Here is a 449,453-nt window from a genome sequence, read left to right as displayed (position 1 = left end):
TGGCGCGCCAGGCTGCGGCGTGGCCGGTGTCAGGCGTGGCGTCCGCCTCATCCTGTAGCGTGCGTTCGATCCAGGCCTTCTGCTCGGCCGCCAGCCAGGGCGCCGACCCCGGTCCGTTCGGCAGACGCCAGAGCACATAGGGGGCCAGCAGCACGGCCGGGATCCCGGTGGCGATGAAGACCCATTGCCAGCCCGCCAGGCCGAACAGCCCGTCCATGTCCAGCAAAGCGCCGCCGATCAGGGCGCCGACCGCGTTGGCGACGGCGCTGGCGATCATAAAGGCGCCGATCATCCGCCCGCGGTGGGCCTGGGGGTACCACAGGGTCAGCACATAGAGGACGCCTGGGAAGAACCCGGCCTCGGCCGCGCCCAGCAGGAAACGCAGCACGTAGAACATCGCCGGACTGCTGGTGAAACCCAGGGCGACGGTGATCAGGCCCCAGGTGGCCATTATGCGGGTGAACCAGACCCGCGCGCCCACCTTGGCCAGCACCAGATTGGCCGGCGCTTCGAACAGGAAATAGCCGATGAAGAACAGGCCGGCGCCCAGACCATAAACCGCCTCGCTCATCCCCAGGGCGTCGGCCATCTGGAGCTTGGCGTAGGAGACGTTCTGCCGGTCGATATAGGCGATCAGATACATCAGACAGAACAGCGGCATCAGTCGCGCCGTGATCCGTCGCAACGTCGATTGGCCAATGGGCTGCGTCATCGATCTATCCCCCGTCGTCGCCTCCCGCTTTCTCGGCGCCTTGCGGTGCGGGCTTTGCGACGATCAAACCATGGCCTAGGGGTAATCGACACTTGTTGAGAACGCTATCAGAGATTTCACCATGGTTCTGAAACGGCTCTGCATCGCCCTGACCGCCGGTCTGGTCTGGATGTCTCTCTCGACGGGCGCCGGCGCCCAGATGATCGACGCCCCATCCCCACGCGTCCGCGAGTTGCTGGGCCGCATGACCCTGGACGAAAAGATCGGCCAGCTGAACCAGGTGCCCGGCGGGCGCCAGCGCGCCCTGAACTCGCGGCTGGACGCTGCGGCCTTGGAACGGGTGCGGCGGGGCGAGATCGGCTCCTTCCTGCACGTCGCCGGCGCGGCCCAGATCCGTGAACTGCAACGCATCGCGGTCGAGGAGTCCCGGCTGGGCGTGCCGCTTCTGTTCGGCATGGATGTGGTGCACGGCTACAAGACCCTGTTCCCCGTGCCCCTGGCCCTATCGGCGAGCTGGGATCCGGCTCTGGTTCAGCAGACGGCCCAGGTGGCGGCGGTCGAGGCGACGGCCGCCGGCCTGAACTGGACCTTCTCGCCCATGGTCGATATCGCGCGTGACGCCCGTTGGGGCCGGGTGGTCGAGGGGGCGGGCGAAGACCCGTACCTCGGCTCGGTCCTGGCGACGGCCCAGGTGCAGGGCTATCAGGGCGCGTCCCTGGCCGACCCGGCCTCGATCCTGGCCACCGCCAAACATTTCGTCGGCTATGGCGCGGCGGCGGGCGGTCGCGATTACGACAGCGCCGACATCTCCGACCGCACCCTGCATGAGGTCTATCTGCCGCCCTTCTACGCTTCGGCCCAGGCTGGCGCGGGATCGATGATGACCGCCTTCAACGACATCGCGGGCGTGCCCCTGACGGCCCATCCGGCCCTGGTGCGCGGCCTGCTGCGGGACCAGTGGAACTATGACGGCCTGATCGTCAGCGACTGGAACGCCATCCCCGAACTGCTCAACCACGCCGTCGCCGGCACGCCGCAGGAGGCCGGCGCCCTGGCCCTGCGGGGCGGGATCGACATGGACATGGCGGGCGGCCTGTATTCCGCCCAGTTGAAGGGCGCGATCGAGGCCGATCCGACCCTGCTTCCGCTGCTGGACCAGGCCGTCGTGGCGGTGCTGACGGCCAAGGAAAGACTGGGCCTGTTCGACGATCCCTATGGCCGCGCTGATCCGGCCCGCGAGGCCGAGGCCATGCTGACGCCGGCGCATCGCGATCTGGCGCGGGAGGCGGCCCGCCGGTCCATCGTCCTGCTGAAGAACGACGGCGACCTGCTGCCGCTTGCCGCCTCCGCCCGACGCATCGCCGTGATCGGCGCCCTGGCGGAGGACGCCAACTCCTCGCTCGGCAGTTGGCGCGCCCAGGGCAAGGTCGAGGATGTCCGTCCGCTGATCCCCGCCCTGCGCGAATCCCTGCCCCAGGCGACCATCACCTACGCCCAGGGCTATCGTTCAGAAGCCGCCCAGGCCATTGCCGTCACCGCCGCCGGCGAAGGAGCGCAGGCCGTGCACGAGATTTCCGACGCCCAGGCCCTGGCCGAGGCGGTCGAGGCGGCGAAGGCGTCGGACCTGGTCCTGCTGGTGGTCGGCGAGCATTTCGACCGATCCGGCGAGGCCCGCAGCTATACCGACATCGGACTCAGCGCCGCGCAGAACACGCTGGCCGCCGCCGTGCTCGACACCGGAAAACCGGTCGTCGTCCTTCTGATGAACGGTCGGCCGCTGGCCATCCCGGATCTGGCCCGCCGCGCCCCGGCCATCGTTGAGACCTGGTTCCTGGGCGTCGAATCCGGCCCGGCCATCGCCGACGTCCTGACCGGCCGCGTCTCGCCTGGAGGTCGCCTGCCCATAAGCTTCCCTCGCGCCAGCGGCGCGGCGCCCCTCACCTACGCCCACCTGCCGACCGGCCGACCGGCCGCCGAGGATCTGACGCGCGACACCGCCCGATATCGCGACCAGCCGATCACCCCCCTGTTCGCATTCGGCCACGGCCTCAGCTACGGCCGTTTCGAATACGGCGACCTGCAACTTAGCAAAACCGAGATCTCCGCCGACGGCGCGGTCGAGGTCAGCGTCGTCGTGCGCAACACCGCGTCCGTCGCCGCCGACGAAGTGATCCAGCTCTATGTCCGCGACCCGGTCGCCGTCGTTTCCCGACCGGTGCAGGAGCTGCGCGGCTTCCGCCGGGTCGCCTTCGCGCCGGGCGAAGCCAAACGCGTCCGCTTCACCCTGACCCCCGCCCAGGTCGCCTTCTGGGACGCCGACGGCTGGCGCATCCAGCCCGGCGCCATCCAGGTAATGATCGGCGCTTCCTCCGCAGATATCCGCGCGAGAGGCGAGTTCACCATCACATCCGAAGGCCGCAGCGACATCCCCGCTGCGGCCATCCAAACGCCATCGACGGAGGAGCCGGTCCGCTGAGAATCGACCCCGCTGCGGCTAGGCGCGCTGGGTCTCCGCCGACAGGATCACGGAACAGGCGGGGAAACTCGGGCGCCGCGACAAGCACCACCAGCCGACCTTCCGAACAGCCGGAAAATCCCGGGCGGCCAAGGCTGGTGTCATAGTCGAAGGCAGTACGCCCGCCCGGCCTCCGCGATCAACTCTCTGGTCGCCTCCGCTTCAGTCGAAAGCTTTGCTTTTGGGAGGAATATCAAGCCCATTGCCACGAGTCCGGTCGTTATCTACGCTTACACCTGAACGAAAGAAGAAATCTCGACATGAATAGATCCATCGGCGTGACCAGCGAGCGCCTTGGACGCATTGTCGAAGAAGCCGCAAGAGAAGTTTATATATTCAGTGAAAACGATTTCTATTTTCGACTTGTAAACAAGGGCGCGAGAGACAATCTGGGTTACACCGCAGAAGAACTCTCTCGCCTGACTCCCTGGGACCTAAAACCGAACATCAGTCAGGCCGACTTCCTTAAGCTTGTCAGACCGCTCAAATCTGGCGAGATAGACAGGCTCGACTTCGACACAACCCACAAGAGAAAAAACGGCACTGAATACGACGTATCCGTCAAGCTTCAGCTCTTTGACGATGGAGATGACGCGGTTTTCTATGCCGCCATTCAGGACACGACAGATTATCGTCGGGTCGAAGCCGAACTGAGAAGCACAGCGAACCGCTTGGATGTCATTCTAAGCAATACAACCATGGCTGTTTTCCTGATGGACGAACGGCAACATTGTGTGTTCATGAACACGGCGGCCGAAAAGCTGACGGGCTATGCGTTCCACGAAACGACCGGGCGCCCGCTCCATGATGTTATTCACCACACCTACCCCGACGGCTCGCCCTTCCCCCTCGCGGAATGCGCCATCGACCGCGCCTTTCCCGAGAAGGCCGGGACGCAAGGCGAAGAGATCTTCGTTCACAAGGACGGGTCCTTCTATCCCGTCGCCTTCACCGCCAGTCCGATTTACGACAACGGCGCCAAGGTCGTCGGAACCGTCATCGAAGCGCGCAATATAAGTGAGCAGAAGCGCAACGAGGAGGCGCGTCGGCTGCTGATGAACGAAGTCGATCACAGGGCGCGCAACGTCCTTTCGATCGTCCAGTCTCTCACCCGACTGACCCGCGCCGAAGATGTCGAAAGCTATAAGGAAATCCTCGCCGGGCGGATCGGCGCCCTCGCCCGCGCGCAGACCTCCCTGGCCAGTCGCCGTTGGGAAGGTGGACGGCTGGAGGATGTAATCAACGAAGAGCTGGAAGCGCTTTGCCCGAAGGACACCGTGGACACGCACGGCCCGGAGGTCAGGCTGTCGCCTGAGCAGGTTCAGCCCCTGAGCATGCTGCTTCACGAGCTGGCCACCAATGCGAACAAATACGGAGCCTGCAGCAATGGCGGCGGTCGTGTCTCGGTGACCTGGACGCTGCACGAACGTCAGGTCAGAATTCAGTGGCGTGAAGCGGGCGGCCCGCCGGTCGCCCCTCCGACGCGAGAAGGCTTTGGATCCTCTCTCAAGGCGAATGTGGTCCGCCAGCTGGGCGGCGCGATGACCCGCTCGTGGCGGGCTGACGGCCTGGTCGTGGACATCACCTTCCCTCTTGAATCGCTATGACCGCCGACTGAAGGCGTCGGCCAAGCTCAGAGGTAGCGCATCCAAGGCTGCGAACTGCGCCGTTTGACCCCGGCAAACCAGCGACAGGCGAACCAGCAGGGAACGGCGACAGCGGCCGCCATGACCCACAGCCACCCCACGCCGGGAAGCCCGAACCCGTCGCCCTGATTGGCGCCGAACAGGGCGAGCCCCGCCAGGTTGAGCAGGTGCAGCCCGTACAGGTGGATCAAATAGAAGAACAGGGGCGCGCCGCCGAACACGGCCAGCAGGCCGACCAGCCGTTCAGGCGCACGCTCCAGCCCCGCCAGGACCAGGGCGCCGACGCCGAGCGTCAGCAGCAGGAAGTCCGCCGACGGCGGATATTTGGTCAGGTTCAGCAGGCTCATCACCGTCTGCACCGGCGTGGCCTGCACGGCCCAGGGCGTGGGGTCGCCGTACAGGTTGATCGCCCGCAAGACGACGAACAGCGCCAGGGCGCCCAGGCCGGCCACGGCCAGCCGACGCAGCCGCGCCGCCTGCCCGCCCACGAACCAAGGCCCGATCCCGTAACCCAGGGCGGCGACCCCGATCCAGGGCAGCAGCGGATAGGAGGTCCGGGCCTGCGCGCCCCAGGGCAGATCGATGAAGCCGCGATCATGCAACACCGCCCAAAGCGCGTGACCGGCTTGGCCCGCCGTGATCGTGACCGGGTCCAGCAGATTATGTCCCAGGACGATGATCAGCCCCACGGCGATCAGCACCGGTCGCGGAAGATGCACCAGGGCCGCCAGGGCGATCATCGACAGACCGATGGCCCAGATGACCTGAAGGTAGACGATCTGCGGCGTGAACGAGAAGGTCCAGGCGAAACTGACCACCGTCAGCTCCAGCACGACCAGAAACAGCCCCCTTTTCAGCAGGAAATCAGACGCGGCCCCGGCGCCGTTTCCGCCCTGAGCGGCCTTGTTCCCGTACAGCCAGGCGCCCAGTCCCGTAAGGGCCAGGAACACCGGCGCGCACAGATGGGCCGACAGTCGGGTGAAGAACAGGGCCGGAGACGTCGTCTCCAGATCCATTGGGTCGGAGACCTGAGCGTGGATGAAGAAAAATTCGCGCGCATGATCGACCAGCATCAGCAGGATGACCAGGCCGCGCAGGGCGTCGATCGAACGGATGCGGCCGCCCGAACGCACGGGTTCGGACGAGACGGCGGTTTCGGACACAAGCGTTGCAGCGGTTGACATCATCAGGCGGAAGCGGATAGCCGATACTTTATAACGTTTCAACGGAGTATCACGTGTCCCTGCTTTCGAGCTGCGCCAGCCTGTGCCTGCTGGCCGCCGCCAACGCCGAATCCCCTGCCGTGTTGGAGCCGGCCCTGGAGCCGAGCGAGACCGCGACCGTCGGCGAGATCGTGGTTCTGGGTCGTCGCACGGCCCCGCACGACCGCACCCTGGGCGTCGGCGCGGTGACCGAGCGGATGTCTCCGTCCAGCCGCTCTATCGAAAACGACCTGCTGGACGCCGTGGGCGCCACGCGCCTGTCTGACGCCCTTGAGCTGGTCAGCGGCGTCAGCCAGCAGAACAACCGCGGCGGGGTGATGGACAATTTCGCCATCCGCGGCTTCCTGGGCACGCCCGACGGCGGGGCCGAATATTACGTCGACGGCTTCCTGGCCAACCGGGGCATGGCCCCGCCGCGCGACCCCGCCACGGCCGAGCGAATCGAGGTGCTGAAGGGCCCGGCCGGCGCCCTGTTTGGCGACATCGACCCGGCCGGCCGGATCAATATCGTCTCAAAGACCCCGCGTTTCACTCCCGATGTCGTCTTCACCGGCACGGTCGGCTCCTTCGGTCTGCGGCGTGGCGAGTTGGACGTAACCGGCCCGATCTCGGACACCCTGGCCGGGCGGCTGGTGCTGGCGGGGGAGACCAGCGAGGGCTGGCGCGATCATGTCGGAACGGACCGCACCTCGGTCGCGCCGTCCCTGACCTGGCGGCCCAATGACGCTCTGCGTCTGACCTATGTCGGCGAGTTCACCGTCTTCTCGACCCTGTTCGACCGGGGCATGCCCGCCGTGAACGGCGACGCCCTGGCCCTGCCGGAGTCGAACTACTATGGCGAGCCCAGCGACGGCCCGACGCGGTTCCGCAACGAACGGCACCAGATCACCGGCGAGTACCAGATCAGCGACAACTGGAGCCTGAACGGCGGCGTGGCCTGGCGAGGCGGCTCGCTGAAGGGCCTGTCCAGCGACCATTCGCGCCTGGTCGGCGACACCCTGTGGCGCCAACGCCGGGGCCGCGACTTCACGGTCGAGGACCTGTCGGCCCGTCTGGAACTGAACGGCGTGGTCGCCACCGGCCTGGGCGTTCACAATCTGGGCTTCGGGGTGAAGGCCTATGAGCTGACCTATGGCGAGAAGTGGCTGCGGATCAATCCGACGGCGGCCAATCCCTATCCGATCGACCTGTTCAACCCCGTCTATGGCGCCGTCGCCAGCCCGACGCCCCTGCCCTTCACCGACAATCTGGAAACGCGCGAGGTCGTCACCCTTTACGCCCAGGACATGTGGGAGGTGAACGACCGTCTCAGCCTGGTCGCGGGCCTGCGCTGGGATGACTACAGCCAGACCATCCGCAACAACCGCACCGGCGCCGTGGGCGAGAACAAGGACAGCCCGGTCGATTATCGCTTCGCCGCCCGCTATCGCCTGACCGACGCCCTGACCGCCCACGCCAGCTACGGCGAGTCCTTCGTGCTGAACTCCGGCACGGGCCGGACCGGCGCCGGCTTCGCCCCGGAAGAGGGCAAGGGCTACGAGATCGGCGTGTCGGGCGCCTGGGGGGGGATCGACCTCGCCGCCACCGTCTTCGACATCGAGAAGACCAATATCCTGACCAGCGACCCGGTGGACGCCAACTATCTGGCCCCGGTCGGCAAACTGACTTCGCGCGGGATCGAGCTGGACGGCTCGCTGCGGGTCGGCGAGGCGTGGCAGGTGGTCGCCAACTACGCCTTCACCGACGCCAAGGCCGACGACAGCGCCTTCGCCACCGACAATGTGCTGAACGTGCCCGAACACTCGGGCTCGCTGTTCGTGGTCGGTCGGTTCGCCACGGGTCACGGCACGGACTGGTCGATGACGGCCGGCGCCGCCTACATGGGTGATAGGGCCGCGACCCTGACCACCGACGGGGTGCGTCTGCCGGACTACTGGAAGGCCAAGGCGGCGGTCGAGTACGGGATCACGCCTCAGGTCACAGCGCGGGTCGAGGTCGATAACCTGTTCGACGAGCGCTACGCCGCCAGCTCGTACAGCGCCCTGTGGATCTTCCCCGGCGCCCCGCGCAGCATCCGCGCCTCGCTGCGACTGGCGCTGTAAGGCGGCGCCGGGTCGATCCGATCCCGATCTGATCCAGGGGAGACGCGACCGCCGGATCGCGTCTCCCCGCTCCGCTTCCCGACTGGCGACGCCCGCCGCGCGGGTGGCCGAGGCCGAGACATCAGGTCTCGGAGATGATTGCTTGCCCCCGACAGCAAACGCCCATCAGTATGCCAGCGCGTCCAAAGCCACTGGAAGAGCCTGACGATGATGAAGCCCACGCGCCGATCGATGATGAAACTCGGCGCTGCGGCGGCCGGCCTGGCGCCTGTCTCGGCGCTGGCGGCGCAAGCGCCGGATAGGCGACTGGGCTACGCCATCGTCGGCCTGGGCGGTTATGCGGACGTCATCCTGCCGCGCTTCGCCGAATGCCGCCATTCGCGCGTCACGGCCCTGGTCAGCGGCTCGCCCGAGAAGGCGCGTCGTTACGCCGAGAAATACGGCGTCCCCCAGCGCGGGCTCTACACCTACGAGACCTTCGATACGATCCGCGACAATCCGGACGTGGACATCGTCTATGTGATCCTGCCCAACGGGATGCACCACGAATACACCCTGCGCGCCGCCGCGGCCGGCAAGCACGTCATGTGCGAAAAGCCGATGGCCAATACGGCGGCCGAGGCCGAAGAGATGATCGCGGCCTGCCGGGCGGCCGACCGCAAGCTGATGATCGGCTATCGCTGCCATTTCGAGGCGGCCAATCGCGAGGCGATGCGGATCGCCCGCTCGGGTGAAATCGGCCGCCCCCGCGTCGTCTCCGCCGAGCATGGGTTCACCATCGGCGATCCGACCCAATGGCGGCTGAACCGCGCCCTGGCCGGCGGCGGCTCCCTGATGGACATCGGCATCTACAGCCTCCAGGCCGCGCGCTATCTGACGGGCGAGGAGCCGGTGGAGGTGACGGCGACGGAAACGACCGACCGGTCGGACCCGAAGTTCCGCGAGGTCGAGGACATGATCAATTTCCAGCTTCGTTTTCCCTCGGGCGCCCAGGCCAACTGCGTCTCGTCCTACGGATCGAACCACAACCGTTTCCGCGTGGTCGGCGACAAGGGCTGGGTCGACGCCGAGCCGGCGACGGCCTATTCCGGCAACCGCCTGCGCCGCCTCAAGGACGGACGCGCCGAGGACCACCCCGTTCCGGAAGCGCCGCAGAACCAGTTCTCGGCCCAGCTGGACCATCTGTCACAGTGTGTGATGACCGGCGTCGAGCCCATTGTTCCCGGCGAAGAAGGCCTGCGGGATATGCGGATCATCGAGGCCATCTATCGCTCCGCCCGCGAACGCCGCGCCGTCTCGCTTTGACCCAACCCGACCGCCCCTTCCGGAGATCCGCCTTGCCCCTTTCGCGTCGCCTCGTTCTCGCCGGCGGTGTCGCCGGCGCAGCCGGCCTATCGACCCTGGCGCAGGCGAAGGAGTCGCCTCTCGCCGTCGGCGTCGTGCGCCTGGATCCGGCGCTGGACGGACTGATCGCGCCGGACGCGCAGATCGAGACCCTGGCCTCCGGCTTTACCTGGTCGGAAGGCCCCGTCTGGATCGCCGACGGCGATTATTTGCTGTTCAGCGACGTGCCCGAGAACCGCATCCATCGCTGGTCGGAACAGGACGGCGCCTCGGCCTTCATGGACCCGTCCGGCTATGACGGCCCGGACGCCTCGGGCTTCCGCGAGCCAGGATCGAACGGCCTGATCCTCGGTCCAGCAGGTTCCATCCTGATGGCCGATCACGGCAACCGCGCCGTCGCTCGGGTCGATCTGACCACGCGGGCCAAGACCCTGCTGGCGACGCAATACGAGGGCAAGCGGTTCAACTCGCCGAACGACCTGGTCCAGGCTGCGGACGGCGCGATCTTCTTCACCGATCCACCCTATGGGCTGAAGGACATGGACCAGTCGCCGCTGAAGGAGCAGGCGCACAACGGCGTCTATCGACTGGCCCTCGACGGCGGGGTGACCCTGCTGGTCGCCGACCTGACCTTCCCCAACGGCGTCGCCCTGTCGCCAGATCAGCGCACCCTCTATGTCGCGGTATCGGACCCGGCGCGCGCCGTGCTGATGGCCTATGACCTGACCGCCTCGGACATCGCCGCCAACGGCCGGGTGCTGAAGGACTTCACCGATCTGGTCGGCCCGGCCAATCCCGGCCTGCCCGACGGCATGGTCGTGGACCAGGACGGGCATCTGTTCGTCACCGGGCCGGGCGGGGTCCATGTGCTGGCGGCGGACGGCCGGGCGCTGGGCCTGATCCAGACCGGGGGCGCGGCGGCCAACTGCACCTTCGGCGAGGACGGCCGCACCCTGTTCATCACGGCGGGCGACCGGCTGCTGAAACTGCGCACCCTGACGCGCGGCTGAACGGTCAGGGCGCGGGCGCCAGCGTCCCTTCCAGGCTCAGGGTCGCATCGGCGTTCTCGACGACATTGAGGGCGGTCGCCTGAACCTTGCGCTCCTGCAGGGCCGCAAGCCAGCCGAAGGCGGCCGTCGAGGACACATTGGTCAGGCTGAAGCCCAGGCCGCCGTCCGCCGACATGCCCATGACCGGCGTGAGCCCCGTCATCGACCCGACCTCGGCGACCACGGCCGCAACATCGACGTCGCCCGGCGCGGCGGCGGGAGAAAGGCGACCGCTTGCGGCCTGGACCATCGTCAGGTCCGCCTCGGCGACGACGCGCGCATCGGCGGCATCGGCGCGCCAGGCCCAGACCGGCCGCACGATCAGCAGCCAGACCAGGACGGCGGCGACCGCCAGCCCCATGACCGCCAGCATCCGCTGCTCGCGCAGGGTGCGGCCGTCCCACCAGGCGGCGGCTTGAGACATCAGGCCGTTCATGCGGCTCCTCCGATCACGACTTCACTGACCACCCGACCGCCGTCCTCGACGGTGGAAGCGTCCGACATCGACAGGCCCGCCGCCGCCATGGCGGTGCGCAGGGTCTCCAGATCCGAAAAGGCCGGATAGCTGACGGTGGCGCGCACCCCCTTGGCGGGGTCGGCGCTGAGACTGTCCAGTTCCGCCCCCTCGACCTGCTCCACCGCAGCGAACAGGGCGGCGGCCGCGCCGGCCACGCCGCCGGGCGGCGGGGCGACGGCCAGGCGACGACGCGCCTCCTCGACCGGATCGGCGGCCTGGGCCGCGTCAGGCATGATGTCGGCGATCAGGGCCAGGGTGCGGGCCTCGGTTCGGTCAGCGGCGATCTGATCCCGCGCGCCCGCAGCCACGGCCAGGATCAGGGGCGAGACGACCAGGGCCGCCGCCAGGGCCGCGGCCAGCCGCCAGCCGCCGCGCGCGGCCTCGCGCCGACGCTCGACGCCCGACAACAGATCAATGGCCGGCGCGGCGGCGGCGACGGCCAGCAACCGCTCCAGCGTCTCGCGATCCTCGATGCCGACGACGGCGCGCCCCGCCGCCACCGTCTCGACCAGGTCCGGCTGGACCGTGGCCGCAAACCGCGCGCCGCGCAGGGCGATGTCAGCGCCGAAGGCGGCGGCGTTCAGCCCCTCACTCTCCGGTTCAGGCAGCACCAGACAGTCGGGCACGATGGCCGCCGGCGTGATCCCCAACCCGGCCAGATAGTCGATCCAGGCCTCCAGCAGGCCCGCACCCACGGCGGCGACCAGCCGCGGCCCCTCGCCCGTGACGGGTCCGACCGCCACCACGGTCCGTTCCGGATCCCCGGCCAGATCGTCCTTCAGCGCCCAGCGGGCGGCGGCCCGCACCTGGGCCGCGCCCCCGACCGGCAAGTCCAACCATCGCACCAGGACGTCGGCGCCGGGCGCCACGGCCACGGTGCGGACATCCGGCGTCGTCGCCGCGTCCTCCAGCAGCAGCGACCCGCGCTGGAGCACCCGCCCGTTCACGTCGAACGTCAGGAAGTTGGCCGGCATCGAGGCCGCCGGCGGGATGATGAGAATACGGGTCTGGCTCATTCTTCAGGGGTCCAGCGGCGAATGACGGTGCGCACTGCGCCGTCCGGCGCGGCGTACAACAGGGCGGTGCGGACGGCGCGGGCGCCGCCGTAGTCGACATCGACCCGAAGGTCGAAATAGCGCGTCAGCAGAGAGACTTGCGCTTGGGTTTCCTCATCGGGGGTGAAGTCTTTCAGGGCCGATTGCGCCCAGAAGGCCTCGACGCTGGACCAGCCGGAGACGGGCCGGGCGGCGATGGCGGCGCGGGCGGTCTGCAAACCAATCTCCCCTTCGCTCAGCATGACCAGCAGGGGCGCCTGGCCCTCGGTCAGGGTGTTGGGGTTCAGCGGAGCCTGGGCGGTCGCCGGCAGGGCGCAGACATGGGGCCGCAGCCGCCGGTACAGGTCGGCGTCGACGCCTGCGACCGCCCGCATCTCGCTGACGTCGGCCAGCATGACCCCGCCGGTGCGATAGGGCGTGGCCAGACCGGCGTAACGCGCGTCCTCCGCTCCGCCGGCAGAGGCTGCGGCGTCATTGTCCATCCAGTCGGTCAGGGCGGCGGCGGCGGCGGACATTCGGGCGCGCGACAGGCCCAGCGCCGTCCCCAGGGCGATGAACTGGGTCGTCCCCTCGGGCCGGGCGAACAGATCCTCGCCCTGGCCATAGACCAGGGAATTCAGGTTGAAACAGTTCTGACCGTCGGTCACGATCGCACGGATCGCCCCCTCCTCGACCGGAAATTCCATCACCCGACCGTTCCAGCGCGGCTCCAGCGGCGTGCGAGCCCCGTCGGCCTCGAGCAGGTCCGCGATCTGGCGCCGCGCCAGGCTCTCGGCGCCGGCGGCGTACCACTGGGCCTGAGCCTGGGTCTCGGCGTTTGTCGTGCGGCGCACCGAGAAGCGGACGTCGTCCAGAATGGCGACCGCCACCACCGCCATCACCGCCACCAGCAGCAGGACGGTCAACAGGGCCATGCCCTCGCGCGACGCCCGTCCCCTGTTCATGCCGAGGCCACCAGGAACAGCTGCTCAAGCCGCCCGACGCCGTCCAGCGTCATGACGATGCGCACGGCGTCCGGCAGGGGCCGGTCGCTGGTCGAGATGAAGGCCTGGGCCTCGGACCCGTTCTGGATGAAGGTGACGACGGCTTCCTTGACCCCCCGGCACAGCACCTGTGGCGGCCCGGCGCGGGCGCCGTCCAGATAGGGCGAGACGCGCCGCTCCAACCGCCCGTCTACCACCCGGTATTCGACCCGCTGCAACGACGGCCGCGCCGCCTCGCTCGGATTGGACCAGCCGTTGCGGACCAGGGTCAGGATCGGATCGCCCGGCGTCTGCTGCCCCATCAGCGCGCGCGGCAGGGGGCGACCGGTCGGCGCGCGCGTGCGACGCGGCGCGGCCTGGGCCAGGTCGGCCTTCAGCAGGGCCCGCATCCGCTGGATGTCGCCGACCCGGTCCGTCTCGGCCCGCACGGCGAACCGGGTGTCTATGGTCTGGCTCAGCATCAGGGCCCCGGCGCCGGCCAGCACGGCGAATATGGCCAGCGAGACCAGCACCTCGACCAGGGTGAAGCCCCCCCGCCTCATGATCCCCCGCCTCATGATGCGGCCGCCCGAAACAGGACGCGGTCCGCCACCTGGCCCTCGTCGGTAGAGACTCGCACGTCGATCCGCCCCATGCCGGCGACTTCGGTCCCGGTGACGACCCGGCGCCAGCTCCAGACGCGCCCCGCCATCTCGACCTCTCCGGCGGTTTCCCCGACCGGCAGGCTGGGCGCGATCATGGCTTCCGCCGCGACGTTCTCGGCCACCACCCCGCCCAGGGTGCGAGCCTCGACGCGCGCCGCCGACCGGGTGCTCTCGCCCGACAGGTTCAGCAGAGCCATAGCCGCCAGGGCGAAGACCGCCAGGGCCACCAGCATTTCGATTAGGGTGAATCCAGCTCTCTTTTTGGAGCTACCGCTCGCCGCGCGGCGGCTCGCTGCTTGAGCTCGGATTTCATCAACCATTGATCGACACCTCGCCCGCGCCGTCGACCGCCACTGTGCGGGACTGGTTGTCGCGGGTCAGGCGCACCTTCGCCGGGTCGGCGATCCCGGTGGGATCGAAGACGATACGCACAGGATCGGCGGGCGCAGCGACGCCCTCTCCCCAGGTCCGGGCGACGAAAACGCCGGTCAACGGCGTCCAGGCCGCGCCGTCGAAGCTGGCGAATCCGTAGCCTGCGGCGTCTGCCTCTACCGCCACCGGACGGTTGGTCAGGATCGCCTCTTCACGGGCGCGCGACAGACGCGCAGCAAACTGTTCCGCCTCCACCCCCACGGCTGGACGAGGATCAGGCATAGACAAGACCACGGCCCCGGCCGCCAGGCCGATGACCGTGATCGTCACCATCAGCTCGACGAGCGTAAAACCCGCTCGTCTTTTGGCGCTATCGCTCGCCGCGCGGCGGCTCGCTGCTTGAGCGCGGCTAGCCCTGCCAGTTGCCGAGGTCCGCGTCATTGCCCTCGCCCCCTTCCTTGCCGTCCGCTCCGAAAGAGAAGACGTCGAACTGCTGGCCGTGCGCGCTCTGGCGACGATAGCGGTAGGGGTTGCCCCACGGATCTTCGGGCAGGCGACGCACATAGCCGCTCTGGCGATAGCGTTCCGGCTGGGCCATGCCGGCGGGCGCGGCGACCAGGGCTTGCAGCCCCTGCTGGTCAGTGGGGAAGTTCAGATTGTCCAGGCGATAGGTTTCGACCGCCTGTTCCAGAACCGAGATGTCCGCCTTGGCCTTGCCGACCATGGCCCGGTCCTGGCTGGGCAGGACATTCAGCGCCACCACCGTCGCCAACAGGCCGATGATGACGATGACCACCATCAGCTCGACCAGGGTGAAACCCTGACGTTTGCGTCGCTTGTTCTGATTTTCTGACGTCATGACTAAACTCTCCTCACCCCATGGCCAGGGTGTTGATCTGAAGAATGGGCAGCAGGATCGACAGAATGATCATCGCCACCACCCCGCCCATAACCACGATGATGGCCGGCTCCAGCAGGCTCAGCATCACGGCGGTAAAGGTCGCGAACTCGCGTTCCAGATAGTCGGCGGCGCGCTCCAGCATCGGCTCCAGCCGGCCGCTGCTTTCGCCCGAGGCGGTCATATAGACCAGCAGCGGGGGGAAGACGTCGGCGCGGCGCATGGCGGCCGACAGCCCCCCGCCTTCGCGCACCGCCTCGCTCATGGATTCCGTCGCCTTACGCAGCGCCATGTTGGACACGGTGCGGGCGGTGATGGTCAGACCTTCCAGCACCGGCAGACCGGCGGCGATCATGGTCGATAAGGTCCGCGCCATACGGGCACCGTGCAGGTCGCGGGTCAGGCGACCGACGACCGGCAACCGCAGCATCGCCTGGTCGATCCGCAGGCGGATTTCGGGTCGGCGTCGCGCGACTACGCCTGCGGCGATCAGGCCGGCCAGCAGGATCAGGAACAGCCAGCCCCAGTTCCGCATCATGTCCGACACCCCGATCACCAGCCGCGTCAGCAGCGGCAGGGTCTGGTTCATGCTTTCGAACTGATCGACCACCTTAGGCACGACGAAGGTCATCAGAATGGCGATCACGCCCAGGGCCACGACGGCCAAGACGCTGGGATAGACGACGGCGGTGATCACCTTGCCGCGCACCTGCTGGTCCCGTTCAAGCCCGTCGGCGAGGCGTTCCAGGATCGGCTGCAAGGCGCCCGACTGTTCCCCAGCCGAGACCATGGCGCGGTACAGCGGCGGAAAGGCCTGGCCCTGGAGCGCCATGGCGTCCGACAGACGCCGCCCCTCCATCACGCCCGCATGGACCCCTTCCAGCACCCGCCGCACCACCGGCCGGTCGGCCTGAAGCGCCAGGGTCCGCAGAGCCTCTTCCATCGGCGACACCGAAATCAGCGTCGCCAGCTGTCGCGTCGTCAGGGCCAGGGTCTTGGCGTTCAGCCGGTCGCCCCGGCCGGAGCCGGTCGCCCGCTCTGCACGCGGCGCGATCCGCGCCGGCGTCAGTTCCAGCGGCATCAGCCGCCGCTTCTTCAGTCGCCCCCGCGCCGCCGTCTCGTCCGGCGCGGTGACGGCGCCGGACACGGTGCGACCCGCCGCATCCACGGCCACATAGTCGAAGGCCGCCATCAGGCCGCCTCCGCCGGGTCGGTCGCCGTTTCCTGTCGGGCGACGCGCACCGCCTCCTCGACCGAAGTCACGCCGTCCAGCACCAGGGCGCGGGCACGGTCGGTCAAGGTTCCGCCTTTGTCGAAGGCGGCGGCGACCACCGCGTCCTCGTCCGCCTCGGCCGCAATCAGACGCCGCACGCGATCGTCGATCTTCAGCACCTCATAAAGCCCGACCCGACCGACATACCCGGTATTGCCGCAATGTGCGCAGCCGTGCGGACGCCAGACCTGCACACCCGCCTTGGCGCCGACCAGCTTGGCCGTCTTCTTGTCGGCGATCTCGGGCGTGCGGCAGTGGTCGCACAGCCGGCGCACCAGCCGCTGGGCCACGATCAGCCGCAGGGTCGAGGCCAGCAGGAAGGGCTCCACCCCCATGTCCCGCAGCCGCGTCACCGCCCCCGCCGCGTCGTTCGTGTGAACGGTGGACAGCACAAGATGGCCGGTCAGGGCGGCCTGAACCGCGACCCCCGCCGTCTCCACGTCGCGGATTTCACCCACCATGACCACATCCGGATCCTGGCGCAGGATGGCCCGAAGGCCCGCCGCAAAGGTCATGCCGACCTTGGTGTTGACCTGGGTCTGGCCCACGCCGTCGATGGCGTATTCGACCGGGTCCTCGACCGTCAGAATATTACGGGTCTGGTCGTTCAGCAGGGCCAGGCCCGCGTACAGGCTGGTGGTCTTGCCGGACCCCGTCGGCCCGGTGACCAGGATGATGCCGTTCGGCTCGGCCAGGGCGGCGCGGAAGGCGGCCAGGGCGTCGGGCGCCATGCCCAGACGATCCAGGGTCAGGCCCGCCTGATCCTTGTCCAGAATCCGCATCACCACCCGTTCGCCGCCGCGCGACGGCAAGGTCGAGACCCGAACGTCCAGGGTCTTTCCGCCTAGGGCCAGCGGGATGCGCCCGTCCTGCGGCACCCGCTTCTCGGCGATGTCCAGCCGCGCCATGACCTTGATCCGCGACACCAGAAGCGGCGCGATACGGGGGTTCAGGCTCAGGGCCTCTCGCAGCACCCCGTCGATGCGCATCCGCACCAGCAGCGCGCTCTCATAGGTCTCAAGGTGGATGTCCGAGGCGCCGGTCCGTACCGCTTCGGCGATGATCCCGTTGATCAGCCGGATCACCGGCGCGTCATCGGCCGTGTCCAGCAGGTCGGCCGCCGCCGGGATATCGTCGATCAGACTGTCCAGCCCCGCCGGCATGTCCAGATCCTCGCCGTCCGCCGCCCCGAGATGGTCGCCGGCATAGATCTCGGACAATTGCCGGTCGAAGGCGGCCTGGGCCAGCGGCTCGATCACCAGGGGCCTTCCCAGCACCCGCCGCGCCTCGATCAGCCCCTTGGGGTCCGCTCCCTCGCGCAGCCCCACACGCGCCACATCGCCGGCGTCCAGCAGCAGGACGCCGTGCCGCTTGGCGAACCCATAGGGCAGGCTGGGGCTGACCAGGGTAATCATGGGATCAGTTCCCGGTCGGCGGCAGGGGCGCGGCCTCGACCGGGGCGACCGGAGCGATCACGCCGGTCGGTGCGATCACCATGGCCTCGCCCGTCGCCGGGGCGGCCGGCGCCTGGGTCCGCATATAGTCCCGCACCAGGCCGTCCAGGCTGGGCTCGCGATCAGGCTGCACCGCCTGCTGCTGGTCGCGCATATAGCCCCAGCGGTCGGCGGCCAAGCCTTGAGCCTCCTCGCGAGTGCGGATGATGGTGGGGCGCAGGAAGACCATCAGATTGGTCCGCGTCCGCTGCCGGCTGTTCGAGCGGAACAGGGCGCCGACGCCCGGAAGGTCGCCGAGCCCGGGGACCTTGTCGGTCTGGACGATGTCGTTCTGGTCCAGCAGTCCGCTGGCGACCGCGATGTCGCCGTCATCGACCACCAGGGTCGTCTGCAGTTCCCGCTTGTCGAACACCAGGTCCGTCGTGCTGCTGGTCAGCCCGCCGTTGATGGCCGACACCTCCTGGCGCAGCGTCAGGGTGATCGAACCGCCCGCATTGATCTGGGGCCTGACCGTCAGCCGCACGCCGATGTCCTTGCGGTCGGTCGTGGTGAAGGGGTTCGAATTGCCGTCCAGCAGGGTCTGGCCCGTCGTGATCGGCACCTCTTGCCCGACCAGGAAGGTGGCCTCTTCATTATCCAGCGTCATGACCGACGGAGTCTGAAGCAGGTTGGAGCCCTTGTCGGTCTTGGCCGCATTGATGATGAAGCCGAACAGGCCGCCGCCCACCTCGACCGCGCCGCCGCCGACGAAGCCATTGGCGCCGGACAGGCTGTTCGCGGCCTGGGTTTGCAGTTGTTCCCGAAGCGAGTCGTCCTCGTCCAGCTCCTCCGCATAGGCGCCGCCCGCGATGCTCACCAGCGGGGTCGCATTATCGGTATAGTTGGTCAGGCCGACGCCGTTCTCGCCGCCGTAATACCATTGGACGCCCAGTTCGTGCACGGCGTCGTCGCTCAGCTCGACCACGATGGCCTCGATCAGCACCTGCTGGCGGCGCACGTCCAGCCGCCGAATGACATCCGCCAGGGTCCTTTGCATGTCGGCCGGCCCGGCGATGACCAGGGCGTTGGCGCCGGGGAAGCGGGCGATGGTGGCGCGCTGCCCCGTGGCCGTGACGGTGGACGAACCTATCGCGCCGCTCCCGGCGTCCGCGCCGCCCAGGCTGGCGGCGGAGCGAGACACGCCGCTGGATGCGCCGGTCGTCGATCCGGTCGGGGCGGTGTGCAGGCCCTGGCTCGTGCTGTTCGAAGCCGTCACGGGCTGGCCCACCACCTGCTGCAACACCGGCAGCAACTGCTCGGCGTTGGCGTGTTCCAGGAAGATGACATTGACGTCCTGGTTGGCGCGCGAGCGGGTGTCCAGGTCGTGGATCAGGCCGCGCACCCGCGCCAGGGCCTGGCCGTCGCCGCGCAGGACGACGGAGTTCGAGCTTTCGACCGCCGTGATCGTGACCATCCCCTGCCCGCCCCCGCCGGGCGCGGCCATCACCTGTTGCAACACCCCGGCGATCTCGCGCGCCGAGGCGTTCTCCAGCGCCACCACCTCATAGCTGGACCGATCCACGTCGATCCGCCCGATCAGCGAGCGGATCCGCGCCAGATTGTCCGAGAAGTCGGCCACCACCACGCTGTTGGCGCCGGGATTGGCCAGGACCTGGCCCTGGGCGCCGACCAGCGGCCGGATGGTTTCGGCGGCGGACGCCGCGTCGATGTTGCGCAGTTGGAAGACCTCGGTCGAGAACCGCTCGGCCCCGACCGTCGACGGCCCCTGGGCGGCGCCCTGGGCCGGACTGATGCGATAGGCGCCCGACTGGGTCGGCGTGACCACCAGGCCGTTGGCCCGCAGGGTGGACAGGAAGACTTCGAACAGCTGGGTGCGGCCCAGCGGTCGGTCGCTGGTCACCGTCACGGTCCCGGTCACGGCCGGATCGACGATGAAGGTGCGGCCCGTGGTGCGGGCCACGTCCTGGATGAAGGCGCGGATGTCGGCGCCCTGGACGTTCAGGGTCTGGCGCGCTTCCTGCGCCAGGACAGGCGCAGCGGCCAGCGGGGCCTGCACCGACAGGACGGCGGCGAGGGCGCCGACGCCGGAGCGCTTCAGGCGATTGCGCAGAGAGGCGGTCATGGACGCGTCCTTATGGTGGTGGTGCGCGTCTCGCCCGCGCGCTCATATTGGATTTCGGCAGACGGGGCGCTGGCCAGCTGGCCGCGCAAGGCGCCTATGGCCTGGGGGCTGTTCAGCGCCACGCCGTTGACGGAAAGAATGACGTCGCCCGATTGAAGCCCCGCGCTGCGCAGCTCTGACGCATTGCCGGCTGACGAGACGGTGAAGCCGTTGACGCCAAGCCCCTGAATGCGCGGCCGCAGCGACGCCTGCGCCATCAGCCTTTGCGGATCGACGACGGCGGCTTGACCCGACGCCGGAGCGGGGGCCGGCGGACCCACCACCTGGGGCGTAGCGGGCGGCGGCGGCGGCGCGGCGGCCCCGGCCGGCGCATCGGAAAACTCAAGACGGCTCACGGACTGGCCCCGCGCCAGGGTCACGAAGTCCGGCCCGACGCTCTGCAAGACCAGACCAGGCTCGACCTCCTCGCCGACGCCGACCGAGATCTGACGCCCATCCGCCAGGCCGATGATGGCCGAGCCGCCGCCGACCCCGCCCGAGCGAACGCCAAACAGCCGCATCTGGCTGGCGTCCGCGCCCGAGGCGCCGGCCAGCGCCCCCTGCCCTCCGGTCCGGAAGAAGGCGTCGAAGCGCGACAATATGCTCAGATCGACGGCGGGAGCCGGACGCGCGGCTGCGGCGGTTGAGGGGTTCGGCGACGGTGCGACGAACAGCCAGACGAGCCGCCCGGCCTGCACCAGCAGCAACAGGATCAGCACGCCTTCGACGAGGCGGCGCAGCGGCAGTCGACGCAAGCGGTCGGTCGCTGAGGTGACGTTAAAACTACGGAAAGCCGCGATCACGACGCCATGCCTGTTCCGGCCCCCACTCGGCCATGGCGCGATCTAGACTAATCGTCCGTATGCGGGCCGCACCGAAGTGTGAAGACACAAAGAACATGTCGTGACAGTCACGACCTGTACGGAGCAATCCGAAACGAAAACGACCGGAAGGCCGAAGCCTTCCGGTCGCAATGCGTCGGCTGTTTCTGAAATCAGAAGCGGGCGGTAAGGCTGACCGAGGCGCTCTGGCCCAGGTCGTAGTTGTTGACCCGGATCTTGTTTCCCAGCTCCTGATATTCGTCGAAGTCGGTCCCCAGCAGGTTCCGCAGCTCCAGGGAGAAGCCCAGGTCGCGAGCCCTGACGGTGAAGTCCTTGCGATAGACGAAGTCGAGGAAGACGCCCGGATCCTGGATGAAATCGGGCTCGCGGCTGGAACCGGTGCCGGCGCCGCGCGCGGTGATACGGTCGCTGACATAGTTGACGATAATCGTCGCCTGGGACCGGGCCGTGTCGTCTTCCCAGCCCAGTTGCAGGTTGGCGACATGGTCCGACTGGCCTTGCAGACGGCTGCCGTCCTGGATGAAGAAGGCCGCGTCTTCCGGCGAACCCGCCCCGCCCAGGGTCATGACGGTGTCGCCGTCGTCCACCTTCACCTCGGAGTCCGAGTAGGTGTAGTTGGCCTGCACCAGCCAGCGCTTGTTGGCGATGAAGGACAGGGTCTGGTCGGGGAACTCGAAGTACTTCTTCACCTCGACCTCGGCGCCCATGATGGTCGCCTTGGGCGCGTTCAGGAACGATTGCTGACGCTGGTTGCCGACATTGACGATGACGGACTCAACCGGCTTGTCCATGTCCTTGTAGAAGACGCCGGCGGTGATGAACTGCTGGCGGGCGAAATACCATTCGTACCGCGCGTCCAGGTTCAACAGTTCGGTGTCCACCAAATAGGGGTTGCCGATGAAGATGCGATCGCTTTCCGGGTCCGTGTAGGACTGAGGCGCCAGTTCGCGGAACTGGGGACGACCGATGGTCTTGGACACGCCGAAGCGCAGTTGCTGATCCTCGGCGAAGTTCCAGGTCGCCGTCAGCGAAGGCAGCCAATACTGCTCTTCGATCTCGGTGGCTTGGTAGGTCGAGGTCCCGCCGAACACGTCGCGCGGCGTGACGCTCTGCTCGCCGTCCTCGAAACGCACGCCGACGGTGGTGCGGACCAGCGGGATGATTTCCGCATCGACCATGGCGTAGGCGGCGTTGACCTGCAGTTCGGCGTCATAAGCGCTGGCGCCGTTGCCGCCCGCGATTTCGCGCAGCTGCAGCGTGGTCGAGTTGATGTTGTAATCCGAGAACAGATAGTCGATGCGCGAGTAGCGCTGATCGTCCGTCAGGCTATTGACGGCCTCGAACTGCAGATCGTGACGCGTGGCTTCACGATTGTTGTCCAGGGTGGCGACGCCGGCGCTGATGACGGCTTCCCGCGCCGAGGACAGAGGCAGGGTATAGGCCACGTCCACGCCGCCGGACACGATGTCGTCGTCCAGTTCGCTGAACGAGATCAGATTGCCCTGGACGTTGTGGATGTACTCGCCATCTGCATCGACGCCGTATTGGAAGCGCGACTCATAGGGCGCGTCCCGCGAGGTCTTGGCATAGGCGGCGCGCCAGTCGATCTCGAGCGATCCGTCCATAAACTGATGTTCGCCGGCCAGCTGGCTGCTCCACAGCTGGCGCACGAACCACTCGGTATAGTCATTGCGGATCACGCTGCCGCCGGCGTCGAAGTCCGGACCGGCGACCGAGCGGGCCTCCTTGGTCGTATTACGGACGTAGAGGTTGGTCCACTTGACCTCGTGGTCGGCGTTCGACAGCGACAGGCCGCCGAGGAAGTTCAGGCGGATGTCGTTCTGGTTCGACTCGACGTCGTAGGACGAAGCGACCTCCAGGACTTCGCCCTGGAACTGACCTTCTTCCTGAACGCCGTGACGCGCGCGCCAGCTGTTGTCGTAACCGGCCACCGCAATCAGGCCTAGGGTGCCGATTCCGGTATCCTGTGAAAATCCGCCGGCCAGTTCGACACCACCGTCGATCGGCGTTTTTTCACGTTGCAGCAGGCGCAGGGGCGCGTTCACCAGAGACTGCCCCATGGCCTGAAGCTGGTCGGCGGTGAAGTTGGCGCTGTTGATCTGCTTGCCCTGGTTGAAGGCGATGGCGATGGCGCCGGGCACTTCGCGGGTGTCGTCGTCAAAACCGGTGAAGTCGGTGCGCGATCCGTAATAGATCAGGCCTTCCTTGCCGGTGGATTCAGTATTGCCGCCCAGCGACAGCTTCATGTTGAAGAAGGGCTGGTTGGGCGCGTCGATGGTATGCAGGTCGATGACGCCGCCGCCGAACTCGCCGGGGAAGTCGGCCGAATAGGTCTTCTGAACCGTCACGCCGTCCAGGATGCTGGAGGGGAACAGGTCCAGGGGCACGACCCGTTGCAGCGGCTCAGGGCTGGGCAGCGGCGAACCGTTCAGCAGGGCCGACGAATAGCGCTCGCCCAGGCCGCGAACATAGATGAAACGGCCCTCGACGATCGACAGGCCGGTGACGCGGGTCAGGGCGGCGGCGGCGTTGCTGTCGCCGGTGCGCTCCAGGTCCTCGGACGTCAGGAAGGCCGCAACTTCGGCGCTTTCGCGATTGGGTTCGGGAATATAGCGCCCCAGAACCACGATCTCGCCGACGTCGGTCGCCTGTTCCTCGACCTGTTCGGCCGGGGTCTGCGTGGTCGGGGCCGTCGAGGTCGTCTGGGCGAACGCCAAACCGGGTGCAATCAGCGCACTGGTGGCGAGAAGGACCCCGCTCAGGGTCAGAGTAAGTCTATTCATGGTCTGCGCCTTGAAGGGGTCAGGAAACGCGAAGAACCGGCGGCGACCCTTGGGCCGCCGCCGGCGCAGTCGTCTTCAGCAGGTCGAGCCGGAGGTCAGGCCGCAGGTCCAGCCCTGCCACCAAGTGTCGGAGGCGTTCTGCACGGCGCCGATGTAGGTCACGCTGTCGAAGTAGCTGTAGACCGTCTTCGGATCGACCGCCGTCACGGCGTTCTCGTTGGCGCCGTTGATGAACGCCAGGTTCTGGTTGGTGATCGTCGTACCCGAGGCCGGAGCCGTCAGGGTCGAGGTTCCCGCCGCCGTCACATTGGTGTTGCGGGCGTTGGTGAACACCGCCGTCGAACGCGTGATGTTGGCCGGACGGTAGGAGACCGAGCAGGACATGTAGATCGAGCGCAGCGACGGCGTCGAGCCGCCGTCGAAGCTCGTCTGCGTATCCACGTCGGCGATGTCGAAGCAGCCGGCGACCGAACCCGTTGTCGAGGTGGCGACGATGTTGATCAGGTTCGGGTTGGTACCGGTGTCGAAGTGCATGACCGTGTGAGCGTCGGTCGGGGCGTTACGACCAACCAGTGTCCAGTTGGCGATCTTCGGCTGCGACAGGTAGCGCGACAGATAGGCCGTCGAGGTCGGGGCGGACGAGAACTCGAAGCCGGCAGAACGGCTGGTGGAGTTCGGCGCACGCTGGGTCACGATGCCGAACTGGGCGCCGCCGCGCCAGCCGGTGTCGGTATCCAGACCATCGTCGTCGGCGCCGTTGATGACGATATGCTTCAGGTTGGCGTTGCCGCCGAAGATCTCGATGCCGTCGTCCGAGCTGTTGTACGACTGGATATATTCCAGGGTCGTACCCGAACCGACGCCGCCCAGGGTCAGGGCCTGAAGCTCATTGCCGGTCGCGATTTCGAAGCCGGAGTACTTGATCTGAACGTAGCGCAGACGACCCGAGTTGTCGGCCGCAGTGTTACCACCGAAGTAGGCGTTGGTGCCCTCGATCTGGCCAGTGCAGGTGACCGGCGCGGTCAGCTGGCAGTTGGCTGCGGGCGCGCGGCCGGCGATCACGATGCCGCCCCACTGACCTTGCGAAGTCGAGGTGGCCGTGCCTTCGATGTCCTGGCGGCTGGTGAAGATGATCGGGTTGGTCGCGGTGCCTTCAGCGAAAATCTGCGAGCCGCGGTTGACCAGCAGATAGTCGCCGCCGTTGAAGGCGAAGATCTTCACGCCGGGATCGATCGTCAGAATGCCCTGCGTACCCGTCGTGGAGCCCGCAGCGACGCCGCCGTCGGTGCCGACTTCGGTGCGGCCGCTGATGGCGTAGATGGTGCCGTCGCGGACTGCCAGGCTCAGGTTGCCCAGAACCTGTTGCGGCAGCTGGCAGACGCGCAGGGTGCCGTTAGCGATGGTGCCGACGTTGGTCAGGCCCGTCGGGCAGTCGGCGGCGGGGGTGCCGGTCGTCGGCGTGGTCGGGGTGGTCGGCGTGGAGCCGCCGTCGCCGAAATCGCCCTCGCCGGGCGAGGCAACCTCGGCCGAGCCGCAGGCGGCGAGCGCGAGGGCGCTGGCCGCCGTCACGAGAAGGGTCTTGAGCTGAAGGCCGGTCATCGTCAGTCCACCGTGTCTGGTCAAAGAGCTATGACAGGGGACGGCCGAGCTCATGCCCGGCCGCGATGACGTGTACGTCCCTCCTGCCCAACTTCAGTCATAGTCTGCCCGTGTGACGGCGCTTGCGCCCTAAGGTGAAGGTTCGGCGGAGGTTTTGCGGACAATTCACATCCGTTTTGCGATATTTGGTCCGTCACCAAATCAGTTTCGCTGCCGCTCAGTAAACGCCCTCACGCGCCAGCACGGCCGGTATGGTGCGCAGGATCAGCGCCAGATAGGTTCGGACCGTCAGATTGCGGACCAGCCACATGTCCATGGCCACCCGACGCGGATATGAAACATCATTGCGCCCCGACACCTGCCATAGGCCCGTCAGACCCGGCCGCACCGCGCAATAGGCGACGAAGCGACGTCCATAGAGCGGCGCCTCATCCGCCACGATGGGTCTTGGTCCGACCAAGGACATGTCCCCGACCAGCACATTGATCAGTTGCGGCAGCTCGTCCAGGCTGGACAAACGCAGGAACCGACCCAAGGGCGTCACGCGCGGATCATGGCGCAGCTTGCGGCGCTCGGCCCATTCCCCATCCGCCAGCTGGGCGAGGCGCGCCTCGGCGTCCGTCGTCATGGAGCGGAACTTCAGACAGGCGAACGACCGCCCGTCACGCCCGATCCTCTGCTGGCGAAACAGCGCAGGCCCACCGTCCTGCGCCCGCACCGCAACGGCGATCAGCAGCAGGGTCGGCAGGAAGAACAGCAGCCCCGCCGACGCCGCCAGAATGTCCATCAGCCGGATAAGGCCGCGCCTCCCGCGCGTTGAACCGCGCACTGCCGGCTCGTCCGCCACTATGCTGCGCAGCACGGCCTCAACGGTCGTCATTTTCGCTCTCCCCCGCCGGAGAATATTCCTTAAGGTTGCGTTATATGCAACCCGGCGAGGCATGACCGATGCACTTGGCGGCCCTCGGTTTGTTGACCATCACGAACAACCTATCATAGGTTGCATAGTGCGCCCTGAAGACCGCAAACCCCCACGCCGTCCGTCGCTACGACTGGTCGAGCCCCCGCCGGCGGAACCCCGCTGGTCGGGCCGTCGCTCGGTCGCCGTCATGATCGGGCTGGGCGCGGTGCTCTGGCTATTGGTGGCGGCGGCAGGATGGCTGCTGGCCCGCGCCTTCGCCTGACCCGGTCTTCGCCCGATCAGTCGCCGTTCCACCAGCCCAGGCTGACAGGCAGTCTCCGGCCATCAACCGTCACCCCCCCGGTGATCACCGGCGTCTGGTCGCCCAGATTGCGACGCCCGGTAGCCAGGGCGCCGACGTCGATGCGGGCCTCCAGCCTCGCCTCCCGTCCGCCCGGCGCGACCGCGACCAGGGTCAGCCGCTCATCGGACAGCGAATAGGCGCGCGGCGTGAACACGACGGCGCCGTCCGGCCCGTTCAGGGTCAGGATCAGCGGCGACGCCTCGCGCCGTCCGCCCTCCCAGGCCTCTAACGCCGCCGCCTGTCCGATGAACAGGCTCTCGACCCCCCAGGCCTCTCCCGTCTCAGCCACGGGACGATAGTCGCCGGAGATGTCTCCCTCCAACCGGTGGCGGAAATCAGCCTCCCGCGCGGGCGCCGACGCCGGCGCCTCCGGCCTCGCCTCACGCCGCTCGCAGCCGGCCAGGGCCGCCATCCCGATCAGAATGGGAACAACAAGACGACGCATCACCGATCCAGCGACCGATCCAGGGCGCGGAAGCCGGCGATGGCCAGTTCCGTCGCCGAGGTGAAGGCCTCCGGCTTGATCCGCTCCAAGTCATCGGTCGGGCGGTGATAATCCGGGTGATAGTCCACGCCCATATAGAGGAAGGGCACCCCCTTGTCGTGGAAGGCGCCGTGGTCCGACGCCGAGACCCAGTTGTTCTCCCCCTCGTCCTGCGGCGTATCCTTGCCGAAGGCGAAACTGACCGACCCCATCGCCGGCAAGGGCTCAAGGATCGGGCGCAGGTTCGGGTGCTGATAGGTGCCCGTGACCCACAGATGGCCGTCCGTCTCGGCCCGCGCCGTCATGTCGAAGTTCAGGTTCAGGGCGATGGACGAGAGGGGTACGGGCGGCGCCTTGACGAACTCGCGCGCGCCCAGCAGCCCCCGCTCCTCCCCGTCAAACGCGACCAGCAGCACACTATGCTCCGGCGCCTGGGCCTTCAGCCGCTTGGCCAGCTCCAGCATGGTCGCCACGCCCGAGGCGTTGTCGTCGGCCCCGTTGTAGATCTGTCCGCCGTAGGTTCCGACGTGGTCATAATGGGCGCTGACCACAATATAGCGGTCGCCCACACGGGTTCCAGGGATGACGCCCAGCACATTGGCCCCGCGATAGGTGACCGGCCCCTGCGGCGATGGCCCCGTCCCCTCGAACCATTGCAACCGCCCGAAGCCCGCCGGCGCCACGCCCAGGGCCTCCAGCCGCGACACCACATAGGCCCGCGCCCGCTCCCCGCCCGGTGTTCCGGTTCCCCGTCCTTCCATATCGTCCGCCGACAGGATCCGCACATCGTCCAGCAGCTGGCCGTATTCAGCGGAGATGACGGGCGCGGGCGGCGGGGGGCTGATCGGCTCGACACATCCGCTCAGGGCCAGGGCGGCGCATCCGCCGAGCAGAAGGGATCGGACGGCGGCAGGCGGCATGAACGACTCCATCAATAACGATTCAGCCTAGCGCGCGGATCGTCTCGCGTCAGCCCGTGGTAATGAGACCCCGACATGTCCAGCGCGATTCCCCCCTTCCCGCCCGTCGAAGACCTGACCGCCGAAACCGCGGCCGAAGCCCTGGCCTGGCTGGCCGCCGAAATGGCCCGCCACGACGCCCTCTATAATGAGGCGGCGCCCGAGATTTCCGACGCGGACTACGACGCCCTGCGCGCCCGCAATCTGGAGATCGAGACCGCCTTCCCCGATCTTATCCGCCCCGACTCCCCATCGAACAAGGTCGGCGCCGTCGCCTCCAGCCAGTTCGCCGAGGTCCGCCACGGCGTGCCCATGCTGTCCCTGGACAACGCCTTCGACGAGGGCGAGGTGCGCGACTTCGTGGCCCGCATCGCCCGTTTCCTGAAACTGCCCGCCGACGAACCCATCGCCTTCGTCGCCGAACCCAAGATCGACGGCCTGTCCGCCAACCTCCTCTATGTGGACGGCCGCCTGACCATCGGCGCCACGCGCGGCGACGGCCGTTCCGGCGAGGACGTCACCGCCAATCTGAACACCATCGCCGATGTGAAACAGACTTTAGCCGGCGACGACTGGCCCGACCGGATCGAGATCCGGGGCGAGGTCTACGCCCCCAACGACGCCTTCGCCGCCTTTAACGCCGCCGCCGAGGCCGAGGGCCGCCGCACCTACGCCAACCCCCGCAATTTCGCCGCCGGCTCCCTGCGCCAGAAGGACGCCCGGATCACGGGCAAACGCCCGCTGAACTTCTTCGCCTACGCCTGGGGCGAACACTCCAGCGACTTCGCCGAAACCCAGTGGGAGGCCCTGCAAAAGCTCAAGGCCTGGGGCTTCCCCGTCAACGCCCGCTCGCGCCGGGTCGAGGGCGCCGAAGGCCTGATCGAAGTCTATCGCGAGCTGGAACGTGACCGCGCGACCCTGGGCTATGACATCGACGGCGTGGTCTACAAGGTGGACCGCCTGGATTGGCAGCGCCGCCTGGGCTTCGTCGCCCGCAGCCCCCGCTGGGCCATCGCCCACAAATTCACGGCGCAACAGGCGACCACGGTGCTGGAGGGGATCGACATCCAGGTCGGCCGCACCGGCGCCCTGACCCCCGTCGCCCGTCTGCATCCGGTCACGGTCGGCGGCGTCGTGGTCAGGAACGCCACCCTGCATAATGAAGACGAGATCGAACGTCTGGACGTCCGCATCGGCGACACGGTCACCCTGCAACGCGCCGGCGACGTCATCCCCCAGATCCTGGGCGTGGTCCCGGACCTGCGCCCCGCCGACGCCGTCCCCTATGTCTTCCCCGACAAATGCCCGGTCTGCGGCTCAGAAGCCGTGCGCGAGGGCGACGAGGTCAAGCGCCGCTGCACCGGCGGCCTGATCTGCGACGCCCAGATCGTCGAACGGCTGAAGCATTTCGTCGGCCGCCGCGCCTTCGACATCGAGGGTCTGGGCGAGAAACAATTGGTCGCCTTCAATGCGCGCGGCTGGATCAAGGAACCCGCCGACATCTTCCGCCTGGCGCGCGACGCGGCGCGGCTGAAGGAACTGGAACGCGACGACGGCTATGGCGAGACCAGTATCCGCAACCTGATCGCCGGCATCGACGCCCGTCGCGTCATCTCGCTGGACCGCTTCCTGTTCGGCCTGGGCATCCGCGACATCGGCGAACAGACCTCCATCGTCCTGGCCCGCGCCTTCGAGAGCTGGCCCGCGCTGAAGGCCGCCTGCCTCCAGGCCGCTTCGCGCGTGCCGTCCGACGCCTGGACCGCCCTGGCCGCCGCCCACGCCATATCGCCCCGCGTCCTGGCCCTGATGGCCGAGGCGACGCCCCCCGCCGCCGATCCCTGGCCCGAGGCGACCATGGATATGAAGATCAGCCAGGCCTTCCCCGGCATGGCCGCCCCCGCTCGCCGTTCGCTGGCGACGATGGTTCAGGACTGGTCCGGCCTGATCGAACTGGCCCGAGTGGCGCGCGAGGAAGGCCCGTCCGAAATCCTGAACCAGATCGCCGGCGTCACCGGCGTCGGCCCCGTCGCCGCCCTCGCCCTGGCCCACTTCTTCCACGAGCCCCACAATCTCCAGGTCGTCGCCGCGCTCGAGGCCGAACTGACCCAGATCCTCGACGCCGAACGGCCCAAGTCCGACACCCCGGTCGCCGGCAAGACCGTCGTCTTCACCGGCGCCCTGGAACGCTTCACCCGCGACGAAGCCAAGGCCCGCGCCGAAAGCCTGGGCGCCAAGGTCTCAGGCTCCGTCTCCAAAAAGACCGACTACCTGGTCGCCGGCCCCGGCGCCGGCTCCAAGCTGAAGGACGCCGAGAAACACGGAGTAACTGTCTTGACCGAGGACGAATGGTTAGCGCTCATAGCGCAACCATAAGGACACTTTCATGCGCGCCGTCGCCATCGACTTCGAGACCGCCAATGAGACGCGGGCGAGCCCATGCTCTATCGGCTTGGCCTGGGTCAACGAAGGACGCATCGACGAGATCGAACACCACTACATCCGCCCGCCCGGTATGCGATTTTCTAGCTGGAATATCGCCTTTCACGGCATTGGTCCGGATCATGTGAAAGATGCCGACGAGTTTCCTGGCGTGCTCGAAAAGCTTATGCCCCGACTGCAAGGGCGAACCGTCTTGGCGCACAACGCGGCATTCGACATGAGCGTCATCCGCAGCACGTGTGATGTATACGGTCTTCCTTATCCAGAGTTCGACTACCTCTGCACGGTCAAGATCGCGCAGCAGAGTTGGCCGATGCTCGGTTCGGCCAAACTAAATGATGTCTGCAATCACCTCGGGATCACCTTCCAGCACCACGACGCGGCGCAGGATGCTTACGCTTGCGCCTCGGTCGCGCTGGCAGCGATCCAAGCGACCGGTGCACAATGCCTCGTCAGCTTGGCCGAGCTGACGTCGATCACCGCTGGCCGCCTGAATGCCGACCACTATTGGCCGTGTTCTTCGCCCTATCGACCCCGCCCTAAAGCTGCTGCGCCCTCTCGGCCCTCGGCCTTTGCCTCAAGGGCAGAGACTACGTCGTCCCCCATCACCGGCTTAACCCTGGTCTTCACCGGCGCCCTGGAACGCTTCACCCGCGACGAAGCCAAGGCCCGCGCCGAAAGCCTGGGCGCCAAGGTCTCGGGCTCCGTCTCCAAAAAGACCGACTACCTCGTCGCCGGCCCCGGCGCCGGCTCCAAGCTGAAGGATGCCGAAAAGCACGGAGTAACTGTCTTGACCGAGGACGAGTGGCTGGCCTTGATCGGCTAGCCGCGCAGCGTCGCCAGGGCGGCGGGATAGCGGCGTGACAGGGGCGCATTGACCGCCCCCAGTTCCACGGTCCAGTCGCCCGAGCCATCGGGCTGCAGGCCGGTGACGCGCTCTGAATTGACCAGCCAAGAGCGATGGACGCGCACGAAGCCGAACCGCGACAGTTCGGCCTCGACCGCCGCCAGGGTCGCGCGCATCAGCGGACGCCGCCCGTCCGCCAGCAGGAACTCGACATAGTTCCCCGCCGAACTGACCGCCAGAATGTCGGCCAGGGGCGCGCGGATGATGCGGGCGCCGTCGCGGATGTCGAAACTGACCGGCCGCACCGGTTCGTCTCGCCGCCGTCGCAGATAGCCGACCATCCAGAAGACGCCGACGAACAGCGCATAACCCAGCAGATCCTTGCGCATCTCGTAGATGAAGCGCTCGCCGAACTCGTAAGGGCCGTCCGCCCAAAGGTCGTAGGCCATTTTCCGCAGGATCACGAAGCCGGCCACGTGCAGAGCCGAATAGGCCACAAACCCAACGGCGTGAACGCTCAGGAACGCGGCCTTGGGCCGCCATCCCGCCGCCAGCACCTGATCCGGCGGCGCTGCGGCGGTCGTCAACCAGGGAATCCACAGTAGAAGAAAGAGAGCGACCGCACTGGATCCTTCCCAGACCCAGGGCTTCCATGTTTCGAGGCCCGGGGCATCGGCCAGGACCGACAGGACGTTCACGGTGTTCACGGCGACCACCCAGGACGCGCTCGCCACCCAGCCCGCGATCAGATCGCGTGAATTCGTTCCCCGCAGACGAGCGATTACGCTCGCCGTTCCGTTCATCCCAGCCCACACGCCGCTCGGCCCCGCCCGCGCCGGATTGTCCCCCGCAGCCGGCCGCGCATCCCCCGCCGATTGCCGTGTAACGGGCCGCCCGACATCCGTGGACGCCTTCCTATTCTCCATGGAGTTCGCCCATGCCCTCACCGCCCCCAACGCCCGCACGCCGATACGACCTCGACTGGATCCGTGTCGGCGCCTTCATGCTGCTGATCCTCTATCACGTCGGCATGTTCTATGTGCCCTGGGACTGGCATGTGAAAAGTCCACGTCAGATCGAGGCATTAGAACCGATCATGACGATGACGGGCCCGTGGCGGTTGACCCTGCTGTTTCTGGTCTCGGGCTGTGCGACCCGGTTTCTGGCGGACGGGTTCGAGGCGCGCGGACAAGGCGGATGGGCGCTGGCCGGATCGCGCACCCTGCGCCTGCTGCCGCCGCTCCTGTTCGGCATTTTCGTGGTCGTGCCGCCCCAGAGCTATTACGAGATCGTCGAGGCGGCCAAGGGCCTGGGGATCGCCGACCCCGCGCACGGACCGGTGCTCAAGGACTTCTGGGTGCGGTACGCCACCTCGACCGGCCACTGGTGCGACGCCGACGGTTGCCTGACCACGCCGACGTGGAACCACCTGTGGTTCATCGCCTATCTGCTGCCCTACAGTCTGTTGCTGACGGTGATGATCGCCTTTCCGGCCGTCCGGCGCGCGCTTCAGGCGGTGGGGGATCGGGTCTTTCGGGGATGGGGGCTAGTGGTCTGGCCGGTCCTGTATCTGATCCTGATCCGCTGGTTTCTGGCACCCCGGTTCGAGATCACCCATGCCCTGACCGACGACTGGTACAACCACGCCCTCAGCTTGGGCGCCTTCCTGTTCGGCTATCTGATCGCCCGGTCCGAGGAGGCGCGTCAGACCTTGATGCGCCTGCGCTGGCCCGCCCTGGTCATCGCCCTGTGCAGTTGGGCGGCCTGGGCGACCTATGCCTGGATCTACCGCGGCGACGTCAATCCGTCCGAGCCGCTCAGGCAGGCGATGCGGATCGTCTATGCCCTGGATCAGGCGAGCTTCATCGCCGCCATCCTGGGCTTCGGCGCACGATGGTTGAACCGGGGCGGCCCGGCCCTGCGCTATCTCTCGGTGGGCGTCTTCCCCTTCTACATCGTCCACCAGACGGTGACGGTCGTGGCGGCCTATAATCTGGCCACGCTCCATCTGCCGTTGGGCGTGGAGGCCGGCCTGCTGATCCTGATCACCGCCCTGGGCTGCCTCCTCGCCTACGAGATCGCGCGCCGGATCGGATGGCTGGGCCTGTTGCTGGGGGTGAAGCCGCAGAAGGAAGGGCGAACCGCGCGGTCGCCCGCCTAATGCGAGGGCTGGGACCGCCCAGCCCTCTCAACTTCAAGCAAAAATCTTCGTCAGATGCATTTTCAAATCGTCATGACGATCCGGCCCTCAATCTGGCCGTCGCGCATCCGCTGGAAGATGCTGTTGATGTTCTCCAGCGGCTCGACCGAGACCGTGGCCTTGACCTTCTCGTCGGCGGCGAACTGAAGCGCCTCCTGAAGGTCCAGGCGGGTGCCGACGATGGAGCCGCGCACCGTGGTGCCGTTCAGAACCATGTCGAAGATCGACAGGGGGAAGTCGCCGGGCGGCAGGCCGTTCAGGGCCACGGTCGCGCCCCGCGCCGTCATATTGACCGCCTGTTCGAAGGCCTTGGGCGAGACGGCCGTGACCAGCACGCCCTGGGCGCCGCCGTCGGTCTGGGCCTTGATGTCGGCGGCAGGGTCGTTGGACGTCTTGGCGTTGACCGTGACGGTGGCGCCCAGCCGTCGCGCCAGGTCCAGCTTGGCGTCGTCCACGTCCACGGCGGCGACGTTCAGACCCATGGCCTTGGCGTACTGGACCGCCACATGGCCCAGGCCGCCGATGCCGGAGATCACCACCCAGTCGCCCGGCTTGGTGTCCGTCATCTTCAGCCCCTTGTAGACCGTCACCCCGGCGCACAGGATCGGGGCGATGTCGGTGAAGCTGACATTGGCCGGCAGGTGGCCGACGTAGTTCGGGTCGGCGATGGCGTATTCCGCGAAGCCGCCGTTGACCGAATATCCGGTGTTCTGCTGGTCGTGACACAGGGTCTCCCAGCCGCCCAGACAGTGTTTGCAGTGACCGCAGGCCGAGTACAGCCACGGCACCCCGACCCGGTCGCCCTCCTTGACCAGGGTGACCCCCGCCCCCACCGCCGAGACATAGCCGACTCCCTCGTGGCCCGGAATGAAGGGCGGGTTCGGCTTGACCGGCCAGTCGCCCTCAGCCGCGTGCAGATCGGTGTGACAGACGCCCGAGGCCTCGATCTTGACCTGGATCTGGCCCGGCCCCGGCTCGGGCACAGCGACCTCGTCGATGGTCAGCGGCTGACCGAACGCGCGCACGACAGCGGCCTTCATGGTTCTGGGCATGGAACATCCTCGTCGATTTTGGGGGAACAGGCGGACCGGAAGCAGGACACCGGCCCGCCCGCCTGGGAGATACGCTCTCCGGACAGACGGATCAGAGAGCGATCACAGGATGGCCGATCCTAGACCGGCCATCCTTGATGCAGATCAGAAGAAGCCCAGTTTGTCGGGGCTATAGCTGACCAGCAGGTTCTTGGTCTGCTGATAATGGTCCAGCATCATCCGGTGGTTCTCCCGCCCGATGCCCGACTTCTTGTACCCACCGAAGGCCGCATGCGCCGGGTACTGATGATAGCAGTTGGTCCAGACCCGCCCGGCCTGGATGGTCCGACCGGCGCGATAGGCCGTGTTCATGTCGCGCGACCACACCCCGGCGCCCAGGCCGTATTCGGTGTCGTTGGCGATCTCCATCGCCTCTTCGAAGGTCTTGAAGGTCGTCACGGCCAGGACGGGACCGAAGATCTCCTCCTGGAAGATCCGCATGTCGTTGGTGCCCTTGAACACGGTCGGCTTGACGTAATAGCCGCCGGCCAGATCGTCCTTCAGCTCCGCCTGATCGCCGCCGGTCAGCAACTGGGCGCCTTCGTCCTTGCCGATCTGCAGATAGCTCAGGATCTTCTTCAACTGCTGCGCCGAGGCCTGGGCGCCGATCATGGTCGCGGGGTCCAGCGGGTCGCCCTGGACGATGGCCTCGACCCGGGCGATGGCCTTCTCGATGAAGGCCTCATAGATGTCCTCGTGGATCAGGGCCCGGCTGGGGCAGGTGCAGACCTCGCCCTGGTTCAGGGCGAACATCGCAAAGCCTTCCAGCGCCTTGTCCAGGAAGGCGTCGTCGGCGTCCATCACGTCCTTGAAGAAGATGTTCGGCGACTTGCCGCCCAGCTCCAGCGTCACCGGAATGATGTTCTGGGTCGCGTACTCCATGATCTTCTGGCCGACTGCGGTCGAACCGGTGAAGGCGATCTTGGCGATCCGCGGATTGGTGGCCAGCGGCTCGCCCACCTCGGCGCCCGTGCCCGACACGATGTTCAGCACCCCTGCCGGCAGCAGATCCTGGATCAGCTCGATCAGCAGCAGGATCGAGGCCGGGGTCTGTTCCGCCGGCTTCATGACGATACAGTTGCCCGCCGCCAGGGCCGGCGCGATCTTCCACGTCGCCATCAGGATGGGGAAGTTCCACGGGATGATCTGACCGACCACGCCCAGCGGCTCATGGAAATGATAGGCGACCGTGTCGTTGTCCAGCTCCGAGATCCCGCCTTCCTGCGCGCGGATACAGCCGGCGAAGTAGCGGAAGTGGTCGATGGCCAGGGGGATGTCGGCGGCCAGGGTTTCACGCACCGGCTTGCCATTGTCCCAAGTCTCGGCCTCGGCGACGGCTTGCAGATTGGCTTCGATCCGGTCGGCGATCTTGTTCAGGATGACGGCGCGCTGGGCGACGCTGGTCTTGCCCCACGCATCCTTGGCGGCGTGAGCGGCGTCCAGCGCCAGTTCGACGTCGGCCGCGTCCGAGCGTGCGACTTCGCACAGGACGCGGCCGTTCACCGGGGAGGTGTTCTCGAAATAGCGGCCATTGACCGGCGGGACCCACTGTCCGCCGATGAAGTTGTCATAGCGCGCCTTGAACTTGGGGGTCACGGCGCGCGCGAATTCGGGTTTGGTCATGAAACACTCCTAGGGTCCCTCGGGCGTCGCTTACCGACGTCGTTGGGATCAGAAGCTCGTCCTCGACCGGGCAATTCGCCAGACGGGCCGCTTATGGTGCGGTGCAAACCTGTCGCAGACTTGCGACAGTCCGCTCAATGAGCTTCACCGGCCAGACCCAGCCGGTGCAGCTTGCGGTGCAGGGTCGCGCGACTGACGCCCAATGCTCGCGCGGCTGCAGAGACATTGCCCTTGCTCCGCGCCAGGGCGCGACGCACCGCACCCCGCTCAGCCTCAAGCAGTTCCGCCGCGACCGCCCCCGCCCCCAGCACCTCGGAGGCCGCCAGTTGGGCCGCGATCCGCTCGTCGGTGATGGATAGAGCCAGGCGGGCGGCGCGGGTGGCGCCGATCACCAGATCGTCCCGGTCCACCGCCAACAAGGCCGCCGTGTTCCGTTCGCCGGGATCGCCGGCCAGCACGATCCGCGCCTGGGCAAAGGCCTGACGGAAGGTCTGGGCTTCGATAGCCCGCGCCGCATCCGCCACCGCCGCCGCGATCAGCCCCAGCATACTCTCCGTCGCATCAGCGCGGCAGGACGAGACGTCCAGCAGGCCGGCTAAACGCCCGAGGTGATCATGGATCGGATGGCTGGTGCAGCTCAGGGCCGTGTTGCGCGTGTGGAAATGCTGGTCCCTGTGGATCGTCAGGGGGCGATGCTCGGCCAAGGCCGTGCCGATGCCGTTCGTGCCCTCGACCGCTTCAGACCATATGGCGCCCGGCCAAAGGCCCCATCGATGAAAAGTCTCATCATCCGCCGCCGCGCCCCGCCGTTCCAGCGGCACCCCGTCGGCATTGGTCAACAGGACGCAGCAACCGGTATCGCCGACCGCCAGAAACAGCCGATCCAGCACCCCTTGCGCGGCCCGCGTCATCGGCTCCATCGCCTGCCGCGCTTCCCGCAACTGCGCCTCTGTCAGGGTATTGGGTCCCCCTCCGTCCTCGGGATCCAGTCCGTACAGCGACATCGACCGCCGCCATGACGCCGCCAAGGCCGAACGCGCCGGCCCGACGCCGTCATCGAGCGTCTGTTTGATAAGGCTTCCGTGGTCGTTTCCCGGCCGCTCGCCCATGGTGTCTCCCAAGGCTTGTTTCGTCTGATCAGACGCTTGGCGCGCGACAAGGTCAATGCGCCGCGGCAATCGCCTTCGAAAGCTTCCCTAAGGTACGGTTTTCATTAAGGCTTAGCCGGCGAGTTCAGCCTTGTTTTAAACGGAAACCCGGATCACCTTGCGTCTTAACGGGTCGCCGACACGGCCCGAGCAAAGGGAACGACCATGAAGATCAAGCTCATTCTGGCTGCTGCGGCTGTCGCGGCGACCTTCGCCTCCCCCGCCCTTGCCGGCGATCCGACCGGCCTGTGGCAGACCCCGACCAACGGCGGTCAGGTTCGGATTTCACGCTGTGGCGAAGCCCTGTGCGGAACCCTGGTGACGTCCAACCATATCCGGGCCGACGCCAACGCCCGCGACGAGCATAATCGCGACGCCGCCTTGCGGAACCGCACGCTGCGCAACCTGCCCATGCTGACGGGCTTCACCGGCGGTCCGACCGAATGGCGCAACGGCTCGGTCTATAACCCGGCGGACGGCCGCACCTATCGCGGCACCATCACCATGACGGGCGACAACAGCCTGAACCTGCGCGGCTGCGTCGTCGCCCCCCTATGCAAGACCCAGACCTGGACCCGCGTCCAGTAATCCGCCGTCAGACGAAATGAAGGCCCGGCCGGAGCGATCCGGCCGGGCCTTTTTATGCCTGGGTTTGACCCGGTCTCAGCGGTTCAGCGCCGCGCGCGCCGCCTCGGCGTAGCGGTGCCCGACGGCGGCGCCCTTGGGAAAGACGGCGTCGATGCGCGCCAGATCTTCCGTCGTAAGGACAACGTCCGCGGCGGCGGCGTTCTGCTCCAGCGTAGCGACACGACGAGTGCCGGGAATCGGAACCAGATCCTCGCCCTGGGCCAAAACCCAGGCCAAGGCCAGTTGGGCGGCGGTAACGCCCTTGTCGGCGGCGATGGCCTTCACCGCCTCGACCAGATCCAGGTTCTTCTGGAAGTTCTCGCCCATGAAGCGCGGATTGGTGCGGCGGAAGTCGTCGGCGGCCAGATCATCGACCGACTTGATGTCTCCCGACAGGAAGCCCCGTCCCAGCGGACTATAAGGCACGAAGCCTATGCCCAGCTCACGCGTCACCGCGAACAGCTCATCTTCCGGATCGCGCGTCCACAGCGAATACTCGGTCTGAAGGGCCGTAATCGGATGGGTGGCATGAGCCTTGCGCAGTGTCTCGGGCGCAGCCTCAGACAGACCCAGGAAGCGGACCTTTCCCTCCTGGACCAGTTCCGCCATCGCCCCGACCGTCTCTTCGATCGGCGTATCGGGATCGACCCGGTGCAGATAGTAGAGATCGACATGATCGACTCCCAGGCGTTGCAGGCTGCCCTCGATGGCGCGGCGCACATTGGCGGGGCTGCCGTCGACCAATAGCTTGGAGCGGTCGGCATTGTAGTTGATGCCGAGCTTGGTGGCGATGAAGGCCTGGTCGCGCCGGTCCTTCAGGGCCTGACCGACCAAAACCTCGTTGGTATGGGGGCCGTACATCTCGGCCGTGTCGAACAGGGTGATGCCCAGGTCGAGCGCGCGATGGATGACCGATAGGGATTGGGCTTCATCTGCGCCGCCATAGAAGGCGCTCATGCCCATACAGCCCAGGCCGATGGCCGAGATCTCGGGACCGTTTGGACCCAGCTTGCGCGTCTTCATCTGCGCTCTCCTATCGATGTGGGGGATCGGCGACGCCGCCGACGGAGCTTCAGATGGTCGTTAAGGCGGCGGGCCGCAAGCCCTGCCGCGTCGAACGATGGTACCGCCTCTCAGGCTTGAACTGAGGACCTCCGGTTCCACAAACCGGCGCTCTAACCAACTGAGCTAAGGCGGCCCGCGCATCGCGAGGCGCGTTCTCTACCGGGCCTGCGTCTGGTGATCAAATGATTTCTGACGTCCGCACGAACAAAGAAGAGGCCCCGGCGGTATCCACCGGGGCCCCTCATTCCATTCAATATAACTGGCTTAGAAGCGCCAGTTAATCGGGATTGTCGCGCGCCCGACGACGGGCTGACCGTCGCGCATGGCGGGCTCGATCCGCATAGTACGTATCGCCCTGAGAGCGGCTGGGCCGAAACCAGCGCCGGCGGGCGTGTCACTGACCACGGTGCAGTTGGTCAGCGAACCATTGGTCTCAACCTGACACTCCAACACAGTCCGCCCCGTGATCTCACGCTCAAGCGCGCGATCCGGATAGAAGCGGCTCAGATCGGGCTGACGCGTAATCCGGGGGTTCGAAATCACCGGGGGACGCGGCGGCGCCGGCGGAGCCGGAGGCGGCGGCGGTCCGGGGATGTTCACCGGCGGCCCCTTGTACTCAACCCGTTCTTCCTTCGGCGTCGGCGTAATGTTCACCGGCGGCGGAGGCACGACGTTCGGGATCGGGGCCGGGACGCGCACCTGAAGCTTCGGCGGCGGCGGCTGATCCGTCGGCGGAGGCGGCGGGGGCGGAGGCGGCGGAGGCGGCGGCACCGGCTCGACCAACTCGACCTCGACGGACTCGTCGACGTAGTTGAACTCCTTAAGTTTGAACTTCGACTGCTGAAGGAAGAAGATCAGCAGGGCGAACAGGAGGGTGACGACCACAAGGCAGGCGATCAGTACGGGGTAGGAAACCCCCATGAAGCCCTTCTTCTTGGGTACGTCGTAACGACTGCGATGATATGCGACGTCTGTCATACTATCTCCGCACTCTAGCTCGTCGCCTGGTCTTCGCCGACCAGTGCAACGCTGTAGAAGCCGTTGTCCTGCAAGGCGTTCATGACCTGCATGAAGTCGCCATAGCGGGTGTTTTGGTCGCCCCGAATGAAGATCCGCTCATCCGCCGGATTCCGGGACCCGATCTGCTTCAGCAGATCATCGCCCAGAGAGCCGACGTCGGTCTGGAAGTCACCCACGAAGACGTCGCCGTCGTTCTGGATCGAAATATAGACCGGCTTGGGCGGGTTCGGGGCCGCCTTGGCGACGGCGATCGGCAACTCTACCGGCACCGACACGGAGGCGAGCGGAGCCGCAACCATGAAGATGATCAGCAAGACCAGCATGATATCAACGAAAGGCGTGACGTTGATATCGCTGTTGGCCTCAACCTTGTTGCCGCCGCCGCCCGATTTAATCTTGGCGGCCATCCGTCTTACGCCCCCTTGTCGAGCTGACGCGAGATGCCGTTCAGCAGCTCAGCGGAGAAGCCGTCGGCGCGGGTGCCGTAGGCGGCGATGCGGGTGTTGAAGTAGTTGTAGAAGACGACGGCCGGGATAGCGGCGAACAGGCCGATGCCGGTAGCCAGCAGGGCTTCAGCGATACCCGGAGCAACGACGGCCAGGTTGGTCGTGTTGGATTCCGCGATGCCGATGAAGGAGTTCATGATGCCGTAAACGGTGCCGAACAGACCGACGAACGGACCGATCGAACCGACCGAAGCCAGGAACTGCTGGCCGCCCGAGAGGCGCAGGGCCAGACCGGATTGAACGGCGGTGACGGCGGCTTGGGCGCGAGCCATGGCGGTGTCGAGGTGGTCGCCGGTGACCGACAGACCGGCCTGACGCGACATTTCGATTTCTTCGGTCGCCGCAGCGGCCATATCGGCCAGCGGGTTGCCGTCGAACTCTTCCTGTGTCGAGACGGCGCGCATGTCCGCGATGGTGCGGGCGCCGCGGAAGTTCTCGAGGAAGGTGTCGGTCTTGCGGTTCAGAGCGCCGAACTCGAACATCTTAATGAGCAGCAGCGTCCACGACAGGATCGAGGCCAGCAGAAGGCCGGTCATGACGACCTTAACGATCACCGTGGCTTCCATGAACATGGAGATCGGCGTGATGCCGCCGCCGTGACCGCCGCCGACGGCTTCGTTCATGCTTTCCGGGTTCGCCGCGTCGGCGGCCGGAGCCATGGCCGTCGGGGTCGCCGCAGGTGCGGCCGCCGGGGTCGGCTCGGCCGGGGCCTGGGCCAGAACCGGCGAGCTCGCCATCAGCACGGCGGCGCCGGCCATGGCGAGAATGATGTTCGTCTTTTTGCTGTTCAGCATAATTCGCCAGTTCCTGCTTGGTCTGACTCGTGGAACCAAAGGTGCGGCCGTGTCAAAGAGCCGCCCCCCAACCTGAAATGTTTCCTTCAGCGTCCAATGTCCCATCGGGATCAATCGGTCGCTGAATTCTTGGATAGAGACGCGTCCGGTCACCCGTACCGCCTCCGATGTCCGAACCGTGGGAGAACGCGCCTCCTGAGAATCCGTCTGACGCCTTTGTGGGAGAGCGTCCTAACCCCTTTGGCGAACCCTTACCGGAGCGTCAAGGGACAAGAGCGGGATTTCCCCCAAGGCACGAAGATCCGTCATATTTTGCCGCCGTCAGCGCAGCCGCCGCCTAACCGCGACATTTATGTGATGAATTTGAAGCAGTTGGCGCAACCTTGTTCGAAAGAGCTATCCCGCGCAGTTTTTTACTTCGGCGAGACCGATTCCCGGATCATCCGTTCCCCAAGATCCAGGGCAGATGGCGACACGAGGCGCTCGGTCGGCGAACGACGACCTGCAAGACAGTATGAGGCGGGGTTTTCTCGGCCAAATAAAAGATGGTGCCTGGAGGCGGGTTCGAACCACCGACACGCGGATTTTCAATCCGCTGCTCTACCAGCTGAGCTATCCAGGCGCCGACGCGGCGTCGCGAGAGGCGGGTCTATAGGCGAGGCTTTTCGGCCTGTCCAGCGTCGTTTCAGTCCTTTTCACCATCATCTTCGGCGCCTTCGTCCAGCGCGGCCGGAATGGCGTAGGCGCCGGTGAACCAGCGTTGAAGATCAACCTCGGAACAGCGTCGCGAGCAGAAGGGCTTATATTTGGGGTCGGGCTCGGCCTTGCGGCAGATGGGACAGGTGCTCATCACTCAACTCTCTTCCAGAAGGCCACACCCGCGGGCCAGGGCGGCGTCCGCCCGCACGGCGGCGCGCGGACCTAATCGCCCCGCCAGCGGCGTGAGCACAGCCGCTTCTTCGGCCGAGCACCGCACCGTCACGCGCGGGGACCGAGTATCCGACAAGAGCCGCCGCCGCAGCCGGCGCGCCAGGGCCAAGGCCTCGGTCTGCACCGACGGACGGCGACCGGTGTCGAACAGAATCTCGTCAATTGGGGTCAGGCGCCACGGCAGGGACAACTGCAGCAGGCCGAACCGGCTGATGGGGCCGAACACGGCTTGAGGCTCATGAGCGAAGGCGGCGCGGGCCGCCTTGTCGCCAGCGGCCGCGTCCTGGCCGTCTCCGACAAGATCGACGACGACCAGACCGCCCCATCGGCGCAGGCCGATCAGCCGCGCGGCCTGCTTCACCCCCTCGCGATTCGCCGCCGCCCTCGCCTGTTTCGGATCACGGCCGACCACGGGCGCATAGTCGATATCGACCGCGACCAGGGCGCGCGTCCGTTCGACGGCCAGATCGATTCCCTGGGCGGCGAAGACATGACGAGCGGCCAAAGCCTCCTCTTCCGCCTCCGTCACCGCATCGATGGCGGCCAGACCGGTAATCAGGCTGTCGTCGCCAGCAATGGCGCGCAGTTGTTCGGCGACGGTCGGCGCGGGCTCCAACAGGCGAGACGCCCCCTCCCCTGGCCCCAGGCGACGCAGCACGGGCCCCTTGCCCGCGCGCGGCTCGGCGAGGACGACGGCTTCCAGCCGCTCGCCCTGTGTCAGGCGGTCGTTGCGCGGAAAGGGAAGAAAGGCGGGCGGACCCGCGCCCAGATCGACGAATGCACCGCGCAGGCCCGGATTGATCTCCGTCACCCGCCCGACGGACCGGGCGCCGAGGCGGTGCTGAGGCAGGTCCGTTTCGCGCTGAATCAGCAGATGCGTATAGCGCCCGTCGCGCAGGACGGCGCCGCGGGTCTCACCCGGCATCTCGTCGAGGAAGACCTCGACCCCGCCGCTCATGCCCGCCAGCCGACGCCGTGCAGCAGTTGGACGGCCTCGTAGAGCGGCAGCCCCATCACGGATGGATGGCTGCCGACGATTCGCTGAACGAAAGCGCCGGCCGGCCCCTGGATGCCGTAACCACCGGCCTTGCCGCGCCAGTCGCCGGTGGCGACGTAAGCGGAGATCTCATGGTCCGACAGCGGCTTGAAGGTCACGCGCGTCTCGTTGACCCGCGAAGACAGTTTGCCGTCGCGCACCACCGCTACGCCTGTGAAAACGCGGTGATTGCGCCCGGACAGCAGTTTCAGAAACCGCCTCGCCTCCGCCTCATCGGCGGCCTTCTCAAGGAAACGCCGTCCTACCGCCACGACCGTGTCGGCGGCGATCACCACGGCGTCCGCACGCCGGGCCGCAACAGCCTGGGCCTTGGAGGTCGCCAGTCGTTCGGCGAGGCGCGTCGGCGTTTCGCCCTTCAGCGGCGTCTCGTCGATATCGGCAGGATCAATATGGTCGGGCGTGATCCCGACCTGCGCCAGCAGTTCGATGCGGCGCGGGCTGGCCGAAGCCAGCACCAGTTCGGGACGACCCGCGCTCACTTATTTGAAGCGATAGGTGATGCGACCCTTGGTCAGGTCGTAGGGGGTCATTTCCACCAGGACCTTGTCGCCTGCCAGCACGCGGATGCGGTTCTTGCGCATCTTGCCAGCGGTGTGGGCGATGATCTCGTGGTCGTTCTCGAGCGTCACGCGGAAGGTGGCGTTCGGCAGCAGTTCGCTGACGGTGCCGGGAAACTCGAGCAGTTCTTCCTTAGCCATGCGGCCTCTCGCGCCCGTTGAATATGCGTTCGACCCCACGCCGGGCGGGCGCGAGGGGCGGAATGGACGGGCCTAATGCCCGAAAACGCAGAGATAGTCGAGGTCAGCCGCGACGGTAGAGGGCGCAGAGCAGCGTAAACAGCCGCCGCGCGGTCTCGTGATCGACCACGATCTTGCCGTCCAACCGCGCCTTCAGCTGCTCGGCGCCTTCGTTGTGCAGGCCACGCCGGCCCATGTCGACCGATTCGATCTGGCTGGGGGACGAGCCGCGCAGGGCTTCATAATAGCTGTCGCAGATCAGCAGATAGTCCCTGATGACGTTCTTCAGCGGCGTCAGACTGATGGCGTAGGTGCGAGTGAAACCCTCGCCGTCGATGTCGAACACCAGCCGATTGTCCTGCAACGACAGCTTCAGCCGATACGGGCCGCCCTCGGCCCCCACGGGTTCGAAACTGTTCTTCTCGACCAGGTCGAAGATGGCCACGCGGCGCTCATGCTCGATCTCCGCCGTCGCCGCCGGCAGGGTGACCGTGTCCAGTTCGACCGAGGCCAGCCTGTGGGGACCGCTCATGCCGCATTCCCTTCATCCAGTTCAGGGGCGTCGAGATGGGTTGGCGCGACCCGCGCCGGCCACCGCTCGGAGATGTCCGTGACCACGGCGTCCAGACATTCGACGTCGATCCGCAGATCGCCGCCACCGGCGAACATCAGAATCACGCGTCCGCCCGGCGCCTCGGCCGGCACGAAGTCCAAGGCCAAGAGTTCCAGCGACGCGTCGGGACTGCGCGACAGGCGCCGGCTCTTGACCGCCATGACGTCGCCGAACTGCATGGCGCACATCACCCGCGTCCCGCCGCATTCCCAGCAGAACCGGCTGAAGGCGATGGTCAGGGTGCGCGCCTGCTTTTCCCACACGATGTCCACAGGCCGCAGGATGGCGTCCTGAAGCGCCGCCGAGATGATCTGCAAATCGTCGGCGTCCTCCGCCAGCAGGCGCAGCGGCTCGACCGGCGCCTTGGCTTCGGGAATGACGCCGTCGATCTCAGTGCTCATCACCCCATCCCATCGTCTTGACCCTTGATCCGCCGGATATCCGCGCCGCACGCGCCGAGCTTTTCTTCCAAACGCTCGAAACCGCGATCCAGATGATAGACGCGTCCAACGGTCGTTTCGCCCTGAGCGACCAGGCCGGCGATGACCAGACACATGGAGGCCCGCAGGTCGGTGGCCATGACCTGGGCGCCGTGCAGCACCTCGACGCCGTGGACATGGGCCTCGCCCGCATGGACGGAGATCTCGGCGCCCAGTCGCGCCAGCTCCGGCACATGCATGAACCGGTTCTCGAAAATGGTCTCGCGGACGGTGCTCACGCCCTCGGCCGTGGTCATCAGGGCCATGAACTGGGCCTGCAGATCGGTGGCGAAGCCGGGATAGATGGCTGTCTCGATATCGACTGCCTGCAACCGAACCTTCGGATCGCGCTTGATCAGCACGCCGTCCCCGGTGGGCGACACCTCGACCCCTGCCTCGATCATCTTGTCGGTCAGGGCGCAGATCAGCTCGGCCCGCGCCTTAGTCAGGCGCACCTCGCCGCCCGCCATGGCGGCGGCGACGACGTAGGAGCCCATCTCGATTCGGTCGGGAATCACCGACCAGGTCGTGCCGTTCAGCGACGAGACGCCGGTGATAGTAAGGACGTCGGTGTCGATACCCTCGATCTTCGCGCCCATGGCGGTCAAGCAGCGGGCCAGGTCGCCGATTTCAGGCTCGCGCGCGGCCCGGCGCAAAACCGTCGTCCCCTGGGCCAGCACGGCCGCCAGCAGGGCGTGTTCGGTCGCGCCGACCGAGACGAACGGAAACTCGATCTCGGCGCCCTTCAGGCCGGACGGGGCCTTGGCGGTGACATAGCCCTCTTCCAGCTCGATCTCGGCGCCGAGGGCCGTCAAAGCCTGAAGGTGCAGGTCCACCGGGCGCGCGCCGATGGTGCAACCGCCGGGCAACGACACCTTGGCCTCGCCGGTGCGGGCCAGCAGCGGCCCCAGCACATTGAACGAGGCCCGCATCTGCCGGACCAGATCATAGGGGGCGAAGGTGGAGGTCAGATCCTTGGCGTGGAACAGGCTCTCCTGCCCGTCTGCGCCGTCACGCTCGGTCACCTCAATGCCGAACTGGCGCAGCAGTTGACCCAGGAACCGCGTGTCCGCCAGGCGCGGCATATTGGTCAGCAGCAGGGGCTGATCCGTCAGGATCGAGGCGGCCATCAGCTTGATGGCGGAGTTCTTGGCGCCGCTGACGGGAATATCCCCGAAAAGCTGGGCGCCGCCCTGAATGGCGATACTGTCCATGACGTCCTTGAAGCGCGCCCGAAGGAAACGCCTCGGGGGGATGGTTCTCTAGCAAGCCGGCGCGCGCTTGCCAAAGGGCGGAGCGGGCGCGAGCCGATGACTTTCAGTTGCTGTCTTTAGGCGTCGCCGGGGTGCGGGCCGGCGCCTTGCGCCGTTTCAGATTGGCGCGCAGGGCCGAGGCCAGCCGGATCGCCCGTTCGGCCCTGGCCCGTTCCACCTCCGACGGCGCGGTCGATTCGGCAGAGGGTGCAGCGACGGGCGCGGCAGGCGGGGTATCGGCGTCGTGCGGGGGGCGAGTCATGGCCGTAGAATGCCGTGATCAGGGGCTGTGTCCAAACTTTCTTTCAGATCGTCAAAAAAGCGCTTCCCTCCCCGGAAGCCTCTGGCTATACGGCCGCTTCCTCAGTCGGGGCCGCCGTAGCTCAGTGGTAGAGCGCATCCTTGGTAAGGCTGAGGTCGTGGGTTCGATTCCCCCCGGCGGCACCATCTGAGACCTTGCGTGGCGGGCTTTTCATAGCCCGCCCGCATCTGCCCCCCCCCAGTCTGGCTTCTGCATTCGGACATTTGTCCGCATGGTGTTTCGCGCATTCTTCGGCCGACAAAGCCTCACTACAAGAAAATGCGCGGCACTTGAGACACGGCGCACTTAGAATATTAATTCGAATTAAGCGTGTAATTCCTGACGCGTTATCCAATCTTTCCTTAATCAAACGCGAACAAGAAAAATAAGGATATTCTCCCTATCTAATCTCGTCGTTGCGTACCACGCTGTTTCGCATCGAGGAAATTATGAAGGTAACTATCAAAGGCCGGCTTCTCGCCTGCTTAGGCGCGCTAGGGATTGGCATGCTGGCTGTCGGGACGACCAGTTGGGTGACGCAAAGCCAAGTCGATCAACGCATACAGTCGATCATTGCGGATCGGGTTGTGCCGATGCAGCAGCTGAAGATCGTCAGCGACATGTATGCCGTCAATATCGTTGATACGGTTCACAAGACCCGGGCCGGAGCGATGACCCCGATCCAGGCGCAGGAAAGCGTGACTGCCGCCAAGACAGCGATCAGCGAGCATTGGGCCGCCTACAAGAGCACTCGCATGACGCCTGAAGAACAGGCTCTGGTGAACAAGACGACCACCGATCTACCGGCAGCCGACGCCGCAATTGCTCGACTTGAGGTCATTTTACGAGGCGGCGACACGGCAGCTCTGGCGACGTTTGCCGACCAGCAACTCTATCCAGCCATCGACCCTGTGACCGCCAGCGTCGGTTCTCTGGTCGATCTGCAAACCCGCGTCGCTCGGGCCGAGGGGCGGGCCGCGACCAAGGCCTTCGAAACCTCGATGTGGCTGATTGGCGGAATCGCGCTCTTCGCCATCGTCCTCCTCATTTTCTCGACGCACTTCATTCTCGCCAAGGTCTCCGGGCCAATACAGGCAATGGCTGCAGCAATGCGCCGTCTTTCGCAGGGTGATCTGGCTGTAGAGATCCCTACCGTTGGGCAGCGTGACGAACTGGGCGAAATGGCAGATGCGGTTGTGGTTTTTCGCGACGCCGCGACTGAAAATCTGCGCCTGGAAGCCGAGGCCAACGCGACCCGCCAGGCCGCAGAGTCGGAACGCCGCCAAAACCAGCTTTTGTCCGAAGAAGCCGCTCAACACCTAGCCGCCGTGGTAGAAGCCCTTGCATCGGGCTTGGAAGCGGTCAGCCGAGGCGATCTGACGGTGCAACTGCGCCAGACCTTCCCGCCCCACTACGTGAAGCTGCAACAAGACTTCAACGGTGCAGTCCGTCAGTTGAGCGAAGCCATGGCCGCCGTCATCGTAAATGTCTCGGCTATTCGAGCCGGTTCGGACGAGATCGCTTCGGCCTCCGACAATCTGTCCAAACGCACGGAACAACAGGCGGCCTCCTTGGAAGAAACCGCCGCTGCTCTTGAAGAGATCACGGTGACAGTAAAACGCACCGCCTCCGGCTCCCAGTTGGCGTCTCAGGTCGTGGCCTCGGCCCAGGGCGACGCCCAGGCGTCAGGCGACGTGGTGCGCAAGGCCATCGCGGCAATGGGGCAGATCGAGAAGTCGTCAACAGAAATCACGCAGATCATCGGCGTGATCGATGAAATCGCCTTCCAGACCAACCTGTTGGCGCTAAATGCTGGCGTGGAGGCGGCACGCGCGGGCGAGTCCGGCCGCGGATTCGCCGTCGTAGCGCAAGAGGTTCGGGCGCTGGCGCAACGGTCCGCTGAGGCCGCAAAAGAGATCAAAGGTTTGATCTCGGCCTCTAGCCAGCAAGTCAGTCAGGGGGTGGCTCTTGTCGCGGAATCGGGCGACAGACTGACGCGAATTCTTGACCAGTTCGCCTCCATCGACGGCTTGGTCTCCGAGATCAGCGCTTCGGCCCAGGAACAGGCCTCTAGCCTCACGCAGGTCAATACCGCCGTAAACGATATGGACCAGATGGTGCAACAGAACGCGGCCATGACCGAGGAATCCACCGCCGCCTCGCATTCTCTCCGGCACGAGGCAAATGGGTTGGACAATCTGATGTCGCGCTTCAAGGTTGGCAATGGCCACGCCGCCGCTCAATCGGAAAACGACCAAACCGGCCCTTCCAGCGTTGCTCAGACCCAGGCCCAGACTAGGTCACGACCTCGCCCCGCCAAAGCGCCCAAGCTCCCGAGCGTCGTAGGCAACATGGCTCTGAAGACTGAAGATTGGGACGAATTCTAAGGCCTGCGCGTCGCGCCGGTCCCTGGTATTTCAACCTAGCTTGAGCTTGATCGACCTTTGGTCAGAACGACGGACTATTTTTAACCTCAGTCGTAAGCTGACAGTCCAAGCCGCCAAGGATCGCGCTCGTCCGCGTCCTTATCCTTGCTCCAGCTGAACCCCAGCGACAGGGATTTGCTGGTCGAATCGGCGCCGTAACCGCGCGCCCTGCCATAGGGCGAATAGAAGCCCGGCCCGCGCAGGCCATAACCGCCATAGCCATAACCCCAAGGTTCGTTGCGTCCCTCGCGATAAGCCAGATCCAGCCTGCCGTTCTCTCCAATCGGCATCGAAACGGCGGCGGCGTAGGATTGGTACCCGCCGGTGCCGATACCCGCCTCGACCATTCCATGCACCTGACGGTCGTCCTGGAGATCAGCGGCAGAGGCCTCATCGAAGCTGGCGCCAGGGGTTCGGCTATCCAACCAATGCTGGATCTGTTGTTCGGTCGTGAGGCCGTGCGGCTGGGCGTCCTGCGCCGTCGGCGCCGTCGCCGCGGCTTCGGGCGCAGCAGTCATGGCCTGGGCCACGGTAGAGGCGTTGGAAGGCGCGGTGGTGACCACGCCGTCCGGATCCCCGTCCGAAGCCGCCATGGTCATGGCGGCCAATAATCCTGCGATCAACATGCGCCGTCTCCCTTCAACATCATCCTAGCACGGCGAATAGGGCCAAGGTCAGGCGTTTCCGTCGCCCCGTCGCAATGGGTCCGGCAAGGGCTCCCCCGCTGCGACAAAACTCAAGGCGACCGAGTTGATGCAATAGCGGTTTCCGGTCGGCGGCGGGCCGTCGGGGAAGACATGGCCCTGGTGGCTGCCACAGCGCGCGCACTGGGTCTCGATCCGCACCATGCCGTAGCTGGTGTCGCGGATCTCGTGGACATGGGCCGGATCGACCGGCTCGGTGAAGCTGGGCCAGCCGGTCCCGCTCTCGAACTTGGTCCCGCTCTTGAAAAGGGGCAGGCCGCACTCCCGGCAGCAGAAGACGCCGGCGCGCTTTTCGCCCAGCAATGTGCCGCAGAAGGGCGCCTCGGTGCCATGCGACAGCAGAACCCGCTTTTCCTCGGGATTGAGGTCAGCCTCCAGCCGGGCGCGTTCCATTTCATCCGGCGGGGTCAGGTCATAGCCGGAAGGCGAGCGGAGGCTGTCAAAGGGCGGGGCAAGATCGGTCATGGACCTGAAATAAGAAGGGGCGGGCCGAGGTTCCACCCCTGCCCGCCCCCATAGCCCGCATCTAGCGGACGATTTTACTGGAACAGCGTCGCGACCCAGGACCGAACGGCCGCTTCATCCGTCGGATTGCCGGTGTAGGCCAGGCCCTGCGCCGGAACGAAGGGGGCGTTATTGCCGCGTTGACGGGTCATCCAGGCCTTGTGGCCATAGGTCAGGTCCGCATAGTTCGACGGCAGCCGCTGAACCGTCGGCTCGATGAAGATCGTGTCCTCGGCCGTGGTCGATCCCGCCAGACGCACGTTCGGCAGGCGGGTCAGCAGGTCCAGCGTGTCAAGGCAGCCGCTGGTGCAGCCTCCATCCACCAAAACGATCACCGGCCCAGCGACCGGATTGGCAACGCCGGTGTCCGGCACAGACGCGCGGCCAGGCAGGGTGAAGGTGGCCTGACCGGCTTGCAGGGCCGAGTCGAAGGCGGCGACGATGGCCTCGGTCTGTTGGATCACCGCACCCGATTCCTGAACAAAGCGCGGATCGGCCTGCATCCGGCCCAGGGTGTCGGCGAACCACTGACGGTTGGCCGGGGTGGCGCGGTAGGTGATCGAGCCCGCTTCAGGCTGGCGGCTGACGGTGAATTCCGGCGTCCAGATATGGTTGGCCAGAACATAGCCACGGCCCGTCGCGTTCAACGACGCGCCATTGGCGCCCCGCAGATCGATGACGAAACCCTGCGGTCCACGAATGGCGCCCAGTTGAGCATCGACGGCGGCGTAGAAGGCGTTGAAATCGGCAGCGTCGCCCAGGGTGTGAACATGCAGCCACGGGCGGCCGTCTACGGTCTCTATGGCCAGCGGCGTCGCGCCAGGGGTGTAGACGGTGGCGCGATAGGCGGCTTCCACGGCGGCGACGTCCACCGGCTGGTTTTGCAGCTGGTATTCCTTGGTGCGGCGTCCGGTCTGGAAGTTGCACAAGGTCGGCATGCCGCCGGTGAAGGGATTGTTGCGGTTCCACAGCAGATAGGGCGCAGTGCGGACCCGGTCGGCTTCGGTCGTCAGGTCGCCTTCCCAGCGATCCAGACGTTCGGCGGCCACATCGGCGGCGCTCTTGCCCAGGCAGTCGATCAGAACCGACCCGACCGGCGGCGCATTGCGGACGCCGGGCTTCACATTGGCGACGACATATTTTCCGTCACGCCACGCCATGGTGACGCCCGACCAGCCGATAGCGAAGAACGGGCCGAGCCCTTCGTAGGTCGGGCTGACCGAGATGTTCGAATCCCGGAAGCCGTTTGCATAATAGCGCAGCAGATAGGCGTGGCTGTCGCCGCTGTTGACGCGACCCACTTTCGACATGGCGTCGGTCAGACCCGTGTCGATCCAGGCGCGGAAGGCCTCGCTGGGCGCGCCCGGCACGACGGCGGCGGGATGGTTGGCGGCCAGGGTGTCATGGACCGTCTGGAGGTCCTGCTGCGCCAGGGCGCGGAAATCCTGGGCCGAGGCGGCGCCGGCGGCCAGGGTCAGGGACAGGACGGCGGCCGAGGTGGCGGCGAGCAGGCGTTTCATGGAGGCTCCTGGGCTTGGGCGATGAGCTTGGCGCAGTCGTTAAACCTTAAGCCTCCCACGCTTGCCAACCCCCGCCGCCGCCCTTTCGCCCAAATGTCACACCGTTTGCGTCAGCCGGGCCGATCTCAGAGGGGCGGCGGCGCCTCCACCACAGAGCCGAAGAGGCGTGTGAAACTGGTCTTCAGCGCCGCATCCGCCTCATCCATCGTCGCCAGCACGCCCAGATCGACCAGACTGGTCACTCCGTGCTCTTGAATGCCGCAGGGCACGATGCCGCCGAAATGGCCGAGATCGGGCTCGACGTTCAGGCTGACCCCGTGGAAGCTGACCCATTTGCGCACCTTGACGCCGATGGCGGCGATCTTGTCCTCGCGCGCCCATCCGGCGCCCTTGCGCTCGACCCAGACGCCGACGCGGCCGTCGCGCACGTCCGCCTTGACCCCGAACTGCCCCAGGCCGCCGATCAGCCACTGTTCCAGCCCGCGGACAAAGTTCCGTACATCGCGCCCACGCCGGTTCAGGTCCAGCATCACATAGGCGACCCTCTGGCCGGGCCCGTGATAGGTGAACTGCCCGCCTCGACCGGTCCGGTGGACCGGGAACCGCGCCGCGTCGAGCAGGTCCTCGTCCCGCGCCGAAACCCCGGCCGTATAAAGCGGCGGATGCTCCAGCAGCCACACCATCTCGCCCGCCTCCCCCGCCGCTATGGCGGCGACGCGCGCCTCCATGAAGACCTCGGCTGCGGCGTAATCGACATAGCCAGACGACACGGCCCATTCGACGGGTCGATCATCGTCACGGCGCAGCTTCGAAAGGTCAGGACTTAACGGGTCGGCAAGCATAAGGCTTCAATGTGCAGCGCGAGGCGTTTGCGCAAGTGACGACCTCGCAGTGAAAGAGAGCACCTGTGTCCCAGATCAACGCCGTCGATGTCGAAATCTCAGTGGTTCTGGGCCGTATGGTGCTGCCGATGTCCCAACTGCTGCGGATGGGTCGCGGCGCCGTGATTCCCCTGGACGCGGCCGAGGGCGAAGAAGTCTGGATCCTGGCGAACAACCACCCGGTCGCGCGCGGCGAGATCGAGATTCGCGATGACCGGATCGCCATCACCGTCACGCGCCCGGCCGATCTCTACGACTTCATGGCCGGCTCGGCCTGACTTCCTGCGTCGAACGGGGCCGCGATTTTCCGCGCCGCATTTCATGCGCCACACCGCGTTCAATTCCTCTTTCCTTTTCCGGCGGCTTCGTCTATTCGCCGCCGCTCCGATGCGAGCGGTCGTGGCGGAATTGGTAGACGCGCAGCGTTGAGGTCGCTGTGGGGCAACCCGTGGAAGTTCGAGTCTTCTCGACCGCACCATCTGGCTAAACAGGGCGATTCATCGGCTAACTACGGCTGGACATTCTACCAAGGGAGGCGACCACGTGAACACCACGGACTCCGCCTTCGCTCCAGCCGAAGCGCCTGATATCGAAGACCACGCCGCCCTGGACGAGGACTATGTCCTCACCCCTCAATTCGTCGAAAAAGTCGTGGACGCCGCCGACGACGGCGACGGCATGCGGCTGCGCTCGTTGCTGGAAGACCTGCACCCCGCCGATGTCGCCGACCTGATGGGCTTCCTGACAGCGGAACACCGCGCCGTCGTGGTGCTGTGGCTGCCGCCGGAACTGCTGGCCGAGACCCTGCCGGAACTCGACGACGGGATCCGCGAAGAGGTGCTGGAACGGGTGCCGCACGGAACCCTGGCCGAAGCGCTTCAGGAACTTGATTCCGACGACGCCGCCGCCGTGGTCGAGGATCTGGAGGACGACCAGCGCGAACGCGTCCTGGCCGCCATGCCCGACGTCGATCGCGCCGCGATCGAAAGCAGCCTGGGCTATGATGAAGAGTCCGCCGGCCGCCTGATGCAACGCGAGGTGATGGCCGCGCCCCAGTTCTGGAGCGTGGGCGACACCATCGACCATATCCGCAAACAGGGCGACGACCTGCCGGAGCTGTTCTTCGACATCTATGTGGTCGATCCGCTGAACCGCCCCGTCGGCGGCGTGCCGATCAGCAGCCTTCTGCGCGCGCCCCGCAGTGCGGCCCTGGCCGACCTGATGGAGCCGATCAACGAGATCGCCGTCGATCAGGACCAGGAAGAGGTCGCCTACATCTTCGAGAAATACCACCTGATCTCGGCCCCGGTCGTGGACGCGGCCGGGCGGCTGGTGGGCCAGATCACCGTCGATGACATCGTCAACATCATTCAGGAAGAGAACCGCGAGGACATCCTGCGTCTGGCCGGTGTCGCCGACGAGGACCGCGGCTCGTCCGTGTCCGAGATCGTGCGCGGCCGCGTGCCCTGGCTGGCGATCAACCTGGCGACGGCGGCCCTGGGCGCCAGCGTGATCGGCCTTTTCGAAGGCACCATCCAGCAGATCGTCGCTCTGGCGGTGCTGATGCCCATCGTCTCGGCCATCGGCGGCAACGCCGGAACCCAGGCCCTGACCGTCACCGTGCGCGCCTTGGCGACGCGCGAACTGAACTCTGCCAACGCCATGCGGACCTTCCTGCGCGAATTGGCCGTGGGCTTGGCGAACGGCCTGATCCTGGCGCCCCTGATCGGCATCGCGGCTGGCTTCTGGTTCCGCCATGAGGACTGGAAGATCGGTCTGGTGATCGGGGCGGCCATGATTCTAAATCTGCTGGTCGCGGCCTGTATCGGCGTGCTGACGCCGCTGACCCTGTCGAAGCTGAAGTTCGACCCTGCCGTCTCGTCGGCCGTGTTCGTCACCGCAACGACCGATTTCTTCGGCTTTCTGATCTTCCTGGGTCTCGCCACCATGGTTCTGTTGTAAAAATCTGGCCCCATGTTTGCTGGCCCCATGTTTGCTGGACGGGGGGTACAAGCCGCGCCGCCGTCTCGCTTTGGGGCAACATCTGTGTCTGACACATCGAAACCGACCAAGATCTCCCGCGAGGGAGTCATTCTGATCAAGAGCTTCGAAGGGTTCCGCCCGCGAGCCATTCAGCGCGCCGACGGCCGCTGGACCATCGGCTACGGACACACCCGGTCGGCTCGTGAAGGCCTGACGGTGTCCGAGAGCGACGCCGAACTCCTGCTCCAGTACGATCTCATCCCGGTGGCGCAGACCGTCAACGCGATACAGGCGCCCCTGAACCAGCATCAGTTCGACGCCCTGGCCAGCTTCGCCTTCTCCGTGGGGGTCGATCGGTTCAAGACCTCCGACGTCCTGGCCCGACTGAACGCCGGCGCGCCGCTGGAAGCCGCAGACGCCCTGATGTCCTGGGTCGAAGACGCCAATGTCGTCACGCCGCCGCGGCGCCGCGCCGCCGAACGCGCCCTGTTCGTCGCCGACCCCGAAACGCCGGCGTCCCTGGCCGACCTGCTCGCCGTTCCCCTGCCGCCCGCCACAGCCACCCTGGTGGAAAGCACGGTGGAAGCCGAGCCGATCTCGGACGAGGCGGAGACCGAATCTGTCGAGCCCGCGCCCTTCCCGGTCTTCCCGCCGTCCCTCGAGTTGGTCGAGACGCCCGCCCAGACGCAAGCCGAAGCTCCGCCCACGATGACGCGGGAAGCGGCTGTGTCGGCCCTGCTGGAAGATGTCGAGGAAACCGACCCGGTCGAGGCGAACACGGACAGCACGGCAGTCGAGACGCCGCCTTCACTCGAATCGACCCCGTCTGAACCCGAAGCCGAGAGCCCGGTCGAGGCGGTCACGCCCGACGCCACGCCCGACACCACCCCTGAGACGCCGGTTCACGCTGAAGAGTCCGAATCGATCCAGCCGTCCGAGGCGGCCGCAGAACCGTCTTCTCCGTCGCCGACCCCGCCTTCTTCGCCCCAGCCTTCTTCGCCCCAACCGACTTCACCCAGACCTGCGTCGGCGGTGATGACCAGCGCCGCAACCTTCTATTCGCCCTATGCCGTGCGGGCCCTCGGCCCTCTGGTCGGATTCGGCCTCCGCGCCGCGCCGCGTCCGTCGCCGGCGCCGACCCAAGCCATTGCGGCGAACGACGCGCCGTCCGGCGAGCCAGTGCCCGAAGCACCGCAAACCCCGACGGAGGAAACGGTCGCCGACCTCCCGACCGCCGAAATCCCTGCGGAAACCTCGCCGGCGCAAGATTTCACCACGCCCCCCACGCCGTCCTTCAATTCGACCGACGCCGAGCCGCCGATCGACCTGGCCGCAGAAGCCGCGCCGGACGAGCCTCTACTGGCGACGGAAACCTCGGCATCGACCTCCCCGCTGGAATCGACGTCCTCGACTGCCCCTGTCGAACAGCCCGTGGAGGTGCCGACTTTCGCCGCTCCGCTCCAAGCGCCCTCTACAGCACCCGAAGTCGCGCCTTTGGCCCTGACAGGGTCGCCCGACGGGCTTGCGCCTTCCGAACCGCGCCTGGCCTGGCCCGAGCAGAACGACTTCACGCACCCGGATCAGACAGCCCTGTTCGAACAGGAGGCGACGCCGGCGACGCAGGAGGCTCCGGCCGAACCTCCAGCGCGCCCAACCGCTCCCTCCTCCAAGTTTGAATGGACCGAAACCGCGACCTTCCTGGCCATGGGCGTCATTGGTCTGCTGTCGTTCGGGGCCGCCATGGCGGCCTTCCGCCAGTCGTCCCAGTCCAATGTGGACACGGGCTTGATCGGCTGGGTTCTGGTCGTGATCGCCCTGGCCTGCGTCGGCGTCTCGGGTTTCAATCTCTACCAGCGTTGGGGGCGCGTCGATCGCGCCTAAGTGGGTTTTGCGAAAGCCCATGCACGATGGTAACCCTTTGTGCATGAGCATTCCCTTCGCGCCCCAATCCATGGAATTCGGCCTCGGCGAGAACGCTGACGCGATTCGCGACACGACCGCCCGCTGGGCGGCCGACCGGCTGGCGCCCCTGGCCGCCGAGATCGACGCGACCAACACTTTCCGACGCGAGCTCTGGCCCGAGATGGGCGAGCTGGGCCTGCACGGCATTACAGTCGAGGAAGACTACGGCGGCCTGGGCCTAGGCTATCTGGAACACGTCGTGGCGATGGAGGAGGTATCGCGCGCCTCGGCCTCGATCGGGCTCAGCTACGGCGCCCACTCAAACCTCTGCGTCAACCAGATCCGCCGCTGGGGCACGCCCGAGCAGAAGCAGAAATATCTGCCCAAGCTGATCAGCGGCGAACACGTCGGCTCCCTGGCCATGTCCGAGGCGGGCTCCGGCTCGGACGTCATGTCGATGCGCGCACGCGCCGACAGGAAGGGCGACCGCTACGTTCTTAACGGGACCAAGTTCTGGATCACCAACGCTCCCCACGCCGACACCCTGGTCGTCTACGCCAAGACCGATCCTGACGCAGGATCAAAGGGCTGCACCGCCTTCCTGATCGAAAAGGGCATGAAGGGCTTCAGCGTCTCCAAGAAGCTGGACAAGATGGGCATGCGCGGTTCCGACACCGCCGAACTGGTGTTTGAGGACTGCGAGGTTCCCGAGGAGAACATCATGGGCCCGCTGGGCGGCGGCGCCGGCGTGCTGATGAGCGGCCTGGACTATGAGCGCGCGGTTCTCGCCGCCGGTCCCTTGGGCATCATGCAGGCCGCGCTGGACGTCGTTTTGCCCTACGTCCGCGACCGCAAGCAGTTCGGCAAGCCGATCGGCAGTTTCCAGCTGATGCAGGCCAAGGTGGCGGACATGTATGTCGCCCTGAACAGCGCGCGGGCCTATGTCTATTCCGTCGCCCGCGCCTGCGACGCCGGCCTGACCACCCGCTACGACGCCGCCGGCGCCATCCTGCTGGCCTCCGAGAACGCCGTTAAGGTCACCCTGGAGGCTGTCCAGGCTCTGGGCGGCGCGGGCTATACCAAGGAGTGGCCGGTCGAACGCCTGGTCCGCGACGCCAAACTCTATGACATCGGCGCCGGCACCAACGAGATCCGTCGCTTCCTGATCGGTCGGGAACTGCTGGGCGGCTGACGATTTCCTCCGGGCGGAAGGCGACATCCCATGCCCGCAAAATCCGCAGCCCAGCAGAAAGCCGCAGGCGCCGCCCTGTCGGCCAAGCGCGGCGAAACGTCCAAGTCCGAACTCAAAGGCGCGTCCAAGTCGATGAGCGAGAAACAGCTCGAGGACTTCGCTCACACCAAGCGGAAGGACAAACCGGAGCACGCGGCGAGGAAATAATCGGCTTCAGTGCGATTATTCGGCCTTGTTGCCGTTCGGTAAGTGGCGGTGAAACCTCTGTGCGCCTAAATGGCGAATCTCCTCCCCCCTCGAGCCCCTCGCCTGATGCCCGCCCACGACAAGCCGAACGACGACCTGCGGCTCTTCTCGGACGTAATCGAGGAGCTTGGCGAAGGCGATGATCCCAAGCTGAAGCTCGAAGAACTGGTCGCGGCCTTCGGAGAGCGCGGCTTCGGGGCCATGATCCTGATCCTCTCCATGCTGGCCCTGCTGCCTTGGCCGCCGGGCGGCAAGGCGGTGTTCGCCGTTCCCATCATCCTGATGTCGCTGGAACTGGCCTTTCAGCGCAGTTCGATCTGGCTGCCGCGCTGGGCGCTGCGCACCTCCATCAGTCGCACGGCCTATCGCGCGGGGGTGTCGCGGATCATGAAGACGGTGCGGTATGTCGAGAATCTGACCCAGCCGCGCATTCCGTTTTTGACGGGCGAGGTCGCAGACACGGTCACCGGCCTGGTCTGCGTGATCCTGGCGCTGATCATGGCCTTGCCGATCCCGTTCGGAGACGCCCTGCCCGGCATCGCCCTGGTCTTTTTCGCCCTGGGCATGATGCAGAGGGACGGCGTCGCCATTCTGCTGGGCGCGCTCGCCACAGCCGCCTGCGCCCTCTACCTGTTCCTGATCTGGCGCACGGTGTTCGAAGTGGCCCATCACGCGGCCGGCTGGTTCGCCCAGCTTATCCACTGAACGACAAAAGGGCCGCCGCGTCGCCGCGACGGCCCTTCATTGTCTGACCGCGAACGGCCGGACCGCAACTCAGCCCGAAAAGCGCTCAAACAGCCCGACGGGCGTTAGCGCCAACCAAAAGGATCAGGCCAGGCCTCCAACGAGGACCAGGGTCGCGGCCACCGCACGCGATTGATGACAATGAGACACTGGATCACCTCCTTTCGACTGTTCAACAGGGATTCGAAAGGTAAGACGTCTCAAGGCCTTGCGCCAAGAGGCTTCGCGATCTCGTGAAGTCAGCCCTGCTCAGGCCGCCTGCTGCGCCCCCGGCGCCAGCCCCTGCATCATCATCCGGTTAATATCGATCAGGTCCTCGAAGGTCTCTTCACCCCGCATGATGGCGGACGAGTGTCGATTGACGAACAGGCTGAGCGAGATGATCTGCGCCCGCATGGCGGCAGGCAGGACGTTGGACGGATCGCCGCAGTCGGCGGCCAGCGTCGACCACAGACGCCGGTTCCAGTCCAACGCATCTATGCGCGTGGCCAGATCACGTTCATCGACCGTCGAGGCATGCACCAGCGCGCGGGTTACCTGGCCAAACAGCCGGTACTCCATATCGCGCGGGGTTTCAGCCCGCGTCGTCGCCGCTGCGTATGCCTGAAGCGACATTCAGCACCTTCTCTTCGTATTCAACAATTTTACGGGCGGCCATCAGGGCCTTGTAGTATTCGCGCGCCAGCACATGACGCGACGCAGAGACGCATTCGGCCAGAATGGCGGGGTTCTTCGTCGCCCCCATGAACTCCGAGATGCGCAGCGCCAGTTCGTCATAGAACTTGGCCGCCGACGCCTCCTCCAGATACATCATCATGATCGGGAAATAGATCCGGCGCGCCGGCGTGGTGACTTCCTCCGCCTGCATGATGTCCTTCTCACGCAGCACGCTGGCGCGGTTTTGAAGGATCAGCACGCCGCGACGGTCGCCGTTCTGGACCACCGCGCCGTTCAACACGAACTTCTCGCCGGGCTTCAACGACAGCTTCAGGGCCATGGACGACCAAACTCCCACTGGCGGAACCCATCGATCATGGACCTTTCCAGTGAATAGGGTCTTAAGCCAAGATGGTTAACCATCTCTTGTCCTCGGCCACGCTGGAACACCTGATCCGGCGCGACGTTTCCTGTCTGCACAGGAGGCGACCATGCCGGACAATGACTATCAGGACGATCAGGAACAGTCGGAAACCTTCGACGAGACCCACATCGACGATGAAGGCGAAGGCGACATCCTGCTGGACGAGTCCGATCAGGTTCTGGACCTGACCCAGGCCGACGGCGACGCCGACCAGGATGAGTTCGACGAGGACGACATCGATCTGGACGATCAACTCGCGCTGGACGGCGTTGAACGAGAGGCTGACGCCCTGCTCGGGATAGACGGGGAAACCCTCAGTCAGTCGGACGCCGACGGCAACGGCGTGCAGAGCGATGACGAGGTCGAGCTGGTCTATTCAGGCCTGATGGAAAACGAGCACGGCGCCCAGGCCAGCGCAGCCCACTGGGAATCGCGGCGTCTGGACGACGACGACATCGAACAGCTCGGCTACGCGCCTGAGCAGGACGCCGAAAAGTCAGCAATTTAAGGAAAACCTATGACCGACAACCATGCTAAGACCGACGCGTCGACGGACGCACCCCACGCGAAAAAGATCGCGGCGGAAGACGGCAAGCCGGATCAACTGAAAGACAAGATGAAGGACGGGGTCTCTCGCGAAGAAGCCCTGGTGGACGAAGGCATCGAGGAGACCTTCCCCGCCAGCGATCCGGTCTCGGCCAAACACATCACCTGATCGCTGTTCATATCTCGACCGATCGGCTAACCCGCTTCGTGACATTCACGGAGCGGGTTTTTCATGAGCCGGTTCGAAGGCACCGACCACTATATCGCCACCCCTGACCTGAAGGTCGCGGTGAACGCCGCCGTGGCGCTGGAACGGCCCCTGCTGATCAAGGGCGAACCGGGCACGGGCAAGACGGTTCTGGCCTATGAGGTCGCCAAGGCGTTCGACGCCCCCCTGATCACCTGGCACGTCAAATCCACCACCAAGGCCCACAGCGGCCTTTACGAATACGACGCCGTCAGCCGCCTGCGCGACAGCCAGTTGGGGGACGAACGCGTCCACGACGTTCGCAACTATCTGAAGAAGGGCAAGCTGTGGGAGGCTTTCACCGCCCCGACACGCCCCGTCCTGCTGATCGATGAGATCGACAAGGCCGACATCGAATTCCCCAACGACCTCCTGCAGGAGCTCGACCGGATGGAATTCTATGTTCAGGAGATCGACGAGACCATCCGGGCCGAGGTTCGCCCGATCGTCATCATCACCTCGAACAACGAAAAGGAGTTGCCGGACGCCTTCCTGCGCCGCTGCTTCTTCCACTACATCCGCTTCCCCGACGCCGAGACCCTGTCGGCCATCGTCGATGTCCACTTCCCCGGCATCAAGCCGCGACTGGTATCGGAAGCCCTGAAGACCTTCTACGAGATCCGTGACACCCCAGGGCTGAAGAAGAAGCCCTCGACCTCGGAACTGCTGGACTGGCTGAAGCTGCTGCTGGTCGATGATATCGACCCCGAGACCCTGCGTGAGAAGACGCCCAACAAGCTGATCCCGCCCCTGCACGGCGCCCTGCTGAAGAACGAGCAGGACATCCATCTGTTCGAACGACTGGCCTTCCTGGGACGGCGCGACGGCGGCCGCCCGGGCGGCTGAGCGGCATTACCGCGATTTCACTGGATCACCGGCGCTTTGCGATCACAATACAGGCCATGAGCGTTACCTTCCCGTATCGTCTTCTGACTGCCGGCTTCACGGCCGCGATCCTCAGCGCCGGCCTTTCGGCGTGCGACGGCGAAAACGGGGTCCGCATAACCACCTCGACGACCCGCACCGCAGACAACACCTCCCAGGGGGTGCTGAAGGTGGTGGACGGCCTGCAATGCCCCAACACCGTCAGCGTTCTGACCCGCAAGGGTTCGGCCAGTCCCGGCGGCGGCTCCTGCACCTACGGCGGGCCGCGCGGCGCCGAGGTGGTGCTGTATCTGGTCAAGCTGGACGGTCGCACGGCGGAAGACGTCCTTCGGGACTACGAACGCCGCCTCTCGGCGGAGATTCCCCAGGCGGCGGTGCAGATCGACGCCCGCGAGACAGAGACGGGCGAGGAAAAAACCTCGGTCGAGGCGCCCGGCGTGAACATCAAGACCAAGGGCGAAGACGCCACCGTCAGCCTGCCCGGCCTCCATATCGAGACCCAGGGCGACAACGCCACGGTGCGGATCGCGGGCATCAACATAGAATCCAAGGACGGCCAGGGTGTCCGGACCGAGACCAGCACGGTCAGTGTTCACACCGACGGCGAAACCACCCAGGTCCGCACCCAGGCGCCGGGCGAAGCCACCCGCATGACCTTCCTGCTGGCCGACGACAGCGTCGAGGCCGGCGCCTGGCGCCAGGTCGGCTTCGTCGCGCGCGGCCCCGCCGGCGGCCCCCTGGTCATCGCCACCGTGCGCTCCAAGGCCAAGAACGACCGCATCTTCGAATCCGCCAAGGAGTTGGTCGCCCTGAACGTGGGGGACTGACATCAAGGGCTAGCGATTTTTTCCACTCGGACATGACGTCCGATCCCCCTGGATTAGCCCGCAAGTCTTGATCCCCGCGCCGCTTTGCGTCACCTGACCAGCCCACACGCGATCAGGATCGAAGATTTGGCCGAGCGCCCCAAGAAGAAGACCGAAGTCCGCGCCTGGCAGCGCATGCTGTCGGGACGACGCCTGGACCTGCTCGACCCCTCGCCCTTCGATATCGAGATCGAGGACATCGCCCACGGCCTGGCCCGCGTCGCGCGCTGGAACGGCCAGACCATCGGCGAACACGCCTTCTCCGTCGCCCAGCACAGTGTCGTGGTCGAAGAGATCGCCGCCCACATCAAGCCGGGCCTGGATCCCAAATGGCGCTTGGCCGCCCTGCTGCACGACGCCTCGGAATACGTCATCGGCGACATGATCTCGCCGTTCAAGGCGGCGCTGGGCGAGGGCTACAAGGATTTCGAGGCGCGGCTCGAGGCGGCCATCCACGTCCGCTACGGCCTGCCCCCCAAGACGCCCCAGACGATCAAGACCCTGATCAAGAAGGCCGACAAGGCCTGCGCCTATTTCGAGGCGACGCAACTGGCCGGGTTCAACGAAAAAGAGTCCCTGGGCTTCTTCGGCTCGCCCCCGCCGGGCTACAGCCTGATCATCGAGCCCCAGCCGGCCTCCATCGCCCAGGCCCGCTATCTGGAGCGCTATCAGGTCCTGGCCAAGGCGGTCGGCCTGTTGCCCGCCGACGACGCCTGGCACACGGAATAGGCCGATGACGGGACCGGCGGATCAGGGCGTGCGCATCGGCCTTTCGGTCGTCGTCATGGCGCTGAAGGACCGTCGGGCCGTCGTCCTGACGACCCAGGGAGAAGACGGCGCCCGCGCCCTGCCCTTCGGCCCCTTCGATCCCGTGCGCGACCGCACCTTTGAACGGGCCCTGCGCGACTTCGTGACCGACCAGACGGGCTTCCGCCTGGGCTTCGTCGAACAGCTCTACACCTTCGGCGATGCGGGCCGCGCCACGCCCCGCGCAACGCCCGCCGCCGACCAGAGGCGCGAGGTCTCGGTCGGCTATCTGGCCCTGACGCCGGATGCGGCCGAGGGACAGACGCATGACGCGCACTGGGACGCCGTGTTCGACATCTTCCCGTGGGAGGATCGCCGCACCGACAACTCGCCTCTGCGCGCCGCCCTTGCGGACGGCCTCGCGCTCTGGGCCGGCGACAACGACCAACGTCAGGCCCGCGCCCGCGCCCTGTTCGCCCTGACGCCCGAACACCGCTGGAACGAGGAACGGGTGCTGGAACGCTACGAGCTTCTGTACGAGGCGCGGCTGGTCGCCGAGGCCTGGCGCGACGCCGGCCAGCCGGCCCAGACCCCTTTGCTGCCCGGAATGACCATGGGCTCGGACCACCGCCGCATCCTCGCGACCGGCCTGGGCCGCCTGCGCAGCAAGCTGAAATACCGCCCGGTCCTGTTCGACCTGACCTCGGGCGTCTTCACCCTTTCGGCCCTCCAGGCCGCCGCAGAGGCCGTCTCGGGCCTGACCCTGCACAAGCAGAATTTCCGCCGCGGCGTCGAACGAACAGGCCTTGTCGAACCCACCGGACAACTGTCCTCCGCCACCGGCGGTCGCCCGGCGGAACTGTTTCGATTCAAGGGCGTCGATCCCCAAACCGGCGCCGCGCCGGGCCTTTCCCTGCCCGCGCAAAGATAGGTCGGAATTCTTTCACAGAGCGCTTGCGGTACGCCGCGCCTACCATTAGAGAAGCCGCTCGCTCGACCAAGCGACTATGCACCGCGGAGAGGTGGCAGAGTGGTCGAATGTACCGCACTCGAAATGCGGCGTGCCTGGAAGGGTACCGTGGGTTCGAATCCCACCCTCTCCGCCATTCGCCTTTATAGAAATCAATAACTTAAGCTCAAAACCCGGCGCTCGCCATTGGCACACCGTGCCATTGGGCTTTCGAACGTCTGAAATGGCTTTTCGACAGGACGAATACTCGCCCCTTGGTGGCATTGGTCAATCGCCAAGAACGGACTGGGGCCGATTGGCTTGCCTAGACTTGGCCGCGCGATTCATCAAAGATCAGCGTTCATCTGGATGGCTAACGTGACCCCACAAGAGATAGCTTTTTTCGCAGCAGGTTGCTCGGCGGTGGCAGCGATATTTAGCGCAACAGCCGCTTGGCGGGTCCCCCATGCTGTCGCCCAGCAAAATGAGAAAATTCGTAAGGCGAACGAGACAAGGAGTCGGAAGCTCAGCATTCTCGAAACTCTTGTCCAACATCGAGCGATGATTGCCGAGCCCGCCTCCGTGGCGGCACTCAATTCAATCGTGATCGTGTTTTCCACGAGCCCGCGCGTGAAGGATGCGTTCGCTCGTTTTATGACCGCGACGAACGCCAAACCAATGAATGGTGGGGCCGTCGTCGAGCGTTACATCGCCATCATCAATGCCATAGTGAGCGACTTGGGTCTGGGCGACGAGGTGTCCGGCACGGACGTCGACCAGATTTACTTTCCTGAGGCGCTCGGTAAGGCGAAAGCGATTGAGAGCGCTGAACTCAACGCACGATTCACGGCCGTGTCCACAGCCAACAACGATCCCAGAACAACGCCGGGATAGCCGCACTTGCCCCTGACGGAACGGTCGATGGTCATCGAATGGCGGTAGCCGCGCCATTGCGACTTCCATCTATTGGTGGGTATCAGAGACTAGGTTTGGCACACCTTTTCGGACAGAAAAGCCCGCCATCACTGGGGTTTGATATCACCCTCTCCGCCATATCTCGTTAATTGCCACAATGCCTGAAGGAACGCGGCGTCATGTGTGGCAGTCGCGCATCGTGACGACATCAGTGCCAGGAGTGTTGCACGGTTCTGGCACACAGGTGGCGCCCACCGTCCTTGCCTGTCAGTAGATATCCTGGAGGCGCCATCCCGTCAGGTCGAGCATCACCAATCCCAGTTCACGCAAGTCGCCCCTGAGTGGCGACCATTCGCTCCAAAACTGGTAGTCGCCGCGCCCGCTCGATTCCAGAATCCACACGGAACCGTCAACGCCGCTGGGGCATCCATAGGATGCCTTCCGAAGTTGGGGACTCTGTGCCGCTGAGAGCCTTGCCTGCTCCGCCGCCGTCAAAATCCTGTCGACCGAGCAACCAGGCTTGGTCTCGTCGCACCCGTCCCGACCCGGCATCCACTTTCCGATCAGCCGGACATGACCATCTTCAGTCTCGACCGTGCGGATCATCACATGTGCGTGGTTACTCCGCAGGAGTGTGAAGCGAACCGCCCGTTGTGACCTCGCCTTGTCCTGAAATATGGGTCGCTCGCCGAAGGCGAGCAGTTCACTAGAATACCAATTGGCGGTGAACTCATCCATGACCGGCCCACGCTCGGCGGCAGCGTAACTATTCGCTGGGCAGTTGCCGGATTCGGCCTGAAGCGATTTGGGGAAGAACGGCGTCGAGCTGATCACGATATAGATGCTGACGACTATTCCGATCAGCGCAACGGCGACCAACACGAACATATCACGTCGAAACATCGGCGCCCCCCCCAGCCGACACTTTCACTCGACAACTGATGGTGCAAGCCCATCGGCCCGGCGGCGGCTGCCTCCCACGACAAGACCTGAGACTGCCCAGCGCGCCTCGGAAAACCTGTTCGAGGCAGGTGGGTCGGAGAACCACAGGTTAAAGAAATTTTCCGCACGTCGAACGTACGGTGTATTTTACGCCTATATAGACGACCAGATACGACCACCCCTGCCCCCATATGACCGGGGTACTGAGCGAAAGGAGACGATCATGGCGACACTCGAAAAATCGAACTGGTTCGTGACCCTGCTCCGTGGGCCGAAACCAAAGGTCCGCACGACTGACGGCATCAAGGCCTTCAGTGAAGCTGCCTACAAGGCCAGCAATGGCGCGCCGCAGCGCCTAGTCTCGGTCTACCGCTCGTACAAGGCGCCGGCCAAACGTCGGGCGTGAGCCTTCCGTTTGAAATCGTCGATCTAGAGTTCAGGCCCCTCTCTGACGATTGTCCGAGGGGGGCTTTTTCGTGCGGCGACCGAGAGATCGACCACTGGTTCCTAAAGAAGGCCGATCAGAAACACCGGGGATTTCAATGCCGCGTGACGACAGTGCATGCGCCCGACGATCCCTGCCCCGTCGGCTTCTTCGCGCTGAGCTGGATTGCCGAACGGGAGTCGCTGCTGCCGCAGAGCCCCAGAAGCCGCGATTACTTCCCCGCACTGCACCTGGAGTACGTCGCCGTGCGGAACGAATACCAAGGCAACGGCGTCGGCCAGTACATTATGGGGCGCGTGTTGGAGCTCTACCTCGATGCTGCGGAGACGACGGCCGCACCGGCGCTGACTTTGATCGCGCTGAACGAACGGGCCGAGAAATTCTATGCCGAGCTCGGCTTCGCACCCTATGCACGAAAAGAGTTTGGAGCGGGCCTTCGGATGCTCCTGCCGGTCCAGACGGCGCTGGATCTAGGACTAAAAGTTCAAGCGATTTAACACCAGGCGACAGGGCCGGGACACGCCCCCTGGGGCGCCAGCGCCCATTTCAGCGACGGTTTCGTCTTAAGCCCGGCGAGCGATGAAATAGCTTGTCTTCAAGGGTCGGCTGGTCAGCTCCAAATTGAATCGGCGGAGCTGCTGGTGCAGCTCCGCCGAAACGACTTAGGCCTCAGAGGCTGAAATCAGCCGCTTAGAAGTTGACCGTCAGGCCGATCGAGATCTGACGTCCCAGGGAGTCATAGCGCTGAGGCAGGGTGTTGTTCCGCGCCAGGCTGACGTTGTAGGAGTTCGGGATGACCGGGGGATCTTCGTCCATGATGTTGTTGGCCGACACCCGCAGCTTCGCGTCGTCCGTCACCTTATAGGCCACCGACACGTCGAAGTAGTTGTAGGCTGGAATGTTGTAGAAGGTCTTGCGCTCGGCGCCTTCGACCCAGCCCAGCAGCGGGTCGCCCGAGTTCGACGTGTGGGTCAGCGACGAGACGTAGCGCCAGTTGACCGAGACGCTCAGACGATCGTTCGGGATGGTGTAGGTCGTACGCAGGCCGTGCGTCCACTCAGGCACGAACTGCCCCCCGCACGAGCCGAAGTAGCCGACGCAGTTGATCTCGGGCCGCAGGGGCGAATCCTGCCAGCTTTGACGCGTGGACAGCGAACCGTTGAAGGTCCAGTCGAGCTTGCCGATGTGCTCCAGCTCGAGGCCGTATTGGCCCTGGAAGTCCCAGCCATGGGATTTCGACTTGTAGGCGTTGGTCGTGCCTTGGCTGATGAAGCCGGTGGTCGGGTTCGACGCGGCGCTGGCGTACAGGGTGCCCGTGACCGGATCGCGCACGATCTTGTCGCAGAAGTAGGCGTCGCCGCCGCTGCTCAGGCAACCGTCCTGGTAGTAGCTGTAGTCGTTGTAGTTGATCGAGTCATCGAGATCGATGATGAACCGGTCGATCGAAAGGGTCAGGCCCGGCAGGAAGGTCGGCCGCAGGACAACGCCGAAGGTGGTCGTGTTGGCGGTTTCGGGATCGACCGTGAAGCCGCCGGTGCGAACCGTACATTGCGAGTTGGGACACGACAGACTGGTGCTGCCGTACAGGGCGTCGCTCAGGCCGGTTGCACGGCAGACTTCGCGCGAAGCGGTCGGGGCGTCGATGACGGTGATCTGCTTCGTCGGATCGTTGGGATCCTGAACCTGACGAGCGATGCCCGCGCAAAAGTCGTTTTGCGATCCGCCCTGGCGGGTGAAGCTGATGTTCGACGCCTGCGACATCTCGATCACCGTCGGGGCCCGCTGGGCCTTGTTGAAGGCGGCCCGGAAGGTCACATCCTGAACCGGCGCGTACAGACCTTCGATCTTCCAGGTATTGAAGGTCTCCGGGTTGGTGTCGTAGCGCGACAGACGATAGCCGCCGTTGACCTGAAGCAGGTGCGCATATTTGCGCTCTTCCATCAGCGGAGCCTGGAACTCGATGTTTCCTTCGACGACGCTCTGCGACAGGCTGACGTCAGCCCCGCCGTTTTCACGACGATAGATCGCGTCAGCCGTCGATTCCCAATGCTCCTCGCGGTATTCGAGACCGGCCGAAACCGCGACGCCCTGTTCGGCCCACGGGCTGATAACGCCGTATTCCGCCAGATCGCCGGAAACCGTGGCGACCAGGTCGTACAGCGTGCCCACGCCGGTGGTCGTGCCGCTTTGGCCGGTGAACAGATAGTCGGCCAGGGCCTGGTCGTTGTTGCCCGCCGTAAAGGCGTCGAATGGAACGCAGTTGGGGTCAGTGCCGTCGACTTTGGACACGCAGGTCGGCGTGCCGTTGACATTGACGACGTTAAGCGAGCGATTGACCTTTTCGAATTCGGCGAAAGCGCCGGAAGTATAGTCCATCTGGTTGCGCGCATAGACGCCGCCGATGTCATAGTTCCAGACGTTGGCGACCACGCCGCGCACGCCGCCGGTGGCCCGCACGCCTTCGTTCACATAGGTGTCGAGCGTGTACGGCAGATCGTCGAAGCGATAACGAACTTCCAGCGGCATCATGTCCGCCGTGCCGGCCTGCGTCCCGCAGATCCCGGTCGCTTGCGCTGCCGACATCAAGGGGTTGTTGCAGTTCACTTCATAGGGCGTGCTGCCGTACGCCGTGTAGCTGTAAACCCGCGTGGGGAAGCGGTTGTAGGATTCATCCTTGAACCAGATGACGTTCCCGTAAATCTCGGCGCTGTCGTTCAGCTTCAGGGTGCCGAAGAGGCCGGCGTTCAGGCGCTCCGATTCCCGCTGGTACGAGTAGCCGTCGTAGGGGTTCGCGGCTTTGCCCTCACCGATGCCGTAAGGCACGAAGGTGCGGGTGCCGTCCGGGTTGTTCAGGTAGACCGACCCGGAATTGCTGCCGCCCCGAGGCGAGAGATAGCCGCTGGGGGAATAGGTCGATGTCGAGCAGCTCAGCGGGCCGTCCGCCACGCTTTGCGTCAGTTGACAGGCCGAGGTGGCGCGGTCCGCATAGGGCACCACGTCCGCATCGCGGTAGTTCACGAAGCCCGACAGGGTCAGGGCGTCGTCAAACAGATGCTTGCCGTAGGTCAGGGTGATGTCTTTGCGACCACCGTCGTTGACCGTGCCGATCGGCGTGGGGAAGGCCGAGGCCTGCGCGACCGGCGTGACGATCGTGGTCTTATTCTCGTGGTTGTAGAAGCTGTAGTTCGCATCCAGCTGAAGGCCTTCAAAATCATCCTTGAGGATGAAGTTGACCACGCCCGAGATGGCGTCAGAGCCGTAAACCGAAGAAGCGCCGCCCGACAGGATGTCGATCCGCTGGACCATCGAGGTCGGGATGATGCCGGCGTCCTGGCCGTTCATCGTGCCGAGGCGCTTTCCGTCCACCAGCACGAGGGTGCGTTCGAAACCGAGGTTGCGCAGCTTGATGCGCTGGCGGCCGTCGGAATCCTGATAGTTCTGCTGACTGTCCGGCGCGATCTGCGGCAGCCGGTTGAGGATTTCTTCGATATTGACCGCGGCAGCAGCCTCGATTTCCGTTGCGGTGACGCTCGTGATCGGCGCCGCGGACTGATTGTTCGGCCGGATGATGCGCGTGCCGGTCACAACCACTTCGCCGACCTCGGCCTTGTCGTCGGCGGCGGTCGTGGTGTTCTGGGTGGCGCTTGCCGTCTGCGCCTGCACGTGCCCTGCCAAAGCCAGCAAGCTCGTCGTCAGCATCAGTTTCAAAATCGTATTGTTCATCGTGCCCCTCAATCGCGAAGACCGCCACACCGGCGATATCCAAAGACGACCAGAGGCGCGACAGGTGTCAATACCAATGCGCAATGGAAGAGCCCAATTTAGCGCCAATAGGGCCTGCGAGTAACAAGTTTTCGACACACCTGTGTCAATATGGCGACACACGTTATGACCGACCGATAGCCATAAGGCGCAAAAAACTCGCAGGATAATGAGCCAATTTACAGTTTTTTGGCTCTTATGTTCCAATCAGGCAGGGAGCGCCTTGCTGACCGACCCCGTTCCAGGGCGAAACTGCCCCCTAGACTCATATACGAGGCCGATCTCGGATCGCCAGACGCGGGTTCGAGACCGATCTTTTGCAGACGCCCCTCCCGATTCCCCGTCGCAGCCGTGCTGAGCGGGGTAGGTTGCGGACGCGACATGCTCTCGCCCTGTCAGGGCGTCCTGCCGTTCGGCTGTGAATCAGGCGTGCATTCAACACGCGGGCGCCCCGCAGGCTCCTATTGCGCCAGACCGGCCCGCGCCAACACCGCCTGGACCTCGGCGCGGGCGGCTTCCATGTCGCGGCGGAAGACGTCAGATCGCTGTTCCGCGCCATAGATAACCATGCCGGACTGGATGCGGGCCTCGGCGGCGCTGTAGCTGTGTGCGCCGCAGATATGGCGGCTCTCGGCGAACTCGCGGCCACAGGCATACAAGGCGTCGGAGCGCTGGAGCGCCAGTTCGGCCATGATCATGGCCACATGGCCGCCGCAGGCCGAATGCCCCGTGGGATAGTCGGGACTGCGGCCAAAGGCCCAACAAGGCCTCAAACGCGCTAAACCCAATCTATTGCCAATGAATATCCTGCGCGATACCTCTTCCCTGTACCGGCGGTTCCAGAACGGCGCTCGCCTACAGGATTGACGAGGTCGATGATGCTAAACCGGCGCGCCGTGATGTCTGTGATGGCGACCGTCGGTTGCTTCTCAACCCAAACTCGCCCCGCGTCCGCAGGCGCTTCGGACTCAGCCGACACAGGCGCGCTCATCGTCTCGACCTGGGATTTCGGCGCGGCGGCGAATGACGCGGCCTATGCCCGACGCCGCGTCGGCGGCTCACTGCTGGACGCTGTCGAGGCTGGCGCCAATGTGCCTGAAGCCGACCCGACCAATCATTCCGTCGGCTTCGGCGGCTATCCCGACCGGGACGGAAGCGTCACCCTGGACGCGGTGATCATGGACGATACGGGCCGCGTCGGCGCCGTCGCCGCTCTGGAAGACACGGTCCATGCCATTTCGGTGGCGCGCGCCGTGATGGAAAAGACCCCCCACACCCTGCTGGTCGGCGAAGGCGCCACCCGGTTCGCGCGCGATCAGGGCTTTCCGCAGACGAACCTGCTCACCCCAGAGGCCGAGACAGCCTGGCGTGAATGGCTGAAAACAGCGAACTACAGCCCCCAGGCGAACATCGAGCGGACCGGGTACCGCACCCCTGGCGGCGCTTTAGATCACGACACCATCGGCCTCCTGATGCGCGACCCTGACGGACGTTTCGCCGGCGCCTGCACGACATCCGGCATGGCGTTCAAGATGCGCGGACGGGTCGGCGATTCGCCCCAGGTCGGCTCGGGCCTCTATGTCGAGAAAGACGTCGGCGGCGCGACCGCGACCGGGGTCGGCGAGGAGGTCACGCGCGTTGCGGGAAGCGCCAGGGTGGTTGCTTCGATGCGCAGCGGCGCCTCGCCCCAAGCCGCCTGCGAGGAGGTCGTGCGCCATATCGCCGGGCTGCGCGGCGACGCGATCCGGGGGGTTCAGGTCGGCTTCCTGGCTATGGACCGGCACGGCCGTGTCGGCGCCTTCTGCCTGCTGCCCGGCTTCGTCTATGCGGTGACGGACACGTCCGGCGTGACCCAGGTCCGCACCGCCCCCTCGCTGTTCGCCGGCTGATGAGGCCCAGGCTCGAGGTCTGCGTCGGGACTGCGGCCGATGTCGAGGCCGCGACGGCCGGCGGAGCGGACCGGGTCGAACTGTGCGCCGCGACATCCATCGGGGGGCTCACTCCCTCGGCCGCAGCCATCTCCGCCGCCGTTCGCGGCCCCTGCCCCGTCCATGTCCTGATCCGCCCCCGCGAAGGCGGCTTTACCTATGATGACCAGGACGCCGCCCTGATCGCGGACGAGATCGCGCGAGCGCTTGACCTGGGCGCCGCCGGGGTCGTGATCGGCGCCGGCCTGCCCGATGGCCGCCTGGACCTGTCGCGGCTGGAACAATGGATCGGCCGGGCGCGCCAGATCAACAGCGCCGCCGATGTCACCCTGCATCGCGCCTTCGACCTCTGCCCCGATCTGAGCGAGGCCCTGGAACAGGCGGCGGCCCTGGGGTTCGACCGCATCCTGACTTCCGGCGGCCGCCCGCGTGCGCCGGACGCCGTCTCCGCCCTGATCGCCTTGCATGAACAGGCTGACGGTCGGCTGACCATCATGCCCGGGGGCGGCGTCAACGCGGCCAATGTCGCCCCGCTTCTGGCGAGCGGCCTGACGGCCTTCCATGCCTCTTGCAGCGAACCCGTCGGCGCAGACGGGCAGGATCCGCGTTTGCTCGCGTTCGGCTTCGTCGCCCCGGCGACTCGCAGGACGACCGTCGCGCAAGTTGCTGCAATGCGAAAAGCCCTGAACGGACAGGGCAAATAGCCCTTGAACAATACCAATATATTACCTATCAACCTCCAGTGATCTGTCATCAGGGGTTGAGTCTTTCGTGATCAAAATGGCGCTGACGGCGACCGTCATGGAACGTGAGGCGCTCGAAGCCGCCGACGCGGTGGAGCAGATGCTCCAGAAGAACGCAGCCGCATTTCAGGCTCTCGGCGCGCAGCTGCGCACGACGCCCCCGGCGGTGGTGGTGACGGTTGCGCGCGGATCCTCGGATCACGCCGCCACCTACGCCAAATATCTGATTGAGACCTTTGTCGGCGTGCCGGTCGCATCGGCGGCTCCCTCCATTGCCTCCGTCTACGGCGCCCCCAGCGCACCCGGCCGCGCGCTTTGCCTGACGATCTCGCAGAGCGGGCGCAGCCCCGACCTTCTGGCCTCTGTCGATGCCCAGCGCGCCGCCGGCGCCCAGGTCGTCGCCCTGGTCAATGACGAGACCTCGCCCCTGGCCGAGCGGGCGGACACGCTGGCAGGGCTGAACGTCGGACCCGAGCTCGCGGTCGCGGCGACCAAATCCTTCATCGCCTCCCTGGCGGGGGTTGCCGCGCTGGTGGCCGCCTGGTCCGAGAATGCCGAACTTCAGGCGGCCGTGGCCAAGCTGCCGGATGATCTGCGTCGCGCCGCATCCCTGGATTGGCGCGACGCCGCCGCCTCCCTGATGGACGCCGACCAGTTGTTCGTCATCGGTCGCGGGTTCGGCCTGGGCGTGGCCCAGGAAGCGGCGCTGAAGCTCAAGGAGACCTGCGGCGTGCAGGCCGAAGCCTTCAGCGCGGCCGAAGTCCGGCACGGCCCCATGGCCATCGTCGGCGAGGGCTTCCCGGTCCTGCTGATGGCAGGTTCCGACACCGCCGGCGATTCCGTCCGCGCCGTCGCCGCCGAATTCGCCGCTCGAGGCGCCAGAACCCTGCTGGCCGACGCCCAAACAGGCGCGGGCCCTCTTCCGGCCTTCGCCGCCCATCCGGCCATCGAGCCCATCCTGATGATTCAGAGTTTCTATCGTCTGGCGGCCCATCTATCCGTGTCTCGCGGCCTCAATCCGGACTCGCCGCCCCATCTGCGCAAGGTGACGGAAACCGTATGACTCGCCTGCACTTCACCGGCGGCTCCATCGTCGCTTCGGACGGTGTTCATGCCCAGGGAACGATCACGGTCGACGGCGACCGCATCACGGCCCTCGACTTCGACGCCGCTCCAAACTCGGCTGACGACACCATAGATCTGGCGGGAGGTTGGCTGACCCCCGGCTTTATCGACACCCAGTGCAACGGCGGCGGCGGGGTCCTGTTCAACGACGAGCCCACCGTGGACGGCGTCGCCGCGATCGCCGAGGCGCACAGGCGTTTCGGCGCAACGGCCCTGCTGCCGACCATCATCAGCGACACGCCCGAGGTCATCGCCGCCGCCCTGAAGGCCGTGGACGCAGCGATCGAAGCCGGCGTGCCCGGCGTCGTGGGCGTCCACATCGAAGGTCCGGTCATCAGCACGGCCCGCAAGGGCATCCACGACCCAAGCCGCTTCAGCCGCCTGGACGAGAACCTGATCGCCCTGCTGACGCGGCCTCGTCGCGGCAAGGTCGTCGTCACCCTGGCCCCGGAACGGGTCCAACCCGCCGACATCGCACGCCTGGCCCAGGCGGGGGTGCGGGTATCGGCCGGTCACAGCGACGCCGACTATGACACCACCAGGGCCGCCTTCGCCGCCGGCATGACGGGCGTCACCCATCTCTACAACGCCATGACGCCGCTGCACCATCGGGCGCCCGGCCTCGTCGGCGCCGCCCTGGACGATCAACAGGTCTGGTGCGGCATCATCGCCGACGGGCATCATGTCCATGACGCCGCCCTGCGGATCGCCCTGAGATCCCGGCCTATGGATCGCTTCATGCTGGTCAGCGACGCCATGCCCTGCGTCGGCGCCGAGACCAAGGACTTCATGCTGCAAGGCCGGCCGATCACGGTTCGCGACGGCCGCTGCGTCAGCGCCGACGGAACCCTCGCGGGCTCGGATCTCGACATGGCGGGGGCCGTTCGCGAGATCGTCGGACGGACAGGCGTCACGGTTCCACAGGCCGTCGCCATGGCCTCGACCAATCCAGCCGCCTTCCTGGGACTGTCTGAAGAGCGAGGCGCGCTGGCGCCCGGCCTCCGCGCCGACTGGGTCTGGCTGACGGCCGGCCTCCAACCGGCGGGCGTATGGGTCAGCGGTCAACGGCTTCACTGACCGGCGCTTGATTTTCGGGGGGAAGACAGCATGGCGAACATCATCATCACGGCGCCGATCCAGGGCTGGTTGACCCCGATGGCCGCCGTTCCCGACCCCGTGTTCGCCAGCGGCGTCCTGGGTGACGGCGTCGCCATCGACCCGACAGGTAATACCGTACTGGCCCCCTGTGACGGCGTCGTCTCCAGCCTGCAGTCGGCTGGACACGCCATCGCCATTCTGACGGACGAAGGCGTCGAGGTGCTGATCCATGTCGGCGTCGATACGGTCGCCCTGGGCGGCCGGGCCTTCACCGCCAGCGTCGCGGTCGGCGACCGGGTCGTTCGCAACGATCTTCTGATCACACTGGATCTCGATGACATCGTCCAGAACGCCAGCGCGGCGGTGACGCCGGTGATCATCACCAGCGCCGAGCGGTTTTCGATCTCGTCGCGCGCGGCCGAGGGTCTGGTCGCGGCGGGGGCCCCGATCCTGACTCTGTCGGAAGAGACTTCGACCGAAGCCGCCGCGATTTCGCCGGATCAGTCTACGTCGCCGGACCGGGCGCAGCTCAGCGTCCATGTCGCCATGATGCACGGCATCCACGCCCGACCCGCCGCGCGCCTGCGCGAGGCGACGGTGGATCTGGAGGCGGAAGTCGCGCTCGTCCACGGCGAGCGCCGGGCCGCCTTGACCAGCCCCATCGCCGTGATGGCGCTGGGCGTTCGCCATGGCGACACCATTATCGTCTCCGCCACCGGCCGCGACGCCGAACGGGCGGTCGCCCTTGTCGCCGGCCTGATCGAGGACGGCATGGGCGAACGCGGCGAGTCGCTCCATCCAGCCCCGTCCGTCGTCGCCCCCGTTCCGCCCCGGACCATCCCGGACGACGGGCGGCTTGTGGGAGTCTCGGCAGCGCCGGGGCGGGTCATCGGCGTCGCCCATCGACTGCAGGTGGCGGAAATCATCTTCGCAGATACGGCGACGGACCCTGCGGCGGAACACGCCGCCCTGGACGCGGCGCTCGACGCGGTCGGCGTCCGCCTGGCACAGGCCAAGATCGGGGCGAACGCCGATGAACAGGCGATCCTGACCGCCCACGCCTCCATGCTCACCGACCAGTCGCTGGTCGAAGCGGCCGTATCGGTCATCAAGACCGGCGGCAGCGCCTGCGCCGGATGGCGCGCGGCGATCCGCGAACAGGCGGCCGCCCTTCGCGCCGGCGGCGACGCCCGAATGGCGGAACGCGCGGACGATCTTCTCGATCTGGAACGGCGCGTCCTGCAACAGCTGACCGGAGCGAGTGAGACGACCGACGCCCCCCTGCCCCCCGACGCCGTTGTGATGGCCCGCGATCTCCTGCCGTCCGACGTCGTCGATCTGGCGCGTCGCGGGGCGGTGGCATTGTGCGTCGAAGGCGGCGGCCCGACCTCCCACGCCGCCATACTGGCCGCGACGGCGGGTCTGCCCATGGTCGTGGCCCTGGGGCCGGTGCTGGACAGTGTAACCGACGGCGCCTGGCTGATCGTCAACGGAGACGAGGGCGTGGTCGAGCCGGCGCCCGATAACGCCCGCCTGACCCAGGCGCGAGCGCAAATTGCGGCTGAACAACAAACGATCGCCGCCGCCCGCGCCGCCCGCGACGTCCCCTGCCGCACCCGCGACGGCGTGCGGATCGAGGCCTATGCCAACTGCGGCTCGGTGGGCGACGCCCGCGCGGCGGTCGAAGCCGGGGCGGAAGGCTGCGGCCTGCTGCGCACCGAATTCCTGTTTCTCGAACGGGACACTCAGCCGACGGCCTCGGAACAGACGGCGACCTATCAGGCCATCGCCGACGCCCTGTCGCCGCGCCCGCTCATCATCCGGCTGCTGGATATCGGCGGCGACAAGCCCGCCCCCTATCTGCCGATCGCGGCCGAGGAAAACCCGGCCCTGGGTCTGCGCGGCATCCGCGTCGGTCTGGCCCATCCCGAGGTTCTCGAGGCCCAGTTGCGCGCCATCCTGGCCGTCGTCTCCGCCGGCCCGCTCCACATCATGGCGCCGATGATCGCCAGTCTCGATGAGCTGCGTCAGGTGCGGTCCATGCTGGATCGGCTGAAGGCCGAGCTCGCCCTCACGGACCCCGTCTCGCTGGGCGTCATGATCGAGACGCCCGCTGCGGCGATGACGGCGGATCTGCTGGCGGCGGAGGCCGACTTCCTCTCCATCGGCACCAATGACCTGACCCAGTACGCCCTGGCTATGGATCGCGGCAATCCGGCTGTCGCTGCGGGCGTCGACGGCCTGCATCCCGCCGTCCTGCGCCTTATCGCCGAGACCTGTCGCGGCGCCGCCCGTCGCCAGACGCCAGTGGGGGTCTGCGGGGGACTGGCCAGCGACAGTCTGGCCGTTCCCATCCTGATCGGCCTGGGCGTGACCGAGCTGTCGGCCGCCCCCGCACGCGTCACCGCGATCAAGGCCCTGGTCTCCAGCCTCGACGCTGTGGCCTGCCGCGCCCACGCCGCCGCCGCCCTCAATTGCGCCTCCGCCGCCGAGGTTCGGGCGCTCGCACGGAAGTTCGCCGCATGAAGTCGCTGCTCGAGGCTCTCCAACCCCTGGGCCGCGCCCTGATGCTGCCCATCGCCGTCCTGCCTGTCGCGGGGCTGATGCTGCGCCTGGGCCAGGCCGACCTGCTCGACATTCCCTTCCTCGCCGCCGCCGGCGACGCCATCTTCGCCCACCTGGGCCTGCTGTTCGCCATCGGGGTGGCGACCGGGTTCGCGCGGGACGGCGACGGCGCGGCCTGTCTCGGCGGCGTGGTCTGTTTCCTGGTCGCGACCGAGGCTGGAAAGGCCTTGCTGGCCGTGCCGCCCGAGGCCGCCGCCGGCCTCACGGGCCCCGGCGCCGATCTGGCCGTCGCCGCCTGGAAGGCCAAGGCCATGGCGAAGCTGGACGTGCCCATCGGCATCCTGTCGGGTCTGATCGGCGGCGTCTTCTACAACCGCTTCTCTGGCTTGAAACTGCCCTCCTACCTAGCCTTCTTCGGCGGCCGCCGGTTCGTGCCGATCGCGGCGGGCGTCGCGGGTCTAGCGCTGGCGGCCGTCGTCGGCCTGGGCAACGCCGGGATCAGCGCCGCCATTGCGACGATGAGCGACTCCATCTCCCAGAGCGGCAGCGTCGGCCTGTTCCTGTACGGGATGTTCAACCGCCTCTTCCTCGTCACCGGCCTGCACCACGTCCTGAACAATTTCTTCTTCTTCGTTCAGGGCGATTATCAGGGCGTCAGCGGCGATTTGCGGCGCTTCTTTGCGGGCGACCCCACGGCCGGCGGCTATATGACCGGCTTCTTCCCGGTGATGATGTTCGGCCTGCCCGCCGCCTGTCTCGCCATGTACCACGCCGCCCGTCCCGAACGGCGTCGCGCGGTCGCCGGCCTGCTGTTCAGCCTGGCCCTGACCTCCGCCCTGACGGGGGTGACCGAGCCGATCGAGTTCACCTTCATGTTCCTGGCGCCGGCCCTCTACGTCATTCACGCGGTCCTGACCGGCGTGTCTATGGTGGTGATGGACCTGCTGAACGTGAAGCTGGGCTTCGGCTTCTCCGCCGGCCTGTTCGACTATGTGCTCAGCTTCGGCAAGGCGACGCGGCCCCTGCTGCTCATCCCGGTCGGCCTGGTCTATTTCGCCGTCTATTACGGCCTGTTCCGCCTGGTCATCGAGCGTTTCGACCTGCCCACGCCCGGACGCGAGAAGGACGAGCCGACCGCCCCGACCCAGGACGCAGCCCTGACCGACCGCGGCACGGCCTTCATCTCAGCCCTGGGCGGCGCGGCGAACATCACCAAGGTGGACGCCTGCGCCACCCGCCTGCGCCTGATCGTGGCGCGTCAGGACGCCGTCGATGCGGCGGCCCTGAAGACCCTGGGCGCGCTCGGGATCGTGCGCCCGTCGGACCATGCGCTCCAGGTCGTGCTAGGCCCCGTGGCGGATATCGTGGCTGTCGAGATCCGCGACGCCCTGGCCCGTCCGACCGCCGCGGCAGGCGGCGAGGTGGCGACCGTTCCCGTCCCAGCGCCCGCGCTGCTCCTCGATGCGCCGGTTTTGTCCGCCGGTCTGGTCACGGCCTTGGGCGGCATCGAGAATATCCTGTCCACGACCCGGCATCATGGACGCGTCCGCGTGGTCGTGGCCCAGCCAGGTCTGATCGACGACCAGGCTCTGGCGACGGCGGGACCGCGCGGCGTCTGCCGCCCCTCGCCCACAGTCGTGCATCTGCTGGGCTAGATCGCAGCAAGCCAGACGGCCCCCGCAAGGGCCGCCGTCTGGTCGATCTTCAGCGAAGGGCCTTCAGCTTGACCGGCCCGGTCACGCCCGACGCCTCGCCCGGCGCCGCCTCAATGATCAGCGTGACACGGCGTTCGCCGGCGCCGGGACCGAACGCGGCCACACCGTCCCTCAGGGGCGTCGCCTGGCCGTCGATCCACAGCGAGACCGCGCCGGACAGACCTTCGAACTGCAACACCCCGCCCTCCTGGGCGACGGCGCGCCACGGCTTCACCGCCGTGCGATAGACCCGCCAGTTCCGCGTCGGCTCCGCGCCGGTCGTCACGCCGCTGCGCACGAAGGCCCAGCTGTTGTTGTCGCCGTCGGTCGGGGCCAGGCTCGGGTCTGGCCGCTGGGCCAGGGCCGGCGACCGCCGCCATCCCAGGATCGGCTGCGCGGGAACTAAAACAGGCGCGTACCGGGGCGCCGCCCGATCCAGCCGTTCGACCGCCAGCCGCGCGGGCCGCAATCCGGGCGCCGACGCCGTCACGACGATCCGTCCCTTCCCCGCAGCCGCCTGAACGATCACCTGCGCCAGGCCGTTGAACAGCGATCGCATCGCGCCTTTTTCCGGCTCGTGGCTGTTGGGATTTCCATTGCCCAGGCCGATGATCTCCGCACCCGCCACGTCAAAGGTCACCGGCAGGTTGGCGGTAGGCACATGGCGTCCGGCGGCGTCCACCGCATCGACCGTGACCGGCTGAACATCCTCTCCGTCGCCCGCCATCACCGTCCGCACCGGCGTCAGCCGCAGACGAACCGGCGCGCCCGTGGTCTCGTGCGCCGCCATGGCGACGACCCGTCCGGCCCGCCGGGCGATGGCCTCTATCCGACCCGGCTCATAGGGAATCGTCCATTCCGCCCCCATGATCCGGTCGCAGGCCACGACGCCCAGCGAGCGTCCGTTCAGCTTCAGTTCGACCTCATCGGCGTTCGACATGACCAGCACCGGGACCGGCTGTCCCTCGCGGCCCGGCCAAGTCCAGTGCGGCGTGATCGACACCACGTCCTGATCGTCGACCCAGTGCGCCCGGTGAATATCGAAGGCCGTCTTGGGGAAGCCGCACAGGTCCATGATGCCGAAGAAGCTGGCGATGGTGGGCCAGGCGTGCGGCGTCGGCTCGCCGTGATAATCGAACCCCGTCCAGACGAAGCCGCCGGCGACAAAGGGCCGATCCATGATCGCCTTCCAGGTCTTGCGATGCGTATCGCCCCAGCTCGCCGCCTCGGTGTCATACGAGGTGATGACATTGGCCTGCGGATCGCTGGCGAAGGCGCCGCGCGTCTCGAACGCGCTGGTGTCCTCCGAACTGGTCATCGGCCGCGTCGGATGAAGCGCGTGGAAGCGGTCGTAGTCCCCCTGGTAGTAGTTGAAGCCGGTCACATCGACGACGCTCGACACATTGATCGGTTCGAAGAAGGCCCCGTTCATCGCCGCCGTCACGGGCCGCGCATCGTCCAGCGCCTTCACCGCATGGGCCATGCGGCGCACCATCTCGACCCCGGCTTCGGAGCCCTGCATGGGCTCCTCGTTGAAGACCGACCACAGGATCACGCTGGGATGGTTCCGGTCACGCCGCACCAGCCACTCCAGCTGCGCCATATAGTCTGGCGCCGGGTTGAACACCCGGTTCTCGTTCATGACCAGGAAGCCCATCCGGTCGCAAAGGTCCAGGAACTCCACCGCAGGCGCATTGTGGGCGCTGCGAATGGCGTTGCAGCCCATCGCCTTCAGCCGCTCCAGCCGCCAGCGCACCAGCCCGTCAGGCATGGCCACCCCGACGCCGGCATGATCCTGGTGAATACAGACGCCTTTGAGCTTCAGCGGCTGGCCGTTGAGGAAGAAGCCCTGGTCCGCATCGAATCTCAAGGTGCGGAAACCGACCGCGATACGCCGCTCATCGGCCACGCGCCCATCGACCAGCACCTGGGTCAGGACCGTATAGAGCGTCGGCTGATCGACGGACCAAAGCGCCGGATCGGCGACGGGAATCGACACCGAGGTCCCGGCCCGTTCCAGCGCGGGAACCGTCAGCGGCACGCTGCGGGTCGCCAGGGTCCGGCCCTGCGGGTCCAGCAGGCTGGCCTGCACCTCGACCTGGGCCGGGTCGCGACCGACGTTGAACAGGGTCGCCTCGACCGGCACGCGCCAGCCGCTGTCCGCGTCCTGTCGCGGATCACAGTGGACGCCGTCGGTGGTCAGGGCGACCGGCGCGCGCACCGTCAGCCAGGCGTGGCGATACAGGCCCGCGCCCTCGTACCACCACCCCTCCATGGCCTCGGCGTCGACGCGGATCGCGATCACATTCAGCTCGTCGCCGTACCGGGCGAATGGCGTCAGATCCACCTCGACGCTGTTATAGCCGGACCAGTTGTGGGCCACGATGCTGCCGTTGGCCCAGATGGTGGCGTGGGTGGCGATGGCGCCGAACTGCAGCAGTATGGTCTTGCCGCGGTCGGCCGGGTCCAGTCGAATCGTCCGCCGATACCAGCCGATCCCGCGCGGCCGGAACCCCTGGGAAATGTTGGCCGTCTCGACGAAGGGCTGCGACGCCGCCCAGTCGTGCGGCAGGCGCACGCGGCTCCAGTCGCTGTCGTCATAATCCATGGCGGCCGCGCCGCGCGCATTGCCGGCCTTGGCGTTCAGATAGGTGGCGTGATGGTCGGCCAGCGGCGGCGGCACGATTTCGCCTTCGTGAAACAGCCACCCCAGATCCAGACTGATGCGGGACGGATCCTCGACCGGCAGAGGCTCGGGCAAGGCGGTCTGAGGCGCCGGCATCGGCAGGGCGCCCGCCCCGGTCGCGTGTCCGGCGTCACCGGCGACATCCGCTGACGCGACGCCGGGGATCATCAGTCCCGCCGTACTCGCGCTGCCGATCAACAGATTGCGGCGGTCAACGATCATGGCGGCTCCGCGCGAAGACTGGGCCGCCGCAACGCGCCGGCGAAGTGGGATCAAATGTCCGAAAGCTCGGCGACGAAGTCGTAGGCGTCGCCCCGATAATAGGAGCGCGTCAGCTCGACGGTTCGCCCGTCGCGCAGGAAGGCGCGCCGCTCGATCAACAGGCCCGGACTGCCCAGGGTCACGCCCAGCATCTTCGAATGCTCGCCGCCGAACGGCACGGCCCGCAGGCGCTGAAGCGCGCGGACGGGACGCATCCCGTGGGCTTCCAGCGCGGCGTAGAGCGAATCCTCCACGGCCTCCAGCGACGGCAGGGCCGTGCCGAGAATGGTTGAGAACTCCAGCGCCATCGGCACCTCGTCCGCGAACCGGATGCGCTGGAACCTATGAACCGGAACGCCCGGCGACACCCCGAATGCGATGGCTTCTTCCGGCGTCACCGTGCCCGAGGCGCGCGCCACCCAGCGGCTGCTCGGCACGCGACCGCGCGCCACCATGTCTTCCGAGAAGGAGGACAGTTTGGAGAAATTCTTTTCGACCCGGCCGGCGACGAAAGTGCCGGCGCCGCGACGACGGCTCAGCAGCCCGTCCTCCACCAGATCGCCGATCGCGCGGCGCACCGTGATGCGCGACACGTCATATTCCGTCGCCAGATCCCGCTCCGCCGGCAAGGCGTCGCCCTCCGCCAGGGTTCCGGCAGTGATCGCATCGCGGATCAGCTGGCGCAATTGGATGTAAAGTGGCGCCACATTGCTCGGCGACAGTGCGCCGATCCGTTCCGAAAACGACATGCCTCTCTCGATCTTCCTGCCACCGGTTGAGAACCGATCAATGTTCGTCCTCGCATGGCGAATAGGGAATTCACAATACCATTAAGCGGCATAGCGGCTGGAAAACGACGATTCGTCACACCGGATAGGGCTGGACGCCCCGTCGAGAGGGCGCCATCGTGCAACAGTACCAAAATCGGACCAAAGGGGGATGGGATGATGCAGAAAGCCATGATTGCGGCGATTTGGGCGGGGGCCCTTCTTCACGCTTCGTCAGTCTCAGCTGCGGCCGAGACCGCCACGCCCCTGCCGCTGATTCCCATGCCCGCATCCGTCACGCGGACGGCGGGCGGCGTTTCCATTACGAACGGCGCCGGCGTCGTCGCTTCGGACGCGGGCGCGACCGCCGTGGCGCGACTGCTAATCGATCAGGTTCGAACGACGCGGGGACTGGAGCTTCGCACTGCGACCAGCGGCGCCGTCCGTCTTGAACGCGACGCCGGCGTCGTCGGCGAGGGGGCCTATCGGCTCGAGGTTTCAGACGCCGGGGTGCGGATCACCGCTTCGACGGATTCAGGCCTGCTGTACGGCGCCATGACCCTGGCTCAGTTGCTGTCGCCCGACACCGCCTTCGGCCAGCCCGTCGCCGTCCCGGCCATGGTCATCGAGGATCGTCCCGCCTACCGCTGGCGCGGCTATATGGCCGACGTGGCGCGCCACTACCAACCGGTCTCGGCGCTGAAGACCTCCATCGACCAGATGGCGGCGCTGAAGCTGAACGTCCTCCATCTGCACCTGTCCGACGACCAGGGCTGGCGCATCGAGATCAAGCGCTATCCCGAACTGACGCGGATCGGCGCCTGGCGCACCACGCCTTCGGCCGGAAGCGAACCGCCCAAACGCTATGGCGGCTTCTACACCCAGGACGAGATGCGCGATCTGGTCGCCTACGCCGCCGCGCGCGGCGTCACCATCGTTCCCGAAATCGATCTGCCGGGCCATGCCCAGGCGATCGTCGCCTCCTATCCCGAGCTAGGCGTCTTCGGCGACCGTCCGCCGGTCTCGGGCGACTGGGGCGTCAATCCCTATCTGCTCGACCCCGGCCCGGAAGGGATCGCCTTCGTCAAGGCGGTGCTGGACGAGATCATGGACATCTTCCCCGGCCAGTACATCCATCTGGGCGGAGACGAAGCGATCAAGGACCAGTGGAAACGCTCGCCCCGCGTCCAGGCCCTGATGCGCGAACAAGGCATCGCCACCGAGAACGCGCTTCAGTCCGCGCTGATCCGCGAGTTCGACGCCTATCTGCGCGCCCATGGCCGGGTGCTGATCGGCTGGGACGAAATCCTCGAGGGCGGCGGCCTGCCGCAATCTGCGGCCGTCATGTCCTGGCAGGGCGAGAAGGGCGCGATCGAAGCCTCGGCCGAGGGGCATGACGTCGTCCTGTCGCCGGCGCCCATCCTGTATCTCGACAATCTCCAGTCCTGGCTGCCGGGCGAGCCGCCGATGCGCCCGGCCAATCCGGCCATGACCCTGGAACGGGTCTATGGCTATGACCCCATGCCCCAGGCCATAGCGCCCGCCGACCGCCACCATGTGCTGGGCGCCCAGATGAACGCCTGGTCGGAATATCTCTCGACCCCGGCCCTGGTGTGGCACGCCACCTTCCCGCGCCTGGCCGCCTTCGCCGACAATATCTGGTCGGGCGCCCAGACCCGCGACTTCCCCGGCTTCCTCGACCGGCTGGAGCCCCAGATGGCGCGCTGGAAACGGGCCGGCGTGCCCGCCGCCGACAGCGCCTTCGCCGTCGGCTACACGCTTCAGGGCGCCCGCTCCGACGCCGTCCGCACCGGCCAGGCGACCGTCGCCCTGGCCAGCCAGACCGGACAGGGCGTGATCCGCTACACCCTGGACGGCTCCGAACCCTCGCCGACGTCTGCAGCCTATGCCCAGCCCCTGACCACGCTCCTGGGCGTGACCATCCGCGCGACGTCGTTCGGCGCCGGCGACCAGGCCCTGGCCGCGCCCCGCACCTATGAAACCCGCACCTCGGCCCTGCTCACCGCCGACGTCAACGCCCTGTCCGCCTGTATGGGCGGGATCGAACTGCGCCTGCCGCTGGATCCGGATTCCGGCGCGGTCGCCCCGGCCTATAACGCCAACATCTTCGACGACTGCATGAACTGGCGGAACGCTCCACTCTCGGTCGCCAAGGGCTTTGACATCGAGGTGGCGCGCCTGCCCTACAACTTCGGCATCGCCAATGATTTCAAGCGGATGAAACACTATTTCGCCGCGACCCAGTTCGGCGAACTGATCGTCCGCGCCGGCGGATGCGAGGGAACCCCGGTCGGAACCTTCCCCCTGCCCGATCCCGCCGCCGCGCCCGTGCAGATGCGTTTCGCCGGACGCCTGCCCGCCGGTCTGACCGACAGCGACCTGTGCATGACCTTCACCTCTCCCATCGGCGACTATTTCTACGCCGTCGGCGGCGTCATCCTGGAGGCGGCCCAGTGAGATCGCATCGCGTCAGCGTACTCGCCCTGGGCATAGCCCTGTCCTGGGCCATTACGGCCCCCACCTTCGCCGGCGAACGCCAGACCACCGCGCTCGACAGCGGCTGGTCGTTCAGGATCGATCCGGCCGACGTCGAGGCCGTCCGCGCCCACCCCCGCGCCGCCCGCTGGCTGCCGGCCCGGACGCCGGGCAGCGTGCAGCAGGACCTGATCGCCGCCGGTCTCGTCACCGATCCCTTCGTCGGGCTGAACGAGGCGGACATCCAGTGGGCGGGGCTGACCGATTGGGAATACCGACGCACGCTTGAGGTCACGCCCGCGATGATGGCGCGCGGCCATCTCGATCTGGTGTTCGACGGGCTCGACACCTTCGCCACGGTCCGGGTCAATGGCACGGTCCTACTGTCGGCGAACAACGCCCATCGGCGCTGGCGCGCCGATGCGAAACCCCTGCTGAAGCTGGGGGCCAATACGATCACCGTGACCTTCGCCTCGCCGATCGACACGCTTCAGCCCATGGTCCTGGCCGAGGCCCATCCCCTGCCCGGCGAGTACGACAGCGCCTTCGGCGACGAGCCCAAGGGGCGCCAAACCTCCCCCTATATCCGCAAGCCCAAATATCACTACGGCTGGGACTGGGGCCCTCGCATCGTCAACCTCGGCCTGTGGCGCCCGGTGTCGCTGGACGCCTGGGACGACGCCCGGATCGACACCCTGACCATTGATCAGGAGGCCGTCACGGACGCCGAGGCGCGGATCAACGCCCGGCTCGACATCACGGCGGACACGGCGACCTCGGTGCTGGTCCGCGTCGATCTGACCGGGCCAGACGGGCGCACCCAGACCCAGACCCGCCCTGCCGGCCTGGCCCCCGGCGCCAACCGGCTTTCAGTCCCGGTGACCATCCCGACCCCGCGTCGCTGGCAGCCCATCGGCTATGGCGACCAGCCGCTCTACACCGTCACGGCGACCCTGGTCGAAGACGGCCGCGACAGCGACCGCGCCTCAAAACGTACGGGCCTTCGCACCGTCGAACTGATGCGCGAGGACGGCGGCTTCGGGCTCAAGATCAATGGCGTGCCCATCTTCATGAAGGGCGCCAATCTGATCCCCTTCGACAACTTCCCCGCACGGGTCAGCCGCCAGGATCAGGCGCACGTGCTGCGCATGGCCGCCGACGCCAATATGAACATGATCCGCGTCTGGGGCGGCGGCTATTATCCCGACGACGCCTTCTACGAGGTCGCCGACGAGCTGGGCCTGATGGTCTGGCAGGACTTCATGTTCGGCGGCGCCGTCACGCCCCCCGGCGCCGACTTCCGCGACAATGTGGCGGTCGAGGCGACCGAACAGGTCGAACGCCTGCAAGCCCACCCGTCCCTGGTCATCTGGGCCGGCAACAACGAGGTCCTGTCCGGTTGGGAGAACTGGTCGGACCGCAAGGCCTTCAAACGGGCGGTCGGCCCGGATGAGCAGGAACGGATCGGAACCCATATGGCGGTTCTGTTCGACCGGGTCCTGCGTGAGGCGGTGACGCGCGGCGACGCCGACGTCCCCTATTGGCCGGGCTCGCCCTCGACCGACTACGAGACCCCCACCGACACCGACCGGGACGGCGACCGCCACTTCTGGGACGTCTGGTCGGGCTCCAAGCCCATCGAACGCTATACCGACAGCTGCCCGCGCTTCATGTCGGAATACGGCTTCCAGGCCATGCCGGGCCTGGCCACCATCGCCGCCTTCGCAGGGACAACGGACCTGACCGCCGACAGTCCGGTGATGAAGGCCCACCAGAAGTTCCTCTCGGGTGAAGGCAATGCCCGCATCCTCTTCTATCTGGCCCAACACCACCGCACGCCGCGCGACTTCGCCGACCTGGTCTATCTCAGCCAGGTGATGCAGGCCGACGCCATCCGCACGGCGGCGCTGCACCACCGCGCCTGCCGCCCCGTGACCATGGGCTCGCTGTACTGGCAGCTGAACGACACCTGGCCCGCCGTCTCCTGGTCCAGTATCGACAGGTACGGCCGGCCCAAGCTGCTGCACCACGCCGCCCGACGCTTCTTCGCGCCCCAGGCCATCGTCGCCGAACGCCGCGCCGAACAGACCCGGATCGCCCTGGTGTCCGACGCCACGATCCAGGTGGCCGGTCGCTGGACCCTGCGCACCCTGTCCATGGACGGCCAGGTTCTGGCCGAGCGCGGCGGCGCCGTGACCCTCGACCCGCTGTCGGCCGTCGACGTCGTCAATATTGACGACGCCGAGTTGTTCGGCGCCGCCCCGGCCCAGAGCAGCTACGCAGTCGCCGAACTGAGCTTGGACGGTCGCCGCGTCAGCCGCGCCGTCATCGAACGGGCCGAGCCCAAGGACATGGCCTATCCCGATCCCGGTCTTTCGACCCGATGGGACGGCGACCGCCTGACCGTCACCGCCGCCAATCTGGCGCGCGCGGTCATGATCGATTTCGGCGTCGTCGCGGCCACCCCGTCCGACAATGGCTTCGATCTTCTGCCCGGCGAGAGCGTGACCGTAACGGTGGACAGCGCCGCAGAGCCGCAGGCTCTGCGTCAGGCCCTGACCCTTCGCACCCTGGCCCAACCATGAGACACAGCACCGCAGTTCTGGCCTTGCTTATGGCCGCCGGCCTCTCCGCCCCCGCAGCGGCCCAATCGGTCAACTGCGCCGCCTGCGCCCCCTCGGACGCCCCCGCTCAGACGGCCTCGGGCGAAGGCCTGACGCTGGAGCGCAAGGCAGCCCAGCTGATGAACGCCGCCCCGGCCGAGCCCCTGCTGGGCCTGCCCGCCTACGACTGGTGGAACGAGGGCCTGCACGGTCTGGCCCGCAACGGTCAGGCCACGGTTTTCCCCCAGGCCATCGGCCTGGCCGCGACCTGGGACGTCGATCTGGTGCAGCGCGTCGGCGACGTCACCTCCACCGAAGCTCGCGCAAAATGGAACGCGCGCCCGACCAATGCCGCCCGCGACCTGTTCGAGGGACTGACCCTGTGGTCCCCCAACATCAACATCTTCCGCGATCCGCGCTGGGGCCGGGGCCAGGAGACCTATGGCGAAGACCCCTATCTGACCGGCCGCCTCGGCGTCGCCTTCGTCCAGGGGCTCCAGGGCCCGGACCCCGACCATCCCAAGGTCATCGCCGCACCCAAACATCTGGCGGTCCACTCAGGTCCGGAGGCGGGTCGCGACAGCTTCTCGGTCAATGTCTCGCCGCATGACCTCGAGGCCACCTATCTGCCCGCCTTCCGCGCCTCGGTGGTGGACGGCAAGGCCCAGTCCCTGATGTGCGCCTATAACGCCATCCACGGCACACCGGTCTGCGCCTCCTCGGCCCTGATGATCGACCGCCTGCGCGGCGACTGGGGCTTTACCGGCGTGACGGTGTCGGACTGCGACGCCGTGGCCAACATCTATCTGTTCCATCACAGCCAGCCCGACGCCGCCCACGCCGCCGCCGCCGCCCTGAAGGGCGGCACCGACATCAACTGCGGCGGCGCCTATCGCGCCCTGCCCGCCGCGGTGCGCGCAGGTCTGGTCGATGAAGCCCTGGTGGACGCCGCCCTGGATCGCGCGCTCGCCGCCCGACGCGCCCTGGGCGCGGTGGTGGACGGCCACTCGCCGTGGGACTCGATCCCCGCGACCGCCGTGGGCACGCTCGAACACCGCGCCCTGGCGCGCGAAGCCGCCGAGAAGTCCATCGTCTTGCTCGAAAACAGTACGGACCTTCTGCCTTTGCAGAACCAGAAGATCGCGGTCATCGGCGCCAATGCCGACGACCTGAGCGTGCTCGAAGGCAATTATCACGGCGCGGCCATTGACCCGGTCACGCCGCTAGAGGGTCTGCGGGCGCGCTTCGGCGCGGCGCGGACCTCTTACGCCCAAGGCGGTCCGCTGGCCGAGAACACCCCGGTGGTCGTGCCGGAAACGGCGCTGAGCAGCGACGGCCGACCGGGCCTTGAGGTCGAGGTCCGCGACGCCGACGGCCATATGATCCGCAGCGGCCGCGACCGCCGCATCGACCTAAACCTGACCAAGACGGCGCCGTTCAAGGCGCGCTGGACCGGCCTGTTCACGCCCCCCGCGCCCGGCCGTTATCGCCTGATGATCGACGGCCCGGCCTGCTGGCACGCCTGCCCGGCGCATGACGCTGTGCGGCTATGGATCGACGGGGTCAAACAGATCGACAGCATCATCGGCGGCTCCGGCCTCGATGTCGAAGTCGCCGGCGACCGACCTTCCGAAATCCGGCTGGAGCTGGATCACAACGGCGGCGACGAAGGGATCCGGCTGCGCTGGATCGCCCCCGCCGAGGTTCAACGCGCCGAAGCCGTGGCCGCAGCGGCGGCGGCCGACGTCGTGGTCGCCGTGGTCGGCCTGTCGCCCGATCTGGAAGGCGAAGCCCTGCGCGTCTCGGCCCCCGGCTTCGTCGGCGGCGACCGCACCGAGGTGATCCTGCCCGAGCCCCAGATCGACCTGCTGAAGGCGCTGGCCGCCACCGGCAAGCCTCTGGTCGTGGTCATCGCCTCGGGCAGCGCGGTGTCGCTGGGCGACCTAAAACCCGAGGCGGTCCTGCAACTCTGGTATCCCGGCGTCGAGGGCGGAACCGCCCTGGCTGCCGTCCTCAGCGGCGACGTCAATCCGTCTGGCCGTCTGCCGGTGACGATCTACGCCTCCAGCGCCGACCTGCCGGCCTTCACCGACTACGGCATGAAGGAGCGGACCTACCGCTACTTCACGGGAACCCCCGCCTGGCCCTTCGGTCACGGCCTCAGCTACACCCGTTTCGCCTACACAGCCCCCCGCCTGCCCGACACGATCCGCGCAGGCCAGCCGGTCGAGGTTGCCGTTTCGGTCCGCAACATTGGTGCGCGCCCGGGCGAGGAGGTTGTCCAGGCCTATCTCCTGCCGCCGGACGCCGGGCGTGAAGGCAATCTGACCGACCCCGTGCTGCAACGTCAGCTCGCCGGTTTCGCGCGGGTCTCCACCGCGCCGGGCCAGACCCGCGAGGTCAGACTGACCATCGACCCACGCGCCATGAGCAGCGTGGACCGTACGGGAACACGCCGCGTCCTGCCGGGCGCCTATCGCCTGTGGCTGGGCGGCGGTCAGCCGGGCGACGCCGACGGCGTCTGGACCCAGTTCGTCGTCACTGGCCAGGCTGTGGAGTTGCCGAAATGATCCCGACCCGACGCACCCTTCTCGCCACGGGCGCCGCCTTCGCCGCCGCTCCGGCGCTCGCGGCGGCCCCCGCCGCCCCCTTCATCAGCCGCCGCCCCGCCGTGTCGGATCGCCGCTTCACCAGCGCCGCCGTCGAGGCTGAGATCCAGCGCGTCTCGGCCCGGATCGCCGATCCCAAGCTGCGATGGATGTTCTCCAACTGCTATCCGAACACCCTCGACACCACCGTGCGGATGTCCCAGATCGACGGCGCGCCCGACGCCTTCGTCATCACAGGCGACATCCCCTGCCTGTGGCTGCGGGACTCGGCGGCGCAGCTGAAGCCCTATCTGCATCTGGCGAACCGCGATCCCGCTTTGGCCGACGTCTTCCGGGGACTGATCGCCCGCCAGGCGCGCTCGATCCTGATCGACCCCTACGCCAACGCCTTCATGGAAGACCCGTCGGCCGCCTCGAATCTCGAATGGGCCCTGTCCGACGAGACGGAGATGAAGCCCGGCGTGGCCGAGCGGAAATGGGAGATCGATTCCCTCTGCTATCCGATCCGTCTCGCCTACGGCTATTGGCGCCAGACCCGCGATACCCGCCCCTTCGATGCCACCTGGGCGGCGGCGGCAACGGCGTCCGTGCGGACCCTGCGCGAACAGCAGCGCAAGGACGGTCCCGGACCCTATCGGTTCCGGCGCAAGGCCAACCAGCCGACCGAGACTCTGCTGTGGGGCCAGGGCAATCCGACCCGGCCGGTCGGCCTGATCCATTCGGCCTTCCGCCCCTCGGACGACGCCTGTCTCTATCCCTTCCTGATCCCCGCCAACCTGTTCGCCGTGACCAGCCTGCGCGAGCTGGCCGTCCTGGCGGTGGAGGCCCGTCCCGACCCCACCCTGGCCGCTCAGGCCACCGCCCTGGCCGACGAGGTCGAGACCGCCCTGCGCCAATGGGGAACCATGCGCCTGCGCGACGGGCGCGAGGTCTGGGCCTATGAGGTCGACGGCTTCGGCAACGCCGTCTTCATGGACGACGCCAACGCCCCCTCCCTGTCCAGCCTCGCCTATCTTGGCTGCGTCAGCCCCGCCGACCCTCTGTGGCGCCGCACCCGCGATGCGGCCTGGAGCCCCGACAATCCCTGGTTCTTCAAGGGCCGCCCGGCCGAGGGCATAGGCGGCCCCCATGTCGGCCAGGGTCAGATCTGGCCCATGTCCCTGATCATCCGCGCCCTCTCGTCCGACGATCCCGCCGTGATCCGGGCCTGTCTGCGCCAGTTGCGCGACACCGACGCCGCCACGGGCTTCATGCACGAGGCCTTCGATCAGGACGATCCGACCCGGTTCACCCGGTCCTGGTTCGCCTGGGCCAACGGCCTGTTCGGCGAACTGATCGTCCACCTCGACCAGACGGCGCCGGCCCTGTTGCAGGAAGCCCTATGATCTCGCGTCGCGCCCTTCTCGCCTCTGCGGCCCTGATCGCCCTGCCGGCTCCCGCCCTGGCCGACCGCCCGACCTCGACCCGTCCGAACCTGTTCATCGGCACGGGCGGCGACGGCCATACCTATCCCGGCGCCACCCTGCCCTTCGGCATGGTCCAGCTGTCGCCGGACACGGATGTCGAGCGGTGGGCCACCTGCTCGGGCTATCACCGCGACGACGACTCCATCATGGGCTTCAGCCACACCCACCTGTCGGGCACAGGCATAGGCGACATGCTGGACGTGCTAGTGGTCCCCACGACCGGCCCGGTCCAGCTCCTGCCCGGTCCCCTGGCCGACCCTGACCAAGGCTACCGCCAGCGCTTCTCCGACGAACAGGCCCTGCCCGGCGACTATCGCGTGACGCTCGAGTCCGGCGTCCGGGCCGAGCTGACGGTGACCGAGCGCACCGGATGGCACCGCTATACCTTTCCCGACGGCGCCGGCCATCTGCTGATCGACCTGTCCCATCTGGTGGCCGACAGGCCGGGCGCGCGGCCCTTGATTGACGAGGCGCTTTTGGCCCTCGACGCCGACGGAACCCTGACGGGCGGGCGCCGCGTACATCGCTGGGCCAAGGGGCGGCGGATCTATTTCGCTCTCCAGGTCTCGCGCCCGCCCGACCGGGTCGTCCTGTACGGCGATGATGATGTGGAACAGCCCGTCGGCGCTACGGGCGTCACCGGCAAGCGGCTCAAGGCCGTGCTCCACTATGACGAGGCCGGCGCCTCCCCCCTTCTGGTCCGCTGCGCCCTGTCGGGCGTGGACGTCGCCGGCGCCCGCGCCAATCTGGCGGCCGAGGCCTCGCACTGGGACTTCGACCGGGTGCGTCAGGCGGCCCAGACGCAATGGGTCCAGACCCTGGACTGTATCCGGGTGGAGGGCGGGTCCGAGGATCAACGCACCATCCTGTCCTCGGCCCTCTATCACGCCCTGCTGGCCCCGACCCTGTTCTCGGACGTGGACGGACGCTACGTCGGGCTGGACCGTCAGGTTCACACCCTACCTCGGGGCGAGGCCGCCTACAGCACCTATTCCCTGTGGGACACCTATCGCGCGGTCCATCCGCTGCTGACCCTTATCGCGCCCGACCGCGCCCGAAGCCTGGTCGGGGATTTGATCCGCCAGACCCAGCAGAGCGCCTACGGCCCGCCCATCTGGACGCTTCAGGGCGTCGAGACCGGCACCATGATCGGCTGGCACGCCGTGCCCGTTCTGGCCGAGGCCATGGCCAAGGGGATCGTCGCCGACTACGCCGCCGCCTGGCCCGCCATCGCGCGACGCAGCTTCGATTTCAGCGCGGCCGATCTCGCCAACAGCCGGGGCCGCGCCCTCTACGACCAGATGGGCTACATCCCCGCCGACAAGGTGGACGAGAGCGTCAGCCGGACCCAGGAATACGCCTATGACGACTGGGCGGCCTCCCATATCGCCCGCGCCGCCGGCGCCGAGGCCGAGGCCCGCCGCCTGGTCCAGCGCTCCGGCAATTGGCGCGGCGTCATCGATCCGGCTATTGGCTTCGCCCGCCCCCGCTTCGCAGACGGCGGCTGGTGGACGCCCTATGACCCGATCCAGCTGGGCCACATGCCCCGGCCCGACTGGCGCGACTATACCGAGGCCAACGGCTGGCAGGCGACCTTCCTCAATCAGCACGACATCTACGGCCTGATCGCCCACCTGGGCGGCGACGCTATGTTCGAGGCCAAGCTCGACGCCCTGTTCTCGGCGCCCTCGACCCTGCCCGCCAACGCCCCGCCCGACATCGCCGGTCTGGTCGGCCAGTACGCCCATGGCAACGAGCCCGATCAACACGCGCCCTATCTCTATGCCTATGTCGGCGCGCCCTGGAAGACCCAGGCCATGGTGCGTCGCCTCTGCACGGAAATGTACCGCAACGCCCCCGAAGGCATCATCGGCAATGACGACTGCGGCCAGATGAGCGCCTGGTTCGTCTTCTCCGCCCTGGGCCTCTATCCGGTCGATCCGGTCGAGGCGGCCTATGTCTTCGGCTCCCCGCTGTTCGACCGCGCCCAGGTCTCTCTGGGCGCCGACCGCGCTCTGGTGATCGAGGCGAAGACCAACGCCCCCGACCATCCCTATGTCCAGTCCGTGCTCTGGCGCGGACGCCCCTGGACCAAGGCCTGGATCTCCCACGCCGAACTGATGCGTGGCGGAACCCTGTCCTTCACCATGGGCCCCCGGCCCAACCTCGACTTCGGCCGCGCCCTCGCCGACCGCCCGCCTTCTTTCGGAAAAGCCGCATGACCCTCGACCGTCGTTCCCTGATCGCCGCCGGCGTCGCCCTGGCGGCCGCGCCTTTAGCCCTGCCCGCTCGCGCTTCGGCGCGCGTCGCCCCTCCTACGCCCTGGGGCGCCGTGCCCTCGGAACGTCAGTGGCGGTGGCATCAGCGTGAACAATACGCCTTCATCCACTTCGCCATGAACACCTTCACGGACAAGGAATGGGGCTTTGGCGACGAGTCGCCTTCGATGTTCGACCCCACCGATTTCGATGCAGACCAGATCGTGGCCGCCGCCCAGGCCGGCAATCTGAAGGGCGTCATCCTGGTCGCCAAACACCACGACGGCTTCTGCCTGTGGCCGACGATGCTGACCGAGCATTGCATCCGCAACAGCCCCTACAAGGACGGCAAGGGCGACATCGTCGGCGAGGTCGCGGCGGCCTGTCGCCGGGCGGGCATGGGCTTCGGCATCTATCTGTCGCCGTGGGATCGCAACCACGCCGAATACGGCCGCCCCGCCTATATCGAGTACTTCCGCAAACATGTGGTCGAGCTGTGCACCCGCTACGGCGAGCTGTTCGAGTTCTGGTTCGACGGCGCCAACGGCGGCGACGGCTACTATGGCGGTGCGCGCGAGACGCGCCAGATCGACGCCCCCGCCTATTACAACTGGCCCTCGATCGTCGCCCTGGTCCACAGCCATCAGCCGATGGCCTGCACCTTCGACCCCCTGGGCGCCGACATTCGCTGGGTCGGCAATGAGGACGGGATCGCCGGCGATCCCTGCTGGCCCACCATGCCCAACCATCCCTATGTCCAAAGCGAGGGCAATTCCGGCGTGCGCGGCGCCCCCCTGTGGTGGCCGGCCGAGACCAATACCTCGATCCGCCCCGGCTGGTTCTTCCACGCCGACGAAGACGCCAAGGTCCGCAGCCCCGCCAATCTGGTCCGCTATTTCGACACCTCGGTCGGGCGCGGCACCAATATGAACCTGAACATCCCGCCCGACCGGCGCGGCCGTATTCCGGACCAGGACGTGCGCATCCTGAAGAGCTTTGGCGATGCGATCCGGGCCAGTTTCGCCGTCAATCTGGCGGACGGCGCCGTCGTCTCGGCCAGCCATGTTCGCGGCCCCGGCTATGAGCCCGCCCGCGTGCTGGACGGCGACCGCGAAACCTACTGGTCGACGCCCGACGACGTCGTCACCCCCGCGCTGACGCTGGACCTGGCGTCGGAACAGAGCTTCGACCTGATCCGCCTGCGTGAATATCTGCCGCTCGGCGTGCGCGTGACCCGTTTCGCCGTCGAGGCCGAGGTGGACGGCGCCTGGCGCGTCCTGGCCGAGCACGAGTGCATCTCGGCCCAGCGCATCATCCGCCTGGACCAGCCCATCAAGGCCCGTCGTCTGCGGCTGCGCGTGCTGGAGGCTCCGGCCTGCCCCGCCATCAGCGAGTTCGCCGTCTTCCGCTCCGTCGCGCCCGTCGCAGTCCCGCCGGTGGCGTCCAGTGATCCGAAGGTCCTGGCCACCACCGGCTGGCGGATCGTCGAATCGAGCGCCCCGGGCGCCGAGGCCCTGCTGGATTCTGAGGTCTCCACCGCCTGGGTCCTGGCTGCGCCGACGCCGTCGCAACCAGCGACCGTCACCCTCGACCTGGGCGCGGTCCAGGCTCTGGGCGGCTTCAGCCTGACCCCGGCCCGCCACCCCATCCGGGGCGCGGCGCCTCCGCGCGGCTACCGCGTCGAACTCAGCACCAACGGAACCCGCTGGACGCCCGAGACGACCGGCGAACTGTCCAACATCGCCTACGCCCTCTCCACCCAGAGGGTCGCCTTCTCCAGCCCCAGGACAGCCCGCTACATCCGGTTCCATTTCAACGAAACCGCCGTCCCCGCCGCCCGCCTCGCCATCGCCGGCATCGGCGGCTTCAAGCCCTGAGTCGCGCCTGACATGCCCCGTCCATCACCTGATGGGTGGGGCGTCTCTCTGTCCGAAGACCTCATCCACGCCACGCGCGCCGAACGGTCGGTTCCGCCTCTCTGGAAGCCCTGCGACGGCCGACGCGCCCATCGGGGGCCGGGGCCCAAGATCGCGCACCATGCCGCTATTGACCGGGCCGAACCGCCCCAATTACCTTCGTCCAGAAACGGCTTGAGGGTCTCCTGCTAGAGCGTGCGTTGGGGATCACGCCAACGGCCCGCCAAGAACTCCTGGAGGCGATGCTGGCTGGCCGCGCCAGCTATTATAGCCGGGTCAACCGCCAGCGCCGGATCAAGCCGTCTGCTCGCGCAGAAATGACGCGACGAGCGCCGTGAAAGCGTCCGGCGCCTCCATCGGTGCGAGGTGTCCGGTCGGCAGTTCCGAGTAGCGCGCCTCCGGAATAGTGGCGGTCAACGCCTTGGCATGAGAGGGTGGCACCATGTGGTCGTGCGTGCAGCCGATCACCAACGTCGGTGCGGTAATGCGGACCGCGTCCTCGCGCACGTCAATGGTGAGGTCGAGTTCGACCTGTCGCGCCATGCCCTCCCAATTAGCGCCATCGAGCGTCGCTTCGACCGCTTGCTTCACACCATCCGAGCCGAGGCTCGCCAACGCATCCGGACTGAAGCCGGTCATCAGGATCAGTCGTGCCATGGCACGACGATCGGTCTTGATGAGATCGCGCCACAGCTCGAACTGCATCTTGAGGCGAGGATCGTCCGCCGTAGCGAAGCCGGCGACCAAGATGAGCGAGCGGACCCGCTCTGGATGATCCGCCGCGATCTTGACCGCGACCCCAGCTCCCAGCGAGAAACCCAGTAGATGAAACGTCTCCGCTCCGGCCATCTCGGCCGCGGCCAAGACCTGGCCCGCGAGATAGTCGGCCGTCAATTCCCGGCCATCGTCTATCGTCATGCCCGAGCCGGAATAGTCGGGGCGGATAACCGTCCATTCCGTGGCGAAGGCCTCGACGAGCGCGCCCCAATTGGACTCGGCATTGCCACCCGTTCCGTGAACGAGGACGAGGGCCGGACCAGCCCCGTCCTTCTTGTAGGCGATCTGCGCACCTTGATATTCTGGTTGTGACATCCGGCAACTCCTTCTCGTCTTTCTTTGAGTCGCCGAGGAAGCTAAACTCTAACAGCGCTGTGAGAGTCAAGGAACCCAGATGCAGATCGGAGCACTGTCGAAGAGAACGGGCGTCAGCGTACGAATGCTGCGCTACTACGAGGAAGAAGGCTTGCTGAATCCGCCACGCCGGGACTCCGGCTACCGGGATTACGGCGAGGCCGAAGAGCAGATCGTGAACCGCATCCGTATGCTGAGCGAAGCGGGCCTTAAGCTCGACGTCATCCGCCGCTTCCTGCCGTGCTTCCCCAATCCGCGACCGGATTTTCACCCTTGCCCGGATCTCCTCGCAGCGCTTCGCCGGGAAGTGTCCGGCATCGACGATCGCATCGCCTGTCTGGCAGCCAGTCGCAGCATATTGTCGGGCTATCTCGACAGCGTGCAGTAGAGGCTTGCGAACCGCATGGTGAAGATAACGGCGCTGCGGCCGGGATCGGTATCGCTCAACCTGGCTTTGAACCTGCCTCATGCCCGCCACGGCATCTGGCCAGTAGTGGAAATCGGGCAACGGCCTCGGCCCGAACACCGCTTGACCAACACGGACGACGGTCGCGCCTTCTTCAATGGCGATTTCATAATCGCCTGACATGCCCATGGAGAGGTGGCGAAGTTTGTTGCCCTGTGTGGGCACAGACGTGGGAACAGCCAAAGAACTCGGTTCGGATTCTTCCCTGGATTTCATCGGATCAAATCCGACGGACAAGGCTGGCTCCGCGCACCTTTCGATCCGCGGAGCCCTTGCCCCTATTGCGAAAGACCCGCGCGCGCCAGCGCCGCCTGAACCTCCGCGCGGGCGGCCTCCATGTCGCGGCGGAAGACGGCTGAGCGTTGTTCGGCGCCGTAGATGACCATGCCCGAAAGGATGCCGGCCTCGACGGCGCTGTAGCTGTGGGCGCCGCAGATGTAGCGGCTCTCGGCGAACTCTCGACCGCGGGCGTAGAGGGCGTCGGCGCGCTGGGGCGCCAGTTCCGCCAGGATCATGGCCACATGGGCGCCGTGGGCGGAATGGCCGGACGGATAGTCGGGATTGCCGGCCAGATGGTCGGTCTTGGCTTCGCAGATCGGCTGGTCCGTGCCGAGATAGGGCCGTTTCGTACCCCAATAGGTCTTGGCGTCTCCAACCACCGAACGGTCTTTGCCCGCCCGATCCAGCAGCGCGGTCAGAACGGGAGCCTGTTCGGGCGTCAGTCGCACCCCCAACGCCTGGGCGAAGTCGTCATAGATCTCGCCCGAGACGTCCGAGGTCGCCAGCGCCCAACGCGGCGTGCCCTGCAAAGCGCGGGTCTCGCGGAACACGCCCTGGTCGGCGACGGCGCGGGGCGAGCCCGGTTCGGGCGGCGGGGCCAATACGGCGGTCAGGTCCGGTCGTTCCGCCTCGGCCAAATAGCCGCGCGGCGCCGCCTCGCCGGTCTGTTCGACGGCCAAGCCGTCGCAGCGTTTCTCTGTTCGCAGCGGATTGCAGACGGCGGCTGCGCCGCCGGTCAGTCGCACCTCGTAGGCGGGAAAGCGCGGGTCGGCCCAGACATAGTCCGTCGATACATATTGCGCCCCGCTGGCGAAGGCGGCGCTGCGCTGGGTCACGTCGCCGGTGCGGGCTTGCCTGGTGTCTGCATCGGCGCGAGTGCGCACGATGAAGCCGGCGCGAACGGCGGCCTGGATACGCGCCTGCTCGGCCACCGGGTCGTTCAGCGTCAGATAAGCGGCGGCGGGAGAGGATTCGTCCGTATTGACGAAGAAGACCCGGCCTTCCAGCGAATGACGCGCGCCGCGATAGGCGGCGACCTTTTCCGGTCCTTCGTCCAGGGCGAAGAAGACCTTGCCCCGCGCCGCCCCCAGTTTCGGCCACCCCCCGGCCAGAACCCCTTCGCGCAGGGTGGCGTGACGTCCCTGCACCTGATCCGGCGTGATCAGCCGGTCGGCGTCGAACACCGAGCGCACCTCGGCGTCCAGGGCGTCCCAGGCGGCGGCGTCGAAATCCAGCGGGATCGTTCCGCCGGGCATGGAGGCGCCGCCCGTCTTGGCGTTCAGCATGATCAAGATCGGCGCGTGATCCGGATGGGCGCGCGACCAGTCGCGGATTTCCGTCAGACAGGCCACAAAGGTCAGACAGGTGCTGCGGAAATCGACGTCCGGCATATGCAGGGTCTTGAACCCAGGCCGGGCCATCGCCTCCGCAAAGGCCGGGCTGACCGGCGCGCCCTGGCCCGGCCGCCCCAGGGCCGACAGCGGATGGGCGTATCGTCCGCCTTGCGGATCATTCAGCACGTCGATCTCGATCTGGCGCGCGCCCGCATCCAGTTGCTCGGCCAGCGGCCGGTGCGAATAGTCCAGGGCCACGGCGCCGGAGTTGACGGCGATCATGGCCTGAAGCTCGGCGTCCGGGATCGGCAGCTTATAGCTGTTGTGTGTGCCCACGGCCGTCAGATCGTTCATGCCCAGGCGCCGGTCCATCCAGGCCTCGGCGCAGGCGTCGCCCCCCGCCGCCCGAACATCAGCGGCGTCCAGATCGCAAGGCGGCGTCGCACCGGCCAGGGCCGAGCCCGCCATCAGGGCAGCCATCAGATTGAGCATAAGCACTCCTCGAGTTCAGATAGGGTTTGAAAGATGATCACAGCGACCAGCGCAGGCTGGCGGTCACACTGGGTCCGACGCGGCCCAGCTGAAGCAGGCGTCGCGTATCGTATTCATAGGCCAGGTCCGTCGTATCGGTCAGGTTCGAAGCGGCGATGACCAGGGCCCCGCCCGATCCGATTTCGAACGAGGCCTGGGCGTCCAGATAGCCCGCCGCGCCGACGGTGAAGTCCGCCACCCCTCCCCCCTGCATGTCCGCCTCGGACCGGAAGGCGGACCGCCAGGACCAGGACAGGCCGACCGCGACCGGCCCCCGCTCGAAGAAGGGATTGATCGAATAGGCCAGGCGCGACACCCCCGCCAGGCTGCGACCCTCCGGCCCCTCGCCGTCCGTAAAGGTGCCGCTGGCCCACAGGCCGAAACCGGAAGGCAATCGTCGATGCACCCCGATCTCCAGACCCCGGCTGGTGGCGCGCCCTAGGTTGGCGGGGCGGGACATCAGGACCTCTGCTCGCACCAGGGGACCGGCGCGGGTCTCGAACACCAGGGTCTCAGACGCCTCCCTCAGGCCGATGAAGTCGTCGATGCTCTTGTGGAAGACGGCGATGCTGAGCGCACCCTGCGGGAAGCTCCATTCGTAGGAGACGTCGAGATTGATCGACGTATAGGGCCTGAGATCCGGGTTCCCGCCAACCCCCGTGAAGATCGCCCCCGGAGACGGGGCGTCGATCTCCGCCTGGCCACGCTCATAGATGTTCGAGACAAGAGAGCTGGCGGGCACGGTCGCCAGACGCAGATCCGCCAATGAGGGCCGGGTCATCGTCCGCGACGCGGCGAGCCGCAGCCGGCGCCCCCTATCGAGATCGAAGGCGAGGTTGAGACTGGGCAAAAGCGCCGTGTCGGCGCCGGTGTGAGACACTGGACGGATGGCGGCGACCCCGGTTTCGCTCGCGTCCAGAAGCGCCCCATTCACCTCCGTCCGCGTCGCGACCAGGCGAAGCCCCATATTGCCGAAGAAGGCCGTTCCTGCGGCCGTTCCCTCGAAATCGGCACGTCCATAGACGGCGCCCACCCGCTCTCCGACCGCATAGGAATTCTGCAGATCGGACCCGGTCGGGACCAGGGCGTCGGGATCGACGCTCAAACCGTCGCTCTCCCCCGGGATGAAAAATGCGCTCTGGAACAGGTCGAAGTCCGCCGCCGCCCAGCGTCCAGGATGCACTCGGAACAGTTCGTCGAAGACCCCGTCATGAACCCGCGCGCCCAGAAAGGCGGGTGCCAGCTCCCCACCAGCCTTGAGCGCCGCCTCGCGATCCCGCCTTTGATAATCGCGCGACCGGTCGCTGATCTGGCCGCCGAACCGCACACCGACAAGATCCATCACGCCCAGCGGCACATCCACCGAACGCCGAACATCGACGAGCGCCGTCAGGTCGTCGTCCACGGATTCAATCGCTCGCACGCCCAGCCGTTTAAATACGAAGGCCGAAGCGTCGGTGAGGTCGAGGTCGGTCTCCAACAACACCGCCTGGCGATCCGAAGCGGCGTGACGAACGTCAAACTCATAGGCCGGCGACCGGGTGGATCGGAAGGAAATCCGCTCCAGCGGCGTATCCAACCGTGATCGCGCGCGTGACAGGCTGATCCGAGGCCGAAGCGTCCATTCGCCGACCGTCACCGTCGCCGCGCCGGACACCACGATGTTCAGATGCGCCTGTTTCGAGAACTCGGTGTTGTTGTCGATCGTTCCGGCCTGAACAGATCCGGCTGTGACCACGCCGTTCTGGATTGTCGCCGTCGCATCCGCCGCCTCCAGCAGACTGCCCAGTCCATAGACGATCCGGTCCTCGCGAATGGCGTTGTCGAAGGTCGAAACCAGGCTGTCGAACCTCAATCGAACCGAGGGCGACGCCTGCCATTCCCCACCCAGGAAGGCGCTTCGCCGCAGCCGATCCTCGTGTTCGACGGTCGTGCGGACATCGCTCGGCGCCAAGACGTCTTCGCCGTCGATCATCACCGGCGTGTAGCGCTGGATTTGGAAGCGGTCATAAAGGACGGACCGCCCCTCCTGCGACAGCCCGCCGACCAGGCCCCAGCCCCCGTCGGCGGACACGAACCGGCCCGCCATGGAGATATCCGTCTCGGGCTGGCGCGTGCGGGCCTCGACCGTCGCACCCACCCTGACGCTAAGGAACGGATCGCCGCCCAGTCCCCCGATCGTCTCGATGTCGATATTCGATCCGATCCCGCCCTCGATCAGATCGGGCGTCGCCGACTTGGTCAGTTGGGCGCCCGCCAGCAGATCAGCCGACAGGGCGCGAAAACGGAACTGACGGCCGCTCTGGGTGGAGTTGCGGATGTTTTCGTTGAAGGCGACCGGTGCTCCGTTCAGCGTCACCGACTGGAACAGCGGCCCCAGCCCCCGGACGCTGACGAACTGCCCCTCTCCCACCTCGCGTTCGATGGCGACCCCCGGCACGCGCTGCAACGCCTCGGCCAGGTTCGCCGCCGGCAGTTCGCCGATCCGGGTCGCGGACGCACTGTCGGAGATGACATCCGCCGCCTGCTTGCGGCGCAGGGATTCCTCGATCTGCTCCGACAGCCGCCCGACGACCGTGATGGATTCCAGCTCAGCAGCCGGAACAGGCGGGGTTTCGGCCGGCGCCGGCGCCTCCATCCAGACGCGCACCCCACGGGCGCCGATAAATCGGTGGCTGAGGCCTGTCCCTTCAAGCATCTGACGCACGGCCGCCCGCCAGGACATCCGCCCCCGAACCGGCCGACTGCGCCGCACTTCGTCCGAAGGCGCGACAAACGCCAGTTCGCATCCGGCCGAAACGCAGAGCTGCACCAGGGCGCGTCGGGCGTCCTGTGCGGGGATGTCGAAGGCGCGCATCCCATCCTGCGCGTGGGCGGACACGGTCCATCCGCCGACGGTCAGAAAAGACAGGGCTGCGACCGTCGCGACCACGCCACGTCGCGCACCGAACGGCGTCGATGGTGCGGGCGGTTTCACGCGGGCCGTGCCTTGCGACAAGAGGGCGAACAACAGATGCGCAACGCTTAGCGCCGTTGCGTGACAGCTCTGCGATAGATCTAGTCGGCGCGGATAAGAGCGCGGCCGTCAGCGGTATGCTCAATCGAGATCGGCAGCAGCGCGTCCATGCGATCGATCAGCCCCGCCTCACCTGTCAGAGGCAGAACGGCGGTTACCCTCATGTCGGCCAGGGCGGGATCGGCGATGACCATCGGCTTGCCGGCGTAACGTCCCGCCTCATCGATCACCACCGACAGCGGCGCATCGTGAAAGACCAGTCTGCGATCACGCCAGGCCGTGGCGGCTTCGACGTCGATCCGGCGAACCCGCAGCCCGCCCCGTCCTGGCGTGAAAACCGCCTGCTGACCGGGCGCCAGAGCCACGGCACGCTCCAGCGCGCGCGCCTTGCCGATGTCAGTACGGCCGATGGCGACCCGCCCTTCCAGCAGGGACACCTCAGCCTGATCTTTCCTCAAGGCGACGGCGAACCGCGTGCCGGTCACGATCACACGGCGATCCTGAACGGCGACCTGGAAGGGCTGTTCGGCATTGTGGGCGACGTCGAAATAGGCCGCGCCCTGTAGGAGCACCACGCGACGAGCGTCGGGGCTAAAGGCGACCTGCAACCGCGTATCGGCGTCCAGAGTGACGCGAGACCCGTCTTCAAGCGCAATGTCGGTGATCTGCCCCGGCGCGCTGACATAGAGACGACCCGCCGGAACACCAGGTTCCTGGCCCGCGCCGGGTAGAACCAGAACGAAGGCGGCCAGAGCCGCGACCGCGCCTGTCGCCAGACCGCCTGCAATCAAAAGGCGCCTCGGCGGCCGGGCAGTCCTGCGACCCCGCAGCCGCGCCAGATCGGCTGAGAAGGCTCCGCTCAGGGGCGACAGCTCCGCCAAGCCCATCTTTGCAGCCTCGTACTGGTCCAGATGGTCTTCGTCCGCTTCCAGCCATTGTAGGAAAGCCGCCTGGTCACGCGCAGAGACACCGGGCCGGCGCATCCGCGCCAGCCAGGTTTCGGCGGTCCTCGGCCGACGATCGAACAGGGATGTCAGGCGCTGAATCATGCGCGAACGAAACGCTCCGGAGCGTGGCTGGGGGACGGGGCGCCGACGCCTTCAATATTCACAACGACAGTTTCACCGAATACCTCAGCCATCTCGTGAAATCTTCAGCTGACGGAGGGCTTCGGCGATATGTTTCTCGACCATGCTCACCGACACGCCCAGGCGTTTGGCGATCTGGCCATAGGTCTGATCCTCGAACCGGTGCAGCAAAAAGGCGTCGCGGGTTCGCGGCGGCAAGGCGCGGATGACACGGGCTGCGGCGGCCAGATTCTCGCGTCCGATCAGGTGTTGGTCGGCGGCCGGCGTGTCGCTGGCCACGGCGCGAGGCCCGGCGTCCAGCGAATGAATGTCGTCGGTCCCGCGAACCCCTGACCGGCCCGCCGCCTTCCAACGGTCTGTCTGAAGGTTGCGGGCGATGACGAACAACAGGGGCCGGGCGTCGGCGCCGGTCAGGTCATGCCCGGCCCGATGGAAGCGCGTGAAGGCTTCCTGCACCACGTCCTCTGCATCCTCGACCGACAGCCCCTTGCGCTGGACATAGGCCATAAGGTCGCGACGCAGACCGGCGAAAAGCTGATCAAGCGACATGGTCGCCTCGCGCGCGTCGGAGATCAGACAAGGATATGCGAAGACGCCCCCTCCTCGCGGAAGGGGCGTCGCGCCAGGCTTTATCCCGAGGCGTGACCACGCCGCCTCGAAGGGCGCACTCGGTCTCGCGGCCGGGAAAGGCGGTGGACGACGTCAGCCGCCCCCCGCCCTCAACATGACATTCGCGCGTGGGAATGGATCAGAACTCCATCCGCAGGCCGAAGTTGATGCGACGTCCCGACTTTTCGTACATGGTCGGGAAGGACGGATCCATCGTATAGCCCTTGGTCGCCTCGTCGGTGACATTGATGCCTTCCAGATTGACCTGGAGGCTGTCGGTCACGCGATAGCTGGCCGACAGATCGACCTGACCATAGCCCTCGCGCCAGACCGGATACATCTCGTAGCCGATGGATTCGACGTACTTGTCCTTGAAGTTATAGGACGCGCGCGCCTGGAACTTGGCGTTCTCGTAGAACAGGGTGACGTTGTAGGTGTTGTCGGCCAGCCCGATGGGCGGTGTCGGAATGCCCAGGGTCGAGGAGCCGGTCAGGGAGCTGTCCAGGACGGTGTAGTTGGCGTTGATCCCGAAGCCTTCCAGCGGGGCGTAGAACTGGCCGAACGGCACCACCGCGACCAGCTCGACGCCGCTGACCTCATAGGAGCCCGGTTCATTGATCGGCTGATAGACGTCGAAGGTGTAGACGCCGTCGATCGAGCCGTTGGCGTTGTACTTGGTCACGTTCGACACCGTGCCCGTCAGGGCCTGACGCACCACGCCCTCGACCTCCTTCCAGAAGTACGAGACCGCCAGCAGACCGCCGTCGCCCAGATACTGTTCCAGGCCCACTTCCCACTGCTTGGCGTAGGTCGGCTTCAGATTGGGGTTGCCGTCGGTGAAGCGGAACGAGTTCCAGCTGGCCGTGCGCTTGTAGGCCAGGTCGGTCAGGGCCGGGCGGATCAGGGTCTCGGACGCCGCGGCGCGGAAGATCAGGCTGTCGGTCAGGTCGGCCGTGATGTTCAGGCTGGGCAGGACCTTGTCATAGCTGCCGTCGCTCGACACCGGTTCCGGCGTATAACCGGTCGAACCGTTCGAGTTCTGGATCTGGTGATAGCCCGACGACGTGATCGAGGTGTCGATATAGCGCGCGCCGCCGTTGATCGCGACCGGCACCGGGCCCAGGTCAAACTCGAGGTCGGCCATGGCGTAGGCGGCCAGAACCTCTTCCGTCACCTCATAGTAATCGCCGGCGTTGAACGGGGTGTAGAAGCCGTCATAGCGGAAGGTGCGACGGGCGTAGTCGTTCGACACCTGGCTCCAGGTCAGATCGCGGATGCTGAAGTCGCCGCCGGGAACCAGATCGCCGATCGGCGTCAGTTCGCTCTGCGCCAGGGTGCGAGTGTTCAGCCAGGCGGTGCTGCCGGCCGACGGCCCCTGGATGTTCAGCGAACCGTACTGACGCTCCTTGGTCTTGTCCGTATAGCGCGCACCGACCTGCACGCTCTTCAGCGCCGGGAAGACGCTGAGGTCCAGGTAGCGGGTGAAGTCGATCTGGGCAGCGTACTTGTCGTCGCTGATCTCTTCGTAGGTGGTCTCATAGGCCTCGAACAGATAGCTCGACGGCGAGTTGTACATGTCGATCGACGCCGGATTGGCGCTCTTGACCGTCTCGCCGCCCTCAGCCGTCCAGCGCGTCCGCGACGGCGCATAGGCGACGTGCTTAAGATTGGAGTTGTCCAGCGTCTTCTCGGCGCCGGAATAGCCGGCGATGGCGTGCAGCTTCCAGGCGTCTCCGCTCCAGTTCAGTTCGGTTCCGAACTGCTGGTAGTCGGTCTTGTTGATCCGCTCCTTGCTCAGCATCTCGTGCTGGGTCGCGGTGTAGGAGACGTCGCGCAACACGACCATGTCGTAGTCGGCCAGGGTGGTGGCGTCGTACTCGTGGATGGTTTCCAGGGTCGAACGGCTGGAGGCCGAGTAGGCCGCCGCATCATACTCGTCCTCGGTCGTGTCGTAGCTGCCCACCATGGCGTCGAAGGCCAGGCTGAAGTTCGACGACGGGCGATACTGCAACGCGACCGTGCCGCCCCACTGATCCTGGGTGTTCAGATAGGCGCGGTCACCGACCTTGTCCTGGAAGATGATGCGGTTGGTCACGCTGGTATCGGCGCGGTTCGGCACCGAGATGCCGGCGTCGCGCAGCAGAACCGCTGCGGCCTGCGTGCCCCGCGCGCCCGTGGACGTGGCCAGGAAGCGCGACATGGGACGGAAGTTGATGCCCGATTCCGAGTCGGTGCGGTTGGTGCGACGCGCCGTCGAGAAGGACACCAGCGCGCCGAAATCGCCCCAGGTGTCGCTGGCCAGGAAGGCGATCTTGGGATCGACCTCTTCGGAGATGGAGTTGTAGGCGCCTTCGACCGAGCCCACGACCCGACGGCCGTCGTAGTCGAACGGACGCGCCGTCGAGATGTTGACCGAGCCGGCGATGCCGCCCTCTTCGTCGGCCGCGCGCGGCGACTTCTGGACCGTCACCTGCTGGATGATTTCCGAAGCGAAGATGTCGAACTCGACGTCACGACCACCACTGCCCGAAGCGGTCGCCAGACCGTTGATGCTGACGAAGGTGTAATCGCTCGGCAGGCCACGGACGTTGACGCGCTGGCCCAGGCCCTTGTTGCGTTCGATGGTCACGCCGGGGATGCGCTGCAACGCCTCGGCCAGGTTCTGCTCGGGGAAGTTGGCGACGTCGGTGGCGACGATGGAGTCCGAGAAGCCGACGGTCTTGCGCTTGATGTCCACGGCCTCTTCGAGGCTGCGGCGATACGAGCCCGTGACGACGATCTCGTCCAGCGTGGCCGCATCGGCCTGGCTGGACGCAGCGACGACGGCGCTGTCGGCAGCCGGCGCGGCGGATTGCGCCAAGGCGACGAACGGCGTTGCGGCGACCACGGCGAACGCCGTCGTGCCCAGAATTCGGTTCTTCATTTGAGTAGCCCCCAGTGAGTTCTAGGCGCTTCAACGACGGGCTCTCAGCCCCCCTCAATGTGTGACAAGGCTTTTCATTCAAACTTCACGGCCCTGTCTTGTTCGGCCGATTTCGGCACGAAAAACGGCCCGCAGACGCATCCTGCGGGCCGTTGATCAAACGCTTCGATAGCCGCCGGTTCAGCCGCCGTAGCTGCGCCCGCCGCCGCCGAAACCACCGCGTGAAACGACCGTCGTGCGGCTCTGCACCCGCGTCGGCGCCTGTTTGACGACATCGCCGTGCTCACGCGCATTGGTGATGGTCCGACCGGTGCGATAGTCGCGGTAGGTGTAGCCGCCGCCATAACCGTTGGAGTAGCGATCCTCGCGGTCACGATACAACGGCCCGCCGCCACGATAACCGCCGCCGTTCAGCATCTGGCCGACGACGAAACCGGCCAGCAGCGGCGTGAAGAAGGAGCCGTTGCCGCCCTGGTTGTTCGGCTGGCACTGCGACGGCCCCCACTGGCCCTCGCACTCCTCACGCGTGGCGTAGCGAGGCGCCGTCTTGGCGGCTTCCTCCTGAGCCTTCGCCAGGGCGGCGTCGCATTGATCATCGGGGATGTCGTTAGCGGTGCGGCATTCTTCCAGCGACGCATAGGCCAGGGCCGGCTCGGGTTCCGGCGTCGGGACGTCCGGCGCGCCGCAGGCGGCCAGCGAGAAACTGGCGGTGGCCATCAGGCTGCTGACATGCAGCACGCGCGACCGCTTCAGCCGCCGCATCGTGGTGGTTTGAGGCAGACTCTTCGGATCGGTCATGGCGGTCACGACGTCATGCAGGCGGCGTTGAGCAGGCCGACGCAGATGGAGATGGAGGCCAGATAGACGGCGGCGGCGATCTCGCCCGCCTCAATGCGGGCGACCAGATTGCGGAACGCCATGCGGCTGATGGCCACAAAGACGACGATCTGGATGATGCCGGCCAGCAGGGCCCAGGCGGCGAACTCGGCCAGGCTGACCGTATGCGACAGGGCCGAGGCCAGAGGCAGGACATAGCCGATCAAGGCCCCGCCCAGGGCGATGGCGGCCGCCGTATTGCCTTCCCGGATCAGCGTATGCTCGTGGTACGGCGTGACCCACTGATAGATGAGCTTGAACGCCACGGTGAAGGCGCCGGCCGCCGCAAAGGCGATAATGAAGGCGATCGCCCCCTGCTGAAATACGAACCAGTCGAACATTCTGTCTTGCCCCTCGATGTGCGCCCTCAGGCGCGGAACTCGGCCATTTCCAGCGGAATGCCGATCATGATTTCGTGCGTCGTCTCGCCGCCCTCGGGCTGCTGCTCCAGGGCGATCATCAGTTCGCGCCCATCCGCCAGCTCTCGCGCATACAACATGCAGGTCTGGAAGATCTTGGCATAGGGTTTGGTTGCGGCTCGGTCGTCCCAGATGGTCTCCCACAGGGTGACCGGCGGCTGGATCGCATCGCTCTCGGCGAACCAGAACCGCGGATAATCGGGCAGTTCCTCGGCCGCCCCATGAAACACCGGCGCCGACAGCCGGTCGCGCCAGATGCGCCGCTCGCGTTCGCCCGGCGGATAGGCCGAAGTCCAGGGGATGAACAGGCTGAAGTCATAGGATTCCAGCCCCGCCTCGTCGTCGCTCATGGCCTGAAGCATGACGTGGTCGTCGGTATAGAAACGATGGACGAACTGTCCGCCGTCCAAACTGACCAGGCCCTGAGCCGAGATGTCCAGCACGTCGCGATCCAGGGCGAAATGCGTCTCGTCCCCCAGCCGGCGCCAGGCCAGCGGGTCCAGCGACACGGTCCGGCCCACGGTGATGTTGCGCACCGTCGCCAGCTTGGAGACGGGCTCCGCCTTGTCCGGTGATCCAAAGAGCTTCTTGAACATGGGCGACTATCTAGGCCCGATGCGCGCGGACGGCGAGCGAACAGCGACGATGCGACCGAAAGATGCGGTTCATGACCCCAGCTTCCGTCCGATCTTGCTTCAAGTCAAGCATACATGTTACGCGTTTCATGTAACCACATGCCGAACAGCGCTCCGCCCTCCTCCGCCGCCAATGATCGCATCCGTGCGTGGCGACAGGCGCGTCGGGAGGCGGGCCTGGTCAAGCTGGAGCTTTGGGTGCCTGAATCCGCCCGCGACGACGTCAAGGCCGCCGTCCGCGCCATCATCACCGATTCCACGCGCGGCCCCCGCCTTGCCGCTCAGAGCCTTGCCGCTCAGGGCCTTGCGGGCCGGCCGCGCCGCCCCACTTCCGATTCCTTCACCCCTGGAGACGACCATCAGATGGACGCCGTGATCGAAACACCCTGGACCGTGCCCGCCATCAAGGCGGCGATGGACGGCTCGCCCCTGCTGCGCGAGGGCGAAATGACCCTGCGCGTGCTGGAAGGCGCGGACCCCGTGCTGCTGGCCACCATGCACGAATACGGCGATCTGCCGGTCTATCTCAGCGTCGGCGGCGCCCAGATCGTCTGCTCGGTCCTGTTGTGGCCGGTGTCGGAACAGGCCGACCGCCACGCCTTCAACGAGTTCCTGCTGAAGGCCCAGCGCGTGGTGCCCCTGTCCAACTTCGCCATTACCAACGTCGGCGGCGAAGACGTGTATGAGCTGATGGGCGAACTGTCGTGCAAGACGACCCTCCAAACCATACTCATCGAACTGCGCACCCTGGCCGAGAATGCGATCGACGCCACCGAACTGCGTGAAACCTTCGGCGCCGAAGCCGCCTGATCCCGGAAGACCGACCATGTCCATGCTCAGAAAACTCTCCGCCCTGTTCCGCGGTTCGGCCCATGACGCCGCCCAGGGCGTCGTCGATGCCAACGCTCTGAAGATCCTCGACCAGGAAATCCGCGACGCCGACAATGCTCAAGGCAAGGCGCGCGACGACCTGGCCGGCCTGGTGGCGCGCCGTCGCATGGCCGAAAACGAAATGGCCAGCTTCCGCGACCAGATCGCCAAGTACGAAAGCTCGGCCCGCTCAGCCCTCGGCCAGGGCAAGACCGACCTGGCCCGCGAGGTCGCCGGCCGTATCGCCGAGCTGGAAGTCGAGATCACCAGCCGCGGCCCGCTGATCGAGGACATGAAGACGGCCGAGACGCGCCTGCGCACCGCCATCGCCTCGACGGACCAGAAGATCGAGACGCTCCGTCGCGAGATCGACATCGTCAAGGTCAACGACTCCGTCCAGCGCGCCCAGACTTCGGTCGCCCTGAACTCGGCCGGCGCCCAGTCGCGCATCGGCTCGGCCGCGGACAGCCTGCAACGCATCAAGCAGCGCCAGGCCATCCAGGAAGAAAAGCTCAACGCCAGCCAGGCCCTGGAAGACCGCCGCACCGGCGCCGACCTGGACGCCAAGCTGCGCGAAGCCGGCATCCTGCCCGGCCATTCTTCGGCCGACGACGTTCTGGCCCGCCTCAGCCAGCCGGACGTGACCGTGGTCACCCCGCGCATCGGCCAATCTACGCCCGACAAGGACCCGGCCTGACCCATGGAGCGTCTGCGCTTCGATCCCCGCACCGACTGGGACGCCAAGGCCGAGGAACTCGGCTTCACCTGGCGCCATACCGATGGCAAACCCTACTGGGACGAGACGGCGGCCTACGCCTTCTCGCTGCCCGAGATCGAGGACGGGATCGAAGCGCCGACCGAGGAACTGCACGGCCTGTGCCTGGAGCTGGTCAATGAGGCCGTCCAGTCCGAGCGGCTGATGGAGCAGCTCGATATTCCCGAACCCATGCGGGACTACGTCGCCGCCAGCTGGAAGCGCGGCGATCCGTCCCTCTACGGCCGGTTCGACTTCGCCTACGACGGCCAGGGCCCGGCCAAGCTTTATGAATACAACGCCGACACCCCGACCAGCATCTATGAGACGGCGGTGTTCCAGTGGTTGTGGCTGGAGGACCAGATCGCGGCCGGCGCCCTGCCCGCCGACGCCGACCAGTTCAACAGCCTGCACGAGAAGCTGGTCGATCGCTTCCGCGCCATCTTCCCCAACGGCGGCTTCGTCCACTTCGCCTCGGACGCCGAGTTCGTCGAGGACCGCCAGACCGTGCGCTTCCTCGAAGACCTGGCGCGTCAGGCCGGGCTCGAGCCCCAGTTCGTCGCCATCGACCAGATCGGCCTGAACGCCGACGGCCGGTTCGTGGACCACGAGAACTGGATCATCCAGGCGATGTTCAAACTCTATCCGTGGGAGCAGATGCTGCGCGACGAATACGCCGCCCCCCTGCCCACCGCCGACGTTACGGTGCTGGAGCCCGCTTGGAAGAGCATCCTGTCCAACAAGGCCATCCTGCCCCTGCTGTGGGAACGCCACAAAGGCCACCCCAACCTGCTGGAGTCCTATTTCGAAGGCGATCCAGCCGAGGCGGCGCTGGGCTCATCCTATGTCCGCAAGCCCCTGTTCTCGCGCGAGGGCGACAATGTCGAACTGATCGACCAGGGGCTGAGCGCGGCCGAGGTCGTGGACGGCGGCTATGGCGAGGGGCGCTATATCCGTCAGGCCCTTTGCAATCCGCCCCTGTTCGACGGCAGCCACGTCATCGTCGGTTCCTGGGTCGTGGGAACAGAGCCCGCCGGCATCAGCCTGCGTGAGGACACGGGCCGCATCACTCGCAACACCTCGCGCTTCGTGCCGCATTTCATCCGCCCGTGACGCCCGACCTACTTGCGATTTGTTCGCAACTAGGTTAGCTCCAGCCTCAGTAACTCGAGGCGTTTAATGACCGAAGTCGACACGAGCCGCGCCAGGCGTCTGAAGGCCGCCACCCATGGCGTTCACGATGGGCTGGACCAGGCGATCATGAAGGCGGAACCCTTCGCCAGCCGGGACGCCTATGCGGACTTTCTGCGGGTGCAGCAGTTGTTCCACCGCGACATCGCCGCCCTCTACGACGCGCCCGAGCTGGCCACGAAGATTCCCGGTCTGACGGAACGCCGCCGTTACCCGCAAGTCCGCGCGGACTTGGCCGACCTCGAGGCCGCGCCTGCGCTGGAAGACGAACGACCCCGGTTTGAACCCGGCGAGCCGGTGGACGCGCCCACAGCCCTGGGCTGGCTCTATGTGGCCGAGGGATCGAACCTGGGCGCCGCCTTCCTGCTGAAGGCCGCCGCCGGCCTGGGCCTGTCGGCCGAGTTCGGCGCCCGCCATCTGGCCGCCTCGCCCGAGGGTCGGGCCAACCATTGGCGCAGCTTTACCGCCGCCCTCGACGCCCCCGATCTGACGGCCGATGAAGAGGCACGGGTCATGGCCGGCGCCTCCGCCGCATTCAGCCGCGTGCGTTGCCTGGTCGACCGGACTTTCTGGCGCGGGACCGCCGCCGCCTGATCAGAACCAGGCGTCCTGCATCGCCAGCGTCGTGTCGTCCTTGCTGACCAGAAGGTCCAGCATCGGCCCGATCTTGGGCAGTTCCCAGCGGAAGAAGTAGCGCGCGGCCTGGCGCTTGCCGTCGTAGAAGTCGCCGGTCTTGCCCGCCGCCGCCAGCGCCTGTTCCAGCCAGATCCAGGCCATCACGGCATGGCCCACAGCCTCCAGATAGGTCGAGGCGTTGGCCAGGGCCCGCTCCGGATCCCCGTCGCGCCACACCGTCGCCGTAGCCTCGCCGATACGGACCATGGCCTTGGCCAGGGCCTCGCCATAGGGCTCCAACTCGGGGTCGCCCGACACCCGCGCCACCGTCGCCAGAACAGTCTCGCCCAGCAGCTTCAGCCCTGAGCCGCCGTCCATGATCGCCTTGCGGCCCAGCAGGTCCAGCCCCTGGATCCCGTGCGTCCCCTCGTGGATCGGGTTCAGCCGGTTGTCGCGATAGAACTGTTCGACCGGATAGTCGCGGGTATAGCCGTATCCGCCCAGCACCTGGATCGCCAGGCTGTTGCCCTCCAGGCACCATTGCGACGGCCAACTCTTGGCGATGGGCGTCAGCATGTCCAGCAGCCGCCCGGCCCGCTCCCGCTCAGCCGCGTCCTCCGCCGTCGTCTGATCATCGGTCAGCCGCGCGCAATACAGGTTCAGCCCCAGCGCCCCCTCGGCATAGGCTTTCTGCGCCAGCAGCATACGGCGCACATCGGCGTGCTGGATGATCGGCACGGGCGGACTGGCGGGATCCTTGGCCGACAGGGGCCGTCCCTGCGGCCGGCCGCGCGCATAGTCCAGGGCGTGCAGATAGCCGGTATAGCCCAGGGCCGCCGCCCCCGCCCCGACCCCGATCCGCGCCTCGTTCATCATGTGGAACATGGCGGCCAGCCCCTGATGCGGCGCCCCGACCAGCCAGCCGACCGCGCCCCCCTGCCCGCCCGGCGTATGCCGCCCCTCGCCGAAGTTCAGCAGGGTGTTGGTCGTGCCGCGATAGCCCATCTTGTGGTTCAGCCCGGCCAGGACGACGTCGTTGCGCTCGCCCGGCGCGCCGCTCTCGTCCAACAGGTGTTTGGGAACCACGAACAGCGAGATCCCCTTCACCCCCGCCGGCGCCCCCTCCATCCGGGCCAGAACCATATGGACGATGGTTTCGGACAGGTCGTGATCCCCGCCCGAGATCCACATCTTGGATCCGAACAGCCGATAGCTGCCGTCGGCCTGTGAAACCGCCCGGGTGCGGATATCGCCCAGGGACGATCCCGCCTGCGGCTCCGACAGGCACATGGTGCCGAAGAACCGCCCCTCCAGCATCGGCCGCACATAGGCGTCGATCTGCGCGGCCGTGCCGTGCGTCTTCAGCAGATTGGCCGCCCCGATGGTCAGGAAGGGATAAGCGGCCGTGCCGACATTGGCCGCCTGGAACCAGGCGAAACCGGCGCGCTCGATCACATTGGGCAGTTGCAGCCCGCCCAGCTCATAGTCCTGGGCCGCCGAGAACAGCCCCGCCTCGCGGAACGCCGCCAGGGCCTGGGCCACCTCGGGGATCATCGTCACCCGTTCGCCGTCAAAGGTCGGCTCCTTCTGATCGGCCTTGCGATTGTGCGGCGCGAACATATCCGCCGCAAGCTGGGCGCAGGTGTCCAGCACCCCGTCGAACGACACCCGATCATGATCAGCAAACCGCGCCCGCTGCGTCAGCCCCTCGACCTCCAGCCATTCATACAGAATGAAATCCAGATCGCGCCGGGACAGGATCAGCGAGGCGTCGGACATGCGAAGGCTCCGGAGACGCCGCCTGGCGGCGAAGGGGCCGAGCCTAGGCGGCGGCGCAGGGCGCGGCAAGTTGGGGACATCCGGCCAACGATCCGATCCTGCATGCGTCCCGTTCGGCCAGCGCGGCCTGAACGCCGCCCTGTCGCACTACGGCCCAGGCGCGGGCCTGTCCGTTGCAAGGGATTGGCGGCCTACCCCACTCAAAACTTGAATTATTCGAGTAATTCAGATAATCTGAGGAAAGAGAGGTAACTGATGACCCACACCGTTTCGTCTGCCGAGTTCCTGAAATCCTACGGTCGTATCGCCGAAGTGGCGTTGCGTGAGCCGGTGTCGATCACCAGTCATGGCCGTGAGCGGCTGGTGCTGCTTTCCGCCGAAGAATACCGCCGCCTCAAACAGAACGACCGCACGGCGCTCTACCCTTGGGAACTGGACAACGCGGCGCTGAACGCCCTTGCCGCCGCCGAGCCGCCCGCCGAGGCCGCCGATTTCGATCACGAAACCCGCTGATCGCCGGTGTCATTGCCCGAGCCCGTTCCCGGCCTCGTCATTTCCTATGCCTATCTCTGGCGTGACGAAGCCCTGCGCGGTCAGGAAGAAGGCCGCAAGGATCGCCCCTGCGTCATCATTCTTGCGGTCGAGGAAGGCAATGGGCGAACCGTCGTCACCGTCGCGCCGGTCACACATGCGCCCCCTACCCATCCGGAAAGCGCCATCGAGATTCCAGCGGCGACCAAACAGCGCCTTGGGCTCGATAGCGCGCGCTCCTGGGTGATCGCCGCCGACCTCAACCGATTTATCTGGCCGGGCGTTGACCTCCGCCCCATCCGCCGGGGCGCAAAAACCTATAGCTACGGCCTGCTTCCCGCCACCCTCTACCGCCAGGTGCGCGACCGGGTCGTGGCCCTGGCCCGCGCAGGCCGAACATCCATCACGCCGCGCAGCGACTAAGGGCGCAAAGTCGGTGGATCATACGTCTGAGGTCGCTCTGAGCTCAGTGAGCAGAGGCCATGCCTTCCACCGGCAATCTCAATCCGTGAGACACAACCAACAGCTCTGAGCCTCGCCGCTTAGTCTGAACCGAGTAGTCCCAGCGAATTACTTTCCCATCCCCGCGAAACGCTAGAACAACGACCATGAACGCCCAAAATAAGATCAGAGCCGCAAGCGTCCTGACCACCGTTACGCCGAGCGGGGTATCCTCGTCGTGTTTCTTGCTCATTGGTACTTTCGCTTCCGGAATGCCGACACGTCCATTGCCGAAAGTTTGAACCATTCGCCATTCGCTCGCCGGTCTGCGAACCGGCGATGCCAATAGGCTTCAATACCTGCCGGATCATCGGTTCGGATCGTGTGAATCAACGTCGCCTTGTCGGGGAGAGCAATCCGGATTTCCTTCACCCGGCGTTCGAGATCGTCGCTTCGACCGATCTTATAGAAGTCGCCTGACCTGATCAGATAGACGTTACCATCCTCAGGTCGGGGGACAGCGACCTTCTCCGCCTTCCGCATCGTCGGCTCGGGGAGGATCGCCACCACGTCCTCAAAGCTTGGATCACCATCAACCCGAATACGAATAGCCTCGATCATATCTAAACGCCCGCCTAAGTGCCGGGCGATGGCATTGCTGCTGGGGACGCTGGGATCGCTTTGTCGTAATAAGTCGAGCTCGTCTCGCGTCGGCACTCGGCCATAATGACGGCAGGCTCTGATGACCGTCGTGAGGACTGCCTCACTGTCTAGGGCACTCGTTTTAACGTTCGGCTCAAACCCGGCCTCCACAAGTGCATCGCTCCATCGCGCCCAGTATTTCCCGCGCCAATGATGTTCTTGAATGCCGGTGTCTCGGGTAAATGCCATCTGCCCTGGGGCCTGCCCGGTACCCGCTGAAAGCCTGCGAATCTCTTTGATGATTTCGTCGCGCATGGGGACGAAGTACGCGATAGCGCCGCTATCTAATCAAGACCGGATGCGAGGAAACTAAAACGAGGGAAAGGCCATCGCCCGCATGTCACACAAAGCGTCACACAAGCGACCCGACTCCCGCCTTAAGCGGTTATTTTTATTGGCTTTTTAGGGAAATGGCGGAGACGGAGGGATTCGAACCCTCGGTACCCCTTACGGGGTACGACGATTTAGCAAACCGTTGCCTTCAGCCACTCGGCCACGTCTCCAGCGAAGGGCTCGATAGCCGAGCATGATGCGTCGTGCAATCCGCTTCGAACCAAAGACCTGTTGTTAACGTGACATAGAGGCGGGGCGTGCAGTGTGGCGGCTGTTCCTGAACCCTGGATATCCATGCCCGACTGCGCCTCCTCCCTCGCCGCCGCGACCGTGATCGACGGGGCGGCGTCCGGCCTCGGCAGGCGCCCCGAGCGGGGTCCGTTCCGGCCCGAGGTCTGGCTGAACGCGCGTCAGCGGTCGAGCGTGCGTTTGGCCGCCTATTATTTCCGCGCCGCCGACATTGCGGTCGTCGTCGGCCTGGTGCTGGCCGCGCTGTGGTCGCTGGGCGATCTGGATCCCCGGACCCTGACCCTGGCGGCCTTGATCCCCCTGGCCGTGGGCGCAGTCGCGGTTCTGGTCCTGTTGCGCGGGCTGGGGCTCTATCGGTTCGGCCCGAACCCGGCGCCCCTGATCCATCTGGCCTGCGTGGTGCTGGCCGGGGCGCTGGCGACCGGCGCGGCGGCCGGTCTGGGGCTGGCGTTGAGCCAGGGGCTCGCCCCCGTGATTCCCTGGGGCCTAGGGACGACCGTGGTCTTGATCGCCCTGCACGGCCTGTGGCTGGCGCTGGTGGCGCGCTGGCGTCGTCAGGGAGCCCTGTCGCCCAATATCGTCATCGTCGGCGCCACCCGGAACGCCGAGTCCCTGATCGAGCGGGCGCTGGAGCGGCGCGATCTCAATGTCTTGGGCGTGTTCGACGACCGTCTGGCCCGCTCGCCCGACAGCCTGGCCGGGGTGCCCGTGCTGGGGGCCGCCGACGCCCTGCTGAGCCACCGGATGCTGCCCTATGTCGATCGCATCATCCTGGCCATCGACGCCGAGGTCGGGCCGCGCGTGCGCGATCTGACGCGCCGGCTCGAGACCCTGCCCAATCCCCTGACCATCCTGGTCGATTCCGAGACCGGGCGGGATGCGGTCCTGACCCGGCTGGCCGGCGCCCCCCTGGCCCAGATCGGCGGCGGCGTCAGCCCCGACGCCCGCGCCTTCGTCAAACGGTTGCAGGATCTGGCCATCGGCGGCCTGGCCCTGGTCGCCGCCGCCCCGGTCATGGCCGTGATCGCCCTAGCCATCCGGCTGGACAGCCCCGGCCCGATCTTCTTCCGCCAGCGTCGCCACGGCTTCAACCAGGAGGCCATAGTCGTGTGGAAGTTCCGCTCGATGCGCCACGCCGCCGCCGACGCGACCGCCAGCCGCCAGATCACCGCCAATGACGACCGCGTCACCCGCGTCGGCCGCTTCATCCGCGCCACCAGCCTGGACGAGCTGCCCCAGATCTTCAACGTCCTGACCGGCGAGATGTCCCTGGTCGGTCCCCGCCCCCATGCCATCGGCATGAAGACCGGCGAGGCCGAATCCGCTCTGCTGGTGGCCGAATACGCCCATCGTCACCGCATCAAGCCCGGCATGACCGGCTGGGCCGCCATCAAGGGCTCGCGCGGCCCGGTCAATACCGAGGCCGAGGTGCGCCGCCGGGTCGAGCTGGACGTCGACTATATCCAGCGCCAGTCCTTCTGGCTGGACCTGTGGATCATCCTGATCACCGTGCCTGTCCTGCTGGGCGACCGGGCCGCCGTCAGGTGAGCGAGGCCCGCATGTTCTGGCGTGGCGTCTGGGGCTATCTGCCGGCCCAGATCGTCCAGGGCGTGGTCGGTTTCCTGACCATCGTCGTCTTCACCCGTTTGCTCAGCCCCGAGGATTTCGGCCACTACGCCCTGGCCTTCTCCGTCACCAGCCTGGCCCATACGGTCAGCTTCAGCTGGCTGGAGGCCGCAATGGCCCGCTTCTGGGCGGCCGAGCGCACGCCGGGCGGCCTGGCCACCCATTTCGCCAGCCTGTACCGGACGTCTTTCGCCGTCATCGCCGTGTTCGTACCGCTGGCCGCCCTGGTGGTCTGGCTCCTGCCCCTGACCCCGGCCTTCAAGCTGGCGGTCGGCTTTGGCCTGGCCGGGGCGCCGATCCGCAACCTGGCCAAGCTGGCGCAGGAGCGGTATCGCGCGGCCGGCGAGGTGTCCAAGGCCGCCACGGTGGACATGGGCGTCGCCGTGCTGGGCTTTCTGGTCGGGGCCGGTTTCGCCCTGGCCGGCGCCGGCGCATCCTCGCCCATGTTGGGGCTGATGATCGCCCCCCTGTTCGCCCTGCCCTTCATCCTGCCGGGCGAACTGCGCCAGTCGGCGGGCGGAACCGTGGATCGCGCGCGGCTGAAGGCCTACGCCGCCTATGGCTACCCGATCGCCGCCTCCCTGACCCTCGCCCTGGTCCTGGCCTCGACCGATCGTTTCCTGCTGGCGGCCTTCATGGATGCGGCGGCGGTCGGCGCCTATCACGCCAGCTACAGCCTGGCGAACCGTACACTGGACGTGATGTTCATCTGGCTGGGCGCGGCCGGCGCCCCGGCCATGGTCATGGCGCTGGAGCGCGGCGGCCGCGAGGCCCTGCGCCAGACGGCCCTGGAACAGGGTTCGACCCTGATCCTGATCGGCCTGCCCGCCGCCGTCGGCCTGTCCCTGGTCGCCCGGCCACTGGCCGAGCTGATGATCGGCCCCGAGCTACGCGTCGCCGCGGCCCTGGTCACGCCCTGGATCGCGGCTTCAGCCTTCATGTCCGGCCTGATCGCCTATTATTTCGGCTTCGGCTTCACCCTGGGCAAGAAGACCGGCCTGCTGCTGGTCACCATGGCTGTTCCGGCCCTGGCCAACATCGTCCTGAACCTGGTCCTGATCCCCCGGCTGGGCGTGCTGGGCGCCGCCGTCGCCACGGCCCTCAGCTTCGCCATAGGCCTGGTCGCCTGTCTGTCGATCAGCCGCCGCGCCATCGCCCTGCCGATTCCGTGGGAGGCGCTGATCCGTTGCGGCGTCGCCTCGACCGGCATGGCCCTGGTGGTCTGGCGCCTTCCGCCGCTGGGCGGTTTTGTCGAACTGATGCTGGACGCGAGCCTCGGCGGACTGGTCTATGCGGCCCTGGCGCTGACGCTCAACGCCGCCGGAGTGCGCGACGTGCTGAACCGACTGATCCAGGCCCGACGAGGGGTGACGGCATGAGCGGCTCCCGCGCCGATATTCACGACAATCCCGGCTGGGCCGCCGCCCGGCCCGCCCTGTCGGTCCTGATCCCCTTCCTGGGCGACGATCCCGAGCTCCTGCTGCGCCGGCTGGATACGGAAGGCCCCGCCCTGGCCGGCCGGGTCGAGCTGATCCTGCTGGACGACGGCACGGGCGACGCCGCCCTGACCGCCCGGTTGAAGGCGACGCTGGACGCCCTGGCCCTGCCCGCCCGGCTCGTCACCCTGTCCGCCAACGAGGGCCGGGCGCGGGGTCGCAACCGGCTGACCATCGCCGCCCGCGCCGGTTCCTGGCTGTTCCTCGACAGCGACATGAAGCCGGACAGCCCGCGCTTCCTCCAGACCTGGGTCGATCTGATCGCGCGGGACGACCCGGCCGTGGCCTTCGGCGGTTTCTCGCTGAAACAGGCGCCGCGCGACCGCCGCTTCGCCGTCCACCGCGCCCTGTCCGGCGCCAGCGAATGCGTCCGCGCCGCCCATCGCGCCAAGACGCCCGAGAAATACGTCTACACCTCCAACCTGCTGGTCCGGCGCGACGTTTTCGCCGTCGAATCCTTCGACCCCGGCTTCACCGGCTGGGGGTGGGAGGATGTGGAATGGGCCATGCGGGTCGCCCGCCGGTTCCAGGTGGTCCACATCGACAACCCGGCCACCCACATGGGCCTGGACACGGTGCCGGACCTGGCGCGCAAGTTCGACCAGGGCGCCGCCAACTTCGCCCGCGTCGTCGCCCTGCACCCCGAGATCGTCCAGACCTACCCCAGCTACAAGGCCGCCCGCGCCCTGAAACGCCTGCCGTCCCTGCCCCTGATCCGTCGCATGGCCAGGGGCGCCGCCCTGTCGCCCCTGTTGCCGACCCGCACCCGCGCCTTCGCCCTGCGTCTGTACCGGGCGGCCGTCTATGCGGACGCGATCTGATGCGGGACGTCGCCGTCGTCATCCCGACCCTGCGCCGCCCGGCCATGCTGGAGCGGGCCCTGCGTTCGGTCTTCGCCCAGGTCGGGTCGCTGGATCGGATCGCCGCCGTGGTCGTCGCCGACAACGACCCCGAGGGTTCAGCCGCCGCCCTGATCGAGCGCCTGCGGGCCGAGGCGCCCGTTCCCCTGACCTACGCCCACGCCCCCGTCCCCGGCGTCGCCACGGCCCGTAACATCGGCCTGGCCGCTGCCGACGCCCCACTGATCGCCTTCCTCGACGACGACGAGGCCGCCTCTCCCGGCTGGCTGGCCGCCCTGTTGCAGGCCCAGTCTCAGACCGGCGCCGACGTCCTGTTCGGCCCCATCCGGGGCCGCGTGCCCGACGGCACGGGATGGACCACCGCCTATCTCGAACGCTTCTTCGGCCGCGACGGCCCGACCCAGACCGGCCTGACCGACCAGATCCACGGCTGCGGCAACAGTCTGATGGTCCGCGCCACGGCCCTGCCCGGCCCCGCCCCCTTCGACGCCGCCATGGACCAGACCGGCGGCGAGGACGACCGCCTGTTCACCGCCCTGCAAGCGCGCGGCGGCCGGTTCGGCTGGGCCGCCGACGCCTGGGTGGACGAGTTCGCACCCCCCGACCGCGCCACCCTGAACTACGCCCTGCTGCGCGCCTTCGCCTATGGCCAGAGCCCCAGCCAGATGGCCGCCGCCCGCCGCGACTGGCCCGGCGTCGCCCGCTGGATGCTGGTCGGCGCCGCCCAGGCCGCCGTCTGGGGCCTCGCCTCCCTCGCCCTCGCCCTGCTCCGCCGCCCCGCCCGCGCCGAAACCCTGGACCGCACCGCGCGCGGGCTGGGAAAGGTCTTCTGGACCAGCCGGTTCGAGCCGAAACTCTATGGCGCGGCGATGGTGAGGCGGAGCACGACCTGAGCCGAAACTATGGGCCAGCGCGCACAATTCCAAAAACGAACCGCCGTCTTATCAATCGGTTGAAAATAAAAACGGCGATCAAACCACCACTCTGCGGATCGGAAGTATGATCAGGCGTTGGTCTTTGACATTGCTATCGGATCCGAGCGTGAACGCCACTGAGATCGGACTCATTGCGCAGGGAATTTAAGTGCAATATTTTCCGCCTCAATAACAGCAACTTACCTCAAATCGCACAGATTGCACCCGTTTTTCCCCCGAGTGCAATTTGCCGGCGACGGCTCTACGTCAGCCCGCCAGCCGGCTGAGGAACTTCGGCGGCTTGTAGGTCGAGCGGTTCATGACCACCCCGGCGATGCGGCCGCCGACGGCCTCGATTTCGTCGCGCAGGATCACCGGTCCGCTCGCGGTCGCCCCGCCGGCCGCCACCACCAGCACCGTCATGTCGACGAAGGGCGCCAGGATGATCGCCATGTCGTTGCGGTCCGCCGCCGGGCTGTCGATGACGATGGTGTCGGCGTGGGGCCTCAGGGCGTCCCAGTAGCGGGGCTCACCCACCGCCTCGACCCGATGGCCCGAGCGCAGGGACTCCATATGGAACCGGGTCGTCCACAGCCGTCCGCCCAGGCAGGGTCGCGCGGTCAGCAGACGCGCGGGCGGAACCGGCTTGCCGTCCCGCCCCGTCGGGGCCGGCGTCACGGCGAAGAAGCTGGAGCCGTCGGGCGAGGCCTGAGCCGGCTTGCCCAGTTGGCCGAAGCGATCCGGTTCGGCGGCGATGGCGTCCAGTTGCCCCTGCTGGGCCAGGTCCCCGTCCACCAGCCAGACCGGCTTGCGCGCCCGCACGGCGGCCAGACGCGCGAACTCGCGCGCCACGGTCGAGACGCCCTCTCCGGTCGTGGCGGCGGCGAACTGGATCACGCGGGCGCGATGCGCCGGAGCAGGCCCCAGCGCCGCCCAAAGACCGGCCATTTCGGACGTCAGATCGACCATCGAATCGCTATGCGCGCTCCACCAGCCCGCAACCTATCACGGCCACGCTGTCAGTGCGCCTTGGCCGGCGCCACCGCCAGGACCGGCATGTCCAGGGTCCGCCGCACCGAATCGGGCGTCGAGAACCCCCGCCGCGTGAAGATCCGCAGTAGGCCCAGGCACAGGGCCGTGAACCCGGCGAACAGGAAGACCGCGGCCAGGGCCGGGATCTTCAGGCTCTTGCCCGTCGCCGGCGGCTGCGCCCGCTCGATCACGGTGACATTATCGGCGCCGGCGGCCACCAGGGCGTTGTCGGCCCGGCTCTGGCTCTCGCGCTGCTGGAACTCGCGGATGTTGGCGGTCAGGACTTCGCGATTGCCCGCCAGGGTCGCGTTCTCGGACTCCAGGGCCGTCAGCCGCGCCTGCCGCGTGCGAATGTCCGTCAACTGACGATCCAGCGCCGAGAGCCTCGCCGCCAGGGCGTCCCGGTCGGCCTGGGTGTTGATCCGGTTGGTCTCCAGCTCGGTCCAGACCGGGTTCGGCCCGGTGCGAACCTCCTTGGGCCCCACCGCCGTCCCTGTGCCCACATAGGCCTGCAACTGGGCGATCCGGGCCTCGATATCCCGCACCGGCTGGGCGTCAGGCTGATAGCGCGACAGCAGCTGTTCCCGCTCGGTGCGCAGTTGCAGCACCTGGTCCTGGGCCGAGATGTTCAGGTCCTGCTGAAGCGCCACTTCGGCCGGCGTCGCCGCCTGCTGCGCCACCAGGGTGTTCAGCCTCTGGCTGGTCTGGTTCAGTTGGCTCTGGGTCGACATCCGGTCGGTAAAGACCGTCTGATAGACGGCCGCCAGGGTCGTCTTGGCGGCGGTGAAGTCGCCGATGTCGTTGCTGGTCAGGAACTGCTCATAGGCCTGATCCGCCGCATTCAGGTCGCCCTCGAACGCCAGCCTCTGGCTGGCGATGGCCGGGGTCTTGTCCTGAAACACCTCGCGCCGATAGGCGAGGTACTGCTCGATCACCGTGTTCAGCACTCGCGCCGCCCGTTCGGGATCGTCGGCCTTATAGCTCAAGCGGATGACCGCGCTTCCGGGCGCCGTGCCGACGCCAAGGCTGCCGCCGACCAGCTTGCGCGCCGCCGCTTCGGCCCGAGCCTTCGATCCTGTCGGCGTCTTGCCCAGGATGGCCGCCGGTCCCAGCGCCTCGACCACCCGCTGGCGCACCTGCCCCGAACTCAGGATCGCCGCCTCGGAACTGGCGACCTCATCGCCCTGCGGCGCCTGGCCCCGCTCGGCCGTGCCGACACGCGGTTGGTACACGTACTCCTGGCCCACGCCCGCAAACACCGCGCCCTGGGCCGTATACGTCTTCTTCAGCGTCAACACCGCCGCCGTCCCCAGGGCGAAGATGACCAGGAAGACGACGATCATCAGCACCAGCTCGCGGAACAGCAGGCCGACGACATCCAGCACGCCGTAACGCGGTCGGGTCGTGACATAGGCCGTCGAACGCATGGGTGGGCGAATCCGGGAAACTCTTGTTCGGATTCACCATTCGCCCACCGGCGTTAACCATCGGTTACCCATAAGGCGCGAGGTTGCAATCAACCTGTTCTCGTCGGACCAAACCGATTCCATGACGCCAGATCGCCGACTGTTCCTGCTGGCCCTCGGATCGGCCGCCGCGACCCTGGCCGCTTGCGGCGGGGGCAACGCCGCCCGCATGCCGCGCCCTGGTTCTCGCACCGACAGGGTCCAGACTGCCGGCCGTGACGACTTCCCCACGATCCCTTTCGCCGACTGGACCGACGAGGAACCGGAGTATCTGCTTTATCCCGGCGATGAGATTGAGGTGGCCATGCCCACCGCCGCCGAACTGACCCGTACACTGAAGGTCGGACCCGACGGCCGCGTGGCCCTGCCGCTGATCGGCCAGATCATGGCGGCGGACCGTACTCTGCCCGAGTTGGAACGGGAGGCGTCCTCCGCCTACGCTTCACAACTGGTGCGTCCGGTCGTTGAAGTGACCTTGAGACAGGCCGGGCCGATCCGAGTCTGGATCGACGGCGAGGTGCGAACCCCCGGCGTCATCGAGATGACCGGCGACCTGGACGCCTATCAGGCTGTCGTACAGGCCGGCGGTTTCCTGCCCACGGGCAAGCCGGATCGCGTGGCGCTGATCCGGCGCGGCCCCGGCGGCTCGCGCATGATGCGGGTGGTCGATCTGCGCCCGCGTCGCGGCGAGATCATTGCCCTGCGGCGTGGCGACATCATCTTCGTGCCGCGCACCACCCTGGGAGAACTCGCCGCCTTCTTCACCCAGGTGCGCGCCGCCATGCCGATCGGCTTCAGCTATTCGATCAACGGATCGAACGGCAACGGCTACGCCACCTTCTAGGAATCAGGCGGCCAGCCGCACCACGCCCATGTCGATGTAACGGCGAGCCGCCTTCTGCGCCTCGGCGATCTCTTCGCGTTCCATCTCCAGGCTCATCTCGCGGCGATAGACGCGCGCTTCGATCGAGCCCTTCATGGCGGCCAGGTTGAATATCATGTGGGCCGAAACCCGGTCCATCGGGCAACCGCCCGATCCGGCCGAATACATCATGCCCAGCTTGAACAGGTCGTCGCCCGACATGTCGGTCGTCGGCAGAGGCAGGCCTTCGGTGTCCGAAGCGGCCTGCGGGTCGTGCGCCATTTCTTGCGCGTTCATCACCGTATCTCCTGAACGGGCGCCGTTCTGGGCCCGTCTCTGATACCGCATCAAATACCGCCGGTTTGAAGTTAAAGTTAACGGCGAAAGCCGCCACCAAACTTTTCAGTAAAGTAGAAATGAATACTCCCAGAACGATTCAGAAGTCTGAAATCTGTTGGAAATCTCTTGTTTACGCCTTCGGCGCCCTTTGACCGAACAGGACCGCCCTCGCCGCCTCCGCGTCCTTGCCCGATCCGCCCGCATTCCCCCGTCGTTCTTCCAGCAGGGCGCGCCCGATCTTGACCGCCGGCCGCGCACCGACACGCTCGATCCAGGCCGCAAGGTTCGGGAAGTCGGCCAGGCTCTGCCCTTGCAAGGTCGGCAGTATCCAGGGCCAGGCCGCCATGTCGGCGATGGAATAGTCGCCGGCCAGATAATCACGGTCCCGCAAGCGTCGGTCCATGACGCCATACAGACGATGGGTCTCGTTCGTGTAGCGTCGCACCCCGTAGGCGATCTGACGCTGGTCGCGGATCATGGCCGGCGCATACTGGCGGAAGTGGTGCGTCTGCCCCGCCATCGGCCCCAGCCCGCCCACCTGCCAGAACAGCCACTGATCGACCTCAACGCGGGCGCGCACCTCCGTCGGATAGAACTTCCCCGACTTGTTCCCCAGATACTGAAGGATCGCGCCGGACTCGAAGATCGAGATCGGCTCGCCGTCGGGTCCGTCAGGATCGACGATGGCCGGCATGCGACCATTGGGACTTATGGCCTGGAAGTCCGGCTCGAACTGCTCGCCGGCGCCGATGTTCACCGGTCTGACCTCATAGGGCAGCCCCATCTCCTCCAGGGCGATGGAGACCTTCCATCCGTTCGGCGTGGGCCAATACCAGAGCTGAATCGGTGCGGTCATGCGGCGGCCTCCTCTAGGTGAAGACCGACATTTGGGCCTGTGCGCACGCCGCCGCAACGTCGGTTTCAATCCTGACACGGTCGTTCAGGAGGCGTTCAGGCGAGAAACCTGAGCTTGAGCGTCATTAACGGGCCAGTTCGTCGTTTCCGTCGGCGGCCCAGAATGGAGCAAGCAGATGAACCGCCTTACCAAGGCCGCCGTCGTCGCCATCGCCCTGTCCACCACGGCCGCCCCCATGCTGGCCGAGGCGCAGAACCGCGACCGCCGGGAATACCGCGAGGATCGCCGCGACGACCGGCGTGACTATCGTGACGAACGTCGGGACGACCGTCGCGACTGGCGCCAAGGCGACTACAACAATCGCCAGGACTATCGTCAGGACCGCCGTGACGACCGCCGCGACTATCGCGACGAGCGCCGGGATGACCGTCGCGACTATCGAAACGACCGGTGGGACCGAAACAATCGCGACTGGTGGCGCGGGCGGTCGGATTTCCGGGGCTACAACGGTCCGCGTTCGGGCTACTGGTACGCGCCCAGCTACGGCTACTACCGGGTCGAACCGCGCTACTCCGGCTACCGCTGGAGAACTGGCGGATATCTGCCGGCGCAGTACCGCACCTACTATGTTCGCGACCCCTACTTCTACAATCTGCGACCGGCTCCGCGGGGCTATCGCTACGTCCATGCGGGAAGCGACATTGTGCTGATTGCGGTCGCCACCGGCCTGATCGCAAGCGTCCTGTCCAACGTCTATTGAGAACGCAGGATCGCTGAACCGGAAAGCCCCGCGACATCCGTTCGCGGCGGCTTTCGCAGCGGGGTTTCAATAGGAAACCTTGTTCAGATCGGGTTCATCGACACGGCGCGATCATCCTCTCAAGCCGCCGGAGAACCGGCGTGCAGGAACAAAAGACCATGAAACGCCTCCTGATGGCTTTCACCGCCGTCGCCGCCGTCGCCGGGCCGCTCGCCGCCCCGATCCAAGCTCTGGCTCAGGACGATCAGCCCCGTCGCGAGCGGCGCGACGCCGACCGCCCCCAGCGCCCGCAGATCTCGGGCGAAGAACGGCCGGCTCCGAACCGCCCGAACGCATCCAGGCCGGAAAACTCGTACCGGCCCGAACGTCCGCAGAACAGCGCCCCGCGACCTGACGGGCCAAGGACGGACGACCGCCCCTCACGGCCAGATCGACCCAGCATGGGCGGCCGTCCTGACCGCCCGTCCAATGGAGAAGGCAGACCTGATCGTCCCGCCGGCGGCGACCGCCCGTCCCGTCCCGACCGTCCTGAAGGCGGTTGGAACCGGCCGGACAGGCCCGGAGACAGCGCCGGCCGTCCGGACAGGCCTGACCGCCCATCGAACGGCGGACGACCGGACCGACCGGGCGACAATGTCGGCCGCCCAGATCGTCCAGACCGACCGGATCGTCCTGATCGGCCCGGCAATGGCGGCAGGCCCGACAGACCGGGCGGCGACGCAGGCCGCCCAGACCGTCCCGACGGCGGCTGGAACCGTCCGGATCGGCCGAACGACAACTGGAACCGCCCGGGTCGCCCGGATCGACCAGGCTCAGGCTGGAACCAGAACCGCGACCGGCACGACGACTTCCGTCGCCGCTTCAACAGCGAGCAATGGCGGCGGGACTTCCATCGCAACCGCAGCTCGGACTGGTGGCGCAACGACCGGCGCTTCCATGGCTACAACGGCGTGCGCGTCGGCTTCTATTTCGCGCCGGGCTGGGGCTACTACAGCGTCCCTCGCTCCTACTGGGGTCGCTATTGGTCCGTGGGGAACTATCTGCCGGACGTCTTCTGGCGCTACCGACTGGACGACTGGCGCACCTATGGTCTCGGCTATCCGCCCGAGGGCACGCGGTGGGTGTTGGTCGACAACACAATCTACCTGATCGACGAATACGACGGCTACATCATCGACGTCATCCGCGACGCCTGGCGCTGGTAGTCTTAAGGAAGAAGGCTCGGAGAGCGATCTCCGGGCCTTTTTACTAGAATAGGTCGCTCAAGCAGAGAGCGGCCGCGCCGCGAGCGTCAGCGACCAGCCGGGGGTTTGGGGGCCGCAGCCCCCAAAAATCAGAGCCCCAGCTTGGCCTTGAGGATGTCGTTGACGGCGGCCGGATTGGCCTTGCCGCCCGTGGCCTTCATCACCTGGCCGACGAACCAACCCAAGGCCTGGGGCTTCTCGGCGACGGCGGCCGCCTTGTCCGGGTTGGCGGCTATGATGTCGTCGATGGCCTTCTCGATGGCGCCGGTGTCGGTGACCTGTTTGAGGCCGTGCTTCTCGACCACTTCGGCCGGAGAACCCTCGCCGTTCCAGACGTGGTCGAAGACCTCCTTGGCGATCTTGGAGGAGATGACGTTGGTCTCAATCAGTTCGACCAGCTGGGCCACATGGGCGGCCGGCAGCGGGTTCTCGCTGAAGTCCTTGCCGTCGGCGGCCAGACGCGCCGAGACCTCGTTGGTGACCCAGTTGGACACCAGCTTGGCGTCGCGCCCCTTCGCGGCGGCCTCGAAATAATCGGCCTTGGCCTGTTCCGAGATCAGGACGATGGCGTCGTACTGGGACAGGCCGTACTCGCTCATCAGCCGCTTGCGCTTCTCGTCCGGCAGCTCAGGCAGGGACGCCTTGATCTCGGCGATCCAGGCCTCTTCGAGATCCAGCGGCAGCAGGTCGGGATCGGGGAAGTAGCGATAGTCCTGCGCCTCTTCTTTCGACCGCATGGAGCGCGTTTCGCCCTTGGTCGGGTCGAACAGGCGCGTCTCCTGAGTGATCGAACCCCCGTCCTCAAGGATCTCGATCTGGCGGCGCGCCTCGTACTGGATCGCCTGGGAGATAAAGCGGAACGAGTTGACGTTCTTGATCTCGCAGCGCGTGCCCAGGTAGCTGAAATCGCGGCTGGCCTTGAACTTCTCGTAGTTGCCCGCACGGCAGACCGAGACGTTCACGTCGGCGCGCAGATTGCCCTTCTCCATGTCGCCGTCGCAAGTGCCCAGATAGATCAGGATGGTCCGGATCTTCTTCACATAGGCGACCGCCTCTTCCGGCGTGCGCAGGTCGGGACGCGAGACGATCTCCATCAGGGCGGTGCCGGCCCGGTTCAGGTCGACATAGCTCTCGGTCGGCGACAGGTCATGGATCAGCTTGCCCGCATCCTGTTCCAGGTGCAGCCGCTCAATGCCGACGTTGAAGAAGCTGCCGTCCTCGGCCTCCACCTCAACCACGCCTTCACCGACGATCGGATAATAGAGCTGGCTGATCTGATAGCCGGTCGGCAGGTCGGGATAGAAGTAGTTCTTGCGGTCGAACTGGCTGCGCTTGTTGATCTGCGCGCGCAGGCCCAGGCCGGTCTTCACCGCCTGCTCGACGCAGTGTTTGTTCAGGGTCGGCAGCATGCCGGGGAAACCGGCGTCCACCAGCGACACCTGTTCGTTCGGGCCCGCGCCGAAGCCGACGGCGGCGCCGGAGAAGAGCTTGGCCTTCGAGGCCACCTGGGCGTGGATCTCCAGCCCCATGACGATTTCCCAATCGCCGGTGCGGCCCTTGATCGTTTTCGAGTTCGGAACAGTGTCGGTCATGGGGTCGTCCTAGCGCCCTAGGCGGCGGCGAGAAAGAGGCTGTCTTGAGGGTGTCGCGAAATCGCGCTCAACATCGGTCGCCTCAATGGAGAATCCCATGTCCAAGACCCTGTTCGCCGCTGCTGCGGCCTCCCTGCTTCTGGTCGGCGCCGCCTCGGCCCAGACCGCGCCGGCTCCGGCCCAAGCCCCTGCCCATGACGAGCACCACGCCCGTCCCACCATCGAGAGCCCGATCGAGGCCCTGGTGAACGATCCGGCGACCAAGGCCGTGATGGAGAAGCACCTGCCCGGCATGGACAAGCATCCCGCCTATGGCCAGTTCAAGGGCATGAGCCTGCGCCAGGTCGCGCCCTACTCCCAGGGAGCCATCACCGACGAAAAGATCGCGGCCATCGAAGCCGACCTGAAGGCGCTTCCGGCGGCCTGATTTTCCCCTCTCCCGGAGGGAGAGGGAGGGGCCCGCGCCGCAGGCGTGGGAGGGTGAGGGACAGACGTCGGCCGTCAATCGCATGGTCTTCCCTCACCCAAGCCTTTCGGCCATCTTCTCCCTCTGGGAGACAGAGCCGCAACCATGACGAGACAAGAGCGAACGGATCGGGCGCGGGCGCTGAGACAGACGTCCGGCCTGGCGGAACGACGCACCTGGTCTCTGTTGCGCGGCGGGCGGTGCGACGGGTTCAAGTTCCGTCGGCAGCATCCGATTGATCGCTACTATGCGGACTTCGCCTGCGAGGCGCTGAGGCTGGTCATCGAACTGGATGGCGGGGTCCATGAGCGCGATGAGGTGGTGCTGAACGACCATTATCGTCAGCAAGACATCGAAGCGCTGGGGTGGGTCGTCATAAGGTTCACCAATGCTCAGGCCATGGGGGAGCCGCATCAGATCACTGATGCGGTCCGCGATCATGCGAGACGGGTGAGGTCGGTCCCTCACCCTCCCACTCAACTGCGTTGAGCGGGCCCCTCCCTCTCCCTCCGGGAGAGGGGGTTTTTTACCACCATTTCCCAGGCTTGGCCGTGAAGCCCGCCGCGCGTTCCAGCGCCGCGCCGACCTGGAACACCGTCGCTTCGTCCAGGGCCTTGCCGATGACCTGGAGGCCCAGCGGGAGGCCGCCGGAATCGACGCCGGCGGGGACCGAGATACCCGGCAGGCCGGCCAGGTTGGTCGTGACCGTGAAGACGTCGTTCAGGTACATGGTCAGGGGGTCAATCTGCTTGTCCCCCAAGGCAAAGGCGGCCGACGGGGTCGAGGGGGTCAGGATGGCGTCGACCTGGCCCCAGACATTGTCGAAGTCCTCGGCGATGCGGCGACGGACCTTCAGGGCGCGGACATAATAGGCGTCGTAGAAGCCGGCCGACAGCACATAGGCGCCGATGGTCAGGCGACGCTGGACCTCCTTGCCCAAGCCCTCGGCGCGCGAGGTGGCGTAGAGGTCGTCCAGCGAGCTGAACTGATCCGCCCGGTGCCCGAACCGCATCCCGTCGTAACGGGCCAGGTTGGACGAGGCCTCGGCCGGCGCCACGATATAATAGGTCGGCAGGGCGTATTTGGTGTGCGGCAGGCTGATCTCGACGATCTCGCAGCCCGCGTCCTTCAGCCAGGCCACGCCCTGGTCCCACAGGGCCTGGATCTCGGCGGGCATGCCGTCCACGACATATTCGCGCGGCACGCCGATGCGAAGGCCCTTGACCGACTTGCCGACCGAAGCGGTCCAGTCGGGCGTCGGGATGTCGAGGCTGGTGGAATCCTTGGCGTCGAACGAGCACATGGATTGCAGCAGCAGGGCCGCGTCCTCGACCGTCTTGGTGATCGGTCCCGCCTGGTCCAGCGATGAGGCGAAGGCCACCATGCCGAAGCGGCTGGCGCGGCCATAGGTCGGCTTGATGCCGACCGTGCCGGTGAAGGCGGCGGGCTGGCGGATCGAGCCGCCGGTGTCGGACGCGGTTGCGGCCAGGCACAGGTCGGCGGCGACGGCCGAGGCCGAACCGCCCGAGCTGCCGCCCGGCGTCAGATCGGCGTTGGAACCGGTGGATTTCCACGGGTTCTTGACCGGACCGAAGGCCGAGGTCTCGTTGGACGAGCCCATGGCGAATTCGTCCATGTTCAGCTTGCCCAGCATGACCGCCCCGTCGCGCCACAGATTGGCGGTGACGGTGGATTCATACGGCGGGACAAAGCCGCGCAGCATGTTGGAGCCGGCCGTGGTCTGGACGCCCTCGGTGCAGAACAGGTCCTTGATGCCCAGCGGCGCGCCTTCCAGCACCCCGCCCTCGCCGGCGGCGATGCGGGCGTCGGAGGCGCGGGCCATGTCCATGGCCTTGTCCGCCGTCACCTCGACATAGGCGTTCAGGGTCGGATTGGCGGCCTCGATCTTGGTCAGGAAGGCCTGGGTGATTTCCTGGGACGAGAAGTCCTTCGACTTCAGGCCGTCCACAGCGGCCTTGAGGCTCAGTTTCGTAAGATCAGACATTCGCGCCAAACCCAAAATCCGTCACCCTCGGGCTTGTCCCGAGGGTCCATTGCGCCGCATCCGCCGCGTCTTGACGGCAGATGCCGCCGTTCGAACCCACCGTGGGCCCTCGGAACAAGTCCGAGGGTGACGGGGAAAGAGAGAGCGTCACTCCACCACCTTGGGCACGACGAAGAAGCCGTCGGCCGACTTGGGGGCGTTGGACAGGACGGCGTCGATCTTACCGCCGTCGGTGACCACGTCTTCGCGCAGGCGCAGGGGCTGAGCGACGTTCGAGGTCATGGGCTCGACGCCGTCGACATCGACCTCGTTCAGCTGTTCGATCCACTGCAGGATGCCGTTCAGCTCCTGGGCCAGCGGCTCCAGCCGATCCTCGGGGGTCTTGATGCGGGCGAGATGCGCAACCTTGCGCACCGTCGCAGCGTCGATGGCCATGCGGCCCTCCAACACACAGAATGAAAACGAAGGGGTCGGATTAGCGGTCCCGACTGGGATTCACAAGGATCAGAAGCCGCCCAACTGCCGCCATATTGCAAAGCTTTCCCTACGATCTGGGCCGCTGGAGAAGATCGAATGCTCGCCGTCGCCGTCCTGGCCGCCGCTATGCTGGCGCAAACCTCTTCCGCGCCGGACGCATGTGTCTACGACAAGGAGGCGATGATGGCCTTGTCTCCCGATGAATTCGACCAGGATCTAGAAGGCGGCTGGCGGGCCCTCTCGTACAAGCCGGGATGTGCCGAAGCTGCGGCCGATCTGCTGGCGGCCTACCGTACGGCCCATTGGGGGTCGCTGACACCGGCGCAGTTGCACGTAAACTATTGGCATGAAGGCCAGCTGAGAGCGTCTTTGGACCAACGCCTCCGCGCGAAGCGACTGCTCCTCGCTGGGGTCATCCCCACCATCACCAGCGACGGCTTTCAGGACTATGCGCTCGGCACAGTGGCTTTCCTGGACAACGATCGAGAGGCGCTCCAGGCCGCCCGCGATCGTTTAGCCGCCACGCCGCCGCCGGACGATTGGGCGGAGACCGTCGCATCCTTTCGCGAACAATATGGCGTTGAGATGAAATGGCCCATGAATCTCAACGTCCTGGACAATATGCTGGCCTGTTTCGGTCGCAGTTACGACGAGGCCTATGAGGGCTGTAAGGCGCCTTAGGCTTTGACACATCGGAGCGGTGCGCCTACCGCGCAGCCGTGCCCGTTCTCGACCTCCTCGACCTGCCCGCCGCCTGCCCGCCCGACACGCCGTGGATGGGGCTGGATCTGGGCGAGAAGACCATTGGGGTGGCGGTGTCGGACGCCACGCGCCTGATCGCCTCGCCGCTGGAGCTGATCCGCAAGTCCAAGTTCACCCTGGAGGCCGAGCAGCTGTTCAAGCTGATGGCCCATCGTAAGGTCTCGGCCCTGGTGATCGGCCTGCCCGCCAATATGGACGGGACCGAAGGGCCGCGCGCCCAGTCGTGCCGAGCCTTCGCCCGCAATCTGGAGCGGCTGCGCCCCATCAACGTCGCCTTCTGGGACGAGCGGCTGTCCACCAGCGCGGTCGAGCGGTTCCTGATCGAGGACCTGGACCTGAACCGTAAGCGCCGGGCGCAGGTCGTGGACCGCACCGCCGCCGCCTGGATCTTGCAGGGCGCGCTGGATCGGGTGCGGGATCAGGCGACCTGGGTTTGACGGGGCTGATCGCCGGCGTCCTGCCGGTCTTTCTGATGATCGCCCTGGGTTATGGGCTGCGAAAATCCGGCTTCCTGCCCGATGAGGCCTGGCGGCCGATCGAGAAGCTGTCGATCAACATCTTTTACCCCAGCTTCCTGATCCCCGCGATCTGGCATGCCGATCTGTCGGGCGGCGGGGCGACGGTGGCGGGGGCTGCGGCGGTGGGGGCGACCCTGATCGTGGCGGCGGCGACGTTCGCGGCACGGCCGCTGATCCCGCTGGACGGGCCGGCCTATACCAGCGTGTTCCAGGGGGTGATCCGCTGGAACAGTTTCGTCTTCGTGCCGGTGATCCAGTCCGTCTATGGCTCGGAGGGCACGGCCATGGCGGCGGTCGCCATCGCCTTCATCATTCCGGTGACCAATATCACCTGTGTGGCGGTGCTGGCCAAATGGGGGTCGCTGAAACGCGAGCCCTCGGCGCTGGGGCTGGCCAAGTCGATGATCGCCAATCCGATCCTGCTGGCCTGTCTGATCGGGCTGGCGCTGAACCTGCTGCGCGTGCCCCTGATCCCCGGCCTGTCGGACGCCATGGACCTGCTGGGCGCCGCCGCCCTGCCCCTGGGGCTGATCGTCGCCGGGGCAGGGCTTTCGTTCGCCGAGGTCAAGCGAAGCCGCACCACCATCGCCGCCGTGACCCTGGTCAAGCTGGGGGTCATGCCGCCGCTGATGTGGGTCATCGCCTGGGCTTTGGGCGGCGACAGCCTGGCCCAGGGGATCGCCCTGATCTGCGGGGCCGCGCCGGGATCGGCGGCCTCCTATATGCTGGCGCGCCAGATGGGCGGGGACGCCCCCCTGATCGCCGGGATCATCGCCCTGACCACCGTGGGCAGCGCCGTGGTCATTCCGGTGCTGCTGGCCCTGTTCCACTTCGCCTGATTTAGGGCGCTGACTGGCGCCCCACACTGGCGTTTGCGCCGACTCCCGCCTATAGGCGCGTCTCGATGACCCAGCCCCACGACGTCACCGACCAGACCATTCGCGAACGGCTGGTTCCGTTCCCCAAGGCCCATTTCCTGGCCGCCTCGGATCTGAACCCCTTCGTCACGCCGCAGCTGCTGGATCTCGGCGACGCCTTCGTCGACTTCAATCGCCAATCGTCCAAGGCCCTGGACCTGCTGCACGGCCGGACGGTGGTGAACCTGTTCTTCGAGAACTCGACCCGCACCAGTTCCTCGTTCGAGATCGCGGCCAAACGTCTGGGCGCCGATGTCGTGACCATGCCGGTGGCCTCGTCCTCGGTGAAGAAGGGCGAGACCCTGATCGATACGGCGGTGACGCTGAATGCGATGAAGCCGGACATTCTGGTCATCCGCCACTCGGCCTCGGGCGCGGCGGAGCTGCTGAGCCAGAAGGTCGGCTGCGCCGTCGTCAACGCCGGGGACGGCCGCCACGAACACCCGACCCAGGCCCTGCTGGACCTGCTGTCGATGCGCCGCGCCTTCGGGGATGTGACCAGCCTGACGGTCGCCATCTGCGGCGACATCACCCACAGCCGGGTGGCGCGGTCGAACGTCGCGATGTTGCAGATGATGGGCGCGCGGGTGCGCCTGATCGGGCCGCCGACCCTGGTGCCCGGCGACGCCGACCGTTGGGGCTGCGAGGTCTTCCACGACATGCGCGAGGGGCTGGCCGGCTGCGACGTGGTCATGATGCTGCGGCTTCAGCTGGAGCGGATGGCCGGCGCCCTGGTGCCCTCGACCCGCGAATATTTCCGCTTCTGGGGCCTGGATCGCGAGAAGCTGGCCTGGGCCAAGCCGGGCGCCAGGGTCATGCACCCCGGCCCGATGAACCGGGGGGTCGAGATCGATTCCGACGTGGCCGACGACCTGGACGTCTCCCTGATCCAGGATCAGGTCGAGATGGGCGTCGCCGCCCGCATGGCCGTGCTGGCCTCCCTGTCGGCCCGTTGGGGGGACAAGTGATGGACCTTAACACCCGTCACCCTCGGGCTTGTCCCGAGGGCCTACGTGTCCGCCGCTCGCGCGTCCGCCGCCTGTTCTCCGCCATCCAACAGCCGAGCCGCCCCCGCCGTGGGCCCTCGGGACAAGCCCGAGGGTGACGGGAATGAAGATCGCAATCGTCAACGCCCGCCTGCTGGATCCCGCCACGGACTATGACGGTCCCGGCGGCGTGCTGATCGAGAATGGCCGCATTGTGCGCGTCGTTCACGGCGCATCGCCCATCGACGCCGATCAGGTCATCGACGCGGACGGCCTGTGCCTGGCGCCCGGCCTGATCGACATCCGGGTCAAGACCGGCGAACCGGGCGCTGAACCGAAGGAGACGCTGAAGTCCGCCAGCCTGGCCGCTGCGGCCGGGGGCGTGACCACCATCGTGGTCCAGCCCGACACCGATCCCGCCGTCGACGACCCGGCGATGATCGACTTCATCCAGCGTCGCGGCGCGGCCCTGAACCTGGTCAATGTCCGCGCCGCCGGCGCCGCGACCAAGGCCCTGGACGGCCAGCGGATGGCCGAGATCGGCCTGATGGACGAGGCCGGAGCCCTGTATTTCACCGACGGCGACAAGGTCATCGTCAACAGCCGCACCCTTCAACGGGTGATGAGCTACGCCGCCGCCTTCAACGCCCTGATCGCCTGTCGCCCGTCCGACCCCTGGCTGACGGAAGGATCGGTCGCCGCCTCCGGCGAGCTGGCCACGCGGCTGGGCCTGTCCGGCAGTCCGGCCATCGCCGAGCGGATCGGGCTGGAGCGCGACCTGGCCCTGGTCGAACAGACGGGCGCCCGGTTCCTGGTCGATCAGATCTCGACCGAAGGCGCGCTGGAGACCCTGGCGCGGGCCCGCGCCAAGGGGCTTGAGGTCGCCGTCAGCGTCTCGATCAACCACCTGTGCTTCAACGAGGTGGACATCGGCGACTATCGCACCTTCTACCGGCTGGACCCGCCGCTGCGGTCCGAGGCCGATCGTCAGGCCCTGATCGAGGCGGTGCGCGAAGGCCTGATCGACGTCATCACCTCGGCCCACGCCCCGGCCCCGGCCGAGGACAAGCGCCGCCCCTTCGCCGAGGCCGCGCCCGGCGCCGTGGGTCTGGAGACCCTGCTGCCCGCCGCCCTGACCCTGCACCACGAGGACGGGCTGGATCTGCTGGACGTGCTGCGGCCCCTGACCCAGGGCCCGGCGGCCCTGCTGGGCCTCGACGCCGGGGTGCTGGCCGAAGGCGCGCCGGCGGACCTGGTTCTGTTCGACCCCGGCGCGCCGGTGATCGTGGATGCGGACAAGCTGCGGTCGAAGTCGAAGAACTCGCCATTCGACGGGCGACGGCTCCAGGGCAAGGTGATCGGGACCTGGGTGGCGGGGCGGAAGGTTTTCTGACTCCTCCGGCTTTCCGCCACATTCAGCCCTAGGCTCGACGAAAGTGAAGCTTGGGGAATCGCACATGACGATCTGGAAACGCACCGCCGGTCTGGGGCTGGTCTTGTTGGCCGGCGCCGTCATGGGGTGTTCGGAACGAGCCGACGCGCAGTCATCGCCCGCGCCTGATGCGCCGACCGAAGGCGCCCCCTATGTGCTGAAGGGCACCCAGGTCTGGACCGTGCCGGATCCCGTTTCGGGCCGAGACTACGAGGTCTTCGTCAGCCTGCCGCCCAGCTATGAGACCAGCCCGCAGCGCCGCTATCCGGTTCTCTACGTCACCGACGCCGACTACGCCTTCCCCATCATCCGGCAGATCGCGCGCCGAATGAACCTGGACGGGCCGGTGATCGAGGAATTCATCCTGGTGGGTCTGTCCTATTCGCGCGGCGACAGCGGCGCAGTGAGCCGGACCCGCGACTATACCCCCACCCCGAACGCCCCCCGAGGGGGGCGCTCGCCGAGCTACGGCCAGGGACCGGCCTATCAGACCTATCTGAAGACCGAAGTCTTGCCCTTTATCGAAACCCGGTTCCGCGCCGATCCCGCGCGCCGCATCTTGTTGGGCCACTCCTACGGCGGTCTGCTCGGCGCCCAGATCCTGTTCAGCGATCCGGCCCTGTTCTCCGGCTACGCCTTAGGCAGCCCGTCCTTCTGGTTCGATAACCACCACATCATGAAGATGGAGGCGGAATACGCGCGATCTCACCAGGACCTCCCGGCCGACGTCTTCATGTACATCGGCGGCTGGGAAGCGCCCGGGCCGGATCGCCGGAACACCCGGGAGACCGACATGGTCGCCGACGTGCGGACCATGGAGCGTACCCTGAAGTCCCATGCCTATCCGAACCTAACGGTTCGGTCGGTGGTGCTGGAAGACGAAGACCATCTGAGCGTCGCGCCGGTCGGCTTCACCCGCGCCCTGGAAGCCCTGCTGCCCGCGAAGAAGTAGAACTCACGCCGTCAGCATCCGCTTCACCACCCGTTTGAACGGCGCCGTCGCCTGGCCGGCGCGCAGGGCGACGCCGCGCGCCAGGCGGGCCGGGGGCGTTTCCTGGGTGAACAGGCGGACCAGGGCGTTGGTGCCCTGATACAGCGGCCAGCTGGCGAGGCGGTGGTCGCGTTCATAGCGGGCCAGCAGGCGTTCCGAACCGATGTCCCCGCCTCGGGCCGACTTTACCACCTTGGCCAAGGTATCCTGTCCGCGCAGACCCAGGTTGAAGCCGTGGGCGGTGACCGGGTGCATACCCACGGCGGCGTCGCCGATCAGGGCGAAACCCTCGCCCGCGAACCGGCGGCTCCAGGTGGTGGCCAGGGGATAGGCGTGGCGTTCGCTGACCAATTCCAGCCCGGTAAGCCGTCCCTTCAGCCGCCGCTCCATCTCGACCGCAAAGGCCTCGGGCGACAGGCGCATCAGGTCGGCGATGGCCGGGGCGGCCAGGGTCAGGACGACGGAGGAGACCCGCTCATCAACGTCCGCGACCGGCAGCAGGGCGACGGTCTGGCGGTGGTCGAACCATTCGGTGGCGACATGGCCGTGCGCCTGGTCGTGGCGCATTCGGCAAACCATCATCGACCGGCCCAACCGGTTCATCTCGACCCCGACGCCCAATTGGTCGCGTACGCCGGAAAAGCGCGAGTCGGCCGCCACGATCAGATTCGTCCGGATCGTCGCGCCGTCGTCCAGCACGACCCGGCCGCGCGGGGCGACGCCCTGGACAGTACAGCTCGACACCCGCCGTCCGGCCATCAGGGTCACGCCCGGCTGGCCTTCCACGACTTCGAACAGGGCGCGGCGGATCAGGTGGTTGGGGATCAGGACGCCCAGCCGGTCGGCGCCGCCGGCGTCGAAGGTCAGGGCGAAGGGCGAGCCGCCGTCCAGCACCCGCGCCTCGCGCAGGTCGGAGATATCTTCCGCCGGAACCCGGTCCCAGGCGCCCAGGCTCTTCAGCAGGCGGATGGAGTTGTGAGTCAGGGCGATCTCACGCCCGTCGAAAGCCGGATCGCGCAGGGCGGCCTGATCCTGACCCTCGATCAGGGCGACCGTCAGCCCGGTTCCGGCCAGCGACCGGGTGAAGGCCAGGCCCGCAGGTCCGGCCCCGACCACGGCCACGTCGAACATCAGATCATCGCGCATGCTGAACTCCTGATATTCCCCCTGCCCTAGCCTGTTCGTCAGCTCCTTGATCGAGCGCAAATCGTCGCGTCAGCGCGGGCGGCGGCACGCAGCGGCCTTGGCGACCTCGGCGCCCAGCACCGACTGGACCGCCAGAGGGGTGTCGGTGGCGATGACGGTCACGCCCTGACGATATAGGTCGCGATATTCGGAGACGTCGCCGTCGGCAGCGTAGCGGTCGTCGCGGCGGCGGCCCTCGGCGCCCAGGGTGCCGAACTGGACTTCCACCCCCGCCTGACGCAGGGCCGACCACAGGGCGGGCCGCTCCTCGCGCGTGCCGGTCCAGGCCAGGATCTGTGCCGGGTTCAGCCCGTCCAGATCCTCCACCCCGTCCAGACCGGCCGAGATCATCATCTCCGGCGCCAGGGCCGCCACGGCGCGGGCGTCGGCGTCATTATAGGTGATCAGAATGACCCGGTTGGCGGCACCCGAGCGGCGCACCTGGTCGATCACGGCGCGCGCCAGATCGACCGTGGTGGCGCCGTCGGCCGGTTTCAGGTCCAGGCTGGCGATGGCGCCGACGCGCCCGGCGGCGTCCAGCGCCTCGGCCAACGTCGGGGGCGCGACGTCGGTCAGGGCGCCGTTCGAGGCCTTCAGCCGGGCGGCCTTGACCTGGACCAGGGTCAGGTCGGCGACGCGGCCCCGCCCGGTCGTGGTCCGGTCCATGGTCTCGTCGTGCATCAGGACCAGATGGCCGTCCTTGGTCAGGACCGCGTCCAGTTCGAGGATGGCGCCCGGAATGGCCCGGCCTGTCGCCATGATGGCGGCGATGGAATTCTCGGGCTGGTCCGGGGCCGAGACCGCCCGGTGCGCCGAAATGGCCACGCCGCCGTCGCGGACACAGTCGAAATAGGCGGCCATGGCGGGTCCGCCCATCGGGGTCGGGCTCGCCGGCGCGCCGCCCACGCAAGCCGAGGTGGAAATCAGCAAAATCAGGGCGGCGGCGGTGGGGATTCGGGTCATGGCGCACTCCGGCAAGGCGGGCGGACCTGACCCTGCGGCAATCATTGGGTCAAGAGGTCGGATCGCCCTTGCTCCGCAAGGCGCGCCGACGCATTTTGCCACAGCATTCCGTGGGGAGAGAATCAACGTGCAGGATCTGGTGGGCCCCGCGATCGGGACCTTGGCGCTGGTTGCGCTGGGCGGCTATCTGCTCGGCTCGATTCCGTTCGGCGTCGTGATCACCCGCGCCGCCGGCGCCGGCGACGTGCGCAATATCGGCTCCGGCAATATCGGCGCGACCAATGTGCTGCGCACCGGGCGCAAGGACCTAGCCCTGGCCACCCTGCTGCTGGACGCCGGCAAGGGCGCGGTCGCCCTGCTGATCGCCCGCGCTCTGTTCGACAGCGAGGTCGCGGGCGCCATCGCCGGCGGCGCGGCCTTCCTGGGTCATCTGTTTCCCGTCTGGCTGAAGTTCAAGGGCGGCAAGGGCGTGGCGACCTTCTATGGTCTGCTGCTGGCCGCCGCCTGGCCCCTGGGCTTGATGGCGGGCGCCGTCTGGCTGATCAGCGCCTTCGCCTTCCGCTATTCGTCGCTGGCGGCCCTGATTTCGTCGGCGACCGCGCCCTTGCTGGCCCTGCTGCCGCTCGCCGCCGTCGGCCTGCCGGTGGACATGCCGATCCTCGCCCTGACCGTCTTCGCCGCCGTGCTGATCTGGGTGCGCCACCATCAGAATATCGCCCGGCTGCTGAAGGGCGAGGAACCGCGTATCGGGGCCAAGAAGGCGTGAGCCTGTCGGCGGACGAGCGGTTCGCCCGGCTGCGGCTCGCCCGCACCGACCGTATCGGTCCCGTCGCCTTTTCCCAGCTGCTGAGCCGCCATGGCACGGCCGTTCGCGTGCTGGAGGTCCTGCCCGATCTGGTCCGCAAGTCCGGCGCGGCCTCCATTCCCCCGCCCGTCGCGCGGATCGAACGCGAACTGGCCGATGGGGAGCGGATCGGCGCCCGGCTGCTGGTGCTGGGCGATCCCGACTATCCCGAGATGCTGGCGGCGCTGGATCCGCCCCCGCCGATCCTGTGGACACGGGGCCGGGTCGAACTGCTGAACGCCCCCTGCGTCGCCATCGTCGGCGCCCGCATCGCCTCGGCGGGCGGCCAGAGAATCGCGCGGGGCCTGGCGCTGCAACTGGGTCAGGCCGGCCATGTCGTCGTCTCGGGCATGGCGCGCGGCATCGACGCCGCCGCCCACGAAGGCGCCCTGGCGAGCGGGACTGTCGCTGTTCTGGGCGGCGGGGTAGACGACGTCTATCCGCCCGAGCACGCCGACCTCTACGCCCGGCTGATCGATCAGGGCTGCGTCGTATCCGAAAGCCCCGTCGGCGCCCGCGCCCAGGCGCGCGACTTCCCCCGCCGCAATCGCATCATCTCCGGCCTGTCGCGTGGCGTCGTGGTGGTCGAGGCCGAGATCAAGTCCGGCTCGCTGATCACCGCCCGCCTTGCGGCCGAACAGGGGCGCGACGTCTTCGCCGTGCCGGGCTCGCCGCTGGACCCCCGCGCCAAGGGTCCGAACGAACTGCTGCGTCAGGGCGCGATTCTGTGTGAGGGGATCGAGGATATCGAGCGCGCCTTCAACACCTTACGCACCCTGCGCGCGCCGCCGTCGGAGCCGATCGACTATGACGAGGCGGACGACGGCTTCCTGGACCGGGTCGCGGCTCTTCTGTCCCCCACCCCGACGCCGCGCGACGAGATCGCCCGCGCCCTGAACGCCCCCATGGGCCAGGTGGCCGCCGCCCTGCTGGAACTGAGCCTGGCGGGCCGCGCCGAGCTGCTGCCCGGCGGCCTCGCGTCGATATAGTGGCGTCGATATAGTGAAGTCTCTTCCGGACTCGCGTTCAATCCGTGATAGTCAGCGCCTGATCCCACTCCCAGATGACGGGCTAGTTTACGGGCGTCCGGCGGCCGGTGCATTGACACATGGCTCCGCTCCAACCACGTTCGCGCCCCTTCCCGAGACCGAACACGCATGAACCTCGTTATCGTCGAGAGCCCCGCAAAGGCCAAGACCATCAATAAATACCTCGGCTCCGGCTATGAGGTTCTGGCGTCCTACGGCCACGTCCGCGACCTGCCGTCCAAGGATGGATCGGTCCTGCCCGACGACGACTTCTCCATGCACTGGGAGGCCGACGCCAAGGGCGCCAAGCGGCTGTCCGAAATCGCCGAGGCCGCCAAGCGCGCCGACCGCGTCATCCTGGCGACCGACCCCGACCGCGAAGGAGAGGCCATCAGCTGGCACGTGCTGGAGGTGCTGAACAAGAAGAAGGCGCTGAAGGACACCCACGTCGAGCGCGTCACCTTCAACGCCATCACCAAGTCGGCCGTGCTGGAGGCCATGGCCAATCCGCGTCAGATCGACATGGAGCTGGTCGAGGCCTATCTGGCCCGCCGGGCGCTGGACTATCTGGTCGGCTTCACCCTGTCGCCCGTGCTGTGGCGCAAGCTGCCGGGCGCGCGCTCGGCCGGGCGGGTTCAATCCGTCGCCCTGCGCATCGTCGTCGATCGCGAGATGGAGATCGAGAAGTTCAAGGCGCAGGAATACTGGTCCATCGAGGCCGACCTGAACGCCGACAGCCCGCCCTTCACCGCCCGTCTGGTCAAGCACGCCGGCAAGCGGGTCCAGCGTCTTGACATCAAGGACGAGGCGACCGCCGCCGCCGCGCGCGCGGCCATCGACGCCGGCGACTTCACCATCAACTCGGTCGAGAAGAAACCCGTCCGCCGCAACCCGGCCCCGCCCTTCACCACCTCGACCCTGCAACAGGAAGCGGCGCGCAAGCTGGGCTTCAGCGCCCAGCGCACCATGCAGGCGGCGCAGAAACTGTATGAGGGCGTGGACGAGACCGGCGGTCTGATCACCTATATGCGGACCGACGGCGTCCAGACCACGCCCGAGGGCATCGCCCAGGCGCGCGAGGTCATCGGCAAGGAGTTCGGCCCGGCCTTCGTTCCGCAAGAGCCGCGCTATTACAAGACCAAGGCCAAGAATGCTCAGGAAGCGCACGAAGCGATCCGGCCGACGAACATCGCCCGTCATCCGGACAGCCTGCGCCTCGAATCCGATCTTCAGCGTCTGTACGAGCTGATCTGGAAGCGGATGGTCGCCTCGCAGATGGAGGCGGCCCGCATGGACCGCACCACGGTCGATATCGAAACCCCGGACGGTCTGACCGGCCTGCGCGCCACCGGCCAGGTGGTGACCTTCGACGGCTTCCTGGCCGTCTATGAGGAAGGCCGGGACGAGAAGCAGAAGGGCGCCGAAGAGGACGAGGGCGACGACACCAGCCGCCTGCCCGCGCTGAAGGAAGGCGCCAAGGCCAAGGTCGACGCCATCCGCACCGACCAGCATTTCACCGAACCGCCCCCGCGCTATTCGGAAGCCACCCTGGTCAAGAAGCTGGAAGAGCTGGGCATCGGCCGCCCCTCGACCTACGCCTCGACCCTGTCGACCCTGCGCGACCGCGAATATGTGCGGGTGGACAAGAACCGCTTCTATCCCGAGGACAAGGGGCGGCTGGTCACGGCCTTCCTGGAACAGTTCTTCGCCAAGTGGGTCGAATACGACTTCACCGCCGCGCTGGAGACGCGTCTGGACGAGGTGTCGGCCGGTCAGCTGGACTGGAAGGTGCTGCTGCGCGAGTTCTGGTCGGACTTCCACGCCGCGACCCAGGCCGCCGGCGAACTGCGCACCACGGCCATTCTGGACGCCCTGAACGAGTCGCTGGGCGCCCACATCTTCCCGGCCAAGGAAGACGGGTCCGACCCACGCGAATGCCCGCTATGCCACCAGGGACAGCTCAGCCTGAAGACCAGCCGGTTCGGCGCCTTCATCGGCTGCGCCCGCTATCCCGACTGCAAATATACCCGGCCCGTCGCCAGCCCGTCGGCTGAAGACGGATCGGCGGAAAGCGGCGACCGCGAACTGGGCATGGATCCCGAGACCGGCCAGCCGGTGCAGCTGAAGATCGGTCGTTTCGGCCCCTATGTCGAAATCACGCCGCCGGAGGGTGAAAAGCCCAAACGCTCGTCCCTGCCCAAGGGCTGGTCGCCGGCGTCCCTGACGCTGGACCAGGCCCTGCGCCTGCTGGCCCTGCCGCGCGAGGTCGGGGTTCACCCCGAGGACGGCAAGATGATCACGGCGGGGCTGGGCCGTTACGGGCCCTTCGTCCTGCACGCCGGCACCTATGCCAATGTGTCGGACATCGACGAGGTGTTCGAGGTCGGCCTGAACCGCGCCGTCGCCCTGCTGGCCGAGAAGCGCGCCGGTCGTCCCGGTCGCGGCGCCGCCACCGCTCCGCTGAAGGACCTGGGCGCCCACCCGGAGACGGGCGAGCCGATCCACGTCATGGCCGGCCGCTTCGGTCCCTACGTCAAATCGGGCAAGATCAACGCCACCCTGCCCAAGGGCGTGGCGCCCGAAGACCTGACTGTAGAAGACGCCCTGCCCCTGCTGGCCGCCAAGGCCGGCGCCGCGCCGAAGAAGAAGGCCCCTGCGGCCAAGAAGGCGGCTGCGCCCAAGAAGGCTGCGGCTGCGAAGAAGCCGGCGGCCAAGAAGGCGCCGGCGAAGAAGAGCGCCAAGGCCAAGGCCGAGGAGTAGCGCCCTTCTTCTCTGGCGGGGAGCCTTTGGCGACATAGCGCGGGGGGCGCAGCGGCGGCGCAGTCGCCTTCGCCCGTCCCCCCGCGCGCGCCGGAACGCCTCAGGTCAGGGGAGAACCGGGCGTGGGAATGAGGGCGATGTCGTCGACCTTGAGGATGTGGGACGGGTCGAAGCCCTCCATATCCGCGAGAAAATCCGGGCTCGCCATATATCCAGTCGAAACGGCCTCGTCGTCGGCGCCCTCATCATAGGAGACGAGGACGTAAAGCTTTGGATCGGCGCCATCGGCGAGCTTGAAGAAACCCTCCGGTCGGATTCCATGCTTCGGAAAGCTTTCGAGATGACGCGGGTAATTCTGGGTCGCGTACTGCTCGAGCGCCTCCGCCGAGTCGAGGGAGTAGATGCGGAGGTGGAACTGGCGCACGACGACGTCCTTTCATTGGGGGCTGATCGCGCCCGCCCTTCCTCTCGCAGACAAGAATGACCTCGGCGAGCGGGGGCTGGCGCGAAGGTCGATGCTAACTCCGCTTTGCGCGGAGTTGGCAATCCTTATGGTGGAGCTTAAAGGCCGGATCACTCAAGGGTGACGCGCGCCGCCGCCCCAGGGATACGCAGCTCGTCGCCGGACCATTGCGCGGACCGCCCGTCGATCCGAACCCGCTCGGGCCGCCCCTCCCCCGCCGGCCATTGCAGCACATAGCCGCCCGGCGGCGTCGCCGCCCCGCCCATGGTCAGCACATAGCCCCGCCCCTGTTTGCGATAGGCGTAGGTGAGCGAGCCATAGGCGGTGCGAAGATCCTTCACCCCCACGCCCTCCTTCGTATCCAGCCAGGCCTCCGGCACGCCCGCCGCCAGCACAAGGGCGTGGTCGCGGTCCCGCTCGTAGGCGAACAGGTCCAGGGCCGAGCGAATATAGTCGGAGCTGATCCAGGCGTGGGGCATGTCGCCGATGAAGCGGGGCTCGCGCTTGTCGCGCCCCACCACCTCGGCCCAGCCGTTCCAGGTCTCGGGCCGGCGGTCGGCCATCAGGAAGTCCAGCACCGCCAGGGCGCGGTCCTTCTGACCCAGCCGCACATAGGCGCCGACCAACCGCCATTCGTAAGGGGTATAGTCCTTCCACGCCGTGCGATTGGTCAGGCGGTTTTGGAAATTTTCCCAATAGAGATCGAACGTTCGCGCCAGCAGTTCCGGCGGAAGATTATCCTGCTCGCCCGACGGTGACAGGGCGATGGTGGTCGAGGTGGCGTCGAAATCGCCCCGGTCGGCGGCGCCCGCGATCCAGTCGATGTCGTGATGTTCGGCCGTCGCGACGATAGAGGCGCGGATGTCGGCGGCGAACTGATCCCGCGCCGCGGCATAGCGGGCGGCGGCCTCAGCGTCGCCCAGGGTCTCGGCGATGAAGACCGCGTCCTTGTAGCCCAGCAGCCCCCAGAAATCGTCCCAATAGGAATAGGCCGCCTTGTCCGAATAGCCCTCATGGCTGATCGTCGGCGGCAGCAGGCCGTACAGGTGGCGCTGGTCGGGGGTCTGGAAAGCGGCGCTGCGGGTGGAGGCGCGCAGGTCGTCCATATAGGCGACGGCCTTCTGCACCTGGGGCCAGACCTGACGCAGCAGGGCCTCGTCACCGGTGTAGCGATAGGTCTCGGCGGCCAGGAAGACGAACTCCCCGTGGCTGTCATTCTCGGGCACGGGATCGGCGCCCCGCGCATCGACGCAGCAGGGGACCTTGCCGTTGTCGAACACATAGGGGGCGTACCAGCGCAGATAGTCGGCGGAGTGCTCGGCCATGCCCAGCCGGTTCAGCCCCTCAGCCATCATGGCCCCGTCGCGGATCCAGGAACGGTTGTAGCTGCGGGTGCCGGGCTGGAGGATCGGCCCCTGACGCGACATCAGCATATGAGCCAACGACGACTTCAGCGCGTCCTCGATTCGCTGGGCTGCGGGCGGCAGGGTCAGGTCAACCCGGTCCAACTTCTCGCGCCATTCGGCGGCCAGCGCCTGTTCGGCCTGATCCAGCGCGGTGACGCCCTGCCCCGTCTGCGGCGGATCGCCCGCCAGAGGCGACACAAAGCCGAAGGTGCGCGTCTCGCCGGGCTGAAGCGTCACCTCATACAGTAGCGCGCCGGCCGGTAGGTCGGTGGCGTCGGAGACGGCGACCGGCTCGCCCGTTGGACGTCGCGCCGACGGTAGAATCAATGATTGAGGATCGACGCCTGAATCGAAGCTCGAAGCCGCCACGGCGTCCGGCGCGGTCAGGGCGTGGACCCGGACGTCGTCGTTCAGCGTCAGGCTCGCGCCGTCCCAGGCGATCCGCTCGACCGGCGCCACGCCGCCCGGAATGGCCAGGAACTGCTCCGGTCCGTTCACCTGGAACGGCCGCGCCGTCAGGGCCAGGGTCAGGCTGCGCGGCCGGTTTGAGGTGTTGGTCAGGTCATAGCGGCCCCACAGACGCGCCCGATCCGGCGCGCCATCGGCGAAGCTGGTGATCTTCAGCGTCCAGTCGTCGGCGGTCCAGGTGACCGAAGGGATCGGCAGGTCGTCGTCCCTCAGCCCCTGTTCGATATCGACGTCGGCCCAGGTGATCAGCCGCCCGTTGTCGACCACGAAGGGTTCGATGCTGGGGCCGGCGCGGCGCAGTTCGATGGCGCCGTCCTCGCCGATCAGGCTGCTCTCGCCGCCGCCGTCCACGCCGACCAGGGTCCAGTAGGGCTGTTCCCCGAAGAAGCCGCGCGGATAGAGACCGCGTCGGTTCTCCTTGGCCACCGCCTCCACGAAGGCCGTGGCGTCCTCGCCGAAGGCCAGGGGTTCGACCTCGATCTCGTTCAACGCATAGGTCGTCGCCTGCCCCGCGCCCAGCCGCTGGCCGGCGCCGGACGAGCCGACCACGTCCGACGCGGGGACCGGCTTCAGCGGCTCCAGCCGCAGCCAGCGGGCGGTAGCCTCCGGCGTACGCAGCCAGTCGACGCCACCGTTTCCGCCCTGAACTGTCGCCAGGTCCCGCCAGTCGCGCCCGTCGGTCGAGGCCGAAATCCGATAGTCCGCCGCCGCCCCCCGCTCGCCCCAGCGCAGGGTCAGGCCGCCGAACTCGCGCTCGTAGCCCAGGTCCAGGGTCAGGGCCGAGGGTTCGCCCACCGGCGGGGTCCAGGCGGTCTTCGGGTCCAGATCGACGGCGTTGGCGGCGGTCGTCTGCGGTCGGCCGTCGGCGGCGACCGGCTGCGGCGGCACGGCGGGATCGACCGGCAGGGCGCGAAGGCTCAGATGGTCGATCTCGACCGCCCCCTTGCCGCCCTCGGCCGCGACCACGACGAACTCGACCCGCTCGGCGCGGCGCAGCACCGTCTCGGGGCTGGGCCCCCAGGCCTTGGACACCTGGCGGCGTTTGATCACGAACTTTGTCCAGCCGTCGGGGAAGTCGTAGCGCGACGTCTGCTTCCACCAGACGTTCTCGGCCGAGGCGTCGGTCAGCTTGACCTCAAAGGTGTTGGCCGGCCCGGCGCCGCGCACCCAGAAGCTGATCTCGTAATTGTCGGGCAGGTCGAACGGCAGCGGACGGCTGACCACCGCGTAGCCCGCCTTGCCGTCGAAATCATAGTCGAGCCGGACTGCCTGCCCATCATGCCCGGCGACGGTGGAGACGGCGGCGTGGACGTCGGTGGAGGCGCCGGCCTGCCAACGCGAGGCGTCGTCCATGGTGTCGAGAACGTGCGTGTCCTGGGCGACGGCGGGGGCGGCCATGAGGGCGGCGCTGAGTGCGAGAGCGGAGGTCAGAAGACGCATTCGGATTACTCCAGTTTTCCCTCTCCCCGTCATCCTCGGGCTTGTCCCGAGGATCCATACGCCCGGTGTCGAAGGCGTGCGTCCCGTCCTCGACGGAGTCTATGGATCCTAGGCACAAGGCCTAGGATGACGGCGGTGGAGGGCTACAAGGTTCACCCCTTCACGCTGCCCGCGAGCATGCCGCGGATGTAGTAGCGTTGCAGGGCGAGGAAGAGAATCAGGACGGGCGCGACCGTGACGACGGCGCCGGCCATCATCAGTTCCACATCCTGCACATGCTCGCGCGATAGGGCCGCCAGGGCGACCGGCAGGGTGTAGTTCGACTGGTCCGTCAGGATGATCAGCGGCCACAGGAAGTCGTTCCAGCTGCCCAGGAAGACGAAAAGGCCCAGGGTGACGATGATCGGTTGCAGCGTCGGCAGGACGATGCGGCGGAAGATCTGGCCCTCGCTGGCGCCGTCGATCCGGGCCGCCTCCAGCATCTCGTCGGGAATGCTCAGCGCATATTGGCGCACCAGGAACAGGCCGAAGATCGAGGCCAGCCAGGGCACCAGGGCGCCGGCATAGGTGTTCACCAGCCCCATCCCCTTCAGCATCAGGAACAGCGGCAGGGTGCCGATCTGGGCCGGCACCACCAGGGCGGCGACCAGCAATTGGAACAGCCGTTCGCGCCCGACGAACTTCAGCTTGGCGAAGGCGTAGCCGGCCGGGACGGTGAAGCTGAGCGCCAGGATCGTCGCCAGGGTGGCCAGGGCGAAACTGTTCCACAGATAGCGGCCCATGCCCTGGTTCAGGAACAGGTCCTGATAATGCTCCAGCGTCCAGCGCGACGGGACCAGCGGCGGCGGGAAGGTCGCCGCTTCGCCGGTGGGCATGAAGCTGACGGACGCCATCCAGACCAGAGGAAAGAGGACGATGAGCGCGATGAGCGCGACGGCGAGGTTGAGCAGGATGGAACGGATCTTCATTGCCCGTTCTCCCCTGTCGCCGTCCCAATCGCCGCCCCCATTGCCGTCATCCTAGGGCTTGTCCCTAGGATCCATACTCCCGGTGTTCGACAGGGGAGCGCCCTGCGGAGACACCGGGCGTATGGATCCTCGCCACAAGGGCGAGGATGACGGCCGTTGGGGTGGCGAGGATAACGACCTGAGGGGTCGCGAGGACGCGTGTGCGAGAGTCGAGAGCGAGCAAACATCACTGATACGCCCCCACACGCTTGGCCACGGCCAGCTGCACCAGGGTGATGGCCAGGATGCACAGGAACAGGACGAAGGCGACCGCGCTGGCGGAGCCCAGGTTCCACCATTTGAAGCCTTCCTCGTACATGAAGTAGAGCACCGTCACCGTGCTCTGGGCCGGGCCTCCTTGCGTCATCACATAGGGTTCGGCGAACAGCTGGAAGAAGCTGGCGACCGAGATGATCGAGACCAGCAACATGGTCGGGGCGATGGCCGGCAGGGTGACATGGCGGAACTGTTTCCACGGCCCGGCGCCGTCGATGCGGGCGGCCTCGTAAAGGTCGTCCGGCACGGTCTGAAGCACGGCCAGGAAGATCAGCATATTGTAGCCGAAGATCTTCCAGACCACGAACATCAGGATGGCGGGGATGGAGGTCGAGGGCTGGCCCAGCCAGTCCACCGCCGGCAGGCCGATGCTTTCCAGCCCCCAGTTGATGACGCCGTAGCGGGTGTGCAGCAGATAGCGCCACACCACGGCGGTGGCGACCAGGGTGGTGACATAGGGGGCGAAGAACATGACCCGCCAGATCGGCCGCCACTTCACCACCCGCGCATTCAGGATCACCGCCGCCGCCAACGAGGCCGCAATGGACAGGGGCACGCCCAGGACCGCGAAGGTCAGGGTGTTCTTCATCGCCCCCCAGAACAGCGGATTGGTCATCAGCCGCTCGTAGTTCTGCAGGCCGACGAAACGCAGATTGTCCAGGTTCGCCAGGGCGTAGATGTCGAAGTCGGTCAGGCTGAGCAGCAGGGCCGCGATCACCGGCAGGGCGAAAAACAGGCCGATGGCGATCATGGCCGGGGCGACGAAGGCCCAGGCCGCGCGCTCTCTCGCCGCGCGTCCACGCGACGGCTTCACGCGGGCCAATGTCGGATCGGCGACGGTCATACGGCCCTGCCCTGTTCCATCATCCAGCGGCGTTTCTCCAGCAGCCGATCAACACGGCGGTCGATCTCGGCGGCGGCGGTCTCAGGGCTGTATTGGCCGCGCACCATCCGTTCGGCGACGATCTGCATCTCGGTCACGATCCGCTCCCATTCGGGCGCCTTGGGCACGGCCTTGGCCCGCTCCAGCTGGCCCCGGAAGGGCGCCAGCATCGGGTCGCGCTCGATCCTTGCCATGTACCAGGCGCTCTGGCGCGCCGGCAGGTCGCCGACGATGGTGTTGAACCGGGCCTGGACGGCGGGCTCGGACAGATAGCGGACCAGGGCCCAGGCCGCGTCCTGATGCGGCGAGGACTTGAACACCGCCAGGCTGGAGCCGCCCGGCGCCGAGGCGCCCAGGCCGTTCGGGCCCGGCACGCCGGCCGTGGCCCAGTTCGGCTGGAACGACGCAGGCAGGCGCGAACGGAAGTCGCCGACGCTCCACGGGCCGGAGAAGTAGAAGCTGAAATAGCCGCGCGCGAACTCGGTCCAGACGTTGGAGATCTGCGCCGCCGAAGCCAGGGGCGCCAACCCTTCGGCGAACAGGCTGCGATAGAAGGCCAGGGCCGAGATGAAGCCGGGGTTGGAGAAGTTGCCCCGCGTATTGCGGTCGCGCAGCAGCGGCTGTTCGGTCTGCAATCCGAAAGTGAGAAGCTGCTCGAACTCGTTCAGCGGCAGCAGGATGGCGTAGTTCCCCTCGCCGGCCGCGCGCTTGATCCCGTGCATGGCCCGTTTCCATTCAGCCCAGTCCTGCGGCGGCGCGTCGAAACCGGCGCGGGCCAGCAGATCCTTGCGATAGAAGAGCAGCCGGGTGTCCACATACCAGGGCGTGGTCATGGCCCGGCCGGCGATCTGGTTGGTCTCCAGCACCGCCGGAAACTGGTCAGTCAGCAGGTCGGCGGCTGCGGGCGGGGTCGGCGACAGAGCGCCGATGGCGGTCAGTTCCGACACCCAGGTGTTGCCGATCTGGCTGACGTCCGGCAGGGAGTCGCCGGCGTAGGCGGTCAGCAGCTTCTCGTGCGCGGCCGTCCACGGCAGGGGCTGGACCACGACGCGAACGCCGGGGTTACGCCGTTCGAACTCGGGCATCAGATGGCCCACCGTCCCGCCCTCATTGCCCATGGCCCAGAAGCGCAACACCGTCTCGCCGTCACGCGGGGTACAGGCCGCCGCCGCGCCGCCCGCCAGCAGCGCCAGGGCGCCCCGCCTGTGCGGGCCAGGCCTCATGCGGTCAGCCAGCCGCCGGTGAAGCCGGCCCTGTCCAGCGCCCGGCGGATGTTGGGCTCGCCGCGCATGTACCGCCAGATGAAGTCCGACCTGTGGTTCTCGGTCATGCAGACGATGGGCCCCTGGTCGATGCCGAGATAGTCGTCGGCGACCCAGCCGATCCCGTCAACGATCTTGCCGTGCTGCAACGGCCCGTCGCGCTGGGCCAGGGTCGGGTTGAAGCTGTCGAGGAAGCCCCACTCGGTATAGATGCCCGCGCCGAACCGGCTCTTCATCGCCTTGATACAGGGGATGACGATCTCGGGCGCGAAAACGATGGAGCCGGCCGCCGCCGTCGGGGCGATGGTGCCGTCGTCGCGCTCGCCGGGGCCGCGCGCCGAATAGCTGAAGAACTCGCGCTCGACCCCGTTGATCGTCTGTTTGAAATCGCCCGGCCCGTCACAGGCCGTCAAGCCCCAGGTCTCGGACGAATAGCCGGCCCATTGGCCCGGATTGTCGTGGCCGTATTTCTGCTGGGCGTAGACGGCGCGGCGGCTGTTTTCGAAATAGTCGAGATGTTCGCCCAGCTGAGCCGTCTGACCGCGCATCCAGGCGTCCTGAATGCCGCGGAAGTCGATGTACATATGGCTGTACTGATGGCCGAAGATCGGCGCGAAATTCAGGTGCCAGCTGCCCCAACGGTCGGTCCAGCTCTCGTCATAGCTGGCGGCCCATTCGTGCCAGACATTGACCGAGACCGGATGGGTCGGGCTGCCGACGGCCAGCAACAGCAGCAGCATCCCCTCGTTATAGACATGCCAGTCGGCCGGGATGAAGCCGCTCTCGGGGTGCCAGCCCATGGTGATCCGGTTGTCGCGCACGACGACCCAGTCCCATTCGATCCGCTCGTACAGGGCCTGAACCCGGCTGCGGATCTCGACCTCGTCCGGGTGATCGCCGTCGAAATAGCGGGCGGCGAACAGCATGCCGGCCATCAGCAGGGCCGTGTCTACGGTCGACAGCTCGTTGGTCCGATACCGATGCCCGGTTTCCATCTCCAGGAAGTGGTAGAAGAAGCCCTTGTGTCCCGCCGTGCCCGACGCCTCGGGGCCCTGCGGCAGGCTATGGAAATAGCGCACGGTGATCAGGGTGCGTTCGCGCGCCTCGTCCCGGCTCATCCAGCGTCGCTCGACGCCCACGGGCCAGCAGGTCAGGGCGAAGCCGACCGCCGCGATGGAGCAGAAGGACGGACTGGGCCAGCGATCGGGCGTCAGCCCGGTGCGCCGATCCGTCACCTTTTCGAACCAGCGGAAGGTGCGTTCCTGAAGCTCGTTGATCTCGCGGTCCAGCCGCAGAGGCCGCCGCTGCGTGCCGTTGACCGCGCCAGTAACCGCCTGCTGCGCCGCCGCCTGCCCCGCGACGGCGCCGCCCACCGCCAGAGCTGCAGCCCCCGCCGTGGTCCGCATCAGGAAGTTTCGACGGTTCATGGGCACGCTCACTGGGTCTGTATCAAGAAGAAGGCCGCCCCCCGCGCAAGCGGAAGGCGGCCCAGGCTCAGGGGGAGTTAGAAGGAGTAGCGAGCGCCGATCTGGAACGACCGCGTGGGGTACAGAACGCTCGACGGATTGCCGTAGGTCGACGAGGTCACGCTTCCGTCAAAGCCGCTGTAGTTCTTGAAGTTGAACACGTTGATGGCGTCGACATAGACCTGCATCTGACCCGCGCCGTCGATATCGATGTTCTTCGTCAGACGAAGATCCAGGTTCCGATAGGCAAAGGCGTTGGGGATGAAGAAGTTTTCCTTCTCCGGATAGCCCGCGTACGGCCGGTAATAGAAGGTCGAACCGGAACCGTCGTAGACATCGAACGGCGTGCCGGAACCCAGGGTCAGGATGCCCGACAGCTGGAAGTCCAGCGGCAGGTCGAGGATGCCGTTGGCGACAATCCGGTGACGCTCGTTACCCGCTGAGTTCCGCATCGGCGAGGTCTCGACCGAGAAACAATCGAAGCAGAAGTTGTCATTGCCGCCGTTCTGCTTGGAGTCCGACAGGGTGTAGGCGATGTTCAAGCCCCAGCCCGAGTCGCGCGTGTAGGCCTTGTCCAGCTTGACGTAGAGGGCTTTGAACTCGCGCTCCTTGCTGTGATCGGAGACATAATAGCCGCTGTAGGGATTGCTGGCGCCCGGCCCGCAATAGCCCCCGTTATCGCCGAAGCCGTCGCCGTCGTTGCCATATGTGGGTTCGCGGCAACGGGTCACATACTGCCAAGTGAACTCGTTCTCGGTCTTGCCGTAGGCAAGGGTGAATTCGGTCTGCCATTCGCCCATGCGCTGGCGGACGCCGAGGTTGAACTGGTCGGTGCGCGGCGGCTCGAAGTCATTCTTCAGCAGGAAGGCCTCCCCCCTGCCGCTGACCGTGGACAGCAGAGCGTCCAGACCTTCGGTGGTCGAATAGGACTCATTCCAAAGGTAGGGATTATCCGAGCTGCCGTCCTGCACCGCGCCGGGCGTGGTGGTGAAGAAGACATTCTTGGTTGTGGTGTAGGGTTTCGAGATCTCGTCGAACGAGAAGTTGAAGTTCACCCGGTCGTAATAGCGGCCAGCGCCACCGAAGATAACGGTGCCGCGATCGCCGTATACGTCGTACGAGAAGCCGAAGCGCGGCTGGAAGGCTTTCGCGAAGGGGTCACGGTTGCTGCCGGTGGACACGTAGTCGTCCACATTCAGCCAGCTGGGCTTATAACCGGCCGGCTTGCCGCCGTCGGTGGAAGCAATCCACTGGTTCAAACCATCGACCACCGAATCGGGCGTGACATAGTCCTTGTTGTTGGCGTTGTCTTCGTAGTCCCAACGAATGCCGAGGTTCAGTTCCAGCTTGTCCGTGATCTGCCAGTCGTCTTGGATGTAAAGCCCATAGACGTTGTTGGTCAGGTCGATGACCGGAGTCGCCGTGCCCAGTTGCACGCGATAGGGCACCGAGGCGTCGCCGCTGGCCTCGCCCTCGAGGTCATAGAAAAACTCCGGATTCCGGCTGAACTCCTTCTCGACGTGATAGTCCTGCTTAGAGAACTTCACGCCCAGCTTGATATTGTGGAAGCCCTTGAAGGAGACCTCATTGAAGGTCAGGTCGTTGCGGAAAGTCAGGGCTTCATCGACGATGTCCTGACGCGTGTTCGCGCCCCCCGTGTTGAAGATCGTTGTGCCGCCGTAGGGACTATATTCGTCTTCGAAGATGCGGTAGCTGGCGCCGGGCTCATCAAAGTTAGCCGCGGTGGGATTGTAGTTGTAGTTGCGGTAATCGACGGCGACTTCGTTCAGGAAGCCCTGCCCTTGCCACTGATAGCGCAGATTGGCGCTCTTAGTCGTCTGCTCAAGGCCTGTGGCCCGGCTATAGGCGTTCACGCCCCCGACGTTAGTCACTTCGCCTTCTTCTCGATAGGTGACGCTCAGATCGATCTGATGGCCTTCAGCGGGCTGGAAACTCAGCTTGCCAAAATACAGATCTTCCTCGAACGGCGTGGCGAAGGTGCCAAAATATTCAGCAAACTGATCGCTATAATCTTGGCGGGTTACGTTGACGGTAGCCGCCTCGTTTTCTTCCTTGTGCTCATAGCTACCGAAGAAATGGAGGCGATCTTCAATGATCGGTCCGCCAAAAGCTGCGCCGTACTGTTTGACCGTCAAATCAGGCTTTTCATCGCCGTTTCGCTTTCCAAACACGTCCTGCGTGACCATGTCCTGATCACGATAGGTGCCAAAGATTTCGCCGTGGAATTCATTGGTCCCGGAACGAGTAACCGCTGTGATGATCGCAGAGGAGGCCTGTTCATACTCGGCCTTGAAATTTTGGCTGACGACACGGAATTCCTGCACCGCAGCTAGCGGGAAGGGGTTCCCACGACTGTCATCCTGGCCGGCGATGCCGCCCGAAATAATGTTGGACTTCAGGCTGGCACCGTCGATGAAGGCATTGACCGCTTCCGCCCGCTGACCACCGGCGGTAATCTGGGTTTCATTCTTGGTCGTCGAGATCCGAACACCTGGGGCCAAAGCCGAAAACTGTAGGAAGTTGCGGTTCAACTGCGGCAGGGTTTGGATTTGCTGCGTGGTGACGTTGGTCGCGTTTTCCGGGGTCCGAACCTCGGCCAGACGACGGCCCACTACGACGATCTCGCCCACATTGGTGGCGGCAGACGCGCCAGCGACGACCAGATCCAGGTTCCCGACCTGGCCGACGCCGATGCTGACGGTGTCGGTGGCCGTGTCGCCGTCGGCCGTGGTGACGGTCACCTCATAGGTGCCGGGACGCAGACCGGACAGGGTGTAGCCGCCCTGGGCGTTCGCCGTCGTGCGGTTGGTGAAGCCCGAAGCGACGTTACGGGCCACGACAGTGACGCCCGGCTCGACCTGGGCGCCGTCGGTGACGTTGCCTCGAATGGTCGAGGTCGCGACCTGGGCCGACGCCGCCCCCGCGAAGCCTGCGGTGATGGCGAAGGCGGATACGGCGGCCAAAGCCGCGCTACGTGTATTGAACTTGATCATCCTGAAGTCCCCTCCTGATGGGCCCGATTCACGACGGCGAGGCCGCTGTACGATCGGGGTTTGACCCGGCGGTTGCAGCCGCCGCGGTGGATTGACGAACGACCAGGGCCGGTCGAACGATTTCACAAGCGGTGTCCGGTTCGGCGCCTGCGCCGGCCTGGACCAGGCCGATGAGGCGTTCGACGCCCCGGCGGCCCATTTCCGCGATATTCACTCTCAGCGTGGTCAGCGTCGGCCGAACCAGGGCCGCCAGAGGCACGTCGTCGAAGCCGATGACGGCCACGTCCTCGGGGCAGCGCACGCCCGCCTCCTGGAAGGCCAGCATGGCGCCCAGGGCCATCATGTCATTGGCCGCGAACACCGCGTCCGGACGCTGGTCCAGCGCCAGCAGCTGGGTCGCGGCGCGATGCCCGGCCGCTTGCGTGAAATCGCCCTGAACGATGATCGATTCCTGCCCCGTCACGGCGCTGGCGTAGCCTTCGGCGCGGATGTCGGCTTCCAGGTTGCCGGCGGCGCCCCGAATATGGGCGATGCGGCGACGACCAGTGGCGATCAGGTGCTGGACCGCCGCCACGGCGCCGCCGTGGTTGTCTACCGCGATGGAGGGGCGACCGCCCTCGTCCAGGCCGCCGTTCATCACCAGGACCGGGGTCCGGCCCGCCACGTCGGCGGCCAGATTGGCGGCGCGCAGATGGGGCGACAGCACGATCATACCGTCGACCCGGCCCCGCATCGACCGCAGCGCCGCCATCGTCTCTTCGGTGTCGCCGTGAGAGCTGGACACGATCAGGTGCTTGCCATGCGCCCGCGCGGCCAGATCCATGCCGCGTATCAGTTCGGAGAAGAACTCGCCGTACAGGTCCGGCAGGATGACGCCGATGGTGTCCGTCCGGCTGGTGGACAGGCTGCGCGCGCCGACATGGGGAACGTAGCGGAGATGTTCGACCGCATCGAGCACCCGACGACGCGTGGTCTCGGTGATGGCGTCGGAGCCGTTCAGCACCCGCGACACCGAGGCCACGGACACCTGAGCCCGCTCCGCCACGTCGCGGATGGTCGCAGCCTTGGCGGCCGCCGCATGTCCGTTCACGGCTGACGGGGTGGAGATTTCCACGTGTTCCTCTCTGAGCGTCATCGTCCCAGCCCTCTTATCGAAGGTCTGTCGATAAATAATGTAATCGGTTACATGGCACAGGAGCAATGCGGGCCGCAAGCGGCGCTTTGTCACTTTGTGTCGATTTGTGGCCCGGCCGCCGCGCCCGATCCGGCGCCCCAAAAGGCCGATCCGGCTAAAAATGCGCGCGAGGACCATTGAGCCGGGCGACAGATTCAGCGGTTGATAACTACTACATCTAGTAGCGCGTCCGCTCAGAACACCGTAATCTGGTCAGCAGCATTCGCGGAGACGCTGTCCATGCGCTTTCAATCCGGCTTCGTCGAACTGGCCCGACGCGTCACGATGGAGACCCGCGCCGTCGAACGGGCCGATGCGGTTCAGGAGATTCTGGCGCCGGCGGCCTGGTCCGATGCGCAGATCGAGGCGTGGCTGGACTGGAGCGAATCCCTCAGCCCTTCCCTGCTGCCGACCGGCGGCTGGTTGAATGGCGGGATCGACGCCTGGGCCGAGCGTCTGGCCGGTCGCGGTCTGGCCGAGGGCGTGTTTGCGGATCGGACCGAGGCCTATGTCTTCGCGGCCGAACTGGCGGCCACAGTCCAACTCGGCCTCGCCTCGCCGGCGGCGTCAACCGCTTCGGCCGAGATCGTCGATCTGGCGGACCCCGCCGCGCCCAAACGCCTGGCCGAACACCGCGCCGACCGGATGACCGCGCGGCTGGCGCTCCAGTCGGCCGAGGCCCTGGCCGACGCCCTGTGCGCCGTCGCCGACGCCGTGGACCGGTGCGAAGGGCGCGAAGGCGACTGCGCCGACCCGTCGCGCAATCCGGCCCTGGGTCGGGCGGCCGCCACCGCGCGGCGTCGCGGCGCGACCGACGCCGACATCCTGCGCGCCGTCGATGGCGAGCGGCCCGCCCTGGCCTTGCGCCCCTTCCATGAAACCCCGCCGCTGATCGCCCTAGCCGACCGCACTCGGACCGCCGCCGGCGCGCCGGAGACCCTGCTGGCGGCCGAGGCGGCCCTGGACGGCGGCCTGATCCTGACCTTCGATCTACGCGAAGCCGACGTCCTGGCCGAAGGCGGCGTCAGTCGCGCCATGCTGGATCTGTCCGCCGTCGCCGCCCTGGATGACGGATCCTTCGACCGCCTGCCCGATCTGGTGCGCCTGTGGACCATGGCGCTGGATCTCCAGTCCGAAAACGCCGCCATCGTCCTGGGCCTCGAAGGTCTTTCGACTGCGCTCGCGCCGACCGGTGGGGATCTGTCCGTCCGGGCCGAGGCGATCGCCGGCCTGACGTCCGCCGTCGCCGCCCAGATGTCCGCCGAACTGGCGCAACTGCGCGGCGCCTGCGCCGAGTGGGACGGGCTGAAGAGTCAGGCGGCCGACGCGGACAGGCTGCGCCGCACGCGCCTGAAGGCCAATCCCGATCCACTGGCCGTCATTGCAGCCAAAACCATGGTCAAGGCCGGCGCGTCGCGCCGCCATGCGGCCGTCGGCCTGTTCGTCGACGATCCGGAGGCCCGGCTGCGCCTGGGCCTGGGCGCCCCGTCCGTGGTCGATGTCTTCCAGACGGCGGACGGCGAGATCGGCCGTCGATTGGCGCCCGGTCTTGCGGCTGCTCTGGCTTACGCGGGCGGCGACGTCCAGGCCGCCGAGCGCCGGCTGTTCGGCCGACGCACCCTGGTCGAGGCGCCCGGCGTCGATCACGCCACCCTGCGCGGCTTCGGCTTCACCGACATCGAACTGGCCGCGGTCGAACAGGCCCTGGCCCATGCCGACAGCTTCGATGCGGTCTTCGCCGCCCCGGTCCTGGACCCCGGGTTCATTCGCGACGTCCTGGGTCTGGAAGACGGCGACGGTCCCCTGCTCAACCTGCTGGGTGTGCCGGAAGAGGCCGAGGCCGAGGCCGCGCGCTGGGTCTTCGGCCGCGGCGACCTGAGCGATTGGGCCGAGGCGCCCGCCTCCATCACCGCCCTATTGACCGACCCCGCCGGCGCCGAGGCGGCGCTGCGTCAGGCCTTGGAACCGTTCAGCGACGCGGCCTATGCCCCGGTCGAGATCCTAGACTGGCGCGCTACCGCCGCCCAGGCCGCGCGTCGGCTCAGCCTGGCTGCGGGCGATGGACGCCGCGCCGTCCGCCTGCGCCGCGCGACACCTCCGGCCGGTCCCTTGCTGACCCTGCCCAAGGCGGAGGCGGCGCCGCGCTTCGACACCCCCCGCCCCACCCCTGTTCCGCCGCCGGAACGGATCGTCGAACGCGTTGTCGAACGCGCGCGGGCCCGCCGCAAACTGCCCGACCGCCGCAAGGGCTATATCCAGAAGGCCGCCGTGGGCGGGCACAAGGTCTATATCCACACCGGCGAATACGACGACGGCGAGCTGGGCGAGATCTTCATCGACATGCACAAGGAAGGCGCCGCCTTCCGCAGCCTGATGAACAATTTCGCCATCGCCATCTCGATCGGGCTTCAGTACGGCGTGCCGCTGGAGGAGTTCGTGGACGCCTTCGTCTTCACCCGGTTCGAACCCGCCGGACGGGTCACCGGCAATGACTCCATCCGCTCGGCCACCTCGATCCTGGACTATATCTTCCGCGAGTTGGGCGTCTCCTATCTGGACCGCCACGAACTGGCCAACGCCGGTCCTGACGAGTTGAACGCCGATGGCCTGGGCCACGGCAAGCCGGAGGGCGGAGAGGCGGTTCCCGCCGCGCGGTTCATTTCAAAGGGTTTCGCCCGCGGCTCCGCCCCCGACAATCTGGTGGTCCTGCCCTTCGGCAAGAAGGCCGAGCCAGAGCCGAAGATGGCCGCCAATACCGAGGCTGTCGCCTGTCCCTCCTGCGGCGACTTCAGCCTGCAGAATCGCGGCGGCGTCTGGGTCTGCGACACCTGCGGCGACGCCCGGGCGGTTCACGGCGGCGATCAGGGCTAAGTTAACGGCTGGGGTATAGGCTGACGCCACGCGACGTTTTCGCTGGAGCGACCCCATGTCTCGCCTGACCGCCCTGTCCATCGCCGTCGCCGTGTTTGCGACCGCCGCGTCCCCCGTATTGGCGCAGAACGCCGGCCAGATCGCCAGCGTGAAACGCGGCGCGTCCTGCGCCGGCTGCAACCTGTTTCAGGGCGATTTTTCAGGACTTGAGGCGCGCGGCCTGAACCTGACCGGCGCGCGCCTGCGCCAGGCGGACCTCAGCCTCAGCGTGATGAACCGCACCCGTTTCGCCAACGCCGATCTGCGCGATGTCGAGGCCTATGGCGGGGTCTTCTCCAGCTCCAACTTCTCGGGCGCCGACCTGACCAACGCCAGTTTCGTCGGCGCCTATCTGCAAGGCGCGAACTTTTCGGGCGCGAAGCTGATCGGAACCAACCTGTCCGGCGCAGACCTGTCGCGAGCGACCGGATTGACCCAAGGTCAACTGAATCGCGCCTGCGGCGACTCCTCGACCATCTTGTCGGGAAACCTACGTATTCCCGCCTGCTGACGGCCTTCCACCTTGCGTGGATTTAACGAAATTACCTCGATTTAAGTAGGTATGGCCGGTGTTTCAGGGCATTCAGACTGCGTGAAACAGATCGTCCGCCCCACCCCCATTCGATTGAAAACCGCGCTGCTCGCGGCGGCGGGCCTGATGCTCACCACCCCCGCCTTCGCCGGGGTCGAGATGACGGTTCAGGATCGCGACGTGGCCCGGTCGGTGTCGCTGGGCGGGTCCTGCAACCGCTGTGAACTTTCCGGCCGCAATCTGTCGGGCGCGACCTTCACCGGCGCCAGCTTCATGAACGCCACCCTGGTCGGCGCCAATCTGCGCGGCGCCGAAATGGTCGGCTCGAACTTCACCGGCAGCGACTTCAGCCGCGCCAATATGGAAGGCGTCGAGATCGTCGGCGCCAACTTCACCTCGGCCAACTTCACCGGCGCCCAGCTGAGCGGGGCCGAGGCCCAGGGCTCATCCTTCGTTCGCGCTAACCTGTCGCGTACAGACCTTTCGGGGGCGGAACTGCACGGGGTGAACTTCAACGGCGCGACCCTGGCCGGCGCCGACTTCTCAGGCAGCGAACTGTTCGGGGCGACCCTGGCCAATGTTCACGCCGTGGGGGCCGACTTCAGCGACGCCGAGGTCGACGCCTCAAACCTGTCCGGCGGCGACTTCTCGAGCGCCTCCTTCCGCGACGCCAGCCTGGACGGCGCGCGCCTGACCGGCGGGACCTTCACCCGGGCCGACTTCAGCGACGCCTCGATGCGACGCACCGACATCCGGGGCGCCGACCTGTCAGGGGCGCGCAACCTGACCCAGGACCAGGTCAGCGAGGCCTGCGGCGACGGTTCCACCCGCCTGCCCGGCCGCCTGACGGCCCAGGCCTGTCGTGGGACGATCCGGGTAATCCGCACCCCGCCCGCGCCGCCGGCTCCACCCGCCGTGCGCCACATCGTCAACGCCGACAACTAGACCCGCCCCCGAACAAAAAAGGGGACGCCTCGCGGCGTCCCCTTTGTCGTATTCGGCGATATCGGCTCGTTACACCTTGATCGGCACGGCCGTGCGGATGTGGACGTCTTTCAGCTGACGCTCTTCCGCCTCGGTCGGGGCGTTCATCAGCAGATCCTCGCCCTGCTGGTTCAGCGGGAAGGCGATGACCTCGCGGATGGCCGTCTCGCCGGCCAGCAGCATGACGATCCGGTCGATGCCGGGGGCCAGGCCGCCGTGCGGCGGCGCGCCGAAGCGGAAGGCGTTCAGCATGCCGCCGAACTGCTCTTCGACCACCGAGGCGTCGTAGCCGGCGATCTCGAAGGCCTTCAGCATGATCTCGGCCTTATGGTTCCGGATCGCGCCCGAGCACAGCTCGTAGCCGTTGCAGACGATGTCGTACTGGAAGGCGCGGATGGTCAGCGGATCCTGGGTCTCCAGCGCCTCCAGCCCGCCCTGCGGCATCGAGAAGGGGTTGTGGCTGAAATCGACCTTCTTTTCTTCTTCCGACCATTCGAACATGGGGAAGTCCACGATCCAGCAGAATTTGAACTGGTTCTCGTCGATCAGCTTCAGCTCCGTGCCCACGCGGGTGCGGGCCAGGCCGGCGAACTTGGCGAAGACCGAGGGCAAGCCGGCGGTGAAGAAGGCGGCGTCGCCCTTACCCAGACCCAGCGAGGCCATCAGGGTCTCGGTCGGCTCCTGACCCAGGTTCTTGGCGATGGGACCGCCCCAGGCGCCCTGGTCGTCCGACCAGAAGATATAGCCCAGACCCGGCTGGCCCTCGCCCTGAGCCCACGAGTTCATGCGGTCGCAGAAGGCGCGGCTGCCGCCGGTCGGCGCCGGGATGGCCCAGACGGCGTTCTTCTCGTCCGCGCCCAGGATCTTGGCGAACAGGCCGAACCCGCCGTCGCGGAAGTGGTCGGAGACGACCTGCATCTTGATCGGGTTGCGCAGGTCCGGCTTGTCCGAACCATACCAGGCCATCGATTGGGCGTAGGTCAGGCGCTCGAAGCCCTTGTGCTCGAACGTCTCGCCGAAATCATTGGTGAAGGTGTGGACGCCGTCGATGGGCGACACCGGCTTGCCCTCGCCGAACTCCTCGAACACGCCGTGCATCACCGGTTCGATGGCGGCGAAGACGTCTTCCTGGGTCACGAAGCTCATTTCGACGTCGAGCTGGTAGAATTCTAGCGAACGGTCGGCGCGCAGGTCCTCGTCACGGAAGCAGGGGGCGATCTGGAAATAGCGGTCGAAGCCCGAGACCATCAGCAGCTGTTTGAACTGCTGGGGCGCCTGCGGAAGGGCGTAGAACTTGCCCGGGTGCAGACGCGACGGCACCAGGAAGTCGCGCGCGCCTTCCGGCGACGAGGCGGTCAGGATCGGGGTCTGGTACTCAAGGAAGCCTTGGGCGACCATGCGCTGGCGGATCGAGGAGATGACCCTGGAGCGCAGCACGATGTTCTTGTGCAGCCGCTCGCGACGCAGGTCGAGGAAGCGGTTGGCCAGGCGGATGTCCTCAGGATATTCCTGATCGCCGAAGACCGGCATCGGCAGTTCGGCGGCTTCCGACAGAACCTCGACGCCCTGGACGCGGACTTCGACCTCGCCAGTCGGCAGGTTGGGGTTCACCACCGAGGCGTCGCGGGCGACGACTTCGCCGTCGATCTTGATCACGCTCTCGGCGCGCAGACGCTCGACCGCCGCGAAGCCCGGCGTCTCCGGGTGCAGCACCAGCTGGGTCAGGCCGTAGTGATCGCGCAGATCGATGAACAACAGGCCGCCGTGGTCGCGTTTACGGTGCACCCAGCCGGACAGGCGGACGGTGGAACCGGCGTCGGAGGCGCGCAGAGCGCCGCAGGTATGGGAGCGGTAGGCGTGCATGAACAGACCGTCTGGAAATCTGGCGGTGGAATCTGACGCCTCAGGCGCCTGAAATCGAAGCGGCGTAGGGCGCATCATCGCCCCGGAAAGTCAAGGTTTCAGCCGTTGCAAACCCCGCCTGCGCGCGCGATAGCGGTCCAGTTATCCGTTCGAGGCCGCGCCATGTTCATCGTCACCATCACCTACACCCAGCCCATCGAGGCCATCGAGGCGAAGACGGTGGAGCATCGCGAATGGTTGGATATCCATGTCGCCAGCGGCCTGATCATCGCCGCCGGCCCCATGGTTCCGCGCACCGGCGGCATATTGGTGGTGCGCAGCGGGGGCACGAAGGAAGAGCTGGAAACCCTGCTGAAGGACGATCCCTTCCAGGTCCATGGCCTGGCCGACTACAAGGTGACGGAGTTCAAGGCGGGCAAGCTGAACCCTGCCCTGGTCGAATTCGCCTAATCCATCCACAGAGGGAACCGTCCCTCCCCGGTACCAACAGGCCCGGCGTGACGCGGTTCGCCTGGGCCTCTGCTATGACAGGCTTATGCCCGCGCAGAGCGCCCTGATCCGAAACTCCGCCGAACAGCTGCGCCTGCCGCTGGAACGCCCCCTCGTGGGCGAAGCCCTGGTCGCATCGAACAGCAACGCCGAGGCCGTGCGCGTCCTGTCCCGCTGGCCTGACGGCGCCGGTTCGGTTCTGGCCCTGTATGGTCCCGCCGGCTCGGGCAAGAGCCGGATCGCCGCCGACTGGGCCGAGCGGGTCGGCGCTGTGCCGCTGAACGGCGTCGAAGCCGCCCTCGTCGATCCGCTGGAGTTGGAAGGTCGCCCCATCCTGCTGGATTGCGCCCGCGACGCTGACGACGAGAGCCTGTTTCACCTGATCAATCTGGCCCAGGCGGGCGGCGGCGCCCTGCTGCTGGTGGATCGTGCGCCGCCCCGGACCTGGTCGGCCGATCTGCCCGACCTGCGCTCACGCCTCGACGCCGTCCGCACCGTCGCGATCGAAGCGCCCGACGACGTGGTTCTGTCCGCCATACTGCGCGCCCGGTTCGCCGAACGCAGCATCACGCCGTCCGACGATGTCATCGACTATCTGGTGCGTCGTCTGGATCGTTCGGCCGACACCGCCGCGACCGTGGTCGCCCGCCTGGACGCCCTGCACCGCCCCGTGACCCGCGTCCTGGCACGTCAGGTGGTTGACCAGATGGAGTCAGAACTGGAAATCGAGGCCGACTGACGTCGCCTTACCTTGTCTCAGGCGTCCGGCCGGCTCCCGCGGCTCCGACGACGTTTCCACCGCCGGTACATACGCATCGGCGTCGGTTGGCCCGCCAGGTCCCAGCCGATCACGAGGGCCGCCGTCCCGACGACCAAGATTACGACCATCAACGCCACAAAAAATCTCCAAGTCGATTAACTACGGCATCGGCTAGATCACAGCTTCGCATTTGCGAAAAGCGGCTATGAAAATGTCAGAGCCCGCTTGCGGCCGTCACAGTGGCGCGCGAGAACCTGGATCATGACCGACGCCGCGATCCACGACGCCACACGGGGGGAAGAAGTCCCCGGTTCCCGCGCCCCTCAATTGGCGCTGAACGAGGAGTTGATCGGCTCGCCGACACGGTTCTTCAACCGCGAAATTTCCTGGCTCGCTTTCAATGAACGCGTGCTCGAAGAGGCCGCCAATAACAACCACCCGTTGCTAGAGCGGCTGCGGTTCGTTTCCATCTCGGCCAATAACCTCGATGAGTTCTTCATGACCCGCGTGGCGGGGCTTAAGGGCCAATTGCGCGAGCGCGTTCGGGTCCTATCGGCCGACGGTTTGACCCCCGCTGAACAACTTGAGCGGATCAATATCTCGGCCGGCGAACTGATGGCCGAGCAACAGGTACGCTGGCGCCAGTTGAAGAAGGAATTGGTCACGGCGGGCATCGAAGTGGTCGATCGCAACCGTCTGACCAAGACCGAAAAGGAGCGGCTGGAGCCCGAGTTCCTGAACCAGCTGTTCGCCGTCCTGACCCCCCTGGCCATCGACCCGGCCCACCCCTTCCCCTTCCTACCCAATCTGGGTTTCTCCCTGGCTCTGAAGCTCAAACGCAAGGGCGAGACCAAGACTTTTTACGCCCTGGTGCCTGTGCCGACTCAGGTGCGGCGATTCTGGGAGCTGCCGACCGACGGCCGCTCGGCGCCGGGTCGCAAGCGGTTCATCACGCTGGAAAACGTACTGCTGCTGTTCATCGACCACCTGTTTCCCGGCTGCGAGGTTCTGGAGAAGGGCCTGCTGCGCCTGATCCGCGACAGCGACATCGAGATCGAAGAAGAGGCCGAGGACCTGGTGCTCGAGTTCGAGGAGGCGTTGAAACAGCGTCGCCTGGGCTCGGTCGTGCGCATCAAGATCGAGGCCTCGATGCCCGCCGACCTGCGCGATTTCATCGTCGGCGAACTGGAGGCGACGCCCCAGGACGTGGTGCTGGTCGACGGCATGCTGGGCCTGGCCCAACTGTCGGACCTGATCCCGGGCGGCCATCCCGACCTGAAGTTCAAGGGCTATGAGCCGCGCTATCCCGAGCGAGTCCGCGACAACGGCGGCGACGTCTTCGCCGCCATCCGCGAGAAGGATCTGCTGATCCACCACCCGTTCGAGAGCTTCGACGTGGTGGTGCAGTTCCTGCGTCAGGCGGCGCGGGACCCGAACGTCATCGCCATCAAACAGACCCTGTATCGCACCTCCAAGGACAGCCCCATCGTCGCGGCCCTGATCGAGGCGGCCGAGAACGGCAAGAATGTCACCGCCCTGGTCGAGTTGAAGGCCCGGTTCGACGAAGAGGCCAACCTGCGCTGGGCCCGGGCCATGGAGCGGGCCGGGGTCCACGTCGTCTTCGGCTTCGTCGAATACAAGACCCACGCCAAGCTCAGCGTCGTCGTGCGGCGCGAGGGCGACGCCCTGCGCACCTACTGTCACTTCGGCACCGGCAACTATCACCCGGTGACGGCCAAGATTTACACCGATCTGTCGCTGTTCTCGTGCGATCCGGTCCTGGGCCGGGACGCCAGCCGGGTGTTCAACTACATCACCGGCTACGCCACCCCGGACGAGCTTGAGGCCCTGGTGGTCTCGCCGCTGAACATGAAGTCCACCCTGATCGAGCTGATCGGCAAGGAGATGTCGGCCGCCGCCATGGGCAAGCCGGCCGCCATATGGGTCAAGCTGAACTCGCTGGTCGATCCCGAGATCATCGACGCCCTGTACCGGGCCAGCCAGTGGGGCGTGCGCATCGACCTGGTCGTGCGCGGCATCTGTTGCCTGCGGCCGGGCGTCACGGGCCTGTCCGAGAACATCCGCGTCAAATCCATCGTCGGCCGTTTCCTGGAACACAGCCGCATCGTCTGTTTCGCCAACGGCAAGGACCTGCCGCACGACAAGGCCAAGGTCTTCATCTCCTCGGCCGACTGGATGACGCGCAACCTGGATCGCCGGGTCGAGCTGATGACCCCAATCCGCAACGCCACCGTCCATGATCAGGTGCTGGACCAGATCATGGTCGCCAATCTGAAGGACGACGCACAAAGCTGGGTTCTGGACGCCGAAGGGCGCTATACCCGCGTCCAGGCCGCCGATCCCGAGCGGCCCTTCTCGGCCCATAAATACTTCATGACCAATCCCAGCCTGTCTGGCCGCGGTCGCAAGGTGAAGACCTTGCCCGAGGCCCTGCGTTACGAACGTCCCGGCCGCTGATGCCCGATTCGGCGCTTCCCGGTCGCGACGTCGCGGCCATCGACATCGGCTCCAACTCGGTCCGTCTGGTGCTCTACCGGCTGGAAGGCCGCGCCATCTGGACCGTGTTCAATGAAAAGGTCCTGGCCGGCCTGGGCCGCGACCTGCCGACGACCAACAAGCTGTCCGCCGAAGGCGTGGTCATGGCCATGACCGCGCTGCGCCGCTTCGCCGCCGTGCTGGAAGGGGTCCGTCCCGACGCCACCCTGATCGCCGCCACCGCCGCTGTGCGCGAGGCCGAGGACGGGCCTGAGTTCTGCCAGCGTGTCGCTTCGGAAACCGGTCTGCAGATCCGCGTCCTGTCCGGAGAGGAAGAGGCGAAATACGCCGCCATGGGCGTGCTGGCCGGCGCGCCCGACGCCCACGGCGTCTCGGCCGACATGGGCGGGGCCAGCCTGGAACTGACGCGCCTGAACGGTGATGGGGTCGAACACGGCCTGACCCTGCCGCTCGGCCCCTTCGCCCTGGCCGAGGGCAAGGGTTTCGACGCCGACCGGATCAAGGCCCGCATCGACGAGCGCCTGAAACCCGTCGCGGCCCAGTTCCAGAGCGACCGCCTCTACGCCGTCGGCGGCGCATGGCGCACCCTGGCCCAGGTCCATATGGCGCTGAAATCCTATCCGCTTAAGGTCGTCCACCAGTACGAGATGACGGCGGACGAGGCGCTGGAGACCGCACGCCTGGTCGCGCACCAGTCGGCGGCCGGTCTGGCCAAACTGCCCGGCGTGTCCAAGAAGCGCGCCGAGACCCTGCCCTACGCCGGCCTGGTGCTGGAAGGCCTGATCAAGCATCTGAACCTCAAGGGGATCGAGATGTCGGCCTGGGGCGTGCGCGAGGGGCTGCTGTTCGACACACTGGACGACGAGACCCGCGCCGCCGATCCCTTGCTGGCGGGCTGCACTGCGCTCGGCGGACGACAGGGAATCGATCCGGCCCTGCCCGGCGCCCTGAACGGCTGGATGTCGGACATCATCTCCGCCCTGCCCCAGGCTTTCAGTAAAAGGCGCGACGCAGTTCTGACCGCCGCCGCCTGCCGCCTTTCCGACCTGGGCGCCCGGCTGCACCCCGACCACCGGCTGGAACTGGCGTTCGACCAGGTGCTGCGCGCACCCGTCGCCGGCGTCAGCCATACCGAGCGCGCCTTCCTGGCCTGCGCCATGAACGCCCGCTACGGCGGCGGCCCGGCCACGCCCCAGCCCGAGGTCGTCGGCCGCCTGCTGGACGACAACGCCGTCAAACGCGCCCGGGCCCTTGGCCTGGCCATCCGCCTGGCCTGCGACCTGTCGGGCCGTTCGTCCCAGCTTCTGGCCAATGCGACGGCGACGGTGAACGGCGGCGACCTGAACCTGACGGCGACGGACGGCTACGCCGACCTGCTGCTGGGCGACCAGACGAAGAAGCGCGCCAAGGCCTTGGCCGACGCGATGGGGCTGGGTCTGTCGATCTAGACAGCTGGCCGAACAAGGTTCAGCCTCTCGCCGAACGAGGGGAACACTCATGCCCGTAACCGGAATCGGCGGCTTCTTCTTCCGCGCCCAGGATCCACACGCGCTTTCGGCCTGGTACCTGAAACACCTGGGCGTCGGCGCGCCCGAGGGCCAGTTCCTGTGGGATCAGCAGGCCGGACCCACCGTCTTCTCCCCGTTCAAGGAGACGACCGACTATTTCGCCCAGGACAAACGCTGGATGCTGAACCTGCGCGTCGAAGGTCTGGACGCCCTGCTCACCTCGCTGAAAGCCGCCGGGGTGGAGGTAATCACCAAGGAAGACTGGGACGCCAGCCCCGAGGTCGGACGCTTCGCCCGCATCCACGACCCCGAGGGCAATCCCATCGAACTGTGGGAGCCGCCGGCCGGTTAGTGGGAAACGGTCGTCATCCTCGCCCTTGTGGCGAGGATGACGGGTCTTAAAGGCCTAGCCCTCGATCTCGACGACCTCGACCCGCGCGCCGCTCAGCACCAGGGCGATCTCGCCGCGTTTCAGCTTCAGCGCGTCCTCGCCGAAGATCTGACGCCGCCAGCCCTTCAGCGCATCCACATCGGCGTCGTCGCTGACGGCGATCTTCTCCAGATCGGCGACGGTGGCGATCAGTTTGGACGCCACGCCCGCGTTATCGCTCTTGGCCTTCAGCAGCACCTTCAGCAGTTCCACCACCGACGGCGGCGCCGGCTGACGGTGCGCCGGACGTTCCATCTCGGGCGCATGCGATTCGGGATCGGCCAGGACGCGCTTCAGTTCCTCGGCCAGCTCCAGACCCAGGCGCGATCCACCGAAGCCCTTGGGCACCGAACGCAGACGATTGAACGCCTCAGGGTCGGTCGGGGTCTGTTGCGCGACCTCGTCGATGCCTTCGTCCTTCAGGATACGGCCGCGCGGCTGGTCGCGCTCTTGCGCCGCGCGCTCGCGCCAGACGGCCACGGCCTTGAAGGCGGCCAGATATTTGGCCGAGAATTTCTTGGGCTTCAGTCGCTTCCAGGCGTTCTCGGGATTGGTGTCGTACAGGGCCGGATCGATCAGGCTCTCCATCTCCGACATCACCCAGTCCAGCCGCCCCTCCTTCTTCAGCCGATCGCGCAGCTTCGGATACAGGGCCGCCAGATGGGTCACGTCGCCCAGGGCATAGACCAGCTGGCTGTCCGACAGCGGGCGTCGCGCCCAGTCGGTGAAGCGGCTGCCCTTGTCCAGTTCGACGCGCAGCATCTGCCGCACCAGCGAATCATAGGCGACCTGTTCGCCGAACCCGGCCGCCATGGCCGCGACCTGGGTGTCGAACATCGGCTTGGGCATGGCGCCCAGACGCACGAAGATTTCGACGTCCTGTCGGCAGGCGTGGAAGACCTTGATGATCTTCGGATCGCGCAACAGGTCCAGGAACGGCTCAAGGTCCAGGCCTTCCGCCATCGGATCGATGATCCCGGCGTGATCGGCGGACGCGGCCTGGATCAGGCACAGCCTGGGCCAGTAGGTCGTTTCCCGCATGAACTCGGTATCGACCGTGATGAACGGGGCGGTGGCGAGGCGGGCGCAAAAATCGGCCAGCGCCTCATTGGTGGTGATCGGCGTCATTCCGATGCTATAGCCCCCCGCAACCCACCTGTGGCAAGAGCCGCGCTGCATTTCCGCCCCGATTCCAGGCCTGATCACTATGAGCGACACCCAAAAGCCTCTCGAAAACGGCCTGACCTACGCCGATGCAGGCGTGGACATCGATGCAGGCGAGATGCTGGTCGAACACATCAAGCCCCTGGCCAAGTCCACGGCGCGCCCTGGTTCGGAGCCCTCGCTGGGTGGATTCGGCGCCCTGTTCGACCTGAAGGCCGCCGGGTTTAAGGATCCGCTGATCGTCACCACCACCGACGGCGTGGGCACCAAGCTGAAGATCGCCATCGAGACGGGCCGTCATGACGGCGTCGGCATCGACCTGGTCGCCATGTGCGTCAACGACCTGCTGGCCCAGGGCGCTGAGCCCCTGCTGTTCCTCGACTACTACGCTACCGGCCGCTTGGAGATCGACGCCGCCCGCCGCGTCGTCGCCGGCATCGCCGAGGGCTGCCGCCAGGCCGGCTGCGCTCTGGTCGGCGGCGAGACCGCCGAAATGCCGGGCATGTACACCGACGGCGACTACGATCTGGCCGGCTTCAGCCTGGGCGCGGTCGAGCGCGGCCACGCCCTCCCCTATCTGGATCGCCAATCGCCGGGCGATATCATCATCGGCCTGGGCTCCACCGGCCCGCACTCGAACGGCTATTCGCTGGTCCGCAAAGTGGTCGAGAAGTCCGGCCTGGCCTGGGGCGACGACGCCCCGTTCGCCAAGGACCGCTCGCTGGCCCAGGCCCTGATGGAGCCGACCCGCATCTATGTGAAGCCGGTCCTGCCCCTGATGAAGGCGGGCCTGATCAAGGGCGCGGCCCACATCACCGGCGGCGGCCTGATCGAAAACCCGCCGCGGTGCATCGCCGAGGGGCTGCAAGCCTCGTTCGACTGGAACAGCTGGCCCATGCCCCACGTCTTCCAATGGCTGGCCGAAACCGGCGGCATCAGCGACCACGAGATGCGCCGCACCTTCAACTGCGGCGTCGGCTTCATCCTGATCGTCTCGCCCGAAAACGCCGAGCCGGTGCTGGCCGCACTGCTGAACGCGGGCGAAGTCGCCTTCGTCTGCGGACAGCTGGAAACGGCCTGACCCCAAGCCGTCACCCTCGGGCTTGTCCCGAGGGCCGACTTTTCCGCCGCAGGATCGCGGACGTAGCGACGGCTGCCTGAACCTTCTGCATCCCCCGTAGGCCCTCGGGACAAGCCCGAGAGCCTACGAGTGGATTGTTTTACCGCGCTCCGCCGTTCGCCGTTTCGCCGTAGAAGCGCGACAGGTCGGCGTGCAGCTTCACCAGGGCGCCGTGGCTCAGATACATCATGTGCCCGCCCTCGTAGTAGGTGAACTCCAGGTTCGGCCGCAGGCTGGGCTCCAGCATCATCTGCGCCAGATCGAACTCGGTCGAGAAGAAGGGCGTCGCGGCGTCGTAATAGCCGTTCAGCGACAGCACCTTCAGATACGGATTACGCCGCATCGCCGTGGCCAGATCGACCGCCGTGTTCGGCGTCGTCTGCGGCCCGCCGACGGGAGGCCGATGGTTCCAGTTCCAGTTGAAGCCCGGCAGGCCCCGCGCCGACATCCGGTATTCGACGTCGGTGTCATACTTTAGCTCACTGGCCACATAATCGCGGAAGATCCCAAAATAGGCGCCCGTCACAGCCGAGCTGGAGGGATCGTCCTCCGGCTCGCCGCCCGACGCGTCCTCATCCAGTCCTAGATAGCGGGTGTCTAGCCGCCCGATGGTCTGGCGCCGGTCTCGTAGCAGCTCCTTGCGGAAAGCGCTGAGCTCCACCCGCATATTGGCGTTGTCGATGAAGTTGGGCGACAGGCCGGTCAGTTCGCTCATCTGGCGCACGATATCGGCGCGCTCGGCGTCCGAGATCATATGCCCCTTGGCCAGGGCCGAAGCGTAGGGCCCGAGGGCGAAGTCGCGCGCCCGCTGAACCTGTTCCTCCACCGTCGCCGCCGGATGGGCCAGCTTGCGGTGATACCAGGCCGTCGCCGCATAGGTCGGCAGCAGGGTGACGAAATTCTGCGGATAGCCGGGCTGGCGCACGCCGTAGTTCATGATCGACGATAACAGCACCACCCCGTTCAGCGACATGCCCCGGTCTTCCAACTGGAAGGCCACGGCGCCGGTCCGCAGCGTGCCGTAGGATTCGCCGATGATGTATTTCGGGCTGGACCAGCGGCTGAACTTGGTCGTGTAGCGCATGATGGCGCGGGCGAAGGCGTCGGCGTCCTGGTCCACGCCCCAGAAGGCCGAACCCGCCGTCTCGCCCAGCGGTCGCGAAAAGCCGGCCCCCACCATGTCGATGAAGACCAGATCCGTCTGGTCCAGCAGGGTCATGTCATTGGGACCAAAGGCGAAGGGCGCCGGCCGCACCACCGTCGGGTCGTCGGTCTGCACCCGCATCGGCCCGAACGAGCCCATGTGCAGCCAGACCGTCGGCGAACCCGGCCCGCCGTTATAGAGATAGGTCACCGGCCGCGTCCCCACCGGCTGACCGTCCAGCGTATAGGCGGTGTAGAACAGGCTTGCTGTCGGCATGCCTGCGTCGTCGCGGATCGTCAGGGTGCCCGCCGTCGCGTGATACCGCAGCGTCTTGCCATGGGCGTTGACCGAATGGGCCGTGACGACCTCGGCCTCCTCGACCGGCGCGCGCGCCCAATCCTTCTCGATCGCCTCGGCGTTGGCGTTGCGGAACCGGTCGGTCGCCGAGCGCATCGCCCCGCCGCCACTGGCGCCGCTGTTCGAGCCGCTCTCCTGAGCAAAGGACGCCACGGGTACGCCCAGCATCGCAGCCATGGCCGCGAAGCAGATCAGTCTCTTCATGCGATAATCCCCTGTACGCGCCGGCCCTCAAGACCCCTCGTCGGATGGGCGGCGTTATACGGTAACGCCCGAACACGGCGGACAACAAGAGCGGATCATGTTTGATCCTTGCCAAGCGCCGCCCGTCCCGTCATGGGGGCGGCCATGTCGTCCCCAGCCTCTTCTCACGTCCGCGTCGCCATCCTGATCTCAGGGACCGGCTCCAACATGGCCGCCCTGATCGACGCCGGTCAGACGTCGGACAGCGGCTATGAGGTCGCCCTGGTCCTGTCCAACATTGAGGGCGCGGGCGGACTGGCCATCGCCGCAGCCAAGGGCCTCGCCACCCTCGCCATCCCCCACAAGCCCTTCGGCAAGGACCGCGAGGCGCACGAGCGGGCGGTGGACGCGGCCTTGCGCACCGCCGGCGTCGAGGTGGTGGCCCTGGCCGGCTATATGCGGATCCTGACGCCCTGGCTGGTGCGCGCATGGGACGGTCGGATGCTGAACATCCACCCCAGCCTTCTGCCCCTCTATCCCGGCCTCGACACCCACGCCCGCGCCATCGCCGCCGGCGACGCCGAGGCGGGCTGCACCGTCCACCTGGTCACCGAGGGCGTGGACGAGGGTCCGATCCTGGGCCAGGCTCGCGTGCCGATCGTGGCCGACGACACGCCCGCCAGCCTGGCCGAACGGGTGAAAACAGCGGAACACACGCTGTATCCGCGAGTGCTGGGTGATTTCTGCAAGGGCCTGGTGCGGAACTGAAGCCCTCTACCTAAAGCCCGTCATCCTAGGCCTCGTGCCTAGGATGACGAGTTAGGGGTGTGCGGTCCCCTTCCTCAACAGTCCCTCCGCCCCCAGATTACGAAAACTTCATGCGACACCGCGCCGCACCGGCGCAAAGGTGCCGCCGACCAAAATCGGGACCTTATCCTTCATGCAACGTATTCGCCTGATGGCCGCCTGCTCGGCCTGTATCGTCGTCGCCCTGACCGGCGGCGCCTCGGCCCAGGACCATTCGCACGGGGCCCATGCCGCGCCTGGCTTCGGCGCGTGGGGCTTCGACCTCGCCGGTCGCAACACGGCGGTCAAGCCGGGCGACGACTTCAACGAATACGCCAACGGAACCTATCTCAGCACCACCGAGATCCCCGCCGACAAGGCGCGGTTCGGTCCCTTCGACGTCCTCTATGAGAACGCCCAGTCGCAGCTGAAGTCGATCATCGAGACCAGCGCCGCCAACCCTGTCAACGCCAACGCCCAGAAGGTCGGCGCCCTCTACGCCAGCTTCATGGACGAGGCCCGCGTCGAACAGCTGGGCGCCGCGCCCATGGCCGCCGACCTCGCCGCCGTGAAGGCCGTCGCCGACCACGCCGCCATCGCCCGCCTGATGGGCGCCAGCCATTCGGGCTTCGGCGGATCCCTGTTCGGCGTCGCCGTGTTCGAGGACTTGCAGAACCCGAACATCAACTCGGCCTATCTGGCCCAGGGCGGCCTGGGCCTGCCCGACCGCGACTATTATCTGAAGCCGGACTTCGCCGCCCAGCGCGAGGCCTATCTGGCCTATCTGACCCAGACCCTGACCGCCATCGGCTGGACCAATCCGGCCCAGAGCGCCGCCGACATCCTGGCCTTCGAGACCAAGGTCGCCGAGAAACACTGGACCACGGTCGAGCGTCGCCAGATCGACAAGCTCTACAACCCGACCAAGGTCGCCGACCTGGCGACCCTGGCCCCCGGCTTCGACTGGGCCGCCTTCCTCGACGGCGCCCAGGTCGGGAACCTCGACACCCTGGTCCTGATGGAGAACACGGCCTTCCCGGGCATCGCCCAGGTCTTCGCCGAAACCCCCATCGAGACCCTGAAGGCGTGGGAAGCCACCCAGATCGTCGATCAGGCCAGCCCCTATCTGTCCAAGGCCTTCGTCGACGCCCGCTTCGCGTTCCGCGGCAAGACCCTGCGCGGCCAGCCCGAGAACCGTCCCCGCTGGAACCGGGGCGTGGCCCTGGTCGACGGCCAGCTGGGCGAGGTCCTGGCCCAGGAATATGTCCGCCTGCACTTCCCCGCCTCGTCCAAGGCCCAGATGGAGACTCTGGTCGACAACATCCGCGCGGCAATGACCGAGCGGCTGAAGACCCTAGACTGGATGAGCGAGCCGACCCGCGAACAGGCCCTCTACAAGATGTCGAAGTTCGGGGTGAAGATCGGCTATCCCGACAAGTGGCGGTCCTATGACGGTCTCGAACTGACCGCCGGCGACCTGTACGGCAATGTCGAACGCTCCAGCGCCTTCGAGTGGGCCTATCAGCGCGGCAAGATCGGCAAGCCGGTCGATCCGCTGGAATGGGGCATGACGCCTCAGACGGTGAACGCCTATTACAATCCGCCGCGCAACGAGATCGTCTTCCCGGCCGCCATCCTCCAGGCGCCCTTCTTCGATCCGAACGCGGACCCGGCCGTCAACTACGGCGGCATCGGCGCGGTCATCGGCCACGAGATCACCCACGGCTTCGACGACCAGGGCCGCAAGTCCGACGGCGACGGCGTGCTGCGCGACTGGTGGACGCCGGAAGACGCCGCCCGGTTCGAGGCGCGCGCCAAGGTTCTGGGCGAGATCTACAACTCGCTGGAGCCCCTGCCCGGCGTTCACGTCAACGGCGACCTGACCATGGGCGAGAACATCGCCGACCTGGGCGGCCTGCTGCTGGCGCTCGACGCCTACCACAAGTCGCTGAACGGCCAGCCGGCCCCGGTGATCGACGGCCTGTCGGGCGACCAGCGCGTCTTCCTGGGCTGGGCTCAGGTGTGGCGCGAGAAGTCGCGCGAGGCGGCCCTGAAGGAGCAACTGACCACCGATCCACACTCGCCGGGTCCGGTGCGCGCCGCCACTTCGCCGCGCAACATCGACGCCTGGTACGCCGCCTTCGGCATCTCGCCCGACCAGAAGGAATATATCGCCCCCGAGGCCCGCGCCCGCATCTGGTAAGCGGTCACGCAGCCCGAACGAAAAAGGCCCGGAGCATCGCTCCGGGCCTTTCTTTTCGGCCGTTGGGCTTTTTCAGCTCAGGCTGAAGGTCTTACTTCGGCGTGGTGGCCGCGCCGGCGACAGCGCCGATTGCAGCGCCGGCGACGGTCGAGCCGGTGTTGCCGCCCACGACCTGGCCGGCGACGGCGCCGCCCAGGGCGCCGGTGGCGGCGCGTTGTTCCATGGTCTGTCCGCACGCGGCCAGCAGGGCCACGGCGCCGATGACGGGGGTCAGTTTCAGGATGGTCTTCATGGGTCTGCTCCGGGAGGGGACGATACGGGACTGACCCAACGAAAAGGCCCGCGTCCGGTTCCGGACGCGGGCCTCTGTGTCTTTGCGCTACGCTCGGGGCGCGGCCCCTCGCGACTTTAGCGCCTTAGCCGACGATCTGGTCGTCGGTGAAGAACTGGGCGATCTCGATCTTGGCGTTGTCCTGGCTGTCCGAGCCGTGGACCGAGTTTTCGCCGATCGACAGAGCGAACAGCTTGCGGATCGTGCCGTCAGCGGCCTGTTCCGGGTTGGTGGCGCCCATGATTTCACGATAGGCGGCGACGGCGTTCTCGCCTTCCAGCACCTGCACGACGACCGGCTCGGCGGTCATTTGCTCGACCAACTCGCCGTAGAACGGACGCTCGGCGTGGACTTCGTAGAACTTCTTGGCCTGGTCGGTCGACAGCTTGACGCGACGCTGGGCCACGATGCGCAGGCCGGCGCCTTCGATCACGGCGTTGATCGCGCCGGTCAGGTTACGGCGGGTCGCGTCGGGCTTGATGATCGAGAAGGTGCGTTCGGTCATGGGGAGTTGACTTCTTGTTAGGGAGATTAGGGGTCGCGGGCTTATAGCGACGCCCCGCCCCCGCGCCAAGCCCGTCTTGTCAGCAGGCGATGGCCCGCACGTGACCGGCGGCGGCATAGTCCAGAATAGCACGGTCCCGGGTGATCAACGTCAAGTCATGAGCCCGCGCCGTGGCGATCAACATCCGATCGGCAGGATCTCGATGGAGAGGCGACGGAAGATGCGCCACATCCAAGAGGATGTCCGGCGCCAGGTCTTTAATGCGCGCATGAGCCGTGTTGACGGCTTCCCAGAACCAGGTGCGAACATCGCGTCGTAATATTCGGATCAACTCTGGCTTGCTGGCCAGATAGCCCATTTCCCAAGCCGACGCAGCCGAGACAAACAGTTCGCCCTGCACAGCCGCCGCACTGATCGCTTCGACAGACGCCGGCCGGAGTGCGACGCCCTCGACGATCCAAATCAGGACGTGGGTGTCCAGCAGCACCCCGTCACTCACGCCTCGTGACTTTCGAGACCGAGATCAATCTCATCCAACCCCATGTCGGCTTCAACCGTTGTGCCGAAAACCTGTTCGTAAATCGGCTTGTCCAGGTCGATGCTAGGATCGATGACAATCGATCCCTTCATCGCGCCGAACATGCTCATGGGGTTCCAAGTCGCTTCCCCATCCTTGTTCGGGGAGGCGACCACCGCCACTTCCTTGCCGCGCTTGGTGATACGAACCCTACGGATCTCGCCCGAGTTCACGCGATCCAGCAGGTCCAGGCACTTGGCCTTGAACTCCGTGGCCGTTATGACGACCTCGCCGCTTACAAGATCATACGTCATGACTGGTCATATAGAGATGACCGGTCAGAAAGTCCATTGCGCCTCCCATGCTCCAGATCACCGACCTGACCTTCAACGCCTGGGGCCGCAAATTCCTCGTGGACGCCTCCGTCAGCCTGCCGCCGGGCGCCAAGGTCGGGCTGGTAGGCCGTAATGGCATCGGCAAGTCCACCCTGTTCAAGCTGATCCTGGGCGAGCTGAACGCCAACGGCGACGAGATCAGCCTGCCCAAGACCGCCCGCATCGGCTCGGTCGATCAGGAACACCCGGCCACCCCGGTCAGCGTCATCGACACCATTCTGGAAGCCGACGTCGAACGCCACACCCTGCTGGGCCGGCTCGAAACCGCCGAGCCTGAGGAAATGGGCGAGATCTGGTCGCGCCTGATCGAGATCGACGCCGACGCCGCCCCCGCACGCGCCGCCGAAATCCTGGTCGGCCTGGGCTTCGACCAGGAGAACCAGGCCCGCCCCATGTCCGAGTTCTCGGGCGGCTGGCGGATGCGCGTCGCCCTGGCCGCCGCCCTGTTCGCCGAGCCGGACATGCTGCTGCTCGACGAACCGACCAACTACCTCGACCTGGAAGGCGCCCTGTGGCTGGAGGCGCGGCTGAAGAAATACCCGCACACCGCCCTGATCATCTCCCACGACCGCGAGATGCTGAACGAGGTCTGCACCCATATCCTGCACCTCGCGAACCACACCCTGACCCTCTACACCGGCAACTACGACGCCTTCGAAAAGGCCCGCGCCGAGAAGGCCCGACTGCAACTGTCGGCCAAGGCCAAACAGGACGCCGAACGCGCCCACCTCCAGGCGTTCGTGGATCGATTCAAGGCCAAGGCCTCCAAGGCCGCCCAGGCCCAGTCACGGATGAAACGGCTGGAGAAGATGCAGCCCGTGGCCACCACCATCGAAGAGCGCGTCGCTCCCTTCACCCTGCCCTCGCCGCCCCGCCCGCTGGCCCCGCCGCTGATCCGGCTGGAGCGAGCCAATGTCGGCTATGAGACCGGCAAGCCGATCCTGCGGAACCTGAACCTGCGGATGGATCTGGACGACCGTATCGGTCTGCTGGGCGTCAACGGCGCCGGCAAGTCCACCTTCGCCAAGATGATCGCCGGCGCCCTGGACGTGTCCGAGGGCGAACTGCACCGCGACCGCAAGATGCGCGTGGGCTGGTTCCACCAGCACCAGATCGAGGCGATGGACCCCACCGACACGCCGCTGGAGATCATCCGTCGCGCCATGCCGGACGCCCCCGAAAGCGCCCGCCGCTCGAAACTGGCCCAGTTCGGCCTGGGCTATGAGAAGCAGGAGACCACGGTCGATAGCCTGTCGGGCGGCGAACGCGCCCGCCTGCTGCTGAACATGGTGGCGATGGACGCGCCCCACGTCCTGATCCTCGACGAACCGACCAACCACCTGGACATCGACAGCCGCCGGGCCCTGCTCGACGCGCTGAACGACTATTCCGGCGCCGTCATCCTGATCACCCACGACCGCTCGCTGATGGAGATGGTGGCCGACCGGCTGTGGCTGGCCGCCGATGGGACGGTGAAGCCGTTCGACGGCGACATGGACGACTACGCCAAGTTCGTTCTGGACCGCGCCAAACAGGCCATCGCCAAGCCCAGCCAGATCAAGAAGGAAGAGGCCGCCGCCGCACCGGTCGCCCAGAACAGCAAGGGCAAGAAGAACGACCGCAAATCAGGACCTTCGCCCTCGACCCTGCGTCACGCGGTCAAGAAGGCCGAGGAGACCATGGCCCGCCTGACCGCCGAGATCGCCCGCATCGACGACGACATGGCGACCGCCTCGATCAACAATCCCAAGGCCCTGGAAGGCCTGACCCGCGCCCGCGCCAAGACGCAAGCCGACCTGGACGCCGCCGAGGTCGCCTGGGTCGCAGCGGAAGAGGCGCTCGCCGAGGTGGCTTGATGAAGCCAATCAAATTCAGTCGGGAGGAAACCGCCGCGATAGCGGCGAAGCTGCGACCCTATTTCCGGGACGAACTGGACATCGAACTGCGCGACCTTCAGGCCCAAATGCTGATCGACTTTCTCAGTTCCGAGATCGGCCCCTTCTTCTACAACCGCGCCCTCTACGACGCTCAGGCGGTGCTGAAGAAAAAGGCCGACGACATCTCGGAAGCTATCGCCGGGCTGGAGCGCAGCGAGTGACCCCGTCTCCATCTCGATTTAGGTTGGGAAAGATTCGCCCCTATTCCTAAAACGAGAATCCATCGACGCTCCGTGCAACCTGAGGGAGCCGCCCTATGATCCGCACCGCCGTTACCGCCTTAGCCCTGCTGACCGCTGCGCCGGCCTTCGCCCAAGACGCTGACCCGCAGCATTATCGTCTAGACGTCTCGGTCCTTCGCAAGGGCGTCGAGGTAATCTCGACGCACACGCAGATCCTCGAGGGCGCTCCGGCCAGCGTCTCAGCAACTCTTGGCGACATCACCTACGAGTTCGAAGCCAATCTGTTCACCGCCCAGGGCGACGGCAGCGCCGCCCAGATGATGGTGGAGGCCAATCTGGCCCGTAACGAGAAGCAAATTGCCGCTCCCCGTCTGACCTTCATGCGCGGTGAAATGGCCGAGATCTCCATCGACGACGAGGGCGGCGACGCGCTGAAAATGTCCATCATGCCGGTCTCGACTGGCGACTGAAGACGTCGTCGCCGCTTCCGCACACCGCAGAGCCTGCCCGCGACCGCGCCAAAAGCTAGACCGACCGCCGACCCCAAGACCGTCATCCTTGCCCTTGTGGCGAGGATCCAGACTCCCGGTGCGTCCGCAGAGTGCGCCACGGCCAAAACCGGGCGTATGGATCCTAGGGACAATCCCTGAGACGAAGGAGATCAGCGCACGCCCCACCGATTGCTCTTGCAAATCGTTCGCACATAAATAATGTCCCCGCCCGAAAGCGGAGGACGCCCCCATGACTCGACCCACTATCCACGCCGGCCTGCTGGCCTCCATCCTGGCCGTCTGGAGCGCGGGCGCGGCCCAGGCCCACTCCCCCTATCTGCGGCCGAACCTGTTCGACGCCGGTCGGCGCGACCATGTCACGGTCGAGGCCGCCTTCACCGAGGATGTCTTCAACGCCGAGGTGGTCATGCGCTCCGACAGCTTCCACGTGGTCGGCCCCAATGGCGACACGCCGATCAGCGCCGTCACCTATCTGCGCGACCTGGCGGTGTTCGAGGTGCCGACGCCGGTAGACGGCCTCTACCGCCTGTCGTCCGGCCCCCGCGCCGGCCGCGCGGCCAAGATGTACAACACCTCCTCCGGCTGGAAGATGGTCGGCGAGGAAGACACGCCGCCCCCGCCCGGCGCCGAACTGGTCGATGTCCAGAGCATCACTGTCGCCGAGGTCTATGTGGTGCGCGGCGCCCCCGACGACGCGGCGCTGAAGCCCACCGGCCAGGGCCTTGAACTCCAGCCCCTGATCCAGCCGAACGAGATCGTCGCCGGCGAGGACGCGAGCTTCCGCCTGCTGTTCGACGGCCAGCCCCTGGCCAACGCCCCCGTCACCGTCTTCCGCGAAGCCGGCCAGTACGACGGCAAGAAGATCGAGGCCGAAACCGCCACCGACGCCTCGGGGATCCTGACCCTGCGCGTCTCGACCCCCGGCGCCTATATGACCCAGGTCCGCTATCGCACCGCCGCCCCGGCCGGCGCCCCCACCCCCTACCGCAGCTACACCCACACCCTGACCTTCATCGCCGACGCGGGGTGATCGCGCCCCTCGCCTGATCGATGTTGGTCAGAGACTCCTGAATGAAACCTGGGGTCTATGGCGCACGGCGGTCGTCGTGCTAGGCATCGGACGACCAGGGGGATTTGGGCATGAGACGGTTGTTGATGGCGGCTGCGGCCGCGTGGGTGATTTCGGCTGCGGCGCCGACCTGGGCGCAGGAAGTCGAGCGGGCGCCGGCGCCGGTCTGGGTCGTCGCCTCGTCGCCCGCGCCCCGGCCTGCGGTCACTGACGACGCTCCCATTCGGGTTCTTTCCGTCGACGATCAGGTCCACTTCGACGCCGACGGCGTGCATATCTACTACGGCCGTCGCTCCCTGGTGCAGACCGCCCAGGGCCTCTCGAACCTCAACAATGTGACCGCGACCTGGGACCCGTCGTCCGAAACGGTTCAGGTTCACGCCGTGCGCATCCTGCGCGGCGATCAAGTCATCGACGTGCTTCAGGATCAAAGCTTCCAGATCATCCAGCGCGAGAACAATCTGGAATCCTCGATGCTGGACGGCCGCCTGACCGCCACCCTCCAGCCGCGCGACCTGCGGGTCGGCGACATTCTGGAGACCGCCTTCACCATTCACGACACGGGCGGCGTGCTCGCCCCACACCAGGAAGACCTCGTCAACGCCAACTCTGGCCTGAAGATCGATCACTATCGCCTGCGCGCCAGCTGGCCCGTCGGCAGCCCGCTCAGGGTCGAGGCCGCCGAACCTTGGGCCGATATCCACCCGCGGCGGATCGGCGGAAGCCAGGTCTTCGAAATCGACGCGCGCGACCTTGCGCCGGTCAGGCTGCCGGACGACCTGCCCGGCCGCTTCAGGCTGCCGCGCATCGTTCAGTTCACGGACTTCGCCGACTGGAGCGCCCCTTCCGCCCTTATGGCGCCCCTGTATGAACGCGCCTCGACTCTGGAGGCGGGCTCGCCCCTCACGGCGCTGATCGAGGAAATCCGCGCCGCCCAGGCCACGCCTGAAGCGCGCGCCGCAGCCGCCCTTCGTCTGGTCCAGGACGAGGTGCGCTACCTGGCCCTATCCATGGGCGAAGGCGGCTATGTGCCCACCGCAGCCGACGAGGTCTGGCGCAGCCGCTACGGCGACTGCAAGGGCAAGACCGTGCTCCTGCTCGCCCTGCTGCACGGCCTGGGCATCGAGGCTGAAGCGGTCCTCGTCAGCACCGAAGACGGCGACGGCCTGCCTGAGCGGCTGCCCGCCATGGTCTGGTTCGACCACGTTCTCGTCCGGGCCGTCATCGACGGGAAACCTTACTGGATGGACGGCGCCTCCAGCGGCGACCGGACGCTTGAGGACCTGACCCCGCCCGATTATCGCTGGGCCCTGCCGATCAAGGCGCAAGGGGCCGCCTTCGAGCCCATCGTCCAGCCGCTGCTTAAGACGCCGGGTTTCGAGACCACGACAACCCTGGACGCCACCGCCGGGCTGGACGCCCAAGCGCCCTTCACCATGGACCTGGCCTATTATGGCGGCGCCGCCCTGCAGATGCGCCGCCAGATGAGCGCCGTCACGCGCGAGCAACTGCAAACCGCCATGACCGCCTCCGTCGAAGACAAGAACGACGCCGTGAAGGTCGAAACCGTCGACACCCGCTACGACGACGACTCCAACGTCTTCCACATCTTGATCGGCGGTAAGATCCGGATGACCTGGGTCAACGGCGTCGGCGGCGGACGCGTCATGGGCCTGCCCGAGGTCTCCGTCTTCATCTCCCATGAGGACGAACGCACGGGCCTGCTGGCCCAATACAAGGACCAGCCCTACGCCGTTTCCCACCCCTATATGAACCGCACCACCGTGCGCGTCCTCCTGCCCAACGGCGGCGAGGGCTTCAGGCTGGAAGGCGGCGACCAGACGGTGGAAGGCGGCGGCTACCGGGTGTCTCGTCAGGCCAGCCTGAATGACGGCGTCGTCGAGGCTGTGCGGACCATCACCAGCCTGACACCAGAGATCACGGCCGAAGACATGGCCCAGGCCCGCACCCGCGCCAAGGCTATGGTCGACACGGTGCTGCGCCTGCGCGCGCCCGCCGGCTATCAGGCCACAGCCGCTGACCGCGCCCGTCTGGCCCCGGGCGACGACGATGTCGCCGAGCTGATCGAACGGGCAGAAAACCTCAGCAAGAGCGGCGACGCGGAAGGCGCCTTGGCCCTGCTGGACACGGCCGTGACCGCCGAACCCGACAACGCAGAGGCGCGCCGCAAACGAGCGGAGGTGCGCCTGTACGAGAGAGACTACGCCGGCGCCCGGGCCGACTATGACCATGCCGTCGATCTGGACCCGGCCGATGTCGACGCCGCCGTGGGTCAGGGCCGGGTCGCCCTGGTCGAGGGGCGATACCCCGACGCCGTCGTCAGCTTCACCGTGGCCCTGCGCCTGGATCCGACTCAGACCAGCGCCCTGTCCGGTCGTGGAGAGGCCTACTACCAACTGGGCCGGTTCGACCGGTCGCTTGGCGACTACCGCTCCCTGAAAACCGCAAGCCCGGATGACGACAGCGGCCTGTGGGGCGAGGCGCGGGCCCTGGGTCGCCTGGGTCGCGCCGAAGAGGCCCGCACCCAGATCGCCGCCAAGCTGGAAGACACGCCCGAAAGCTATGCGGCCCTGGATCGGTTGATCACCCTAGGCAAGGCCGACGGACGCCTGCGTGAGGCCCTGCTCGCGCTCGACGCCGGCCTGGCGGCCTCCCCCGACAACTTCGGCCTTCTGTCCCTGCGCGGTGAAGCGCGCGCCGCCCTGGGCGACGCCGCCGGCGCCCGGTCGGACTTCGACGCCATGCGCCGGCTGGCCGGCGGCGATCCCGGGCTGATGAACGACGTCTGCTGGGGCCAGGCCATCAGCGGCTTCGACCTGGACCAGGCCCTGGCCGACTGCGACATCGCCGCCGATGCGGGCGTCGCCGCCTTCGTGGACAGCCGCGCCATGGTCCTGCTCCACCTGGGCCGGTTCGACGAGGCCAAGACCGCCTACGACCAAGTCCTCGTCACCCTCCCCAACCTCCCCGCCTCCCTCTACGGCCGCGGCCTGGCCCGCCTGGCCCTGGGCGACACGGGCGGGCAGGACGACCTGGACCGGGCCAAAGCGCTGGACATCGACGTGGGCGAAAAGTTCGAGGTCTTCGAAGCGCGGCGGCCCCGGTCGTAGGGCGGCGCGTGGCGTGGCGGGTCTTCGGTTGAGCGAAGGCGCTCTGCGCCTGAATGCCTGATCCTATTCGAGCCGGCTCCGCTCGTTCTTACACGGCCTCGACCCAAAACGGACGTTGCGGCCTGCAATGGATACAGGCAATCTAAAGCTCGTGCCGGACGAACTCGCCAGGGCGGTAACCAAAGTCTTGAGTCCAGTGCTTAAGCCGCTGGGCTTTCGGCGTGCCCGCAAGCGCGACCTTGTCCGGATCGAGAACGGCTTGGCCCAGAGCCTCTATTTTCAGGTATCGGGTTGGGGCGGCCGCGAGTTCTGCGTCACGGCCAGCGTGAACTTGATCGCCGCCAACGAATATCGGGTTTTGCAGCCGGGTTTCTGCCTCAAACGTGACGTGGACGGAGGCGATCTCTGGCTACCATCGCTGACAGTGGAGGAAGCCCAAAGATCGGCCCACGTGATCCTCGCTTCCATAGAGGCGCAGGCTCTTCCCTACTTCGACCGGGCCCGAACACTCGATGGATTCTCGGCCCTGCTTGGAGAGGAGCAGTGGGCTTCGGCGCATCACCTAAGTTTTGAACGAGGAGTGTTGGCCGCGATCCAAGGTCATATCGCTTCGGCGCGCCTCCACTTGGCCCAGGCAATCGCGCTCTACGATGAAGTCGGGCAGGAATGGTGTTCCAGCTACATCGAACGTGCAAATCAATTGCTCAATGCCCTCGGCGAAGGCGACGGTGCCCAGCTACTTGCCACTTGGCACCTGAGTCACCTCAAGGCGCACGGGGGGACCTAAACGTCTTCTCCTGCCAAGGTCCGCTTTCCATCTGTGGACGCCCCCTTCAGCGCAAGAGTGAATCCGAGAGTTTCTGACACGTAGTCGGATGCTGCCATCTGTCCGGCCTGTACTGCGGCGGCGTACCGTCGCTGGCCTATATGGGAGTTCGCGGATCCGGTCCAAATCACCCAAAGCGTGCTCGAGGCACGGTGGAAAGCCCTGGTTTTCCTGATCCCGTCTCGCCGACTGTCGCGCCATATGCTCCTTCGCTCATCCTACGCTTCGACGTCTCGCGTTCGTGCTGGCTAGGCCTGCACGCCCGGAGCTCGGTAGACATCGCCCTTGGCCATGAGCGCCCAGACGATGCGGGCGTTCTTGTTGGCCAATGCGACGATGACCAGCATCTTCGGCTTTCGCGCCAGCATCTGGTCGAGCCATGACCCTGCCGGCGCGCCTCGGATGGCGGCCTGTTTTATGACGGCGCTGGCCCCGATGGTCAGAAGCCGTCGAAGTGTTCGCTCGCCCATTTTGGTGATCGCACCGAGCTTTTGCTGGCCACCGGTGGATCGCTGTCGCGGCGTGAGGCCCAGCCAGGCGGCGAAGTGGCGCCCGCTCTTGAAGGCTTCATGGGAGGGAGCGAGGGCGACCAGAGCCGTCGCCGTGATCGGACCGATCCCCGGGATGGTCATCAATCGACGTGCGACCGGATCATGCCTGGCGCGCGAGGCGATCTCCGCGTCGAGCACAGCGATCTGCTGGTCGAGCGTTCGCAGGGTCGAGACCAGAACCAGCAAAATGGTGCGCGCGGCGGGCGGAAGCGCTTCGGCCGGATCCTCGACGCGTGCGATCAGGCGCTCGACGTGCGGCACGCCTTTGGGAACGATCCAGCCGTACTCCGCCAGATGGCCACGCAGGGCGTTGATCGTCTGGGTGCGCTGACGCACCAGCAGGTCCCGAGCACGAAACACGACGCTGCTGGCCTGCTGCTCTTCCGGCTTGAGCGGCACGAACCTCATGCTGGGCCGTTGCGCCGCCTCACAGATCGCCTCGGCGTCGGCCATGTCGTTCTTCTGCCGCTTCACGAACGGCTTTACGTAGACCGGCGGGATCAGCCGGACTGTATGACCCTGGCGGGTCAGCTCTCGACCCCAGTGATGGGCGCCCGCGCAGGCCTCCATCGCCACGACACAGGGGCGAAGGCCTGCAAAGAACGCCAGCAAACGTCCTCGCCCCAACTTCTTGCGAAACACCACCTCGCCCCCAGCATCCGCGCCATGCGCTTGAAAGATGCTCTTGGCGAGATCCAGACCAACAGTGCTAACCTGTCCCATGGACGCCTCCTTCGAGTGTTGTTCAACACCCTCACTCTGGCACATCGATGCCGTCGGGGGGCGTCCACCCCATCACCCCTCTCTGAAGTCCGAAAGGTTTGCCACCGGGCACTGTGGTCCAAAGTCTGCATTCCGGACAGGCTTCAATTTCTGTTCCCGACCCGTTGCGGACATTCGACGGACTATGCGGCGAAGACCTCGATTCCGATCAGACATCCGTCCGCGTCGAAGTCTAGGATTAGATCTACGCCCTTATACTCAGGCATGATCTGATCAAGAGGCACGGATTGCGCGACGCATCCAGCAGTGCCTCTTCCGGGATGGCCCGGCAAAGTGATGTAGGTCATGTTGGCTAGAACGTCCCGCGTAAGCTGAACTTTGGGCATCGTCGCCATCCTCGTTGGGGCGTAAGCTTACGAGCCCAAAGGTCCACTTTCCATCTGTGGACGCCCCCTTCAGCGCAAGAGTGAATCCGAGAGTTTCTGACACGTAGTCGGATGCTGCCATCTGTCCGGCCTGTACTGCGGCGGCGTACCGTCGCTGGCCTATATGGGAGTTCGCGGATCCGGTCCAAATCACCCAAAGCGTGCTCGAGGCACGGTGGAAAGCCCTGGTTTTCCTGATCCCGTCTCGCCGACTGTCGCGCCATATGCTCCTTCGCTCATCCTACGCTTCGACGTCTCGCGTTCGTGCTGGCTAGGCCTGCACGCCCGGAGCTCGGTAGACATCGCCCTTGGCCATGAGCGCCCAGACGATGCGGGCGTTCTTGTTGGCCAATGCGACGATGACCAGCATCTTCGGCTTTCGCGCCAGCATCTGGTCGAGCCATGACCCTGCCGGCGCGCCTCGGATGGCGGCCTGTTTTATGACGGCGCTGGCCCCGATGGTCAGAAGCCGTCGAAGTGTTCGCTCGCCCATTTTGGTGATCGCACCGAGCTTTTGCTGGCCACCGGTGGATCGCTGTCGCGGCGTGAGGCCCAGCCAGGCGGCGAAGTGGCGCCCGCTCTTGAAGGCTTCATGGGAGGGAGCGAGGGCGACCAGAGCCGTCGCCGTGATCGGACCGATCCCCGGGATGGTCATCAATCGACGTGCGACCGGATCATGCCTGGCGCGCGAGGCGATCTCCGCGTCGAGCACAGCGATCTGCTGGTCGAGCGTTCGCAGGGTCGAGACCAGAACCAGCAAAATGGTGCGCGCGGCGGGCGGAAGCGCTTCGGCCGGATCCTCGACGCGTGCGATCAGGCGCTCGACGTGCGGCACGCCTTTGGGAACGATCCAGCCGTACTCCGCCAGATGGCCACGCAGGGCGTTGATCGTCTGGGTGCGCTGACGCACCAGCAGGTCCCGAGCACGAAACACGACGCTGCTGGCCTGCTGCTCTTCCGGCTTGAGCGGCACGAACCTCATGCTGGGCCGTTGCGCCGCCTCACAGATCGCCTCGGCGTCGGCCATGTCGTTCTTCTGCCGCTTCACGAACGGCTTTACGTAGACCGGCGGGATCAGCCGGACTGTATGACCCTGGCGGGTCAGCTCTCGACCCCAGTGATGGGCGCCCGCGCAGGCCTCCATCGCCACGACACAGGGGCGAAGGCCTGCAAAGAACGCCAGCAAACGTCCTCGCCCCAACTTCTTGCGAAACACCACCTCGCCCCCAGCATCCGCGCCATGCGCTTGAAAGATGCTCTTGGCGAGATCCAGACCAACAGTGCTAACCTGTCCCATGGACGCCTCCTTCGAGTGTTGTTCAACACCCTCACTCTGGCACATCGATGCCGTCGGGGGGCGTCCACCCCATCACCCGAAGCTGAACCTTCCGGCGTCCGCTGATGGACCAAACCCGTCAACGTCCGGTTCCGGCCTCAATGCCTATTTCGCAAACCGACCCATTGCAGACGTTTGCCTTGACGATCAACCTGCCACGCATGGCACCGCTTACGGCTTATTCCTTCCGAGATCGGGCTTTCAGTCCAGAAGGCGACACGCACGTGTGCATCGTTGAGCGTGAAGCTTTGAAAGCGTTCATGTCGCCAAAGGAAATCTCCGCCGCGTTCAGTGGGCATGTGGTCTATCGCCGTGGCCTATTTATTCGCTACGTCGGTGTTTGGGGGCGAAGAAACAGCAAGCGGCTTCGACGCTTCCTGTCAGAGCGGGGCGCGACCGTCGCCATCGTGCGATGCAAGCCCACTGGCGCGCGCATTGCGATCTTCGAGAAGCGCGCAACCCGTGAACGGATTAGGGACATCACGATGGTGGAGGCGTAGGCGGCGACGTCCGCTCCCCACCCTCAGCTGACGTCCGCATCGTCCTCATGGAGCGCAGCGAGAAAGAACTCGAATCCCCCAATTTCTCGGTCGAGGCCCCGATTTTTCAATGGCTTGATAAGCCCAAACGGCAATCGACCTACCACGCCTCAAAACCGTGCCATCATCGCAGTGCGGTCTTTGAAAATCTAATCCCTTCGCCGCGGCGGCCTTGCGACCGCCGCCATCCCTCACGCCGGGCAGCGCGTTTCGGTCTGGCTGGAGTCCAGCTTGATCTCCGACACCGACACCGTCAGCGTCCCGCTGGTCGCCATGTGGAACGGAATCTCGACCTTCGACAGATCCCCGCCGTCGGTGCGGAAACAGGTCAGGGGGATGCGGGCCTCGCGCCATTGGCCGACCGGGGCCGAGCGCAGCAGGCCGGTCAGGTCGATGGCTCCGCCGCCCAGCTTGAAGGCCACCGGCGCGCTCGGCGCGACGTCCACGCGGTAGCGGAAGCCCAGGGCCACCGCGCCATTGGCCTGACGCGTCAGATCGACCGGGGTGCCCCAGATCTCGACGCTGGCGACGCTGGCGCCGGCGAAGGCGAACTGCTGGCCGCTTTCCTGGGCCAGGTCATCGACCGGGCGCGAGGCCACGCCGCTACGCGGGCTGGACGCCGTCTTGGCCGTGCCGGGTCGGGTCTGCCCGCCCGCGTCGTTCAGCAGCAGGCTCCAGGGTGAGACGAACCGGCCATCGACGAAGTAGCGGTCCAGATTGGTCGCCTGGGCCGAGACCCCGCTCTCCTCCGACAGCATTCCCACCGTCGCCGGCGCCGCGTAGCTGAGGCCATAGCCATAGGCGAACTGCGGATCATAGCCGGGCTGGCCGTGGTTCAACGGCGCCCCCGTCGCATCCTTGGGCCAACTGAACGACAGCTTGCCGGTGAAGTCCTGGCGCGGCTTGCCGTCGGCCCCGCCCACCAGCAGGTCGGCGACCCCGCCGCCCTCGGTCCCCGGCAGCCAGGCCGCCACAAAGGCGTCCGACGCATTGATCTCAGGGTTGGTCCACATCGGCCGTCCCGACAGGAAGACCGACACGGTCGGCACCCCCGCCGCCTTCAGCCGCTGAAGCGTCTCCAGCGGCGCGCTGGGCACATAGTCCAGATTGTCCACATCGCCCTGGAACTCGGCATAGGGGGTCTCGCCGAAGACGACGATGGCGACGTCCGGCTTGTCGGTGAAGCTCCCGTCCGCGCTCAGGGTCGCGGTTCCGCCCCCGGCCTTGACCGCCTCTTCGATCCCGCCCCAGATCGACTGGCCCTGCGGGAAGTCGGCGTTGGAATTGCCCGTCCCCTGCCAGCTCAGGGTCCAGCCGCCCGAGGCCTGGCCAATGTCGTCAGCCGCCGTCCCCGCCACCAGCACCCTTGCATTGGCCCGCACCGGCAGGACGCCGTCGTTCTTCAGCAGCACCAGAGACTTACGCACCGCCTCGCGCGCCAGGGCGCGGTGCGCCGGCGAGGCCAGTTCCTCGAACCGGCCCTCCATCGGCCGCGTCGGCTCGAACAGGCCGGTCTTGACCTTGGCGACCAGGATGCGGCGCACCGCCTCGTCCACCCGCGTCATCGGGATCTCGCCCGACTTGGCCTGGGCCAAAGTCGAGGCGTACAGCGGCTTCCAGCTGTCGGGCGCCATCAGCATGTCGATGCCCGCGTTCACCGCCAGGGCGCAGCTCTCATTGGTGCAGCCCGGCAGTTGCCCATGGGCGTTCCAGTCGGACACCACAAAGCCCTTGAACCCCAGCGGCCCGCGCAGCACGTCGGTCAGCAGGGTTGGGTTGCCGGAATGTTTGAACCCGTTCCAACCCGAGAAGCTGGCCATGATCGACAGCACGCCGGCGTCGATGGCCTGGACATAGCCGCCCAGATGGACGTCGATCAGCTCCTGCTCCGTCCCCCGGAAATCGCCCTGGTCCTCGCCCTCGAAGGTGCCGCCATCGGCCAGGAAGTGTTTGGCCGATCCGGCGATATGGCCGGGCGACAGCGGCCGCCCCGGCTGCAGCTCGCCCTGAAGCCCCAGGGTCATCGGCCCGGCATAGGACCGCTGAACCTCCGGGTCCTCGGCATAGCCCTCATAGGACCGGCCCCAGCGGTCGTCGCGCGGCACGGCCAGGGTCGGGCCGAAGGTCCACTCCGCCCCTGTCACCGCCACCTCCAGCGCCGTCGCCGCCCCGATGCGCCGGATCAGGTCCGGATCACGCGCGGCGCCCAGGCCGATGTTGTGCGGAAAGATGGTCGCGCCGGGGACGTTGTTGTGCCCGTGCACCGCGTCGATGCCGTAGATCAGCGGGATGGTCGTGCCGCCGCGCGCTTCGTTGGCGGCGCGGAAGGCGCGGGCCAGGTCCAGCCATTTCTGCGCCGACGCCTTGTCGTCGCCCCACGGACCCGAGCTGCCGCCCGCCAGGATCGAGCCCAGTGGATAGGTCTTCAGGTCATCCGGCGTAATCGAGGCGATGTCGGCCTGGATCAGCTGACCGACCTTCTCCTCCAGCGTCATCCTGGCCATCAGTTCGGTGACGAAGGCCTCGGTCCGCGCGTCGCTGATCGCCGCCGGGGTCGCGGCATGGGGCCACAGCGCCGGATTGGCCCGCGAGGCCTCGGGAACCGCCACCGTCTGAGCAAAGGCCGGGGCGCCGCCGCCTACGGCCAGGGCCAGCACCATCAGGGACACAGTCGCGCGCATCGGATTTTCCTCGCAGGATGAACCAGGAGGCGTGCGTCTGACGGATCGGAAGACAGGCGGACAGGCGCGGCGGAACGACGACGTTCCGACCCTTCACACTGTGCGTCTGCTCCCGAGCGATCGATCCGCCGCCCTTCGGCGCGGATTAGGGACGGGACGCCGCGACCCGTCAAGCCATTTTTGAGAACGTTCTCAGGATGGCCCCACGCACGATGTCGCAGGGCGATCCCGAACCGCATTTCACGGCCTGGGCGTCGCCAGCAGACGCCCATCGCCATAAACGCCGCCCAACCGCCCCGTCCGCGCCCAATCCAGCACAGCCTGGTAGTAGCCGGGCGCATAGCCGATCGCGGTGCGCTTGCCGTCCGCCGCTGTCTCGAACCGGACGATGCCGTGGTCGGTGGCCGGATATTCCAACAGGGTGACCGGCCGCCCCTGGGCCGCCAGGTCGATCAGCCTCTGGCGCGTGGCTTCGGGCGGCGCGCCGGTGTCGTCCTCCGCCTGGATCCACAGCATGGGCGCGTCAAGGCGGCTCAGCACCGGCAGCGGGTCGTAGTCCCACGAGGTTCCGACATCGAGCACCGGGGCCATGGCGACGATCTGTTCGTTCGGCGTGTTCAGCAACAGGCCGGTGAACTCGCCCCTGATGTCGCCGAACCAGGGCTGGGCGCGATACCTGGCCCGCACGGCCTCCAGACCGTCAAAGCCGACCGCCCCGCGCGAGGCGATGAAGGCCCCGGTCACATCGGTGATCTCGCGCGCCTGGTCCAGCACATCGGTGTTCCAGCCCTTGGCCTTCAGGTCCAGCATCACCTGGTCGCTGTCCTCCGCCAACGCGCCATAGGCCAGGCCGAAGCCCACGGTGACGAAGTCCACTGGCGTCAGGCTGGCGGCCAGCGGCGCGACCCAGCCGCCCTGGCTGGCGCCGTGCAGGCCGACCCGGCCCGCCCGCGTCCCCGCCAGCCGACGGGCCTCGACCACGGCGGCGGCGGCGTCCTCGGCCAGCACATGGAAGTCCTGGGTGTAACGCCCCTCCGACCCGCCCGACCCCCGCTTGGCGTAGACGAAAACGCCCACGCCCTCGGCTGGGGCGAACCGCTGGAAGGCGTTGAAGTCCAGCGCATTGGCGCCTTCCGACCCATGCACCTCGACCATGATGGGGACCGGCCCGTCGCCCGGCGGAAGGATCAGCCGCCCCACCAGGCGCGTCCCGCCTTGCCCGACGAAGGTCGTTTCGCGCACGTCCTGCACCAGCCGGCGACCGGTCTGGCCCTCGAAGACGATCCGTCCCTCATCGCAGGAACCGAGCTGCGGCTGCGGGCCTTCGACGCGGGCGGTCGATCCCAGGGTGCTGACCCAGCGCCCATCTGAACCCACGACCATCCTGGCCGTCGATCCGTCCAACCGACGCCACCGCAGCCCCTTGTCCGCCAACGGTGCGACGTCCACCCAACTGCCGTCGTCCAGCCGATAGACGCCCACATGACAGACCACGGCCGGATCGGGTCGCGCATCGACGTCGGCCCCCGGCGCCTGGGCCAGAGCTGGAATGGCGACGGCGGAAACGGTGAGGGTCAGGGCGGCGATGAGCCACGAATGCGACATGGGTGTTCCGATCAGGGTTGGTTCTCGCCCAACGCCATTGCCGCGCCGCCGCCGGCTCGCTAGGCCCGAATTCGCGAACGGCGCCGTGGGTGCGCGAACGGGACGGCATGGGCCACAGGGCGAAGACCATCATCGGGGCGAAGTCCGCACGACGCTGGGCCGTCGACGTCCTCATGCTCGCCGCCATGGGGCTGCTGCTCGGGTTTCTCGGCCCGTTCGACTCGGACAATGCCCCCATCGCGCCCCGCTACGCCTATTGGCTGACCTGTATGCTGGGCGGCGGGCTGATCGCCGTCGCGGTGGACGAGAGCCTGGGCCGGCGGCTGCCCGTCCTGTGGAGACGGGTTTTCCTTACCTCGGCGCTCGCCACCCCGCTGGTGACCCTGTTCGTTGTCGTGACCCAGCATCTGATGTTCGCTGAGCAGCGCTGGTCGATCTATCTGCCGCTGCTCTGGCAGGTCTGGCCCATCATGCTGGCGGCCATGGCGGTCCGTGCCCTGGTCTGGCGCAAGCTTCCCACGCGGGTAGAGACGCGCACCCTCGTCGTCCCTCCCCTGCCCGAGGCCGAGGCGGTCTTCCGGCGCAGACTGTCGGCCAGACGCCGCGGCGCCCGACTGATCGCCATCGAGGCGCACGACCATTATCTGCGGGTCCATACCGATGCGGGCGCCGAGTTGATCACCCTGCGGTTCGCCGATGCGCTGGACGAACTGGCGCGGGCGCACGGATGGCGCGTTCACCGTTCGTGGTGGGTGGCGGCCGAGGCTGTGGAAGAGGTGCGCTGGCGGCGTGGGACGGGCGAAATACGCCTCGTCGGCGGCCTGACGGCGCCGGTCAGCCGGACCCATGGCCCCGTGCTGAAAGCGGCAGGCTGGCTCTAGAGCGTGATTCCTTCACACGGAACCGTATCCTGAGTTGACGAGGTAGTTCGCACATTCGGCGGGGCTGAAGAGATTGATGATCTCTCCGGCCTTTCGCCACGTGGCTTCAATGGTTCTGGGCTGGGCGTTGCGCATGAGGTGTTTGAGCTTGGCGAAGACCTGTTCGATGGGGTTCAGGTCGGGGGAGTAAGGGGGCAGGAAGATCATGTGTGCGCCTTTGGCCCTGACAGCGGCGCGGGCGGCCTTGCCCTTGTGACTGCCGAGGTTGTCGAGGACGACGACGTCGCCAGGCGACAGGGTCGGAGCCAGTATTTTCTCGATGTAGACGAGGAAGATCGCACCGTTGATCGGACCATCGATAACCCAGGGCGCGTCGATCCGGTCATGGCGCAGGGCGGCGATGAAGGTCAGGGTTTTCCAGTGACCGAAGGGCGAGTGGCCCTTCAAGCGTCGCCCCCTCGGCCCCCAGCCGCGCAAGGGCGCCATGTTGGTCTTGACCCAGGTCTCGTCCAGGAACACCAGTCGCGACGGGTCGATCCGCCCCTGATGCGCCTTCCAGCGTGCGCGGCGGCGCGCGACGTCAGGCCGGGCCTGCTCCTCAGGCAGCAGTGTTTTTTTTGAAGCTCAGTCCTTCAGCGTGCACGAACACCCACACCGCTCGAGGGCCGGTCTTGATCCCGCGCGCGGCAAGTTCGGCCGTCAGTCCTCTGAGCGTGAACGGCCCTGAGGCGATGCGGGTGCGCAGCCATTCGGCGCAGTCTCCTGACAGCGTGCGAGGCTTGTGGCCGCCGACCTGGCCCGGCGCCACCGAACCTGTCTCTCCAACTCGCTTCGTCCACTTGGACACGCAAGACGGACTGATCCGAAGCGCCGCCGCGATCTCCCGGTGTGTCTCGCCCTCCGCCTTACGCGCCAACGCTCGCTCACGAAGATCCATCGAATAAGGAGCCGTCATCCGGGCTGGCCTCCCATCCAGCACGGATGTTGAATCAGATCACCGCAAACTTGGGAATCCCGATTCCGTCAAAGCGAGCCATGCTCTAGAGGCCCCGCCCGCGGTCGTGCGTGATCGCCCGGTCTGGGCCGGACGATCACGAAGGGGACGACAGCCTATTCCGGCAGGTCTTCGGCCAGGATCGCCATTTCGAACATGAACGAGCCTTCCTCGTCCTCGTCCTCAAAGACGATGCCGATGAACTCGTCGCCGACATAGACCTCGGCCGAGTCGTTCTGCTTGGGACGGGCCTTCACGATGATGCCGCCGGTGTTGAAGGTGCGCTTGAGGTGGGCCTCGATGCGCTTCAGGTCGGTGTCTTTCACGGGGGGCCTCATGGTCTTGGGTTGGCGGCGGACCCTAGAGAAGTCGGGGCTTCAGGGAAACCCGTCAGATCACGAAGTCGTACACCACGTCCGCCAGCGTATGGTCCATGGTCCGCGCCGGCTCGGCCCCGGTGGGGCAGTTAACCAGCCGCGCCGGCACCCCCGCCACGGTGCAGCCCGACGGCACAGGCTTCAGCACCACCGAGCCCGAGGCCACCTTGGCGTAGTCGCCGACGTGGATATTGCCCAGCACCTTGGCCCCGGCGCCCAGCAGGACGCCCTTGCCGATCTTGGGGTGTCGGTCGCCGCGTTCGGCCCCCGTGCCGCCCAGGGTGACGTTGTGCAGCATCGACACGTCGTCGCCGACCACCGCCGTCTCGCCGATGACGATGCCGGTGCCGTGGTCCAGGAACAGCCCCTGGCCCAGCCGCGCCGCCGGATGGATGTCCAGCTGGAACAGTTCGGAGATCCGGCTCTGGAAATGGAAGGCCAGGGTTTCGCGCCCCTGCCCCCACAGCCAATGGGCCACGCGCCAGGCCTGTAGCGCCTGGAAGCCTTTGAAATACAGGAAGGGCTGCAACAGGTTGCGGATCGCCGGGTCGCGCTCGGCCACGGCCTGAAGATCGGCCTCAGCCGCTGCGACCATGGCCGGATCGGCGATGAAGGCGGACAGGCAGACCTCGCGCACCGACATGGCGCTCATTTCCCCGTCGGCCAGTTTGCGCGCGATCTGGAAGCTGAGGGCGCCGGCTAAGTCGTCGTGCGACAGGATCACCGCATTCATCTGCGAGCCCAGCTGGGGCTCCTCGCGCGAGGCGGCCTCGGCCGAGGCGCGCAGCTGGCGCCACACGCTGTCGGTTTCCGCGACGATTTCAAGCTTGGCCATGCCGGGCTCCTTCGGCGACATCATACCCGCCCCAGCATGGCCTGCGCCAGCGCCGGAGGCAGTTCCCCGTTCAACGCCATATGATAGGCCTTGTAGGCCGTCGCCACCGTCAGGCTGTCGCGCACCGTCCCGCGCCCGATCTCGTCGAGCAGATCCAGGAACGGAACCCGCACCACGGCGATGATCTCCGTCGGGTCCGGCGCGACAGGCGCGGGGCTCAGCCCCCAGGCGATCCAGGTCTTGCCGATCTCGTCGGTAATGGAGTTGGACATCTCGACCGACAGGGCCGGCGCCCAGTGCGCGGCCTCCAGCCCCGCCTCCTCGGCCAGTTCGCGCCGGACCCCGTCGAACGGATCCTCGTCCAGGGGCGCCCCGCCTTCGGGCATTTCCCAGGAATAGTTGCCCAGGGCGAACCTCTGCTGGCCCACCAGCACCACCGTGCCGTCGTCATGCACCGGCAGGACGCCGGTCCCGACATTCTTGAACCGCACGACGGCGTAGTCGGCCGCGTGGCCCGTCGGCGCCGTGGCCGGATGCCGCGTCAGGCTCAACCACGGACTGTCGAACACAACCTCGGTTCCGTCGCTGCGCCAGGCCGGCGGTTTCGCCAGACCTGCGGCCCATTTCGGTTCGTCGGAATTGCTCATGGCTCACCTATGGCGAAGGCGAGGACGAAAGCCTAGCTAGACCGCATGACCGACTTGCCCATGATCTCCTTGCCCATGATCCCCTTAAACGCGCCCCTGCCCGCCCCGGCCCCCTCGCAGGAGCTGCGCGACCGGCTGGCCACACGCCGCTCCGCCCCGGCCCAGGCCCTGAGCGCCCCCGGCCCGACGGAGGCCGAGCTGGACCAGATCCTGATCCTGGGCGCCCGCACCCCGGATCACGGCAAGCTCTTCCCCTGGCGGTTCGTCGTGCTCGGCCCGCAAAGCCGCGCCCAGATCGCCGAAAAACTGGCTGTCCTGGCCGAAGCCCGCGACAAGCCGGCCAAGGACCAGGCGGTCCTGGCCAAGCTGACCGCCGCCCCCGTCACCATCCTGGTCGTTTCGACCCCAGTTCCCGACGCAAAGCCGGTCTGGGAGCAACAGCTGTCGGCCGGCGCCGTCTGCATGAACCTGGAACACGCGGCGGGCGCCTTCGGCTTCTCCTCCAGCTGGATCACCGACTGGTACAGCTATGATCCCCAGGCCACGGCCCTGTTCGGCCTGACCGAAGGCGAGACCGTCGCCGGCTTCATCCATATCGGAACCCTGACCGAGCCCGCCCTGGAACGCCCCCGCCCGGACATGGCCGCCAAGGTCACGCGCCTGCCCTAGGCTCTTCCTCCGGCCGGTGGACCAGCGACACCAGCACCACTGAAATAATCATCAGCAGGAACCAGGCGCCCAGCTTGCCCAGGGACACCATCTCCCACCCCGTCTCCTGCCCCGGATAGGTCCAGGCCCGCGCCAGGGTGCCCAGGTTCTCGGCGAACCAGATGAACAGGGCCACCAGCCCATAGCCCAGCAGCAGCGGCATCGACCGCCTGCGCCGGTCCGCCGTGAAATAGAACCACCCCCGCCCGAACAGCAGCACGGTCGCCGCAAACAGCGCGATCCGCACGTCCCGCAGCCAGTGATGGGCGAAGAAGTTCACATAGACGGCCGCCGCCAGCACCCAGGTCGTCCACAGCGGCGGATAGGCCCGTACCCGGATATGAAAGATCCGCTGCACCCGCGCGATATAGCTGCCCACCGCCGCATACATGAAGCCCGAGAACAACGGCACGGCGCCGATCCGCAGCAGACTGTCCTCCGGATAGACCCACGACCCATGCGCCGTCTTGAACAGCTCCATGACCGTCCCCGCCACATGGAACAGGAAGATCACCCGCGCCTCCTCCCAGCTCTCCAGCCGGAAGGCCAGCATGGCCGCCTGGATCAGCACCGCCCCGACCACCAGAAAATCATACCGCGAGATCGGCGCGCCATCCGGCCACCACAGGAAGGTGCCGACGATCAGCACCAACATCAGCCCCCCGAACAGACACGCCCACCCCTGTTTCAGCCCGAACCAGAGGAATTCGTAGGCGTAGCGACGCGGGCGAGACGCGTCGGCCCAGGTCTCGGTCCGCGTGAGAAGACGACGGCCCCAGGCTTCCAGCGGAAGGCGATGACTCATTCCTTCTCCCCTTGCGGGAGAAGGTGGCGGCCGCAGGCCGACGGATGAGGGGTCACACAAACCTCGACGCGAATAGCAAGACAGGCGGCAAGACCGAAAAACCCCTCATCCGACCTCGCTCCGCTCGGCCACCTTCTCCCGCAAGGGGAGAAGGACGCAAGCCCTCACCCCCGCCCGCGATAGGTCGGCACGCCCTGATCCGGCAGCCACAGCCCCTCCGGCGCCACGCCCGTCTGCCAGAAGACGTCGATCGGAATGCCGCCGCGCGGATACCAATACCCACCGATCCTAAGCCATTTGGGTTCCAGCAGGTCCGCCAGCCGCCGGCCGATGGCCACCGTGCAGTCCTCGTGGAAGGCGCCGTGGTTGCGGAAACTGGTCAGGTACAGTTTCAGGCTCTTGGACTCGACCAGCCAGTCGCCCGGCGCATAGTCGATGACGATGTGTGCGAAGTCCGGCTGGCCCGTCACCGGGCACAGGCTGGTGAACTCGGGCGCCGTGAACCGGGCCAGATACAGCGTATCCGCATGGGGGTTCGGCACCCGCTCCAGCACGGCCGTCTCGGGGCTGGTCGGGGCGGCGGTCTGGGCGCCGAGCTGGCTGAGGTTGTCGGTATAGTGGGTCATGGGGCGCATTTAGGCGTTTGCGGCGCGTAAGAAAATGCTCTGACGCCCACGGACTTCCCTCTCCCACCGGGAGAGGGCTTGAGCGCACGGCGGCGCAGCCGTCGTTCTGGCGCGCAAGGGTGAGGGGTACGGTGGTGCGGGCTGGCCCACCGCCTGTCCCTCATCCGGCCCTTCGGGCCACCTTCTCCCCATGGGAGAAGGGACGACGTTGGCCAGCCATCCCAATTTATGAATATTTATGGCGTGATTTCAATCACTTGACTTTCTAAAGCAACCCTCAACCCACCACCCCATTCAACTCGCTTACAATGGCCATCCCTGCCCCCTGGGCGCCTTGGAGACCGCCGCATCCGACCACGACCACCCAATTGCACTCTTTTGCATACTGCACCCACTTCCCCCGGAGTGCAGTTTCCAGAATGGACGAAAATAGACTCCATTTTCTTTGCGTCGAAACCGTACATTTCGCCCGATTGCCTTCCCCCGCGACACCCCGCTAAGCGTAGCGAAATAAAACCCAGGAGAGACGCCCGTGGCCATTCCCGCTTCGCTCGCAAAGGGCCTGACCCTGCCGATCATTTCGGCGCCCATGTTCCTGGTCTCCGGGCCGGATCTGGTGGTCGAGGCCTGCAACGCCGGGATCATCGGCACCTTCCCGTCGCTGAACCAGCGCACGACCGAGGGCTATCGCGACTGGATTCACGAGATCAGGGGCCGGCTGAAGCCTGAGGCCGCCGCCTTCGGCGTCAACCACATCGTCCACCCGACCAATCCCCGGCTGATGGCCGACATGATGGTCTCGGTCGAGGAGAAGGTGCCGCTGATCATCACCTCGCTGGGCGCCGTGCGCGACGTGGTCGATGCGGTCCACGGCTACGGCGGTCAGGTCTTCCACGACATCGCCAACATCCGCCATGCCAGGAAGGCCGCCGAGGCGGGCGTCGATGGCCTGATCCTGGTCGCCAACGGCGCGGGCGGCCACGCCGGGATCATCAACCCCTTCGCCCTGGTCAACGAGGTCCGCAGCTTCTTCAAGGGGACCATCATCCTGTCCGGCGCCCTCTCGACGGGACAAGATGTCGCGGCGGCCCTGATGCTGGGCGCCGACTTCGCCTATATGGGCACCCGCTTCATCAACACGACCGAGGCCCTGGCGGTGGACGCCTATAAGCAGATGGTCATCGACAGCGGCTCGACCGACATCGTCCACACCCCGGCCGTGTCCGGCATCCCGGCCAACTTCATGACCAAGTCGTTGATCGACAACGGAATCGACCCAAAACACCTGCCCGAACACAAGCTCGACATGGGAAGCGAGGCCAAGGCCTGGAAGACGGTCTGGTCCGCCGGCCAGGGCGCCGGGGCCATCCACGACGTCCTGCCGACCGCCGAACTGGTCGCCCGCCTGCGACAAGAGTTCGCTCAGGCCACGGAAGAATTCGCCATCAAGACCAGAGCAGGTTAAGGGCGGCTCCAACTCGCCTCTCGCGCGTTGGAGCCCTCATGATCCGCACCGCTCTCGCCGTCCTCGCCGTAGCCGTCCTCGCCACCCCTGCGGCGGCCCAGTCCGCCTCAACCGCGTCCGCATCGCGGGACGCCTGGTCGTTCGAGGTCGGCGCGGGAACGGACAACCGCTCCAAGGCGGCGTCCAAGTCGGGCAATGACGGCTATGTCTTCGGCTCCGCGACCTGGGAAAGCGCGGACGGCCTGTTCTACGTCTCCCCCGGCGTCGAGACGATCCAGGCGGGCGGCTCCAATGTCGAGGCCGAGTTCGTGGTCGGCTATCAGCCCGAGGCCTTCGGCTACCGCTTCGACTTCAACGCCGCCTACAAGCACCGCCTCGACGCCGAGGCGGGTTATGACGAGAACGGCTGGGAGGTCACCGGCAACGTCAGCCGCTCCATCGGTCCCGCCAGCGCGCGGCTCCAGGTCCAGTATTCGCCGGACGCCGCCGGCTCGACCGACTCCTTCACCTGGGTCGAAGGCCGGCTCGGCTGGGACTTCAGCGACCGCCTGAACGGCACGGCCGCCGTCGGTCGCCGCGAACAGAGCGGCGCGCCCGACTACACCGGCTGGAACGCGGGCGTGACCTATACCCTGACCGACACGCTGGATCTGGACCTGCGCTACTACGACACCAACGCCCACACCTTCGGCGAACAGTACGAGGACGCGGTGGTGGCCAAGGTCGCCTACGCCTTCTGACCCCCCGCCCTTGCGCCGGGACGGCGGGAGGCCCATATGGGAAGGGTCGATCTCTCTGCGTAACGCCGCTGCTCCCTTTGCATCACGCACCGAGGTCCAAAAGCCGATCCCATTCAGACCCGACAGGCCGACCAGGGATCCCTCCCTGCGGTCAACGCCAGACGGAGGTCTCCAAATGGCTACCGGCACTGTTAAATGGTACAACCCCACCAAAGGCTACGGCTTCATCGCTCCCGATGATGGCGGCAAGGACGTCTTCGTCCACGCCTCGGCCGTCGAAACCTCGAGCCTCGGCTCGCTGAACGAAGGCCAAAAGATCGGCTACGAAATCGAGCGCGACCAGCGCTCCGGCAAGGAATCCGCCGGTCGCCTCACGGCGGCGGAGTAGGACACGCGCCTCAACACCATCGCCTTCGACGGCGAGGTGACGAAGCTACTGCCGCTGGGCGGCCGCAAGGTTCGCCTGGACAACGGCCACGTCGTGACGGTTCTGCCCACGCTCGGTTCGCCTAACGGCGTCTCCGGGCTGGGCGACCAGGTCGTGGTCGAGATCGCCTTCAATCAGCTGAAGGGCTGGCGCCTCGCGCGCCGGCCCTTCAGCCCGTTCAATCAGGACGCGCCCCATGACGACCCTCGCCGACAAAATCCCGACGATGACCGACGCCGACCTCAACAGCCTGCGCGCCAACGCCACGCGCCTGGCCGAAACCGGCGCCTCGACCCAGGTGATGGCCGCCGCTGATATCCTGCCCGTGATCGACAGCGAGATCGCCCGCCGCGCCGCCCTGCCCAAGGCCGCCAAGTCGCCGGTGAAGCGCGCCGCGCCCAAGAAGAAGCTGCCGCCCGTCACCGGTCACCAGACCGCCCTGCCCTCCAGCTGAGATCAGCCCAGGGCCTGATCCAGATCGGCGATCAGGTCCTCGACGTCCTCAACCCCGACCGATAGCCGGATCAGGTTGTCGGTCACGCCGCCCGCCTCGCGGACCTCCTTGGGCACGCTGGCGTGGGTCATGATCGCCGGGTGGTTCACCAGGCTCTCGACCCCGCCCAGCGACTCCGCCAGGGTAAAGACCTCGACCCGTTCCAGCACCCGTTTGGTGCGCTCCAGGTCGCCCTCCAGCACCACCGTCACCATGCCGCCATAGCCGCCGTGCATCTGCCGCGCGGCCAGTGCGTGCTGCGGATGGGCGATCAGGCCGGGATAGATGACCTTGGCTACTCCGGCCCGCGTCTCCAGCCAGCGGGCCACCGCCAGGGCGTTCTCGCAGTGGGCCTTCATCCGCAGCGCCAGGGTCTTCAGCCCCCGGTTCGCCAGGAAGGCGTCGAACGGCCCCATGATGCCGCCGACCGAGTTCTGCAGGAACTTGATCCGGGTCGCCAGATCAGGGTCGGCCGTCACCAGCACCCCGCCGATGATGTCCGAATGGCCGTTCAGATACTTGGTCGCCGAGTGCATCACCACATCCGCCCCCAGGCTCAGCGGCTGCTGGCAGAAGGGGGTGGCGAAGGTGTTGTCCACGATCAGCAGCAGGCCGTGCGCCTTGGCCACCTTCGACAAGGCGGCGATGTCGGCCAGCTTCATCAACGGATTGGTCGGCGTCTCGACCCACAGCATCTTGGTCTTGGGCGTGATGGCCGCCTCGACCGCGGCGATGTCGCTCAGGTCCACATAGGCGAAGTCCAGACCCATGGTGCGCCGACGCACCCGCTCGAACAGCCGCCACGAGCCGCCGTACAGGTCGTCGCCCGTGACCACGTGGTCGCCCGCGTCCAGCAGCTCCAGCGCCGTGGATGTCGCCGCCATGCCCGAACCGAAGCCGAACCCGTGCGTGCCGCCCTCCAGGTCGGCGATACAGGCCTCGAACGCCTCCCGCGTCGGGTTCTTGCCCCGCGCATACTCATAGCCCTTGTTCACGCCCGGGCTTTCCTGGGCATAGGTCGAGGTGGCGTAGATCGGCGTCATCACCGCGCCCGTGGTCGGGTCGGGGTGCTGACCGGCATGGATGGCGCGGGTCGAGAAACCCTGGCTGTTCTTCTTGTCGGAATTCATTCGTCTTCCTCTTCGGGAGGCATCGCCTTGACGATCCATCCCCCTTCCGAAAGCTGGGCCAGATGGCCAGGCTCTATGGCGGGTAAACCGAGCGGCTCAAGCACGGGCATTAGGTGGTGCAGATGCACGACCTGGGCGTCTTCGGCCCCATGATCAAACCGAGCGCACAACACCTGCACGACCCTATCAACGTCATGAGCCACCTCGACCACCGGCTGACCATCGGTCACATGCCTGCACACGATGGCCGCCTGATCGTCCGCGAACTCATGGCCCATCAGCTTCAGCATTACCGGTTCAGGCTGAGGTGGTTGATCAGGTCGGTGCGGGTGATCAGGCCCACGAACCGCTCGCCGTCCAGCACGATGGCAACCCGGTCGCGGTCGAAGACGGGGATCAGGGCGTCCAGCGGCTCCTTGACCTGAAGCGTGTCCAGATCGCGCGTCATGGCCGAGGCCACCGGCTTGGCGAACCGTTCCTTGCGGGTGATCTCGTCGGTGTTCATCACCTGGATCAGGTCGCTCTCGTCCAAGATGCCGACCAGACGGCCGTCCTCAATGATCGGCAGTTGGGACACGTCGGCGCCCTTCATCCGCTTGAAGGCGGTGTCCAGGGTGTCGCCCGGACCGGCCACGACCACGTCGCCCTTCTCGTATTTGCGATTGATCAGGTCCGACAGATCGCCGTGCAGCTCGCGCTCGCCCAGGCCCTGATCCGCTAGCCAGGCGTCGTTGTAAACCTTGGACAGGTACTTGGCCCCGGTGTCGCAGACGAAGGTGACGCAGGTCTTGGCCTCCGTCTGCTCACGGCACCAGCGCAGGGCCGAGGCGATCAGGGTGCCCGACGACGACCCCGCCAGAATGCCCTCCTTCAGCAGAAACTCGCGCGCCGTGGCGATCGCCTCCGCGTCGGGGATCGAATAGGCCTTGTCGATCAGGCTCATGTCCGCCGTATCGGGCACGAAGTTCTGGCCGATACCTTCTACGGTATAACTGCCATCCGGCCCCGGCACGCCCTCGTTGACGATGCCGGCCAGGGTTGATCCCACCGGATCGGCCAGAACGATCTGGGCCTTGGAGCCGACACTCTTCAGATAGCGCGCCACGCCGGTGATCGTCCCACCCGAGCCGATGCCGGCGACGAAGGCGTCGATGTCGCCGCCTGTCTGCTCCCAGATCTCCGGGCCCGTCGTCTTCACATGGGCGTCGGCGTTCGAGTGGTTAGCGAACTGGTTGACGTAATAGGCGCCGGGAATGGCCTGAGACAGGCGCTCGGCCATGTCGGTGTAGTACTCAGGGTGTCCGTGCGGCACGTCCGAACGGGTCAGGCGAACATCGGCGCCCATGGCTCTGAGATGCTGGATCTTTTCCTTCGACATCTTGTCCGGAATGACCAGCAGCACCTTATAACCCCGCGCCCGGCCGACCAGGGTCAGGGCCAGGCCCGTATTGCCCGCCGTCGCCTCGACGATGGTGCCCCCTTCCTTCAGCCAGCCTTCCTTCTCAGCCGCGTCCAGCATCTCAACCGCAATCCGGTCCTTGATCGAACCGCCGGGGTTCTGGGACTCCAGTTTCAACAGCAGCCGGCACTTGCCGGTGTCGATCTTCGTCACCTCCACCATCGGCGTCTTGCCGATCAGATCCAGCGGCGACTTGACGGTCGCGCTCAGGGCGGGGGCGTTCAGGGACATCGAAGACTCCGGTTCAGGACAAACGGAAGCTGAAGCCCCGCACTCACTCGGTCAAATCACGCAAGATTTGACCGGCCACTCCGGTTCCCTGCGCGCCGCCGGGGCATGACTGGCGGTCTAGACCGAGAATGGCTATATTTATGGCCATAGTCGGAGAGCTATCATGGCCGCATACAGCGTCGCCGAAGCCAAGAACACCCTGCCTCGATTGCTCGACAAGGCCATTGAGGGGGAGAAGGTCATCATCACCCGCCACGGGAAACCGGTGGCTGAAATCCGCTCTCTTCCCGCCGAACGGACGCCGATGTCCCACGCACAAAGACTGGCGCTGATCGACGACTTCGCAAAGCGCCGCCAAGCCCTGCCTCCGCTCGATATCTCCGCCGCCGATCTGATCCGTCAGATGCGCGACGAAGGCGTATGAGCTTCTATTTCGACGCGAGCGTCCTGCTCGCCCTGCTGCTCAACGAACCTGCGGCCGAGTCCGTCGACCGCTTTATGCGTGGCCATGTCCAGACAATCAGCGTCAGCACCCTGTGCACTGCGGAATGTTCGGCCGCAATTTCAGGGCTGGTGCGGATGCGACGCCGTTCGGAGGCTGAGGTGACGATCCTGCTCCAACGTTTGGACGACTGGATCGACGCCTTTGGCGCCCGCGCGGCGATACTGGATGCCGACATAGAAGACGCCTGCCTCCTCGTGCGTCGTTTTGACCTGAAGCTCCGGACGCCTGACGCAATCCACATCGCCGTCGCAAGACGGCTGAATGCACAACTCATCACACTCGATCACCCCATGGCGCAGGCGGCGACCCTGCTGAACCTGGACTGCATCAATCCCGCCGACACATCGGCGAAATGAAAGACTGAATTGACCAAACCCACCCAGAGGCCGCCCGCCGGTCTCCCCGACAAAGACACCCTCCTCGCCTTCCTGCGCGAGGCCGGATCGGCCGAGAAGACCGATATCGCGCGCCACTTCGGCCTGAAGGGCGGCGACCGCCGGGCCTTGCGCGAAATGATCCGCGAACTCGAAGAAGAAGGAAAGCTGGGCAAGCGCGGCCGCAAGGGCTTCGCCGAAGCCGGCGCCCTGCCCCCCGTCGGCGTGGCCGATGTGATCGAGCGCGACGGCGACGGCGAACTTTATGTCCGTCTGGTCGAGGCCAGCGCCGACGCCCCCCGCGCTCTACTAATGCCGGACAAGGGCAAGCCCGGCCCCGCGCCTGGCCTGGGCGACCGCCTGCTGGTCAAGTTCCAGCGCGGCGGCGACGGCTGGGAGGCCCGGCTTATCAAGAAGCTGGACGTCGGCGCCAACCGCGTCCTGGGCGTGATCCGCAAGTCGGCGCGCGAGACCCGCGTCGAGCCGGTCGATCGCCGCTCCAAGGACGTGCTTCTGGTGCCCCAGGCCCAGTCGGGCGATCTGCGCGACGGCGATCTGGTCCTGGCCGCCATCGAAAAGGGCGAGCAGCGCTATGGGCCCAAGCGCGGCAAGATCCTGGAACATATCGGCAAGGAGGACGATCCCCGCGCCGCCTCCCTAATCGCCATCCACGCCCACGGCGTCCCGACCGGCTTCTCCGAAGCCGTCGAGCGCGAGGCCGAGGATCAGGCCCTGCCGACGCTGAAGGGGCGCGAAGACCTGCGCGAAGTGCCCTTCATCACCATCGACCCCGCCGATGCGCGCGATCACGACGACGCCGTCTATGCGGCGCGTGACGAGGATCCGAAGAACCCGAACGGCTGGATCGTCTGGGTCGCCATCGCCGACGTCGCCGCCTATGTCCGCCCCGGAACCCATCTGGACCGCGAGGCCCGCGACAAGGGCAACTCGACCTATTTCCCCGACCGCGTCGAGCCGATGCTGCCCGAGGTGCTGTCGAACGGCCTGTGCAGCCTGAAGGAGGGCGAGAACCGCGCCTGCCTGGCCGTGCGGATGGTGTTCGACAAGGACGGCCGAAAGACCGGCCACCGCTTCGTGCGCGGCCTGATGCGGTCTCACGCCAAGCTCAGCTACGAACAGGCCCAGTCCGCCATCGACGGCCAGATTGACGACGCCACCGGCCCGATCATGGAGGCCATCCTCTATCCGCTTTGGAACGCCTATCACGCCATGCTCAAGGGCCGCCTGAAGCGCAGTCCTTTGCAGATCGAATCCGCCGAGCGCCGCATCCGCATGGCGCCAGATGGCGGCATCGCCTCGATCGAAAAACGCGCCTCTCTGGAGGCGCACCGGCTGATCGAAGAGATGATGATCCAGGCCAACGTCTGCGCCGCCGAGACCCTGGAGCAGAAGAAGACGCCGCTGATCTATCGGATCCACGACGCCCCCAGCCAGGAGAAGATCTTCAACCTGGCCGACTTTCTCTCGACCATCGGCAAGCCGTGGAACAAGGGCGAACCGGGCACGACCACGCGGTTCAACAAGCTGCTGGACGAGACTCGCGACACCGAACACGCCGATGTGGTCAATGAGGTGGTGCTGCGCAGCCAGATGCAGGCGATCTACAGCCCTGAGAACATCGGCCACTTCGGCCTGAACCTGGATCGCTACGCCCACTTCACCTCGCCGATCCGGCGCTATTCCGACCTGATCGTCCACCGGGGGCTGATCCGGGCGCTGAACCTGGGCAAGGACGGACTAACCGATCGCGAGATCGCCGAACTGCCCGCCATCGCCGAGGGCGTGACCATGACCGAGCGCCGGTCGATGACCGCCGAGCGCGACGCCATGGACCGTTATATCGCCGCCTTCCTGGAGGACCGGGTCGGGGCCACCTTCACCGGACGGATCACCGGCGTGACTCGCTTCGGCCTGTTCATCCGGCTGGACGAGACCGGAGCCGACGGACTGGTGCCCGTCTCGACCCTGGGCAGCGAATATTTCGCCCATGACGACCGCGCCCACGCCCTGGTCGGCGAACGCACCGGCAAGCGGTTCACCCTGGGCCGCAAGGTCGAGGTCAGGCTGATGGAGGCCACCCCCGTCACCGGCGGCCTGGTGTTCGAAATGCTCAGCGAACCGGAGCCGCGCGATCCCAACGCCCCGGCCCCGCGCTATGGCATTCGCGGACGCGGCGGCGACGGCCCGCCGATGCGCGGCAAGACCCGGCCGGGCGGTCCCAAGCCTCCGAAGGGCGGCCGTCCCTCGGGCGGCTTGAAGGGCGTGCGCAAGGGCAAGCGGAAGTGACTCCGGGATGAGCGGAATGAAGGATCCCCCCTTCGACGCCGCCCAAGACCTCGCTGACGCTCCCCGCGTCGGCGGGGCCCAACGGCCCAAGGACGCGGCGACCCTGATCTTGACGCGGGGCGGTTCGCAGCCAGAGGTTCTGATGGGAAGACGCGCGCCCGGTCATGTCTTCATGGCGTCGAAATGGGTGTTCCCGGGCGGGCGGGTCGACCGGGCGGATTTCACCGCCGCCTCAATGGGCGATTTGACGTCCGACGTCGCACGGCGGCTGGAGGCCGAGGTTCCCGCCCGCCGCGCCCGCGCCCTGGCCCTGACGGCGGTGCGCGAGACCTTTGAGGAGACAGGGCTGATCCTGGGCCGCCCCGCGCCGTCCGCCAGCGTCGCCGGTGCGTGGCGCGAATATCGGCAAGCGGGCGCCCTGCCCGATCTGTCGGCCCTGTCCTACATCGCCCGCGCCATCACCCCGCCCGGCCGCACGCGCCGCTTCGACGCCCGCTTCTTCATGGCGCCGGCGGAGGCCCTGCTGACGCCCGAGCCAACCGCCGGCTCGGGTGAACTGGACGAGATCGCCTGGCTGCCGCTGGAAGACGCTCTCGCCCTTGATCTGCCCGCCATCACCCGCTTCGTACTGGGCGAACTGGCCGAGCGGCTTGGCCAGGACCGGACTAGCCCCGACCGCCCCCTCCCCTTCGTCCGCATGGTGCGCGGCCGCCACATGGTCGATCACAGGGACTGACCCTATTCGACGACCGGCTTCGTCAGGTCGAACTCGACGCGGAAATGCCGGTTCGGCCGCCGCAACTCATAGGCGAACATCCGCCCCGGATGGACCTCCATCGCCCAGACATTGGTGGTCGAGACCCCAGCGTCGTTGGCGGTGAACAGGGCGATCGATTCGGCGTCGACCGGGAATTCCTGCCGCTCGGCCGTGCCGGGGTTCGCCGTATCGCCGCCGTACCAGTGCAGCACGTCGGTCGTGCCGTCCTCATGCCGGTGATCATGTTTCAGCCGTAGGCCCGCGTCCGTCTTCGTCACCACCCAGGTCCGCGACCGGTCCTCGCCCACCGCGAACGGGATCCGCACCTCTTCCGGCGAACAGTCGCGGACGTGCATGATCAGTCGCTCACTGGCGAACCGGGCGTCGGCGGCGTCGGTCGTGACGACCCGGCCTTCGAATCGCTGGCCGCAAAGGGCGTTCAGCTGCGCCAGGAAGGCGTCCTGCGTCGGAGCAGGCGCCGCATTTCCAGCAGCCGCCGTCGTCAGGGAAATCAGGGCCGCCGCGGCCATAAGCGATGCGATTTTCATCCCGCCAGACTATATGTGCTTTGCGCCGCATCAACGTGGCATCGCGCCCGTTGACTTTGGGGCGATCCTGAGTATGTTCCGCGCCTCTTATTTTAAGCGGCTTTCGCCGTCGCAGAGGTAATTCCGATGGCCAAACCGGCTTCCATCAAGATCCGCCTGAACTCCACGGCCGACACCGGCTTCTTCTATGTCACCAAGAAGAACGCCCGCACCATGACCGAAAAAATGGTCGTCAAGAAGTACGACCCGGTCGTGCGCAAGCACGTCGACTTCAAAGAAGGCAAGATCAAGTAAGCACTTGATCGGCTGAGATAATGCGAAACGCCCGGCTGGTGACAGCCGGGCGTTTTCGTTTGTCCGGCGCCGAGGGCGGTGAATCAGGCGGCCTTTGCGACCACCTTGTTCCGTCCGCCCGCCTTGGCCTCGTACACGCCCTCGTCGGCGCGCTTCAGCAGGCCTTCCGGCGTATCCCCGTCGCCCGTCGTCGCCGCGACGCCGATGGAAATGGTGATGGTCAGATGCTCCTTTCCGCCCATGACCCGGAAAGGGGCGGAGGCGATATCGCGACGGATTCGCTCGGCCACCATCTGGGCGTCGTCCAGGCCGGCGCCCGGCATGACCACCACGAACTCTTCGCCGCCCATGCGGCACGGCAGATCGACAGCGCGGACATTGGTGGCCAGACGGACGGCAAACTCGGCCAGCACCTCGTCCCCGGCGTCGTGACCGAAGCCGTCGTTGACCGACTTGAAGTGGTCGATGTCGAGCACCAGTAGGGCCACAGGCGCGCCGCCGTGCGCCGCCCGCCCCACCAGAGCCTGCAATTGCCCAGTCATATAGCGCCGATTGTGCAGACCGGTCAGGGCGTCGGTAACGGCCATCTCCAGGCTGCTGTCCAGCTTCTGGCGCAGAAAATCGGTGTAGCGCTTGCGGCGGATCTGGGTGCGCACCCGCGCCGACAGCTCCTCAGGATCGATAGGACGCGGCAAGATGTCGGTGGCGCCCAGTTCCAGCGCCTTGACCATGCGCGGGCGCTCGCTCGGCTCGACGATGGCCAGGATCGGAGCCCGACGCGCGTCGCCCGACTTGGCCAGGGCCACGACCCGCAGACCGTCGAAGCTCTCGGCCGCCACATTGACGATGATCAGATCCAACGGCCCTTTGGCGGCCGCCATCGCCGCTTCGGGATCGGTCTCGATGGCGACGCGATGCTCGCGTCCCAGCTCCGCAGCGATCTTCTCCGCCTGAGCGGCGTTGTCGTCGACGATCAGCACCCGCCCGCCTTCGCTGCGAAGCCGCGCGGCGCCCTCGCCGTCCACGCCCATGCGCCGGCTGCTTTCCTCGCGCTCGCGCAGTTCGTCCATCACCTGCTTCAGCCGCGTCAGGGATTTCACCCGCGCAAACAGGACGACATCGTCTATCGGCTTGGTCAGAAAGTCGTCGGCCCCGGCCTCCAGGCCGCGGATTCGGTCATCGCGTCCGTCCAGGGCCGTCACCAGAACCACCGGTATATGCCGGGTCTCAGCCCGCGCCTTCAGCAGACGGCAGGTCTCGAACCCGTCCATACCGGGCATCATGACATCAAGCAGAATCAGGTCCGGCTGATGCTCGGCCGCCAGCTCCAGCGCAGTCGCCCCGCTGTTGCAGGTCAGGACGTCGTAATATTCGATGGTCAGCTTGGCTTCGAGCAGACGAACATTCACGTCCACATCGTCGACCACCAGGATCCGCGCACTCATCCCAGATGCTGCCGTATGGTGTCGAGGAAGTGCATGACCGAGATCGGCTTCGAGATATAGGCCTCGCAGCCGCCCTGGCGGATGCGCTCCTCATCGCCCTTCATGGCGAAGGCGGTCACGGCGATGACGGGGATATGGTTCAGCTCCTCGTCATCCTTCAGCCATTTGGTGACCTCCAGACCCGAGATTTCGGGCAGCTGGATATCCATCAGGATCAGATCCGGGTGATGGGCGCGCGCCATGGCCAACGCCTGCAGCCCCTCTCGGGTCTGCAAGGTTTCATAGCCCTGGGAATCGAGCAGATCATGAAAAAGCTTCATGTTCAGCTCGTTATCCTCGACGATGAGGACTTTTTTGGACATCGTCACCTGACCTGCGTCGCCTGCGAATTGGCGTCGCCTCGTTGTGTGCGATACTGCCCCTCCCAGTCTTAAGTTGGGGTGAAGCCAAGGTTACGGAGACCTTAAGCGTGGCCATAAAGGCCGTCTGCCGCGACTGTCTGTGGACCGGCGACGACCCCGCCGGGCCGCCTGGGCGACGCTGTCCATCATGCGGGTCTCGCCGCATCGTCGCGGACGCAGAACTGGATCAACTTTCGATCGCCCACATGGATTGCGACGCCTTCTACGCCTCGGTGGAGAAGCGAGACCGGCCTGAGCTGCGCGACCGGCCCGTCATCGTCGGCGGCGGCAAGCGGGGCGTGGTTTCCACGGCCTGCTATATCGCGCGGCAATATGGGGTCGGCAGCGCCATGCCCATGTTCAAGGCGCTGAAGGCCTGTCCCGAAGCCGTGGTGATCAAGCCCGACTTTACCAAATACGTCTTCGAATCCGAACGCATCCTCGGCGCCCTCGGCCGGCTGACGCCCCTGATCCAACCGCTGTCGCTGGACGAGGCCTGGGTCGATCTGTCGGGCACGGAACGACTGAACGGCGGCCCGCCAGCCTTCCAGCTGATCCGTTTCCAAAAGCAGATCGAGGACGAGACGGGTCTGACCGTCTCCATCGGATTGGCCCCCAACCGCTTCCTGGCCAAGATGGCGTCTGAGATGGACAAGCCGCGCGGCTTTTCGGTCGTGGGCGCCGCCAACGCCCAGGCCCTGCTGGCGCCCCGCGCGGTCACCACCCTGCCTGGCGTCGGCCCGGTATTCGGCAAGGCCCTGCGCAGCGACGGCTACGCCACCATCGGCGACCTGGCCCGGGCCGACGTGCGCGACCTGGTCAAACGCTATGGCGAATCCGGCCTGCGCCTTCACGACCTGTCCCACGCCCGAGACGCCCGCGCCGTAAACCCGGACCGCGACCGCAAGGGCATGAGCGCCGAGACCACCTTCAACGAAGACCTGATCACGGCCGAAGCGCTCGAGGCCGAACTCTGGCCCCTGTGCGAAAAGCTGGCGTCCAAGGCCCGCCGCGACGGCGTCGCCAGCCGCGTCCTGGTGTTGAAACTGCGCCGCGCCGACTTCAAGATCATCACCCGCCGCATCAGCCTGGCCGAACCCATCCAGACCGCCCGCGCCCTGTTCGCCGCCGGACGCGACCTGCTGAAACCGGAGCTAGGCCCGCCCTATCGGTTGATCGGCATCGGCATGGCGGACATCCAGGACGCCGAAGACGCGCCCGCCGGCCTGTTCCAGACCACCGAGACCCGGACCCTGAAGACCGAACGCGCCATCGACAAACTGCGCGAAAAATTCGGCAAGGACGCCGTGGTGGCGGGACGCGCGCTGAAGGGGTGACGCACATCCCCTCACCATCCGCTCAAATGACGGCAACCGGATATCCGGAAAAGGCCGTCGGCGATCCGGCCGAGATCTGAAACCCGACCTTAAGCCCGATCAGTCATGGTGACGGCATGAACGCCTTCATCGACAAGATGCGCCGCCGCGCCGGCCGCTATCTGGATGTTCGTCCCGCGACGATCCAGCCCGCGCGAGGCGTGCTGAGCCTGTCGTTCGACGACATCCCCGCCTCGGCCTGGCTCGAGGCCGGGCCGGCGCTGGCTCAGCACGGCGTCAAGGCCACCTATTATGTCTGCGGCGGCCTGGCAGGCGGGCGCAATCTGGATCTGCCGCAGTTCGAGACCGAACATCTGCAAGCCCTGCACGAGGCCGGTCACGAAATCGGCTGCCACACCTACGAACACGTCTCGAGCCTGCGCCTGTCGCCGGCCGAACTGGACGCCAGCCTGGCCCGCAACGCCGCCTGGGTGGCCGAGCGGCTGGACGGCTATCAGATGCAGACCTTCGCCTATCCGTTTGGCGACTGCGCCCTGGGGGCCAAGCCGGTGATCGACCGGCGCTTCCTGTGCGGCCGCGGAGTGCGCGACGGGATCAACGCCGGCCGCGTGGATCGCAACCTGTTGCAGGCCATCGGCCTGGAGAGCCGCCGCCTCCCCGGCTATGATCTGGAGCAGTTGGTCGACAACACGGCGGCGTCAAAGGGCTGGCTGATCGCCTACGGCCACGACGTCAGCGACGCCCCGACGCCCTACGGCTGCAAACCCGAGGATATCGACCGGTTGATCCGCCTGGCCAAGGCCGCCGATCTGGACATCCAGCCGGTCGCAGCGGCGTGGCGACTAAGAAGCCCATCCAAAATCAACCTTGACATAGGCACAGCATAAACCCCTGATTGATTACATCCTCGCTTGTCGAGGCGTTCATGGAGGGATTAATGCTAGGCACTCTTCGTCTTCTCGGCGCGTCTACCGTCGCCGCACTGAGTCTCGGCGCCATCGCCGCCCCCGCCCAAGCCTTCGTAGACATACCGCTCTACAGCTATGAATATTATAGCGATTCAACCTACACAACCATGGTGGGCTATGCTTCGGGCGTCTGTTATTCGAACTATGCTGGCATTGGTCCGCTACAGGGGTCTGGGTCGCAGTATGTGATTGCGACCCAAGTCGGAATCTGCCGAAACGGCATGACGATCTACATCTGACATGATCCCACGAGCAGTGAGGCCTGCTCGTGGGATCAACGTCTTGCGACGTGTATTGTCAGGGTAGGTGCGTAAAGTCCGCAGGCGTCCCTTCACAGCGCCTTCCGCCGGTCCGCCCAGGCGATCAGCTCTTTCCTCGGCCACACCATCAGCCATGACCGCGCGGTGTATTCACCGCTGTCGATCAAGGCCTTACGCGACGCCGAGGCGGTGCCCGCCCGCTCCGTGTGGATCTCGCCCGGTCCCTGATGAACCATGAAGGCGCCGCCTTTCAGCGGGTTCAGCCGCAGGTGCGCCAGGCGAGGGCTGATCTGGGTCAGGGGCGGATCATAGAACCAGCTGGAGCCGATCATGCCCGCCAGTTCCGGCCGCGCCCGGCAGAGTTCCGCCGCCGTCGCCCAGGCCTCGTTCCAGCCATCCTCGTTGAAGCCCCGCAGCCAGCGGCTCTCGGTATGGACCTCCAGCCACGGCTCGCGTTTGGCGCCCGCCGCCAGATATCGGAACAGGGGACCAAAGCCCCAGCCGTCACGCACATGTTTGATGATCTGCCCCGGCCCGACCGGTGAACTCAGGTCGATCACCTGGCTCTTGGCCGCAGGAACGCTGAGCGCCAGAGTGAACCGAACATCCTTGGCCCAGTGATCGAACTCATAGCCACCCTCGGCCTTGGTCAGGAAGGCGGCCAGCTGTTCGAACCAATAGGGATAGAGGGCCAGGACTTCGGCCGGCAGGCCCATGGCCGCGACCCGATCCGGCAACTGCAAGGCCCATGACGCGATCAGACCGCGCCGAACCTCGTCCAAGACCCCAGCGCCAAGGACAGCATCGACCGCCTTGGCCGGCATCTCAAAATCCCAGTGCGGCGCAGCCTCTGCGGCCTTGGCAGCGGCTGTCTGACTAGCCGCGTCCACTCGCGCCCAGTCCTCCGAGGAAAGGCGCGCCAGCACGGCCTGGAAGGCGGCGACATCGGGGGTCAGGTGCAAATCCATGGCCGCTGTTATGCCACGCCCCGATTGGCGAAGGCTTAAGACGCCAAACGGGTGACGCCGCCCTTGCGCCGCGCTAAACCGCCGACCAGATCAAGGAGCCCCTATGACCATCGAATCCCGCATCGCCGAACTCGGCATCACCCTGCCGGAACCCGCCAAGGCGGTGGCCAACTATGTGCCCTTCGTCCAGACGGGCGCCGTGGTCCATATTTCTGGCCAACTGTCGAACGACGCCTCGGGCGGGATAAAGGGTACGGTCGGCGTGGACGTGACGCCGGAACAGGCCAACGCCGCCGCCCGCCTGTGCGGGATCAATCTGCTGGCCCAGATCAAGGCCGCCTGCGACGGCGACCTGGAGCGGGTCGTTCGCATCGTGAAACTGGGCGGCTTCGTTCAGGCCGGCCCGGACTTCGAAGCCATTCCCGCCGTCATCAACGGCTGTTCGGACCTTATGGTCGAAGTGTTCGGCGACGCCGGTCGCCATGCCCGCTCGGCCGTCGGCGTCTACAAGCTGCCGCTCGGCTTCGCAGTCGAGATCGACGCCATCGTGGAGATCCGTTGACCGTCAGCTCCACCTCATTCCCCGTCATCCTAGGCCTCGTGCCTGGGATCCATACTCCCGGTGTCTACGGCGCGCGTACCGTCGATGGGCTGAGTCTATGGATCCTCGGGACAAGCCCGAGGATGACGGAATTTGGGAGCGGGGCGTGAGTTTCCAGCTCTCCGTCCATGACGCCATAGCCGACATCGGCCGCGAGGCCTGGGATGCCTGCGCGCATCCCACCGGCGATCCCTTCGTCTCCTACGACTTTCTGCACGCCTGCGAAGCCTCAGGCAGCGCCGCCTCGCGGGAAGGCTGGGCGCCGCGCCATCTGGCCCTGCGAGACGAGGACGACGCCATCCTCGGCGTCATGCCCCTCTATCTGAAGGGCCACAGCCAGGGCGAATACGTCTTCGACCACAGCTGGGCCGACGCCTATGAGCGCGCCGGCGGCCGCTATTATCCCAAGCTGCTGGGCGCCGTGCCCTTCACCCCGGCGACCGGCCCGCGTTTCCTCAACCACCCCGATACAGACGCCGCAACGGTGCGGCAGGCCCTGCTTCAGGGCGCCTTGACCCTTGTCGAGCGGCTGGGGGTCTCGTCCCTGCACATCAACTTCCCGACCGAGGTCGAGTGGACGGACATGGCCCAGGCTGGCCTGCTGCCCCGCCAGGACATCCAGTTCATCTGGCGCAACGCCGACTATCAAACCTTCGACGATTTCCTGGCCGCCCTGTCGGCCAACCGCCGCAAGACCATCCGCCGCGAACGCCGCGACGCACAGGCGGATCTGGACATCCGCGTTTTGACCGGCGCTGAGATCACCGAGGCCCATTGGGACGCCTTCTTCGCCTTCTACCTGGACACGGGCGACCGCAAATGGGGGCGGCCCTATCTGACGCGGGACTTCTTCACCCGTGTCGGCGCGACCATGGCGGACCGCATCGCCTTGGTCATGGCCTTCCGCGACGGGACGCCCATCGCAGGCGCCCTGAACTTCATCGGCCGCGACGCCCTGTACGGCCGGCAGTGGGGCACGCTGGAAGAGGTGCCCTTCCTGCATTTCGAGCTTTGCTATTATCAGGCCATCGAGTTCGCCATCGCGCGGGGCCTGTCCCGCGTCGAGGCCGGGGCCCAGGGCGAGCACAAGATCGCGCGGGGCTATCTGCCCTCCCCCGTCTATTCGGCCCACTTCATCGCCGACCCCGCGCTGCGCGGGCCTGTGGCCGACTATCTTCGGCGCGAAGGCCCGGCTGTCGAGGCTCAAAGACTGGAGATGACCGAGGAACTGTCGCCTTTCAAAAAGGACGGCTGACGTCCTGCTCTAAGCCGGTTTCTGCGCCCACAGGTGGTACATGCCGGCGAACAGCTCGGGCCGCCGCGCTTCCAGCCGGTCCCATAGGCCGAGATCCAGCGGATCGGCCGACCCGAACGCGGCTGCAAACGCCGCCCTCGCCTCAGGCGACGCCTCGAACCCGACCAGTCGAAGCCCGGCCCCGCCGATCAGTTCGCCGAGTTGGGGCGGCGTGTAACGATGCTCCTGAACATGGAAGACCAGATCACGACAGCCGCTGAGGCTGTAGAAGTCCGCGCTCTCCTTCAGCGCGGCCAAGGGCTCCCCATCCGGCAGAGCCAGAACATGGGCGCGAAACGCCCGAATGTCCGCCTCGACCGGCGTCCAGCCCCGCGCCCGGATCAGGTCGTGCGCCGCCCGCACCACCGCCCGCGCCCGCTCGCTGTAGAGGCCCAGCCGCACCACGCCGCCCGGCCGCAAAACGCCCGCCAGCCGCGCCAGCCCGTCCTCGGGCCGCGCCATATGGTGGATCACGCCGGTGCTGGTGACGACATCGAACCGCGTCTGAACCTTATCCAAGGCCAATATGTCGCCCTGGACGAACCGCACCCCGCTCAGCCCCAGGTCTTGCGCCACCCGCATGCCGTGGGCCAGGCTGGCGCGGCTCAGGTCCATGGCGGTGATCGCCAGCGAAGGGTCCATCCGCGCCATGTCGATAGGCTCGAAACCCGTGCCGCACCCCGCAACCAGGACAGCCTCCGCCCGACCGGCAAAGGCCTTGCCGTCAAGCCCCGGAAGGGCCGCGATGGCGTCAGAAAGCCTTCGCGGCGTGGGCGCGGGGGGCGCGGACCAGCGCGGATAAGGATTAGCCTCGTACTGCTCCTTGACCGCTTCGGACACGGCGTCGGCGCCGTCGGGCGTCAAAACTGGCACGGACTGGGCCAGGGCGCGCTCCCGCGCGGGTTCGTCAATGGCGCGGCGGATCAGTTGCGCCTGGATTTCACCCTCGCCCAAGGCCGTGGCCTCTGACCGGGTCGGCGACCGGAACAGCAGGGCGACCGCGCCATCAGTTGCCTGTACCGGTGCGACATATTCGGAAGCGAAGCCGATGATCCCAAGGGCGGCGACCAGGTCTCCGATGGGAGATTCAAATGCGCCGGCCGCCCCTGGTCCCGCCTCGACCACCGCCGTCCGCACCGCATTGAGCCGCATCTCCATGGCGGCGCTGACGTTCACGCACCGCGACAGGAAGGCCAGCCACAAGGGGTCACGCCCCATGGCCGCCAGCATCGCCGACGTTCCGTCGAACCGCCCCTGTTTTAACAACAGAGTCTCCGCCGTGACGCGCGCCAGCGTCTGCTGATCGACCGATGTCTCGCCCAGCAGCGCAGTAAGGTCCGCGTCCAGGATCGGATGCCAGCCGTTCGGCGTCAGGCCCGCCAACCGTTCGGCCAGAGCCGCTGCAACACGCAAGCGTGTCGGGGGATCGACCGCCCTCGCCAGCGCGCGGCTCAGCACCTGGGTCGCCTGCCCCGGATCGCCGTGGGCCGACAAGAACAACCCCATCGCAGCCAGAGCCGCGGCATGGTCGGGGTGGTCCACCAGCACCGCCTTAAGACGCTCAAACCCCTCTTGCCTTCGGCCATTCTCAAGGGCGACGTGAGCAGCTTGGAGAGCGCTTTCGGCATCGAATGCACTCATTCGGCTTGCGCGCTCAACTGATCCAGCTTGTCTCGCATTTATCTCGTCGCCATCCGTTCCAAGTGCGGGAATAGAGACAGTCCTGTCCGCCTCCACCCAGCATGACCCACTCTTGTCCTACCGACAGAGTCGCACGGGTTCTGAGCAAGGAATAGACGGGAGGTTCCGCCGAGAACCAAGGGTGAAATTCTCCATTCTGGTATCCAGCATCCGAACTTGGCTGGGGTAGACCGAAAGTTTGCCAGTCACATTTCGACTTGGAACTCAGTTGCATTCCGCCAGATACACCTTCCGGCGAAAACTCTTTCAATGCTTGGGCCATCAAGGCGCAGTCCGCCGCAGTCGGCCGGCGAACGGCGACAAACGGAACAGCGTAAGCAGCCCAAATGGTCGTCATCATTGCTAGCGCGGCCATGGCCGCGCTAGCCGGCTTGATCCAAACGCCAGAACGATCCAACCGCCCGCGAAACAACAGGTCCAAGACGACCCATGTCCCCGCCATGACCAGACCGAAGCCCAACATCCAAGCATATGAGGCGCTTCTGGACTCGACGCGAAGCCGAACTTGAAACTCGGCAACGATCATCGCGCAAATAGTCAGGGCGCTAACGGCCGCGCAGTACGCGGAGACTCGATGTCGTGAGCGCACAGCGACAAAGGCGTAGGCGCGATCTGCGGCGACGAGGCAAGGCAGGAAAAGGACGATAAAAATCCCCACCGCAGGCGCGTAAAACCCTCCGAAATGTATCATGAAAGCGGGGACGAGCGCAGCCAGCGCCCCTGCAATCACGATGCCAGCCCTTAAGATTTTCAGCATCCTTTTCGCCCCTTTTTGCAAGGATGCCGACAGAACTCCAAGGCAGAAAAAGGGCCCGAGCATCGCCGCCCGGGCCTCTTCATTTTCAGTGACTAAGCCCGATCAGGCCGTCTCTTCTTCCTCCGACTTCGCAGGAACGCCGCCGGCGCTCTTGATGTCGAAGTCGATCTTGCCGTCCTTCAGCTGGACCTTGACGTGCCCGCCGCGCGTCAGACGCCCGAACAGGATGTCGTCGGCCAGCGGCTTCTTGATCGAGTCCTGGATGACCCGCGCCAACGGACGTGCGCCATACAGTTCGTCGAAACCGTTCTTGGCCAGCCAGTCGGCCGCTTCGTCGGTCAATTCGATAGTGATGTTCCGGTCCGCCAGTTGGACTTCCAGCTGAAGGATGAACTTGGTCACCACCGAACGGATCGTATCGGCCTGCAACGGCTTGAAGGCCACGATGGCGTCCAGACGGTTGCGGAACTCCGGCGCGAACAGGCGTTGGATGGCCTTGTCGTCCTCGCCCTCGACCTTGCCCCGGCCGAAGCCGATGGAGGCGCGGGCGTTGTCGGCGGCGCCGGCATTGGTAGTCATGATCAGGATGACGTTCCTGAAGTCGACCTTCTTGCCGACGGCATCGGTCAACATGCCGTTGTCCATCACCTGAAGCAGGATGTTGTAGACATCCGGGTGCGCCTTCTCGATCTCGTCCAGCAGCACCACCGAGTGCGGGTGCTGATCGACGGCGTCCGTCAGAAGCCCGCCCTGGTCATGGCCGACATAGCCCGGAGGCGCCCCGATCAGCCGGCTGACCGTGTGGCGTTCCATATATTCCGACATGTCGAACCTCTGCATCTCGATGCCCAGGGTCGAAGCCAGCTGTTTGGCCACCTCGGTCTTGCCGACGCCGGTCGGACCGCTGAACAGGAAGCTGCCGATCGGCTTGTTCGGGTCGCGCAGACCCGCCCGCGCCAGCTTCATCGCCGCCGACACCTGTTCGATGGCCTGCTCCTGGCCGAACACCGCCCGCTTCAGATCGACTTCCAGTTCGCGCAGGCTCTCGGTGTCGGACTTGGACACCGACTTGGCCGGGATACGCGCCATCTTGGCGATGACGGTCTCGACTTCCTTCTGGCCGATCACCTTCTTGCGCTTGGATTCGACCACCAGCATCTGCGACGCCCCGGCCTCGTCGATCACGTCGATCGCCTTGTCCGGCAGCTTGCGGTCCGTCATGTACCGCGCCGACAGTTCGACCGCCGTGCGGATGGCGCTGTCGGTGTAGCGGACCTTATGGTGCTGCTCATAATAGGTCTTCAGACCCTTCAGGATCTTCACCGTATCCTCGACCGTCGGCTCGTTGACGTCGATCTTCTGGAAGCGACGCACCAGGGCGCGGTCCTTCTCGAAGTGCTGGCGATATTCCTTGTAGGTCGTCGAACCCATGCACCGCAGCGAACCCGAGGCCAGGGCTGGCTTCAGCAGGTTCGAGGCGTCCATGGCCCCGCCTGACGTCGCGCCGGCGCCGATCACCGTGTGGATTTCGTCGATGAAGAGCACGGCGTTGTCGTGGTTCTCCAACTCCTTGACCACCTGTTTCAGACGCTCCTCGAAGTCGCCGCGATAGCGCGTACCGGCCAGCAGGGCGCCCATGTCCAGCGAATAGATGGTGGCGTCCTTCAGGACGTCGGGCACTTCGCCGTTGACGATCTTGCGGGCCAGACCTTCGGCAATGGCGGTCTTGCCGACGCCGGGATCGCCGACCAGCAGCGGATTGTTCTTGGTCCGGCGGCACAGGATCTGGATCGAGCGTTCGACCTCGGCCTGACGACCGATCAGCGGATCGACCTTGCCCTGGCGCGACTTCTCGTTGAGATCGACGCAATAGGCTTCCAGCGCCTCGCCGCCCGACTTGACCGCCGTGGCGTCTTCGGACTCTTCGGGTGAAGCGCCCTTGGCCGGACGGGTCTCTCCGCCGCCCGCTTTCTTGGCGATGCCGTGAGCGATGAAGTTGACCGCGTCATACCGGGTCATGTCCTGCTCTTGCAGGAAGTAGGCGGCGTGGCTCTCGCGCTCGGAGAAGATGGCGACAAGGACGTTCGCGCCGGACACGTCCTCGCGGCCGGACGATTGCACATGGATGACGGCGCGCTGGATCACCCGCTGGAAGCCGGCGGTGGGCTTGGCGTCCTCGCCGTCAGCCGTGGCCAGGGCGGCGAGATCATTATCCACATAAAGGGTCAGGGCCGCCTTCAGGGCCGTCAGATCGACGTTGCAGGCGCGCATGACGCCGGACGCATCCGGGTCGTCGATCAGCGCGAGCAACAGGTGCTCGAGCGTCGCATACTCATGCCTGCGCGCGTTGGCGTAGCCGACGGCGCGGTGCAGGGTTTCTTCGAGAGGACGGGAAAATGAAGGCATCGGAAGGTTCCTCTCAGTCCTTTTCCATCGTGCATTGCAGCGGGTGCTGATGGCGGCGCGCGGTTTCGATGACCTGCGCGACCTTGGTCTCGGCGACCTCGTAGGTGAAGACGCCGCAAACCCCCACGCCGTGCTGATGCACATGCAGCATGACGCGGGTGGCCTCTTCACGGCTCTTTTGGAAGAACCGCTCCAGCACGTAGACGACGAATTCCATCGGCGTGTAGTCGTCGTTCAGGATCAGCACCCGGTACAACGAGGGCTTCTGAAGCTTCGGCTTGGTTTCGGTGATGGTGGCGGCGCCTGCGCCGCCCCCGGTTTCACCGGGCCTTTGAATGGGCATTCGTATTCCGTAATCGGGGAGTCGTCTTGGCTATCAGATAGGGAATGATGGCCTGAATTGAAGCGGCGTCCAGTCACAGGTTTCGTGAAAGCCAACCCCCTGTCGCCAAAACGAAAAAAGCCCCGGGGCGAACCCCGGGGCCTTTCAGATCATTAATGATGCGGCGATCAGCGAGCGGCCTGGAAGGTCTCGACCGACTCGGTCACGCGTTCGTTGATCGGCTTGAGGCTGTCCTTGACCGTCGAGGTCAGGATCTCGTTGGTCTTGGTCAGTTCGGCCATGTAGCGTTCCATGGACTTCTTGGCCCAGGTGGTCTGGAGTTCGAAGAACTCCTGCACCGAACGGGCGGTCGACAGTTCCTTGCTGGCGGCGACGCCGTCTTCCCAGGCCGTCTTGGCGAAGCCAAGGGCTTGCTGCGACAGGGCTTCGGCGCCCTTCTGCGCGACCGTGGCCGACTCGACCATGGCGTCCAGGTTCTTCTTGCCGTGAGCGTTCAGTTCGCTCAGCGAGGCCACCGACTTGTCGATGCCTTCACGCAGCGCCTTGGCGCCTGCGACCTGGAAGGTCTCGGCCTGGGCCTTCGCCTTGGCGGCGGTCTGCTCGACGGTCTTCTTCACGGTTTCGGCGCTGTCAGCCATGGTCGTGTCTCCAGAGTTATGAGCCTGAGAGGGGATAAGGCACGGCGGCATTCAATCACGAGGCGAAACCCCGTTCGGCGGCTTTATGCTGCAAGCGCGAAGGGCAATCAAGTTAATTTTGTGCGCCGCAACATATGAACAGCGATAACCTGGTTCGGCGCTTCAAATTCGCGTTGACGACCGGTTAACCACCATGAAACCCCCAGTTCCTATGCTAGGTCTTCAATCGCGTAGGCCGGGGGGCCTGTCGCACCCTGAGTTCAAGCGAGGGTCGTAACCGCCCATGATTTCCTTCGTCCGTCGTGGCCTATTCGCCCTGCTCGCGCTTTCGATCGCCTTGGGCGCCAACGTCCGTTCGATCGAGGCGCAGTCCCAGGAAAACAGCCGCTACGCCGCCATAGTGATCGACGCGGCCTCGGGCGAAGTCCTGTTTTCACGCCATGCGGACAGCCGGCGCTATCCCGCGTCCCTGACCAAGATGATGACCCTCTATCTGGCTTTCGAGGCCCTCTCACAGGGCAAGGTCAAGGCAGATGACGTCCTGACCGTGTCGTCCCGTGCGGCGTCTCAACCCCCTTCCAAACTAGGGTTGGCGGCGGGCCAGACCATCACACTCGATGACGCCATGCGGGCCACCGCCGTCCGGTCCGCCAACGACATGGCCGTCGTGATCGCCGAACATGTGGGCGGGTCAGAAGCCCGCTTCACGACCTTGATGACCCAGAAGGCGGCGCAGCTGGGCATGACCCAGACCCGCTATTACACGGCCAATGGCCTGCCCGACGCGCGTCAGGTCACCTCGGCGCGCGACCAGGCCATCCTGGCGCGGGCCATCATGCGCGACTTCCCCCAGTACTACAGCTATTTCGGCCTGCACGACTGGGCCTACAACGGCCGCAGCTATCGCAACACCAACGGCCTGCTGCCGACCGGAAACGGCTATGACGGCATGAAGACCGGCTACACCAACGCCTCCGGCTACAATTTGGCGGCCTCGGCGGTGCGCGACGGCCGTCGCCTGATCACCATCGTGCTAGGCGGTCGCTCCAGCGCGAGCCGCAACGCCCATGTCGCCGAACTGATGGACACCGGGTTCGAGGTCGAACGTCGTCGCAGCCAGGGCGAGAACATCCAGATCGCCCAGTCCTTCTTCGAGCAGCGCGGCTTTGGCGTCGGCGAGACCCTGTCGCCCAACGCGCCGGTCGCCTACGCCTCCCTCTCCAATGATGAAGAGGACGGCATGGGGGCGGAGTCCAGTGCGGTCGCCTATACCGCCGCCCCGGCGCCGGCGGTTCTGCCGAACCGGATCACCCCCTCCCCGTCCGAACGCACCGCGGCCGCCAGCCAGCGCGCGGCGGCAACGACCCAGGCGGCCGGAACGACCCAACGCGCGCCCGCCAATGTCACCGCCTCATTGAACGGCGCCCCGACCGGCGCCGCGGTCGCCGGTTCCTCCACCCCGCGACGCGCGACGCCCCCGCCCGCGCGCGAACCGGCCCGCGCCGCCCGGCCTGCCGGCCGCTGGGCGGTCCAGGTTGGCGCCTTCAGGGATGAGAAGGTGGCCACTGACTGGCTGACCGAGGTCAACCGCCGCTTCCGCACCCAGTTCGCCAGCGCCGAACGCAATGTGCAGACAGCCGGCGAATGGTACCGGTCGCGCTTCACCGGTCTGACCGAGGACGCCGCCAAGGCCGCCTGCGACGCCCTGTCCGAACGGCGCGTCACCTGTATGGTCGTCCGCCCGGATTAGGCCTTCGCGATCCGCCCGCCGCCGCCTTCGATGGCGTCCAGCAAATCCATCACGTCCTCGATGGTGTTGGCCTCGCGCGCCGGCTTGTCCCAGCGGATCCGGCTGACACGGGGGAAACGCATGGCGACGCCGGACTTGTGCCGGGTCGATCTCTGCAAGCCTTCGAAAGCGATCTCCAGCACCAGGCCGAAATCGCGCGCGGCCCGAACGGATCGCACCGGCCCAAACCGCTCGACCGTGTGGTCGCGCACGAACTTGTCGAGCTGTTTCAGCTCTTCATCGGTAAATCCGAAATAGGCCTTGCCCACCGGCGTCAGCACGCCTTCTGGCGTCCAGACGCCGAAGGTGTAGTCCGAATAAAAACTGGACCGCTTGCCGTGCCCCCGCTGGGCGTACATCAGCACGGCGTCGATGACGTGGGGATCGCGCTTCCACTTGAACCACGGCCCCTTGGGACGTCCCGCCAGATAGGGACTGTCCCAACGCTTCAGCATCAGGCCTTCGGCCGCCGCGCCGACCGGCGGATCAGCGCGCAGCCGGGCCAGTTCCTCCCAGTCGCGATAGGGGACAAGCGGCGACAGGTGCAGGCGCGTTCCTGAATGGCCCTGGACCAGCGCCTCGAGGCGCGCCCGCCGCGCCCGCAAAGGCAGGGTCCGCAGGTCATCGCCCCCCTGGGCCAGGATGTCATAGGCGACTATCGCCGCCGGGAAAGCCGCCATGGCCTTGGCGTCCACCGTCTTGCGGTTCAGCCGTTGCTGCAGATCGCCGAACGGGGCGATCACGCCGTCACGCCAGACTACCAGTTCGCCGTCCAGCGCGCCTTCGAAGGTCATCGCCTGCACCACGTCGGGAAAGGCGGCCGAGATTTCGTCGCCGGTGCGGGACCACAGCTTGCGAACATCGCCCTCGACCACGGCCTGAACCCGGACGCCGTCCCATTTCCATTCCGCCGCATAGTCCGCAGGATCCATCTTTGGAAAATCGACCGCCTCGTCCACAGCGACCGCCAGCATCACCGGGCGGAAACGACCCGGCGCATCCGGGCTGGGTCGTTCCGCCCTGCCCTCCAGCCAGGCGAACAGATCACCATAGGGCGGCGGGACCGCGTGCCAGACCTCCTCGATGGCCGCGACGTCGACCGGCTCGAGATCCATGGTCGTTTCCGCCCCATCAGGCGACGGCGGTGCGGTGATTTCGGCGGGTCGGATCATCGCCGCCGCCGTCTTGGCCAGCCGCGCCGACAGACCCACGCGCAGTCCGCCCGTCATCAGCTTCAACAGCGCCCACCGCGCCTTGGGCTCCAGCGCGTCCAGCCAGCCTTCCAGCAGTCCCTTGACCTCGGCCCGGCCAGCGCTGCGCAGCGCCTCGACCACCTCGGCCAGCTCCGGCTCTCGATTGGGCCGCCGGTCAGGCGGCGCAGGCCATATCAGGGCGACCGTCTCCGCCAGGTCGCCGACATAGTCATAGGACCAACCGACCAGCACCCCGTCCACCCGCGCCTCGACCGCCTTTCGGATCATGGCCGGCTTGGCCGCATCGAAGGTCAGGTCTCCGGTCAGGGCCGCCAGGGCCCAGCCCCGATCAGGATCGGGGGTCGCTCTCAGATAATCCCGGACCAGCACCAGTTTGGCGTTCCGCGAGGCGGTCAGCGACAGACGATCCAGAAGCTCGGCGAAGGCGCGCATGGTGATCCATCTTGGGCGTCCGCAGCGTCGCCGTCAGCCCAGAACGAAAAACGCCCCGGAGGTTTCCCTCCGGGGCGTCATCGATAAGTTGGGGATCAGTCGGGGATCAGTTGAACAGGCCCGCGATCACGGCGGTGATCAGGCCGCCGGCGACCGCCGCCAGCACCACATCATTTCCGCTGCGGACATATTGATAGCCACGCGGCGGGGCGCGCAGGCCGTAGCGGCCGTAGTCGTTCACGACATAGGCGTTGGTGCGGTAATAGGACGGCATCCGCTGGCCGTAGCTCCAGGTCCGGACCGCATAGCCCCGGGGAGGCGCGTATCGCGGTGCGTTATAGCGGCGCTGAGCCTGCTGCCAGCGGGCATACTGACGCTGATCCTGACGCGCTTCGTGGCGCTGGTCTTGGCGCTGGTCTTGGCGATAGTCGCGTCGGTCGTCGCGCCGGTCGTTTCGCCTATCATCGCGTCTGTCCTGACGCTGTTCATAGCGACGGTCGTCGCGGGACTGAGCCGATGCGGCGCCGGCCGCGCCGAGCGTGGTGGTGGCCAGAACCGCGGCCATCGTGGCGGTGAGGATCTTCTTCATCGTGATGTCTCCATCTGCGGTCGAACCATTCGACTTGCCCGCACTATGAAGATCCACGGCTGAGGCCCGCCTGAACCGGTCGGGTCGCCTCCCGTTCAGACCATGACCGAGTTTCGGCCTTAGTCAGGCAGCGACCGACTGCTCGCTATTGGCGTCCCCTCGCCCCACCGCCTCACGCCCGCCCGGGACGCGGCTCATCATTTCCGCCAAGGCGCCGAAATCTATGGGCTTGGTCAGATAGGCGTCGGCACCTGCCTCCAGACCGGCCTGATGGTCTTCCTTGCGGGCAGAGGCCGACAGAACGACAATCGGCGTCTGGACGTTCGGCCCTCCGCCGCCCCGTATCAGACGCGTCGCGGTCAGGCCGTCCATCACCGGCATGTTCACGTCCATTATGATCAGGTCGAACGGCTGCTCCTGGGCCGCTTCGACCGCCAATTGGCCATTCTCGGCCGTGACGGTGACGTGCGACGCGGAGCCCATCCAGGATTCAAGGATCATGCGGTTGACCGGGTGATCTTCGACCACCAGCACCCGCAGACATTCGACACACTGGACCGGGGCCTCAATCACCTCCGCAGCGGCGGGGCGCGCCCATTCCACCACATCCGCCTCGACGGTCAGGACGAAGCACGACCCCTCGCCCACGGTCGAGGTCACGGTGATGTCGCCGTCCATGATGTTGGCCATACGCCGCGCAATGGTCAGGCCCAGACCTGTTCCGCCGAACCGACGCGTCGAAGAGGCATCGACCTGCGTGAAGGGCTGAAACAGCCGTTCCAGGTCGGCCGGCGATATTCCTGATCCGCTGTCCTTCACCGAGAACTCGAAGCCGACCCTGCGGTCGGAGATGCGACGACCGCGGACGACGTACCGGATTTCACCAGCGTCGGTGAACTTGACCGCATTCGACAACAGATTCTGAACCACCTGGCAGACCCGCAGGGGGTCGCCGCGCACGACAGAGGGTATTTCGCCTTCTATTTCGGTGATGAAGCCAAGGCCCCTGGCCTCGGCCTGGGCTTCAAAGGGACCGGTGATCCGGCGTTGCAGATCCTCCATCACGACATCGACGACCTCGAACGTCATCTTGCCGGCCTCGATCTTCGTCATGTCGAGGATGTCGTTCAGCAGCGACAGAAGATTGTCCCCGGAATTGCGGATGATCGACAGATATTCGCGCTGGGCGCCCTCAAGCCGGGTCGCGCTCAGCAATTGGGCGGCGCCCAGAACCCCGTTCATCGGGGTGCGGAGTTCATGGGAAATCACGCCGAGGAAGTTCGACTTGGCGTCGTTGGCGGCGTTCGCCTTGTCCCGCGCAGTCTCCAATTCTTCGATCAAATGCGCCTGGTGGGCCTGAAAGGCTTCGATCCTCTGTTCACGGAGCATGGTCATGGTGACGAGCACGAACAGGCAGGCGGCGATGAACGGCAGCACCGCCAGCATCGACCAGAATTCGGGCTTGCCCCAGAGGCTCAGCAGGATGACCCCGGCTGCGGCGGCGTAGGGCGACGAGATGATCATGGCCTGACGGGGCGAACTGCGCAGTTGGGCGAAGACCAGCACGAAGCCGGAAATGATCAGGGCGATGGCGAGCGGACGGCCGAAGGCGGCGTCGGAGAACCACGCCATCAGTGGGGCGGCGGCCCAAGCCGCGGTCGTTGCGGCGCCGACGGCGGGGAAGACCATGCCCCAGCCGACATTAACCCTATGGCTCAGTCTATGTTCGACCACGCCGCGGATCGAACCGGCCGCGACCGTGACGACGAACCACACCATGGCCTGCCACCAGGCCACCGTACCCAGCAGGCCCAGCGCCCAGGTGGCGATGATGATGTAGCGCAGGTACTGCGTCTGCAGGATCGCCGTCAGGGCTTGTGCCGGGTCGCCCGCGCGCCGATCACCGGCGAAGGCCTTCCCCACCCCGTCAGATTCAACCATGTCCCAGCCGTCCCCACGTTCTGTTTGGTCGCATGACGCTAGGCTGAAGGTTCTAAGACGGAGTGAACGCTGGTTTTTGCGCAATCATACACTGTGGGCAATCTCGCTCGGCGCGAGCGCCTTGATCGACAGGGCGTGGATCGGTCCGGCCAACTCTTCCCTCAGGAGGTCGTTGACGGCTCTTTGCCGCAGCACCCGCGACTGGCCTTCGAAGGCGGCAGACACAATGGTGAGATTGAAGTGGGTTTCGCCGCCCGGCTGGGCGTCCATGCCCCCTTCGTGGTGATGGCCCGCATGGCGCCAGCTGTCGTCCTCGATCTCCAGCCGTTGCGGCGATAGCGCGGCGCTCAGTTTTTCGCGGATAATCTTCGCCACAGGGCCGTCTGACATGATCGTTTCCTTGAAGAGGTCCAAATCCGCATTACACTTCGGCTGATGTCTGCCTCCTTTCAATACAAGCCGCGATTCACCGACATTCGGGTGAAGCCGCCGAAGGCCGAGGAGGAAGCCGCCAAGGCGGACGTCCTGCACCTCAAGCCCGGCGAAAAACCGTGCCAGTGGCCTGACTGCCGCAAGGCCGCGACTGCCAAGGCGCCCAAGTCGCGCGAGCGGTTGAACGACTTCTACGAATTCTGCCAGGCCCACGCGGGTGAATACAACAAGGGCTGGAACTTCTACGCGGGCATGAGCGAAGGCGAGGTTCGCGCGGCTCAGGAAAACGAGGCCATGACCGGCGGCCGACCGACCTGGGAAATGAAGGCCGGCAAGTTCACGCGCGAGGCCGCAGCCTTCTCCGCCAAGATGGGTACGGCCAACAACACCGGCGCCGGTTCGTGGCGTGACAGTTTTGGCCTGTTCGGCCGTCGCGGCGATCAGGCTCCGCAATCGCCGACCGAGGATCGCCGCATCGGCAAGCTGGAACGCGCCGCCCTGGCCGACCTGGATCTGGAACCCGGCGCCGACAAGGCCAGGATCAAGGCCCAGTACCACGACCTGCTGAAACGCTTTCACCCCGACACCAACGGCGGCGACCGCGGCGCCGAGGCCAAGCTGCAACGCGTGATCAAGGCCTGGAAGACGTTGAAAAAGGCCGGGCTGGCCTAAGGCGGCGTCGCGCCTATTTCGACGGCCGCCCAGGCACGGGCGTCAGGTTTTTCAGGCTGGGCTGCGACGCGTTCTTCTTGGGCGGCGCCGCCTTCTTGGACTTGCCCTTGCTCTCTTTCATGCGGATCGGTCTTCCTGTTCAAAGACCCACCCTAACAGCCGCTGGACCGGCAAATGAGGCCGAGGCGCGTTCGCGCCCATGGCGTTTTCGCCAAGACTTCCCAAATAGGAGGATGGTCGCCGAGGCGCGAACCGCCGAGTGGCGGTTGATCGGATCCGGTTTGACCACCATGCGAAACCAGTCCTCCCATGACATGGCTCATCGAGCTGTCCGTCACGCACGTCGCGACGGCGCTTTCTCTCTCACTCGAGGGGAGCGAAAAAGCATGATCGGTTATCTGATCCTGGTCCACCGCTACCCCGAACAGTTCAAACGCCTGTTCGAAGCCGTCTATGATCCCGCCAACCACTATGTCGTCCACGTCGACCGAAACTCAGGCCCCGAGCTGGAGCAGCAGATCCGCGACCTGCTGGCGCCCTACGCCAACGCCGCCGTGATCGAGAGCCGCCGCGCCCTGTGGGGCGGCTACAGCCTGATCGACGCGGAGCTGCGCGGGATGAAACGCCTGCTGGAAATGAGCGACGACTGGTCGGTGTTCATCAATCTCAGCGGCCAGGATTTTCCGCTCAAGTCCCAGGCCGAGATAAAGGCCTTCCTGGCCCGTCACCCCGGCCAGGAATTCATTCGCGCCGTCGATCAGAAGAAGGTCCGGCCCGACACTCTGAACCGGGTGCGCAATCTGGTTTTCGAACGCCCCAAGGGCATCATCCGGACCATCCTGCGCCGTCCTTTCCTGCGCGGCGCGACCCCCTATATCGGCAATCAGTGGATGATGGTCAGCCGGCGCTTCTGCGAATTTGTCTGCCACGACAAGGCGGCGGACCGGTTCAAGGCCTTCTACCGCCACACCTTCATCGCCGACGAGGGCTTCTTCCAGACGGTGATGAAGAACACCGAGGTCCACGGGCCGATGGTCAACGACGACATGCGGATGATCGACTGGATCCCCGACGGCGACATCAAGTTGCGGCCCCGGACCTATACGATCGCGGATACGGCGGCGCTGAAGGCCAGCCCGTCCCTGTTCGCGCGCAAGTTCGACCAAGAGACCTGCCCGGACGTCCTGCCTATGCTGGAACGTTGGATCGCGCCGCCCCGCGCCGCGATCCGCAGCGTCTCGACACCAGCCGCCCATAGAACAGGCGCCGGCGTCATCGCAGCCTGAAGCCCGATCCGGCGAACCGGTCGAGCGGGACGCCTCAGGGCTGTCCCGCTCCATCGTTCGACGCGGTCATCAGCGGAGCCGCCGGCTCGCGGAAATAACGGTCGATGCCGTCGGCGACGGACTTCATCAGACGACGGCGCGCGCGCTCGTCGGTCAGCAGTCGCTCGTCTTCGGGATTGGTGATGAAGCCCATTTCCAGCAGCACCGCCGGCACGTCGGGCGCCAGCAGCACGGCCAGACCCGCATCGCGGTGGCTGCGACGCAGCAGCGGATGGTCGGAGCCTTCCAGATGGGTCAGGAGCACGCGCGCAAACTGGGCCGAGCGGTTCTGGGTGGCGCGCTGGGTCATGTCGAGCAGGATCCGGTCCACCGAGGGATCACGGCCCGGCAGGTGCAGCTCGCGGTGCCAGTTGTCGGTCCGCGTGAACTCACGCACCGCACGGCCGGCGCCCTGTTCGGACAGGGTATAGACGCTGGCGCCGCGCACGGCCGGATCGGTCCCGGCATCGGCGTGCAGAGAGATGAACAGGTCGGCGTCCGCCTGCCGCGCGATGGCGACGCGACGGTACAGATCGACATAGGTGTTGGTTTCACGCGTCAAACGCACGCGATAACGGCCGGTCCGCTCCAGCTCGGCCTTCAGGGCCAGGGCGGCGGCAAGGGTGACCTGGCTCTCGCTGACCTTGGCCCCGCTGGCGCCCGGATCGCGTCCGCCATGCCCGGCGTCGATGACGATCAGCGGTCGTTCGGCGCGAGCCGGCGCCGACGTCGAACGCGGCGCGGCACGGGGCGCGGGCACAGACCCGCCCACGGCCTTCAGATCCACGACGTAACGATAATGGGCCACCCCGTCGCCGGGGGGCAGCAGGAAGCGGCGTTCGATCTCGCTTCCGCGCGCCAGCTCGAGCTGAACGCGCGAGGCGCCGCCCGCCGCGCTGACTTGATAGGAGCGGACCAGGCCCGACCCGCCGCCGTTCAAGCCTCGGCCCGGCGCGACACCGGTCAAGGCCAGGGTGACGCGACCGTCCGCGCCGGTGTCGATCACCCGCCCCTGCGTCGACTTGTCCAGATCGATGACCACACGGGTCCGGTCGCCGTCGGCGCCGAAGCGAATTCCCAGGACATCGCCCTGCGCGCCCCAGGCGAAACCGCGCGTCGCAAACAGCGCCACGGCGCATATCACGACGAAGGCCAGGGCGGTCATGGCCCATTCCCTCGCGCCCCAACGCACCACATCTGTCAAAAAGCGACCGCCCATAACGCCGTCGAACCCATCCTACGCGAACTTGAACCCCATCATGCCAGAGGCTCGTATTCAGGGGGTTAAGGCCGAACACCTTTTAATTCGCGTACAGCGTGACTATGCTGTGAACCGCTCGCGAACCGATCGCGCCTTCTTCGCCTGTGCGAAGCCCGGCGCGCCCTCCTCGCGGCGCTGACTTTCACCAATCCGAGAACCGCCCGGCGACGCCGATGGTTCGAAGAGCGGACCAGGGTCGCGGCCTTCCTCAAAGATTGGCGCGCCCGGTTCAGGACCGACGACCTCCATGGGCCTTTCCGCCTGCGCTCCCCAACGGCTTGACCAAGCCTGCTTCGCCTTCCCAGGCGAAGGGATGTCGCGTGCGCCGGCCCTTCCCCCCGTTCGGCGAGCCGCCATGACCCTTTCCGGTGTTCCGGTACGGTCGGCCTGCGCGCGCCAGAGAGAGACTTTCAATGTCAAAGACTATGCTGATCGACGCGGCCCACCCGGAAGAAACCCGGGTCGCGATCGTTGACGGACGCCAGATCGAGGAATTCGATTTCGAGTCCCGTGCGAAGCGCCAGCTTCGCGGCAACATCTACCTCGCCAAGGTCACCCGCGTAGAGCCCAGCCTGCAGGCCGCCTTTATCGAGTACGGCGGCAACCGCCACGGCTTCCTGGCCTTCAACGAAATCCACCCGGACTACTACCAGATCCCGGTCGCCGACCGCGAAGCCATCATGGCCGAAGCGCACGACGACGACGATGACGACGATCTGGGTCGTGAGTCCGACGACGACGCCGATCCCGAAGCCGCCCTGGCCGACGAAGAGCGGCTGAAGCGTCGCCTGATGCGTCGCTACAAGATCCAGGACGTGATCAAGCGTCGCCAGATCCTGCTGGTCCAAGTCGTCAAGGACGAACGCGGCGCCAAGGGCGCAGCCCTGACCACCTGGCTGTCGCTGGCCGGTCGCTATTGCGTCCTGATGCCCAACACCGGCAAGGGCGGCGGCATCAGCCGCAAGATCACCAACACCTCCGACCGTCGCCGCCTGAAGAGCGCTGTCTCGGCCCTGGAAGTGCCCAAGGGCATGGGCCTGATCATCCGCACCGCCGGCGCCAAGCGCACCAAGGCCGAGATCAAGCGCGACTACCAATATCTGTTGCGCCTGTGGGAGACGATCCGCGAGACCACCCTCGCCTCTCACGCCCCCTCGGTGATCTACGAAGAAGAGAACCTGGTCCGCCGCGCCGTGCGCGACATGTTCGACAAGGACTTCGACGGCATCCAGGTCGAGGGCGTCGAGGGCTTCAAGGAAGCGCGCGACTTCATGCGCGTCCTGATGCCGTCCCAGGCCAAGAAGGTTCACCTGTATCGCGGCTCGCGCCCCCTGTTCGCGGCCAACGGCATCGAAGAACTGCTGACCCAGATCCATCAGCCGGTCGTGCCGCTGAAGTCGGGCGGCTATCTGGTCATCAACCAGACCGAAGCTCTGGTGGCCATCGACGTCAACTCGGGCCGCGCGACCAAGGAACGCAACGTCGAGCAGACGGCGTTCAAGACCAATATGGAAGCGGCGGAGGAAGCCGCCCGCCAACTGCGCCTGCGCGACCTCGCCGGCCTGGTCGTCATCGACTTCATCGACATGGATGAAGGCAAGAACAACCGCACCGTCGAGCGTGTGCTGAAGGAGGCCCTGTCGGCCGACCGCGCCCGCATCCAGATGGGCCGCATCTCGCCCTTCGGCCTGATGGAAATCAGCCGTCAGCGCCGTCGCCTGGGCGTGATCGAGGGCGCGACCGAGGCCTGCCCGCACTGCCAGGGCACCGGCCGCATCCGCTCCGCCGAATCCGCCGCCCTGATGACCCTGCGCGCGGTCGATATCGAAGCCGGCAAGAACGGCGCGGGCGTCGTGGTGCTGAAGGTCTGCACCGCCGTCGGCCTGTACATCCTGAACCACAAGCGCGCCTATCTGCAGGCGCTGCTGGAACGTCGTGGCCTGAACGTCATCGTCCAGATCGACGACAGCCTGGGCCAGGGCGAGCACAATATCGAACGCACCGAGACGAACGAGGACTTCGTCGCGCCCGAGATCGAGATGCCCAACCTCGACGACGACTTCGACCCGTCCCTGTACGAAGACGAGGATGAGGACGACGACGAGGAGATCGTCAGCGACGACGATGATGACGACGTCGAGGCGCTGGACCGCGAGGACAGCGACGACGACGAGCCGCGCGAACGGTCTGAACGCAGCGAGTCGGGCGGGCGTGATCGGGGTCGTGGCCGCAATCGCCGCCGTCGCGGCGGTCGTCGTGACGAAGAAACCGCCGAGGTCTCCGACACTGCGGAAGCCGCCGATACGCTGAACCTCGACGACGCCTCGGACGACGAGGAAGACGAGAACGGCCGCCGCCGCCGCCGTGGCCGCCGCGGTGGTCGCCGCGTCCGCGAGGACGGCGAGCGCGACGTCTACACCTGGGTCCGCGGCCGCACCCCGTCGCTGGACGATCCCTACGTCTGGTTCGACCCGCTGAACCCGGGCCGTCCCGAGCCCCGCGCCGAACGTCCGGAGCGCACTGAACGCCCGCAGGCCGATGTCGAAGGGCTGGACGCCGTGGCCTCCGAAGGCTCCAGCGAAGAAGGCGGCCGTTCGCGTCGCCGTCGTCGTCGTGGCCGGGGTCGGGGCGGCGACGCTGCCGGCCACGAGATCAAGGTCGAAAACCGCGCCACCAACGAAGGCATGCCGGCCGACGGCTCGCCCCACACGCCGATGGCGGTGATCGTCGAACCGGCCACCGACACGGTCGAGGCGGACGCCCCCTCCGTTGCGCCGGAGCCCCAACGTCGTCGCGTCCGCCGCAAGTCGGCCGGCGCCGACGCCGTGGTCCAAACTGCCCCGACCGCCGAGACCGCCGAGGTCGAGGCGCACGTCGAACCGCACCCGGACACGGCGGTCGAGCCGAACGAGGCCTCCGTCGAAGGCGGCCCGGTCGAACTGGACGTTACGCCCGAGGAAGCCCTGGCCGCCGAGCCGGTCGAGCTCGCCCCGGTCGAACAGCCCAAGCCGCCGGTCGCGCCTGAACCTCAGCCCGCTGTTCTGGCCGAGCCCGTCGTCGCCCCGACGCCGGAAGTCGATGTCCAGGCGATCATCGCCGAAGATCCCAACCAGATCGTCGCCCCGCCCGCAAAGCCCAAGCGTGGGTGGTGGCGCCGCTGATCGGTCACGATTAGACTGTCAGGATGCTGGCAGGGGGCCGGTCGTTCTTGGAGTACGCCATGACGTGGCTTCCCCGATCCGCATCCCGCGTTCTGGCGGCGGCGGCGGTGGGCTTTGCAGCCCTCGTCGCCGCCGGCCAGGCCTCGGCCCAGAGCCTGATCCGCGATACCGAGATCGAGGGGATCATCCGCGAGTGGGCCGATCCGGTCTTCGTTTCGATGGGGCTGAACCCGGAGGACGTCGAAGTCCTGCTGGTCAATGACAACGAGTTGAACGCCTTCGCCACGCGCGGACGGATCATGGGCGTCAACACCGGCCTGATCCTGCGGACCAAGTCCCCCAACGAACTGCTGGGGGTGATGGCGCACGAGGCGGGCCATATCAAGAACCGCCACACCCTGCGCGACGGCGCCCAGAACGCCGCCAAACAGCCGATGTTCATGACCATGGCCCTGGGCGCCCTGGCCATCGCCGCCGGCGCGCCGGACGCGGGCGTCGCCCTCCTGGGCTCCAGCCAGTATTTCGGCACCATCGGCGCCCTTCAGTATATGCAGAGCCAGGAAGGCGAGGCCGACCTTACGGGCGCGCGGGCGCTGGAAGGCGCCGGCGAATCCGGGGCGGGCCTGGTGTCCTTCTTCGAGAATTTCCGCGCCCAGGAAGTCTTCTCCGACGCGCGTCGCTATCCCTATTTCCGCAGCCACCCCCTGTCGTCGCAGCGGATCGAGTCGATGCGCCGCTACGTCCAGGACCAGCCCCACTATGGTCATCGCGACAGTCCCGAACGGATGGCTCAGCACGCCCTGATCCTGGCCAAGATCCACGCCTTCATGGACCCGCCGAACACCACCCTGCGCGCCTATCCCTCGACCGACGTCAGCCTGCCCGGTCGCTACGCCCGCGCCATCGCCTGGTACCGCGACGGCCAGACGGACAAGGCCCTGGCCGCCGTCGACGCCCTGATCGCCGAAGACCCGCAGAACCCTTATTTCGCCGAGCTGAAGGGCCAGATCTTCTTCGAGGAAGGCCGTCCGGTCGAGGCCGTGGCCGCCCACCGCGAGGCTGTGCGGCTCAAGCCCGACGCCCCCCTGCTGCGCGTCAACCTGGCCCACGCCCTGATCGGCACGGACGACCCCAAGAACCTGGACGAGGCCATCGACCAGCTGAAGCACGCCACCGTCGCCGAACGCGAGAACACCATGGCCTGGCGTCTGCTGGGTCAGGCCTACGCCGCCCAGGGCAAGGAGGGCGAGGCCCGTCTCGCCACCGCCGAATATTATTTCGCCGCCGGTCAGGAGCGCGAGGCCACCCAGTTCGCCCTGCGCGCCCGCAGTATGCTGGATCCCAACTCCATGGAATGGCGCCGGGCCGTGGACATCATTTTGGCGTCCGGGGCCACGCCTGACGATCTGCTGGACCTCGACCGCCGCGACGCCGCACGCAAGCCGACGTCGCTGAACTGACGCTGAACTGACGCCTCCCCGCCTCTCCTTCCTGATTGCGAGCCCTCATGACCGACGACGCCCCCGCGCCTGAGCCCCAGACCCCGCCGCTCGCCCAAGGCGGCCGCTTCACCGGCGGCGTCGCCGGCTATGTGGCCCTGGGCGTCTCGGTCGTGGCCCTGGGCCTGGCCGCAGCCCCCTATTTCGGCGGCGGCTCGGGCGACGGCGTCCGCGCCTATCTGCTGGAACACCCCGAGGTGCTGCAAGAGGCCAGCCTGGCGCTGCAGACCAAGGCGGAGCAGGCCCGCGTCGCTGAGACCAACGCCGCCGCCACGGCCAACGCCGGCCTGCTGGCCCCCGACAACCGCGATCCCGCCTTCGGCCCCGCCGACGCCAAGGTGACGGTGATCGAGTTCTTCGACTTCCGCTGCCCCGGCTGCAAGGCCGTGGCGCCCCAGTTCCGCGCCCTGATGGCGGCCCACCCCGACGTCCGCTTCGTCTTCAAGGACTGGCCCATCCTGGACCGAGGCGAGGACATCGCCTCGCAGTACGCCGCCCGCGCCGCCCTGGCCGCGCACCAGCAGGGCAAGTATCTCGAGGTCTATGACGCCCTGATGCGCGAACGCGCCCTGACGCCCCAGGCTGTCGACCGCATCCTGGCCGAACACGGCGTGGACATGGCCCGCGCCAAGGCGACCCTGGCCGCCCCCGAGACCACGCGGCACATCGCCGACATCCACACGACCGCAGCGGCGCTGAAACTTCAAGGCACCCCCACCTTCTTCGTCAACGGCAAAGTCGCCAGCAGCATCGACCCCGCCGAAATCGCCCGGATGATCGAGACGGCCAAGCGCTGATCTGACGCCGCCCAATCCACCCCAGACAGCAAAACGGCCCCCGGATTTCTCCGGGGGCCGTTCTGTTACGCTACTCTGTCTCTCAGCCTATGCTCGCCTCGCGGAGGCTCGCGACTTGAGGCTGTTTCCGATCTTCGATTACTCGATGATCTTGGCGACGACGCCGGCGCCGACGGTGCGGCCGCCTTCACGGATGGCGAAGCGCAGGCCTTGGTCCATGGCGATCGGTGTGATCAGTTCGACGTTCAGCTCGGCGTTGTCGCCGGGCATGATCATTTCGACGCCTTCCTTCAGCTGCACGATGCCGGTCACGTCGGTCGTGCGGAAGTAGAACTGCGGGCGATAGTTGGTGAAGAACGGGGTGTGACGGCCGCCCTCTTCCTTGGTCAGGATGTAGGCTTCAGCCAGGAACTTGGTGTGCGGGGTGATCGAACCCGGCTTGCACAGAACCTGACCGCGCTCGACGTCTTCACGCTTGGTGCCGCGCAGCAGAACGCCGACGTTGTCGCCCGCTTGACCTTGGTCCAGCAGCTTGCGGAACATTTCGACGCCGGTGCAGGTCGTCTTCTGGACCGGGCGGATGCCGACGATTTCGACTTCTTCACCGACCTTGACGATACCCTTTTCGACGCGGCCCGTGACCACGGTGCCGCGGCCCGAGATCGAGAAGACGTCTTCGACCGGCATCAGGAAGGGCAGGTCGACCGGACGTTCCGGCTGCGGGATGTAGGCGTCGACCGTTTCCATCAGGGCCAGAACGCGTTGTTCGCCGATTTCCGGGTTCACGCCGTCGGTCGCAGCCTTGGCCGAACCCTTGGTGATCGGAATATCGTCGCCCGGGAACTGGTACGACGAGAGCAGCTCGCGCACTTCCATCTCGACCAGCTCGAGCAGTTCTTCGTCGTCGACCAGGTCGACCTTGTTCATGAAGACCACCAGGGCCGGCACGCCGACCTGACGGGCCAGCAGGATGTGCTCGCGCGTTTGCGGCATCGGGCCGTCAGCGGCCGAAACCACCAGGATCGCGCCGTCCATCTGCGCCGCGCCGGTGATCATGTTCTTCACATAGTCGGCGTGGCCGGGGCAGTCGACGTGGGCGTAGTGACGGTTGGCCGTCTCATACTCAACGTGCGCCGTGTTGATCGTGATGCCGCGCGCCTTTTCTTCCGGCGCAGCGTCGATGTCCGCATAGGCCATCGCCTTGGCGCCGCCGGCCTTCGCCAGCGTCATCGTGATCGCCGCCGTCAGCGTCGTCTTGCCGTGGTCAACGTGACCGATCGTGCCGATGTTGCAGTGCGGCTTCGTGCGTTCGAACTTTTCCTTGGCCATGGCCAAACTCCTGATGGCCCGGGTTGAGGGGCGCGATGCTGATCAAAAAACCTGGAGCGGGTAGACGGGATCGAACCGACATCCTCAGCTTGGAAGGCTGCTGCACTACCATTGTGCTATACCCGCGCGGAGACTGCGGAAGTTCTTTGGGAACGCCGCAGCCGGTTCCTCTCCGTCGTCCTGATCCATCGTATCCGATAAGGCGCGTGGTGGGGGAAGAAGGACTCGAACCTTCGAAGCTTACGCAGGGGATTTACAGTCCCCCCCCTTTGCCACTCGGGACATTCCCCCAGCGCGCCTTGTCGAACCGATGGACCCCTCGTTCCGCCCTTAATCAAGCGGGACGAAACAAAAGCCTTCGGCTTGTCGCCTCCTCTAGGATAGAGGGGGCGCCCAGACCCGAAAGCCCTTGGGGCTCCAAATCGGAGGGCGTCTTATAGTGTCGTCGAAAACAGAACGCAACGACCGTAAAAGCGGTAAAAAACCAATCTTTGGAAGCCGGGCTTCCGGCCCTCGCGAAAAGGGCCAAAAGCCCGTGGCGCAAGGGTTTTCCGGACGCGAGGACGCGCCCCGCCCGCCCCGTTCGCCCGATCGGGGCAAGGCGGACGCCGATAATTTTCTCTGGGGGCGTCACCCGGTTTTGGCTGCGCTGGCGAATCCCGCGCGTCGAGGCATGGGCCGTCTTCTGGCCACGCCGGATCGCGCCGCAGAGATCGAAGAGGGCAAATTGGCCCACGGCCACAAGATCGAGGTCGTAGACGCCGTCGCCCTGAACCGGATGCTGCCCGCCGGCGCCGTGCACCAGGGCCTGGCCTTCAAGGTCCAGCCGCTGGAAGGCGTGTCGCTGGAGGAGCTGGCCGAGCCGGCCCAGGGTGTCATCGTCATGCTGGACCAACTGACGGACCCCCAGAATGTCGGCGCCATCTTCCGCTCGGCCCTGGCCTTCGGCGCGCGGGGAATCATCGTGCAGGACCGTCACGCCCCAGCCCTGGCCGGCGCCCTGGCCAAGGCGGCGGTCGGCGCCACCGAACGCCTGCCCCATGCGCGCGTGACGAATCTGTCGCGTGCTCTGGAGCGCCTCGCCGACCTGGGCTGGCGCGCTGTCGGCCTGGACGGCGCCGGCGAGCAGACGCTGGAAGAGGCGCTGGATCGCCAGCCGACGGTTCTGGTCATGGGATCCGAGGGCGACGGCATCCGCAGACTGGTGGCCGAACACTGCGACGTCCTGGCCAAAATCCCAATGCCCGGCGGATTCGAGAGCCTGAACGTCTCCAACGCCGCCGCCGTCGCACTTTATGAGGCGGCGCGCGCGCAACGCGGCTGACAGAAGGCCGCACCGGGGTTAAGGAGCGGCCATGGAATTCCTCTCTTCTCCCGAACTCGCCAGCCAGGCCACGGCCCTGGGCCAGGTCCTTCTGATGGACCTGGTCCTCGCCGGCGACAATGCCGTCGCCGTGGGTCTGGCCGCCGCCGCCCTGCCCCAGGATCAACGCAAGAAGGCCATTCTGATCGGCCTGGCCGCCGCCGTCGTCATGCGAATCGGCTTCGCCCTGATCACGGTGCAACTGCTGGCCCTCGTCGGCCTGCTGCTGGCGGGCGGCCTGCTGCTGCTGTGGGTCTGCTGGAAGATGTGGCGCGAACTGCAGGAGCAGCGCACCCACGACCAGGCCGAGGCCGAGAAGGAACTCGAGCTGGCCATGAGCATCGAGCACGGCTCAGGCCCCTCGCCCGAGGAACTGGGTCTGAAGCGCAAGAGCTTTGGCGCGGCCCTGGCCCAGATCATGGTCGCCGACATCACCATGTCGCTGGACAATGTGCTGGCCGTCGCCGGCGCCGCCCACGAACACCCGTGGATCATGGTTTTCGGCCTGATTCTGTCGATCGCCCTGATGGGCGTCGCCGCCACCTATATCGCCAAGCTGCTGCACCGCTTCGCCTGGATCGGCTACATCGGCCTGGTCGTCGTCCTCTATGTGGCCCTGCACATGATCTGGGACGGCGCCCGCCAGGTGGTGGTCCGCACCGGCAATATGGATGAGTTCAACGCCTCGGCCCCGGCCTTCATCGAGATCAGTCCTGAGGAAGCCGCCAAACATCTGGGCCAGAAGCGCACCGAGGACAGCCCGACGACGGCGCCCGCCGAACCGACGGCGCCCGCAGCATGACGGTCGCCACCGTCACCGTCGAGGAAGCCGCCGCCTGGCTGCAATCCGGCGAGGCGATCCTGATCGACGTGCGCGAGCCTGACGAGTTCGCCGCCGCCCGAATCGAAGGCGCCATCCTGGCCCCGCTCAGCCAGATGCCCGCCGCCTGGGAGGCGCTGGACCTGCCCGCCGACAGGAAGATCATCGTCCAGTGCCTGAAAGGCGGCCGCAGCCACCAAGTCTGCGCCTTCGTCGGCCCGACCGGCCCCGCAGGCCAGCCTCTGTTCAACCTGACCGGCGGCATCCAGGCCTGGCACGCGGCGGGACGGCCGATCATCGAAGGCTAGGGTGAAACCTAGGCCGGTTCGGAATACTGGTCGAAAGCCCTCAGCGCATCGGCCGCGTACATCAGGGCCGGCCCGCCGCCCATATAGACGCACATGGCCATCGCTTCGGCGATCTCGTCGCGCGTGGCCCCCAAATCCTTCAGCGCCTTGGCATGAAAGCCAATGCAGCCGTCGCACCGCTGCGTCACCCCGATGGATAGGGCGATCAATTCCTTGGTCTTCTTGTCCAGCGCGCCTTCGGCCGTCGCCGTCTTCGCCAATTCCGAAAAGGCCTGCATCGGCCCCGGCTGCAACCGACGCAGTTCGCCGATGTAGGTCGAGATGTCGCGTGTCAGCGCCGCATAATCCTTGGCCATGACGGCCTCCTTATCGGGGTGTGTTTTGCGATGTCAGGCAAGCATGGAATGTGACGACGCCATATCGGCGAAATTGTCCTAGGCCCTCCGCCGCGCGCGGACGAGGCCTTCGCCATGGCGCCCCGGCCCAGGACGCAATCAACGTGCACGAGACTTAAGCGGTCTAAGCGCCTCGCAACCAGCCCGTGACCGAGATCCGTGGCGCTGCCGCCGACAGGGCTATCTGCGTCACGGAATGAGGGGACGGCACCTTCAGCAGGTTCAGGGTGTTGAAGCGCGGCGTGAAGGCCTCGGACACATTGCCGTCCACGCCATGGAAAGCCAGCAAGCCGCCCCATTCGATCCGCCAGACCGGCGTCAGGTTCAGCACATAGGCGAAAAAGCGGTTCTTGCCCTCAGCATGGTCGTCATGTTCGGTCAGGAAATGCCCCGCGCGGTATCGGGTCAGTTGAGCGTCGGCCAGGGCGATGCGCGGTTCGCCCGTAAGGTCCCTCATCAGGCCGAGAAAGACTGGGCTGTTCAGAAAGGCCACCAGGTCGGCCCACATGGGCGCCGCCGCTCCAGCCTCAACCAGGTCGTAGATCGGATGATTGTCGTACAGATACTGGAAATCGGTCTGTGCCGAGACCTGTACCGCCTGCCCCAGGCCCATCTTCTGATCAGGCTGTAATGACGCTAGCCAGGCGGCAGGCAGATCAACGTGACCAGTCCCCCGCCGAGTGACGACATTGTAGTCAGCCGCCGCAGCCGCTTCATACAGGACCTGAGCGTCGGCCGGGGCGAGAACCCCGTCGATCTGAGTTCGTCCCGTCCGGGATAGCCGCTGACGGATAGCCGCAAGTCGTTCGTCGGTCAGAGGCGTCAGGTTCGGTGTCATCGCGTTTTCCCCCTTCGCCCGATCAACTAGGCGTCCGCTCCGCCGAAGCGTTCGGACCATTCCGCCACCTGGGCGTCCTCGATCTTGGCGAACAGCACGCCCTGGGCCGCGACCGCTTGGCCGAGAGCCAGGCTGTTCAACACATCTTCGTCCGCGCCCGGCCAGCTCAGGTCGGTTGAGCCGACCGAGGCGGCGATCTTCTCGGCCGAGAAGGGCAGGATCGGCGCCGCCAAACGGGCGAACAGGGCCACGAGATTCAGGCCCGTACGCACGCCGACGGCCGCGCGGTCGCGGTCCGTCTTCAGCGCGGTCCACGGGGCGGCGACCTGGAGATATTCGTTGCCCAGCACCCAGACGGCGCGCAGGGCCTGGGCCGCCTTGCGGAACTCCATGGCCTCGAACTGTTCGGTCGCCTCGGCGATGCCCGCCTTGATGTCGGCCTCCAGCTGGATCTCGACCGGGCCCGCCTCGCCGCCCTCGGGCACGACGCCGTCGAACTTCGACTCGGCGAATTTGACGATCCGGTTGACGAAATTGCCCAGCACATCGGCCAGGTCCTTGTTGGTCGAGGCCTGGAAATCTTCCCAGGTGAAAGCCGAGTCCGCATGTTCAGGGCCATAGGCGGTGAGGCGCCAGCGCCAGTAGTCGGCCGGCAGCAATTCCAGCGCCTGGTCCATGAAGACGCCGCGCTTCTGGCTGGTCGAGAACTTCCCGCCATACCAGTTCAGCCAGTTGAAGGCCTTCAGTTGGTCCACCGTCTTCCACGGCTCGCCCGAGCCGATGATGGTCGCCGGGAACGACACGGTGTGGAAGGCGACGTTGTCCTTGCCCATGAACTGGACGTAGCGGACGTCCTCAGCCCCTTCGTCCAGCCGCCACCAGTCGCGCCACGAACCGCCGGTCGCCTCGGCCCATTCCTCGGTCGCCGCGATATATTCGATGGGGGCGTCAAACCAGACGTAGAAGACCTTGTCCTCCATGCCGGGGCGCGGAAAGCCGTCCTTCAGCACCGGCACGCCCCAGGCCAGGTCGCGGGTGATGCCCCGGTCGATCAGTCCCTCGTCCAGATGCTTGTAGGCGATGGACTTGGCCAGCACCTGCCAGCCGCTCTTTTCATCGACCCAGGCGCGGATCTGAGGCTCGATCTTGGTCTGCAACAGATAGAGGTGACGCGTGTCGCGCACCTCCAGGTTCTTGGAGCCCGACACCGACGAATAGGGGTCGATCAGGTCGGTGGGGTCCAGCAGACGCCCGCAGTTGTCGCACTGGTCGCCACGCGCGCCGACATGGCCGCAATGCGGGCAGGTGCCCTCGACATAGCGGTCGGGCAGGAAGCGGGCGTCGTCGATCGAATAGATCATCCGATCCACCCGCTCCTCGATCAGGCCGTTCTTCTCCAGCGCCTCGGCGAAATGCTGGGTCAGGCGATGGTTCTGCGGGTTCGACGACCGGCCGAACCAGTCATAGCTCAGGCCGAAGGCCTGACCCGCCGCCTTCTGGATCTCGTGCTGCTCGTCGCAATAGGTGCGCACGTCCTGACCGGCGGCGGCGGCAGCCAGCTCGGCCGGGGTGCCGTGCTCGTCGGTAGCGCAGATATAAAGGACCTCATGACCCTGGGCCCGCTTGAACCGCGCCCAAACGTCGGCGGGCAACATCGAGCCCGCCAGATTCCCCAGGTGCTTGATGCCGTTGATGTAGGGCAGCGCCGAGGTGATGAGGATGCGGGCCATGATCGTCCAAGAGTTCGGGGAAGCGCAGGGATATAGAGAGCGGAAGCGGCTTCGTCACCTCTCCCTCCCCTTACATGGGGAGGGACGATCGCGCAGCGATCAGGGTGGGGCCCGAAAGGGCCTGAGCAAGGTCCCGACTGCCCCACCCCGGCTGCGCTACGCTTCGCCGCCCCTCCCCATGAAGGGGAGGGAGAATTTCAAGGCAGACGGCGCGCAATACGGATGAATCGCCCCGTCAGCAGGGTCGAGGACGCCAGGCTGGCGATGATCACCGCCCAAACCAGACCGTCGATTCCCATCCGGTGCGCCAGAATCCAGCCCAGCGGCATCATCACCGCGCCATAGGCGGCGAAATGCATGATGGTGGGCCACCAGACGTCGCCCGCCGCCCGGTTCGCCTGGGCCGCCACCACTTGGATTCCGTCCGCGACGAAGAACAGGGTCGCCAGCACCAGGGCCGGCGCGGCGATGGCCAGCAAGACCGGATCGCGGTTGTAGGCCCCGACGATCAGATGGGCGCTTGGCCAGACGATCAGGGCGACCATCAAGGTCAAGGCCGTCACCACGCCCATTCCGACCAGACCGGCCCTCAACACCCCTCGCCCGTCGCCCGCGCCATAGCTGCGTCCCACCAGCACCGCCGTCGCCGACGACAAGCCCATGGGCAGCATGAAGACGATGGCCGAGACGTTCAGCACCACCGCCCAGGCCGCCGTCTCGGCCGCGCCGATCTGGCCCGCGAAGAAGGTGAAGCCCGAAAACGCTCCGACCTCGATGAAATAGGAGGCGCCGGCGCCCAGGCCGACCTTGACCTGCTCACGCGCCGCCTTGGGATCGCGCTCGGGCTTGTCGAAGATCCCCAGCGACCGCGCCTCGGGCAGGCGCAGGATGTAGATCACCAGAAACAGGGCCAGCGCCGCCCGCGCTCCGAACGTCGCCCAGGCCGAGGCGAAGGCGCCGTCGAAGCCGATGCCCAACAGGTCGGGCACCAGCACGATGTTCAGCACCAGGTTGACCCCGTTCGCCACCCACATGGCGACCATCCCCGGCTTGGGCCGCCCCAGCGCCTCGAGGAAGAACTGGCCCGTCACCGAGATCAGATAGAAGGGCATGGACAGGGCGAAGACGATCAGGGCCGGCCCTGCGCCTTCGGCCAGACCGTCTTCCAGGCCGATACGGCTGAGCCCCCAGGGTCCGACCACGATCAGGGCGATCATCGACACGACCCCGATCTGCAGCGAATAGGTCATGCCCCGGCGCAGCACCGAGCCGACCGCGTGCCGCCGCCCCTCACCCAGCATCCGGGCGGTCATCACCTGGACCCCCAGCATCAGGCCGACCGCCGTGGTCACGACGATGGACGTCGGCGCCCAGGCCAGGGAATGGAAGGCCAGTTCCCGGCTGGAGAAATTGCCCACCACTATGGCGTCGGTCAGACCCATGGTCATGATGCCGATCCGCGCCAGGATCACAGGCCAGGCCAGGTGCAGCAGGTCGTGGAAGGCGGTGCGGGTCTGGGGGCTGAGCGCGATCATCGGACGCGGCACAGGCCATGCGCGCGAGGCCGGGTCAACTCCCAAAAGCCCAAGCGGCCTGGGGCTACCAGGCGCCCAGTTCGCGCAGTTGCCGCACCAGCTCCTCCGGCGCCTCGCCCGCATCGAGTTCAGTCAAATCCACCGGCGCGTCCTTGGGCTCGAAATAACGCCAGCCCTGGAAGGGCCGCCGCGCCATCGGGGCGGTGCGGATCACCTGAGGCGCAAGGGTGATTTCGCACCGGCTCTCCTTGCCCTCGCCCAGGGTGGCGATGTCCAGCACCGGCTGGCGGCAGACGATCGTCCCCTTCACCACCCAGTACAGCGACCCGCCGTCCTCGATCTCAGGCGCGCGCTTCGGCGTCATTCGCGTGTGGACGACCAGGGGACCACCCTTGGCGGCGCGGGCCTCCAGCCATTCGACGTCCGGCACCCCGACGCCCAGTTTGATCATGTGAAGCGGCATGGCGCCCACGTAGTCGCCCTTAAGCGCGATGGCCAGATTCTTAATCTGTGAGCGCTACCGATTATCGCGCGCGTCGTTCCATCGGACGCCACGGGACCAGCATGTACGGATTGATCACGCGCTTAATGGCCTATCCCGGCCGCCGCGACGAACTCGCGCTTCTGCTGATGGACCCCGCCGTCAGGAAGCACGGCTGTCATTCCTACATCGTCGCTCACGATCAGGCCGACCCCAACGTCCTCTGGGTCACGGAGGTCTGGGTCGATCAGCCGACCCACCAGGCCTGGAGCAATGATCTCCGCCAGAGCGGCGCCTGGCGCCCCATCTACGGCCTGATGGCCAAGATGGACGACTCGATCCAGACGCGGCCTCTCGGCGGCATCGGGCTTTAGTCCGCCGCCTTCACCACCGCCAGAACGGCCGCCTCCACCACCTGATCCCCGACGCTCGCGACGCTCTCGACCACCCCGTCGAAGGGCGCAGTCAGAGCGTGCTCCATCTTCATAGCCTCCAGCACCACGACCTGTTGGCCCTTGATCACGGCGTCGCCGACCTTGACCGGCGCGGCGACGATCTTGCCCGGCATGGGCGCGCGGAGGGATCCGTCGGAGACTGATCCTCCGGTTCCAGATCGCCGCGCCTTCTGATCATAAACAATCGCGTCGCCGTCCCGGAAAAGCACCACATGTTCGTCTGTGACCAACGCATGGACTCCGGTGGGCTGGCCATCCAGCATCAGCTCATTCAACGCGCTGCTCGTGGCCATCTCCGTATGAAGCACATGGATGTAGCCCTCGCGTTCAACCCGATAGCGCTCGTCAATACTGAAAGCCGGCGCCGGGATTGCAACGACGGTCGCGGTAAGAGCCCGTCCCCGTCTGTCGAGCTTGAACTGCGAGCCACGAGATCGATTCATGCGAAAGCCATACAGGCCGTCCGCTGTCGGCGTCCAAGCTGAGTCGCGCTTGAGTTCGTCGTACCAAGCCAAGCAATGGTAATGTTCGGCCAACGCGGCCAACGCTATGGTGTCGAGAGCGTCCTCCTCAACGTCGCAATCAATTAACGCCGCCTCCTCCGCCGCGATGAAGCCCGTGTCCACATCCCCCGCCACGAAGCGCGGATGGTCCAGGCAGCGTTTCAGGAAGCCCGCATTGGTCTTGACCGGCCAGACCTCGACCTCGCCCGCCGCCTCGGCCAGTCGCGCGGCGGCCGCCTCGCGGGTGTCCTCATGAACGATCAGCTTGGCGATCATCGGGTCGTAGAACTGGCTGACCTCGCCGCCCTGCTCCACGCCCGTATCGACCCGAACGCCTTCCGGCATGACGAAATGCTCCAGCCGGCCGATGCTCGGCAGGAAGCCGTTCGCGGGATCCTCGGCATAGAGGCGCGCCTCCATGGCCCAGCCGTTCAGGCGGATCTGATCCTGCTTCAGCGGCAGGGGCTCGCCCGCCGCGACGCGGAACTGCCATTCGACCAGATCAACGCCGGTCACGCTTTCGGTTACCGGATGCTCGACCTGGAGCCGGGTGTTCATCTCCATGAACCAGATCCCGTCCGCCTTCAGCCCGTCCGAGGCGTCGGCGATGAATTCGATGGTGCCGGCCCCGACATAGTTCACCGCCTTGGCCGCCTTGATCGCCGCGCCCGTCACAGCGGCCCGCACGGCCTCGCTCATGCCCGGCGCCGGCGCCTCTTCGATCACCTTCTGGTGGCGGCGTTGCAGGGAACAGTCCCGCTCGAACAGGTGGACGACGTCGCCGTGCCGATCCCCGAACACCTGCACCTCGATATGGCGCGGCCGGGTGATGTAGCGTTCGATCAGCACCCGATCGTCCCCGAAAGCCGCCGCCCCTTCCCGCTTGGCGCTCGCTAGGCCCGCAGCGAAATCGGCGGGATCATCGACCCGTTTCATCCCCTTGCCGCCGCCGCCCGCGACCGCCTTGATCAGCACCGGATAGCCGATCCGCGCCGCCTCGGCCGTCAGGGTCTCTTCCGACTGGTCCGCCCCCTGATAGCCGGGCGTCACCGGCACCCCGGCCTGGATCATCAGTTCCTTGGCCGCATCCTTCAGACCCATGGCCCGGATCGAGGCCGGGTCCGGCCCGATCCAGATCAGACCCGCAGCCGCGACCGCCTCAGCAAACTCAGCGTTCTCGCTCAGGAAACCGTAGCCGGGGTGGATCGCCTCAGCCCCCGTCGCCTTGGCCGCTGCCAGCACCTTGGCCCCGTCCAGATAGGATTCACGCGCCGCCGCCGGGCCGATCAGCACCGCCTCGTCCGCCTCGCGCACGTGCAGGGCGTCCGCGTCGGCCTCGGAATAGACGGCGATGGTGCGTATTCCCATCCGCTTGGCGGTACGGAAGACACGACAGGCGATTTCGCCGCGATTGGCGACAAGGACGGACTTGAACATGCGCGAGTCTTAGCCGGATCGTGCACGCCTGCACAGCCGTTCTCCCTCCCCTTCATGGGGAGGGACGGCGAAGCGCAGCGGAGCCAGGGTGGGGCGGTCATGGCCATTTCGCTCACGCCCTTTCGGGCCCCACCCCGATCTCTACGCGATCGCCCATCCCCAAAATGGGGAGGGAGAGTTTTCAGTCGGCTCCACAAGCTTTAAGCCCCTCCCATGTCCCTGCGCCCCCTCTTCGTCACCCAGGTCTATGAGGCCTCTCTCGCCGACAGCCGAGGCTGGCCGGAACTGAATGAACAGTTGATCGACGTCGTCCGCATGATGGCGGAAGAGGACGCGGCCGGCCGCCGCTGGTGTCGCGACAACGCCTATCGGGGCTACACCTCCTACGCCTCGCTGAACGACCTGCCCCAGCGCTTCCCCGAGTTCGCCGATCTGAAGCGCCATCTCGACCGCCACGCCATCGCCTATGCCCAGGCCCTGAATTTCGACCTGGCGCGCAAGCCGCGTCTCGACAATCTCTGGGTCAATATCCTCAAGCCGGGCGGCGGCCACACCAGCCATATCCACCCCCACGCCTATCTGTCGGGCACCATCTATATCGACGTCCCGGACGGCGCCTCGTCGCTGAAACTGGAAGACCCTCGCCTGCCCTTCATGATGGCCCGCCCCGGCGTCACCGACGACGCCCCCGAGGCCGAACGCCCCTTCGTCTATCTGAGGCCCCAGGCCGGCACGATCCTGATGTGGGAAAGCTGGCTGCGGCACGAGGTGCCGACCAACCAGGCCAAGGCGGACCGCATCTCGATCAGCTTCAACTACGCCTGACAAAGCCGCTATGCGTTCGGAGCGACATCGAACCATTGCGTAAACTTAATCCGCGGCAGGCCTACAACGCCTTGTGGGAACACGGTTCTCGCGCCAAGCTTGCGCCCATGGAAACCGTCATCGAAATCCGCGGCCTGACCAAGACCTATGGGACGGTAAAGGCCTTGGATGGCCTGACCCTGTCGATCCCGCGCGGCGGGGTCTATGGCATCCTCGGCCCCAACGGCGCCGGCAAGTCGACCCTCTTCCGCACCCTGCTGGGCCTGATCCGCCCGACCGAGGGCGAGGCGACGGTTATGGGCGGCCAGATCGGCGATCCGGCGGCGACGCGGCGGATGGGCTCGATGATCGAGACGCCCCGCTTCCCGCCCTTCATGACCGCGCGTCAGGTCCTGGTCTGGCTAGGTCACGCCCACGGCGGCGTCGCATCCTCGGACATTGAGGCCTGGCTGAAACGGGTCGGCCTGACCGAGGCGGCGGACCGGCGGGTGCGCGGCTTTTCGGTCGGCATGTTGCAACGGCTGGGCGTCGCCGCCGCCCTGATGACCAAGCCGGACCTGGTCATTCTGGATGAACCGACCAGCGGCATGGATCCGCCCGGCATCCAGGAGATGCGGGCCCTGATCCGCAGCCTGGCCGACGACGACGGCGTCACCGTCATCCTGGCCAGCCACCAACTTCAAGAGGTCGAGCGCGTCTGCGACCGCGTCGCCATCTTCAACAAGGGCAAGGTGATCACCGAGGGCCGGGTGTCCGACCTGACCGCCTCGGGCGAGCGGCTGCGCCTGTCGGTCACGCCCCTGGCCAAGGCCATGGGGGTGCTGGGCGACCGGGCGACGCTGGACGGCGACGCCCTGGTGGCCGCCGTGCCGCGCACAGAGGCGGCGGCGACGATCCGCGCCCTTGTCGAGGCCGGGGTCGACATCGAGGAGGCCCGCTGGATCGGCGCCGACCTGGAAGACGTCTTCATGAGCGAGACCGGCTGGACCGGCGTGCAGGGCACGCCTGCGAAGGGGACCGACCATGCTGGTTGATGCGCTGAAATCCGAGGCCTATCGCGCGTCGCGCAATCGCACCGCAGTCTTCTGCAGCGTGCTGTTGACGCCGCTGTTGTTCGTCTTCGGCGGCCTGGCCTATCTGATCATGGCCAAGGCCAAGGGCGACGCCCTTGCGGCCAAGGCCAATCTGCCGGCCGAGTTGGGGAACCTGCCGGTCAATCTGGCCGAGGCCTTCGGCTTCGCGGCCGACAAAGGCGCCAACGGCGTGCTGCTGGTCTTCATGCTGCTGGCGGCGGCCAGCGTCTACGCCGGGGATTATCGCTGGGAGACCTGGCGTCTGATCAGCGCCCGCAACGGCCGCCCCTGGTTGATCCTGGGCAAGGTCGGGGTGATGAAGGCCCTGGCCATGATCGCCATGCTGGCCATGCTGGTCGCCGCCTTCATCTACTTCATCTCCCGGGCCCTGGTGACCGGTCGACCGATGGGCTTCGACCTCTCCGACTTCGATCTGGTTCGGTTCCTGCTGACCTGGCTTCTGTCCTACATCCGCATCGTCCAGTACGGCCTCATCGCCCTGCTGGCGGCGGTGGTCAGCCGGTCCCTGCTGGCGGCCCTGTTCGTGCCCTGGGCCCTGGGGTTCGCCCAGACCATCCTCGGCGGACCGTTGTTGCCTATCATCGGCTGGGCGCCGAGCGACTGGGCCTCCCAACTGCTGCTGCCCGGCCTGGCCTATGACACGCTGAAGGCCGCCGTCTCACCCGGCCCCATGCCCCTGCCCGACGGCGTGGTCATGAAGGCGATCATCAGCCTGGTCCTGTGGTGCGTCGTGCCGGTCGCGGCGTCGATCGCCTGGTTCCAGCGCCAGGATCTGTCCAAGGAATAGCCGTCTGCGCGACGCCGGTCAGTTCTCCAGCGAGAACTCGACCGGCGTCCGCATCTCGATCCGCGCCCCAGGCACGCCCGCCGGGGGACGCGGCACCGGACTGGCTCGCGCCAGCATGTCTATCGCCTCCTCGTCCAGGGCAAGTACGCCCGACGGCGAAACGATACGGGACGAGATCACCCGCCCCTCCCGATCAATCACGAACCGCACCGTGACCACGCCGGTCTGGCGCAGCCGCCTCGCGCCGCGCGGATAGATCTTGTGCGCCTCCAGATGGGCGCGGACGCGGGCGCCATAGGCGTCGCCCTGGGCGCCGCTCAGCGACACGGGGGCGTTCACGGTTCCGCCGGCAGGCGGGGCGGGCTTGGACGGCGGTGCGACGACCGCACTGGGCGGAGCGTCGGCTGAGCGTCCCGCCGACGGCGGCGGAGGCGCGCTATCGGCGGCGATGGGACGCGCTGGCGTCGGCGGCGCCGCCGTCTTGACCTGCTGCGGTCTAAACACGATGGGGTCGGCCGCCGGAACAGGACTGAGGCGCGTGGGCACAGGCGTCGGCGGCGTCGGGGGGGCCGACGCCGCCGTCTTGCTCGGTTGATCCTTGGGCGTCTCGGACTTCAGGCTGTCAGGCACGGCGATCCCGTGCTCCGGCCCGATCAACTCGACCACCATGGCCTGGGGCTCGATGATCAGGCTTCGCTCCATCGGCTGGCTGACAGCGGCCAGCAGCAGGCCTCCGTTCAACAGAACGGAGGCCGTAAGGGCGCCTAGACGCCCTTTGCGCGACAGAACCACTGGCGTCAGAAGGTCTTGCCGAGGCTCAGCTTGAAGCTGCGCCCCTGACCAGCGAACGAGGCCAGATTGTTCTTCACATAGTCGTCCAGCACGTTGTCGACCGAGAAGCGAACATCCATGCCCGCCAGGCTGCCGCTGCGCGGACGCCAGGTCGCATACAGGTCGTGGACATTGTAGCTGTCCACCGTCGAGGACACAGCGCCGGTGGTGGCGTTGTAGTTCTTGATCCCGCTGACGAATTCTCCACGCCAGCCGACCGTCAGATCTAGGCTGTTTAGAACATAGCCCAGGTTCAGATTCAGCTCGTCCGCCGGACGGGTGTTGAGCAGGACGCCGGTCGTCTCGTTGGTGGCGTCCACCGTGGCGTAGGACGCCCGGCCGAACAGGCTGCGCGTCGCATACTCGGCCTCGACCTCGAAGCCCTCGTACTTGGCCTCGCCCACATTGATGAAATAGCCCGAGGTGGCCGACGCCGAGGTGATCAGGTTCTCGACCTTGTTGTTGAACGCCGTCAGCTTGGCGTTCAGGCGGTCAGACGAAGTGGCCAGACCGCGCAGGGTCAAGGATGCGCCCAGCTCGTAGTTGTCGGACTTCTCCGGATCCAGGTTCAGGTTGACCGGAGCGGTTCCCGAGCGGCTGTAGACCTCGTCGAGGATCGGCATCCGTTCAGTATGGGCCACCGAGCCGAAGACGTTCAGATAGTCGGTCAGATTGTACAGCACGGCCAGCTTGGGCGAATAGCCGGTGTCGCTCGCATCCTCCGGCACGGCGGTGGAGCCGCCACCGGTGACGACGCCGGCGCCGGGGCTCAGTTCGGTATGGTCGATCCGCAGGCCGGGCGTGATGACCAGCTTGTCGCGCCACAGGATCTCGGCCTGGATGAAGCCGCCGTACCGGGTCGTGTCGCCTTCGGGGTGGGTGGTCGCCCCATTGGCCTGCAGGCTGCCGTCAGCCTTGTAGCGGGGGTTGCGCCGTTCCTGGGTGTAGTATTGCAGGCCGGCGGTGACGAAGGCCGTCCAATCCGGCGACAGGCTGAACTTGGAGGTGTTCTCCAGACGGGCCTGGACGGTCGAATAGCTGTATTCAGACGCATAACCGAGGCTGCTGGACAGGGCGATGCCGTCCTGGTCGGTCAGGGTTTCCGAGTAGGAGACCTGCGCCTTGACGTCCAGCAGGTCGTTGCCCTCGAACGCGTTGTCGTAACCCAGGGCGAAGGCCTCGTCGCGAGTGCGGCGGCGCACGGTGCCGAACGCCGTGTATCCGGTGATCTGGTCATACAGCTGATAGCTGTCGGTCTCCCACACCTGGGCCGAGGCCCAGACGCTGTGCTTGCGATCGCCGCCGATATAGTAGCGGGCCTTGGCCAGGACGGAGTTGGCGCTGGCGTCCGAAGGCGTAACGACGTCGCCGTTGCCGTCCTTGTAGTCGTCGCTGGTGCGGCCGTTCAGGGCGATCAGCAGGTCCAGGTTCTCCGTAGGACGGGTCGCCATGATGATGGAGCCCAGCTTGCCATCCCCGTTCGACTCATAGCCGAACCGCGTCCGAAGCGCGAAAGTGTCGTCGCCCTTCAGGAAGTCCGACGCATCCTTGGTCGTAAAGTTGATAACCCCGGCCAGGGCGCCCGAGCCGTAGAGGGTCGAGGAGCTGGGACCGCGCAGCACTTCCACCCGCTTGTACAGTTCGGGCTCCGAGAAGAAGGCGCCCATCCGGTAGCCTTCGAAATAGTTCTCGACCCCGTCCACCAGCATCAGGACCTCGCCCCGGTTGCTGGTCATGCCGCGGATGTTGAAGGTCTGGCCCAGGTTGCTCGCGCCGCCCGCAGTGTAGACGCCCGGAACATCGTCCAGCAGGTCGCCGATGGTCGAGGCCTGGGTGTCGTCGATGTCGTCCTGGTTCAGCACGGTGACCGCCTGCGGCGTGTCGGTGGCGATCTTCTCGACGCCGGCCGAGACGACGATCTTGCCCAGCGACAGCTGGGTCGTGGCGGCGTCGTCTTCATCGGTTTGCGGCGTCGTCTGGGCGAAGGCCTGGCCGGAGACGGACAGAACCAGCGCCATGGCGGAGGCGCCCAGCAGCCGGCGGTTCAGGGGATTGGCGAGAGGAGAGGTCATCAAAGTTGGTCCTTCAGTTGCCGGTTGCACCGGCTAGTTTTGCGTCGCATTTGCAGTTGTTGAGTAAAATAGGGCCTTGAACGGCGGCCAGCTCAGGTCATCGGAGAACGGCGACCGTCAGGGCGCCGAGTTCGCTCGAGCCGGCGGCCCGTGTTTCGGTTCGAGCGGCGCGCGTCCGGCTCCGCCATTTGAACGGCGTCCGCACCACTTCGCGGCCGCCCTGCTCTCGCGCCGCCTCGACGACCAGCTGATAGTCGCCGTCAGGCAGTCCCGCGAGAACGCCCTGGTCGCCCTTGAAACGCAGGGTCTGTCGGCCCGGCGCGCGGGTCGCGCCGCTGACGCCGTCAGCCGGCAGGGTCAGGGACTGCCCCCCGCTGCGCCACCAGCTACGCAGGTTGCGCAGCCAGACTGTGCCGTTGCCATGCCGGACGCGGACATCATACCAGACGGACAGGGTCCCGACCGGGGCGCCGTCGGCGCGCTCGATCCACATGGCGACATAGGGCTTGTGATAGGCGGCCGAGGTCTGGGTCGGCACATCCAGTTCGACGCTGAGGTCCGCCGCAGACGCGCCGGTCGCGGCGAGGACGGCGACCGCCGTCCCGACGCCGAGCGAAACCCTGGTCATGACCGGGGCGCGGCGGGTGCAGCGTCCCCATCGGTTTCGGGCTTGGGCTCGGGATCCTCGGGGGACACCACGCCGTCCTTGTCAGTGTCATGCTCCTCGAAGGTGCGCAGGGCCACGGCCTGGTTCTCCTCGACGGTCAGCGCGCCGTCGCGATCACGGTCGATGACCGAGAAGCGCACGACCGCCTGCTTCAGCTGACGTTCGAACATCTCGTCCGACGGACGCGAGGCGTCGGCGTATTGCGAGCGCAGGCGACCGGCGTACTCGGCCACATACTCGTCCTCGGTCAGCACGCCGTCGCCATCGGCGTCGGCGGCCTTGAAGCGGGCCTCGCGCAGGGCGTCGTACTCGGCGCGATCCACACGGCCGTCGCGATCGGCGTCATAACCCTGGATGAAGGCCGTGCGGCTGTGGCCGCCTGCTGGACGGATCGGGCCGCTGGCCGCCTGGGCCAGGGCGGCGGACGCCGGCAGGGCCAGGCTGATCAGAAAGGCGGCGGCGAGTGGTTGGGGACTGCGCACAGGATGAACTCCACGATCCGGAAACGACCGCGCGCGAGGAGCGCTGCGGCGCGACCAAGGGAGTCGGGACATCCGAGACACCTTGACCGTTGGCGCCCAATTGCCGCGAACGACTCGCAATTGCAACCCATTTCAGCCCTGATATGGAGGCGCTCAGCCATGGTCGAAATGGACTCAATCCACTGCGATTTTTTGGAGTCTATTTTCGTCCATTCTTCCGCGCGCAGGCGAAGGCGTAAAACTCGCCCGCCCAGTATGCGCCCTGTCCGGCTCGTGCTTAGAAGATGAGGGCAAGACGAGACCAAGGCGTTGAACGCCTTGCTCTTATTCCTGAAAATTAGGCGCGCTGAGGGGCGCTTCCCCCTCAGCCGACCCGAGCGCCCCCCGGCGGCGGAGGGCTGATCTCCCCTTGGGCGACCAGCCAATCCCGGAAGGCGTCGACGGCGGGGTCGCGGCGTCCTTCCGGGCGCAGGAAGGCGAACCACGACGGCCGTTCGACAAAACCGAAAGGCGCCGCCAGCCGGCCCGCCGTCACGTCCGGCGCCACAAAGGCCCATGGCGCGATGGCGACGCCCATGCCCGACGCGGCGGCCTCGACCATCGAGTGATTATGCGCGAACTCGCGCTCCACCTTGGCCGGCGGCAGGTCCAGCCCCGCCAGCGCGGCCCAGGCCGGCCAGGCCCGGCGGAAGGTGGCGGATCGCAGGCGTGGAGCGCCGGCCACCGCCGCCAGGGTCGCAAACTGCGCCATCACCTCCGGAGCCCCGACCGCCCCCTGATACTGGGGCAGGAAACGTGTCGCCTCGGCGCGCGGATTAACCTGGTCCGGCTCAACAATCCGGATCGCCCCGTCGAATCGATCGCGCCGATAATCGACCGGCGAATAGGACTCCGACAGCCGCACCCGAACCTCGGGATGGGCCTCGAGAAAATCCGGCAAGCGAGGGATCAGCCATTTCAACGCAAAGGTGCCCAGGCAGGAGATCTCGATCTCCCGCGCGGCGGCGTGACGGGTCGCCTGGACCGCGTCGGTGATGGCGCCGAAGGCCGGTGTCAGCCGCTCGGCCAACTGCGCCCCCGCCTCGGTGAGCACCAGAGCATGACGAGGGCCGGACACCAACGCCACGCCCAGTGACGCCTGCAGGGCCGCGATCTGGCGACTGACCGCGCCATGGGTGACGCAAAGCTCGGCGGCGGCGCGGGTCATACTGCCGTGGCGGGCGAAGGCCTCGAAGGTGCGCAGGGCGTTCAGCGGCGGCGGCGCGGCGGGCTTCATGTGACTTCCCCTCACAGACCCCTGCCCGCTTAATCGATTTCGGCCTCCAGGGAAATCGGCTCCAAGCTGGTCATGCCTCAGTACAACCCGCCGCCGCGCCCGCCCAAACACACTCGCCTGGACAAGATGATCTACGGCCTGTGCGTTCTGCTCATATGGATCCTGGCCCTGGGCGAGGCGCTCACCGGCTAGAACCGCTTCTCCATGAAGACGTCGGCGCGAGCGTACGGGGTCGGCCGGGGCGGCAGGTGGATGAAGCCGAAGCTTTCGTACAGGGCGATGGCCGGCTTCAGGGCGCTATTGGTCTCGAGATACAGATGCGTCGCTTCAACCTCGCGCGCCGCCGCTTCGCAGGCGTCCAGCAGGCGCCGCGCCAGGCCCAGGCCCCGCGCGGCCGGGGTCACCGTCATCTTCGACACTTCGAACCCGTCGGGAATACGCATCAGGGCGCAGCAGCCGACCGCCTCTCCGTCCCGTTCGGCGATGAAGATCCGCCCGCCGCCATCTATGAAGACCCCGTGCGGATCGTCGATGGACCGCCGGTCCTTGGCCTCGATGGCGAAACCGCCCTCGGCCAGCCAGGCCTCGTTCAGACGGGCCCAGGCGGCGGCGTGGTCAGGGCGGAAATCGACGATCAGGACACGACTCGAGAATTCAACGCCGGACCCGATTCAACCCGCCAGCGAGAGAAGATCGATACCAGCGCGCTTAAGGATGATGACGATCGCCACAAGGACGAGCGTATAGATGGCATTCGCCGCAATAGACTGGGTCACCGAGCGCCAGAACCCGCCCTTCAGCGCCTCTTCGACAATGGCGGGCTTTGCGTCGGTGACGGCGCTTTCCGCGAAATTGGCCAGCACGCCGGCCGCCTGCGCCTCAAACACATCACGCATCTGCTGGGTGTAACCATCGACATAGGCCTGGACCTCGGCGGGTCTCGGCTTCCTCAGATGGCTGGTCTCGAACTCGCGAATCCACTCACGTTTCGCGCTCTTGTACAGGCCGTATGCGATGTAACCCTGAACGGTGTTCGAGCTGCCATCGACCAGGCGCTCGTACATCGCATTGTAGGACATCTATTTCTTCTTGGCCGGCATGGCCGGCGGGCTTCTGAGCGCCTGCGTAATCGCGGAATTGGCCTTCGCCGACGCCCGAGTATAGGCGTCGTTGGACATCACCGTGGCTGAAAACGCGCCGCTGGAAACGTTCCGAAAGGTTCGCTCAGACGTCGGGCCGACCCGACCTGAAACCACATACGCCTGTTTTGCCATTTGACACTCCGACGGGAAATCTAGTGCGGTTTCCGACAAACGCAAACTGAAGTTGATGATGGCGCCAACCGGTCAACGGCGCATGAAAAAAGCGGCCGGATCGCTCCGGCCGCCCTTTCGAACATCAGTCTCGTTAGAGACGGAAGGCTTAAGCCTCGTCGTCGCCTTCGAAGGCCAGGACCGGACCGGAGTCCTTGCCCTTGGCTTCGACGTCGCGATCGACGAACTCGATCACGGCCATCGGGGCGTTGTCGCCGTGGCGGAAGCCCGCCTTCATGATCCGGATATAGCCGCCGTTACGCTCGCTGTAGCGCGGGCCGAGCGTTTCGAACAGCTTGCCGACTTGCGGCACGTCGCGAACCTGGCTGATGGCCTGACGACGAGCGTGCAGATCGCCCTTCTTGGCCAGGGTGACCAGCTTCTCGACGAAAGGACGCAGTTCCTTCGCCTTGGGCAGGGTCGTGGTGATTTGCTCGTGCTTGATCAGCGAGGCGGCCATGTTCGCGAACATGGCGGTGCGGTGGCTGGTCGTGCGACCGAGTTTACGATGGGCGGCGCCGTGGCGCATCTGGGTCTCTCCTACTCCGAGCCCGGTATCTCCTGGGGAGACCTAGGCTCGTAATCTTCTAACCGCCCCGTCATTCTCCCCGAGAGGAGACGGGCGGAGGGTTGAACTTAGATCTGGTCGTCGAACTTCTTGGCCAGATCTTCGATGTTTTCGGGCGGCCAGTTCGGCACGTCCATGCCGAGGCTGAGGCCCATCGTCGCGAGAACTTCCTTGATCTCGTTCAGCGACTTGCGGCCGAAGTTCGGGGTGCGAAGCATTTCGCCCTCGGTCTTCTGGATCAGGTCGCCGATGTAGACGATGTTGTCGTTCTTCAGGCAGTTGGCCGAACGGACCGACAGCTCCAGCTCGTCCACCTTCTTCAGCAGGGCCGGGTTGAAGGGCAGATCGGGCTTGCCGTCCGACTGCTCGACAGCCTTCTTGGGCTCTTCGAAGGTGATGAAGATCTGCAGCTGGTCTTGCAGGATGCGCGCGGCGTAGGCCACGGCGTCAACCGGCGTGACCGCACCGTTGGTTTCGACTTCCAGCAGCAGCTTGTCGTAATCCAGCGACTGGCCCTGACGGGTCGGCTCGACGCGATAGGCGACGCGCTTGACCGGCGAATACAGGGCGTCGACGGCGATCAGGCCGATCGGCGCATCTTCCGGACGGTTCAGCTCGGCGGCCACATAGCCCTTGCCGTTCTGGACGGTCAGTTCCATGCGGACCGACGCGCCGTCGTCCAGGGTGCAGATGACGTGATCGGGGTTCAGAACCTCGATGTCCGCCGGCACGTCGATCTGACCGGCCGTGACGACGCCGGGGCCCGTGGCGCGCAGGGTCATGCGCTTGGGGCCTTCAGCGTGCATACGCAGCGCCAGTTGCTTGATGTTCAGGACGATGTCGACCACGTCTTCCCGAACGCCTTCCAGCGACGAGAATTCATGAACGACGCCGTCGATCTGGATGGCGGTGACAGCCGCGCCTTGCAGCGAGGACAGCAGAACGCGACGGAGCGCGTTGCCGAGCGTCACACCGAAGCCACGCTCGAGGGGTTCGGCCACCAGGCGCGCCTTGCGCTGGGCGTCGGAACCGATCTCGATCTGCGGCTTCTCGGGACGGATCAGCTCTTGCCAGTTTCTTTCGATCATTTTGTCCCTCGAACGGGTTTCGTCGGCTCCGGCCTTGTCGACGAGGCCATGGTGGAGCCGACGGAGATGGGGGTGCTGTAGGCGGTGTCGCTTAGACGCGACGACGCTTGGGCGGACGGCAACCGTTGTGCGGCATCGGGGTGACGTCGCGGATGGTGGTGATCGTCAGACCGACCGACTGCAGCGCGCGCAGGGCCGATTCACGGCCGGAACCCGGACCCGAGACGTTCACTTCCAGCGTCTTCACGCCGTGTTCCTGCGCCTTCTTGCCGGCGTCTTCAGCGGCCATCTGGGCCGCATACGGGGTCGACTTACGCGAGCCCTTGAAGCCCATGTGACCGGCCGACGACCAGGAAATCGCATTTCCTTGCGCGTCGGTGATGGTCACCATGGTGTTGTTGAAGCTGGCGTTCACGTGGGCGACGCCCGAGGTGATGTTCTTGCGCTCGCGCTTCTTTACGCGACCCGGTTCCTTGGCCATGTGTCTGTCTTACTTCTTCTTGCCGGCGATCGGCTTGGCGGGGCCCTTGCGGGTGCGGGCGTTGGTGTGCGTGCGCTGACCGCGAACCGGCAGGCCCTTACGGTGACGCAGGCCGCGGTAGCAGGCCAGGTCCATCAGGCGCTTGATGTTCATCGACGTCTCGCGGCGCAGGTCGCCCTCGACGGTGTGGTCCTTGTCGATGGTTTCACGGATCGACAGGACTTCGGCGTCCGTCAGCTGGTTCACCCGGCGAGCCGGCTCGATGCCGACCTTTTCGGTGATGTCCTTGGCGGCGGCGGGGCCGATGCCATGGATGTACTGAAGCGCGATTTCAACGCGCTTGTTGGTCGGGATGTTGACGCCAGCAATACGGGCCACGAAATTCTCCAGATACGCGTTAGTCAGACGCAACAAACGCTCCGGTTAACAAACCAGGAGCGTGGCGCCCTTCGCGGGAAGGCGCCCTTATACAGATGATTCACATCGCGTCAACGCCTGGTGGGGTCGAAGACGGACGAAGCCCGCAAACGGCCAAATTGCCCGGCGCGCGTGCGGTCGTCAACGCGGCCGATTGCCGAAGTCGATTCCCACCACCAGCCTCTGGCCCTCGACCGGACGGCCGTCCTCGGTCGGCGGCTGGACGCGAAACTGATCGACCAGCCGCAGGGCCGCCTCGCCGAAGCCCAGCCCCGCCGGCGTCTCGCTGATCACCCGGCAATCCTCCAGCCGCTGGTCCAGCCGAACGACGCAGGACAGGGCCGCATTGCCGTATCGGCTGCGCGCCGCCCGCGGGTGGTTGGCGCGGATTTCCGACACAGGCGGAGAGCGGAGAACCCGCGCCCGTGTCGAGCCGGCGCCCGGCCCTGCCCCCGATCCCACGCCGGACCCGCTGCCGCTCCCCTGCCCGCCCTGGCCGAAACCGGGCGCCGGCGAAGGCGCCGGGGCGATCCCGACGACCGGGGCCGGGTCGGGCGCGGGCCGAGGCGGCCCCGGCAGTTCGCGCGGACGCTCCTGTTTCGGCGGCGGGGGCGTGTGAATGCGGGACGGCGCGGCCGGGGCGCCGCCCCCGGTCTCCGGCGCAGGCGGCGCAAGCGAAACCGGTGGCGGGGGCGCATACAGCAGGACATCGACGGGATGCGGCTGCGCACCTGCGATCTCGGGCGCCCTGCCCTTCACCTGGCCCAGCAGAAGCGCCAAGCCCAGCTCCGCCCCGGCCACCCCGACGAAAACGGCAAAGGCGCGCCAGCGTTTGCGGGCGCGCCTTCTGTCATGGGGGGTCTCGGCGTCGGGCATCGGTCGTCTAACGCCCGACGTCCGGTTTGGTCACGCCAGGGCTTCGTCGATCGCCTTGGCGACGGACTCGATCGAGCCCATGCCGTCCGCCTCGGTCAGCTTGCCCTGGGCGTCGTAATAGGGAAGCAGCGGGGCGGTGTTGCGGTTGTAGGCGTCCAGACGCACCACGAAGGTGTCGGGGTTGTCGTCGGGACGGCCCTGTTCGGCATAGCGTTTGGCGATCCGTTCCAGCAGGGCCGAGTCATCGACCTTCAGCCGCACCACGGCGTCGATCTGGGCGCCGCGCTTGGCCAGCATGGCGTCCAGGGCCTCGGCCTGGGCCACGGTGCGGGGAAAGCCGTCGAAGATGGCGCCGCCCGCGGCTTCAGCCTCGGGCAGGCGGTCCTCGATCAGGGCGATGACGATCTCGTCCGTCACCAGATCGCCGCGCGCCAGCACGTCCTTGACCTTGAGCCCCAGTTCCGAGCCCGAGGCGATGGCGGCCCGCAGCATGTCGCCGGTCGAGAGCTGGACCATGCCCTTCTCTTCGACCAGCCGCTTGGCCTGTGTTCCCTTGCCCGCCGCCGGCGGTCCGAACAGGATCAAGTTCACGCTTCAGCCCTCCCCTTAGGCTTTGTTCTTGGACTTAGCGACGGACGGGCGTGGGCGCGCCACGACCGCCGCGACCGCGCAGCTTGGCCTTCTTGATCAGGCCCTCGTACTGGTGCGCCAGCAGTTGGGACTGGATCTGGGCCACAGTGTCCATCGTCACCGACACCACGATCAAGATAGACGTTCCGCCGAAGTAGAGGCTGTTGCCCATCTGGGCGACCAGGAACTCGGGCAGCAGGCAGACGGCGGTGATATAGGCCGCGCCGATCACCGTCAGACGGGTCAGGACATAGTCCAGATACTCGGCCGTACGCTTGCCCGGACGGATGCCCGGCAGGAAGCCGCCGTATTTCCGCAGGTTCTCGGCCGTGTCCTCCGGGTTGAAGGTGATCGAGGTGTAGAAGAAGCAGAAGAAGATGATCAGGGCCGCATACAGGGCCATGAACAGCGGCTGGCCGTGCGTCAGCTGCGCCGTCACCAGCGGCAGCCAGCTCAGATAGCCGGGCAGGTCCGCATTGGCGGTCAGGCTGGCCACCGTGGTCGGCAGCATCAGCAGGGACGAGGCGAAGATCGGCGGGATGACCCCGGCGGTGTTCACCTTCAGCGGCAGGAACGAACGCTCGCCCCCGGCCATGCGGTTGCCTTCCTGGCGCTTCGGATACTGGATCAGCAGACGACGCTGGGCCCGTTCCATGAAGACGATGAAGACCACGGTCACGACCGCCAGAACGGCGATGAAGAACAGGGCGAAGGCCGACATCTGGCCCTGCTGGGCCAGGCCCAGCATCCGGGCGATGGTGGACGGCAGAACCGCCACGATGCCGGCGAAGATGATCAGCGAGATGCCGTTGCCGACGCCGCGCGCCGTCACCTGCTCACCCAGCCACATCAGGAACATGGTGCCGCCCGTCAGGGTCACGACGGTAGAGACCAGGAAGAAGATCCCCGGATTGTCGACCAGACCCGGCTGGGCGTTCAGACCGGCCGCGATGCCCAGCGACTGGGCCAGGGCCAGGAACACCGTCAGATAGCGGGTGTACTGGTTCAGCTGCTTGCGGCCGCTCTCGCCGCCTTCCTTCTTCAGCTTCTCCCAGGGCGGATACACGGTGCCCATCAGCTGCACGATGATCGACGCCGAGATATAGGGCGCGACGTTCAGCGCGAAGATGGCCATCCGCTCGACCGCGCCGCCCGAGAACATGTTGAACATGTCCAGGATGCCGCGCTGACCCGAGGGGTCTTGGAAGAACTGCAGGAAGGCCTGCGAATTGATGCCCGGGATCGGCACATAGGTGCCGATGCGATAAACCAGCAAGGCGCCCAGCGTGAACAGCAGGCGCTTGTGCAGCTCGGTCGCTTTCGCGAACGAGCCCATGTTCATATTGGCGGCGAGTTGTTCTGCGGCCGAAGCCATTTGCGTCCCCACGACTGACTGAGTCGTCAGATAGGCGGAAAGCGGCCCTCATGCGAGGGCCGCTTCCGTTGTTTCGTCGTCGCAGATGTCTTCAGCGCCCTAAAACCAGAACGGGGCCTAACCGCGACGACGCGTTGTTTAGGCCTTGGCGGCGGCGCGCTTGGTGCGGGCCGAGATCTTGTTCTCGTCGCCGCGCGGGGCCTTCGGAGCCGGAGCCTTGCCCTTGGCGGCGTTGCGCTTCTCGACGCGCGCAGCGGCCTTGGCTTCAGCTTCGATACGTTGTTCCAGCACGGTGCCGCCGGCGGCTTCGATAGCCTTCTTGGCGCCGGCGGTGGCCGACCAGACGACCAGGTTCAGCGCTTGCTTGACTTCACCGGTGCCCAGCAGACGCACGCCGTCCTTGACGCGACGGATCACGCCGGCGGCGACCAGGGCGTCGCCCTTCAGTTCCGACTTGGCGTCCAGCTTGCCGGCGTCGATGGCGTCTTGCAGGCGCCACAGGTTCACTTCGGCCAGCTTCAGGGCGTTCGGGTTGTTGAAGCCGCGCTTGGGCATACGCATGTACAGCGGCATCTGGCCGCCTTCGAAGCCCAGCAGGCTGACGCCGGTACGCGACTTCTGACCCTTGACGCCGCGGCCCGAGGTCTTGCCCTTGCCCGAACCGGGGCCACGGCCGACACGCATGCGCTTCTTGTGCGCGCCTTCGTTGTCGCGGATTTCGTTCAGTTTCATATGCCTGATCCTTTCGGGTGCTAGCGCCCGGACAATCGTCCGGACTCGGCGGTTGAATTTGGTGAGGAGTGCTAGTGAGCAAAAAGTGAGCGAGAAGCAAGCCCTCGCTCACTCCTCGCTCACTAACACTTTTCACTTTTGACAGCCGCCGAGGCGGCCGCCGGTCTTACTTTTCGACGATCTCGGTCAGGTGGGCGACCTTGGCGATCATCCCGCGAACCGAAGGCGTGTCTTCCAGGGTCGACTCGCGACCCAGGCGGTTCAGACCCAGGCCCACCAGGGTGGCGCGCTGGTCGTTCTTGCGGCGGATCGGCGAACCGGTCTGCTTGACGGTGACGGTCTTTTGCTCGGCCATGATTAGGACTCCACAGCTTCGGGCGCCGAGGCGCCGTCGTTGCGACGGCCCATCAGATCCGCGACCTTCTTGCCGCGCTTGGACGCGACTTGACGGGGCGAGGACTGGACCTTCAGCGCTTCGAACGTCGCGCGGATCATGTTGTAGGGGTTCGACGAGCCGGTCGACTTGCCCACGACGTCCTGGACGCCGAGGGTTTCGAGCACGGCGCGCATCGGACCGCCCGCAATGACGCCGGTCCCGGGAGGGGCGGCGCGCATCATGATCTTGCCGGCGCCCCAACGGCCGTTGCCGTCGTGGTGCAGGGTGCGGTTCTCGCGAAGCGGAACGCGGATCATGGTCTTCTTGGCTTCTTCGGTCGCCTTGCGGATGGCTTCCGGCACTTCGCGCGCCTTGCCGTGACCGAAGCCGACGCGACCCTTGCCGTCGCCGACGACCATCAGGGCTGCGAAGCTGAAGCGACGGCCGCCTTTGACGGTGGCGGCGACGCGGTTGATGTGCACCAGCTTTTCGACGATGTCCGAATCCGGACCGTCGACTGCGGGAGCGTTGCGGTTGTCACGACGGTTGCGATCGTTGCCGCCGCCGCCGCGCTGGGGTTGATGCGCCATGCTTCGCGTCCCTTAGAAGTTCAGGCCGGCTTCGCGCGCGGCTTCCGCCAGCGCCTTGACCCGGCCGTGATAGATGTACTCGCCACGGTCGAAGACGACGTCCTTGACGCCCTTCTCGATGGCGCGTTCGGCGATCAGCTTGCCGATTGCGGCGGCCGCAGCCGTGTCCGAACCGCGCTTGCCCTTGCCGCCTTCCAGCGACGAGGCCGACGCGACGGTCACGCCTTGGGCGTCGTCGATGATCTGGGCCGAGATGTTCTTGTCCGAACGGTACACCGACAGGCGCAGACGGCCGTTGGCGACGGCCTTCAGGCGGCGACGAGTGCGCTCCGAGCGGCGCTTGGCTTGTTGTCGAAGAGAAAGAGCCATGACTTACTTCTTCTTGCCTTCCTTGCGACGCACGGTCTCGCCGGCGTAACGGACGCCCTTGCCCTTGTAGGGCTCAGGCGGACGCAGCTTGCGGATGACCGCGGCGATCTGACCGACGGCTTGCTTGTCCGAACCGAGGATCTTGATCTCGGTCTGCTTCGGAACGGCGAAGCTGACGCCGGCCGGGGGATCGATATCGACTTCGTGCGAGAAGCCGAGCTGCAGCGACAGGGCGTTGCCCTTCATCGCGGCGCGGTAACCCACGCCCACCAGCTCAAGCGACTTCTCGAAGCCGGTGGTGACGCCGGTGACCATGTTGTCGACCAGGGTGCGCGACAGGCCCCACATCGCGCGACCGCGTTGCGTGTCCGTGCGCAGGCCCAGCGACAGCTCGTCGCCTTCTTGCGTGACTTCGATTTCCTCGGCGACGGTCCAGGAGCTTTCGCCCTTGGGGCCCTTCACGGAGACGGTCTGACCGTTGAGCGTGACAGTCACGCCCTTCGGCACAGCGATGGTTTTCTTGCCAATACGGGACATATCAGTAGACCCTGCAGAGGACTTCGCCGCCGACGTTGGCGTCGCGGGCCGAAGCGTCGGACATGACGCCCTTCGAAGTCGAGAGGATCGAGATGCCGAGGCCGTTCTTGACGGGCTTCAGATCGCCGATCGCCGAATAGACGCGGCGGCCCGGCTTGGACACGCGAGCGATCTCGGCGATGACGGGCTGACCGTCGAAGTACTTCAGCTCGATCTCGAACTGCGGAAACTCACCCGGGTTCTGAACCAGGTTGTAGCCGCGGATGTAGCCTTCGTCCTGCAGCACGTCGAGGACGCGCTGGCGCAGACGGGAAGCGGGGGTCAGCACCTTGGAACGCTTGCGGGTCGCCGCGTTCTTGATGCGAGCGATCATGTCGCTCAGGGGATCGTTGATCATCATGTCTGTTCGCTCCCCTTACCAGCTGGACTTGGTCAGGCCAGGGATCTGGCCCTGGTTGCCGAGTTCACGCAGCGCAATCCGGCTCATCTTGAGCTTGCGATAGAACGCACGCGGGCGACCGGTGACTTCGCAACGGTTGCGAATACGGGTCGGCGCGGAGTTGCGCGGCAGTTCAGCCAGCTTCAGGCGCGCGTCGAAGCGCTCCTCAAGCGGCAGGTTTTCATCGTTGGCGGTCGCCTTCAGGGCGGCCCGCTTCGCGGCATACTTCGCAACCAGGGCCTTGACGGCTTCGTTGCGGTTTACGGCGCTCTTCTTAGCCATTGTTCTCTTCCCTTCCCGCTCAGTTCTTCACGAACGGGAACTTGAACTCGGTGAGGAGAGCCTTGGCTTCCTCATCGGTCTTGGCCGTGGTGCAGACGACAATGTCCATGCCCCACATCTGGTCGATCTGGTCGTAGTTGATTTCCGGGAACACGATGTGTTCCTTCAGACCGGTGGCGTAGTTGCCGCGACCGTCAAACGACGTGCCCTTCAGACCACGGAAATCCTTCACGCGCGGCAGCGCGATCGTGATGAACCGGTCCAGGAACTCGTACATCTGGTCGCCGCGCAGGGTGACCTTGCCGCCGATGACCATGCCTTCACGCAGCTTGAAGCCGGCGATGGAGTTACGGGCCTTGGTGGCGACGGCCTTCTGACCGGCGATGGCCGTCAGATCCTTGAGGGCGGCGTTCGCCTTCTTGGAGTCAGCAACGGCTTCGCCGATACCCATGTTCAGGACGATCTTGTCCAGCTTGGGCACCTGCATTTCGTTCGTGTAGCCGAACTTTTCCTTCAGCACCTGGCGGATACGCGCCTGGTACTCGCCCTTGAGGCGCGGAGTGTACTTCTCGGTAGCCATCAGATGACGTCTCCCGTCGTCTTGGCGATGCGGACCTTGGTGTCCCCATCGATCTTGAAGCCGACGCGGGTCGCCTTGCCGTTGGCGTCGGCGATCGCGACGTTCGACAGGTGAAGCGAGGCTTCCTTGTTCTTGATGCCGCCCTGCGGGTCAGCCTGGCTCGGGCGCGTGTGGCGCTGAACCATGTTGACGCCTTCGACGAGGACGCGGTTTTCGGTAGGCAGGACCTTCAGCACGTTGCCCGTGCGGCCCTTGTCCTTGCCGGTGAGGACGACGACGCGGTCGCCCTTCTTGATCTTGGCGGCCATGTTACAGGACCTCCGGAGCCAGCGAGATGATCTTCATGTGGTTCTTGGCGCGCAGTTCGCGGGGAACCGGGCCGAAGATCCGCGTGCCGACAGGCTCGTTCTGCTTGTTGACGATGACGGCGGCCGACTTGTCAAAACGGATGACCGAGCCGTCCTTGCGTTGGATGTCCTTGGCGGTGCGCACGACGATGGCGCGAACAACGTCGCCCTTCTTCACGCGGCCACGCGGGATGGCTTCCTTCACGGAGGCGACGATTGTGTCGCCGATCGAGGCGTAGCGGCGCTTGGAGCCGCCCAACACCTTGATGCACATGACCCGGCGGGCGCCCGAATTATCGGCCACTTCCAGGTTAGTTTGCATCTGGATCATAAGATCAGATCCTTCTGATTACGAGGCGGAGGCGTTGGAAAGGACTTCCCAGCGCTTCAACTTGGACTTCGGGGCGCACTCGACGATGCGAGCGATGTCGCCGACTTTGAGCGCGTTGGCTTCGTCGTGGGCGTGATACTTCTTCGAAAGACGAACGATCTTCTTCAGAACCGGGTGAAGCAGCGTGCGCTCCACCTTCACGACGACGGTCTTGTCGCCCTTGTCGGACACGACCACGCCTTCAAGAATTCGCTTGGGCATATTCGTTTCCTTACGAGGCCGCACGCTTCTCGCGCAGAAGCGTCGAGATGCGGGCGATGTCTTTGCGGACTTCACCAACGCGGTGAGTCTTTTCCATTTGGCCGGTGGCCGCTTGGAAGCGCAGGTTGAACTGTTCCTTCTTGAGCTTCAGCAGCTCGTCGGACAGTTGGTCGGTCGTTTGCGACCGCAGATCGGCGATCTTGGTCATTAGGCGGCTACCTCGACATGGGCGATGCCGGCGTCGATGCGGGTCACGACCTTGGTGCGGACCGGCAGCTTGGCGGCGCCGAGACGGAGGGCTTCACGGGCGACTTCGTCCGTGACACCGTCGATTTCAAACAGGATGCGGCCCGGGTGGCAACGCGCGGCCCAATGGTCCACGGCGCCCTTGCCCTTACCCATCCGGACTTCGGCCGGCTTGCCCGTGACGGGCAGGTCGGGGAAGACGCGGATCCAGACGCGGCCTTGGCGCTTCATCTGACGGGTGATCGCGCGGCGAGCCGCTTCGATCTGACGCGCCGTGATGCGTTCCGGCTCCAGCGTCTTCAGGCCGTACGACCCGAAGTTCAGCGAGAAGCCACCCTTGGCCGAGCCGTGGATGCGGCCCTTGAAGGCCTTGCGGTACTTGGTCTTCTTCGGTTGCAACATGACTTAGTTCTCACGTCCCCGGTCGCGACGCGGACCGCGGTCGCCACGGGGGCCGCCGCGTTCGCGGCCTTCGTTCGAGGACGGACCCGACGCTTCCTGGGCCCAACGCTTGTCCTGGGCCATCGGATCGTGCTCGAGCACTTCACCCTTAAACACCCAGACCTTCACGCCGATGATGCCGTAGGTCGTCTTGGCTTCGTAGAAGCCATAGTCGATGTCGGCCCGCAGGGTGTGAAGCGGCACGCGACCTTCGCGATACCATTCCATCCGCGCGATTTCAGCGCCGCCCAGACGACCCGAGACATTCATCCGAATGCCCTTGGCGCCCAAACGCATCGCCGACTGCATCGACCGCTTCATTGCGCGGCGGAATGCAACACGACGTTCCAACTGCTGGGCGATGTTCTCGGCGATCAGCTGCGCATCGGTTTCCGGCTTGCGGACTTCGATGATGTTCAGGTGAACTTCACCTTCGGTGCGCGCCGAGATGTCCTTGCGGAGCTTCTCGATGTCAGCGCCCTTCTTACCGATCACGACACCCGGACGGGCGGCGTAGATGGTGATGCGGCACTTCTTGTGCGGGCGCTCGATGATGATGCGCGACACGCCGGCGGCGGCCAGGCGTTCCCGCAGCCACTCGCGCAGCTTCAGGTCCTGGTGCAGCAGGCGGGAATAGTCGGCGCCGGCGGCGAACCAACGGCTGTCCCACGTACGGTTCACGCCGAGGCGCAGACCGATCGGATTGATTTTCTGACCCATCAGGCGGCCTCGCCGGCTTCACGGACCACGATGGTGATCTCGCTGAACGGTTTCAGGATGCGCGACGAACGGCCACGAGCACGGCTCGCGAAACGCTTCATCACCAGGTTCTTGCCCACGAAGGCCTCGGCGACGACGAGGTTGTCGATGTCGAGGTTGTGGTTGTTCTCAGCGTTCGAGATCGCCGAATACAGGACCTTGCGGACGTCGGTCGCGATACGCTTACGGCTGAATTCCAGCTCGTTCAGCGCCTTCTGAACCGGCATGCCGCGGATCGATGCGGCGACCAGGTTCAGCTTTTGCGGGCTGATGCGCACGTTGACCAGCTTGGCGCGGGCCTCGGTCGGGGCGACCCGACGAATGTTCTTGGTCTGGGCCATCAGTTACTTCCTTTTGGCCTTCTTGTCCGCCGCGTGACCCGGGAAGTTCCGGGTCGGGGCGAACTCGCCGAGCTTCATGCCGACCATCTCTTCCGAGACCGACACGGGCACGTGCTTCTGACCGTTATGGACGCCGAACGTCAGACCGACGAACTGCGGCAGGATGGTGGAGCGGCGCGACCAGGTCTTGATCACGTCCTTGCGGCCCGACGTTTGAACGGCGTCGGCCTTCTTGAGCAGATACCCGTCGACAAACGGGCCTTTCCAGGAGGAGCGGGCCATTCTTAGCGAGCCTTCTTAACGTGGCGGGTACGGATGATGTACTTGTCCGTAGCCTTGTTCTTGCGGGTACGGGTGCCCTTGGTGTCCTTGCCCCACGGGGTAACCGGGGTACGACCACCAGAGGTCCGGCCTTCACCACCACCGTGCGGGTGGTCGATCGGGTTCATGGCGACGCCGCGGACGTGCGGGCGGAAGCCCATGTGACGCTTGCGACCGGCCTTGCCGAGGTTCTGGTTCATGTGGTCGGGGTTCGAAACCGCGCCCACCGTGGCCATGCAGCCGTCCAGGACCATGCGAAGCTCGCCCGAGCCGAGACGGATCTGGGCGTAGCCCTGATCGCGACCCACCAGCTGGGCGTAGGCGCCGGCCGAGCGAGCCAGCTGAGCGCCCTTGCCCGGCTTCATCTCGATGTTGTGGATGATCGTACCCACCGGCATCGAACGAAGCGGCATAGCGTTGCCCGGCTTCACGTCGGTCTTTTCGCCCGCGATCACCACGTCGCCGGCCTTAAGGCGTTGCGGCGCGATGATGTAGGTCTTCTCGCCGTCTTCGTAGGTCACGAGGGCGATGAAGGCCGTGCGGTTCGGATCGTATTCCAGACGCTCGACCGTGCCGACCATGTCCCACTTGCGACGCTTGAAGTCGATCTTGCGGTACAGGGTCTTGGCGCCGCCGCCACGGAAGCGGACCGCGATGCGACCGCCCTGCCCGCGTCCGCCCGACTTGGTCAGGCCTTCGGTCAGCGACTTTTCCGGACGGCCCTTGTGGAGTTCCGAACGGTCGACCAGCACGAGGGCGCGACGGCCCGGCGAGGTCGGATTGTAATGTTTCAAGGCCATCTGATCAGAGCCCCGTGGTGACGTCGATCGACTGGCCTTCGGCCAGGGTCACGATCGCTTTTTTGATATCGACGCGACGGCCGAGGATGCCCCGGAAGCGCTTGGTCTTGCCCTTTTGAACCAGGGTGTTGACCTTGACGACGTTGACTTTGAACAGGCTTTCGACCGCCGCGGCGATCTCGTCCTTGGTCGCCGTGTCGGCGACGCGGAAGACGACCTTGTTCTGCTCCGACAGGATCGTGGCCTTCTCGGTGATCACCGGAGCCAGGATGGTGTCGTAGTGCTTGGCGGTAGGTTGAGCGGCCATTACGCGGCTTCCTTATCGCTGAAGCGGGCTTCGATCGCCTCGATGGCGGCCTTGGTCAGCACCAGCTTGTCAGCCCGCAGGATGTCATAGACGTTCAGGCCGGCGTTCGGCAGCACGTCGATGTGCGGGATGTTGCGTGCGGCCAGGCCGAAGTTCGTGTCGACTTCCGGACCCGCGATGATGAGAGCCTTGGTCCAGCCCAGCTTGCCGAGCGTCTCGCGCAGCGAGGCGGTCTTGGCTTCCTTGACCGAGACGGTGTCGACGACGATCAGGTCGCCCGACTTCACCTTGGAGGACAGGGCGTGACGCAGAGCAAGCGCGCGGATCTTCTTCGGCAGCGAGAAGCCGTGGTCGCGAACGACCGGACCGAAGGCGCGCGAACCGCCGACGAACTGCGGTGCACGGCGCGAACCGTGACGAGCGCCGCCGGTGCCCTTTTGCTTGTACATCTTCTTGCCCGTACGAGAATTCTCGTTGCGGGTTTGAACCTTGTGCGTACCGGCGCGGCGCTTGGCCAGTTGCCAGTTGACGGTGCGGGCCAGGATGTCGCCGCGGATGTCAGCGATGCCGAAGACGGCGTCCGACAGTTCCACGTCGCCAGCGGCCTTGCCGTCGAGTTGGATGACAGAGAGTTTCATTACGCTTCACCGCCTTCGGTCGCTTCGACAGGGGCTTCTTCAGCCGGGGTCGAGGCGGGTTGAGCAGCAGACTTGCTCGACTTCAACGCACCGGGGAACGGAGCGTCGGCCGGGCGAGCCTTCTTGATGGCGTCGCGAACCTTGACGTAGCTGCCGTCGTGACCGGGGACAGCGCCCTTGATCAGGATCAGGCCACGCTCGGCGTCCACGCGGACGACGGTCAGGTTCTGGGTGGTGACGGTTTCGGTCCCGTAGTGACCGGCCATCTTCTTGCCAGGGAAGGTACGACCCGGGTCCTGACGGTTACCCGTCGAACCGTGCGAACGGTGCGAGACCGAAACGCCGTGGGTGGCGCGAAGGCCGCCGAAGTTCCAGCGCTTCATGGCGCCGGCGAAACCCTTACCGATGGTCTCGCCCTGGATGTCGACCTTCTGGCCCACCAGGAAGTGTTCAGCCGACAGTTCGGCGCCCACGTCCAGCAGACCGTCCGCATCGACGCGGAACTCGGTCACATAGGCTTTGGGCTCGACTTCCGCCTTGGCGAAGGTCTCGCGTTGAGCCTTGTTGGTGTTCTTAGCCTTCTTCGTGCCAGCGCCCAGCTGGAGAGCGACGTAACCGTCACGCTCCTGGGTACGTTGGCCGACGACCTGGCAGCCGTCGAGCTGCAGCACAGTGACCGGTACGTGCGCGCCGTCATCGGCGAACACGCGGGTCATGCCCAGCTTCTTGGCGATCACGCCCGTGCGCATCGGATCCCGCCTCTTTCTACTTTAAATCTTGATCTCGACGTCCACACCGGCGGACAGGTCGAGCTTCATGAGCGCGTCCACGGTCTGCGGGGTGGGGTCGATGATGTCGAGCACGCGCTTGTGCGTGCGGATTTCAAACTGCTCACGCGACTTCTTATCGACGTGCGGAGAGCGGTTCACGGTGAATTTCTCGATCAGGGTCGGCAGCGGAATCGGACCGCGAACGGTCGCGCCGGTGCGCTTGGCGGTATTAACGATCTCGCGCGTCGAAAAATCGAGGACGCGGTGATCAAAGGCCTTGAGCCTGATGCGGATGCTTTGATCCATATCGGTGCTTACTTCCAATGCGGTCGGAGGACCGCGTCCCTGTGAACCATTTCAAAGACCGAAGGCCTTCGGGCATATAGCCCTCAGGGAACGCAAATCCGCAAAAACGATCGGCCCACGCAGTTGCCCGCGAAGGCCGTTGAAGTCCCAAGAAGCTGCAAAGAACAGTGACTTAGGTCGTTCCTGCGAACCGCGTTTGCAGCGAACTGCACAGCCGGTCCAACAAGAGTGGTGGCTTATGCCTATCGATTCTGATTTCGTCAAGCGCGCAAACCGGTGCTGTGACAGGATTTCGTCAGGCTGATTTTCGCCCTGCGGCGGAGCGCCAAAACGCTCCGCCGGACGCCCAGAATGTCGTTACGTCCAATCTCCGCTCAGCACCCCTTCCCGTGCGCTCCGGGCCGCCGAGACCATATTATTTAGCGCCGCCTCGGTCTCCGGCCAGGCGCGGGTCTTCAGGCCGCAGTCAGGGTTCACCCACAGCCGATCCGCCGGCAGCTTGCCTGCCGCCGCCGACAGCAGCGCCGCCATCTCATCCACCGACGGGACGCGCGGCGAGTGGATGTCATAGACGCCCGGCCCAATCTCGGCCGGATAGCGATAGTCGGAGAAGGCGTCGAGCAGCTCCATCTTCGAGCGTGAGGTCTCGATGGAGATGACGTCCGCATCCATGGCCCCGATGGACTGTATGATGTCGTTGAACTCCGAATAGCACATGTGGGTGTGGATCTGAGTCTCGTCCCTGACCCCCGAGGCTGTGATGCGGAAGCTTTCGACCGCCCAGTCGAGATAGTCAGCGCAGTCGGCGCGGCGCAGGGGCAGGCCCTCGCGCAAGGCCGCCTCGTCGATCTGGATCACCGCGGCGCCGGCTGTCTCCAGATCCGTCACCTCGTCGCGAATGGCGAAGGCGATCTGGCGGCAGGTGGTGCTGCGCGGCTGGTCGTCGCGCACGAAGGACCAGTTCAGGATGGTCACCGGGCCCGTCAACATCCCCTTCATCGGACGGTCGGTCAGGGACTGGGCGTAGCGCCACCATTCCACCGTCATCGGCCTGGGCCGCGACACGTCGCCGAAGATGATCGGCGGGCGGACGCAGCGCGAGCCATAGGATTGCACCCAGGCCGCCTTGGTGAAGACGAAGCCGGACAGTTGCTCCCCGAAATACTGGACCATGTCGTTACGTTCGAACTCGCCGTGAACCAGCACGTCCAGACCCAGGTCCTCCTGCCACTTCACCGTCCGCGCCGTCTCCTCGCGCAGGAAGCGAGCGTAGGCCGCATCGTCGATGACGCCCTTGCCGTGGTCGGCGCGGGCTTTGCGGACTTCGGCCGTCTGGGGGAAGGAGCCGATGGTGGTGGTCGGATAGGCTGGCAGGTTCAGACGCCGTTGCTGGACCTGGCGGCGTATCTCAAAGCAGGAGGTCCGGCGCGCCAGGGCCGGGTCGGCATCCGCCGCACGAGCCTGAACCTTCGGATCATTGATGCGGGGCGAGGTGCGACGCGAAGCGACGGAGGCGGTCGAGGCGTCCAGCGCCGCCTTCACCGCCGCTCGTCCTTCGTTCAGCGCCCGCGCCAGGGTCGCCAGCTCGGCCACCTTCTGGACGGCGAAGGCCAGCCAGTCCTTGATCTCGGGATCGAGCGCGGCCTCGCGTTCCAGGTCGATCGGCGTGTGCAGCAGGGAGCAGGACGGCGCGATCACCACCCTGCGTCCCGAAGCGACCAGAGGTTCGACCTTGTCGAGCACGGCGTTGAGGTCGGCCTTCCAGACATTGCGGCCGTCGATGACGCCCAACGAAAGCACCTGATCGACCCGCGTCGCCGATGCGACTTGCGCCAGTTGCTCCGGCGCCCGGATCAGATCGATGTGAAGGCCGTGAACCGGCAGGCGCAGCGTCGTCTCCAGATTATCGCCCAGAGCCCCGAAGTAGGAGGTCAGCATCAGTTTGATCGGCGGCGTCACGTCGGTCAGTACGCGGTAGGCGTGGTCATAGGCCGCCTTCGCCTCATCGCTCAGATCCGTGACCAGGCAGGGTTCGTCCATCTGGACCCAGGTGGCGCCGGCGCGGGCCAATGACCGCAGCACCTCGGCATAGACCGGCAGCAAGCGCGGCAGCAGGCGGAGCACGTCGAAGGCCTCGCCCCGCGTCTTGCCAAGCAGCAGATAGCTGACCGGACCCAGCAGCACGGGCCGGGTCTCGATCCCCTGGGCCTTGGCCTCCAGATATTCGTCCAACACCTTGGTCGAGCCCAGACGGAACACCTGGTCGGCGGTGAATTCCGGCGCGAGATAATGGTAGTTGGTGTCGAACCATTTGGTCATCTCCATCGCCGGCGCCCCCTCGCCGCTCGCATGGACATGGCCGTGTGTGCAGACCTCGGCATCGCCGCGCGATCCGCGCGCCATGGCGAAGTAGGTGGCCAGATCGACCCGATCCCCGCTCCAGCCATAGGCTGCAGGAACGGCGCCGACCATGGCGGTCAGATCCAGCACATGATCATAAAGAGAGAAGTCGTTGGACGGCACGATGTCGGCCCCCAGGTCGCGCTGGCGCGTCCAGGTCAGGCCGCGCAGCTCGGCGGCGGCGGACTGGAGGGCCTGGGCGTCGATCTTGCCGGCCCAATGGGATTCCAGCGCGATCTTCAGTTCTCTTTTGGGACCGATGCGGGGAAAGCCGAGGGTGGCGACCTGGACGGGGTGGCGGGTCATGACATTCGAAACCTGTATTGTGGCCAGGCTTCGGACAGGGTCGCGCGGACGCCGACGCGAACAAGGGTCCGGCGGCGCGCATGCGGCCTGACCGGACACCCCGCCGGAGGACGTTATCTGTCGGGGCAGGTCTCCTGGCTCACGGGTCGACGCCTCGGGCCCGGCCTTCCCGGCGCGAACGCCAGTGACACGAGATGGACCCTCGACTCGCCGCTTACAGTTGCGGGGGCAGCGCCGGTGTCTCACCGGCTTCCCTCTTAGCTCCACGCGCCGAACGACACGGGGAGACCACGACGGCTCAAGATGGCCTGACATCCATCGTGCCGTCAATACATATAAGGATATGCTTATATGATTATATGGTTGACCGATCTTAACCCTTTGCCCCGAGACGCGCCCACGCCTGACACATTGCAGCCACAAGGCGTGGCGGATCGGCCACACGGCAGTTTCAAGACACTTATGTAACGACGATTTAATGCTCAGCTTAGTCGCGTCCTGATAGCAGCCGCCCTCCTCGGATCCCCATCCGGGTTGAGACTGCTAAGGAAAAAAGAAAATGAAGACGATCCTCCTCGCATCGGCCGCCGCCGCCCTGTTCGCCGCCCCGGCCTTCGCTCAAGACGCCGTCGGTTCGGTCGGCGTGACCTATTCCAACCCCTCGGTCGATTTCGCCGACACCGACTATGACGCCGACGCCTGGACCGTGGACGGCACCGTCGCCCTGCCGGCCGCCGACTGGACCGTGACCCTGAACGGCGCTGTCGACTACACCAAAGCCTTCGGTGAAGAAGACGTCACCGGCGCCGCCGCCGCTCACCTGACCAAGATGTGGACCTCGGACGTCCGCGCCGGCGCCTTCGTCTCCGCCAACGACATCGGCTCGGGCAACGACCCGATCTGGACCGTCGGCGCCGAAGCCCAGAAGTATCTGTCCAAGGCGACCCTGACCGGCCAAGTCGCCTACACGAAGGCTGACGATATTGACGCCGACATCTGGACCGTGGGCGGCGACGCCGCCTTCTATGTCATGGCGAACCTGCGCCTGAACGCCGGCGTCAGCTACAACAACCTCGACGTCACCGGCGGCGATGTGGACGCCTGGACCTATGGCGTGGGCGCCGAGTACGAAATCGAGAAAACCCCCTTCTCGGTCGCCGCCTCCTACACCCGCGCCGACATCGACTCGCTGGACATCGACACCTGGTCGCTGGGCCTGCGTTACAGCTTCGGCGGTGGTCTGCAAGCACGTGACCGCGCCGGCGCCGGCCTGAGCGGCTCGTCGATCGCGAGCGTCCTGAGCGCCTTCTAAGTCTTTCAGGTTTCCTGAAAGCCGAAGCCCCGGCGGAGCGATCCGCCGGGGCTTTTTCTTTGCTTGGGACACGAAAAAGGCCCCCGGGGTTCCACGACCGGGGGCCTTTCCTCTCGCGGCGGAGAGACGGGTCTTAGCGCCCGATATGAACCGTTCCGGATCCGACGATGGAACGGGATACTGCGCCGGTCGCGGCGGCGACGCGAACATCGCCCGATCCCGCGATGGCGACGCTGAGGTCGCGCGTGGTCCCGCCGAAGCGGACGTCGCCGGAGCCTCCGATGGCCACCGACAGCTTGTCCATTCGACCCTGCCGAATATTGACGCCGCCGGAACCGCCGATGGAGACGTCGCCGCGACCATTGGCGCTGGCCACCTCGACGCTGCCCGAGCCACCGACCGCCGTCTTGAGGTTTCCGGTCGCCCCGGCGGAGATCGAGCCCGATCCGCCCACATTGGCTTCCAGCGAGCGGGATGTGCCGGCGCGAACGGAGCCTGACCCGCCGACGCCCAGCTCGAGCGAGCCGTCCACATTGGCGATGGTCCAGGTTCCGCATCCGCCGCTGTCCAGCTCGACAGATCGCGCGCCGCGTCCCACGGCGCCGAAGACGGCGCCGCCGGCGCTGACTTCCACATCACGCGGTGTTCGCACCACGATCAGAGGCGCGTCCTCCAGACGGATGCGACCCAGGTCCCGCACTTCGACGGTGGCGCCCTGGCCGGGCTGGGCCGCGTCGGCGCGGCCTGAGTTGCAGTTGCGTATGCCGTCGCTCCGGCCCCAGAGGCCATTGCGGCGCAGCCCGCCGTCGATCTCGACGTCGCGACCATTGCGGCGCACCTGGACGGCCGGCAGACGCGAACGACCTTGCGTCACTTCGACGCCGATGTCCTGACGATCCTCGACGATGACAATCACGCGCGCCACGGCGTTGCGGATCTCGACTTCGCCGGCGAAAGCGGGCGCGGCGGCCGCGAGTCCGATCAGTGCGGAGACTCCGGCGGCGGCGATCAATGCGGTCTTCATGTTCGGCCTTCCCTTTCCCGATTACGAGAGAAAGGTGCGCGCCCGACTGCGGGGAGTCATTTTAACTCGAGGTCATGAACTCGAATTAACCGGGCGTCCCAACGCGCCCACGCCGTCGGCGACGCCGAGACGGGGTTCGAAATCGCGTTCAAACTTGGCGATCCGGCTCTTCATCGCTCCCACCCGTTTCCCGCGCCGTCGTAGTCGTACAGGTTGATGTCGAACAGATCGGCCGGGTAGCGATCCAGCACAGCGGCCAAGGCCGCATCCTCGGCGAAGCCTTGATCAACAAGACTGTGCGGGTGGATCCGGGCCTCTGCGATGGGGCCGGGTTAGCGGGTGCGGGGCTCGCTCATGCTCGGCCCTAGACGTGGGCGACGCGGGCCGACGTCTGTTTCCGGGCGGCGGCTTTGTGGACGGCCGAGCGAACGGCGACGGCCGCGCCGCGCAGACGCCCGACCGGCGAGGCCTCGCAGGCCTCGATGGTGGACCAGCGACGGCGCAGCGACGCGCGCAAGGCCTCGCCCCTCGCGCCGCTGCGATCCAGCGCCCCCACGGCTGCGTCGCCGAGAAGCTGAGCAAGGCCCGGCCGCATCACCACCGCCTCGCGCACCGTCTGACGGGCGTTGACGAAATACTTCTTGTAGCTCTCGCCCTCGAAACCGAAGTCGAAGACGCGGAAACCGTCGGCCGCCGACAACCGCATCGTGTCCATGCTCAACAAGATGCCGGGCGAACAGCGCGCCAGACTGGGCTCGTAGACCGGGAACCAGAAGTGGTGGTGACGACCGGCATGGAGAGAGAACTCGACCGCCACCAGTTTCTCGCCCGCATACATGGCCGCCATCGACGCGCCGAAGTCAGACGTCGGCGTCGCCATCAGGGCATGGAGCAGATCACGGGTCCAGCCGCAGGCGAAGATGTCGTGCAGTCCCGACCGGCGGTACTGCGCCGCCTTCAGGTCGATCAAATGATCCAGCAGGGCGGAATCCCGCAGGCCGTGTTCGACACGGACAGGGCCCAGTTCGTTCTCCAGGCTGCGGCGCGCCCGTTCCTTGTCCTTGAAGTATTTGCCGAAGGTCGAGCGGCGCTCGGCGTACCAGGCGTCGAAGCCGGTTTCCGGCATGGAGACCTGGACGGTCTCGCGTGCCTGCCCCGTCTCGCCGGCGCCGATCCAGCCCGGCACGTTCAGCCTGCGCGCCTTCAGCAGATGCGCCACCTCTTCCAAGGTGATGACCTCGCCCTCGGCGGCGATCACGCCGTGATAGTCGTTCATCGGCGCGCCCAGCGGCTGCACCGATCCACCACGCTTCTGATACGGGAAGAAGCCGACGATCCTGCCGCCGCACCGAAACACCGCGACCGCAGCGCCCGGACAGACCCGGGCGGCGATCTGCGTATAGTCCCAGCGGAAGTACGGGCTTTGAAGAGACGGATTGGTCGCGGTCCAGTCGCGCCACAGAGTGATCGCGGCGGCATCCATCGCCTCCGCCTTGATGATCTCGACCTGTAGCGTTTCGGGCATTCGCGTCCTCATTGGGCCCTGTGCAGCAAGGCCCGGTCCAGACGCGGTCCTACACCGTGTCCCGTTGCGGTACGGTTCACCAGCATGGTGAACGGGCGTTGAGATCGGTGACCACCGGGAGCCGCGCGGCGGCGCGTGCGTTAGCTCATGACGGAGACTGCTCCGCCGGAGACACGCACCATGACCGACGCCCGACCAGACGACCGAAAGGTCGAGAACGAAAACCTGCGCCCCGACCGGGACGGCGAGCCGCCGCGCCCCGCCACTGAGCCCAAGGGCGCAAAAGGCTCGAGCAACTCCGGCGAGACCGCGACCGACCCGGCCACCGGCGAAGAGAACTGAACTTGAACCGCTTCGCCTGCCTGGTCCCCAGCCTTGTAATCCTGAGCCTGGCCGCCTGCTCGCCGCCCGCCGACGAAGGGGCGTCAGCCCCGGCCGCCGACGTACAGAATGACGGTCCGCTGTCCCGCGACGCCATCGAGAACAGCGCCTATTCGCCGCCGCCGTCCGACGCCGCCCCGACCAGCGCGGAAAACCCCGCCCGTCCCGACCCTGCCCTGGTCCGCGCGCAAGTCCTGCTGGAGCGGGCGCGCTTTTCGCCCGGCGCCATCGACGGTCTGGCGGGCTCCAATATGCGCCAGGCGATCGCCGCCTTTAAGGAATCCCAAGGCCTGCCGGCGACCGGAGAGCTGGACTCGAATGTGATGGGCCGTCTGCGGGCGGCGGGTGTCGGCGCCGTGACGACCACCTACCGGATCACGCAACAGGATCTGGCCGGCCCCTATATGGGCAAGGTGCCGACGGACTTGCAGGCTCAGGGCGAGGCGTCCTTCATGGGCTACGCCAATATCGTGGAGGCCTTGGCCGAGCGTTTCCATGTCACGGAAGAACTGCTGCGGGCCATGAACCCCGGCGCGGACTTCAATCGGGCTGGGCAGGCCCTAGTCGTTCCGGCTGTGAACACAAAACCCCTACCCGTCGAAGTGGACCGTATCGACGTCGACAAGGCCGAGGGGGCGGTCAAGGCTTTCGACGCCGACGGCAAGCTGATCGCCTATTTCCCCGCCACGATAGGCAGCGGCGACAATCCGACCCCGACCGGCACGGTCAAGGTCAACGGCGTCGCCCGCAATCCCGACTATACCTATGACCCCTCCAAGCTGAGCTACGGCGACCTGGACCGCAGGGTGGTGGTCAAGCCGGGGCCCAACAATCCGGTGGGCGTGGTCTGGATCGACCTGAACAAACCCAGCTACGGCATTCACGGCACGCCTGACCCGCATCTGGTAGGCAAGACCGCCTCGCACGGCTGCGTCCGCCTGACCAACTGGGACGCCTGGACCCTGGCCGACAAGGTCAAGCCGGGCGTGACGGTGCGGTTCCTCTGACTATTGGACGGCGCCGAACGGGGTGCCGTCCCAGAAGTCGCAGTGGTGGCGGTCAAAGAAGTCGGCGACCAGCCTGTCGCCGTCGGGGCTGAACACCCGTACCGGGCCGGAAACCTCGACGCGGGGCCAGTCGGGGCCGAAGTCTTTCTGGCCGAAACCGGCCCACAGGCTCTGCATCCGCTCGGACAGGGCCTTCTGCTTCGGCGTGAACCGCTTCACATCGGCGAACACCCAACTGGTCCCGAACACATAGGCCAGTTCGCCGGCGTGATAGGCGCCGAGATCCAGTCCCACGATCCAGTCCGGCAGGACGAAGGGCGCGCCACGATCCGCGAACTCGTAACCCCAGACCGGCACATAGCGTGACAGTTGGCGACGCAAGGCCTGGGACGGACAGGCGAACCTTTGGTCGGTGAAGTTGGCGGCGATGGCGTAGGCGGGGCCGTCGGGACCGACCGGGTAACGGTCCAGGACGCGGGGACCGACGTCGCCGTACATCCAGATCGTCTCCTTCTGGTAGCGATCCATGTCCTTGACCTCGTTGGCGAACAGCCGCCCTTCGTCCAGGTTCGTGCCGACGATGACCGGTACGCGGGTGAACCGGCCCTCGTGGATCGCCAAGGCCAGGTTCTCAGGCACCGTCGCGTCGGTATGGACCGGTCCCCACGACCCCGGTCCGTTGATCCCCGCCCTCACGGACGGCGCGCGCGACAGCCGCCAGGCCGGCAGGGCCTTGAGGCAGGCGACCTGATCTACGCCGGTGCAGCCCAGGCGATCAGCAAACAAGGGACCCGACGTCGCCGCATCCTGAGCGCTGACCAGGGATGACGGCTCCAGGCAGCCGCTGCTTTGCAGGATGACGCGTTGATACAGGCCTTCTGACTTGGGCGAGGCCATCAGGTAGCAGGCCGACCACGCCCCCGCGCTCTCGGCGAACAGGGTCACATTGGCCGGGTCTCCGCCGAAGGCCGCGATGTTCCGATGCACCCACTGCAAGGCGGCCTGCTGATCCATCAGGCCGAAGTTGCCGCCGAAACCCTCGCCCTGCGCCTGGAACTGCGGGTGGGCCAGCCAGCCCAGGGCGCCGAGGCGGTAGTTCAGGGTCACGACGACCCGCCCCTGCTCGGCCGCCAGTTTCGACGGGTCGTAGTTGCCCCCCGACCCGATGGTGAAAGCCCCGCCGGGGATATAGACCATCACGGGTCGCGGCTGAGCCGTCGTTCCGGCCGGAGCATAGATGTTCAGATACAGGCAGTCCTCGGACCCGACGACCAGCCCGCCGCCGCCACCCAGAATAGCCTTGCGGCCGATAGCCTGGGTGCAGTCCGAACCAAGCCGGGTCGCATCGCGCACGCCGTCCCAAGGTTCGACCGGCAGGGGCGCCCGCCAGCGAAGGTCGCCCACTGGCGCCCGAGCGAACGGCACGCCCAGAAACGCGCGCACACCGCCCCCCTCGATCCCGCGAACCGTTCCAGCCTCCGTCGTCGCCAGAACACGCGCGGCGTCCGGGGCGAACCGGACATGATCGACCTTGCCGGGATGGGTGGCGCAGGCCGCCAGCAGGAGGGAGGCGAACAGCAGCGAGAGAAGACGCATCGAAAACCTTGGCCGTGGCGAGACGGGCTTAACGCCGGCGGAGCCTGAGCGTTTCGTTCGCGCCTGACGGCCGCGACATTAAGGCCAGAGACGTTGGCAAGACCAGGCGCCTCCGTCGCGCGTGAACCGCAGCCGGTCGTGCAGACGGAAAGGCCGGTCGCGCCAGAACTCGACGCTTTGCGGCACGACGCGCCAGCCGGTCCAGTGTTCGGGGCGCGGCACCTCGGCGCCCTCGAACCGCGCGGTTTCGCGAGCCACGGCGACCTCAAGAGTGTCGCGCGTGTCGAGTGGTCGGGACTGATCCGAGGCCCAGGCGCCGATCCGGCTTTCGCGAGCCCGGCTGGCGAAATAGGCGTCGGCCTCCTCGACCGTGACCGGCTCGACCCGTCCCCGCACCCGCACCTGACGCCGCAGGGATTTCCAGTGGAAGGTCAGGGCGGCGACCGGACGCTGGGCCAGTTCCACGCCCTTGTCGCTCTGACTGTTGGAATAGAAGGTGAAGCCCCGATCATCGACGTCCTTCAGCAGGACGATGCGGGCATCCGGGATGCCGTCGCCATCGAGCGTCGACAGGGTCATGGCGTTGGCGTCGTTGACCTCATGCGCGCCCGCCTCGGCCAGCCAATCGACGAACAGCCCGATGGGTTCGGCTCGGTCGAAGATGGTTTCGTCGCCATTGGCGGCCAGGGCGGCGGCATAGTCGCGAGCGTAGTCTTCGCGCGACGGGCTGGGCGGGATCACGGGGGCGGTCATGACGGCTGTCTAGCCTGGGGCGCGGCACGAGGAAATGATCGGGATCAAAACGGCCAAGATCGAATCGCAGTTAACCGCACATTGACCCTATCGCGCGAACGGTAGGGGAATGAGCGCCATCCGCCCCACCTCCGACGCCGCCGCCATCCGCGAGGCCCTGGCCACGCTGGGTCTGCACGGTGCGGCCGACGCTGAGGCGTTGAAGACCGCCTTCCGCGCGGCGGTGAAAGAGGCGCGCCCCGACCAGCCCGGCGGGGACGCGGAACGGTTCCGACGCGTCATCGCCGCCTATCGCCTGATTCAGGCGCACGCCCCTTCGCGGCCCAGCCTGGCGCCGCCCGAGGAGGCCGCCACCCCATCGCCCGTCGTGGTGTTGAGCCCCATGCAGGCGGTCGCCGGGGCCAAACTGGATCTGAAGCTGGGCGAGCGCACCATAAGGGTCGCGGCGCCCGCCGGTCTTCGAACCGGCGAGCATCTGCGCCTGCGGGGCGGCGGGGCGGACGGCGCGGACCTCTATCTGGCCGTTCTTATCCGACCCCAGGACGGGATCTCCGTCCTGGGCGACGACCTGTTCATGAGCTGGCCAACCTCGTCGCGGCTGCTTCAGGAAGGCGGCCGGGTGGAGGTCGAGACCCATGCGGGACCACGATCCGCCTGGATCACCCCCGAGATGACCGCCCCGGCGCGTGTACGGTTCAAAGGTCTGGGCTTGCCGGCGAGAGGACCGCGCGCGCAGGGCCACCTCTTTGTGACCCTGACCCCCTCATCGGAAGCGCCCTCGCCCGCCGAAGACCTTCTGGTCCGGTTCACCCGCGCCTGGGCGCCGGAACGTCTGGCGGCCTGATATTGCGCCTAGGCGTCGTCAGGCGCATCATCTGGTGACGTTTTTGATGAGGCTGGTCATGCGAACCACCGTAACACTCGACGACGAGTTGATGGAAAGGGCGGCGGAATATTCGGGCCTTTCCGAACGGTCCGCCATCATTCGCGAAGCCCTGAAGGCGTTCGTCGCCCGCGAGGCGGCTCGTCGTCTGGCCGCCATGGGCGGAAGCGACCCCACGGCGACAGCCGCGCCCCGACGACGCTCCGCGTTGGTCGAGGAGTGATCCTGGCCGACAGCTCGGTTTGGATCGGTCATCTGCGGTCCACGGACGAGACCCTGCTCAAGCTGCTTTATGACCAGGAAATCCTGTGCCACGCCGCCGTCATGGGCGAGCTGGCCGCTGGAAACCTCGCCAACCGGCAGACTTTCCTCAGCCAACTCTCGCGCCTCCCGACCGCTGTCGAGGCCTCCCATCAGGAGGTGCTGACCTTGATCGAAAAGAACCGGCTCTTCGGAATCGGCGTCGGCTATCTAGACCTTCACCTCCTCGCTTCCACCCGCCTTACGCCCGGCGCGCGGTTGTGGACGCGAGATCGTCGGCTGCACGATGCCGCACGGGCACTGGACCTCGCCGCCGTCCTCGACCATTAGGTTCGGCCATGTCGCACAATACCTTCGGCCATCTGTTTCGCGTGACCACCTGGGGCGAGAGCCATGGGCCGGCTATCGGCTGCGTCGTGGACGGCTGCCCGCCGATGATCCCGCTGACCGAGGCCGATCTTCAGCCCTGGCTGGACCAGAGAAAGCCCGGCGGATCGCGCTTCGTGACCCAACGGCGTGAAAGCGACACGGCGCAGATCCTGTCGGGCGTATTCGACGACGGCGACGGCCCCGTCACCACCGGCACGCCCATCTCGATCCTGATCCAGAATGAGGACCAGAGGTCCAAGGACTATGGCGAGATCGCGCGCGCCTATCGTCCCGGCCATGCCGACTTCACCTATCAGACCAAGTACGGCGTGCGCGATCCGCGCGGCGGCGGACGGTCGTCGGCGCGCGAGACCGCCAGCCGGGTCGCGGCGGGAGCGGTGGCGCGCAAGGTGCTGGGCGACAGCGTGAAAATCCGCGCGGGCGTGGTCCAGATCGGCCCGCACCGGATCGCGCCGGAAGCCGTCGACTTCGACGCCGTGCATAACAACCCCCTGTTTGCCGCCTCCGCCGCCGTCGTGGGGGACTGGGAGGCCTATCTGGACGAGGTCCGCAAGGCCGGCTCGTCCATCGGCGCCGTGGTCGCTCTGGAGGTCACGGGCGTGCCCGCCGGCTGGGGCGCGCCGCTGTATGGCAAGCTCGATTCCGAACTGGCCGCCGCCCTGATGTCGATCAACGCCGCCAAGGGCGTGGAGATCGGCGCAGGCTTCAACGCCGCCGAACTGTCAGGCGAGGAGAACGCCGACCAGATGCGGCTGGACCTGAACAAACAGCCGGTCTTCCTGTCGAACCATGCGGGCGGGGTCCTGGGCGGGATATCCACGGGGCAGCCGGTCACGGCGCGGGTGGCGTTCAAGCCCACCTCCTCAATCCTGACGCCGCGCCAGACCATCACCCGCGACGGCGAAGAAACCGATCTGCGCACCAAGGGCCGCCACGATCCGTGCGTCGCCCTGCGCGCCGTGCCGGTGGTCGAGGCCATGGCCGCCTGCGTCCTGGCCGACGCCTTCCTACGGCACCGCGCCCAGGTCGGATGACGGATATCCGCCCTATCCGCGAAGGCGAAGACGAGGCCGTCATCGCCCTATGGACCGCATGCGGCCTGACCCGCCCCTGGAACGACCCGGTAGCGGACCTGAATCTGGCGAAGGACGGCGCGACCTCCACCGTGCTGGTCGCGGCGGATGAGGCGGGGATCAGCGGGACGATCATGGTCGGCTTCGACGGCCACCGCGGCTGGGTGTATTATCTGGCGGTTGATCCCGAGCGTCGAGGGAGCGGTTTGGGGCGCAGCTTGATGGCGGCTGCACAGGACTGGCTGACCAATAAGGGCACGCCCAAGCTTCAGCTGATGGTCCGCGCCGATAATGAAGCGGCTTTAGGATTTTATCAGCGGCTGGGCTTGGAACGACAGGATGTAATCGTGCTGGGCCGCAGGCTGGACGACTGACAGGCGTCGTTGCTCGCCCTGTCCTTTGGCTTCTCGTCCTGCCGCATCAGAGCCATCAGGCCGGTCAGACCCGTCGTCATCACGATCATCACCCGACTCCCTGCAACTGCGAACCGTTTGCAGGTTTGCGCAGATCAGGGCGGCGTGCAAGACAGGTTCGTCGGTGGCGCCGCACTCCAGGAGATCAACCGTGCGTGAAGACGGAAAACTGGACTACCTCGAACTGCCCGCCGCCCACCTGCCCGAAACCAAGGAATTCTATAGTCAGGCCTTCGGCTGGACCTTCGTCGATTACGGCCCGACCTACGCCGCCTTCGACCAGGGGCTGGACGGAGGATTCGACGCGGATCAGGCCGAGCGGACAAAGACGCCCCTGCCCGTTCTGTATGCGCACGATCTGGAGGCCATGCAGGCCAAGGTCGAGGCGGCGGGCGGCGCAATCCTGAAGCCGATCTACGCCTTCCCGGGCGGACGCCGCTTCCATTTCGCTGATCCGGCCGGGACCGAGATGGCGGTCTGGTCCGCCGACTGATCCCTAGCGGGCGTCGACCGACTGAGCGATCCGTTCGCCCAGTTCACGGTCGGCGCCGTCTGCGGCGGCCACCCAGATGTGGATCTCCTCGGGCGACGACGACCGCTTGAACAGATGCTCAAGCGCCAAACGACGCCCGCCCTCGGTCACGACGATAGAGGCGCGCCCCCCAGCCTGAACCACCTGCCCATCGTAGACGGGAAACTGAGACGCCGGGCCGGCGTAGATCATGACCAAAGGCGTCTGTCCGCGGCGAACGGCGTAAATCCGGGCGTCAGCGCCCGCGCGCGATTGAGTCAGGACCGTTCCGAACGGAAGCTCCAGCGCAAACGGCAAGGCGGCGATGGCTTCGGCGTCCAGGCCTTGAAGGGCGACAGCCGGCGCAACGGGAGCAGGCGCGGAAGAAGCCGGCGCTACGGGCGGGAGATTCGTCGGCGCCGGCGCTCTGGTGGGGGAAGCCGTAGGCGCTTGGGTCAGAGACGGAACCGGATTTTGGACCGGACTGGGGCGCGAGGGCGCCGGCTGCGGCGCCACGGGCCTGACGGTTGGCCCTGGCTGAGCCGTATTCGGTCGCGTCGCAGCGGGTGGTGTTGAAGCCGACGGCGTGGGCGCGGCTGTGGACGCGGAGGGTCTGACGGCTGAAGGCGGCGCGCTGTTGAGATCACGCGTCAAGCTCGAGGACGGAGGCGCGACGCTCCCAGTCGGCGGAGCGGCGTTCTGGTTCGGCGTCGCCGGAGCGGACACCGGAGCCGGAGCCGCAGTCTGCGGGGGCGCAGGTTGCTGCACCGGGGTCGCAGGCTTGAAGGGCGGCCCGCTGTTGAGATCGCGCGTCAGATCCGAGGCCGAACGCTGGCTTGACGTGTCCTGCCCGGACAAGAGGATGGCGGCTAAGGCGATGACGAACATGGCGGGACCATTACGCGGCGCCGGTGGAACCGCAAGGGCGGTCAGGCGTGCGGCAAGGTCAGCCAGAAGGTCGCGCCCTGCCCCGGCGCCGAAACCACGCCGATAGCGCCGCCCTGCAACTCCACCAGACGCTTTGCGATCGCCAAGCCCACGCCGTGCCCTTCGATGCTGGATCTCTCCAGCCCCAGACGATTGAACGGCTCGAACAACTGCGCCTGTTTCTCCAACGACAAGCCCGGCCCGAAATCGACCACCTCGATCCGAACCTGATCTTCCACACTGGACGCACGCAGAACGACACGCCCTCCTGCCGCCCCGTACTTCAGCGCATTGGTGGTGAGATTATCGATCACCTGCATGAGCCGCTGAGAATCCGCGACGGCGATCAGGCCCTCGCTCTCGCACGTCACTTGCAGATCAAGGGCCCTGGCTTCCGGGCGCAGCCTGACCAGACGTCGAACATCGTCGAGGAGGCCGCAGATGTCCGTAGGACGTAGATCAACTTTGACCGCGCCGGATTCCGCCCGCGCCAGGTCAAGCAGGTCGTGAGCGAGGGCCTCGACCTGGCGCGCCGTCTTGACCAGCATGTCCGCCATTTCTGTCTGCTGTGGCGTGACAGGGCCGAGTTGACCGGTCGACCAAAGATTGCCGATGCCGATTATGCCGGCGACCGGGCTCTTGATCTCATGGGCGACATTGGCCAGCAGACGGGACTTGGATTCAGACGCCTGTTCTGCACGGATCTGACCGATACGGGCGCGATCAGCCAGTTGATCGCGCTCTTCCAGCAGGGCGGCGACCAAGAGGATCGGCATATAGCCTCCCAAGACCTGGATCTGGGCCATCATCACCTGTTGGGTGCGGGTCAGCTCGTCGACTTGCGGCCCATAACCCAGCATGGCCCCGCCGACCGACAGCAGGGTGACCACCAGAAGACTGAAAGCCGTTCCCGCGACCCCGGTCCGAACGGCCACGCAGAGCAGGAGGGGAACCATGACGATTCCGCTCCCCGGTAGCCCCGCCAGGCCCACAAACTGAACAGCCAGCACCCCGAACAAGAGGGCGCCCGCCTCCAGACATGCGCGCGGACGGGTGAAGCGTGAAAAGGTCGCCGGAGTCAGCGACAGCCCCAATGTGCCGATCACGGCCAACCCCAGGGCATGGCCGAACCACCAGGTCTTGAAGGTTTCCGCAACATCGCCCGATCCGAACGGAGCAAGGGCGACAGCCGCGAACAGACCGGCCGGAACCGGCGCGAGAACCGCACCGAAGATCAAAAATCGCGCCGCGCCGCTCAGGCTCGACACATCAAGCTTTGGGACGAACCGACGCGCCAGCAGAACCGTGCCGATGATCTCCACCATGTTCGCCAGGGCGAGCATCAACGACAGGACAGGCTTGTAGCCCGCAATCAGCTCCCCAATCAGAATGCTGATCGCAAGCACGGCGGCGAAGGCGGCGTCGTGGCGTCGCCCCCAACCTGTCCGAAGCCAGACGGCGACGGCGACCCCGCATACGCCCCAAAGGCCAGAAATCAGGCCCAGGCTATGCGCCCAGCTGATCGAGGTCGCCGCGAGAATCGCGATTGCAACGCCGGCCATCACAGGAATTAGCGGATGTGCAAAGACCCCGTCGCCCTTCGCCTCAGGCGTCGGGAGACAAAACTCCGCTCTGCGCGACAGCTGACTGGCTGGCCTCGCGACGTCGATGTCGAGCACGCGGCTCATGGTCATGCATGATCTCAGCGAGTTTGGTTCGCACGATCAAAACATGCGGTTCCTAATATCCCCTGAAATATGGCATTAGACTAACTTTTCAACTTAAGATTGATTGCCTTAACCGCAGCAGCTGGTCCAGATTCAAAGCCCCAAATCCCGCCGCTGACCGCGACAAAATCCGCACCAGCCTGCGCGACCTCGCCCGCCGTGTCCACAGTGATGCCGCCTATAGCGACGCAGGGAACCTCTACTGTTTCCTGCCAGACGGTGAGGAGGGCCAGGTCGGGCCTATGCACGGTTTCCTTGGTTTCGGTCGGATAGAAGGCGCCGAAGGCGACGTAATCCGCGCCGCCCTCGGCTGCGTCCCACGCCAGGTCGCGATCGTCGTGACAGGTGACGCCGATCATGGCGTCAGGCCCCATGATACGCCGCGCCTCGGCCAGAGACCCGTCCTGCTGGCCTATGTGGACGCCGTCACAACCGGTCGCCCGCGCCAGGTCGGGCCGGTCGTTCAGAAGCACCGCCACATCATGACGACGGGCGATCGGCGCCAGCCGTTCGACCGCGGCGACAATGGCGGCGTCATCGGCGGGCTTAAGCCGAATTTGCAGGGCGGCGACGTCGCCCGCGCCGAGAGTCTCATCCAGCAGCGCTGCGAAGGCGTCCAGATCAGGGATCGCTGGCGGAGTGATCAGATACAGCCGGCAGGGCGGACGTGCGGAAACAGCGGGAGTTCGAGCCATGAGGCTGACTTCCCCCTCCTGCGACCATTCGTCAACGGGTCGGGCGACATCCACCCGTGAGAACGACTTGCAATGACGTTAAGGAGTGCTATAGCGAACCATTCTCAGTCGGTGGAACGCGTAGAACGCTCGTGTACGTCTGTAACTGCAATGGTCTTCGCAAGCGGGATGTGGCCCAGGCCATCGAGGCTGGCGCCTGTCGTCCGCGCGACATTTTCGCCCGCCATCAGTGCCAGGCCCAATGCGCCAAATGCGTCTGCGAAATGCGCCAACTGATCCAGGACAGCCGCGAAGCCTTCGCCATTGCGGCCGAATAGGGCTGGGCTGAGCACCTGGAAATCACTCGCACTATCAATGTAGTGATAAAAACTCGCAAATAAACAATGCGGGTTTTACTGTGGTATCGCAGAGCTCGAAGGACGGCGAAGGCGCCGCCGAGAGACCAAGGACCATGGCCATGAAGGGCGATCCCGCGATCCTCCGCACCCTGAACGCGGTGCTGACCAACGAACTGACGGCGGTAAACCAGTATTTCCTGCACGCTCGCATGTTCGAAAGCTGGGGCCTCGCCCACCTGGGCGACGTCATCTACAAGGAATCGATCGGCGAGATGAAACACGCCGACATGCTGATCAAGCGTGTCCTCTTCCTCGACGGCCTGCCGAATCTGCAGGACCTGCACAAGCTGAAGGTCGGCGAGGATCCGATCGAATGCCTGGGCGCCGACCTTCAGCTCGAAATCGACAGCCGCGCCGCCACTTCCGCCGCCGTCACCCAGTGCGAGGAAGCTCGGGACTATGTCAGCCGCGACCTGCTGATGAAGATCCTGGCCGACACCGAGGAGCACATCGACTTCCTCGAGAACCAGCACAAGCTGATCGAGCTGCTGGGTCCGCAGAACTATCTGCAGTCGGCCATGAAGGAAATCGTCACCGACAGCGCCGCCACCGGCGGCTAAGGGAACTCCGGTCCGCTCCGGTCATTAGCTTTCGGCGGGCAAGCTGGAGCGGACCATGACTGATATCGACGACGCCATCGACGACGTGCGCGATGCTGCCGTGGACTTGCTGAACAGCGAGGGGCGGAGCACGGCGCATGTGGCCATGGGGGTGGCGCTGACCGTGGGTTTCGCCCTGTTGGCGACCGGGATTGCATCGGGCGCGCTGACGCCGAAGCGCAAGCTGAAACATGTCCGCGACAGGGATCTGCCGATCACCGAGAAACCGCACGGCGCCTTCAGCCTGATCCTGCCGGCGGTGTTTTCGGCCACGACCCTGTCAGCTGTGCGGGTGTGGAACGCGCCGCCCCAGCGCGAGCGGACGCGGGCCATGGGCCTGTGGCTGGCGGCGCAGACGGTGAACGCAGTCTGGCTGGGCCTGAGACCATCCTCGATGTGGAAACAGGTGGCGGCGGCCATGTCGTCAGCAGGCTTGGCGGCGGCGTTCGCGCACGAGGCCCGCAAGCTGGACGAGGGCGCGGGCAAGATGGCCGCGCCGACAGGATCGGGCGTACGGCTGGGCAATCTGCTTCACCGCAAGGCGGACGAAGCTGCGGGCGACCGCACCCGGAATTAGGCCGCCTTGCCCTTTGCCGGGGCTTCCTCTAGGGATCGCGCCCTATTCGCCACGCCCCAACCGGACGCGTGGGCGCAACTCCATTCCCGATGTGACCCCATGAAGATCAACGGCAACACCATCAAGCCCGGCATGGTCCTGCAGCACAATGGCGGCCTGTGGGTCGTCACCAAGGCCAGCCACGTCAAACCCGGCAAGGGCGGCGCCTTCGCCAACGTCGAGGCCAAGAACCTCGAGACTGGCAACAAGCTGAACGAGCGCTTCCGGTCGGAAGACAAGGTCGAGCGCGTGACGCTGGAGCAGAAGGACTTCTCCTATCTGTTCGACAACGGCGACAGCCTGGTCTTCATGGACGACGCCACCTACGAGCAGATCGAACTGCAGAAGGACTGGGTCGGCGAAGAGCGGATCCCCTATCTGCAAGAGGGCATGAAGGTCATCATCGAGATGCACGAAGAGCGTCCGATCGGCCTGGAACTGCCGGATCAGGTCGTGCTGGAAGTCGCCGAGACCGAGCCGACCGTGAAGGGTCAGACAGCCTCCTCCTCCTACAAGCCCGCCATCGCCTCGAACGGCGTGCGGATCATGATCCCGCCGTACATGTCGGCGGGTGAGCGCATCATCGTCGACACGACCAGCGGCGAATACGTCCGTCGCGCCGACTGAGTTATCAGGGTGAGCGAGGGGTGCTAGTGAGCTAGGGGTGAGCCGAGGCCGCACCCCTAGCTCACTCCTTGCTCACTTCCTGCTCACTATTCACTAGAATCCCCGACGTTTCCGGACGTCGCCCTTGAACTTCTCCGCATCTCCGGGCCGAGCGCCTTTTCAGGACATGCGGACCAGGAGATCCGCCGATGGCCCTCGCTTCCGCCCTGCTCCAAGTCATGCTCGACGCGGTGCGCAAGACCGCCCGTCCGATGCTGCGCGACTTCGGCGAGGTCTCCCAGTTGCAGGTCTCGCGCAAGGGGCCCGGCGACTTCGTCACGGCGGCCGACCTGAAGGCCGAAGACACCCTTTACGAACTGCTGATGAAGGCCCGCCCCGGCTACGGCTTCCTGGGCGAGGAACGCGGCATGATCGAGGGGACCGACAAGTCCCACACCTGGATCGTCGATCCGATCGATGGCACGACGAACTTCATGCACGCCATGCCCCACTTCGCCATCACGGTGGGGCTGGAGCGGCGCAGCCCCGACGGGTCGAGCGAGATCGTCGCGGGCGTGACCTACAACCCGGTCATGAACGAGCTGTTCTGGGCCGAGAAGGGCAAGGGCTGCTATCTGAACGACCAGCGGATCCGCGTCTCCGGGCGTCGTGACCTGTCGGAGAGCCTGATCGCCACCGGCCTGCCCTTCATCGGCAAGTCGGGCCACGCCCAGGCCATCAAGGACATCCACGCCATCGGCCAGCGCGTCGCCGGCATCCGCCGTCTGGGCTCTGCGGCGCTGGACTTCGCCTGGGTCGCAGCCGGTCGCTTCGACGCCTATTATGAGCGCGGCCTGAAGCCTTGGGACGTGGCGGCGGGCATCCTGTTCGTCACCGAGGCCGGCGGATCGGTGACCACCATCGAGGCGGACGGCGATCCCAAGACGGGGGTGTCGATCCTAGCCAGCAACAGCGATCTGCATCCGCAGCTGCGCAAGGTGCTTCAGGCGTCCTGAGGCCGTACAGCCGCCTCTCCCTCCCCGTCCGGGGAGGGGCGTCGCGAAGCGACGGGGTGGGGGCGGCCAGGCCAGGGCGCACGGATTAAGGCGATCAGGTCTGTGGGACGTCGCCCGGCCCGGCCCACCCGGCTCCGCTTCGCTTCGCCCCCCTCCCCCGCGGGGGGAGGGAGAGGGTATCCGTCATTCGCTTGTCGCGCCCCTCCTCTATCCAAAGGGCATGATCCGCGCCATCGTCACCGCCCTTGTCCTGCTGACCGGAATGCCTGCCGTGGCCCAGCCGCTGATCATCGCCCATCGCGGGGCCTCGGGCGAACGGCCCGAGCATACGCGGGCGGCCTATGAGCTGGCGATCGAACAGGGCGCGGATGTGATCGAGCCGGACCTGGTGCTGTCGAAGGACGGGGTCTTCATCGACCGGCACGAGAACGAGATCGGCGGCACGACAGACGTGGGCGAGCGGCCGGAGTTCGCGGATCGCAAGACCACCAAGACCATCGACGGCGTCGCGACCACGGGGTGGTTCACCGAGGACTTCACCCTGGCCGAGCTGAAGACGCTGCGGGCCAAGGAGCGGCTGCCCGCCTTCCGGCCCGGCAGCGCCGCCTATGACGGCCAAGAGGCGATCCTGACCTTCGACGAGGTGGTCGCCATAGCGCGCGAGGCCTCGGCGCGGGCGGGACGGACCATCGCGGTGGCGCCTGAGTTGAAGCATCCGACCTATTTCGCCGGGATCGGCCTGCCGATGGAGGATGGGTTCGTCGCGGCGCTGGAGCGGCTGGGCCTGACCGGCGCCGATGCGCCCATCATCATCCAGTGTTTTGAGGTCGGGCCGCTGGAGCGGCTGGCGACGCGAGTCGACGCGCCCCTGGCCCAGTTGGTCAGCAGCGCGGGCGGACCGGCGGACCGGCCGGACGTGACCTATGCCCAGATGATCACGCCTGAAGGCCTAAAGGCCATGGCCGCCTATGCCGACTGGGTCGCGCCGGAGATGACCCTGGTCCTGCCGCGCGACGCCGAGGGCCGCACGACCGCGCCCAGCGCCCTGGTCACTGACGCCCATGGGGCGGGGCTGAAGGTGGTGATCTGGACCTTGAGGGCTGAGAACGCCTTCCTGCCCGTCGAGCGGCGGCGGGGCGAAGGCTTTGCCGAGCACGGCGACATGGCGGGATACGCCGCCGCCTTCGCCGAGGCGGGAGTGGACGCGGTGTTCAGCGACTTTCCGGCCCTGGCGCGACAGGGCGCTGCTGAGAAATAGACTCAATCCACTGCGAAAAAAGTGAGTCTATTTTCGTCTATTCTTCGCGGGCGCGGTGGAATTGCACAGGCCGGAAAAAGCGGTGCAATGTGCAAAAGAGTGCAATTTCCAGGCGGCGCGGGACTGAGCGGGGATTTGGTTTTCAAAGACCGTGCCGACAGTATCTCACGGTTTTGGGGCGTGCTGACTTGAGCGGCGTTTTCGGACGTCAAGACATTGAAAAGTCAGTTATTCGGTAGAAATATTGGGAGCGCCGGCAGGTTGTTGGACCTCCCCTTCCCCCGTCATCCTCGGGCTTGACCGGAGGATCGGAGGTTCCACACGCCGTGAAGAGACGTCGGGCGCCGCCTCAGCCCCACGCCGGATCCTCGGGTCAAGCCCTGAAATGAGGGGGATAGACCGCTACCGACAAAGCCGGTCGCGGCGCAGAAAGCGGACATCCCGAAGGTCGGTTTGGGGTGGAAAGGCGACATCGCCATCGTGCGAGATTAGGTTTCGAACATGCCGATAGCCACAGCCAATATCGCTCGCCTGATCGCCGGTGAGTTGTCAGTCCTAACGGACCAGAAAGTAAAGCAAGCCGTTCTTGATGGGCTTGTCGATCCGCGCCCGATCACCCTCGATTGGGACTACGGCCCTCCCGGGCAGCAGTTTGATGGGTGGATCGTGTTCGACCACGAGACGGAGTCGGATACTCTGATTGTCTACTGCGAGCATGGCTTCGGCCCCATGTCGCCGTGGGGCTTGGTATTTGCCACGCCACGTGAAGGGATACGGTCGATGGGAATGGACAGCGGGTGGTTTCGATCATTCATGGACGCGTTTTGGGACTCTCACGCCGCCACGCCCCTTACGCAAAGCGGACCTTCCGAAAGTCGCTAACGGGTCGGTAGCAGCTATCGGCGTCCTCCCCGAAAGCGGACCTTTCGAAGGTTGTCGAGGGGGGATGGGGTGGACGCCCCCCGACGGCATCGATGTGCCAGAGTGAGGGTGTTGAACAACACTCGAAGGAGGCGTCCATGGGACAGGTTAGCACTGTTGGTCTGGATCTCGCCAAGAGCATCTTTCAAGCGCATGGCGCGGATGCTGGGGGCGAGGTGGTGTTTCGCAAGAAGTTGGGGCGAGGACGTTTGCTGGCGTTCTTTGCAGGCCTTCGCCCCTGTGTCGTGGCGATGGAGGCCTGCGCGGGCGCCCATCACTGGGGTCGAGAGCTGACCCGCCAGGGTCATACAGTCCGGCTGATCCCGCCGGTCTACGTAAAGCCGTTCGTGAAGCGGCAGAAGAACGACATGGCCGACGCCGAGGCGATCTGTGAGGCGGCGCAACGGCCCAGCATGAGGTTCGTGCCGCTCAAGCCGGAAGAGCAGCAGGCCAGCAGCGTCGTGTTTCGTGCTCGGGACCTGCTGGTGCGTCAGCGCACCCAGACGATCAACGCCCTGCGTGGCCATCTGGCGGAGTACGGCTGGATCGTTCCCAAAGGCGTGCCGCACGTCGAGCGCCTGATCGCACGCGTCGAGGATCCGGCCGAAGCGCTTCCGCCCGCCGCGCGCACCATTTTGCTGGTTCTGGTCTCGACCCTGCGAACGCTCGACCAGCAGATCGCTGTGCTCGACGCGGAGATCGCCTCGCGCGCCAGGCATGATCCGGTCGCACGTCGATTGATGACCATCCCGGGGATCGGTCCGATCACGGCGACGGCTCTGGTCGCCCTCGCTCCCTCCCATGAAGCCTTCAAGAGCGGGCGCCACTTCGCCGCCTGGCTGGGCCTCACGCCGCGACAGCGATCCACCGGTGGCCAGCAAAAGCTCGGTGCGATCACCAAAATGGGCGAGCGAACACTTCGACGGCTTCTGACCATCGGGGCCAGCGCCGTCATAAAACAGGCCGCCATCCGAGGCGCGCCGGCAGGGTCATGGCTCGACCAGATGCTGGCGCGAAAGCCGAAGATGCTGGTCATCGTCGCATTGGCCAACAAGAACGCCCGCATCGTCTGGGCGCTCATGGCCAAGGGCGATGTCTACCGAGCTCCGGGCGTGCCGGCCTAGCCAGCACGAACGCGAGACGTCGAAGCGTAGGATGAGCGAAGGAGCATATGGCGCGACAGTCGGCGAGACGGGATCAGGAAAACCAGGGCTTTCCACCGTGCCTCGAGCACGCTTTGGGTGATTTGGACCGGATCCGCGAACTCCCATATAGGCCAGCGACGGTACGCCGCCGCAGTACAGGCCGGACAGATGGCAGCATCCGACTACGTGTCAGAAACTCTCGGATTCACTCTTGCGCTGAAGGGGGCGTCCACAGATGGAAAGCAGACCTATTCGCCTGCGGACCGGTCATCATAGACGTTTAGCCCGAGATCGATTTTCAGAGCGGCCATGCGTTCAAGCAGGTCGGCGTTGAACACGGCGCCTGTATCGCCATTCGGATACCAGAAAACATAAAAGTTCAGAGCCCCTCCGGTTCGACAAATCTCATCAAGATGATCTCGATGGGTGGCGAGAACATCAAGCGCGTTCGAAAGGCAGGTCGGTATCCTGCCGTCATCACGCTTGGCGATTTGAAAAGAGCAGTAGCTTTCTGGTCGAGCTCCGCCCAGCTGACGACCGATAGGTGTCACTCGTTGTTCACCAGCCGTCCAACCAGAGCTCACCTCCCACGGAAGGCCAGCCGCTAGTTTCTCAACCGAGGCGGTCGGGTGTCTAATCTGGAAGTTGACCGAATAGTCGAATGGCTTGCCCATCGGATCAGCCTAATCGAACGTTGGAACGTCGCCTATAGGTCGAAAGCGCTCCCTGGCTTCTGACCGACAAGCGGACGTTCAGATGGCCACCGCCAGCCATTGTCGGTTCCGGTGAATACCCGCCCGAGGATGACGGCAGGTGCGAGGAAGACGCAAGGCGACGGCGAGACCGAGGACGACGGAGGTTGGGAGCGAACCCGAGGACGGAAGGTGGAGGCCTCAACCCGCCCGGAACTGCAACTCGGCCAGACGCGCGTACAGCCCGCCCTTCGCCACCAACTGGTCGTGCGTCCCCTCCTCCACCACGCGGCCGTCGTCCATGACGACGATGCGGTCGGCGCGCAGGACCGTGGCCAGGCGGTGGGCGATGACCAGGGTGGTGCGTTCTTCCATGGCCTGGTCGAGGGCGATCTGGACCAGGCGTTCGCTTTCGGCGTCCAGGGCGCTGGTGGCCTCGTCCAGCAACAGGATGGGGGCGTCGCGGACCAGGGCGCGGGCGATGGCCAGGCGCTGGCGCTGGCCGCCCGACAGGCTCTTGCCGCGTTCGCCCAACGGGGTGTCGAAGCCTTCCGGCAGGGCGTCGATGAAGCCCAGGGCCTGGGCCTTTTCGGCGACGGCGCGGGCCTCGTCCAGAGTGGCGGTCTCGCGGCCGAAGCGGATGTTTTCCAATGCCGAGCCCGAGAACAACGGCGTCTCCTGCGACACCCAGGCGAAACGGTCGCGCACGGCGACGGGATCGGCCTGACGCACGTCGACGCCGTCGACCGAGACCACGCCGGTCTGGGGATCGTAGAAGCGCAGCAACAGGCGGAAGACGGTGGACTTGCCCGCGCCGGACGGACCGACCAGGGCCACGGTCTCGCCCGGACGCACGGTCAGGCTGAACCCCTTCAGGGCCGGCAGGTCGGGACGGCCGGGATAGGAAAAGCCGACGGCGGACATCGACACCTCGCCACGCGGCGGCGACGGCAGGTCCGTGGGCTGGGCCGGAGGGGCGATGTCGGGCGTGGCCCGCATCAGTTCCTCGATCCGCTCCATGGCGCCGGCGGCCTTTTGCACATCGCCCCAGCTCTCGCCCAGGGCGCCGACGGCGCCGGCGGCGAAGACCGACAGCAGAACGAACTGCAAAAGGGCGCCCGGCGTCATCACGCCCGCCACCACGTCCTGAGCCCCCAGCCACAGCACCAGGGTGACGCCGCCGAACATGACGATGATGATCAGAGCGGTCATCCAGGCCCGCGCCCGCATGCGGGTCAGGGAAGCGGAGAAGGCGTCCTCGACCGCCGCGCCGAAGCGGGCGATGGCGCTGCGTTCACGGCCGAAGGCCTGAACCGTCTCGATGGCGTCCACGCTCTCGCCGGCGAAGCCGACGGCGTTGGCGAACCGGTCCTGGGAGGCGACGGTCAGTTTGCGCACCCGGCGGCCGAAGATGAAGATCGGGCCCAGCAGGAAGGGCACGATGAGCAGAACGAAGCCCGTCAGTTTTGGGCTGACGAAGAACAGCAGGATCACTCCGCCGATCAGGGTCAGGAAGTTGCGCAGCGCGTAGGAGACCGAGGTGGTCATCAGGGTCTCGACCAGGGCGATGTCCGTGGTCAGGCGCGACAGCACCTCGCCGGTGCGCATCTGGGCGTAGAAGGACGGGTCCAGGGTCAGGATGCGGCCGAACAGGCCCTTGCGGACGTCAGCGATGACGCGCTCGCCCGTGCGGGTGACGTAGAAATAGCGGGCGGCGGTGGCCAGGCCCAGGAACAGGGCGTTGGCGCCCAGCAGCAGGAACCAGATGTTCAGATTGGCCCCGCCGGCCTCGAACCCATGGTCGATAGCTCCGCGCGCCAGGGCCGTCAGCCCCAGTGAGGCCGTAGTGGATAGCAGCAGCCAGAACACCGCCATCAGGGCATGGCCCTTGTGCCGCAGGGCATAGGGAATCAACCTGGCCAGGGGGCGGATGTCGCGGCGTTTGGCGCGCTTCTCGCCCGCCTCGTTCATCTGTTCGGCCAGGAGGGCGCCAGCGCTGGGGCGGCCTTCGGCCGTTTCCACGCCGGAAGCCCGCCCCGCAGGAAGGCTGGCGGAGCGGGCGGATGCGGCGGTCTGATCGGTCATTTCGCCTGCCTCTTGCCCCGGAACGCCCCCCGGTGTAAACGCCGCCCCTCATTCCCGCCGGATTTTCTGGCGGGTTTCTCATTTCATGCGCAGCGACGGTCGGCATCGTCATCGCGCCAGAGACCGGACGACGACCATGAAAGCGGATACGCACCCCGACTATCACTTCATCACCGTGGTGATGACCGATGGCACTTCCTACCAGACCCGTTCGACCTACGGTAAGGAAGGCGATACGCTGAACCTGGATATCGATCCGACCACGCACCCGGCCTGGACCGGCGGCAACGCCCACCTGATGGACCGCGGCGGCCGCGTTTCGCGCTTCAACAACAAGTTCGCCGGCTTCATCAAGAAGTAAGCGCGTCCTGGCTGCGACACATCGCGGCAATCGGATCACGAAGAGCGTCGGTCGGATGACCGGCGCTTTTTGTTTGCCCGGAACGTCGGTAACGTAGGCGGCGTTCGGAAACGACAGTACCGGCGCCGATCCACGGGGATCGACCCATCGAGAAGCGGACAGGTTATGAATAGACGGGAAATGGGTCTGGGCGTCGCGACGGCGGCCATGGCCCTCGCCTCCACAGCGCGCGCACAGCAGGTGACCGTGCAGCGCGCACCGCAGGCGACCGCCTTCTACAACAGTTTCAACGACCAGATTTCCCGCCTGCCCGAGACCCAGCAGGCCGACGTCCGCGCCTTCTATGAAATGAACGGCTGGCGGCCGGTGTGGAACGCCGAGCGGATGCGGATGCTGAACGCCGTCGCGGGCCGGGCCGAGCGCCACGGCCTGTCCGCCGGCGACTATTTCGACTTCGTCGGGCTGGCCGCCGATCCCGCCTCATCGGACCTGCGCACCACCGCCGCCGCCCTGGCCTATGGCCGGATCCTGGCCGAGGGCAAGGTTCGACCGGAGACGGTCGAGGACCTGTGGGAAATGCAGAAGAACCGCGCGGACCTGCCGCGCGGCATGAGCGACGCCCTGGCGCGCAACGTCCTGCTGGACTGGTTCGAGGGTCTGGCCCCGACCGACATAGGCTATCAGAACCTGTCGGCGGGCTATGTCCGCTATCGCCGCTTGGCGGCCCAGGGCGGCTGGCCCGCCTTCCCCGCCGGCCCGACCATCGAACCGAACATGAGCGATCGCCGCATCCCGGCGCTGATCGACCGGTTGACGGCAGAGGGCGATCTGACGGCGGCGGACGGCGCGCGGCTGAAGGCCCAGGGCCTGACCTATGGGGCGGAGCTGCAAAGGGCGGTTCAGGGCTTCCAGGTCCGGCACGGCCTGGGGGCCGATGGTCGGATCGGAACGGGAACCCAGCGTTCTCTGTCGGCCTCGGCCGATGATCGCGCGCGCCAGATCGCGCTGAACCTGGAACGCCGCCGCTGGCTGAAGCGCGACGTCGCGCCGGAACGGATCGAGGTCAACACCGCCGCCGCCATCATGGTCTATTGGAAGGACGGCAGGCCGGTTCACTCCAACCGCGTGGTCGTCGGATCGGCTGAGAACCAGACCCCCAGTCTGGAGAAGCCCTTCGCCTCGGTCGTCGCCAATCCGCCCTGGTATGTGCCGGCCGGGATCGCGCGCCGCGAGATCCTGCCCAAGGGGCCGGAGTATCTGGCCGCCAACGACATGTATGTGAAGGACGGCACGGTCATCCAGCGTGCGGGGCCCAAGTCAGCCCTGGGTTATGTAAAGTTCGAGCTGCGCGACAGCTACGCCATCTTCCTGCACGACACCCCGTCGAAGGCGGCCTTCAATCTGTCGATGCGCCAGCGCAGCCACGGCTGCGTGCGGGTGCAGAACGCGGTGGAGTTCGCCCGGCTGCTGTTGTCGCCCGACCCGGTCAAACTGTCCGAGTTCGATACAGCCCAGGACACGCGGGAGACGACGCGGGTGACGACAGGCCGCGAGATTTCGGTGCGCCTGCTGTACTGGACGGCCTTCGTTGATGGTCAGGGCCGGGTGGCCTTCCGCGAAGACATCTATGGCCGTGACGACAAGCTGGCCCAGGCCCTGGGGATCGCCGTCAGCCTGCCCAAGCCGGTGGACGACGGACGCCGCGACGCCAACGACGTCGGGCCGTAGGGGGACAATCTTCTCCCTCCCCCGCTGGGGGAGGGAGAAGGGAAATATCTTCAGAGCTTGAAGGCGGCTTCCAGCAGGCCGTGCTGGCTGAGCACCGGGTTCTGCGGCTGCTCCTCCTGGGCGTCCAGGTACATGCGGCGGTCCAGGTACAGGGTGCGGTCGAACAGTTTCTCGGACCGGACCAGATATTCGACCAGGGCGATGGGCAGTTCGGCGTGGCTGGGTTCGCTCTCGATCTTGCGGTCGTTGAGGCGATAGCGCGGCTCGCAGGCGGCTTCCGGCGTCATGTCGTCTTCGCGCACCGCCCGCTGGACCAGCAGCCAGGACGCGATCTGCATCAGGCGCGTGGTCAGCTTCATGCTCTCGGCCGCATAGGCCAGGGCGGCGCCGCGCGACAGCATCTTGGAATCGCGGCGGCCTTCGCCGTCCAGATAGGCGGCCGTTTCCTCGACCAGTTCCATGCCTTCGCGGAAGGTGCGGTCGAACAGCTCCGAGCGGGAAAAGTCCCGAACGACGCGGCTGCGGTCTGCCGTGGAGCCCGTGCTCTGGTTGTCGCTCAGGGTCATGGTGGACATCATCATGGGAATTGGACGCTCGTTACGACTTTGGGCCAAGACGCGGCCTTTGTCGTGCCGACTGCAACCGTCATGCCATGGATTTGTCGCGGGGGCGATTCAGGAGCGGAAGTTGAACAGGGCGTCGGCTGCGCTTTTCTTGGCCGTCTTGGCCTCGATAGCGGCGCGGGCGCGGCGGATTTCGTCGTCCAGGGCCTGGATCCGTTCTTGCAGATCCTCGATGGAATAGGCGTCCAGATCCTCGCGTCCGAGGGCGGTCAGGGCGTCTCCGCGCCGGGGGCGGGGCTCGAGATCCTCGAACATCGTCATCGCCTTTCTGCGTCAGGTCATGGCCGCGCGCGGCCGGGACGCCTATCTGAACGCCCGGACACGGACGATTGCAAGCGGAGGCGACATGCGGGTCATCGAGATCGAGGGCGGTTCAGGACCGGCCGAGGCGCTGCGGATCGCGGAACGGCCCGACCCCGTGGCCGGCGCCGGCCAGGTGACGATTCGGGTTCACGCGGCGGGAATCAACCGACCCGACCTGTTGCAGCGAAACGGCGGATATCCCCCTCCCCCCGGCGCTTCGGACATCCTGGGGCTGGAGGTCGCCGGCGAGGTCGAGACGGTGGGCGAAGGCGTGACGCGCTGGGCTGTCGGCGACCGGGTCTGCGCCCTGCTGGGCGGGGGCGGCTATGCGGAGCGGGTGGTGGTGGACGCCCGGCATGTGCTGCCGATCCCGGACGGTCTGGACTATGCCCAGGCGGCGGTCCTGCCCGAGACGGTCTTCACCGTCTTCGCCAATGTGTTCGAGGCGGGCGGGCTGAAGGCCGATCAGACGCTGCTGATCCATGGGGCGACCAGCGGGATCGGGGTGACGGCGATCCAGATGGCCAAGGCCGCGGGCGCCAAGGTGATCGCCACCTCGCGCGGGCCTGAGAAGGCCGCAGCGGCCAAGGCTTTGGGGGCCGATATCAGCCTGGACGCCAAGACCGACGACCTGGCCGCCGCCATCGCCGAGGCGGGCGGGGCCGACGTGCTGCTGGACATGGTGGGGCGCGACTACGCCGAGCTGAACCTGAAGGCGTTGAACCCCGGCGGGCGGTGGGTGGTCATCGCCTCGCTGTCGGGATCGAAGGTCGAAGTCGACCTGATGCGGATCATGCTGAAGCGGTTGGTGCTGACCGGCTCGACGCTTCGCAGCCGCTCGGCGGACGAGAAGGCCCGACTGACCGCCGCCTTGGAGGCGACGGTCTGGCCCTGGGTCGCGTCAGGCGCGGTCAGGCCGCCCGTGCAGGCGACCTTCCCGCTGGAACACGCCGCCGACGCCCATCGCGCGCTGGAGGCGGGCGACCACGTCGGCAAGTTCGTGCTGACGGCCTAGTAACGCCCCCCGCCCCGCACCGGCCGCAGCGACGAGATATTGTCGTTGAAGCCCATGCTGTTCAGGTTGCGGGCGTCGCCGTCGATGATGCGGCAGCGACCACCGAACTGGGCGTCGGTGCAGACCTCCCAGCGGCCGCGCACGCGGATTGAGCTGATCCGGTCGTTGAAGGGGGTGTTGCCCAGATTTCGGTCCTCGCTGGTGAACTCACGCGAGGCGCCGCGATAGTTGGAGTCCTCGTAGACGATGATCGAGGACCGCCCCCAGCCGCCGCCGTTGTCCCAACCACCGCCGTTGCCGGGGCCGTTGCCGTTTCCGGGACGTCCCGGTTGGCTGTCTTCGTAGTCGCCACGGAATCGGCCGCACACCAGCAGGCCGTTGTCGTTGTTGATCTCCTCATTGCCGCAGCGCGCCAGCTCGATCGAAGTGCCGCGAATCTGGCCGCGCATGTCACGGCAGTCGGCGTAGAGGCGGCCCCGGTTCGTATAGGCCTCGGTGCAGGACCGGGTGTAGCTGCCGCGCGGGGCGACGCGCTGGGCGGTTGCGTCCTGCCCCGAAGCCAAGGCTGCGGCCATGGCGGCCCCAAGCAGAATGGACATGGTATTTTTTCCTCTCCCAAAGGCGACTGCCTTTACTAGCGTGAAGATTGCAGCCCGCACATGAACCTTGGCTGTACGTGAATGTTCGACAGCGTTTTCTTTTCGGGCGAATAGGCCTATATCGAAACCATACGCGCCCGGTCGAAAGGCCGGGCGCCGTCGTATCCAACGCCAGCCGAACCCCTATTCGGCGGCCCCACCATTCCGGGACGAACGCCCCATGAGCGACATTCTGATGCCGAAGGCCACTGCGGTCTGGCTGGTCGACAACACCTCCCTCAGCTTTGAGCAGATCGCCGATTTCTGCGGTCTTCATCCGCTTGAAGTGCGCGGCATCGCCGACGGCGACGTGGCCCGCGACATCCGCGGCGTCGATCCCGTCACCGGCGGTCAGCTGACCCGCGAAGAGCTGGACAAGGCGCAGGCCGACGAGAACTATCGCCTGAAGGCCATCGTCAGCCGTCACGCCGAACTGCTGAAGTCGGCCAAGCCTGCGCCCAAATACACCCCGGTCTCGCGTCGCCAGGACCGTCCGGACGCCATCGCCTGGTTCGTGCGCAACCACCCCGAAGTGACCGACGCCCAGATCGCCAAACTGCTGGGCACCACCAAGTCCACCATCGAGAGCGTGCGCAACCGCACCCACTGGAACAGCGCCAACATCAAGCCGGTCGATCCGGTGACCCTGGGCCTGGTCGGTCAGCTGGTGCTTGACGAAATCGTCAAGAAGGCCGCCGACAAGAAGACCAAGGACGACCTGAAGAAGGGCGGCGGCACCCTGCAGCCCGTCGAGGAGGTCGAGGCCGAACCCGAGTTCGTGCCGGAAGCCCGCCAGCGCCCCGGCGCCGAGCCCACGGCGGAGTCGGTGTTCGGGACGAAGGACTGAGAATAGACGTCTCCTCCCCGCCCTGCGGGGAGGAGGACCGCCCCCGGGTCTCGCCAAAGGCGAGCCCGAGCACAGGCTGTGCGGTGGAGGGGCTCTTTGAAGTCCCACAGGCGCCTGCGATGCGGTGAAGAACCCCTCCTTCACGACGCGAAGCCGCGCCGCGCCACCTCCCCATCGCTACGCGACGGGGAAGAGACAGGACAAAAACGGCCCCGGAGAGCGATCTCCGGGGCCGTCGTCGTTTCGGGAGGTCGTGCGCCCTTAGTGAGCCCGCGCCTCCAGACTGGTGATTTCCTCTTTCAGCCGAAGCTTCTTCTGCTTCAGCTCCCTGACCTGCAACGTGTCCACGGACGGATGGGTGAGTTCTCGCTGGATCGTCTGATCCAGGGTGCGATGACGATTACCCAGTTCGCGAATACGAGCCTCGATGGTCATGGCTTGCGCCTCCTTAGGTTAGGGACCAGTAGAGTGAGCGCCCGGTTTGGCGGGCTGTGGAATCACATTCCGGTGACGGCCCGCCTAGCCGAACCCGACGGAGGCTGACCCCAAAAATGGTCGATGATGTGAACGGAGCCATACGCAAGCTTCCCTATCGAATGGTCGTCGGAATTTCAGGGGCTTCCGGAGCAATCTATGGCTTGCGCGTGCTGGACGCGCTGAACGATCTGGGGGTCGAGAGCCATCTGGTCGTAACCAAGGCAGCCCTGCTCACATTGTCGCAGGAGACCGATCTGTCGCCCGCCGACCTGACCGCCAAGGCGTCGGTGGTTCACAAGCTGGCCGACATCGGCGCCACCATCGCCTCGGGCTCGTTCAAGACCTTGGGCATGATCGTGGCCCCCTGCTCCGTGAAGACGATGAGCGAGATCGCCACCGGCATGACCTCGTCCCTGCTGACCCGCGCCGCCGACGTGACGCTGAAGGAACGTCGCCCCCTGGTGCTGATGGTGCGCGAGACGCCCTTCCATCTGGGGCACCTGCGGACGATGACGGCGTTGGCCGAAATGGGGGCGACCATCGCCCCGCCCCTGCCCGCCTTCTACGCCCGACCGGGATCGATCATGGAGATGGTGGACCAGTCGGTCGGCCGGACCCTGGATCTGTTCGGTCTGGACTGGAGCGCCGTGCGACGGTGGGAGGGTCTGAAATGACCCGGCTGTGGGATTGGGCGGTCGCGGCCTATGGCGCGCCCGGCGTCGGCGACGCCTGTATCGCCCTGCAAGACAACCACGAGCAGAACGTGCCGCTGCTGCTGTGGGCCGCCTGGACCGCCGCCGTCGGCCTGAAACCGGATGCGGAAACCATAGAGGCCGCGTGCGATACCGCCCGCGCCTGGGACAGTGTGGTGGTGGCTCCGCTGCGTGCCGTCCGTCGCACCCTGAAGGCCCCGATCCCCGATATCGACGATGGCCCGCGCGAGGCGGTGCGGAACCGTGTGAAGGCGTTGGAACTGGAGGCGGAGCGTCACCTGCTGGAGGCGCTGGAAGGTCTGGTTTCGGCCGACGCCGCGCCGCAAAAAGCCGGTACGCCGCGCCCTGCCATAGAGGCCCTGGTCGCCACGGCGCGGGTCTGGGCCCAGGTGACGCCGCGTCCGGCCTTGATCCGTCTCGCCGACGCCCTTCCGGCCTGAGGCGCAGGTGTTTATAAGCGCGCCGGGGACCGAACCATGAATGACGACGCACCGGAAATCAGCAAGGAAGAGGCGATCCTTCAGGCTCGGCTCAAGCTGCTGCGCCTAGAGCACACCGACCTCTCGGCCTCCATCGAGGCCCTGTCCGAAGCCGCCATTCCCGATCAGCTGATGATCGCCCGATTGAAGCGCAAGAAGCTGGCGATCAAGGACGAGATCGTGAAGATCGAAGACCAGATCCTGCCGGACATCATCGCCTGACGCGGTTCGCCGGCGGTCAAATGCGACCATCGGTCGCCGGATAACCGCCCCAAACCCGCCCCAGGCTTTCGGCATAAGCTCGCCTCCCATGGGACGCCGGGCAGGCCTTCGGTCGCCGCTTCCCGCCATTCCAGAGCGTGAATACGCTGGAGACGCCGCCCCATGCGACGCCTGCTGACCGATGCGCCCCTGGCGCGTTGCAAGACCCTTCTGATCCAGTCCGGCCAGACCGCGGCCTTCGCCGCAGTCGCCCTGCTGGCCGCCGCCGCCGCTCCCGCCGTGACCCGCGAGACGCCGCCGGCGTCTTCGACCGCCCCAGTCGCCCCGCCGGTCAAGGCCGAGGTCGAGGCCGCCGGTCCGGTGATGCGCCAGATCGAATTCTCGGCGCCGGTGCGCGGCTATGCGATCAACTCCCCCTTCGGTCTGCGCAAGCTGGCGATCGAGGCCCGGGCCCGGGCGCACAAGGGCGTCGATATCGCCGCGCCCAAGGGCACGTCCGTCTTCACCGCTGCGGAAGGCCGGGTGGCGCGCACCGGCTATGACGCCGGCGGATACGGCAACTTCATCGAGGTCCGCCACCCCAACGGCCTGAGCACCGTCTATGGCCACCTGAGCCGGATCGACGTCGCCAGCGGCGACGCGGTCGCCTACGGACAGCGGATCGGCCTGGTCGGCTCCACCGGCTATTCCACCGGCCCGCACCTGCATTTCGAGGTTCGCCGGGGTGACGGACAGGTCAATCCGACCAAGGTGCTGGGTCGGCATTTCGCCGTCGCGGTCAAAACGGCGAGCTGAAGCCGAACGCGTGTTGCGACCGGGGCCGGGGTCGGCCTAACCTTCCGTCTTCAGGAGGGATCCAAGCATGAACAGATTTGTCGCCGCCGTCGTCGCGGGGGTGCTCGCAGCTGCGCCCATGGCCGCCTCGGCCCAGAACTACAACCGCTACAGCGACGCGGCGGCCCAGTCCGAACTGTCCCGCATCGCCGATGTCGAGATGGCGGTGATGGTCCCGATGCGCGACGGGGTAGGTCTGGCGACCAATGTGTACCGCCCCAAGGGCGCCAAGGGCCCCCTGCCCACCGTCTTCATCAAAACCCCCTATAACGAACTGGCGTACAACGCCCGCTCGACGCGCAGCGCCCTGACCTGGGTCAGCCGGGGTTATGCCCTGGTGATGCAGAACGAACGGGGCCGCTACTTTTCGCAGGGCGAGTACGAGATCCTGGGCTATCCCCAGACCGACGGCTATGACGCCCTGACCTGGATCGCGGCCCAGCCCTGGTCGAACGGCAAGGTCGGCACCCTAGGCTGTTCCTCCTCGGCCGAGTGGCAGCTGGCCCTGGCCGCCCAGAACCACCCGGCCCACGCCGCCATGGTGCCCCAGGCGTCCGGCGCCGGCATCGGCAAGGTCGGCCGGTTCCAGGAACAGGGCAACTGGTACACCGGGGGCGTGCCCCGCAACCTGTTCTTCATCTGGCTGTATGGCGTCGACAATCCGCAGCGGGCCCAGATCCCCGGCGACGTCGATCAGGAAACCCGCGCCCGGCTGGTGCGCTACAACGACCTGGACGCCAAGAAGCCGGACGTGAACTGGCCCAGCCAGATCCGGCACCTGCCGGTCAACGAGTTGCTGAAGGATCTGGGCGAGCCGCCGGCCACCTTCGAGGAACTGATCGCGCGCACGCCGGATGATCCCGCCTGGCGCGAGGGGGGCCTGTATCACGACGACATGGGCTGGGGCGTGCCGTCGCTGTGGTTCAACAGCTGGTATGACGTCTCCATCGGCCCGAACATGGAGCTGTTCAACCACGCCCGCTCGACCACCCAGGATCGCGAGGCGGCCGAGAACCAGTATGTCGTCGTGGGACCGAACAACCACTGCGCCTTCGGCGGGCTGGGGCAGAACTTCCGCTCCGGCGACCGGGACCTGGGCGACGCCAGCTTCGACAGCGACGCCCTGGTCGCCGCCTGGTTCGACCGGTGGCTGAAGGGCGAGGCCCGCGCCTTCCCCGCCGCCACCCCGCACGTCCAGTATTTCAACATGGGCGAAAACAAGTGGCGCACCGCCGCCCAGTGGCCGCCGCAGGGTGTCGAGACGGTGCGGATGTATCTGCGCTCGGGCGGCGAGGCCAACAGTCTGAACGGCGACGGCCGCCTCAGCCTGGAGGCGCCGCCGACCGGAGAGGCGGCGGATCGCTATCGCTATGATCCGATGAACCCGGTCCAGACCATCGGCGGCGGCGACTGCTGCAACGGCGGGCTGGTGACGGCCGGCGCCTTCGATCAGCGGCCTATCGAGGCGCGCAACGACGTGCTGGTCTATACGTCCGAGCCGCTGACGGCGCCGATGCAGGTGACGGGCTTCATCGACGCGGTGCTGAAGGTATCGTCGTCGGCGCAGGACACGGACTTCGCCGTCAAGCTGGTGGATGTGGCGCCGGACGGGACAGCCTATATCCTGGGCGACACCATCATGCGGGCGCGCTACCGCGACGGCTATGCGCGGCCGACGCCCCTGGTCCCCGGCCAGGTGGCGACGGTGCAGCCCACGCCGATGACGGTCAGCAACACCTTCCAGCCCGGCCACCGGATCCGTGTGGAAGTGACCAGCTCCAACTTCCCGAAGTTCGTGCGCAACCTGAACACGGGCGGCCCCAACGAGACGGAAACCCAGGGCGTGATCGCCGATAACGCCATCCACCACGCGGGCGAGGACGCCTCCTATATCGACCTGCCCGTCCTGAAATAGGGGCGACGAGGCGGAAGCGGCTGGCCTGAACCGCTTCCGCCTTGCTAGGCTGGCCGCAACTATAGGGGGAGACGAGATGACGGCTGCGTTGACGCTTGAGGGCGTAAGCAAGCGGTACGGCGGGTTCGACGCCGTGCGCGATCTGAGCTTCCAGGTGCCCAAGGGGTCGATCTGCGGCTTTCTGGGCCCGAACGGGGCGGGCAAGACCTCGACTCTGCGGATGATCCTGGGGCTGCAAGAAGCGACGGCGGGGCGGATCGATATTCTCGGCGCGCCCAATGGTCGATCAGTGCGCGACCGGATCGGCTTCCTGCCCGAGGAGCGCGGCCTCTACAAGAAGATGACCCCGGTCGAGGCCATCGCCTTCTTCGGCGCCCTGAAGGGCGTGCCGACGCACGAGGGCAAGAAGCGCGCGAAACTGCTGCTGGAGCAGCAGGGCCTGGGCGCGGCGCAGAAGAAAAAGATGAAGGAGCTGTCCAAGGGGATGGCCCAGAAGGTCCAGCTGATCGCCGCCGTGGTCCACAAGCCCGAGTTCGTGATCCTGGACGAGCCCTTCTCGGGTCTGGACCCGATGAACCAGCAGGGGCTGGAAGAGATGATCCGGGGGCTGGCGGCGGACGGGGCCACGGTCCTGTTCTCGACCCATGTGATGCAACACGCCGAGCGGCTGTGCGACAAGGTCGTGCTGCTGGCGCGGGGCAAGAAGGCCTTCGAGGGCTCGGTGGACGAGGCCAAGGCCACCTCGCCGCGCTTCCTGGATTTGAACGGCGCCATAAGCCCCGAGGCGGCGGCGGCCCTGCCCGGCGTGGCGGGGGTCGAGACCCTGTCCGACACGGACGGGGTGCGGCGGCTGAAGATCGCCCTGGCGGCCGGCGCAGGCGGTCAGGAGACGCTGAAGGCGGCCTTCCTGAACGGGCTGGACGTGCGCGGCTTCGCCCTGAAGGAGCCGACGCTGCACGACGCCTTCATCGGCCTGACTGGGGACAATCCCGATCAAGCGGTCACCCCTTCGGAGGCGAGCCAATGAAACGCACCCTGCTGATCGCCCGGCGCGAATTTGTCGCCTATGCCAAGACCGTGGGCTTCTGGCTGTCGCTGCTGGCCTTCCCGCTGTTCGCCGTTCTCGGCGGCGGCATTCCGCTGCTGATCCAGTCGTCGGAGCCGATCAAGGCCGTGGCTGTGATCGAAGAAGGGCCTCAGGCCGCCGGCCTGGCAGCCGAGGTGCGCGCCGCGCTTCAGGACGAGAAGGATCGGATGGCCGAACGGGTCGAGGAAGCCGCCCAGAAGGGTCAGGCCGCAGTCGGCCGAGCCGCCGCCTCGATCGCCGGGCCCAAGATGCGGTTGGTTGAAGCGCCGCCCGTGATCGCCGCTGCGCCGGCCGGCGCAGCCCGGGAAGCCGCGCTGCGCGAAGTGTTGGACAAGCGTGCGCCGAAGGAGCGGCGTCTGGACGCCGTGGTCTTCCTGAACCGGATCGACGGCAAGCCCCAGGCCCAGGTCTGGACCGCACGAGCCACGGACAACGACGTGGAGGGCTTCGTCCGCGACGCCTTGAGAACGGGCTATCGCGACCAGGCCCTGACCGCCGTAGGCGTCGCCCCGGCTCTGGTCGAGGAGATCGAGGCCTTCAAACCCGAGGTGAAGGCCTTCTCGCCCAACGCCGCGAGCGGCGGCGAAGTCTCCATGCGCGACCGCATCCCGACCTACATCGGCTTGGCCACCGGCTTCCTGCTGTGGTCTCTGGTCATCACCGGGGCCTCCATCCTGCTGAACAGCGTGATGGAGGAGAAGTCGAACAAGATCCTGGAGGTGTTGCTGTCCTCGGCCTCGGCGACGGAAATCCTGACCGGCAAGGTGCTGGGGGTGGCGATGCTGACCCTTACCGTGCTGGCGGTCTGGGGCGGGATCGGGACATTCGGCCTGATCTCCGCCTCGCCCGAGACGGCGGCGACCGTGGGCGAGGTGCTGATGCACGACGGCCTGATCTTCTATTTCATCGCCTATATGGTCGGCGGCTATCTGATGTACGCCGTGCTGTTCGCCGCCATCGGCGCCTTCTGCGAGACGCCACGCGACGCCCAGACCTTGATGGGACCGATCATGATGGTTCTGGTCGTGCCGATCATCGTCATGCAGATGGCCCTGACCAGCCCCGATGCGCCGGTGGTCAAGGTTCTGTCGTGGATCCCCTTCTTCACGCCCTTCCTGATGAGCGCTCGCGCGCCCAGCGATCCACCGCTGATCGAGATCGTCCTGACCCTGGTCGGCATGTTCGCCACCGCCGGCTTCATGGTCTGGATCGCCGGGCGGGCCTTCCGCGCCGGCGCCCTGTCGGACGTGAAGCTGAGTTGGAAGAGTTTCGGGCGGGCCATAACCGGGCGCTGAAGGCGCGCGGCGCCGGTTCGGTCAGGGCTTCTTCAGCAACCGGTCGCGCGCCGCGTTGACGCGGGTCGCCAGGCCTTCCGTGCCGCCTTGATCGGGATGGGCGCGACCCATGGCCTTTTTCCAGGCAGCGCGGATCTCGGCCTCGGTCGCATTGCGGCCGACGCCGAGGACGGCGCGGGCGTCGGCCTCGCTGATCGGCTCGGATCGAATTTGCGTCCGTATGCGTGACGACCAGGCCAGATAGAGGCCCGCCGCCGCGAGGACTGCGGCCCACAGCCAGGCGCCCCTGAAGGCCGCAAGGGCGCCCCCGGCGAGCAGCACCGATCCCAGAAGGGTCGCGGTGACGCGCCAGTGGGCCCGGCCTCGCCGCTCCGTCTGACGGCCCAGCCGCACCAGGGCCCAGACGGCGATCGCCGCCAGGGCCAGCCAGATCAGGCTCATGCGGTCAGTTCGCCTTTCAGGCGGCCACGTCCAGCGGAGCCAGAACCTGCTCCAGCCCCATGGCCTTCATCAGATTGCGCATCTCCTGGCGCGCCGCGACGTGGGCCAGGGACACCGCCACCGGACGAATGTCGTTGGACAGATCCGCCACCGTCAGGCCGAACGGGAACAGCTCGCGATAGATGACCCGGTCGCGCAGGCCGGGGCCGACGCGGAAACCGACCCGTTTGGCCAGCTTGTTCATCCGCTCTTCCAGGCGTTTGCGGTTGCGCGCCTCGGCGACGGCCAGGCGGTTGGTCACCACCAGCCAGTCGATGGTGGCGTTGCGGCCCTGGCTGATCGCCCGGACCTTGCGCGCCTCCCAGACGCTTTCGGAATAGATTGACGGCTTCAGCAGATCCAGCGTCACCGGGTCCACCTCGCCCAGCAGGTCGAAATCGACGAAACTGTCGTTCATCGGCGTGACGATCTGGTCGGCCCGCGCGTGAGCGGCGTTGGACACGGCCGTGTCCCCGCCGGGCGTATCGATCAGGATGGCGTCAACGCCCGCCGCTACAGCTTCATCGAAGGCCCGCTCGAAAGCGGCGATCTGCGCCTCGGTTCCTCCCTTGGCCAGGGCCTTGCCGTCGCCCATGTCGGGCATGAAGGGCTGGGGCAGCACCTGATTGTTCGCCGCCAGCCACGCCAGACGATTGGTGAAGAAGCGTTGCATCGACCTTTGCCGCAGATCCAGGTCGATGATCGCCACCGTGCGGCCCGCATGCAGCAGGCCCGTGACGATATGAATGGCCAGGGTGGACTTGCCCGCCCCGCCCTTCTCGTTGCCGAGGACGATCACGTGAGGCTGCGTCATGGAGGAAACCCTCTTTGGCGACCGACGCGACTCAAAACGGCGCGGCCTTTGGACGAGGCAGAGTCGGCCTGCCCGCCCCAAAGGTCAACGGAACCTTAATGCATAATTGTGGACTGCGGCCCGGATCAGCCGGCGCGGCGGCACCATGGGTCGGCCACCTGGGCGGCGGCGCAAAGGGCCGAAGCAGCCTCGGTCGGAATCGGGCCGACCTTCAGGCGGGTCAAGCTGCGGCCGTCGATCTCGACCCGTTCGAACACCGGCGACAGGTTGGACAGATCCGCACGGGCCTTCAACCGTGCCCAGGCCGCCTGGGCGCCGGCAGGGCTGGAGAAGGCGCCCAGCTGGATCATTCGTCCAGCAGGGTGCGGCTCCGACCGAACCACAGCCGGCCTGAGTTTCGGGACTTCGACCGAGGCCTGTTCGACCACCGCCCGCGTGACAACAGGCGCAGCAGCCTGTGCAGCAGGCGCAACCGCCGGCCTGGCCATCCGCACCACGGCGTCGCGAAGGCCGTCGCCGTCAGCATCCGCCGAAACCAGGGCGACCCCGCTGCTCAAGGCTTCTCGCGCATCCCACATTTCGTGCGGCGTCATGACCGCCACGTGGACAGGCGAGAATTTGACGGGTCGCAGCCCCTGTTCCTCAGCCGTCGGACGGGGTGCGGAACGCCCGGCCCCAAGATCCTTAGGATCGAGAGGAATGTGGATCGCCGCGACATGCTCGGCCATAGCGCGGAAACTATGACGTTCGCCCTCGACCGCCCCACAGCCTGTGAGGGTCAAGGCGAGCGTGATCAGAACTGGACGGGTCGCTAGGCCTGGCGTCATAAGCACGACCCTAGCCGCCAGGGTTTGAGTTCTGGTGCATCAACACGCTTAAGCCGAAGGGTTAACCGCTTCACCATGACAGAGCCCGCGTCCCTCCCCGTTGTCCATACCGTGGCGGACCTGCGCACCGTCGTGCGTGACTGGAAGAGACAAGGTCTGACCGTCGGCATGGTTCCGACCATGGGCGCCCTTCACGAAGGCCATCTGACCCTGGTGCGCGAGGCCGGCCGCCGGGCGGACCGCGTGGTGGCCTCCAACTTCGTCAATCCGACCCAGTTCGCCCCCCACGAGGATCTGGGCCGCTATCCTCGCCGTCAGGAGGAGGACGCGCGACTGCTGTCCGGCGCCGGCTGCCATCTGATGTTCGCCCCGACGCCGGAGGACATGTATCCCGAAGGCTTCGCCACCAGCATCGCCATGACCGGGCCCGCACTGGGACTAGAGGGCGATTTCCGACCTCAGATGTTCGGCGGGGTCGCCCTGGTCGTGACCAAGCTGTTCAATCAGGTTCAGCCGGACCTCGCCGTGTTCGGCGAGAAGGATTACCAGCAACTGATGGTCATTCGGCGTTTCGTCCGCGACCTGGACCTGCCGGTCGAGATCATCGCGGCGCCGACCGAACGGGACGAAACGGGTCTCGCCCTGTCTTCCCGAAATGACTATCTGTCCGAGGCCGAGTTGGGCGTCGCGCGCCGCCTGAACCAGATTCTGGCCGAGGCCGCCGCCGCCGCCGCCGCTGGCCGTCCCCTGCCCGGCGTCGAACGGGACGCCTATTCCGCCATCCTGAAGGCCGGGTTCGAACGGATCGACTATGTGGTGGTCCGCCACGCCGAAGATCTGTCGCCCTTCCGCAACGGGGTTGTGGAGGGGCCTGCGCGGGTGCTGGTGGCGGCGTGGCTGGGCAAGACCCGGCTGATCGACAACAGGGCCGTCTGAACCGCGCAAAAAAAGACCCGACGCAAGCGCCGGGTTTGAATAGGTTCGGTGTTGGTGCGTCCCAAAAAGGGACAGACCCTTCATTAGGCGCCTCGATTAACAATGTATTACGAACGCCGATCTGGCAGCCAGGCCGTCTGACGCCCGCTCGTCCCGGTCGGCCAGGTCAGCCGCCAGCCGTCGCCGGCGCGGACCGGCGTAAAGTCCGACTGCGACCCGAATCCGGGAAAGGCGAACCGAACGCCGTCCACTTCGATGACGGCCGCGTCGCCGCCGCCCGGCGCATTGGCCCGCCACGCGCCGGCAGCCCCCTGGATGACAACCGCGCGAACACCGTCGATCACCACATTCGGCGGACCACCGGCAGTTCGACCCGACAGAATGACGGCCGCCCCGTCCGAATCGACGGCGTCCAGAACGCCCCGGCCGTCCAGACGCCGCGTCGGTTCACCCGACGCCACCAGCAGCAGCGGGCCCGCCCCGCCTCCAATAAGCACAAGCGTTTCCGGGGAGGCGGCAGCGTCCTCTCCCACCTGAACTTCGGGCGTCAGCCGGATGTCGCCCGTCCCCGCCGGAACACGCAGTTCGAAGCGCCCCGCCGAATCGGCGGCGACGGCCACGGCGGCCCCGTCCGCCCCACGCAGGACGACCCTGGCGTCGGGCCCCGCTCGCCCGCGCACGACGACGCTTGCCCCGTCGCGCATCGCCGTCTCGACGTGGGGTGGTTGAACCCAGACGGACGCCGTCGACTGGTCCACGGCTTTCGTTGCGCCTTCACCCTGCTTGGAGCAGCCGGACGCCGCCGCGAGCAGGGCGATGGCCAAGACGACCGTGGTTGTTATCCGGCGTTTCATCCTGCGCCTCGACGATATATGGCTGACGGCCAAGCGGCTCGGGAATCTGTTACCCCGGCCGCCGCCGGTTTGGCCATGGGCCGACCGCGCATTCGTTCAGTCCGAGGCTCCATGTCCCTGCCCCCCGTTTCGTTCCTTCCTTTCGACGGCCCGTCCGTCTGCCTGTTCTGCGGCTCGTCCGACCGCGCCGATCCTGCCTATACCGAGGCCGCTCGCGCCTTTGGCAAGGCGACGGCCGAGGCGGGGTGGCGCCTGGTCTATGGCGGCGGCGGCGTGGGACTGATGGGCGCCTCGGCGCGGGGCGCGCACGAAGCCGGCGGCCGCGTGGTCGGCATCATGCCCGCCTTCCTGCGCAGCCGCGAACGCCTGTTCGACGAGGTCGAAACCGTCGTCGTGACCTCGATGCACGAGCGCAAACAGCTGATGTACGATCAGTCCGACGCCTTCGTCGTTGCGCCCGGCGGCATCGGCACCCTGGAGGAGGTCGTCGAACTGCTGTCGTGGAAACGGCTGGACCTGCATCAGAAGCCCGTCGTCTTCCTTAATCTGAACGGCTTCTGGGACGGCTTCTTCGCCCTGATGCGCCACAGTGTGGCGGAGGGCATGACCCCCGCCGACTTCCTGGACGCCTGGACCGTCGCCGATTCGGTCGAGGAGGCCATGATCCAGATTCAGCCCAATGACGGCGCAACCGACAGGAAATATGATCGTCGATAGGTTATCGTCGATCATAAATATTTGCGCGACCGGGTTGACAGTTTTTATCGAAAACTGACATTGGCCGCGACGGCACGACGCCGTTCTTCAATCCGGAGATCTATTATGCGCGTCCTGTTAGTAGCCGCAGCCCTGTTCGCCGCCGCCCCCGCGATGGCCGAAGCCCCCGCCGCCACCCGCATGACCCTGGTCGACGCGGCCACCGCGCCCGCGCGCGCCACCATCATCGACGGCGCCCGCTGGTCGTGCGAAGGCGCGACCTGCACCGCCGCCGGTGGAACGGAACAGCCGGCGACGCGCGCCTGCCGCCGTGTGGTGCAGAAGTTCGGCCGCGTGACGGCCTTCTCCTACAAGGGTGCTGAACTCAGCGCCGAAGAACTGGCCGTCTGCAACGGTTGATTTGGTGAGAGGCGGCTTAGGCCGCCTCCCCTTTCAGCCGCTGCTGGATGGTTTCACGACCGATCAGCGGCGCCATGGCCGCCATGTCCGGCCCATGCGCCTGTCCCGTCAGCGCCAGACGCAGCGGCATAAACAAGGCCTTGCCCTTGGCGCCGGTCTCGGTCTTGACGGCGTTGGTCCAGGCGGACCAGGCGGTCTCGTCGATCACTTCAGGCAGCAGGGCGGCGGCGGCGTCGATGAAGGCTGCGTCCTCGATCACCGGCTGGATCGGGCCGCGCACGACCTTCGCCATTTCAACCACATCGGCGAACTTGTTCAGGTTGCCCCGCACGACCGACCAGAAGACCTCGCCCAGGTCGGCGTCCAGCGCCTGTAGGCGCGGCTGGGCCGTCGCATAGTCCATGACGTGCAACGCCTGGGCGTTCAGCCGGTCCAGGTCCGCCGTGTCATAGCGCGCCGGCGAACGGCCCATCTTGGTGAAGGCGAAGCTGGCGCCCAGAGCCTGGACCGACTCCCCGACTTCCAGCGGATCCGAGGTGCCGATCCGGCCCAGGTGGCTGGTGATGGCGATCGGCTCATAGCCCTGGTCGCGCATGTCGCTGATCGACAGCGAGCCCAGGCGCTTGGACAGGGCCGCGCCATCGGCGCCGACCAGCAGCGGCATGTGGGCGAAGCCGGGAACCGTGGCGCCCAGCGCCTCGAAGATCTCGATCTGCGCGCCGGTGTTGGTGACGTGATCCTCGCCCCGGATGATGTGGGTGATGGCCATGTCGATGTCGTCGACGACCGACGGCAGGGTGTAGAGGAACAGGCCGTCCTCGCGGATCAGAACCGGGTCCGACATGGAGGCGGTGTCGACCTCGGCATGGCCGCGCGCCAAGTCTTCCCAGGCGACGCGCTTGCCTTCCAGCTTGAACCGCCAATGGGGACGGCGGCCCTCAGCCTCGTAGGCGGCCTTCTGGTCTTCGGTCAGTTCCAGAGCGGCTCGGTCGTAGATCGGCGGCAGGCCGCGCGACAGCTGCACCTTGCGACGGCGGTCCAGCTCGTCGGCGGTCTCATAGGCGGGATAAAGCCGGCCCGACGCCTTCAGCTTGGCGGCAGCCTCTTCATAGCGGTCGAACCGCTTGGACTGGTTGTAGCGTTCATCCCACGGCATCCCCAGCCAGGTCAGATCGTCCTCGATCCCCTGTTCGAACTCAGGCGTGGAGCGCGCCAGATCGGTGTCGTCGATCCGCAGCACGAACGACCCGCCCTGCCCTTTCGCGAACAGCCAGTTCACCAGGGCGGTGCGGACATTGCCGACGTGCAGCTTACCCGTGGGAGACGGGGCGAAACGGACCTTGACGGACATGGGAGACGACCTTGAAAGCGAGGCGGCTAGGTCGCGCCGCAACCCGCCGAAGTCAAGGCGCGGATTGGATTGAGGCTGCCGTCATGATAGAACTGACGTCGTCATGAACGCGCCCGTGCAAATCCGAAAGCCCGAAGTCGCCGAACGACTGCGCCAACGCGCCAGAAGCGAGGGCAAGTCGATCACCGAGTTGGTGGAGACCATGCTGGCCGAGCGCATCGCGGCGGACGAGGCGCGAGCTTCCGACGACACGACGCGTCGTCGAACTGCGGCCGAGGCCATCTTGGCGCACGTCAGCACCCTGCCGCGCCTGGCGACATGGCCAACGGATGATGATTTTTATGACGAGGACGGCCTTCCGAAATGATCGTCGTCGATGCGTCGGCGTTGGTCGCTATCCTGGCTGGAGAGCCGGAAGCGGAGACTTTTCTGACTTTGCTGGTGGAAACGCCGTCATTGTTGTCGCCGCTGGGGTTCTGGGAGACGACCGTCGCTGCGCGCCGCGTTCTGGGCCCCGATGGCCAGCAGAGCCTGCTTGCGCTTATGGACGCACTCCGCATACAGGTCGCGACCGCAGGCGGTGAGACAGCCCGGATTGCAGTCGAAGCTGAGGCAAACTTCGGAAAGCGGACTCCGGCAAAGCTAAACCTAGGCGATTGTTTCGCCTATGCCTTAGCCAAGGAGCGGAACCTGCCCCTGCTCTACAAGGGCGAGGGTTTCAGCCGAACGGACATCGTAACAGCCCTGCCCGTCTGAGACCTGCTCCGCCCCTCAGTCGTCGCGGTGGACGCGTTCTCTGCGTTCGTGGCGTTCCTGGGCTTCGACCGACAGCGTCGCCGTCGGACGGGCCTCGAGACGCCCCAGACTGATGGGTTCGCCGGTGTCTTCGCAATAGCCGTACGACCCGTCCTCGATCCGGCGCAGTGCGTCGTCGATCTTGGAGATCAGCTTGCGCTGACGATCCCGGGTGCGCAACTCCAGCGCGCGATCCGATTCCGAAGACGCCCGATCAACCAGATCGGGGTGATTCTCGGTCTCGGCTTTCAGATTGACCACCGTGCCCTTGGATTCCCGAAGGATATCATCCTTCCAGTCCAGCAGCTTCTTCTTGAAATAGGCAAGCTGCCGTTCGTTCATGAACGGCTCATTGTCGGACGGCCGATAAAGACCGGTTTCGTCGGACACAACGGACGCCAAAGCGTTCATCGCACTCACGCTCTCTAAGCACGCCCCCCTGTGGCGTAAGGGCCGTATAGTCAGACCGGAGAGCCCCGGCAACGGCGTTCGCGATTCCGTGATCACGATTAAGCGACGGATGTGTCCGTCGTGACATTTCGCGCGCGGTTTTCGCGGTAAATTTTGAAAAGCCCGAGCTTTTAAGCTTAACCTTGGCCTCGGCGAAGCTCCGCCTTGGCCAGTTCGACAGAAGCCCGCAGGTCAATCTGGTCCAGCAAGGCGTTCAGTTGGGCGTCTCCATCATCCGGCCGCTCCTCGCGCAACGTGCGAGCGAGTTGATCCAGAGTCGCCTCGTCCGCCTCACCAGACAGCAAGGCCATCTTCATCTCGTCGAGGCGATCCAGCAAGCCTGCGCCACGCTTAACCGCGCGGCGTCGTTTCTCGAGCGGGCCTTCGACCCCCTGTAGCGCCATCAGGGCGGAGACGTCGGCGACAGTCGAGGCTGCGGCGCTGGCCGCAGGTGCCGCCGCCCCAGAGGTCGCCGAGGGCTGGCCCAGCGAAAAACCGGACGCGGAACGTGCGGCCTTGCCGCCTGCTGGGGCGCTGGGGCCCGTCGTCCCTGTGACCTTCATCGGCGCATGCTCCGGCTCATAATGACATCCTTGGCGAACGGAATGACCGTTTGGTTAACGGCCCGGCAAAAACTGCCGAAAACACCGCGCTTGAAAGCGGTAGAACATAATAATTTCAGTCACTTCCACTATGGCACGATCCTCGCAACGCATCGAATGAAACGCCGTAAGGACGTCCGACCGATGCAGAATCTGCTTGCCCGCCTAGTCGCCCCGCTCGCCGCCGTCGCCGCTCTCGGCGCCGTGGCGTCGCCGGCTGCGGCCCAGTCGCGCATCAAGGACATCGCCGCCGTCGAAGGCGTGCGCGGCAACCAACTGGTCGGCTACGGCATGGTCATGGGCCTGAACGGCACCGGCGACAGTCTGCGCAACTGCCCCTTCACCCGCCAGTCTCTGGAAGGCATGACCGAGCGTCTGGGCGTCAACATCCGCGGCGCCAACGCCAACACCAAGAACATGGCCGCGGTCATGGTCTCGGCCGAACTGCCGGCCTTCGCCACGCCCGGCTCGCGCATCGACGTCAATGTCTCTTCGATGTGCGACGCCAAGAGCCTGCTGGGCGGATCGCTGGTGGTGACCAGTCTGCAGGGCGCGGACGGTCAGGTCTATGCGGTGGCGCAGGGCTCGGTTCAGACCGGCTCCGTATCGGCCTCCGGCGGCTCGGGCTCGTCCGTGACGCGCGGCGTGCCGACCGCTGGCCGTATCGCCTCGGGCGCCTCCGTCGAACGCGAGACCGGCTTTGAGTTAGCCAATATGAACGAGGTGCGCCTGAACCTGCGCAACCCCGACTTCACCACAGCCCAGCGGGTGGCTGCGGCCGTCAACGCCGCCTATCCAGGTTCTGCGCTGGCGGAAAACGGGACGGTAGTGGCCCTGCGCGCACCGGGTCAGATGGGCATGGCGGGCTTTATCAGCCGCGTCGAAAACCTGCCCGTGACCGTCGATTCTCCGGCCAAGGTCATCATCGACGAGGTCAATGGCGTCATCGTCATGGGCGACGCGGTCCGCATCTCGCGCGTCGCCATCGCCCAGGGGAACCTGACGATATCGGTCGATGAACAGCCGTTCGTCAGCCAGCCCGCTCCGTTCAGCCAGGGGCAGACAGCCGTCGTCCCCAGCACTCAGGTCAGCGTGGAAGAAGACCTGGGAACCCAGATGCGGCTCGTCGGCGGCGGCACCAGCCTGTCCACCCTCGTCAACGGTCTGAACGCCCTGGGCGTCAGCCCGCGCGACATGATCAGCATCCTGCAGGCGATCAAGGCATCCGGCGCCCTGCAAGCCGACATCGAGGTGATGTGAGCATGACCGACCTCGCCGTCTCTACCGACCTGCTCCGCCCCGTCCAGGGCTTGGCCTCCACCACGGCCGGCGCGTCCAAGGACAAGATCAAGAAAACCGCCGAAGCCTTCGAAGCCTCTTTCCTGTCGCAGATGCTGAAGCCGATGTTCGAGGGCATTTCCACTGACGGCCTCTTCGGCGGCGGTCAGGCCGAGGCCACGTGGCGCAGCTTCCTTCTGGACGCGATGGCCGAGAAGACCGTGTCCGCCGGGGGGATTGGCTTGGCGGGATCCGTAATGAACGAAATGCTGAAGATGCAGGAGAGGGTCCAATGAGCGACGCTGACATCGCCACCGCTCGCGTTCGTCAACTTCTTGAACTCACTCGACGGCTGACGGATCGGCTTGCGACGGAAACCCGCGCCTTCCAGAGCGGCCGCCCTCAGGATGTCTCCGCCAGCCTGGCTGAAACCCAAGAGATGGCCAACCTCTATCGTCGCGACTCGGGCCACGTGAAGGCCAACCCCGCCCTTCTGGCCGGGGCCGTCGCCTCGGAACGAAAGGCCCTCGTCGAGGCGACGCGCGCCTTCGAAGCCGTCCTGGCACGTCACGCGAGCGCTGTCGAGGCGGCCCGCAGGATCTCCGAAGGCCTGGTGCGCGCCATTGCCCATGAGGTCGCCGCCGCCCGCACCCCCGCCTCGGCCTATGCCGCAAACGGTCGCGCCGCCATCGGCGACGGACGCGCGGTCGCCTTCAACCGCAAGGCTTGAAGGCAAATAACGTCGGTCCTGCAATCGCCTCGACGTTGCCGATTTTTTAAGCGCCGACGTGCATCATTGGTGCATGTCAATGACAACTCGCCTTCTCGGTCTGGCCTTCGCATCTTCTGATGCCTTGGTGGAAATCGACGCCGAAGGCCGCGTTGCTTTCGCGCTTGGCGCGGGGCCCCTGCCCGGTTCGGACGTGGGGGCGCTTTGGACGGGCGAGCCGCTCGTGAGCTTCCTTCACGAAGGTCAGGCCGCGCTCAAGGTTCTGTTGCAGACGAAACCTGGCGCGCGCAGCCCCGCCGCGCAGATCCTGGTTCAGGCGGGTCCGGATCGTGTGCGACGCGCCTCTCTGCGGGCCTTCATCCTGCCGCAGCTGGCGCCGGCTATTTCGTGCTCCATAGCCTATGAGGGGCCCGCCATAGCGGTCGCCTCACTTGAGACGCCGCCGCTGATCGACGCCGAAGCCTTCATGGCCGACGCGGCTCGTGTCGTCGGCAACACGCCAGGCTTGTCGCTGGCCTTTCTCGACATCCGCGGGCTTGAGGATTTGGCGGGAGAAGTCGCCGAAAAGGTGCAGCGCCGTATCGAGGCGACGCTTCAATCCGCAGCCGCTCAAGGTTCGTCTGCCGCTCAAATCACGCCCGAGCGTTACGCCTTGTTCCGCTCTCCCGGCGACACCCGAGACCTGGCCGCAGAGGTGGTCGAGGCCGGCCGCGCAGAAGGGGTGGATCTGGAAGCCCAATCGTTCGCCTCCAACATCCCGGAAAGCGGCGACTCTCTGTGCGTGCTGCGCGCCATGCGATACGCGATCGAAGCCTGCCTGAAGGACGACGGCCTCGCCGCCCCTCAGATCGCCTTCTCCGACGCGTTGAAGCGGACCTTCCGCGATGCGGAGGCCTTCCGCGCCGTCGTGAAGTCGCGCGAGTTCCAGGTCCACTATCAGCCGATAGTGCAACTGACGTCGCGCGCGGTGCATCATTTCGAGGCCTTGTCGCGTTTCAACGCCGGCGCGGGTCCCGCCAACGCCATTCGAATGGCCGAGGAACTGGACATGATCGAATCCTTCGATCTGGCCGTGGCGGAAAAGGTGCTGAAGCGGATGCGGGCGCCGGGCGCCGGGCTGCTGAAGATGGCGATCAATGTGTCTGGCGCCTCGCTGAGCGACGACACCTATGTCGAACAACTGCTACAGATGACCGCCGGATCGCCTGCCGACCGCAAGCGGCTGATCGTCGAGATCACCGAAACCTCCGCCCTGGCGGACATCGGGGCCGCCAACCGACGCCTGGCGGGCCTGCGCGAAGCCGGGATCAAGATCTGTATCGACGACTTCGGCTCGGGCGCCGCCTCCTACGACTACCTCCGCAAGCTGGCGGTGGACGCCGTCAAGATCGACGGCGCCCTGATCCGGGATATCGAGAGCGACGAGGTGGTGCGCAACATGGTGCGCAACATCGTCGAGATGAGCCGGTCGCTGAAGCTCGAGACCATCGCCGAGATGATCGAGACCGAAGAGGTGGTCACCGAACTGAAGGCTCTGGGCGTGGAATACGGCCAGGGTTGGCTGTTCGGGCGCGCAGAGGCGGAGCCGCGCACGCAACTGGCCAGCGCGGCCCCGGTCCGCCGTCGCGGCGCCGTTGAAGCCTGGGGCTAGTGGGCGACGCCTGCGGGCAGATGCTCTTTTTCGAAGCGGCCGACGCGATCAACCAGGGTTCTGGCGGCCTGGTTCATGCCGATGACCTCCACATCCGCGCCCTGGCGGCGATAGCGGAACACGACCTTGTCTACGGCGGCGACGCCGGTCAGATCCCATAGATGGGCCTCGGTCATGTCGATCTCGACGCGCTTGGGATGGCCGTGGTGTTCGAAGCTGGCGGCGAACAGATCGGCCGAGGCGAAGAATAGCTGGCCGGTGACGCGATAGCGCAGCACGCCCTCCTCCGGGGTCTCGATCTCGGTCACGGCGATGGTCTTGCCGACCTTGCGCATGAAGAAGACGGCCGAGAGCAGCACGCCCAGGATCACGCCCTTTGACAGGTCGTGGGTGGCGACCACCGTAACGGTGGTGGCGATCATGACGACCGACGACTGGAACGGGGTCGAGCGCAGCTTCAGCACCGAGCTCCAGTCGAAGGTGCCGATGGAGACCATGATCATGACGGCGACCAGGGCCGCCACAGGGATCTGAGCGACCCAGTCGCGCAGCACCAGGATCAGGAACAACAGGAACAGGCCGGCCCACAGGGTCGACAGCCGACCTCGCGCGCCGGAGGTGACGTTGATGATCGACTGGCCGATCATGGCGCAGCCCGCCATGCCGCCGAACAGGGGCGACAGAATATTGGCGATGCCCTGGCCCCGCGTCTCGCAGTCCTTGTCCGACGGGGTGTCGGTGATGTCGTCCAGCAGATTGGCGGTCAGCAGGCTTTCCAGCAGGCCGACAAAGGCCAGGGTCGCCGAGATCGGGGCGATGATGGCCAGGGTCTCCCAGGTCAGGGGCACGGCCGGCAGGTGGAAGACCGGCAAGGTCGTGGGCATCTGGCCCATGTCGCCGACGGTGCGGACGTCCAGCCCGGTCATCATGACGAAGACGCTGATCAGGATGATGGCGACCAGGGGCGATGGCACGGCCCTGGTCAGGCGGGGGAAGCCGTAGATGACGACCAGGGCCGCCCCGACCAGAGCGAAGGTCTGCCAGTTGGCGCCGATCAGCTCGGGCATCTGGGCCAGGAAGATCAGGATCGCCAGGGAGTTGACGAAGCCGGTCATCACGCTGCGGCTGACGAACTTGATGTAGCGGCCCAGTTTCAGCAGGCCGATGATGATCTGGAACACCCCGCACAGCAGCGAGGCGGCGAACAGGTATTCCAGCCCGTGGTCGCGGACCAGACCGACCATCAGCAGGGCCATGGCCCCGGTGGCGGCCGAGATCATGGCCGGACGGCCGCCGACGAAGGCGATGGTCACGGCGATGACGACGCTGGCGTAGAGGCCAACGGCCGGATCGACGCCGGCGATGATGGAGAAGGCGATGGCCTCGGGGATCAGGGCCAGGGCGACGACGGTCCCCGCCAGCAGGTCGCGGCGAGGGTTGGCGAGCCATTGCTGGCGCGCGGAGGCGATAAGGGACATGTGGGGTTCATCTGGGGTCTGCCGCCGACCTGGCGCGCGGCCATGGGTCGTATGCGGCGGGTTTCCCGGCGGATCGGCGGCCGGGATAGCCACCCGACGCTTCAATCAGGCCGGGTCCGAGGTGAGGCCCGCCTGATGCCCGGTCCCGGCGCGAAAGGCAAGCCGCCTAGCCGGCGGTCGGCTTGGCCAAGGACGGTCGCTCGGCGGCTTTGGCGGCGGCGGTGGCTTCGACGGCGCGCATGACCCGCAGCAGGTTCTCGCCGGCGATCTTGCGGATGTCGGCCTCGGTCCAGCCGGCGTCCATCAGGGCGGCCAGGATGCGCGGATAGGCGTCCACCCCGGTCATGCCCTCGGGCAGACTGCCGATGCCATCGAAGTCGGCGCCCAGGCCGACGTGATCGATCCCCGCCACCTGACGCACATGCTGGATATGGGCGACGACGTCGGCCAGGGTCGCCTCCGGCGTCGGATGGGCGGCGGACCAGGCGGTCAGGCCGGCCTCGACGGCGGTCGGATCGCCGGGGTTCAGGGTCTTCAGCCGCGCCTCCTCGCCCGCGCGGTCGGCGTTCCAGGCGCGGACCCGTTCGGAGACGAAGCCGGGAGCCAGGTTGATCATCACGATCCCGCCGTCCTCAGGCATCATCCGCAGCACCCGGTCGGGGACGTTGCGGGGATGGGCCGTGATCGCCCGGGCCGAAGAGTGGGAGAAGATGACCGGGGCGTCGGACACCCGCATGGCGTCCAGCATGGTGTCCTCGGACACGTGGCTGAGGTCCACCATCATGCCCAGACGGTTCATCTCGCGCACCACGTCCTCGCCGAAGGGGCTGAGGCCGCCCCATTTGGGCGCGTCGGTGGCGCTGTCGGCCCAGGTGGTGGTCTTGGAGTGGGTCAGGGTCATGTAGCGGGCGCCGGCGCGGTGGAACTCGCGCAGTAGGGCCAGGGAGTCGTCGATGGAATAGCCGCCCTCCATGCCGATCAGGCTGGCGATCCGGCCCGAAGCGAAGACGGCGTCGATCTGGTCCGCCGTCGTGGCCAGGCCGAAGACGTCGGGGTGGGCGGCGATGATCCGCTTGGCCGTGTCGATCTGCTCGAAGGTCTCCTCAACCGCCTCGAGCGGGGTCAGGCTGGCGGGGACATAGACCGACCAGAACTGGCCGCCGACACCGCCGGCGCGCAGGCGGGCGATGTCGGTGTGGAGCGGGGTCGTCGCGTCCAGATTGGTCGTCAGATCAACGGCGTAGACGTCGTTGCCGTACTTCTGGCGCAGGGCCCAGGGCAGGTCGTTGTGGCCGTCGATCAGGGGGGTGGCCTTCAGGATCTCCAGCACGCGGGCCTCGCCGGTCGATTGGGCGTTAGCGGCGGTGGCGAAGGCGGCGACGGCGACGCCGGCCAGCAGACGACGGATCATGATGCGACTCCCTGATGTTGCGACGCACACTGACAGACGAAAGGCGACAGGCAACCCCTCATCCGAGCCCTTCGGGCCTGCCTTCTCCCGCAAGGGGAGAAGGAAGAGGTTTCCCGGTCGGGCGACGAACGGCTAGGAGAGGCGGATGAGCGACGCCGCCTTTTCCGATCCGCTCGACCTGAAGAAGGTCGAGACCCGCGCCTGGTTCGAGCATCTGCGCGACCGTATCCATGCCGCCTTCGAGGCGCTGGAGGATGCGGCGCCCGACGATCTGTTTCCGGGAGAGCCGGGGCGGTTCGTGCGGACGCCGTGGGACCGCGAGGCGGGCGGCGGGGGCGTCATGGGGATGATGCACGGCCGGCTGTTCGAAAAGGTCGGGGTCCATGTTTCGACCGTCCACGGATCCTTTCCGGTCGACTACGCCAAGACGGTGCCGGGCGCGGCGGAGGATCCCCGGTTCTTCGCCACCGGGATCAGCCTGATCTGCCATCCGGTCAGCCCCAGGGTTCCGGCGGTGCATATGAACACCCGCTTCATCGCCACGACCCAGAGCTGGTTCGGCGGCGGGGGCGATCTGACGCCGGTGCTGGACGCGGATCGGCGCCAGGACCACCCGGACACCCTGGCCTTTCACGCCGCGATGAAGGCCGCCTGCGACGCCCACGATCCCGACTGGCACGCCAAGTACAAGGCCCGGTGCGATGAGTATTTCTTCCTGCCGCATCGGCAGGAGCCGCGCGGCACGGGCGGCATCTTCTATGACCACCACGACAGCGGCGACCATGACCGGGACTTCGCCTTCACCCGCGACGTGGGTCTGGCCTTTCTGGACATCTATCCGAAGATCGTGGCCGGGCGGATGGGCGAGGCCTGGACGCCGGAACAGCGCGAAGAGCAGTTGGTGCGGCGCGGACGGTATGTGGAGTTCAACCTGCTGTACGACCGTGGCACCATGTTCGGCCTCAAGACCGGCGGCAACGTCGATTCGATCCTCAGCTCCATGCCCCCGGTGGTGAAATGGCCGTGACGTCCCCTCTCGCTAAGATCCTGCTGCGGCCCCTGGCCACCTCGGCCCTGTTCGCCGTGCTGTACGGGGTCTATCTGACCCTGTCGAAACAGCCGCAGATCCCGCTGACCCTGTTCGTGGTGATCGGCTTCTACTTCGCGGCCTCGCTGCTGCTGGAGCGGTTCGTGTTTCCACGGTTCGGGCTGTAGGCGGCCGCACGCCCTACCCCATGGCCGCCACAAACGCGTCGCCGGCGCGGCTGCGGTAGCGTTCGGCGTGGCGCAGCAGGCGGAAGGGGCGTTCCGGCAGCGCAAAGGCGGCGGTGACTAGGCGGCCGGCGGCGACCGAGGCGTAGGCGACGCTTTCGGACAGGGCGGTGGCGCCGGCCCCGGCCTCGGCGGCGGCGAGAACCGCTTCGTTCGACGGCAGGGTCATGGCGACGGGCAGGTCTGCGGGATCGATCCCGGCCTGGCGCACCGCTTCCTCCAGGGTCGAACGGGTGCCCGAGCCGGCTTCGCGCAGGACCCAGGGGGATGAGGTCAGGGTCTGAGCCGACAGAGGGCGCAGGCTCGCCCAGGGATGGTCGGGCGCGACCAACACCGCGAGACGGTCAGAGCCGATACGGGTCTGTTCCAGCGCGGGTTCGTCGACCGTGCCCTCGACCAGGCCGATCTCGGCCTCGCCCCCCAGGACGGCGGCGGCGGCCTGGCGCGTATTGCCGATCTGGACGTCCAGTTCGATGCCCGGATGGGCGACGTGGAAGGCGACCAGGCGACGGGGCAACCAGTAGGAGGCGATGGTCTGGCTGGCGAAGACGGTCAGGCGACCGCGCCGCAGGGCGCTGAGATCCGCCAGCGCCGCCTCGGCCGCCGCAGCCCGCGCCAGGACGGCCTTGGCTTCCGGCAGGAAGGCCTGGCCCGTGGCGTTCAGCACCACGCCCCGCCCCACGCGGTCGAACAGGTGGACGTCATGTTCAGCCTCCAGCGCCGCGATGGCGTTGGAGACGGCCGACTGGGTCAGGTTCAGCGCCCGCGCCGCCGCCGTCACATGCTGACGCTCGGCCACGGCCACGAAGATGCGCAGGCGTTCCAGGGTCACGATCAATCTCCAAATCGGATTGAAACGACCATAACAATCCGTTGGACGGGGGTCGAGGGGCGGCGCATCAAGCGGGACCATGAAGTCCGCCGCTCCTGCCGCCGTTCTGAGCCCGCCCCAGCCCCCCATGATACGGTTGGGCGCGTTCGGGCGCGCGGTGTGGCCCGGCCTGATGATGAGCCTGGTGGTCGCCGTGGCGGCGGTGGGCCTGGGTGGCCTGGAACGCGGGGCGGTCGGCAAGGTCTGGCTGGAGCCGCTGGTCCTGGCCATCCTGCTGGGCGCCGGGGTGCGGGCGGCCTGGACGCCGGACGTCCGATTCAAGGTCGGGATCGATTTTTCGGCCAAGATCCTGCTGGAGGTTGCGGTGGTCCTGCTGGGCGCCTCGGTCAGTGCGGCGACCCTGTCGTCGCTGGGGCTGGGGTTCGTGGCGGGGGTCTTCGCCCTGGTCGCGGCCGCCATCCTGGCCGGGTTCGGGATCGGGCGTCTGCTGGGTCTGAACCCACGCATGGCCCTGCTGGTCGCGTGCGGCAACGCCATCTGCGGCAACTCGGCCATCGCCGCCGTGGCCCCGGTGATCGACGCCGACGGGGAAGAGGTCGCCGCCTCCATCGCCTTTACGGCCGTGCTGGGGGTGGTGGTCGTGCTGACCTTGCCGCTGCTGGGCGGGCTGATGGGGATGAGCGGTTTGCAGTTCGGCGCCCTGGCGGGGCTGACCGTCTATGCCGTGCCCCAGGTGCTGGCGGCCGCCGCCCCGTTCGGCGCGGTCGCGACCCAGACGGGGACGGTGGTCAAGCTGGCGCGGGTGCTGATGCTGGGGCCGGTGATCCTGGCGCTGTCGGTGATGTTCAGGGACCGGGCGGAGGGGGCGAAGGGGCCGGGACTGCACCGGCTGCTGCCCTGGTTCATCGTCGGTTTCCTGGCGATGATAGCGCTCAGGAACCTGGACCTGATCCCGCCGGCGGCGCTTTCGCCGATGGCGGCGGCGTCAGGCCTGTTGACCGTGGCGGCCATGGCTGCCCTGGGGCTGCAAACCGACATCCGGGCCGTGGCGCGGGCCGGCGGGCGGGTGGTCGCGGCGGTGGTGTTGTCGCTGGCGGCGCTGGTGGGGCTGAGCCTGGGGCTGATTGCGGTGTTGGGGGTTTAGCGCCCCCCTTCTTTCGTCATCCTCCGGCAAGCCGCGTCTTCGCGGCGCAGACCGGGGGACCCAGCGGCGCCGCTAGGCGAAATCCATCCGCCGCTCGCTGTTTGAAGCCAGTGTCCGCGACAGGTTCGCGCTCGCGCGCGCCGCTGGGTCCCCCGGTCTCGCTACGCTCGCCGGAGGATGACGAATGTAAGGATCAGATCCCGCTGCCCTGTTCTTCCACGGGCGGCGGGGTCAGCAGCAGGAAGGCGCGGATCCAGGCGGTGAGGACGGCGCGGTCGTTGGGGCGTTTCAGGCTGTCGAGCGCGGCGTCGGCAAGGGGCTCGGGGATGCGCGAACCGCGCCGGACCTCGACCAGGGCGGCGGCGTAGTCCGGCTGGAACTCCGGGTGGCACTGGAAGGAGATGGCGTCCTGGCCCCAGGCCAGGCCCGCGTAGGGGGTGAAGCCGCTGGAGGCGATGACGCGAGTGTCGGGCGAAATGGCCACGACCTGATCCTGGTGCGAGACGGGGATGGCGATGGTGCGGGCGCGCGGCTGCATCCATGGCTCCTCGGCGTGAACGTCATAGCGGTGCAGGCCGACGCCCCAGCCCTTGTCCGACTTTTCGACGGCGCCGCCGAAGGCGTGGGCCAGGACCTGGTGGCCGAAGCAGATGCCGACGATCCGGGTCTGGCCCCGCGCCGCACGCAGCCAGTCGATCAGCTGGGGAATCCACGGCAGGTCGTCATAGACGCCGGCAGCCGAGCCAGTGACGATCACCCCCTGAAACGCGGCGGGGTCTGACGGCAGATGGCCGGACTGGACGTCGAAACGGGTGGTCGGGACGTTTTCGCCCAGCAGGGCGCGGAACCGGGCCGGATAGTCGTCGAAACTGTCCTTCAGGGCCTCGGGCGGATGGCCGGTTTCCAGGATGGCGATACGGGTCATGGCGCCAACATAGGGGCGCCGCGCGCGGATCAGAAGGACCAGATTTCAGCCTTGCCGCCCGGATCGCCCAGACGGTCGGCGACCCAAGCGCAGACCTGTCGCGCTGCGTCTTCGGCGCCCCGCGGCGGATTGACGATCACCAGGGCGCAGCCGTTCATCTTCATCGGATTGGTCAGGGGACGCAGGCGGGCCTCGGCGACCAGGGTCGGGCCGGCCTTGGCCTGAAGCCGGCGGATGAAGCCGTCGAAAGTCTCCAGATCCTTCAGCGGGGTCCAGATGGCGATGGTCGCTGCGGGGTCGCGACGGACCACCGCCAGGGCGGTTTCGGCCGAGCGGATATAGTCGTCGGGCTTTTCGAACGGCGGGTCGATCAGGATCAAGGGCGCCTTGACCCGCGCCGCCTCGGCCGTGGCCGGGGCGTAGCCGTCGCCCTCGCGCGCCTCGGCGTTGGGGCGGTCGGCCAGGGCCTGAGCCAGCAGGGCGCGGACAGGCGGGTTCAGTTCATAGCCGACATAGCGGCCCTCGCTCCCGAGCGCGTCGGCGATCAGCAGGGGCGAGCCGGGATAGAAGCGGGCGCCGCCGTCAGGATTGAGCGCCGCCACTCGGTCCGCCAGAGCCTGCATCAGGGGCGGCAGATCCGCGTCCGTCATCAGACGCGCGACCCCGGCCTCGGCCTCCTTCGACCGCACGGCGTCGCCGGACAGGTCATAGAGGCCGGCGCCGGCGTGGGTGTCGAGCACCGTCAGCGGGCCCGCGGCCGCGCGGGTCTTCACCAACCACAGGACCAGGGCGTGTTTGACCAGGTCGGCGAAGTTCCCGGCGTGGAAGCTGTGGCGATAGTTCATGCCGCCTCGTGTCGCGCCGGGCGCGCGGGGTCAAGGGGAACTCGCGGGCGCGACGCCGCGTTGGTCGCCGGTCTGAGGCAAGCCGCTGAAAGACCAATGAAAAGGAAACGCCAGGATGGCGGACGGATCGCACGGCCTGGATATTACGGCCGAGATTCCGCAGGGGCTGAGCTGGTGTAGCGACGAAACCCCCGGCATCCGACGGCGACGCGCCGGCAAGGGCTGGTCCTATCGCGACGCCAAGGATCAGCCGATCAAGGACCCCAAGGTTCTGGACCGGATCCGCGCCCTGGCCATTCCGCCCGCCTGGACCGACGTCTGGATCTGCCCCAAGGCCAACGGCCATATCCAGGCGACCGGCCGCGACGTGAAGGGGCGCAAACAGTACCGCTATCACGACGGCTGGAGTGCGGCGCGGTCGGAGAACAAGTTCGACAAGCTGCCTGCCTTTTCGCGCGCCCTGCCCAAGCTGCGCGCCCAGGTCGAACATGACCTGAACCTGAGGGGACCGGTGAAGGACAAGGTGCTGGCGACCGCCGTGCGCCTGCTGGAAATCACCCTGATCCGGGTCGGCAACGCCGCCTATGCGCGGGAGAACCGCAGCTATGGGCTGACTACCCTGAACAAGCGGCATCTGGAGGTGGACGGCGCGGCCCTGACGTTCGAGTTCCGGGGCAAGAGCGGCAAGGACCACCGGGTCAGCGTCCGCGACCGGCGGCTGGCGCGGGTGGTGCGGGCGCTGGAGGAGCTGCCGGGCCAGCACCTGTTCAAATATCGCACCGCCGACGGGGAGCTTTGCCCCGTCACCTCGGACGATGTGAACGCCTATATCCGCGCGGCCATGGGCGACCAGTTTTCGGCCAAGGACTTCCGCACCTGGGCGGGCACGGTCTCGGCCGCGCGGGCCCTGCGCGAGATGGAGCCCCCGACCTCCCCCACCGACGCGAAACGCAAGATCACCGTCTGCGTAAAGGCGGTCGCGGGCCTTCTCGGCAACACGCCGACGGTGTGCCGGGCCTCGTACGTCCATCCCAGGGTGATGGCGCTGTACGAGAGCGGAGAGCTGAAGACCGCCCTGCCCGGCCCGGACGCCAAGGGATTCGAGAAGGCGCTCATTCGCGCCTTGAAGCTTACCCCAATGTAACTTGGACGATCATTGTTATACGAATAACATGACGCCGTCTCTTGGGGGAAACACGCCATGAACCTGTCCACCATCTTCCTGCGGCTCGCCGTGCTGTTCGCCGCTGTGGGCGTGTCGCTCGGCTATTTCATGGGGGTGACCCATGATTTCACCGTCGCGCCGGTCCACGCCCACATCAACCTGCTGGGGTGGGTGTCGATGTTTCTGTACGGCCTGTTTTATCGGGCTTTTCCAGAAGCGCAGACGGGCGCCCTGCCCCTGATCCATTTCTGGCTGGCGGCGGTGGGACTGCCGATCATGATGGCGGCCCTGGCGATTCAGTTGCTGGGGGTGTCGTCGCTGATGGGCTTCGCCGCCATCGGCATCGTCGCCGGGCCGACCCTGGTGGTGCTGGGCATGTTCCTGTTCGCCGCCATCGTCTTTCACGGCACCAGCGCGAAGGCGGTTGTCGCCTGAAGCGACGCCGGGCGGCAGGATCTCTATCCGCCGGTATTAGAAATTCCTAGTTGATGAGTAGATTTAAATAGGACCCATTTCCCCTCGGATACACAGGAGGGGAATATGTCCATCGTCACCCGGCCGCTGGCCCGAAGTCTGGTTTCACTTACGGCGTTGGCGGCCTGCCTTGGGGCACCCGCCGTCGCATTCGCGGGCGCGGAAGAGACGGCCGCGCCCCAGTCCGCAACACCGCCCACCGCCAGTCTGGGCGACATCGTCGTCACCGCCCGTCGGAGAGACGAGCGGGCGCAGGACGTACCCATCGCCCTGACGGTGGTGAACGAGGAACTGCTGGACCGAACCGGCGCCTACAACGTCGGCCAGATCACGCAACTGGCGCCCAGCGTGCAGTTGCTGACCTCGAACCCGCGCAACACCGCCATCACCATCCGGGGGTTGGGAGCCAGCTACGGCCTGGCCAATGACGGGCTGGAACAGGGGGTCGGCATCTATGTGGACCAGGTCTATTACGGCCGACCGGCGACGGCGACGCTGGACTTCGTCGATCTGGACCGGATCGAGATCCTGCGCGGGCCGCAGGGGACCCTGTTCGGCAAGAACACCACCGCCGGCGCCCTGAACATCACCACGCGCGACCCGAGCTTCACGCCCGAGGGCCAGGCGGAGCTGAGCTTTGGCGACTATGGTTTCCTGCAAGCTAAGGCCAGCATCTCCGGCCCGATCGTGGACGACAAGGTCGCCGGGCGTTTCTCGGTGGTCTCGACCCGGCGAGACGGGGTGCTGGACAATGTCACCACCGGGACCAAGCAGAATTCCCAGGACTCGATCAGCCTGCGCGGCCAGCTGCTGTTCCAGCCGACGGACCAACTGAGGGTGCGACTGTTCGCCGACTATGCCGACCTGACGCCGGAGTGCTGCACCCAAGTCTATGTCACGGCGGGCCAGACGCTGAAGCCCGCCGCCCAGCAGTTCGCCGCCCTGGCCGCCGGTCGTGGCTATGCCCCCGCCAGCACCAATCCCTATGACCGGCTATCGGACGTAGACAGCGGCATACAGGCGGACCAGATCCACCGCGGGGTCTCGGCCATCGTCGACTACGACTTCGGCTGGGCGACCCTGACCTCGGTCTCGGCCTGGCGGGCGTGGGACTGGGGACCGCAGAACGACCGCGACTATACAGCGCTGGACATCACCCGCCAGTCGGCCAATCCGTCGTGGCAGGACCAGTGGAGCCAGGAGCTGCGCCTGTCCTCGAACGGGAACCACCGCATCGACTGGACCGGCGGCCTTTACGCCTTCCACCAGGCGGTGGAGACGCACGGGGTCACGGAATACGGCGCGGACGCCACCTATTGGCTGCTGAGCCCGAGCCTGCCAGGTGCCCTGCTGGACGGTTACACCGTGTTCAACGATAGCCGGATCGAGACCGACTCCTACGCCGTCTTCGGTCAGCTGACCTGGAACATCACCGACCGGCTGCACCTGACGCCGGGGCTGCGCTATACCTATGAGGAGAAGTCGGGGACCTATGCGGCGACGACGAGCGGGGGTCTGGCGACGACTGACGCTACCCTGATCTCGCGCCGGCTCGGCATCGCCCGGCCCCAGGCGTACGACGCCGAAACCTCGGACGACGACCTGTCGGGCCAGGCAGCGCTGTCCTACGACGTCAGCGACGATATACTTGTCTATGGCAGCGCGGCGCGGGGCTACAAGTCGGCCGGGATCAACATGGCCGGCATTCCCAACCTGCCGAACGGCCAACCGTCCCTGACCAATGCGGTGGTCAAGCCCGAGGTGGTGACGACCTATGAGCTAGGGCTGAAGACGCAAGGCTTCGACCGGCGGGTGACGGCCAACCTGGCCGCCTATCGCACCGACGTGGACGACTATCAGGCCAATGTCGTTGACAGCGGACCCGGCGCCCTGCGCGGCTATCTGGCCAATGCCGAGAAGGTCGTCATTCAAGGGATCGAACTGGACGCCGTCGCGCGGCCGAATGAACACCTCGATCTCTACGCCAACGTCGCCTGGACCGACGCGAAGTACGACTCCTTCGCCAACGGCCCCTGCCCGCTGGAGCAGATCGGGACCTCGACCGTGGCCTGCGACCTGTCGGGCAAGGACCTGCCGGGGGTTTCGCCCTGGGCTGCGTCGGCGGGCGGCGAAGTCCACGGGAACGGTGGCTTCCTGGGCCTGCCGGGTCAGTTCTACGGCGGGGCGGACGCCAGCTTCCGCTCGACCTACAACTCCGACGCCTCAGTCTCGCGCTATACCGAGATCGAGGGCTATACGATCCTGAACCTGCGGGCCGGGTTCCGCGCCGACAACGGCTGGGAGGCGTCGGTGTGGGTCCGAAACGCGCTGGACGAGGACTATCTGCAGTTCGTCAGCGTCCAGTCCGGCAACTCGGGCCTGGTCATCGGCAACCCCGGCGATCCGCGCACCGTGGGGGTGACGTTGCGGGCGCAGTATTGATCCACCACTCCGTCACGCTCGGGCTTGTCCCGAGGGCCTACGGTGAGGCGTACTCGACAAGATGAGGGGCGCGCGGACCACCGTGCGCCCCTCAATCATTTCGCGGGGTATTTGGGGCGGGCCCTCCGAACAAGTCGGAGGGTGACGGGTTGGGGGGAGGTATTGACCACACTCCGTCACGCTCGGGCTTGTCCCGAGGGCCTACGGTGAGGCGTACTCGACAAGATGAGGGGCGCGCGGACCACCGTGCGCCCCTCAATCATTTCGCGGGGTATTTGGGGCGGGCCCTCCGAACAAGTCGGAGGGTGACGGGTTGGGGGGAGGTATTGACCACACTCCGTCACGCTCGGGCTTGTCCCGAGGGCCTACGGTGGGGCGTACTCGACAAGACAAGGGGCGCACGGTCCGCCGTGCGCTCCTCAATCATTTCGCGGGGTATGTAGGGTGGGCCCTCCGAACAAGTCGGAGGGTGACGGGTTGGGGGGAGGTATTGACCACACTCCGTCACGCTCGGGCTTGTCCCGAGGGCCTACGGTGAGGCGTACTCGACAAGATGAGGGGCGCGCGGACCACCGTGCGCCCCTCAATCATTTCGCGGGGTATTTGGAGTGGGCCCTCCGAACAAGTCGGAGGGTGACGGGATTGATGGAGGTATTGACCACACTCCGTCACCCTCGGGCTTGTCCCGAGGGCCTACGATGGGGCGTACTCGACAAGATGAGGGGCGCGCGGACCACCGTGCGCCCCTCGTTCATTTCGCGGGGAATCTAGGGTGGGCCCTCGGGACAAGCCCGAGGGTGACGGGACTGATGGAGGTGTCAGCCCTTCATCCGCCAGGTGGCGCCGTCGGGGCCGTCCATGACGACGACGTTCAGTTCGTTCAGGCGGTCGCGGATGCGGTCGGCATCGGGCCAGTCCTTGGCGGCGCGGGCGGCGGCGCGTTGGTCCAGCAGGGCCTCGACTTCGAAGCGGACGGCGTCGGAGACACCATGTTCAAACCAATCCCGTGGACTGCTTTGAAGCACGCCAAGCATTTCGCCTCCCCTCAAAAGAGCTTCAACAGCCGTTCGTACCAATGCCTCGTCGCGCTTTGATAGAGCGCTGCGTAGCTTGTTGGAGAGTTCCGCAAGTGCCGCTTGAGCGGCAGGCGTGTTCAAGTCGTTGGACAGTGCTCGCTCTACGTCGCCCAGCCAAGCGAAGGCAATTGTGCTTTCCCCTGCCCGCAGCTCATCCAGAGTTGGACTAGGTATCAACGGGTTCTTGAGGAAGGTTTCTGCATCGGACAGGGTCCGGTAGATGCCATCCAGCGTGGAACGGGACTGATCCAGCAGCCCCTGGTTCCAGTCCAGCGGCTGGCGGTAATGGGCCGACAGCAGCGCCCAGCGGACGACCTCGCCCGGCATGGCCTGGACCAGGTCGTGCAGCAGCAGGACGTTGCCGATGGACTTGGACATCTTCTCGGCGTCCACGGTCAGGAAACCGTTGTGCATCCAGTAGCGGGCGTATTCGTCGTGGGCCTTGTCGCCATGGGCATGGCCGTGGGCGCAGACGCCCTGGGCGATCTCGTTCTCATGGTGGGGGAAGACCAGGTCGATGCCGCCGCCGTGGATGTCGATGGGCAGGCCCAGGGCCTGTTCGATCATGGCCGAGCATTCGATATGCCAGCCTGGACGCCCCTCGCCCCAGGGCGACGGCCAGGACGGCTCGTCCGGCTTGGACGGCTTCCACAGGACGAAGTCGTGGGGGTTCTTCTTGTAGGGGGCGACCTCGACCCGGGCGCCGGCGATCATGTCGTCCAGGTTCCGGCCCGACAGGGCGCCGTAGGACGGATAGGAAGAGACGTCGAACAGGACGTGCCCCTCAGCCGCATAGGCGCAGCCGGCGTCGACGATGGCCTGGACCTGATTGACGATGGCCGGGATATAGTCGGTGACGTGGGGGGCGAGGTCGGGCGGCGAGACGTTCAGCAGGCCCATGTCGGCGAGATAGGCGGCCTCGTATCGGGCTGTAACCTCGCCGATGGGCACGCCTTCGCGGGCGGCCTTCTGATTGATCTTGTCGTCCACGTCGGTGACGTTGCGGGCGTAGATCACCTTGTCGGCACCGTATGTCCGGCGCAGCAGGCGGACCAGAACGTCGAACACCACCGGGGGCCGCGCATTGCCGATATGGGCATAGTCATAGACCGTCGGGCCGCAGACATAGAGGGTCACCCGGTTCGGATCGCGCGGTTCGAACAGGCGCTTTTCACGGCGCAGGGTGTCGTGGATGTACAGCGGCATGGATAAGTCTTCAGCGGGTTTTCTTGCGGGACGGAGGGTCCGTCCCATATAGCGGCCTGATATACAGTCCCGACGGATTGTAGAAGCTATACCGGGCGGCCCCGACCGCCCCGGCCGGAAAATCGAGTTCATGAGCGTCATCCCCGCCAAGCCCGTCCTCGTCAGCGACGAAACCGCCACGGTTCAGGAGTCTGGGCGTCCCAGCCGCGAACAGGCGCTGGACGCCGTGCGCACCCTGATCGCCTGGGCCGGGGACAATCCCGACCGCCCGGGCCTGATCGACACGCCCAAACGGGTGGTGGACGCCTATGGCGAATGGTTCGAAGGTTATGAGGCCGACGCGGCCAAGGAGCTGTCGCGGACCTTCGAGGACGTGACCGGCTATGACGACATGGTCATCCTGCGCGAGATCGAGGTGGAGAGCCATTGCGAGCACCACCTGGCCCCCTTCCTGGGCAAGGCCTATGTCGCCTATCTGCCCGGCGAGAAGGTGGTCGGCATCTCCAAGCTGGCGCGGGTGGTCGAGATCTTCGCCCGGCGTCTGCAAAATCAGGAAACCCTGACCAACGACATCATCGAGGCCATCGAATCGCAGCTGCAGCCCAAGGGCGTCGCGGTGATGATCGACGCCGCCCACCAGTGCATGACCACGCGCGGGGTGCATCATCGGCATGTTTCGACCGTCACCACCCGCTTCACCGGCGCCTTCAAGGACGATCCTGCCCTGATGGACCGTTTCCTGAAGCTGGCGAAGGCGTAAGCCCTCGCCTGTCGCGAGTAATTCACGTTCCTGAACGCCGGATCGTTTAGAACCGCTTTACAAGCGCGCATCGGGACGCCAAGAACCGATCAAGCTCTCGAGCGATCCATAGGGAAATGTCGGCGCGGATCGCGGCCGGCGGTAACGGAGATTAGGCATGGCTGCGAAGATCGGCGGTTCCGGTGGGGACAAGCACACGATCGAACAAACGGCGGACATCAACATCACGCCGTTCATCGACATTCTGCTGGTGCTGATGATCATCTTCATGGTCGCCGCGCCGATGGCGACGGTGTCGATCCGCCTCGACCTGCCGCCGGCGCAGCCGCCGGTGAACCCGACCGAAGAAAAGGAACCGGTGTACATCACCATCCAGGACACCGGTCAGCTGTTCATCGCCGAGAAGCAAACCTCGATCGACAATCTGGCCGCCGACGTCTGCACCGCCCTGGGCGGCGGTTCCTGCCAGGAAGAGCGCGTCTTCGTCCGCGCTCAGCCGGAAGTGAAATATTCGCAGTTCATGGAAGTCATGAACAAGATGCAGGAGAACGGCTTCTTCAAGGTCGGCCTGCTGAACGAAGACATCGAATAGGACCGAGGTTCTATCCAGGATCAGGGCCGCGTTCCGAAAGGGACGCGGCCTTTTTCTTTGCGGCAAGGCTTGCTCCCGCGCGCGCTGACCGCCTTGATGCCGGATCGGTCGTTCGAGGAGTTCGCCCATGCGTCGTCGCACCTTCCTGTCCGCCCTGCCCGTCGGGGTGCTGGCCACGACCGCAGCCCAGGCGCAGCAGCCGACACCGGCCTCCGCACCGCCCTCGCCTGCCCGCCCCGCCGATCCCTATGCCGGGGTCGGCATCGGCGACCGGATCACGGGACCGAAATTCATGGGCCGCTCGACCGTCTGGGGCGCGAACGGGGCGGCGGCGACGGCGCATCCCGCGGCCAGCCTGATCGGCATCGACACCCTGAGACGCGGCGGATCGGCCATCGACGCGGCCATAGCCATCAATGCGGCCCTGGGCTTTCTGGAGCCGGTGGCCAACGGCATCGGCGGCGACGCCTATTGCCTGCTGTGGGACCCGAAACAGAAGAAGGTGGTCGGGCTGAACGGTTCGGGCGCCAGTCCGCGCGGTCTGAGCCTGGAGACGGCGCGGTCCAAGGCCATTGAGGGTTATCTGCCACGTTATGGCGCCGTGACGGTGAATGTGCCGGGCACGGTGGACGCCTGGTGGAGCGCGCATCAACGCTATGGCAAGCTGCCGTGGAAGGATGTGCTGCTGCCCGTCGCCGAGCTGTGCGAACAGGGCGTCCCCATGCCCCAGGTCATCGCCTACTACCTGGAACGCAATATGGCGGCCTTCGACCGGGGCGTGATCACCATCGAGGAGAACGACAACCGCAAGCGCATCTGGGCCGCCGGCGGGGCGACGCCCAAGGTGGGCGAGGTCTTCGCCAATCCCTTCCTGGGCAAGACGCTGCGGATGATCGCCGAGGGCGGCCGCGACGCCTTCTATGACGGCCCCATCGCCGATCAGATCGAGGCCTATTTCAAACGGATCGGCGGCTGGATGACCCGCGCCGACATGGCCGCCCACCACACCGAATGGGTCCAGCCGATCCAGACCAACTATCGCGGGGTGGACGTCTTCGGCCTGGGGCCGAACACCCAGGGCCTGTCGACCAACCAGATCCTGAACATCTGCGAACAGTTCGATCTGAAATCCATGGGCTTCCAGTCCGCCGCCTCGCTGCACGTCCAGGCCGAGGCCAAGCGACTGGCGTTCGAGGACCGGGCGCGCTGGTTCGCCGACGACCGGTTCTCCAAGACCCCGGTCGAATGGCTGAACTCCAAGGCCTATGCCGCTGAACGGGCCAGGCTGATCCGGCCGGACCGGGTGATGGACCGCGTCATGCCGGGCGACGCCCCGCACCATGGCGACACCACCTATTTCAGCGTCGCCGACAGCGACGGGATGATGGTCAGCTGGATCCAGTCCAACTATCGCGGCATGGGCTCGGGCCTGGCGCCGGACAATGGTTCGGAGCCGCTGGGCTTCATGTTCCAGGACCGGGGCGAGCTGTTCGCCCTGACCGACGGCCACCCCAATGTCTATGCGCCCGGCAAGCGGCCGTTCCAGACCATCATCCCCGGTTTTGCGGTCAAGGACGGCGAGCCCTGGATGGCGTTCGGCGTGATGGGCGGCGCCATGCAGCCGCAGGGCCAGGCCCAGATCATCATCAACATGGTCGATTACGGCCTGGAGCCCCAGGCGGCGGGCGACGCCCCGCGCTGGCAGCACTATGGCTCATCCGAACCGACCGGCCAGCCGCAGGAGGGGACCGGGGTGCTGCACCTGGAGAGCGGGGTGCCCGACACGACCAAGGCGCAGCTGCGGGCCATGGGCTGGACCCTGGGCGAGCCGGACGGCGGGTTCGGCGGCTATCAGAACGTCATGAAACAGATGAACCCCGGCGGCCGCTGGACCTATGGCGCGGCGACCGAGATGCGCAAGGACGGGATCGCCATCGCCTATTGAGGCCCGCGATGTTATGGTCGGGGCATGAAGATCGGCGCTCAGGGTCAGGTCGTTATTCCGGCGGAACTGGTCGAACAGGCCGGGTTCGGGCCTGACGACGAATTGTCGGTCCGGATCGACAGCGGCGTCCTGACCATTCGTGCGGCCAACGACCGGCCAAAAGCGGCGCAGGACCGTGGACGGGCGCTGATCGAGCATATGCAGAGGTACCGCCCAGCCCTGACCATGACGACGGACGACGTCATGGAGATGACGCGCGGCGAATGAGGGTTCTGGTCGATAGCAATGTGCTGATCGACCTGATCGACAAAACCTTGCCTTGGCATGACTGGTCGGCAGGCCAGGCCACCGCGATCCTGAACGCGGGAGGGTCGCTGGTGATCAACCCGATCATCTACGCCGAGGTCTCCATTCCCTTTGTGGACGCAGAGACGGCGGAAGAACTGCTGGCCCCGTTCGAACGGGAGGACCTGCCGTTCCAGGCCGCCTTTCTGGCCGGAAAAGCCTTTCAGGCCTATCGTCGGCGAGGCGGTGTTCGGGCCTCGCCCCTGCCCGACTTCTTCATCGGCGCCCACGCCCTGGTCGCCGGCCACAGGCTGCTGACGCGCGACGACGCACGGTATCGGACCTATTTTCCCGAGCTGGAGCTTATCGCGCCGTGACCCACGACGAGGTGCGCGCCCTGCTGTTGTCCTTCCCCGGCGTCGAGGACGGCGTGTCTTATGGCGAGCCGTCGTTCAAGGTGGCGGGAAAGTTCTTCACCTGGCTGCGTCCGAAGCTGGACGACAGTATCGTGGTGCATCTGGATAATCTGGATGAGCGTGAGCTGTTGATCGAGATGGACCCCGCAACCTTTCATTTCACCGACCATTATCGCGACTATCCGATCGTGCTGGCTCGGATCGCCGCGGTCGATCCCGTGTGGCTGAAGGCCATGCTGGAACGACGATGGCGGCGGGTCGCGCCGAAAAAGCTGTCGAAACAGCACCCGGTCCTTTCGGCGGAGAGGTCGGGCGCCTAACTCTGCCCCTCCGCGAGTAAGAAGGATTTCCCCATGGCCTATGGCGATCAGCCCACTATCACCGTCGATGGCGTCGAGATCCCCCTGCTGGGCTTCGGCACCTGGCAGTTGGAGCCGACGGACGCGCGCCGGATGGTCGCCGAGGCGCTGCGGATCGGCTATCGCCACATCGATACGGCCTGGATCTACAAGAACGAGAAGGCGGTCGGCGAAGGCATCCGGGATTCGGGGGTGCCGCGCGAGGACATCTTCCTGACCACCAAGATCTGGGTCGATCATTTTGCGCATGACGCCCTGCTGAACCAGGCCAGGGAGTCGGCCGAAAGCCTGGGGACGACGCCGGACTTGTTGCTGCTGCACTGGCCCCGGCCGACGCCGAGGTTCGAGGAGACCCTGGGCGCGCTGAACGAGGCCAAGGACCAGGGCCTGACCAAGTCGATCGGCCTGTCCAACTTCCCGTCGAAGGAATTCCGCCAGGCGCAGAGCCTGTCCAAGGCGCGGTTGATCACCAACCAGGTCGAGCACCATCCCTATCTGGGAATCAATCAGTTGGTGGCGACGGCGGGCGAGCTGGGCTCGTCGATCACCGCCTGGTCGCCGCTGGCCCAGGGCAAGATCGCCGACGACGCGACCATCTCCGAAATCGCCGAGGCGCACGGCAAGACCAACGGCCAGGTCACGCTGCGGTGGCTGATCCAGAACCGGATCATCGCCATTCCGCGCACGACGAAGGAAAGCCGGGCGCGCGAAAATTTCGACATCTTCGACTTCGAACTGTCGGGCGAGGATATGCAACGGATGGACGCCCTGAATCGCGGCGAGCGGCTGGGCGACTGGCTGGATCCGACCTATCAGTGGGACAAGGCCGCCGCCTGATCGACTGACTGTTTTTAGGGGGCGCACATGTTGCGTGAACGGGATCGCCCGCGTCTGTGGCGGGCCGCCTTCGCCGTGACCGGCTGGGCGGCGCTGGCGCTGCAATATCTGCTGATGGCGGCGCCGGTCGAGGGGTGGGCCGTGCTGGAGCGCACGGTCAACTACTTCAGCTTCTTCACCATTCTAACCAATATCCTGGTCGCCCTGGCCCTGACGGGGCCGCTGATGAGACCGGGCAGCCGCGTGGCCCGGTGGACCGCCGGCGCAGGGGTGCGGGCGGCGATCGCCATGTACATCGTGGTGGTCGGCGTCGTGTACCATTTCATGATCGCCCCCTACTGGAAGCCCGAGGGCCTGACATTCGGGGTCAATCTGGTGCTGCACTATGTCATGCCTGTCGCCTTCCTGCTGGACTGGCTATGGTTCACGCCCAAGGGACGACTTAGGTGGATAGATCCAGTGAAATGGCTGGCCTTTCCGCTGGTTTATGCAGGCTGGACCCTGGCGCACGGGCTGACGACCCACTGGTGGCCCTATGGGTTCGTCAATGTTGACGAGCTGGGGCTGGGCCGGGTGCTGGCGATCTTCGCCGGGCTGCTGGTCTTCTTCCTGGGGGTCGGGCTGGCGCTGGTGGGACTGGATCGGGCGTTCGCTCGAACGAGCCTTGTGAAGGCCGAGGTTTAAAGGGCTTGTATCTCCACCTGTCCAGAGAAGCCGTCATAGACGAGGCGATGCTGGCGCAGGAAGGTTCGCCCAAGGATCAGCTTGTGCCACTGGTCGCCCGCTTGCAGCCGAACCCCCGTGAAGGGCTGAAAGAGCAAGCGGTCAAGGCCGGGAACATATACCCGCGCCGTGTAGATGTAGGCGTGGAGACGACCGCCTATGCCGCTGATCTCGCCTTCGTCCGTGATCGGCAGACCCAGCATTCGGGCAAGATCATCGTCGATACAATCGCCGCCCGCCCCGGTGTCGATCAGGGCCCTGATGTTCTTTTCGGCCAAGTCAGGTCGATCCCCCGCTTGAGCTCGAGACTTGAGGCCGACATCCACAAGCAGCGTTGGGCCAAGACTGACCAGGAGATCAGCCTTGGATCGCCCGTTCTTCCCGGATTTAAACCCGGCCTGAACTGACGACATGTGCTGGGGTGAAGATCATGCCGCCAGTCAGTTGAACCTCTGACGGAGCGCCGACCTGCCGAATGAGATAAGGCCCCAAATCGAAACGCTGCTCAGCCACGGTGGCGGCTGTCTCGTAGTCGATGAACGCATCAATGTATTGTCCGCGATGAAACACGACCCACTCATTGAAATGAGCCGATTCCAGCTCGTCTTTCATCCTCTCGAACGAGGCGATGTCGTCTTTCAGAACGGTCATCGTATGTCCCGCAATTTGGGCAACCAGGTTGACGCGAATGTTCGCGCTGAAGCGTGTCCTTAGTTCGAAGAATACGACGAGTCGCCCCAAATAGGGTTAGCGTCAATTAACCGTTCTGCGGATAAACCTCCGACTGAACTAGGTGACAGGCGTTCCGCGGCGCTTTAGGCGGAGGCATGGCCTACAAATCCCTGCGTGACTTCATCGACCAGCTGGAAGCTCAAGGCGAGCTGGTGCGGGTGTCCGAACCCGTCTCCACCGTGCTGGAGATGACCGAGATCCAGACCCGACTGCTGCGGAACGGCGGGCCGGCGGTGCTGTTCGAAAAACCGGTCATGCCGGACGGGACGATCAGTCCCATTCCCTGCCTGGCCAATCTGTTCGGCACGGTGAAACGGGTCGCCATGGGGGTGACGCTGGAGGGCAAGAACCGGACGACGACCGGGGAGTTGCGCGAGGTCGGAGAGCTGCTGGCCTTCCTGCGCAATCCGACGCCGCCGCGCGGTCTGAGCGACGCGATGGAGATGCTGCCGCTGGCGCAGACGGTCATGTCGATGCGGCCCAAGACGGTGAAGAAGGCCCCGGTGCAGGAGGTGGTGCTGAAGGGCGAGCAGATCGACCTGACCGCCTTGCCCGTTCAATCGTGCTGGCCCGGCGAGCCGGCGCCCCTGATCACCTGGGGCCTGGTCGTGACCAAGGGACCGAGCGAGGACCGCGAGGACGACTTCAACCTGGGCATCTATCGGATGCAGGTCCTGGGCAAGGACAAGGCCATCATGCGCTGGCTGGCCCATCGCGGAGGGGCGCAACACTATGCGCGGCACAAGAAGGCCCGGCCGAAGGAGCCCCTGCCCTGCGCCGTGGTTCTGGGCGCCGATCCGGGGACGATCCTGGCGGCGGTGACGCCGGTGCCGGACACCCTGTCGGAATATCAGTTCGCCGGCCTGATGCGGGGCGCCAAGGCCGAGCTGGTCCCGTGCAAGACCGTGCCGCTGATGGTTCCCGCCCAGGCCGAGATCGTGCTGGAGGGCCATGTCTTGCTGGACGAGTTCGAGGATGAAGGCCCGTACGGCGACCACACCGGCTATTATAACTCGGTCGAGAAATTCCCGGTCTTCCAGGTCAGCGCGATCACCATGCGGCGTGACCCGATCTATCTGACCACCTTCACCGGCCGGCCGCCGGACGAGCCCAGCGTGCTGGGCGAAGCGCTGAACGAGGTCTTCATTCCCCTGCTGCGCCAGCAGTTCCCGGAGATCGTCGATTTCTGGCTGCCGCCCGAGGGGTGCAGCTATCGGATCGCGGTAGTGTCGATGAAAAAGGCCTATCCGGGCCATGCCAAGCGGGTGATGATGGGCGTGTGGAGCTATCTGCGCCAGTTCATGTACACCAAATGGGTCATCGTGGTGGACCACGACATCGACGCCCGCGACTGGAAGGACGTCATGTGGGCCATCTCGACCAAGATGGACCCGGCGCGCGACATCACCGTGATCGAGTCGACGCCCATCGACTATCTAGACTTCGCCAGCCCCGAGAGCGGCCTGGGCTCCAAGATCGGCCTGGACGCAACCGACAAATGGCCGCCCGAGACCAAGCGGGAATGGGGCGAGGAAATCCGCATGGATGAGGCGGTGATCGAACGGGTCAACGACCTGTGGGGCCGGCTGGGTCTGCCGGGCGACGGGACGCCGATCTGGAAGTAGCGCGGCCGCCATGTTATAACTTTGTTGTAACGAGGCGCCGCCATGAGCACCAAGGTTCGGAAAATCGGCAATTCGGCGGGCGTCATCCTGCCCAAGCCCGTGCTGGCGGCGCTGGGCGTCAGCGAAGGGGCTGCCGTCGAGTTCGTCTATGAGCCGGGCAAGGTCACCATCGTGCCGGCGAAGCGCAAGGTGCGCGAAGGCTGGGCGGAGGACTTCGAAGCCTTGGCCAAAGAGGGGCTGAGCGAGGAAGATCGGGACTGGCTGGAGGCTGATCTGACGAGTGGGACGGACGACGAGGCCCTCGGTCCCGACTGGACCGATGAGGAAATCGCAGCGCTTGAAGCGGCCTTGGCGAAGAACGAGCCTAAAAAGCTGTGAAGCAGCGGGGGGATGTCTGGCTGGTTCGCCTGGACCCGGTCGAGGGCAGCGAACAGGGAAAGACGCGGCCCTGTCTGATCGTGTCGCCTCCAGAGAGCACGCCGTATCGAATCTCGACGATCGTGCCCCTGACATCCCGATCGCGCGCCACGCCCTTTCGCCCGCCCCTCTATTTTTTCCGTGAGGGACGGGCGCTGGTCGATCAGGTTAGAACGGTGGCGCACACGAGGTTCATTCGGCGGATGGGCTGCGTCGATGACGCAGCGCTTCGTGACATCCTCGCCGTTCTGCGTGAGATGTTTGAAGACTAGGTCGCCGGGGGGCTGTCTTGAGCGCGTTCGAATTCTTCTTCAGCTTTTATGGTCTGCTGCTGGGCTTGTCGGTCGCCGAACTGGTCGGCGGATTTGCGCGAGTCCTGCATGAGAAGCGGCGAATCCGTTTCGGCTGGCTGACGCCGATGCTGGCCCTGTTCGTGGCTATCGATATCGCGACTTTCTGGAACCAGGCCTGGGTCATCTTCCGAGGGGCGCCGTTCAACACCTTCGTCCTGCTCGTCTCGCTGAGCATTGCGGCGACCTTCTATGTGGCGGCCAGCGTGACCTTTCCGCGTGTGTCGGCCGAGGGCGGCGACGAGCGGATCGACCTGGACGACCATTTCTGGGCTCACCGGCGACTGGTGTTCGGCTGTGTTCTGGCGGCCAATCTGATCGTGGCGGTGGTGGTGATCATCCTGGCGCAGATGAATGCGGAGTTCGGCCGCCTGGCCGGGTCGGCAAGGCTGTGGGTCGGGGTGACGATCTTCGTGACCGGGACGGCGACGGCGGCGTTCGTACCGTGGCGCAGGGTCGCCGTGGGCGCCCTGATCGTGGTGCTGCTCTACAGCCTGTGGGGCATGGCGAACTCAGCCGCCCTGCTGGTCAAGGCCGGCGGCTGGGCGCCTGCGCTGGGCGGCGGCGGTTGACGCCTTGTCAGGTCGAGGCAATCGGCTCACGAAAGGCCATGCGATCCACTTCCCTGATTTCGGCCCTTCTTGCCGCCCTAGCCTGTAGCGTGAGCCCAGTCATGTCCCAGACGCTTCCCAACACCGCGCCGTGGGACCAAACCTTCCTGCCGCCGGCGCCCGCCTGGAACGGGGCTTCAAAGGCCTTGCTGCGCAGCGCGAGCGATCCGTGGGTCACGGCGTTCGAGGCCGATCCGGCGCATGACTTTTCGCCCAACTACGCCGACACCCGCGCCTGGTTCGACCGACTGGATCAGGCCAGCGACCTGATCCGCATCGAACAGTTCGGCGTCTCGCCGGAGGGGCGGCCCATCTATGCGGTGATCGCGTCGAAAGACGGAGCCGCTTTCGATCCGGCCAAGCCGGTGCTGATGGTCCAGGCCGGCATCCATCCGGGCGAGATCGACGGCAAGGACGCGGGCATGATGATGCTGCGCGACATCGCCTTCTATGGGAAAGACGCCCTGCTCGACCGGGTCAACCTGATCCTGATCCCGATCCTGAGCGTGGACGGGCACGAGCGGGCCAGCGCCTACTCCCGCCCGAACCAGCGTGGGCCGCGCATTCAGGGTTGGCGCAATACGGCGACCAACCAGAACCTGAACCGCGACTATCTGAAGCTGGACCAGCCCGAGATGCGGGCGGTGCGGGGTCTGATCCTGAAGTACCGGCCGGACCTGTATGTGGACGTCCACGTCACCGACGGCCTGGATTACCAGTATGACGTCACCTACGGCTTCAACGGCGAGGACGGGACGTTCAGCCGGTCGCCGAACAGCTCGGCCTGGCTGAACACGGTGTTCAAGCCGGCGATGAACGGAGCGCTTGAACGCGAAGGCCATATCCCCGGCGAACTGGTGTTCGGCATCGACGACGACGAGCCGAAGAAGGGGCTGTCGGACGGCGGCCTGGGCGAGCGATATTCCAATGGCTGGGGCGCGGCGGCCCATATGCCGACGATCCTGATCGAGAACCACAGCCTGAAGCCGCACGAGCAACGGGTGCTTGGCGCCTATGTCTTCATCGAGGAGGCCATGCGGCTGCTGGCGGATCAGGGCGCAGCGCTGAAGGCGGCGACGGATCAGGACCGGGCCCTGCGGCCGGCCCAGATCGCGGCGAACTTCGAGGCGGAAGAGGCCCCCTCCTCCACCCGCCCCTTCAAGGGCGTGCTGTACGAGATGTACCACAGCCCCGCCTCGGGTCGCGACGAGGTGCGCTGGCTGGGCCGGCCCGATCCCGAGCTGTGGCAGATGCCCTTCTATGGGTCCAAGCCGACGCTGAGCCTGACGCGGCCGACGGCCTATTGGGTGCCGAGCTATCGCACCGACATCATCGAGCGCCTGAAGATCCACGGGATCGAGATGGAGACGGTCGAGGCGCCGCGCACGGTGAACCTGTCGATGCTGCGCCTGGTCGAACCGAAACTGGCGACGCGGGCCAATGAGGGTCACGTCCAGGCCTCGGTGAAGACGGTCGAGGTCGAGCGGCGCGACTGGACCTTCCCGACCGGTTCGGTGCGGGTGCCGACCGATCAGCCGCTGGGCGACATCGTAGTGCTGCTGCTGGAACCGCAGTCCAGCGAGAGCTTCTTCGCCTGGGGCATGTTCCCCGAGGTCATGAGCCGGGTCGAATATATCGAGGCCTACGCCATCGCACCGCTGGCCGAGAAGATGCTGGCCGCCGACCCGGCGCTGAAGGCAGAGTTCGAAGCCAAGCTGGCGGCCGAACCGGCGTTTGCGGCGAACCCGCAGGCGCGGCTGGCCTGGTTCTATGAGCGGACGCCCTTCTATGACGACCATTATCTGCTGTATCCCGTCGGCCGCGAGGACTGATCGATGACCACACCCCTGATGCAAGCCGTCCAGGCCTCCGCCCTGTGGAGCGGCCTGCTGATCCTGCTGATGCTGGTGCTGTCAGGCATAGTCGTCAGCGGTCGACGCAAACATATGGTCTCGTTCGGCGATGGCGGGAACCCGGATCTGCTGGCCGCCAGCCGCGCCTTCGGCAACTGCGCCGAATATGCGACGCCGGGCATGGTCGCCCTGCTGCTGCTGGCCGCTGTCGGGACGCCCGTCTGGATGGTTCATGCCGTGGGGGCGACCCTGCTGGTCGGTCGCGTGGTCCATGCCCTGGGTCTGTTGTTCCAGACGGGACCGTCGCTGGGCCGGGTGATCGGCATGCTGCTGACCTGGGTGGCGCTGTTGACGGCGGCCGTGGCGCTGATCGCCTTCGCCGTGGTCTGAGGCGCACGGTTGCGGCGCAAGGTTGCGGCGCAGCAAAGGGTCCGCCATATCGGGGCATGACTGAAACCCTGTACGCGCCTGTTTCCACCGATCTTCTCAATGATATCGTCCAGGCCGCGCTGAAGGCCGGGGCCGACGCCGCCGAGGCGGTCAGCGCGGATCGCAGCTCCCTGTCGGTCGGAGTGCGCAACGGCAAGCTGGAAGACGTTGAGCGCGAGGAGTCGCGCGATCTGGGCCTGCGGGTCTTTGTCGGACAGCGCCAGGCGTCGGTGTCGGCCTCAGACCTGTCGCCCGAGACACGGGCTCGCCTGGTCGAACGGGCCGTGGCCATGGCCCGGCTGGCGCCGGAAGATCCTCATGCCGGTTTCGCCCCCGAAGATCGGCTGGCGCGGGGCCCCTTCGCCGAACTGGACCTGTTCGACCCCAGCGAACGCAGCGCCGAAGCCCTGGAACAGGTGTCGGCCGAGGCCGAGGCGGCGGCCCTGGCGGTGGAGGGCGTAGCCCGGTCGGAGGGCGGACATGCGTCCTGGTCGTCCAGCCGGTGGCGGCTGGTGACGTCACACGGGTTCGACGGCGACTATCAGGGTTCGGCTTTTTCTCTGGGCGTCGGCGTCATCGCCGAGAAGGACGGGGCCATGGAGCGTGGCGGCGAAAGCCGGTCGACCCGGCATCTGTCCGACCTGCCGGGCGCGGAGATCATTGGGCGAAAGGCCGGAGAGCGCGCCGTGGCCCGGACCGGGGCGCGCAAGATCGCCTCGACCACCGCACCCGTCATCTTCGACAACCGCATGGCCGGCCAGATCGTCTCGCCGGCGATCGGCGCCATTTCGGGGCCGTCCATCGCGCGCGGCACCTCCTTCCTGAAGGACCGGCTGGGCCAGAGGGTGTTCGCCGAGGGCGTGACCCTGATCGACGATCCGTTCCGGCCGCGCGGCATGGGCTCGACGCCGTTCGATGATGAAGGGGTCGCCGTGGAGCGACGCGCCCTGTTCGACGACGGGATGCTGACCACCTGGTTGCTAAACAGCGCCTCGGCGCGGCAACTGGGGCTGCAGTCCACCGGCCACGCCTCGCGCGGACTGGCGGGACCGGCGGGGGTCGGAACCCATAATCTGCACATGGAGCCGGGGGTGCGCGATCTGGCGGGGCTGATGGCCGATGCGGGGACGGGCCTTCTGGTCACCTCAATGTTCGGGCCGTCGCTGAACGGGAACACCGGCGACTGGTCCGCCGGGGTGTCCGGCTTCTGGTTCGAGAACGGCGAGATCGCCTATCCGGTCAACGAGGTCACGGTGGCCGGCAAGCTGCCCGAGCTTTATCTGCGCCTCCAACGCGGGTCGGACCTGGAATTCCGGGGCGGATTCAATGTGCCCAGCCTGATGTTCGACGCGGTGGCCATAGCAGGCAAATGACAGATCTGGACGCCGATCTCGAACTGATCCGCCAGGCCGCCATCGATGCCGGGGCGCTGGCGGTCGCGGAGCGCGAGTCGGGGTTGAAAATCGAGGCCAAGGTCGGGGGATCGCCCGTGACCAGCGGCGACCTGGCGGTGGACGCCATGCTGAAGGACCGGCTGCTGGCTGCTCGCCCCGACTATGGCTGGCTGTCGGAAGAGACGGCGGACTCGCCTGATCGGCTGTCGAAGCGTCGGATCTTCGTGGTCGATCCGGTGGACGGCACGGTCGCCTATATGAAGCGCCAGCCCTGGTGGTGCGTCCCCATTGCGGTCATCGAGGACGGCCAGGTGGTCGCCGCCGTCATCCACGCGCCCGAGGTGCAGGAAACCTATGTGGCGGCGCGCGGCGGCGGGACGCGGCGTAACGGGATCCTCGTGCGGGCGTCGGACGCCGAGACTCTGGATGACGCCTCGGTGCTGGGCGACGCGCGGATGATCGAGGGGTCGCACTGGGACGAGCCGTGGCCGGCGCTGCGGTTTTCGAAACGCAACGCCCTGGCCTATCGGATGGCCCTGGTGGCGGCCGGAGCATTCGACGCCGCCCTGGCCCTGACGCCGAAATGGGATTGGGACGTGGCGGCGGGCAGCCTGATCGCCGAAGAGGCCGGGGCGCGGGTCAGCGACCACCACGGACGCCCCTGGTCTTTCAATCGTCCCGACCCGCGCCAGGCCAGTCTAGTCTGCGCCGCCCCGGCCCTGCATCCGCTGATCGTGCGACGCTGTAAAAACGTGCCGCTATCGACCTGAGCAAACCCCGTCTAGGCGGCCGGCTCTTCATGTAGATCCAGACGACGCTGAATGCGGCCGACGTCATCCCGCATCCGGTCCAGCGAAACCTGAAGGCGGGCGTCGGTTTCGGCCAGGCCCGCGATATCCCGACGCACGGACGTCAGCCCTAGTTCAACGCCTGACACACGTTCCTTGAGTTCGCGCACATCAAGCGTCAGCGTATCGATCTTGGCGTCAATGCGCCGCAGAAAGACGAGCGTCAGGTTTTCTGGATCGCTGCTCATGACCGCATCATGCCTGATGGCGAGGCCCACGGCAAACAAGACAGGGACTGTAAAAACGTTCCGATTTCGACGTAAGGCTTGGGTTGAAAAACCCTGTCATACATTGATCCTTAGGCGTTCTGGGCCTATGCCCCCCGGCAAAAGCCCTCCCCAGCCCTCAAGGACATCCGATGGCCGATCAATCCTCCGTCCCGCCCCAGCTGCTCCACCTCGTCATCGGCGGCGAACTGCGCCACCTGGGCGAGCCGACGTTCCGCGATCTGTCGCAGGTCGAATTCGTCGGCGCCTTCGGCAGCTATGACGAGGCCAAACAAGCCTGGAAGGCCCGCGCCCAGGCGACCGTGGACAACGCCCACATGCGCTATTTCATCCTGCACGCCCACAAGCTGATCGACCCGCGCGGCGACGCGGCCTAAAAATCGGGCCTGATCCTGCGACACCAGGGAGCCGAACCGGCTCCCTGGTCACACGTTGAAGTCTGGATGCGAGGACGACCATGAACCTGGAACCGCAACAGATATTCCAACTGGTCAGCCTGCTGGCGGTGCTGGTCCTGTTCAGCTTTTCGCTGCGGGGGCAGATCGGCTATGCGCGCTGGTTCAAGAAGTGGGAGGCTGAGCGCAAGGCGCGACGCGACGCCGAGCTTGAAGCCGAAGCCCGCGAACGCGGCGAGGATACGCCGCGTGGCCCCTGGGGCTGAAGTCACCATGCTTAAAATCCGTCACCCTCGGGCTTGTCCCGAGGGCCTACGCCAGAAGCGGATTCCAACCTCAATCATGTCACCCAGCCGGGGCCCGATCACCGTCCAGAGCCGTCCCAACCGTGGGCCCTCGGGACAAGCCCGAGGGTGACGGGTTAAGGGGTTACGGATTGAGGAGAGAGCGAGCCCCTACTCCCGTTTCAGCAGCTTCTCGGTCAGCAGCGTACCCCACCAGCCGGCTTTGAACTCGGCGCGGATCGACTTGGGATCGTAGTCGGGGCTATCGACCCAATCGATGAAGCTGACGCCCCGCGGCTCGATCTCGTTGACGTATTTCTCGAGCGTATAGTCCAGCACGCCGGTCAGCCCCTCGCGCGAGTGCAGGTATTTCTTCGACAGCTGGTTCATGGCGACCGAGATCGGCTCGCCCAGATGGAAGTGGCGATAGAAGACGGCCATCATGCCCGCCCGGTCCGCGCCTGACTTGCAGTGGATCAGGACCGGATATTCGATGGTCTTGAACAGGGCGCGGGCGCGATGGATGCGGTCGGTCTGGGGCGGATCGCGCGAGTCCAGCGGAGCGTCGATCAGGGTCAGGCCAAGGCGGTCGCAGGCCTCCTTTTCCAGCCAGTAATAGCCCTCGTCGCGCTGTCCGCGCAGATTGATGACGGTGCGAACACCCTTCTTCTTCCAATAGGCAAGCTGGCGCGGCGACGGCTGATTGGTGCGCACCAGGTCGGGGCCTAGCCAGTGGGCGTTGGAAAACGCCAGGCGCAGAAAGGCGTGGTCCGCCCAGAAATAATGCCAATGCGCCCGGAAACGGCCCATCGCGGTCGAAAGATCAAAGCGCGCCATGGCCGCCAGATAGCGATACTGAGCCGCCGCGTCACCTGTGGCGGCTTGACTTGGGTCGCAAGCCGTCCGACCGAGAGCCGATGACGACCGCCGCCTCCGACACCATGCCCCTGCGCGCCCTGCTGGCGCGGATCTGGCGCGACTATCTGTCCCGGCACAAGGGATCGCTGATCCTGTCGGTGCTGTGCGCGGCGATGACGGGCCTGCTGACGGCGGCCCTGCTGAAGCTGCTGGAGCCGGCGGTGAACGGTCTGTTCCTGGGCGGGACCGAGCCCATCAGCCTGTTCGGGGTCGTCAGCTTCCCGGCGGACAGGGCCATTATCTGGATCCCCGCCGCCATCCTGGCGGTGGCGGTGATGCGGACCCTGGCGGCCATCGGCCAGGCGGCCCTGGTCAACCGGCTGGGCCACACCATTGTCGGCGACATCCAGATCCGTCTGTTCGGGGCCATGATCCGCGCCGACCTGGCCCGGCTGCGGAGCCAGCATTCGGGCGGTTTCGTCTCGTCGGTGCTGTTCGACGCCAATATGGTACGCGAGGCCTTCACCTCGGGCGTGGTCAACTACACCCAGAACCTGCTGACCCTGATCGCGGTGCTGGTCTATATGGGGTTCATCGACTGGCAGCTGACGATCGTCGTGCTGCTGGGCGTGCCGCTGGTCGCGCTGGTGCTGCGTCGCTTCGGGCGCAAGACGCGCAAGGCGGCGCGCGGGGCGATGGCCGAGACCGAGAACCTGTCCACCGCCCTGATGGAGAACCTGGACGGGGTTCGCCTGATCAAGATCGAGAACCGCGAGGCGGCCGAGCAGGACCGCGTCGCCGAGGTGGTGGCCCGTCGCCAGCGCCACGTCATCAAGGGCGCCAACGCCCGCGCCTTCGCCGGTCCGTCCAGCGACATGGTCGCCTATGTCGTGGTGGCGGCGGTCATGGCCTATGCCGGCTGGCGGTCGCAGGCGGGCGAAATGACGGTGGGCGGGTTCGCCGCCTTCATCGGCATGTTGCTGGCCGCCGGCCAGGCCCTGCGCCAGGTGACCAATCTGGCGACAGTGATGGCGGAGGGCTTCACCGCCGCGCGTCGCCTGTTCAGCGCCCTGGATATCGAGGCCGAGATCCGCGAGGCCCCCGACGCCGCCCCCCTGGCCGCCGGTCCGGTCGAGGTAGTGCTGGACCAGGTGTCCTTCGCCTATGCGCCCGGCGGGGCGCCGACGCTGGACGCGGTCTCGCTGCGGGTCGCGCCGGGAGAGACCGTGGCCCTGGTCGGGCCGTCGGGCGGGGGCAAGAGCACGATCCTGAGCCTGTTGCCGCGCTTCTATGATGTGACCGGCGGAGCGGTGACGATCAACGGCGCCGATGTGCGGTCGCTGCGCATCCACGATCTGCGCGACCATATCGCCCTGGTGACGCAGGAGCCCTTCCTGTTCGACGACACCATCGCCGCCAACATCGCCTATGGCCGCCCCGGCGCGACCCAGGCGCAGATTGAGGAGGCCGCACGTTCGGCCGCCGCCCACGACTTCATCACCGCCCTGCCCGAGGGGTATGAGACGCGCGCCGGCGAGGCGGGGCTTCGGCTGTCGGGCGGGCAGCGCCAGCGGATCGCCATCGCCCGCGCCTTCCTGAAGGACGCGCCGATCCTGTTGCTGGACGAGGCGACCAGCGCCCTGGACACCGAGAGCGAGGCCCTGGTCCAGGCGGCGCTGGAACGGTTGATGGAAGGCCGCGCCACCCTGATGATCGCGCACCGTCTGTCCACCGTGCGCAACGCCGACCGTATCTATGTGATCGAAGCCGGCCGGGTGGTTGAGCAGGGCTCGCACGACGTGTTGGTCGCCAAGGGGGGGCTCTATTCCCGTCTGGCGCGTCAGCAGTCGCTGGACGGCGGCGCCCCGACTGTCGAGGCCGTAGCTTGAGGCACTCACTCCCTCTCGTCATCCTAGGCCTTGTGCCTAGGATCCATAAACACGAACGTTCGAAGCCTAGTCGCCAACGCCAGACACCGGGCGTATGGATCCTAGGCACAAGGCCTAGGATGACGGACATTGAAGACGTCGTGTTCCGTACGTTGAAGGCCCTGGCGTCATGAGGCCCCTTCGTAACCCGGTCATCCAGTCCTCCCTGGCCTGGCTTCTGGCGCAGTGGATGCAGTTCTGTTTCGCCACAATAAGATGGACCTATGAGAACCAGGCGGTCGCAGAAGAGGTCTGGGCCAAGGGCGGCGGGGTTCTGTGCGTCTTTTGGCACTCGCGCATCGGCCTGGCGCCGGCGTCATGGCCTCTGGACCGTGCTCAACCCGCCAAGGGGCTGATCTCGCTGTCGGCCGACGGGGAGTTCATCGCCAAGGCGGTGGCGCGTCAGGGGTTCCCCGCCGTGCGGGGGTCCTCCGCCAACAAGGACAAGGCTGACCGGGCCAAGGGCGGGTCGCAGGCTTTGCGTGATGGACTGAAGCAGTTGAAGGTGGGCGCGCTGGCTCTGACGCCGGACGGTCCGCGAGGGCCGGCCCGAGTTATGGCCGAAGGCCTGCCCCTGATGGCCAAGTTGTCGAAGGCGCCGGCTCTGTTCATCGGTCTGTCTTGCAATCCCGCGATCCGGTTCAACAGCTGGGACCGGGCGGTGCTGCCCCTGCCGTTCGGCAAGGGCGCCGTGGTCTGGGACCGGGCCGACTTCCCCGAGAATGGCGACATGGACGCCGTGGTCGCCGACTGGACGGCCCGCCTGACCGCCGTCGAGGCGCGGGCCGACGCCATTACGGGCCTGAAGTCGTGACGCCCCTGCCGTTGCTGGCCTATCGGCTGCTGACGCGGGCACTGGAGCCGTTTGCCCCGCGCCTGCTGGACGCCCGCGCGGCCAAGGGCAAGGAAGACCCGGCGCGCGTCGATGAGCGGATGGGCTTCACCGACGTGGAGCGGCCGCAAGGGGATCTGGTCTGGCTGCACGGCGTCAGCGTGGGCGAGACCCTGTCCCTGTTGCCCTTGGTCGAGCGGTTCGTGAGGACGCGGCCCGACCTGACGGTGCTGGTCACCTCGGGCACGGTGACATCGGCGCGGATTCTGGCCGACCGTCTGCCGAAGGGCGTCATACATCAGTATGCGCCGGTCGATGGGCCGTGCGTCGTCGCGCGCTTCCTGGATTACTGGCAGCCCAGCCTGGCGATCTTCGTCGAGAGCGAGTTGTGGCCCAATATGCTGCTGGAGGCCCACCGGCGGGGCGTGAAACTGGCCCTGGTCAGCGCACGGATCACCGAGAAGACAGTCGACGGTTGGGCGCGGTTCCCGGCCTCGGCGCGGGCGGTGACGGGCGCGTTCGATCTGGTGCTGCCGCAGGATCAGCTGTCGGTTCAGCGGCTGGAGAGCCTGGGCGCGCGCATCGACGGGCTGGTCAATCTGAAGCTGGCGGGCGAGCCCCTACCCCATGACACCGCCGCCTTCAGCCGCCTGAGCGCTGCCATCGGCGACCGGTCTGTGGTGCTGGCCGCCAGCACGCACGAGGGCGAGGAAATCGCCATCGTCCGCGCCCTGGACAAGCTGGCCGACCGCGCCTGTCTGATCCTGCTTCCCCGCCATCCGGAACGGGGGCCGCACATCGCCACGGCCTTGCAGCGCGAGGGTGTCGCCTTCGCCATGCGGTCGCGCGGCGAGACCATCGGGCGCGAGACTGACGTCTATCTGGCCGACACCCTGAACGAGATGGGCCTGTTCCTCCGACTGGCGGACGTGGTGGTGATGGGCGGGTCGTTTGCGCCGGCTCTGGGCCTGCCGGCGGTGGGCGGGCACAATCCGCTTGAGCCCGCGCGCCTGGGCCGACCGACCGTGACCGGGCCGGACGCCTCGAACTGGGCCACCGTGACCTCGGCCCTGGCGCAGGCCGGCGGGCTGATCCTGATCCAGGCGCCCTGGGACCTGCCCGAGGCGATTGCCCCCCTGCTGGCCGATCCGGCGGCGGCCAAGGCCATGGGCGAGCGCGCCCGTCGCGCAGCGGCCGAGGCGGGCGGTGGTCTGGACCGGCTGTGGGCCTGGCTGTCGCCGCTCGCACCGCAGAAAAGGCCCCGGCGATGAAGCTGAATACGCCGCGCTGGTGGTATGTGCGCGACCGCGACCATGCGCGGGTGACGCGTACGGCGCTGAAACCCCTGGGCTGGATCTGGGCCGGAGTAACGGCGCGCCGGATCGCCCGGACGGTGCCGGTCAATCCGGGTTGCGCTGTGATCTCGGTCGGCAATCTGACCGTCGGCGGATCGGGCAAGACGCCCGTCGCGCGCGAAGTGCTGCGACTGCTGCGCACCGCAGGCGTGGAAGCGCAAGGCCTGTCGCGCGGATATGGCGGCAAGCTGGAAGGCCCGGTGCGGGTCGATCTAAATACACACACGGCCGAGGACGTCGGCGACGAACCCCTGATGCTGGCCCAGGACGAGCCGGTCTGGATTTCGCGCGACCGGGTCGCCGGTGCGCAGGCGGCCGTGTCGGATGGCGCGCGCGCGCTGGTGCTGGACGATGGTCACCAGAATCCGGCGCTGAGGAAGACCGTTGGCCTGATCGTCGTGGACGGCGAGACGCGGGGCGACGAATGGCCGTTCGGGGACGGCTCGGTCTTTCCGTCCGGCCCGATGCGAGAGCCGCTGAAGGCCGGGCTGGCCCGCGCCGACGCCGTGGTGGTCATGTTGCCGACCGATGTGGAGACGGCTGATCCCGAACTGCTTGCGGTGTTCGACGGCCTGCCGGTGTTCGTGGCGCGGCTGACGCCGCAAGGGCCGCCGCCCTCGGGGCCTCAGGTCGGGTTCGCCGGCATCGCCAAGCCGTGGAAGGTCGAGCGGTCGCTGAAGGCAGCAGGGTGCGACCTCGTGGACTTCGTCCCCTTCCCCGACCATGCCGCCTATAGCGCCGCCGACATGGCGTTCCTGATGGATCGGGCGGCGGTCTACGGCGCCGGTCTGGTCACGACGGAAAAGGACTGGGTGCGGTTGACGCCCGACCAGCGCGCGGGCGTGACCGCCTGGCCAGTCGTCGCCCGGTTCGAGGATGAGGCGGGCTTCGTCGCCCTCATAACGGACCGCGTTCAGTCGGCGCGGTAGACTACGCCGGACTTCATCACGAACTTCATCCGCTCCAGTTCGGTGACGTCGGTCAGCGGATCGCCCGTCACCGCGATGATGTCGGCAGGCATGCCCGGCGCGATCTTGCCGGCTTCGCTGGCGATGCGCAGATGCTCGGCGGCGCCGACGGTGGCGGCCTGAATGGCCTCCAACGGCGTCAGGCCGGCGCGGACCAGAAGGGCGAACTCTTGAGCGTTGTCGCCGTGAGCGGAGACGCCGCTGTCGGTGCCGAAGGCGATCTTGACCCCGCCCTCATGCGCGCGTCGGGCCATATCCAGCATCTTCGGCCCCGCCTCAAGCGCCTTGGCCGTCTGGGCCGGGGTGAAGAAGTTGTCGGGGCCGGAGGCGATGCGAGCGACGAAATCGCCGGCCAGCAGGGTCGGCACCAGCCAGGCGCCGTTCTGCTTGAACAGGCGGATCGACTGGTCATCCAGATAGGTGCCGTGTTCGATGGAATCCCCGCCAGCGCGCAGGAAGGCGTTGATCCCGTCGACGCCATGGGCATGGGCCGTGACCTGACGACCCATGCGGTGAGCGCTTTCGACGATGGCGGTCAGTTCGGGATCGCTGAACTGCTGGTTCAGGCCGGCGGCTGTGTTGGACAGGACGCCGCCCGTGGCGGTGATCTTGATAATGTCGGCGCCCGATCGGACCTGGGTCCTTACGGCGCGCATGCAGTCCTCAGGCCCCGAACAGACGCTTTCCGGCGAAAGCAGATGCAGAACGTCCTCGCGGAAGCCGTTGGCGTCGCCGTGGCCGCCATGGATCGAGACCGAAGACCCAGCCGCAATGATGCGCGGGCCGGGCACGTCGCCGGCCTTCACCGCGTCACGCAGGGCGAAAATGGCCTCGTTGCTGGCGCCGAGGTCGGCGACAGTCGTGAAGCCCGCCATCAGGGTGCGGCGGGCATAGCGGGCGCCGACCATGGCCTGGGTCGCATCCGACTGGGTGACTTCCTCAAGGCGGGAATTGGGATTCTGCTGGCCCGTCAGATGGACGTGACTGTCGATCAAACCAGGCAGGACGAAGGCGGCGCGAAGGTCGATGACCGAACCTTGAGACGGGTCGCCGACAAAGCCGTCGCGGATCTCCACGACCTGGTTCCCCCTGATCACGAGAGTTTTACCGCGCTGCACAACGCCGTTTGACGGATCCGCCAGCAGCCGGCCGGCTTCAACAAACGTCGTCGTCTGGTTCAGGGAAACTTTAGGCCCAGCGGGGCTTTGCTGCGCTGCAGCGACCGTGGCGGAAGTGATGAGCGCCGCCAGCGCCAGACCGAAACGCATCATCAATGTCCCCCTGCGGCGCGCCGCCGCAAAAATGCCCCACAAGGCTTAGGTTGCCTCGCCCGTAACCATTTGAAACAAACATCTCCGAAGATAAACCGCAACGAGGGCGTCGCATGCGGCTTTCAAGACGAGGACTCATTCTGGGCGGGTCGGCCATGCTGGCCGGTTGCGCCAGCGCTGGAGCGTCCGCCCCGGTGACGACGCTGGCGGCGTTGGAACCAATCACGCCCCCGGCCCCCGCCCCCGTCGTCGAAGCCCTCGTCGTCAATCCTCCGCCTCTCGACCCGCGCGGCCATGTTCGCAAGGACCTGATGGAGCGAGCGATGGCGGCCCTGGACATCCACCACAAGAAGATCCCGCTGCGCGACCGGATGTACCTGGTCGATTTCAAGAAATTCTCGGGTGAGGAACGGCTGTACGAGGTCGATCTGGTCGCCGGCGAGGTCAAGGTTCTGCGCACCTGCCACGGGCGTGGCTCGGACCCCAGCCATACCGGCTACGCCCAGCGCTTCTCCAACACGCCGGATTCCAACATGTCCTCGGTCGGGGCCTACGCCACCGCAGGCGCCGGTTGGGGCGCGCAGCAGGGGCCGAATGTCCTGTTGGACGGGTTGGAGTACACCAACGACAAGGCGCGCGAGCGGGCCATCATCATCCACGGGGCCGACTACGCCGACCCGGACTTCCTGGCCCGCGAAGGCAAGCTGGGCCGCAGCTACGGCTGTTTCTCGGTGGCCCACACCGATCTGCCGGAACTGCGCGAACGGATGGGCGAAGGGCGGCTGCTGTTCGCCTGGGCGTAAGGTCTATCGCTCGGGCCGTCGGGCGGAGTGCCGGATGGTGATGACGCGAATCTCGCCCGGTAGGATTGCGTAGCGGATCACATAAGGGCGGATCGACACCGCCTCGCGAAGCCCATACCGGATCGGTCTGCCGCGATCCGGAAAGGCGTTCAGACTTTCGGCCAGATCGATCAAACGAACCGCCAAGCGTATTGCGGCAGGCAGGCTGAAGCCTTGCACATAGGATTGGATGGCAATCAGGTCTTCCCGAGCTTGCTCGGTCCAGACTACTCGCCGCATTTCGGCGGCGGGAGCGGGTTGTCCGTTCCCCAAGACAGGAGCCACCGCTTCACCGCTTCATGGCTCACGACCCGCCCCGCCTCGGCGTCGGCGAGGCCGCGCAGGGTCGCCGCCTCGTCCGCCGCATCGTCGGCGATGTCGAAGACGCCCGGCTCGTCGTCATCTTCGTGATAAGCGGGATCAGCCATGGCGCGAGCCTAGCACATCCCGCCGATACGGTCAGCCCCGGCCCAGGGCGCGCCAGCCGATGTCGGAGCGGTTGAAGCCGCCGGGCCAGTCGATCTGGCCGATGGCGTCATAGGCGCGCTCGCGGGCCTGGGCGATGTCGTCGCCCTCGGCGCAGACGTTCAGGACGCGGCCGCCGGCGGCGCACAGCTGGCCGTCGTCGCGGCGCTTGGTCCCGGCGTGGAAGACCTGGACGTGGGGGCCGAAGTCCTGATCGACGCCGCGGATGATCGAACCTTCCAGCGGGCTGTCGGGATAGCCCTTGGCCGCCATGACCACGCAGATCACCGTCTGGGGCTTGAAAGCAGGTGACGGCAGGCCGGAGACGTCGCCCCGTGCACAGCCCAGCAGATAGGGGACGATGTCCCCGGCCATCCGCATCATCAGCACCTGGCATTCGGGATCGCCGAAGCGGGCGTTGAACTCGACCACCTTGGGACCGTCAGCCGTGGCCATCAGGCCGGCGTAGAGGACGCCACGATAGGGGGCGCCCTCCTCGGCCATCTTGCGGATGGTGGGCTGGACGATCCGTTCGTCGGCCTGCTGCACCAGGTCGGCGGTGAAGACCGGGGCGGGCGAATAGGCGCCCATGCCGCCGGTATTGGGGCCGGTGTCGCCGTCGAAGGCGCGTTTGTGGTCCTGGGCGCCGCCGAACAGGACGGCCTGTTTGCCATCGCACAGGGCGAAGAGCGAGCCCTCTTCGCCGTCCATGAACTCCTCGATCACGACGCGGGCGCCGGCTGCGCCGAAGCGGCCGCCCAGCATCCGTTCGATCTCGGCCTCGGCGTCGGGGCGGTCGGGGCTGATGGCCACGCCCTTGCCGGCGGCCAGGCCGTCGGCCTTGATGACATAGGGGGGCTTGAACACGTCCAGGGCGGCCTTGGCGTCCTGGACCGTGTCATAGACGCCGTAGCCGGCGGTAGGGATTTCGTGGCGCTCCAGGAAGGCCTTGGAGAAGGCCTTGGACACCTCCAGCTGGGCCGCCTTGGCGGTGGGGCCGAAGCAGGGGATGCCGGCCGAGGCCAGACGGTCGGCGAGACCGGCGGCCAGAGCGACTTCGGGTCCGACCACGACCAGATCGGCCTTGATCTCGCGGGCCAGGGCGGCGAGGCCGTCGGCGTCGTCGGCCTTGACCGGACGAAGCTCGCACAGCTTCTCGATGCCCGGATTGCCGGGGGCGGCGACGAGGCGGGTGACCAGCGGCGACTGGGCGATCTTCCAGGCCAGGGCGTGTTCACGCCCGCCCGATCCGACGAGAAGAATAATCATGTAGTCGGCAATGACGGGCCTGCGTCGGGCGGTCAAGCGTCCGCCGGGCCGAAGCGTCAGAACAGGGCGGAAAGGACGTAGACGGCGAGGCCGATCAGGGCGATCCCGCCGATGATCAACCAGGGGCTCATGGCCCCGCCCTCGCCGCTGCGACGCATCAGTCCGCGTTCGCGAGGGTCGCGGTCGTCCGGATCGGTTCCTTGGGGATCGGATGCCATGAAAGGCGAACGGCGCGGCGTCGATCCTGTTCCCGCAAGAGGCGACGCAGGCTAGGATGGCCCGATGAGCGACGACTCCTATGTGTTCGAGGGCCCGGCCGAGGCCGCCGCCCCGCGCGACAACAATCCCCCCCTGTCGATCTCGGAACTGTCCTTCGCCCTGAAGCGGACGCTGGAGGAGCGATTCGGCCACGTCCGGCTGAGGGGCGAGGTGTCCAAGGTCAATCGTCACGCCTCGGGCCATATCTATCTGACCCTGAAGGACGACAAGTCGGCCATCGATGGGGTGATCTGGAAGGGATCGGTGCGCGGCCTGGGGGTCCAGCCGGAGGCGGGGCTGGAGGTCATCGTCACGGGCAAGATCACCTCGTATCCGGCGCGGTCGTCTTACCAGATCGTGATCGAGAGCATGGAGGCGGCCGGCGCCGGCGCCCTGCTTGCCCAACTCGAGCGGCTAAAGGTCCGGTTGCGCGAGGAAGGTCTGTTCGAACCGGGGCGCAAGAAGCCCCTGCCCCAGTTCCCGCGCACCATCGGTGTGATCACCAGCCCGACGGGTGCAGTGATCCGCGACGTCCTGCACCGGATCGCCGAACGCTGGCCCTGCCGAGTCATCGTCTGGCCCGTCGTGGTCCAGGGCGAGGCGGCGTGCGGCCAGGTGTCGAACGCCATTCGCGGCTTTGATGCGATGACGCCGGACGGGCCGATCCCCCGTCCTGACCTGCTGATCGTGGCGCGCGGCGGCGGCTCGGTGGAGGACCTGTGGTGCTTCAATGACGAGGCCCTGGCGCGAACAGTGGCGGCGGCGCGGATCCCGATCATCTCGGCCGTGGGGCACGAGACGGACACCACCCTGATCGACTTCGTCTCCGACCGGCGCGCGCCGACGCCCACGGGGGCGGCCGAGATGGCGACGCCCGTACTGGCGGACCTGAGATATGCGGTCGCGGACCTGGACCGGCGCATGGTCTTGGCAGGCGGGCGGTTGATCGAGGATCGGCGCACCCGGCTGAGGGCCGTGGCGCGCGGCCTGCCGGCGCGGCCGGAAGACCTGCTGGCCCTGGCGCAACAGCGGCTGGACCATGTGTCGAGCCGGCTGGGATCGGGGCTGCAACGCAATGTCTCGGTCCACGAACGGCGGCTGGCCGGCGTCGGCGGGCGACTGGGGCGCGGGCTGCTGGACCGGGCGCTGGAGCGTCGCGGCGACCGACTGTCGGCCGTGGCCGCCCGGTTCAAGCCCACGGTCGAGCGGCGGCTGACCCGCGACCAGGACCGGCTGAACGCCCTGTCGCGCGCGCTGGCGACGCTGGATCCCGGCCGGCCCAAGCCCGGATTCGCCCGTGTCGAGAACGCCGAGGGCGACTGGATCACGGCGGCGGCGAGACTGGAGCCCGGCCAGGCGGTGCGGCTGGTGTTCGGCGACGGCGCACGGGGCGCGACCGTCGACGGCGGGGATGGCCGAGTCGCGTCGCCCCCTCCGCCCAAGCCCGCACCAAGGCCGAAACCGCCGACGCCAAGCCAGGGCGACCTGTTCTGATCCGTTGCGCCAAGCCTCCGGCCCAACATGAGCCACCGACGGGACGGATTCGACAGGAATGAGCGGCGGCCGGATCATGACGCCATTCTAGCCGGCTCCCATCTCAGGCGGATTGAACGGGGCTTTCGCCGGGCAAACGCCGATGGCCGCACGAATCGCCCTGGCCGCCATTTTTCTTTTTCGATCATGAATTGGCCGACGCGAAGTTCGCTCCCGGCGGTTTTCCCTTCGCCCCGGCGCCGCTTCCTGCTAACCGCCGCCGCATGAAGATCACTCGCATCGCCCTGGCCGCCTACGGCATCGCCCTTCTGATCATCGTGCTGGACCAGCTGACCAAGGCCTGGATTCTGAGCTTGCCGGACGTGGCTTCAGTCAGCCAGATCCCGGTCGGCTATGTCTTCGCGGAGGTCCTGCCGCCGAGCCTGCGCTTCACCTTCGTGCAGAACACCGGAGTCAGCTTCGGCCTGTTCGGCGGGGGCGAGGCGCGCTGGGGGCTGACGATCTTCTCGGTCATCGTCTCGGCCGGGCTGGCCTGGTGGGCGACCCAGTCGGATCGTCGCCTGCTGATCACCGCCATCGGCTTCGTCATGGGCGGCGCCCTGGGCAATGTGATCGACCGAATCCGGTTCGGCTATGTCGTCGACTTCATCGACGTGTCGGGTACGGGCGTCTTCCCCTGGGTCTTCAACATCGCCGACAGCGCCATCACCATCGGCGTCGTCCTGCTGATTCTGGACAGCTTCCTGTCCGACAAGGCCGCCAAGGTTGGCGCGGCCCCCGAAAAGTCGTAATCACCCCGTCTTCACTATGCCAACAACGCCCGCAGAGGCGTTCCGTGCATCAGCCGATCAGAGCCTGAACCCATGCGTATTCGCAGCGTCGCCGTACTGACCCTCGCCGCCTCAGCCGCGCTCGCCGTTTCGGCCTGCGGCAGCATCAAGCAAGGCATCGGCCTGACCAAGGTCGTGCCGGACGAGTTCGTGACCGTCTCCACCGCGCCGCTGAGCGTGCCGCCCGAGTACGGCCTGCGCCCGCCCGCGCCCGGTCAGCCGCGTCCGCAAGAGCTGGCGCCCGAGAGCGCCGCACGCCAGATCCTGCTGGGTCAGCGCCAGGCGATCACCCGCACGCCGGGTGAGCAGGTCCTGGTGGCTCAGGCCGGCGCCGAACAGGCCGATCCGCTGGCCCGCTACGTCATCGACGACGAATTCGGCGACATCGCCCACAAGGATGAGAGCTTCGCCAACCGCGTGATGTTCTGGCGCAAGGACGATGCTTCGACCCAGGCGCCGACGGTGCGCCAGACGGCCGACGGCCAGCAGACGATCGACGCCTCGACCGAGGCCGCCCGGCTTCAGGCCCTGACCGGCGGCCAGCAGGCCATCACGATCCAGCCGCGCCGCAGCGGCGGTTTCAAGCTTCCGGGTCTGTAAGACCCTTCGCCCCTGTTCCAAGGACGCCTGCCACGGCGTTGGTCCTCTCGCTGTCGGAAGATAACTGATGCGTCGCGTGCTTTCCGCCCTGGCCGCCGTCTCCATCGCGGCCTCCATCCTGCCCACCGCCGCCCAGGCGCAGATGTCTCCGGGACAGCGGGAACGCGGGTCCAGCGGCCAGCAAGCCGATGGATCCGAGAATGCGCCCGCCGACCGCGCGCCGCGATTCGCGCCGCTGCGCCGCCGCGCCAACGCCGGCCCCTGCCCCTTCGTGAAGGTGCTGTACGACGCCGCCCGCTACGTCGAGCTGGAAGGCGGCCGCGCAGCCATTGCGAACGTCGGCTACACCGGTGAGATCGAAGGCGTCTCGGCCGACTGCGAATATCGCGAGAACGACCCCATCAAGCTGGACATGGACATCCTGTTCGAACTGGGCCGGGGCGAGCAGGCGAGCGAAGACCAGAAGACCTATCGCTATTGGGTCGCCGTGACCGAGCGCAACAGCGCCGTCCTGGCCAAGGAATATTTCGACCTGCCGGTGAAGTTCGACGGTCAGCGCACCGCCTCGGTCCACGAGGAGCGGAGCATCGTTATTCCGCGCGCCGGGATCGACACCAGCGGCGGCAATTTTGAAGTTCTGATCGGTTTCGACGTCACGCCTGAAATGGCCGAGTTCAACCGTTCGGGCAGCCGCTTCCGCGTCACCGCCGGAACGGCCCAAGCCTCTACGCCGAGCCAGTAATGTCTGATCTGAAGACCGTCCTCAGCGAAGCGGTCGCCGCCGCCTTCGCCGCCGAAGGCGTGGATGCGGCCCTGGCGCGCGTCACCCCGTCGGACCGCCCCGACCTGGCCGACTTCCAGTCGAACGGCGCCCTGGCCGCCGCCAAGGCGCTGAAGGCCAATCCGCGCGAGCTGGCGGGCAAGATCGCCGAGCGGCTGACCGCCGATCCGCGCTTCGCCTCGGTCGAGGTGGCGGGGCCGGGCTTCATCAATCTGAAACTGGCCGATGCGCTGCTGGCCGAACGCGCCGCAGAGGTCGCGGCCGACGCCGACCATGCCGGCGCCGCCCTCGTGGCCGATCCGCGCAAGGTGGTGATCGATTACGGCGGCCCGAACGTGGCCAAGCCGATGCACGTCGGCCATCTGCGCAGCGCCATCATCGGCGAGAGCCTGAAACGGCTGTTCCGTTTCCGGGGCGACCATGTCACCGGCGACGCCCATTTCGGCGACTGGGGCTTCCAGATGGGGCTGCTGATCGTGGCCTGTGGCGACGAAGGTCTGGCTGAAGGTTTCCTGGTCGAGGGCGAAGGGCCCTTCCCTGCCGAAAGCCCGGTCACCCTGGCCGACCTCGACCGGCTGTATCCGCTGGCCGCCGGCAAGGCCAAGGAAGACCCCGCCTTCCGCGACCGCGCGCGCAAGGCGACGGCGGAGCTGCAGAACGGCCGGCCCGGCTATCGCGCCCTTTGGAAGCATTTCGTGGCGGTCAGCCGTGAGGCGCTGAAGCGCGAGTACGGCGACCTGTCGGTCGATTTCGACCTGTGGAACGGCGAGAGCGACGCCGATCCCCTGATGCCGGAAATGCTGGCGCATCTGAAGGCGACGGGCCTGTTGGTCGAGGATGACGGCGCCCAGGTGGTGCATGTCGCCAAGCCCGGCGAGACCCGCAAGAAGAAGCTGACCGACGGCTCGGTGATCGAGGCCCCCTCGCCCCCGCCCCTGCTGGTGATCAGCTCGGAAGGCTCGGCCATGTACGGCACGACCGACCTGGCCACGATCCTGGACCGCAAGAAGGCCCTAGCTCCCGACCTGGCCCTCTATGTGGTCGACGAACGTCAGGCCGAGCATTTCGAACAGGTGTTCCGCGCCGCCTATCTGGCCGGCTACGCCGTCGAGGGATCGCTGGAGCATCTGGGCTTCGGCACCATGAACGGGCAGGACGGCAAGCCGTTCAAGACCCGCGCCGGCGGGGTGCTGAAGCTGCGCGACCTGATCGACCAGGCGACGGATAAGGCGCGCGAGCGTCTGCACGAAGCCAAGCTGGGCGACGACCTGTCGCCGGAAGAGTTCGAGGCCATCGCGCACAAGGTGGCCATCGCCGCCTTGAAGTTCGCCGACCTGTCGAACGCGCGGACCACCAGCTATGTCTTCGATCTGGACCGGTTCATGAGCTTCGAGGGCAAGACCGGCCCCTATCTGCTGTACCAGTCGGTGCGGATCAAATCCCTGCTGCGCAAGGCCGCCGAACAAGGGGCGGCGCCCGGCGCCATCGTCATCGCCGAACAGGCGGAGCGCGATCTGGCCCTGACGCTGGACGCCTTCTCGACCGCCGTGTCGGACGCCTATGACAAGCGGATGCCGCATCTGGTGGCGGAACACGCCTATCGGGTGGCGCAGTCCTTCTCGAAATTCTACGCCGCCTGCCCGGTGCTGGTCGCGCCGGACGAGGCGACGCGGGCCTCGCGCCTGGCCCTGTCGGCCGCGGCCCTGCGTCAGCTCGAGACGGCCCTGACCCTGCTGGGGATCGAGACGCCCGAACGGATGTGACCGCCGTTATGTGACCTGAAAGACGCGGACTCAGCTTCACCGCTCTGATTAACCTTCACCGGGTTCAGGGAGCGGGCGACGGATGGGGAAACCCGACGGTCAGCAGTCTAAGGGGCGTCGCTGGGGTCAGCATCGGGGCCGTATCCGCATGGCGGACGCGGCCTTGCGCCCGTTTGGCCCCGCCGATCTTACCCCGCCCTTCCTGAAGCGCCGCGCCGTGCTTTATGTCGACGGGTTCAACCTGTTTCACGCCCTGCTGGACCAGAAACGACGCGAGTGGCTGTGGCTGGACTTACAGGCCCTGGGGCGGGGGCTGATCGATCCGATGGAGCGACTGACCGGCGTGGTCTGGGTCAGCGCCCACCGCCCCCAGGCGCGGGCGCGGATGGACGCCCTGTTCCGCTATGAGGCTGCGCTGACAGCCCGGCGCGTGCGCTGTCTGATGGGCCATTTCATCGTCCATGGCGAACACTGCCGCGCCTGCGGCCATGTCTGGAGCGCGGCGACGGAGAAGCAGAGCGACGTCAACCTCGCCCTGGCGGTGGCGGACGATGTGGCGGCGAACCGTGTCGATAGCGTCTATCTGCTGACCACCGACGGAGACCATGCGGCGACCGTGCGGTTCGTGCGCGAGGCCTATCCGAACAAGCGGATCATCAGCGTCGCCCCGCCCGGACGATTTCACAACCGCCAGATCGCCAACTGGACCGACGAACTGGTGGGGATCGGACCCAATCTGCTGGCCCGGTCCATGCTGCCCGACCGGCTGAAGACGGCCAAGGGATGGATCGAACGGCCCGAGGCCTGGAGCGCCCGCCCCAGCCTGCCCCCGCCCCCCGATCCACCGCTGACCGACGACTCGGCGAAGACCAAGGCTGGACATCTGCGGCTGGTGGTGTCGAACGCCTAGCCGGCATGGTATGATTGCCGTCGCCATGAACATCCATGTCCGCAATCTCGACGAAGAAACGGTCCGCGCCCTGGAACAGAGGGCCGCGCGCAACGGCCGCTCGGCCGAGGCGGAGGTGCGCGCCATTCTGACGGCGGCTGCGGCGGTCGAGACTGCGGACAGATCCGACTGGATCCAGACGTCGGATGAGCTGCGAGCGCGTTCGGCCGGACTCAGCCACACGCCGTCCGAAATTCTGGTTCGGGAAAGCCGCGACGAAAGATGAAGGCGGTCATCGACTCCAGCGTCGTGATCAAATGGTTCGTGAAGGAGGATGATGCGGACGCATCGCTCGACCTCCGTTTTCAGCCTTTGGCTGCGCCGGACCTTCTGCTCGTGGAATGCGCCAATGTGTTCTGGAAGAAGGTTCGGCGTCAGGAATACCACGCCGATGACGCGGTCTTGGCCCTGGGAGCGATCGAGCGAGCGAACATAAGCCTGTCGCCCGCCTATGGATTGGCCTTGCGCGCGTTCGATATCGGTCGCGCGCTGGACCATGCCGTCTATGATTGTTTCTATCTGGCCCTTGCCGAACGCCTGAGCCTGCCTTTGATCACCGCCGACGCCAAACTGATGTCCAAAGCGACGCTCGAGCGCACGTCTGTCCGCGTGCTCAATCTATCAAACTGGAAGACCGCCCTCGATGCCGACTGACCTCGCCGCCTATATCGCCGGCCTGCCCAAGGCGGAGCTGCACCTGCACATCGAGGGCTCGCTGGAGCCGGAGCTGATGTTCGAACTGGCGCAGCGCAACGGGGTGTCCATCCCCTATGACAGCGTCGAGGCGGTGCGGGCAGCCTATGATTTCTCGAATCTGCAGGACTTCCTGGACATCTATTACGCCGGGGCGGCCGTGCTGCTGACCCGCAAGGATTTCGAGGATCTGGCCTTCGCCTATTTCCAGCGGGCGGCCGCCGATAACGTGCGCCACGCCGAGATCTTCTTCGATCCCCAGACCCATACCGACCGGGGCGTGGCCTTCGGCGTGGTGGTCGAGGGGCTGATCGCGGGGATGGACCGGGCCAAGGCGGAACTGGGCGTGAGTTCGGGCCTGATCCTCAGCTTCCTGCGCCACTTGACCGAGGAAGAGGCGTTCGCGACCCTGGAGGCGGCCCAACCCTATCTGCATCATTTCATCGGCGTGGGGCTGGATTCGTCGGAGGTCGGTCATCCACCGTCCAAGTTCCAGCGCGTCTTCGCCGCCGCCCGCGAGTTGGGTCTGAAACTGTGCGCCCATGCCGGGGAGGAAGGCCCGCCGGCCTATGTGCACGAGGCGCTGAACCTGCTGCACATCGACCGGATGGACCACGGCAATCGCTCGATGGAGGACGAGGCCCTGGTCGAGCGGCTGGCACGCGAGCAGATGACCCTAACCGTCTGTCCGTTGTCGAACCTGAAGCTCTGCGTGGTCGACGACCTGAAGGATCACCCCGTGCCCGAGATGCTGCGCCGGGGCCTGCACGTCACCCTGAACTCGGACGACCCGTCCTATTTCGGGGGGTATGTGAACGACAACTACAGCCGGCTGGCGGCCGCGGTGGGCCTGACGAAGGATTTGGTGACGCTGCTGGCGCGGAACAGTTTCGAGGGGTCGTTCCTGGGCGAGGCGGAGAAGGCGGCGTATCTGGCGGAGGTGGAGGCCTACGCGAAGAAAGCGTAGCCTCAACTATAAGCCCGTCATCCTCGGCCTTACGCCGAGGATGACGTTACTGAAGGGCTTGTCAGTCGGCGCGCCTGTGGCGGCGATCTGAATCACACGCCCGCGTAGGCGTCGATCTCGTAGGCCGAGCCCAGAGCGACCGGAATGCGCTGGTGCAGATGCTCGGGCTGGATGTCCAGGATGGGTTGAACCCCGTCCGTCGTCGCCTTGCCCCCGGCCTGTTCGACCAGGAAGGCCATGGGGTTGCCTTCGTACATCAGGCGCAGCTTGCCGGGCTTGGTCGGCTCGCGCTTGTCCCACGGGTACAGAAAGACGCCGCCGCGCATCAGGATGCGGTGGACGTCGGCGACCATGGCGGCGACCCAGCGCATGTTGAAGTTCTTGCCCCGCGGGCCTTCGTCGCCCTTCAACAGGTCGCCGACATAGGTCTGCACCGGCTCGGACCAGTGGCGCAGGTTCGACATGTTGATGGCGAACTCCTTGGTGTCCGGCGATATGGCGATGTCGTCGTGGGTCAGGATCCAGTCGCCGTCGTTCGACAGGGTGAAGCCCTTGACCCCCGAGCCGGTCGTCAGAACCAGCATGGTCTGGGGGCCGTACAGCGCATAAAGGGCCGCGACCTGATTGCGGCCCGGCTGCATGAAGTCGGCCTCGGTCGGCGCAGGCGTAGCGGACTTCAGCACCGAGATTATGGTGCCGACCATGGCGTTGATGTCGATGTTGGACGAGCCGTCCAGCGGATCGAACAGGACCAAATATTCGCCAGTCGGGTTGGAAGCGGGCTGGACCTCGTCCATCTCTTCCGAGGCGACGCCGGCGACGGCGGGGCAAGCCAACAGGGCGTCGGTCAGCATGTCGTTGGTCATGACGTCGAGCTTCTTCTGCTCCTCGTCCTGAACATTGATCTGGCCCGAGGCGCCCAGGGCGCCGGCCAGGGCGCCGCCGGCGACGACCTTGCTGATGTCGGCGCAGGTGGCGGCGGCGACGGTCAGGACCGTTTTCAGACCGTCCGGCGCCTCCAGGGCGGCGATATGGGCGTCAAGGCGGGTACGGTCGGCGGTCATGGGGGTCGGTCCGGTGCGGCTGGGAGCGTCGCCCAGTTCTTGGCGGGCGGATGCCGTGAGGGCAAGAGCGACCCAGACATCAGGCGCCATGAACCAGGGCGCGGCGCCCCGCCCTTCCCGGAACGCTTGACTTGGGACCGGAGTCGGTGGCTTAGGTCGGTTGCTCTCGCGGGAGAGTTCGGCGTCGGTTTTCCAAGCATTTGGAGACTGGCCCGACGCCGAAGGCGCAACCGCCCCGGAAACGCTCAGGCAAACGGACCGCGACAGCATACGGACGCTGGAAAGTCGCTCTTGATGGGCGCGCCGACGGAGCAAGGTGGTCTGACCGCCGGAATCTCTCAGGCTTCAGGACAGCGGGGGCGCGAAGACGGCGGAGCTCCGCCACCAAACGCGACCGTGAAAGCCTGAACCATGACCGACCAAGTCCTGAAAACTACGCCTCTGAACGCTGCGCACCGCGCCCTGGGCGCCCGAATGGTGGGCTTCGGCGGTTATGACATGCCGGTTCAATATGAGGGCGTCCTGGCCGAACACCGCTGGACCCGCGAACACGCCGGCCTGTTCGACGTGTCGCACATGGGACAGTGCAAGATCACCGGCGCCGACGCGACCGCCCAGTTCGAGCGGTTCGTGCCGGGCGACTATGAGATCCTGAAGGCCGGCAAACAGAAATACTCCCTGCTGCTGAACGATAAGGGCGGGATCATCGACGACCTGATGGCCGGCCGTCCCGACCACGACGGCCTGTTCGTCGTCGTCAACGCCGGCAACAAGGACGAGGACTTCGCCTTCTGGGAGGCGAACCTCGAAGGCGACGCCAAGCTGACCGTGCTGGACCGCGCCCTGATCGCCATCCAGGGACCGGAAGCCGCCGAAGTCATGGCCGCGCATGAGCCGATCCTGGCCGAAATGGGCTTCATGGAATGCGCCCGGCTGATGCTGTTCGGCGTCGACTGCTATGTCTCGCGTTCGGGCTACACCGGCGAGGACGGCTATGAGATTTCAGTGCCGGCGGACCATGCCGAGCGGGTGTGGAACACGATCCTGGAAGACGCCCGCGTCAAGCCGATCGGCCTGGGCGCTCGCGACAGCCTGCGCCTGGAAGCCGGCCTGCCGCTCCACGGCCATGACATCGACCCGACGACCAGCCCGGTGGAAGGCGCGCTGACCTTCGCCCTGTCCAAGTCGCGCAAGGAGCGGGCGGACTTCAGCGGCGCCGACCGCATCCTGAAAGAACTGGCCGATACGCCCGCGCGCGTCCGCATCGGCCTGATCGTCAAGGAAGGCGCCCCGGCCCGTGAAGGCGCCGAGATCGCCGACGCCGACGGCAATGTCATCGGCAAGGTCACCTCAGGCGGCCCCTCCCCCACCCTGGGCAAGAACATCGCCATGGGCTTCGCGCCGCCGGCCTATGCCGCGCTGGGCACGGAGCTGAAGGTCATCGTGCGCGGCAAGTCCGCCGCCGCCGAAGTCGTCGCCATGCCCTTCGTGGCGCAACGCTATTACCGGAAGCCGAAGGCGTAACGCCCTCTTCTTCCGTCACCCTAGGCCTTGTGCCTAGGGTCCATAAACACCGACGCCCGCCGTCGGATCACGGCTTCCGACACCGGGAGTCTGGATCCTAGGCACAAGGCCTAGGATGACAAGTTTAAACATCGGGCCGCTTGCGGGCGGGTCTTGCGAGGATAGACAGATGAAATTCACCAAGGATCACGAGTGGGTCAGCCTGGACGGCGACATCGCCACCGTGGGCATCTCGAAGCACGCCGCCGACGCCCTGGGCGACGTGGTGTTCGTTGAAGTGCCTGAGGTCGGCAAGACGGTGGCTAAGGGAAGCAGCTTCGCCGTGGTCGAGAGCGTCAAGGCCGCCTCGGACGTCTACGCCCCCGTCTCGGGCGAAGTGGTCGAGGCCAACGACGCCCTGTCCACCGCCCCGGAAACCGTCAACGCCGCCCCGGAAGCGGACGGCTGGTTCGCCAAGATCAAGGTGTCGGACGCCTCGGAGCTGGACGCCCTGATGGACCAGGCCGCCTACGACGCCTTCCTCGCCACCCTCTAAGCCCCATCGGACCCGCTGATTAAGAGTCAGCGGGTCTTCGGCCTTTCATGGCCCAGGACAAGACCATGCGTTATCTCCCCCTGACGCCCGACGACCGCACGGCGATGCTCGCCGCCATCGGCGCGAAATCGATCGACGACCTGTTCGTGGACGTGCCCGAGGCGGCGCGGCTGGACGGACCGGTGGACCTGCCGCGCGTGGCCGGCGAGCTGGAGGTCGAGCGCGCCCTGTCCGCCATGGCGGCCAAGAACGCCACGGCCGGCGCCGTGCCCTTCTTCTGCGGCGCAGGGGCCTATAAGCACCACGTCCCCGCGACGGTGGATCACGTGATCCAGCGGTCCGAGTTCCTGACCAGCTACACCCCCTACCAGCCGGAAATCGCGCAAGGGACCCTGCAGTACCTGTACGAATTCCAGACCCAGGTCGCGAACCTGACCGGCATGCCGGTGGCCAACGCCAGCCTGTATGACGGCTCGACCGCCATGGCCGAGGGCGTGCTGATGGCGACCCGCGTGACCCGTCGCAACAAGGCGGTGATCTCGGGCGGCGTCCACCCCCACTACGTCAAGGCGACCGAGACCGTGGTCCACGCCGTCGGCGTCGAGACCCAGGTTCTGGCCGCCGCCGTGGACGCCGAGGCCGCCGTGATCGACCAGATCGGTCCCGACACCGCCTGCGTCGTGGTTCAGACCCCGAACGTCTTCGGCACGGCGACCGATGTGACCAAGATCGCCGAGGCCGCCCACGCCGCCGGCGCCCTGCTGATCGTCGTGGTCACCGAGGCGGTGTCCATGGGCCTGTTGAAGTCGCCCGGCGAGATGGGCGCGGATATCGTCGCGGCCGAGGGCCAGTCGATCGGCAACGCCCTGAACTTCGGCGGTCCCTATGTCGGCCTGTTCGCCACGCGCGAAAAGCTGATCCGTCAGATGCCCGGCCGCCTGACCGGCGAGACCGTGGACGCCGACGGCGAGCGCGGCTTCGTCCTGACCCTGTCGACGCGCGAGCAGCATATCCGCCGCGACAAGGCGACGTCGAACATCTGCACCAATTCCGGCCTCTGCACCCTGGCCTTCACCATCCACATGAGCCTGCTGGGCGAGACGGGCCTGCGCAAACTGGCCCTGCTGAACCACGAAAAGGCCGTCGCCACCCGCGACGCCCTGGCCGCCATTCCCGGCGTCGAGATCCTGACCGACCGGTTCTTCAACGAGTTCGCGGTTCGCCTGCCCAAGAATGCGGCCGAGGTCGTGGATGCTCTGGCCAGCCACCACATCCTGGCCGGCGTGCCCTACAGCCGCCTGGCCCCCGCAGCGGGCATGGACGACGTCCTGCTGGTCGCTGCGACCGAGACGACCCTGGATGCCGACATCCACATCCTCGCCAAGTCGCTGAACAAGGTGCTTGGTCATTGAAAGCCCGCAACCCCTACCCCTTCACTCTGGACGAGCAGGACGCGATCAGGTTCTTCGGAATCTGCGGCTACAGGTTTGCACACGACACCAAGAAGGCGATCGCGTTTTATAGCGACACTCGCCAAGACTGGGCATATTTCAATCGTGAGCTGCCCGGCACCAACGTCGTGATCGCTTTGAAAGGCCGACCGATGCCTTCAACAGCGACGGTGCCGGAGCTGAGATCGAGCTCGAATTTCCCGCATCTTCCCAAAGGACCGACGAGCCGGGGTGGCAATGAGCACCAAGGCCACCAGTTCAACCTTCCGCACGCTTCCCACCTTCCAGAACTGCTGACCCAGTTGAACGGAACTGTCCCATGAGCACCATGAACACCGTCGGCCGCCCGACCGCTCCGAACCAAGTCCAGACCAAGCCCGCCACCTTGAGCGGCGGCCGCGGCCTGTTGCAGAACGAAGCCCTGATCTTCGAGGGCGACGGCTGGGGCAAGACCGGCGTCGATCTGCCGGAACCCAAGACTGATGCGTCCGACCTGGGCGACCTGGTCCGCAAGGATCCGATCGGCCTGCCCGGCCTGTCCGAGCCCGAGGCCATGCGCCACTATGTGCGCCTGTCGCAGAAGAACCACGCCATCGACCTGGCCATCTATCCGCTGGGCTCGTGCACGATGAAGCACAACCCGCGCCTGAACGAGAAGATGGCGCGCCTGGCCGGCTTCTCGGACATCCACCCGCTGCAACCGATCTCGACGGTTCAGGGCGCGCTGGAGCTGATGGATGCGCTGGCGCACTGGCTGAAGACCCTGACCGGCATGCCCGCCGTCGCCCTGTCGCCCAAGGCGGGCGCGCACGGCGAACTGTGCGGCCTGATGGCCATTCGCGCGGCGCACGAGGCCTCGGGCCAGCATGAGAAGCGCCGCAAGGTGCTGGTGCCCACCAGCGCCCACGGCACCAACCCGGCCACCGCCGCCTTCGTCGGCTACACCGTCGTCGAGGTCGCCCAGACCGAGGACGGCCGCGTGGACGTGGCCGACCTGGCCGCCAAGCTGGGCGACGACGTCGCCGCCATCATGGTGACCAATCCCAACACCTGCGGCCTGTTCGAGCGCGACATCCTGGAGATCAGCCGCCTGACGCACGCGGCCGGCGCCTATTTCTACTGCGACGGCGCCAACTTCAACGCCATCGTCGGCCGGGTTCGTCCGGGCGATCTGGGCGTGGACGCCATGCACATCAACCTCCACAAGACCTTCTCGACGCCGCACGGCGGCGGCGGTCCGGGCGCGGGTCCGGTGGTGCTGTCGGAGGCGCTGGCGCCCTTCGCCCCGGCGCCCTGGGTCGTGCACGACGAGGACGGCTATCGCCTGATCGAGCGCGAGGAAGACGAGGCCGAGCAGGCCTTCGGCCGCCTGTGCGCCTTCCAGGGCCAGATGGGCATGTATGTACGCGCCCTGTCCTACATGATGTCGCACGGCGCGGACGGCCTGCGTCAGGTGGCCGAGGATGCGGTGCTGAACGCCAACTACATCAAGGCCCGGCTCGGTGATTTGATGTCGGCGGCCTTCCCCGACGGCCCCTGCATGCACGAGGCCCTGTTCGACGACGAATGGCTGAAGGGCACCGACATCACCACGCTCGACTTCGCCAAGGCGATGATCGACGAGGGCTTCCACCCGATGACCATGTATTTCCCGCTGGTCGTCCACGGCGCCATGCTGATCGAGCCGACGGAAACAGAGTCCAAGGCCGAACTGGACCGCTTCATCGAGGCCATGCGCCTGCTGGCCCAGGCGGCGAAGGCCGGCGACGTGGACCGTTTCAAGGGCGCGCCCTTCCATGCGCCGCTGAAGCGCCTGGACGAAACCCGCGCCGCCCGCTCGCCGGTGCTGCGCTGGTCCGCGCCGGCGGGTTCGAACCAGGCGGCTTAAGGGCGACGAATATAAGTCCCGTCATCCTAGGGCTTGTCCCTAGGATCCATACTCCCGGTGTCTGACGAAGGCGCACTCTGCCGATAGACCGGGAGTATGGATCCTCGCCACAAGGGCGAGGATGACGGAGGTTGAGATGGCGACCGACCCTTATCGTGTCCTGACGGCAACATCCCGGAACCCTTGGTCAATCATGACCAAAGCTTCACATCCCAGACACGGATCGGCCATGGACACACGGTCTTAACGTCGCTGTGGCAGGTTGGCCACGGTCGCTCTTTCCCCTCCCAAGCCGGGATCGGGCGACCGTGACAGTCGTTGTCACTGGGTCTCCTCCTCCCTGTTTGTCTGGCGCCGTCTTGACCGCAACTGCGATCCGCCTTCCGTCTCCCCGCTCGCGCAGCCGCACGCTGCGCGCGCTGAAGCGCTGGGCGTTGATGGGCGGAGGGGTGTTCGTGGTCCTGCTGGGCATTCTGATCGCGCCCCTGCCCGGCCCCGGCGGCGTGCCCGTCATTGCGGTCGGCCTGATGCTGATCCTCAAAAGCTCCTTCTGGGCCAAGCGGCTGTTCATCCGCGCCCAGTATGCGCGGCCCAAATGGGTCTATCCTTTCCGCCGCCTGATGCGCCGCAAGCCCGAGTTCGCGCCGGTCTTCTGGCAGCAGGCCCTTCGCGCCGAGAAGGTCGTGCTTAAGAGACCCCGCCGACGCCTGATCTGGGCGCGCAAAAGCCTGCGTCGCTATTTCCGTAAGCTTTTCCGCTAGTTCGAGAATATTTCGCGGCTGCGTTGCTGCAACCGCTAACCACATCATCGTGAACGCCGTTCTCCCTCTACAGGCGTATTCTCTGTGAGCGTTATCAGAGAACCACTCATGCGTTGGGAGGCGCTAAGGTCATGATGTCACGCGTACAAAAGGGGTTGATTGCGGGTGTAGCCGCGACCATCGCCGTTTCCCTGCTTGAAATACCCAATCTGTTCCTGAACTGGTTCGACCCCTTCCAGGGGGTCATCGCCACCATGATCGGCATGCCCGGCAATCTGGCTGTCGGCTGGGCCATCCATGCCTTCAGCGGCGTCTTCGTCCTGGGGCCGCTGTTCGGGTTGATGTGCCCCCGGCTGCCCACAGACACCCCGGAGACCAAGGGCATCGTCTTCGCCGTCGGCGCCTGGGTCGTGATGATGGGCGCCATCATGACGTTCGGAGACTACCGCACCTTCACGGCGGCGGCGGGCTTCGGCACCATCGGCTGGCTGCTGATCACCCATGCGGTGTTCGGCATAGTGTTGGGCAATGTCTACGCCCGGCTGGTTACGCGCGAAAAGCGTCACGCAGCGCACTTCATGGGCGGCGCCACCGCCCACTGAGGCCCGATCCATGGAGGTCCGGCGCAAGCCGGGCTTCCTGGGGCGGACGCGCCGGGCGGGCCTGACACCGTCCCGGTGCGTCCGTCTTTCCTACATGGGAGAACCAACGAGGCGGCGGACCCAAAGGGGCCAGGGCGCGTTCACCGACTATGACAGATCCCGAAGACCGCCCGAACAGCTCCAGTCGCCGCAGCAAGGACGGTCCGCCCTTCCGGATCATGGTGGGCGTCATCGTCTTTATCGTGGTGATGATCGCCGTGGTTCTGACGGTCAGCGGCATGGTGACGTCGTAACCGCTCCCTGAAACGACTTCGGCCGAAACTGCTCACGCAGTTTCGGCCGAATAGCGCCGGCGAGGCGCTCAGTCACAGAGCCGTTGAAACGGTCAGTTCAGTCGGTCGCCGATCTGGGCGATGGCGGCATCCAGCAGCGGGTCCTTGGCGCCGCCGGCGAGGCGGGCGGCCAGGATTTGTTCCGCAGCCTTGGCGGCCAGGTCGGCGGCGGCGGCCTTCACCTCGGCCGAAGCCTGGGCTTCGGCTTGAGCAATGCGGGTCTCGGCCATCTTCTGGCGACGGGCCAGGGTCTCTTCCAGCTTGGCCTTGGACTCGACTTCCAGACGACGGGCGTCGGCTTCCGCCTGGGCCATCATCTCGGCGGCCTGGGCCTCGGCCTCGGCCTTCTCCTTGCGGATCTGGGCCAGCAGGGCCTCGGCCTCGGCGCGCAGACGGGCAGCCTCGTCCAGGTCGGCCTGGATCTTGGCCGCCTTGGCGTCCAGGGCTGCGGCGGCCATCCTGGGCACGCCGGCCAGGACGAGGATGCCAAGGAAGATCAGCAGGCCTACGCCGACCCAGAGTTCCGGGTTGGAGATATCCCAGAAATGAAGCGTCAGGAATGCGGGCATATCAGGCGACTCCCTTCAGCACGGTATCGATTTCCAACTTGGTGGCGGCCTTACCGGTCAGTCGTTCGATCATGGCTGCAGTAGCGTCAGACGCGATGGCGGCCACATTACTCATAGCCGCGTCACGCTTCTTGACGATCACGGCCTCGGCTTCAGCGATCCGCCCGTTGACCACGGCCTCTTCTGCGGTTTGACGCGCATTCGCCTCTTCGGTCACGCGCGCCTTGGCGGCGGCGGCAGTGGCGCGAGCGTCGGCACGCGCCTTGGCGACTTCCGCCTGAGCGGCGGCCGCCTGACGCTGGGCCTCATCCTGAACAGCACGAGCAGCTTGAACGGCTTCGGCTATCGTGTCAGCGCGTTCATCCTGAACGGCCCGCAGCCTAGGCAGGAATACCTTCGACAGCAGCACATAGAGGACGACGAAGATGATCAGCAGCCAAGCGATCTGTCCCGCCCAATGCTGCATCTCAAGCTGCGGCAGACCGCCGCCGCCATGTCCTTCGGCGCCTTCGTGGGCGCCGGCGGTCGCGGCGCCATGAGTCTCAATGTCATGCACGTCCGCCGAAGCGGACGCAGTCTGGGAAGCCATGGGCGCCACCTGAATTACGAAACGTCGAAGGCGGACGACGACTTCCGTCGCGCCCGCCTTCACTAAGGGTCGCTGTTTAGAGGAACAGCATCAGCAAGCCGAGCACGAAGGCGAAGATGCCCAGAGCTTCAGCCAGGGCCGCGCCCAGGATCAGGTTGGTGAACTGGCTGGCGGCGGCCGACGGATTCCGCAGGGCGCCTTGCAGGAAGCCCGAGAAGATTGCGCCGACGCCCAGCGCCGAACCGATCATGCCGAGGGTGGCGAGACCAGCGCCGATGTACTTTGCAGCTTCAGCATCCATTGTAGTCATTCCCGATTTATAAAGTGGGGTTGGAGATTAGGGTTGGCGGGCTGGATCAGTGCTGATCCAGGTGCACGACATCGTTCAGATAAACGGTGGTCAGAACGGCGAAGACAAAGGCCTGAAGGAAGGCGACCAAGAACTCAAGAGCAGTTAGGGCGACGACGCCGCTCAGCGCGAGCGCAGCGCCGGGAATGCCGAGGAACCCAAGACCGCCCGAGGCAGCCATGGCGCCGAGCGAAACTACGAAGCCGGCGAACACCTTGAGAGCCACGTGCCCCCCCAGCATGTTCCCAAAAAGACGCAAGGCCAGAGACACTGGGCGCAGCAGGAACGAGATCACTTCGATCGGCGTCACAAGGATCAACATATAGATCGGCACGCCGGTCGGGACGAACAGCTTGAAGAACCTGAGGCCGTTCTTACCGAACCCTACCGCCAGCACCATCAGAATGGTCAAGGCAGCAAAGGTCGCGGTCACGGCGACCTGCGAAGTGGCGGTAAAGACCGTGAACATACCGAGCAGGTTCAGGGCCAGGATGAAGACGAACAAGGTGAACACGAAGGGGAAGAATGTACGCCCCTCCTTGCCCATGATGCTCGTCGTCAGATTATCGATAAAGCCGAACGCGCCTTCCCCGACCGCCTGGAGGCGCCCAGGAACCATCTGAGGGCGAGCCGTTACGGCGGCGAAGAAAAGCACGATCAGCGCAGCGCCGACCATCATAGCCAAAACGGAATTCGTGATGGAAAAATCCACCGCGCCTACGCCGGGTATCGTCACAGCCGGAAGGTCAAAAACCTTCTCGACTTTGAACTGGTGCATCGGATCGGCCATGGGGCCTTACGCTCCTCGCTCATCATCTTCATCGTCAAAGGGAACCGACATCGGTTCACCTTCCAATTTAGCTAGGGCCTCCAGACGTTTGGCAGTGCGCCAAGCCATCCAGACCGACACAGCGAAGCCCAAAAGGACGCCCCCGATCGTTCCCCAAGGAACGGTGCCGGCGAACCGGTCCACTCCAATTCCCAAAACCAGCCCGACAAACACACCCCCGAAAAGATCGGCGAGAATCTTCCAAGCCTGGCTGGACGCCGCATGGCCCGCAGCCTCGTGAGAGGCCTGATTCTCGACCCGCGCCTCCAATGCGGATGCGCTGTCTTGGAGGCGTTTGATCGCCTCTTCGCGCGATTCCGACATAGGGGACAGGACCTGTGCGTTCAGCGCTCAAACAATGTGTTCGGGCGGGTCTGAATTCGGCGCGGAAACTAATCGTGAGCGGCCGGTTGGTCAAGGCGTCGTGATCGGAAGCTAAATCTTTGTTCGGCTTGACCTTTCGTCCAGAACAGCATGACCGTGGCGATGCGTCGCTGTCTGAGGGCGGGGATTCGCTCGCCCCGCATGGCGATATGACGCGCGAACGACTAGGTTGGCGGCCATGAACATGCACGTCCCCTCCCCCTCGCCCGAACGCCGCCCCATCGCGGTGCGGCTGGCGACGCCGCGCGGCTTCTGTGCGGGCGTGGACCGGGCGATCCAGATCGTCGAACGGGCCATCGAGAAGTTCGGCGCCCCCGTCTATGTGCGCCACGAGATCGTTCATAACCGCCATGTGGTCGAGCGGCTGAAGGCCATGGGGGCTGTGTTCGTCAAGGAACTGGACGAATGCCCGGACGACCGGCCGGTCGTCTTTTCCGCCCACGGGGTGCCCAAGTCGGTGCCCGCCAACGCCCAGGCGCGCCAGCTTCTATTCCTCGACGCCACCTGCCCCCTGGTGTCCAAGGTCCATGTCGAGGCCGAGCGTCATCATGCCGCAGGACGCCACATCATCCTGATCGGCCACGCCGGCCACCCCGAGGTGATCGGCACCATGGGCCAGTTGCCGCCGGGCGCCATCAGCCTGATCGAGACCGAGGCCGACGCCGAATCGTTCGAACGCCCCGGCGACGCCCCCCTGGCCTATGCGACCCAGACCACCCTGTCGGTCGATGACACGGCGGGCATATTGAAGGTGCTGAAGCGGCGCTTCCCCGAACTGCCCGATCCGCACAAGGAAGACATCTGCTACGCCACCACCAACCGCCAGGACGCGGTCAAGGTGCTGGGCGAGGGCTGCGAACTGGTGCTGGTGGTCGGGTCCAAGAACTCGTCCAACTCGGCGCGGCTGGTCGAGGTGGCGATGCGCGCCGGCGCCCGCGACGCCCGGCTGGTCGATGACGCCTCCCAGGTGGACTGGAGCTGGTTCGACGGGGTTCAGACGGTGGGCGTCACCGCCGGCGCCTCGGCCCCCGAGCCGCTGATCGCCGCCCTGGTGGACGCCATCGCCGAACGGTTCGACGCCACGGTCACCGAGGACGGCGGCGCGCGCGAGACCGTGACCTTCAAGCTGCCTCGGCTGTTGACGACCTGAACGCGGGCGTCAGCGGCAGGGTGATACGGAACAGGCAGCCGCAGCCAGGGCTGCTCTCGACCTCGATCTTCCCGCCCATCAGCCGCGTCAGGCCACTGGCTGCGGTCAGGCCCAGGCCCAGGCCCTCTGCCTTGCGGGTTCTGCTGTCATCGCCCTGGGCGAATGGATCGAACAGGACGGCGACCTCGGCTGCGGTCATCCCGGGCCCCGTGTCCTGAACCTCGAAGGTCAGGCCATTGCGGTCCAACGCCCGCACGATCACCTCGCCCGAGGCGGTGAATCGGATGGCGTTGTGGACCAACGCCCCCAGCAGTTTCTCCAGGTGGACGGCATCGCCCAGCCACTCGCCCTCGACCGTCTCGACCCTCAGCGACAGCCCCTTTGCGGCCGCCGCAGCGCGATGACCATCGTAAAGATCGCGCAGCAGACCGCCGGGTCGGAAAGGACGTTCGTCCAGCGTCACCGCCCCATCGCCCAACCTGACGACGTCGAGCAGATCCTCGATCAGCCTCAGCTGCCGATGTCCGGACTCCTTCAGGATGTCCAGACGCTCTTGCTGGCGTGGCGTGAGGGCGTCATGGCCGAGGATCTCCGCCATGCCCAGGACGCCGTTCAGCGGCGTCCGCAACTCGTGACTGATGTTGGACAGGAAGCGACTCTTGGCCGCGTTCGCCGCCTCGGCGCGTTCCAGCGCGGCAGACAGCGCCGCCTCCGACGCTCGCAAGCGACGCATGTCCGTCAGCATCCGCCACATCAACAGACCCCCACAGGCCGCCAGCAGCCCGATCATCAACAGCAGCAGCGGCAAGGCATGGGTCAGAATTCGATAGCCGGGTCGATCCGGCGTCCAAGCGACCTGACCGAGAAGCGCGCCATTGATGTCGAGGATCGGTACGCCTGTCATGCCCTTCGGGATCTGGGTTCCAGGCAGAAAACGCGCGTCTGTCTTGCCCATTCGGGCGCGAACCCACTCCACCTCGGTGTCAAACGGCTTGAACGTGGCGACCATGGAATCGCTGCCGGGCGTCAGCCCCGTCGAAGTGTGACGCACCACGGTCGAAACCGCGACCACATAGACGACGCCGTCCACTCTGACGAAGCCCGACTTGATCACGGCTGCCGCCCGTCCATGCGCCGAACGATCACGTTTGGAGGCCTCAGCGGCCAGTTGGTCAATCAGGGGGCGGACAGCCCGCGCCATGGGATGGGCCTCATTGGCGTGCGGAGGCCCATCGACGTGATTAGCCCGCAGCAGGCGGCCCGAAGGGCTATAGCTCAGGGCGGCGACGTGCCCGTGTCGGGCGGTTAAGGCGCCGCCCACGGTCCTGTCGAACCATTGCGAGGCAGTCGGCGCACTCAGTTCGCGCACGGCCTCGTCCCAGATCGCCACCAGCGCCAGATCCTCGCCAGCGGCTTCCGGCGAACGAGCCAGCCTGAGACCGACCATCGCCTGATCGCGCGCGCGTTGGTGATCGTCGATGCCCTTGCTGACGATGCTCAGCACACCGATCATGCCGATCACGACCGCGAGCATGAGAACGCCGACGATCCGGAACCCGTTCACATCTGACTTCACGCGACGCCCCCGTTCATAGGCCTCAAAGCTTAGCCAGGAGGACACGAAAGGCCGTTAACGGTTCGATACGGGTTTTTGCCTAGTCGCCGACGAAATCCTGAGCGAACTCGGGCGCATCGTCATCAACGGCGGGACCTTCGTCGTCGGCCGCGTCGGTCCGACCCGGATCAGGCAGTTCGAACCCGACCGGCAGCGACAGATCCAGCAGGCCGGCGGCCTTCATCTCCTGCACGCCGGGAAGATCATACAGACTGGCCAGGCCGAAATGCTCCAGGAACCGGTCGGCGGTGGCGTAGGTGACGGGCCGACCCGGCGTGCGCCGACGCCCCCTCAACCGGACGAACCCCATCTCCAGCAGCAGGTCCAGCGTGCCCTTCGACAGGGTGACGCCGCGCACGCTTTCGATCTCGGCGCGGGTGACGGGCTGGTGGTAGGCGATGATGGCCAGGGTCTCGAGCGCGGCTCGGGACAGGCGGCGCGGCTCCTCGCGCTCCGCGGTCATCATGAAAGCCAGGTCCGCAGCGGTGCGGAACCGCCAGCGATCGGCGACGCAGTCCAGTTCCACCCCTCGCCCCTCGTACCGGGCGCGGAGACCCGACAGGGCGCGGGCGACATCGGCGTTCTCGGGCAGGCGGGCGGCGATCTCGGCGGCGCTCAACGGCCCGGCGGCGGCGAACAACAGGGCCTCGACCCGGCGCTCGATCTCGGCCTCGTCGGGTTGGAAGGAGAGGTCAGACATCTAATCTGCTCCCAAACCCGTCATCCTCGCCCTTGTGGCGAGGATCCATACTCCCGGTGCGGCCGCAGAGTGCGCCATCGCCAAAACCGGGCGTATGGATCCTCGCCACAAGCCCTAGGATGACGGCAATGATGGGGGAACCAGCAGTCTTCACGGCGTCAGCTCCAACGGATGCCCGCCGCCCCGCCGCTTCAGATACAGGTCCGCGAACGGCGCGGTCTGGCGGATGTCCATCGCCCCCTCCTTCACCAGCTCCAGGCTGGCCGACAGGGTCGAGGCGGTATAGCTGGCCTGGCTGGGACCGTCCGCGTCGTCGCGATGGGGCGCCACCTGATCCAGCGGGGTCCAGTCGGCGAGACGGGGCATGATCTCGCGCAGCCAGTCGCGCGCCGCCTCCAGCGGAAAGGCCTCGACCCGCTGTCCGGGCGAATAGCGCCGCGACTCCTCGCGCCGGCGCTGGGTCACATAGGCGTTCATCAGGTCGTACAGGCTGGCGTCGATCCGGTCGGACGGGACGATCACCGTCGCCTCGGGGTCGCCTCGAGTAAAGACGTCGCGCTTCAGCTGGGGCCGCGCCATCAACTGATCAACGGCTTTCCGCATGGCCTCCAGCTTCTGCAGTCGGAAGGCCAGGGCGGCGGCCATGACCTCTGCAGGCGGCTCCTCGCCCTTATCCTTTTCGGTGCGCGGCAGTAGCAGGCGGGACTTCAGATAGGCCAGCCACGACGCCATCACCAGGTAGTCGGCCGCCAGGGCGAAGTTGCGCCGCCGCGCCTCGTGCACAAAGGCCAGATACTGTTCCGCCAACCGGGTGATCGACAGTTTCAGCAGATCGACCTTCTGTGTCCGCGCCAGGGCCAAGAGGACGTGCAGCGGCCCCTCATAGCCGTCCAGATCGACGACAAAAGCCTCGCGCTCCTCGACCTCGGCGGCGGCGCTGAAATCCAGATTGGGCTGAAAGGCGTCGGTCACAGCACCACTTCGCAGCGATCAAACCGGATAGGAACAGGATGAGCGGGATCGACTTCGTTGAAGAGAGCGAGCTTTTCTTTGAGGCGGTCGAAAAGCAGCAGGTCGCAGATATCGACCTCGCCTGTTCGAGCCAACCAGCTCACGATCGAAAAATACTCGGTGAACGACTGCGGACTGACCATCCGAGCCATCGCCCCCTCGAACCCATCCACTCCAGAGCCCTCGAATATCCACGCCGCCGCCACATGTGGATGGCCCGAGCGCGTGTAAATGTCATGATAGGCATCCAGCCTCTGCTCGATAGGCAGCGACTTATAAAAGGCGTCGCGCTGAGCAGGCGGTAGCGTGTTCCCTTGTTGGTACGCTGATGAAGGGGTTGGGCAGCCGCCAAGCCTCTGGCAGGGCAGCACAACGCAGCCGGCAAGAAGCACTAGGCATATTCCCGCCGAGAAAACCCTACCGAACGGCCTCAAGCCTGCGCCTCCCCCACGTCCGGCCCCTTGGCGGCATCTGTCTTGCCCGCCATCGCCCGGAAGAAGCGTTCGTGGGCTGCGACCGGATCCAGCGGCTCCGGCGTTCGAACAATGCGGGCCAGGGCCGCCTCGGCGCGGCGAAGCGCACCGCCCTTCAGCGAGCCGACGCCCTCGGCCACCTGACGCATCTCGTTCATGTCGCCGTTCCAGTGGATGACGACGTCACATCCGGCCTTCAGCGCCTTGTGCGCCCTCTGGGTCAGACTGCCGGACAGGGCGTTCATCACCAGATCATCCGACAGCAGCAGACCGCCGAAGCCCAGACGCTCGCGGATCAGCCGGATCGCCTTCTTCGACTGGGTGGCGGGGCGTTTTGGGTCGATGGCGGTGAAGACGATATGCGCCGTCATGCCGATCGGCATGTCGGACAGGGCTTTGAACGGGGCGAAATCCCAGGCGTCCAGCGTCTCAAGATCGGCATGGACCGTCGGAAGGTCCTTGTGGGTGTCGGCGAAGGCGCGACCGTGCCCCGGCATATGCTTGATGCAGGGCAGAACCCCGCCGGCCAGCAGCCCCTCCGCCGCCGCACGGCCCAGCAGGGCGACGGTCTGAGGATCGGGGCCATAGGCGCGGTCGCCGATGATGTCGTGGGCGCCGGGCACCGGCACGTCCAACACCGGCAGCAGATCGACGTTGATCCCCACCTCGCGTAGATCGTGCGCCATCAGCCGCGCGCCCAGACGGACCAGATCGCGCGCATCCATCGGGTCGTTCGTCGCCTTCAGATAGGCGTTGCCCGGCGGGTATTTGGGCCAGTGCGGCGGGCCCATCCGCTGGACCCGCCCGCCCTCCTGATCGATCAGGATGGGCGCGTCGGCGTCGCCGATGGCGGCCCGCAGCTCGTCCGTCAGGGCCCGCACCTGTTCCGGGCTGTCGATGTTGCGCCGGAACAGGATGAAGCCCCAGGGACGCGTCTCGGCGAAGAAGGCGCGTTCGTCCTCCGTCAGCCGATGGCCTGCGCAGCCGTAGATCGCGGCGGAGGTCATGTACCCACCCCGCCCGTCACCCTCGGGCTTGTCCCGAGGGCCCACGGTTCAGCAGGCAGATTGCATGAACAGGACGCACGTCCCCTCGCCTCGCCCCGTCGACCGCAATGCGGACGGGTGGGCCCTCGGGACAAGCCCGAGGGTGACGGGAGATCAAAACCCATCACCGAACGATGCAATCCCGTCCGGCGGCCTTCAAGGCGTTGCAGAAGGCCACGGCCCGTTCCCGCGACAGGCCGGTGAAGGTGGTGCGGTACAGGGTCGAGCCGCTGGACGAGGTCACCTCGGTCACGCGCTTCTCGGCGCCCGACGCATATTGGCCGAAGCGGCCGGCGACGGCGGCGTATTCGCGGTCGGCGATCTCGGTCGAGGAGAAGGCGCCAATCTGAACCGAGGCGGAGCCGCCGGCGGCGGCGGGGGCGGTCGGGGCCGGAGCGGCGGGCGTCGGGGCCTCGGCCTTGGGCGCCGGGGTGGCGAGACGGGGCGCGGGGGCGGCCGTCGGCAGGCCCTGGCCGGTCGGAGCGGCGGTCGGCGGCGCGGCCGGACGCGGCTGGGGCGCCTCGGGCGGCGGGGTGAAGGTCACGGGAGCGTCGGTAGTCTCGGCCTCATCGCGATAGACGCGGACACCTGCGGCCGGATCAACCGGCTGGGCGTCGACCGGCGCGGCGGTCTTCATCTCGCCGACGGGCTGGCCCACAGCGGGCGGCGCATCGGTCGAGGCGCGCATGCCGGACCGGTAGAAGAAGATCACCGCGATGATCAGCACCAGCAGGATCACGGCGCTGACGATCAGGGTCACCGGCGGCGACTTGCCCCCGCCCGACCCGACATTGCGGCCGCCGCCGCCGCCGGCGCGCGGATCATAGGAATTGCGGCGGAACGGCAGGTCATCGTCGGTCGGGGGCGTATAGGCGCCCTGGCCGGGTCGGTTATCGTCATCAAAAGACATGGTCGCGCTCCGCCGTTCTGTCCGACGCGGCGAATCGGCGCGTCGAACGGTTAGTCTAACGCCCCGCCGCCGTCTTTCGAATCACAGATCGAGGGCCAGGTCGAGGCTGAACAGTTTCTGGTGGACTTCTATCGCATAGCGGTCGGTCATCCCGGCGATATAGTCGCACACCGCACGGGCCCGGGCCGTCCGGTCCTCGGTCATGGCGGGCACGCTCCACTCCGGCGGCATGACCTCCGGCTCGGCCATGAACAGCTCGAACAGTTGCGACAGCACCCGCCGCGCCTGGCTGCGCGTGCGGTTGACCCGGTAGTGGCGATACATCCGCTCGAACAGGAACTTGCGCAAAATGGCCAGGTCCGCGTGCATCGACCGCGAGAAGTCCACCATGGTCCGTGTCGCCGTGCGCACGTCCTCGGTCGAGCCGATCCGGTCCTCCTCCAGCCGCCGCGCCGTCTCGGCCAGGACGTCCTCGACCATGACCCCGATCATCCGCCGCACGGCCTCGATCCGCAGCATCCGGTCGTCGATGGCGGGCCAGTCACGCCGCACCTGCGCCAGCATCGGCCCGATCAGCGGCACCTGGTCCAGATCCTGAAGCGTGATCAGCCCGGCCTGAACCCCGTCGTCCACGTCGTGGTTGTTATAGGCAATATCGTCGGCGATGGCGGCGCACTGGGCCTCCAGCGAAGCGAAGGTGCCCAGGCGCAGATCCCAGCCCGCCTCCCCGTCCGTCCGGTACGGCCGCACCACCGACCAGGCCGGTTCGTCCAGCCGGTGCAACACCGGGCCATTGTGCTTGATGACCCCCTCGACGGTCTCCCAGCTCAGGTTCAGCCCGTCGAACTGCGGATAGCGGTTCTCCAGCTCGGTCACGACGCGGAAGCTCTGGACATTGTGGTCGAAACCGCCGTGGTCGGCCATCTGGATCACCAGCTCGTCCTCGCCCGCATGGGCGAAGGGCGGGTGGCCCAGGTCGTGGGCCAGAGCGACCGTCTCGGCCAGGTCGTCGTCCAGCCGCAACGCGTGGGCCAGTGAGCGCGCAATCTGGGCCACCTCCAGCGAATGGGTCAGGCGGGTGCGGTAGTGATCGCCTTCATGCGCGACGAAGACCTGAGTCTTCTCTTTCAGACGCCGAAACGCCGTCGCATGGATGATCCGGTCGCGGTCCCGCGCAAAGGCCGTGCGGGTCCGGCTGGGGGGCTCGAAGAAGCGGCGGCCCTTGGTCAGATCGGCGCGTTCGGCGTAGGGGGCGAGAGGTGTCTGGCTCAAGTCATCAACTTTGAGGCTGCTTTGATGCGGGCAGCCCTTTGCGAACGCCCTTGCGCGCCTCATATAGACAGCCGTGAGCACCGTCCAATCCACAGAACCGTCCACACCCGCCTTTACGGTCGCCACGCGCGCGCCGGAGGGCATTGTCCTGGCCGCCAGCGCCGCCAAACGCCTGGCCAAACTGGGCGCGGCCGAGGGCAAGAGCCTGATGCTGCGCGTCGCCGTCGATGGCGGCGGCTGTTCGGGCTTCCAGTATCGGTTCGAACTGGTCGAAACGGCCGAGGACGACGACCTGCGGATCCAGGCCGACGGCCAGACCGCCCTGATCGACCCCGTCTCGGTCCCCTTCCTGAAGAATTCCGAGATCGCCTATGTCGACGAACTGGCCGGCGCCCAGTTCGTGGTCCGCAATCCGAACGCCGCCTCCAGCTGCGGCTGCGGCGTCAGCTTCTCGATCTGACGACACCCCAGACCTGAGAGACCATCGGCTGGGTCGGGCGGATTCTGCGCCGACTTGCAATTAGCCAACACCCTAATTAGGGTAGTTCCTATGAACACCCTGTTCAAAGCCCTGTCCCATCCAGTGCGCCGTCGCATCATCGCCATGCTGCGCGCCGGCCCTCTGGCCTCCGGCGACATCGCCGCCGGCTTCGACATGAGCTGGCCCACCATCACCGGCCACCTCAACGCCTTGAAGGAAGCGGGCCTCGTCAGTCCCGAGCGCGAGGGCCAGACCATCCGCTACCGGCTGGAAATCTCGGCGGTCGAGGAGGCCATGGCCTTTCTGATGGACATCGCCGGAACGGGCGAGGCCGCCGAAGTCTTGCCCGTGGCCCAAAAAGAGCCCCGTCGATGAAAGACCGCCTGTCGCTGCTGGACTATCTGACCCTCGCCGTCTTCGCGATCCAGGCGGCCTTCGCCCTGCACGTCGGCTTCAACGGCCCGACCACGCCGATGCCGATGCACTGGAACGGGGATTGGGAGGTTGATCGGTGGGGCAGCCGGGTCCAGTTCGCGACCTTCCTCGGCTGCATGACCCTGATCGGCTTCATTGCCGTGGCCGGATTGAGCCTGGGCGCCCTGCGCGCCGTATCCCAGGGCGACACCTCGCGCGGTCGTTCCCTGCGGATCGGTCAGGGCATTACCCTGTTCGTCTTCACTACTATCGGCCTGCTGATCAGCTGGGCGGGGCTGGGCAACGCCACGGTCGAGACCGGGCCGGTCGTGACCATGGCGGGGGTGTCGCTGATTCTTCTGGTCCTGGGCGCCTTCCTCGGGCGGGTCGCGCCCAATCCGCTGGTCGGGGTCCGCACGCCCTGGAGCTACAAGAGCCGCCTGGCCTGGGACCGTTCCAACCGACTGGCGGGACGCCTGCTCTTCCTGCTGGGCCTTATCGGCCTGATCGCCGCCCCTCTCGCGCCCCAGCCGCTTGGCGCCCTGTCGCTGACGGGGGCCGCCCTGATCGTCGCCGCCCTGTCGGTCTTCGAGAGCTGGCGCGTCTGGCGCAGCGATCCAGACCGCCAGCCCTTCTGAACCTCATCCAACAAAGGAGACCGCCATGTTGATGCTGACCCTCGCCCTGCTCGCCGGCCCGGTCTCCACCGAGATCGCCCTGCCCGCCCAGCCCGCGCCGCTTCACGGATCCCTGCTGGCGCCCGAGAACGCCAGCGCCGTCGCCGTCATCCTGCCCGGCTCCGGGCCCACGGATCGCGATGGCAACAGCCGGCTCGGCATCTCCAGCGCCTCCTATCGCCTGCTGGCCGAAGGCTTGGCGAGCCAGGGGATCGCGACCATCCGCATCGACAAGCGCGGCGTGGGCGCCAGCGCCGCCGCCGGCGGCCCCGAGGCCGAGCTGCGCTTTGACGCCAATGTCGCCGACGCCCAAGCCTGGGCCGCCGAGGCGGCGGCGCGGGCGGACAAGCCCTGCGCCTGGCTGATCGGCCATAGCGAAGGCGCCCTGGTCGCCCTCAAGGCCGTCGAAGGCGGCGATCCCCCCGACTCCAGCAAGATCTGCGGCCTGGTGCTGCTATCCGGCGCCGGCCGACCTGCGGCTGCGGTGCTGCGCGAGCAACTGGCCTCCCTGCCCGAGCCGCTGAAGACCCAGGCCTACCACGCCTTGAGCGAGCTTGAGGCCGGCCGCACCGTCGCAGATGCGCCGCCCGCCCTGGGCGCCCTGCTGCGCCCGTCGATCCAGCCCTATCTGATCTCCTGGCTGCCGCTGGACCCCGCCGCCCTGGTCGCCGCCTATGACGGGCCGGTCTTCATCGGCCAGGGGACAACCGACATCCAGGTCAGCGTCGCCGACGCCCAAGCCCTGGCCGCCGCCAACCCGCAGGCGACGCTGAAACTCTGGGACGGCGTCAACCACAGCCTGAAGATCGCCCCCGCCGACCGCGACGCCAATCTGGCCGTCTATTCCACGCCGGGCCTGCCCCTGGCGCCGGGCGTGGTCCAGGATGTGGCGGCCTTCATCCAAGCCCGAACGCCGCACTGACGGCTTGCGGCGACAACAGGTCTGGAGCCCAGGCGTCCGCCTCCCTATCTTGGCGCCATGCCTATCGCCCGCCTCTCCTCCCGCGCCCTCATCTCCGTCATGGGCGAGGAGGCCAGGCCCTTCCTGCACAATCTGCTGACCCAGGACGTGGAGACGCTGGGCGAGGGCGAACTGCGGTTCGGCGCCCTGTTGTCGCCGCCTGGCCGGCTGCTGTTCGACCTGTTCATCCTGGGTGAGACCGAGGGGGTTCTGCTGGACGTGGCCGCCGACCGCCGCGACGCCCTGATCCAGCGGCTGTCGATGTACAAGCTCCGCGCCAAGGTCCAAGTCGCCGCCGACGACCGCCCGGTCTTCGCCGCCTGGCCGGATGCGTCCGCCGACTTCATTCCTGACCCCCGCACGGCCCTGATGGGCGGCCGCCTCTATGGCCCGGCTACAGCCGACGCGACCGAGGCCGACTATGACGCCCACCGTCTGTCCGTCGGCGTCCCCGATCCGACCGCCGACGCCCCCCAGGACAAGACCTATCCCATCGAGGCCGATTTCGACCTGCTGAACGGCATCGACTTCCACAAGGGCTGTTTCGTCGGCCAGGAGACCACCTCGCGGATGAAACGCCGGGGCGCGATCAAGAACCGCATGCTGGCCCTGGACTTCGACGGTCCCCCGCTCCCCTTCGGCGCCGAAGTGCTGAAGGGTGAACTGCGCGCGGGCGAGGTGCTGTCGGGCCGACAGAGGTCGGATGGCGGGGGCTCGGCCATGGCCCTGTTGCGCATCGACCGTCTCGACGGCGACCTGACCGTCGAGGGCCGCCCGGTGCGCTTGCGTCGGCCCTCCTGGATGGGCGAGGACGTCCTCCCTTCATCCAAAGCGTGAGCCTCTTCGAGTTCGCTGTTTAACGAGTTGGAGCCGCCTAGGCTTGGGCTCGCGACGTCTTCCCTCTCGCCGAAGCAATTGTAACTGCTCCGATCATGAGTGCGGCCCCTCCGACGATGATCGCGTGAAGCTGAACACGATCCGCTTGGAAAGGGTCCAGCCAGAAAAGCAGCGGGCCTTTGACAAAGGCCGCGCCGTAGACAAGGGCTGCCAGTCCAAAGACCGTCAACAATACGCCAGTCGCCGTTCTCAATTTCATTTTGCTCTCGCGAAGTCTTTAACTTCCATCCACGAGCGCAACATCACATGGAAGCCCGGCATTCGCTACCCTTAGGACATGCAGTCCTTCGCCCGAACACGGCGCTGCCGGCATCTCCGTCAATATGGTCTCCGACGGCCTGCTGCACTCAGTCACCGCGCCCCTCACCCTTCGGCTGCTTCGCGCCGCCCTTCGGGTCGCGCCAGAACGACGGCTTCGCTGCCCGCTCAAGCCCTCTCCCATCGGGAGAGGGAGTTGAACTTGTTCGAACAAACCGGCAACATCCCGCCATGATCGACTCACACGCCTCGGGCCGCTGCGGCTGGTGCGGAACCACCGACCCGCTCTACATCGCCTATCACGACACCGAATGGGGCGTACCGGAACGCGACCCCCGCGCCCTGTGGGAGAAGCTGGTCCTCGACGGCTTCCAGGCCGGCCTCGCCTGGATCACCATCCTGCGCAAACGCGAAGGCATCCGCGACGCCTTCGACGGTTTCGACCCCGAGATCGTCGCCCGCTACGACGAGGCCGACATCCAGCGCCTGCTGGGCGACGCCCGCATCATCCGCTCGCGCGCCAAGATCAGCGCCGCCATCCGCGGCGCCCAGATCTGGCTTGAGATGCGCGAAAACGACGAAGACTTCTCCGAATGGCTCTGGTCCTTCGTCGGCGGCGAACCGATCCACACCCCCTTCGCCGACTTCCGCCAGGCCCCGACCCAGACCGAACAGTCCGTCGCCATGGCCAAGGCCCTGAAGAAACGCGGCTTCAACTTCTGCGGCCCCGTTATCGTCTATGCCTTCATGCAGGCCGTGGGCATGGTCAACGATCACCAGACGACCTGCTTCCGACATGGGGAAGTGCGGGCGATGGGTATTTGACTGCAACGTCTGGATTCAGGCGTCAGGTGATTGACAGGGTTCAACCAAGTACGGACCTTTAGGAGCCGATAGTGGTTGGTCGGATATCCCGTAGGCGGCGTTGAATGATTTCGCTCCCGCTTGACTGAATGTCACCACCCGTCCTTGCGCGCGCTGTGCCCAGCCGCGAACAAGCGCATGACTGAGCATCGCCGCGCCTAACGCACCTCCAAGGTGGTGGCGGCGTTCGCTCCAATCCAAGCAAGTTCGACACAGCGGGCGCCGACCGCGTTCGAGAGCGACAATGTCTATGCCAATTGCAGTAAAGCCAGAGTGGCCATGAGCGGTGAGCACGGGTTGTTCCAAATGCTCAAGCCAGCCTCTGTCTATGAGACTTTGGAACACCAATACGCCCTGTCGCCCGGCCAAGTGGTCGTAACATACGCGCGCAGTTCGCATGGCCAAGTCTCTCGGTCCGGTGCGGACGCGAACGGCTCCGGTTCGTTGGGCCAGCCCCATTAGGGCTTCCAGCACATGCGCCACATCGTGGTCGGCAAGCCGGTAGTATCGGTGCCGACCTTGCCTCTCCATCACCAGAAGCTTGGCGAGGCTCAGTTTGGAAAGATGGCCGCTCGCTGTGGGTAGAGCGACGCCCGCAGCTACAGCAAGTTCGGTCACCGTCAGAGCGCGCCCGTCCATGAGGGCCGTCAGCATATTCGCGCGGGCCGGATCGCCGACCAGCGCAGCCACTTGAGCGATGACAGGTCCGTCCTTCATGATAACCGCCCTGCAGAGATTGCGCACTCTGAGTAGCACGCCTGAGACGAGCATGCTTCGGTCGAGACCGAAGCATGGGCTCTGCGTCCCGCGATAGGATCATGAGGCGCGTATGGAGGCGCTAGGCCATGATCACATGCTTTATTCGTTACGAAATCGACCCGTTCAAAGCGGACGCCTTCGACGCCTACGCTCGCAACTGGGGCCAGGCAATTCCGCGCTGCGGAGCCGATCTCGTCGGATATTTCGGTCCGCACGAGGGCTCGTCCACGACTGCCTACGGCGTCTACAATATCGAGAGCCTTGCCGCTTACGAAGCCTATCGTGCGCGGTTGCGCGATGACCCTCTCGGGCGAGAAAACTACGACTTCGCCAAGCGAGAGAAGTTCATCCAAAAGGAAGACCGCTTGTTCCTGCGTCTGGCCTCGGGGCCGCACGCGCCACTGGCTGTTCGATGATCGCTGTGATTTTCGAGGTTTGGCCCGCCGAAGGTCGGACACAACAGTATCTCGACCTCGCTGCGGCCTTGCGCGATGAACTCGAAACCATCGAAGGGTTCATCTCGATCGAGCGCTTTCGCAGCCTCACTGAGCCCGACAAACTGTTGTCGCTTTCCTTCTTTCGGGACGACACGGCTGTAGCGGCGTGGCGAGAGCGTCCTCGTCACCGCGCAACTCAGGTCAAGGGGCGTGCAGAGGTATTTCGTGACTACCGACTGCGTATCGCGGGCGTTATGCGCGACTACGGCATGAATGACCGAGTACAAGCGCCTGACGATAGTCGAGCCGTTCATCCAGTTTGACGCCTCAATGTCTGCTTCCCACCCCTCTCAGACACACGCGACGACCGCTTTGGGACGTTTGTGATGTCCGGCGTCGCGGCCGTAAAAACGGCTGTCATGGTGAACGATCACCACCACCCCCGCTTCCGTCACACCCCGCTTCGTGCGATGGCGGGCCATGGCTAAAGCCCCCGCGACTCCGAAAGCCTTTCCCACCCTCGCGCTCGAGACCGTGCTGATCCAGCGCGTCAACGGCCCCGTCTGCGGCGTGGACGAGGCGGGGCGCGGACCGTGGGCGGGGCCGGTGTCGGCGGCGGCGGTGATCCTGAACCCCGACGATCTGCCGCCGGGCATCGACGACTCCAAGGCCCTGACTGAAAAGCGCCGCGCCGCACTCGAGCCCGAGATCAAGGCCCGCGCCGTCGCCTGGGGCGTCGGGTTTGCGTCGGTGGAAGAGATCGAGGAACTGAACATCCTGCACGCCACCGGCCTGGCCATGTGCCGCGCCATTGAGGCTCTGTCGGTCCAGCCGGTCGCGGCCCTGGTTGACGGCAACTATCGTTTCAAACTGCCGTGCGAAATCCAGACCGTGGTCGGCGGCGACGGCCTGTCGCTATCCATCGCGGCGGCCTCGATCCTGGCCAAGACGGCGCGGGATCGACTGATGATCGAACTGGACGCCCAATACCCCGGCTACGGCTTCGCCGGACACAAGGGTTACAACGCCCCGGCCCACACGGCGGGCCTCAAGGCGCTGGGCCCCTGCCCCGCCCATCGTCGCAGCTGGACGCCGATCAAGGCCTTGCTGAAAGAGGCCTGAGGCTTCGCCTCATATATGCACCCGCCGAGCAGAGCCCCCATCAGGGCGGCGACGGCGGCGCCGGCGACCATGATCATCCAATACGGCGGCGGGCTCACATTGGGTTCGACATCCGGTTCAGCCGGTTCTACAGGCGTCGCGTCTCGGCGGCCGAAATGCTCGACATTATGGGTATAGAGCCGCGCGCCTTGCTCGGGCCAGACCTTGGCGTCCGGTCGGATGTCTTCCACCGGCTGATCCGTCACCCACGACTTCGGCTCGGCGGCCGGCCGCACGCGATAGTCGTCCTCGCGGGGGGAAATTTCTTGATCTGGGACGGGCGGGCGCATGGTTGATCAACGACGCCCGCCGAGTCGGGTTCCGGTCCATCTGGACCCTGATCAGGCCGCGACCGGCAGTTCGACCGGCCTGTCCGTCACCACGAACAGATGTTCGACGTTCCGCAGCCGCCCCACCTGCCCCACCTTCTCGCCCTTGGGGTTATGAATGCCGATGCGGGCGCCGACGTAGCGGGGATGAGCGATCTCGACGACCTGGACATGACCGCGCGCCGACAGCATCTCCTCCAGCTCGGTCCGGCTCAGATAGCCCTCGTCGTTGAAACTGACGATCAGGTTGGGCGCCTTGATCCGCTCGACCACCGACCGCAGGGCCGGGCCGATGCCGGGCCGGCTGTTGAAGGCGCTCTTGCGGGTCTTCACATCCACCCGCTTGTTGGCGATCCCATAGGTCTCGGGCCGGTCCCACAGCACCAGGCTTTCCCAGCAGTGGTAGTTGGCCAGATAGGAATGCTGATTGTAAGGCGGGTCCAGATAGACCAGGTCCGCCTCCACCTGTTCGGCCATTTCGACCGCGTCGCCCTGCGTCGCGCGGCACGGCGCCCCGACTGCGGGCAGCAGCTCCGGCAGGCGCAGCCCCAGCGGCTTCAGCGCGCGCGGGGCCCATTTTTTCATGTAGGCCATCTGCACCCCGGCCGTGGAATCGACCCGATCCGCCGCCTCCATCAGACTGACCAGGACGACCGCCTTCAGCTCGGGCTCCAGCCCCATGGCCTCGATCCGGTCGCGCATCGCGTCGATCCGCCCGCCATTGTCGGGATGGAAATAGCGGGCGTCGTGGCAGAAGGCCTGGGTGAACCAGCCGGCTTCCGGCCTCACCGTCCGCAATTCCGCCAGCACCGCCTCGGCCCGCTCGACCCAGCGCTCGCGATCCGCCTGGACATAGGCGGTCGCCAGGGTGTGGGCATAGGCGTTGTGGTCGTTGGACCAGACCTGAAACCCCTGCTTCTTCAGCGCATGACCGACCCGCGCCGTGCCCGAAAACAGATCGCAGACCCGCCCGCCCTGCGGCAGAACACCCGTCACCGCAGCCGTCACATGCCCCAGAAGGGCGCGTTTGGAGCCGATATATTTGATCATGCGGTCCGCCGATTCATCCGCGCACACTAGCCGGATCGTACAGCTAAGCCAGAGTCTTGACTTAAGGGCGGCTACCTAGGCCGGCTTCAGCCCTTCTTACGCCCAGCCGTCTTGGCCGCCGGCGCATGGGCCAGACGCAGCAGATTGGCCGCGCCGGGCGCACCGAACGGCGTGCCGGCCAGGATCAGGATCCGCTGCCCCGGCTCGGCCAGCCCGTAGCGCACCGCGCTGTTGACCGCATCATCGGTGACGGCCTCCAGCGAGTCGGGCTGATCGCCCAGACGCGGCTCCAGCCCCCAGACCAGGGCCAGGCGACGCGCCGTATTGGCGTTGGGGGTCAGAACCAGGATCGGCTTCAGCGGCCGCTCGCGCGCCATCCGTCGCGCCGTGCCGCCCAGAGTGGTGAAAACCACCAGACAGCCGGTCGACGGCGCGCTGGCCGCCATGGCCGCCGCCCCGACCAGGGCGTCCACGTCCTGCTCGTCCATGCCGGCGTGTTCGGCGCCCATCAGCTTGGGCCACATCGGGTCGCGTTCGACCCGTTCGATGATCCGGCTCATGATCTCGACGGATTCCAGCGGATAGTCGCCCGACGCCGTCTCGGCCGACAGCATCAGGGCGTCAGCGCCCTCATAGACCGCATTGGCGACGTCGGTCGCCTCGGCGCGGGTCGGGGCCGGGGCGCTGGTCATGGATTCCAGCATCTGGGTCGCCACGATCACCGGCACGCCGCGGTTACGGGCCGCGCGCACGATCTGCTTCTGCGCCACCGGCACGTCCTCGGGGTCCAGCTCGACGCCCAGGTCGCCGCGCGCCACCATGACTCCGTCGCAATAGTCGAGAATGGCCTCCAGATCGGCCAGGGCCGCCGGCTTCTCGATCTTGGCCAGGCAGGCCGCCTGACCGTTCACGATCCGCTTCAGCTCGGCCATGTCCTCGGGCTTCTGCACGAAGCTGAGCGCCACCCAGTCCACGCCCTGACGCAGGGCGAAGGCCAGATCCTCGCGGTCCTTGGGGGTCAGGGCCGAGACGGGGATGACGGCCTCGGGCACGGCGACGCCCTTGCGGTCCGACAGTTTGGTGCCGCTTTCGACCGTGACATCGGCCCATTCGTCCGTGCGTTCGCCGACGCGCAGCCGCACCCGACCGTCGTCCAGCAGCAGCAGCATGCCGGTGCGCAGGGCCTTGAAGATCTCGGGGTGGGGCATCTGCACCCGGGTTTCGTCGCCGGGCGTCGGGTCCAGGTCGAACCGCATCTTGTGACCCGGCTTGACGGCGATCTCGACGTCTTTGAACCGCCCCAGCCGCAGCTTGGGCCCTTGCAGGTCGGCCAGCACGCCCAGCGGACGCTGAAGCGCCATCTCGGCGCCGCGCACGGCCTTCAGGGCCGCCGCGTGATCTTCGTGCGTGCCGTGGCTGAAGTTCAGGCGGAAGACGTCCACCCCGGCCTGGGCCAGGGCCTTGACCGTGCCGGGGGCGCGGCTTGCAGGCCCCAGGGTCGCGACGATGCGGGCGCGGCGGGCTCTGTTCATGGGGGACGCTTCCTGTTGGTTTCTGGGTCGTCCGGCTTCGAGAATTCAAGCCTAGGACGATTTGCCCCCTTCTGCCGATGAAACTGTCCCGACGTAAGGCCACGGCCCCGCTGGGAAACACGAGTTTACGGGTCCGAAACAGGAGTTTATCTCGCCGGCGTCGTCTCCGTCGCCGGACAATCGGCCACAGCGAAGCCGTTCAGATCGATGCAGCGCCCTTCAACCTTGGGCGTCGCCACCCCCATGACATGCGCCAGGGTTGGGGCGATGTCGATGGTGCGGATCGGCAGGAACCGCTCTTCGCCGGTTGCGCCCGGCCACCAGAACAGGATCGGCACGCGACGGTCATACTCCCACGGCGTGCCATGCCCGGCCAGGGTCGAGCCGACCCGACCGCCGGCCGTGACGTTCTGAGCCCAGGCGAACTGAATGTCCGGCGAGCGCTCAGCCACGGTCGACAGACGCATCCGCTCGCGCAGGCTCATCATCTCCGGCTGGCGGCTGTCCGGCAGGGGCTCAGCCAGCAGACGGTCGCGCGTCTCGGCGAAGGCCACGTCCGGCAGGGCGCGCAGCATCTCGACCGCCGCCTCCGCCACCTGGGTCCGCAGCGGGTCAGGCAGAGACCTGTGCTGAACGTCGGCGACCATCAGGCCGCTGCCCCCGGCCTGAAGCGGATCGGCCGTCAGTTTGAACCGGGCCTTCAACGCATCGTTCACGCCCTGGATCGCGGCCATGTCGGCGCGGCGGGCATGGGGATAGCCGTGGTCGTGCAGCCGTTCGACGAAGTCCGAACCACCGTGGTCGGCCGTCAGCACCACCAGGGCGCCGCCCGGAACCTGGGCCAGTCGATCCAGGAACTCGCCCAGGGCCGCATCAAGCCGCAGCATCTGTTCGCACATCTCCGGCCCCTGGGTGCCGTACATGTGGCCGATCCGGTCCGTGGCCGACAGACTGACGCCCAGCATGTCGGTCGCCGCCCCCTGCCCCAGCTTCTGGGTGTCCAGCAGATATTCGGCGGCGTGCAGCGTCTCCTCGTCCAGCATCGGCGAGGTGTCGAACTTCAGCCCCGCCGGCGGCAGGGTCGAATGGAAGGTCTGGCCGCGAATGGTCCAGTCGCCGGCCAGCGCGCGGCACTGGTCATCCGTGTAATCCCAGGCGACCGGCGCCAGGCTCATGCCCAGGCGGAAGTCGCGATTGAAGTCCGCGACCGGCGCCAGCTTGGCCTGCGCCGTCTCGCCCGGCTCGACATAGGTGGTCAAGCCGAAGCCCTCAGTGAACCAGAAGGCCTGGCCCTGATGGCCGGCCAGGTTGATCGCGCCCCGGTCCTTGCCCGACACGGCGACGACCTTGCTCTGCGGGCTGACGGCCTTCAGCCAGTCGCCCAGGGTCGTGGCGCGCAGTTGCTCCGGCCCGACCGGGCCGTTGTCCACATCGTCACGACCGTTCGCCAGATGGTTGGCGGGCGCGGCCAGGCAATAGACCTCCTTGCCGGTCTTGCCGTCGATCCAGTCATTGGCCGGAATACCGGTCTCGGACGGATGCATACCGGTCAGGACGGTCGAGTGGCCGGGGCAGGTCTCTGTCAGGCCGTGGGTTTGATAGCCGTTGATCGACACCAGTCCCTGGTCCGCCATCCGCCGCAGGCCGCCGGTGTAGCGGCCGCGATACTGGTCGAACAGATTGGCGCTGAACTGATCCACCACGATGGTCACGATCAGCTTCGGCGGCGTCAGGGCCGCGCGCGCAGTCTGCGGAACGGCCGCCTGCTGCGCCGCAGTCTGGGCCATGGCCGGAAGGGCGGCGGCTCCCATCGAAAGGGCGGCCAGGGCCGCAACCGTGGTGCGCGACAGTGACATGGGCTTACTCCGATTACAGGTTTGGCGCTGTACGGGCCGGCGATGGCAAACGCATGACAGCGGGCCGGTCGTGAGGTCAGTGAGCGGGCGCGGGCCGCAGCCGCCCCAGTTGATGAACCAGCAGGGCGATCACCCCGCCCACGATCACGCCGATGACGGCTGACCCGAACGCCGTCACCAGCCAGCTGACCAGGCCGTGCAGAGGCCCCGTCGCGGCTCCGATCCCGTGGGCCAGATGCTCCAGCGGCTCGGCCGGCCAGTGCAGGCCCAGCGTATGGGTTCCGTGAACCAGAATGCCGCCGCCGACCCACAGCATCGCCGCCGTGCCGATGACCGACAGGGCGCTCATCACCACCGGCATGCCCTTGACCAGGCCCCGTCCCAGGGCGCGCACTCCGCCGTTGGGCCGCTCGGCCAGGTGCAGGCCGATGTCGTCCATCTTCACGATCAGGCCGACGACGCCATAGACGGCGACGGTCATGGCGACGCCGACCACCGCCAGGATGGCGGCCTGGGTCACGATAGGCTGGATCGAGACGTCGGCCAGGGCGATGGCCATGATCTCGGCGGACAGGATCAGGTCCGTCCGCACCGCGCCGGCCACCGTCGCCTTTTCCAGCGACGCAGGATCGCCCTCGGCGGCGGCCTCTTCTTCATGGCCGGCGTGCCCGAAGGCCTCCATCAGCTTCTCGGCGCCCTCGAAACACAAATAGGCCCCGCCGCACATCAGGATCGGCGTGATGGCCCAGGGGGCGAATGCGCTCAGCAACAGCGCCGCCGGCAGGATCAACAGCAGCTTGTTGCGGAACGATCCCACGGCGATCTTGCCTATGATCGGCAGTTCGCGGCTGGGCGACAGGCCGGTGACGTAGCGCGGCGTCACCGCTGCGTCGTCCACCACGACCCCGGCGGCCTTGGTCGAGGCCTTGCCCGCCGCAGCCCCGACATCATCGATCGACGCCGCCGCCATCTTGGCGATCCCCGCCACATCGTCGAGCAGGGCGATCAGACCGGAAGGCATGCGGAAATCCTAGGGTTGCACCGCAACAGACGGCACGCTCTCGCTAGGGCGCGCCGCCCGTTTTGTCGAGCGTATCCGCACAAAGGCGAAAGCCCCGCCGGCGAACCGGCGGGGCTTCCTTTTCGAACGCATTTCCGATGTCGATTTTTCTTAGAACTTACGGCCTACCCCCACGGAAACGACCCACGGGTCCAGATCCACATCGCTCTTCAGAGCGCCGTCATTGACGTCGGCGTCGACACTGACCCACACCTTCTTGACGTCGAGGTTGAGGCTCCACGGTCCCTGAATCCCGATATCGGCGCCCACCTGCATGGCGTAGCCAAAGTTGTCATCCAGATCGACCTTGAAGCCGTTCTTGTCGTCACCGCTGTAGAACAGCATGTAGTTGATGCCCGCGCCGACATAGGGGCTGAAACGGCCCTCGGTCAGCGGACGATATTGCAGGGTCACGACCGGCGGCACGACCCAGGTCTCGTGCACGGCGACGTCCGTGGTTCCGCCTTGGGCGCGGATCTCATGCTTGGTCGTGCCCAGGATGGCTTCGACCGCCAGATGGTCGGTCAGGAAATAGGTGAAGCCCAGGGTCGGCATGACGCTGTCGCCCACATCGACCTTCAGGCCGGAATCGGCGCCGGCGGCGGTGGTGATGGCGTTGTCAGCGTCGGAAAAGACGTCGGTCACGCGTCCAGTGATGATCCAGTCGCCCTTCTTGGGCATTTCCCAAGCGGCAGGGCTCTGCGCGAGGGCCGGCGCGGCGAAGGCGGCGGCGGCGACGGCTGAGAGGATCAGGGTTTTCAGTTTCATCTTGCTCATCCCCGACGCCCGCTGCCGCCTCATGCGACCTGCCCGAGCGTCTTGACGGAGGGAATGCGCCCCCTGCGCGGGTCCGGCCTTGATCCAGCGCAAACCCATGCAGGGGTTGGACAATCTGTCCAATCAGACCACGCGGGCGTGCCGCTTCTCTATATCTACTGCGCCAGGATCGAAGGCGGCGCAGATCGCGCGCACGAACGGCCGCCCCAGGTCCGTGACCGTCACCACCGACCCGCTGACCTCGGCCAAGCCGTCCAACTGGAACTGCAGCAGCCGGGGCCAGGCCGGATCGACCTCGCTCAGGGCTCGCCCGTGTCGGCTGGCCGTCGCGGCGACATCCACGGCGAAGTCGCACATCAGCCGTTCGATGATCTCGCCCACGAAGGCGTCGCGCGGATCCAGCGCCACGCCCCGCGCGACCGGCAGGTCGCTGGCCTCGACGGCGGCGCGCCATTCGCGCTCCTGCGTCAGATTCTGAACAAAGCCCTGCGGCGTGCGGCTGATCGACGACGCCCCCAGCCCGATCAGCACCGGGGCCTCGTCGGTCGTATAGCCTTGGAAGTTGCGACGGAGCCGGCCGGCCCGCGCGGCGGCGGCCATGGAGTCGTGCGGCAGGGCGAAATGGTCCAGCCCTACTGCCTGCCAGCCCTTCTGCACCAGATACCGCGCCGCCGCCTGGCTCTGGGCGAAGCGCGCCTCGGGCCCCGGCAGGTCGGCCTCGTTGATCAACTTCTGGTGCGGCTTCATCCACGGCACGTGGGCATAGCCGAACAGGGCGATCCGGTCGGGCCGCAGCGTGGCGACCTGGGCCACAGTGGTGATCACATTCTCGACCGCCTGAAGCGGCAGTCCATACATCAGGTCCAGGTTCAGCGAAGTGACGCCCTGCCCCCTCAGCGCCTCGGCCGCCCAGCGGATGGTCTCAAAGGACTCGGGCCGGTTCACCGCCGCCTGAACCTTGGGCGACAGGTCCTGTACGCCCAGGCTGGCGCGACTCAGGCCGATCCGCCCGGCGGCCTCGACCCAGTCCTGGGTCAGGACTTCAGGGTCCAGTTCGGCGGCGATTTCGAAACAGTCGCCCAGGTCGAACCGCGCAGCCAGACCGGCGAACAGCCGCTCCAGTTCTTCGGGGGGCAACATATTGGGCGTGCCGCCGCCCAGGTGGATCGAGCCGACCCGCACCGGGCGACCGATCCACGACAGCACGAGGTCGGCCTCTTTCAGCAGCAGGTCGACATAGCTGCTCATGGCCGAGACCCGGTTCATCGCCCGGGTGTTGCAGCCGCAGTACCAGCACAGCCGCTTGCAGAAAGGGATGTGCAGATACAGCGACACCGCGCGGTCGAGGGGCGCGGCCGACAGCCACGCCCCCCAGTCGGCGGCCCCGACGGCGGGCGTGAACTGCGCCGCCGTCGGATAGGAAGTGTAGCGCGGCGCGTGGGCGTCGTAGCGGGCGATCAGCTCGCGCGTCGTCTGCACGCCGGCCTGGGGCGCGCCGGTTGGGCTAGAGAGGGACATCGCCCTCTTTCGCCGCATCGACCGACAGGCCCTTGTCGCCCTCGTCGAACAGGTGGAACTCGTGCCACAGGCCGTTCAGCACGCCGAACCCGACGGCCAGACCGACACCCAGTATCCAGGAAAAATACCACATGACTTGATGCTCCTTGAGCTCAGTAGAGGTCGGGGTTGGTCTTGAGAGCGGCGGTCGTGCTCCGCCCCCACAGCACGGAATAAACCCAGCTGGTGTAGATCAGGACGATCGGCAGGAAGATCAGCGTGCAGATCAGCATGATGAACAGGGTCACGTGGCTGGAGGACGCGTTCCAGACCGTCAGGCTGGACTGCGGGTCGATCGAGCTGGGCAGGATGAAGGGGAACATCGACAGGCCGACGGTCGAGATGATGCCGACGGTCGACAGCGAGGATCCGCCGAAGGCCAGGGGCGCGGACCGCAGCCACATGCCCGACAGCCCGACCACCGCGCCGACGAAGCCCAAGGTCGGGGCGATCATCATCCACGGATAGCGGCCGTAGTTGTCCAGCCAGGCGCCGGGCGCGGCCTCGACCGTGGTGCGCAGCGGGTTGGAGAAGCCCTGGATGTCCACGACGCCCGTGATCCGGTAGCCGACGCCGCCGACTGCCATATACAGACCACCCGCCGCGAACAGCACCAGGGCCAGGACGCCGGCGATCGTGCCGTACAGACGCGCCCGCTCCAGCACCGGTCCCTTTTCAGCCTTGACCGACAGCCAGGCCGCGCCGTGCAGCACCAGCATGGCGACCGACAGCAGGCCGGCGATCAGGCTGAAGGGGGTGAACAGACCCAGCAGATTGCCGTCGTAGAAGGAGCGCAGATCGCTATCCAGGCGGAAGGGGGCGCCCAGCAGGACGTTGCCAACGGCGACACCGAACACCAGGGCCGGCACGAAGCCGCCGATGAACAGGCACCAGTCCCAGAACGACCGCCACTTGGCCGACTCCCGCTTGGAGCGGTACTTGAACGACACCGGCCGCAGGATCAGGGCCGACAGGACCAGGAACATGGCCAGGTAGAAGCCCGAGAAGCTGACGGCGTAGACGAAGGGCCAGGCGGCAAAGATGGCGCCGCCGCCCAGGATGAACCACACCTGGTTGCCTTCCCAGGTCGCGCCGACGGTGTTGATCACCATCCGGCGCTCTTCATCGGTCTTGGCCACGAAGGGCAGCAGGGCGCCGACCCCCAGGTCGAAACCATCGGTCAGGGAGAAGCCGATCAGCAGAACCCCCAGAAGGGCCCACCAGATCAGGCGAAGGGTTGCGAAGTCGATTGGAAGATCCATTGTCGGATGTCCTAAGTCTTTCTGGGTCAGGCCACGGCGGGCGCGGCGACGGACGTCGCAGGCGTCTCGGGGGCGGTTTCGCCGAAGGTTTCCTGCTCGTGGAACGGGCCCTTCTTGATGGCGTAGAGCATCAGTCGGATCTCAACCACGGCCAGGGCGCCGTACAGGGCGGTGAAGCCGATGATGGTGCCCCACAGCTGCGGCACGGTCAGGGACGAGGCGCCGAGGAAGGTCGGCAGCACGCCTTCGACCGCCCAGGGCTGACGCCCGAACTCGGCCAGGATCCAGCCGAACTCGCAAGCGACCCACGGCAGCGGCAAGACCAGAACAGCCAGACCCAGGAACCAGCGGGTGTCATGCTTACGCACGGTGCAGAGATAGAAGGCCGTGGCGAAGAACAGGATCATGAACATCCCGACGCCGGCCATAATGCGGAAGCTCCAGAACAGGGTCGGCACGTGCGGCACCGTATCCCAGGCCGTCTGCTTGATCAGCTCGGGCGAGGCCATGCGCGGATCGGCGACGTGGCGCTTCAGCAGCAGGCCGTAGCCCAGGTCGCGGCGATGGGTTTCGAACACGCCGCGGGCGACGGGATCGGCCGGGTTGGCCTTGACCTTTTCCAGAGCATCATAGGCGATGACGCCGGATTCGATGCGATCCTCGGCCGTAGCGACCAGTTCGAAGATGCCCTCGACCGGCTTGTCGATGGTGCGGGTGGCGATCAGGCCCATGACCCACGGCACCTGAACGCCGTAGTGGGTTTCGCGGTCCTTCATGCTGGGGATGCCGACCAGGGTCAGACCGGCCGGCGCGGGCTCGGTGTGCCACATGGCTTCCAGAGCGGCGAGCTTCATCTTCTGGTTATCGGTCAGGGCATAGCCGGACTGGTCGCCCAGAACGACGACGGACAGCGAGGCCGCCAGGCCGAAGGCCGAAGCCACGGTCATCGACCGCTTGGCGAAGCCGACATGCTTGCCGCGCAGCAGATAGAAGGCCGAAACCCCAAGCACGAACACCGAGGCGCAGACATAGCCGGCGCTGACGGTGTGGACGAACTTGGCCTGGGCCACCGGATTGAACAGCACGGCCATAAAGTCCGACACTTCCATCCGCATCGAGTCGGGATTGAAGGTGGAGCCGACGGGGTTCTGCATCCAGCCGTTGGCGATCAGGATCCACACCGCCGACAGGTTCGTACCCAGCGCCACCATGAAGGTGACGAACAGGTGCGCCGACGGCTTCAGCTTTTCCCAGCCGAAGAACATCAGCCCGACGAAGGTGGCCTCCAGGAAGAAGGCCATCAGGCCCTCAATGGCCAGAGGGGCCCCGAAGATGTCGCCGACGTAGTGGCTGTAATAGCTCCAGTTCATGCCGAACTGGAACTCCATGGTGATGCCGGTCGCGACGCCCAGCACGAAGTTGATGCCGAACAAAGTTCCCCAGAAGCGGGTAATGGTTCGCCAGATCGGCCGGCGGGTCATCACATAGATCGACTCCATGATGACCAGCATGAACGACAGCCCCAAGGTCAGGGGGACGAACAGGAAGTGATAAAGGGCTGTCAGCGCGAACTGCAGCCTGGATAGGTCGACGACCGCGAGGTCGATCATGGCTTGGGCTCCTCAGCCGCCGGCCACGACGACCGACGTTTCTTCCGCCCTAGAACCAAGGCGGGACGGTCGCCTTGATTTCGATCAAAGCCCTGCGGCACGGTGGGACGTAGTGGACTGATCGTCCTTGGACATTTCGCCCAACGACGGTTTGTCCAATGGCTTTCGGGGCTTCCCGAAGCTGGAGTGTTCGAATGACCTCGGCGCCGATCACGGCCTCTCCCGCAGCTTGGCTGAAACAAGCCGCCGCGCCCTGGCGCCGTCTGACGGCCCTGGCGGGTCTTCTGGCCGTGGCGGACGTGGTTCCCGCAGTCGGTTTCGCCGGCGGCCTGGCCATGACCGTGGCTGCCTTCGGGGTCTCGCCCTTCGCCGCCCTGCCCTGGCTGCTGCTGGCGGTCGTCAGCCTGATGGCGCGCGGTCTCATCGGCCAGGCGGCGGTGGTTGTCGGGGCGCGCCTGGGCCTTTCGGTCAAGACCAGCGTGCGCGACGGGCTGCTGGCGGACTTGTTCGGGCGCGGCGCCCGTTCCAACGACCGTCTGACCGCCGTGGTCGAAGGCGTCGGCGCGCTGGACGGCTATATGTCCCGCTTCACCCCGCTGAAGATGGCCGCTGGTCTTTCGCCACTGCTGATCATCGCCGTCGCCGCCGTGGCCAGCCCGTTCTCGGCCGGCATACTTCTGTTCACCCTGATGCCCTTCATCTTCGGCATGATCCTGGCCGGCACGGCTGCGGCGGGCGAAAGCCGCCGCCAGTTCCAGGCGCTGGAGCGGCTGTCCGGCCTGTTCGTCGATCGGGTGCGCGCCCTCCCCGCCATCCTAGCCTTCGACGCCCGCGCCCGCACCACCACCGAAATCGCCCGCGCATCGGACGAACTGGAGCGTCGCACCAACCGCGTCATGCGGATCGCCTTCCTGTCGTCCGGGGTGCTGGAGTTCTTCTCGGCCCTGTCCGTCGCCCTGATCGCCGTCTACTGCGGCTTCAATCTGCTGAAGCTGCTCCCCTTCCCCGCCCCCGAACAGCTGGACTTGGCGCGCGCCTTCTTCGTCCTGGCCCTTGCGCCCGAGGTCTATCAGCCGCTGCGCCGTCTCGCCGCCGCCTATCATGATCGCCAGGCCGCCGAATCCGCCGTCCCCGCCCTGATCACGCCCGAGGCCCCGGCGCGCGACCGCCACATCCTGCCCGAGGACGCCCCGGCGATCCGTTTCTCCAAGGTCTCCATTGCTTATGGCGACGCCGCCCCCGTGATCGCCGATTTCGACCTCGACGTCCGCCCCGGGCAGATCGTGGCCCTGGTCGGCGCCAGCGGCTCGGGCAAGTCCAGCCTGCTGCACCTGTTCCTGGGCCTTTCGCCCCTGACCGCCGGCGAGATCGAAGTCGGCGGCGCGCGGCTCAGCGAGGCGGGCGGATTCGCGGGTCAGATCGCCTGGGCCAGCCAGAACCCCGTCGTCGTACCCGGCAGCCTGGGCGACAATATCCGTCTGGCCGATCCCTCCGCCTGCCCCGGCCGTATCCTGGTCGCTGCGGGCGAAGCCGGCCTGTTCGGCGATCTGGACCGCCCCATCGACGAGCGTGGCGGCGGCCTGTCGGGCGGCGAGCGGCGTCGTCTGGGCCTGGCCCGCGCCATTCTGAAGCGCGCCCCCATCCTGCTGCTGGACGAGCCGACGGCCAATCTGGACCCCGCCTCCGAAGAGGCCATGCTGGATCTGATCCGCCAGGCGACGCGGGGCCGCACGACCCTGATCGCCACCCATTCCGCCGCCGTCGCGGCCATGGCTGACCGCGTGGTGCGCCTGTGATGACCCGCCCCTCTCCCTCGCGCGTAGGCGCTCTGATCGCGGCCCAACGTCAGGCTCAGCGAACCCGCCTGCGCCTCGCCGCCGCCGGGGGCGCGACCGTCGCGGTCGCCGCCGCCTGTCTGCTGGGTTTGTCAGGCTGGTTCATCACCGGCGCCGCCATCGCCGGGGTCGCCGGATCGGCCGCCGTCCAGGCGTTCAACTATATGATGCCCAGCGCCACCATCCGCCTGCTGGCCATCCTGCGCACCGGCGCCCGCTACATAGAACGCGTCGCCGGCCATGAGGCGGCGCTGAAGGCCCTGGCGCGGCTGCGACCGCAACTGTTCGACGCCCTCGCCTCGGCGCCCCCCGCCCAGGCCCTGTCCCTGTCGTCCGGCGAGGCCTCGGCCCGACTGGTCCAGGATGTGGACGCGGTCCAGACCCTGTTCGTCCGGCTCTCAGCGCCCTGGGCCATGGGTGCGGGCGTCGCCTCTTCCGCCCTGCTCGCGGGCATGGCCAGCCCCCTCGCCGGTCTGATGCTGCTGCTCGCCATGGGTCTCGGCGCGGCGGGCTCAGTCTTGCTCGCCCGTCGCCTGGCCGCCCCTGCCGGTCGCCAGGTTCAGATCGCCACGGGCGAGCTCAAGGACCGGCTGTCTTCGCTTGAAGCCGTCTCCCCGGAGCTCAAAGCCTATGGTTTGGACCGTTGGGCCGCTGGCGAGGCCGCCCAGGCCGCGGCTGCGCTCGACCGAGCCCAGATCGCCCTGACCCAGGCCGGCGGTTGGATGACCGCCTGGCAGGCCGCGGTCACAGGGCTTGCCGTCGCCGCCGTCATTCCCGCCACCCTGGGCGCCCCCCTGCCGATGACGGCCCTGGCCGCCCTGGCCGCCGTCATGGGCATCGAGGCCGCCGCCGGTCTGGTCGGCGCCCTGCTGCAGAGCGGCGCGGCCGTGGAGGCGACCCGCCGTCTCGACGCCCTGACCTCGGCTTCCCCGGCGCGGCATGGGCCCGCGCCGACCGATGCGGGCCTGATCCTCTCGGCGGACGGCGCCCGAATGGCGCCGCCCCTGCGCCTGGGCCTGATCGGTCCGTCCGGTGCAGGCAAGACCACCCTGATCGAACGCCTGGTGGGCCTGCGGGACGCCGTCGCGGACGAGGTGCAACTGGACGGACGCGACATCGCCGACATCGCATCCCGCGACCGGCTGGCCCTGTTCGCCTACGCCGCTCAGGACATCCGCCTGATCGACGGCACGATCCGCGAGAACCTTCTGCTCGCGGGTCCCGCAAATGATCTTGCCCTGTGGCGGGCGCTGGAGGATGCGGCCCTGGCCGACCGGGTCCGCGCCGATCCGGCGGGTCTGGACGCCCGCGTCGGTCCCAACGGCGAGCGCCTGTCGGGCGGCGAACGCCGCCGCCTCGGCCTGGCCCGCGCCTATCTGCGCCCGGCGCCCTGGCTGGTGCTGGACGAACCGACCGAGGGCCTGGACCCGGCGACCGAGGCCCAGGTTCTGACCGCGCTCGACCGCCGCCTGAAGGCCGCCGGCCAGGGCCTGATCATCGTCAGCCACCGCCCCGCGCCGACCCGCCTGTGCGACCGCACGCTGCGGATCGAGGGCGTCGGAACCGACGGCCGCGTGTGTCTAACCGCCCACCGTCAGCAGGCCCTGGTCTGAAGACAGCCACACCGCCATCCAGCTCGGCGCGTCGCCCTAGGTTTCGCCCTCGGCGATGTCGCGCAGCCGGTCGGGTTGTTCGATCCGCAATTCGTTCAGGGCCAGCAGCCGGATCACCCCGGTCGTCTTCAGCTTGGTCAGCACCCGGCTCACCGTCTCGATGGTCAGGCCCAGATAGTCGGCGATCTCGGACCGGGTCATCGGCAGCCGCACCTGATCCTCGGCCGACGGCCGCAGCGGATCACGGGTGGGCAGGTCCAGCAGGAAGGAGGCGATTCGCTCCTGCGCCGTCTTGCGGCCCAGCAGCAGCATCTGATTCTGCGCCGCCGCCAGTTCGTGGGTCGCTCGGTCCAGCAGGGCTTCTTCCAGCAGCGGCCGTTCGCGGATCAGGGCGCGGTAATCGGTCTTGCGGAACCGGCACAGGGTCGCATCCTCAATGGCCTCGCCCGAAAACGCATAGTCCTGGCCAGTGGCCAGACCAACGAAGTCACCGGCGAACAGAAAGCCGGTGATCTGCCGCCGACCGTCCGGCAACAGCTTGTAAATCCTCACAGATCCCGAGGTTATGTTGAACAGGTGGACCGCCGGATCGCCTTCGCGGATCAGGGCCTCCCCCGCCTTCAGCGTCACCCGCTCGGCGATCGCGTCCAGGCTGGCCAGATCGGCCGGGTCCAGGCTGCTGCACACGCTGAACGCCCGCGCCCCACAGGTCGAACACGCCGACTCCTGTCGGCGCTGGGCGCAGTCCGTGGGCAGGGATCTCAGTTCGAGCATGGTTCGATTAGGTTAGGCCTCGCTTCCGATGCAAGCAAACGGATTGATGGAGATCAAGGCGGCCATTTCGTCCAAGCCATAAAGGGCCGAAGATGAACGCCCTTCAATATCGCCGCCTCGAAAGCGACGAAGCGGACCAGACCTATGTCTTGGCCCACATGGGCAACCCGCGCCTCACCCTGGACTCCTGGCGCGCCAGGGTCGATTCGCCGCCCGCCTCAGGCGGAGTTCTCGCCGCCGTGGCGAACGAGTGCGTCCGGGCCCTACTGGCCTATTCCATCTCGACCACCCCCTCGGGAGAGCGGCAATTCATGGTCGACACCCTGGTCGCCTTCGACCTTTTACGGCCCGAAAAGCTGATCGAGCCTCTGATCGCCGCCGCCTGCGACGTAGCCCGCCGGGGCTGCAACTCCATCGGCCTTGCCTGCCCCATCGACGCCCCGGGCTATGAGGCCGTCATGCGCCAGATCGCCGAGACGGCCGTGCTTCACAGCGTCATCTAACCGCGTCCGGCGCCGCCGCCGCATACCGCCTCGCCAGCACAGCGCAGGCGAACAGCTGGATCTGATGGAACAGCATCAGCGGAATGACGATCAGGCTCACGCTCTGCCCGGCAAACAGGATGGCCGCCATCGGCAGGCCGCTGGCCATGCTCTTCTTGGACCCGCAGAAGACGATGGCGATCTCATCCTCCCGCGAGAAGCCCAGCCTCCGGCTAGCCAGGGTCGTGACCGCCAGGGCGATGGCCAGGATGATGAGGTCCAGCACCACCACCAGCCCCAGATCCAGATGCGACAGCCGGGTCCAGGCCCCGGACACCACGCCCGCGCTGAAGGCCGCATAGACCACCAGCAGGATCGATCCTCGATCCACCGCCGAGGTCAGCCGCCCGTGACGCACCAGCCAGCCCCCAATCAACGGCCTCGCCGCCTGCCCCGCCAGGAAGGGCGCCAGGATCTGCAAGGCGATGCTCTCGACCGACGACAGCGACACCCCCGCGCTGCCCACCGGCAGCAGCAGCATCACCAGCAGGGGCGTGATCACCACCCCCGCCAGGTTCGACACCGAGGCCGCGCACAGCGCCGCCGGAACATTGCCCCGCGCGATGGACGTAAAAGCGATCGACGACTGCACCGTCGAGGGCAGCAGGCACAGATAGAACAGCCCGACCCTCAAATCCTCCGTCAGCCAGGACCGCGTAGCCCAGAACACCGCCAGCCCCAGCAGCGGGAACAGCAGGAAGGTACTGGCCAGCACCATCCCCTGCAGCCGCCAGTGCGACAGACCCGCCCATATCGCCCCCGGCGACAGACGCGCCCCATACAGGAAGAACAACAGCGCGACCGCCGCCGTCGCCACGCCCTCCGCCACATCCGCCCCAACGCCCCTGGCCGGCAGCAGCGCCGCCAGCACCACCGTCCCGATCAGCAGGAGCAGGTATGGATCAATCAATCGGCGCAAAGCGTTCATGCCGCCGCTCCTAGGCCCATATAGAGCCGCCCAGCAAGGTCTCCCGCCGGCGCGGCGGAAGATCGGCAAACGATGCTGATTTGTGCGATGCGTTTCCCATAACGCCGGGCGGCCCTGCTGGAGGAAATTCGGGTCGCCGTGCGTCTAGATCAGTAGACGGGGAATGGAGATAGAAAATGCTCAACCGAATTTGCGCTGCGATTGTGATCGCGGGCGCGCTGCTCGGGGGATCGGCAGCCGCTCAGACAGATCATATTACCTCCCCGCATGAGGCGTTTGGGCATGACGTCGGCGATGACTATCAGTTGATCAACTACCGGCAGTTCGAAGCCTATCTTCACACGCTCGCCGGTCAGTCGGACCGTATGAAGCTGATGGAAATCGGCAAGACGACCGAAGGGCGCACCCAGTATGTCGCGGCGGTCTCTTCGCCGGCGAACATCGCCCGCCTGGATCACTACCGCGACATCGCGCGACGCCTGGCCAAGGCCGAGGGCGTCGATGAAGCCCAAGCACGGGCCCTGGCCGCTGAGGGCAAGGCCGTGGTCTGGATCGACGGCGGGTTGCACGCGACGGAGACTGTTCCGCCTCAGGCCCTGATCGCCGCCGTCCATGCATGGGTCACGGCCCAGGATCCGGAGGCCCTGCGGGTGCTGGACGACGTGATTATCCTGTTCGCGCCACTGAATCCGGACGGCTGGGATCTGGTGGCGGACTGGTACATGCGGGAGGCGGACCGGGAAAAGCGCGAATTCGCCAGCCTGCCGCGCCTGTATCAGGCTTACGTCGGCCACGACAACAATCGCGACTACTATCTGTCCGCGATGACGGAGACGACCAACGTCAACCGCATGTTGTTCCGGGAATGGTTCCCCCAGATCGTCTACAACCATCACCAGTCCGCGCCGGCGGGGACGGTCGTCTTCATGCCGCCGTTCCGGGACCCTTTCAACTACAACTACGATCCTCTGGCGATGACCGCCCTCTCAGAGGTCGGCGCCGCCATGCACAACCGACTGGTCGCCGAAGGCAAACCCGGTGCGACCATGCGCAGCGGCGCCCGGTACTCCACCTGGAACAACGGGATGGAGCGTTCCATCACCTATTTCCATAACTCCATCGGCCTGCTGACGGAGATCACCGGCCATCCCACGCCGAGCCGCATCGCCCTGGTTCCTGACAATCAACTGCCGCGCAACGATCTGCCCGCCCCCGTCGCGCCGCAGACCTGGCGCTTCCGGCAATCCATCGACTATTCGCTGTCGATCAATCGCGCGGTGCTGGACTATGCGTCGCGCAACCGCGACCGGCTGCTGTTCAACATTTGGCGGATGGGGTCGAACGCCATTGCACGGGGCGAGACCGACACCTGGCGGGTCACCCCCTCTCGCATTGAGGCCCTGAAGACCGCGGCGAGCCAGGGCGGACGATCAGTCGATCCCGCCCTATACGACAAGGTGTTGCACGACCCGACGCTGCGCGATCCGCGCGCCTATGTCATCCCTGCGGACCAGGCCGATATGCCGACCGCCATCGCCTTCCTCAACAGCCTGATCAAGACCGGCGTGGATGTTGATCGCGCCACCCGCGCCTTCTCCATCGCCGGAACGTCCTATCCGGCCGGCTCCTTCGTCGTGCGGACGAACCAGGCCTATCGACCGCATGTCCTGGACATGTTCGAACCGCAGGACCATCCGCACGACCTGCAGTATCCCGGCGGCCCGCCAGCCCTGCCGTATGACGCCACCGGCTATACGCTCGCGCTCCAGATGGGGGTGAAGTTCGACCGGATTCTCGATGCGTTCGAGGCGCCGCTGGAGCCTGTGCCCGATCTCATTACCGTCCCGGCTGGTCAGGTTCGAGGACAGGGCAAGGCGGGGTTCATCATCGACCATGCGGCGGTCAACAGCTTCATCCTGACCAATCGCCTGCTGAAGGCGGGGCAGCCGGTCTTCTGGCAAAAGGCCGAGGTGCGTGTCGGCGCCCGCACCCTCGCACCGGGCGCCTTGTGGATACCGGCAAGCGACGTGTCCCGCGCCCTGGTCGAACAGGCCGTCGCCGAACTCGGCCTGAACGCCGAGGCCGTTGCGCGCGCGCCGGGCGGAGACGCCATGGCGCTGAAGCCTGTGCGGATCGGTCTGGTGGATCGTTACGGCGGCTCCATGTCGGCCGGTTGGACCCGCTGGTTGCTGGAGCAGTTCGAGTTTCCCTTTGAGGTCGTCTACCCGCAGCGTCTCGACGCCGGGGATCTGAAGAAGGATTTCGACGTCCTTGTCTTCGCACCCGACCTACTGCCCGGCGACTTCCCGAACGGAACCGGGCGCGGGCAGCCCGATCCTGAGACGATCCCCGAAGCCTATCGATCTTGGCTGGGCGCCGTCACGCGAGAGAAGACCCTGCCGCAGCTGACCCGCTTCGCCGAGGCCGGCGGCACTATCGTGACCGCCGGTTCGGCCCATAAGCTAGCCCTGGCTCTGGAAGCGCCGATCGACGACGTCGTGTCGATCGAAAACAAGCCCCTGCCCTCCACCGACTTCTTCATCCCCGGCGCGCTGCTGGCGGTGGACGTCGATCCCTCCGACCCTCTGGCCTATGGCCTCCCGGCCCGACTGAATGCCTTCTTCGACGAGAACGCCGCCTTCACGGCGCGTGGGGACGCACGAGTCGCCGCCCGCTATCCCTCGCCTACCGTGGTGTCGAGCGGATGGGCCATCGGGCCGGACAAGCTGGCCGGGGCCGCCGCCGTGGTGGATGCGCCGATGGGCCAGGGGCGGCTGATCATCCTGGGGCCGGACGTCATCAATCGCGCCCAGGCCCGCGCCTCGGTTCGCCTGTTGTTCAACGCCCTGCTCTACGGCCCCGCCGCCGCGCCGGGATTCTGAAACGAAAGAGGGCGTCGGCCCTGTCGCCGACGCCCTTTCCTCGCTTTGGTTTGAAGTTAGCGGGGAGCCAGTTGGACCTCGAAGAAGTGATCGGCGCGGCTGCGAACGTCCTGAGTAGCGGTGGCGTTGGCGGCGACCGCCTGCCGACTGCGGCTGGGGTCGTCGAAGCCATGAGCCGCGTCCGGATAGACGGTCAGATTGACCGGAGCGCCCGCCGCCTGCGCGCGATCAACCAGGGTCCGGCAGCTTTCGGGCGACACCTCCTGATCGGCTGTACCGATGAAGACCTCGACTGGCGCATAGGTCTTGTAAGCTTGTCGGAACAGGCCTTGGAGGCCGCAGCCTGGATACAGGGCGAGACCGGCCCGGAAGCCGATCCGGCGCATGTCCCCCGGCTTGTCGTCCGCAAGCGCCGCCAGGACGGTGCTGGCGCCATTGGAAAAGCCCATCAGCCCGATACGATCATCCGCCACGCCATCCACGCCGCGCAGGAACCGCAGCGCGCCATAGGCGTCCAGCGGTCGTATCGTCACCTCATTGACCTCTGGCGGCCGCGAACTGTAGGTCCCAGCCGCAAAACCAGTCGGATAGCCCCGCGGCCCGAAGCTATCGACCACCAGGACGCAATAGCCACGGTCAGTCCAGTAATCGGCCCAGAACTTGAGCCGCAGGGTCAGGTTCTGGGCCTCATAGACTCCGTTGGCCAGAGACGAATAGGCGCCGCCCCGACCGTGCATCAGCACCACGGCCGGGGCTCCGCCTTCCGGCGTCGGCCCCGCAGGCCGAAACAGATAGCCGACCAGTTCGGTGCGCACCTCATCCATACTGCGAAACGCGATCCGCTCGCCGAGCTTCTGTTCGGTCGCAGACAGCGTCGCCGCGTCTTGCCGAACAGAGGCCGGGACGGGTGCGGCCAGAACCGCCGCGACAGCGGTCGCCATCATCAGTCGCTTCATCATCCTGTTCTCCAATGAAGACAGATTTGCGTTTCTCTCAGGGGATAACCGCCGCTGAATCGGGTCGGCGCGGGTCAGCAGCGCCCATCAGCATGCCGTCGTCGATCAGGATGGATTGGCTGCTGCCGATGGTCTGGCCGACCACCACCTTGTGACCCAGGCTCTCGAGAAGCCGGATGGTGTCACGGTTCAGGCCTGACTCGACCTGCAGCGCCCCCGTCGCGCCGTCTTGATGGACACGGGGCGTCGTGGTGGCCTCGGCCAGGTTCATCCGGTGATCGACGAGGTTGACGATCAACTGAAATAGGCTGTTTGGAATGGTCGATCCGCCGGGCGTGCCCGTGACCAACCAGGGACGCCCGTCTTTGAACACGATGGTCGGCGCCATGGTGGAAATCATCCGCTTGCCTGGCTCCATCCCGTTCGCTGTCACGGGACGCCCATCCGCACGCATGCGCCGGTTGAAGTTCTTCATCTGGTCGTTCAGCAGAAAGCCCGCTCCATCGACCACAGCGCCAGATCCGAAGGAAGACCCCAGGGTGTAGGTGTTGGAAACCGCATTGCCCTCGCTGTCCACGACCGAGAAATGGGTCGTGTCGATTCCTTCAACCTCCCAGGGATCGCCGGGAACCAGGCTTGGGGTCGGCAAGAGACGGTCGGTGGAAATCAGGCTCGAACGCCGATCAGCATAGACCTGGGAGGTCAGTTGGGCCGTCGGCAGGGTGCTGAAATCTGGGTCGCCGATGTAACGGGTGCGATCCAGTTGAGCCAACTTCATCGCCTCGGACATGACATGTAGGCTGGCGGCGGTGTCCGCCCCCATGGTCTTCAGATCGAAGCGTTCGACGAGGTTGAGCAACTCCAGCAACATGACACCGCCTGCGCTGGAAGGCGGCATGGTGACGACGCGGAGGCCGCGATATTCAGTCTCGATCGGCGCCCGTTCGACGGGTTGGTAACGCGCGAGGTCCTCGCGAGAGATCAGGCCGCCGTGCGCCTGCATCGAGGCCACGATCCGATCCGCCACCGCCCCCCTGTAGAAGGCTTCGGCGCCGTCGCGCTGGATCTCCCCCAGGGTCCAGGCCAGATCGCTCTGGACCAGGGTGTCGCCCGGTCGCCAGGGGGCTCCGTCGGGTTGGAGGAAGATGCGACGCCCGGCTTCCCAATGGCCAAGAACGTCCTTGGACCAGGAAAGAGCGTAAGCCGAGTCATGGCTCAGCGTCACGCCTTCCGCCGCAAGCTTCCGCGCCGGCTCGATCAGTTCGGCCCACGGCAATCGTCCCCAACGCGCATGGGCATGCGCCAATCCAGCCACGGAGCCCGGCACCCCGGGGGCTCGATAGCCATAGCGCGCATCGCGCGGTTCATGGTCGTAAAGTGCGGGTTGAGCCGCCAGCGGCGCGACTGAGCGGTAGTCCAGCGCATAGGTGCGATCCTCAGCCGCCATATAGACCAGCATGAAGCCGTCGCCGCCCAGATTCCCGGCGCGCGGCAGCGTGACGGCCAGCGCGAATCCGGTCGCGACCGCCGCATCGACCGCATTTCCGCCCTTGGCGAGTATCTCGGCGCCGACCCGGCTGGCGATGTCGTTCTGGCTGACGACCAGACCCGTTGTCGAGATCACCGGGTGGTGGACCGAGTCATAGTTCAGGAGCGCCTCAGGCTGCTCCTGCGCATGGACACAAGGCGCAAGAGCCAATAGGGCGGCGAGAAGCACCGGCAGGAGCGATTGGTGACGGCTCATTCCAGCGGTCTTTCCTTATAGGTTACGAGGTCCAGTTCACCTTCCATGCGGGCGATGGCGACGGCCACGGCCAGATCGCTGGTGCAATTCGGGACGGTCCGGATCATGTCCAGAGGCCGATCGAAAGGCAGGATGAAACCGACGATCAAGGCCGTCTGCTCTGGTCCCAGCCCGATCACCGAAAGAACCGCCGCCAGCAGGAAAAGCGAGGCCGACGGCACAGGCGCGGCGCCCAGCGCCACGAGGGCCGTCACCGCGATTACGGCCAGATAGTCGGCTGGTCCCAGAGCGACGCCGAAAACCTGTGCCGAGAATGCGGCCAGAAGGCCCACGTAGAGGGCGGTTCCGTCCATACTGAGCGTCACCCCCAACGGCAGCACCGTCGAAGCGATCGCCGGGCTGACGCCAAGATTCCGCTGCGCCACACGCAGGGCCACAGGCAGAGTCGCCGCACTGGAGGACGTCGAGAAGGCCACCGCCACGGCATCGACGATGTCGCGGTAGAACGGCACGACAGGGACACGTGCGATCAGGCGTAGTACGGCGCCGTGGACGATGAAGGTCTGAATCGCAGCGCCTAAAAGCACGCAACAAGACAGCCGCAACACGCTGATGAAGGCCGACGGTCCGCTGGTTCCCATCACCCAGGCGATCAGAGCGAAGACGCCGAACGGCGCCAATTCCATTACGAACTGGACGACGCGCAGAAGCACGGCGGAACCCGACTCCAGAACCCGCCGTAAGGGTCGCCCCTCCTCCCCCGTCACCAGCAGTGCGCCGCCGATCAACAGGGCGAAAAAGATGACTGCGAGAATATTTCCCTCGGCCATGGCCGCGATCGGATTCAAAGGCACGATGTTCGTGAGGATGGCGGTTAGACCCTGCGTCTCCCCCAGGACCGCAGGGACAACTCCGTCGAGATCGACGCCGGCTCCCGGCTGGATCAAAGCGCCTACTCCCAGCCCGATGGTCGCGCCGACCAGCATCAAGCCGAAATAGAGGAGCATGGTCTTGAGACCGGCCGATCCTAGTCGCGCCGGATCGGACATGGCCGATACGCCGGCAGCGACGGTGACGAACACCAGCGGGGTCACCAGCATGCGGATCAGACGCACGAAGAGATCACCGATCCATTTCAGGTCCTGGGCGCGCTCTCCGAGCATCACTCCAGCAAGGGCGCCGAGCGCCAACCCGAGCAGAATTCGCCGCCACAACGGCGTGGCGAACCATAGGCGCGCAGCAAGACGCACCGGTCGGAAGACTCCCACCGTAGACGCAAGGGAATACATGTCGGTTTCCTGAGACCCGGGCGAGACAAATGCCTCGCCCGGGTGCTGTCGTCAGAAGGACTTGCGGATGCTGGCGTACCACCAGCGGCCACGATTGGAGTGGACGCTGCCGGTGTAACCGAACCTCTCGTCAGCCAGCGGCGGATCTTCGTCGAACAGATTGCGCGCACCGATGCGGACGCGCGCACCGTCCAGCGGACCGCCCTTGTCGAATTCGTACTGGATATAGAGGTTGTGGGTCAGCCATTCATCGACGACCCAATAGTCGTCCGTGTCCACATAGGTGGCGCCGGTATCGACGAAGTCGGAGACGTAGCTGGTGTACCAACCGGATGTCCACTGGCCCAGATCCCAGGTCAGGGACGCCGTGAACTTCCACTCCGGCCTGCCGTTCTGTCCGATCAGGTCCTCTACGCCGCCGACCGTCACGCCAGCGATTGTGCCGTCAGCCAAGGCGTCCAGCAGGATCTGATGCTGTTCGCTGGCCTCCTGGTACAGTTTCAGCTTCTGGCTGGCGTTTAGGCTGAGGCGCCAGTCGCCCACCGGAGTGTCGCGGAGCGTGTAGAACAGGCGGAAGTCGAGACCTTCGGACTCGCGGGGTTGAAGGTTCATGTAGTCGTCTTTGATGGACAACAGGTCGCCCACGGGTGCGAGGCCAGCCGCCGCAGCATCGGCGATCTGCTGGGCGTCGGGATCGGCCCGGACGACGTTGGGGTTCGAGCTGCCGATCTGACGCAGGTAGTAGTCCATGATCAACTGGTTGGTGCCGCCGAAAATCCCCACCAGATCTTCCTGACGGATCTTCCAGTAGTCGACGGTCAGCGTGAGGTCGCCGAACCGGTCGGACCAGAGCTCGGGTTCGAAAACCAGGCCCAGGCTGAGGTTTTCGGAACTCTCCGCCTTCAGGTCCTTGTTCCCCGACCGCTTTTCAATCCGGTCCTCGCTGGTGCAGTAGTCGTTGCTGGTGGTCAGCGTCGGGATCGCGCCGATGGCCAGTTGTACCGCACAGGCGGCATAGTCCCGCCGGCTGTTGGACCGCTCGAAATCCGGTTGATAGAGCTGCAGCAGGTTCGGCGCGCGGAACCCTTCCGACCAGGCGCTGCGGAACATTAGCCAGGATGTTGGACGATAGGCCACCGCCACCTTGGGCGCGCCGACTGTGCCAAACAGGCTGTAGTTCTCCACGCGTCCCGCGAGTTGGACGTCGATTGACTGCACCAATGGGATCTTCATCTCAGGCGAGACGACCGGCACGGCCAGTTCCAGGAAGGCCGAATAGACGTTGCGGGCTCCCGAACTGTCAGGCGTGTATGACACGCCCATCACATCGCTCTGAGACACGGAGCCGGCCAGATCCGTGAAGGTGATGGTTCCATCCAGACGCGGGTCGCGATCTTCCGCAAAGGTCTCCCGGCGCGCCTCGACACCCGCAGCAATACCGATATACCCCGCCGGCACCGGGTAGAAGTCACCCTTGGAGACCTTAAAGTCCCACTGCATCAGTTCCGTCTCAGCCTCGCGGTAGACCTTGACCATGAAGCTGTCGATCGTCTCCTGACTGTTCAATCCCGTGACGCCGTCCTGAGGATTGGCTAGATCGCCGCCCACGAAAGGATTGTAGGCGTCCGGAGTGGTCATATTGATCGCGTCCTGGAGCAACGTCATGCTGACGCCGTCCATTTCGTCGGTCGTTTCAGCCTTGCTGTAGAGCAAGGCGCTTTCCCAATCGAATCCGGAGCGCTCTCCGCGCAAACCGCCCAGATACCGGGTCGTGACGTTCTCGACTTCGACTTCCCGATAGCCCAGGTCGGCGAAACGGTAGTCCTGAATCTGGATGGCCGAGCCGGTCGTCGGCACCCCAGACAGTCCGCTCAGGCGCGCCGTCACGCCGGTGGCGCCGAACGGGTTCCAGTAGGCGGTCGGCGACATGAGCACGCGCTGGGTGTCCAGCGGCGTGTCCTGCTGCCGCTGCGACCACGTCTCGCCCCAGTAATAGCTCAGCTCACCGAAGAACTCGACGCCGTTGTCGAACTTGTGGTTGATGAAGGTGAACAGGTTGGCGCGATCCACCGCCGAACTGATGGTGCGCATCGAGTCCAGATCGTACCGAAGATTATTGTCCTCGCTCGTCGTCGAGAGGGTGGAATTGTCGAAGCAGGTGTCCGTCGTATAGGCGTTGGTGATACACCCGGCATTGGTGCTGGGCTGGACGTGGAAAGTTCCGGTCGTCGATGTCAGGGTCGAGCCGTTTACGCGCGTGGTGGTTCCTGCGTTTCGATAGGTCGTCGGATTCAGCTTGATGCCTTCGGCCCAGGCGGTGATCGTACTGTAGGCGCCGTAGTCGAGACCAGAGGCCCGGCCATCGAACGCGGCCACACGTCCGGCGACTGTCGCATAGTCCCGTTCCCAGATGTAGAGCGGATCCCGCGTCAGGTAGCTGCCCATGACGGAGACATTGGTCTTACCGTTGTTGAAGTCCTTGCCAGCCTGAAAATCGATGGAATATTCTTCCATCCCCCCTTCGTCATGGCCCATGGCGGCCTCGACGGTGAACCCTTCGAAATTGTCACGTAAGACGTTGTTGACGACGCCGGCGACGGCATCGGTGCCGTAAAGCGCGGCTGCGCCATCCGCTAGAACCTCGACCCGGCGCAGGCCGAAGGTCGGTATGGCGTTCGTGTTAACCGTCTGAACGGGCACATAGCTTTCGATCTGGGTGCCGGGATGGGGCACCAGCCGCCGCCCATTCAGCAGAACCAGCGTATTGCCCGTGCCGATCGAGCGCAGATCGATTGACGCCACATCGCCCCGCGCGTTGTTGATGCCGCCGTTGTCGCTGTCCGCCTCATTGAAGCCGACGTCACCCATCTGGGCGATGGAGCGATAGAGGTCATCCCCGTCCGCGGCGCCGATCGCATCGAGATCAGACTGATCGACGACCGTGACCGGCAAGGCCTCGTTTATGCGCGTCCCTCTGATCCGGCTGCCGACGACCACGACCTCCTGGACCTCGGCGGCGCGGCTGTCGCCTGCGATGCGCTTCTGCAGGATGATGGTCGATCCCTCGTGGGAGGCGACGTAGAGATCGGTGCCCTCCAGCAGTTGGCCGAGCGCATCCTCGACGTCCATTTGGCCAGAGACCGCAGGGCCGATCCGACCGGCGAGGTGGCCGGTGGGCGCTGAAATCGTCACTCCCGCCTGACGGGCCAGTTCCGGAATGGCCTGCGCCAGCGGCTGAGCCGTCACATTGAACTGTTTCTCCTGAGCCGCCGCCCCGTGGGCCGCGGCGACAAGCACCCCCCCAGCCACGCTTGCCGCTAGCCATCGCTTCCACGACACCATGAGATCCCCCGATCCGTTGTCTATGTTCCCCCGGCGCACCGGACATAGACAAGACGGGTGACGGAACGGGAATCCTCCAGCGTCCGGAAAATATTTAACCGTGACCGAGCAAAATTTGGCTCGTGCTGATTTCTGCGCGCAGATTCAGACTACGCGCCGCCGCCCGCGCAAAGGCTGCCGGATCGTTTGCTTCAAACAGGCCGGTGATTTTCATTTCCGCCACATCTCGATCCGCAAGCTTGATCGGAACTTCGCTGAACCGGGCGAACTCCGCCGCCGCCTGCCGCAGGCTCTCGTCATGAAATTCTATTTTGCCGTCGCGCCAGGCGAGAAGCTGGTTGGTCTGGCGCGCGCTGAGAGAGCGAGGGCTGGCGACGTCGCCGCCCAGGCTGATCAATTGGTTAGCAGTCAGAATCTGGGCTTTGTCCCCCCCCATGCGCATATGGACCGACCCGGCCAATGCGACCACTTGGAGCGGCGCCTGGTTCAAGCGCTTCAGCAGAAACGCGCCGTCGTAGGTGGTAAGCACCGTGCCGGCGGAGCGCATGACGAAAGGTCGCACCGGATCGACCGCCACCTCGAACAGGGCCTCGCCATACATGAGGACGACCTCGCGGACTGATCGCGTGTATCGGACGCTGACGCGCGAGAGGGTGTTGAGCGTGACAAGGCTGCCGTCCTCAAGCGACACCGAGCGGATCTCGCCGCGCTCCGTGTCCAGGCGCTGAGACCGTCTCCAGTAGGCGGCGGCCAATCCCGTTCCACTCAGCATCGCCACCGCGACGCCGGCCGCAAGCAAAGAGCGTCTCGCCATCACCGGTTGCTCGACAACGTCAGCGCCGCTCAAGGCGGCAGCCTTTTTCGAGTAGACCGCTACGGCGCGGGCTCGAGCAAAAGCGCCCATGCGGCGTGCGTCCTCCGCCGCCCAGGCGTCAAATTCAAGCTGATCCGCAAGTGAAAACGCCCCACGATCAAGCCGCGCGGCCCAGATGGCCGCGCTACGATCGATCTCTTCAGCCGTTTCCGTTCCTGCCATCCGCCCTTCGTCCGATCCGCACGTTCCGCAACCTTGACGCATCTGGGGCATCATATCCTCCATCTGCGTATGCGGTCATCAATAGAACGAAGGCCTTGGCGATGTGTTTCTCGACGGTGCTTTCAGGGAAGCCCGTCTCCTGAGCAATCTGCTTCTGAGAGCGACCGGAGACCCGACTTAAGACAAATACGCGACGGGTCTTTTCAGGAAGACCATCGATCATCCTTGCCAGAAGGCGAAGCTCGTTGCGATTCACGACCTCATCCTCGGGCGTGACCGCATCGGACGCCACTTGAAGCCTGTCTAGGTCGGTGACGGCTTCGAGTTGCACGACGCTTTGGCGCCTTAAGCGATCCACCGCAGCGGAATGCGCGGTGCGAAATAGATAGGCACGAACATTCCGGATGGCGCCGACATTCTCGATACAGATCAATTTGGCATAGGTTTCCTGCACGATATCATCAACGTCGGCGGGCGAGGCGCCCCGACGGAGCCATGCGCGCAGCGCAGGCTCATGAGGCATCACGCTTCGCGCGAGCCAGAGCGCTGTTTCGTCTGAAACCCCCATGGACACAGAGATTGGCACGCACCTTCAGAAGGCTGCAAGCCCACGTTCTCTGAAATCAGCCATGCCGAGAAGACGCCCTCCCTTTTTTTGGCGCCGTCGCCCAGCTGTCACAACATCGGTGGACCTCTGGAGCGCTGGCCTCGGTTCGTAAGTCCTTGGACATGACGTCCCGGCTTGCCGCATAGACAAAGAAAAACCCGCTATCCTGTTGGATAGCGGGCTAAATCTTGGGTGCGGGAGTAGGATTTGAACCTACGACCTTCAGGTTATGAGCCTGACGAGCTACCGGGCTGCTCCATCCCGCGGCAAACGGTAGTTTCGTGAGGAAGAACGGTTCGAGAAGACCGCGAAGTGCGGTGATTTGTTTTTCATCATCGGCTGTCCGCCTTGTAGACCCGGCGGCGACCTACTCTCCCGCGCCTTGAGACGAAGTACCATTGGCTCTGGAGGGCTTAACGACCGAGTTCGGAATGGGATCGGGTGGGGAACCTCCGACATAGCCACCAGGTCAACAAGGCGGACAGCGGATGATGAGAAGACATTGTCTTGGATTGCTTCGGTCAAGGAGCAATCATCGAATGAGTTTTGCTGAGAAACGATCAAACCGATCGGATTATTAGTACCAGTAAGCTTCATGGGTCGCCCCACTTCCACACCTGGCCTATCAACGTGGTAGTCTTCCACGATCCTCAGCGAAGCCTTGTTTTGAGGTTAGTTTCCCGCTTAGATGCTTTCAGCGGTTATCTATTCCATACTTAGCTACCCTGCTGCACAGCTGGCGCCATGACAGGTACACCAGAGGTATGTCCATCCCGGTCCTCTCGTACTAGGGACAGATCCTCTCAAGCTTCGAACACCCACGGCAGATAGGGACCAAACTGTCTCACGACGTTCTGAACCCAGCTCACGTACCACTTTAAATGGCGAACAGCCATACCCTTGGGACCTGCTCCAGCCCCAGGATGTGATGAGCCGACATCGAGGTGCCAAACTTTGCCGTCGATATGGACTCTTGGGCAAAATCAGCCTGTTATCCCTAGAGTACCTTTTATCCGTTGAGCGATGGCCCTTCCACTCGGGACCACCGGATCACTATGGCCGACTTTCGTCTCTGCTCGACTTGTCAGTCTCGCAGTCAGGCGAGCTTATGCCATTGCACTCGACGAGCGATTTCCGACCGCTCTGAGCTCACCATCGCGCGCCTCCGTTACACTTTGGGAGGCGACCGCCCCAGTCAAACTACCCACCACGCCATGTCCCGGGACCGGATAACGGCCCTCGGTTAGACGTCAACGACAGTAAGGGTGGTATTTCAAGGACGACTCCACCAGAGCTGGCGCCCCGGTTTCATAGTCTCCCACCTATCCTACACATACGGTCGCTAACGCCAAGGCGAAGCTATAGTAAAGGTTCATAGGGTCTTTCCGTCTGACCGCGGGAACCCCGCATCTTCACGGGGAATTCAATTTCACTGAGCCTATGCTGGAGACAGTGGGGAAGTCGTTACGCCATTCGTGCAGGTCGGAACTTACCCGACAAGGAATTTCGCTACCTTAGGACCGTTATAGTTACGGCCGCCGTTTACCTGGGCTTCAGTTCGACGCTTTCACATCTCCCTTTAACCTTCAGGCACCGGGCAGGCGTCAGACCCTATACGTCGCATTGCTGCTTCGCAGAGCCCTGTGTTTTTGCTAAACAGTCGCTACCCCCTGGCTTGTGCCACTCAGTCCTGGTTGCCCAGGGTGAGTCACGCTTATTCCGAAGTTACGCGTGCAATTTGCCGAGTTCCTTCAGCATAGTTCTCTCAAACGCCTTGGTATGCTCTACCTGACCACCTGTGTCGGTTTCGGGTACGGTCTCTGCTGGAGTTATTTCCTGGGACAACGCCCCCGCACACACAATCCAATAAGTGGGTACGAGTTAAGCCATCCGTCACTTCCAGCTGGTGCAGGAATATTTACCTGCTTCCCATCGACTACGCTTTTCAGCCTCGCCTTAGGGGCCGACTAACCCTGCGCAGATTAGCTTTACGCAGGAACCCTTGGTCTTTCGGCGAGAGTGTCTCTCACACTCTTATCGTTACTCATGTCAGCATTCTCACTTCCGATACCTCCAGCCAGGCTCACGCCTGACCTTCACCGGCCTACGGAACGCTCCGCTACCGCTTGCAGTAAACTGCAAACCCATATCTTCGGCGCACGGCTTGAGCCCCGTTACATTTTCCGCGCAGGATCGCTTGATCAGTGAGCTGTTACGCTTTCTTTAAAGGATGGCTGCTTCTAAGCCAACCTCCTGATTGTCAAAGCAATCCCACATCGTTTCCCACTTAGCCGTGACTTGGGGGCCTTAGATGATGGTTAGGGTTGTTTCCCTTTTCACGACGGACGTTAGCACCCGCCGTGTGTCTGCCCGATAGTTCTCTTGGGTATTCGGAGTTTGGTTAGTATTGGTACCGCTCGCGCAGCCCGCAACCATCCAGTGCTCTACCCCCCAAGGAATTCGTCGGACGCTCTACCTAAATAGATTTCGCGGAGAACCAGCTATGTCCAGGTTTGATTGGCCTTTCACCCCTATCCACAAGTCATCCCAGAATTTTTCAACATTCACGGGTTCGGTCCTCCAGTTGGTGTTACCCAACCTTCAACCTGCTCATGGATAGATCACCTGGTTTCGGGTCGTCATACGTCGAACTTAGCGCCCTATTCAGACTCGCTTTCGCTGCGCCTACACCTAACGGCTTAAGCTTGCTCGACACATGAAGTCGCTGACCCATTATACAAAAGGTACGCCGTCACCCCGCTTGGGGGCTCCGACTGCTTGTAGGCTTCCGATTTCAGGATCTGTTTCACTCCCCTTGTCGGGGTGCTTTTCACCTTTCCCTCACGGTACTTGTTCACTATCGGTCGTAGAGGAGTACTTAGGCTTGGAGGGTGGTCCCCCCATGTTCAGACAGGATTTCACGTGTCCCGCCCTACTCGAGTCTCTTGCTGTTTGATGACTACGGGGCTTTCACCCACTATGGCCGACCTTTCCAGATCGTTCGTCTTTATTTCACAAGAGCACTGGCCTGGTCCCGGTTCGCTCGCCACTACTACGGGAGTCTCGGTTGATGTCCTTTCCTCCGGGTACTGAGATGTTTCAGTTCCCCGGGTTCGCTTAATGAAGCCTATGTATTCAGCTCATTATACCTTTCAACAATCCGCCAATCGCTGACCCGACCGAAGCCGGAACAGAGTTGGAAGACTGTAAAGGTGGGTTTCCCCATTCGGAAATAACCGGATCAAAGGGTGCTAGCGCCTCCCCGGTTCTTATCGCAGCTTGCCACGTCCTTCATCGCCTCTCTACGCCAAGGCATCCGTCAGAAGCCCTTCAACGTTTGATCGTTTCTCAGCAAAACTCATGCTTGGTTTATTCCGCCCGACTGGAAAGTTGCCGGGGGACCAAGCCTGATTTTTGTCAGACAATGTCTTCTTCTCGAACAAGACCTACAAGCTCAGGGGAGCCGGTCACGTTCTTCCTTCACGATTTCAATGCCAGTCGCCATGCGGCGACGGGCAATTCCTGATGCGATCTGCGAGCTTTGGCAGGATGCGCCACCGCTTCCAAAGCGGGGCCTCCGGTCATTCGCCGCCCCGCGCTTGCGGGATGGTGGAGCCAGACGGAGTCGAACCGACGACATCCTGCTTGCAAAGCAGGCGCTCTACCAACTGAGCTATGGCCCCATTCCAACAGGAACAGTGCGAAGCCCAGGAGAGCTGTCGGCGATGCCGTCTTGAGGCTGAGAACCCCCAGCGAACCAGAAGTCCTGGTAGGCCCGGGCAGACTCGAACTGCCGACCTTACGCTTATCAGGCGTACGCTCTAACCACCTGAGCTACGGGCCTATGGCAGCGACAGCCGGGCTAAAGGCCCAGGCTCGCGATCGCGTCACCAATACATCAACCCGTATGGCCGATGCGTCGATGACGAAAGTGGAAAGAGAAACGGAGACGGCGGCATTCCGCAGTTTATTGGAGCCTCAATAGACAGCCTCGTGAGAGACGGCCTGGAGAAGCATCCTTAGAAAGGAGGTGATCCAGCCGCAGGTTCCCCTACGGCTACCTTGTTACGACTTCACCCCAGTCGCTGACCCTACCGTGGTCGCCTGCCCCCTTGCGGTCAGCGCAGCGCCTTCGGGTAGAACCAACTCCCATGGTGTGACGGGCGGTGTGTACAAGGCCCGGGAACGTATTCACCGCGGCATGCTGATCCGCGATTACTAGCGATTCCAACTTCATGCCCTCGAGTTGCAGAGGACAATCCGAACTGAGACGACTTTTAAGGATTAACCCTCTGTAGTCGCCATTGTAGCACGTGTGTAGCCCACCCTGTAAGGGCCATGAGGACTTGACGTCATCCCCACCTTCCTCCGGCTTAGCACCGGCAGTCCCATTAGAGTTCCCAACTAAATGATGGCAACTAATGGCGAGGGTTGCGCTCGTTGCGGGACTTAACCCAACATCTCACGACACGAGCTGACGACAGCCATGCAGCACCTGTGTCCTAGTCCCCGAAGGGAAAGCCAGATCTCTCTGGCGGTCCAGGCATGTCAAAAGGTGGTAAGGTTCTGCGCGTTGCTTCGAATTAAACCACATGCTCCACCGCTTGTGCGGGCCCCCGTCAATTCCTTTGAGTTTTAATCTTGCGACCGTACTCCCCAGGCGGATTGCTTAATGCGTTAGCTGCGTCACCGAAATGCATGCATCCCGACAACTAGCAATCATCGTTTACGGCGTGGACTACCAGGGTATCTAATCCTGTTTGCTCCCCACGCTTTCGAGCCTCAGCGTCAGTAATGAGCCAGTATGTCGCCTTCGCCACTGGTGTTCTTCCGAATATCTACGAATTTCACCTCTACACTCGGAGTTCCACATACCTCTCTCACACTCAAGACACCCAGTATCAAAGGCAATTCCGAGGTTGAGCCCCGGGATTTCACCCCTGACTTAAATGTCCGCCTACGCTCCCTTTACGCCCAGTAATTCCGAGCAACGCTAGCCCCCTTCGTATTACCGCGGCTGCTGGCACGAAGTTAGCCGGGGCTTCTTCTCCGGGTACCGTCATTATCGTCCCCGGTGAAAGAATTTTACAATCCTAAGACCTTCATCATTCACGCGGCATGGCTGCGTCAGGCTTTCGCCCATTGCGCAAGATTCCCCACTGCTGCCTCCCGTAGGAGTTTGGGCCGTGTCTCAGTCCCAATGTGGCTGATCATCCTCTCAGACCAGCTACTGATCGTCGCCTTGGTGAGCCTTTACCTCACCAACTAGCTAATCAGACGCGGGCCGCTCTAAAGGCGATAAATCTTTCCCCCGAAGGGCACATTCGGTATTAGCACAAGTTTCCCTGAGTTATTCCGAACCTAAAGGCACGTTCCCACGTGTTACTCACCCGTCCGCCACTAACTCCGAAGAGTTCGTTCGACTTGCATGTGTTAGGCCTGCCGCCAGCGTTCGCTCTGAGCCAGGATCAAACTCTCAGGTTGAGTTGACTTCTGACCTAAGCTTGAAGACACACCGAAGTGCATCTTGGCATTAGTTCTACGTATTTTATTGACGAGTTCCCACGTCATCGATCCGAAGACCGACGCATGGTATCTTTTCAAAAAGACCGCAGATAGTCAGTGTCGTATGATGACCTCTAGGGTCATCGCTAGAACACCGCCGCCTGCGTTTCTCTTTCCATATCAACAATGTCAAAGACCTAAACCGCCTCAGCGGCCCGACTTGTTTAGCGCCTCGTCGTCGGCGGAGGCGGCGATTTAGAGAACCGCGAACCTCGTGTCAACCGCTCTTTTCAGAGATTTTGCAGACCCGAGAGCGAACCCTCAAAACCACAAAAAACCACCGGAGGAAAACGCAGAGGCTTTCCTCTTAACCGTTCGGCGATTCGATTGGAGCGCGGAACCTATTGAAACCAACCCAGGAAAGCAAGAAGTTTCTCAACTCTTTCTTCCCCTCAAAACCCCCGAAACCGAAGCTCCGAAGCCCTCAGGGCCGGCCCGTTTCCGAGCGAGGCGGTCCTATACGGGCCACCCTTTTCCGCCGCAACCAGATTCTGACAGATCGATGAAGAATCTCGCGGAGTCGGACTCTCCGAAGCTTCGCCGCGGCCCGCTCAGCCCGCCGCTATATAGGTTTTAAGGCTTTCGGCCTCGCGGGCGTGTTCCTGGATCTGACATTTGACGACGTCGCCTATGGAGATGACGCCGACCAATCGCCCGGCGTCCATCACCGGCAAATGGCGAATCCTCCGGTCGGTCATCCGGCTCATCAGCGCGGACATGGCCTCGCGCGGTTCGGCGAAGATCACCTTGGCCGTCATATAGTCGCCGACCGGGCGGCTCAGGGCGCTTGGCCCATCAACGGCCAAAGCCTTGACCACGTCCCGTTCGGAGAACACGCCGACGACGGTCTCGCCGTCGCGGACAACCAGGGCCCCGACTCGTTTCAGCTCCAGTTCCTCGCAGGCGCGCGCTACCGTCAGATAGGGCGCGATGGAGAAGACGGCGTTTCCCTTGGTCTTGAGGATCTCGGCGACGAACATCGCGGCTCCTTCTCTATGGTTAAGAGACGACCGAGGGGCCGGAATGGCGACAGGGCCGCTCGATAACCATGATCGCTCATGGCGCGGCCGGAATCAAATCCGCGATTCAGGCTCGTCGGACGCGGCGTTGGGCAGCGGTCCCTTGCCGAATGCACGCGCCAGCGGACCGATGGCCAGCAGACCGGCGAAGAAGCCGAAGGCGTGCGCCTCCCAGGCGATACGGGCGCCCTCTGCGCCTGGCGCATAGCCGATCAGACCCGTCGCGGCGTTGACCGCCATCCAGGCGATCGAGGCGCTGACCACCCGCCGATCAAACAGGCTCAGCACCCTGCCCTGCCCGCCCATCAGACGAGTCGCGCCACCGATCAGACCGAACACGGCGCCGGACGCCCCCACCATGGCGTCGCTCGAGCCCCAGTGGACCAGTCCATAGCCCAGGGCGGCGATCACGCCGCAGCCTATATAGAAGAGCAGGAACACGGTCGGCCCGAAACGGTCGCCGAACAACCGGGCCACGGGCGCGCCGAAGGCCAGGGCGCCGACGGCGTTCATGATGGCATGGGTCCAGCTGCCGTGCAGAAGCATGGCGGTGAGCAAACCGCCCCATCGCCCGTTCTCCAGATCGACCGGCGCAAAGGCCATTGCCCCGCCCATATCGGGGAGCTGGCGCTGGAAGAAGAACAGGACAAGCATGGACAGGGCGATCAACACCACGGGGACCGGGGCGTTGAACATCCTTTCGGACTTGGGCTCCCGGGGTTCGGGGCGCGCGGAGAATCGACCGTCGGGTTCGGACATTCGTCACCCATGCGCAGGGATTTCCCGTATCTCAAGCGCTTCTTAATAACCTTAACGCAGTTTGGGGCGTGGACCGAACGTCGGTCCGTGGTTCGTTTGCGCGCGAGGAGCAACCCCCAATGCCGGTCAAGAGGCTGATCGCCCCCCTGCCGACAGTGCTGGCGACCCTGGCGCTGGTCGCCCCCGGCGTGGCTGCGGCGCAGACCACGGGATCCAGCGGCGCCGCCCAGTTTCAGCAGGGCTATGGCTCCGCCCGCAGCGCAACCAGCAGCGCAACCACGGGCTCGACCCGCGACGCCAACGGCAATCGCGTGATCGTCAACGGCCTGATCCAGTCGGGGGCCTCGTCCTATTCCAGCCAATCCGGCGGCGTGGCCTCGGCCTATGCCGGCGCAGGCTCGTCCAGCAGCAGCGGATCGACCACGGGCGGTTCGACCGCCATCGGCAACCAGCTGAACGTCGTGGTCCAGGGCAGCCACAACACCGTCATCGTCAACTCGAAACAGACCAACAACGGCGACGTCAACGCCGGCACGGCCCTGAACGGAAGCCTCAACCTGCCATGAGCCGACCTGTCCTCATTCGCACCGGCGCCGCTGCGGCGGCTGCGGCCCTGCTGCTTGCCGGCTGCGTCAGCCCGGTCGCGGGACCGTCGGGCCAGTATGCGACGCCGATCGGCAATGCGCCGGTCACGTCCAACCCCACCCCCTATTCGACCGCCCTGTACTGCCTGGCCGACTACGCCCGCCGCTACAACCTGCCCTCGCCGCGCATGGCTGTGGGCCGGATCAGCGACTACACCGGCACGGTCTCGTCGGACGGCGGACGCCAGATCACCGGCGGCGCCTCGCTGATGGCCACCTCGGCCCTGGCCAAGGCCGGCGCCCAGATCGTCGAACGCTATGACACCTCGGTGTCGGAGCTGGAGCTGCGCTACGCCAACAACAAGCTGATCGGCGACAGAGCCCCCAATACTCAAGGGTCGGGCGCTCAAGGCCCGGAAGACACCCAGTACCGCCGCATCCTGGCCGGTCAGGTGCCGGGCTCGGACTTCTACATCGTCGGCGGCATCACCGAGGTGAACTACAACATCCGCTCGGGCGGGTTCGACGCCTCGATGGGCGAGGTGGACAGCGACCGGCCCGGATCGGGCATCGCCACCTACCGGACCTATGTGATGAACATCGCCATGGACCTGCGGCTGGTGCAGACCACCACGCTCGAGGTCGTGGACGTCGTCTCGTACCAGAAGCAGATCATCGGCCGCGAAATCTCGGCGGGCGTGTTCGACTTCCTGAACGGCAATGTCTTCGACATCTCGGCCGGGTCCGGCGGGATGGAGCCGACGCAGCTGGCCGTGCGCGCCCTGGTCGAACGGGCCACGGTCGAGTTCATGGCCAATCTGTACGGCGCCCCCGGCCCCGAAATTTGCCTCGACTCCGCAAACGATCCGCTCGGCGACAGCGCCGTCGGCCCGACCGGCGGCTATTATCCGGCCTACCCCACCACGGAGACGAACAATGGCCAGACCCGCGCCGATCCGTCTCGCTGGCATGATCGCCGCGACGGCGACGTTCGCCCTAGCCGCTACTGAGGCGACGGCCCAGGAGACGACCGTCTGCGACGCCCAGACCGGCTCGACCTGCACCAGCACGCAGACGATGACCGGCGAGGTCACCGGCACAGTGAACCTGGACGTCGCCGTAGGCCAGTTGCAGGTGACCAACGACGCCAGCGGCAATCTGCTGGTCGGCGGGATCGATCAGGCGGCCGCAGCCCTGACGGCGCGCCAGACCATGACGGGCCCGTCCGTGACCGCCCGCACCGCCGTCGATGCGCCGACAGCCCATGTCGAGAACGGCGGCGCCGTCGCGACCACGGCGGCGGCCAACCGGATCGCCCTGAGCGGCCCCTCCGCCTCGATTACCGGGCCCGTGGACCAGTCGGCCCAGACGACCGTCCTGGCCGAGACCGTCGCCGATGTTCAGTATATCCCGGCCCCCGCCGACTTCTCGGCCCAGGCCGTGGCCAATGCGGTCCAGACCTCGACCACCGGCGCCTCGCACCAGGATCTGACGATCCGCCAGACCAACGCCCCGTCGACCGTCGAGGCCCGCACCGACGTCTATGTCGACAACGCCTGGAACCTGGCCGCCCGCGCCAACGCCCGCGCCAACCAGACCGTGCTCTACAACGCCGGCGGCTCGCTGGTCGCGGCGACCGACCAGACCAACCAGGGCCGGGTCCGCGCCGTCGCCCAGGCCGCGACCTATGTGCAGGGCCAGACCACCGTCGCCGCCCGCGCCGTCGCCAATGAGGTCATCGCCGGCAACCAGGACATCTATCTGGAGCTGAACAACACCCAGCTGAACACCGGCGGGGTCGAGGCGACCGCGACCTATACGGGCGTCAGCGGCTATGACGCCTATGTCGGCGCCGAGGCCGTGGGCAACAGCGTCACCGGCTACGCCTGTTCCCAGTGCGGCGGCGAGGTCAATGTGACCAACAGCCAGACCAACGACGCCAATGTCACCGCCACGACCACCGCCACCATCGGCGCCGGCCGCACCGCCGTGGTCGGAGCGACCGCCGTGGGCAACAGCGCGACCTTCTATGTCAGCCGGCCGGGCGGCTGAGGACTAGACTCAATCCACTGCGAAAAAATGGAGTCTATTTTCGTCTATTCTTCGCGGGGACGCGGGGGCTGGGCGGAAAGGACGTTGTCGTAAGGGTGACAAAGCGCCAAAGCGCCATTTCCCGAGAGTGCGACGGGAGGGGGATTTGGTTTTCAAAGACCGTGGGGGAGAAGTGTCGCACGGTTTTGGGGCGTGGTGGGTAGAGGGGCGGGTTCTAACGTCGGTACGTTGAAAAGGCCGGGGATTTGCGCGGGTATTAGGATAGAAGGCGAGGTCCGAGCAGCGCCTGAAAGCCGACTTTCGTTGAGCGCGCGACCGGTTGGCGGTAAGCAGAGGCATGCCTGCTCCAGTTGCCGCGCTTGAACTCGGACGAGACGGCGCTGAGCTAGCGCCAAAGGCGCTCGACAGCTCCGCACTCGCTGCTTTGGAACAGGTGCTCTCCGGCCAGCCGCGAGACGTCGCCGGCGTCAGGCTATTCGGCGTTGACGGGCTGGCGGATTTCCTCGCCACCGACGGTCCGATCGGATCCATTGCTGCACGAAATCTGGGTGAGATGGCGCGACCGGTGCGGGCGATCCTCTTCGACAAGACGGCGTCTGCGAATTGGTCACTGGCTTGGCACCAAGACCGCGTGATTGCAGTGCGTGACCGAAAAGAGGTCGAAGGCTTCGGGCCTTGGACGCGCAAGCATGGCGCCCTGCACGTCGCGCCGCCATTTAAGCTGCTAGCCAGCATGCTCACGCTGCGCGCCCACCTCGACCCTGTACCTCAGTCCAACGCTCCGTTGCTCATCGCGCGGGGCTCGCACCGCTTTGGAAGGATCTCTGAGTCTGACGTTCCAGAGGTGGTGACAAGGTGCGGCGTCGCCATGTGTCTGGCTGACGCGGGAGACATCTGGACCTATGCCACGCCAATCCTGCACGCGTCCGACAGGGCGTCTGCGGCGACGCACCGCCGAGTTCTACAGGTGGACTATGCCGCCGGCGAACTTCCCGGCGGACTACAGTGGCTTGGTGTCTGACTCGCGTCAGCAGCGGAACTTGGGTCCTCGCCGCAGAGCATACATTCAGGTGGCCCAGCCACAGCCAAGCCATTCGATTCCACTAGCTTGAGAAGACCTGATTACACTGAACGCTCAGGAGTATTCCGCGCGAAGATTAATCCACTCCGACAATAGCGCCTCGTACTGATCGGCAATCGTCGGTCACCGAGAACATGTGATCGAGATGTCGAATCGGAACGCGCTTACGGCGCCCGCTTAGGCCGCCGATGGGCTGTGCAAACAGGCTTCACCGTGCCACGATCACCTGATGGAGGCGGAAAGCTTGACAGCGGAGAGCCAGCGTCTGGCGATGCTTCAGTCCCTCGGGCTCGTCCCAGGCCAGCGTGATCCAAGCCTCCAGGTTCTTGCCGCGCTAGCCGCCAACATCTCCGAATCCGCCGTGGGGTTAGTCAGCCTCGTCGAACGCTCATGCATCTATGTCGTGGGCGGGGCTGGGTTCGACAGTGATTTCATAGATCCCGCCGATAGCTTTTGCAGCCACGCGGTGTTGAACCCAGAAAGCGTGTCGTGGGTGTCCGATGCGCTGGCGGACCCGCAGTTTCGCGATAGTCGTTACGTGACGGGGGAGCCCTACATCCGCTTCTACGTCGGGGTTCCGTTGACGGTAAATGGCGAAACCGTGGGCACGCTCAGCGTACTTGATCCCCGACCGAGAGCCTGTGACCCACGTCTGGTCTCCAGATTGAAACTCCTGGCGGAAGCGTGCGAAGCCGAACTCACCGAACGTCACCGCACCGCAGCGATGCGTCAGGCGTTGGCCGCTTCTGCAGATGCCCTCATTGATTGCGACGTCGCAGGCCGGGTTGTGGGTTGGTCGGAGGGCGCAGAACGCCTGTTTGGTTTCCCCGCAGAGGAGGCGCTCGGCGCTAACGTGACGATCATCGTCCCTCCGGAGCAGCAGGAAGCGCATCGGCAGGGAATACGGCGGTGGCAAGAGAGCGGGGCGGCGCGCTTGGGGCGTCGAATTGAACTGCCGGCCAAGCGGCGCGACGGCTCTGATCTCGACATCGAACTTTGGATGTCGGTGACTCATGAATGCGGAGGGCCTCGAATACATGCCAACATCAGAGACATATCCGCCCGCAGGGCCCAGGCCCGGAATGTCGAGCGTGCGGAGGCGCGATCTAGGGAGCTTAAGGCTCAGCTCAATCAGGTTTGGCGTTTGAACTCCCTCGGAGAGATGGCGGCGACCCTCTCGCACGAGCTGAACCAGCCGTTAGGGGCCGCCACCACTTACATCCACGCCTGCCAACGTGTCCTTCAGAGAGCCGATCCCATCAGCGCAAGCGCGAGCCAAACCCTCGACCTTGCGAAGGCGCAGCTCTTGCGCGCAGGATCAATCATACGTCGCATGCGGCAATTGCTTTCCCATGACAGTCGCGACCTTCAGGTCGAGCGTGTCTCAGAAATGGTGGGGGATCTGAATGGGATCCTCTCCTTAATCCAGAGCGACGCCGGCGTCAGCCTGGAGATCGTCATCGATGAGGCCAATGATCACGTCCGCGCTGAACGCATCCAGTTCCAGCAGGCGGTGATCAACTTGGTGCGGAACGCCGCCGAAGCCTTGTCTGGACGTTCCGATGGCATAGTCCGGGTGGTGGGGAGAGCGATCTCCGACACGATTTTTGAACTCAGCGTCACGGACAACGGTCCCGGCGTGGCGCCTGACCAGATTGAGACGATCTTCAGACCGCTCATGACAACGAAGACTTCTGGGATGGGACTCGGCCTATCCGTTACGCGAACCATTGTCGAACGCCACGGGGGATCTCTTGACGTGACGTGCGGCGACTTAGGTGGAGCGGCGTTCACCTTCTGCTTGTCGAGAGAGTGCGGGACAGACGCGTGAGAAATCATTCCGCTTCGTGATCGACGATGACGCCGGGATGAGGGACGCGCTCGTATCGATGTTGCGCGGCGATCCACCTCCCCCGGACGTGGCGCAAACCGGGCACAGTCACGACACCCTCGTCATCACCACCGCGCCAATCGTCTGACGCCCGAACTGCGGCAGGTCGAGCGCTGCGCCGCCTTCGAAGCGGGTGGGGGTTAGTCGCTTCAGGACGAAGACGAGCGCGGGGCTGCCAGGGTCGGAGGTTTCAACATAGAAGAGGCCGTCTCGGACGGTGCACTGATCGTCACGGGCGCCGGGGGTCAGCTTGCAGCCGGCGATCCGTCCATCGCTGACCGCGACATCAAGCGCAAAGGTGTCGGGGGGGTCGGTCTGTGCGTTGGCTCCGCCGCGCGCTGGAAGGTCTCGAACAACGAGCGACCATGCCCCCTCGAGATCGCTGTCGTTCAATTTCTGCGACGCCGAAGGCGCAGAACAGCCTGCGAGCGCCGCGCACAGGAGAAGGCGGAGGGCCGGCCGGGTGGTTTGGAAGACGCGCATGCACACCCCTCGCTTGTGACAGTACGGTTGCTTGAGTTGCAGGGCGGGTCAATCGGTTTCAGGGACGGGCGCGGAAGAATGTCTCAGACGCCAGGCGTCGGGATGCGGGAAGAACCCCTCCGGCTCGCCGCTGCGCGGCGATCCACCTCCCCCCTTGGGGGAGGATTAGTCGCCTTGCCCTCGGCGTCGCCCTCGCCTACTCCAGACGTCGGCCGCTCCATCGGGGGTTGCGGCGGTTTGGAGTGAGTTCATGCGTTCTGCGCGTCATCTGCTGCTGGTCGCGGCCTCGGGGTTGGCTCTGTCGGTGGGGGCGTTCAGTGCGCCGACCCAAGTTCTGGCCATGGCCTTTGCGCCCGCCGCTGTTCAGGCTGAGACCCAGGTTGCGCCGTCCGATCCCTGGGCCCAGGCGGCCAGTGATATTCCGGCCGATCCGGCGGTGCGGTACGGCCTGCTTCCCAACGGCATGCGCTACGCCCTGCTGAAGAACGCCACCCCGCCCGGTCAGGCCTCGTTCCGGCTGCGGATCGACGCAGGCTCGCTGATGGAGCGGGACGACCAGCAGGGGCTGGCCCACTTCATGGAACATATGGCCTTCAACGGGACCAAGGATATCCCCGAGAACGAGATGCTGCGGATCCTGGAGCGGCTGGGCCTGGCCTTTGGGGCCGACACCAACGCCTTCACCAGCTTCGAGCAGACCGCCTATATGCTGGAACTGCCCAACACCCAGGACGAGACGGTCGATACGTCCCTGCACGTGATGCGCCAGATGATGGGCGACGCCCTGATGGCGTCCGAGGCCATCGACGCCGAGCGCGGGGTGATCGTGGGCGAGGCGAGGACGCGCGACACGCCGCAGTTCCGGGTGCTGAAGACCCAGCTGGGTCTGCTGGCGCCGGGCCAACGCCTGTCGCAACGCCTGCCGATCGGCGACCTGGAGGTGATCCGCACCGCGCCGCGCGACCGGTTCGTGGACTTCTATGACGCCTATTACCGCCCGTCGCGGGCGACCTTTATCGCCGTGGGCGACTTCGACGTGGACGCGATGGAGGCCAAGATCCGCGGCGTCTTCGGCGACTGGACGCCCAAGGCGGCCGACGGTCCCGAGCCCGACCTGGGCGTCGTGCCGCAGCGCGAGCCCCAGACCAGCATCATCGTCGAGCCCGGCGTGCAGTCGTCGATCCAGATCAACTGGATCAAGGCGCCCGACCTGGATCCCGACACGGCGGCCGAGCGGGCCGAGGCCACCCGCCGCAACCTGGGTCTGGCCGTGCTGAACCGCCGGCTGGGCGAGATGGCGCGGGCCGACAATCCGCCCTTCCTGGGCGCGGGCGGCGGTTATCAGGGGCTGTTCGACAGCCTGGACGCCGGGATTCTGTCGGTCGCCTTCACCCCCGGCGAATGGAAACGGGCGCTGGAGACCACCGAACAGGAGGCGCGCCGCCTGACCCAGTACGGGGTGACCCAGGCCGAGCTGGATCGCGAGATCACCGAATACCGCACCGGCTTGCAGAACGCCGTGGCCACCGCCGCCACCCGCTCGACACCGGCCCTGGCCGGCGCCCTGCTGAGCGCCGTCAATGGGGATGCGGTCTTCTCGACCCCGCAGGACGGTCTGGCCCGGTTCGAGGCCATGGTCGCCGACCTGACGGCCGAACAGGTGAACGCCGCCGTCCGGCCGGTGTTCGAAGGCCAGGGGCCGCTGGTCCTGTTCACCAGCCCGGTCCCGGTCGAAGGCGGCGAGGCGGCCGTGACCGCCGCCCTGGAGGCCTCGCGTCAGGTGGCGGTGACCGCCCCGGCTGCGCAGGCCGAACTGAAATGGCCCTACGCCGACTTCGGCCCCGCCGCCGTTCCCGAAGCGCGCACCGAGGTCGCGGACCTGGGGGCGACCCTGGTCCGTTTCCCCAACGGGACGCTGTTGAACATCAAGAAGACCGACTTCCGTGACGATCAGATCCTGATCAGCGCCTCGACCGGGATCGGCAGCCTGGGCATGCCGACCGACCGGTTCTCGCCCCTGTTCGCCACCAACGCCGTGCTGAACTCGGGCGGACTGGGCAAGCTGACGGTGGACGAGATGAACCGGGTGCTGGCGGGCCATGTGTTCAGCACCAGCATCAGCCAGGGGCTGGACTCCTACGGCCTGGGCGGGGCGACCCGGCCCGAGGATCTGGCGCTGACGATGCAGATTCTGACCGCCTATCTGACCGATCCGGGTCTGAGGGCGGCGCCGCTGCAACGGGCCAAGGCCAGCTATCCGCAGTCGCTGGAACAGCGGGCCTCCACGCCCGGCGGGGCCTTCGGGCTTGAGGCCGGCGAACTGCTGGCGAGCGGCGACAAGCGGGCGGGCACGCCGACGAACGACGAGTTCCAGTCGGTCCAGATCGAGCCCCTGCGCGAACAGATCAAGGCGGCCCTGGCCCAGGGCCCGATCGAGATCACCGTCGTCGGCGACGTCGATGTGGACGCGGTGATCGCCGCCGTCGGTTCGACCTTCGCCGCCCTGCCCCCGCGCGGCCCGGCCCCGACCCCGGCGCCGGCCTCGGCCCAGCGTCGCTTCCCCGCCCCGACCGCAACCCCGATCCGGCTGACCCACACCGGCCAGGCGACCCAGGCCATGGGCGTGGTGGCCTGGCCCACCACCGACCAGATCGGCGACCGCACGACGGCCCGCCAGCTGGGCGTGCTGGAGGCCGTGCTGCAACTGCGGCTGAACGAGGAGATCCGCGAGAAACAGGGCATCGCCTATGCGCCGAGCGCCAGCGGGACCACCTCCGACACCTTCGCCGGCTATGGCTATATGGTCGTGGCGGCCGAGACGCCGCCGGAGTCGCTGACGAAACTGTTCGACGCCGTCGACCTGATCGTCGCCGACCTGCGCGACAATCCGGTCGGGGACGACGAGTTGAACCGCGCCCGCCGTCCGGCGGTGGAGCGGCTGCGGCGCAGCATGGCCGACAACGGCTACTGGCTGGGACAACTGTCGGAGGCCCAGTCGAACCCGGCCTCGCTGGACCAGACCCGCAAGAATATTGCGGTGCTGGAGGCGGTCACCGCCGCCGACCTGCAACGGCTGGCGCAACAGTATCTGAAGCCCGAGACCGCCTGGCGCGCCGAGGTCGTCTCGGACAAGCCGGCTCAGTAAGAAAAATGGCCCCGGTTCGCAGGAACCGGGGCCAAGCCTTTTTGGGGCCAGTCTTCAGGATCGTCGACGGAGAAGCCGACGGTCTTATCTTGCGTCACGCGGCCTGAGCCGGGCGTGAACGGGGCGCGTCAGCTCCGGTTCAGAACACCCGGCCGCCGACGCCGCCGTCCAGGGTGATGGCCCCGGTGATGACGGTCGTGTTCTGGACCTGCTCCTCGCGGTATTCGGTGTATTCCTCTTCGCGGTACATGGTCAGGATCTTCACCCCGGCCCCGTAACGACGCAGCAGCGAGCGTTCGTTGCAGTCGCGCTCGGCCTTTTCGGGGCGGCATTCCAGCCGGCCCTCGCCGCCGAACCACAGGGCATCGTGCTTCTTGCAGGTCAGGGTCGTCCCGTGGTCGAATTTGATCTCGCCCTCATAGTCCGCAATCGTCGCCTGGAGCCAGGTTCCGGCCAGGCAGCGGTAGATTTCGCCCTCATAGCCGTCGGCGATCTCGCGGTCCGGCTTCACCTGGGACGCCGGGTGCGGCACCTGGCGGTCGTCGATGCAGACGGCCTGGATCACGACCCGCTTCATGGTGCGGCGATAGGCGGTGAAGGGCGCGCGAACGGTCTGGGTCAGGCCTTCGACCGCCAGGCCCTGGATGGTGGTGGGATAGGGCTGGTCCACGCTGACATAGGCCGCGCCGCCGCCCCCGCCGTAACTGCCCGAGAAGCCGCCCGCCCGCGCATTGATATAGGCCCGCGCGCCCGAGTTGGCCGTGGCGCTGGCGCCCGCATTGACGTTGACGTTCACATTGACGTTGGTGTTCGAGTTCCAGCCGCCGTTCCCGCCGCCGCCGCACGATCCGCCTCCGCCGCCGCAGGAGGGGGGCGTCGGGGGCTCAGGCGGTTGGCACGAGGTGCAGGGGTCTGGGGTGCAGCCGCTGGTGCACTGCGCCAGAGCCGCGCTCCCTGCGCCCAGCACGGCCACGCCGGCCGCCAGACCCAGCATCCAATTCCTGATCCGCTGCCGCATCGGCGGGACTCCCGAACGAATTCTCACGTCGTCTGGACAGACTTCCGGACGATCCAAACTTAACCAAAACCCCAAAAGCCTTTCGTTTCTATTGAGACGCCGCTTGCGTCGGGGATGGCGCAATGCCGCATCCGTCTGCTAGACCGCCCGCACAATGACCGTCCGCGTCTTCCCTCGCCTGATTTCGATTAGCCGCCCGGCGTAGCGCTTCTGGGTCTTGCCCAGCGCACGTCGGGACGACCGCCCCCACGAAGGGCGAAAGAAGCCGCCCTCAAGCAGCGCGAAGCGCGATAGGGCGACCGAAGACTGCGAACGCTCACCCCACGACGCCGAGACGACCCATGGCCGACGCCACAGACACCACCGACACCCCTTCGGACCGCGACTATCGCGACACCGTCTTCCTGCCCGAGACGCCCTTCCCCATGCGCGGCGGCCTGCCGCAGAAGGAGCCGCTGATCCTGGAGCAGTGGGGCGACCTGTACGGAACCCTGCGGGCGCAGCGGCAATCCGAAAACGCCCCCCTCTATGTGCTGCACGACGGCCCGCCCTACGCCAACGGCGACATCCATATCGGCCACGCGCTGAACAAGACGCTGAAGGATTTCGTGGTCCGCAGCCGTTTCCTGCTGGGCTATGACGTCGACTACGTCCCCGGCTGGGACTGCCACGGCCTGCCGATCGAGTGGAAGATCGAGGAACAGTTCCGCGCCAAGGGCCGCCGCAAGGACGAGGTCTCCAAGGACGAGTTCCGCGCCGCCTGCCGCGACTACGCCGGCAAATACATCGACCTGCAACGCGACCAGTTCAAACGCCTGGGCATCACCGGCGACTTCGCAAACCGCTACGCCACCATGGACTTCACGTCCGAAGCGGCCATCGTCGCCGAGTTCCACAAGTTCAAGAACTCGGGCCAGCTGTATCGCGGCTCCAAGCCCGTCATGTGGTCGCCGGTCGAGCGCACGGCGCTTGCCGACGCCGAGATCGAATACCACGACCATGTGTCGCCGACGATCTGGGTCAAGTTCCCGGTCACCGGCGCATCCGACGACCATCCCGACGACCTGCTGTCCTTCCGCAGCGGCACGCCCTTCATCGTCATCTGGACCACCACGCCCTGGACCATCCCGGCCAACCGGGCCATCAGCTACGGCCCCGAGATCGCCTATGGCCTGTATGAGGTCACGGCCATGGAAGAGGGGCTGGAGTTCGCGCCCTGGGCCAAGCCGGGCGACCGCCTGATCGTCGCCGACAAGCTGGCGGAAGACGTGTTCAAGGCCGCCAAGATCGCCGCCTGGACCCGCATCTACGACATCAATCCGTCGGGCCTGGAATGCGCCCACCCGCTGGCCGCGCTGGACAGCGGTTACGGCTTCTCGGTGCCCCTGCTGGCCGGCGATCACGTCACCGACGACGCCGGCACCGGCTTCGTCCACACCGCCCCGGGCCACGGCGCCGACGACTTCGAGGTGTGGAAGGCCCATGGTCATCACGAGGTGCCGGACACGGTCGATCCGGACGGCGCCTATTACCCCGGCGTCCCCCTGTTCGCCGGCCTGAAGGTGCTGGAGACCGAGGGCAAGAAGACCGGCAAGTTCGGCCCCGCCAACGGCGCGGTGATGGACAAGCTGATCGAGGCCGGCAATCTGCTGGCGCGCGGTCGGCTGGAACACTCCTATCCCCACTCGTGGCGCTCCAAGGCCCCGATCATCTTTAGGAACACCCCTCAGTGGTTCATCCGCATGGATCAGCCCCTGAAGTCGGGCGACACCCTGCGCGAGACCGCGCTGAACGCCATCGATGAAACGGCGTTTTTCCCAGCACCAACTCGGCAAGAACCTTTCGAGCCTTCGTCCAATATGGTCGACGATATGCGCCGCCTACTGGAGCGAATTGCTGCTATCGAGACCGGCGGCACCACACGAATCCGTTCGATGGTCGAGGGCCGTCCCGACTGGCTGGTCAGCCGTCAGCGCGCCTGGGGCACGCCCCTGGCCATGTTCATCGACAAACAGACCGGCCAGCCCCTGCATGATCCCGAGGTGGACGCCCGGATCGTCAAGGCCGTGGCCGAACACGGCGCCGACATCTGGTTCACCGCGCCCGACAGCGACTTCCTGGGCGCGCACGACCCGGCCCGATACGAGAAGGTCGAGGACATTCTGGACGTCTGGTTCGACTCCGGTTCGACCCACGCCTTCACCCTGGACCCGCGCACGGCCGAGCATGGCTATACCGGCGACCGCCCGGCGCACTGGCCCGCCGACCTCTATCTGGAAGGGTCGGACCAGCACCGCGGCTGGTTCCAGTCGTCGCTGCTGGAAGGTTGCGGCACCCGTGGCCGCGCCCCGTTCAAGGCGGTCCTGACCCACGGCTTCACCCTCGATGAAAAGGGGGAGAAGATGTCCAAGTCCAAGGGCAATACGACCGATCCCCTGACCATCATCAAGGAGAGCGGCGCCGACATCCTGCGTCTGTGGGTGTCGCTGGTCGACTATTCCGAGGACCAGCGGATCGGCAAACAGATCCTGCAAACCACGGTCGACGCCTATCGCAAGCTGAGGAACACGGTCCGCTATCTGCTGGGCGCCCTGGCCGACTTCGACGAGGCCGAGCGCCTGACCGACTACGACCAGTTCCCGCCGCTGGAGAAGTTCATCCTGCACCGGCTGTGGGAGTTGGACGCCCATGTGCGCCAGGCCTATGCCGAATACCGGTTCCAGGACGTGGTGCGGCCGGTGCTGGAGTTCTGCTCCAACGACCTGTCGGCCCTGTATTTCGACATCCGCAAGGACAGCCTGTACTGCGACCGCCCCGACGCCCTGCGCCGCCGCGCGGCCCGCACGGTGATGGATGCGGTGTTCATGCGCCTGACCGCGTGGCTGTCGCCGCTGACGCCGTTTACGATGGAAGAGGCGTGGACGACGCGGTTCCCGGAAGGTGGGACCAACTGCGCGCGGGTGATCCCGGAGACGCCGGCAGAGTGGGAGAATGCGGCTGAGGCGGCGCGGTGGTCGAAGATCAACACCGTGCTGGAAGTGGTCAATGAATCGCTGGAAGCCGCCCGTCGCGACAAGATGATCGGCGGGGCGCTGGACGCCTGGCCGACCGTCACGGCGCCGGCCGGAACCTTCGCCCCGTTCGACGGTCTGGACGCCGCCGAGATCTTCCGCACCTCGGGCGCCGAACTGGTCGAGGGCGACACCCTCGCCGTCACCGTGGCGCTTGCCGACTATCCGAAATGCGCCCGTTCCTGGCGCCGGGTGCCCGACGTCGGTTCTGACGCCGCCTACCCTGACCTATCGGCCCGCGACGCCGATGCGGTCCGGCATTGGGACCAGACGCACGCCTGACCCAACATTCACCTCCCCGTTCGCGAAGGCGAACGGGGAGGACAGGCGGGAGCGTCAGCGAGCGCCAGGTGGGGGCGAGGCGGTGTTTGACGCTGGCGTGGTCATCATCCCTGTCGGAGTCGCCCCCTCCTGGTCGCAAGCGCGACCTGTCCTCCCCGCGCGCCTTCGCACGCAGGGAGATGACGGTGGCGCTGGCCGACTATCCAAAATGCGCCCTCTCGTGGCGGCAGGCGCCCAATGTGGGTACCGACGCGGACGCGGTGCGATATTGGGACCAGACGCGGGACTGACGCCGCACTCACCTCTCCGTTCGCGAAGGCGAACGGGGAGGACAGGCGGGAGCGTCAGCGAGCGCCAGGTGGGGGCGAGGCGGTGTTTGACGCTGGCGTGGTCATCATCC

Annotated in this window: 433 protein-coding genes, 11 tRNA genes, 3 rRNA genes, 3 pseudogenes, 3 riboswitches and 1 other annotated feature (1 of these 454 only partly in view); of the genes and pseudogenes, 218 read left to right on the top strand and 232 right to left on the bottom strand. The window is 66.3% G+C overall.

Going from position 1 to position 449,453, the window contains the following annotated elements; all coding sequences use genetic code 11:
* Window positions 1-712 carry the 5' portion of an MFS transporter gene (locus ACW177_RS08140; RefSeq protein ID WP_492025230.1) on the bottom strand. The gene continues 581 nt to the left of window position 1, outside the view, so the window shows 712 of its 1,293 coding nt (coding positions 1-712); its start codon is at window positions 710-712; its stop codon lies beyond the left edge, outside the window.
* A 121-nt stretch (window positions 713-833) separates the two neighbouring features.
* Between ACW177_RS08140 and bglX the strand changes: the two genes are divergently transcribed.
* Both bglX and ACW177_RS08130 read left to right on the top strand, forming a co-directional pair.
* Window positions 834-3,188 (top strand): beta-glucosidase BglX, encoded by a 2,355-nt coding sequence (bglX, locus tag ACW177_RS08135; protein ID WP_492025229.1) that lies wholly within the window; start codon window positions 834-836, stop codon window positions 3,186-3,188.
* Window positions 3,189-3,487: 299 nt separating this feature from the next.
* A complete protein-coding gene (locus ACW177_RS08130; protein WP_492025228.1) occupies window positions 3,488-4,834 on the top strand; it encodes a PAS domain S-box protein in 1,347 nt (448 codons plus the stop codon).
* A gap of 26 nt (window positions 4,835-4,860) precedes the next feature.
* Here the strand turns inward: ACW177_RS08130 and ACW177_RS08125 are convergent, their stop codons facing one another.
* Window positions 4,861-6,036, bottom strand: coding sequence for an acetyltransferase domain-containing protein (locus tag ACW177_RS08125; protein WP_492025227.1), 1,176 nt, complete (start codon window positions 6,034-6,036; stop codon window positions 4,861-4,863).
* A gap of 74 nt (window positions 6,037-6,110) precedes the next feature.
* Here ACW177_RS08125 and ACW177_RS08120 point away from each other — a divergent pair, with 74 nt between their 5' ends.
* From ACW177_RS08120 to ACW177_RS08110, 3 genes are all read left to right on the top strand, one after another.
* The gene (locus ACW177_RS08120; RefSeq protein WP_492025226.1) at window positions 6,111-8,198 is read left to right on the top strand and encodes a TonB-dependent siderophore receptor; all 2,088 of its coding nucleotides are present in this window, start codon (window positions 6,111-6,113) and stop codon (window positions 8,196-8,198) included.
* Between the two features lie 207 nt (window positions 8,199-8,405).
* Window positions 8,406-9,503, top strand: a complete 1,098-nt coding sequence (locus ACW177_RS08115; protein ID WP_492025225.1) for a Gfo/Idh/MocA family protein — start codon at window positions 8,406-8,408, stop codon at window positions 9,501-9,503.
* A 32-nt stretch (window positions 9,504-9,535) separates the two neighbouring features.
* Complete coding sequence (locus tag ACW177_RS08110; protein WP_492025224.1) at window positions 9,536-10,552, top strand: SMP-30/gluconolactonase/LRE family protein; 1,017 nt, start codon at window positions 9,536-9,538, stop codon at window positions 10,550-10,552.
* Between the two features lie 4 nt (window positions 10,553-10,556).
* Here the strand turns inward: ACW177_RS08110 and ACW177_RS08105 are convergent, their stop codons facing one another.
* The 14 genes from ACW177_RS08105 to ACW177_RS08040 all read right to left on the bottom strand — a co-directional run bounded on the left by ACW177_RS08105 (window position 10,557) and on the right by ACW177_RS08040 (window position 26,073).
* Window positions 10,557-11,027, bottom strand: a complete 471-nt coding sequence (locus ACW177_RS08105; protein WP_492025223.1) for a type II secretion system protein M — start codon at window positions 11,025-11,027, stop codon at window positions 10,557-10,559.
* Window positions 11,024-12,124 (bottom strand): type II secretion system protein GspL, encoded by a 1,101-nt coding sequence (gspL, locus tag ACW177_RS08100; RefSeq protein ID WP_492025222.1) that lies wholly within the window; start codon window positions 12,122-12,124, stop codon window positions 11,024-11,026. Before gspL ends, ACW177_RS08105 begins: the two co-directional genes overlap by 4 nt.
* On the bottom strand, window positions 12,121-13,107 hold the full coding sequence (gene gspK, locus ACW177_RS08095; protein WP_492025221.1) for a type II secretion system minor pseudopilin GspK: 987 nt from the start codon (window positions 13,105-13,107) through the stop codon (window positions 12,121-12,123). The genes gspL and gspK overlap by 4 nt, the downstream gene beginning before the upstream one ends.
* Window positions 13,104-13,688 carry a type II secretion system minor pseudopilin GspJ gene (gene gspJ, locus ACW177_RS08090; RefSeq protein ID WP_492025220.1) on the bottom strand — a complete coding sequence of 195 codons (585 nt, stop codon included), beginning with the start codon at window positions 13,686-13,688 and terminating at the stop codon, window positions 13,104-13,106. The genes gspK and gspJ overlap by 4 nt, the downstream gene beginning before the upstream one ends.
* Window positions 13,689-13,699: 11 nt before the next feature.
* A complete protein-coding gene (gene gspI / locus ACW177_RS08085) occupies window positions 13,700-14,023 on the bottom strand; it encodes a type II secretion system minor pseudopilin GspI (protein ID WP_492025219.1) in 324 nt (107 codons plus the stop codon).
* Window positions 14,024-14,102: 79 nt separating this feature from the next.
* Window positions 14,103-14,495, bottom strand: coding sequence for a GspH/FimT family pseudopilin (locus ACW177_RS08080; RefSeq protein WP_492025218.1), 393 nt, complete (start codon window positions 14,493-14,495; stop codon window positions 14,103-14,105).
* 76 nt (window positions 14,496-14,571) lie between these two features.
* Window positions 14,572-15,021, bottom strand: a complete 450-nt coding sequence (gene gspG, locus ACW177_RS08075) for a type II secretion system major pseudopilin GspG (RefSeq protein WP_492025217.1) — start codon at window positions 15,019-15,021, stop codon at window positions 14,572-14,574.
* Window positions 15,022-15,034: 13 nt separating this feature from the next.
* Window positions 15,035-16,252 (bottom strand): type II secretion system inner membrane protein GspF, encoded by a 1,218-nt coding sequence (gene gspF, locus ACW177_RS08070; protein ID WP_492028046.1) that lies wholly within the window; start codon window positions 16,250-16,252, stop codon window positions 15,035-15,037.
* Entirely contained in the window at window positions 16,252-17,748 is a 1,497-nt protein-coding gene (gene gspE, locus ACW177_RS08065) for a type II secretion system ATPase GspE (protein ID WP_492028045.1), read from the bottom strand. The genes gspF and gspE overlap by 1 nt, the downstream gene beginning before the upstream one ends.
* Window positions 17,749-17,752: 4 nt before the next feature.
* Window positions 17,753-19,909, bottom strand: a complete 2,157-nt coding sequence (gene gspD / locus ACW177_RS08060) for a type II secretion system secretin GspD (RefSeq protein ID WP_492028044.1) — start codon at window positions 19,907-19,909, stop codon at window positions 17,753-17,755.
* On the bottom strand, window positions 19,906-20,703 hold the full coding sequence (locus tag ACW177_RS08055; RefSeq protein WP_492028043.1) for a type II secretion system protein N: 798 nt from the start codon (window positions 20,701-20,703) through the stop codon (window positions 19,906-19,908). Before ACW177_RS08055 ends, gspD begins: the two co-directional genes overlap by 4 nt.
* Window positions 20,704-20,942: 239 nt before the next feature.
* Entirely contained in the window at window positions 20,943-23,594 is a 2,652-nt protein-coding gene (locus tag ACW177_RS08050; protein WP_492028042.1) for a TonB-dependent receptor domain-containing protein, read from the bottom strand.
* Between the two features lie 75 nt (window positions 23,595-23,669).
* A complete protein-coding gene (locus ACW177_RS08045; RefSeq protein ID WP_492028041.1) occupies window positions 23,670-25,193 on the bottom strand; it encodes a beta-helix domain-containing protein in 1,524 nt (507 codons plus the stop codon).
* A gap of 217 nt (window positions 25,194-25,410) precedes the next feature.
* Window positions 25,411-26,073 carry a sugar transferase gene (locus tag ACW177_RS08040; RefSeq protein ID WP_492028040.1) on the bottom strand — a complete coding sequence of 221 codons (663 nt, stop codon included), beginning with the start codon at window positions 26,071-26,073 and terminating at the stop codon, window positions 25,411-25,413.
* A gap of 127 nt (window positions 26,074-26,200) precedes the next feature.
* On the opposite strand from ACW177_RS08040, the gene ACW177_RS08035 reads away from it, so the two are divergent.
* Window positions 26,201-26,377: a hypothetical protein gene (locus tag ACW177_RS08035; RefSeq protein WP_492028039.1), complete on the top strand. Its 177-nt coding sequence runs from the start codon at window positions 26,201-26,203 to the stop codon at window positions 26,375-26,377.
* Window positions 26,378-26,393: 16 nt separating this feature from the next.
* On the opposite strand, the gene ACW177_RS08030 is transcribed toward ACW177_RS08035, so the two are convergent.
* Both ACW177_RS08030 and ACW177_RS08025 read right to left on the bottom strand, forming a co-directional pair.
* The gene (locus ACW177_RS08030; protein WP_492028038.1) at window positions 26,394-26,903 is read right to left on the bottom strand and encodes a hypothetical protein; all 510 of its coding nucleotides are present in this window, start codon (window positions 26,901-26,903) and stop codon (window positions 26,394-26,396) included.
* Window positions 26,903-27,862, bottom strand: a complete 960-nt coding sequence (locus ACW177_RS08025; protein WP_492028037.1) for a M28 family peptidase — start codon at window positions 27,860-27,862, stop codon at window positions 26,903-26,905. The genes ACW177_RS08030 and ACW177_RS08025 overlap by 1 nt, the downstream gene beginning before the upstream one ends.
* A 75-nt stretch (window positions 27,863-27,937) precedes the next feature.
* Between ACW177_RS08025 and ligA the strand changes: the two genes are divergently transcribed.
* The 3 genes and pseudogenes from ligA to ACW177_RS08010 form a co-directional block, all read left to right on the top strand.
* Window positions 27,938-30,274 carry an NAD-dependent DNA ligase LigA gene (gene ligA / locus ACW177_RS08020; protein WP_492028036.1) on the top strand — a complete coding sequence of 779 codons (2,337 nt, stop codon included), beginning with the start codon at window positions 27,938-27,940 and terminating at the stop codon, window positions 30,272-30,274.
* Window positions 30,275-30,284: 10 nt separating this feature from the next.
* A pseudogene (locus ACW177_RS08015) lies at window positions 30,285-30,692 on the top strand (3'-5' exonuclease); the annotation flags it as partial.
* A 255-nt stretch (window positions 30,693-30,947) separates the two neighbouring features.
* Window positions 30,948-31,166: pseudogene (locus ACW177_RS08010) on the top strand (BRCT domain-containing protein); the annotation flags it as partial.
* Here the strand turns inward: ACW177_RS08010 and ACW177_RS08005 are convergent.
* Complete coding sequence (locus ACW177_RS08005) at window positions 31,163-31,774, bottom strand: LytTR family DNA-binding domain-containing protein (RefSeq protein WP_492028035.1); 612 nt, start codon at window positions 31,772-31,774, stop codon at window positions 31,163-31,165. The pseudogene ACW177_RS08010 and the gene ACW177_RS08005 sit on opposite strands and share 4 nt — an antisense overlap.
* 350 nt (window positions 31,775-32,124) lie before the next feature.
* Here ACW177_RS08005 and ACW177_RS08000 point away from each other — a divergent pair, with 350 nt between their 5' ends.
* Window positions 32,125-33,348: an acyltransferase family protein gene (locus ACW177_RS08000; protein ID WP_492028034.1), complete on the top strand. Its 1,224-nt coding sequence runs from the start codon at window positions 32,125-32,127 to the stop codon at window positions 33,346-33,348.
* A gap of 62 nt (window positions 33,349-33,410) precedes the next feature.
* Here the strand turns inward: ACW177_RS08000 and adhP are convergent, their stop codons facing one another.
* The 3 genes from adhP to ACW177_RS07985 form a co-directional block, all read right to left on the bottom strand.
* Complete coding sequence (gene adhP, locus ACW177_RS07995) at window positions 33,411-34,439, bottom strand: alcohol dehydrogenase AdhP (protein ID WP_492028033.1); 1,029 nt, start codon at window positions 34,437-34,439, stop codon at window positions 33,411-33,413.
* A 144-nt stretch (window positions 34,440-34,583) separates the two neighbouring features.
* On the bottom strand, window positions 34,584-36,101 hold the full coding sequence (exaC, locus tag ACW177_RS07990; protein WP_492028032.1) for an acetaldehyde dehydrogenase ExaC: 1,518 nt from the start codon (window positions 36,099-36,101) through the stop codon (window positions 34,584-34,586).
* A 134-nt stretch (window positions 36,102-36,235) separates the two neighbouring features.
* Window positions 36,236-37,210 (bottom strand): GAF domain-containing protein, encoded by a 975-nt coding sequence (locus tag ACW177_RS07985; RefSeq protein WP_492028098.1) that lies wholly within the window; start codon window positions 37,208-37,210, stop codon window positions 36,236-36,238.
* A 204-nt stretch (window positions 37,211-37,414) separates the two neighbouring features.
* Here ACW177_RS07985 and ACW177_RS07980 point away from each other — a divergent pair, with 204 nt between their 5' ends.
* A complete protein-coding gene (locus ACW177_RS07980; RefSeq protein ID WP_492028031.1) occupies window positions 37,415-37,837 on the top strand; it encodes a DUF2147 domain-containing protein in 423 nt (140 codons plus the stop codon).
* Between the two features lie 75 nt (window positions 37,838-37,912).
* Here the strand turns inward: ACW177_RS07980 and ACW177_RS07975 are convergent, their stop codons facing one another.
* From ACW177_RS07975 to ACW177_RS07910, 14 genes are all read right to left on the bottom strand, one after another.
* Window positions 37,913-38,899 carry an aldo/keto reductase gene (locus tag ACW177_RS07975; protein ID WP_492028030.1) on the bottom strand — a complete coding sequence of 329 codons (987 nt, stop codon included), beginning with the start codon at window positions 38,897-38,899 and terminating at the stop codon, window positions 37,913-37,915.
* A 98-nt stretch (window positions 38,900-38,997) separates the two neighbouring features.
* Window positions 38,998-39,074 (bottom strand) — tRNA-His (locus ACW177_RS07970).
* A gap of 131 nt (window positions 39,075-39,205) precedes the next feature.
* A complete protein-coding gene (locus tag ACW177_RS07965; RefSeq protein WP_492028029.1) occupies window positions 39,206-39,919 on the bottom strand; it encodes an energy transducer TonB in 714 nt (237 codons plus the stop codon).
* 14 nt (window positions 39,920-39,933) lie between these two features.
* Entirely contained in the window at window positions 39,934-40,368 is a 435-nt protein-coding gene (locus tag ACW177_RS07960) for a biopolymer transporter ExbD (RefSeq protein WP_492028028.1), read from the bottom strand.
* 5 nt (window positions 40,369-40,373) lie between these two features.
* Window positions 40,374-41,261, bottom strand: a complete 888-nt coding sequence (locus ACW177_RS07955; protein ID WP_492028027.1) for a MotA/TolQ/ExbB proton channel family protein — start codon at window positions 41,259-41,261, stop codon at window positions 40,374-40,376.
* 546 nt (window positions 41,262-41,807) lie between these two features.
* Window positions 41,808-41,883 (bottom strand) — tRNA-Phe (locus tag ACW177_RS07950).
* A 63-nt stretch (window positions 41,884-41,946) separates the two neighbouring features.
* Window positions 41,947-42,111 carry a DNA gyrase inhibitor YacG gene (locus ACW177_RS07945; protein WP_492028026.1) on the bottom strand — a complete coding sequence of 55 codons (165 nt, stop codon included), beginning with the start codon at window positions 42,109-42,111 and terminating at the stop codon, window positions 41,947-41,949.
* A 3-nt stretch (window positions 42,112-42,114) separates the two neighbouring features.
* Window positions 42,115-43,149 (bottom strand): ribonuclease E/G, encoded by a 1,035-nt coding sequence (locus tag ACW177_RS07940; protein WP_492028025.1) that lies wholly within the window; start codon window positions 43,147-43,149, stop codon window positions 42,115-42,117.
* Entirely contained in the window at window positions 43,146-43,727 is a 582-nt protein-coding gene (locus ACW177_RS07935) for a Maf family protein (protein WP_492028024.1), read from the bottom strand. The genes ACW177_RS07940 and ACW177_RS07935 overlap by 4 nt, the downstream gene beginning before the upstream one ends.
* Window positions 43,728-43,946, bottom strand: coding sequence for a translation initiation factor IF-1 (gene infA, locus ACW177_RS07930; RefSeq protein WP_008261544.1), 219 nt, complete (start codon window positions 43,944-43,946; stop codon window positions 43,728-43,730). It abuts the gene before it with no gap.
* Between the two features lie 103 nt (window positions 43,947-44,049).
* Window positions 44,050-44,517, bottom strand: coding sequence for a UPF0262 family protein (locus ACW177_RS07925; RefSeq protein WP_492028023.1), 468 nt, complete (start codon window positions 44,515-44,517; stop codon window positions 44,050-44,052).
* On the bottom strand, window positions 44,514-44,999 hold the full coding sequence (locus ACW177_RS07920; RefSeq protein ID WP_492028022.1) for a DUF2948 family protein: 486 nt from the start codon (window positions 44,997-44,999) through the stop codon (window positions 44,514-44,516). Before ACW177_RS07920 ends, ACW177_RS07925 begins: the two co-directional genes overlap by 4 nt.
* Window positions 44,999-46,291, bottom strand: coding sequence for a UDP-N-acetylglucosamine 1-carboxyvinyltransferase (gene murA / locus ACW177_RS07915; RefSeq protein WP_492028021.1), 1,293 nt, complete (start codon window positions 46,289-46,291; stop codon window positions 44,999-45,001). The genes ACW177_RS07920 and murA overlap by 1 nt, the downstream gene beginning before the upstream one ends.
* 103 nt (window positions 46,292-46,394) lie before the next feature.
* Window positions 46,395-46,592, bottom strand: coding sequence for a hypothetical protein (locus ACW177_RS07910; RefSeq protein ID WP_492028020.1), 198 nt, complete (start codon window positions 46,590-46,592; stop codon window positions 46,395-46,397).
* 110 nt (window positions 46,593-46,702) lie between these two features.
* On the opposite strand from ACW177_RS07910, the gene ACW177_RS07905 reads away from it, so the two are divergent.
* A tRNA-Thr gene (locus ACW177_RS07905) sits at window positions 46,703-46,777 on the top strand.
* Window positions 46,778-47,047: 270 nt separating this feature from the next.
* The gene (locus tag ACW177_RS07900) at window positions 47,048-49,018 is read left to right on the top strand and encodes a HAMP domain-containing methyl-accepting chemotaxis protein (RefSeq protein ID WP_492028019.1); all 1,971 of its coding nucleotides are present in this window, start codon (window positions 47,048-47,050) and stop codon (window positions 49,016-49,018) included.
* An 86-nt stretch (window positions 49,019-49,104) separates the two neighbouring features.
* Here ACW177_RS07900 and ACW177_RS07895 read toward each other — a convergent pair whose 3' ends face one another.
* The 4 genes from ACW177_RS07895 to lipB all read right to left on the bottom strand — a co-directional run bounded on the left by ACW177_RS07895 (window position 49,105) and on the right by lipB (window position 52,627).
* Complete coding sequence (locus tag ACW177_RS07895) at window positions 49,105-49,683, bottom strand: hypothetical protein (protein ID WP_492028018.1); 579 nt, start codon at window positions 49,681-49,683, stop codon at window positions 49,105-49,107.
* Window positions 49,684-49,731: 48 nt separating this feature from the next.
* A complete protein-coding gene (gene msrB / locus ACW177_RS07890) occupies window positions 49,732-50,226 on the bottom strand; it encodes a peptide-methionine (R)-S-oxide reductase MsrB (protein WP_492028017.1) in 495 nt (164 codons plus the stop codon).
* Between the two features lie 74 nt (window positions 50,227-50,300).
* Complete coding sequence (locus tag ACW177_RS07885; protein ID WP_492028016.1) at window positions 50,301-51,785, bottom strand: hypothetical protein; 1,485 nt, start codon at window positions 51,783-51,785, stop codon at window positions 50,301-50,303.
* Window positions 51,786-51,910: 125 nt separating this feature from the next.
* Window positions 51,911-52,627: a lipoyl(octanoyl) transferase LipB gene (lipB, locus tag ACW177_RS07880; protein ID WP_492028015.1), complete on the bottom strand. Its 717-nt coding sequence runs from the start codon at window positions 52,625-52,627 to the stop codon at window positions 51,911-51,913.
* Window positions 52,628-52,743: 116 nt separating this feature from the next.
* Between lipB and ACW177_RS07875 the strand changes: the two genes are divergently transcribed.
* From ACW177_RS07875 to ACW177_RS07845, 7 genes are all read left to right on the top strand, one after another.
* Complete coding sequence (locus ACW177_RS07875; protein ID WP_373997434.1) at window positions 52,744-52,944, top strand: FliM/FliN family flagellar motor switch protein; 201 nt, start codon at window positions 52,744-52,746, stop codon at window positions 52,942-52,944.
* 115 nt (window positions 52,945-53,059) lie between these two features.
* A tRNA-Leu gene (locus ACW177_RS07870) sits at window positions 53,060-53,144 on the top strand.
* A gap of 65 nt (window positions 53,145-53,209) precedes the next feature.
* Entirely contained in the window at window positions 53,210-54,628 is a 1,419-nt protein-coding gene (gene mgtE, locus ACW177_RS07865; RefSeq protein WP_492028014.1) for a magnesium transporter, read from the top strand.
* A gap of 84 nt (window positions 54,629-54,712) precedes the next feature.
* Window positions 54,713-56,530, top strand: coding sequence for a lysozyme (locus tag ACW177_RS07860; RefSeq protein ID WP_492028013.1), 1,818 nt, complete (start codon window positions 54,713-54,715; stop codon window positions 56,528-56,530).
* A gap of 43 nt (window positions 56,531-56,573) precedes the next feature.
* Complete coding sequence (locus tag ACW177_RS07855) at window positions 56,574-57,743, top strand: isovaleryl-CoA dehydrogenase (protein WP_492028012.1); 1,170 nt, start codon at window positions 56,574-56,576, stop codon at window positions 57,741-57,743.
* Between the two features lie 30 nt (window positions 57,744-57,773).
* Complete coding sequence (locus ACW177_RS07850; RefSeq protein WP_492028011.1) at window positions 57,774-57,950, top strand: DUF3008 family protein; 177 nt, start codon at window positions 57,774-57,776, stop codon at window positions 57,948-57,950.
* A gap of 105 nt (window positions 57,951-58,055) precedes the next feature.
* Window positions 58,056-58,694, top strand: a complete 639-nt coding sequence (locus ACW177_RS07845; protein ID WP_492028010.1) for an exopolysaccharide biosynthesis protein — start codon at window positions 58,056-58,058, stop codon at window positions 58,692-58,694.
* A 288-nt stretch (window positions 58,695-58,982) separates the two neighbouring features.
* Here the strand turns inward: ACW177_RS07845 and flaF are convergent, their stop codons facing one another.
* Together flaF and flbT are read right to left on the bottom strand one after the other, a co-directional pair.
* On the bottom strand, window positions 58,983-59,348 hold the full coding sequence (gene flaF / locus ACW177_RS07840; RefSeq protein WP_492028009.1) for a flagellar biosynthesis regulator FlaF: 366 nt from the start codon (window positions 59,346-59,348) through the stop codon (window positions 58,983-58,985).
* Window positions 59,308-59,730 (bottom strand): flagellar biosynthesis repressor FlbT, encoded by a 423-nt coding sequence (flbT, locus tag ACW177_RS07835; protein WP_492028008.1) that lies wholly within the window; start codon window positions 59,728-59,730, stop codon window positions 59,308-59,310. Before flbT ends, flaF begins: the two co-directional genes overlap by 41 nt.
* Before the next feature lie 151 nt (window positions 59,731-59,881).
* Here flbT and ACW177_RS07830 point away from each other — a divergent pair, with 151 nt between their 5' ends.
* The 8 genes from ACW177_RS07830 to ACW177_RS07795 all read left to right on the top strand — a co-directional run bounded on the left by ACW177_RS07830 (window position 59,882) and on the right by ACW177_RS07795 (window position 64,948).
* Complete coding sequence (locus ACW177_RS07830) at window positions 59,882-60,322, top strand: hypothetical protein (protein ID WP_492028007.1); 441 nt, start codon at window positions 59,882-59,884, stop codon at window positions 60,320-60,322.
* 9 nt (window positions 60,323-60,331) lie between these two features.
* Window positions 60,332-60,529: a hypothetical protein gene (locus ACW177_RS07825; RefSeq protein ID WP_267516505.1), complete on the top strand. Its 198-nt coding sequence runs from the start codon at window positions 60,332-60,334 to the stop codon at window positions 60,527-60,529.
* 63 nt (window positions 60,530-60,592) lie between these two features.
* Window positions 60,593-61,453: an AAA family ATPase gene (locus tag ACW177_RS07820; RefSeq protein WP_492028006.1), complete on the top strand. Its 861-nt coding sequence runs from the start codon at window positions 60,593-60,595 to the stop codon at window positions 61,451-61,453.
* A 56-nt stretch (window positions 61,454-61,509) separates the two neighbouring features.
* Window positions 61,510-62,319 carry a methyltransferase type 11 gene (locus ACW177_RS07815; protein ID WP_492028005.1) on the top strand — a complete coding sequence of 270 codons (810 nt, stop codon included), beginning with the start codon at window positions 61,510-61,512 and terminating at the stop codon, window positions 62,317-62,319.
* 174 nt (window positions 62,320-62,493) lie between these two features.
* The gene (locus ACW177_RS07810; protein ID WP_271166629.1) at window positions 62,494-63,087 is read left to right on the top strand and encodes an HD family hydrolase; all 594 of its coding nucleotides are present in this window, start codon (window positions 62,494-62,496) and stop codon (window positions 63,085-63,087) included.
* A 4-nt stretch (window positions 63,088-63,091) separates the two neighbouring features.
* Window positions 63,092-64,036: an NUDIX hydrolase gene (locus tag ACW177_RS07805; protein ID WP_492028004.1), complete on the top strand. Its 945-nt coding sequence runs from the start codon at window positions 63,092-63,094 to the stop codon at window positions 64,034-64,036.
* An 85-nt stretch (window positions 64,037-64,121) separates the two neighbouring features.
* A tRNA-Ser gene (locus ACW177_RS07800) sits at window positions 64,122-64,211 on the top strand.
* Between the two features lie 221 nt (window positions 64,212-64,432).
* Window positions 64,433-64,948: a DUF6680 family protein gene (locus tag ACW177_RS07795; RefSeq protein WP_492028003.1), complete on the top strand. Its 516-nt coding sequence runs from the start codon at window positions 64,433-64,435 to the stop codon at window positions 64,946-64,948.
* 288 nt (window positions 64,949-65,236) lie between these two features.
* Here ACW177_RS07795 and ACW177_RS07790 read toward each other — a convergent pair whose 3' ends face one another.
* Window positions 65,237-65,872, bottom strand: coding sequence for a hypothetical protein (locus ACW177_RS07790; protein ID WP_492028002.1), 636 nt, complete (start codon window positions 65,870-65,872; stop codon window positions 65,237-65,239).
* Window positions 65,873-66,134: 262 nt separating this feature from the next.
* On the opposite strand from ACW177_RS07790, the gene ACW177_RS07785 reads away from it, so the two are divergent.
* Both ACW177_RS07785 and ACW177_RS07780 read left to right on the top strand, forming a co-directional pair.
* Window positions 66,135-66,317, top strand: a complete 183-nt coding sequence (locus tag ACW177_RS07785; RefSeq protein ID WP_492028001.1) for a hypothetical protein — start codon at window positions 66,135-66,137, stop codon at window positions 66,315-66,317.
* Complete coding sequence (locus ACW177_RS07780) at window positions 66,314-66,853, top strand: GNAT family N-acetyltransferase (RefSeq protein WP_492028000.1); 540 nt, start codon at window positions 66,314-66,316, stop codon at window positions 66,851-66,853. The genes ACW177_RS07785 and ACW177_RS07780 overlap by 4 nt, the downstream gene beginning before the upstream one ends.
* Window positions 66,854-67,046: 193 nt before the next feature.
* On the opposite strand, the gene ACW177_RS07775 is transcribed toward ACW177_RS07780, so the two are convergent.
* Together ACW177_RS07775 and ACW177_RS07770 are read right to left on the bottom strand one after the other, a co-directional pair.
* On the bottom strand, window positions 67,047-70,079 hold the full coding sequence (locus tag ACW177_RS07775; RefSeq protein WP_492027999.1) for a TonB-dependent receptor domain-containing protein: 3,033 nt from the start codon (window positions 70,077-70,079) through the stop codon (window positions 67,047-67,049).
* A 500-nt stretch (window positions 70,080-70,579) separates the two neighbouring features.
* Window positions 70,580-70,891 (bottom strand): phosphatase PAP2 family protein, encoded by a 312-nt coding sequence (locus ACW177_RS07770; RefSeq protein ID WP_492027998.1) that lies wholly within the window; start codon window positions 70,889-70,891, stop codon window positions 70,580-70,582.
* A gap of 135 nt (window positions 70,892-71,026) precedes the next feature.
* On the opposite strand from ACW177_RS07770, the gene ACW177_RS07765 reads away from it, so the two are divergent.
* From ACW177_RS07765 to nagE, 6 genes are all read left to right on the top strand, one after another.
* On the top strand, window positions 71,027-72,007 hold the full coding sequence (locus tag ACW177_RS07765; RefSeq protein ID WP_492027997.1) for a glycosylasparaginase: 981 nt from the start codon (window positions 71,027-71,029) through the stop codon (window positions 72,005-72,007).
* The gene (locus ACW177_RS07760; RefSeq protein WP_492027996.1) at window positions 72,007-72,750 is read left to right on the top strand and encodes a copper homeostasis protein CutC; all 744 of its coding nucleotides are present in this window, start codon (window positions 72,007-72,009) and stop codon (window positions 72,748-72,750) included. The genes ACW177_RS07765 and ACW177_RS07760 overlap by 1 nt, the downstream gene beginning before the upstream one ends.
* 76 nt (window positions 72,751-72,826) lie before the next feature.
* Window positions 72,827-73,852: an SIS domain-containing protein gene (locus ACW177_RS07755; protein WP_492028097.1), complete on the top strand. Its 1,026-nt coding sequence runs from the start codon at window positions 72,827-72,829 to the stop codon at window positions 73,850-73,852.
* Entirely contained in the window at window positions 73,849-74,991 is a 1,143-nt protein-coding gene (nagA, locus tag ACW177_RS07750) for an N-acetylglucosamine-6-phosphate deacetylase (RefSeq protein ID WP_492027995.1), read from the top strand. Before ACW177_RS07755 ends, nagA begins: the two co-directional genes overlap by 4 nt.
* A gap of 30 nt (window positions 74,992-75,021) precedes the next feature.
* The gene (gene ptsP / locus ACW177_RS07745) at window positions 75,022-77,538 is read left to right on the top strand and encodes a phosphoenolpyruvate--protein phosphotransferase (RefSeq protein ID WP_492027994.1); all 2,517 of its coding nucleotides are present in this window, start codon (window positions 75,022-75,024) and stop codon (window positions 77,536-77,538) included.
* Window positions 77,535-79,232 carry an N-acetylglucosamine-specific PTS transporter subunit IIBC gene (gene nagE, locus ACW177_RS07740; RefSeq protein WP_492027993.1) on the top strand — a complete coding sequence of 566 codons (1,698 nt, stop codon included), beginning with the start codon at window positions 77,535-77,537 and terminating at the stop codon, window positions 79,230-79,232. The genes ptsP and nagE overlap by 4 nt, the downstream gene beginning before the upstream one ends.
* A gap of 49 nt (window positions 79,233-79,281) precedes the next feature.
* Here nagE and galA read toward each other — a convergent pair whose 3' ends face one another.
* Both galA and ACW177_RS07730 read right to left on the bottom strand, forming a co-directional pair.
* On the bottom strand, window positions 79,282-82,179 hold the full coding sequence (gene galA, locus ACW177_RS07735) for a beta-galactosidase GalA (RefSeq protein WP_492027992.1): 2,898 nt from the start codon (window positions 82,177-82,179) through the stop codon (window positions 79,282-79,284).
* 50 nt (window positions 82,180-82,229) lie between these two features.
* On the bottom strand, window positions 82,230-82,967 hold the full coding sequence (locus tag ACW177_RS07730) for a GntR family transcriptional regulator (RefSeq protein ID WP_492027991.1): 738 nt from the start codon (window positions 82,965-82,967) through the stop codon (window positions 82,230-82,232).
* Window positions 82,968-83,162: 195 nt separating this feature from the next.
* Between ACW177_RS07730 and ACW177_RS07725 the strand changes: the two genes are divergently transcribed.
* From ACW177_RS07725 to ACW177_RS07700, 6 genes are read left to right on the top strand one after another with little or no spacing between them, the layout of a single operon-like run.
* Window positions 83,163-85,463, top strand: coding sequence for a beta-N-acetylhexosaminidase (locus tag ACW177_RS07725; protein ID WP_492027990.1), 2,301 nt, complete (start codon window positions 83,163-83,165; stop codon window positions 85,461-85,463).
* Window positions 85,460-88,066, top strand: a complete 2,607-nt coding sequence (locus ACW177_RS07720; RefSeq protein ID WP_492027989.1) for a beta-mannosidase — start codon at window positions 85,460-85,462, stop codon at window positions 88,064-88,066. The genes ACW177_RS07725 and ACW177_RS07720 overlap by 4 nt, the downstream gene beginning before the upstream one ends.
* The gene (locus ACW177_RS07715) at window positions 88,063-90,654 is read left to right on the top strand and encodes a glycoside hydrolase family 3 C-terminal domain-containing protein (protein ID WP_492027988.1); all 2,592 of its coding nucleotides are present in this window, start codon (window positions 88,063-88,065) and stop codon (window positions 90,652-90,654) included. The genes ACW177_RS07720 and ACW177_RS07715 overlap by 4 nt, the downstream gene beginning before the upstream one ends.
* Window positions 90,651-92,078 carry a glycoside hydrolase family 125 protein gene (locus ACW177_RS07710; protein ID WP_492027987.1) on the top strand — a complete coding sequence of 476 codons (1,428 nt, stop codon included), beginning with the start codon at window positions 90,651-90,653 and terminating at the stop codon, window positions 92,076-92,078. Before ACW177_RS07715 ends, ACW177_RS07710 begins: the two co-directional genes overlap by 4 nt.
* Window positions 92,075-94,381 (top strand): GH92 family glycosyl hydrolase, encoded by a 2,307-nt coding sequence (locus ACW177_RS07705; protein ID WP_492027986.1) that lies wholly within the window; start codon window positions 92,075-92,077, stop codon window positions 94,379-94,381. Before ACW177_RS07710 ends, ACW177_RS07705 begins: the two co-directional genes overlap by 4 nt.
* A complete protein-coding gene (locus ACW177_RS07700) occupies window positions 94,378-96,294 on the top strand; it encodes an alpha-L-fucosidase (protein WP_492027985.1) in 1,917 nt (638 codons plus the stop codon). Before ACW177_RS07705 ends, ACW177_RS07700 begins: the two co-directional genes overlap by 4 nt.
* A 333-nt stretch (window positions 96,295-96,627) precedes the next feature.
* On the opposite strand, the gene ACW177_RS07695 is transcribed toward ACW177_RS07700, so the two are convergent.
* Window positions 96,628-97,425, bottom strand: a complete 798-nt coding sequence (locus tag ACW177_RS07695; RefSeq protein ID WP_492027984.1) for an alpha/beta fold hydrolase — start codon at window positions 97,423-97,425, stop codon at window positions 96,628-96,630.
* Window positions 97,426-97,504: 79 nt separating this feature from the next.
* Here ACW177_RS07695 and ACW177_RS07690 point away from each other — a divergent pair, with 79 nt between their 5' ends.
* Window positions 97,505-97,852, top strand: coding sequence for a MerR family transcriptional regulator (locus tag ACW177_RS07690; protein WP_492027983.1), 348 nt, complete (start codon window positions 97,505-97,507; stop codon window positions 97,850-97,852).
* A gap of 123 nt (window positions 97,853-97,975) precedes the next feature.
* Here the strand turns inward: ACW177_RS07690 and ACW177_RS07685 are convergent.
* The 9 genes and pseudogenes from ACW177_RS07685 to ACW177_RS07645 all read right to left on the bottom strand — a co-directional run.
* Window positions 97,976-98,080: pseudogene (locus ACW177_RS07685) on the bottom strand (YggS family pyridoxal phosphate-dependent enzyme); the annotation flags it as partial.
* Window positions 98,081-98,208: 128 nt separating this feature from the next.
* Entirely contained in the window at window positions 98,209-100,035 is a 1,827-nt protein-coding gene (locus tag ACW177_RS07680; RefSeq protein WP_492027982.1) for a Ca2+-dependent phosphoinositide-specific phospholipase C, read from the bottom strand.
* A gap of 37 nt (window positions 100,036-100,072) precedes the next feature.
* The gene (locus ACW177_RS07675) at window positions 100,073-103,051 is read right to left on the bottom strand and encodes a TonB-dependent receptor (RefSeq protein WP_492027981.1); all 2,979 of its coding nucleotides are present in this window, start codon (window positions 103,049-103,051) and stop codon (window positions 100,073-100,075) included.
* Window positions 103,052-103,131: 80 nt separating this feature from the next.
* Window positions 103,132-104,139: a FecR family protein gene (locus ACW177_RS07670; protein WP_492027980.1), complete on the bottom strand. Its 1,008-nt coding sequence runs from the start codon at window positions 104,137-104,139 to the stop codon at window positions 103,132-103,134.
* An 84-nt stretch (window positions 104,140-104,223) separates the two neighbouring features.
* Complete coding sequence (locus ACW177_RS07665; protein ID WP_492027979.1) at window positions 104,224-104,727, bottom strand: RNA polymerase sigma factor; 504 nt, start codon at window positions 104,725-104,727, stop codon at window positions 104,224-104,226.
* Between the two features lie 199 nt (window positions 104,728-104,926).
* Window positions 104,927-107,710 carry a TonB-dependent receptor gene (locus ACW177_RS07660; RefSeq protein ID WP_492027978.1) on the bottom strand — a complete coding sequence of 928 codons (2,784 nt, stop codon included), beginning with the start codon at window positions 107,708-107,710 and terminating at the stop codon, window positions 104,927-104,929.
* A gap of 180 nt (window positions 107,711-107,890) precedes the next feature.
* Window positions 107,891-108,508 carry a DUF1190 domain-containing protein gene (locus tag ACW177_RS07655; RefSeq protein ID WP_492027977.1) on the bottom strand — a complete coding sequence of 206 codons (618 nt, stop codon included), beginning with the start codon at window positions 108,506-108,508 and terminating at the stop codon, window positions 107,891-107,893.
* A gap of 5 nt (window positions 108,509-108,513) precedes the next feature.
* Complete coding sequence (locus ACW177_RS07650) at window positions 108,514-108,927, bottom strand: DUF350 domain-containing protein (RefSeq protein ID WP_492027976.1); 414 nt, start codon at window positions 108,925-108,927, stop codon at window positions 108,514-108,516.
* Window positions 108,928-108,953: 26 nt separating this feature from the next.
* Entirely contained in the window at window positions 108,954-109,601 is a 648-nt protein-coding gene (locus ACW177_RS07645) for a DUF2491 family protein (RefSeq protein WP_492027975.1), read from the bottom strand.
* 138 nt (window positions 109,602-109,739) lie between these two features.
* On the opposite strand from ACW177_RS07645, the gene ACW177_RS07640 reads away from it, so the two are divergent.
* The 4 genes from ACW177_RS07640 (at window position 109,740) to ACW177_RS07625 (ending at window position 113,049) form a co-directional block, all read left to right on the top strand.
* On the top strand, window positions 109,740-110,450 hold the full coding sequence (locus tag ACW177_RS07640) for a YjfI family protein (RefSeq protein WP_492027974.1): 711 nt from the start codon (window positions 109,740-109,742) through the stop codon (window positions 110,448-110,450).
* 16 nt (window positions 110,451-110,466) lie between these two features.
* Window positions 110,467-111,207, top strand: a complete 741-nt coding sequence (locus ACW177_RS07635) for a PspA/IM30 family protein (protein WP_035305458.1) — start codon at window positions 110,467-110,469, stop codon at window positions 111,205-111,207.
* A 3-nt stretch (window positions 111,208-111,210) separates the two neighbouring features.
* Window positions 111,211-112,377: a glutathionylspermidine synthase family protein gene (locus tag ACW177_RS07630; RefSeq protein WP_492027973.1), complete on the top strand. Its 1,167-nt coding sequence runs from the start codon at window positions 111,211-111,213 to the stop codon at window positions 112,375-112,377.
* Between the two features lie 66 nt (window positions 112,378-112,443).
* A complete protein-coding gene (locus ACW177_RS07625) occupies window positions 112,444-113,049 on the top strand; it encodes a biliverdin-producing heme oxygenase (protein ID WP_492027972.1) in 606 nt (201 codons plus the stop codon).
* On the opposite strand, the gene ACW177_RS07620 is transcribed toward ACW177_RS07625, so the two are convergent.
* Window positions 113,050-114,849, bottom strand: a complete 1,800-nt coding sequence (locus ACW177_RS07620) for an acyl-CoA dehydrogenase (protein ID WP_492027971.1) — start codon at window positions 114,847-114,849, stop codon at window positions 113,050-113,052.
* Between the two features lie 255 nt (window positions 114,850-115,104).
* Here ACW177_RS07620 and ACW177_RS07615 point away from each other — a divergent pair, with 255 nt between their 5' ends.
* Window positions 115,105-115,362 carry a type II toxin-antitoxin system prevent-host-death family antitoxin gene (locus tag ACW177_RS07615; RefSeq protein ID WP_492027970.1) on the top strand — a complete coding sequence of 86 codons (258 nt, stop codon included), beginning with the start codon at window positions 115,105-115,107 and terminating at the stop codon, window positions 115,360-115,362.
* 6 nt (window positions 115,363-115,368) lie between these two features.
* Window positions 115,369-115,803, top strand: a complete 435-nt coding sequence (locus ACW177_RS07610) for a type II toxin-antitoxin system PemK/MazF family toxin (protein WP_492027969.1) — start codon at window positions 115,369-115,371, stop codon at window positions 115,801-115,803.
* Between the two features lie 267 nt (window positions 115,804-116,070).
* Here ACW177_RS07610 and ACW177_RS07605 read toward each other — a convergent pair whose 3' ends face one another.
* Together ACW177_RS07605 and ACW177_RS07600 are read right to left on the bottom strand one after the other, a co-directional pair.
* A complete protein-coding gene (locus tag ACW177_RS07605; protein WP_492027968.1) occupies window positions 116,071-116,778 on the bottom strand; it encodes a GIY-YIG nuclease family protein in 708 nt (235 codons plus the stop codon).
* Window positions 116,779-116,934: 156 nt separating this feature from the next.
* A tRNA-Ser gene (locus tag ACW177_RS07600) sits at window positions 116,935-117,026 on the bottom strand.
* Window positions 117,027-117,150: 124 nt separating this feature from the next.
* Between ACW177_RS07600 and ACW177_RS07595 the strand changes: the two genes are divergently transcribed.
* Genes ACW177_RS07595 through ACW177_RS07580 form a run of 4 tightly spaced genes read left to right on the top strand, consistent with a single transcriptional unit; the run spans window position 117,151 to window position 121,980 of the window.
* Window positions 117,151-118,653 (top strand): exopolysaccharide biosynthesis polyprenyl glycosylphosphotransferase, encoded by a 1,503-nt coding sequence (locus tag ACW177_RS07595; protein ID WP_492027967.1) that lies wholly within the window; start codon window positions 117,151-117,153, stop codon window positions 118,651-118,653.
* A gap of 11 nt (window positions 118,654-118,664) precedes the next feature.
* Window positions 118,665-120,110 carry a lipopolysaccharide biosynthesis protein gene (locus ACW177_RS07590; RefSeq protein ID WP_492027966.1) on the top strand — a complete coding sequence of 482 codons (1,446 nt, stop codon included), beginning with the start codon at window positions 118,665-118,667 and terminating at the stop codon, window positions 120,108-120,110.
* Window positions 120,107-121,048: a glycosyltransferase family 2 protein gene (locus tag ACW177_RS07585; RefSeq protein WP_492027965.1), complete on the top strand. Its 942-nt coding sequence runs from the start codon at window positions 120,107-120,109 to the stop codon at window positions 121,046-121,048. The genes ACW177_RS07590 and ACW177_RS07585 overlap by 4 nt, the downstream gene beginning before the upstream one ends.
* Window positions 121,048-121,980: a glycosyltransferase gene (locus ACW177_RS07580; protein WP_492027964.1), complete on the top strand. Its 933-nt coding sequence runs from the start codon at window positions 121,048-121,050 to the stop codon at window positions 121,978-121,980. The genes ACW177_RS07585 and ACW177_RS07580 overlap by 1 nt, the downstream gene beginning before the upstream one ends.
* A 288-nt stretch (window positions 121,981-122,268) precedes the next feature.
* Here the strand turns inward: ACW177_RS07580 and ACW177_RS07575 are convergent, their stop codons facing one another.
* Both ACW177_RS07575 and ACW177_RS07570 read right to left on the bottom strand, forming a co-directional pair.
* Window positions 122,269-122,970, bottom strand: a complete 702-nt coding sequence (locus ACW177_RS07575; RefSeq protein ID WP_271166525.1) for a P-loop NTPase family protein — start codon at window positions 122,968-122,970, stop codon at window positions 122,269-122,271.
* Window positions 122,971-123,020: 50 nt separating this feature from the next.
* Window positions 123,021-124,460 carry a GumC family protein gene (locus ACW177_RS07570; protein ID WP_492027963.1) on the bottom strand — a complete coding sequence of 480 codons (1,440 nt, stop codon included), beginning with the start codon at window positions 124,458-124,460 and terminating at the stop codon, window positions 123,021-123,023.
* Window positions 124,461-124,581: 121 nt separating this feature from the next.
* Between ACW177_RS07570 and ACW177_RS07565 the strand changes: the two genes are divergently transcribed.
* A complete protein-coding gene (locus tag ACW177_RS07565; protein ID WP_492027962.1) occupies window positions 124,582-125,343 on the top strand; it encodes a polysaccharide biosynthesis/export family protein in 762 nt (253 codons plus the stop codon).
* Window positions 125,344-125,346: 3 nt separating this feature from the next.
* Here the strand turns inward: ACW177_RS07565 and ACW177_RS07560 are convergent, their stop codons facing one another.
* Both ACW177_RS07560 and ACW177_RS07555 read right to left on the bottom strand, forming a co-directional pair.
* Window positions 125,347-125,658, bottom strand: a complete 312-nt coding sequence (locus tag ACW177_RS07560; protein WP_492027961.1) for a sel1 repeat family protein — start codon at window positions 125,656-125,658, stop codon at window positions 125,347-125,349.
* A gap of 172 nt (window positions 125,659-125,830) precedes the next feature.
* Window positions 125,831-126,556, bottom strand: coding sequence for a glutathione S-transferase N-terminal domain-containing protein (locus ACW177_RS07555; protein WP_492027960.1), 726 nt, complete (start codon window positions 126,554-126,556; stop codon window positions 125,831-125,833).
* Window positions 126,557-126,731: 175 nt separating this feature from the next.
* Here ACW177_RS07555 and ACW177_RS07550 point away from each other — a divergent pair, with 175 nt between their 5' ends.
* Entirely contained in the window at window positions 126,732-127,316 is a 585-nt protein-coding gene (locus ACW177_RS07550) for an RcnB family protein (RefSeq protein ID WP_492027959.1), read from the top strand.
* A 158-nt stretch (window positions 127,317-127,474) separates the two neighbouring features.
* Complete coding sequence (locus ACW177_RS07545; protein ID WP_492027958.1) at window positions 127,475-128,521, top strand: RcnB family protein; 1,047 nt, start codon at window positions 127,475-127,477, stop codon at window positions 128,519-128,521.
* Window positions 128,522-128,649: 128 nt separating this feature from the next.
* On the opposite strand, the gene gatB is transcribed toward ACW177_RS07545, so the two are convergent.
* Window positions 128,650-130,152 (bottom strand): Asp-tRNA(Asn)/Glu-tRNA(Gln) amidotransferase subunit GatB, encoded by a 1,503-nt coding sequence (gene gatB / locus ACW177_RS07540; RefSeq protein ID WP_492027957.1) that lies wholly within the window; start codon window positions 130,150-130,152, stop codon window positions 128,650-128,652.
* A gap of 97 nt (window positions 130,153-130,249) precedes the next feature.
* Here gatB and ACW177_RS07535 point away from each other — a divergent pair, with 97 nt between their 5' ends.
* Both ACW177_RS07535 and ACW177_RS07530 read left to right on the top strand, forming a co-directional pair.
* Window positions 130,250-130,579, top strand: a complete 330-nt coding sequence (locus ACW177_RS07535; protein WP_492027956.1) for a hypothetical protein — start codon at window positions 130,250-130,252, stop codon at window positions 130,577-130,579.
* 144 nt (window positions 130,580-130,723) lie between these two features.
* On the top strand, window positions 130,724-131,107 hold the full coding sequence (locus tag ACW177_RS07530) for an endonuclease domain-containing protein (protein ID WP_492027955.1): 384 nt from the start codon (window positions 130,724-130,726) through the stop codon (window positions 131,105-131,107).
* Window positions 131,108-131,144: 37 nt separating this feature from the next.
* Here the strand turns inward: ACW177_RS07530 and gatA are convergent, their stop codons facing one another.
* Together gatA and gatC are read right to left on the bottom strand one after the other, a co-directional pair.
* Window positions 131,145-132,623, bottom strand: a complete 1,479-nt coding sequence (gatA, locus tag ACW177_RS07525; RefSeq protein ID WP_492027954.1) for an Asp-tRNA(Asn)/Glu-tRNA(Gln) amidotransferase subunit GatA — start codon at window positions 132,621-132,623, stop codon at window positions 131,145-131,147.
* A gap of 147 nt (window positions 132,624-132,770) precedes the next feature.
* The gene (gene gatC / locus ACW177_RS07520; RefSeq protein ID WP_008261275.1) at window positions 132,771-133,058 is read right to left on the bottom strand and encodes an Asp-tRNA(Asn)/Glu-tRNA(Gln) amidotransferase subunit GatC; all 288 of its coding nucleotides are present in this window, start codon (window positions 133,056-133,058) and stop codon (window positions 132,771-132,773) included.
* A gap of 138 nt (window positions 133,059-133,196) precedes the next feature.
* Between gatC and ACW177_RS07515 the strand changes: the two genes are divergently transcribed.
* From ACW177_RS07515 to ACW177_RS07490, 6 genes are all read left to right on the top strand, one after another.
* The gene (locus ACW177_RS07515) at window positions 133,197-133,781 is read left to right on the top strand and encodes a hypothetical protein (RefSeq protein ID WP_492027953.1); all 585 of its coding nucleotides are present in this window, start codon (window positions 133,197-133,199) and stop codon (window positions 133,779-133,781) included.
* A gap of 38 nt (window positions 133,782-133,819) precedes the next feature.
* Complete coding sequence (gene ruvX, locus ACW177_RS07510) at window positions 133,820-134,299, top strand: Holliday junction resolvase RuvX (RefSeq protein WP_409715049.1); 480 nt, start codon at window positions 133,820-133,822, stop codon at window positions 134,297-134,299.
* Window positions 134,296-135,219, top strand: coding sequence for an AEC family transporter (locus ACW177_RS07505; protein WP_492027952.1), 924 nt, complete (start codon window positions 134,296-134,298; stop codon window positions 135,217-135,219). Before ruvX ends, ACW177_RS07505 begins: the two co-directional genes overlap by 4 nt.
* A gap of 65 nt (window positions 135,220-135,284) precedes the next feature.
* The gene (locus tag ACW177_RS07500) at window positions 135,285-136,265 is read left to right on the top strand and encodes an aspartate carbamoyltransferase catalytic subunit (protein ID WP_292149955.1); all 981 of its coding nucleotides are present in this window, start codon (window positions 135,285-135,287) and stop codon (window positions 136,263-136,265) included.
* Window positions 136,266-136,407: 142 nt separating this feature from the next.
* Entirely contained in the window at window positions 136,408-137,676 is a 1,269-nt protein-coding gene (gene pyrC, locus ACW177_RS07495) for a dihydroorotase (protein ID WP_492027951.1), read from the top strand.
* Between the two features lie 64 nt (window positions 137,677-137,740).
* A complete protein-coding gene (locus ACW177_RS07490) occupies window positions 137,741-138,667 on the top strand; it encodes a DUF3693 domain-containing protein (RefSeq protein ID WP_492027950.1) in 927 nt (308 codons plus the stop codon).
* A 3-nt stretch (window positions 138,668-138,670) separates the two neighbouring features.
* On the opposite strand, the gene ubiM is transcribed toward ACW177_RS07490, so the two are convergent.
* Together ubiM and ACW177_RS07480 are read right to left on the bottom strand one after the other, a co-directional pair.
* Window positions 138,671-139,852 (bottom strand): 5-demethoxyubiquinol-8 5-hydroxylase UbiM, encoded by a 1,182-nt coding sequence (gene ubiM, locus ACW177_RS07485; protein WP_492027949.1) that lies wholly within the window; start codon window positions 139,850-139,852, stop codon window positions 138,671-138,673.
* A 69-nt stretch (window positions 139,853-139,921) separates the two neighbouring features.
* Entirely contained in the window at window positions 139,922-140,854 is a 933-nt protein-coding gene (locus ACW177_RS07480; protein ID WP_492027948.1) for a glycerophosphodiester phosphodiesterase family protein, read from the bottom strand.
* Between the two features lie 127 nt (window positions 140,855-140,981).
* On the opposite strand from ACW177_RS07480, the gene plsY reads away from it, so the two are divergent.
* The 3 genes from plsY to topA all read left to right on the top strand — a co-directional run bounded on the left by plsY (window position 140,982) and on the right by topA (window position 145,486).
* Entirely contained in the window at window positions 140,982-141,620 is a 639-nt protein-coding gene (plsY, locus tag ACW177_RS07475) for a glycerol-3-phosphate 1-O-acyltransferase PlsY (RefSeq protein WP_492027947.1), read from the top strand.
* Entirely contained in the window at window positions 141,617-142,687 is a 1,071-nt protein-coding gene (dprA, locus tag ACW177_RS07470) for a DNA-processing protein DprA (protein WP_492027946.1), read from the top strand. The genes plsY and dprA overlap by 4 nt, the downstream gene beginning before the upstream one ends.
* Window positions 142,688-142,855: 168 nt before the next feature.
* Complete coding sequence (gene topA, locus ACW177_RS07465) at window positions 142,856-145,486, top strand: type I DNA topoisomerase (protein ID WP_492027945.1); 2,631 nt, start codon at window positions 142,856-142,858, stop codon at window positions 145,484-145,486.
* A gap of 100 nt (window positions 145,487-145,586) precedes the next feature.
* On the opposite strand, the gene ACW177_RS07460 is transcribed toward topA, so the two are convergent.
* The 8 genes from ACW177_RS07460 to ACW177_RS07425 all read right to left on the bottom strand — a co-directional run bounded on the left by ACW177_RS07460 (window position 145,587) and on the right by ACW177_RS07425 (window position 158,285).
* Window positions 145,587-145,910 (bottom strand): NIPSNAP family protein, encoded by a 324-nt coding sequence (locus tag ACW177_RS07460; protein ID WP_492027944.1) that lies wholly within the window; start codon window positions 145,908-145,910, stop codon window positions 145,587-145,589.
* Between the two features lie 149 nt (window positions 145,911-146,059).
* Window positions 146,060-149,263, bottom strand: coding sequence for a discoidin domain-containing protein (locus ACW177_RS07455; RefSeq protein WP_492027943.1), 3,204 nt, complete (start codon window positions 149,261-149,263; stop codon window positions 146,060-146,062).
* Between the two features lie 152 nt (window positions 149,264-149,415).
* Complete coding sequence (locus ACW177_RS07450; protein WP_492027942.1) at window positions 149,416-150,231, bottom strand: carbohydrate ABC transporter permease; 816 nt, start codon at window positions 150,229-150,231, stop codon at window positions 149,416-149,418.
* A 226-nt stretch (window positions 150,232-150,457) separates the two neighbouring features.
* Window positions 150,458-151,390, bottom strand: a complete 933-nt coding sequence (locus ACW177_RS07445) for a carbohydrate ABC transporter permease (RefSeq protein WP_492027941.1) — start codon at window positions 151,388-151,390, stop codon at window positions 150,458-150,460.
* Entirely contained in the window at window positions 151,387-152,652 is a 1,266-nt protein-coding gene (locus ACW177_RS07440; RefSeq protein ID WP_492027940.1) for a sugar ABC transporter substrate-binding protein, read from the bottom strand. The genes ACW177_RS07445 and ACW177_RS07440 overlap by 4 nt, the downstream gene beginning before the upstream one ends.
* Window positions 152,649-154,118 (bottom strand): glucoamylase family protein, encoded by a 1,470-nt coding sequence (locus ACW177_RS07435; protein ID WP_492027939.1) that lies wholly within the window; start codon window positions 154,116-154,118, stop codon window positions 152,649-152,651. Before ACW177_RS07435 ends, ACW177_RS07440 begins: the two co-directional genes overlap by 4 nt.
* 77 nt (window positions 154,119-154,195) lie before the next feature.
* A complete protein-coding gene (locus ACW177_RS07430; RefSeq protein ID WP_492027938.1) occupies window positions 154,196-157,171 on the bottom strand; it encodes a TonB-dependent receptor in 2,976 nt (991 codons plus the stop codon).
* A gap of 28 nt (window positions 157,172-157,199) precedes the next feature.
* Window positions 157,200-158,285 (bottom strand): LacI family DNA-binding transcriptional regulator, encoded by a 1,086-nt coding sequence (locus tag ACW177_RS07425; protein WP_492027937.1) that lies wholly within the window; start codon window positions 158,283-158,285, stop codon window positions 157,200-157,202.
* A 300-nt stretch (window positions 158,286-158,585) separates the two neighbouring features.
* Here ACW177_RS07425 and ACW177_RS07420 point away from each other — a divergent pair, with 300 nt between their 5' ends.
* The 3 genes from ACW177_RS07420 (at window position 158,586) to ACW177_RS07410 (ending at window position 162,732) form a co-directional block, all read left to right on the top strand.
* The gene (locus ACW177_RS07420) at window positions 158,586-161,216 is read left to right on the top strand and encodes a TSCPD domain-containing protein (protein ID WP_492027936.1); all 2,631 of its coding nucleotides are present in this window, start codon (window positions 158,586-158,588) and stop codon (window positions 161,214-161,216) included.
* A 55-nt stretch (window positions 161,217-161,271) separates the two neighbouring features.
* Window positions 161,272-161,766: a pentapeptide repeat-containing protein gene (locus tag ACW177_RS07415; protein WP_492027935.1), complete on the top strand. Its 495-nt coding sequence runs from the start codon at window positions 161,272-161,274 to the stop codon at window positions 161,764-161,766.
* 81 nt (window positions 161,767-161,847) lie between these two features.
* Window positions 161,848-162,732 carry a pentapeptide repeat-containing protein gene (locus tag ACW177_RS07410; RefSeq protein WP_492027934.1) on the top strand — a complete coding sequence of 295 codons (885 nt, stop codon included), beginning with the start codon at window positions 161,848-161,850 and terminating at the stop codon, window positions 162,730-162,732.
* Between the two features lie 69 nt (window positions 162,733-162,801).
* Here the strand turns inward: ACW177_RS07410 and aspS are convergent, their stop codons facing one another.
* A complete protein-coding gene (gene aspS, locus ACW177_RS07405; RefSeq protein WP_492027933.1) occupies window positions 162,802-164,634 on the bottom strand; it encodes an aspartate--tRNA ligase in 1,833 nt (610 codons plus the stop codon).
* 162 nt (window positions 164,635-164,796) lie between these two features.
* Here aspS and ACW177_RS07400 point away from each other — a divergent pair, with 162 nt between their 5' ends.
* The 5 genes from ACW177_RS07400 (at window position 164,797) to ACW177_RS07380 (ending at window position 170,260) form a co-directional block, all read left to right on the top strand.
* The gene (locus tag ACW177_RS07400) at window positions 164,797-165,084 is read left to right on the top strand and encodes a YciI family protein (protein WP_492027932.1); all 288 of its coding nucleotides are present in this window, start codon (window positions 164,797-164,799) and stop codon (window positions 165,082-165,084) included.
* Window positions 165,085-165,169: 85 nt separating this feature from the next.
* A complete protein-coding gene (locus ACW177_RS07395) occupies window positions 165,170-165,862 on the top strand; it encodes a P-loop NTPase family protein (RefSeq protein ID WP_492027931.1) in 693 nt (230 codons plus the stop codon).
* A 282-nt stretch (window positions 165,863-166,144) separates the two neighbouring features.
* Window positions 166,145-168,361, top strand: coding sequence for an RNA degradosome polyphosphate kinase (locus ACW177_RS07390; RefSeq protein ID WP_492027930.1), 2,217 nt, complete (start codon window positions 166,145-166,147; stop codon window positions 168,359-168,361).
* On the top strand, window positions 168,361-169,848 hold the full coding sequence (locus ACW177_RS07385) for a Ppx/GppA phosphatase family protein (RefSeq protein ID WP_492027929.1): 1,488 nt from the start codon (window positions 168,361-168,363) through the stop codon (window positions 169,846-169,848). The genes ACW177_RS07390 and ACW177_RS07385 overlap by 1 nt, the downstream gene beginning before the upstream one ends.
* 49 nt (window positions 169,849-169,897) lie before the next feature.
* A complete protein-coding gene (locus ACW177_RS07380; RefSeq protein ID WP_492027928.1) occupies window positions 169,898-170,260 on the top strand; it encodes a VOC family protein in 363 nt (120 codons plus the stop codon).
* Window positions 170,261-170,314: 54 nt separating this feature from the next.
* Here the strand turns inward: ACW177_RS07380 and rnd are convergent, their stop codons facing one another.
* Window positions 170,315-171,466, bottom strand: a complete 1,152-nt coding sequence (gene rnd, locus ACW177_RS07375; RefSeq protein WP_492027927.1) for a ribonuclease D — start codon at window positions 171,464-171,466, stop codon at window positions 170,315-170,317.
* 79 nt (window positions 171,467-171,545) lie between these two features.
* Between rnd and purM the strand changes: the two genes are divergently transcribed.
* Window positions 171,546-172,583 (top strand): phosphoribosylformylglycinamidine cyclo-ligase, encoded by a 1,038-nt coding sequence (gene purM, locus ACW177_RS07370; protein WP_492027926.1) that lies wholly within the window; start codon window positions 171,546-171,548, stop codon window positions 172,581-172,583.
* A 139-nt stretch (window positions 172,584-172,722) separates the two neighbouring features.
* On the opposite strand, the gene ACW177_RS07365 is transcribed toward purM, so the two are convergent.
* Window positions 172,723-174,327: a S10 family peptidase gene (locus tag ACW177_RS07365; RefSeq protein WP_492027925.1), complete on the bottom strand. Its 1,605-nt coding sequence runs from the start codon at window positions 174,325-174,327 to the stop codon at window positions 172,723-172,725.
* A gap of 144 nt (window positions 174,328-174,471) precedes the next feature.
* Here ACW177_RS07365 and purN point away from each other — a divergent pair, with 144 nt between their 5' ends.
* Both purN and ACW177_RS07355 read left to right on the top strand, forming a co-directional pair.
* On the top strand, window positions 174,472-175,074 hold the full coding sequence (purN, locus tag ACW177_RS07360; protein ID WP_492027924.1) for a phosphoribosylglycinamide formyltransferase: 603 nt from the start codon (window positions 174,472-174,474) through the stop codon (window positions 175,072-175,074).
* Window positions 175,075-175,246: 172 nt separating this feature from the next.
* Window positions 175,247-177,295, top strand: coding sequence for a M13 family metallopeptidase (locus ACW177_RS07355; RefSeq protein ID WP_492027923.1), 2,049 nt, complete (start codon window positions 175,247-175,249; stop codon window positions 177,293-177,295).
* A gap of 91 nt (window positions 177,296-177,386) precedes the next feature.
* On the opposite strand, the gene ACW177_RS07350 is transcribed toward ACW177_RS07355, so the two are convergent.
* The 4 genes from ACW177_RS07350 to ACW177_RS07335 all read right to left on the bottom strand — a co-directional run bounded on the left by ACW177_RS07350 (window position 177,387) and on the right by ACW177_RS07335 (window position 178,962).
* Window positions 177,387-177,587, bottom strand: coding sequence for a YMGG-like glycine zipper-containing protein (locus tag ACW177_RS07350; protein WP_054766136.1), 201 nt, complete (start codon window positions 177,585-177,587; stop codon window positions 177,387-177,389).
* A gap of 124 nt (window positions 177,588-177,711) precedes the next feature.
* Window positions 177,712-178,131 (bottom strand): nucleoside-diphosphate kinase, encoded by a 420-nt coding sequence (gene ndk / locus ACW177_RS07345; protein ID WP_492027922.1) that lies wholly within the window; start codon window positions 178,129-178,131, stop codon window positions 177,712-177,714.
* A gap of 79 nt (window positions 178,132-178,210) precedes the next feature.
* On the bottom strand, window positions 178,211-178,618 hold the full coding sequence (locus ACW177_RS07340; RefSeq protein ID WP_492027921.1) for a type II toxin-antitoxin system VapC family toxin: 408 nt from the start codon (window positions 178,616-178,618) through the stop codon (window positions 178,211-178,213).
* Between the two features lie 8 nt (window positions 178,619-178,626).
* Window positions 178,627-178,962, bottom strand: coding sequence for a type II toxin-antitoxin system Phd/YefM family antitoxin (locus ACW177_RS07335; RefSeq protein WP_492027920.1), 336 nt, complete (start codon window positions 178,960-178,962; stop codon window positions 178,627-178,629).
* A gap of 47 nt (window positions 178,963-179,009) precedes the next feature.
* Between ACW177_RS07335 and ACW177_RS07330 the strand changes: the two genes are divergently transcribed.
* The 6 genes from ACW177_RS07330 to ACW177_RS07305 all read left to right on the top strand — a co-directional run bounded on the left by ACW177_RS07330 (window position 179,010) and on the right by ACW177_RS07305 (window position 186,661).
* On the top strand, window positions 179,010-180,899 hold the full coding sequence (locus ACW177_RS07330) for an ABC-F family ATP-binding cassette domain-containing protein (RefSeq protein ID WP_492027919.1): 1,890 nt from the start codon (window positions 179,010-179,012) through the stop codon (window positions 180,897-180,899).
* Window positions 180,899-181,141: a DUF2164 domain-containing protein gene (locus ACW177_RS07325; RefSeq protein ID WP_492027918.1), complete on the top strand. Its 243-nt coding sequence runs from the start codon at window positions 180,899-180,901 to the stop codon at window positions 181,139-181,141. Before ACW177_RS07330 ends, ACW177_RS07325 begins: the two co-directional genes overlap by 1 nt.
* Window positions 181,142-181,236: 95 nt before the next feature.
* A complete protein-coding gene (locus ACW177_RS07320) occupies window positions 181,237-181,632 on the top strand; it encodes a hypothetical protein (protein ID WP_492027917.1) in 396 nt (131 codons plus the stop codon).
* Window positions 181,633-181,903: 271 nt separating this feature from the next.
* Window positions 181,904-182,704, top strand: a complete 801-nt coding sequence (locus tag ACW177_RS07315) for a DUF4198 domain-containing protein (RefSeq protein ID WP_492027916.1) — start codon at window positions 181,904-181,906, stop codon at window positions 182,702-182,704.
* A gap of 110 nt (window positions 182,705-182,814) precedes the next feature.
* Window positions 182,815-185,874, top strand: a complete 3,060-nt coding sequence (locus ACW177_RS07310) for a DUF3857 domain-containing protein (RefSeq protein WP_492027915.1) — start codon at window positions 182,815-182,817, stop codon at window positions 185,872-185,874.
* Window positions 185,875-186,001: 127 nt separating this feature from the next.
* Complete coding sequence (locus ACW177_RS07305) at window positions 186,002-186,661, top strand: DUF4304 domain-containing protein (protein ID WP_492027914.1); 660 nt, start codon at window positions 186,002-186,004, stop codon at window positions 186,659-186,661.
* A 287-nt stretch (window positions 186,662-186,948) separates the two neighbouring features.
* On the opposite strand, the gene ACW177_RS07300 is transcribed toward ACW177_RS07305, so the two are convergent.
* Together ACW177_RS07300 and ACW177_RS07295 are read right to left on the bottom strand one after the other, a co-directional pair.
* The gene (locus ACW177_RS07300) at window positions 186,949-187,974 is read right to left on the bottom strand and encodes an IS110 family RNA-guided transposase (RefSeq protein WP_492027913.1); all 1,026 of its coding nucleotides are present in this window, start codon (window positions 187,972-187,974) and stop codon (window positions 186,949-186,951) included.
* Between the two features lie 696 nt (window positions 187,975-188,670).
* Window positions 188,671-189,696 (bottom strand): IS110 family RNA-guided transposase, encoded by a 1,026-nt coding sequence (locus ACW177_RS07295; RefSeq protein WP_492027913.1) that lies wholly within the window; start codon window positions 189,694-189,696, stop codon window positions 188,671-188,673.
* A gap of 104 nt (window positions 189,697-189,800) precedes the next feature.
* Between ACW177_RS07295 and ACW177_RS07290 the strand changes: the two genes are divergently transcribed.
* The gene (locus ACW177_RS07290; protein ID WP_492027912.1) at window positions 189,801-190,235 is read left to right on the top strand and encodes an RNA-binding protein; all 435 of its coding nucleotides are present in this window, start codon (window positions 189,801-189,803) and stop codon (window positions 190,233-190,235) included.
* Between the two features lie 230 nt (window positions 190,236-190,465).
* Here ACW177_RS07290 and ACW177_RS07285 read toward each other — a convergent pair whose 3' ends face one another.
* Window positions 190,466-192,955, bottom strand: a complete 2,490-nt coding sequence (locus tag ACW177_RS07285; protein WP_492027911.1) for a glycoside hydrolase family 3 protein — start codon at window positions 192,953-192,955, stop codon at window positions 190,466-190,468.
* 240 nt (window positions 192,956-193,195) lie between these two features.
* On the bottom strand, window positions 193,196-194,560 hold the full coding sequence (locus ACW177_RS07280; RefSeq protein WP_492027910.1) for an alpha/beta hydrolase family protein: 1,365 nt from the start codon (window positions 194,558-194,560) through the stop codon (window positions 193,196-193,198).
* A gap of 89 nt (window positions 194,561-194,649) precedes the next feature.
* Here ACW177_RS07280 and ACW177_RS07275 point away from each other — a divergent pair, with 89 nt between their 5' ends.
* Window positions 194,650-195,441: a LytTR family DNA-binding domain-containing protein gene (locus ACW177_RS07275; RefSeq protein WP_492027909.1), complete on the top strand. Its 792-nt coding sequence runs from the start codon at window positions 194,650-194,652 to the stop codon at window positions 195,439-195,441.
* 12 nt (window positions 195,442-195,453) lie between these two features.
* Here the strand turns inward: ACW177_RS07275 and ACW177_RS07270 are convergent.
* The 4 genes from ACW177_RS07270 to ACW177_RS07255 form a co-directional block, all read right to left on the bottom strand.
* Window positions 195,454-196,396, bottom strand: a protein-coding gene (locus tag ACW177_RS07270) for an IS630 family transposase (protein WP_267515012.1) whose coding sequence is annotated in 2 segments (ribosomal slippage) — window positions 195,454-196,059 and window positions 196,061-196,396 — 942 coding nt in all. Because the reading frame shifts where the segments join, the coding sequence is not laid out codon by codon here.
* A 155-nt stretch (window positions 196,397-196,551) separates the two neighbouring features.
* Window positions 196,552-196,773: a DUF3126 family protein gene (locus tag ACW177_RS07265; protein ID WP_040349403.1), complete on the bottom strand. Its 222-nt coding sequence runs from the start codon at window positions 196,771-196,773 to the stop codon at window positions 196,552-196,554.
* Window positions 196,774-196,825: 52 nt separating this feature from the next.
* Window positions 196,826-197,647: a serine O-acetyltransferase gene (gene cysE, locus ACW177_RS07260; RefSeq protein ID WP_492027908.1), complete on the bottom strand. Its 822-nt coding sequence runs from the start codon at window positions 197,645-197,647 to the stop codon at window positions 196,826-196,828.
* A 20-nt stretch (window positions 197,648-197,667) separates the two neighbouring features.
* Window positions 197,668-198,294: an NUDIX domain-containing protein gene (locus ACW177_RS07255; RefSeq protein WP_492027907.1), complete on the bottom strand. Its 627-nt coding sequence runs from the start codon at window positions 198,292-198,294 to the stop codon at window positions 197,668-197,670.
* Window positions 198,295-198,369: 75 nt separating this feature from the next.
* Between ACW177_RS07255 and ACW177_RS07250 the strand changes: the two genes are divergently transcribed.
* Window positions 198,370-198,963, top strand: a complete 594-nt coding sequence (locus ACW177_RS07250) for a nitroreductase family protein (protein ID WP_492027906.1) — start codon at window positions 198,370-198,372, stop codon at window positions 198,961-198,963.
* Here the strand turns inward: ACW177_RS07250 and ACW177_RS07245 are convergent.
* Window positions 198,947-199,807, bottom strand: coding sequence for a DUF817 domain-containing protein (locus ACW177_RS07245; RefSeq protein ID WP_492027905.1), 861 nt, complete (start codon window positions 199,805-199,807; stop codon window positions 198,947-198,949). The two genes, ACW177_RS07250 and ACW177_RS07245, sit on opposite strands and share 17 nt — an antisense overlap.
* Before the next feature lie 164 nt (window positions 199,808-199,971).
* The gene (queF, locus tag ACW177_RS07240) at window positions 199,972-200,433 is read right to left on the bottom strand and encodes a preQ(1) synthase (protein WP_287927318.1); all 462 of its coding nucleotides are present in this window, start codon (window positions 200,431-200,433) and stop codon (window positions 199,972-199,974) included.
* Between the two features lie 532 nt (window positions 200,434-200,965).
* Between queF and ACW177_RS07235 the strand changes: the two genes are divergently transcribed.
* From ACW177_RS07235 to ACW177_RS07225, 3 genes are all read left to right on the top strand, one after another.
* Window positions 200,966-201,898, top strand: a complete 933-nt coding sequence (locus tag ACW177_RS07235) for an NAD(P)H-dependent flavin oxidoreductase (protein WP_492027904.1) — start codon at window positions 200,966-200,968, stop codon at window positions 201,896-201,898.
* A gap of 38 nt (window positions 201,899-201,936) precedes the next feature.
* Window positions 201,937-202,638, top strand: a complete 702-nt coding sequence (locus ACW177_RS07230; RefSeq protein WP_492027903.1) for a TorF family putative porin — start codon at window positions 201,937-201,939, stop codon at window positions 202,636-202,638.
* A 175-nt stretch (window positions 202,639-202,813) separates the two neighbouring features.
* Entirely contained in the window at window positions 202,814-203,026 is a 213-nt protein-coding gene (locus ACW177_RS07225; RefSeq protein ID WP_267513731.1) for a cold-shock protein, read from the top strand.
* Window positions 203,027-203,071: 45 nt separating this feature from the next.
* Here the strand turns inward: ACW177_RS07225 and ACW177_RS07220 are convergent, their stop codons facing one another.
* A complete protein-coding gene (locus tag ACW177_RS07220; protein WP_492027902.1) occupies window positions 203,072-203,263 on the bottom strand; it encodes a hypothetical protein in 192 nt (63 codons plus the stop codon).
* On the opposite strand from ACW177_RS07220, the gene ACW177_RS07215 reads away from it, so the two are divergent.
* Window positions 203,262-203,519, top strand: a complete 258-nt coding sequence (locus ACW177_RS07215; protein WP_492027901.1) for a hypothetical protein — start codon at window positions 203,262-203,264, stop codon at window positions 203,517-203,519. The two genes, ACW177_RS07220 and ACW177_RS07215, sit on opposite strands and share 2 nt — an antisense overlap.
* Before the next feature lie 2 nt (window positions 203,520-203,521).
* On the opposite strand, the gene ACW177_RS07210 is transcribed toward ACW177_RS07215, so the two are convergent.
* From ACW177_RS07210 to ACW177_RS07200, 3 genes are read right to left on the bottom strand one after another with little or no spacing between them, the layout of a single operon-like run.
* Window positions 203,522-204,688 (bottom strand): cystathionine gamma-synthase, encoded by a 1,167-nt coding sequence (locus tag ACW177_RS07210; protein ID WP_492027900.1) that lies wholly within the window; start codon window positions 204,686-204,688, stop codon window positions 203,522-203,524.
* Window positions 204,685-204,978, bottom strand: coding sequence for a hypothetical protein (locus ACW177_RS07205; RefSeq protein ID WP_492027899.1), 294 nt, complete (start codon window positions 204,976-204,978; stop codon window positions 204,685-204,687). Before ACW177_RS07205 ends, ACW177_RS07210 begins: the two co-directional genes overlap by 4 nt.
* A complete protein-coding gene (locus ACW177_RS07200; RefSeq protein ID WP_492027898.1) occupies window positions 204,978-206,378 on the bottom strand; it encodes a pyridoxal-phosphate dependent enzyme in 1,401 nt (466 codons plus the stop codon). Before ACW177_RS07200 ends, ACW177_RS07205 begins: the two co-directional genes overlap by 1 nt.
* A gap of 163 nt (window positions 206,379-206,541) precedes the next feature.
* Between ACW177_RS07200 and ACW177_RS07195 the strand changes: the two genes are divergently transcribed.
* Genes ACW177_RS07195 through ACW177_RS07180 form a run of 4 tightly spaced genes read left to right on the top strand, consistent with a single transcriptional unit; the run spans window position 206,542 to window position 210,300 of the window.
* A complete protein-coding gene (locus ACW177_RS07195; RefSeq protein WP_492027897.1) occupies window positions 206,542-206,802 on the top strand; it encodes a type II toxin-antitoxin system Phd/YefM family antitoxin in 261 nt (86 codons plus the stop codon).
* Window positions 206,799-207,239: a type II toxin-antitoxin system VapC family toxin gene (locus ACW177_RS07190; protein ID WP_492027896.1), complete on the top strand. Its 441-nt coding sequence runs from the start codon at window positions 206,799-206,801 to the stop codon at window positions 207,237-207,239. The genes ACW177_RS07195 and ACW177_RS07190 overlap by 4 nt, the downstream gene beginning before the upstream one ends.
* A gap of 9 nt (window positions 207,240-207,248) precedes the next feature.
* A complete protein-coding gene (gene rnr, locus ACW177_RS07185; protein ID WP_492027895.1) occupies window positions 207,249-209,564 on the top strand; it encodes a ribonuclease R in 2,316 nt (771 codons plus the stop codon).
* Window positions 209,565-209,580: 16 nt separating this feature from the next.
* Window positions 209,581-210,300 carry an NUDIX hydrolase gene (locus ACW177_RS07180; RefSeq protein ID WP_492027894.1) on the top strand — a complete coding sequence of 240 codons (720 nt, stop codon included), beginning with the start codon at window positions 209,581-209,583 and terminating at the stop codon, window positions 210,298-210,300.
* A gap of 2 nt (window positions 210,301-210,302) precedes the next feature.
* Here ACW177_RS07180 and ACW177_RS07175 read toward each other — a convergent pair whose 3' ends face one another.
* The gene (locus tag ACW177_RS07175; protein WP_492027893.1) at window positions 210,303-210,869 is read right to left on the bottom strand and encodes a hypothetical protein; all 567 of its coding nucleotides are present in this window, start codon (window positions 210,867-210,869) and stop codon (window positions 210,303-210,305) included.
* A 126-nt stretch (window positions 210,870-210,995) separates the two neighbouring features.
* Here ACW177_RS07175 and rpmG point away from each other — a divergent pair, with 126 nt between their 5' ends.
* Window positions 210,996-211,163, top strand: coding sequence for a 50S ribosomal protein L33 (rpmG, locus tag ACW177_RS07170; RefSeq protein ID WP_008262536.1), 168 nt, complete (start codon window positions 210,996-210,998; stop codon window positions 211,161-211,163).
* An 83-nt stretch (window positions 211,164-211,246) separates the two neighbouring features.
* On the opposite strand, the gene ACW177_RS07165 is transcribed toward rpmG, so the two are convergent.
* Complete coding sequence (locus ACW177_RS07165) at window positions 211,247-212,608, bottom strand: PleD family two-component system response regulator (RefSeq protein WP_492027892.1); 1,362 nt, start codon at window positions 212,606-212,608, stop codon at window positions 211,247-211,249.
* Complete coding sequence (locus ACW177_RS07160) at window positions 212,605-212,970, bottom strand: response regulator (RefSeq protein ID WP_492027891.1); 366 nt, start codon at window positions 212,968-212,970, stop codon at window positions 212,605-212,607. The genes ACW177_RS07165 and ACW177_RS07160 overlap by 4 nt, the downstream gene beginning before the upstream one ends.
* A 107-nt stretch (window positions 212,971-213,077) precedes the next feature.
* Between ACW177_RS07160 and ACW177_RS07155 the strand changes: the two genes are divergently transcribed.
* Together ACW177_RS07155 and ACW177_RS07150 are read left to right on the top strand one after the other, a co-directional pair.
* Window positions 213,078-214,346 (top strand): DNA polymerase IV, encoded by a 1,269-nt coding sequence (locus ACW177_RS07155; protein ID WP_492027890.1) that lies wholly within the window; start codon window positions 213,078-213,080, stop codon window positions 214,344-214,346.
* 116 nt (window positions 214,347-214,462) lie between these two features.
* Complete coding sequence (locus ACW177_RS07150) at window positions 214,463-215,233, top strand: polysaccharide deacetylase family protein (protein ID WP_492027889.1); 771 nt, start codon at window positions 214,463-214,465, stop codon at window positions 215,231-215,233.
* 412 nt (window positions 215,234-215,645) lie between these two features.
* On the opposite strand, the gene ACW177_RS07145 is transcribed toward ACW177_RS07150, so the two are convergent.
* Window positions 215,646-216,542: a hypothetical protein gene (locus ACW177_RS07145; RefSeq protein WP_492027888.1), complete on the bottom strand. Its 897-nt coding sequence runs from the start codon at window positions 216,540-216,542 to the stop codon at window positions 215,646-215,648.
* 103 nt (window positions 216,543-216,645) lie between these two features.
* Here ACW177_RS07145 and ACW177_RS07140 point away from each other — a divergent pair, with 103 nt between their 5' ends.
* Together ACW177_RS07140 and ACW177_RS07135 are read left to right on the top strand one after the other, a co-directional pair.
* Entirely contained in the window at window positions 216,646-217,104 is a 459-nt protein-coding gene (locus tag ACW177_RS07140) for a RidA family protein (protein ID WP_492027887.1), read from the top strand.
* A gap of 145 nt (window positions 217,105-217,249) precedes the next feature.
* The gene (locus tag ACW177_RS07135; RefSeq protein WP_492027886.1) at window positions 217,250-218,398 is read left to right on the top strand and encodes a GNAT family N-acetyltransferase; all 1,149 of its coding nucleotides are present in this window, start codon (window positions 217,250-217,252) and stop codon (window positions 218,396-218,398) included.
* Window positions 218,399-218,407: 9 nt separating this feature from the next.
* On the opposite strand, the gene ACW177_RS07130 is transcribed toward ACW177_RS07135, so the two are convergent.
* From ACW177_RS07130 to ACW177_RS07110, 5 genes are all read right to left on the bottom strand, one after another.
* Window positions 218,408-219,979 (bottom strand): class I SAM-dependent methyltransferase, encoded by a 1,572-nt coding sequence (locus ACW177_RS07130; protein ID WP_492027885.1) that lies wholly within the window; start codon window positions 219,977-219,979, stop codon window positions 218,408-218,410.
* A gap of 112 nt (window positions 219,980-220,091) precedes the next feature.
* Window positions 220,092-220,895: a hypothetical protein gene (locus ACW177_RS07125; RefSeq protein WP_492027884.1), complete on the bottom strand. Its 804-nt coding sequence runs from the start codon at window positions 220,893-220,895 to the stop codon at window positions 220,092-220,094.
* Between the two features lie 102 nt (window positions 220,896-220,997).
* Window positions 220,998-223,301 (bottom strand): ATP-dependent Clp protease ATP-binding subunit ClpA, encoded by a 2,304-nt coding sequence (gene clpA / locus ACW177_RS07120; protein ID WP_492027883.1) that lies wholly within the window; start codon window positions 223,299-223,301, stop codon window positions 220,998-221,000.
* Window positions 223,302-223,314: 13 nt separating this feature from the next.
* The gene (gene clpS, locus ACW177_RS07115; RefSeq protein WP_267516200.1) at window positions 223,315-223,644 is read right to left on the bottom strand and encodes an ATP-dependent Clp protease adapter ClpS; all 330 of its coding nucleotides are present in this window, start codon (window positions 223,642-223,644) and stop codon (window positions 223,315-223,317) included.
* Window positions 223,645-223,811: 167 nt separating this feature from the next.
* On the bottom strand, window positions 223,812-224,282 hold the full coding sequence (locus tag ACW177_RS07110) for a phasin family protein (RefSeq protein WP_492027882.1): 471 nt from the start codon (window positions 224,280-224,282) through the stop codon (window positions 223,812-223,814).
* 283 nt (window positions 224,283-224,565) lie between these two features.
* Here ACW177_RS07110 and ACW177_RS07105 point away from each other — a divergent pair, with 283 nt between their 5' ends.
* Complete coding sequence (locus ACW177_RS07105; RefSeq protein ID WP_492027881.1) at window positions 224,566-226,032, top strand: D-alanyl-D-alanine carboxypeptidase; 1,467 nt, start codon at window positions 224,566-224,568, stop codon at window positions 226,030-226,032.
* On the opposite strand, the gene ACW177_RS07100 is transcribed toward ACW177_RS07105, so the two are convergent.
* From ACW177_RS07100 to ACW177_RS07085, 4 genes are all read right to left on the bottom strand, one after another.
* Window positions 226,029-227,717, bottom strand: a complete 1,689-nt coding sequence (locus ACW177_RS07100; protein ID WP_492027880.1) for a cisplatin damage response ATP-dependent DNA ligase — start codon at window positions 227,715-227,717, stop codon at window positions 226,029-226,031. The two genes, ACW177_RS07105 and ACW177_RS07100, sit on opposite strands and share 4 nt — an antisense overlap.
* A gap of 106 nt (window positions 227,718-227,823) precedes the next feature.
* Complete coding sequence (locus tag ACW177_RS07095; RefSeq protein WP_492027879.1) at window positions 227,824-228,306, bottom strand: RcnB family protein; 483 nt, start codon at window positions 228,304-228,306, stop codon at window positions 227,824-227,826.
* Window positions 228,307-228,429: 123 nt separating this feature from the next.
* A complete protein-coding gene (locus ACW177_RS07090; RefSeq protein ID WP_492027878.1) occupies window positions 228,430-230,247 on the bottom strand; it encodes an ATP-binding protein in 1,818 nt (605 codons plus the stop codon).
* An 84-nt stretch (window positions 230,248-230,331) separates the two neighbouring features.
* Window positions 230,332-230,637 (bottom strand): BolA family protein, encoded by a 306-nt coding sequence (locus ACW177_RS07085; protein WP_492027877.1) that lies wholly within the window; start codon window positions 230,635-230,637, stop codon window positions 230,332-230,334.
* 45 nt (window positions 230,638-230,682) lie between these two features.
* On the opposite strand from ACW177_RS07085, the gene ACW177_RS07080 reads away from it, so the two are divergent.
* Together ACW177_RS07080 and ACW177_RS07075 are read left to right on the top strand one after the other, a co-directional pair.
* A complete protein-coding gene (locus ACW177_RS07080; RefSeq protein WP_492027876.1) occupies window positions 230,683-231,351 on the top strand; it encodes a J domain-containing protein in 669 nt (222 codons plus the stop codon).
* Window positions 231,352-231,737: 386 nt separating this feature from the next.
* Window positions 231,738-232,637: a beta-1,6-N-acetylglucosaminyltransferase gene (locus ACW177_RS07075; RefSeq protein ID WP_492027875.1), complete on the top strand. Its 900-nt coding sequence runs from the start codon at window positions 231,738-231,740 to the stop codon at window positions 232,635-232,637.
* 34 nt (window positions 232,638-232,671) lie between these two features.
* Here the strand turns inward: ACW177_RS07075 and ACW177_RS07070 are convergent, their stop codons facing one another.
* Window positions 232,672-233,841 (bottom strand): N-acetylmuramoyl-L-alanine amidase family protein, encoded by a 1,170-nt coding sequence (locus tag ACW177_RS07070; protein ID WP_492027874.1) that lies wholly within the window; start codon window positions 233,839-233,841, stop codon window positions 232,672-232,674.
* Between the two features lie 509 nt (window positions 233,842-234,350).
* On the opposite strand from ACW177_RS07070, the gene ACW177_RS07065 reads away from it, so the two are divergent.
* The 3 genes from ACW177_RS07065 to ACW177_RS07055 are packed head-to-tail and all read left to right on the top strand — an operon-like array spanning window position 234,351 to window position 239,394.
* Complete coding sequence (locus tag ACW177_RS07065; RefSeq protein ID WP_492027873.1) at window positions 234,351-237,098, top strand: Rne/Rng family ribonuclease; 2,748 nt, start codon at window positions 234,351-234,353, stop codon at window positions 237,096-237,098.
* A gap of 59 nt (window positions 237,099-237,157) precedes the next feature.
* Window positions 237,158-238,558, top strand: coding sequence for a M48 family metalloprotease (locus ACW177_RS07060; protein WP_492027872.1), 1,401 nt, complete (start codon window positions 237,158-237,160; stop codon window positions 238,556-238,558).
* 47 nt (window positions 238,559-238,605) lie between these two features.
* Entirely contained in the window at window positions 238,606-239,394 is a 789-nt protein-coding gene (locus ACW177_RS07055) for a DsbA family protein (protein ID WP_492027871.1), read from the top strand.
* A gap of 138 nt (window positions 239,395-239,532) precedes the next feature.
* On the opposite strand, the gene tuf is transcribed toward ACW177_RS07055, so the two are convergent.
* The 3 genes from tuf to ACW177_RS07040 form a co-directional block, all read right to left on the bottom strand.
* Window positions 239,533-240,723, bottom strand: coding sequence for an elongation factor Tu (gene tuf, locus ACW177_RS07050; RefSeq protein ID WP_008260274.1), 1,191 nt, complete (start codon window positions 240,721-240,723; stop codon window positions 239,533-239,535).
* A gap of 52 nt (window positions 240,724-240,775) precedes the next feature.
* Window positions 240,776-240,849: transfer RNA gene (locus tag ACW177_RS07045), tRNA-Gly, on the bottom strand.
* An 81-nt stretch (window positions 240,850-240,930) separates the two neighbouring features.
* Window positions 240,931-241,014 (bottom strand) — tRNA-Tyr (locus ACW177_RS07040).
* A gap of 148 nt (window positions 241,015-241,162) precedes the next feature.
* Here ACW177_RS07040 and rlmB point away from each other — a divergent pair.
* Genes rlmB through ACW177_RS07025 form a run of 3 tightly spaced genes read left to right on the top strand, consistent with a single transcriptional unit; the run spans window position 241,163 to window position 243,214 of the window.
* A complete protein-coding gene (rlmB, locus tag ACW177_RS07035; RefSeq protein ID WP_492027870.1) occupies window positions 241,163-242,047 on the top strand; it encodes a 23S rRNA (guanosine(2251)-2'-O)-methyltransferase RlmB in 885 nt (294 codons plus the stop codon).
* Between the two features lie 31 nt (window positions 242,048-242,078).
* The gene (locus ACW177_RS07030; protein WP_492027869.1) at window positions 242,079-242,888 is read left to right on the top strand and encodes a TerC family protein; all 810 of its coding nucleotides are present in this window, start codon (window positions 242,079-242,081) and stop codon (window positions 242,886-242,888) included.
* Complete coding sequence (locus ACW177_RS07025; protein WP_492027868.1) at window positions 242,885-243,214, top strand: rhodanese-like domain-containing protein; 330 nt, start codon at window positions 242,885-242,887, stop codon at window positions 243,212-243,214. The genes ACW177_RS07030 and ACW177_RS07025 overlap by 4 nt, the downstream gene beginning before the upstream one ends.
* Window positions 243,215-243,222: 8 nt before the next feature.
* Here the strand turns inward: ACW177_RS07025 and ACW177_RS07020 are convergent, their stop codons facing one another.
* From ACW177_RS07020 to ACW177_RS07000, 5 genes are all read right to left on the bottom strand, one after another.
* A complete protein-coding gene (locus tag ACW177_RS07020; protein WP_492027867.1) occupies window positions 243,223-243,570 on the bottom strand; it encodes a carboxymuconolactone decarboxylase family protein in 348 nt (115 codons plus the stop codon).
* A 163-nt stretch (window positions 243,571-243,733) separates the two neighbouring features.
* Entirely contained in the window at window positions 243,734-244,447 is a 714-nt protein-coding gene (locus ACW177_RS07015; RefSeq protein WP_492027866.1) for a 2OG-Fe(II) oxygenase, read from the bottom strand.
* Window positions 244,448-244,473: 26 nt separating this feature from the next.
* Window positions 244,474-246,177 carry a methionine--tRNA ligase gene (gene metG / locus ACW177_RS07010; RefSeq protein ID WP_492027865.1) on the bottom strand — a complete coding sequence of 568 codons (1,704 nt, stop codon included), beginning with the start codon at window positions 246,175-246,177 and terminating at the stop codon, window positions 244,474-244,476.
* A gap of 197 nt (window positions 246,178-246,374) precedes the next feature.
* A complete protein-coding gene (locus tag ACW177_RS07005) occupies window positions 246,375-247,712 on the bottom strand; it encodes an MATE family efflux transporter (RefSeq protein WP_492027864.1) in 1,338 nt (445 codons plus the stop codon).
* Between the two features lie 64 nt (window positions 247,713-247,776).
* Window positions 247,777-248,175: a DUF1489 family protein gene (locus ACW177_RS07000; protein WP_492027863.1), complete on the bottom strand. Its 399-nt coding sequence runs from the start codon at window positions 248,173-248,175 to the stop codon at window positions 247,777-247,779.
* Between the two features lie 125 nt (window positions 248,176-248,300).
* Here ACW177_RS07000 and ACW177_RS06995 point away from each other — a divergent pair, with 125 nt between their 5' ends.
* Complete coding sequence (locus ACW177_RS06995) at window positions 248,301-248,567, top strand: putative quinol monooxygenase (protein ID WP_492027862.1); 267 nt, start codon at window positions 248,301-248,303, stop codon at window positions 248,565-248,567.
* On the opposite strand, the gene ACW177_RS06990 is transcribed toward ACW177_RS06995, so the two are convergent.
* Entirely contained in the window at window positions 248,564-250,588 is a 2,025-nt protein-coding gene (locus tag ACW177_RS06990; protein ID WP_492027861.1) for an acetyl/propionyl/methylcrotonyl-CoA carboxylase subunit alpha, read from the bottom strand. The two genes, ACW177_RS06995 and ACW177_RS06990, sit on opposite strands and share 4 nt — an antisense overlap.
* A gap of 213 nt (window positions 250,589-250,801) precedes the next feature.
* Between ACW177_RS06990 and ACW177_RS06985 the strand changes: the two genes are divergently transcribed.
* From ACW177_RS06985 to ACW177_RS06975, 3 genes are all read left to right on the top strand, one after another.
* Complete coding sequence (locus ACW177_RS06985; protein ID WP_492027860.1) at window positions 250,802-251,413, top strand: TIGR02466 family protein; 612 nt, start codon at window positions 250,802-250,804, stop codon at window positions 251,411-251,413.
* 107 nt (window positions 251,414-251,520) lie between these two features.
* Complete coding sequence (locus ACW177_RS06980; RefSeq protein ID WP_492027859.1) at window positions 251,521-252,447, top strand: ABC transporter ATP-binding protein; 927 nt, start codon at window positions 251,521-251,523, stop codon at window positions 252,445-252,447.
* Window positions 252,437-253,294, top strand: coding sequence for a DUF2705 family protein (locus ACW177_RS06975; RefSeq protein WP_492027858.1), 858 nt, complete (start codon window positions 252,437-252,439; stop codon window positions 253,292-253,294). Before ACW177_RS06980 ends, ACW177_RS06975 begins: the two co-directional genes overlap by 11 nt.
* Before the next feature lie 18 nt (window positions 253,295-253,312).
* Here the strand turns inward: ACW177_RS06975 and ACW177_RS06970 are convergent, their stop codons facing one another.
* The 36 genes from ACW177_RS06970 to metE all read right to left on the bottom strand — a co-directional run bounded on the left by ACW177_RS06970 (window position 253,313) and on the right by metE (window position 277,849).
* Window positions 253,313-254,035 carry an energy transducer TonB gene (locus ACW177_RS06970; protein WP_492027857.1) on the bottom strand — a complete coding sequence of 241 codons (723 nt, stop codon included), beginning with the start codon at window positions 254,033-254,035 and terminating at the stop codon, window positions 253,313-253,315.
* Window positions 254,036-254,091: 56 nt separating this feature from the next.
* Window positions 254,092-256,197, bottom strand: a complete 2,106-nt coding sequence (locus tag ACW177_RS06965) for a TonB-dependent receptor domain-containing protein (RefSeq protein WP_492027856.1) — start codon at window positions 256,195-256,197, stop codon at window positions 254,092-254,094.
* Between the two features lie 97 nt (window positions 256,198-256,294).
* Window positions 256,295-256,825 (bottom strand): DUF2271 domain-containing protein, encoded by a 531-nt coding sequence (locus tag ACW177_RS06960; RefSeq protein ID WP_492027855.1) that lies wholly within the window; start codon window positions 256,823-256,825, stop codon window positions 256,295-256,297.
* Window positions 256,822-257,346, bottom strand: a complete 525-nt coding sequence (locus tag ACW177_RS06955; protein WP_492027854.1) for a CREC-EF hand family protein — start codon at window positions 257,344-257,346, stop codon at window positions 256,822-256,824. Before ACW177_RS06955 ends, ACW177_RS06960 begins: the two co-directional genes overlap by 4 nt.
* Window positions 257,347-257,710: 364 nt before the next feature.
* Entirely contained in the window at window positions 257,711-258,622 is a 912-nt protein-coding gene (locus tag ACW177_RS06950; RefSeq protein WP_492027853.1) for a LysR substrate-binding domain-containing protein, read from the bottom strand.
* A 188-nt stretch (window positions 258,623-258,810) separates the two neighbouring features.
* A complete protein-coding gene (locus ACW177_RS06945) occupies window positions 258,811-259,107 on the bottom strand; it encodes a GNAT family N-acetyltransferase (protein WP_492028096.1) in 297 nt (98 codons plus the stop codon).
* A 186-nt stretch (window positions 259,108-259,293) separates the two neighbouring features.
* Window positions 259,294-259,701, bottom strand: a complete 408-nt coding sequence (locus ACW177_RS06940) for a hypothetical protein (protein WP_492027852.1) — start codon at window positions 259,699-259,701, stop codon at window positions 259,294-259,296.
* 343 nt (window positions 259,702-260,044) lie between these two features.
* Window positions 260,045-260,464 (bottom strand): 50S ribosomal protein L17, encoded by a 420-nt coding sequence (rplQ, locus tag ACW177_RS06935; protein ID WP_035307159.1) that lies wholly within the window; start codon window positions 260,462-260,464, stop codon window positions 260,045-260,047.
* A gap of 107 nt (window positions 260,465-260,571) precedes the next feature.
* Window positions 260,572-261,591 carry a DNA-directed RNA polymerase subunit alpha gene (locus tag ACW177_RS06930; RefSeq protein WP_267516149.1) on the bottom strand — a complete coding sequence of 340 codons (1,020 nt, stop codon included), beginning with the start codon at window positions 261,589-261,591 and terminating at the stop codon, window positions 260,572-260,574.
* 91 nt (window positions 261,592-261,682) lie between these two features.
* Window positions 261,683-262,072, bottom strand: coding sequence for a 30S ribosomal protein S11 (gene rpsK / locus ACW177_RS06925; RefSeq protein WP_008264180.1), 390 nt, complete (start codon window positions 262,070-262,072; stop codon window positions 261,683-261,685).
* A 9-nt stretch (window positions 262,073-262,081) separates the two neighbouring features.
* A complete protein-coding gene (gene rpsM / locus ACW177_RS06920) occupies window positions 262,082-262,450 on the bottom strand; it encodes a 30S ribosomal protein S13 (RefSeq protein ID WP_026108555.1) in 369 nt (122 codons plus the stop codon).
* Between the two features lie 180 nt (window positions 262,451-262,630).
* On the bottom strand, window positions 262,631-263,365 hold the full coding sequence (locus ACW177_RS06915; RefSeq protein ID WP_492027851.1) for an energy transducer TonB: 735 nt from the start codon (window positions 263,363-263,365) through the stop codon (window positions 262,631-262,633).
* A gap of 30 nt (window positions 263,366-263,395) precedes the next feature.
* A complete protein-coding gene (locus tag ACW177_RS06910; RefSeq protein WP_492027850.1) occupies window positions 263,396-263,956 on the bottom strand; it encodes an adenylate kinase in 561 nt (186 codons plus the stop codon).
* A gap of 34 nt (window positions 263,957-263,990) precedes the next feature.
* Window positions 263,991-265,370 carry a preprotein translocase subunit SecY gene (gene secY, locus ACW177_RS06905; protein ID WP_492027849.1) on the bottom strand — a complete coding sequence of 460 codons (1,380 nt, stop codon included), beginning with the start codon at window positions 265,368-265,370 and terminating at the stop codon, window positions 263,991-263,993.
* Window positions 265,371-265,508: 138 nt separating this feature from the next.
* Entirely contained in the window at window positions 265,509-266,102 is a 594-nt protein-coding gene (gene rplO / locus ACW177_RS06900) for a 50S ribosomal protein L15 (RefSeq protein ID WP_008260404.1), read from the bottom strand.
* 166 nt (window positions 266,103-266,268) lie between these two features.
* The gene (rpmD, locus tag ACW177_RS06895; protein ID WP_183194946.1) at window positions 266,269-266,457 is read right to left on the bottom strand and encodes a 50S ribosomal protein L30; all 189 of its coding nucleotides are present in this window, start codon (window positions 266,455-266,457) and stop codon (window positions 266,269-266,271) included.
* A gap of 2 nt (window positions 266,458-266,459) precedes the next feature.
* Entirely contained in the window at window positions 266,460-267,068 is a 609-nt protein-coding gene (gene rpsE, locus ACW177_RS06890) for a 30S ribosomal protein S5 (protein WP_271164723.1), read from the bottom strand.
* A 12-nt stretch (window positions 267,069-267,080) separates the two neighbouring features.
* Window positions 267,081-267,437 (bottom strand): 50S ribosomal protein L18, encoded by a 357-nt coding sequence (gene rplR, locus ACW177_RS06885; protein WP_154726238.1) that lies wholly within the window; start codon window positions 267,435-267,437, stop codon window positions 267,081-267,083.
* A 3-nt stretch (window positions 267,438-267,440) separates the two neighbouring features.
* Complete coding sequence (gene rplF, locus ACW177_RS06880; protein ID WP_492027848.1) at window positions 267,441-267,974, bottom strand: 50S ribosomal protein L6; 534 nt, start codon at window positions 267,972-267,974, stop codon at window positions 267,441-267,443.
* A gap of 1 nt (window position 267,975) precedes the next feature.
* The gene (gene rpsH / locus ACW177_RS06875; protein ID WP_008262310.1) at window positions 267,976-268,374 is read right to left on the bottom strand and encodes a 30S ribosomal protein S8; all 399 of its coding nucleotides are present in this window, start codon (window positions 268,372-268,374) and stop codon (window positions 267,976-267,978) included.
* A gap of 15 nt (window positions 268,375-268,389) precedes the next feature.
* Window positions 268,390-268,695 carry a 30S ribosomal protein S14 gene (gene rpsN, locus ACW177_RS06870; protein WP_008259854.1) on the bottom strand — a complete coding sequence of 102 codons (306 nt, stop codon included), beginning with the start codon at window positions 268,693-268,695 and terminating at the stop codon, window positions 268,390-268,392.
* A gap of 19 nt (window positions 268,696-268,714) precedes the next feature.
* Window positions 268,715-269,275, bottom strand: coding sequence for a 50S ribosomal protein L5 (gene rplE, locus ACW177_RS06865; protein WP_154726240.1), 561 nt, complete (start codon window positions 269,273-269,275; stop codon window positions 268,715-268,717).
* Window positions 269,275-269,583, bottom strand: coding sequence for a 50S ribosomal protein L24 (gene rplX / locus ACW177_RS06860; protein WP_008263379.1), 309 nt, complete (start codon window positions 269,581-269,583; stop codon window positions 269,275-269,277). The genes rplE and rplX overlap by 1 nt, the downstream gene beginning before the upstream one ends.
* Before the next feature lies 1 nt (window position 269,584).
* Window positions 269,585-269,953, bottom strand: coding sequence for a 50S ribosomal protein L14 (gene rplN, locus ACW177_RS06855; protein WP_003164378.1), 369 nt, complete (start codon window positions 269,951-269,953; stop codon window positions 269,585-269,587).
* A gap of 18 nt (window positions 269,954-269,971) precedes the next feature.
* Window positions 269,972-270,214 (bottom strand): 30S ribosomal protein S17, encoded by a 243-nt coding sequence (gene rpsQ / locus ACW177_RS06850; RefSeq protein ID WP_267516110.1) that lies wholly within the window; start codon window positions 270,212-270,214, stop codon window positions 269,972-269,974.
* A gap of 10 nt (window positions 270,215-270,224) precedes the next feature.
* Window positions 270,225-270,422: a 50S ribosomal protein L29 gene (gene rpmC / locus ACW177_RS06845; protein ID WP_008263673.1), complete on the bottom strand. Its 198-nt coding sequence runs from the start codon at window positions 270,420-270,422 to the stop codon at window positions 270,225-270,227.
* Window positions 270,422-270,862: a 50S ribosomal protein L16 gene (gene rplP, locus ACW177_RS06840; RefSeq protein WP_267516103.1), complete on the bottom strand. Its 441-nt coding sequence runs from the start codon at window positions 270,860-270,862 to the stop codon at window positions 270,422-270,424. Before rplP ends, rpmC begins: the two co-directional genes overlap by 1 nt.
* Before the next feature lie 3 nt (window positions 270,863-270,865).
* The gene (rpsC, locus tag ACW177_RS06835) at window positions 270,866-271,621 is read right to left on the bottom strand and encodes a 30S ribosomal protein S3 (RefSeq protein ID WP_183194940.1); all 756 of its coding nucleotides are present in this window, start codon (window positions 271,619-271,621) and stop codon (window positions 270,866-270,868) included.
* The gene (gene rplV / locus ACW177_RS06830; protein ID WP_008262904.1) at window positions 271,621-272,001 is read right to left on the bottom strand and encodes a 50S ribosomal protein L22; all 381 of its coding nucleotides are present in this window, start codon (window positions 271,999-272,001) and stop codon (window positions 271,621-271,623) included. Before rplV ends, rpsC begins: the two co-directional genes overlap by 1 nt.
* Window positions 272,002-272,004: 3 nt before the next feature.
* Window positions 272,005-272,283, bottom strand: a complete 279-nt coding sequence (gene rpsS, locus ACW177_RS06825; RefSeq protein WP_008262211.1) for a 30S ribosomal protein S19 — start codon at window positions 272,281-272,283, stop codon at window positions 272,005-272,007.
* Between the two features lie 2 nt (window positions 272,284-272,285).
* A complete protein-coding gene (gene rplB, locus ACW177_RS06820; RefSeq protein WP_267516094.1) occupies window positions 272,286-273,122 on the bottom strand; it encodes a 50S ribosomal protein L2 in 837 nt (278 codons plus the stop codon).
* Window positions 273,123-273,126: 4 nt separating this feature from the next.
* The gene (locus ACW177_RS06815) at window positions 273,127-273,429 is read right to left on the bottom strand and encodes a 50S ribosomal protein L23 (RefSeq protein ID WP_492027847.1); all 303 of its coding nucleotides are present in this window, start codon (window positions 273,427-273,429) and stop codon (window positions 273,127-273,129) included.
* On the bottom strand, window positions 273,429-274,067 hold the full coding sequence (gene rplD / locus ACW177_RS06810; protein ID WP_492027846.1) for a 50S ribosomal protein L4: 639 nt from the start codon (window positions 274,065-274,067) through the stop codon (window positions 273,429-273,431). Before rplD ends, ACW177_RS06815 begins: the two co-directional genes overlap by 1 nt.
* The gene (gene rplC / locus ACW177_RS06805; RefSeq protein WP_055753390.1) at window positions 274,067-274,816 is read right to left on the bottom strand and encodes a 50S ribosomal protein L3; all 750 of its coding nucleotides are present in this window, start codon (window positions 274,814-274,816) and stop codon (window positions 274,067-274,069) included. Before rplC ends, rplD begins: the two co-directional genes overlap by 1 nt.
* 21 nt (window positions 274,817-274,837) lie before the next feature.
* The gene (gene rpsJ, locus ACW177_RS06800) at window positions 274,838-275,143 is read right to left on the bottom strand and encodes a 30S ribosomal protein S10 (RefSeq protein WP_105563630.1); all 306 of its coding nucleotides are present in this window, start codon (window positions 275,141-275,143) and stop codon (window positions 274,838-274,840) included.
* Window positions 275,144-275,500: 357 nt separating this feature from the next.
* Entirely contained in the window at window positions 275,501-277,849 is a 2,349-nt protein-coding gene (gene metE / locus ACW177_RS06795) for a 5-methyltetrahydropteroyltriglutamate--homocysteine S-methyltransferase (RefSeq protein ID WP_492027845.1), read from the bottom strand.
* A gap of 107 nt (window positions 277,850-277,956) precedes the next feature.
* Window positions 277,957-278,157: riboswitch (cobalamin riboswitch) on the bottom strand.
* Between the two features lie 251 nt (window positions 278,158-278,408).
* Here metE and ACW177_RS06790 point away from each other — a divergent pair.
* A complete protein-coding gene (locus ACW177_RS06790) occupies window positions 278,409-279,161 on the top strand; it encodes a porin (protein ID WP_492027844.1) in 753 nt (250 codons plus the stop codon).
* A 133-nt stretch (window positions 279,162-279,294) separates the two neighbouring features.
* On the opposite strand, the gene ACW177_RS06785 is transcribed toward ACW177_RS06790, so the two are convergent.
* A complete protein-coding gene (locus tag ACW177_RS06785; RefSeq protein ID WP_492027843.1) occupies window positions 279,295-280,185 on the bottom strand; it encodes a head GIN domain-containing protein in 891 nt (296 codons plus the stop codon).
* Window positions 280,186-280,549: 364 nt separating this feature from the next.
* The gene (locus ACW177_RS06780) at window positions 280,550-281,710 is read right to left on the bottom strand and encodes a GNAT family N-acetyltransferase (RefSeq protein WP_492027842.1); all 1,161 of its coding nucleotides are present in this window, start codon (window positions 281,708-281,710) and stop codon (window positions 280,550-280,552) included.
* Between the two features lie 180 nt (window positions 281,711-281,890).
* Here ACW177_RS06780 and ACW177_RS06775 point away from each other — a divergent pair, with 180 nt between their 5' ends.
* On the top strand, window positions 281,891-282,052 hold the full coding sequence (locus tag ACW177_RS06775; RefSeq protein ID WP_492027841.1) for a hypothetical protein: 162 nt from the start codon (window positions 281,891-281,893) through the stop codon (window positions 282,050-282,052).
* A 2-nt stretch (window positions 282,053-282,054) separates the two neighbouring features.
* Window positions 282,055-283,098, top strand: a complete 1,044-nt coding sequence (locus ACW177_RS06770; RefSeq protein WP_492027840.1) for a L,D-transpeptidase family protein — start codon at window positions 282,055-282,057, stop codon at window positions 283,096-283,098.
* Here ACW177_RS06770 and ACW177_RS06765 read toward each other — a convergent pair whose 3' ends face one another.
* Window positions 283,099-284,694, bottom strand: coding sequence for a carboxylesterase/lipase family protein (locus ACW177_RS06765; RefSeq protein WP_492027839.1), 1,596 nt, complete (start codon window positions 284,692-284,694; stop codon window positions 283,099-283,101). It abuts the gene before it with no gap.
* 78 nt (window positions 284,695-284,772) lie between these two features.
* Entirely contained in the window at window positions 284,773-285,447 is a 675-nt protein-coding gene (gene pdxH, locus ACW177_RS06760; protein ID WP_492027838.1) for a pyridoxamine 5'-phosphate oxidase, read from the bottom strand.
* Between the two features lie 109 nt (window positions 285,448-285,556).
* Between pdxH and ACW177_RS06755 the strand changes: the two genes are divergently transcribed.
* From ACW177_RS06755 to ACW177_RS06730, 6 genes are all read left to right on the top strand, one after another.
* Complete coding sequence (locus ACW177_RS06755; RefSeq protein ID WP_492027837.1) at window positions 285,557-286,291, top strand: DnaJ C-terminal domain-containing protein; 735 nt, start codon at window positions 285,557-285,559, stop codon at window positions 286,289-286,291.
* Window positions 286,292-286,349: 58 nt separating this feature from the next.
* Entirely contained in the window at window positions 286,350-286,553 is a 204-nt protein-coding gene (locus ACW177_RS06750; protein WP_492027836.1) for a type II toxin-antitoxin system VapB family antitoxin, read from the top strand.
* A complete protein-coding gene (locus tag ACW177_RS06745) occupies window positions 286,550-286,921 on the top strand; it encodes a type II toxin-antitoxin system VapC family toxin (RefSeq protein ID WP_492027835.1) in 372 nt (123 codons plus the stop codon). Before ACW177_RS06750 ends, ACW177_RS06745 begins: the two co-directional genes overlap by 4 nt.
* 8 nt (window positions 286,922-286,929) lie before the next feature.
* Window positions 286,930-288,015: a chorismate synthase gene (gene aroC, locus ACW177_RS06740; RefSeq protein WP_492027834.1), complete on the top strand. Its 1,086-nt coding sequence runs from the start codon at window positions 286,930-286,932 to the stop codon at window positions 288,013-288,015.
* Window positions 288,012-288,428, top strand: coding sequence for a GNAT family acetyltransferase (locus ACW177_RS06735; RefSeq protein ID WP_492027833.1), 417 nt, complete (start codon window positions 288,012-288,014; stop codon window positions 288,426-288,428). Before aroC ends, ACW177_RS06735 begins: the two co-directional genes overlap by 4 nt.
* A gap of 190 nt (window positions 288,429-288,618) precedes the next feature.
* Window positions 288,619-288,960, top strand: a complete 342-nt coding sequence (locus tag ACW177_RS06730; RefSeq protein WP_492027832.1) for a VOC family protein — start codon at window positions 288,619-288,621, stop codon at window positions 288,958-288,960.
* A gap of 3 nt (window positions 288,961-288,963) precedes the next feature.
* On the opposite strand, the gene ACW177_RS06725 is transcribed toward ACW177_RS06730, so the two are convergent.
* The 3 genes from ACW177_RS06725 to thiE all read right to left on the bottom strand — a co-directional run bounded on the left by ACW177_RS06725 (window position 288,964) and on the right by thiE (window position 292,327).
* A complete protein-coding gene (locus tag ACW177_RS06725; protein WP_492027831.1) occupies window positions 288,964-289,191 on the bottom strand; it encodes a hypothetical protein in 228 nt (75 codons plus the stop codon).
* A gap of 716 nt (window positions 289,192-289,907) precedes the next feature.
* Window positions 289,908-291,467: a sensor histidine kinase gene (locus ACW177_RS06720; protein ID WP_492027830.1), complete on the bottom strand. Its 1,560-nt coding sequence runs from the start codon at window positions 291,465-291,467 to the stop codon at window positions 289,908-289,910.
* A 206-nt stretch (window positions 291,468-291,673) separates the two neighbouring features.
* Window positions 291,674-292,327, bottom strand: coding sequence for a thiamine phosphate synthase (gene thiE, locus ACW177_RS06715; protein WP_492027829.1), 654 nt, complete (start codon window positions 292,325-292,327; stop codon window positions 291,674-291,676).
* A gap of 131 nt (window positions 292,328-292,458) precedes the next feature.
* Here thiE and ACW177_RS06710 point away from each other — a divergent pair, with 131 nt between their 5' ends.
* The 8 genes from ACW177_RS06710 to ACW177_RS06675 all read left to right on the top strand — a co-directional run bounded on the left by ACW177_RS06710 (window position 292,459) and on the right by ACW177_RS06675 (window position 298,865).
* Window positions 292,459-292,644: a (2Fe-2S)-binding protein gene (locus ACW177_RS06710; protein ID WP_492027828.1), complete on the top strand. Its 186-nt coding sequence runs from the start codon at window positions 292,459-292,461 to the stop codon at window positions 292,642-292,644.
* Between the two features lie 140 nt (window positions 292,645-292,784).
* Window positions 292,785-293,285 carry a bacterioferritin gene (gene bfr / locus ACW177_RS06705; protein ID WP_492027827.1) on the top strand — a complete coding sequence of 167 codons (501 nt, stop codon included), beginning with the start codon at window positions 292,785-292,787 and terminating at the stop codon, window positions 293,283-293,285.
* 55 nt (window positions 293,286-293,340) lie between these two features.
* Complete coding sequence (locus tag ACW177_RS06700; protein ID WP_492027826.1) at window positions 293,341-293,901, top strand: tryptophan-rich sensory protein; 561 nt, start codon at window positions 293,341-293,343, stop codon at window positions 293,899-293,901.
* Between the two features lie 99 nt (window positions 293,902-294,000).
* Complete coding sequence (efp, locus tag ACW177_RS06695) at window positions 294,001-294,567, top strand: elongation factor P (protein WP_008264088.1); 567 nt, start codon at window positions 294,001-294,003, stop codon at window positions 294,565-294,567.
* A 188-nt stretch (window positions 294,568-294,755) separates the two neighbouring features.
* The gene (locus ACW177_RS06690) at window positions 294,756-295,562 is read left to right on the top strand and encodes an inositol monophosphatase family protein (protein ID WP_492027825.1); all 807 of its coding nucleotides are present in this window, start codon (window positions 294,756-294,758) and stop codon (window positions 295,560-295,562) included.
* A 220-nt stretch (window positions 295,563-295,782) separates the two neighbouring features.
* Window positions 295,783-296,820: a glycerophosphodiester phosphodiesterase gene (locus tag ACW177_RS06685; protein ID WP_492027824.1), complete on the top strand. Its 1,038-nt coding sequence runs from the start codon at window positions 295,783-295,785 to the stop codon at window positions 296,818-296,820.
* 501 nt (window positions 296,821-297,321) lie between these two features.
* A complete protein-coding gene (locus ACW177_RS06680) occupies window positions 297,322-297,702 on the top strand; it encodes a hypothetical protein (protein WP_492027823.1) in 381 nt (126 codons plus the stop codon).
* A gap of 137 nt (window positions 297,703-297,839) precedes the next feature.
* The gene (locus ACW177_RS06675) at window positions 297,840-298,865 is read left to right on the top strand and encodes an IS110 family RNA-guided transposase (RefSeq protein ID WP_492025704.1); all 1,026 of its coding nucleotides are present in this window, start codon (window positions 297,840-297,842) and stop codon (window positions 298,863-298,865) included.
* A 269-nt stretch (window positions 298,866-299,134) separates the two neighbouring features.
* Here the strand turns inward: ACW177_RS06675 and ACW177_RS06670 are convergent, their stop codons facing one another.
* Window positions 299,135-299,560 (bottom strand): DUF4279 domain-containing protein, encoded by a 426-nt coding sequence (locus ACW177_RS06670; protein WP_492027822.1) that lies wholly within the window; start codon window positions 299,558-299,560, stop codon window positions 299,135-299,137.
* Between the two features lie 219 nt (window positions 299,561-299,779).
* Window positions 299,780-301,663 carry an ABC transporter transmembrane domain-containing protein gene (locus ACW177_RS06665; RefSeq protein WP_492027821.1) on the bottom strand — a complete coding sequence of 628 codons (1,884 nt, stop codon included), beginning with the start codon at window positions 301,661-301,663 and terminating at the stop codon, window positions 299,780-299,782.
* Between the two features lie 136 nt (window positions 301,664-301,799).
* Here ACW177_RS06665 and rpmE point away from each other — a divergent pair, with 136 nt between their 5' ends.
* Together rpmE and ACW177_RS06655 are read left to right on the top strand one after the other, a co-directional pair.
* Window positions 301,800-302,024 carry a 50S ribosomal protein L31 gene (gene rpmE, locus ACW177_RS06660; RefSeq protein ID WP_492027820.1) on the top strand — a complete coding sequence of 75 codons (225 nt, stop codon included), beginning with the start codon at window positions 301,800-301,802 and terminating at the stop codon, window positions 302,022-302,024.
* A gap of 165 nt (window positions 302,025-302,189) precedes the next feature.
* Window positions 302,190-303,752: a L,D-transpeptidase family protein gene (locus ACW177_RS06655; protein ID WP_492027819.1), complete on the top strand. Its 1,563-nt coding sequence runs from the start codon at window positions 302,190-302,192 to the stop codon at window positions 303,750-303,752.
* A 50-nt stretch (window positions 303,753-303,802) separates the two neighbouring features.
* On the opposite strand, the gene rcdA is transcribed toward ACW177_RS06655, so the two are convergent.
* Both rcdA and ACW177_RS06645 read right to left on the bottom strand, forming a co-directional pair.
* Window positions 303,803-304,333: a protease adaptor protein RcdA gene (gene rcdA, locus ACW177_RS06650; RefSeq protein WP_492027818.1), complete on the bottom strand. Its 531-nt coding sequence runs from the start codon at window positions 304,331-304,333 to the stop codon at window positions 303,803-303,805.
* A gap of 93 nt (window positions 304,334-304,426) precedes the next feature.
* Window positions 304,427-304,630 (bottom strand): DUF1192 domain-containing protein, encoded by a 204-nt coding sequence (locus ACW177_RS06645; protein WP_492027817.1) that lies wholly within the window; start codon window positions 304,628-304,630, stop codon window positions 304,427-304,429.
* 91 nt (window positions 304,631-304,721) lie between these two features.
* On the opposite strand from ACW177_RS06645, the gene ACW177_RS06640 reads away from it, so the two are divergent.
* A complete protein-coding gene (locus ACW177_RS06640; protein WP_492028095.1) occupies window positions 304,722-305,693 on the top strand; it encodes an NAD(P)H-quinone oxidoreductase in 972 nt (323 codons plus the stop codon).
* On the opposite strand, the gene ACW177_RS06635 is transcribed toward ACW177_RS06640, so the two are convergent.
* Window positions 305,690-306,292, bottom strand: a complete 603-nt coding sequence (locus ACW177_RS06635) for a beta/gamma crystallin-related protein (RefSeq protein WP_492027816.1) — start codon at window positions 306,290-306,292, stop codon at window positions 305,690-305,692. The two genes, ACW177_RS06640 and ACW177_RS06635, sit on opposite strands and share 4 nt — an antisense overlap.
* A 220-nt stretch (window positions 306,293-306,512) precedes the next feature.
* Here ACW177_RS06635 and ACW177_RS06630 point away from each other — a divergent pair, with 220 nt between their 5' ends.
* Window positions 306,513-307,178 carry a DUF1013 domain-containing protein gene (locus ACW177_RS06630; RefSeq protein ID WP_492027815.1) on the top strand — a complete coding sequence of 222 codons (666 nt, stop codon included), beginning with the start codon at window positions 306,513-306,515 and terminating at the stop codon, window positions 307,176-307,178.
* A gap of 261 nt (window positions 307,179-307,439) precedes the next feature.
* Here ACW177_RS06630 and ACW177_RS06625 read toward each other — a convergent pair whose 3' ends face one another.
* Entirely contained in the window at window positions 307,440-307,613 is a 174-nt protein-coding gene (locus tag ACW177_RS06625; protein WP_492027814.1) for a YdcH family protein, read from the bottom strand.
* 116 nt (window positions 307,614-307,729) lie between these two features.
* Between ACW177_RS06625 and ACW177_RS06620 the strand changes: the two genes are divergently transcribed.
* From ACW177_RS06620 to ACW177_RS06590, 7 genes are all read left to right on the top strand, one after another.
* Window positions 307,730-308,329, top strand: coding sequence for a UbiX family flavin prenyltransferase (locus tag ACW177_RS06620; protein WP_492027813.1), 600 nt, complete (start codon window positions 307,730-307,732; stop codon window positions 308,327-308,329).
* Window positions 308,326-308,808, top strand: a complete 483-nt coding sequence (locus tag ACW177_RS06615) for a TIGR02444 family protein (RefSeq protein WP_492027812.1) — start codon at window positions 308,326-308,328, stop codon at window positions 308,806-308,808. The genes ACW177_RS06620 and ACW177_RS06615 overlap by 4 nt, the downstream gene beginning before the upstream one ends.
* A 36-nt stretch (window positions 308,809-308,844) precedes the next feature.
* Complete coding sequence (locus ACW177_RS06610) at window positions 308,845-309,069, top strand: YdcH family protein (RefSeq protein ID WP_492027811.1); 225 nt, start codon at window positions 308,845-308,847, stop codon at window positions 309,067-309,069.
* 162 nt (window positions 309,070-309,231) lie between these two features.
* On the top strand, window positions 309,232-309,864 hold the full coding sequence (locus ACW177_RS06605; RefSeq protein WP_492027810.1) for a M23 family metallopeptidase: 633 nt from the start codon (window positions 309,232-309,234) through the stop codon (window positions 309,862-309,864).
* A 67-nt stretch (window positions 309,865-309,931) separates the two neighbouring features.
* On the top strand, window positions 309,932-311,818 hold the full coding sequence (locus tag ACW177_RS06600; protein WP_492027809.1) for a CocE/NonD family hydrolase: 1,887 nt from the start codon (window positions 309,932-309,934) through the stop codon (window positions 311,816-311,818).
* A 76-nt stretch (window positions 311,819-311,894) separates the two neighbouring features.
* Window positions 311,895-312,845 (top strand): ABC transporter ATP-binding protein, encoded by a 951-nt coding sequence (locus ACW177_RS06595; protein ID WP_492027808.1) that lies wholly within the window; start codon window positions 311,895-311,897, stop codon window positions 312,843-312,845.
* A complete protein-coding gene (locus tag ACW177_RS06590; RefSeq protein ID WP_492027807.1) occupies window positions 312,842-314,200 on the top strand; it encodes an ABC transporter permease in 1,359 nt (452 codons plus the stop codon). Before ACW177_RS06595 ends, ACW177_RS06590 begins: the two co-directional genes overlap by 4 nt.
* 21 nt (window positions 314,201-314,221) lie before the next feature.
* Here the strand turns inward: ACW177_RS06590 and ACW177_RS06585 are convergent, their stop codons facing one another.
* The 3 genes from ACW177_RS06585 to ACW177_RS06575 form a co-directional block, all read right to left on the bottom strand.
* Window positions 314,222-314,641, bottom strand: coding sequence for a J domain-containing protein (locus tag ACW177_RS06585; protein ID WP_492027806.1), 420 nt, complete (start codon window positions 314,639-314,641; stop codon window positions 314,222-314,224).
* 16 nt (window positions 314,642-314,657) lie between these two features.
* Entirely contained in the window at window positions 314,658-315,494 is an 837-nt protein-coding gene (locus ACW177_RS06580) for a division plane positioning ATPase MipZ (protein ID WP_492027805.1), read from the bottom strand.
* Window positions 315,495-315,619: 125 nt separating this feature from the next.
* Window positions 315,620-316,087 carry an SPOR domain-containing protein gene (locus tag ACW177_RS06575; protein ID WP_492027804.1) on the bottom strand — a complete coding sequence of 156 codons (468 nt, stop codon included), beginning with the start codon at window positions 316,085-316,087 and terminating at the stop codon, window positions 315,620-315,622.
* Between the two features lie 309 nt (window positions 316,088-316,396).
* Here ACW177_RS06575 and panC point away from each other — a divergent pair, with 309 nt between their 5' ends.
* Window positions 316,397-317,257, top strand: coding sequence for a pantoate--beta-alanine ligase (gene panC, locus ACW177_RS06570; protein ID WP_492027803.1), 861 nt, complete (start codon window positions 316,397-316,399; stop codon window positions 317,255-317,257).
* A 107-nt stretch (window positions 317,258-317,364) separates the two neighbouring features.
* Here panC and ACW177_RS06565 read toward each other — a convergent pair whose 3' ends face one another.
* A complete protein-coding gene (locus ACW177_RS06565) occupies window positions 317,365-318,111 on the bottom strand; it encodes a hypothetical protein (protein WP_492027802.1) in 747 nt (248 codons plus the stop codon).
* Window positions 318,112-318,222: 111 nt separating this feature from the next.
* On the opposite strand from ACW177_RS06565, the gene ACW177_RS06560 reads away from it, so the two are divergent.
* Both ACW177_RS06560 and ACW177_RS06555 read left to right on the top strand, forming a co-directional pair.
* Window positions 318,223-318,828, top strand: a complete 606-nt coding sequence (locus ACW177_RS06560) for an LOG family protein (RefSeq protein WP_492027801.1) — start codon at window positions 318,223-318,225, stop codon at window positions 318,826-318,828.
* Between the two features lie 105 nt (window positions 318,829-318,933).
* On the top strand, window positions 318,934-319,227 hold the full coding sequence (locus tag ACW177_RS06555; protein ID WP_492027800.1) for a DUF8200 family protein: 294 nt from the start codon (window positions 318,934-318,936) through the stop codon (window positions 319,225-319,227).
* Window positions 319,228-319,243: 16 nt separating this feature from the next.
* Here ACW177_RS06555 and gltX read toward each other — a convergent pair whose 3' ends face one another.
* Entirely contained in the window at window positions 319,244-320,578 is a 1,335-nt protein-coding gene (gene gltX, locus ACW177_RS06550; protein WP_492027799.1) for a glutamate--tRNA ligase, read from the bottom strand.
* 103 nt (window positions 320,579-320,681) lie between these two features.
* Here gltX and ACW177_RS06545 point away from each other — a divergent pair, with 103 nt between their 5' ends.
* Together ACW177_RS06545 and ACW177_RS06540 are read left to right on the top strand one after the other, a co-directional pair.
* Window positions 320,682-320,945, top strand: coding sequence for a type II toxin-antitoxin system VapB family antitoxin (locus ACW177_RS06545; protein WP_492027798.1), 264 nt, complete (start codon window positions 320,682-320,684; stop codon window positions 320,943-320,945).
* Window positions 320,942-321,334, top strand: a complete 393-nt coding sequence (locus tag ACW177_RS06540; protein WP_492027797.1) for a type II toxin-antitoxin system VapC family toxin — start codon at window positions 320,942-320,944, stop codon at window positions 321,332-321,334. Before ACW177_RS06545 ends, ACW177_RS06540 begins: the two co-directional genes overlap by 4 nt.
* Before the next feature lie 15 nt (window positions 321,335-321,349).
* Here ACW177_RS06540 and dksA read toward each other — a convergent pair whose 3' ends face one another.
* Window positions 321,350-321,784 carry an RNA polymerase-binding protein DksA gene (gene dksA, locus ACW177_RS06535; protein WP_492027796.1) on the bottom strand — a complete coding sequence of 145 codons (435 nt, stop codon included), beginning with the start codon at window positions 321,782-321,784 and terminating at the stop codon, window positions 321,350-321,352.
* Window positions 321,785-321,960: 176 nt separating this feature from the next.
* Entirely contained in the window at window positions 321,961-322,386 is a 426-nt protein-coding gene (locus ACW177_RS06530; protein ID WP_492027795.1) for a flagellar assembly protein FliX, read from the bottom strand.
* A 183-nt stretch (window positions 322,387-322,569) separates the two neighbouring features.
* Between ACW177_RS06530 and ACW177_RS06525 the strand changes: the two genes are divergently transcribed.
* The 4 genes from ACW177_RS06525 (at window position 322,570) to ACW177_RS06510 (ending at window position 326,084) form a co-directional block, all read left to right on the top strand.
* Window positions 322,570-323,685 carry a flagellar basal body P-ring protein FlgI gene (locus ACW177_RS06525; protein WP_492027794.1) on the top strand — a complete coding sequence of 372 codons (1,116 nt, stop codon included), beginning with the start codon at window positions 322,570-322,572 and terminating at the stop codon, window positions 323,683-323,685.
* A 2-nt stretch (window positions 323,686-323,687) separates the two neighbouring features.
* The gene (locus ACW177_RS06520) at window positions 323,688-323,999 is read left to right on the top strand and encodes a rod-binding protein (RefSeq protein WP_492027793.1); all 312 of its coding nucleotides are present in this window, start codon (window positions 323,688-323,690) and stop codon (window positions 323,997-323,999) included.
* On the top strand, window positions 323,996-324,433 hold the full coding sequence (locus tag ACW177_RS06515) for a flagellar basal-body protein FlbY (RefSeq protein WP_492027792.1): 438 nt from the start codon (window positions 323,996-323,998) through the stop codon (window positions 324,431-324,433). The genes ACW177_RS06520 and ACW177_RS06515 overlap by 4 nt, the downstream gene beginning before the upstream one ends.
* A 223-nt stretch (window positions 324,434-324,656) precedes the next feature.
* Window positions 324,657-326,084, top strand: coding sequence for an EAL domain-containing protein (locus tag ACW177_RS06510; protein ID WP_492027791.1), 1,428 nt, complete (start codon window positions 324,657-324,659; stop codon window positions 326,082-326,084).
* Here the strand turns inward: ACW177_RS06510 and ACW177_RS06505 are convergent.
* The gene (locus ACW177_RS06505; RefSeq protein ID WP_492027790.1) at window positions 326,081-327,562 is read right to left on the bottom strand and encodes a SulP family inorganic anion transporter; all 1,482 of its coding nucleotides are present in this window, start codon (window positions 327,560-327,562) and stop codon (window positions 326,081-326,083) included. The genes ACW177_RS06510 and ACW177_RS06505 overlap by 4 nt on opposite strands.
* Before the next feature lie 59 nt (window positions 327,563-327,621).
* Window positions 327,622-327,683: a sequence feature (sul1 is cis-regulatory element that is thought to sense ions involved in sulfur or methionine metabolism; They are found in Alphaproteobacteria), on the bottom strand.
* 45 nt (window positions 327,684-327,728) lie between these two features.
* Window positions 327,729-328,973: a dipeptidase gene (locus ACW177_RS06500; protein ID WP_492027789.1), complete on the bottom strand. Its 1,245-nt coding sequence runs from the start codon at window positions 328,971-328,973 to the stop codon at window positions 327,729-327,731.
* A gap of 145 nt (window positions 328,974-329,118) precedes the next feature.
* Here ACW177_RS06500 and hemF point away from each other — a divergent pair, with 145 nt between their 5' ends.
* Together hemF and ACW177_RS06490 are read left to right on the top strand one after the other, a co-directional pair.
* On the top strand, window positions 329,119-330,000 hold the full coding sequence (hemF, locus tag ACW177_RS06495; protein WP_492027788.1) for an oxygen-dependent coproporphyrinogen oxidase: 882 nt from the start codon (window positions 329,119-329,121) through the stop codon (window positions 329,998-330,000).
* On the top strand, window positions 329,997-330,188 hold the full coding sequence (locus ACW177_RS06490) for a hypothetical protein (protein ID WP_492027787.1): 192 nt from the start codon (window positions 329,997-329,999) through the stop codon (window positions 330,186-330,188). Before hemF ends, ACW177_RS06490 begins: the two co-directional genes overlap by 4 nt.
* Window positions 330,189-330,201: 13 nt before the next feature.
* On the opposite strand, the gene ACW177_RS06485 is transcribed toward ACW177_RS06490, so the two are convergent.
* Window positions 330,202-331,077: a LysR family transcriptional regulator gene (locus ACW177_RS06485; protein ID WP_492027786.1), complete on the bottom strand. Its 876-nt coding sequence runs from the start codon at window positions 331,075-331,077 to the stop codon at window positions 330,202-330,204.
* A gap of 79 nt (window positions 331,078-331,156) precedes the next feature.
* On the opposite strand from ACW177_RS06485, the gene ACW177_RS06480 reads away from it, so the two are divergent.
* Window positions 331,157-332,221 (top strand): YeiH family protein, encoded by a 1,065-nt coding sequence (locus ACW177_RS06480; RefSeq protein ID WP_492027785.1) that lies wholly within the window; start codon window positions 331,157-331,159, stop codon window positions 332,219-332,221.
* Window positions 332,222-332,414: 193 nt separating this feature from the next.
* On the opposite strand, the gene ACW177_RS06475 is transcribed toward ACW177_RS06480, so the two are convergent.
* Both ACW177_RS06475 and rlmJ read right to left on the bottom strand, forming a co-directional pair.
* On the bottom strand, window positions 332,415-333,146 hold the full coding sequence (locus tag ACW177_RS06475; RefSeq protein ID WP_492027784.1) for a glutamine amidotransferase-related protein: 732 nt from the start codon (window positions 333,144-333,146) through the stop codon (window positions 332,415-332,417).
* Window positions 333,147-333,175: 29 nt separating this feature from the next.
* Window positions 333,176-333,991, bottom strand: a complete 816-nt coding sequence (rlmJ, locus tag ACW177_RS06470; RefSeq protein WP_492027783.1) for a 23S rRNA (adenine(2030)-N(6))-methyltransferase RlmJ — start codon at window positions 333,989-333,991, stop codon at window positions 333,176-333,178.
* Between the two features lie 115 nt (window positions 333,992-334,106).
* Between rlmJ and ACW177_RS06465 the strand changes: the two genes are divergently transcribed.
* From ACW177_RS06465 to ACW177_RS06455, 3 genes are all read left to right on the top strand, one after another.
* A complete protein-coding gene (locus tag ACW177_RS06465) occupies window positions 334,107-335,135 on the top strand; it encodes a DNA topoisomerase IB (protein WP_492027782.1) in 1,029 nt (342 codons plus the stop codon).
* Between the two features lie 57 nt (window positions 335,136-335,192).
* Window positions 335,193-335,591, top strand: a complete 399-nt coding sequence (locus tag ACW177_RS06460; RefSeq protein WP_492027781.1) for a hypothetical protein — start codon at window positions 335,193-335,195, stop codon at window positions 335,589-335,591.
* Window positions 335,592-335,696: 105 nt separating this feature from the next.
* Window positions 335,697-338,072 carry a TonB-dependent receptor gene (locus ACW177_RS06455; RefSeq protein ID WP_492027780.1) on the top strand — a complete coding sequence of 792 codons (2,376 nt, stop codon included), beginning with the start codon at window positions 335,697-335,699 and terminating at the stop codon, window positions 338,070-338,072.
* An 818-nt stretch (window positions 338,073-338,890) separates the two neighbouring features.
* On the opposite strand, the gene cysS is transcribed toward ACW177_RS06455, so the two are convergent.
* Window positions 338,891-340,354, bottom strand: coding sequence for a cysteine--tRNA ligase (gene cysS, locus ACW177_RS06450; protein WP_492027779.1), 1,464 nt, complete (start codon window positions 340,352-340,354; stop codon window positions 338,891-338,893).
* Between the two features lie 130 nt (window positions 340,355-340,484).
* On the opposite strand from cysS, the gene folE reads away from it, so the two are divergent.
* The 8 genes from folE to ACW177_RS06410 all read left to right on the top strand — a co-directional run bounded on the left by folE (window position 340,485) and on the right by ACW177_RS06410 (window position 346,232).
* Window positions 340,485-341,114, top strand: coding sequence for a GTP cyclohydrolase I FolE (gene folE / locus ACW177_RS06445; protein WP_492027778.1), 630 nt, complete (start codon window positions 340,485-340,487; stop codon window positions 341,112-341,114).
* Window positions 341,115-341,271: 157 nt separating this feature from the next.
* Window positions 341,272-341,706 carry a biopolymer transporter ExbD gene (locus ACW177_RS06440; RefSeq protein ID WP_267515980.1) on the top strand — a complete coding sequence of 145 codons (435 nt, stop codon included), beginning with the start codon at window positions 341,272-341,274 and terminating at the stop codon, window positions 341,704-341,706.
* Window positions 341,707-341,833: 127 nt separating this feature from the next.
* Window positions 341,834-343,651 (top strand): gamma-glutamyltransferase family protein, encoded by a 1,818-nt coding sequence (locus tag ACW177_RS06435; RefSeq protein WP_492027777.1) that lies wholly within the window; start codon window positions 341,834-341,836, stop codon window positions 343,649-343,651.
* Window positions 343,652-343,675: 24 nt separating this feature from the next.
* On the top strand, window positions 343,676-343,918 hold the full coding sequence (locus tag ACW177_RS06430) for an AbrB/MazE/SpoVT family DNA-binding domain-containing protein (RefSeq protein WP_492027776.1): 243 nt from the start codon (window positions 343,676-343,678) through the stop codon (window positions 343,916-343,918).
* Window positions 343,915-344,313 carry a type II toxin-antitoxin system VapC family toxin gene (locus tag ACW177_RS06425; protein WP_492027775.1) on the top strand — a complete coding sequence of 133 codons (399 nt, stop codon included), beginning with the start codon at window positions 343,915-343,917 and terminating at the stop codon, window positions 344,311-344,313. The genes ACW177_RS06430 and ACW177_RS06425 overlap by 4 nt, the downstream gene beginning before the upstream one ends.
* Window positions 344,310-344,672, top strand: coding sequence for an MmcQ/YjbR family DNA-binding protein (locus tag ACW177_RS06420; RefSeq protein WP_492027774.1), 363 nt, complete (start codon window positions 344,310-344,312; stop codon window positions 344,670-344,672). Before ACW177_RS06425 ends, ACW177_RS06420 begins: the two co-directional genes overlap by 4 nt.
* A 33-nt stretch (window positions 344,673-344,705) precedes the next feature.
* Window positions 344,706-345,548: an aldo/keto reductase gene (locus ACW177_RS06415; protein WP_492027773.1), complete on the top strand. Its 843-nt coding sequence runs from the start codon at window positions 344,706-344,708 to the stop codon at window positions 345,546-345,548.
* A gap of 27 nt (window positions 345,549-345,575) precedes the next feature.
* Window positions 345,576-346,232, top strand: coding sequence for a Pr6Pr family membrane protein (locus ACW177_RS06410; protein ID WP_492027772.1), 657 nt, complete (start codon window positions 345,576-345,578; stop codon window positions 346,230-346,232).
* Here ACW177_RS06410 and ACW177_RS06405 read toward each other — a convergent pair.
* Both ACW177_RS06405 and ACW177_RS06400 read right to left on the bottom strand, forming a co-directional pair.
* Window positions 346,229-346,549 (bottom strand): aspartyl protease family protein, encoded by a 321-nt coding sequence (locus tag ACW177_RS06405; RefSeq protein ID WP_492027771.1) that lies wholly within the window; start codon window positions 346,547-346,549, stop codon window positions 346,229-346,231. The two genes, ACW177_RS06410 and ACW177_RS06405, sit on opposite strands and share 4 nt — an antisense overlap.
* Window positions 346,550-346,658: 109 nt before the next feature.
* Window positions 346,659-346,922 (bottom strand): hypothetical protein, encoded by a 264-nt coding sequence (locus ACW177_RS06400; protein ID WP_492027770.1) that lies wholly within the window; start codon window positions 346,920-346,922, stop codon window positions 346,659-346,661.
* A gap of 176 nt (window positions 346,923-347,098) precedes the next feature.
* On the opposite strand from ACW177_RS06400, the gene ACW177_RS06395 reads away from it, so the two are divergent.
* The 8 genes from ACW177_RS06395 to ACW177_RS06360 are packed head-to-tail and all read left to right on the top strand — an operon-like array spanning window position 347,099 to window position 354,452.
* A complete protein-coding gene (locus ACW177_RS06395; protein WP_492027769.1) occupies window positions 347,099-348,628 on the top strand; it encodes a UbiD family decarboxylase in 1,530 nt (509 codons plus the stop codon).
* A gap of 42 nt (window positions 348,629-348,670) precedes the next feature.
* Window positions 348,671-349,006: an AbrB/MazE/SpoVT family DNA-binding domain-containing protein gene (locus tag ACW177_RS06390; RefSeq protein ID WP_492027768.1), complete on the top strand. Its 336-nt coding sequence runs from the start codon at window positions 348,671-348,673 to the stop codon at window positions 349,004-349,006.
* Window positions 349,003-349,317 carry a type II toxin-antitoxin system PemK/MazF family toxin gene (locus ACW177_RS06385; RefSeq protein WP_492027767.1) on the top strand — a complete coding sequence of 105 codons (315 nt, stop codon included), beginning with the start codon at window positions 349,003-349,005 and terminating at the stop codon, window positions 349,315-349,317. Before ACW177_RS06390 ends, ACW177_RS06385 begins: the two co-directional genes overlap by 4 nt.
* 17 nt (window positions 349,318-349,334) lie before the next feature.
* Entirely contained in the window at window positions 349,335-349,967 is a 633-nt protein-coding gene (locus ACW177_RS06380) for a hypothetical protein (RefSeq protein WP_492027766.1), read from the top strand.
* A 38-nt stretch (window positions 349,968-350,005) separates the two neighbouring features.
* A complete protein-coding gene (locus tag ACW177_RS06375; protein ID WP_492027765.1) occupies window positions 350,006-351,838 on the top strand; it encodes a M14 family metallopeptidase in 1,833 nt (610 codons plus the stop codon).
* 3 nt (window positions 351,839-351,841) lie between these two features.
* Window positions 351,842-352,249 (top strand): MAPEG family protein, encoded by a 408-nt coding sequence (locus tag ACW177_RS06370; protein ID WP_492027764.1) that lies wholly within the window; start codon window positions 351,842-351,844, stop codon window positions 352,247-352,249.
* 56 nt (window positions 352,250-352,305) lie between these two features.
* Window positions 352,306-353,661, top strand: a complete 1,356-nt coding sequence (locus tag ACW177_RS06365; protein WP_492027763.1) for a TldD/PmbA family protein — start codon at window positions 352,306-352,308, stop codon at window positions 353,659-353,661.
* Window positions 353,658-354,452, top strand: coding sequence for a 3'(2'),5'-bisphosphate nucleotidase CysQ (locus ACW177_RS06360; RefSeq protein WP_492027762.1), 795 nt, complete (start codon window positions 353,658-353,660; stop codon window positions 354,450-354,452). Before ACW177_RS06365 ends, ACW177_RS06360 begins: the two co-directional genes overlap by 4 nt.
* A gap of 11 nt (window positions 354,453-354,463) precedes the next feature.
* On the opposite strand, the gene ACW177_RS06355 is transcribed toward ACW177_RS06360, so the two are convergent.
* Window positions 354,464-354,748, bottom strand: coding sequence for a hypothetical protein (locus ACW177_RS06355; RefSeq protein ID WP_492027761.1), 285 nt, complete (start codon window positions 354,746-354,748; stop codon window positions 354,464-354,466).
* 140 nt (window positions 354,749-354,888) lie between these two features.
* Between ACW177_RS06355 and ACW177_RS06350 the strand changes: the two genes are divergently transcribed.
* Both ACW177_RS06350 and ACW177_RS06345 read left to right on the top strand, forming a co-directional pair.
* On the top strand, window positions 354,889-355,134 hold the full coding sequence (locus tag ACW177_RS06350) for a DUF4170 domain-containing protein (RefSeq protein ID WP_492027760.1): 246 nt from the start codon (window positions 354,889-354,891) through the stop codon (window positions 355,132-355,134).
* 80 nt (window positions 355,135-355,214) lie between these two features.
* Entirely contained in the window at window positions 355,215-355,418 is a 204-nt protein-coding gene (locus ACW177_RS06345; protein WP_492027759.1) for a hypothetical protein, read from the top strand.
* A 189-nt stretch (window positions 355,419-355,607) separates the two neighbouring features.
* Here ACW177_RS06345 and ACW177_RS06340 read toward each other — a convergent pair whose 3' ends face one another.
* Window positions 355,608-356,273, bottom strand: coding sequence for a fused DSP-PTPase phosphatase/NAD kinase-like protein (locus tag ACW177_RS06340; RefSeq protein WP_492027758.1), 666 nt, complete (start codon window positions 356,271-356,273; stop codon window positions 355,608-355,610).
* Between the two features lie 80 nt (window positions 356,274-356,353).
* On the opposite strand from ACW177_RS06340, the gene ACW177_RS06335 reads away from it, so the two are divergent.
* From ACW177_RS06335 to lpxK, 4 genes are all read left to right on the top strand, one after another.
* On the top strand, window positions 356,354-358,183 hold the full coding sequence (locus ACW177_RS06335; RefSeq protein ID WP_492027757.1) for an ABC transporter ATP-binding protein: 1,830 nt from the start codon (window positions 356,354-356,356) through the stop codon (window positions 358,181-358,183).
* Window positions 358,184-358,352: 169 nt separating this feature from the next.
* Complete coding sequence (locus ACW177_RS06330; RefSeq protein ID WP_492027756.1) at window positions 358,353-359,036, top strand: lysophospholipid acyltransferase family protein; 684 nt, start codon at window positions 358,353-358,355, stop codon at window positions 359,034-359,036.
* Window positions 359,033-360,325 (top strand): 3-deoxy-D-manno-octulosonic acid transferase, encoded by a 1,293-nt coding sequence (locus ACW177_RS06325; RefSeq protein ID WP_492027755.1) that lies wholly within the window; start codon window positions 359,033-359,035, stop codon window positions 360,323-360,325. Before ACW177_RS06330 ends, ACW177_RS06325 begins: the two co-directional genes overlap by 4 nt.
* Entirely contained in the window at window positions 360,322-361,338 is a 1,017-nt protein-coding gene (gene lpxK / locus ACW177_RS06320; protein ID WP_492027754.1) for a tetraacyldisaccharide 4'-kinase, read from the top strand. Before ACW177_RS06325 ends, lpxK begins: the two co-directional genes overlap by 4 nt.
* On the opposite strand, the gene ACW177_RS06315 is transcribed toward lpxK, so the two are convergent.
* Entirely contained in the window at window positions 361,323-362,648 is a 1,326-nt protein-coding gene (locus tag ACW177_RS06315; RefSeq protein WP_492027753.1) for a metal-dependent hydrolase family protein, read from the bottom strand. The genes lpxK and ACW177_RS06315 overlap by 16 nt on opposite strands.
* A gap of 113 nt (window positions 362,649-362,761) precedes the next feature.
* On the opposite strand from ACW177_RS06315, the gene ACW177_RS06310 reads away from it, so the two are divergent.
* Complete coding sequence (locus ACW177_RS06310; RefSeq protein WP_492027752.1) at window positions 362,762-363,451, top strand: murein L,D-transpeptidase catalytic domain family protein; 690 nt, start codon at window positions 362,762-362,764, stop codon at window positions 363,449-363,451.
* A gap of 3 nt (window positions 363,452-363,454) precedes the next feature.
* Here ACW177_RS06310 and ACW177_RS06305 read toward each other — a convergent pair whose 3' ends face one another.
* The 3 genes from ACW177_RS06305 to purD are packed head-to-tail and all read right to left on the bottom strand — an operon-like array spanning window position 363,455 to window position 365,224.
* Window positions 363,455-363,730, bottom strand: coding sequence for a type II toxin-antitoxin system RelE/ParE family toxin (locus ACW177_RS06305; protein ID WP_492027751.1), 276 nt, complete (start codon window positions 363,728-363,730; stop codon window positions 363,455-363,457).
* Window positions 363,718-363,918 carry a hypothetical protein gene (locus ACW177_RS06300; protein ID WP_007442400.1) on the bottom strand — a complete coding sequence of 67 codons (201 nt, stop codon included), beginning with the start codon at window positions 363,916-363,918 and terminating at the stop codon, window positions 363,718-363,720. Before ACW177_RS06300 ends, ACW177_RS06305 begins: the two co-directional genes overlap by 13 nt.
* A 31-nt stretch (window positions 363,919-363,949) precedes the next feature.
* Window positions 363,950-365,224 (bottom strand): phosphoribosylamine--glycine ligase, encoded by a 1,275-nt coding sequence (gene purD, locus ACW177_RS06295; protein WP_492027750.1) that lies wholly within the window; start codon window positions 365,222-365,224, stop codon window positions 363,950-363,952.
* Window positions 365,225-365,506: 282 nt separating this feature from the next.
* Between purD and xseA the strand changes: the two genes are divergently transcribed.
* The 9 genes from xseA (at window position 365,507) to ACW177_RS06250 (ending at window position 373,559) form a co-directional block, all read left to right on the top strand.
* Window positions 365,507-366,976 carry an exodeoxyribonuclease VII large subunit gene (gene xseA / locus ACW177_RS06290; protein ID WP_492027749.1) on the top strand — a complete coding sequence of 490 codons (1,470 nt, stop codon included), beginning with the start codon at window positions 365,507-365,509 and terminating at the stop codon, window positions 366,974-366,976.
* A 263-nt stretch (window positions 366,977-367,239) separates the two neighbouring features.
* Window positions 367,240-367,767, top strand: coding sequence for a signal peptidase II (gene lspA, locus ACW177_RS06285; protein ID WP_492028094.1), 528 nt, complete (start codon window positions 367,240-367,242; stop codon window positions 367,765-367,767).
* A gap of 72 nt (window positions 367,768-367,839) precedes the next feature.
* The gene (locus ACW177_RS06280) at window positions 367,840-368,406 is read left to right on the top strand and encodes a DUF3035 domain-containing protein (protein WP_492027748.1); all 567 of its coding nucleotides are present in this window, start codon (window positions 367,840-367,842) and stop codon (window positions 368,404-368,406) included.
* Between the two features lie 67 nt (window positions 368,407-368,473).
* The gene (locus ACW177_RS06275) at window positions 368,474-369,148 is read left to right on the top strand and encodes a Tat pathway signal sequence domain protein (RefSeq protein WP_492027747.1); all 675 of its coding nucleotides are present in this window, start codon (window positions 368,474-368,476) and stop codon (window positions 369,146-369,148) included.
* Window positions 369,148-370,950, top strand: coding sequence for an arginine--tRNA ligase (argS, locus tag ACW177_RS06270; protein WP_492027746.1), 1,803 nt, complete (start codon window positions 369,148-369,150; stop codon window positions 370,948-370,950). The genes ACW177_RS06275 and argS overlap by 1 nt, the downstream gene beginning before the upstream one ends.
* A gap of 82 nt (window positions 370,951-371,032) precedes the next feature.
* Window positions 371,033-371,860 (top strand): PIN domain-containing protein, encoded by an 828-nt coding sequence (locus ACW177_RS06265; protein WP_492027745.1) that lies wholly within the window; start codon window positions 371,033-371,035, stop codon window positions 371,858-371,860.
* Window positions 371,861-371,885: 25 nt separating this feature from the next.
* Complete coding sequence (locus ACW177_RS06260) at window positions 371,886-372,125, top strand: FitA-like ribbon-helix-helix domain-containing protein (protein WP_492027744.1); 240 nt, start codon at window positions 371,886-371,888, stop codon at window positions 372,123-372,125.
* Complete coding sequence (locus ACW177_RS06255; RefSeq protein ID WP_492027743.1) at window positions 372,122-372,553, top strand: type II toxin-antitoxin system VapC family toxin; 432 nt, start codon at window positions 372,122-372,124, stop codon at window positions 372,551-372,553. The genes ACW177_RS06260 and ACW177_RS06255 overlap by 4 nt, the downstream gene beginning before the upstream one ends.
* Entirely contained in the window at window positions 372,543-373,559 is a 1,017-nt protein-coding gene (locus ACW177_RS06250; RefSeq protein WP_492027742.1) for an adenosine deaminase, read from the top strand. The genes ACW177_RS06255 and ACW177_RS06250 overlap by 11 nt, the downstream gene beginning before the upstream one ends.
* Before the next feature lie 92 nt (window positions 373,560-373,651).
* Here ACW177_RS06250 and ACW177_RS06245 read toward each other — a convergent pair whose 3' ends face one another.
* Entirely contained in the window at window positions 373,652-374,623 is a 972-nt protein-coding gene (locus tag ACW177_RS06245; protein WP_492027741.1) for a class 1 fructose-bisphosphatase, read from the bottom strand.
* Between the two features lie 159 nt (window positions 374,624-374,782).
* Window positions 374,783-374,894: riboswitch (glycine riboswitch) on the top strand.
* 4 nt (window positions 374,895-374,898) lie between these two features.
* A riboswitch (glycine riboswitch) is annotated at window positions 374,899-374,979 on the top strand.
* A gap of 55 nt (window positions 374,980-375,034) precedes the next feature.
* On the opposite strand from ACW177_RS06245, the gene gcvT reads away from it, so the two are divergent.
* From gcvT to ACW177_RS06205, 8 genes are all read left to right on the top strand, one after another.
* On the top strand, window positions 375,035-376,147 hold the full coding sequence (gcvT, locus tag ACW177_RS06240) for a glycine cleavage system aminomethyltransferase GcvT (protein ID WP_492027740.1): 1,113 nt from the start codon (window positions 375,035-375,037) through the stop codon (window positions 376,145-376,147).
* Window positions 376,148-376,316: 169 nt separating this feature from the next.
* Window positions 376,317-376,682: a glycine cleavage system protein GcvH gene (gcvH, locus tag ACW177_RS06235; protein ID WP_492027739.1), complete on the top strand. Its 366-nt coding sequence runs from the start codon at window positions 376,317-376,319 to the stop codon at window positions 376,680-376,682.
* A 65-nt stretch (window positions 376,683-376,747) separates the two neighbouring features.
* Window positions 376,748-378,094 carry an aminomethyl-transferring glycine dehydrogenase subunit GcvPA gene (gene gcvPA / locus ACW177_RS06230; protein ID WP_492027738.1) on the top strand — a complete coding sequence of 449 codons (1,347 nt, stop codon included), beginning with the start codon at window positions 376,748-376,750 and terminating at the stop codon, window positions 378,092-378,094.
* On the top strand, window positions 378,091-378,456 hold the full coding sequence (locus tag ACW177_RS06225; RefSeq protein WP_492027737.1) for a hypothetical protein: 366 nt from the start codon (window positions 378,091-378,093) through the stop codon (window positions 378,454-378,456). Before gcvPA ends, ACW177_RS06225 begins: the two co-directional genes overlap by 4 nt.
* The gene (gcvPB, locus tag ACW177_RS06220) at window positions 378,453-380,021 is read left to right on the top strand and encodes an aminomethyl-transferring glycine dehydrogenase subunit GcvPB (RefSeq protein ID WP_492027736.1); all 1,569 of its coding nucleotides are present in this window, start codon (window positions 378,453-378,455) and stop codon (window positions 380,019-380,021) included. Before ACW177_RS06225 ends, gcvPB begins: the two co-directional genes overlap by 4 nt.
* A gap of 359 nt (window positions 380,022-380,380) precedes the next feature.
* Complete coding sequence (locus ACW177_RS06215) at window positions 380,381-380,782, top strand: hypothetical protein (protein ID WP_492027735.1); 402 nt, start codon at window positions 380,381-380,383, stop codon at window positions 380,780-380,782.
* A gap of 131 nt (window positions 380,783-380,913) precedes the next feature.
* Window positions 380,914-381,384, top strand: coding sequence for a DUF6789 family protein (locus ACW177_RS06210; protein ID WP_492027734.1), 471 nt, complete (start codon window positions 380,914-380,916; stop codon window positions 381,382-381,384).
* 149 nt (window positions 381,385-381,533) lie between these two features.
* Window positions 381,534-381,677: a hypothetical protein gene (locus ACW177_RS06205; RefSeq protein WP_492027733.1), complete on the top strand. Its 144-nt coding sequence runs from the start codon at window positions 381,534-381,536 to the stop codon at window positions 381,675-381,677.
* Window positions 381,678-381,769: 92 nt separating this feature from the next.
* Here the strand turns inward: ACW177_RS06205 and ACW177_RS06200 are convergent, their stop codons facing one another.
* The 5 genes from ACW177_RS06200 to ACW177_RS06180 all read right to left on the bottom strand — a co-directional run bounded on the left by ACW177_RS06200 (window position 381,770) and on the right by ACW177_RS06180 (window position 384,376).
* Complete coding sequence (locus ACW177_RS06200) at window positions 381,770-382,285, bottom strand: F0F1 ATP synthase subunit B (protein ID WP_492027732.1); 516 nt, start codon at window positions 382,283-382,285, stop codon at window positions 381,770-381,772.
* 1 nt (window position 382,286) lies between these two features.
* Window positions 382,287-382,874 (bottom strand): F0F1 ATP synthase subunit B family protein, encoded by a 588-nt coding sequence (locus tag ACW177_RS06195; protein ID WP_492027731.1) that lies wholly within the window; start codon window positions 382,872-382,874, stop codon window positions 382,287-382,289.
* A gap of 76 nt (window positions 382,875-382,950) precedes the next feature.
* Window positions 382,951-383,175, bottom strand: a complete 225-nt coding sequence (locus ACW177_RS06190; protein ID WP_492027730.1) for a F0F1 ATP synthase subunit C — start codon at window positions 383,173-383,175, stop codon at window positions 382,951-382,953.
* A 55-nt stretch (window positions 383,176-383,230) separates the two neighbouring features.
* Window positions 383,231-384,013, bottom strand: coding sequence for a F0F1 ATP synthase subunit A (locus ACW177_RS06185; protein ID WP_492027729.1), 783 nt, complete (start codon window positions 384,011-384,013; stop codon window positions 383,231-383,233).
* 6 nt (window positions 384,014-384,019) lie between these two features.
* Window positions 384,020-384,376, bottom strand: coding sequence for an AtpZ/AtpI family protein (locus ACW177_RS06180; RefSeq protein ID WP_492027728.1), 357 nt, complete (start codon window positions 384,374-384,376; stop codon window positions 384,020-384,022).
* A 238-nt stretch (window positions 384,377-384,614) separates the two neighbouring features.
* On the opposite strand from ACW177_RS06180, the gene ispH reads away from it, so the two are divergent.
* The gene (gene ispH, locus ACW177_RS06175; RefSeq protein ID WP_267515894.1) at window positions 384,615-385,586 is read left to right on the top strand and encodes a 4-hydroxy-3-methylbut-2-enyl diphosphate reductase; all 972 of its coding nucleotides are present in this window, start codon (window positions 384,615-384,617) and stop codon (window positions 385,584-385,586) included.
* Here the strand turns inward: ispH and ACW177_RS06170 are convergent.
* The 7 genes from ACW177_RS06170 to ACW177_RS06140 form a co-directional block, all read right to left on the bottom strand.
* Window positions 385,558-387,162, bottom strand: coding sequence for an ATP-binding protein (locus ACW177_RS06170; RefSeq protein WP_492027727.1), 1,605 nt, complete (start codon window positions 387,160-387,162; stop codon window positions 385,558-385,560). The genes ispH and ACW177_RS06170 overlap by 29 nt on opposite strands.
* Window positions 387,163-387,241: 79 nt before the next feature.
* Window positions 387,242-387,901, bottom strand: a complete 660-nt coding sequence (gene scpB, locus ACW177_RS06165; RefSeq protein ID WP_492027726.1) for an SMC-Scp complex subunit ScpB — start codon at window positions 387,899-387,901, stop codon at window positions 387,242-387,244.
* Between the two features lie 150 nt (window positions 387,902-388,051).
* The gene (locus ACW177_RS06160; protein ID WP_492027725.1) at window positions 388,052-388,873 is read right to left on the bottom strand and encodes a segregation and condensation protein A; all 822 of its coding nucleotides are present in this window, start codon (window positions 388,871-388,873) and stop codon (window positions 388,052-388,054) included.
* Window positions 388,870-389,304: a hypothetical protein gene (locus ACW177_RS06155; RefSeq protein ID WP_492027724.1), complete on the bottom strand. Its 435-nt coding sequence runs from the start codon at window positions 389,302-389,304 to the stop codon at window positions 388,870-388,872. The genes ACW177_RS06160 and ACW177_RS06155 overlap by 4 nt, the downstream gene beginning before the upstream one ends.
* A gap of 38 nt (window positions 389,305-389,342) precedes the next feature.
* Entirely contained in the window at window positions 389,343-390,392 is a 1,050-nt protein-coding gene (gene nagZ / locus ACW177_RS06150; RefSeq protein WP_492027723.1) for a beta-N-acetylhexosaminidase, read from the bottom strand.
* Between the two features lie 163 nt (window positions 390,393-390,555).
* Complete coding sequence (locus ACW177_RS06145; protein WP_492027722.1) at window positions 390,556-391,341, bottom strand: SPOR domain-containing protein; 786 nt, start codon at window positions 391,339-391,341, stop codon at window positions 390,556-390,558.
* An 81-nt stretch (window positions 391,342-391,422) separates the two neighbouring features.
* Window positions 391,423-392,613: a deoxyguanosinetriphosphate triphosphohydrolase gene (locus tag ACW177_RS06140; protein ID WP_492027721.1), complete on the bottom strand. Its 1,191-nt coding sequence runs from the start codon at window positions 392,611-392,613 to the stop codon at window positions 391,423-391,425.
* 142 nt (window positions 392,614-392,755) lie between these two features.
* Here ACW177_RS06140 and erpA point away from each other — a divergent pair, with 142 nt between their 5' ends.
* The 7 genes from erpA to ACW177_RS06105 all read left to right on the top strand — a co-directional run bounded on the left by erpA (window position 392,756) and on the right by ACW177_RS06105 (window position 397,126).
* Complete coding sequence (gene erpA, locus ACW177_RS06135) at window positions 392,756-393,073, top strand: iron-sulfur cluster insertion protein ErpA (protein ID WP_492028093.1); 318 nt, start codon at window positions 392,756-392,758, stop codon at window positions 393,071-393,073.
* A 90-nt stretch (window positions 393,074-393,163) separates the two neighbouring features.
* Window positions 393,164-393,469, top strand: a complete 306-nt coding sequence (locus ACW177_RS06130) for a metalloregulator ArsR/SmtB family transcription factor (protein WP_492027720.1) — start codon at window positions 393,164-393,166, stop codon at window positions 393,467-393,469.
* On the top strand, window positions 393,466-394,146 hold the full coding sequence (locus ACW177_RS06125) for an SdpI family protein (protein WP_492027719.1): 681 nt from the start codon (window positions 393,466-393,468) through the stop codon (window positions 394,144-394,146). The genes ACW177_RS06130 and ACW177_RS06125 overlap by 4 nt, the downstream gene beginning before the upstream one ends.
* A 25-nt stretch (window positions 394,147-394,171) precedes the next feature.
* Complete coding sequence (locus ACW177_RS06120) at window positions 394,172-395,107, top strand: serine aminopeptidase domain-containing protein (RefSeq protein ID WP_492027718.1); 936 nt, start codon at window positions 394,172-394,174, stop codon at window positions 395,105-395,107.
* 57 nt (window positions 395,108-395,164) lie between these two features.
* Window positions 395,165-395,983, top strand: a complete 819-nt coding sequence (gene ygfZ, locus ACW177_RS06115) for a CAF17-like 4Fe-4S cluster assembly/insertion protein YgfZ (protein WP_492027717.1) — start codon at window positions 395,165-395,167, stop codon at window positions 395,981-395,983.
* A 124-nt stretch (window positions 395,984-396,107) separates the two neighbouring features.
* Window positions 396,108-396,317 (top strand): hypothetical protein, encoded by a 210-nt coding sequence (locus ACW177_RS06110; protein ID WP_492027716.1) that lies wholly within the window; start codon window positions 396,108-396,110, stop codon window positions 396,315-396,317.
* Window positions 396,318-396,532: 215 nt separating this feature from the next.
* On the top strand, window positions 396,533-397,126 hold the full coding sequence (locus ACW177_RS06105) for a DNA-3-methyladenine glycosylase I (protein WP_492027715.1): 594 nt from the start codon (window positions 396,533-396,535) through the stop codon (window positions 397,124-397,126).
* A 15-nt stretch (window positions 397,127-397,141) separates the two neighbouring features.
* Here the strand turns inward: ACW177_RS06105 and ACW177_RS06100 are convergent, their stop codons facing one another.
* On the bottom strand, window positions 397,142-397,882 hold the full coding sequence (locus tag ACW177_RS06100) for an ArsR/SmtB family transcription factor (protein ID WP_492027714.1): 741 nt from the start codon (window positions 397,880-397,882) through the stop codon (window positions 397,142-397,144).
* 128 nt (window positions 397,883-398,010) lie between these two features.
* On the opposite strand from ACW177_RS06100, the gene ACW177_RS06095 reads away from it, so the two are divergent.
* The 3 genes from ACW177_RS06095 to rnhB all read left to right on the top strand — a co-directional run bounded on the left by ACW177_RS06095 (window position 398,011) and on the right by rnhB (window position 399,483).
* Window positions 398,011-398,340 (top strand): NIPSNAP family protein, encoded by a 330-nt coding sequence (locus tag ACW177_RS06095; protein ID WP_267515879.1) that lies wholly within the window; start codon window positions 398,011-398,013, stop codon window positions 398,338-398,340.
* Window positions 398,337-398,684, top strand: a complete 348-nt coding sequence (locus ACW177_RS06090) for an antibiotic biosynthesis monooxygenase family protein (protein WP_492027713.1) — start codon at window positions 398,337-398,339, stop codon at window positions 398,682-398,684. Before ACW177_RS06095 ends, ACW177_RS06090 begins: the two co-directional genes overlap by 4 nt.
* Window positions 398,685-398,841: 157 nt before the next feature.
* Window positions 398,842-399,483, top strand: coding sequence for a ribonuclease HII (gene rnhB, locus ACW177_RS06085; protein ID WP_492027712.1), 642 nt, complete (start codon window positions 398,842-398,844; stop codon window positions 399,481-399,483).
* 380 nt (window positions 399,484-399,863) lie between these two features.
* Here rnhB and ACW177_RS06080 read toward each other — a convergent pair whose 3' ends face one another.
* The 9 genes from ACW177_RS06080 to ACW177_RS06040 all read right to left on the bottom strand — a co-directional run bounded on the left by ACW177_RS06080 (window position 399,864) and on the right by ACW177_RS06040 (window position 410,552).
* Window positions 399,864-400,901: a DNA adenine methylase gene (locus tag ACW177_RS06080; protein WP_492027711.1), complete on the bottom strand. Its 1,038-nt coding sequence runs from the start codon at window positions 400,899-400,901 to the stop codon at window positions 399,864-399,866.
* 86 nt (window positions 400,902-400,987) lie between these two features.
* A complete protein-coding gene (pyk, locus tag ACW177_RS06075; protein ID WP_492027710.1) occupies window positions 400,988-402,433 on the bottom strand; it encodes a pyruvate kinase in 1,446 nt (481 codons plus the stop codon).
* Window positions 402,434-402,579: 146 nt separating this feature from the next.
* On the bottom strand, window positions 402,580-404,289 hold the full coding sequence (locus ACW177_RS06070; RefSeq protein WP_492027709.1) for an alkaline phosphatase family protein: 1,710 nt from the start codon (window positions 404,287-404,289) through the stop codon (window positions 402,580-402,582).
* A 76-nt stretch (window positions 404,290-404,365) separates the two neighbouring features.
* Window positions 404,366-405,310, bottom strand: coding sequence for a DUF808 domain-containing protein (locus tag ACW177_RS06065; RefSeq protein ID WP_492027708.1), 945 nt, complete (start codon window positions 405,308-405,310; stop codon window positions 404,366-404,368).
* A 150-nt stretch (window positions 405,311-405,460) separates the two neighbouring features.
* Window positions 405,461-406,126 (bottom strand): OmpW/AlkL family protein, encoded by a 666-nt coding sequence (locus tag ACW177_RS06060; RefSeq protein WP_492027707.1) that lies wholly within the window; start codon window positions 406,124-406,126, stop codon window positions 405,461-405,463.
* A 123-nt stretch (window positions 406,127-406,249) separates the two neighbouring features.
* A complete protein-coding gene (gene hemN, locus ACW177_RS06055; RefSeq protein ID WP_492027706.1) occupies window positions 406,250-407,644 on the bottom strand; it encodes an oxygen-independent coproporphyrinogen III oxidase in 1,395 nt (464 codons plus the stop codon).
* Window positions 407,631-407,777: a cytochrome bd-I oxidase subunit CydX gene (gene cydX / locus ACW177_RS06050; protein WP_492027705.1), complete on the bottom strand. Its 147-nt coding sequence runs from the start codon at window positions 407,775-407,777 to the stop codon at window positions 407,631-407,633. Before cydX ends, hemN begins: the two co-directional genes overlap by 14 nt.
* Before the next feature lie 19 nt (window positions 407,778-407,796).
* Complete coding sequence (gene cydB, locus ACW177_RS06045; protein ID WP_492027704.1) at window positions 407,797-408,945, bottom strand: cytochrome d ubiquinol oxidase subunit II; 1,149 nt, start codon at window positions 408,943-408,945, stop codon at window positions 407,797-407,799.
* A gap of 26 nt (window positions 408,946-408,971) precedes the next feature.
* Entirely contained in the window at window positions 408,972-410,552 is a 1,581-nt protein-coding gene (locus tag ACW177_RS06040) for a cytochrome ubiquinol oxidase subunit I (protein WP_492028092.1), read from the bottom strand.
* A gap of 197 nt (window positions 410,553-410,749) precedes the next feature.
* Between ACW177_RS06040 and cydD the strand changes: the two genes are divergently transcribed.
* A complete protein-coding gene (cydD, locus tag ACW177_RS06035; RefSeq protein ID WP_492027703.1) occupies window positions 410,750-412,351 on the top strand; it encodes a thiol reductant ABC exporter subunit CydD in 1,602 nt (533 codons plus the stop codon).
* Complete coding sequence (locus ACW177_RS06030) at window positions 412,351-414,003, top strand: amino acid ABC transporter ATP-binding/permease protein (RefSeq protein WP_492027702.1); 1,653 nt, start codon at window positions 412,351-412,353, stop codon at window positions 414,001-414,003. The genes cydD and ACW177_RS06030 overlap by 1 nt, the downstream gene beginning before the upstream one ends.
* A 36-nt stretch (window positions 414,004-414,039) precedes the next feature.
* Here the strand turns inward: ACW177_RS06030 and ACW177_RS06025 are convergent, their stop codons facing one another.
* A complete protein-coding gene (locus ACW177_RS06025) occupies window positions 414,040-414,777 on the bottom strand; it encodes a Crp/Fnr family transcriptional regulator (protein ID WP_492027701.1) in 738 nt (245 codons plus the stop codon).
* 92 nt (window positions 414,778-414,869) lie between these two features.
* On the opposite strand from ACW177_RS06025, the gene ACW177_RS06020 reads away from it, so the two are divergent.
* Complete coding sequence (locus ACW177_RS06020; RefSeq protein ID WP_492027700.1) at window positions 414,870-415,280, top strand: hypothetical protein; 411 nt, start codon at window positions 414,870-414,872, stop codon at window positions 415,278-415,280.
* Here ACW177_RS06020 and ACW177_RS06015 read toward each other — a convergent pair.
* Window positions 415,273-416,247, bottom strand: coding sequence for a bile acid:sodium symporter family protein (locus tag ACW177_RS06015; protein WP_492027699.1), 975 nt, complete (start codon window positions 416,245-416,247; stop codon window positions 415,273-415,275). The two genes, ACW177_RS06020 and ACW177_RS06015, sit on opposite strands and share 8 nt — an antisense overlap.
* 176 nt (window positions 416,248-416,423) lie before the next feature.
* Between ACW177_RS06015 and ACW177_RS06010 the strand changes: the two genes are divergently transcribed.
* Entirely contained in the window at window positions 416,424-419,129 is a 2,706-nt protein-coding gene (locus tag ACW177_RS06010; RefSeq protein ID WP_492027698.1) for a M14 family metallopeptidase, read from the top strand.
* 56 nt (window positions 419,130-419,185) lie between these two features.
* Here the strand turns inward: ACW177_RS06010 and ACW177_RS06005 are convergent, their stop codons facing one another.
* The 14 genes from ACW177_RS06005 to ACW177_RS05940 all read right to left on the bottom strand — a co-directional run bounded on the left by ACW177_RS06005 (window position 419,186) and on the right by ACW177_RS05940 (window position 435,446).
* The gene (locus ACW177_RS06005; RefSeq protein ID WP_492027697.1) at window positions 419,186-420,088 is read right to left on the bottom strand and encodes a dienelactone hydrolase family protein; all 903 of its coding nucleotides are present in this window, start codon (window positions 420,086-420,088) and stop codon (window positions 419,186-419,188) included.
* Between the two features lie 34 nt (window positions 420,089-420,122).
* A complete protein-coding gene (ggt, locus tag ACW177_RS06000; protein ID WP_492027696.1) occupies window positions 420,123-421,829 on the bottom strand; it encodes a gamma-glutamyltransferase in 1,707 nt (568 codons plus the stop codon).
* The gene (locus ACW177_RS05995) at window positions 421,826-423,118 is read right to left on the bottom strand and encodes a dicarboxylate/amino acid:cation symporter (protein ID WP_492027695.1); all 1,293 of its coding nucleotides are present in this window, start codon (window positions 423,116-423,118) and stop codon (window positions 421,826-421,828) included. Before ACW177_RS05995 ends, ggt begins: the two co-directional genes overlap by 4 nt.
* 51 nt (window positions 423,119-423,169) lie before the next feature.
* Window positions 423,170-426,415, bottom strand: coding sequence for a TonB-dependent receptor (locus ACW177_RS05990; RefSeq protein WP_492027694.1), 3,246 nt, complete (start codon window positions 426,413-426,415; stop codon window positions 423,170-423,172).
* Window positions 426,416-426,554: 139 nt separating this feature from the next.
* Complete coding sequence (locus ACW177_RS05985; protein WP_492027693.1) at window positions 426,555-427,496, bottom strand: FecR family protein; 942 nt, start codon at window positions 427,494-427,496, stop codon at window positions 426,555-426,557.
* On the bottom strand, window positions 427,474-428,019 hold the full coding sequence (locus tag ACW177_RS05980) for an RNA polymerase sigma factor (protein WP_492028091.1): 546 nt from the start codon (window positions 428,017-428,019) through the stop codon (window positions 427,474-427,476). Before ACW177_RS05980 ends, ACW177_RS05985 begins: the two co-directional genes overlap by 23 nt.
* 273 nt (window positions 428,020-428,292) lie before the next feature.
* Window positions 428,293-428,369: transfer RNA gene (locus ACW177_RS05975), tRNA-Met, on the bottom strand.
* Window positions 428,370-428,457: 88 nt separating this feature from the next.
* A 5S ribosomal RNA gene (gene rrf / locus ACW177_RS05970) occupies window positions 428,458-428,572 on the bottom strand.
* A gap of 87 nt (window positions 428,573-428,659) precedes the next feature.
* Window positions 428,660-431,446, bottom strand: a 23S ribosomal RNA gene (locus ACW177_RS05965).
* Window positions 431,447-431,710: 264 nt separating this feature from the next.
* Window positions 431,711-431,786 (bottom strand) — tRNA-Ala (locus ACW177_RS05960).
* An 84-nt stretch (window positions 431,787-431,870) separates the two neighbouring features.
* Window positions 431,871-431,947: transfer RNA gene (locus tag ACW177_RS05955), tRNA-Ile, on the bottom strand.
* Window positions 431,948-432,126: 179 nt separating this feature from the next.
* A 16S ribosomal RNA gene (locus ACW177_RS05950) occupies window positions 432,127-433,587 on the bottom strand.
* Together the 16S, 23S and 5S rRNA genes with 3 tRNA genes alongside form the textbook arrangement of a ribosomal RNA operon.
* A gap of 632 nt (window positions 433,588-434,219) precedes the next feature.
* On the bottom strand, window positions 434,220-434,648 hold the full coding sequence (locus tag ACW177_RS05945) for a CBS domain-containing protein (protein WP_492027692.1): 429 nt from the start codon (window positions 434,646-434,648) through the stop codon (window positions 434,220-434,222).
* 93 nt (window positions 434,649-434,741) lie between these two features.
* On the bottom strand, window positions 434,742-435,446 hold the full coding sequence (locus tag ACW177_RS05940; protein WP_492027691.1) for a rhomboid family intramembrane serine protease: 705 nt from the start codon (window positions 435,444-435,446) through the stop codon (window positions 434,742-434,744).
* Between the two features lie 119 nt (window positions 435,447-435,565).
* Between ACW177_RS05940 and hfaA the strand changes: the two genes are divergently transcribed.
* The 5 genes from hfaA to ACW177_RS05915 all read left to right on the top strand — a co-directional run bounded on the left by hfaA (window position 435,566) and on the right by ACW177_RS05915 (window position 440,994).
* On the top strand, window positions 435,566-436,012 hold the full coding sequence (hfaA, locus tag ACW177_RS05935) for a holdfast anchoring protein HfaA (RefSeq protein ID WP_492027690.1): 447 nt from the start codon (window positions 435,566-435,568) through the stop codon (window positions 436,010-436,012).
* Window positions 436,009-437,040, top strand: a complete 1,032-nt coding sequence (hfaB, locus tag ACW177_RS05930; protein ID WP_492027689.1) for a holdfast anchoring protein HfaB — start codon at window positions 436,009-436,011, stop codon at window positions 437,038-437,040. Before hfaA ends, hfaB begins: the two co-directional genes overlap by 4 nt.
* The gene (gene hfaD / locus ACW177_RS05925) at window positions 436,967-438,082 is read left to right on the top strand and encodes a holdfast anchor protein HfaD (protein ID WP_492027688.1); all 1,116 of its coding nucleotides are present in this window, start codon (window positions 436,967-436,969) and stop codon (window positions 438,080-438,082) included. Before hfaB ends, hfaD begins: the two co-directional genes overlap by 74 nt.
* A gap of 337 nt (window positions 438,083-438,419) precedes the next feature.
* Window positions 438,420-439,103 carry a phytanoyl-CoA dioxygenase family protein gene (locus ACW177_RS05920; protein ID WP_492027687.1) on the top strand — a complete coding sequence of 228 codons (684 nt, stop codon included), beginning with the start codon at window positions 438,420-438,422 and terminating at the stop codon, window positions 439,101-439,103.
* A gap of 289 nt (window positions 439,104-439,392) precedes the next feature.
* Complete coding sequence (locus ACW177_RS05915) at window positions 439,393-440,994, top strand: ATP-binding protein (RefSeq protein WP_492027686.1); 1,602 nt, start codon at window positions 439,393-439,395, stop codon at window positions 440,992-440,994.
* 108 nt (window positions 440,995-441,102) lie between these two features.
* Here the strand turns inward: ACW177_RS05915 and ACW177_RS05910 are convergent, their stop codons facing one another.
* Complete coding sequence (locus ACW177_RS05910; protein WP_492027685.1) at window positions 441,103-441,537, bottom strand: hypothetical protein; 435 nt, start codon at window positions 441,535-441,537, stop codon at window positions 441,103-441,105.
* Between the two features lie 250 nt (window positions 441,538-441,787).
* On the opposite strand from ACW177_RS05910, the gene ACW177_RS05905 reads away from it, so the two are divergent.
* Window positions 441,788-444,682: a M16 family metallopeptidase gene (locus ACW177_RS05905; protein ID WP_492027684.1), complete on the top strand. Its 2,895-nt coding sequence runs from the start codon at window positions 441,788-441,790 to the stop codon at window positions 444,680-444,682.
* 139 nt (window positions 444,683-444,821) lie between these two features.
* On the opposite strand, the gene ACW177_RS05900 is transcribed toward ACW177_RS05905, so the two are convergent.
* Complete coding sequence (locus tag ACW177_RS05900; protein WP_492027683.1) at window positions 444,822-445,700, bottom strand: hypothetical protein; 879 nt, start codon at window positions 445,698-445,700, stop codon at window positions 444,822-444,824.
* A 341-nt stretch (window positions 445,701-446,041) separates the two neighbouring features.
* On the opposite strand from ACW177_RS05900, the gene ileS reads away from it, so the two are divergent.
* Window positions 446,042-449,053: an isoleucine--tRNA ligase gene (ileS, locus tag ACW177_RS05895; RefSeq protein WP_492027682.1), complete on the top strand. Its 3,012-nt coding sequence runs from the start codon at window positions 446,042-446,044 to the stop codon at window positions 449,051-449,053.
* Window positions 449,054-449,453 lie beyond the last annotated feature (400 nt).

It is taken from the genome of Brevundimonas sp. AVps23W (genome assembly GCF_058681395.1).
The sequence above is the reverse complement of the archived record's forward strand: the minus strand, read 5'-3'. Positions and strand labels throughout refer to the sequence as shown.

Excerpts from the sequence above, each read along its gene's own strand:
- hemN (WP_492027706.1), bottom strand. The coding sequence starts at position 407,644 with ATGTCCCTCTCTAGCCCAACCGGCGCGCCCCAGGCCGGCGTGCAGACG.
- cysS (WP_492027779.1), bottom strand. The coding sequence starts at position 340,354 with ATGCCGCTGTACATCCACGACACCCTGCGCCGTGAAAAGCGCCTGTTC.
- ACW177_RS06665 (WP_492027821.1), bottom strand. The coding sequence starts at position 301,663 with ATGACCGATCAGACCGCCGCATCCGCCCGCTCCGCCAGCCTTCCTGCG.
- ACW177_RS08030 (WP_492028038.1), bottom strand. The coding sequence starts at position 26,903 with ATGCGTCGTCTTGTTGTTCCCATTCTGATCGGGATGGCGGCCCTGGCC.
- ACW177_RS07190 (WP_492027896.1), top strand. The coding sequence starts at position 206,799 with ATGAGCTTCTATTTCGACGCGAGCGTCCTGCTCGCCCTGCTGCTCAAC.
- msrB (WP_492028017.1), bottom strand. The coding sequence starts at position 50,226 with ATGACCGATCTTGCCCCGCCCTTTGACAGCCTCCGCTCGCCTTCCGGC.
- ACW177_RS07110 (WP_492027882.1), bottom strand. The coding sequence starts at position 224,282 with ATGGCTGACAGCGCCGAAACCGTGAAGAAGACCGTCGAGCAGACCGCC.
- ACW177_RS06915 (WP_492027851.1), bottom strand. The coding sequence starts at position 263,365 with ATGCCCGACGCCGAGACCCCCCATGACAGAAGGCGCGCCCGCAAACGC.
- gspL (WP_492025222.1), bottom strand. The coding sequence starts at position 12,124 with ATGAGCCAGACCCGTATTCTCATCATCCCGCCGGCGGCCTCGATGCCG.
- ACW177_RS07920 (WP_492028022.1), bottom strand. The coding sequence starts at position 44,999 with ATGAGCACTGAGATCGACGGCGTCATTCCCGAAGCCAAGGCGCCGGTC.
- rplN (WP_003164378.1), bottom strand. The coding sequence starts at position 269,953 with ATGATCCAGATGCAAACTAACCTGGAAGTGGCCGATAATTCGGGCGCC.
- ACW177_RS07805 (WP_492028004.1), top strand. The coding sequence starts at position 63,092 with ATGACGGGACCGGCGGATCAGGGCGTGCGCATCGGCCTTTCGGTCGTC.
- ACW177_RS06305 (WP_492027751.1), bottom strand. The coding sequence starts at position 363,730 with ATGCGGCGAGTAGTCTGGACCGAGCAAGCTCGGGAAGACCTGATTGCC.
- ACW177_RS06965 (WP_492027856.1), bottom strand. The coding sequence starts at position 256,197 with ATGACCTCTCCTCTCGCCAATCCCCTGAACCGCCGGCTGCTGGGCGCC.
- ACW177_RS07615 (WP_492027970.1), top strand. The coding sequence starts at position 115,105 with ATGACCCACACCGTTTCGTCTGCCGAGTTCCTGAAATCCTACGGTCGT.
- exaC (WP_492028032.1), bottom strand. The coding sequence starts at position 36,101 with ATGACCAAACCCGAATTCGCGCGCGCCGTGACCCCCAAGTTCAAGGCG.
- cydB (WP_492027704.1), bottom strand. The coding sequence starts at position 408,945 with ATGGATCTTCCAATCGACTTCGCAACCCTTCGCCTGATCTGGTGGGCC.
- ACW177_RS06630 (WP_492027815.1), top strand. The coding sequence starts at position 306,513 with ATGAGCGACATTCTGATGCCGAAGGCCACTGCGGTCTGGCTGGTCGAC.
- ACW177_RS07645 (WP_492027975.1), bottom strand. The coding sequence starts at position 109,601 with ATGTTCAAGAAGCTCTTTGGATCACCGGACAAGGCGGAGCCCGTCTCC.
- ACW177_RS07650 (WP_492027976.1), bottom strand. The coding sequence starts at position 108,927 with ATGTTCGACTGGTTCGTATTTCAGCAGGGGGCGATCGCCTTCATTATC.
- ACW177_RS06310 (WP_492027752.1), top strand. The coding sequence starts at position 362,762 with ATGCGGCTTTCAAGACGAGGACTCATTCTGGGCGGGTCGGCCATGCTG.
- flbT (WP_492028008.1), bottom strand. The coding sequence starts at position 59,730 with ATGGCCCTGAAGCTGTCGTTGAAGCCCGGCGAGAAGTTCGTGTTGAAC.
- ACW177_RS06010 (WP_492027698.1), top strand. The coding sequence starts at position 416,424 with ATGCTCAACCGAATTTGCGCTGCGATTGTGATCGCGGGCGCGCTGCTC.
- ACW177_RS05985 (WP_492027693.1), bottom strand. The coding sequence starts at position 427,496 with ATGGCAGGAACGGAAACGGCTGAAGAGATCGATCGTAGCGCGGCCATC.
- ACW177_RS06675 (WP_492025704.1), top strand. The coding sequence starts at position 297,840 with ATGGGACAGGTTAGCACTGTTGGTCTGGATCTCGCCAAGAGCATCTTT.
- ACW177_RS06430 (WP_492027776.1), top strand. The coding sequence starts at position 343,676 with ATGAAGATCGGCGCTCAGGGTCAGGTCGTTATTCCGGCGGAACTGGTC.
- ACW177_RS07730 (WP_492027991.1), bottom strand. The coding sequence starts at position 82,967 with ATGTCGTTTTCGGAACGGATCGGCGCACTGTCGCCGAGCAATGTGGCG.
- ACW177_RS07960 (WP_492028028.1), bottom strand. The coding sequence starts at position 40,368 with ATGGCCGCCAAGATTAAATCGGGCGGCGGCGGCAACAAGGTTGAGGCC.
- ACW177_RS06300 (WP_007442400.1), bottom strand. The coding sequence starts at position 363,918 with ATGGCTGATCCCGCTTATCACGAAGATGACGACGAGCCGGGCGTCTTC.
- pyrC (WP_492027951.1), top strand. The coding sequence starts at position 136,408 with ATGAAGATCGCAATCGTCAACGCCCGCCTGCTGGATCCCGCCACGGAC.
- ACW177_RS08040 (WP_492028040.1), bottom strand. The coding sequence starts at position 26,073 with ATGACGACCGTTGAGGCCGTGCTGCGCAGCATAGTGGCGGACGAGCCG.
- ACW177_RS06555 (WP_492027800.1), top strand. The coding sequence starts at position 318,934 with ATGCGCGTCCTGTTAGTAGCCGCAGCCCTGTTCGCCGCCGCCCCCGCG.
- folE (WP_492027778.1), top strand. The coding sequence starts at position 340,485 with ATGAGCGTCATCCCCGCCAAGCCCGTCCTCGTCAGCGACGAAACCGCC.
- ACW177_RS07005 (WP_492027864.1), bottom strand. The coding sequence starts at position 247,712 with ATGATCGCGCTCAGCCCCCAGACCCGCACCGCCTTCCACGACCTGCTG.
- ACW177_RS06560 (WP_492027801.1), top strand. The coding sequence starts at position 318,223 with ATGTCCCTGCCCCCCGTTTCGTTCCTTCCTTTCGACGGCCCGTCCGTC.
- ACW177_RS06940 (WP_492027852.1), bottom strand. The coding sequence starts at position 259,701 with ATGTCCTACAATGCGATGTACGAGCGCCTGGTCGATGGCAGCTCGAAC.
- rplO (WP_008260404.1), bottom strand. The coding sequence starts at position 266,102 with ATGAAACTGAACGAAATCCGCGACAACGAAGGCGCGCACAAGAAGCGC.
- ACW177_RS06345 (WP_492027759.1), top strand. The coding sequence starts at position 355,215 with ATGAACCTGGAACCGCAACAGATATTCCAACTGGTCAGCCTGCTGGCG.
- ACW177_RS07420 (WP_492027936.1), top strand. The coding sequence starts at position 158,586 with ATGCGCTTTCAATCCGGCTTCGTCGAACTGGCCCGACGCGTCACGATG.
- rplR (WP_154726238.1), bottom strand. The coding sequence starts at position 267,437 with ATGGCTCTTTCTCTTCGACAACAAGCCAAGCGCCGCTCGGAGCGCACT.
- ACW177_RS06645 (WP_492027817.1), bottom strand. The coding sequence starts at position 304,630 with ATGTTCGAGGATCTCGAGCCCCGCCCCCGGCGCGGAGACGCCCTGACC.
- ACW177_RS07125 (WP_492027884.1), bottom strand. The coding sequence starts at position 220,895 with ATGCTGAAAATCTTAAGGGCTGGCATCGTGATTGCAGGGGCGCTGGCT.
- ACW177_RS05920 (WP_492027687.1), top strand. The coding sequence starts at position 438,420 with ATGCCTGCTCCAGTTGCCGCGCTTGAACTCGGACGAGACGGCGCTGAG.
- thiE (WP_492027829.1), bottom strand. The coding sequence starts at position 292,327 with ATGGCTCGAACTCCCGCTGTTTCCGCACGTCCGCCCTGCCGGCTGTAT.
- rpmE (WP_492027820.1), top strand. The coding sequence starts at position 301,800 with ATGAAAGCGGATACGCACCCCGACTATCACTTCATCACCGTGGTGATG.
- ACW177_RS07500 (WP_292149955.1), top strand. The coding sequence starts at position 135,285 with ATGACCCAGCCCCACGACGTCACCGACCAGACCATTCGCGAACGGCTG.
- rpmG (WP_008262536.1), top strand. The coding sequence starts at position 210,996 with ATGGCCAAACCGGCTTCCATCAAGATCCGCCTGAACTCCACGGCCGAC.
- ACW177_RS07945 (WP_492028026.1), bottom strand. The coding sequence starts at position 42,111 with ATGAGCACCTGTCCCATCTGCCGCAAGGCCGAGCCCGACCCCAAATAT.
- ACW177_RS07515 (WP_492027953.1), top strand. The coding sequence starts at position 133,197 with ATGCTCGCCGTCGCCGTCCTGGCCGCCGCTATGCTGGCGCAAACCTCT.
- ACW177_RS07440 (WP_492027940.1), bottom strand. The coding sequence starts at position 152,652 with ATGAGGCCTGGCCCGCACAGGCGGGGCGCCCTGGCGCTGCTGGCGGGC.
- ACW177_RS07105 (WP_492027881.1), top strand. The coding sequence starts at position 224,566 with ATGATTTCCTTCGTCCGTCGTGGCCTATTCGCCCTGCTCGCGCTTTCG.
- ACW177_RS06080 (WP_492027711.1), bottom strand. The coding sequence starts at position 400,901 with ATGATCAAATATATCGGCTCCAAACGCGCCCTTCTGGGGCATGTGACG.
- clpS (WP_267516200.1), bottom strand. The coding sequence starts at position 223,644 with ATGCCCATTCAAAGGCCCGGTGAAACCGGGGGCGGCGCAGGCGCCGCC.
- ACW177_RS06365 (WP_492027763.1), top strand. The coding sequence starts at position 352,306 with ATGACTGAAACCCTGTACGCGCCTGTTTCCACCGATCTTCTCAATGAT.
- ACW177_RS06455 (WP_492027780.1), top strand. The coding sequence starts at position 335,697 with ATGTCCATCGTCACCCGGCCGCTGGCCCGAAGTCTGGTTTCACTTACG.
- gspD (WP_492028044.1), bottom strand. The coding sequence starts at position 19,909 with ATGACCGCCTCTCTGCGCAATCGCCTGAAGCGCTCCGGCGTCGGCGCC.
- flaF (WP_492028009.1), bottom strand. The coding sequence starts at position 59,348 with ATGTCGCTTCAGGCATACGCAGCGGCGACGACGCGGGCTGAAACCCCG.
- dksA (WP_492027796.1), bottom strand. The coding sequence starts at position 321,784 with ATGAACGCTTTGGCGTCCGTTGTGTCCGACGAAACCGGTCTTTATCGG.
- ACW177_RS07085 (WP_492027877.1), bottom strand. The coding sequence starts at position 230,637 with ATGTCAGACGGCCCTGTGGCGAAGATTATCCGCGAAAAACTGAGCGCC.
- ACW177_RS07975 (WP_492028030.1), bottom strand. The coding sequence starts at position 38,899 with ATGAAGACGCGCAAGCTGGGTCCAAACGGTCCCGAGATCTCGGCCATC.
- ACW177_RS07530 (WP_492027955.1), top strand. The coding sequence starts at position 130,724 with ATGACGAGACAAGAGCGAACGGATCGGGCGCGGGCGCTGAGACAGACG.
- ACW177_RS08115 (WP_492025225.1), top strand. The coding sequence starts at position 8,406 with ATGATGAAGCCCACGCGCCGATCGATGATGAAACTCGGCGCTGCGGCG.
- ACW177_RS06585 (WP_492027806.1), bottom strand. The coding sequence starts at position 314,641 with ATGAGCCTGATCTGGCTGGCCCTGGCGGCGATCGCCGTCTGGGCCCTG.
- ACW177_RS06390 (WP_492027768.1), top strand. The coding sequence starts at position 348,671 with ATGAGCACCAAGGTTCGGAAAATCGGCAATTCGGCGGGCGTCATCCTG.
- ACW177_RS06060 (WP_492027707.1), bottom strand. The coding sequence starts at position 406,126 with ATGAGCAAGATGAAACTGAAAACCCTGATCCTCTCAGCCGTCGCCGCC.
- ACW177_RS07535 (WP_492027956.1), top strand. The coding sequence starts at position 130,250 with ATGTCCAAGACCCTGTTCGCCGCTGCTGCGGCCTCCCTGCTTCTGGTC.
- ACW177_RS06750 (WP_492027836.1), top strand. The coding sequence starts at position 286,350 with ATGCGAACCACCGTAACACTCGACGACGAGTTGATGGAAAGGGCGGCG.
- ACW177_RS06575 (WP_492027804.1), bottom strand. The coding sequence starts at position 316,087 with ATGACGCCGCACGAAATGTGGGATGCGCGAGAAGCCTTGAGCAGCGGG.
- ACW177_RS06790 (WP_492027844.1), top strand. The coding sequence starts at position 278,409 with ATGAAGACGATCCTCCTCGCATCGGCCGCCGCCGCCCTGTTCGCCGCC.
- ACW177_RS07545 (WP_492027958.1), top strand. The coding sequence starts at position 127,475 with ATGAAACGCCTCCTGATGGCTTTCACCGCCGTCGCCGCCGTCGCCGGG.
- ACW177_RS07140 (WP_492027887.1), top strand. The coding sequence starts at position 216,646 with ATGACCATCGAATCCCGCATCGCCGAACTCGGCATCACCCTGCCGGAA.
- ACW177_RS07305 (WP_492027914.1), top strand. The coding sequence starts at position 186,002 with ATGGATACAGGCAATCTAAAGCTCGTGCCGGACGAACTCGCCAGGGCG.
- ACW177_RS07330 (WP_492027919.1), top strand. The coding sequence starts at position 179,010 with ATGCTCCAGATCACCGACCTGACCTTCAACGCCTGGGGCCGCAAATTC.
- ACW177_RS07595 (WP_492027967.1), top strand. The coding sequence starts at position 117,151 with ATGCCCGACTGCGCCTCCTCCCTCGCCGCCGCGACCGTGATCGACGGG.
- queF (WP_287927318.1), bottom strand. The coding sequence starts at position 200,433 with ATGACCCACTATACCGACAACCTCAGCCAGCTCGGCGCCCAGACCGCC.
- ygfZ (WP_492027717.1), top strand. The coding sequence starts at position 395,165 with ATGCCTATCGCCCGCCTCTCCTCCCGCGCCCTCATCTCCGTCATGGGC.
- ACW177_RS07575 (WP_271166525.1), bottom strand. The coding sequence starts at position 122,970 with ATGGTCGATCTGACGTCCGAAATGGCCGGTCTTTGGGCGGCGCTGGGG.
- ACW177_RS07215 (WP_492027901.1), top strand. The coding sequence starts at position 203,262 with ATGACGACCCTCGCCGACAAAATCCCGACGATGACCGACGCCGACCTC.
- ACW177_RS06540 (WP_492027797.1), top strand. The coding sequence starts at position 320,942 with ATGATCGTCGTCGATGCGTCGGCGTTGGTCGCTATCCTGGCTGGAGAG.
- rplV (WP_008262904.1), bottom strand. The coding sequence starts at position 272,001 with ATGGCCCAGACCAAGAACATTCGTCGGGTCGCCCCGACCGAGGCCCGC.
- aspS (WP_492027933.1), bottom strand. The coding sequence starts at position 164,634 with ATGCACGCCTACCGCTCCCATACCTGCGGCGCTCTGCGCGCCTCCGAC.
- ACW177_RS05905 (WP_492027684.1), top strand. The coding sequence starts at position 441,788 with ATGCGTTCTGCGCGTCATCTGCTGCTGGTCGCGGCCTCGGGGTTGGCT.
- ACW177_RS07590 (WP_492027966.1), top strand. The coding sequence starts at position 118,665 with ATGTTCTGGCGTGGCGTCTGGGGCTATCTGCCGGCCCAGATCGTCCAG.
- ACW177_RS06960 (WP_492027855.1), bottom strand. The coding sequence starts at position 256,825 with ATGACCAGGGTTTCGCTCGGCGTCGGGACGGCGGTCGCCGTCCTCGCC.
- ACW177_RS07070 (WP_492027874.1), bottom strand. The coding sequence starts at position 233,841 with ATGACCGCCCTGGCCTTCGTCGTGATATGCGCCGTGGCGCTGTTTGCG.
- ACW177_RS07385 (WP_492027929.1), top strand. The coding sequence starts at position 168,361 with ATGCCCGATTCGGCGCTTCCCGGTCGCGACGTCGCGGCCATCGACATC.
- ACW177_RS06030 (WP_492027702.1), top strand. The coding sequence starts at position 412,351 with ATGACCCGCCCCTCTCCCTCGCGCGTAGGCGCTCTGATCGCGGCCCAA.
- ACW177_RS06255 (WP_492027743.1), top strand. The coding sequence starts at position 372,122 with ATGAAGGCGGTCATCGACTCCAGCGTCGTGATCAAATGGTTCGTGAAG.
- nagA (WP_492027995.1), top strand. The coding sequence starts at position 73,849 with ATGACTCGCCTGCACTTCACCGGCGGCTCCATCGTCGCTTCGGACGGT.
- ACW177_RS06500 (WP_492027789.1), bottom strand. The coding sequence starts at position 328,973 with ATGATCCGTCGTCTGCTGGCCGGCGTCGCCGTCGCCGCCTTCGCCACC.
- ACW177_RS06005 (WP_492027697.1), bottom strand. The coding sequence starts at position 420,088 with ATGATGAAGCGACTGATGATGGCGACCGCTGTCGCGGCGGTTCTGGCC.
- ACW177_RS07165 (WP_492027892.1), bottom strand. The coding sequence starts at position 212,608 with ATGAGTGCGCGGATCCTGGTGGTCGACGATGTGGACGTGAATGTTCGT.
- ACW177_RS07160 (WP_492027891.1), bottom strand. The coding sequence starts at position 212,970 with ATGTCCAAAAAAGTCCTCATCGTCGAGGATAACGAGCTGAACATGAAG.
- rplE (WP_154726240.1), bottom strand. The coding sequence starts at position 269,275 with ATGGCTACCGAGAAGTACACTCCGCGCCTCAAGGGCGAGTACCAGGCG.
- ACW177_RS07480 (WP_492027948.1), bottom strand. The coding sequence starts at position 140,854 with ATGACCCGAATCCCCACCGCCGCCGCCCTGATTTTGCTGATTTCCACC.
- ACW177_RS07895 (WP_492028018.1), bottom strand. The coding sequence starts at position 49,683 with ATGTTGATCGCAGGATTATTGGCCGCCATGACCATGGCGGCTTCGGAC.
- ACW177_RS06950 (WP_492027853.1), bottom strand. The coding sequence starts at position 258,622 with ATGAAGCCCGCCGCGCCGCCGCCGCTGAACGCCCTGCGCACCTTCGAG.
- gspF (WP_492028046.1), bottom strand. The coding sequence starts at position 16,252 with ATGGCGGCCTTCGACTATGTGGCCGTGGATGCGGCGGGTCGCACCGTG.
- ptsP (WP_492027994.1), top strand. The coding sequence starts at position 75,022 with ATGGCGAACATCATCATCACGGCGCCGATCCAGGGCTGGTTGACCCCG.
- rpsJ (WP_105563630.1), bottom strand. The coding sequence starts at position 275,143 with ATGGATCAAAGCATCCGCATCAGGCTCAAGGCCTTTGATCACCGCGTC.
- bfr (WP_492027827.1), top strand. The coding sequence starts at position 292,785 with ATGAAGGGCGATCCCGCGATCCTCCGCACCCTGAACGCGGTGCTGACC.
- ACW177_RS07095 (WP_492027879.1), bottom strand. The coding sequence starts at position 228,306 with ATGAAGAAGATCCTCACCGCCACGATGGCCGCGGTTCTGGCCACCACC.
- ACW177_RS07320 (WP_492027917.1), top strand. The coding sequence starts at position 181,237 with ATGATCCGCACCGCCGTTACCGCCTTAGCCCTGCTGACCGCTGCGCCG.
- ndk (WP_492027922.1), bottom strand. The coding sequence starts at position 178,131 with ATGACCGAACGCACCTTCTCGATCATCAAGCCCGACGCGACCCGCCGT.
- ACW177_RS06200 (WP_492027732.1), bottom strand. The coding sequence starts at position 382,285 with ATGCCCGCATTCCTGACGCTTCATTTCTGGGATATCTCCAACCCGGAA.
- ACW177_RS06125 (WP_492027719.1), top strand. The coding sequence starts at position 393,466 with ATGAAAGACCGCCTGTCGCTGCTGGACTATCTGACCCTCGCCGTCTTC.
- ACW177_RS06400 (WP_492027770.1), bottom strand. The coding sequence starts at position 346,922 with ATGACCGTTCTGAAAGACGACATCGCCTCGTTCGAGAGGATGAAAGAC.
- ACW177_RS06785 (WP_492027843.1), bottom strand. The coding sequence starts at position 280,185 with ATGAAGACCGCATTGATCGCCGCCGCCGGAGTCTCCGCACTGATCGGA.
- ACW177_RS07790 (WP_492028002.1), bottom strand. The coding sequence starts at position 65,872 with ATGTTTCGACGTGATATGTTCGTGTTGGTCGCCGTTGCGCTGATCGGA.
- ACW177_RS07145 (WP_492027888.1), bottom strand. The coding sequence starts at position 216,542 with ATGGATTTGCACCTGACCCCCGATGTCGCCGCCTTCCAGGCCGTGCTG.
- ACW177_RS07395 (WP_492027931.1), top strand. The coding sequence starts at position 165,170 with ATGCCCGCGCAGAGCGCCCTGATCCGAAACTCCGCCGAACAGCTGCGC.
- ACW177_RS06610 (WP_492027811.1), top strand. The coding sequence starts at position 308,845 with ATGAATGACGACGCACCGGAAATCAGCAAGGAAGAGGCGATCCTTCAG.
- gltX (WP_492027799.1), bottom strand. The coding sequence starts at position 320,578 with ATGTCCGTCAAGGTCCGTTTCGCCCCGTCTCCCACGGGTAAGCTGCAC.
- aroC (WP_492027834.1), top strand. The coding sequence starts at position 286,930 with ATGTCGCACAATACCTTCGGCCATCTGTTTCGCGTGACCACCTGGGGC.
- ACW177_RS07255 (WP_492027907.1), bottom strand. The coding sequence starts at position 198,294 with ATGAGCAATTCCGACGAACCGAAATGGGCCGCAGGTCTGGCGAAACCG.
- ACW177_RS06020 (WP_492027700.1), top strand. The coding sequence starts at position 414,870 with ATGAACGCCCTTCAATATCGCCGCCTCGAAAGCGACGAAGCGGACCAG.
- ACW177_RS07695 (WP_492027984.1), bottom strand. The coding sequence starts at position 97,425 with ATGTCACAACCAGAATATCAAGGTGCGCAGATCGCCTACAAGAAGGAC.
- gatB (WP_492027957.1), bottom strand. The coding sequence starts at position 130,152 with ATGACCGACACTGTTCCGAACTCGAAAACGATCAAGGGCCGCACCGGC.
- ACW177_RS07150 (WP_492027889.1), top strand. The coding sequence starts at position 214,463 with ATGAACGCCTTCATCGACAAGATGCGCCGCCGCGCCGGCCGCTATCTG.
- ACW177_RS06985 (WP_492027860.1), top strand. The coding sequence starts at position 250,802 with ATGTCCCTGCGCCCCCTCTTCGTCACCCAGGTCTATGAGGCCTCTCTC.
- ACW177_RS07280 (WP_492027910.1), bottom strand. The coding sequence starts at position 194,560 with ATGTCGCATTCGTGGCTCATCGCCGCCCTGACCCTCACCGTTTCCGCC.
- ACW177_RS06465 (WP_492027782.1), top strand. The coding sequence starts at position 334,107 with ATGGCGGACGGATCGCACGGCCTGGATATTACGGCCGAGATTCCGCAG.
- ACW177_RS06360 (WP_492027762.1), top strand. The coding sequence starts at position 353,658 with ATGACAGATCTGGACGCCGATCTCGAACTGATCCGCCAGGCCGCCATC.
- hfaB (WP_492027689.1), top strand. The coding sequence starts at position 436,009 with ATGAGCCGACCTGTCCTCATTCGCACCGGCGCCGCTGCGGCGGCTGCG.
- ACW177_RS07390 (WP_492027930.1), top strand. The coding sequence starts at position 166,145 with ATGACCGACGCCGCGATCCACGACGCCACACGGGGGGAAGAAGTCCCC.
- metG (WP_492027865.1), bottom strand. The coding sequence starts at position 246,177 with ATGGCCCGCATCCTCATCACCTCGGCGCTGCCCTACATCAACGGCATC.
- rpmD (WP_183194946.1), bottom strand. The coding sequence starts at position 266,457 with ATGGCCGAGCAAAAGACCGTCACCGTCAAGCAGACCGGTTCGCCGATC.
- rplP (WP_267516103.1), bottom strand. The coding sequence starts at position 270,862 with ATGTTGCAACCGAAGAAGACCAAGTACCGCAAGGCCTTCAAGGGCCGC.
- ACW177_RS08050 (WP_492028042.1), bottom strand. The coding sequence starts at position 23,594 with ATGAATAGACTTACTCTGACCCTGAGCGGGGTCCTTCTCGCCACCAGT.
- rpsK (WP_008264180.1), bottom strand. The coding sequence starts at position 262,072 with ATGGCCAAGGAACCGGGTCGCGTAAAGAAGCGCGAGCGCAAGAACATC.
- pyk (WP_492027710.1), bottom strand. The coding sequence starts at position 402,433 with ATGAACAGAGCCCGCCGCGCCCGCATCGTCGCGACCCTGGGGCCTGCA.
- ACW177_RS07000 (WP_492027863.1), bottom strand. The coding sequence starts at position 248,175 with ATGCCGCTTCACATGATCAAACTGGGCGTCGGGGTGCCGGACGTCGAA.
- ACW177_RS06815 (WP_492027847.1), bottom strand. The coding sequence starts at position 273,429 with ATGGCCGCTCAACCTACCGCCAAGCACTACGACACCATCCTGGCTCCG.
- ACW177_RS07635 (WP_035305458.1), top strand. The coding sequence starts at position 110,467 with ATGTCCATGCTCAGAAAACTCTCCGCCCTGTTCCGCGGTTCGGCCCAT.
- ACW177_RS07725 (WP_492027990.1), top strand. The coding sequence starts at position 83,163 with ATGATGCAGAAAGCCATGATTGCGGCGATTTGGGCGGGGGCCCTTCTT.
- ACW177_RS07655 (WP_492027977.1), bottom strand. The coding sequence starts at position 108,508 with ATGACCGATCCGAAGAGTCTGCCTCAAACCACCACGATGCGGCGGCTG.
- ACW177_RS07885 (WP_492028016.1), bottom strand. The coding sequence starts at position 51,785 with ATGAAACGCCTGCTCGCCGCCACCTCGGCCGCCGTCCTGTCCCTGACC.
- ACW177_RS06025 (WP_492027701.1), bottom strand. The coding sequence starts at position 414,777 with ATGCTCGAACTGAGATCCCTGCCCACGGACTGCGCCCAGCGCCGACAG.
- lpxK (WP_492027754.1), top strand. The coding sequence starts at position 360,322 with ATGAAGCTGAATACGCCGCGCTGGTGGTATGTGCGCGACCGCGACCAT.
- rplF (WP_492027848.1), bottom strand. The coding sequence starts at position 267,974 with ATGTCCCGTATTGGCAAGAAAACCATCGCTGTGCCGAAGGGCGTGACT.
- ACW177_RS05995 (WP_492027695.1), bottom strand. The coding sequence starts at position 423,118 with ATGTATTCCCTTGCGTCTACGGTGGGAGTCTTCCGACCGGTGCGTCTT.
- ACW177_RS05945 (WP_492027692.1), bottom strand. The coding sequence starts at position 434,648 with ATGTTCGTCGCCGAGATCCTCAAGACCAAGGGAAACGCCGTCTTCTCC.
- ACW177_RS07365 (WP_492027925.1), bottom strand. The coding sequence starts at position 174,327 with ATGAAGAGACTGATCTGCTTCGCGGCCATGGCTGCGATGCTGGGCGTA.
- ACW177_RS07290 (WP_492027912.1), top strand. The coding sequence starts at position 189,801 with ATGGACCAAACCCGTCAACGTCCGGTTCCGGCCTCAATGCCTATTTCG.
- ACW177_RS05900 (WP_492027683.1), bottom strand. The coding sequence starts at position 445,700 with ATGCGGCAGCGGATCAGGAATTGGATGCTGGGTCTGGCGGCCGGCGTG.
- ACW177_RS07210 (WP_492027900.1), bottom strand. The coding sequence starts at position 204,688 with ATGAATTCCGACAAGAAGAACAGCCAGGGTTTCTCGACCCGCGCCATC.
- ACW177_RS06475 (WP_492027784.1), bottom strand. The coding sequence starts at position 333,146 with ATGACCCGTATCGCCATCCTGGAAACCGGCCATCCGCCCGAGGCCCTG.
- ACW177_RS07060 (WP_492027872.1), top strand. The coding sequence starts at position 237,158 with ATGACGTGGCTTCCCCGATCCGCATCCCGCGTTCTGGCGGCGGCGGCG.
- ACW177_RS06990 (WP_492027861.1), bottom strand. The coding sequence starts at position 250,588 with ATGTTCAAGTCCGTCCTTGTCGCCAATCGCGGCGAAATCGCCTGTCGT.
- ACW177_RS06595 (WP_492027808.1), top strand. The coding sequence starts at position 311,895 with ATGACGGCTGCGTTGACGCTTGAGGGCGTAAGCAAGCGGTACGGCGGG.
- ACW177_RS06505 (WP_492027790.1), bottom strand. The coding sequence starts at position 327,562 with ATGTCCCTTATCGCCTCCGCGCGCCAGCAATGGCTCGCCAACCCTCGC.
- rplD (WP_492027846.1), bottom strand. The coding sequence starts at position 274,067 with ATGAAACTCTCTGTCATCCAACTCGACGGCAAGGCCGCTGGCGACGTG.
- ACW177_RS06735 (WP_492027833.1), top strand. The coding sequence starts at position 288,012 with ATGACGGATATCCGCCCTATCCGCGAAGGCGAAGACGAGGCCGTCATC.
- cysE (WP_492027908.1), bottom strand. The coding sequence starts at position 197,647 with ATGGCCAAGCTTGAAATCGTCGCGGAAACCGACAGCGTGTGGCGCCAG.
- ACW177_RS07400 (WP_492027932.1), top strand. The coding sequence starts at position 164,797 with ATGTTCATCGTCACCATCACCTACACCCAGCCCATCGAGGCCATCGAG.
- ACW177_RS07630 (WP_492027973.1), top strand. The coding sequence starts at position 111,211 with ATGGAGCGTCTGCGCTTCGATCCCCGCACCGACTGGGACGCCAAGGCC.
- ACW177_RS06335 (WP_492027757.1), top strand. The coding sequence starts at position 356,354 with ATGACGACCGCCGCCTCCGACACCATGCCCCTGCGCGCCCTGCTGGCG.
- ACW177_RS06340 (WP_492027758.1), bottom strand. The coding sequence starts at position 356,273 with ATGGCGCGCTTTGATCTTTCGACCGCGATGGGCCGTTTCCGGGCGCAT.
- topA (WP_492027945.1), top strand. The coding sequence starts at position 142,856 with ATGAACCTCGTTATCGTCGAGAGCCCCGCAAAGGCCAAGACCATCAAT.
- murA (WP_492028021.1), bottom strand. The coding sequence starts at position 46,291 with ATGGACAGTATCGCCATTCAGGGCGGCGCCCAGCTTTTCGGGGATATT.
- ACW177_RS06435 (WP_492027777.1), top strand. The coding sequence starts at position 341,834 with ATGCGTCGTCGCACCTTCCTGTCCGCCCTGCCCGTCGGGGTGCTGGCC.
- ACW177_RS07985 (WP_492028098.1), bottom strand. The coding sequence starts at position 37,210 with ATGGGCGAGCGGCCGGGAAACGACCACGGAAGCCTTATCAAACAGACG.
- ACW177_RS06185 (WP_492027729.1), bottom strand. The coding sequence starts at position 384,013 with ATGGCCGATCCGATGCACCAGTTCAAAGTCGAGAAGGTTTTTGACCTT.
- gcvT (WP_492027740.1), top strand. The coding sequence starts at position 375,035 with ATGACCGACCAAGTCCTGAAAACTACGCCTCTGAACGCTGCGCACCGC.
- ACW177_RS07565 (WP_492027962.1), top strand. The coding sequence starts at position 124,582 with ATGACGCCAGATCGCCGACTGTTCCTGCTGGCCCTCGGATCGGCCGCC.
- ACW177_RS07415 (WP_492027935.1), top strand. The coding sequence starts at position 161,272 with ATGTCTCGCCTGACCGCCCTGTCCATCGCCGTCGCCGTGTTTGCGACC.
- ACW177_RS07015 (WP_492027866.1), bottom strand. The coding sequence starts at position 244,447 with ATGACACCGAACCTGACGCCTCTGACCGACGAACGACTTGCGGCTATC.
- ACW177_RS08000 (WP_492028034.1), top strand. The coding sequence starts at position 32,125 with ATGCCCTCACCGCCCCCAACGCCCGCACGCCGATACGACCTCGACTGG.
- ACW177_RS07220 (WP_492027902.1), bottom strand. The coding sequence starts at position 203,263 with ATGGGGCGCGTCCTGATTGAACGGGCTGAAGGGCCGGCGCGCGAGGCG.
- ACW177_RS06395 (WP_492027769.1), top strand. The coding sequence starts at position 347,099 with ATGGCCTACAAATCCCTGCGTGACTTCATCGACCAGCTGGAAGCTCAA.
- ACW177_RS08080 (WP_492025218.1), bottom strand. The coding sequence starts at position 14,495 with ATGGTGACGATCACGGTCATCGGCCTGGCGGCCGGGGCCGTGGTCTTG.
- ACW177_RS07660 (WP_492027978.1), bottom strand. The coding sequence starts at position 107,710 with ATGAAGAACCGAATTCTGGGCACGACGGCGTTCGCCGTGGTCGCCGCA.
- ACW177_RS07445 (WP_492027941.1), bottom strand. The coding sequence starts at position 151,390 with ATGACCGTCGCCGATCCGACATTGGCCCGCGTGAAGCCGTCGCGTGGA.
- ACW177_RS07955 (WP_492028027.1), bottom strand. The coding sequence starts at position 41,261 with ATGCTGAACAGCAAAAAGACGAACATCATTCTCGCCATGGCCGGCGCC.
- ACW177_RS07560 (WP_492027961.1), bottom strand. The coding sequence starts at position 125,658 with ATGAACGCGCAAGAAATGGCGCACGACCCGCAGGCCGCTTCGGACACC.
- ACW177_RS06775 (WP_492027841.1), top strand. The coding sequence starts at position 281,891 with ATGACCGACGCCCGACCAGACGACCGAAAGGTCGAGAACGAAAACCTG.
- ACW177_RS07700 (WP_492027985.1), top strand. The coding sequence starts at position 94,378 with ATGACCCTCGACCGTCGTTCCCTGATCGCCGCCGGCGTCGCCCTGGCG.
- ACW177_RS06190 (WP_492027730.1), bottom strand. The coding sequence starts at position 383,175 with ATGGATGCTGAAGCTGCAAAGTACATCGGCGCTGGTCTCGCCACCCTC.
- ACW177_RS06580 (WP_492027805.1), bottom strand. The coding sequence starts at position 315,494 with ATGACGCAGCCTCACGTGATCGTCCTCGGCAACGAGAAGGGCGGGGCG.
- ACW177_RS07875 (WP_373997434.1), top strand. The coding sequence starts at position 52,744 with ATGGTGCTGCCGATGTCCCAACTGCTGCGGATGGGTCGCGGCGCCGTG.
- ACW177_RS06410 (WP_492027772.1), top strand. The coding sequence starts at position 345,576 with ATGTTGCGTGAACGGGATCGCCCGCGTCTGTGGCGGGCCGCCTTCGCC.
- cydX (WP_492027705.1), bottom strand. The coding sequence starts at position 407,777 with ATGTGGTATTTTTCCTGGATACTGGGTGTCGGTCTGGCCGTCGGGTTC.
- purD (WP_492027750.1), bottom strand. The coding sequence starts at position 365,224 with ATGATTATTCTTCTCGTCGGATCGGGCGGGCGTGAACACGCCCTGGCC.
- ACW177_RS07315 (WP_492027916.1), top strand. The coding sequence starts at position 181,904 with ATGACTCGACCCACTATCCACGCCGGCCTGCTGGCCTCCATCCTGGCC.
- rpsE (WP_271164723.1), bottom strand. The coding sequence starts at position 267,068 with ATGGCGCATCAACCCCAGCGCGGCGGCGGCGGCAACGATCGCAACCGT.
- ACW177_RS07715 (WP_492027988.1), top strand. The coding sequence starts at position 88,063 with ATGAGACACAGCACCGCAGTTCTGGCCTTGCTTATGGCCGCCGGCCTC.
- ACW177_RS06690 (WP_492027825.1), top strand. The coding sequence starts at position 294,756 with ATGGCCCTCGCTTCCGCCCTGCTCCAAGTCATGCTCGACGCGGTGCGC.
- gatC (WP_008261275.1), bottom strand. The coding sequence starts at position 133,058 with ATGGCCATCGACGCTGCGACGGTGCGCAAGGTTGCGCATCTCGCCCGC.
- ACW177_RS06700 (WP_492027826.1), top strand. The coding sequence starts at position 293,341 with ATGACTGATATCGACGACGCCATCGACGACGTGCGCGATGCTGCCGTG.
- ACW177_RS07490 (WP_492027950.1), top strand. The coding sequence starts at position 137,741 with ATGACGATCTGGAAACGCACCGCCGGTCTGGGGCTGGTCTTGTTGGCC.
- purN (WP_492027924.1), top strand. The coding sequence starts at position 174,472 with ATGTCGTCCCCAGCCTCTTCTCACGTCCGCGTCGCCATCCTGATCTCA.
- ACW177_RS07355 (WP_492027923.1), top strand. The coding sequence starts at position 175,247 with ATGCAACGTATTCGCCTGATGGCCGCCTGCTCGGCCTGTATCGTCGTC.
- rpsS (WP_008262211.1), bottom strand. The coding sequence starts at position 272,283 with ATGGCCCGCTCCTCCTGGAAAGGCCCGTTTGTCGACGGGTATCTGCTC.
- metE (WP_492027845.1), bottom strand. The coding sequence starts at position 277,849 with ATGACCCGCCACCCCGTCCAGGTCGCCACCCTCGGCTTTCCCCGCATC.
- ACW177_RS07585 (WP_492027965.1), top strand. The coding sequence starts at position 120,107 with ATGAGCGGCTCCCGCGCCGATATTCACGACAATCCCGGCTGGGCCGCC.
- rpsH (WP_008262310.1), bottom strand. The coding sequence starts at position 268,374 with ATGATGATCAACGATCCCCTGAGCGACATGATCGCTCGCATCAAGAAC.
- ACW177_RS07810 (WP_271166629.1), top strand. The coding sequence starts at position 62,494 with ATGCTGTCGGGACGACGCCTGGACCTGCTCGACCCCTCGCCCTTCGAT.
- ACW177_RS06680 (WP_492027823.1), top strand. The coding sequence starts at position 297,322 with ATGCCGATAGCCACAGCCAATATCGCTCGCCTGATCGCCGGTGAGTTG.
- ACW177_RS07825 (WP_267516505.1), top strand. The coding sequence starts at position 60,332 with ATGACCGACAACCATGCTAAGACCGACGCGTCGACGGACGCACCCCAC.
- ACW177_RS06210 (WP_492027734.1), top strand. The coding sequence starts at position 380,914 with ATGATGTCACGCGTACAAAAGGGGTTGATTGCGGGTGTAGCCGCGACC.
- lipB (WP_492028015.1), bottom strand. The coding sequence starts at position 52,627 with ATGCTTGCCGACCCGTTAAGTCCTGACCTTTCGAAGCTGCGCCGTGAC.
- rpsQ (WP_267516110.1), bottom strand. The coding sequence starts at position 270,214 with ATGCCCAAGCGAATTCTTGAAGGCGTGGTCGTGTCCGACAAGGGCGAC.
- ACW177_RS07090 (WP_492027878.1), bottom strand. The coding sequence starts at position 230,247 with ATGGTTGAATCTGACGGGGTGGGGAAGGCCTTCGCCGGTGATCGGCGC.
- ACW177_RS07435 (WP_492027939.1), bottom strand. The coding sequence starts at position 154,118 with ATGAACCGTCGAAACTTCCTGATGCGGACCACGGCGGGGGCTGCAGCT.
- gspG (WP_492025217.1), bottom strand. The coding sequence starts at position 15,021 with ATGACGTCAGAAAATCAGAACAAGCGACGCAAACGTCAGGGTTTCACC.
- ubiM (WP_492027949.1), bottom strand. The coding sequence starts at position 139,852 with ATGCGCGATGATCTGATGTTCGACGTGGCCGTGGTCGGGGCCGGACCT.
- ACW177_RS07250 (WP_492027906.1), top strand. The coding sequence starts at position 198,370 with ATGATCCCCTTAAACGCGCCCCTGCCCGCCCCGGCCCCCTCGCAGGAG.
- ACW177_RS07075 (WP_492027875.1), top strand. The coding sequence starts at position 231,738 with ATGATCGGTTATCTGATCCTGGTCCACCGCTACCCCGAACAGTTCAAA.
- ACW177_RS07175 (WP_492027893.1), bottom strand. The coding sequence starts at position 210,869 with ATGAAAATCGCATCGCTTATGGCCGCGGCGGCCCTGATTTCCCTGACG.
- ACW177_RS05940 (WP_492027691.1), bottom strand. The coding sequence starts at position 435,446 with ATGTCCGAACCCGACGGTCGATTCTCCGCGCGCCCCGAACCCCGGGAG.
- ACW177_RS07325 (WP_492027918.1), top strand. The coding sequence starts at position 180,899 with ATGAAGCCAATCAAATTCAGTCGGGAGGAAACCGCCGCGATAGCGGCG.
- ACW177_RS06620 (WP_492027813.1), top strand. The coding sequence starts at position 307,730 with ATGGTCGATGATGTGAACGGAGCCATACGCAAGCTTCCCTATCGAATG.
- ACW177_RS07910 (WP_492028020.1), bottom strand. The coding sequence starts at position 46,592 with ATGACTCGCCCCCCGCACGACGCCGATACCCCGCCTGCCGCGCCCGTC.
- ACW177_RS06530 (WP_492027795.1), bottom strand. The coding sequence starts at position 322,386 with ATGAAGGTCACAGGGACGACGGGCCCCAGCGCCCCAGCAGGCGGCAAG.
- pdxH (WP_492027838.1), bottom strand. The coding sequence starts at position 285,447 with ATGACCGCCCCCGTGATCCCGCCCAGCCCGTCGCGCGAAGACTACGCT.
- ACW177_RS07020 (WP_492027867.1), bottom strand. The coding sequence starts at position 243,570 with ATGGCCAAGGATTATGCGGCGCTGACACGCGACATCTCGACCTACATC.
- ACW177_RS07555 (WP_492027960.1), bottom strand. The coding sequence starts at position 126,556 with ATGACCGCACCGATTCAGCTCTGGTATTGGCCCACGCCGAACGGATGG.
- ACW177_RS06250 (WP_492027742.1), top strand. The coding sequence starts at position 372,543 with ATGCCGACTGACCTCGCCGCCTATATCGCCGGCCTGCCCAAGGCGGAG.
- argS (WP_492027746.1), top strand. The coding sequence starts at position 369,148 with ATGTCTGATCTGAAGACCGTCCTCAGCGAAGCGGTCGCCGCCGCCTTC.
- ACW177_RS08130 (WP_492025228.1), top strand. The coding sequence starts at position 3,488 with ATGAATAGATCCATCGGCGTGACCAGCGAGCGCCTTGGACGCATTGTC.
- ACW177_RS07350 (WP_054766136.1), bottom strand. The coding sequence starts at position 177,587 with ATGAAGACCATCCTGAAACTGACCCCCGTCATCGGCGCCGTGGCCCTG.
- ACW177_RS06460 (WP_492027781.1), top strand. The coding sequence starts at position 335,193 with ATGAACCTGTCCACCATCTTCCTGCGGCTCGCCGTGCTGTTCGCCGCT.
- ACW177_RS06615 (WP_492027812.1), top strand. The coding sequence starts at position 308,326 with ATGACCCGGCTGTGGGATTGGGCGGTCGCGGCCTATGGCGCGCCCGGC.
- ACW177_RS07775 (WP_492027999.1), bottom strand. The coding sequence starts at position 70,079 with ATGAACAATACGATTTTGAAACTGATGCTGACGACGAGCTTGCTGGCT.
- efp (WP_008264088.1), top strand. The coding sequence starts at position 294,001 with ATGAAGATCAACGGCAACACCATCAAGCCCGGCATGGTCCTGCAGCAC.
- ACW177_RS06145 (WP_492027722.1), bottom strand. The coding sequence starts at position 391,341 with ATGTCTTTTGATGACGATAACCGACCCGGCCAGGGCGCCTATACGCCC.
- ACW177_RS06265 (WP_492027745.1), top strand. The coding sequence starts at position 371,033 with ATGGGGAAACCCGACGGTCAGCAGTCTAAGGGGCGTCGCTGGGGTCAG.
- ACW177_RS06425 (WP_492027775.1), top strand. The coding sequence starts at position 343,915 with ATGAGGGTTCTGGTCGATAGCAATGTGCTGATCGACCTGATCGACAAA.
- ACW177_RS06105 (WP_492027715.1), top strand. The coding sequence starts at position 396,533 with ATGATCGACTCACACGCCTCGGGCCGCTGCGGCTGGTGCGGAACCACC.
- ACW177_RS07940 (WP_492028025.1), bottom strand. The coding sequence starts at position 43,149 with ATGAGCGGCGGGGTCGAGGTCTTCCTCGACGAGATGCCGGGTGAGACC.
- rpsC (WP_183194940.1), bottom strand. The coding sequence starts at position 271,621 with ATGGGTCAGAAAATCAATCCGATCGGTCTGCGCCTCGGCGTGAACCGT.
- gcvPA (WP_492027738.1), top strand. The coding sequence starts at position 376,748 with ATGCGTTATCTCCCCCTGACGCCCGACGACCGCACGGCGATGCTCGCC.
- ispH (WP_267515894.1), top strand. The coding sequence starts at position 384,615 with ATGAACATGCACGTCCCCTCCCCCTCGCCCGAACGCCGCCCCATCGCG.
- ACW177_RS07620 (WP_492027971.1), bottom strand. The coding sequence starts at position 114,849 with ATGTCCGACGCCTCGCTGATCCTGTCCCGGCGCGATCTGGATTTCATT.
- gcvH (WP_492027739.1), top strand. The coding sequence starts at position 376,317 with ATGAAATTCACCAAGGATCACGAGTGGGTCAGCCTGGACGGCGACATC.
- rplQ (WP_035307159.1), bottom strand. The coding sequence starts at position 260,464 with ATGCGCCACGGCGCCGCCCATCGTAAACTCGGTCGCACGACCAGCCAC.
- ACW177_RS06205 (WP_492027733.1), top strand. The coding sequence starts at position 381,534 with ATGACAGATCCCGAAGACCGCCCGAACAGCTCCAGTCGCCGCAGCAAG.
- nagZ (WP_492027723.1), bottom strand. The coding sequence starts at position 390,392 with ATGACCTCCGCCGCGATCTACGGCTGCGCAGGCCATCGGCTGACGGAG.
- hfaA (WP_492027690.1), top strand. The coding sequence starts at position 435,566 with ATGCCGGTCAAGAGGCTGATCGCCCCCCTGCCGACAGTGCTGGCGACC.
- ACW177_RS06520 (WP_492027793.1), top strand. The coding sequence starts at position 323,688 with ATGACCGACCTCGCCGTCTCTACCGACCTGCTCCGCCCCGTCCAGGGC.
- ACW177_RS06095 (WP_267515879.1), top strand. The coding sequence starts at position 398,011 with ATGATCACATGCTTTATTCGTTACGAAATCGACCCGTTCAAAGCGGAC.
- purM (WP_492027926.1), top strand. The coding sequence starts at position 171,546 with ATGAGCGACACCCAAAAGCCTCTCGAAAACGGCCTGACCTACGCCGAT.
- ACW177_RS06480 (WP_492027785.1), top strand. The coding sequence starts at position 331,157 with ATGAAGTCCGCCGCTCCTGCCGCCGTTCTGAGCCCGCCCCAGCCCCCC.
- ACW177_RS06765 (WP_492027839.1), bottom strand. The coding sequence starts at position 284,694 with ATGCGTCTTCTCTCGCTGCTGTTCGCCTCCCTCCTGCTGGCGGCCTGC.
- ACW177_RS07230 (WP_492027903.1), top strand. The coding sequence starts at position 201,937 with ATGATCCGCACCGCTCTCGCCGTCCTCGCCGTAGCCGTCCTCGCCACC.
- ACW177_RS06260 (WP_492027744.1), top strand. The coding sequence starts at position 371,886 with ATGAACATCCATGTCCGCAATCTCGACGAAGAAACGGTCCGCGCCCTG.
- ACW177_RS06685 (WP_492027824.1), top strand. The coding sequence starts at position 295,783 with ATGATCCGCGCCATCGTCACCGCCCTTGTCCTGCTGACCGGAATGCCT.
- ACW177_RS07830 (WP_492028007.1), top strand. The coding sequence starts at position 59,882 with ATGCCGGACAATGACTATCAGGACGATCAGGAACAGTCGGAAACCTTC.
- ACW177_RS05910 (WP_492027685.1), bottom strand. The coding sequence starts at position 441,537 with ATGCGCGTCTTCCAAACCACCCGGCCGGCCCTCCGCCTTCTCCTGTGC.
- ACW177_RS06280 (WP_492027748.1), top strand. The coding sequence starts at position 367,840 with ATGCGTATTCGCAGCGTCGCCGTACTGACCCTCGCCGCCTCAGCCGCG.
- ACW177_RS07815 (WP_492028005.1), top strand. The coding sequence starts at position 61,510 with ATGAGCGTTACCTTCCCGTATCGTCTTCTGACTGCCGGCTTCACGGCC.
- rplC (WP_055753390.1), bottom strand. The coding sequence starts at position 274,816 with ATGCGCACGGGCGTGATCGCCAAGAAGCTGGGCATGACCCGCGTGTTC.
- ACW177_RS07025 (WP_492027868.1), top strand. The coding sequence starts at position 242,885 with ATGACGGTCGCCACCGTCACCGTCGAGGAAGCCGCCGCCTGGCTGCAA.
- ACW177_RS07245 (WP_492027905.1), bottom strand. The coding sequence starts at position 199,807 with ATGAGTCATCGCCTTCCGCTGGAAGCCTGGGGCCGTCGTCTTCTCACG.
- ACW177_RS07055 (WP_492027871.1), top strand. The coding sequence starts at position 238,606 with ATGACCGACGACGCCCCCGCGCCTGAGCCCCAGACCCCGCCGCTCGCC.
- ACW177_RS06015 (WP_492027699.1), bottom strand. The coding sequence starts at position 416,247 with ATGAACGCTTTGCGCCGATTGATTGATCCATACCTGCTCCTGCTGATC.
- ACW177_RS06415 (WP_492027773.1), top strand. The coding sequence starts at position 344,706 with ATGGCCTATGGCGATCAGCCCACTATCACCGTCGATGGCGTCGAGATC.
- ACW177_RS06930 (WP_267516149.1), bottom strand. The coding sequence starts at position 261,591 with ATGATCGAAAGAAACTGGCAAGAGCTGATCCGTCCCGAGAAGCCGCAG.
- ACW177_RS07760 (WP_492027996.1), top strand. The coding sequence starts at position 72,007 with ATGAGGCCCAGGCTCGAGGTCTGCGTCGGGACTGCGGCCGATGTCGAG.
- gspE (WP_492028045.1), bottom strand. The coding sequence starts at position 17,748 with ATGATTACCCTGGTCAGCCCCAGCCTGCCCTATGGGTTCGCCAAGCGG.
- gcvPB (WP_492027736.1), top strand. The coding sequence starts at position 378,453 with ATGAGCACCATGAACACCGTCGGCCGCCCGACCGCTCCGAACCAAGTC.
- ACW177_RS06130 (WP_492027720.1), top strand. The coding sequence starts at position 393,164 with ATGAACACCCTGTTCAAAGCCCTGTCCCATCCAGTGCGCCGTCGCATC.
- ACW177_RS06640 (WP_492028095.1), top strand. The coding sequence starts at position 304,722 with ATGCGGGTCATCGAGATCGAGGGCGGTTCAGGACCGGCCGAGGCGCTG.
- ACW177_RS07200 (WP_492027898.1), bottom strand. The coding sequence starts at position 206,378 with ATGTCCCTGAACGCCCCCGCCCTGAGCGCGACCGTCAAGTCGCCGCTG.
- ACW177_RS06375 (WP_492027765.1), top strand. The coding sequence starts at position 350,006 with ATGCGATCCACTTCCCTGATTTCGGCCCTTCTTGCCGCCCTAGCCTGT.
- ACW177_RS07680 (WP_492027982.1), bottom strand. The coding sequence starts at position 100,035 with ATGCTCAATCTGATGGCTGCCCTGATGGCGGGCTCGGCCCTGGCCGGT.
- ACW177_RS05915 (WP_492027686.1), top strand. The coding sequence starts at position 439,393 with ATGGAGGCGGAAAGCTTGACAGCGGAGAGCCAGCGTCTGGCGATGCTT.
- rnd (WP_492027927.1), bottom strand. The coding sequence starts at position 171,466 with ATGACGCCGATCACCACCAATGAGGCGCTGGCCGATTTTTGCGCCCGC.
- ACW177_RS06600 (WP_492027809.1), top strand. The coding sequence starts at position 309,932 with ATGAACAGATTTGTCGCCGCCGTCGTCGCGGGGGTGCTCGCAGCTGCG.
- ACW177_RS07080 (WP_492027876.1), top strand. The coding sequence starts at position 230,683 with ATGTCTGCCTCCTTTCAATACAAGCCGCGATTCACCGACATTCGGGTG.
- gspJ (WP_492025220.1), bottom strand. The coding sequence starts at position 13,688 with ATGAGGCGGGGGGGCTTCACCCTGGTCGAGGTGCTGGTCTCGCTGGCC.
- clpA (WP_492027883.1), bottom strand. The coding sequence starts at position 223,301 with ATGCCTTCATTTTCCCGTCCTCTCGAAGAAACCCTGCACCGCGCCGTC.
- ACW177_RS06065 (WP_492027708.1), bottom strand. The coding sequence starts at position 405,310 with ATGCCTTCCGGTCTGATCGCCCTGCTCGACGATGTGGCGGGGATCGCC.
- ACW177_RS07455 (WP_492027943.1), bottom strand. The coding sequence starts at position 149,263 with ATGCGTCTTCTGACCTCCGCTCTCGCACTCAGCGCCGCCCTCATGGCC.
- ACW177_RS06725 (WP_492027831.1), bottom strand. The coding sequence starts at position 289,191 with ATGATCTACGCCGGCCCGGCGTCTCAGTTTCCCGTCTACGATGGGCAG.
- ACW177_RS06440 (WP_267515980.1), top strand. The coding sequence starts at position 341,272 with ATGGCTGCGAAGATCGGCGGTTCCGGTGGGGACAAGCACACGATCGAA.
- ACW177_RS07845 (WP_492028010.1), top strand. The coding sequence starts at position 58,056 with ATGCCCGCCCACGACAAGCCGAACGACGACCTGCGGCTCTTCTCGGAC.
- xseA (WP_492027749.1), top strand. The coding sequence starts at position 365,507 with ATGAGCGACGACTCCTATGTGTTCGAGGGCCCGGCCGAGGCCGCCGCC.
- ACW177_RS06195 (WP_492027731.1), bottom strand. The coding sequence starts at position 382,874 with ATGGCTTCCCAGACTGCGTCCGCTTCGGCGGACGTGCATGACATTGAG.
- infA (WP_008261544.1), bottom strand. The coding sequence starts at position 43,946 with ATGGCTAAGGAAGAACTGCTCGAGTTTCCCGGCACCGTCAGCGAACTG.
- ACW177_RS06180 (WP_492027728.1), bottom strand. The coding sequence starts at position 384,376 with ATGTCGGAATCGCGCGAAGAGGCGATCAAACGCCTCCAAGACAGCGCA.
- ACW177_RS06995 (WP_492027862.1), top strand. The coding sequence starts at position 248,301 with ATGGCCTATCCCGGCCGCCGCGACGAACTCGCGCTTCTGCTGATGGAC.
- gspK (WP_492025221.1), bottom strand. The coding sequence starts at position 13,107 with ATGAACAGGGGACGGGCGTCGCGCGAGGGCATGGCCCTGTTGACCGTC.
- ACW177_RS08105 (WP_492025223.1), bottom strand. The coding sequence starts at position 11,027 with ATGAACGGCCTGATGTCTCAAGCCGCCGCCTGGTGGGACGGCCGCACC.
- ACW177_RS07225 (WP_267513731.1), top strand. The coding sequence starts at position 202,814 with ATGGCTACCGGCACTGTTAAATGGTACAACCCCACCAAAGGCTACGGC.
- ACW177_RS06655 (WP_492027819.1), top strand. The coding sequence starts at position 302,190 with ATGAATAGACGGGAAATGGGTCTGGGCGTCGCGACGGCGGCCATGGCC.
- ACW177_RS06525 (WP_492027794.1), top strand. The coding sequence starts at position 322,570 with ATGCAGAATCTGCTTGCCCGCCTAGTCGCCCCGCTCGCCGCCGTCGCC.
- ACW177_RS06330 (WP_492027756.1), top strand. The coding sequence starts at position 358,353 with ATGAGGCCCCTTCGTAACCCGGTCATCCAGTCCTCCCTGGCCTGGCTT.
- ACW177_RS06120 (WP_492027718.1), top strand. The coding sequence starts at position 394,172 with ATGTTGATGCTGACCCTCGCCCTGCTCGCCGGCCCGGTCTCCACCGAG.
- ACW177_RS07570 (WP_492027963.1), bottom strand. The coding sequence starts at position 124,460 with ATGCGTTCGACGGCCTATGTCACGACCCGACCGCGTTACGGCGTGCTG.
- ACW177_RS07265 (WP_040349403.1), bottom strand. The coding sequence starts at position 196,773 with ATGAGGCCCCCCGTGAAAGACACCGACCTGAAGCGCATCGAGGCCCAC.
- ACW177_RS05980 (WP_492028091.1), bottom strand. The coding sequence starts at position 428,019 with ATGCCTCATGAGCCTGCGCTGCGCGCATGGCTCCGTCGGGGCGCCTCG.
- ACW177_RS07380 (WP_492027928.1), top strand. The coding sequence starts at position 169,898 with ATGCCCGTAACCGGAATCGGCGGCTTCTTCTTCCGCGCCCAGGATCCA.
- ACW177_RS07605 (WP_492027968.1), bottom strand. The coding sequence starts at position 116,778 with ATGCGCGACGAAATCATCAAAGAGATTCGCAGGCTTTCAGCGGGTACC.
- ACW177_RS07965 (WP_492028029.1), bottom strand. The coding sequence starts at position 39,919 with ATGACAGACGTCGCATATCATCGCAGTCGTTACGACGTACCCAAGAAG.
- rlmJ (WP_492027783.1), bottom strand. The coding sequence starts at position 333,991 with ATGAACTATCGCCACAGCTTCCACGCCGGGAACTTCGCCGACCTGGTC.
- rplB (WP_267516094.1), bottom strand. The coding sequence starts at position 273,122 with ATGGCCTTGAAACATTACAATCCGACCTCGCCGGGCCGTCGCGCCCTC.
- rnhB (WP_492027712.1), top strand. The coding sequence starts at position 398,842 with ATGGCTAAAGCCCCCGCGACTCCGAAAGCCTTTCCCACCCTCGCGCTC.
- gspI (WP_492025219.1), bottom strand. The coding sequence starts at position 14,023 with ATGCTGGTGGCCCTGGCGGTCTTCGCCCTGGCGGCTATGGCTCTGCTG.
- ACW177_RS06545 (WP_492027798.1), top strand. The coding sequence starts at position 320,682 with ATGAACGCGCCCGTGCAAATCCGAAAGCCCGAAGTCGCCGAACGACTG.
- ACW177_RS06315 (WP_492027753.1), bottom strand. The coding sequence starts at position 362,648 with ATGATGCGTTTCGGTCTGGCGCTGGCGGCGCTCATCACTTCCGCCACG.
- ACW177_RS06605 (WP_492027810.1), top strand. The coding sequence starts at position 309,232 with ATGCGACGCCTGCTGACCGATGCGCCCCTGGCGCGTTGCAAGACCCTT.
- hfaD (WP_492027688.1), top strand. The coding sequence starts at position 436,967 with ATGGCCAGACCCGCGCCGATCCGTCTCGCTGGCATGATCGCCGCGACG.
- ACW177_RS06780 (WP_492027842.1), bottom strand. The coding sequence starts at position 281,710 with ATGCCCGAAACGCTACAGGTCGAGATCATCAAGGCGGAGGCGATGGAT.
- ACW177_RS07430 (WP_492027938.1), bottom strand. The coding sequence starts at position 157,171 with ATGATCAAGTTCAATACACGTAGCGCGGCTTTGGCCGCCGTATCCGCC.
- ileS (WP_492027682.1), top strand. The coding sequence starts at position 446,042 with ATGGCCGACGCCACAGACACCACCGACACCCCTTCGGACCGCGACTAT.
- gatA (WP_492027954.1), bottom strand. The coding sequence starts at position 132,623 with ATGTCTGATCTTACGAAACTGAGCCTCAAGGCCGCTGTGGACGGCCTG.
- ACW177_RS07580 (WP_492027964.1), top strand. The coding sequence starts at position 121,048 with ATGCGGGACGTCGCCGTCGTCATCCCGACCCTGCGCCGCCCGGCCATG.
- ACW177_RS07850 (WP_492028011.1), top strand. The coding sequence starts at position 57,774 with ATGCCCGCAAAATCCGCAGCCCAGCAGAAAGCCGCAGGCGCCGCCCTG.
- ACW177_RS06245 (WP_492027741.1), bottom strand. The coding sequence starts at position 374,623 with ATGACCGCCGACCGTACCCGCCTTGACGCCCATATCGCCGCCCTGGAG.
- ACW177_RS07925 (WP_492028023.1), bottom strand. The coding sequence starts at position 44,517 with ATGAGCGGTCCCCACAGGCTGGCCTCGGTCGAACTGGACACGGTCACC.
- hemF (WP_492027788.1), top strand. The coding sequence starts at position 329,119 with ATGAGCGACGCCGCCTTTTCCGATCCGCTCGACCTGAAGAAGGTCGAG.
- adhP (WP_492028033.1), bottom strand. The coding sequence starts at position 34,439 with ATGCCCAGAACCATGAAGGCCGCTGTCGTGCGCGCGTTCGGTCAGCCG.
- ggt (WP_492027696.1), bottom strand. The coding sequence starts at position 421,829 with ATGAGCCGTCACCAATCGCTCCTGCCGGTGCTTCTCGCCGCCCTATTG.
- ACW177_RS07820 (WP_492028006.1), top strand. The coding sequence starts at position 60,593 with ATGAGCCGGTTCGAAGGCACCGACCACTATATCGCCACCCCTGACCTG.
- ACW177_RS07755 (WP_492028097.1), top strand. The coding sequence starts at position 72,827 with ATGGCGCTGACGGCGACCGTCATGGAACGTGAGGCGCTCGAAGCCGCC.
- scpB (WP_492027726.1), bottom strand. The coding sequence starts at position 387,901 with ATGTCTGACCTCTCCTTCCAACCCGACGAGGCCGAGATCGAGCGCCGG.
- galA (WP_492027992.1), bottom strand. The coding sequence starts at position 82,179 with ATGATCGTTGACCGCCGCAATCTGTTGATCGGCAGCGCGAGTACGGCG.
- ACW177_RS07335 (WP_492027920.1), bottom strand. The coding sequence starts at position 178,962 with ATGACGTATGATCTTGTAAGCGGCGAGGTCGTCATAACGGCCACGGAG.
- ACW177_RS06980 (WP_492027859.1), top strand. The coding sequence starts at position 251,521 with ATGGAAACCGTCATCGAAATCCGCGGCCTGACCAAGACCTATGGGACG.
- rcdA (WP_492027818.1), bottom strand. The coding sequence starts at position 304,333 with ATGATGATGTCCACCATGACCCTGAGCGACAACCAGAGCACGGGCTCC.
- ACW177_RS07450 (WP_492027942.1), bottom strand. The coding sequence starts at position 150,231 with ATGAAGATCCGTTCCATCCTGCTCAACCTCGCCGTCGCGCTCATCGCG.
- ACW177_RS06350 (WP_492027760.1), top strand. The coding sequence starts at position 354,889 with ATGGCCGATCAATCCTCCGTCCCGCCCCAGCTGCTCCACCTCGTCATC.
- ACW177_RS06625 (WP_492027814.1), bottom strand. The coding sequence starts at position 307,613 with ATGACCATCGAGGCTCGTATTCGCGAACTGGGTAATCGTCATCGCACC.
- ACW177_RS07285 (WP_492027911.1), bottom strand. The coding sequence starts at position 192,955 with ATGCGCGCGACTGTGTCCCTGATGGTGCTGGCCCTGGCCGTAGGCGGC.
- ACW177_RS07665 (WP_492027979.1), bottom strand. The coding sequence starts at position 104,727 with ATGTCGCTTGATCAGCTTTTCGCCGGTCTGCGTCGCGACCTTATGGCC.
- ACW177_RS06275 (WP_492027747.1), top strand. The coding sequence starts at position 368,474 with ATGCGTCGCGTGCTTTCCGCCCTGGCCGCCGTCTCCATCGCGGCCTCC.
- bglX (WP_492025229.1), top strand. The coding sequence starts at position 834 with ATGGTTCTGAAACGGCTCTGCATCGCCCTGACCGCCGGTCTGGTCTGG.
- ACW177_RS07785 (WP_492028001.1), top strand. The coding sequence starts at position 66,135 with ATGGCGACACTCGAAAAATCGAACTGGTTCGTGACCCTGCTCCGTGGG.
- ACW177_RS06100 (WP_492027714.1), bottom strand. The coding sequence starts at position 397,882 with ATGAAGGACGGACCTGTCATCGCTCAAGTGGCTGCGCTGGTCGGCGAT.
- ACW177_RS07710 (WP_492027987.1), top strand. The coding sequence starts at position 90,651 with ATGATCCCGACCCGACGCACCCTTCTCGCCACGGGCGCCGCCTTCGCC.
- rplX (WP_008263379.1), bottom strand. The coding sequence starts at position 269,583 with ATGGCCGCCAAGATCAAGAAGGGCGACCGCGTCGTCGTCCTCACCGGC.
- cydD (WP_492027703.1), top strand. The coding sequence starts at position 410,750 with ATGACCTCGGCGCCGATCACGGCCTCTCCCGCAGCTTGGCTGAAACAA.
- ACW177_RS07300 (WP_492027913.1), bottom strand. The coding sequence starts at position 187,974 with ATGGGACAGGTTAGCACTGTTGGTCTGGATCTCGCCAAGAGCATCTTT.
- ACW177_RS07180 (WP_492027894.1), top strand. The coding sequence starts at position 209,581 with ATGAAGGATCCCCCCTTCGACGCCGCCCAAGACCTCGCTGACGCTCCC.
- ACW177_RS07205 (WP_492027899.1), bottom strand. The coding sequence starts at position 204,978 with ATGCTGAAGCTGATGGGCCATGAGTTCGCGGACGATCAGGCGGCCATC.
- ACW177_RS07295 (WP_492027913.1), bottom strand. The coding sequence starts at position 189,696 with ATGGGACAGGTTAGCACTGTTGGTCTGGATCTCGCCAAGAGCATCTTT.
- ACW177_RS06590 (WP_492027807.1), top strand. The coding sequence starts at position 312,842 with ATGAAACGCACCCTGCTGATCGCCCGGCGCGAATTTGTCGCCTATGCC.
- ACW177_RS07030 (WP_492027869.1), top strand. The coding sequence starts at position 242,079 with ATGGAATTCCTCTCTTCTCCCGAACTCGCCAGCCAGGCCACGGCCCTG.
- ACW177_RS06670 (WP_492027822.1), bottom strand. The coding sequence starts at position 299,560 with ATGGGCAAGCCATTCGACTATTCGGTCAACTTCCAGATTAGACACCCG.
- ACW177_RS07670 (WP_492027980.1), bottom strand. The coding sequence starts at position 104,139 with ATGATTCAGCGCCTGACATCCCTGTTCGATCGTCGGCCGAGGACCGCC.
- ACW177_RS07765 (WP_492027997.1), top strand. The coding sequence starts at position 71,027 with ATGGCGACCGTCGGTTGCTTCTCAACCCAAACTCGCCCCGCGTCCGCA.
- ACW177_RS06975 (WP_492027858.1), top strand. The coding sequence starts at position 252,437 with ATGCTGGTTGATGCGCTGAAATCCGAGGCCTATCGCGCGTCGCGCAAT.
- rpsN (WP_008259854.1), bottom strand. The coding sequence starts at position 268,695 with ATGGCTAAGAAGAGCGCCGTAAACCGCAACGAAGCCGTCAAGGCCCTG.
- ACW177_RS06635 (WP_492027816.1), bottom strand. The coding sequence starts at position 306,292 with ATGTCCATTCTGCTTGGGGCCGCCATGGCCGCAGCCTTGGCTTCGGGG.
- ACW177_RS07705 (WP_492027986.1), top strand. The coding sequence starts at position 92,075 with ATGATCTCGCGTCGCGCCCTTCTCGCCTCTGCGGCCCTGATCGCCCTG.
- ligA (WP_492028036.1), top strand. The coding sequence starts at position 27,938 with ATGTCCAGCGCGATTCCCCCCTTCCCGCCCGTCGAAGACCTGACCGCC.
- ACW177_RS06720 (WP_492027830.1), bottom strand. The coding sequence starts at position 291,467 with ATGGCCGGCGTTGCAATCGCGATTCTCGCGGCGACCTCGATCAGCTGG.
- ACW177_RS07195 (WP_492027897.1), top strand. The coding sequence starts at position 206,542 with ATGGCCGCATACAGCGTCGCCGAAGCCAAGAACACCCTGCCTCGATTG.
- ACW177_RS08025 (WP_492028037.1), bottom strand. The coding sequence starts at position 27,862 with ATGCCGCCTGCCGCCGTCCGATCCCTTCTGCTCGGCGGATGCGCCGCC.
- ACW177_RS07065 (WP_492027873.1), top strand. The coding sequence starts at position 234,351 with ATGTCAAAGACTATGCTGATCGACGCGGCCCACCCGGAAGAAACCCGG.
- ACW177_RS08045 (WP_492028041.1), bottom strand. The coding sequence starts at position 25,193 with ATGACCGGCCTTCAGCTCAAGACCCTTCTCGTGACGGCGGCCAGCGCC.
- ACW177_RS07550 (WP_492027959.1), top strand. The coding sequence starts at position 126,732 with ATGAACCGCCTTACCAAGGCCGCCGTCGTCGCCATCGCCCTGTCCACC.
- ACW177_RS06090 (WP_492027713.1), top strand. The coding sequence starts at position 398,337 with ATGATCGCTGTGATTTTCGAGGTTTGGCCCGCCGAAGGTCGGACACAA.
- ACW177_RS06515 (WP_492027792.1), top strand. The coding sequence starts at position 323,996 with ATGAGCGACGCTGACATCGCCACCGCTCGCGTTCGTCAACTTCTTGAA.
- tuf (WP_008260274.1), bottom strand. The coding sequence starts at position 240,723 with ATGGCCAAGGAAAAGTTCGAACGCACGAAGCCGCACTGCAACATCGGC.
- ACW177_RS07625 (WP_492027972.1), top strand. The coding sequence starts at position 112,444 with ATGACCGAAGTCGACACGAGCCGCGCCAGGCGTCTGAAGGCCGCCACC.
- secY (WP_492027849.1), bottom strand. The coding sequence starts at position 265,370 with ATGGCTTCGGCCGCAGAACAACTCGCCGCCAATATGAACATGGGCTCG.
- ACW177_RS07640 (WP_492027974.1), top strand. The coding sequence starts at position 109,740 with ATGCCGAACAGCGCTCCGCCCTCCTCCGCCGCCAATGATCGCATCCGT.
- ACW177_RS06370 (WP_492027764.1), top strand. The coding sequence starts at position 351,842 with ATGACCACACCCCTGATGCAAGCCGTCCAGGCCTCCGCCCTGTGGAGC.
- ACW177_RS06565 (WP_492027802.1), bottom strand. The coding sequence starts at position 318,111 with ATGAAACGCCGGATAACAACCACGGTCGTCTTGGCCATCGCCCTGCTC.
- ACW177_RS07310 (WP_492027915.1), top strand. The coding sequence starts at position 182,815 with ATGAGACGGTTGTTGATGGCGGCTGCGGCCGCGTGGGTGATTTCGGCT.
- ACW177_RS06070 (WP_492027709.1), bottom strand. The coding sequence starts at position 404,289 with ATGTCACTGTCGCGCACCACGGTTGCGGCCCTGGCCGCCCTTTCGATG.
- ACW177_RS07100 (WP_492027880.1), bottom strand. The coding sequence starts at position 227,717 with ATGCGCGCCTTCGCCGAGCTTCTGGATCGTCTGTCGCTGACCGCCTCG.
- ACW177_RS07690 (WP_492027983.1), top strand. The coding sequence starts at position 97,505 with ATGCAGATCGGAGCACTGTCGAAGAGAACGGGCGTCAGCGTACGAATG.
- rpmC (WP_008263673.1), bottom strand. The coding sequence starts at position 270,422 with ATGACCAAGATCGCCGATCTGCGGTCGCAAACGACCGACCAACTGTCC.
- nagE (WP_492027993.1), top strand. The coding sequence starts at position 77,535 with ATGAAGTCGCTGCTCGAGGCTCTCCAACCCCTGGGCCGCGCCCTGATG.
- ACW177_RS07855 (WP_492028012.1), top strand. The coding sequence starts at position 56,574 with ATGAGCATTCCCTTCGCGCCCCAATCCATGGAATTCGGCCTCGGCGAG.
- ACW177_RS06755 (WP_492027837.1), top strand. The coding sequence starts at position 285,557 with ATGAGCGCCATCCGCCCCACCTCCGACGCCGCCGCCATCCGCGAGGCC.
- lspA (WP_492028094.1), top strand. The coding sequence starts at position 367,240 with ATGAAGATCACTCGCATCGCCCTGGCCGCCTACGGCATCGCCCTTCTG.
- ACW177_RS07980 (WP_492028031.1), top strand. The coding sequence starts at position 37,415 with ATGAAGATCAAGCTCATTCTGGCTGCTGCGGCTGTCGCGGCGACCTTC.
- panC (WP_492027803.1), top strand. The coding sequence starts at position 316,397 with ATGACAGAGCCCGCGTCCCTCCCCGTTGTCCATACCGTGGCGGACCTG.